Annotated in this window: 420 protein-coding genes, 1 tRNA gene, 3 rRNA genes, 9 pseudogenes and 1 riboswitch (2 of these 434 cut by a window edge); of the genes and pseudogenes, 257 read left to right on the top strand and 176 right to left on the bottom strand. The window is 70.0% G+C overall.

Annotated elements, in window-relative coordinates; translation table 11 throughout:
• Together OG883_RS20560 and OG883_RS20555 are read right to left on the bottom strand one after the other, a co-directional pair.
• On the bottom strand, window positions 1–314 hold the beginning of the coding sequence (locus tag OG883_RS20560; protein ID WP_266542967.1) for a hypothetical protein. It extends 691 nt beyond the left edge of the window; only the first 314 of its 1,005 coding nucleotides appear in the window; its start codon is at window positions 312–314; its stop codon lies beyond the left edge, outside the window.
• A gap of 124 nt (window positions 315–438) precedes the next feature.
• Window positions 439–1,209 carry an IclR family transcriptional regulator gene (locus OG883_RS20555; protein WP_266542966.1) on the bottom strand — a complete coding sequence of 257 codons (771 nt, stop codon included), beginning with the start codon at window positions 1,207–1,209 and terminating at the stop codon, window positions 439–441.
• Between the two features lie 129 nt (window positions 1,210–1,338).
• On the opposite strand from OG883_RS20555, the gene OG883_RS20550 reads away from it, so the two are divergent.
• Together OG883_RS20550 and OG883_RS20545 are read left to right on the top strand one after the other, a co-directional pair.
• Entirely contained in the window at window positions 1,339–2,877 is a 1,539-nt protein-coding gene (locus OG883_RS20550) for an aldehyde dehydrogenase (NADP(+)) (RefSeq protein WP_266542964.1), read from the top strand.
• 4 nt (window positions 2,878–2,881) lie between these two features.
• Window positions 2,882–3,496, top strand: a complete 615-nt coding sequence (locus OG883_RS20545; protein WP_266542962.1) for a DUF1349 domain-containing protein — start codon at window positions 2,882–2,884, stop codon at window positions 3,494–3,496.
• Between the two features lie 32 nt (window positions 3,497–3,528).
• On the opposite strand, the gene OG883_RS20540 is transcribed toward OG883_RS20545, so the two are convergent.
• Window positions 3,529–3,930 (bottom strand): MFS transporter, encoded by a 402-nt coding sequence (locus tag OG883_RS20540; RefSeq protein WP_323180941.1) that lies wholly within the window; start codon window positions 3,928–3,930, stop codon window positions 3,529–3,531.
• A gap of 13 nt (window positions 3,931–3,943) precedes the next feature.
• Between OG883_RS20540 and OG883_RS20535 the strand changes: the two are divergent.
• Window positions 3,944–4,153, top strand: a pseudogene (locus OG883_RS20535) (helix-turn-helix domain-containing protein); the annotation flags it as partial.
• Between the two features lie 20 nt (window positions 4,154–4,173).
• Here the strand turns inward: OG883_RS20535 and OG883_RS20530 are convergent.
• Window positions 4,174–5,025, bottom strand: a complete 852-nt coding sequence (locus OG883_RS20530) for an SAM-dependent methyltransferase (protein ID WP_266542960.1) — start codon at window positions 5,023–5,025, stop codon at window positions 4,174–4,176.
• Window positions 5,026–5,326: 301 nt separating this feature from the next.
• On the opposite strand from OG883_RS20530, the gene OG883_RS20525 reads away from it, so the two are divergent.
• Both OG883_RS20525 and OG883_RS20520 read left to right on the top strand, forming a co-directional pair.
• Window positions 5,327–6,034, top strand: a complete 708-nt coding sequence (locus OG883_RS20525) for a DsbA family oxidoreductase (protein WP_266549257.1) — start codon at window positions 5,327–5,329, stop codon at window positions 6,032–6,034.
• A gap of 93 nt (window positions 6,035–6,127) precedes the next feature.
• On the top strand, window positions 6,128–7,174 hold the full coding sequence (locus tag OG883_RS20520) for an aminotransferase class V-fold PLP-dependent enzyme (RefSeq protein WP_266542958.1): 1,047 nt from the start codon (window positions 6,128–6,130) through the stop codon (window positions 7,172–7,174).
• Between the two features lie 68 nt (window positions 7,175–7,242).
• Here OG883_RS20520 and thpD read toward each other — a convergent pair whose 3' ends face one another.
• From thpD to OG883_RS20495, 5 genes are all read right to left on the bottom strand, one after another.
• Window positions 7,243–8,139 (bottom strand): ectoine hydroxylase, encoded by an 897-nt coding sequence (gene thpD / locus OG883_RS20515; protein ID WP_266542956.1) that lies wholly within the window; start codon window positions 8,137–8,139, stop codon window positions 7,243–7,245.
• 2 nt (window positions 8,140–8,141) lie between these two features.
• Window positions 8,142–8,540 (bottom strand): ectoine synthase, encoded by a 399-nt coding sequence (locus tag OG883_RS20510; RefSeq protein WP_266542954.1) that lies wholly within the window; start codon window positions 8,538–8,540, stop codon window positions 8,142–8,144.
• Between the two features lie 50 nt (window positions 8,541–8,590).
• Window positions 8,591–9,859 carry a diaminobutyrate--2-oxoglutarate transaminase gene (gene ectB / locus OG883_RS20505; RefSeq protein WP_266542952.1) on the bottom strand — a complete coding sequence of 423 codons (1,269 nt, stop codon included), beginning with the start codon at window positions 9,857–9,859 and terminating at the stop codon, window positions 8,591–8,593.
• Window positions 9,860–9,884: 25 nt separating this feature from the next.
• Window positions 9,885–10,418: a diaminobutyrate acetyltransferase gene (gene ectA / locus OG883_RS20500; protein WP_266542951.1), complete on the bottom strand. Its 534-nt coding sequence runs from the start codon at window positions 10,416–10,418 to the stop codon at window positions 9,885–9,887.
• Window positions 10,419–10,771: 353 nt separating this feature from the next.
• Window positions 10,772–11,902: an alanine--glyoxylate aminotransferase family protein gene (locus OG883_RS20495; RefSeq protein WP_266542949.1), complete on the bottom strand. Its 1,131-nt coding sequence runs from the start codon at window positions 11,900–11,902 to the stop codon at window positions 10,772–10,774.
• 80 nt (window positions 11,903–11,982) lie between these two features.
• Here OG883_RS20495 and OG883_RS20490 point away from each other — a divergent pair, with 80 nt between their 5' ends.
• Together OG883_RS20490 and OG883_RS20485 are read left to right on the top strand one after the other, a co-directional pair.
• Complete coding sequence (locus OG883_RS20490) at window positions 11,983–13,068, top strand: amidohydrolase family protein (protein ID WP_266542947.1); 1,086 nt, start codon at window positions 11,983–11,985, stop codon at window positions 13,066–13,068.
• 436 nt (window positions 13,069–13,504) lie between these two features.
• Window positions 13,505–14,458 carry an SCO1860 family LAETG-anchored protein gene (locus OG883_RS20485; protein ID WP_323180940.1) on the top strand — a complete coding sequence of 318 codons (954 nt, stop codon included), beginning with the start codon at window positions 13,505–13,507 and terminating at the stop codon, window positions 14,456–14,458.
• A gap of 44 nt (window positions 14,459–14,502) precedes the next feature.
• Here the strand turns inward: OG883_RS20485 and cobC are convergent, their stop codons facing one another.
• The 7 genes from cobC to cobM are packed head-to-tail and all read right to left on the bottom strand — an operon-like array spanning window position 14,503 to window position 21,329.
• A complete protein-coding gene (gene cobC, locus OG883_RS20480; RefSeq protein ID WP_266542943.1) occupies window positions 14,503–15,564 on the bottom strand; it encodes an Rv2231c family pyridoxal phosphate-dependent protein CobC in 1,062 nt (353 codons plus the stop codon).
• Window positions 15,548–16,480, bottom strand: a complete 933-nt coding sequence (locus OG883_RS20475; RefSeq protein ID WP_266542941.1) for a sirohydrochlorin chelatase — start codon at window positions 16,478–16,480, stop codon at window positions 15,548–15,550. The genes cobC and OG883_RS20475 overlap by 17 nt, the downstream gene beginning before the upstream one ends.
• Window positions 16,477–17,061: a precorrin-8X methylmutase gene (locus OG883_RS20470; RefSeq protein ID WP_266542940.1), complete on the bottom strand. Its 585-nt coding sequence runs from the start codon at window positions 17,059–17,061 to the stop codon at window positions 16,477–16,479. The genes OG883_RS20475 and OG883_RS20470 overlap by 4 nt, the downstream gene beginning before the upstream one ends.
• Window positions 17,058–17,492, bottom strand: a complete 435-nt coding sequence (locus OG883_RS20465; RefSeq protein ID WP_266542938.1) for a hypothetical protein — start codon at window positions 17,490–17,492, stop codon at window positions 17,058–17,060. The genes OG883_RS20470 and OG883_RS20465 overlap by 4 nt, the downstream gene beginning before the upstream one ends.
• A gap of 26 nt (window positions 17,493–17,518) precedes the next feature.
• The gene (gene cobJ / locus OG883_RS20460) at window positions 17,519–19,213 is read right to left on the bottom strand and encodes a precorrin-3B C(17)-methyltransferase (RefSeq protein WP_266542936.1); all 1,695 of its coding nucleotides are present in this window, start codon (window positions 19,211–19,213) and stop codon (window positions 17,519–17,521) included.
• Window positions 19,210–20,466 carry a precorrin-6y C5,15-methyltransferase (decarboxylating) subunit CbiE gene (cbiE, locus tag OG883_RS20455; protein ID WP_266542932.1) on the bottom strand — a complete coding sequence of 419 codons (1,257 nt, stop codon included), beginning with the start codon at window positions 20,464–20,466 and terminating at the stop codon, window positions 19,210–19,212. Before cbiE ends, cobJ begins: the two co-directional genes overlap by 4 nt.
• Window positions 20,463–21,329, bottom strand: a complete 867-nt coding sequence (cobM, locus tag OG883_RS20450) for a precorrin-4 C(11)-methyltransferase (protein ID WP_266542930.1) — start codon at window positions 21,327–21,329, stop codon at window positions 20,463–20,465. Before cobM ends, cbiE begins: the two co-directional genes overlap by 4 nt.
• A gap of 110 nt (window positions 21,330–21,439) precedes the next feature.
• Between cobM and OG883_RS20445 the strand changes: the two genes are divergently transcribed.
• The gene (locus tag OG883_RS20445) at window positions 21,440–22,159 is read left to right on the top strand and encodes a ZIP family metal transporter (protein WP_266542928.1); all 720 of its coding nucleotides are present in this window, start codon (window positions 21,440–21,442) and stop codon (window positions 22,157–22,159) included.
• A 17-nt stretch (window positions 22,160–22,176) separates the two neighbouring features.
• Here OG883_RS20445 and cobI read toward each other — a convergent pair whose 3' ends face one another.
• The 9 genes from cobI to OG883_RS20400 form a co-directional block, all read right to left on the bottom strand.
• Window positions 22,177–22,911 carry a precorrin-2 C(20)-methyltransferase gene (cobI, locus tag OG883_RS20440; RefSeq protein ID WP_266542926.1) on the bottom strand — a complete coding sequence of 245 codons (735 nt, stop codon included), beginning with the start codon at window positions 22,909–22,911 and terminating at the stop codon, window positions 22,177–22,179.
• Window positions 22,908–24,305 (bottom strand): cobyrinate a,c-diamide synthase, encoded by a 1,398-nt coding sequence (locus OG883_RS20435; protein ID WP_266542924.1) that lies wholly within the window; start codon window positions 24,303–24,305, stop codon window positions 22,908–22,910. The genes cobI and OG883_RS20435 overlap by 4 nt, the downstream gene beginning before the upstream one ends.
• The gene (gene cobO, locus OG883_RS20430) at window positions 24,299–24,898 is read right to left on the bottom strand and encodes a cob(I)yrinic acid a,c-diamide adenosyltransferase (RefSeq protein ID WP_266542922.1); all 600 of its coding nucleotides are present in this window, start codon (window positions 24,896–24,898) and stop codon (window positions 24,299–24,301) included. The genes OG883_RS20435 and cobO overlap by 7 nt, the downstream gene beginning before the upstream one ends.
• On the bottom strand, window positions 24,898–26,904 hold the full coding sequence (locus OG883_RS20425; RefSeq protein ID WP_266542920.1) for a putative cobaltochelatase: 2,007 nt from the start codon (window positions 26,902–26,904) through the stop codon (window positions 24,898–24,900). Before OG883_RS20425 ends, cobO begins: the two co-directional genes overlap by 1 nt.
• Before the next feature lie 73 nt (window positions 26,905–26,977).
• A complete protein-coding gene (gene cobN / locus OG883_RS20420) occupies window positions 26,978–30,697 on the bottom strand; it encodes a cobaltochelatase subunit CobN (protein WP_266542918.1) in 3,720 nt (1,239 codons plus the stop codon).
• Window positions 30,694–32,304, bottom strand: coding sequence for a cobyric acid synthase (locus OG883_RS20415; RefSeq protein ID WP_266542916.1), 1,611 nt, complete (start codon window positions 32,302–32,304; stop codon window positions 30,694–30,696). The genes cobN and OG883_RS20415 overlap by 4 nt, the downstream gene beginning before the upstream one ends.
• The gene (locus tag OG883_RS20410) at window positions 32,301–33,266 is read right to left on the bottom strand and encodes a cobalamin biosynthesis protein (protein ID WP_266542914.1); all 966 of its coding nucleotides are present in this window, start codon (window positions 33,264–33,266) and stop codon (window positions 32,301–32,303) included. Before OG883_RS20410 ends, OG883_RS20415 begins: the two co-directional genes overlap by 4 nt.
• A gap of 120 nt (window positions 33,267–33,386) precedes the next feature.
• A riboswitch (cobalamin riboswitch) is annotated at window positions 33,387–33,529 on the bottom strand.
• Between the two features lie 233 nt (window positions 33,530–33,762).
• Window positions 33,763–33,984 carry a hypothetical protein gene (locus tag OG883_RS20405; RefSeq protein ID WP_266542913.1) on the bottom strand — a complete coding sequence of 74 codons (222 nt, stop codon included), beginning with the start codon at window positions 33,982–33,984 and terminating at the stop codon, window positions 33,763–33,765.
• 12 nt (window positions 33,985–33,996) lie between these two features.
• Window positions 33,997–35,244 (bottom strand): inorganic phosphate transporter, encoded by a 1,248-nt coding sequence (locus OG883_RS20400; RefSeq protein WP_266542911.1) that lies wholly within the window; start codon window positions 35,242–35,244, stop codon window positions 33,997–33,999.
• Window positions 35,245–35,594: 350 nt separating this feature from the next.
• Between OG883_RS20400 and OG883_RS20395 the strand changes: the two genes are divergently transcribed.
• The 3 genes from OG883_RS20395 to OG883_RS20385 all read left to right on the top strand — a co-directional run bounded on the left by OG883_RS20395 (window position 35,595) and on the right by OG883_RS20385 (window position 39,038).
• Window positions 35,595–36,257, top strand: a complete 663-nt coding sequence (locus OG883_RS20395; RefSeq protein WP_266542909.1) for a class II aldolase/adducin family protein — start codon at window positions 35,595–35,597, stop codon at window positions 36,255–36,257.
• Window positions 36,258–36,379: 122 nt separating this feature from the next.
• Window positions 36,380–37,507, top strand: a complete 1,128-nt coding sequence (locus OG883_RS20390) for an alpha/beta hydrolase (RefSeq protein WP_266542908.1) — start codon at window positions 36,380–36,382, stop codon at window positions 37,505–37,507.
• A 178-nt stretch (window positions 37,508–37,685) separates the two neighbouring features.
• Window positions 37,686–39,038 carry a hypothetical protein gene (locus OG883_RS20385; protein ID WP_266542906.1) on the top strand — a complete coding sequence of 451 codons (1,353 nt, stop codon included), beginning with the start codon at window positions 37,686–37,688 and terminating at the stop codon, window positions 39,036–39,038.
• Window positions 39,039–39,156: 118 nt separating this feature from the next.
• Here the strand turns inward: OG883_RS20385 and OG883_RS20380 are convergent, their stop codons facing one another.
• The 3 genes from OG883_RS20380 to OG883_RS20370 all read right to left on the bottom strand — a co-directional run bounded on the left by OG883_RS20380 (window position 39,157) and on the right by OG883_RS20370 (window position 40,941).
• Entirely contained in the window at window positions 39,157–39,558 is a 402-nt protein-coding gene (locus tag OG883_RS20380; protein ID WP_266542905.1) for a VOC family protein, read from the bottom strand.
• Window positions 39,559–39,628: 70 nt separating this feature from the next.
• The gene (locus tag OG883_RS20375) at window positions 39,629–40,519 is read right to left on the bottom strand and encodes a neutral zinc metallopeptidase (protein WP_266542903.1); all 891 of its coding nucleotides are present in this window, start codon (window positions 40,517–40,519) and stop codon (window positions 39,629–39,631) included.
• 227 nt (window positions 40,520–40,746) lie between these two features.
• Window positions 40,747–40,941: a hypothetical protein gene (locus tag OG883_RS20370; RefSeq protein ID WP_266542901.1), complete on the bottom strand. Its 195-nt coding sequence runs from the start codon at window positions 40,939–40,941 to the stop codon at window positions 40,747–40,749.
• On the opposite strand from OG883_RS20370, the gene OG883_RS20365 reads away from it, so the two are divergent.
• From OG883_RS20365 to OG883_RS20350, 4 genes are all read left to right on the top strand, one after another.
• Window positions 40,940–41,320, top strand: coding sequence for a hypothetical protein (locus OG883_RS20365; RefSeq protein ID WP_266542899.1), 381 nt, complete (start codon window positions 40,940–40,942; stop codon window positions 41,318–41,320). The genes OG883_RS20370 and OG883_RS20365 overlap by 2 nt on opposite strands.
• Before the next feature lie 184 nt (window positions 41,321–41,504).
• The gene (locus tag OG883_RS20360; protein ID WP_266542897.1) at window positions 41,505–43,103 is read left to right on the top strand and encodes an ABC-F family ATP-binding cassette domain-containing protein; all 1,599 of its coding nucleotides are present in this window, start codon (window positions 41,505–41,507) and stop codon (window positions 43,101–43,103) included.
• Window positions 43,104–43,540: 437 nt separating this feature from the next.
• Window positions 43,541–43,762 (top strand): helix-turn-helix domain-containing protein, encoded by a 222-nt coding sequence (locus OG883_RS20355; protein WP_006123601.1) that lies wholly within the window; start codon window positions 43,541–43,543, stop codon window positions 43,760–43,762.
• Between the two features lie 126 nt (window positions 43,763–43,888).
• Window positions 43,889–44,680, top strand: coding sequence for an enoyl-CoA hydratase/isomerase family protein (locus OG883_RS20350; protein WP_266542895.1), 792 nt, complete (start codon window positions 43,889–43,891; stop codon window positions 44,678–44,680).
• A 177-nt stretch (window positions 44,681–44,857) separates the two neighbouring features.
• Here OG883_RS20350 and OG883_RS20345 read toward each other — a convergent pair whose 3' ends face one another.
• The gene (locus tag OG883_RS20345) at window positions 44,858–45,520 is read right to left on the bottom strand and encodes a hypothetical protein (RefSeq protein WP_266542893.1); all 663 of its coding nucleotides are present in this window, start codon (window positions 45,518–45,520) and stop codon (window positions 44,858–44,860) included.
• A 93-nt stretch (window positions 45,521–45,613) separates the two neighbouring features.
• On the opposite strand from OG883_RS20345, the gene OG883_RS20340 reads away from it, so the two are divergent.
• From OG883_RS20340 to amaP, 5 genes are read left to right on the top strand one after another with little or no spacing between them, the layout of a single operon-like run.
• On the top strand, window positions 45,614–46,117 hold the full coding sequence (locus OG883_RS20340; protein WP_266542891.1) for an Asp23/Gls24 family envelope stress response protein: 504 nt from the start codon (window positions 45,614–45,616) through the stop codon (window positions 46,115–46,117).
• Between the two features lie 11 nt (window positions 46,118–46,128).
• Window positions 46,129–46,320, top strand: a complete 192-nt coding sequence (locus OG883_RS20335) for a hypothetical protein (RefSeq protein WP_266542889.1) — start codon at window positions 46,129–46,131, stop codon at window positions 46,318–46,320.
• A 6-nt stretch (window positions 46,321–46,326) separates the two neighbouring features.
• The gene (locus OG883_RS20330) at window positions 46,327–46,674 is read left to right on the top strand and encodes a hypothetical protein (protein WP_266542887.1); all 348 of its coding nucleotides are present in this window, start codon (window positions 46,327–46,329) and stop codon (window positions 46,672–46,674) included.
• A complete protein-coding gene (locus OG883_RS20325) occupies window positions 46,671–47,363 on the top strand; it encodes a DUF6286 domain-containing protein (protein WP_266542885.1) in 693 nt (230 codons plus the stop codon). Before OG883_RS20330 ends, OG883_RS20325 begins: the two co-directional genes overlap by 4 nt.
• A gap of 7 nt (window positions 47,364–47,370) precedes the next feature.
• A complete protein-coding gene (amaP, locus tag OG883_RS20320) occupies window positions 47,371–47,949 on the top strand; it encodes an alkaline shock response membrane anchor protein AmaP (RefSeq protein ID WP_266542884.1) in 579 nt (192 codons plus the stop codon).
• Between the two features lie 111 nt (window positions 47,950–48,060).
• Here the strand turns inward: amaP and OG883_RS20315 are convergent, their stop codons facing one another.
• The 6 genes from OG883_RS20315 to OG883_RS20290 all read right to left on the bottom strand — a co-directional run bounded on the left by OG883_RS20315 (window position 48,061) and on the right by OG883_RS20290 (window position 53,349).
• On the bottom strand, window positions 48,061–48,816 hold the full coding sequence (locus OG883_RS20315) for an SDR family oxidoreductase (protein ID WP_266542883.1): 756 nt from the start codon (window positions 48,814–48,816) through the stop codon (window positions 48,061–48,063).
• A 4-nt stretch (window positions 48,817–48,820) separates the two neighbouring features.
• Window positions 48,821–50,608, bottom strand: a complete 1,788-nt coding sequence (locus OG883_RS20310; RefSeq protein ID WP_266542881.1) for a glycoside hydrolase family 15 protein — start codon at window positions 50,606–50,608, stop codon at window positions 48,821–48,823.
• A 73-nt stretch (window positions 50,609–50,681) separates the two neighbouring features.
• On the bottom strand, window positions 50,682–51,470 hold the full coding sequence (locus OG883_RS20305; protein WP_266542880.1) for an SURF1 family protein: 789 nt from the start codon (window positions 51,468–51,470) through the stop codon (window positions 50,682–50,684).
• A gap of 57 nt (window positions 51,471–51,527) precedes the next feature.
• The gene (locus OG883_RS20300) at window positions 51,528–51,761 is read right to left on the bottom strand and encodes a hypothetical protein (RefSeq protein ID WP_266542878.1); all 234 of its coding nucleotides are present in this window, start codon (window positions 51,759–51,761) and stop codon (window positions 51,528–51,530) included.
• A 64-nt stretch (window positions 51,762–51,825) separates the two neighbouring features.
• The gene (locus OG883_RS20295) at window positions 51,826–52,884 is read right to left on the bottom strand and encodes a DEDDh family exonuclease (protein ID WP_266542876.1); all 1,059 of its coding nucleotides are present in this window, start codon (window positions 52,882–52,884) and stop codon (window positions 51,826–51,828) included.
• A gap of 33 nt (window positions 52,885–52,917) precedes the next feature.
• Window positions 52,918–53,349: a Pycsar system effector family protein gene (locus OG883_RS20290; RefSeq protein WP_266542875.1), complete on the bottom strand. Its 432-nt coding sequence runs from the start codon at window positions 53,347–53,349 to the stop codon at window positions 52,918–52,920.
• Window positions 53,350–53,621: 272 nt separating this feature from the next.
• Between OG883_RS20290 and OG883_RS20285 the strand changes: the two genes are divergently transcribed.
• From OG883_RS20285 to OG883_RS20255, 7 genes are all read left to right on the top strand, one after another.
• A complete protein-coding gene (locus OG883_RS20285; protein WP_266542873.1) occupies window positions 53,622–54,314 on the top strand; it encodes a Crp/Fnr family transcriptional regulator in 693 nt (230 codons plus the stop codon).
• A 143-nt stretch (window positions 54,315–54,457) separates the two neighbouring features.
• Window positions 54,458–55,264 (top strand): hypothetical protein, encoded by an 807-nt coding sequence (locus tag OG883_RS20280; protein WP_266542871.1) that lies wholly within the window; start codon window positions 54,458–54,460, stop codon window positions 55,262–55,264.
• Window positions 55,261–57,468 carry a hypothetical protein gene (locus OG883_RS20275; protein WP_266542869.1) on the top strand — a complete coding sequence of 736 codons (2,208 nt, stop codon included), beginning with the start codon at window positions 55,261–55,263 and terminating at the stop codon, window positions 57,466–57,468. The genes OG883_RS20280 and OG883_RS20275 overlap by 4 nt, the downstream gene beginning before the upstream one ends.
• The gene (locus OG883_RS20270) at window positions 57,465–58,796 is read left to right on the top strand and encodes a hypothetical protein (protein ID WP_266542868.1); all 1,332 of its coding nucleotides are present in this window, start codon (window positions 57,465–57,467) and stop codon (window positions 58,794–58,796) included. Before OG883_RS20275 ends, OG883_RS20270 begins: the two co-directional genes overlap by 4 nt.
• Window positions 58,797–58,936: 140 nt before the next feature.
• Window positions 58,937–60,247, top strand: coding sequence for a protein phosphatase 2C domain-containing protein (locus tag OG883_RS20265; RefSeq protein ID WP_266542866.1), 1,311 nt, complete (start codon window positions 58,937–58,939; stop codon window positions 60,245–60,247).
• A complete protein-coding gene (locus tag OG883_RS20260; RefSeq protein ID WP_266542865.1) occupies window positions 60,244–61,629 on the top strand; it encodes a hypothetical protein in 1,386 nt (461 codons plus the stop codon). Before OG883_RS20265 ends, OG883_RS20260 begins: the two co-directional genes overlap by 4 nt.
• 32 nt (window positions 61,630–61,661) lie before the next feature.
• Window positions 61,662–62,354, top strand: a complete 693-nt coding sequence (locus tag OG883_RS20255) for a VWA domain-containing protein (protein ID WP_266542863.1) — start codon at window positions 61,662–61,664, stop codon at window positions 62,352–62,354.
• A 129-nt stretch (window positions 62,355–62,483) separates the two neighbouring features.
• On the opposite strand, the gene OG883_RS20250 is transcribed toward OG883_RS20255, so the two are convergent.
• Complete coding sequence (locus OG883_RS20250; RefSeq protein ID WP_266542861.1) at window positions 62,484–63,113, bottom strand: TetR/AcrR family transcriptional regulator; 630 nt, start codon at window positions 63,111–63,113, stop codon at window positions 62,484–62,486.
• A gap of 92 nt (window positions 63,114–63,205) precedes the next feature.
• Here OG883_RS20250 and OG883_RS20245 point away from each other — a divergent pair, with 92 nt between their 5' ends.
• The 6 genes and pseudogenes from OG883_RS20245 to OG883_RS20220 all read left to right on the top strand — a co-directional run.
• Entirely contained in the window at window positions 63,206–64,006 is an 801-nt protein-coding gene (locus OG883_RS20245; protein WP_266542859.1) for an acetoacetate decarboxylase family protein, read from the top strand.
• On the top strand, window positions 64,003–64,887 hold the full coding sequence (locus tag OG883_RS20240; RefSeq protein ID WP_266542857.1) for an SDR family oxidoreductase: 885 nt from the start codon (window positions 64,003–64,005) through the stop codon (window positions 64,885–64,887). Before OG883_RS20245 ends, OG883_RS20240 begins: the two co-directional genes overlap by 4 nt.
• Before the next feature lie 10 nt (window positions 64,888–64,897).
• Entirely contained in the window at window positions 64,898–66,187 is a 1,290-nt protein-coding gene (locus tag OG883_RS20235; protein WP_266542855.1) for an amidohydrolase family protein, read from the top strand.
• Entirely contained in the window at window positions 66,184–67,431 is a 1,248-nt protein-coding gene (locus tag OG883_RS20230; RefSeq protein ID WP_266542853.1) for an amidohydrolase family protein, read from the top strand. The genes OG883_RS20235 and OG883_RS20230 overlap by 4 nt, the downstream gene beginning before the upstream one ends.
• Before the next feature lie 24 nt (window positions 67,432–67,455).
• Window positions 67,456–68,166, top strand: a complete 711-nt coding sequence (locus tag OG883_RS20225; protein ID WP_266542851.1) for a VIT family protein — start codon at window positions 67,456–67,458, stop codon at window positions 68,164–68,166.
• 180 nt (window positions 68,167–68,346) lie between these two features.
• Window positions 68,347–68,505 (top strand): annotated as a pseudogene (locus tag OG883_RS20220) (IMP dehydrogenase); the annotation flags it as partial.
• A gap of 78 nt (window positions 68,506–68,583) precedes the next feature.
• Here the strand turns inward: OG883_RS20220 and OG883_RS20215 are convergent.
• Together OG883_RS20215 and OG883_RS20210 are read right to left on the bottom strand one after the other, a co-directional pair.
• Complete coding sequence (locus OG883_RS20215; RefSeq protein ID WP_266542849.1) at window positions 68,584–70,017, bottom strand: CoA transferase; 1,434 nt, start codon at window positions 70,015–70,017, stop codon at window positions 68,584–68,586.
• A 115-nt stretch (window positions 70,018–70,132) separates the two neighbouring features.
• Entirely contained in the window at window positions 70,133–71,665 is a 1,533-nt protein-coding gene (locus OG883_RS20210; RefSeq protein WP_266542847.1) for a S8 family serine peptidase, read from the bottom strand.
• 262 nt (window positions 71,666–71,927) lie between these two features.
• Here OG883_RS20210 and OG883_RS20205 point away from each other — a divergent pair, with 262 nt between their 5' ends.
• From OG883_RS20205 to moaA, 3 genes are all read left to right on the top strand, one after another.
• Window positions 71,928–72,293, top strand: coding sequence for a DUF485 domain-containing protein (locus OG883_RS20205; protein WP_266542846.1), 366 nt, complete (start codon window positions 71,928–71,930; stop codon window positions 72,291–72,293).
• Complete coding sequence (locus OG883_RS20200; RefSeq protein WP_266542844.1) at window positions 72,290–73,915, top strand: cation acetate symporter; 1,626 nt, start codon at window positions 72,290–72,292, stop codon at window positions 73,913–73,915. Before OG883_RS20205 ends, OG883_RS20200 begins: the two co-directional genes overlap by 4 nt.
• Before the next feature lie 162 nt (window positions 73,916–74,077).
• The gene (gene moaA / locus OG883_RS20195) at window positions 74,078–75,067 is read left to right on the top strand and encodes a GTP 3',8-cyclase MoaA (protein ID WP_266542842.1); all 990 of its coding nucleotides are present in this window, start codon (window positions 74,078–74,080) and stop codon (window positions 75,065–75,067) included.
• Here the strand turns inward: moaA and OG883_RS20190 are convergent.
• Entirely contained in the window at window positions 75,050–75,286 is a 237-nt protein-coding gene (locus OG883_RS20190) for a hypothetical protein (RefSeq protein WP_266542840.1), read from the bottom strand. The genes moaA and OG883_RS20190 overlap by 18 nt on opposite strands.
• Window positions 75,287–75,480: 194 nt before the next feature.
• On the bottom strand, window positions 75,481–75,858 hold the full coding sequence (locus tag OG883_RS20185; RefSeq protein WP_266542838.1) for a DUF3099 domain-containing protein: 378 nt from the start codon (window positions 75,856–75,858) through the stop codon (window positions 75,481–75,483).
• Window positions 75,859–76,070: 212 nt separating this feature from the next.
• On the opposite strand from OG883_RS20185, the gene OG883_RS20180 reads away from it, so the two are divergent.
• On the top strand, window positions 76,071–76,349 hold the full coding sequence (locus OG883_RS20180) for a GlsB/YeaQ/YmgE family stress response membrane protein (protein WP_266542836.1): 279 nt from the start codon (window positions 76,071–76,073) through the stop codon (window positions 76,347–76,349).
• 68 nt (window positions 76,350–76,417) lie between these two features.
• Here OG883_RS20180 and tyrS read toward each other — a convergent pair whose 3' ends face one another.
• The 3 genes from tyrS to OG883_RS20165 form a co-directional block, all read right to left on the bottom strand.
• Complete coding sequence (tyrS, locus tag OG883_RS20175) at window positions 76,418–77,686, bottom strand: tyrosine--tRNA ligase (RefSeq protein ID WP_266542834.1); 1,269 nt, start codon at window positions 77,684–77,686, stop codon at window positions 76,418–76,420.
• Window positions 77,687–77,730: 44 nt separating this feature from the next.
• Entirely contained in the window at window positions 77,731–79,122 is a 1,392-nt protein-coding gene (locus OG883_RS20170) for a metallopeptidase TldD-related protein (RefSeq protein WP_266542832.1), read from the bottom strand.
• Window positions 79,123–79,308: 186 nt separating this feature from the next.
• Window positions 79,309–80,832, bottom strand: a complete 1,524-nt coding sequence (locus OG883_RS20165) for a TldD/PmbA family protein (RefSeq protein WP_266542830.1) — start codon at window positions 80,830–80,832, stop codon at window positions 79,309–79,311.
• Window positions 80,833–81,041: 209 nt separating this feature from the next.
• On the opposite strand from OG883_RS20165, the gene fabG reads away from it, so the two are divergent.
• The 3 genes from fabG (at window position 81,042) to OG883_RS20150 (ending at window position 83,080) form a co-directional block, all read left to right on the top strand.
• Complete coding sequence (fabG, locus tag OG883_RS20160; protein WP_266542828.1) at window positions 81,042–81,746, top strand: 3-oxoacyl-[acyl-carrier-protein] reductase; 705 nt, start codon at window positions 81,042–81,044, stop codon at window positions 81,744–81,746.
• 4 nt (window positions 81,747–81,750) lie between these two features.
• On the top strand, window positions 81,751–82,521 hold the full coding sequence (fabI, locus tag OG883_RS20155; RefSeq protein ID WP_266542827.1) for an enoyl-ACP reductase FabI: 771 nt from the start codon (window positions 81,751–81,753) through the stop codon (window positions 82,519–82,521).
• Window positions 82,522–82,711: 190 nt separating this feature from the next.
• Window positions 82,712–83,080 carry a hypothetical protein gene (locus OG883_RS20150; protein WP_266549254.1) on the top strand — a complete coding sequence of 123 codons (369 nt, stop codon included), beginning with the start codon at window positions 82,712–82,714 and terminating at the stop codon, window positions 83,078–83,080.
• Here OG883_RS20150 and OG883_RS20145 read toward each other — a convergent pair.
• Window positions 83,043–83,729 carry a FadR/GntR family transcriptional regulator gene (locus OG883_RS20145; protein WP_266542825.1) on the bottom strand — a complete coding sequence of 229 codons (687 nt, stop codon included), beginning with the start codon at window positions 83,727–83,729 and terminating at the stop codon, window positions 83,043–83,045. The genes OG883_RS20150 and OG883_RS20145 overlap by 38 nt on opposite strands.
• Before the next feature lie 70 nt (window positions 83,730–83,799).
• On the opposite strand from OG883_RS20145, the gene OG883_RS20140 reads away from it, so the two are divergent.
• The 4 genes from OG883_RS20140 to OG883_RS20125 all read left to right on the top strand — a co-directional run bounded on the left by OG883_RS20140 (window position 83,800) and on the right by OG883_RS20125 (window position 86,187).
• On the top strand, window positions 83,800–85,071 hold the full coding sequence (locus OG883_RS20140; RefSeq protein ID WP_266542823.1) for a CynX/NimT family MFS transporter: 1,272 nt from the start codon (window positions 83,800–83,802) through the stop codon (window positions 85,069–85,071).
• 17 nt (window positions 85,072–85,088) lie between these two features.
• Window positions 85,089–85,205, top strand: a complete 117-nt coding sequence (locus tag OG883_RS20135) for an SGM_5486 family transporter-associated protein (protein WP_266542821.1) — start codon at window positions 85,089–85,091, stop codon at window positions 85,203–85,205.
• 150 nt (window positions 85,206–85,355) lie between these two features.
• Window positions 85,356–85,562: a hypothetical protein gene (locus tag OG883_RS20130; RefSeq protein ID WP_266542820.1), complete on the top strand. Its 207-nt coding sequence runs from the start codon at window positions 85,356–85,358 to the stop codon at window positions 85,560–85,562.
• 73 nt (window positions 85,563–85,635) lie between these two features.
• Window positions 85,636–86,187, top strand: coding sequence for a histidine phosphatase family protein (locus OG883_RS20125; RefSeq protein WP_266542818.1), 552 nt, complete (start codon window positions 85,636–85,638; stop codon window positions 86,185–86,187).
• 91 nt (window positions 86,188–86,278) lie between these two features.
• Here OG883_RS20125 and serB read toward each other — a convergent pair whose 3' ends face one another.
• Both serB and OG883_RS20115 read right to left on the bottom strand, forming a co-directional pair.
• Window positions 86,279–87,496, bottom strand: a complete 1,218-nt coding sequence (gene serB, locus OG883_RS20120) for a phosphoserine phosphatase SerB (RefSeq protein ID WP_266542816.1) — start codon at window positions 87,494–87,496, stop codon at window positions 86,279–86,281.
• A 457-nt stretch (window positions 87,497–87,953) separates the two neighbouring features.
• A pseudogene (locus tag OG883_RS20115) lies at window positions 87,954–89,450 on the bottom strand (streptophobe family protein); the annotation flags it as partial.
• Window positions 89,451–89,706: 256 nt separating this feature from the next.
• Between OG883_RS20115 and OG883_RS20110 the strand changes: the two are divergent.
• Window positions 89,707–92,277 carry an FHA domain-containing protein gene (locus OG883_RS20110; RefSeq protein WP_266542814.1) on the top strand — a complete coding sequence of 857 codons (2,571 nt, stop codon included), beginning with the start codon at window positions 89,707–89,709 and terminating at the stop codon, window positions 92,275–92,277.
• A gap of 132 nt (window positions 92,278–92,409) precedes the next feature.
• On the opposite strand, the gene OG883_RS20105 is transcribed toward OG883_RS20110, so the two are convergent.
• The 3 genes from OG883_RS20105 to OG883_RS20095 all read right to left on the bottom strand — a co-directional run bounded on the left by OG883_RS20105 (window position 92,410) and on the right by OG883_RS20095 (window position 95,353).
• Window positions 92,410–93,105, bottom strand: coding sequence for a transglycosylase SLT domain-containing protein (locus OG883_RS20105; protein WP_266542812.1), 696 nt, complete (start codon window positions 93,103–93,105; stop codon window positions 92,410–92,412).
• Window positions 93,106–93,407: 302 nt separating this feature from the next.
• The gene (locus OG883_RS20100) at window positions 93,408–94,493 is read right to left on the bottom strand and encodes an S-adenosylmethionine:tRNA ribosyltransferase-isomerase (protein WP_266542811.1); all 1,086 of its coding nucleotides are present in this window, start codon (window positions 94,491–94,493) and stop codon (window positions 93,408–93,410) included.
• Between the two features lie 161 nt (window positions 94,494–94,654).
• Complete coding sequence (locus OG883_RS20095; protein ID WP_266549252.1) at window positions 94,655–95,353, bottom strand: SDR family oxidoreductase; 699 nt, start codon at window positions 95,351–95,353, stop codon at window positions 94,655–94,657.
• A 194-nt stretch (window positions 95,354–95,547) separates the two neighbouring features.
• Between OG883_RS20095 and OG883_RS20090 the strand changes: the two genes are divergently transcribed.
• The 3 genes from OG883_RS20090 to OG883_RS20080 all read left to right on the top strand — a co-directional run bounded on the left by OG883_RS20090 (window position 95,548) and on the right by OG883_RS20080 (window position 97,717).
• Window positions 95,548–96,696, top strand: a complete 1,149-nt coding sequence (locus OG883_RS20090; protein WP_266542810.1) for a GAF domain-containing sensor histidine kinase — start codon at window positions 95,548–95,550, stop codon at window positions 96,694–96,696.
• On the top strand, window positions 96,689–97,333 hold the full coding sequence (locus tag OG883_RS20085) for a response regulator transcription factor (RefSeq protein WP_266542808.1): 645 nt from the start codon (window positions 96,689–96,691) through the stop codon (window positions 97,331–97,333). The genes OG883_RS20090 and OG883_RS20085 overlap by 8 nt, the downstream gene beginning before the upstream one ends.
• A 138-nt stretch (window positions 97,334–97,471) precedes the next feature.
• The gene (locus tag OG883_RS20080) at window positions 97,472–97,717 is read left to right on the top strand and encodes a chaplin (RefSeq protein WP_266542807.1); all 246 of its coding nucleotides are present in this window, start codon (window positions 97,472–97,474) and stop codon (window positions 97,715–97,717) included.
• A gap of 247 nt (window positions 97,718–97,964) precedes the next feature.
• Here OG883_RS20080 and OG883_RS20075 read toward each other — a convergent pair whose 3' ends face one another.
• Window positions 97,965–98,756 carry a hypothetical protein gene (locus OG883_RS20075; RefSeq protein ID WP_266542805.1) on the bottom strand — a complete coding sequence of 264 codons (792 nt, stop codon included), beginning with the start codon at window positions 98,754–98,756 and terminating at the stop codon, window positions 97,965–97,967.
• A gap of 134 nt (window positions 98,757–98,890) precedes the next feature.
• Here OG883_RS20075 and OG883_RS20070 point away from each other — a divergent pair, with 134 nt between their 5' ends.
• The 4 genes from OG883_RS20070 to OG883_RS20055 all read left to right on the top strand — a co-directional run bounded on the left by OG883_RS20070 (window position 98,891) and on the right by OG883_RS20055 (window position 102,135).
• Window positions 98,891–99,682, top strand: a complete 792-nt coding sequence (locus OG883_RS20070; RefSeq protein ID WP_266542804.1) for an ABC transporter ATP-binding protein — start codon at window positions 98,891–98,893, stop codon at window positions 99,680–99,682.
• A gap of 112 nt (window positions 99,683–99,794) precedes the next feature.
• On the top strand, window positions 99,795–100,223 hold the full coding sequence (locus OG883_RS20065; RefSeq protein ID WP_266542802.1) for an NfeD family protein: 429 nt from the start codon (window positions 99,795–99,797) through the stop codon (window positions 100,221–100,223).
• 110 nt (window positions 100,224–100,333) lie between these two features.
• Window positions 100,334–101,281, top strand: a complete 948-nt coding sequence (locus tag OG883_RS20060) for an SPFH domain-containing protein (protein ID WP_266542801.1) — start codon at window positions 100,334–100,336, stop codon at window positions 101,279–101,281.
• 86 nt (window positions 101,282–101,367) lie between these two features.
• Window positions 101,368–102,135 carry a sulfite exporter TauE/SafE family protein gene (locus OG883_RS20055; RefSeq protein WP_266542799.1) on the top strand — a complete coding sequence of 256 codons (768 nt, stop codon included), beginning with the start codon at window positions 101,368–101,370 and terminating at the stop codon, window positions 102,133–102,135.
• 54 nt (window positions 102,136–102,189) lie between these two features.
• On the opposite strand, the gene OG883_RS20050 is transcribed toward OG883_RS20055, so the two are convergent.
• Together OG883_RS20050 and OG883_RS20045 are read right to left on the bottom strand one after the other, a co-directional pair.
• Window positions 102,190–102,699, bottom strand: a complete 510-nt coding sequence (locus tag OG883_RS20050) for an HNH endonuclease (protein ID WP_266542797.1) — start codon at window positions 102,697–102,699, stop codon at window positions 102,190–102,192.
• A 156-nt stretch (window positions 102,700–102,855) separates the two neighbouring features.
• Entirely contained in the window at window positions 102,856–103,386 is a 531-nt protein-coding gene (locus tag OG883_RS20045; RefSeq protein ID WP_266542795.1) for a YbhB/YbcL family Raf kinase inhibitor-like protein, read from the bottom strand.
• Window positions 103,387–103,477: 91 nt separating this feature from the next.
• On the opposite strand from OG883_RS20045, the gene OG883_RS20040 reads away from it, so the two are divergent.
• A complete protein-coding gene (locus tag OG883_RS20040) occupies window positions 103,478–104,245 on the top strand; it encodes a transposase (protein WP_266534967.1) in 768 nt (255 codons plus the stop codon).
• A gap of 65 nt (window positions 104,246–104,310) precedes the next feature.
• Here OG883_RS20040 and OG883_RS20035 read toward each other — a convergent pair whose 3' ends face one another.
• Complete coding sequence (locus OG883_RS20035; protein WP_266542793.1) at window positions 104,311–105,093, bottom strand: sporulation protein; 783 nt, start codon at window positions 105,091–105,093, stop codon at window positions 104,311–104,313.
• 74 nt (window positions 105,094–105,167) lie between these two features.
• Between OG883_RS20035 and OG883_RS20030 the strand changes: the two genes are divergently transcribed.
• From OG883_RS20030 to OG883_RS20005, 6 genes are all read left to right on the top strand, one after another.
• Window positions 105,168–105,809, top strand: a complete 642-nt coding sequence (locus OG883_RS20030; protein ID WP_266542791.1) for a DNA-3-methyladenine glycosylase — start codon at window positions 105,168–105,170, stop codon at window positions 105,807–105,809.
• Between the two features lie 558 nt (window positions 105,810–106,367).
• Window positions 106,368–107,893: ribosomal RNA gene (locus tag OG883_RS20025) — 16S ribosomal RNA — on the top strand.
• 302 nt (window positions 107,894–108,195) lie between these two features.
• Window positions 108,196–111,318, top strand: a 23S ribosomal RNA gene (locus tag OG883_RS20020).
• Window positions 111,319–111,426: 108 nt separating this feature from the next.
• Window positions 111,427–111,543 (top strand): 5S ribosomal RNA (gene rrf, locus OG883_RS20015).
• The 16S, 23S and 5S rRNA genes sit together here, the layout of an rRNA operon.
• A 228-nt stretch (window positions 111,544–111,771) precedes the next feature.
• Window positions 111,772–112,845, top strand: coding sequence for a hypothetical protein (locus tag OG883_RS20010; protein ID WP_266542789.1), 1,074 nt, complete (start codon window positions 111,772–111,774; stop codon window positions 112,843–112,845).
• Window positions 112,830–113,486, top strand: a complete 657-nt coding sequence (locus tag OG883_RS20005; protein ID WP_266542788.1) for a tetratricopeptide repeat protein — start codon at window positions 112,830–112,832, stop codon at window positions 113,484–113,486. Before OG883_RS20010 ends, OG883_RS20005 begins: the two co-directional genes overlap by 16 nt.
• Window positions 113,487–113,587: 101 nt before the next feature.
• Here the strand turns inward: OG883_RS20005 and OG883_RS20000 are convergent, their stop codons facing one another.
• Window positions 113,588–114,934 (bottom strand): DUF1015 domain-containing protein, encoded by a 1,347-nt coding sequence (locus tag OG883_RS20000; RefSeq protein ID WP_266542787.1) that lies wholly within the window; start codon window positions 114,932–114,934, stop codon window positions 113,588–113,590.
• Between the two features lie 71 nt (window positions 114,935–115,005).
• On the opposite strand from OG883_RS20000, the gene OG883_RS19995 reads away from it, so the two are divergent.
• From OG883_RS19995 to OG883_RS19980, 4 genes are all read left to right on the top strand, one after another.
• On the top strand, window positions 115,006–116,049 hold the full coding sequence (locus OG883_RS19995; RefSeq protein ID WP_266542785.1) for an HAD hydrolase-like protein: 1,044 nt from the start codon (window positions 115,006–115,008) through the stop codon (window positions 116,047–116,049).
• Window positions 116,050–116,434: 385 nt separating this feature from the next.
• Window positions 116,435–117,448: an iron ABC transporter permease gene (locus tag OG883_RS19990; protein ID WP_266549249.1), complete on the top strand. Its 1,014-nt coding sequence runs from the start codon at window positions 116,435–116,437 to the stop codon at window positions 117,446–117,448.
• A complete protein-coding gene (locus OG883_RS19985) occupies window positions 117,445–118,482 on the top strand; it encodes an iron chelate uptake ABC transporter family permease subunit (protein ID WP_266542783.1) in 1,038 nt (345 codons plus the stop codon). The genes OG883_RS19990 and OG883_RS19985 overlap by 4 nt, the downstream gene beginning before the upstream one ends.
• A gap of 53 nt (window positions 118,483–118,535) precedes the next feature.
• Window positions 118,536–119,357, top strand: coding sequence for an ABC transporter ATP-binding protein (locus tag OG883_RS19980; protein WP_266542781.1), 822 nt, complete (start codon window positions 118,536–118,538; stop codon window positions 119,355–119,357).
• A gap of 64 nt (window positions 119,358–119,421) precedes the next feature.
• Here OG883_RS19980 and OG883_RS19975 read toward each other — a convergent pair whose 3' ends face one another.
• Entirely contained in the window at window positions 119,422–119,769 is a 348-nt protein-coding gene (locus OG883_RS19975; protein ID WP_266542779.1) for an SCP2 sterol-binding domain-containing protein, read from the bottom strand.
• A gap of 42 nt (window positions 119,770–119,811) precedes the next feature.
• Here OG883_RS19975 and OG883_RS19970 point away from each other — a divergent pair, with 42 nt between their 5' ends.
• From OG883_RS19970 to OG883_RS19945, 6 genes are all read left to right on the top strand, one after another.
• Window positions 119,812–120,204, top strand: coding sequence for a hypothetical protein (locus tag OG883_RS19970; RefSeq protein ID WP_266542777.1), 393 nt, complete (start codon window positions 119,812–119,814; stop codon window positions 120,202–120,204).
• Window positions 120,205–120,211: 7 nt separating this feature from the next.
• Window positions 120,212–121,027 (top strand): TlyA family RNA methyltransferase, encoded by an 816-nt coding sequence (locus OG883_RS19965; RefSeq protein WP_266542775.1) that lies wholly within the window; start codon window positions 120,212–120,214, stop codon window positions 121,025–121,027.
• On the top strand, window positions 121,024–121,941 hold the full coding sequence (locus tag OG883_RS19960; protein WP_266542773.1) for an NAD kinase: 918 nt from the start codon (window positions 121,024–121,026) through the stop codon (window positions 121,939–121,941). Before OG883_RS19965 ends, OG883_RS19960 begins: the two co-directional genes overlap by 4 nt.
• 134 nt (window positions 121,942–122,075) lie before the next feature.
• Entirely contained in the window at window positions 122,076–123,821 is a 1,746-nt protein-coding gene (recN, locus tag OG883_RS19955; protein WP_266542771.1) for a DNA repair protein RecN, read from the top strand.
• Between the two features lie 402 nt (window positions 123,822–124,223).
• Window positions 124,224–124,991 (top strand): hypothetical protein, encoded by a 768-nt coding sequence (locus OG883_RS19950; RefSeq protein ID WP_266542769.1) that lies wholly within the window; start codon window positions 124,224–124,226, stop codon window positions 124,989–124,991.
• An 88-nt stretch (window positions 124,992–125,079) separates the two neighbouring features.
• Complete coding sequence (locus OG883_RS19945) at window positions 125,080–126,165, top strand: glycosyltransferase family 4 protein (RefSeq protein ID WP_266542767.1); 1,086 nt, start codon at window positions 125,080–125,082, stop codon at window positions 126,163–126,165.
• 722 nt (window positions 126,166–126,887) lie between these two features.
• Here OG883_RS19945 and OG883_RS19940 read toward each other — a convergent pair.
• The 3 genes from OG883_RS19940 to OG883_RS19930 form a co-directional block, all read right to left on the bottom strand.
• Complete coding sequence (locus tag OG883_RS19940; RefSeq protein WP_266542765.1) at window positions 126,888–128,516, bottom strand: PucR family transcriptional regulator; 1,629 nt, start codon at window positions 128,514–128,516, stop codon at window positions 126,888–126,890.
• A gap of 133 nt (window positions 128,517–128,649) precedes the next feature.
• Window positions 128,650–130,032, bottom strand: coding sequence for an FAD-binding oxidoreductase (locus OG883_RS19935; RefSeq protein WP_266542763.1), 1,383 nt, complete (start codon window positions 130,030–130,032; stop codon window positions 128,650–128,652).
• Between the two features lie 98 nt (window positions 130,033–130,130).
• Window positions 130,131–131,933, bottom strand: coding sequence for a glycoside hydrolase family 15 protein (locus OG883_RS19930; RefSeq protein ID WP_266549246.1), 1,803 nt, complete (start codon window positions 131,931–131,933; stop codon window positions 130,131–130,133).
• Window positions 131,934–132,401: 468 nt separating this feature from the next.
• On the opposite strand from OG883_RS19930, the gene OG883_RS19925 reads away from it, so the two are divergent.
• The 13 genes and pseudogenes from OG883_RS19925 to OG883_RS19865 all read left to right on the top strand — a co-directional run bounded on the left by OG883_RS19925 (window position 132,402) and on the right by OG883_RS19865 (window position 146,591).
• Window positions 132,402–134,060, top strand: coding sequence for a CTP synthase (locus tag OG883_RS19925; protein WP_266542757.1), 1,659 nt, complete (start codon window positions 132,402–132,404; stop codon window positions 134,058–134,060).
• 83 nt (window positions 134,061–134,143) lie between these two features.
• On the top strand, window positions 134,144–134,770 hold the full coding sequence (locus tag OG883_RS19920; protein WP_266542755.1) for an NUDIX hydrolase: 627 nt from the start codon (window positions 134,144–134,146) through the stop codon (window positions 134,768–134,770).
• Between the two features lie 246 nt (window positions 134,771–135,016).
• Entirely contained in the window at window positions 135,017–137,038 is a 2,022-nt protein-coding gene (locus OG883_RS19915; protein WP_266542753.1) for a tetratricopeptide repeat protein, read from the top strand.
• Between the two features lie 143 nt (window positions 137,039–137,181).
• On the top strand, window positions 137,182–138,297 hold the full coding sequence (gene ald, locus OG883_RS19910; RefSeq protein ID WP_266549243.1) for an alanine dehydrogenase: 1,116 nt from the start codon (window positions 137,182–137,184) through the stop codon (window positions 138,295–138,297).
• 381 nt (window positions 138,298–138,678) lie between these two features.
• Window positions 138,679–139,824: a ParA family protein gene (locus OG883_RS19905; protein WP_266542751.1), complete on the top strand. Its 1,146-nt coding sequence runs from the start codon at window positions 138,679–138,681 to the stop codon at window positions 139,822–139,824.
• On the top strand, window positions 139,821–140,399 hold the full coding sequence (locus OG883_RS19900) for a hypothetical protein (RefSeq protein WP_266549240.1): 579 nt from the start codon (window positions 139,821–139,823) through the stop codon (window positions 140,397–140,399). The genes OG883_RS19905 and OG883_RS19900 overlap by 4 nt, the downstream gene beginning before the upstream one ends.
• A gap of 48 nt (window positions 140,400–140,447) precedes the next feature.
• Window positions 140,448–141,782 carry a ScpA family protein gene (locus OG883_RS19895; protein ID WP_266542750.1) on the top strand — a complete coding sequence of 445 codons (1,335 nt, stop codon included), beginning with the start codon at window positions 140,448–140,450 and terminating at the stop codon, window positions 141,780–141,782.
• Entirely contained in the window at window positions 141,779–142,381 is a 603-nt protein-coding gene (gene scpB / locus OG883_RS19890) for an SMC-Scp complex subunit ScpB (protein ID WP_266542749.1), read from the top strand. Before OG883_RS19895 ends, scpB begins: the two co-directional genes overlap by 4 nt.
• Window positions 142,381–143,472 (top strand): pseudouridine synthase, encoded by a 1,092-nt coding sequence (locus OG883_RS19885; RefSeq protein WP_266542748.1) that lies wholly within the window; start codon window positions 142,381–142,383, stop codon window positions 143,470–143,472. The genes scpB and OG883_RS19885 overlap by 1 nt, the downstream gene beginning before the upstream one ends.
• 115 nt (window positions 143,473–143,587) lie before the next feature.
• Window positions 143,588–144,065 (top strand): annotated as a pseudogene (locus OG883_RS19880) (nicotinamide mononucleotide transporter); the annotation flags it as partial.
• Entirely contained in the window at window positions 144,064–144,807 is a 744-nt protein-coding gene (locus OG883_RS19875; RefSeq protein ID WP_266542746.1) for an NUDIX domain-containing protein, read from the top strand. The pseudogene OG883_RS19880 and the gene OG883_RS19875, both read left to right, overlap by 2 nt.
• Window positions 144,804–145,835, top strand: a complete 1,032-nt coding sequence (locus OG883_RS19870; protein WP_266549237.1) for an ADP-ribosylglycohydrolase family protein — start codon at window positions 144,804–144,806, stop codon at window positions 145,833–145,835. Before OG883_RS19875 ends, OG883_RS19870 begins: the two co-directional genes overlap by 4 nt.
• Window positions 145,836–145,838: 3 nt before the next feature.
• A complete protein-coding gene (locus tag OG883_RS19865) occupies window positions 145,839–146,591 on the top strand; it encodes a nucleotidyltransferase domain-containing protein (RefSeq protein ID WP_266542745.1) in 753 nt (250 codons plus the stop codon).
• On the opposite strand, the gene OG883_RS19860 is transcribed toward OG883_RS19865, so the two are convergent.
• The 3 genes from OG883_RS19860 to OG883_RS19850 form a co-directional block, all read right to left on the bottom strand.
• Window positions 146,517–147,272 (bottom strand): nucleotidyltransferase domain-containing protein, encoded by a 756-nt coding sequence (locus OG883_RS19860; protein WP_266542744.1) that lies wholly within the window; start codon window positions 147,270–147,272, stop codon window positions 146,517–146,519. The two genes, OG883_RS19865 and OG883_RS19860, sit on opposite strands and share 75 nt — an antisense overlap.
• A gap of 47 nt (window positions 147,273–147,319) precedes the next feature.
• A complete protein-coding gene (locus OG883_RS19855) occupies window positions 147,320–147,787 on the bottom strand; it encodes a Rieske (2Fe-2S) protein (RefSeq protein WP_266549234.1) in 468 nt (155 codons plus the stop codon).
• Between the two features lie 290 nt (window positions 147,788–148,077).
• Entirely contained in the window at window positions 148,078–148,410 is a 333-nt protein-coding gene (locus OG883_RS19850) for a DUF952 domain-containing protein (protein WP_266542741.1), read from the bottom strand.
• 147 nt (window positions 148,411–148,557) lie between these two features.
• On the opposite strand from OG883_RS19850, the gene aroH reads away from it, so the two are divergent.
• From aroH to der, 5 genes are all read left to right on the top strand, one after another.
• Window positions 148,558–148,920, top strand: coding sequence for a chorismate mutase (gene aroH / locus OG883_RS19845; RefSeq protein WP_266542739.1), 363 nt, complete (start codon window positions 148,558–148,560; stop codon window positions 148,918–148,920).
• Window positions 148,917–150,002 (top strand): prephenate dehydrogenase, encoded by a 1,086-nt coding sequence (locus OG883_RS19840; protein ID WP_266542737.1) that lies wholly within the window; start codon window positions 148,917–148,919, stop codon window positions 150,000–150,002. The genes aroH and OG883_RS19840 overlap by 4 nt, the downstream gene beginning before the upstream one ends.
• A 187-nt stretch (window positions 150,003–150,189) precedes the next feature.
• Window positions 150,190–150,900 carry a (d)CMP kinase gene (gene cmk / locus OG883_RS19835; protein ID WP_266542735.1) on the top strand — a complete coding sequence of 237 codons (711 nt, stop codon included), beginning with the start codon at window positions 150,190–150,192 and terminating at the stop codon, window positions 150,898–150,900.
• Window positions 150,901–150,953: 53 nt separating this feature from the next.
• Window positions 150,954–151,565, top strand: coding sequence for a 1-acyl-sn-glycerol-3-phosphate acyltransferase (locus OG883_RS19830; RefSeq protein WP_266549231.1), 612 nt, complete (start codon window positions 150,954–150,956; stop codon window positions 151,563–151,565).
• Between the two features lie 67 nt (window positions 151,566–151,632).
• Entirely contained in the window at window positions 151,633–153,093 is a 1,461-nt protein-coding gene (gene der, locus OG883_RS19825; RefSeq protein WP_266542734.1) for a ribosome biogenesis GTPase Der, read from the top strand.
• Window positions 153,094–153,169: 76 nt separating this feature from the next.
• Here the strand turns inward: der and OG883_RS19820 are convergent, their stop codons facing one another.
• Both OG883_RS19820 and OG883_RS19815 read right to left on the bottom strand, forming a co-directional pair.
• Window positions 153,170–153,454, bottom strand: a complete 285-nt coding sequence (locus tag OG883_RS19820) for a hypothetical protein (RefSeq protein WP_323180938.1) — start codon at window positions 153,452–153,454, stop codon at window positions 153,170–153,172.
• A gap of 220 nt (window positions 153,455–153,674) precedes the next feature.
• Window positions 153,675–154,454, bottom strand: coding sequence for a hypothetical protein (locus OG883_RS19815; RefSeq protein WP_266542730.1), 780 nt, complete (start codon window positions 154,452–154,454; stop codon window positions 153,675–153,677).
• Between the two features lie 566 nt (window positions 154,455–155,020).
• Here OG883_RS19815 and OG883_RS19810 point away from each other — a divergent pair.
• The 4 genes from OG883_RS19810 (at window position 155,021) to OG883_RS19795 (ending at window position 159,337) form a co-directional block, all read left to right on the top strand.
• On the top strand, window positions 155,021–155,701 hold the full coding sequence (locus OG883_RS19810; RefSeq protein WP_266542729.1) for a transglycosylase family protein: 681 nt from the start codon (window positions 155,021–155,023) through the stop codon (window positions 155,699–155,701).
• 521 nt (window positions 155,702–156,222) lie between these two features.
• Window positions 156,223–157,509: a glycosyltransferase family 4 protein gene (locus OG883_RS19805; protein WP_266542727.1), complete on the top strand. Its 1,287-nt coding sequence runs from the start codon at window positions 156,223–156,225 to the stop codon at window positions 157,507–157,509.
• Window positions 157,506–158,312, top strand: a complete 807-nt coding sequence (locus OG883_RS19800; RefSeq protein WP_266542726.1) for a hypothetical protein — start codon at window positions 157,506–157,508, stop codon at window positions 158,310–158,312. The genes OG883_RS19805 and OG883_RS19800 overlap by 4 nt, the downstream gene beginning before the upstream one ends.
• A 65-nt stretch (window positions 158,313–158,377) precedes the next feature.
• Window positions 158,378–159,337 (top strand): YafY family protein, encoded by a 960-nt coding sequence (locus OG883_RS19795; RefSeq protein WP_266542725.1) that lies wholly within the window; start codon window positions 158,378–158,380, stop codon window positions 159,335–159,337.
• Here the strand turns inward: OG883_RS19795 and ctaD are convergent.
• Window positions 159,297–161,006, bottom strand: coding sequence for a cytochrome c oxidase subunit I (ctaD, locus tag OG883_RS19790; RefSeq protein ID WP_266549228.1), 1,710 nt, complete (start codon window positions 161,004–161,006; stop codon window positions 159,297–159,299). The two genes, OG883_RS19795 and ctaD, sit on opposite strands and share 41 nt — an antisense overlap.
• A gap of 406 nt (window positions 161,007–161,412) precedes the next feature.
• Between ctaD and OG883_RS19785 the strand changes: the two genes are divergently transcribed.
• Window positions 161,413–161,628 carry an I78 family peptidase inhibitor gene (locus OG883_RS19785; RefSeq protein ID WP_266542723.1) on the top strand — a complete coding sequence of 72 codons (216 nt, stop codon included), beginning with the start codon at window positions 161,413–161,415 and terminating at the stop codon, window positions 161,626–161,628.
• Window positions 161,629–161,726: 98 nt separating this feature from the next.
• Here the strand turns inward: OG883_RS19785 and OG883_RS19780 are convergent, their stop codons facing one another.
• Entirely contained in the window at window positions 161,727–162,713 is a 987-nt protein-coding gene (locus OG883_RS19780; RefSeq protein ID WP_266542721.1) for a phosphatase PAP2 family protein, read from the bottom strand.
• Window positions 162,714–163,161: 448 nt separating this feature from the next.
• Between OG883_RS19780 and OG883_RS19775 the strand changes: the two genes are divergently transcribed.
• Both OG883_RS19775 and OG883_RS19770 read left to right on the top strand, forming a co-directional pair.
• Window positions 163,162–164,838 (top strand): MFS transporter, encoded by a 1,677-nt coding sequence (locus OG883_RS19775; RefSeq protein ID WP_266542720.1) that lies wholly within the window; start codon window positions 163,162–163,164, stop codon window positions 164,836–164,838.
• A gap of 80 nt (window positions 164,839–164,918) precedes the next feature.
• Complete coding sequence (locus tag OG883_RS19770; RefSeq protein ID WP_266542718.1) at window positions 164,919–166,109, top strand: acyl-CoA dehydrogenase family protein; 1,191 nt, start codon at window positions 164,919–164,921, stop codon at window positions 166,107–166,109.
• Window positions 166,110–166,136: 27 nt separating this feature from the next.
• Here the strand turns inward: OG883_RS19770 and OG883_RS19765 are convergent, their stop codons facing one another.
• Window positions 166,137–166,571, bottom strand: a complete 435-nt coding sequence (locus tag OG883_RS19765; protein ID WP_266542716.1) for a cell division protein SepF — start codon at window positions 166,569–166,571, stop codon at window positions 166,137–166,139.
• Between the two features lie 289 nt (window positions 166,572–166,860).
• Between OG883_RS19765 and OG883_RS19760 the strand changes: the two genes are divergently transcribed.
• Entirely contained in the window at window positions 166,861–168,066 is a 1,206-nt protein-coding gene (locus OG883_RS19760; protein WP_266542714.1) for a DUF5685 family protein, read from the top strand.
• Between the two features lie 30 nt (window positions 168,067–168,096).
• Here OG883_RS19760 and OG883_RS19755 read toward each other — a convergent pair whose 3' ends face one another.
• Both OG883_RS19755 and OG883_RS19750 read right to left on the bottom strand, forming a co-directional pair.
• On the bottom strand, window positions 168,097–169,038 hold the full coding sequence (locus OG883_RS19755; RefSeq protein ID WP_266542712.1) for an ABC transporter substrate-binding protein: 942 nt from the start codon (window positions 169,036–169,038) through the stop codon (window positions 168,097–168,099).
• A complete protein-coding gene (locus OG883_RS19750; RefSeq protein WP_266542710.1) occupies window positions 169,035–169,532 on the bottom strand; it encodes a GNAT family N-acetyltransferase in 498 nt (165 codons plus the stop codon). Before OG883_RS19750 ends, OG883_RS19755 begins: the two co-directional genes overlap by 4 nt.
• A 408-nt stretch (window positions 169,533–169,940) precedes the next feature.
• Here OG883_RS19750 and OG883_RS19745 point away from each other — a divergent pair, with 408 nt between their 5' ends.
• From OG883_RS19745 to OG883_RS19700, 10 genes are all read left to right on the top strand, one after another.
• The gene (locus OG883_RS19745; RefSeq protein WP_266542708.1) at window positions 169,941–170,804 is read left to right on the top strand and encodes an amino acid ABC transporter permease; all 864 of its coding nucleotides are present in this window, start codon (window positions 169,941–169,943) and stop codon (window positions 170,802–170,804) included.
• Window positions 170,801–172,582, top strand: a complete 1,782-nt coding sequence (locus tag OG883_RS19740) for an FAD/NAD(P)-binding domain-containing protein (RefSeq protein ID WP_266542707.1) — start codon at window positions 170,801–170,803, stop codon at window positions 172,580–172,582. Before OG883_RS19745 ends, OG883_RS19740 begins: the two co-directional genes overlap by 4 nt.
• 44 nt (window positions 172,583–172,626) lie before the next feature.
• Window positions 172,627–173,550: an amino acid ABC transporter permease gene (locus OG883_RS19735; protein ID WP_266542705.1), complete on the top strand. Its 924-nt coding sequence runs from the start codon at window positions 172,627–172,629 to the stop codon at window positions 173,548–173,550.
• Window positions 173,551–173,555: 5 nt separating this feature from the next.
• Complete coding sequence (locus OG883_RS19730) at window positions 173,556–174,308, top strand: amino acid ABC transporter ATP-binding protein (RefSeq protein ID WP_266549225.1); 753 nt, start codon at window positions 173,556–173,558, stop codon at window positions 174,306–174,308.
• A gap of 34 nt (window positions 174,309–174,342) precedes the next feature.
• A complete protein-coding gene (locus tag OG883_RS19725; RefSeq protein WP_266542703.1) occupies window positions 174,343–175,323 on the top strand; it encodes an ABC transporter substrate-binding protein in 981 nt (326 codons plus the stop codon).
• Between the two features lie 22 nt (window positions 175,324–175,345).
• Window positions 175,346–176,413 (top strand): LLM class flavin-dependent oxidoreductase, encoded by a 1,068-nt coding sequence (locus tag OG883_RS19720; protein WP_266542701.1) that lies wholly within the window; start codon window positions 175,346–175,348, stop codon window positions 176,411–176,413.
• Window positions 176,410–177,711: an NtaA/DmoA family FMN-dependent monooxygenase gene (locus OG883_RS19715; RefSeq protein ID WP_266542699.1), complete on the top strand. Its 1,302-nt coding sequence runs from the start codon at window positions 176,410–176,412 to the stop codon at window positions 177,709–177,711. Before OG883_RS19720 ends, OG883_RS19715 begins: the two co-directional genes overlap by 4 nt.
• Before the next feature lie 4 nt (window positions 177,712–177,715).
• On the top strand, window positions 177,716–178,516 hold the full coding sequence (locus tag OG883_RS19710) for a DUF1684 domain-containing protein (RefSeq protein ID WP_266542698.1): 801 nt from the start codon (window positions 177,716–177,718) through the stop codon (window positions 178,514–178,516).
• A 244-nt stretch (window positions 178,517–178,760) separates the two neighbouring features.
• Window positions 178,761–179,660, top strand: coding sequence for a S1 family peptidase (locus tag OG883_RS19705; RefSeq protein ID WP_266542696.1), 900 nt, complete (start codon window positions 178,761–178,763; stop codon window positions 179,658–179,660).
• Between the two features lie 128 nt (window positions 179,661–179,788).
• Window positions 179,789–180,268, top strand: coding sequence for a hypothetical protein (locus OG883_RS19700; RefSeq protein WP_266542694.1), 480 nt, complete (start codon window positions 179,789–179,791; stop codon window positions 180,266–180,268).
• Window positions 180,269–180,322: 54 nt separating this feature from the next.
• Here OG883_RS19700 and OG883_RS19695 read toward each other — a convergent pair whose 3' ends face one another.
• Complete coding sequence (locus OG883_RS19695; protein ID WP_266549222.1) at window positions 180,323–181,225, bottom strand: DUF4231 domain-containing protein; 903 nt, start codon at window positions 181,223–181,225, stop codon at window positions 180,323–180,325.
• A gap of 233 nt (window positions 181,226–181,458) precedes the next feature.
• Between OG883_RS19695 and fxsA the strand changes: the two genes are divergently transcribed.
• From fxsA to fxsT, 5 genes are all read left to right on the top strand, one after another.
• Complete coding sequence (gene fxsA / locus OG883_RS19690; RefSeq protein WP_266542692.1) at window positions 181,459–181,623, top strand: FxSxx-COOH cyclophane-containing RiPP peptide; 165 nt, start codon at window positions 181,459–181,461, stop codon at window positions 181,621–181,623.
• A gap of 9 nt (window positions 181,624–181,632) precedes the next feature.
• Window positions 181,633–183,921: a radical SAM/SPASM protein FxsB, inactivated metallohydrolase extension form gene (gene fxsB / locus OG883_RS19685; protein WP_266542690.1), complete on the top strand. Its 2,289-nt coding sequence runs from the start codon at window positions 181,633–181,635 to the stop codon at window positions 183,919–183,921.
• Window positions 183,922–183,979: 58 nt separating this feature from the next.
• Window positions 183,980–184,690 carry an AAC(3) family N-acetyltransferase gene (locus OG883_RS19680; RefSeq protein ID WP_266549219.1) on the top strand — a complete coding sequence of 237 codons (711 nt, stop codon included), beginning with the start codon at window positions 183,980–183,982 and terminating at the stop codon, window positions 184,688–184,690.
• Window positions 184,691–184,802: 112 nt separating this feature from the next.
• Window positions 184,803–186,140: a TIR-like protein FxsC gene (locus OG883_RS19675; protein WP_266542689.1), complete on the top strand. Its 1,338-nt coding sequence runs from the start codon at window positions 184,803–184,805 to the stop codon at window positions 186,138–186,140.
• Entirely contained in the window at window positions 186,124–190,065 is a 3,942-nt protein-coding gene (fxsT, locus tag OG883_RS19670; protein ID WP_266542688.1) for an FxSxx-COOH system tetratricopeptide repeat protein, read from the top strand. Before OG883_RS19675 ends, fxsT begins: the two co-directional genes overlap by 17 nt.
• Before the next feature lie 80 nt (window positions 190,066–190,145).
• Here fxsT and OG883_RS19665 read toward each other — a convergent pair whose 3' ends face one another.
• Entirely contained in the window at window positions 190,146–191,000 is an 855-nt protein-coding gene (locus OG883_RS19665; RefSeq protein ID WP_266542686.1) for an alpha/beta fold hydrolase, read from the bottom strand.
• A gap of 310 nt (window positions 191,001–191,310) precedes the next feature.
• Here OG883_RS19665 and OG883_RS19660 point away from each other — a divergent pair, with 310 nt between their 5' ends.
• On the top strand, window positions 191,311–192,492 hold the full coding sequence (locus OG883_RS19660; RefSeq protein WP_266542684.1) for a S1 family peptidase: 1,182 nt from the start codon (window positions 191,311–191,313) through the stop codon (window positions 192,490–192,492).
• A 176-nt stretch (window positions 192,493–192,668) separates the two neighbouring features.
• Here OG883_RS19660 and OG883_RS19655 read toward each other — a convergent pair whose 3' ends face one another.
• Window positions 192,669–193,103, bottom strand: coding sequence for a subtilase-type protease inhibitor (locus tag OG883_RS19655; protein ID WP_266542682.1), 435 nt, complete (start codon window positions 193,101–193,103; stop codon window positions 192,669–192,671).
• A 693-nt stretch (window positions 193,104–193,796) separates the two neighbouring features.
• On the opposite strand from OG883_RS19655, the gene OG883_RS19650 reads away from it, so the two are divergent.
• From OG883_RS19650 to OG883_RS19640, 3 genes are all read left to right on the top strand, one after another.
• The gene (locus OG883_RS19650) at window positions 193,797–197,279 is read left to right on the top strand and encodes a DNA polymerase III subunit alpha (protein ID WP_266542680.1); all 3,483 of its coding nucleotides are present in this window, start codon (window positions 193,797–193,799) and stop codon (window positions 197,277–197,279) included.
• Window positions 197,276–198,256 (top strand): hypothetical protein, encoded by a 981-nt coding sequence (locus OG883_RS19645; RefSeq protein ID WP_266542678.1) that lies wholly within the window; start codon window positions 197,276–197,278, stop codon window positions 198,254–198,256. Before OG883_RS19650 ends, OG883_RS19645 begins: the two co-directional genes overlap by 4 nt.
• A gap of 150 nt (window positions 198,257–198,406) precedes the next feature.
• A complete protein-coding gene (locus OG883_RS19640) occupies window positions 198,407–199,282 on the top strand; it encodes an alpha/beta fold hydrolase (protein ID WP_266542676.1) in 876 nt (291 codons plus the stop codon).
• Window positions 199,283–199,350: 68 nt separating this feature from the next.
• Here OG883_RS19640 and OG883_RS19635 read toward each other — a convergent pair whose 3' ends face one another.
• From OG883_RS19635 to OG883_RS19625, 3 genes are all read right to left on the bottom strand, one after another.
• Window positions 199,351–200,388 carry a lytic polysaccharide monooxygenase gene (locus tag OG883_RS19635; RefSeq protein WP_266542674.1) on the bottom strand — a complete coding sequence of 346 codons (1,038 nt, stop codon included), beginning with the start codon at window positions 200,386–200,388 and terminating at the stop codon, window positions 199,351–199,353.
• 897 nt (window positions 200,389–201,285) lie between these two features.
• Window positions 201,286–201,888, bottom strand: a complete 603-nt coding sequence (locus OG883_RS19630; RefSeq protein WP_266542672.1) for a hypothetical protein — start codon at window positions 201,886–201,888, stop codon at window positions 201,286–201,288.
• 312 nt (window positions 201,889–202,200) lie between these two features.
• Window positions 202,201–202,398 carry a hypothetical protein gene (locus OG883_RS19625; RefSeq protein ID WP_266542671.1) on the bottom strand — a complete coding sequence of 66 codons (198 nt, stop codon included), beginning with the start codon at window positions 202,396–202,398 and terminating at the stop codon, window positions 202,201–202,203.
• 401 nt (window positions 202,399–202,799) lie between these two features.
• On the opposite strand from OG883_RS19625, the gene OG883_RS19620 reads away from it, so the two are divergent.
• Window positions 202,800–204,281, top strand: coding sequence for a hypothetical protein (locus OG883_RS19620; protein WP_266542670.1), 1,482 nt, complete (start codon window positions 202,800–202,802; stop codon window positions 204,279–204,281).
• A gap of 547 nt (window positions 204,282–204,828) precedes the next feature.
• On the opposite strand, the gene OG883_RS19615 is transcribed toward OG883_RS19620, so the two are convergent.
• Entirely contained in the window at window positions 204,829–205,506 is a 678-nt protein-coding gene (locus tag OG883_RS19615; RefSeq protein WP_266549216.1) for a response regulator, read from the bottom strand.
• A 232-nt stretch (window positions 205,507–205,738) separates the two neighbouring features.
• On the opposite strand from OG883_RS19615, the gene OG883_RS19610 reads away from it, so the two are divergent.
• The 4 genes from OG883_RS19610 to OG883_RS19595 all read left to right on the top strand — a co-directional run bounded on the left by OG883_RS19610 (window position 205,739) and on the right by OG883_RS19595 (window position 209,273).
• Window positions 205,739–206,722 (top strand): tripartite tricarboxylate transporter substrate binding protein, encoded by a 984-nt coding sequence (locus tag OG883_RS19610; protein WP_266542668.1) that lies wholly within the window; start codon window positions 205,739–205,741, stop codon window positions 206,720–206,722.
• Window positions 206,723–206,832: 110 nt separating this feature from the next.
• Window positions 206,833–207,315, top strand: coding sequence for a tripartite tricarboxylate transporter TctB family protein (locus OG883_RS19605; RefSeq protein ID WP_266549213.1), 483 nt, complete (start codon window positions 206,833–206,835; stop codon window positions 207,313–207,315).
• 3 nt (window positions 207,316–207,318) lie between these two features.
• Window positions 207,319–208,815 (top strand): tripartite tricarboxylate transporter permease, encoded by a 1,497-nt coding sequence (locus OG883_RS19600; protein WP_266542666.1) that lies wholly within the window; start codon window positions 207,319–207,321, stop codon window positions 208,813–208,815.
• Window positions 208,812–209,273: a GNAT family N-acetyltransferase gene (locus OG883_RS19595; protein WP_266542664.1), complete on the top strand. Its 462-nt coding sequence runs from the start codon at window positions 208,812–208,814 to the stop codon at window positions 209,271–209,273. Before OG883_RS19600 ends, OG883_RS19595 begins: the two co-directional genes overlap by 4 nt.
• Window positions 209,274–209,412: 139 nt before the next feature.
• Here the strand turns inward: OG883_RS19595 and OG883_RS19590 are convergent, their stop codons facing one another.
• Complete coding sequence (locus tag OG883_RS19590) at window positions 209,413–209,910, bottom strand: DUF402 domain-containing protein (protein WP_266542662.1); 498 nt, start codon at window positions 209,908–209,910, stop codon at window positions 209,413–209,415.
• A 118-nt stretch (window positions 209,911–210,028) separates the two neighbouring features.
• Here OG883_RS19590 and OG883_RS19585 point away from each other — a divergent pair, with 118 nt between their 5' ends.
• A complete protein-coding gene (locus OG883_RS19585) occupies window positions 210,029–210,403 on the top strand; it encodes a GntR family transcriptional regulator (RefSeq protein WP_266542661.1) in 375 nt (124 codons plus the stop codon).
• A gap of 102 nt (window positions 210,404–210,505) precedes the next feature.
• On the opposite strand, the gene OG883_RS19580 is transcribed toward OG883_RS19585, so the two are convergent.
• The 5 genes from OG883_RS19580 to OG883_RS19560 all read right to left on the bottom strand — a co-directional run bounded on the left by OG883_RS19580 (window position 210,506) and on the right by OG883_RS19560 (window position 215,372).
• Window positions 210,506–211,600 (bottom strand): DUF5925 domain-containing protein, encoded by a 1,095-nt coding sequence (locus OG883_RS19580; protein ID WP_266542660.1) that lies wholly within the window; start codon window positions 211,598–211,600, stop codon window positions 210,506–210,508.
• 143 nt (window positions 211,601–211,743) lie between these two features.
• On the bottom strand, window positions 211,744–212,523 hold the full coding sequence (locus OG883_RS19575; protein WP_266549211.1) for a polysaccharide deacetylase family protein: 780 nt from the start codon (window positions 212,521–212,523) through the stop codon (window positions 211,744–211,746).
• A gap of 56 nt (window positions 212,524–212,579) precedes the next feature.
• On the bottom strand, window positions 212,580–213,677 hold the full coding sequence (locus OG883_RS19570) for a glycosyltransferase family 2 protein (RefSeq protein WP_266542659.1): 1,098 nt from the start codon (window positions 213,675–213,677) through the stop codon (window positions 212,580–212,582).
• Window positions 213,674–214,570, bottom strand: coding sequence for a glycosyltransferase family 2 protein (locus OG883_RS19565; protein ID WP_266542657.1), 897 nt, complete (start codon window positions 214,568–214,570; stop codon window positions 213,674–213,676). The genes OG883_RS19570 and OG883_RS19565 overlap by 4 nt, the downstream gene beginning before the upstream one ends.
• 379 nt (window positions 214,571–214,949) lie before the next feature.
• The gene (locus OG883_RS19560; protein WP_266542656.1) at window positions 214,950–215,372 is read right to left on the bottom strand and encodes a hypothetical protein; all 423 of its coding nucleotides are present in this window, start codon (window positions 215,370–215,372) and stop codon (window positions 214,950–214,952) included.
• Between the two features lie 164 nt (window positions 215,373–215,536).
• Here OG883_RS19560 and OG883_RS19555 point away from each other — a divergent pair, with 164 nt between their 5' ends.
• A complete protein-coding gene (locus OG883_RS19555) occupies window positions 215,537–216,346 on the top strand; it encodes an SGNH/GDSL hydrolase family protein (protein WP_266542654.1) in 810 nt (269 codons plus the stop codon).
• 55 nt (window positions 216,347–216,401) lie between these two features.
• On the opposite strand, the gene OG883_RS19550 is transcribed toward OG883_RS19555, so the two are convergent.
• The 4 genes from OG883_RS19550 to OG883_RS19535 are packed head-to-tail and all read right to left on the bottom strand — an operon-like array spanning window position 216,402 to window position 222,732.
• Window positions 216,402–218,138 (bottom strand): serine/threonine-protein kinase, encoded by a 1,737-nt coding sequence (locus tag OG883_RS19550; RefSeq protein ID WP_266542652.1) that lies wholly within the window; start codon window positions 218,136–218,138, stop codon window positions 216,402–216,404.
• 42 nt (window positions 218,139–218,180) lie between these two features.
• Complete coding sequence (locus OG883_RS19545; RefSeq protein WP_266542650.1) at window positions 218,181–219,728, bottom strand: nickel transporter; 1,548 nt, start codon at window positions 219,726–219,728, stop codon at window positions 218,181–218,183.
• On the bottom strand, window positions 219,725–221,164 hold the full coding sequence (locus tag OG883_RS19540) for a tetratricopeptide repeat protein (RefSeq protein ID WP_266542648.1): 1,440 nt from the start codon (window positions 221,162–221,164) through the stop codon (window positions 219,725–219,727). Before OG883_RS19540 ends, OG883_RS19545 begins: the two co-directional genes overlap by 4 nt.
• 44 nt (window positions 221,165–221,208) lie before the next feature.
• Window positions 221,209–222,732, bottom strand: coding sequence for a DUF4331 domain-containing protein (locus OG883_RS19535; RefSeq protein ID WP_266542646.1), 1,524 nt, complete (start codon window positions 222,730–222,732; stop codon window positions 221,209–221,211).
• A gap of 275 nt (window positions 222,733–223,007) precedes the next feature.
• On the opposite strand from OG883_RS19535, the gene OG883_RS19530 reads away from it, so the two are divergent.
• Window positions 223,008–223,271 (top strand): hypothetical protein, encoded by a 264-nt coding sequence (locus OG883_RS19530; protein ID WP_266542645.1) that lies wholly within the window; start codon window positions 223,008–223,010, stop codon window positions 223,269–223,271.
• Between the two features lie 30 nt (window positions 223,272–223,301).
• On the opposite strand, the gene OG883_RS19525 is transcribed toward OG883_RS19530, so the two are convergent.
• The 3 genes from OG883_RS19525 to OG883_RS19515 form a co-directional block, all read right to left on the bottom strand.
• Window positions 223,302–224,495: a CaiB/BaiF CoA-transferase family protein gene (locus OG883_RS19525; protein ID WP_266542643.1), complete on the bottom strand. Its 1,194-nt coding sequence runs from the start codon at window positions 224,493–224,495 to the stop codon at window positions 223,302–223,304.
• A gap of 64 nt (window positions 224,496–224,559) precedes the next feature.
• Window positions 224,560–225,342 carry an ABC transporter permease gene (locus OG883_RS19520; RefSeq protein ID WP_266542642.1) on the bottom strand — a complete coding sequence of 261 codons (783 nt, stop codon included), beginning with the start codon at window positions 225,340–225,342 and terminating at the stop codon, window positions 224,560–224,562.
• Window positions 225,339–226,277: an ATP-binding cassette domain-containing protein gene (locus tag OG883_RS19515; RefSeq protein WP_266542641.1), complete on the bottom strand. Its 939-nt coding sequence runs from the start codon at window positions 226,275–226,277 to the stop codon at window positions 225,339–225,341. The genes OG883_RS19520 and OG883_RS19515 overlap by 4 nt, the downstream gene beginning before the upstream one ends.
• Window positions 226,278–226,340: 63 nt before the next feature.
• Between OG883_RS19515 and OG883_RS19510 the strand changes: the two genes are divergently transcribed.
• A complete protein-coding gene (locus tag OG883_RS19510) occupies window positions 226,341–227,063 on the top strand; it encodes a TetR/AcrR family transcriptional regulator (RefSeq protein ID WP_266542639.1) in 723 nt (240 codons plus the stop codon).
• On the opposite strand, the gene OG883_RS19505 is transcribed toward OG883_RS19510, so the two are convergent.
• From OG883_RS19505 to hmgA, 3 genes are read right to left on the bottom strand one after another with little or no spacing between them, the layout of a single operon-like run.
• Window positions 227,045–228,214 carry a type ISP restriction/modification enzyme gene (locus OG883_RS19505; RefSeq protein WP_266542637.1) on the bottom strand — a complete coding sequence of 390 codons (1,170 nt, stop codon included), beginning with the start codon at window positions 228,212–228,214 and terminating at the stop codon, window positions 227,045–227,047. The two genes, OG883_RS19510 and OG883_RS19505, sit on opposite strands and share 19 nt — an antisense overlap.
• A 49-nt stretch (window positions 228,215–228,263) precedes the next feature.
• The gene (locus OG883_RS19500) at window positions 228,264–229,013 is read right to left on the bottom strand and encodes a GntR family transcriptional regulator (RefSeq protein WP_266542635.1); all 750 of its coding nucleotides are present in this window, start codon (window positions 229,011–229,013) and stop codon (window positions 228,264–228,266) included.
• A gap of 20 nt (window positions 229,014–229,033) precedes the next feature.
• A complete protein-coding gene (hmgA, locus tag OG883_RS19495) occupies window positions 229,034–230,353 on the bottom strand; it encodes a homogentisate 1,2-dioxygenase (protein ID WP_266542633.1) in 1,320 nt (439 codons plus the stop codon).
• A gap of 82 nt (window positions 230,354–230,435) precedes the next feature.
• Between hmgA and OG883_RS19490 the strand changes: the two genes are divergently transcribed.
• The 8 genes from OG883_RS19490 to OG883_RS19455 all read left to right on the top strand — a co-directional run bounded on the left by OG883_RS19490 (window position 230,436) and on the right by OG883_RS19455 (window position 242,258).
• Entirely contained in the window at window positions 230,436–231,050 is a 615-nt protein-coding gene (locus tag OG883_RS19490) for a TetR/AcrR family transcriptional regulator (protein ID WP_266549208.1), read from the top strand.
• Between the two features lie 301 nt (window positions 231,051–231,351).
• Window positions 231,352–233,628 (top strand): molybdopterin oxidoreductase family protein, encoded by a 2,277-nt coding sequence (locus OG883_RS19485; RefSeq protein ID WP_266542631.1) that lies wholly within the window; start codon window positions 231,352–231,354, stop codon window positions 233,626–233,628.
• Window positions 233,629–233,748: 120 nt separating this feature from the next.
• Entirely contained in the window at window positions 233,749–235,182 is a 1,434-nt protein-coding gene (locus OG883_RS19480) for a CitMHS family transporter (protein ID WP_266542629.1), read from the top strand.
• On the top strand, window positions 235,182–236,483 hold the full coding sequence (locus tag OG883_RS19475) for an MFS transporter (protein WP_266542627.1): 1,302 nt from the start codon (window positions 235,182–235,184) through the stop codon (window positions 236,481–236,483). Before OG883_RS19480 ends, OG883_RS19475 begins: the two co-directional genes overlap by 1 nt.
• Before the next feature lie 52 nt (window positions 236,484–236,535).
• Window positions 236,536–237,873: an ABC transporter ATP-binding protein gene (locus OG883_RS19470; RefSeq protein WP_266542626.1), complete on the top strand. Its 1,338-nt coding sequence runs from the start codon at window positions 236,536–236,538 to the stop codon at window positions 237,871–237,873.
• Window positions 237,874–238,113: 240 nt separating this feature from the next.
• Window positions 238,114–239,508, top strand: coding sequence for an aldehyde dehydrogenase family protein (locus tag OG883_RS19465; RefSeq protein WP_266542624.1), 1,395 nt, complete (start codon window positions 238,114–238,116; stop codon window positions 239,506–239,508).
• Window positions 239,509–239,527: 19 nt separating this feature from the next.
• On the top strand, window positions 239,528–240,607 hold the full coding sequence (locus tag OG883_RS19460; RefSeq protein ID WP_266542622.1) for a Zn-dependent alcohol dehydrogenase: 1,080 nt from the start codon (window positions 239,528–239,530) through the stop codon (window positions 240,605–240,607).
• 262 nt (window positions 240,608–240,869) lie between these two features.
• Window positions 240,870–242,258 carry an MFS transporter gene (locus OG883_RS19455; protein ID WP_266542621.1) on the top strand — a complete coding sequence of 463 codons (1,389 nt, stop codon included), beginning with the start codon at window positions 240,870–240,872 and terminating at the stop codon, window positions 242,256–242,258.
• Here the strand turns inward: OG883_RS19455 and OG883_RS19450 are convergent.
• From OG883_RS19450 to OG883_RS19440, 3 genes are all read right to left on the bottom strand, one after another.
• Entirely contained in the window at window positions 242,170–243,177 is a 1,008-nt protein-coding gene (locus OG883_RS19450) for a DMT family transporter (RefSeq protein ID WP_266542619.1), read from the bottom strand. The genes OG883_RS19455 and OG883_RS19450 overlap by 89 nt on opposite strands.
• Window positions 243,178–243,209: 32 nt before the next feature.
• The gene (locus tag OG883_RS19445) at window positions 243,210–243,905 is read right to left on the bottom strand and encodes a helix-turn-helix transcriptional regulator (RefSeq protein ID WP_266542617.1); all 696 of its coding nucleotides are present in this window, start codon (window positions 243,903–243,905) and stop codon (window positions 243,210–243,212) included.
• Between the two features lie 148 nt (window positions 243,906–244,053).
• A complete protein-coding gene (locus OG883_RS19440) occupies window positions 244,054–244,698 on the bottom strand; it encodes a TetR/AcrR family transcriptional regulator (protein ID WP_266542615.1) in 645 nt (214 codons plus the stop codon).
• Between the two features lie 63 nt (window positions 244,699–244,761).
• On the opposite strand from OG883_RS19440, the gene OG883_RS19435 reads away from it, so the two are divergent.
• Window positions 244,762–245,913, top strand: coding sequence for an acyl-CoA dehydrogenase family protein (locus OG883_RS19435; RefSeq protein WP_266542613.1), 1,152 nt, complete (start codon window positions 244,762–244,764; stop codon window positions 245,911–245,913).
• A gap of 134 nt (window positions 245,914–246,047) precedes the next feature.
• The gene (locus tag OG883_RS19430) at window positions 246,048–246,683 is read left to right on the top strand and encodes a TetR/AcrR family transcriptional regulator (RefSeq protein WP_266542611.1); all 636 of its coding nucleotides are present in this window, start codon (window positions 246,048–246,050) and stop codon (window positions 246,681–246,683) included.
• Between the two features lie 15 nt (window positions 246,684–246,698).
• On the opposite strand, the gene OG883_RS19425 is transcribed toward OG883_RS19430, so the two are convergent.
• A complete protein-coding gene (locus OG883_RS19425; protein WP_266542609.1) occupies window positions 246,699–247,160 on the bottom strand; it encodes a MaoC family dehydratase in 462 nt (153 codons plus the stop codon).
• Between the two features lie 109 nt (window positions 247,161–247,269).
• Here OG883_RS19425 and soxR point away from each other — a divergent pair, with 109 nt between their 5' ends.
• On the top strand, window positions 247,270–247,761 hold the full coding sequence (soxR, locus tag OG883_RS19420) for a redox-sensitive transcriptional activator SoxR (RefSeq protein ID WP_266542607.1): 492 nt from the start codon (window positions 247,270–247,272) through the stop codon (window positions 247,759–247,761).
• Between the two features lie 172 nt (window positions 247,762–247,933).
• Here the strand turns inward: soxR and OG883_RS19415 are convergent, their stop codons facing one another.
• On the bottom strand, window positions 247,934–249,019 hold the full coding sequence (locus OG883_RS19415) for an RNA ligase (ATP) (protein ID WP_266542605.1): 1,086 nt from the start codon (window positions 249,017–249,019) through the stop codon (window positions 247,934–247,936).
• Between the two features lie 137 nt (window positions 249,020–249,156).
• Here OG883_RS19415 and OG883_RS19410 point away from each other — a divergent pair, with 137 nt between their 5' ends.
• A complete protein-coding gene (locus OG883_RS19410; RefSeq protein ID WP_266542603.1) occupies window positions 249,157–249,873 on the top strand; it encodes a hypothetical protein in 717 nt (238 codons plus the stop codon).
• 288 nt (window positions 249,874–250,161) lie between these two features.
• Here OG883_RS19410 and OG883_RS19405 read toward each other — a convergent pair whose 3' ends face one another.
• Window positions 250,162–250,773, bottom strand: a complete 612-nt coding sequence (locus tag OG883_RS19405) for a hypothetical protein (protein ID WP_266542601.1) — start codon at window positions 250,771–250,773, stop codon at window positions 250,162–250,164.
• 351 nt (window positions 250,774–251,124) lie between these two features.
• Here OG883_RS19405 and OG883_RS19400 point away from each other — a divergent pair, with 351 nt between their 5' ends.
• Window positions 251,125–253,962 (top strand): penicillin acylase family protein, encoded by a 2,838-nt coding sequence (locus OG883_RS19400; protein WP_266542599.1) that lies wholly within the window; start codon window positions 251,125–251,127, stop codon window positions 253,960–253,962.
• A gap of 38 nt (window positions 253,963–254,000) precedes the next feature.
• Here the strand turns inward: OG883_RS19400 and OG883_RS19395 are convergent, their stop codons facing one another.
• From OG883_RS19395 to OG883_RS19385, 3 genes are all read right to left on the bottom strand, one after another.
• Complete coding sequence (locus OG883_RS19395; protein ID WP_266549205.1) at window positions 254,001–255,296, bottom strand: serine-threonine protein kinase; 1,296 nt, start codon at window positions 255,294–255,296, stop codon at window positions 254,001–254,003.
• A 102-nt stretch (window positions 255,297–255,398) separates the two neighbouring features.
• Window positions 255,399–256,727, bottom strand: coding sequence for an erythromycin esterase family protein (locus tag OG883_RS19390; protein ID WP_266542597.1), 1,329 nt, complete (start codon window positions 256,725–256,727; stop codon window positions 255,399–255,401).
• A 74-nt stretch (window positions 256,728–256,801) separates the two neighbouring features.
• Entirely contained in the window at window positions 256,802–258,040 is a 1,239-nt protein-coding gene (locus OG883_RS19385) for a DUF1343 domain-containing protein (protein WP_266542596.1), read from the bottom strand.
• A 241-nt stretch (window positions 258,041–258,281) separates the two neighbouring features.
• Here OG883_RS19385 and OG883_RS19380 point away from each other — a divergent pair, with 241 nt between their 5' ends.
• From OG883_RS19380 to OG883_RS19370, 3 genes are read left to right on the top strand one after another with little or no spacing between them, the layout of a single operon-like run.
• Window positions 258,282–259,046: an SDR family oxidoreductase gene (locus OG883_RS19380; RefSeq protein WP_266542594.1), complete on the top strand. Its 765-nt coding sequence runs from the start codon at window positions 258,282–258,284 to the stop codon at window positions 259,044–259,046.
• The gene (locus OG883_RS19375; protein ID WP_266542592.1) at window positions 259,043–260,695 is read left to right on the top strand and encodes an AMP-binding protein; all 1,653 of its coding nucleotides are present in this window, start codon (window positions 259,043–259,045) and stop codon (window positions 260,693–260,695) included. The genes OG883_RS19380 and OG883_RS19375 overlap by 4 nt, the downstream gene beginning before the upstream one ends.
• Before the next feature lie 34 nt (window positions 260,696–260,729).
• Entirely contained in the window at window positions 260,730–261,323 is a 594-nt protein-coding gene (locus OG883_RS19370) for a TetR/AcrR family transcriptional regulator (protein WP_266542589.1), read from the top strand.
• 141 nt (window positions 261,324–261,464) lie between these two features.
• On the opposite strand, the gene OG883_RS19365 is transcribed toward OG883_RS19370, so the two are convergent.
• The 4 genes from OG883_RS19365 to OG883_RS19350 form a co-directional block, all read right to left on the bottom strand.
• Complete coding sequence (locus OG883_RS19365; protein ID WP_266542587.1) at window positions 261,465–262,679, bottom strand: acyl-CoA dehydrogenase family protein; 1,215 nt, start codon at window positions 262,677–262,679, stop codon at window positions 261,465–261,467.
• Between the two features lie 8 nt (window positions 262,680–262,687).
• Window positions 262,688–263,710, bottom strand: a complete 1,023-nt coding sequence (locus OG883_RS19360; RefSeq protein ID WP_266542585.1) for a phosphotransferase family protein — start codon at window positions 263,708–263,710, stop codon at window positions 262,688–262,690.
• A gap of 189 nt (window positions 263,711–263,899) precedes the next feature.
• A complete protein-coding gene (locus tag OG883_RS19355; RefSeq protein WP_266542583.1) occupies window positions 263,900–264,811 on the bottom strand; it encodes an MBL fold metallo-hydrolase in 912 nt (303 codons plus the stop codon).
• An 81-nt stretch (window positions 264,812–264,892) separates the two neighbouring features.
• Window positions 264,893–265,189 (bottom strand): hypothetical protein, encoded by a 297-nt coding sequence (locus OG883_RS19350; RefSeq protein ID WP_266542581.1) that lies wholly within the window; start codon window positions 265,187–265,189, stop codon window positions 264,893–264,895.
• A 254-nt stretch (window positions 265,190–265,443) separates the two neighbouring features.
• Here OG883_RS19350 and OG883_RS19345 point away from each other — a divergent pair.
• A pseudogene (locus tag OG883_RS19345) lies at window positions 265,444–265,554 on the top strand (zinc-binding dehydrogenase); the annotation flags it as partial.
• 13 nt (window positions 265,555–265,567) lie between these two features.
• Here OG883_RS19345 and OG883_RS19340 read toward each other — a convergent pair.
• On the bottom strand, window positions 265,568–265,894 hold the full coding sequence (locus OG883_RS19340; protein WP_266542578.1) for a DUF202 domain-containing protein: 327 nt from the start codon (window positions 265,892–265,894) through the stop codon (window positions 265,568–265,570).
• Window positions 265,891–266,286 carry a YidH family protein gene (locus tag OG883_RS19335; RefSeq protein WP_266542576.1) on the bottom strand — a complete coding sequence of 132 codons (396 nt, stop codon included), beginning with the start codon at window positions 266,284–266,286 and terminating at the stop codon, window positions 265,891–265,893. Before OG883_RS19335 ends, OG883_RS19340 begins: the two co-directional genes overlap by 4 nt.
• 51 nt (window positions 266,287–266,337) lie before the next feature.
• Between OG883_RS19335 and OG883_RS19330 the strand changes: the two genes are divergently transcribed.
• Complete coding sequence (locus OG883_RS19330; protein WP_266542574.1) at window positions 266,338–267,069, top strand: hypothetical protein; 732 nt, start codon at window positions 266,338–266,340, stop codon at window positions 267,067–267,069.
• Between the two features lie 15 nt (window positions 267,070–267,084).
• Here OG883_RS19330 and OG883_RS19325 read toward each other — a convergent pair whose 3' ends face one another.
• Entirely contained in the window at window positions 267,085–267,597 is a 513-nt protein-coding gene (locus OG883_RS19325; RefSeq protein WP_266542573.1) for an NUDIX hydrolase, read from the bottom strand.
• A gap of 217 nt (window positions 267,598–267,814) precedes the next feature.
• Here OG883_RS19325 and OG883_RS19320 point away from each other — a divergent pair, with 217 nt between their 5' ends.
• On the top strand, window positions 267,815–269,470 hold the full coding sequence (locus tag OG883_RS19320) for an FAD-binding dehydrogenase (protein ID WP_266542571.1): 1,656 nt from the start codon (window positions 267,815–267,817) through the stop codon (window positions 269,468–269,470).
• A gap of 143 nt (window positions 269,471–269,613) precedes the next feature.
• Here OG883_RS19320 and OG883_RS19315 read toward each other — a convergent pair whose 3' ends face one another.
• The 3 genes from OG883_RS19315 to OG883_RS19305 all read right to left on the bottom strand — a co-directional run bounded on the left by OG883_RS19315 (window position 269,614) and on the right by OG883_RS19305 (window position 271,450).
• Entirely contained in the window at window positions 269,614–270,450 is an 837-nt protein-coding gene (locus OG883_RS19315; RefSeq protein ID WP_266542569.1) for a protein kinase, read from the bottom strand.
• 70 nt (window positions 270,451–270,520) lie between these two features.
• Window positions 270,521–270,964: a hypothetical protein gene (locus OG883_RS19310; protein ID WP_266542567.1), complete on the bottom strand. Its 444-nt coding sequence runs from the start codon at window positions 270,962–270,964 to the stop codon at window positions 270,521–270,523.
• A 255-nt stretch (window positions 270,965–271,219) separates the two neighbouring features.
• Entirely contained in the window at window positions 271,220–271,450 is a 231-nt protein-coding gene (locus tag OG883_RS19305; RefSeq protein ID WP_266542565.1) for a hypothetical protein, read from the bottom strand.
• 124 nt (window positions 271,451–271,574) lie between these two features.
• Here OG883_RS19305 and OG883_RS19300 point away from each other — a divergent pair, with 124 nt between their 5' ends.
• Window positions 271,575–272,906, top strand: coding sequence for a helix-turn-helix domain-containing protein (locus OG883_RS19300; RefSeq protein WP_266542563.1), 1,332 nt, complete (start codon window positions 271,575–271,577; stop codon window positions 272,904–272,906).
• Here OG883_RS19300 and OG883_RS19295 read toward each other — a convergent pair.
• Window positions 272,896–273,429, bottom strand: a complete 534-nt coding sequence (locus OG883_RS19295) for an NUDIX hydrolase (RefSeq protein ID WP_266542561.1) — start codon at window positions 273,427–273,429, stop codon at window positions 272,896–272,898. The two genes, OG883_RS19300 and OG883_RS19295, sit on opposite strands and share 11 nt — an antisense overlap.
• A 367-nt stretch (window positions 273,430–273,796) precedes the next feature.
• Here OG883_RS19295 and OG883_RS19290 point away from each other — a divergent pair, with 367 nt between their 5' ends.
• Window positions 273,797–274,066, top strand: coding sequence for a barstar family protein (locus OG883_RS19290; RefSeq protein WP_266542559.1), 270 nt, complete (start codon window positions 273,797–273,799; stop codon window positions 274,064–274,066).
• A 144-nt stretch (window positions 274,067–274,210) separates the two neighbouring features.
• Here the strand turns inward: OG883_RS19290 and OG883_RS19285 are convergent.
• The 3 genes and pseudogenes from OG883_RS19285 to OG883_RS19275 all read right to left on the bottom strand — a co-directional run.
• Window positions 274,211–274,374 (bottom strand): annotated as a pseudogene (locus tag OG883_RS19285) (IS110 family transposase); the annotation flags it as partial.
• Between the two features lie 473 nt (window positions 274,375–274,847).
• The gene (locus OG883_RS19280) at window positions 274,848–275,105 is read right to left on the bottom strand and encodes a hypothetical protein (protein ID WP_266542557.1); all 258 of its coding nucleotides are present in this window, start codon (window positions 275,103–275,105) and stop codon (window positions 274,848–274,850) included.
• A gap of 174 nt (window positions 275,106–275,279) precedes the next feature.
• Window positions 275,280–275,660 (bottom strand): helix-turn-helix domain-containing protein, encoded by a 381-nt coding sequence (locus OG883_RS19275; RefSeq protein WP_266542555.1) that lies wholly within the window; start codon window positions 275,658–275,660, stop codon window positions 275,280–275,282.
• Between the two features lie 142 nt (window positions 275,661–275,802).
• Here OG883_RS19275 and OG883_RS19270 point away from each other — a divergent pair, with 142 nt between their 5' ends.
• Together OG883_RS19270 and OG883_RS19265 are read left to right on the top strand one after the other, a co-directional pair.
• Window positions 275,803–276,210, top strand: coding sequence for a RidA family protein (locus tag OG883_RS19270; protein ID WP_266542553.1), 408 nt, complete (start codon window positions 275,803–275,805; stop codon window positions 276,208–276,210).
• Between the two features lie 173 nt (window positions 276,211–276,383).
• A complete protein-coding gene (locus OG883_RS19265; RefSeq protein WP_266542551.1) occupies window positions 276,384–277,124 on the top strand; it encodes an SDR family NAD(P)-dependent oxidoreductase in 741 nt (246 codons plus the stop codon).
• Window positions 277,125–277,231: 107 nt separating this feature from the next.
• Here OG883_RS19265 and OG883_RS19260 read toward each other — a convergent pair whose 3' ends face one another.
• On the bottom strand, window positions 277,232–277,663 hold the full coding sequence (locus OG883_RS19260; protein WP_266542549.1) for an ASCH domain-containing protein: 432 nt from the start codon (window positions 277,661–277,663) through the stop codon (window positions 277,232–277,234).
• A gap of 136 nt (window positions 277,664–277,799) precedes the next feature.
• Between OG883_RS19260 and OG883_RS19255 the strand changes: the two genes are divergently transcribed.
• Together OG883_RS19255 and OG883_RS19250 are read left to right on the top strand one after the other, a co-directional pair.
• A complete protein-coding gene (locus OG883_RS19255) occupies window positions 277,800–278,465 on the top strand; it encodes a molybdopterin-dependent oxidoreductase (protein WP_266549202.1) in 666 nt (221 codons plus the stop codon).
• Window positions 278,407–279,069, top strand: a complete 663-nt coding sequence (locus tag OG883_RS19250) for a cytochrome b/b6 domain-containing protein (protein ID WP_266542547.1) — start codon at window positions 278,407–278,409, stop codon at window positions 279,067–279,069. The genes OG883_RS19255 and OG883_RS19250 overlap by 59 nt, the downstream gene beginning before the upstream one ends.
• On the opposite strand, the gene OG883_RS19245 is transcribed toward OG883_RS19250, so the two are convergent.
• Both OG883_RS19245 and OG883_RS19240 read right to left on the bottom strand, forming a co-directional pair.
• A complete protein-coding gene (locus tag OG883_RS19245) occupies window positions 279,055–280,452 on the bottom strand; it encodes a gluconate:H+ symporter (protein WP_266542545.1) in 1,398 nt (465 codons plus the stop codon). The two genes, OG883_RS19250 and OG883_RS19245, sit on opposite strands and share 15 nt — an antisense overlap.
• Before the next feature lie 12 nt (window positions 280,453–280,464).
• The gene (locus OG883_RS19240) at window positions 280,465–280,974 is read right to left on the bottom strand and encodes a gluconokinase (RefSeq protein WP_266542543.1); all 510 of its coding nucleotides are present in this window, start codon (window positions 280,972–280,974) and stop codon (window positions 280,465–280,467) included.
• A gap of 140 nt (window positions 280,975–281,114) precedes the next feature.
• Here OG883_RS19240 and OG883_RS19235 point away from each other — a divergent pair, with 140 nt between their 5' ends.
• On the top strand, window positions 281,115–281,816 hold the full coding sequence (locus OG883_RS19235) for a FadR/GntR family transcriptional regulator (protein WP_266542541.1): 702 nt from the start codon (window positions 281,115–281,117) through the stop codon (window positions 281,814–281,816).
• 108 nt (window positions 281,817–281,924) lie between these two features.
• Here the strand turns inward: OG883_RS19235 and OG883_RS19230 are convergent, their stop codons facing one another.
• A complete protein-coding gene (locus tag OG883_RS19230) occupies window positions 281,925–282,779 on the bottom strand; it encodes an IS5 family transposase (protein ID WP_266537907.1) in 855 nt (284 codons plus the stop codon).
• Window positions 282,780–283,197: 418 nt separating this feature from the next.
• Between OG883_RS19230 and OG883_RS19225 the strand changes: the two genes are divergently transcribed.
• The 3 genes from OG883_RS19225 to OG883_RS19215 all read left to right on the top strand — a co-directional run bounded on the left by OG883_RS19225 (window position 283,198) and on the right by OG883_RS19215 (window position 286,629).
• Window positions 283,198–284,658, top strand: a complete 1,461-nt coding sequence (locus OG883_RS19225; RefSeq protein ID WP_266542538.1) for an amino acid permease — start codon at window positions 283,198–283,200, stop codon at window positions 284,656–284,658.
• Between the two features lie 250 nt (window positions 284,659–284,908).
• Window positions 284,909–285,994, top strand: a complete 1,086-nt coding sequence (locus OG883_RS19220) for an S-(hydroxymethyl)mycothiol dehydrogenase (RefSeq protein ID WP_266542536.1) — start codon at window positions 284,909–284,911, stop codon at window positions 285,992–285,994.
• Window positions 285,994–286,629, top strand: a complete 636-nt coding sequence (locus OG883_RS19215) for an MBL fold metallo-hydrolase (RefSeq protein WP_266542534.1) — start codon at window positions 285,994–285,996, stop codon at window positions 286,627–286,629. Before OG883_RS19220 ends, OG883_RS19215 begins: the two co-directional genes overlap by 1 nt.
• Here OG883_RS19215 and OG883_RS19210 read toward each other — a convergent pair.
• Genes OG883_RS19210 through OG883_RS19195 form a run of 4 tightly spaced genes read right to left on the bottom strand, consistent with a single transcriptional unit; the run spans window position 286,626 to window position 288,941 of the window.
• Window positions 286,626–287,570: a pseudouridine synthase gene (locus OG883_RS19210; protein ID WP_266542532.1), complete on the bottom strand. Its 945-nt coding sequence runs from the start codon at window positions 287,568–287,570 to the stop codon at window positions 286,626–286,628. The two genes, OG883_RS19215 and OG883_RS19210, sit on opposite strands and share 4 nt — an antisense overlap.
• Window positions 287,567–288,076 (bottom strand): DUF5360 family protein, encoded by a 510-nt coding sequence (locus OG883_RS19205; protein WP_266542530.1) that lies wholly within the window; start codon window positions 288,074–288,076, stop codon window positions 287,567–287,569. The genes OG883_RS19210 and OG883_RS19205 overlap by 4 nt, the downstream gene beginning before the upstream one ends.
• Window positions 288,076–288,402: a multidrug efflux SMR transporter gene (locus OG883_RS19200; protein WP_266542528.1), complete on the bottom strand. Its 327-nt coding sequence runs from the start codon at window positions 288,400–288,402 to the stop codon at window positions 288,076–288,078. Before OG883_RS19200 ends, OG883_RS19205 begins: the two co-directional genes overlap by 1 nt.
• Window positions 288,402–288,941 carry a TetR/AcrR family transcriptional regulator gene (locus OG883_RS19195; protein ID WP_266542527.1) on the bottom strand — a complete coding sequence of 180 codons (540 nt, stop codon included), beginning with the start codon at window positions 288,939–288,941 and terminating at the stop codon, window positions 288,402–288,404. The genes OG883_RS19200 and OG883_RS19195 overlap by 1 nt, the downstream gene beginning before the upstream one ends.
• 640 nt (window positions 288,942–289,581) lie before the next feature.
• Here OG883_RS19195 and OG883_RS19190 point away from each other — a divergent pair.
• From OG883_RS19190 to OG883_RS19135, 12 genes are all read left to right on the top strand, one after another.
• Complete coding sequence (locus OG883_RS19190; RefSeq protein ID WP_266542525.1) at window positions 289,582–290,802, top strand: pyridoxal phosphate-dependent aminotransferase family protein; 1,221 nt, start codon at window positions 289,582–289,584, stop codon at window positions 290,800–290,802.
• Window positions 290,799–291,326, top strand: coding sequence for a hypothetical protein (locus OG883_RS19185; RefSeq protein ID WP_266542523.1), 528 nt, complete (start codon window positions 290,799–290,801; stop codon window positions 291,324–291,326). Before OG883_RS19190 ends, OG883_RS19185 begins: the two co-directional genes overlap by 4 nt.
• 12 nt (window positions 291,327–291,338) lie before the next feature.
• On the top strand, window positions 291,339–292,271 hold the full coding sequence (locus OG883_RS19180; protein ID WP_266542521.1) for a methyltransferase domain-containing protein: 933 nt from the start codon (window positions 291,339–291,341) through the stop codon (window positions 292,269–292,271).
• Complete coding sequence (locus OG883_RS19175; RefSeq protein ID WP_266542519.1) at window positions 292,268–294,841, top strand: MMPL family transporter; 2,574 nt, start codon at window positions 292,268–292,270, stop codon at window positions 294,839–294,841. Before OG883_RS19180 ends, OG883_RS19175 begins: the two co-directional genes overlap by 4 nt.
• 6 nt (window positions 294,842–294,847) lie before the next feature.
• A complete protein-coding gene (locus tag OG883_RS19170; RefSeq protein ID WP_266542517.1) occupies window positions 294,848–295,570 on the top strand; it encodes a CPBP family intramembrane glutamic endopeptidase in 723 nt (240 codons plus the stop codon).
• A gap of 73 nt (window positions 295,571–295,643) precedes the next feature.
• Complete coding sequence (gene metK / locus OG883_RS19165; protein ID WP_266542515.1) at window positions 295,644–296,807, top strand: methionine adenosyltransferase; 1,164 nt, start codon at window positions 295,644–295,646, stop codon at window positions 296,805–296,807.
• Window positions 296,808–296,868: 61 nt separating this feature from the next.
• Window positions 296,869–297,813, top strand: coding sequence for a carbohydrate kinase family protein (locus OG883_RS19160; protein ID WP_266549200.1), 945 nt, complete (start codon window positions 296,869–296,871; stop codon window positions 297,811–297,813).
• A gap of 243 nt (window positions 297,814–298,056) precedes the next feature.
• Window positions 298,057–298,323 carry a hypothetical protein gene (locus tag OG883_RS19155; RefSeq protein ID WP_266542513.1) on the top strand — a complete coding sequence of 89 codons (267 nt, stop codon included), beginning with the start codon at window positions 298,057–298,059 and terminating at the stop codon, window positions 298,321–298,323.
• Window positions 298,304–298,822, top strand: a complete 519-nt coding sequence (locus tag OG883_RS19150) for a DUF6879 family protein (RefSeq protein WP_353963139.1) — start codon at window positions 298,304–298,306, stop codon at window positions 298,820–298,822. The genes OG883_RS19155 and OG883_RS19150 overlap by 20 nt, the downstream gene beginning before the upstream one ends.
• 17 nt (window positions 298,823–298,839) lie before the next feature.
• Window positions 298,840–299,688, top strand: coding sequence for a helix-turn-helix transcriptional regulator (locus OG883_RS19145; protein WP_266542510.1), 849 nt, complete (start codon window positions 298,840–298,842; stop codon window positions 299,686–299,688).
• A gap of 723 nt (window positions 299,689–300,411) precedes the next feature.
• Window positions 300,412–300,621 (top strand): DUF397 domain-containing protein, encoded by a 210-nt coding sequence (locus tag OG883_RS19140; protein ID WP_266542508.1) that lies wholly within the window; start codon window positions 300,412–300,414, stop codon window positions 300,619–300,621.
• Window positions 300,622–300,953: 332 nt separating this feature from the next.
• Window positions 300,954–301,406 carry a hypothetical protein gene (locus tag OG883_RS19135; RefSeq protein ID WP_266542506.1) on the top strand — a complete coding sequence of 151 codons (453 nt, stop codon included), beginning with the start codon at window positions 300,954–300,956 and terminating at the stop codon, window positions 301,404–301,406.
• Window positions 301,407–301,482: 76 nt separating this feature from the next.
• Here OG883_RS19135 and OG883_RS19130 read toward each other — a convergent pair.
• Window positions 301,483–301,570, bottom strand: a tRNA-Leu gene (locus tag OG883_RS19130).
• 186 nt (window positions 301,571–301,756) lie between these two features.
• On the opposite strand from OG883_RS19130, the gene OG883_RS19125 reads away from it, so the two are divergent.
• From OG883_RS19125 to OG883_RS46820, 3 genes are all read left to right on the top strand, one after another.
• Window positions 301,757–303,091: a M20/M25/M40 family metallo-hydrolase gene (locus OG883_RS19125; protein ID WP_266542504.1), complete on the top strand. Its 1,335-nt coding sequence runs from the start codon at window positions 301,757–301,759 to the stop codon at window positions 303,089–303,091.
• 166 nt (window positions 303,092–303,257) lie between these two features.
• Complete coding sequence (locus OG883_RS19120) at window positions 303,258–303,491, top strand: chaplin (protein ID WP_266542503.1); 234 nt, start codon at window positions 303,258–303,260, stop codon at window positions 303,489–303,491.
• A 145-nt stretch (window positions 303,492–303,636) separates the two neighbouring features.
• Window positions 303,637–304,452, top strand: coding sequence for a chaplin (locus OG883_RS46820; RefSeq protein WP_323180936.1), 816 nt, complete (start codon window positions 303,637–303,639; stop codon window positions 304,450–304,452).
• 84 nt (window positions 304,453–304,536) lie between these two features.
• On the opposite strand, the gene OG883_RS19105 is transcribed toward OG883_RS46820, so the two are convergent.
• Window positions 304,537–304,725 carry a DUF5703 family protein gene (locus tag OG883_RS19105; RefSeq protein ID WP_005319466.1) on the bottom strand — a complete coding sequence of 63 codons (189 nt, stop codon included), beginning with the start codon at window positions 304,723–304,725 and terminating at the stop codon, window positions 304,537–304,539.
• Between the two features lie 47 nt (window positions 304,726–304,772).
• On the opposite strand from OG883_RS19105, the gene OG883_RS19100 reads away from it, so the two are divergent.
• On the top strand, window positions 304,773–305,432 hold the full coding sequence (locus OG883_RS19100) for a hypothetical protein (RefSeq protein ID WP_266542501.1): 660 nt from the start codon (window positions 304,773–304,775) through the stop codon (window positions 305,430–305,432).
• Between the two features lie 81 nt (window positions 305,433–305,513).
• On the opposite strand, the gene OG883_RS19095 is transcribed toward OG883_RS19100, so the two are convergent.
• Entirely contained in the window at window positions 305,514–307,712 is a 2,199-nt protein-coding gene (locus OG883_RS19095; RefSeq protein ID WP_266549196.1) for a helix-hairpin-helix domain-containing protein, read from the bottom strand.
• 2 nt (window positions 307,713–307,714) lie between these two features.
• Complete coding sequence (locus OG883_RS19090) at window positions 307,715–308,698, bottom strand: aldo/keto reductase (protein ID WP_266542500.1); 984 nt, start codon at window positions 308,696–308,698, stop codon at window positions 307,715–307,717.
• Window positions 308,699–308,828: 130 nt separating this feature from the next.
• Between OG883_RS19090 and OG883_RS19085 the strand changes: the two genes are divergently transcribed.
• Entirely contained in the window at window positions 308,829–309,878 is a 1,050-nt protein-coding gene (locus OG883_RS19085; RefSeq protein ID WP_266542498.1) for an LLM class F420-dependent oxidoreductase, read from the top strand.
• Window positions 309,879–310,102: 224 nt separating this feature from the next.
• Window positions 310,103–310,924, top strand: coding sequence for a ferritin-like domain-containing protein (locus OG883_RS19080; RefSeq protein ID WP_266549194.1), 822 nt, complete (start codon window positions 310,103–310,105; stop codon window positions 310,922–310,924).
• Here the strand turns inward: OG883_RS19080 and OG883_RS19075 are convergent.
• Entirely contained in the window at window positions 310,902–311,897 is a 996-nt protein-coding gene (locus OG883_RS19075) for a magnesium and cobalt transport protein CorA (RefSeq protein ID WP_266549192.1), read from the bottom strand. The genes OG883_RS19080 and OG883_RS19075 overlap by 23 nt on opposite strands.
• Before the next feature lie 58 nt (window positions 311,898–311,955).
• Between OG883_RS19075 and OG883_RS19070 the strand changes: the two genes are divergently transcribed.
• The 5 genes from OG883_RS19070 (at window position 311,956) to OG883_RS19050 (ending at window position 317,464) form a co-directional block, all read left to right on the top strand.
• A complete protein-coding gene (locus tag OG883_RS19070; protein WP_266542496.1) occupies window positions 311,956–312,642 on the top strand; it encodes a histidine phosphatase family protein in 687 nt (228 codons plus the stop codon).
• Window positions 312,643–312,742: 100 nt separating this feature from the next.
• The gene (locus OG883_RS19065) at window positions 312,743–313,333 is read left to right on the top strand and encodes a DUF3090 domain-containing protein (RefSeq protein ID WP_266542494.1); all 591 of its coding nucleotides are present in this window, start codon (window positions 312,743–312,745) and stop codon (window positions 313,331–313,333) included.
• Window positions 313,297–314,115: an SCO1664 family protein gene (locus OG883_RS19060; protein ID WP_266542493.1), complete on the top strand. Its 819-nt coding sequence runs from the start codon at window positions 313,297–313,299 to the stop codon at window positions 314,113–314,115. Before OG883_RS19065 ends, OG883_RS19060 begins: the two co-directional genes overlap by 37 nt.
• A gap of 767 nt (window positions 314,116–314,882) precedes the next feature.
• The gene (gene mshC / locus OG883_RS19055) at window positions 314,883–316,112 is read left to right on the top strand and encodes a cysteine--1-D-myo-inosityl 2-amino-2-deoxy-alpha-D-glucopyranoside ligase (RefSeq protein WP_266542492.1); all 1,230 of its coding nucleotides are present in this window, start codon (window positions 314,883–314,885) and stop codon (window positions 316,110–316,112) included.
• Between the two features lie 383 nt (window positions 316,113–316,495).
• Complete coding sequence (locus OG883_RS19050) at window positions 316,496–317,464, top strand: SMP-30/gluconolactonase/LRE family protein (RefSeq protein WP_266542490.1); 969 nt, start codon at window positions 316,496–316,498, stop codon at window positions 317,462–317,464.
• Window positions 317,465–317,618: 154 nt separating this feature from the next.
• Here OG883_RS19050 and OG883_RS19045 read toward each other — a convergent pair whose 3' ends face one another.
• Window positions 317,619–318,623 (bottom strand): PAC2 family protein, encoded by a 1,005-nt coding sequence (locus tag OG883_RS19045; protein ID WP_266542488.1) that lies wholly within the window; start codon window positions 318,621–318,623, stop codon window positions 317,619–317,621.
• A 266-nt stretch (window positions 318,624–318,889) separates the two neighbouring features.
• Between OG883_RS19045 and OG883_RS19040 the strand changes: the two genes are divergently transcribed.
• The 5 genes from OG883_RS19040 to OG883_RS19020 are packed head-to-tail and all read left to right on the top strand — an operon-like array spanning window position 318,890 to window position 324,604.
• Window positions 318,890–320,209, top strand: coding sequence for an enolase C-terminal domain-like protein (locus OG883_RS19040; protein ID WP_266542486.1), 1,320 nt, complete (start codon window positions 318,890–318,892; stop codon window positions 320,207–320,209).
• Window positions 320,206–320,982: an SDR family NAD(P)-dependent oxidoreductase gene (locus OG883_RS19035; protein WP_266542484.1), complete on the top strand. Its 777-nt coding sequence runs from the start codon at window positions 320,206–320,208 to the stop codon at window positions 320,980–320,982. The genes OG883_RS19040 and OG883_RS19035 overlap by 4 nt, the downstream gene beginning before the upstream one ends.
• 30 nt (window positions 320,983–321,012) lie before the next feature.
• Entirely contained in the window at window positions 321,013–322,050 is a 1,038-nt protein-coding gene (locus OG883_RS19030; protein ID WP_266542482.1) for a sugar ABC transporter substrate-binding protein, read from the top strand.
• Between the two features lie 2 nt (window positions 322,051–322,052).
• Window positions 322,053–323,579 carry a sugar ABC transporter ATP-binding protein gene (locus OG883_RS19025; protein WP_266542480.1) on the top strand — a complete coding sequence of 509 codons (1,527 nt, stop codon included), beginning with the start codon at window positions 322,053–322,055 and terminating at the stop codon, window positions 323,577–323,579.
• Window positions 323,576–324,604 carry an ABC transporter permease gene (locus OG883_RS19020; RefSeq protein WP_266542478.1) on the top strand — a complete coding sequence of 343 codons (1,029 nt, stop codon included), beginning with the start codon at window positions 323,576–323,578 and terminating at the stop codon, window positions 324,602–324,604. Before OG883_RS19025 ends, OG883_RS19020 begins: the two co-directional genes overlap by 4 nt.
• 78 nt (window positions 324,605–324,682) lie before the next feature.
• Here the strand turns inward: OG883_RS19020 and OG883_RS19015 are convergent, their stop codons facing one another.
• The 6 genes from OG883_RS19015 to OG883_RS18990 form a co-directional block, all read right to left on the bottom strand.
• Window positions 324,683–325,354, bottom strand: a complete 672-nt coding sequence (locus OG883_RS19015; protein WP_266542476.1) for a FadR/GntR family transcriptional regulator — start codon at window positions 325,352–325,354, stop codon at window positions 324,683–324,685.
• Window positions 325,355–325,522: 168 nt separating this feature from the next.
• The gene (locus OG883_RS19010) at window positions 325,523–326,581 is read right to left on the bottom strand and encodes an LLM class flavin-dependent oxidoreductase (RefSeq protein ID WP_266542474.1); all 1,059 of its coding nucleotides are present in this window, start codon (window positions 326,579–326,581) and stop codon (window positions 325,523–325,525) included.
• A gap of 144 nt (window positions 326,582–326,725) precedes the next feature.
• A complete protein-coding gene (locus OG883_RS19005) occupies window positions 326,726–328,336 on the bottom strand; it encodes a glycerol-3-phosphate dehydrogenase/oxidase (protein WP_266542472.1) in 1,611 nt (536 codons plus the stop codon).
• Window positions 328,337–328,342: 6 nt separating this feature from the next.
• Window positions 328,343–329,869 carry a glycerol kinase GlpK gene (gene glpK, locus OG883_RS19000; RefSeq protein ID WP_266542467.1) on the bottom strand — a complete coding sequence of 509 codons (1,527 nt, stop codon included), beginning with the start codon at window positions 329,867–329,869 and terminating at the stop codon, window positions 328,343–328,345.
• Window positions 329,870–329,902: 33 nt separating this feature from the next.
• Window positions 329,903–330,691: an MIP/aquaporin family protein gene (locus OG883_RS18995; protein ID WP_266542465.1), complete on the bottom strand. Its 789-nt coding sequence runs from the start codon at window positions 330,689–330,691 to the stop codon at window positions 329,903–329,905.
• Between the two features lie 234 nt (window positions 330,692–330,925).
• Window positions 330,926–331,690, bottom strand: a complete 765-nt coding sequence (locus OG883_RS18990; protein WP_266542463.1) for an IclR family transcriptional regulator — start codon at window positions 331,688–331,690, stop codon at window positions 330,926–330,928.
• Window positions 331,691–331,933: 243 nt separating this feature from the next.
• Between OG883_RS18990 and metH the strand changes: the two genes are divergently transcribed.
• The 4 genes from metH to OG883_RS18970 all read left to right on the top strand — a co-directional run bounded on the left by metH (window position 331,934) and on the right by OG883_RS18970 (window position 340,008).
• Window positions 331,934–335,443 carry a methionine synthase gene (gene metH / locus OG883_RS18985; protein ID WP_266542461.1) on the top strand — a complete coding sequence of 1,170 codons (3,510 nt, stop codon included), beginning with the start codon at window positions 331,934–331,936 and terminating at the stop codon, window positions 335,441–335,443.
• 110 nt (window positions 335,444–335,553) lie between these two features.
• Entirely contained in the window at window positions 335,554–336,255 is a 702-nt protein-coding gene (locus OG883_RS18980; protein ID WP_266542459.1) for an HAD family phosphatase, read from the top strand.
• Window positions 336,256–336,759: 504 nt separating this feature from the next.
• Window positions 336,760–338,355, top strand: a complete 1,596-nt coding sequence (locus OG883_RS18975; protein WP_266542457.1) for an ABC transporter substrate-binding protein — start codon at window positions 336,760–336,762, stop codon at window positions 338,353–338,355.
• Between the two features lie 63 nt (window positions 338,356–338,418).
• Window positions 338,419–340,008 (top strand): ABC transporter substrate-binding protein, encoded by a 1,590-nt coding sequence (locus OG883_RS18970; protein WP_266542455.1) that lies wholly within the window; start codon window positions 338,419–338,421, stop codon window positions 340,006–340,008.
• Window positions 340,009–340,039: 31 nt separating this feature from the next.
• Here the strand turns inward: OG883_RS18970 and OG883_RS18965 are convergent, their stop codons facing one another.
• Together OG883_RS18965 and OG883_RS18960 are read right to left on the bottom strand one after the other, a co-directional pair.
• Window positions 340,040–340,711: a response regulator transcription factor gene (locus OG883_RS18965; protein WP_266542453.1), complete on the bottom strand. Its 672-nt coding sequence runs from the start codon at window positions 340,709–340,711 to the stop codon at window positions 340,040–340,042.
• Between the two features lie 14 nt (window positions 340,712–340,725).
• Entirely contained in the window at window positions 340,726–341,586 is an 861-nt protein-coding gene (locus OG883_RS18960; protein ID WP_266542448.1) for a RecB family exonuclease, read from the bottom strand.
• Between the two features lie 108 nt (window positions 341,587–341,694).
• Between OG883_RS18960 and OG883_RS18955 the strand changes: the two genes are divergently transcribed.
• From OG883_RS18955 to OG883_RS18945, 3 genes are all read left to right on the top strand, one after another.
• On the top strand, window positions 341,695–342,942 hold the full coding sequence (locus tag OG883_RS18955; protein ID WP_266542447.1) for a site-2 protease family protein: 1,248 nt from the start codon (window positions 341,695–341,697) through the stop codon (window positions 342,940–342,942).
• Window positions 342,943–343,201: 259 nt separating this feature from the next.
• Window positions 343,202–344,089, top strand: a complete 888-nt coding sequence (locus tag OG883_RS18950; RefSeq protein ID WP_266542446.1) for a tRNA (adenine-N1)-methyltransferase — start codon at window positions 343,202–343,204, stop codon at window positions 344,087–344,089.
• A 200-nt stretch (window positions 344,090–344,289) separates the two neighbouring features.
• Window positions 344,290–344,862, top strand: a complete 573-nt coding sequence (locus OG883_RS18945; protein WP_266542444.1) for a hypothetical protein — start codon at window positions 344,290–344,292, stop codon at window positions 344,860–344,862.
• Window positions 344,863–344,866: 4 nt separating this feature from the next.
• On the opposite strand, the gene OG883_RS18940 is transcribed toward OG883_RS18945, so the two are convergent.
• A complete protein-coding gene (locus OG883_RS18940; protein ID WP_266542442.1) occupies window positions 344,867–345,178 on the bottom strand; it encodes a ferredoxin in 312 nt (103 codons plus the stop codon).
• A gap of 253 nt (window positions 345,179–345,431) precedes the next feature.
• On the opposite strand from OG883_RS18940, the gene arc reads away from it, so the two are divergent.
• The 7 genes from arc (at window position 345,432) to prcA (ending at window position 351,512) form a co-directional block, all read left to right on the top strand.
• Window positions 345,432–347,198, top strand: coding sequence for a proteasome ATPase (arc, locus tag OG883_RS18935; protein WP_266542440.1), 1,767 nt, complete (start codon window positions 345,432–345,434; stop codon window positions 347,196–347,198).
• Window positions 347,199–347,437: 239 nt separating this feature from the next.
• Window positions 347,438–348,949, top strand: a complete 1,512-nt coding sequence (dop, locus tag OG883_RS18930; protein WP_353963138.1) for a depupylase/deamidase Dop — start codon at window positions 347,438–347,440, stop codon at window positions 348,947–348,949.
• A 138-nt stretch (window positions 348,950–349,087) separates the two neighbouring features.
• Window positions 349,088–349,306, top strand: a complete 219-nt coding sequence (locus OG883_RS18925; RefSeq protein ID WP_266542438.1) for a ubiquitin-like protein Pup — start codon at window positions 349,088–349,090, stop codon at window positions 349,304–349,306.
• Window positions 349,307–349,311: 5 nt separating this feature from the next.
• Window positions 349,312–349,758: a hypothetical protein gene (locus OG883_RS18920; protein ID WP_323181029.1), complete on the top strand. Its 447-nt coding sequence runs from the start codon at window positions 349,312–349,314 to the stop codon at window positions 349,756–349,758.
• Complete coding sequence (locus tag OG883_RS46815) at window positions 349,640–349,918, top strand: endonuclease VII domain-containing protein (RefSeq protein ID WP_323180934.1); 279 nt, start codon at window positions 349,640–349,642, stop codon at window positions 349,916–349,918. The genes OG883_RS18920 and OG883_RS46815 overlap by 119 nt, the downstream gene beginning before the upstream one ends.
• Window positions 349,870–350,715, top strand: coding sequence for a proteasome subunit beta (gene prcB, locus OG883_RS18915; RefSeq protein WP_266542436.1), 846 nt, complete (start codon window positions 349,870–349,872; stop codon window positions 350,713–350,715). Before OG883_RS46815 ends, prcB begins: the two co-directional genes overlap by 49 nt.
• Window positions 350,716–350,750: 35 nt before the next feature.
• Window positions 350,751–351,512, top strand: coding sequence for a proteasome subunit alpha (gene prcA / locus OG883_RS18910; RefSeq protein WP_266542434.1), 762 nt, complete (start codon window positions 350,751–350,753; stop codon window positions 351,510–351,512).
• Window positions 351,513–351,590: 78 nt separating this feature from the next.
• On the opposite strand, the gene OG883_RS18905 is transcribed toward prcA, so the two are convergent.
• Complete coding sequence (locus OG883_RS18905) at window positions 351,591–352,646, bottom strand: hypothetical protein (protein WP_266542432.1); 1,056 nt, start codon at window positions 352,644–352,646, stop codon at window positions 351,591–351,593.
• 33 nt (window positions 352,647–352,679) lie between these two features.
• A complete protein-coding gene (locus OG883_RS18900; protein ID WP_266542431.1) occupies window positions 352,680–353,660 on the bottom strand; it encodes a LacI family DNA-binding transcriptional regulator in 981 nt (326 codons plus the stop codon).
• Window positions 353,661–354,037: 377 nt separating this feature from the next.
• On the opposite strand from OG883_RS18900, the gene OG883_RS18895 reads away from it, so the two are divergent.
• The 11 genes from OG883_RS18895 to OG883_RS18845 all read left to right on the top strand — a co-directional run bounded on the left by OG883_RS18895 (window position 354,038) and on the right by OG883_RS18845 (window position 365,300).
• Complete coding sequence (locus tag OG883_RS18895) at window positions 354,038–355,306, top strand: MFS transporter (protein ID WP_266542429.1); 1,269 nt, start codon at window positions 354,038–354,040, stop codon at window positions 355,304–355,306.
• A 9-nt stretch (window positions 355,307–355,315) separates the two neighbouring features.
• Window positions 355,316–356,677, top strand: a complete 1,362-nt coding sequence (gene pafA, locus OG883_RS18890; RefSeq protein ID WP_175257782.1) for a Pup--protein ligase — start codon at window positions 355,316–355,318, stop codon at window positions 356,675–356,677.
• Between the two features lie 157 nt (window positions 356,678–356,834).
• Window positions 356,835–357,773, top strand: a complete 939-nt coding sequence (locus OG883_RS18885; RefSeq protein WP_266542425.1) for an FKBP-type peptidyl-prolyl cis-trans isomerase — start codon at window positions 356,835–356,837, stop codon at window positions 357,771–357,773.
• 43 nt (window positions 357,774–357,816) lie between these two features.
• A complete protein-coding gene (locus tag OG883_RS18880) occupies window positions 357,817–358,188 on the top strand; it encodes an FKBP-type peptidyl-prolyl cis-trans isomerase (protein ID WP_266542424.1) in 372 nt (123 codons plus the stop codon).
• Window positions 358,189–358,324: 136 nt separating this feature from the next.
• Window positions 358,325–359,281 carry a YafY family protein gene (locus OG883_RS18875; protein WP_266542423.1) on the top strand — a complete coding sequence of 319 codons (957 nt, stop codon included), beginning with the start codon at window positions 358,325–358,327 and terminating at the stop codon, window positions 359,279–359,281.
• Between the two features lie 17 nt (window positions 359,282–359,298).
• Window positions 359,299–360,255 (top strand): YafY family protein, encoded by a 957-nt coding sequence (locus OG883_RS18870; protein WP_266542421.1) that lies wholly within the window; start codon window positions 359,299–359,301, stop codon window positions 360,253–360,255.
• A 15-nt stretch (window positions 360,256–360,270) separates the two neighbouring features.
• Complete coding sequence (locus OG883_RS18865; RefSeq protein ID WP_266542420.1) at window positions 360,271–360,525, top strand: hypothetical protein; 255 nt, start codon at window positions 360,271–360,273, stop codon at window positions 360,523–360,525.
• 19 nt (window positions 360,526–360,544) lie between these two features.
• Window positions 360,545–360,742 carry a hypothetical protein gene (locus OG883_RS18860; RefSeq protein WP_266542418.1) on the top strand — a complete coding sequence of 66 codons (198 nt, stop codon included), beginning with the start codon at window positions 360,545–360,547 and terminating at the stop codon, window positions 360,740–360,742.
• Window positions 360,743–360,955: 213 nt separating this feature from the next.
• Window positions 360,956–361,249 carry a Sec-independent protein translocase subunit TatA gene (gene tatA, locus OG883_RS18855; RefSeq protein WP_266542416.1) on the top strand — a complete coding sequence of 98 codons (294 nt, stop codon included), beginning with the start codon at window positions 360,956–360,958 and terminating at the stop codon, window positions 361,247–361,249.
• A 98-nt stretch (window positions 361,250–361,347) separates the two neighbouring features.
• Window positions 361,348–362,250, top strand: a complete 903-nt coding sequence (gene tatC / locus OG883_RS18850; protein WP_266549188.1) for a twin-arginine translocase subunit TatC — start codon at window positions 361,348–361,350, stop codon at window positions 362,248–362,250.
• Between the two features lie 221 nt (window positions 362,251–362,471).
• Complete coding sequence (locus OG883_RS18845; protein ID WP_266542414.1) at window positions 362,472–365,300, top strand: RNA helicase; 2,829 nt, start codon at window positions 362,472–362,474, stop codon at window positions 365,298–365,300.
• A 103-nt stretch (window positions 365,301–365,403) separates the two neighbouring features.
• Here OG883_RS18845 and OG883_RS18840 read toward each other — a convergent pair whose 3' ends face one another.
• Window positions 365,404–365,799 (bottom strand): nuclear transport factor 2 family protein, encoded by a 396-nt coding sequence (locus OG883_RS18840; protein WP_266542412.1) that lies wholly within the window; start codon window positions 365,797–365,799, stop codon window positions 365,404–365,406.
• Between the two features lie 153 nt (window positions 365,800–365,952).
• Here OG883_RS18840 and OG883_RS18835 point away from each other — a divergent pair, with 153 nt between their 5' ends.
• The gene (locus tag OG883_RS18835; RefSeq protein WP_266542411.1) at window positions 365,953–366,606 is read left to right on the top strand and encodes a TetR/AcrR family transcriptional regulator; all 654 of its coding nucleotides are present in this window, start codon (window positions 365,953–365,955) and stop codon (window positions 366,604–366,606) included.
• Between the two features lie 35 nt (window positions 366,607–366,641).
• Here the strand turns inward: OG883_RS18835 and OG883_RS18830 are convergent, their stop codons facing one another.
• Window positions 366,642–367,565, bottom strand: a complete 924-nt coding sequence (locus OG883_RS18830; protein WP_266542409.1) for an ADP-ribosylglycohydrolase family protein — start codon at window positions 367,563–367,565, stop codon at window positions 366,642–366,644.
• A 439-nt stretch (window positions 367,566–368,004) separates the two neighbouring features.
• Between OG883_RS18830 and OG883_RS18825 the strand changes: the two genes are divergently transcribed.
• Window positions 368,005–369,207, top strand: coding sequence for a cyclopropane-fatty-acyl-phospholipid synthase family protein (locus OG883_RS18825; protein WP_266549185.1), 1,203 nt, complete (start codon window positions 368,005–368,007; stop codon window positions 369,205–369,207).
• Window positions 369,208–369,210: 3 nt separating this feature from the next.
• Here OG883_RS18825 and OG883_RS18820 read toward each other — a convergent pair whose 3' ends face one another.
• The 5 genes from OG883_RS18820 to OG883_RS18800 form a co-directional block, all read right to left on the bottom strand.
• A complete protein-coding gene (locus OG883_RS18820) occupies window positions 369,211–370,599 on the bottom strand; it encodes a deoxyribodipyrimidine photo-lyase (RefSeq protein ID WP_266542408.1) in 1,389 nt (462 codons plus the stop codon).
• Between the two features lie 13 nt (window positions 370,600–370,612).
• On the bottom strand, window positions 370,613–371,365 hold the full coding sequence (locus OG883_RS18815) for an anti-sigma factor (protein ID WP_266542406.1): 753 nt from the start codon (window positions 371,363–371,365) through the stop codon (window positions 370,613–370,615).
• Window positions 371,362–371,946, bottom strand: coding sequence for a sigma-70 family RNA polymerase sigma factor (locus OG883_RS18810; protein ID WP_266542405.1), 585 nt, complete (start codon window positions 371,944–371,946; stop codon window positions 371,362–371,364). Before OG883_RS18810 ends, OG883_RS18815 begins: the two co-directional genes overlap by 4 nt.
• Window positions 371,947–372,579: 633 nt before the next feature.
• On the bottom strand, window positions 372,580–373,422 hold the full coding sequence (locus tag OG883_RS18805; RefSeq protein ID WP_266542404.1) for a siderophore-interacting protein: 843 nt from the start codon (window positions 373,420–373,422) through the stop codon (window positions 372,580–372,582).
• A 43-nt stretch (window positions 373,423–373,465) separates the two neighbouring features.
• The gene (locus OG883_RS18800) at window positions 373,466–374,371 is read right to left on the bottom strand and encodes a 5'-3' exonuclease (RefSeq protein ID WP_266549170.1); all 906 of its coding nucleotides are present in this window, start codon (window positions 374,369–374,371) and stop codon (window positions 373,466–373,468) included.
• Between the two features lie 282 nt (window positions 374,372–374,653).
• Between OG883_RS18800 and OG883_RS18795 the strand changes: the two genes are divergently transcribed.
• The 4 genes from OG883_RS18795 (at window position 374,654) to OG883_RS18780 (ending at window position 379,308) form a co-directional block, all read left to right on the top strand.
• Window positions 374,654–375,883 carry a glycine betaine/L-proline ABC transporter ATP-binding protein gene (locus tag OG883_RS18795; RefSeq protein WP_266542402.1) on the top strand — a complete coding sequence of 410 codons (1,230 nt, stop codon included), beginning with the start codon at window positions 374,654–374,656 and terminating at the stop codon, window positions 375,881–375,883.
• Window positions 375,876–377,708, top strand: coding sequence for an ABC transporter permease/substrate binding protein (locus tag OG883_RS18790; protein ID WP_266542401.1), 1,833 nt, complete (start codon window positions 375,876–375,878; stop codon window positions 377,706–377,708). The genes OG883_RS18795 and OG883_RS18790 overlap by 8 nt, the downstream gene beginning before the upstream one ends.
• Before the next feature lie 165 nt (window positions 377,709–377,873).
• On the top strand, window positions 377,874–378,458 hold the full coding sequence (locus tag OG883_RS18785; protein WP_266542399.1) for a helix-turn-helix domain-containing protein: 585 nt from the start codon (window positions 377,874–377,876) through the stop codon (window positions 378,456–378,458).
• A 7-nt stretch (window positions 378,459–378,465) separates the two neighbouring features.
• Window positions 378,466–379,308, top strand: coding sequence for a helical backbone metal receptor (locus tag OG883_RS18780; protein WP_266542397.1), 843 nt, complete (start codon window positions 378,466–378,468; stop codon window positions 379,306–379,308).
• Here OG883_RS18780 and OG883_RS18775 read toward each other — a convergent pair.
• Window positions 379,274–380,401, bottom strand: a complete 1,128-nt coding sequence (locus tag OG883_RS18775) for a TDT family transporter (protein ID WP_266542395.1) — start codon at window positions 380,399–380,401, stop codon at window positions 379,274–379,276. The two genes, OG883_RS18780 and OG883_RS18775, sit on opposite strands and share 35 nt — an antisense overlap.
• Before the next feature lie 70 nt (window positions 380,402–380,471).
• Here OG883_RS18775 and OG883_RS18770 point away from each other — a divergent pair, with 70 nt between their 5' ends.
• The 5 genes from OG883_RS18770 to OG883_RS18750 all read left to right on the top strand — a co-directional run bounded on the left by OG883_RS18770 (window position 380,472) and on the right by OG883_RS18750 (window position 386,892).
• Window positions 380,472–381,410, top strand: a complete 939-nt coding sequence (locus OG883_RS18770; RefSeq protein ID WP_266542393.1) for a LysR family transcriptional regulator — start codon at window positions 380,472–380,474, stop codon at window positions 381,408–381,410.
• A gap of 688 nt (window positions 381,411–382,098) precedes the next feature.
• On the top strand, window positions 382,099–382,437 hold the full coding sequence (locus OG883_RS18765; RefSeq protein WP_266542392.1) for a hypothetical protein: 339 nt from the start codon (window positions 382,099–382,101) through the stop codon (window positions 382,435–382,437).
• Window positions 382,438–382,451: 14 nt separating this feature from the next.
• Entirely contained in the window at window positions 382,452–384,338 is a 1,887-nt protein-coding gene (locus tag OG883_RS18760; RefSeq protein WP_266542390.1) for a glycoside hydrolase family 15 protein, read from the top strand.
• Between the two features lie 46 nt (window positions 384,339–384,384).
• Window positions 384,385–385,116 (top strand): hypothetical protein, encoded by a 732-nt coding sequence (locus OG883_RS18755; protein WP_266542388.1) that lies wholly within the window; start codon window positions 384,385–384,387, stop codon window positions 385,114–385,116.
• A gap of 129 nt (window positions 385,117–385,245) precedes the next feature.
• Window positions 385,246–386,892, top strand: a complete 1,647-nt coding sequence (locus OG883_RS18750; protein ID WP_266542386.1) for an IS1182 family transposase — start codon at window positions 385,246–385,248, stop codon at window positions 386,890–386,892.
• Between the two features lie 88 nt (window positions 386,893–386,980).
• On the opposite strand, the gene OG883_RS18745 is transcribed toward OG883_RS18750, so the two are convergent.
• From OG883_RS18745 to OG883_RS18725, 5 genes are all read right to left on the bottom strand, one after another.
• Window positions 386,981–387,220 (bottom strand): hypothetical protein, encoded by a 240-nt coding sequence (locus OG883_RS18745; protein WP_266542384.1) that lies wholly within the window; start codon window positions 387,218–387,220, stop codon window positions 386,981–386,983.
• A 317-nt stretch (window positions 387,221–387,537) separates the two neighbouring features.
• The gene (locus OG883_RS18740; RefSeq protein ID WP_266542383.1) at window positions 387,538–387,930 is read right to left on the bottom strand and encodes a DUF6281 family protein; all 393 of its coding nucleotides are present in this window, start codon (window positions 387,928–387,930) and stop codon (window positions 387,538–387,540) included.
• Between the two features lie 12 nt (window positions 387,931–387,942).
• Window positions 387,943–388,989, bottom strand: a complete 1,047-nt coding sequence (locus OG883_RS18735; protein WP_266542381.1) for a matrixin family metalloprotease — start codon at window positions 388,987–388,989, stop codon at window positions 387,943–387,945.
• A gap of 589 nt (window positions 388,990–389,578) precedes the next feature.
• Entirely contained in the window at window positions 389,579–390,142 is a 564-nt protein-coding gene (locus tag OG883_RS18730; RefSeq protein WP_266542379.1) for a DciA family protein, read from the bottom strand.
• A gap of 9 nt (window positions 390,143–390,151) precedes the next feature.
• Window positions 390,152–390,322 carry a hypothetical protein gene (locus OG883_RS18725; RefSeq protein ID WP_266542377.1) on the bottom strand — a complete coding sequence of 57 codons (171 nt, stop codon included), beginning with the start codon at window positions 390,320–390,322 and terminating at the stop codon, window positions 390,152–390,154.
• Between the two features lie 262 nt (window positions 390,323–390,584).
• On the opposite strand from OG883_RS18725, the gene OG883_RS18720 reads away from it, so the two are divergent.
• Window positions 390,585–393,836 (top strand): bifunctional cytochrome P450/NADPH--P450 reductase, encoded by a 3,252-nt coding sequence (locus tag OG883_RS18720; RefSeq protein WP_266542375.1) that lies wholly within the window; start codon window positions 390,585–390,587, stop codon window positions 393,834–393,836.
• Window positions 393,837–393,997: 161 nt separating this feature from the next.
• Here OG883_RS18720 and OG883_RS18715 read toward each other — a convergent pair whose 3' ends face one another.
• From OG883_RS18715 to OG883_RS18700, 4 genes are all read right to left on the bottom strand, one after another.
• On the bottom strand, window positions 393,998–394,276 hold the full coding sequence (locus OG883_RS18715) for a hypothetical protein (RefSeq protein WP_266542373.1): 279 nt from the start codon (window positions 394,274–394,276) through the stop codon (window positions 393,998–394,000).
• Between the two features lie 753 nt (window positions 394,277–395,029).
• Window positions 395,030–395,710, bottom strand: coding sequence for a gamma-glutamyl-gamma-aminobutyrate hydrolase family protein (locus OG883_RS18710; RefSeq protein WP_266542371.1), 681 nt, complete (start codon window positions 395,708–395,710; stop codon window positions 395,030–395,032).
• Between the two features lie 11 nt (window positions 395,711–395,721).
• Entirely contained in the window at window positions 395,722–397,167 is a 1,446-nt protein-coding gene (gene eat / locus OG883_RS18705; protein WP_266542369.1) for an ethanolamine permease, read from the bottom strand.
• A 135-nt stretch (window positions 397,168–397,302) separates the two neighbouring features.
• Window positions 397,303–398,031 carry a FadR/GntR family transcriptional regulator gene (locus OG883_RS18700; RefSeq protein WP_266542367.1) on the bottom strand — a complete coding sequence of 243 codons (729 nt, stop codon included), beginning with the start codon at window positions 398,029–398,031 and terminating at the stop codon, window positions 397,303–397,305.
• 78 nt (window positions 398,032–398,109) lie between these two features.
• Between OG883_RS18700 and OG883_RS18695 the strand changes: the two genes are divergently transcribed.
• From OG883_RS18695 to OG883_RS18675, 5 genes are all read left to right on the top strand, one after another.
• Window positions 398,110–399,474, top strand: coding sequence for a glutamine synthetase family protein (locus OG883_RS18695; protein WP_266542365.1), 1,365 nt, complete (start codon window positions 398,110–398,112; stop codon window positions 399,472–399,474).
• Between the two features lie 8 nt (window positions 399,475–399,482).
• Window positions 399,483–400,850 carry an aldehyde dehydrogenase gene (locus OG883_RS18690; protein WP_266542363.1) on the top strand — a complete coding sequence of 456 codons (1,368 nt, stop codon included), beginning with the start codon at window positions 399,483–399,485 and terminating at the stop codon, window positions 400,848–400,850.
• Window positions 400,851–400,855: 5 nt separating this feature from the next.
• Entirely contained in the window at window positions 400,856–401,641 is a 786-nt protein-coding gene (locus OG883_RS18685) for a 3-oxoacyl-ACP reductase (RefSeq protein ID WP_266542361.1), read from the top strand.
• Between the two features lie 84 nt (window positions 401,642–401,725).
• Entirely contained in the window at window positions 401,726–403,048 is a 1,323-nt protein-coding gene (locus OG883_RS18680) for a haloacid dehalogenase-like hydrolase (RefSeq protein WP_266542359.1), read from the top strand.
• 22 nt (window positions 403,049–403,070) lie between these two features.
• On the top strand, window positions 403,071–404,114 hold the full coding sequence (locus tag OG883_RS18675; RefSeq protein WP_266542357.1) for a DUF2510 domain-containing protein: 1,044 nt from the start codon (window positions 403,071–403,073) through the stop codon (window positions 404,112–404,114).
• Window positions 404,115–404,161: 47 nt separating this feature from the next.
• Here OG883_RS18675 and OG883_RS18670 read toward each other — a convergent pair whose 3' ends face one another.
• A complete protein-coding gene (locus OG883_RS18670; RefSeq protein ID WP_266542355.1) occupies window positions 404,162–405,364 on the bottom strand; it encodes an amino acid deaminase/aldolase in 1,203 nt (400 codons plus the stop codon).
• Between the two features lie 1,005 nt (window positions 405,365–406,369).
• Here OG883_RS18670 and OG883_RS18665 point away from each other — a divergent pair.
• The gene (locus tag OG883_RS18665; protein ID WP_266549167.1) at window positions 406,370–407,155 is read left to right on the top strand and encodes a hypothetical protein; all 786 of its coding nucleotides are present in this window, start codon (window positions 406,370–406,372) and stop codon (window positions 407,153–407,155) included.
• Window positions 407,152–408,342 carry a type VII secretion-associated serine protease mycosin gene (mycP, locus tag OG883_RS18660; RefSeq protein ID WP_266542353.1) on the top strand — a complete coding sequence of 397 codons (1,191 nt, stop codon included), beginning with the start codon at window positions 407,152–407,154 and terminating at the stop codon, window positions 408,340–408,342. Before OG883_RS18665 ends, mycP begins: the two co-directional genes overlap by 4 nt.
• A 217-nt stretch (window positions 408,343–408,559) precedes the next feature.
• Here mycP and OG883_RS18655 read toward each other — a convergent pair whose 3' ends face one another.
• The gene (locus OG883_RS18655) at window positions 408,560–409,150 is read right to left on the bottom strand and encodes a serine hydrolase (RefSeq protein ID WP_266542351.1); all 591 of its coding nucleotides are present in this window, start codon (window positions 409,148–409,150) and stop codon (window positions 408,560–408,562) included.
• Between the two features lie 23 nt (window positions 409,151–409,173).
• On the opposite strand from OG883_RS18655, the gene OG883_RS18650 reads away from it, so the two are divergent.
• Window positions 409,174–409,905, top strand: a complete 732-nt coding sequence (locus OG883_RS18650) for an SseB family protein (protein ID WP_266542349.1) — start codon at window positions 409,174–409,176, stop codon at window positions 409,903–409,905.
• 45 nt (window positions 409,906–409,950) lie between these two features.
• Here the strand turns inward: OG883_RS18650 and OG883_RS18645 are convergent, their stop codons facing one another.
• Complete coding sequence (locus tag OG883_RS18645) at window positions 409,951–410,313, bottom strand: DUF1844 domain-containing protein (protein WP_266542347.1); 363 nt, start codon at window positions 410,311–410,313, stop codon at window positions 409,951–409,953.
• Between the two features lie 354 nt (window positions 410,314–410,667).
• On the opposite strand from OG883_RS18645, the gene infC reads away from it, so the two are divergent.
• From infC to OG883_RS18595, 10 genes are all read left to right on the top strand, one after another.
• Complete coding sequence (gene infC / locus OG883_RS18640; protein ID WP_266542346.1) at window positions 410,668–411,366, top strand: translation initiation factor IF-3; 699 nt, start codon at window positions 410,668–410,670, stop codon at window positions 411,364–411,366.
• Between the two features lie 122 nt (window positions 411,367–411,488).
• Entirely contained in the window at window positions 411,489–411,683 is a 195-nt protein-coding gene (gene rpmI / locus OG883_RS18635) for a 50S ribosomal protein L35 (RefSeq protein ID WP_142216133.1), read from the top strand.
• 101 nt (window positions 411,684–411,784) lie between these two features.
• Window positions 411,785–412,171, top strand: a complete 387-nt coding sequence (gene rplT / locus OG883_RS18630) for a 50S ribosomal protein L20 (RefSeq protein ID WP_114037952.1) — start codon at window positions 411,785–411,787, stop codon at window positions 412,169–412,171.
• 101 nt (window positions 412,172–412,272) lie between these two features.
• A complete protein-coding gene (locus OG883_RS18625) occupies window positions 412,273–413,112 on the top strand; it encodes an RNA methyltransferase (RefSeq protein WP_266542342.1) in 840 nt (279 codons plus the stop codon).
• A 115-nt stretch (window positions 413,113–413,227) separates the two neighbouring features.
• Window positions 413,228–414,349, top strand: a complete 1,122-nt coding sequence (locus OG883_RS18620) for an ATP-binding protein (RefSeq protein WP_266542340.1) — start codon at window positions 413,228–413,230, stop codon at window positions 414,347–414,349.
• A gap of 166 nt (window positions 414,350–414,515) precedes the next feature.
• Window positions 414,516–415,640 carry a phenylalanine--tRNA ligase subunit alpha gene (gene pheS, locus OG883_RS18615; RefSeq protein ID WP_266542338.1) on the top strand — a complete coding sequence of 375 codons (1,125 nt, stop codon included), beginning with the start codon at window positions 414,516–414,518 and terminating at the stop codon, window positions 415,638–415,640.
• The gene (pheT, locus tag OG883_RS18610) at window positions 415,640–418,159 is read left to right on the top strand and encodes a phenylalanine--tRNA ligase subunit beta (protein ID WP_266542336.1); all 2,520 of its coding nucleotides are present in this window, start codon (window positions 415,640–415,642) and stop codon (window positions 418,157–418,159) included. The genes pheS and pheT overlap by 1 nt, the downstream gene beginning before the upstream one ends.
• 184 nt (window positions 418,160–418,343) lie before the next feature.
• On the top strand, window positions 418,344–419,453 hold the full coding sequence (locus tag OG883_RS18605; RefSeq protein WP_266542334.1) for a PP2C family protein-serine/threonine phosphatase: 1,110 nt from the start codon (window positions 418,344–418,346) through the stop codon (window positions 419,451–419,453).
• A gap of 299 nt (window positions 419,454–419,752) precedes the next feature.
• Window positions 419,753–421,093 (top strand): transcriptional regulator, encoded by a 1,341-nt coding sequence (locus OG883_RS18600; RefSeq protein WP_266542332.1) that lies wholly within the window; start codon window positions 419,753–419,755, stop codon window positions 421,091–421,093.
• A gap of 51 nt (window positions 421,094–421,144) precedes the next feature.
• Complete coding sequence (locus OG883_RS18595; RefSeq protein ID WP_266542330.1) at window positions 421,145–421,675, top strand: NUDIX hydrolase; 531 nt, start codon at window positions 421,145–421,147, stop codon at window positions 421,673–421,675.
• A 10-nt stretch (window positions 421,676–421,685) separates the two neighbouring features.
• Here the strand turns inward: OG883_RS18595 and OG883_RS18590 are convergent, their stop codons facing one another.
• Window positions 421,686–421,943 carry a hypothetical protein gene (locus tag OG883_RS18590; protein WP_266542328.1) on the bottom strand — a complete coding sequence of 86 codons (258 nt, stop codon included), beginning with the start codon at window positions 421,941–421,943 and terminating at the stop codon, window positions 421,686–421,688.
• 129 nt (window positions 421,944–422,072) lie between these two features.
• Entirely contained in the window at window positions 422,073–422,933 is an 861-nt protein-coding gene (locus tag OG883_RS18585; protein WP_266542327.1) for a 3-hydroxybutyryl-CoA dehydrogenase, read from the bottom strand.
• A 160-nt stretch (window positions 422,934–423,093) separates the two neighbouring features.
• On the opposite strand from OG883_RS18585, the gene OG883_RS18580 reads away from it, so the two are divergent.
• Window positions 423,094–423,306 carry a hypothetical protein gene (locus tag OG883_RS18580; protein ID WP_266542325.1) on the top strand — a complete coding sequence of 71 codons (213 nt, stop codon included), beginning with the start codon at window positions 423,094–423,096 and terminating at the stop codon, window positions 423,304–423,306.
• Window positions 423,303–424,523, top strand: a complete 1,221-nt coding sequence (locus tag OG883_RS18575) for a glycoside hydrolase family 10 protein (protein WP_266542323.1) — start codon at window positions 423,303–423,305, stop codon at window positions 424,521–424,523. Before OG883_RS18580 ends, OG883_RS18575 begins: the two co-directional genes overlap by 4 nt.
• Before the next feature lie 12 nt (window positions 424,524–424,535).
• On the opposite strand, the gene OG883_RS18570 is transcribed toward OG883_RS18575, so the two are convergent.
• Entirely contained in the window at window positions 424,536–424,727 is a 192-nt protein-coding gene (locus OG883_RS18570; RefSeq protein WP_266542321.1) for a DUF1918 domain-containing protein, read from the bottom strand.
• Window positions 424,728–424,795: 68 nt separating this feature from the next.
• Window positions 424,796–425,692 carry a DMT family transporter gene (locus tag OG883_RS18565; RefSeq protein WP_266542319.1) on the bottom strand — a complete coding sequence of 299 codons (897 nt, stop codon included), beginning with the start codon at window positions 425,690–425,692 and terminating at the stop codon, window positions 424,796–424,798.
• On the opposite strand from OG883_RS18565, the gene OG883_RS18560 reads away from it, so the two are divergent.
• Complete coding sequence (locus OG883_RS18560) at window positions 425,691–427,136, top strand: PLP-dependent aminotransferase family protein (RefSeq protein WP_266542317.1); 1,446 nt, start codon at window positions 425,691–425,693, stop codon at window positions 427,134–427,136. The two genes, OG883_RS18565 and OG883_RS18560, sit on opposite strands and share 2 nt — an antisense overlap.
• 31 nt (window positions 427,137–427,167) lie before the next feature.
• On the top strand, window positions 427,168–427,743 hold the full coding sequence (locus OG883_RS18555; protein ID WP_266542315.1) for a histidine phosphatase family protein: 576 nt from the start codon (window positions 427,168–427,170) through the stop codon (window positions 427,741–427,743).
• Window positions 427,744–427,819: 76 nt separating this feature from the next.
• Here the strand turns inward: OG883_RS18555 and OG883_RS18550 are convergent, their stop codons facing one another.
• The 4 genes from OG883_RS18550 to OG883_RS18535 form a co-directional block, all read right to left on the bottom strand.
• Window positions 427,820–428,233 carry a PPOX class F420-dependent oxidoreductase gene (locus OG883_RS18550; protein ID WP_266542314.1) on the bottom strand — a complete coding sequence of 138 codons (414 nt, stop codon included), beginning with the start codon at window positions 428,231–428,233 and terminating at the stop codon, window positions 427,820–427,822.
• Between the two features lie 31 nt (window positions 428,234–428,264).
• Window positions 428,265–429,488: an RNA polymerase sigma factor gene (locus OG883_RS18545; protein ID WP_266542312.1), complete on the bottom strand. Its 1,224-nt coding sequence runs from the start codon at window positions 429,486–429,488 to the stop codon at window positions 428,265–428,267.
• Window positions 429,489–429,496: 8 nt separating this feature from the next.
• The gene (locus tag OG883_RS18540) at window positions 429,497–429,850 is read right to left on the bottom strand and encodes a YciI family protein (protein WP_266542310.1); all 354 of its coding nucleotides are present in this window, start codon (window positions 429,848–429,850) and stop codon (window positions 429,497–429,499) included.
• 767 nt (window positions 429,851–430,617) lie between these two features.
• Entirely contained in the window at window positions 430,618–431,379 is a 762-nt protein-coding gene (locus OG883_RS18535) for a LysR substrate-binding domain-containing protein (RefSeq protein ID WP_266542308.1), read from the bottom strand.
• 58 nt (window positions 431,380–431,437) lie between these two features.
• Here OG883_RS18535 and OG883_RS18530 point away from each other — a divergent pair, with 58 nt between their 5' ends.
• Complete coding sequence (locus OG883_RS18530) at window positions 431,438–431,842, top strand: DUF5997 family protein (RefSeq protein WP_266542306.1); 405 nt, start codon at window positions 431,438–431,440, stop codon at window positions 431,840–431,842.
• A 320-nt stretch (window positions 431,843–432,162) separates the two neighbouring features.
• Here the strand turns inward: OG883_RS18530 and OG883_RS18525 are convergent, their stop codons facing one another.
• A complete protein-coding gene (locus tag OG883_RS18525) occupies window positions 432,163–433,002 on the bottom strand; it encodes an alpha/beta fold hydrolase (RefSeq protein ID WP_266542304.1) in 840 nt (279 codons plus the stop codon).
• Window positions 433,003–433,199: 197 nt separating this feature from the next.
• Between OG883_RS18525 and OG883_RS18520 the strand changes: the two genes are divergently transcribed.
• Window positions 433,200–433,766: a hypothetical protein gene (locus OG883_RS18520; RefSeq protein WP_266542302.1), complete on the top strand. Its 567-nt coding sequence runs from the start codon at window positions 433,200–433,202 to the stop codon at window positions 433,764–433,766.
• A gap of 80 nt (window positions 433,767–433,846) precedes the next feature.
• Window positions 433,847–434,226: pseudogene (locus OG883_RS18515) on the top strand (barstar family protein); the annotation flags it as partial.
• On the opposite strand, the gene OG883_RS18510 reads toward OG883_RS18515, so the two are convergent.
• Complete coding sequence (locus OG883_RS18510) at window positions 434,172–434,888, bottom strand: SMI1/KNR4 family protein (RefSeq protein WP_266542300.1); 717 nt, start codon at window positions 434,886–434,888, stop codon at window positions 434,172–434,174. The pseudogene OG883_RS18515 and the gene OG883_RS18510 sit on opposite strands and share 55 nt — an antisense overlap.
• A gap of 281 nt (window positions 434,889–435,169) precedes the next feature.
• Between OG883_RS18510 and OG883_RS18505 the strand changes: the two genes are divergently transcribed.
• A complete protein-coding gene (locus OG883_RS18505) occupies window positions 435,170–436,738 on the top strand; it encodes a hypothetical protein (protein ID WP_266542298.1) in 1,569 nt (522 codons plus the stop codon).
• Window positions 436,739–436,936: 198 nt separating this feature from the next.
• Here the strand turns inward: OG883_RS18505 and OG883_RS18500 are convergent, their stop codons facing one another.
• The gene (locus tag OG883_RS18500; protein WP_266542296.1) at window positions 436,937–438,028 is read right to left on the bottom strand and encodes a PP2C family protein-serine/threonine phosphatase; all 1,092 of its coding nucleotides are present in this window, start codon (window positions 438,026–438,028) and stop codon (window positions 436,937–436,939) included.
• Window positions 438,029–438,342: 314 nt separating this feature from the next.
• A pseudogene (locus tag OG883_RS46810) lies at window positions 438,343–438,985 on the bottom strand (dihydrofolate reductase family protein).
• A gap of 208 nt (window positions 438,986–439,193) precedes the next feature.
• On the opposite strand from OG883_RS46810, the pseudogene OG883_RS18490 reads away from it, so the two are divergent.
• The 7 genes and pseudogenes from OG883_RS18490 to OG883_RS18460 form a co-directional block, all read left to right on the top strand.
• Window positions 439,194–439,981, top strand: a pseudogene (locus OG883_RS18490) (enolase C-terminal domain-like protein); the annotation flags it as partial.
• Between the two features lie 186 nt (window positions 439,982–440,167).
• Window positions 440,168–440,572, top strand: a complete 405-nt coding sequence (locus OG883_RS18485; RefSeq protein WP_266542292.1) for a hypothetical protein — start codon at window positions 440,168–440,170, stop codon at window positions 440,570–440,572.
• Between the two features lie 342 nt (window positions 440,573–440,914).
• Window positions 440,915–441,943, top strand: coding sequence for an N-acetyl-gamma-glutamyl-phosphate reductase (argC, locus tag OG883_RS18480; RefSeq protein ID WP_266542290.1), 1,029 nt, complete (start codon window positions 440,915–440,917; stop codon window positions 441,941–441,943).
• Window positions 441,940–443,094, top strand: a complete 1,155-nt coding sequence (gene argJ, locus OG883_RS18475; RefSeq protein WP_266542288.1) for a bifunctional glutamate N-acetyltransferase/amino-acid acetyltransferase ArgJ — start codon at window positions 441,940–441,942, stop codon at window positions 443,092–443,094. The genes argC and argJ overlap by 4 nt, the downstream gene beginning before the upstream one ends.
• Window positions 443,091–443,996 (top strand): acetylglutamate kinase, encoded by a 906-nt coding sequence (argB, locus tag OG883_RS18470; RefSeq protein ID WP_266542286.1) that lies wholly within the window; start codon window positions 443,091–443,093, stop codon window positions 443,994–443,996. The genes argJ and argB overlap by 4 nt, the downstream gene beginning before the upstream one ends.
• A complete protein-coding gene (locus OG883_RS18465) occupies window positions 443,993–445,207 on the top strand; it encodes an acetylornithine transaminase (RefSeq protein WP_266542284.1) in 1,215 nt (404 codons plus the stop codon). Before argB ends, OG883_RS18465 begins: the two co-directional genes overlap by 4 nt.
• Before the next feature lie 7 nt (window positions 445,208–445,214).
• Complete coding sequence (locus tag OG883_RS18460; protein WP_266542282.1) at window positions 445,215–445,763, top strand: arginine repressor; 549 nt, start codon at window positions 445,215–445,217, stop codon at window positions 445,761–445,763.
• Window positions 445,764–445,828: 65 nt separating this feature from the next.
• Here the strand turns inward: OG883_RS18460 and OG883_RS18455 are convergent, their stop codons facing one another.
• Both OG883_RS18455 and OG883_RS18450 read right to left on the bottom strand, forming a co-directional pair.
• A complete protein-coding gene (locus OG883_RS18455) occupies window positions 445,829–446,536 on the bottom strand; it encodes a L,D-transpeptidase (RefSeq protein ID WP_266542281.1) in 708 nt (235 codons plus the stop codon).
• A 100-nt stretch (window positions 446,537–446,636) separates the two neighbouring features.
• The gene (locus OG883_RS18450) at window positions 446,637–447,224 is read right to left on the bottom strand and encodes a pyridoxamine 5'-phosphate oxidase family protein (protein WP_266542280.1); all 588 of its coding nucleotides are present in this window, start codon (window positions 447,222–447,224) and stop codon (window positions 446,637–446,639) included.
• A gap of 172 nt (window positions 447,225–447,396) precedes the next feature.
• Here OG883_RS18450 and OG883_RS18445 point away from each other — a divergent pair, with 172 nt between their 5' ends.
• Window positions 447,397–448,590 (top strand): argininosuccinate synthase, encoded by a 1,194-nt coding sequence (locus tag OG883_RS18445; RefSeq protein WP_266542278.1) that lies wholly within the window; start codon window positions 447,397–447,399, stop codon window positions 448,588–448,590.
• 80 nt (window positions 448,591–448,670) lie between these two features.
• On the top strand, window positions 448,671–450,098 hold the full coding sequence (gene argH / locus OG883_RS18440) for an argininosuccinate lyase (protein WP_266542276.1): 1,428 nt from the start codon (window positions 448,671–448,673) through the stop codon (window positions 450,096–450,098).
• A 3-nt stretch (window positions 450,099–450,101) separates the two neighbouring features.
• Here the strand turns inward: argH and OG883_RS18435 are convergent, their stop codons facing one another.
• Window positions 450,102–450,608: an HAD domain-containing protein gene (locus OG883_RS18435; protein ID WP_266542274.1), complete on the bottom strand. Its 507-nt coding sequence runs from the start codon at window positions 450,606–450,608 to the stop codon at window positions 450,102–450,104.
• A gap of 127 nt (window positions 450,609–450,735) precedes the next feature.
• On the bottom strand, window positions 450,736–451,290 hold the full coding sequence (locus OG883_RS18430) for a CGNR zinc finger domain-containing protein (protein WP_266542273.1): 555 nt from the start codon (window positions 451,288–451,290) through the stop codon (window positions 450,736–450,738).
• Between the two features lie 56 nt (window positions 451,291–451,346).
• Here OG883_RS18430 and OG883_RS18425 point away from each other — a divergent pair, with 56 nt between their 5' ends.
• Genes OG883_RS18425 through OG883_RS18415 form a run of 3 tightly spaced genes read left to right on the top strand, consistent with a single transcriptional unit; the run spans window position 451,347 to window position 454,712 of the window.
• Window positions 451,347–452,585 (top strand): MFS transporter, encoded by a 1,239-nt coding sequence (locus OG883_RS18425; protein WP_266542271.1) that lies wholly within the window; start codon window positions 451,347–451,349, stop codon window positions 452,583–452,585.
• A gap of 34 nt (window positions 452,586–452,619) precedes the next feature.
• The gene (locus OG883_RS18420) at window positions 452,620–453,171 is read left to right on the top strand and encodes a TetR/AcrR family transcriptional regulator (protein WP_266542269.1); all 552 of its coding nucleotides are present in this window, start codon (window positions 452,620–452,622) and stop codon (window positions 453,169–453,171) included.
• A complete protein-coding gene (locus tag OG883_RS18415) occupies window positions 453,168–454,712 on the top strand; it encodes an MFS transporter (protein WP_266542267.1) in 1,545 nt (514 codons plus the stop codon). The genes OG883_RS18420 and OG883_RS18415 overlap by 4 nt, the downstream gene beginning before the upstream one ends.
• Before the next feature lie 63 nt (window positions 454,713–454,775).
• Here the strand turns inward: OG883_RS18415 and OG883_RS18410 are convergent, their stop codons facing one another.
• Entirely contained in the window at window positions 454,776–455,498 is a 723-nt protein-coding gene (locus OG883_RS18410; RefSeq protein ID WP_266542265.1) for a 1-acyl-sn-glycerol-3-phosphate acyltransferase, read from the bottom strand.
• A gap of 190 nt (window positions 455,499–455,688) precedes the next feature.
• On the opposite strand from OG883_RS18410, the gene OG883_RS18405 reads away from it, so the two are divergent.
• Complete coding sequence (locus tag OG883_RS18405) at window positions 455,689–456,837, top strand: glycerophosphodiester phosphodiesterase (RefSeq protein ID WP_266542263.1); 1,149 nt, start codon at window positions 455,689–455,691, stop codon at window positions 456,835–456,837.
• Window positions 456,838–456,954: 117 nt separating this feature from the next.
• Window positions 456,955–456,973 carry the start of a sigma-70 family RNA polymerase sigma factor gene (locus tag OG883_RS18400; protein WP_266542262.1) on the top strand. It continues 521 nt past the right edge of the window, so the window shows 19 of its 540 coding nt (coding positions 1–19); its start codon is at window positions 456,955–456,957; the stop codon falls past the right edge of the window.

Below are 456,973 nucleotides of genomic sequence, written 5' to 3'. Positions count from 1 at the left end.
AGACCGAGCAGCCGGCCCTTGACGCGCCGTCCCCAGGGCTGGGTGAGCAGCAGGGCCAGTACGACGACGGCCATGTCCATCAGCACCGTGATGCTGTTGGCGACGATCATCAGACTGCGGTGCTCGAGGAGGACGCTGCCGTCGGGGATGCCGATCCGGCTGCCGGCGATCCAGGCGGTCTTGAGCGCGAGATAGGGGACGCAGGAGGCGATGGCGAGGGCGCGCAGCACCCTGCGGGCCCGTCCGGGGCTCACTCGGTCGACGGCCGGGGGAGCGGAGTTCGGGGAAGCGGAGACGAACGGTGTCCGTGTCATGACACCTACGATTCCGGCGCGGAGTCTCCGGCGCCTCCTGCGCCGCGACGATCCGCCTCCGCCGTGCGGCGGAGGCGCGAGTCGTTCTTCGTCGTTCCTCGTCGTCCGACAGGCGACGGGCCCCTCAGAGCCGCCGGGTCGCGAGCGTCAGCCGGTCGCGGGCATCGAAGAGCGCGTCCTTGATCATCTGTTCATGGGCGGGGGTGAGTCTGGCCACCGGCACCGAGCAGCTGATCGCGTCGCGGGCCGGGGTGCGGTACGGGATCGCGATGCCGAAGCAGCGCAGTCCCAGGGTGTTCTCCTCGCGGTCCACGGCGTAGCCCTGCTCGCGGACGAGACGCAACTCCTCGATGAGCTTCTCGCGGTCGGTGATGGTGTGCTCGGTGAGCGGCGCCAGCGTCTCCGGCAGCATCTTGCGCACCTGCTCGTCGCTGTGGGTGGCGAGCAGCGCCTTGCCCAACGAGGTGGAGTGGGCGGGCAGCCGCCGGCCGACGCGGGTGAAGGGGCGCAGATAGTGCTGCGACTGGCGGGTGGCGAGATAGACGACGTTGGTGCCGTCGAGCCGGGCGAGGTGGATGGTCTCGGTGGTGTCGTCGGAGAGCCGGTCCAGGGTGGGGCGGGCGGCCGCGACGACCTCGTCGCCGTCGATGTAGGAGGTGCCCACCAGCAGGGCGCGTACGCCGATGCCGTACCGCGTGCCCGTCGCGTCCGTCTCCACCCAGCCGAGCTCGACCAGGGTGCGCAGCAGCATGTACAGGCTGGACTTGGGATAGCCGACGGCCTCCTGGACCGCGGCGAGTGAGTGCATACCGGGTCGCCCGGCGAAATACTCGAGCAATTCCACCGTCCGTACTGCGGACTTGACCTGTGCCCCACCGGAATCGGCAGCCGACATTGCTCTTCGCCCCTTCTTGACCGCGCAGAACGCCCGGAAATAGAGTCCCCACATATTCACCATCGGGAACTCTGTTCAGAATACCGAACAACTCCTGAGGGGTGGCAGAAGACCGGGAAGGAAGCCACGGTGGCAGCAGCACCAGTCTGGAGCGTCGACCCCCGTACGGGGAACCCGCGTGAGCAGGTTGCGGTCGAGTCCACAGCCGAGGAGACCGACCGGGCCGTCCGTGCCGCGCACGCCGCCCGCCCCGCACTCGCCGACCGGAGTGTACGCGCGAGCCTGCTGCGTACCGCCGCCGATCTGCTCGACGAGGCGGGCGAGCACGTCATCGAAGCCGCCGACGCCGAGACCGCGCTCGGCCCCACCCGTCTCACCGGTGAACTCGCGCGCACCACCGCCCAGTTGCGTGCCTTCGCCGATGTCGTCGACGAGGGTGCCTACCTCGACATCCACATCGACCACGAGGACGGCACCCGCACCCCGCCGTGGCCCGATCTGCGCCGCTACAAGATCCCCCTGGGTGTCGTCGCCGTCTACGCCGCCGGCAACTTCCCGCTCGCCTTCTCCGTACCCGGCGGCGACACCGCCAGCGCCCTCGCGGCCGGCTGCCCGGTCGTCGTCAAGGCGCACCCCGACCACCCGGCCACCTCCGAGCTGTGCGTGTCCGTACTGCGCCGCGCAGCCCACCGCGTCGGCCTGCCCGAGGACGTCATCACCCTGGTCCACGGCTTCGATGCGGGCGTCGAGCTGGTCGGGCACCCGCTGGTCGCCGCGGCCGGCTTCACCGGTTCGGTACGCGGCGGGCGCGCGCTCTTCGACGCCGCGGCCGCCCGGCCCGCCCCCATCCCCTTCCATGGCGAACTCGGCTCCCTCAACCCCGTCGTCGTCACCGAGGCCGCCGCAGGGGAGCGCGCCGAGCAGCTCGGCGCCGGGCTTGCGGGCTCGATGACCCTGGGAGAAGGACAGTTCTGCACCAAGCCCGGTTTTGTCCTCGCTCCCGTGGGTGACGCCGGGGACCGGCTGCTGAAGTCCCTGACGGCCGCCGTCAGCGAGACCGAGCCGGGAGTGATGCTCGACCACCGGATGCGCGGCGCGTTCGTCGAGGGCGTACGGAAGCGGGCCGAACTGCCGGGAGTGGACGCCCCGATCACCCCTGGCGCGGGCGGCGAGCACACCGTGAGCGCCGGCTTCCTGTCCGTACCGGCACGGCTGCTGGCCGCCGAAGGACCGCACGACCTGCTGCTCGAGGAGTGCTTCGGCCCCGTCACGGTCATCGCGCGCTACGCATCCGACGCCGAGATCACCGCGGTCCTCGGCCGGCTCCCCGGCAATCTCACCGCCACCCTCCATCTCTCCTCGGGTGAGGCCTCGGGCGAGGGGCGGGGCGCCGAACTGCTCGCCGAACTCACCCCGCTCGCGGGCCGCGTCCTGGTCGGCGGCTGGCCGACCGGCGTCGCGGTCGCCCCCGCCCAGCACCACGGCGGCCCCTACCCGGCGACCACCTCCACCTCCACCTCGGTCGGCGCCACGGCGATCGAGCGCTGGCTGCGCCCGGTCACGTACCAGACCACTCCCGCGGAGCTCCTCCCGCCGGAACTGCGCGACGACAACCCGCTCGGACTGCCGCGCCGGGTGGACGGCCGCCGGGAAACTCCGGGAAGCTGAGTACGTGACCGACCCGATCAACCTGCCCGAACTGCCCTTCCCGCTGCGTCCGTACGGCCCCGAGGCCCACTGGACGTACGAGAAGGGGACACTGACCGGCTGGGCGGGAGCCCGGCAGGACCGATTCGTCCCACCCGCGGGCGAGGCACTGGAACCCGCCTCCGACGCGCCGCGCCTGCTCGGCGCGCCGGAGGGCGATTTCCAGCTCATCTCGCGGGTCACCGTCGGCTTCGGCGCGGCCTTCGACGCCGGGCTGCTCTATCTGCACGTCGGTGAGCGGGAGTGGGCCAAGCTCTGCCTGGAGCTCTCCCCGGACAAGCCCACCATCTGCACGGTCGTCACCCGAGGTCACTCCGACGATGCCAATTCCTTCGTGGTCGACGGCGACACCGCATGGCTGCGGATCAGCCGCACCGGCAAGACCTTCGCCTTCCACGCCTCGACGGACGGCGAGCGGTGGACCTTCGTACGGATCTTCGCGCTGGGGACCGAGGAGGAGGCCGGGGCCGCACTCGTCGGCTTCATGGGGCAGTCGCCGGTGGGCGAGGGGTGCGTGGTGACGTTCGACGGGATCGAGTACCGCCCGAGCTGGCCCGAAGGGCTGCGCGACGGCAGCTGACCAACCCCCCGGGTGGAAGGTGCCGTGGGCAGTCACTGCCGGCGCGGCAGCCGGAGCAGCGTCGCCAGTGCCGTGGCCGTCAGCAGCCCTGCGCTGATCAGCAGACTTGTGCGCATACCGGCTGCGAAGCCGTCGGCCACCAGCGCGCCGAACACCGCCACACCCAGCCCGCTCGCCGTCTGACGGGCGGCGTTGAGCACGCCCGCCGCGAGTCCCGCCCGCTCCGCCGGAACCGCCTCCAGCATGGCCGCGGTGAGGGGCGGCAGGGCGGTGCCAACCCCTACGGCCAGTGGAATCAGCAGCAGTGCGAGCCACAGCGGAGGAGTGTCCGCGTTGACCGGAAGCAGAAGCAGCAGACCCGCGGCCGCGACCAACTGGCCCAGGAGCATGGGCAGCCGGGGCCCGTAGCGGTTCGCCAGCTTGCCGGAGAGCACATTCACCACCACGACCGGCCGCAGCCCCCTGCAATGGCTGCTGCACCAGCGCATCGAGCGCGCCCGCGAGCTGCTCGAGACCACCACTTTGCCGATGGACCAGGTGGCGCGGGCCGGAGGCCTCGGTACGGCGGACTCGCTGCGCCGGCACATCCAGCGCCGCGTCGGGCTGCCCCCCAGCGCGTACCGTGCGTCCTTCAGCCGGATCGCCACCATGAGCTGACCTGCGCACGCCGGCCAGGTCTACGACTTGCGGAGCACCCCGCCGTACTCGTAGATGCGCTTGTTGAGCACGGTTGCGCCGAGGTAGGGCGCCAGGGCCTCGTGCACCGGAGCCAGCGCAGGCTGCTCGGGGTCGGGGCGCCAGTCGACCAGGTTCACCAGTCCCGGCTCGACCGGCTCCAGCCCGTCCAGGAAGGCGTCGAGCTCGGCCGGCGTGCGGGTCTGCCACGGAACGCCGCTCCCGGAGATGTGCGCGGTCATCTCCGCACCCCAGGCCGGGTCGTCGCAGACGACCTGCGACAGGCCCAGATAGCTGCCCGGTGCCGCCTGGTCGAAGATCGTCCGAAGAACCCGGCGGGGGTCGTCGGCGTCGCTGAGGTGGTGCACCACCGACAGGAACAGCACCGCCACCGGCTGGCTGAAGTCGATCAGACGGTCCACGTCGGGATGGTCGAGAATCGCCTTCTGGTCCCGCATGTCGCCGGTGATCACCGCGGTGGTGGCGTCGTCGGCGAGCAGCGCCCGGCCGTGCGCCAGAACGATCGGGTCGATGTCGACGTAGACCACACTGGCATCGGGCACGAACCTCTGGGCCACCTGGTGCACATTGTCGTCGGTCGGCAGCCCGCAGCCCATGTCGATGAACTGCCGGATGCCGGCCTCCTGCGCCAGATAGCGCACGGCCCGGAAGAGGAACTGACGGTTCTGCCGGGCGATGTCCACACACTCGGGGAAGTCCGGCAGCGTGGAGAGCAGGAAGTTCCGGTCGACGTCGTAGTTGTCCTTACCCCCCAGCATCCAGCCGTAGGCGCGTGCCGAGGTGGGCACGTCGTAGGGGATCGAGGTCGTTTCGGACCGATTGTCACTGACCACAGCGCGCACTCCGCTTCTCCGGCAAGGGCACAGGGGATTGGGCCCGTTGTGGCGAGGCTACCCTCTGATCCATGTCCCGACGGAGTGGTTGCCGATCCCTCAACGCGCAGTCCTGTCAGGGAATTTGGCGGCCGGACGGCAGCGGCAGCAGGGCATGCCGTCCGAAGCCGCACCGGGAACGATCCGGTGGTGCGCCTCACAGTGCGGCCGGCGGCGGAATGAGCCGGGGCGGGAGCGCGTTGACATCGCAGCGGCGGACACCTCCGTACCCCGGCACCGTACGACCCTGGAGAGAATGAGCATGCGCGTCGAGATCTGGAGCGACATCGCCTGTCCCTGGTGCTACATCGGGAAGGCACGCTTCGAGAAGGGACTCGCGGCGTTCGCCCACCGCGCCGAGGTCGAGGTGGTGCACCGCTCCTTCGAACTCGACCCGAACAGGGCCAGGGGCGACATCGCCCCGGTGATCGACATGCTGGCGCTGAAGTACGGACGTACCCGCGAGGAAGCCCGGTCCATGGAGGAGCACGTCGCCTCCAACGCGCGCTCCGAGGGGCTCGGCTACCGCACCGAGGGGCGTGATCACGGCAGCACCTTCGACATTCACCGGCTGCTGCACCTGGCCAGGGCCCGCGGCCGTCAGGACGCGCTGCTGGACCTCGCCTACCGGGCGAACTTCGCCGAGGAGCGGTCCGTCTTCGACGCCGAGATCCTCGTCGACCTCGCGGTCGAGGCCGGTCTGGAGGCCGACGAGGCCCGGGCGGTCCTCGCCGACGAGGACGCGTACGCCGACGACGTACGGGCCGACGAGCGCGAGGCCGCCGAGCTGGGGGCGACCGGGGTGCCGTTCTTCGTCCTCGACCGCCGCTACGGGGTCTCGGGCGGACAGCCGGCCGAGCTGTTCACCAAGGCGCTGGAGCAGGCATGGCAGGGCCGGGCGATCACCCCGATCGGCACGGACGCCGCGGCCTGCGACACCGACGGCTCGTGCGAGGTTCCGCAGAGCTGACCGGCCGGCCGGGCCGGCCCTTGGGTGTTGCCGAACGGTTCCCCTGAACGATTCGCGATTGACCAGCGATTGAGGGGGCCGCAGGGTGATCCCATGGAGACCATGGGCGGCGCCGAGTTCGCGCCGGACAAGACGTATCTGAACACCGCCGCCTGCGGGCTGCTGCCGCGCCGGACGGTCGGGGCCGTGACGGCGCTTGCCGAGGAGCTCGCCGCGGGCCGGCCCGGCGGCGCGGGTGACTTCTCGGCCGTGACCGCCACCCGGCAGTCCTTCGCGCGCCTCGTCGGCGTGGACGAGGAGCGGGTGGCCGTCGGCGGTTCGGTCTCGGTGCATGTCGGGCTGATCGCGGCCTCGCTGCCGCCCGGCGCGGAGGTCCTCTTCCCGGAGGGCGAGTACGCATCGGTCATCACCCCCTTCACCGTGCGCGGCGACCTCGAACTGCGCTATGTGCCGCTGGAGGGGCTCGCCGGAGCGGTGCGCCCGGGTACCGCGCTGGTGGCCTTCTCCTCCGTGCAGTCCGCCGACGGGCGGATCGCCGATCTGCCGGCGGTACGCGCCGCGGCGGCCGCGCACGGCGCCCGTACGCTCGTCGACGCCAGTCAGTCGGCCGGCTGGCTGCCGCTGGACGCGGGCGCCTGGGACTTCACGGTCACCGGTGGCTTCAAGTTTCTGCTCTGCCCGCGCGGCGTCTCCTTCCTCACGCTGACGGAGGACGCCCAGGTGTCCGTGCCGCCGGCCCACGCCGGGACCTTCGCCTCCGAGGTGCTGTGGGGGACCACCTACGGGCCGGTGGAGGAACTCGCCCGTTCCGCCCGCCGTTTCGACGAACCTCCGGCGTTCCTCTCGTACCACGGGGCGCAGCAGTCACTGGCGCTGCTGGAGGAGACCGGCATCGACGCGGTGCATGCCCACGACACCGCGCTCGCCCGGCGCTTCAGGGACGGTGTGGCCGGGCTGGGCCACGACCCGGTGCCGGGTGAGTCCGCGATCGTCGCCGTGCCGGGGCTCGGTCACCGTGTCCCGGAGCTGGCCCGCGCGGGCGTCGTCGTGTCGGAACGGGCAGGCCATCTGCGGGCCGCGTTCCACCTCTACAACTCCGCCGCCGATGTGGACCGGTGCCTCGACGTCCTGTCCGGCTGACCAGGACGGAAAGGGGGGCGGGGGCAGCCCGTGTACCACGGGCTGCCCCCGCCCCCCTTTCCGTGCCGTCACCGCACGGGAGTGAAGTCCCGCGCCCCGATGAACTCCGGGCGCGGCACCGGCGCCGCGAAAGGCTGCACCGCCGCGTTCTCCACGCTGTTGAAGACGATGAAGACATTGCTGCGCGCGTACGGGGTGATGTTGTCCCCGGAGCCGTGCATACAGTTGCAGTCGAACCACGTCGCCGAACCGGCCTGCCCGGTGAAGAGCCGGATGCCGTGCCGGTCGGCGTACCGCGTCAGCGCCTCGTCCGACGGGATGCCGGCGTCCTGCATCTGCAGCGACTTCTTGTAGTTGTCGCTCGGTGTCTCGCCCGCGCAGCCCAGGAACGTCTTGTGCGACCCGGGCATGATCATCAGGCCGCCGTTGGTGTCCAGGTTCTCGGTCAGCGCGATCGAGACCGAGACGGTGCGCATGTTCGGCAGGCCGTCCTCCGCGTGCCAGGTCTCGAAGTCCGAGTGCCAGTAGAAGCCGGAGGCGCCGAAGCCCGGCTTCACATTGACGCGGGACTGGTGGACGTACACGTCCGAACCGAGGATCTGCCGGGCTCTGCCCACCACCCGTTCGTCGCGCACCAGACCGGCGAAGATCTCGCTGAGCCTGTGCACCTCGAAGACCGACCGTACGTCCTGGGACTTCGGCTCAATGATCGAGCGTTCGTCGGCCCGTACCTCGGGATCGGTGATCAGTCGCTCCAACTCCCCGCGGTAGAGGGCGACTTCCTCCGGTGCGATGAGCTGGTCGACGGTGAGGAAGCCGTCCCGCTCGAAGCCCGTCAGGTCGGACGGGACGATCGGCCCGGGCGCACCCGGTGCCGACCAGACGACCGGGTCCTGGCGCGGGGTGGTCACTTCGCCCACACCACGGGTCGGGTAGAGGTCGGTGCGTACAGCGGCGGTGGTCATGGTCAGCCCTCCTCGGTCAACAGCGGGTAGACGCCGTTCTCATCGTGGTCCTCCCGTCCGGTCACGGGCGGGTTGAAGACGCAGACACAGCGGAAGTCGGTCTTGGGGCGCATGGTGTGGCGCTCATGGCCGTCCAGCAGATACATCGTGCCGGGCTCGATCCAGTGCGTCTCGCCGGTCTCGTCGTTGGTGAGCTCGGCCTCACCCTCCACACAGAGCACGGCCTCGATGTGGTTCGCGTACCACATCGACGTCTCCGTACCCGCGTAGAGCACGGTCTCGTGGAGCGAGAAGCCGACCTTCTCCTTGGCGAGCACGATGCGCTTGCTCTCCCAGGTGCCGGACGAGGCCTTCACATGGCGCTCGGTGTTCTCGATGTCACTGAACGATCGGACGATCACGGTGGATGGGCCCTTCTGTGTTGCGTGTTCTGTGTGTTGCGTGCGGGTCGTCAGGCGGTCTCGCGGACGGACCGGGCCAGAATGCGCAGGCCCTCGTCCAGCTCCTCGGGGGTGACGGTGAGCGCCGGAAGCAGCTTCACCACCTCGCTCTCCGGGCCGGAGGTCTCCAGCAGCAGCCCCAGTTCGAAGGCGCGGTGGCAGATCGCCGTGGCGCGCGCCTTGTCCTCGAACTCCATGCCCCACACCAGGCCGCGGCCCCGGAAGCTCACGCCGGCCCCGTCCAGCTCGTCGACGATGGCCAGCATCGCCCGCTCGATCTGCTCGCCGCGCGCAAGCGTCTGCTTCTCCATCTGGCCGTCGGCCCAGTAGGTGTTGAGCGCGGCGGTGGCGGTGACGAAGGCCGGGTTGTTGCCCCGGAAGGTGCCGTTGTGCTCGCCCGGCTGCCAGATGTCCAGCTCCGGCTTGAACAGGCAGAGCGCCATGGGCAGTCCGTAGCCGCTGATGGACTTCGACAGCAGGACGATGTCCGGGGTGATCCCGGCCTCCTCGAAGGAGAAGAAGCCGCCGGTGCGCCCGCAGCCCATCTGGATGTCGTCGACGATCAGCAGCATGTCGTGGCGGTGGCACAGGTCCTGGAGCGCACGCAGCCACTCGGCGCGGGCAACATTGATGCCGCCCTCGCCCTGCACCGTCTCGACGATGACGGCGGCGGGCTTGTCCAGCCCGGAGCCCTGGTCCTCGAGCATCCGCTCGAACATCAGGAAGTCGGGTACCTGGCCGTCGAAGTAGTTGTCGAACGGCATCGAGGTGGCGTGCGCCAGCGGGACGCCGGAGCCGGCCCGCTTGAAGGCGTTGCCGGTGACGGCGAGCGCGCCGAGCGACATGCCGTGGAAGCCGTTGGTGAACGAGACGATGGACTCGCGCCCCTTCACCTTGCGGGCGAGCTTGAGCGCCGACTCGATCGCGTTGGCGCCGGTCGGGCCGGGGAACATGACCTTGTACGGCAGGTCGCGCGGCCGCAGGATCACATTCTCGAACGACTCCAGGAAGGCACGCTTGGCCGTGGTGGCCATGTCCATGCCCTGGGTGATGCCGTCACGTTCGATGTAGTCGATCAGTGCGCGTTTCAGCACCGGGTTGTTGTGCCCGTAGTTGAGCGACGCGGCGCCGACGAAGAAGTCGAGGTAGGTGTGTCCGTCCTCGTCGTGGAGGTAGCTGCCCTGGGCGCGGTCGAAGACGGCCGGCCAGTTGCGGCAGTAGCTGCGGACCTCCGACTCCAGGGTCTCGAAGACACTCAGGGCGGGCGGGGTGATGGTCATAGCAGTCTCCAGGGGGTGTGGGGGGTCAGACGGAGAGGGGGCTGATGCGGTACAGCACTTCCGGCTGGTGCGCTTCCTCGGGGAACAGCCCTGCGTCGAAGAGGACTTCGCGCTCCAGCTGTGCTCCGTGGCGCTGCGCGTACGAGGTGAAGAGGCGATCGGATGCGGTGTTGTCCGGGGTGATGGTCGTCTCGATCTCGCGGACCCCACGGCTGCCGGCGACCTTGGCGGTCAGGGCGTCCAGCAGGACGCCGGCCAGGCCCCGGCCGCGGTGCTCCTGGTCGACGGCGACCTGCCAGACGACCAGTGCCTCCGGACGCTCAGGACGGATGTAGCCGGTGACGAAGGCGATCGGCTCTCCCTCGGCACCGCGCGCCACCACGGAGGTGGCGGCGAAGTCGCGACACCACAGCAGATAGCTGTACGAGGAGTTCAGGTCCAGGACCTTGGAGTCGCGGGCGATGCGCCAGATCGCGGCTCCGTCCTCCACTCGTGGGGTGTCTATCTCCAGGAATTCGCTGGGGGCGGCTCGTACAAGGTCTTTCTGTGCGGCGGTCATGCCGAGGAAATTTACCGAGCAAATTCAAAAAATGCATCGAGGGAAGGGGTTGGGTGACGCGACTCGTTGTGTTATCGCGCGGGCGCGGGCGCCAGGCCGATTCGCGCGCTGTTTGGGTGGGTTTGTGCCGGATTTAAAGGGCATATCGGAAGCTCTGTGGAGTAGGTCACAGGTCCGTAACCACCTCGAGATCTGCCCGAATTACGTCGATCCATCTTGTTGGAATCTTGGTGTTTAGGATCGGGGAACGGGGGCAGAAGAATATGGGAAGCTGCCCATAAAAAGCAGCTTCCCGCATTCTTTGATTTAACGTCGATTTATGTTCCGGGGGAATTCTGCTTGATGCGGTGCTGTCAGCGCCAGGCCTCGGTGACCGCCCGCCGGGCCGCCTCCAGATCCACCACCGAGGCGCCCGCCGCGCTCGCTGCCCCTGCCGCGCCCGTCTCGGCGAGTGCCGCGCCCAGCGCGGCGAGCGAGGACTGGACCGTGCCCCGCGTGGCGTCCACGCCGTAGTGATTGACCCGGATCATCTCCTTGGCCAGTGCCCCGCCGCCCGCGATCAGCGGCAGCGACGGATCGGCCTCGAGCGCCTTCGCGACCAGCTCGGAGGCGTCGACTCCGGCCGGGGTACGCAGCGTTGTGGCCACCGGGGCCGCGTCCCGCGCCTCGTCGACGTACGGCTCAAGGCCGCCGCCGAGCGCCGACGCGCCCGCCCGCGTGGCCGCCGCGGCCGAGGCGTGGCGGGACATCAACGTGTCGAGACCCTCCGCCTCGATGCGCTCCATGCACGCCTCCAGGGCCAGCATCTCCAACTGGGCGGGGGCGTGCAGCAGCGCCTTGCGGTCGCCGTCGATCCAGCGCTCCTTCCAGTCGAGGAGGGAGAGGTACGAACGCCGGGGCGCGGCCGGGTTGGCGGCGAACCGCTCCCAGGCGCGCTCGCTGACCGACACCGCGGACACCCCGGCCGGGCCGCCCATCGCCTTCTGCGCGCCGATGACGCACAGGTCCACGCCCCAGACGTCCGGCAGCAACGGCTCGGCGCCCACCGACGCCACCGCGTCCAGCATGAACAGCGCGCCGTGCGCCCGGACCACCTTGCCGATCTCCGCGACCGGATTGGTGTTCCCGGTCGCCGCCTCGGCGTGCACCAGGGAGACGAAGTCGATCTCCGGGTGCGCGGCCAGCGCCTGTTCCACCTGGGCCGCCCTCACCGCGGTGTGGAAGGGGACCTCGAGGTCGACGACGTTCGCCCCGCAGTCGCGCAGCCAGTTGCCGAAGGTCTGCCCGTACGGGCCGGTGATCACGTTCAGTGCGGTCGAGCCGGGCCGGGCGCCGCCGCGGATGCAGCCCTCAAGGGGAAGCAGCGCCTCGCCCTGCATGATCACCACGTCCTGCTCGGTGTCGAGAAGCGCGGCCACGCGGCGCTCGACGGCCGCGAAGTGCGCGGCGGTCAGCGGGGCCAGGTCGAGGAGGGGGTGCGTCACAGTGATGCTCTCTCTTCGTGTCTCTGCCGGTGTCCGGCCTGCCCGGCCGAGGGTACCCAGGGCCTCGTACAGTGCTGGACATGAGCGATCACACGGTGCTGCACATCAGGGGGCGGGTGCTCCTCGGTCCCGAGGAAGCGAGGGACGAGCTGTGGGTGGTGGACGGCAGGATCACCTACGACCGGCCGCGCGCCGAAGCGGTCGGCGTCACCGGCTGGGCGCTGCCCGGCCTGGTCGACGCGCACTGCCATGTCGGGCTCGACCACCATGGCGCGGTCGACGAGGCGACCAGCGAGAAGCAGGCGCTCACCGACCGGGACGCGGGCACACTGCTCATCCGGGACGCCGGATCGCCGGCCGATACCCGCTGGACAGACGACCGCGCGGATCTGCCGAAGATCATCAGGGCGGGCCGTCATATCGCGCGTACCCGGCGTTACATCCGTAACTTCGCGCACGAGATCGAGCCGGAGGACCTGGTCGCCTACGTCGCGCAGGAGGCGCGGCGCGGCGACGGCTGGGTCAAGCTCGTCGGAGACTGGATCGACCGTGACGCGGGGGATCTGACCGCCTGCTGGCCGCGCGGCGCAGTGGAGGCGGCGATCGCCGAGGCGCACCGGCTGGGCGCGCGGGTGACCGCGCACTGCTTCGCCGAGGCCGCGCTGCGTGACCTGGTCGAGGCGGGCATCGACTGCATCGAGCACGCCACCGGGCTCACCGAGGACACGATCCCGCTCTTCGCGGAGCGAGGTGTCGCTATCGTCCCGACGCTGGTCAACATCGCCACGTTCCCCGACCTCGCGGCGGGCGGCGAGGCCAGGTTCCCCGACTGGTCGGCCCATATGCGCCGGCTGTACGAGCGCCGTTACGACACCGTGCGTGCGGCGTACGACGCCGGCATCAAGGTCTTCGTCGGCACGGACGCGGGCGGCTCGCTGGCCCACGGACTGGTGGCGGCCGAGGTGGCGGAGCTGGTCAAGGCCGGTATCCCGCCGGTCCAGGCCCTGTCGGCGACGACCTGGGGGGCGAGGGAGTGGCTGGGGCGTCCGGCGCTCGAGGAGGGTGCACCGGCGGATCTGGTGGTCTACGACGACGATCCACGGGCGGATGTCAGGGCGCTGGCGGCGCCTCGGCGGGTAATCCTGAACGGCCGCGTGCTCGGCTGACCGGCGCGGCGCGGCCGGCCGGCCCGGCCCGGCGCCGCGCTGCTGTGTCGGCCTGCTGACCTCCGGACCCGCTGACCGGACCCGCTGACCTGACGTGTTGACCTGACGTGTTGACTGGATGTGTTGACCTACAGGCGTGTTGAGCTGTTGACCCGGCGTGACGCGAGGGTTCTGCCGCTCGTTGAAGCACTTCACGCGCGAGCCCGCGAGGTGGGCCGGCGCGCTGCCCGTACGCCGCGACAGGGGCGGTTCAGGGGAACGTCCGTACCTCAAGAATCGAAAATGAGCGCGGAAACCCCACGTTGGAGTGAACTCACGTCAGGTGTCTGTGGGTTCACTCTCAGTGCGTAAAGATTCCGGTGTTCCCGTCGCCGCCGCCCACGAGTCCCCGTGGGGCGGCCGGCGACGCCGTGTCTCCCGTGGGGGTTCCACCACCTTGAACAGCAACACCTTCCGCATGCCCGCACGCACCCGCGCACATCGCTGCGCCGCCGCGACGACCGCCGCCGCGCTGTTCGCATGCCCCCTGGCCGTCGTTGCCCTCGCCGCCCCGGCGCACGCCACCGGGGGCGGTGGCGACGGGCGGGCGAGTGCGGCGGTCCTGCGTACCGGTCTCGATGTGTCCCTGGTCGACAAGACCGTCGACGTCCCCCTCAAAGCCACGCTCAACGAGGTGCAGGCCCCCGCGAGCGCCGAGAAGACCGTGCTGGCAGTGCAGTTGGACGGGGTCGACCGGGGCAGGCCCTTCCAGGTGCTGCGGGCGGACGTGGCCACCGCCAAGGCCACCGCCGACCGGCACAGGGCCGAGGGCTTCGCCCGGCTCGCCCGCGCCAGGGTGCATGTGCCGGGACTGCCACTGCTCTCGCTGATCGAGGTCGAGAAGGTCACCTCGAAGGCCGTCTGCGAGGCGGGCAAGCAGCCGGTGGCCGAGTCGAATCTGCTCGGGCGGGTGCGGGTCCTCGGCAAGAAGGTCACGCTCACCACAGGTGGCACCACCAGGGTCGAGGCGCCGGGAGTCGGTGAGGTGACGCTCGACCTGTCGAAGACGCGCACCACGTCCCGTACGGCCGCCGCCACCGCACTCGAGCTCAAGGTCTCGGTGAACCCGCTCGAGCTCAATGTGGCCGAGGTGGCCGGTACCGTGACCCTGGCCGAGGCGACGTGCGAATCTCCCGAGACGCCCAAGGCCCCCGTCGAGCAGGAGACGCCCGCCGCGGAGAGCCCCGCCGGCCCCGGTGTCGAGGCGCAGTCCGGCTCCGAGCCCGCCAAGGAGAACCTCGCCAAGACCGGCGGCAGCTCCACGACGCGCTACATCGCCGGCGGCGCGGTCGTCCTGCTGGCCTTCGGCGGCGCCGCGATGGTGCTGGCCCGCGCCCGTGCCCGGAGCTGACGTGCAGCGCCCGGGCCCCACTTCTGCCCGGAGGGGCCCGGGTGTCAGTCGCCGACCATGGTCAGCGCCTGGTCGAGCGCCTGCAGAAAACGATTGGTCGTCGCCCGGTCGCGTACGGCAAGACGCAGCCAGCCCGGCCCGAGCCCCGGGAACGTATCGCCGCGCCGGGCCGCGAAGCCCAGACCCCGCAGGCGTTCGCGCACCTCGGCGCCGCGCCGGACGTGGACGAGTACGAAGGGGGCCTCGGCCGCCTCCACCACCCGTACCTCCTCGAACTCCGCCAGCCCCGCCAGCAGATGGGCCCGGTCCGCCGCGATCCGGTGCGCGGCCTGCGCGGCCTCCTTGAGCGCGGCAGGCTCCATGCACGCCTCGGCGGCGGCCAGCGCGGGCGTCGAGACCGGCCACAGTGCCTGGGCCCGCTCCAGCGCCGCGATCGTCTCCGGCTCCGCGAGCACATAGCCGATCCGCAGCCCCGCAAGACCCCAGGTCTTGGTGAGGCTCCGCAGTACCACCAGGCCCGGAACGTCGGTCCGCCCCGCCAGCGCCTCCGGCTCGCCGGGCACCGCGTCCATGAAGGCCTCGTCCACCACCAGCAGCCGCCCGGGACGGGCCAGTGCGGCGATGTCGGCGGCCGGATGCAGTACGGACGTGGGGTTGGTCGGATTGCCGACCACCACCAGATCCGCGGCGCCGGGGACCGCCGCGGGATCGAGCCGGAAACCGTCCGGCTCCCGCAGCAGCAATCGCGCCACCTTGTGTCCCGCGTCCCGCAGGGCCGCCTCCGGCTCCGTGAACTGCGGGTGCACCACCAGAGGGTGACGCACCGTCAGGGCGCGGGCGAGCAGGACGAACGCCTCCGCCGCCCCCGCCGTCAGCAGCACCCTCTCCACCGGCACCCCGTGCCGCTCAGCGACTGCCGCCCGCGCCGCCCGCCCGTCCGGGTAGGCGGCGAGGGCGGCCAGCGAGCGGGCGATGCGCTCGCGCAGCCAGGGCGGGGGAGTGCCCGTACGGACGTTGACCGCGAGATCGGTCAGGCCCGCGGCCCCGTCCCGTACCTCCGCATCACCGTGGTGCCGCAGATCGTGTGGGTCAGTGTGCGTGTGCATGGCTGCCGTGGTGGTGAGGGCCGTGCCCGTGGCCGTGGTGGTGCCCGTCGTCGTCCGGGTGGAAGTGCGGCTGCTGAGGCAGCCCCACCTTGTCCTCGAAGCCGGGCAGCGCGATCCGGTACACGCAGGTGTCGCAGTTCATCCGGATGTCGCCGGCGACGGCCTCCCGGTACCGTTCCATGACCAGGTCCAGCAACTCCTCGGTGGGGCCGATCACATCGGCCGAGAGGACGTCCACCTCGGGGTGCGCCTCCGCCCATCCCTGCGTCTGCCGGCGCACGCGGTCCGGCAGGATGCCGGTGAACAGGAAGTACGGCAGGACGACGATCCGGCGGGCGCCCAGCTTCACGCACCGGTCGAGCCCGCTGGGCACGTCGGGAGCCGCGAGCGACACGAACGCCGTCTCCACACCCGCGTAACCCCGCCCCTCCCACAGCAGCCGGGCCGCCTTGAGCACCTCGGCGTTGGCGTCCGGGTCGGTCGAGCCGCGGCCCACCAGGAGCACGGTCACATCGGCGCGGTCCTCGGGCGTACGGGACGTGGTGCCGAGCGCCTCGTCGAGCCGCCGCTCCAGCACCTTGAGCAGCGACGGGTGCGGGCCGAGGGGGCGGCCGTAGGTGTACGAGATCCCGGGGTGCCGCTCCTTCTCGCGGGTCAGCGCCGCCGGGATGTCGCCCTTGGCGTGCCCTGCGGAGACCAGCATCAGCGGCACGGCGGCGAAGCGTTTCACACCCTGCTCCACCAGCTCGGTGACGGCTTCGCCGAGAGGGGGCGGGGACAGCTCGATGAAGCCACCCGCGACGGGGAGTTCGGGGTGGCGGCGCCCCAGCTCCCGTACGAAGTCGCGGAAGGCCTCGGCCCCCGCTTCGTCACGGGTGCCGTGGCCGGCGATCAGCAGTGCGGGCGGGGTGGTCACGCGGTCTCCTTGATGTGGGGGTGGTACAGCAGGGCGTTGAGTGCGGCAGCGGCGACCGCCGAACCGCCCTTCTCCGAAACATTGCTGACGGCCGGCAGCCCGCTCGCACGCAGCGCGGCCTTGGACTCGGCCGCGCCGACGAACCCGACGGGCAGGCCGATCACGAGTGCGGGCGCGGCGTCCAGGACGAGGAGCTCCTCGAGCGCGGTGGGAGCGCAGCCGATCACCCAGATCGCACCGGGCCCCACCTGCTCGTACGCGAGCCGGATCGCATGGGCGGAACGGGTCAGCCCCGGGCCGGACCCGGCGTCCTTGAGCCGGCAGACCGTCTCGCGCCGGGTGATCCCCGCGGCGACCATCTCGACATCGGCGACGACCGGAGCACCGGCGTGCAGCGCGGCGTGCGCGGCAACGAGGGAGTCCTCGTCGCAGACCAGATCGGTGGCGTACTCGAGGTCGGCGGCGGAATGGATGACCCGCTCCACGACGGCCCGTGTCAGCGGCGGAAACCCGCTGGTGTCGAGCCGGGAGCGGAGCCGCCGGAAGGACTCCTGCTCGATGGGGTGAACGACGCGGCTCACGAGGCGACTCCGGAGTGACGACGGGCGGTTCGGGGGACGGGGCCGGCTGCCCCGGTGCTGCCCGGGATCGGCGCGGGGGCGCGGCCCGCGTGCGCTCGGGCGGTTGGCGTCCTGGTCTTCGCCGAGGGCCACGCAGGGCTGTCGGATCCGCGCCGCAGGGATGCGGCGGACTCGTCGGCAGTGGACCGCCCGGCCTTGTCGCAGCCGCAGGGCGGCGCGGGCGCGCGGTACAGGTCCGCCCGGGCGGATGCTGCCTCCCTCTGCGGCGACGGCCTACCGGCCTCGGCGCGGCGGGTGGACGCGGTGGGCATGCAGCGCTGGTCCGCGTCGGCGCGGGGCCGCGACTCGGAGACGCGGCGTGGCTTCCCGCGGGCGCCGCCCCACACATCCCCCAGCGCGGGCGTGGCGCAGGCGGCCGTCACGACTGCCACCGGTAGCCGCGTGGCGCACGCGGCCCTCACGACTGCCACCGGTAGCCGCGTGGCGTCACCATGCGGCCCGCGATCTCGCGCGTGGCCGTGTTGCCGACCGTCACGACCGTCATCATGTCCACCGTCGCCGGATCCAGTCCGGCGAGTGTGGTCAGGCGGCTGGATTCGTCCCCGCGCGACGCGTTGCGTACGACACCCACCGGCGTCGCCGGCTCCCGGTGCCCGGCCAGGATCGACAGTGCCTTCGGGAGCTGCCAGTCGCGGCCGCGACTGCGCGGGTTGTAGAACGTCACCACGATGTCGGCCTCCGCCGCGGCGCGCACCCGGCGCTCGATGACCTCCCACGGCGTGTGCAGATCGGACAGGCTGATCGAGACATGGTCGTGCCCGAGCGGCGCGCCCAGGATCGCGGCGGCGGCGAGCGCTGCGGTCACGCCGGGCACCCCCACCACGTCGATGTCGTCGGCCGCCTCGGCGAGGGCGGGGGACGCCATCGCGTACACGCCCGCGTCACCGCTGCCGATCAGCGCGACGGCATGCCCCGCGCGGGCCTCGGCGACGGCGGTACGGGCCCGCTCCTCCTCGGCCCCGAGACCGGACTCGATCACCCGCGTGCCGGGCCTGAGCAGATCACGGATCTGGTCGACGTACTGATCAAGGCCGACCAGCACGGAGGCGCGGCGCAGTTCCTCCACCGCGCGCGGGGTGACCAGATCGCGTGCCCCGGGGCCGAGCCCGACCACGGCCAGCCGTCCACGTGCCGACCTGCGCACCACCGCGCACGTCGCCATGGCGGCCCGCCCCTCGGGGCTCGACTTCCGCTTCGGCACCAGGAGTTCGCCCCCGTCCGCGAGCGCGGCGGCCTCCGCGACGGACGGCGTGCCCACGGCGGCCAGCGGCGCGCCGGACGGGTTCGGCACCTCGATCGCGGCCAGCTGCTCGGCGGCGTACGTCACCAGGGGCACCCCGAGCCGCTCGGCGGCCGCGACGATTCCGGGCTCCTCCGCCTTCGCGTCCACGGTGGCCAGCTCCACGACGCTGCGCGCCGAGAGGCCGGCCTCCCGCAGGGCCTCGTCCACGAGCCCGAGGACTTCCTCGACCGGAGCGCCCTTGGACGCCCCGACCCCGACGACGAGCGACGGCGGCCGCAGCACGGCGTCGTACGGCCCGAGTTCGACGATCCGGTCGGTGACCTGCAGAACGGCGCCGCCATCCGCATCCCCCCGGACCACGTTCCCCGGCAGCGGCGGCAGCGGCCACACCCCGTCCGAACGCAGCGTCACCCGCTCGCCGTCCAGCAGCGACCGCGTCACCGCCGCGACCGCGCCCTCCACCGGCCATCCCAGCGTGTCCAGGCCCGGGACGTCCGTCGCGTCGGTCGCCGTCGTCACCACCGGGGCGCAGCCCAGTACGTCCGCGACCTCGGCCGCCAGTTCGTTCGCGCCGCCGCCGTGACCGCCCAGCAAGGAGACCGCGTACCGCTGCCCCTCGTCCACGCACACCACACCCGGGTCCGTCGTCTTGCCCGCCAGCAGCGGGGCGACCAGCCGCACCACCGCACCCGTCGCCAGGAAGCACACCAGCTGCTCGCACTCCGCGAACGCGCGCTCCACCGACTGGCGCACCGGGCCGTCGTACACCCGGGTGCGGCCGGGCCAGGCCGAGGCCAGCCGGTCGCGAGCCGCGGCGCCCGCCGCCGTGGCGGAGATCAGGCCGATCACTGAGTCGCTCCTTCATTCACCGAATCCGCGGGGCGGTCGCCCCACAGCAGGAAGACAGGGTTGGCGGCCGCCAGCCGCGTCACGTCCCCGGGCAGCGGGGCCAGCCGCGACGAGTGCAGCAGCACGCCCTCGGACACCAGACCCGCCTGGGAAAGTGCCTCCCGCACCGCGGGCACCCGGTCCAGCGCCGCCAGCGCGACCACCACCGTGCGCCGCGCACGCCGCGCGCACACCGAGACGATCGCGGGCAGATCCGCACCCCCACCGCCGATGAACACCGCGTCCGGGTCCGCCAGATGCGACAGCACCGTCGGCGCCGCGCCGTGCACGGCCCGTACGTCCACCCCGTGCGCAGCCGCGTTCGCGCGGATCCGCTCGACGCCGTCGGCCGTCTTCTCCACGGCTGCCACGGCCGCCCCGAACCGCGCGCACTCCACGGCCACCGAACCGGACCCGGCGCCGATGTCCCACACGAAGTCACCCATGCGCGGACCGAGCCGTGCCAGCGCCAGCGCCCGCACCTCGAACTTGGTGATCATCGAATCGCGGTGCTCGAACTCGGCCTCGTCCAGGGCCCATCGGTCCGGACCCGGCCGTGCGCCGGCCACTGTCTTCTGCGCCGGGGACAGCGCCCGCCGCTCGTCGAGGCAGATCACCACGCTCACGGCGTCCCACTCGCGCGCCGCCGCCTGGGCGGGCGTCATCCGCTCGATGCGCTCGTGCTCGGGGTCGCCGAGCGCCGTCGCCACCACCAGCGTCCGCTCCGCGGCCCGGTACGCCAGCTCGGCGCCGAGCTCCGCGGGGCCCGCGCCGGGACCGGTCAGCACAGCCGTCTTGGGATGCGCCCGGCACACATTGACCGCGGTCCGCAGATCACGGCCGTGCGCGCTGACGACGACCGCGTCGTCCCACGGCAGTCCGATCCGGGCGAAGGCGACCGCCACCGACGGCACCCCCGGCCGTACATCCAGCGCGTCCGCGCCGAAACGCTCGGCCAGCGACCGTACGATCCCGAAGAATCCGGGGTCGCCCGAGGCGAGCACGACCACCTGCGCCGCGCCGTCCGCCCGCTCCTTGTCGATCACGTCGAGCGCGGGCGCGAGCGGCCCGAGCACCACCTGCTGCGCGTCGACCGGGAGCTCGGCAGCCGCCAGATGCCGCCGGGCACCCACCACGAGCGTGGCCGCGGCCAGCGCCTCACCGTCGCGTACGGACAGGGGAGCCCCCGTCCCCGTACCGATGACCGTGATCACGGGGTCGCGCCCTGACTGTCCGGAGCAGCCTGAGCGTCCGGAGCAGCTTGAGCGCCCTGCGCGCGCAGCGCCTTGCGGGCGGCCGGATCGGCCTTGCGGAAGCCGTGGAAGTGCCCCGGGTGGTACAGGTGCGACCGCGTCCCCGACGCCGCCAGCGCCGGGCCCACCAGGAAGAGCGTGTGCTTCCAGAGCTTGTGCTCCTTGACGGTCTCCTCCAGGGTGCCGATCGTGCAGCGCAGGATCAGCTCCTCCGGCCAGGTCGCCTGGTACGCGATGACCACCGGCGTAGCCGTCGGATAGCCGCCCTCCAGCAGCTCCTGCGTCAACTGGCCCGAGCGTGCCGCGGACAGGAACAGCGCCATCGTCGTGCCGTGCCGCGCGAACTCCCGTACCTCCTCGCCCGGCGGCATCGGCGTCTTGCCGCCGCCCAGCCGGGTCAGGATCACGGACTGCGCGACCTCCGGGATCGTCAGCTCGCGGTGCACGAGCGCGGCGACCGCGGAGAACGAGGAGACCCCCGGCACGATCTCGACCGCCACGCCCAGCTCCACGCACCGGTCGAGCTGTTCCTGCGTGCCGCCCCACAGGGCGGGGTCGCCGGAGTGGATCCTGGCGACTTTCAGATCCTCCGCGCGCGCCCGCTCGTACACGGCGACGACGTCCTCCAGCGACATCGCCGCCGAGTCGAGGATCTCGGCGCCCTCGCGGGCGTGGTCGAGGACAGCGGCCTGCACCAGGCTCGCCGCCCAGATGACGATGTCGGCGTCGGCGATGGCTCGCGCGGCCCGGAACGTCAGCAGATCGGCGGCGCCGGGACCGGCGCCGACGAAGGTCACCTTGCCGTGGGTGGCGGCATCGGCCATGAGCGGGAGTCCTCTCGGGTGAAGCGGGTGACGCGAGTCGTTCGTGTCATTCGGGTGGGATCTGGATCTCGAACGTGCCAAGCAGCGGTTCAATCCGCTAGCAAGGGCGCATGGCGGTGCTTGTCGCGCTCGGCGCGTTCTCGATGACGCTGTTCGGCGGCTGGACGGCGCAACGCGTCACCGACCGCCGGCACCTCGTGCTGGGCCTCGCGGGCGGGCTGATGCTCGGGGTGGTCGGACTGGACCTGCTGCCCGAAGCCCTGGAGGCGGCGGGCAACAAGGTGTTCGGGGTGCCGCAGGGGCTGCTGTTGTTCGTCGGCGGCTTCCTCGCGGCGCACCTGGTGGAGCGGCTGTCGGCCGGCCGTCGGGCGGCGCACGGCGCCGATGGGAGGCTGCCCCAGGTGGGACTGACGGCGGCCGCGGCGATGGTCGGCCACAGCCTGATGGACGGCATCGCGATCGGCGCGGCCTTCCAGGTGGGCGGCGGCATGGGCGCGACCGTGGCGCTCGCCGTCATCACCCACGACTTCGCCGACGGCTTCAACACGTACACGCTCACCAGCCTGTACGGGAACACCCGCAGGAAGGCGACCGTGATGCTCGTCGCTGCCGCGCTCGCGCCCGTCGCCGGCGCCGCGTCCACTCGGCTGTTCACCATGCCGGAGGAGTTCCTCGGCAGCTATCTCGGGTTCTTCGGCGGTGCCCTGCTCTATCTCGCCGCCGCCGAGATCCTCCCCGAGGCGCACCACGACCACCCGGCCCGCTCCACCCTGCTGTGCACCGCGGGGGGAGTGGGCTTCATCTGGCTGGTGGTGGGCCTCGCCGAGTGAGGAGGCACGCAGGGAGGTCACAGCTTGCCCCCGCGGCCGCCGTCGCGGGGCGCCGGGGCGATCAGCGTCGACAGATACGGCAGGGTGCCCTCTGCCAGGTCCGCGGCCGGACGGATCGACTCCTCGGGCAGCCCGAGCGCCGACCCCCACACCGCGCCCTCGGTACGCCCCGTCTCGCGCAGCGCGGTGGCCACCTCCGCGGCCAGCCGCCCGAACTTGTACGCGACCACCGTCCCCGGCCCGTCCAGGGCCTCCTTGAGCACGGCCGACCCGGCGGTCACCGGCACCAGGGTCAGCGGCTCGGTGCCCTCGGTGAGTACGGCGCCGCTGCGGGCCGCCAGATCCTGCATGGCGGTGATGCCGGGCACCGTCTCCACGGCCGTTCCCGGGACCAGTTCCTCGACGGTCTGCGCGAGGTAGGTGAACGTCGAGTACACGTTGGGGTCGCCGATCGTCGCGAAGGCGACGGCGGAGTGCTCCCGCAGCAGCGCGGCCACCCGCTCCCCCGCGGCGTCCCAGGCGGCCTCGCGGCGGGCCCGGTCGGTGCGCTCGTTCAGCGCGAAGACGACGCGTACGACCTTCTCCGCGCCCACGTAGTGCAGCACGGTCGCCTCGGCTCGCCCGCGCTCACCACTGTCCATCACGGGCACGACGACGACGTCGGCCTCCTGAAGCGCGCGTACGCCCTTCACGGTCACCAACTCCGGGTCGCCGGGCCCCACTCCGACGCCGATCAGCCTGCTGCCGCTCATGCTCCACACCTCTCGACGAACCTGCGGGCCGTGCCGGGCTGCGAAGCCCAGTGCGTATGCAGATAGCTCGCATGCACGCCCTGTTGTACGTATCCCTCCACGCGGCGCTCCGGCCGGTGCATGCCCCACGCGGGCGCGGGTCCTGCGACAGGCTCGACGACCGTCCGGTGGAACTCGTGCCCGTTCAGCCGTGTCCCGGCCGCGGCCAGCACACTGTCGCTCACCGCGACGGCCTCCCGGTACCCCAGCGTCAGCCGCTCCGACATCCGTGCCTCGGCATCCAGGACACCGCACATCGGCAGTCCGTCCAGGGCACGCGAGAGATAGAGCAGCCCGGCGCACTCGGCGGCGACGGGCGCGCCGGAGTGCGCCAGGTCGGCGACGCCCTTGCGCAACGCCTCGTTGGCGGACAGCTCCGGGGCGTAGACCTCCGGGAACCCGCCGCCTATGACGAGCCCGCTCGTCCCGTCCGGGAGCTGCTCGTCCCGGAGCGGGTCGAAGGTGACGACATCCGCGCCGGCGGCCGTGAGCAGCTCGCCGTGCTCGGCGTACGAGAACGTGAACGCGGCCCCGCCGGCGACGGCGACGACGGGCCGCCTGCGGGGGTTTCCCGCCCCACTGGCGGAAAACTCCTGCACCGCCGGCGACGGGGACGCGGGGTCCGGGGCCGAGCCGAGCGGGTTCCAGGCAGCATCGGGCAACCCGGGCGCGCTCCGCGCCAGCGCCAGCAGCGCCTCCAGGTCGCAGCCCCCGCGCACCTGCGCGGCCATCGCCGCCACGGACGCCACCGCGTCCGCCCGCCGCTCGGCGACCGGCACAAGACCCAGATGCCGCGACGGCGTCTCGACAGGAGCCGCCCGCCGCAGCACGCCCAGCACCGGCACCCCCGACTCCTCCAGCGCCTCCCGCAGCAGCTCCTCGTGCCGGTCGGAACCCACCTTGTTCAAAATCACGCCCCCGATCCGCACCTGCGGATCCCATGACGCGAAACCGTGCACCAGCGCCGCCACCGACCGCGACTGCGACGACGCGTCCACCACCAGCACCACCGGCGCCCGCAGCAGCTTCGCGACCTGCGCCGTGGAGGCCAGCTCACCCGCCCCCGCAGCGCCGTCGTACAGCCCCATGACGCCCTCGACCACGGCCACGTCGCACCCCGCCGCGCCGTGGGCGAACAGCGGCGCGATCAGTTCCGTACCGCACAGAAAGGCGTCCAGGTTCCGCCCCGGACGCCCGGTGGCGAGCGTGTGATACCCCGGGTCGATGTAGTCGGGTCCGACCTTGTGCGGGGACACGGCGAGGCCCGCCGCGACGAAGGCCGCCATCAGGCCCGTCGCGACGGTGGTCTTGCCGCTGCCGGACGACGGCGCGGCGATGACGAGACGTGCTACCACTCGATGCCCCGCTGCCCCTTCTGGCCGGCGTCCATCGGGTGCTTGACCTTGGACATGTCGGTCACCAGATCGGCGAAGTCCACCAGTTCCGCCGGAGCGTTACGGCCGGTGATCACCACATGCTGGTTGCCCGGCCGGTCACGCAGCACCTGGATCACCTCGGCCGTGTCCACCCACCCCCAGTGCATCGGGTACGCGAACTCGTCCAGCACATACATCTGGTACGTCTCGGCAGTCAGGTCTCGCTTGACCTGCTCCCAGCCCTCGCGCGCCGCCTCCTCGTTGTTGAGCTGCTTGTCGCGCTGCACCCACGACCAGCCCTCGCCCATCTTGTGCCAGTCGACCGGACCGCCCTCGCCGGAAGCCCCCAGGACCTTCAGCGCGTTCTCCTCGCCGACCTTCCACTTCGCGGACTTCACGAACTGGAACACCCCGATGGGCCACCCCTGGTTCCAGGCGCGCAGCGCCAGCCCGAACGCGGCCGTCGACTTGCCCTTGCCGATGCCCGTGTGGACGACGACGAGCGGCCGGTTGCGGCGCTGGCGGGTGGTGAGTCCGTCGTCCGGTACGACGGACGGCTGTCCCTGCGGCATTACGCGGCCCTCCTGGCTGCTTGAACGTCCTTGACGAGCCCGGCGATCGAGTCGGCACGCAGCTCGTCGAGGGTGACGGCGGTGCCGCTGAGGTCGCCCGCGAGCGTAGTGGCCAGCCCCAGCCGCACCGGCCCGGACTCGCAGTCCACCACGATCGAGGCCGTCCCTTCGACGGAATGCAGCCGCGCGGACCGCGTCGCCAGCGCCACCGGATCGACGCCGCCCGTCGCCCGGCCGTCCGTCACCACGACCAGCAGCGGGCGGCGCGAAGGATCGCGCAGCCGCTCCACACGCAGTACGTCATGTGCCTTGAGCAGCCCGGCCGCCAGCGGCGTACGACCGCCCGTCGGCAGCGACTCCAGCCGGGCGGCGGCCGCGTCCACCGACGAGGTCGGTGGCAGCACCACCTCCGCGTCCTTCCCGCGGAAGGTGATCAGCCCGACCTTGTCGCGCCGCTGGTAGGCGTCGAGCAGCAGCGAGAGAACCGCGCCCTTGACCGCGCTCATCCGCTGCCGGGCCGCCATCGACCCCGACGCGTCCACGACGAAGAGCACGAGGTTCCCCTCGCGCCCCTCACGGGTCGCCTGCCGCAGATCGTCCCTGCGCACCACCAGACCCCGGCCGCTGCGCCCGCGCGCCCGCTGGTGCGGGGCCGCGGCCTGCACGGTCGCCGCCAAGTGCAGCTTGGTGAGCGCCCCCCGGGGCCGGCGCGCACCGGTCGTCCGGCCGTGGTCCGTCCGCGCCCGGGACCTCCGCCCGGACGCGCCCTCACCGAGGCCGGGCACGCTCAGCATCTTCGTACGGAACGGCTCCGCGGCCCGTACGGGAGCCTGCTCGGCGCCGCCGGCCGGCTGCGGCTCCCCGCCCTGAGACTCCTGCGGCTGAGCGGGCGCGTCGCCCTGCCCGGCATCGCCCTGCGGCGGCGTGTCGGGACCGTCGGGCGGCGGCTGCCCACCGCCCCCGCCCGGACCGTCCGGATCAGGCTCAGGATCGTCGTCCCCGAACTCCTGCAGCGTGTCGTCGAGCTTGTCCTCGTCGAGACCGGGCGCGTCGAAGGGATTGCGCCGCCGCCGGTGCGGAAGCGCCAGCAGAGCGGCCTGCCGTACGTCCTCGGCGATCACGTCCGTACGCCCCGCCCACGCGGCCAGCGCCGTCGCCGTACGCGCCATCACGATGTCGGCCCGCATACCGTCCACCTCGAAGGCCGCGCAGGTCGCGGCGATCTGCCGCAACGCCCCGTCCCCGAGCCGGACTTGGGGCAGCAGAGCCCGCGCGGCCACTATCCGGGCCCGCAGCGCGGACTCCTCGCCCTCCCACCGGGCGGCGAAAGCGGCGGGATCGTCGTCGTACGCGAGCCGCCGCCGCACCACCTCGACCCGCTGGTCGGGCTCGCGCGACGCGGCGACCTCGACGGTCAGCCCGAAGCGGTCCAGCAGCTGCGGCCGCAGCTCGCCCTCTTCGGGGTTCATCGTCCCGACGAGCAGAAAACGTGCGGCGTGCCGTACGGAGACGCCTTCACGCTCGACGTACGACGCGCCCATCGCGGCCGCGTCCAGCAGCAGGTCGACGAGATGGTCGTGAAGGAGGTTGACCTCGTCCACATACAGAATCCCGCGGTGCGCGTCGGCGAGCAGACCGGGCTCGAAGGCCTTCACGCCCTCCGCCAGTGCCCGCTCGATGTCCAGCGCCCCCACGAGCCGGTCCTCGGACGCGCCGACGGGCAGCTCGACCATCCGCGCCGGCCGCGCCGTGCCGCCCCCGGCCTCGTGCGGCCCGTCGGGACACGCCGGGTCGGGCGACACGGGGTCGCACGAGAACCGGCAGCCGGCGACGACGCCGACGTCGGGCAGCAGCGACGAAAGGGCCCGTACGGCGGTCGACTTGGCGGTCCCCTTCTCACCGCGCACGAGCACACCGCCCACGGCGGGCGAGACGGCGTTCAGCAGCAGCCCGAGCCGCAGGTCGTCCATGCCGACGATCGCGGTGAACGGGTAGGGCGTACTCACGAAGAAGCCTCCACATCAAGCCTGTCCGGCATTCGGGGACCGGGGTCCGGGGCGGAGCCGCGGCGTTGAGCCTTCACGCGTCCCCCTCCAGGTCGCCCTCGAGCTCGAGATAGGTCGTCCTGAGCCGTTCCAGCGTCTCGGCGTCGGGCTCCGCCCACAGGCCTCGCTCCGCCGCCTCCAGCAGCCGCTCCGTAATACCCCGCAGCGCCCACGGGTTGGACTTCTGCATGAACTCGCGGTTCTCCGGGTCGAAGACGTACTCCGACGAGAGCTTCTCGTACATCCAGTCGTCGACCACGCCCGCCGTCGCGTCGTACCCGAAGAGGTAGTCGACGGTGGCCGCCATCTCGAAGGCGCCCTTGTAGCCGTGCCGTCGCATCGCCGCCATCCAGCGCGGGTTGACCACCCGCGCCCGGAACACCCGGTGTGTCTCCTCGCCCAGGGTGCGGGTCTTCACCTGGTCCGGCGTGGCGCTGTCGCCCACATACGCCTCGGGCGACTCGCCCGTCAGATGCCGCACCATGGCGACCATGCCACCGTGGTACTGGAAGTAGTCGTCCGCGTCGACGAGGTCGTGCTCCCGGGTGTCGACGTTCTTCGCGGCGACCGCGATCCGGCGGAACGCCGTCTCCATGTCCCCGCGCGCGGCCCGGCCCTCCAGCCCGCGCCCGTAGGCGTAACCGCCCCACACCGCGTACACCTCGGCCAGATCGGCGTCGCTGCGCCAGTTCCGCGCGTCGATCAGCGGCAGCAGACCGGCCCCGTACGCCCCCGGCTTCGAGCCGAAGATCCGGGCCGTGGCCCGCCGCCGGTCGCCGTGCTCCGCAGTGTCCTCGTCCGCGTGCGCCCGTACGTAGTTGGACTCGGCCGGCTCGTCCAGCTCCGCCACCGCCCGTACGGCGTCGTCGATCAGGCCCACCACATGCGGGAAGGCATCCCGGAAGAAGCCGGAGATGCGTACCGTCACATCGATGCGCGGCCGCCCCAGCTCCTTTGCCGGCACGATCTCGAAGCCGGTCACCCGGCGCGAGGCATCGTCCCAGACGGGCCGGCAGCCCAGCAGCGCAAGGATCTCGGCGATGTCGTCGCCCTGGGTGCGCATCGCGGACGTGCCCCACACCGTCAGTCCCACGGACTTCGGGTACGCCCCGGTGTCCGCGAGGTACCGGGCCACCAGCGAGTCGGCGAGCGCCTGGCCGACCTCCCACGACAGCCGGGACGGAATCGCCTTCGGGTCCACGGAGTAGAAGTTGCGGCCGGTCGGCAGGACATTGACCAGTCCGCGTGTCGGCGACCCGGACGGCCCCGCCGGGACGTAACCGCCGTCCAGCGCCAGCAGGATGTGGTCGATCTCGTCGGTCGTACGGGCCAGGCGCGGCACGACCTCCTCGCACGCGAAGCCCAGCACCGCCACGGCCTCGGGGCAGGGGGATTCGGCGGGTGTCCCCCCGGGAGGCACCGCGACGCCCAGCACGTCCCGGACCAGACCGGCCGCGGCGGACACCTCCCAGCCACGCTCCTCCATGCCCTCGGCGAGCCGACGGCACAGCTGCTCCAGCAGATCGATCGCGTCCGCGGCCGACCGCGACGGCCCCTGGACCAGGTCGGTCAGCTCCACCGGCACCTTCACCGGGGCGCCCGGCTCGCCCAGCAGCTCCTTCTCCACCAGCCCGAAGTGCTCGGCGAGAGCGGCCCTGAGCCCCGGCAGCGCATTGGCCTGCCCGCCCCACACCTGGGAGGCACGCAGCACGGCCAGCACCAGGTTCACCCGGGCCTCGGCCTCCGGGCCGCCGCCCAGGATGTGCAGACCGTCCCTGATCTGGACGTCCTTGATCTCACAGAGATAGCCGTCGATGTGCATGACGAACTCGTCGAAGTCGCCGTCGTCCGGCTGCTCGTCGATATGCAGATCGTGGTGCAGCTCGGCGGTCTTCACCAGCGTCCAGATCTGCGCCCGTACGGCCGGGGCCTTGGCCGGGTCGAGGTCGGACACCAGCGCGTACTCGTCAAGGAGCTGCTCGAGCTTGGCCAGGTCGCCGTAGGTGTCGGCGCGGGCCATGGGCGGCACCAGATGGTCCACGACGGTGGCGTGACCGCGGCGCTTGGCCTGGGTGCCCTCGCCCGGGTCGTTGACGATGAACGGGTAGATCAGCGGCAGCTCACCGAGCACCGCGTCCGGGCCGCAGCCGGCCGACAGACCAAGCCCCTTGCCGGGCAGCCACTCCATGGTGCCGTGCTTGCCCATGTGCACGATCGCGTCCGCGCCGAAGCTGTTGTCCAGCCAGCGGTACGCCGCCATGTAGTGGTGCGACGGCGGCATGTCGGGATCGTGGTAGATCGCGATCGGGTTCTCGCCGAAGCCGCGCGGCGGCTGGATCATCACGACGACGTTCCCGAACTGCAGGGAGGCGAGGACGATGTCGTCCCCGTCGACGTACAGCTGCCCCGGGGCCTCGCCCCAGTGGTGCAGCATCCCGTCCCGGATCCCCGGCTCCAGGCGGTCGAACCAGGCCTGGTAGTCGGCGAGCGGCACCCGCGCCGGAGCCGCCGCCAACTGCTCCTCGGTCAGCCACTCCACATCGTGCCCACCGGCGTTGATCAGCCGGTGGATCAGCTCGTCACCGTTGTCCGGGTGGCCTTCCACGACGTACCCGGCGTCGCGCAGGGCGTCCAGGACCCGTACCGCCGAAGCGGGGGTGTCCAGCCCCACCGCATTGCCGACCCGCGAGTGCTTCGTGGGATAGGCGGTGAAGACGAGCGCGAGCTTCTTCTCGGCGTTCGGCTTGTGCTTCAACAGGGCGTGGCGTACGGCGATTCCGGCGACGCGCCCGGCCCGCTCCGGGTCCGCGACATACACCGGTACGTCGTCGGGGCCCTGCTCCTTGAAGGAGAACGGGACGGTGATGAGCCGCCCGTCGAACTCGGGGATCGCCACCTGCATCGCCGCGTCCATCGGGGACAGGGCGGCGTCCGACTCCTCCCAGACGGCGCGCGAGGAGGTCAGGCACAGGCCCTGCAGCACCGGTACGTTCAGTTCGGCGAGGGCCCCGATGTCCCAGGCCTCGTCGTCGCCGCCGGCACTGGCGTCACTGGCCCGGCTGCCGCCCGCGGCCAGCACCGTCGCGACCAGCGCGTCGGTCCTGGCGAGCAGCTCGTACAGCTCGGCGTCCGCGCCGCGCAGCGAACCGCAGTACACGGGAAGAGCGTTGGCGCCCTTCGCCTCGATCCGGTCGCAGAGGGTGTCCACGAACGCGGTGTTCCCGGAGAGCTGGTGCGCCCGGTAGAAGAGCACACCGACGGTCGGCCGCCCCTCCACATACGCACGCTCGCCGTGCACGCCCCACTCGGGCATCTTCCGCGGCTCGGCACTGCGCCTGTTCTGCGCGTCCGCGGCACGGCCGGGCCCCGCCAGCAGCACATCCTCCGTGAGGAACCGGGCCAGCTCGACGAGATTGTCCGGCCCGCCCTCGACGAGATACTGCAGCGCCTCCGCGACAGCACCCGCGTGAACGGTCGACTCGGCCATCAGCTCGGCGTCGGGGACGGTCTCCCCGCCCAGCAGCACGGTCGGAATGCCGGACGCCTTCAGCGCGGCGAGCCCGTCCTCCCAGGCACGCTTGCCGCCGAGCAGCCGTACGACCGCGACGGACGTGCCCTCCAGCAGCGCGGGCAGCTCCTCCGCGACGTCGATACGGGTCGGGTTGCCGATCCGGTACGGCGCGCCGGATGCCCGGGCCGCCAGCAGATCCGTATCGGCGGTGGACAGCAACAGCACGGTGTTCTCGGTGCTCATGGCGCTCCAGGTGCGATGAAGGGAAGTCCTGACGGTGCGCCCGACTCGATGAGCCGCAGCAGCGCATCCGTATCCGCGTGTTCTTCGATCAGGTCGCCGAGGCGGTCCAGCTGCTCCTCGCGCAGGACGCCGAAACTGGTGTCCGGCGCGGGCACGAACCGCCGTCCGGCCGCCGCCGCCACCTCCCGCAGGAAGGCGCGGCGGAAGCCGTCGCTCTCCAGCGAGCCGTGCCAGTGGGTGCCCCAGACGGCGCCCACCCGGCAGCCGTCCAGACTGTGTCCGTCGCCGTCGGAGATGAACGTGTCACCGCCGGACACTTCGGCGACGCCGTGGTGGATCTCGTAGCCCTCGACCGGCTCGCCGAGTGCTTCGCCGACCGGCCGGGCCAGTGTCTTGTCGACCGCGAACCGCACCCGTACGGGCAGCAGGCCGAGGCCCGGGACACGGCCCGCGCGCGACTCGACCTCGTCCTCGATGTGCTCGCCGAGCAACTGGAACCCGCCGCAGATGCCGAGCACGGGTCTGCCCGCGGCGGCGCGGCGCAGCAGTGCGCCGGCGAGCCCGCGCTCCTTCAGCCACTCCAGGGCCCTGACCGTGCCGCGGGTTCCCGGCACGATCACCAGGTCGGCATCGACGAGCTCCTCGGCGCGGTCCACGAACCGCACGACGACGCCCGGTTCGGCGGCCAGCGCGTCCACGTCGGTGAAGTTGGACATCAGCGGCACGGCGCACACGGCGACCCGCAGCACGTCCTCGCCCACGGGCGGCGCGACCACCGACTCCCGTACGGCGCCCCGCAACGACACCCGGAGCCCGTCCTCCTCGTCGATGCCGAGGCCGTGCGCGAACGGCAGCACTCCGTACGTTCTGCGTCCGGTGAGGCCTTCCAGCATGTCCAGCCCGGGCTCGAGCAGCGACACGTCGCCCCGGAACTTGTTGACGATGTACCCGGCAACGAGCGCCTGGTCCTCGGCACTGAGCAGCGCGGTGGTCCCGAAGAACGAGGCGAAGACGCCTCCGCGGTCGATGTCTCCGACGACAACGACGGGCAGGGAAGCCGCCCGTGCGATGCCCATGTTCACGATGTCCGTACGCCGCAGATTGATTTCGGCCGGACTGCCCGCCCCCTCGCAGATCACGGCGTCATACGTGCCCCGCAGCTCCTCCAGGCACTCCACGACGGTGGAGAGCAATGCTTCCTGCCGCCCGCCGTGCAGCGCCCTCCCCCCGGACGCCGCGCCCGATTGCGGCCCCGCCGCGGGCCCGGATCCCCCGAAGAACCCACGCGCACTGAGCTCGCCCACCGGTCTGCCCATCAGCACGACCTGGCTGGACCGGTCGCTGCCGGGCTTGAGCAGCACGGGATTCATCAGCGCGGTCGGCTCCACCCGCGCGGCCTGCGCCTGCATGGCCTGCGCCCGCCCGATCTCCGCACCCTCGCGTGTCACGAACGAATTGAGCGACATGTTCTGCCCCTTGAAGGGCGCGACCTTCACTCCCTGCCGTACGAGCCACCGGCAGATCCCGGCCGTGACGACGCTCTTGCCTGCGTCGGACGTGGTCCCCGCGACCAGCAGCCCTCCGCCGGTACGCCTGCTCCCGCTCATCCCCGCCCCTTTCGTGCCGTGCCGGTGCGCAGCGTGTGCGCCGCCAGGCGTCCCGCCGCGCAGGTCGCCAGGGTCAGCCAGCCGATACGGCGCGAGAGCCGTACGGCACGTTCGATGTCGCCGAACTCCACGGGACGGCCCGGGGCATTGAGCACCGGCCGGTGTTCCACCCGTCCGGCGTACGAGAGTGTTCCGCCCAGCCGTACGCCGAGCGCGCCCGCGAACGCCGCCTCCACCGGTCCCGCGTTCGGGCTCGGGTGCTTCTGCGCGTCGGCCCGCCACGCCCGTACGGCCCCGCGCGCATCCCCGCCCGCGAGTACCGCGAGGCCCGCGGTGAGCCGGGCGCCCGGCCAGCCGGCCACATCGTCGAGGCGGGCCGAAGCCCAGCCGAACCGCCGGTACCGGGGCGATCTGTGCCCGACCATCGCGTCCAGGGTGTTGACCGCCCGGAAGCCCACCAGACCGGGCACGCCTGCGAGGGCACCCCAGACCAGCGCGCCCACCACGGCGTCGGAGGTGTTCTCGGCGACGGATTCGACGACGGCGCGGGCGATCTGCTGCTCGTCCAGGGCCTGCGGATCGCGCCCGCACAGATGCGGCAGGCGCTCCCGCGCCACATCCGCGTCCCCGGCGGCGAGCGCGCCGCCGATGGCGCGCGCCTCGCGGCCCAGGGATGTTCCCCCGACGACGGCCCAGGTAGCGGCGGCGGTCAGCGCGACGGAGGCGGCGCCGCGCCTTCGTACACCGCGGGCGAGCAGGGCGGCACCGCCCGCGGCGCCCCCGGCGCACAGGACGGCGTGCAGTGCGCCCCAGCCGCGGTGGTCACGCCACAGGACACGCTCGACAGCGCCCGCGGCCTGCCCGAACGCGGCGACCGGGTGCCCCCGGCGGGGATCGCCGAGCAGCAGGTCGCCGATGAGGCCGGCGGCGGCGCCGTACACGAATTCACGGTCGGCACGCATGGGTTCAGGCCGCCGTTACGCCTCGTCGAACCCTCGTACTCACAGAAGAAACAGAAACAGCAGCTGAACCGCAGCCGGGCATGGCGGTATGTCCTCACTCAGGGTCCGCGCCCTGGTTCGACGTGACGTGACCGACGGTGAGAGTTCCTGGCTTCCGGGGAACTGCTCCCCGGTGACAGTGGCGGGACCGCGTCGGATTCGCACCGACTTCCTCTTCTGCCGCCGTAGATGGCCTCGGCAGTCCACCACGCAGGCGAACACCAGTCAACTTGCCTTTGACCTGCGACGGGACAGTGTGCCGAGCCCCACACCCGGGCCGGAATTCTCCTGGACGCCGAAATCCGGCTTTCTCGGACGAGACCCGACATTCAAAGAGCGGTCCACGCATGAGGCGGGCCGGGTCCCGGCGCACGGAAAAGCCGGGCCGGTCACCCGAAGGGGTGCCCGGCCCGGCTCTGTTCTGTGTGTCCTGGGCTGTGCGCTGTGTGCGCCGCCGTCAGACGACGATCAGAAAGATTCCGTACGCCACGGCCGCCGCGCAGAGCGCGAAGCACGCGTACGCACCGGTGCGCGCCACGACAGCGGAACCGCCCTGTGCGGCCGCCGATTCCTGCTTGGTCAGGCCCACGATGCCCAGGGTGAACAGACCCACCAGAGCGACGGTGGCGACGAGGCTCACGCCGAAGACGGAGCCGAGTGCTGCCCAGTCGATGTTCATGCTGATCTGTCCTTACACCGTGGCCGTGGCCGGCTCGGAGCCTGCGGGAGGGGCCGGGGCCGGGATGGTGGTCTTGAGGTCCTGCGCGGGTGTGCCGGCCGGCGGCGGGGTGACGGCCGCGATGGCAGTGGTCACGACACCAGCGGGCTCGGCGTCGATGTCCACGTCGTTGACGTTGGTGTGGTCGACCACCTGGCGGCGGGAGACGAACCAGATCGCGGCGCAGGCGGAGACCAGGAAGACCGCGACGGCCGCGACACCCCAGTCGCCCTGCTTGGTGACGAACTCCGAGCCCGCGGCGACCAGACCGGCGGCCGGCAGGGTCAGACCCCAGGCGACGAACATCCGGGTGGCGGTGGACCAGCGGACCACGCCGCCCTTGCGGCCCAGGCCCGCACCCATCACGGCGCCGGAGCAGGAGTGCGTGGTCGACAGCGAGAAGCCGAGGTTGGAGGAGGCGAGGATGACGCTGGCCGCGCTGGTCTGGGCGGCGAAGCCCTGCTGCGGCTGGAGGTCGGTGAGGCCCTTGCCCATGGTGCGGATGATGCGCCAGCCGCCGAGGTAGGTGCCGAGCGCGATCGCGAGACCAGCGGCGAGGATGACCCACATCGGGGGGTTGGAGCCGGGGGCGAGCACACCGCCGGCGACGAGCGCCAGCGTGATGATGCCCATGGTCTTCTGCGCGTCGTTGGTGCCGTGGGCCAGGGAGACCAGGCCCGCCGAGGTGATCTGGCCGGCGCGGTAGCCCTTCGCGGTGGCCTTCGGGTCGGCGTTCCTGCCGATGCGGTACGTCAGCCGGGAGGCGAGGTACGCCGCGACGCCGGCGACCAGCGGGGCGGCGATCGCGGGGATGAGCACCTTGGTGACGACAGTGCCGCCGTTGACGCCGCTGACGCCGACCGAGGCGATGGTGGCGCCGATCAGACCGCCCATGAGGGCGTGCGAGGAACTGGAGGGCAGGCCGATCAGCCAGGTCATCAGGTTCCAGAGGATGGCGCCGACGAGCGCCGCGAAGATGACTTCGGGTGTGATGCCTGCTTCGGTGACGATGCCGCTGGAGATCGTTTTGGCGACCTCCACGGACAGGAACGCGCCGACGAGGTTGAGCACGGCGGACATGGCCACCGCCGTCTTGGGCTTCAGAGCGCCGGTCGAGATGGTCGTCGCCATCGCGTTGGCGGTGTCGTGGAAACCGTTCGTGAAATCGAACACTAGAGCTGTCACGATCACAATCGCGAGCAGCAAGGTGATGTGTTCCATTTACCCAGGCAATCGTTTGACGTCAGTGGCTCGGCGACCGTAGGCAACCTGGATGAACGGAAGATGAACTGGGGCGGGCGGTGTGGTGTCCGCAGATGGGTACCGGCCATTCCGCTTGCCGTCCGGAGTCTCGGGTGGAGGCGCCTTGGGAGAGTGCCCGCGCGGCGTCGGGTCGTTCGGGGCCGCCTGGCCGGCGGCGGAAAGCGGCTTTTATGGCCTTCGAGGAGACCTTGCTCACTCATCGATCGCTCATCCCTCACCCATGGGTCCTCATTGATCACGCGGGGCCGCTCGGCGGCCGCTCACCGCCGCCTCCGCGGTATCCCGGGCCGCCTGGCAGGATCACCGTTATGACCGATGAGGTGCGGCAGGACGCGATCGGGCGGGCGTGGGAAGACCTCGTGGCCACGGCTCGCAGGACGGCAACGGAAGGCCTGGTGGTGGGCACCTCGGGCAATGTCTCGGTGCGGGCCGGTGACCTCGTCCTGGTCACGCCGAGCGGAGTCGCCTACGACCGGCTCACCCCCGAGGACACCGTCGCCGTCGACCTCGACGGCAACCAGGTGCTCGGCGACCTCGCCCCCACCAGCGAACTGCCGCTCCACCTCGAGGTCTACCGCAACACCGGCGCCCGCGCCGTGGTCCACACCCACGCCGTGCACGCCACCGCCGTCTCCACCCTCGTCGCCGAGCTCCCGTCGATCCACTACATGATCGCGGCCCTCGGCGGCCCCGTCCGCGTCGCCCCGTACGCCCTGTACGGAACGGAAGAACTGGCCGAGAACATGCTGCGCGCCCTGCGCGACCGCACCGGCTGTCTCCTGCAGAACCATGGGACGCTCACCTACGGCGACTCCCTCCAACAGGCCTATGACCGCACCGCCCAGTTGGAGTCGATGTGCCGGCTCTGGCTGACCGCAGCCTCGGTCCCCGGACACTCGCCCACCCTGCTCTCCGCCTCCCAGCTGCGCGAGGCGGGGGAGAAGCTCCAGGGCTACGGCCCCTCCCGCTGACACCGGCCGGCCGTAGGCACCAGCCGTCCTCCCGGTGCCGGCCGCCGCCGGCCCGGCCGTCCGCCGACACCGGCGGCCCACGCCCACTGGCCGCGCGGCGTTCGCGTGCCGACACTGGAGCAGTGCGCCCGGCTACAGCGACGGCAGCTGCCGTCACCACTCTGATCGGTGTCGGCGCGGCCGCGATCGCGGCCGGCCGCTACGCAAGCGACGCCGCGCTCAAGCCGTCGCCCGGCCGGCCCCTGCCCGGTGAACCCCGGCTCACCGTGCACGCCACGGCCCCGGACACGGTGACCCTGACCCGCAGCCTCGTCTCGCAGCGCCCCGGTACGTACGGCATCGAGAGCTCCGGCGTCCACGCGGTCATCGGGGCCGTACTCGACGATGTGCCGCACTCCGCCGACACCGTCGTACGCCGCCTGGAGGGCATCGGCCACGGCAGACTGAAGCCGGGCACCCGGGTGCGGCTCACCCCTCAGGTGCACAGCGGCGATCCGAGCAGCGCGCTCGGCCTCAAGCACAGCGACGTCGACATCCCCGGCGAACTGGGCGGGCTGCCGGCGTGGTTCGTGCCCGGCGTCCGCGACACCTGGGTCATCACCGTGCACGGCCTGGGTGCCACACGGGAACACCCCATGAACCTCATGGCCTTCCTGCACTCCCATCGGCTCCCGGTGCTCGACATCGGCTATCGCGGGGACCTCGGCGCACCCAGGTCCCCGGACGGGCTCGGTCACCTCGGCGACTCCGAGTGGCGCGACCTGGACGCGGCCATCCGCTACGCCGTGCGCTACGGCGCCCGGGACATCGTCCTGCACGGCTGGTCCACCGGCGCCACGATGGCCCTGTACGCCGCCGCCAACTCCGGGCTTCGCGACCGGATCAGCGGACTCGTCCTGGACTCCCCGGTCCTCGACTGGGAAACCACTCTGCGCAATCTGGCCGCGGCCCGCCGCACCCCCTCGTTCCTGCTTCCGCTCGCCGTCAGAGCGGCTCAGGGCAGGACGGGACTCGGCGCCGGTCGGCTGCTCGCCGCCGCGGACCCACGGACCCTGAGCGTCCCGACCCTGATCTTCCACGGCCCGGACGACACCCTCGCGCCCTGGCAGCCCTCTCGCGACCTCGCGGCCCGCCGCCCCGGACTGGTCGCCCTCCACACGGTTCCGCAGGCCCCGCACGCCGCCATGTGGAACGCCGACCCGGCAGGCTACGAAGAGGTACTCCGCCGCTTCCTGACCCCCCTGATGTAGCCCTTGCGGCGCCTGGCGAGGCGGCCGCCCGTCGCGGCCGACCAGGTTCCGTTTGGGCTTTCGGGGCGTGAGCGGGAACACTGTTCCCGTGACGTCCCGAAAGCCTGATGAGCAATTGGCGCGCAACTCCAGACTCCGTCTTGTCCGCCCGCGGTCGTTGGCCACCGCACGGCGGGCTGTGACGACCCGGCGCACCCGGCCGGCCCCCCGCCCGCCCGAGGGCACACCGCCCCCCGCGGAGCTGGCCCGCCAGGCGCGGGCGGTCCTCGCCGACGCCGTACGCATTGCCCGCTGGGCCGCCGTGGGGGTCGCTCCCATGCCCGAAGGGCTGGGGGGGAGTGACCCCGGCACCGCTCCGCTCGCCGCGAGGGCGCAGGAACGAGCCGCGGCCGCCCTGGAGTTGACTTCGATTCAGGTACGCGCGGGATGGGACCGCGCCCGCCTCGCCGGACTGGTCGAACTGCACGGCGACACCGCACGCCCCGGCTGGCGGCTGCGCGCCTGGGACCGGGACGACATGGCCGTACTGCGCGGCTGGGTTGCCCTCTTCGACGCCTGGTCGCTGGTCCACCCGGCCCCCCAGGACGTCGCCCCCACCGCAGTCGCCGAGGCCGTCGAGGCCGTGCCCCAGGTGCTCTCCCTCCTCCAGCTCTCGGCCGGCCCCGTGCTCGTACCGGTCCTGCTCGACCTTCTGCAGCAGCGTGTCGCCGAACTGCGCGAGGAGCGTTGCGAGGTCCCCTACGGACCGCAGGCCGCCCCGCAGCCCGGCCGGCCCGAGCCGGAGCCCGAGCCCGAGCCGGACGCCCCTGTCTCCGTCTCCCTCCTTCTCGACTGGGCCCTGGAAGGCCTGGCCGCCGTCGGCGCACTGACCCTGGGCAAGGGGCAGGCCACCCTCACCCCGCTCGGCAACTGGGCGGTCTGGGTCAAGCTCGAGCAGATCTGCGTCGCCGCCCAGAGCCCCGCCGGCAATATCGAGCAGCCCGCCGAGGACATGCTGCGCGGCTGCGCCCGCCTCACCCCCGGCCCGGCCCGCGCCGAGTACCGGGCATGGCTGGCCGCCCGCACCGTCTCCAGCGCCGTCGCCGAACTCCTCGCCGTCGCCCGCGGCGAGGACGCCCTGCTGCGCGGACTCGCCTTCGAGGCACTGCGCGTCGTCGGCGCCCCTGCGGAGGCCGAGGTCCGTGCCGCCGTCGACGAGCCTTCACTTCGCCCCTATGTCCTGCTCTGGCTCGCCGAGTACGAGGGAGCCGACCCCGACGACGCCGCCGAGGTCCTCACCCGCGAGGAAGCGACCTGGCTCTGGGTGGACACCGCTGCTGCCGTCGCCGACCACGGCGAGCCCCAGCTGCTGCTGCGCCACCTCGACTCCGCGGTGCAGGGCACGGTCCCGGCGCTCCTCGACGAGGTCCGGGCCGGCGGCCACCCCCGCACGGTCCAGGTCCTGGTCGCCCTTGCCGCCGCCCACCCGGATCCCGCCCTGGCCAAGGCCGTGCGCCGGGCGGCGTTCCAGGTGCACACCGGGGGCGCGTAGACCGGCGACAGCCGGCGGACCGGGGGCGGCTGGGGCGTGTTGTGGAAGTCCCGGCTGCCCGCGGTCTCTGGCACGCACTCCCCGGCTACCGCTGGGAGGTGCCCCACGCGCGACCTGGCTAGGCCTCCGCCCCCGGCGTGTACGTCCCGAAGCTCCAGACGTTCCCCTCGATGTCGCGCGCCATGTAGTCACGTGCGCCGTAGTCCTGATCGGTCGGTGGCATCACGATGTCCGCCCCGCGCTCCACTGCCTTGGCGTGGTGCGCGTCGACCTCGTCGACATGGACGAACACCCCCGTCGGCCCGGCGTCCTTCATCAACTTGTCGTACTCACTGCCGGTCCCCTTGCTGCCCAGCATCACCATGCCGTTGCCGAAGGTCAGCTCGGCGTGCACCACCGCGCCCGCCTCGTCCTCGTACACCGCGTGTTCGGTGAAGCCGAACGCCTCGGTGAGCTGTTTGATCGCGGCTTTCGCATCCTTGTACAGCAGCGTCGGACAGATGCCCGGTGACTCCGACATCTCGATCACTCCTTCAAGCTCGATGGTGAGAATGTGACCTGCGTCTCAGTCTTGCAGCCGCCACTGACACTCAGCGGAAGGTGTTGCACTGAGCCATGTCGCCCGTGCGGTAGCCGTTGGAGAACCACTGGCGGCGCTGCGCGGCCGAACCGTGCGTCCATGTCTCCGGGGTGACCCGCCCCTGGAACTTCTCCTGGATCCGGTCGTCGCCGACCGCTGCCGCCGCGTCCAGGCCGTCCTTGATGTCCTCGTGCGTCAGGCCGGCCAGCACCGGCCGTCCGGTTCTCTCGTCCGGCGTGGTCGTCGCATGGTGTGCCCACACGCCGGCGTAGCAGTCGGCCTGGAGCTCCACCCGCACCGCGTTGCTGCCCGCACCCTGCCGCCCGTCCTGTGCCCGCTGCAGCGTGCCCATCAGGTTCTGCACATGGTGTCCGTACTCATGGGCCACCACATACGCCTCGGCGAACGGCCCGCCGCTCGAGCCGAACGTGGTCCGCAGTTCGTTGAAGAAGCCGAGATCCAGATAGACCTTGCGGTCGCCGGGGCAGTAGAACGGCCCGACCGCCGAGGTCGCGGTCCCGCAGGCCGTACCCACGCGGTTGGTGAACATGACCGTCCGGGCGTCGGTGTAGTGGCCCTGGCGCCGCCGGAACTCGGCCCGCCAGAAGTCCTGCACGCTGTTGACCACCGCGACGGTCCGGCAGTCCTCCCGGGTGTTGGCGTCCGTGCCCTTCCGGCAGGCCAGGTCTACCTCGGCCCGGGACGACACGCTCGTCGCCGGGTCGGAGTCTCCGGACGACAGCCCGAGCTGCTCGGGCCCCACCCCGAAGAGCAGCCCGAGGATCAGAGCGATGAAGCCGACGATGCCGCCGCCGACGGTGGCCTTGCCGCCGGGGATGCGGCTGCCGCGCACATCCTGGACCTCGGAAGTGTCCAGATCGGCGTCGTCGTCGAACTGCATGGGCCATCACCTCTGCTCCACAGCGGCGGCAGCCGGCCGCCCTGCGCCGAGTATTGATCAGTTCATGCGGGTACGCCCCTTTTCGTTGCCGGTCGGGTGCGAGGCCGAACGGGGGGCGCGACCGGACCCTTCCGCCGTGTCGTTCCGGCGCCCCACGCCGCCGTCCGGCGCAGCTGCGCTCTGTGCCTGCCGAGAGGGCAGTGGCGCCGAAAGCAGTGGCACCGAGGTCAGCGCGCACCGGAGAGGGGGGTGACGCCGGAGGGGGAATGCTGACCGCCGTGCCGATCGGGATGACGGGTGCGGCTGCCCGTCGCAGCCCCCGTCTCGTACTCGCCGTCATCGCGGCCCTGCTCGCCCTGCCCCTGGGGACTGTGGCCCGCCACTCCGGGTCCGCGCCCTACGGCGACCATGTCAGCGTCCATGCGCCCGGACCTCTCGCCGGGCCACGCTTTCGCTCTCTGGAACGACGGCCTGGTCACCGACACCGTCACCGGCAGGAGCGCGGGCGGTGCGGGCGGCGCCGCCCCTCGGCCTCGCCGCACGGTCGCCGCCGTCGTCATCCCGCGGCGCATCGCCGCCTACCGCACCGCGGACGGCGATCTGCGCCGGGTGCCGTCGGCCCGCCGCGGCTGCGCCTTCGAGCCTCACCGCTCCGTCCGTACGACGGGTACGCTGCTGGTTGCCCAGCCCTGTGGTGAAAGCGCCCCCGGGACCAGCGAACCGGTGGCCGTCGACGACCTCGGCCGGATCTTCCCCGGCCGCACCCCGCTGGGCAGCGCGGCCACAGGACCGTCACCGTGAGGGGGCAGCGCCCGCAGCCCCGGCGGGGGCAGCGATGAGGAGAGCGGCCGCAGCCGCGGCGGAAAAGCACTTGCCCTGCCCCGTTAGACTGGGCCGTATGGCAATTCTCCTTGTGCATTAGACGGCGTCGAAGCGTCTACGCCGAGTCGTCCTTCCGCCGTCCATACCGCCCTGGAGTTTTTCCGTGATCACCGCTTCCGGCATCGAGCTGCGCGCCGGCGCCCGTGTCCTCATCGAGTCCGCATCCTTCCGTATCGCCAAAGGCGACCGCATCGGCCTCGTCGGCCGCAACGGAGCGGGCAAGACCACCCTCACCAAGTGCCTCGCGGGTGAAGGCATTCCCGCCGGGGGCGCCATCACCCGGTCCGGCGAGGTCGGCTACCTCCCGCAGGACCCCCGCACCGGCGACCTCGACACTCTCGCCCGCGACCGCATCCTCTCGGCCCGTGACCTCGACTCCGTACTGAAGAAGATGCGCGAGAACGAGGAGCGGATGGCGAACGGCAAGGGCGCCACCCGCGAGAAGGCGATGAAGAAGTACGAGCGCCTGGAGACGGAGTTCCTCACCAAGGGCGGCTACGCCGCCGAGGCCGAGGCCGCCACCATCGCCGCCGCGCTCGGTCTGCCCGACCGGGTGCTCGGCCAGCCCCTCCATACGCTCTCCGGCGGTCAGCGCCGGCGCGTCGAGCTCGCGCGCATTCTCTTCTCGGACGCCGACACCCTTCTCCTCGACGAGCCGACCAACCACCTCGACGCCGACTCGATCGTCTGGCTGCGCGACTATCTGCGGACCTATCGCGGCGGCTTCATCGTCATCTCCCACGATGTCGACCTGGTCGAGACCGTCGTCAACAAGGTGTTCTACCTGGACGCGAACCGTTCGCAGATCGACGTCTACAACATGGGCTGGAAGCTCTACCAGCAGCAGCGCGAGGCGGACGAGAAGCGCCGCAAGCGCGAGCGCCAGAACGCCGAGAAGAAGGCCGCGGCCCTCAACTCTCAGGCCGACAAGATGCGCGCCAAGGCGACCAAGACCGTTGCCGCGCAGAACATGGCCAAGCGCGCCGAGCGGCTGCTGTCCGGCCTCGATGCGGTACGCGTCTCCGACAAGGTCGCCAAGCTCCGCTTCCCGGAGCCCGCGCCCTGCGGCAAGACCCCGCTGACCGCCGAGGGCCTGTCCAAGTCGTACGGTTCACTCGAGATCTTCACCGATGTGGACCTTGCCATCGACAAGGGCTCCCGCGTCGTCATCCTCGGCCTCAACGGCGCGGGCAAGACGACACTGCTGCGGCTGCTCGCGGGCGTCGAGACGGCGGACACCGGAGAGGTCACCCCGGGCCACGGCCTCAAGCTCGGCTACTACGCCCAGGAACACGAGACCCTCGACCCGGACCGCACGGTCCTGGAGAACATGCGCTCCTCCGCGCCCGACCTGGATCTCGTCGAGGTGCGCAAGACGCTCGGGTCCTTCCTCTTCTCCGGCGACGACGTCGACAAGCCGGCCGGTGTTCTGTCCGGCGGTGAGAAGACCCGTCTCGCACTGGCCACCCTGGTCGTCTCGTCGGCGAACGTCCTGCTTCTGGACGAGCCGACCAACAACCTCGACCCGGCCAGCCGCGAGGAGATCCTCGGCGCGCTGCGCACGTACAAGGGCGCCGTCATCCTCGTCACCCACGACGAGGGCGCGGTCGAGGCGCTCGAGCCGGAGCGGATCATTCTGCTGCCGGACGGCGTCGAGGACCTGTGGGGCGCGGACTACGCGGACCTGGTGTCGCTCGCCTGAGCCGTCCCGGGCCGCGTCGCGGCCGGGTCCTGGGCGGGTGGTGAGCGGGTCTCTGCCGTGTCCTGGCCCCGTGCCGGCCCCGTGTCGGCCGGGTGCTGGTCCGGCCCGGTGCTGATCCACTCCGTATGGATCATTCGGCCTACGGGTGATCCATCATCTGTGTGAGTGCGTCTCGTACCGCGGCGTGGCACCGGGCGAATCCTGTCGGTCCGGGCATATGCCGCACCTGTGCCCGCAGTGCGGTGCTGACCTGGCACTTCTTGCGGGAACCCGCTCGGACGTGCGAATACGCATGGGCGGAATGTCAGATTCCGCTCATGGTGACCGCCCGGCGTCCGGCAAACCCTTTCGCACCGACCTTGCCGAATGGGTGGCCAGGAAGCCCTCGAGGGGTGATCATGAGAAGTCCAGAGCGCACTTCCCATGAGGAGGCACGGGTGGCCGAGACTCTGAAGAAGGGCAGCCGGGTAACCGGCGCCGCGCGCGACAAGCTCGCGGCAGACCTGAAGAAGAAGTACGACTCCGGTGCGAGCATCCGGGCGCTGGCCGAAGAAACCGGCCGCTCCTACGGATTCGTCCACCGGATGCTCAGCGAGTCCGGAGTCACGCTGCGGGGACGCGGCGGAGCGACACGAGGCAAGAAGGCCGCTTCGGCCTGACGACCGAGGCTCTTCGGCCAACCGGTTTCTACGGTGGCCACCCGGTCGGTCGCTTGGTCGGCCGGGTGGTTACTGTGCAGTCACTTATCTTCGTTTGTACTGACTGCACCGAACCGGAGGCGCCTCATGACTTCGCTCGACTCTGTGCTCGACAAGGACGGCGTACGGCTCACCGTCGAGGACGCGGTTGCCACGGTGACCTTGACCAACCCGGACAAGCGCAACGCCCAATCTCCCGCTCTGTGGCGGGCGTTGGTGCAGGCGGGGCGGTCACTGCCGGGCAGCGTGCGGGTCGTGGTGCTGCGCGGTGAGGGCAAGTCCTTCTCCGCGGGGCTGGACCGGCAGGCGTTCACGCCCGAGGGCTTCGACGGCGAGCCGTCCTTCCTCGACCTCGCCCGCGGCTCCGACGCGGAGCTCGACGCGGTCATCGCCGAGTACCAGGAAGCGTTTACGTGGTGGCGCCGCAGTGACATCGTCACGATCGCGGCCGTCCAGGGCCATGCGATCGGAGCCGGCTTCCAGCTCGCCCTCGCTTGCGACCTCCGGGTCGTGGCGCAGGACGTGCAGTTCGCCATGCGCGAGACCAGCCTCGGGCTCGTCCCCGACCTCACGGGCACGCACCCGCTGGTCTCTCTCGTCGGTTACGCCCGCGCGCTGGAGATCTGCGCGACAGGCCGCTTCGTGTACGCGGAGGAGGCGGAGCGTATCGGCCTCGCCAATCTTGCGGTGCCCGGCGATGAACTCGACGGCTCGGTACGGGACCTGGCATCGGCGCTGCTGGCGGCGCCGCGGGACGCGGTGATCGAGACGAAGGCATTGCTGCAAGGTGCGACGGGCCGCTCGTACGAGGACCAGCGCACGGCGGAACGCGCGGCCCAGGCCCGCCGCCTGCGCGACCTGGCGGGTCTGGCGGACTGATGCTCCCACCCACCCGCCCTCTGACGGGGGGCGCGGGGTTGCCCCCACGCCCCCCGTCAGGGTGCGGCAGGTCACGACCCCGGCGGAGTGCCCCGGTCCAGGTCGCAGCACGGGCCGGCGTGTTCCCGCTCGCCCGGGCTGAATCGCAGAGCGCGCTGATCGGTCTGAATCCCTGCATCAGAGAGCCGCGCTGATCAGTACCGTTACCGGGCGGTCGTCCGTGAGCGTCGCTCTCACCGCCTCGCGGACCGCGCGAACCACGTCCAGGGGGCGGTGACCGCTCGCCGTTGCCACCTCGACACGGACATGGTCCGGGGCCAGATGCACCGCCGTGCCCAGGGTCGCCGTCAGGTGGGCGACACCGGGGGCCCGGGACGCCGCCGTGGCCGTCGGGGTCGTCGGAGTGGCGGGTCGTACCTCGGTCGGCGGAGTGGGGGCCGCTGTTTTCGGGACGGTGTCCAGCAGCTCCGTCACCCGCAGATCCACCTCCGCGAGCTCCAGCCCCAACAAGTCCACCGCGGCCGTGAACAGGGCGGCGCGCAGCGCCCACGCCGAGGCCGGCAGCGGCTCCCGCGCCGACGCCGCGAACTCCGCCTCGATGCGCAGCGGCCCCGGCGGCAGCCCGCTCGGCGGGGGCGGAACCGTGGGCGCTGCCGCCGATTCGGGATCCGCGAGGGCCAGCCTGAGCCGGCCCAGCACGGCCCCCGGCACCTGCGCCGCCGCCCGCCGCAGCACCGCATCCGCCGCCTGTTCGGTCACCCATGCCCCGTCCGCCGCCCCGCCCAGCGGAAGCAGCCTGCCAAGGCCCAGTCGTCGCCGTACCGCATCAGCAGTCGTCATTACTCAAGCCTGCCGCATTCCCGGCGCGAAATCGGGCAAGCGCACTTAATGTGGACAGCGGAGTCCACCACCGCCCGGAAAGGACGAACGGCGATGTCCGACACCGCTCAGCAGAACCGGCCCGAGCCCTCTGGCGATGCGTCGTCGGGCTCGGGCGAGCGTCTCAGGAAGCCCTCGGCCGCCAGGCGTGGCGGAGGCGACCCCGGCTCCCGTGGCCGGACCACCATCGCCGACGGCGTGGTGGAGAAGATCGCCGGCCTCGCGGCCCGTGAAGTCATCGGTGTCCATGCCATGGGCAGCGGCTTCTCCCGCACTCTCGGTGCCGTACGCGACCGCGTGCCCGGCAGCGGCGGCGGCAGGTCCAATGTCACCCGAGGGGTGAAGGCCGAGGTCGGCGAGGTGCAGACGGCCCTCGACATCGAGATCGTCGTCGACTACGGCGTCTCCATCTCCGACGTCGCCCGCGATGTCCGCGAGAACGTCGTGTCCGCCGTGGAACGGATGACAGGGCTCGAGGTCGTCGAGGTCAATATCGCGGTCAGCGATGTGAAGCTGCCCGATGAAGAGGAAGAAGAGCCGGAGCCGCGTCTCCAGTAGAGGAGTGCACGATGAGCATGGCTGTGGTCGGCATGGTGGCCGGCATGGCGCTCGGCTTCGCCGGATACTTCGGCGGCTTCGGTGCCTTTCTCCTGGTGGCCGCCTTGGGAGCGGTCGGCTTTGTGGCGGGCCGGTTCCTCGACGGCGATCTTGAACCCGGCGACTTCTTCCGGGCCCGTGACCGTGGCGACCGGCGGCGGTGACGCGCCGTGGCCGTTGAGCGTGTCGCGGCCGCCGGTCGAGGGGCGACCACCATCGCCGACCGGGTCGTGGCGAAGATCGCCGCGCAGGCGGCGCGGGAGGCTCTCGACGCCGTACCGGAGGGTGGCACCGCGCCCCGGGCCGCGGTCACGGTGCACCACGCCATCGCCCGGGTGCGCATCAGCCTGGAACTCGACTACCCCTGCGACATCGGCGGCCAGTGCGGTGCCGTGCGTCATCGAGTCGTCCAGCGGGTAAAGGCGTTGGCGGGGATGGACGTCCCCGAAGTGGCCGTGCAGGTCGAGCGGCTGCACTCCGCCCACGCGCGTCACGCGGCAAAGGGGAGGATCCGATGAGCGAGCCGGGGCCCGAGTCCGTAACACCGGGAACACCGGGAACACCGGGAAGGCCCGCACCCGCACCCGTGCTCGACCTGGACCAGTCCGAGTCGGCCGCGGCATACGAACCGGGCTCTGTCCCGAAGGACGGCGACGGCGGCAGGAACGGGCGCTTCTGGTCCGCGCGCCGGGTCCCGGCCGCGCTGCTGGCCTTGCTGGTGCTCGGCGGTGCGGGCCTGCTCCTGTACGACGTGGCGGCGGTACGGGCCGACCGCCCGGCCATGTACTGGCGTCGCGCCGCCGCGGAACACCTCGCGCAGTGGCGGCTCGACAACGTGTGGGTGCTGGTGGCCGCGGGGGCCGTGATGGCCCTCGGCGTATGCCTGATCGTCCTTGCCGTCACCCCCGGGCTGCGGGCGCTGCTGCCGATGCGCCGCCACCGTGAGGATGTGCGCGCCGGTCTCGACCGGGACGCGGCGGCGTACGTGCTGCGTGACCGGGCGATGGAGGTGTCCGGTGTGCAGTCCGTACGCGTACGGATGGGACGCACGAAGGTCTCGGTGCGCGCCCAGTCCCACTTCCGTGAGCTCGACGACGTACGCGCCGATCTGGACACCGCACTGGGCACCGGGATCAGCGAACTCGGTCTCGAGAGGCCGCCGGCCCTCGCTGTGCGTGTCGCCCGGCCGCCGGCGAAGAAGAGGTGAGACCGGGATGCTTCGGGTGGTCAATCGTGTACTGCTCGGCCTCGCCGGGCTGGCGCTGCTGTGTGCCGGCGCGGCGGTGCTCGTCCCGGGGACCGGACTGTCCGTGCCGTCCTGGTGGCCGTACTACGGGCCCCGCGATGTGCTGCTGAGTGCGGCGGACCGGGACCGCTGGCGGGACGAGAGCTGGTGGTGGCCGACGGTCATCGCCGTGCTGGCGGTGGCGGTACTGCTGGCCCTGTGGTGGCTGTTCGCCCAACTGCGCCGGTCCCGGCTGACCGAGGTCCTGGTCGACAGCGGCGACGGGGCGGGCGCGCTGTTGCGGGGGCGCGCACTGGAGGACGTCATGGAGGGCGAGGCGCAGGCCCTGGAGGGTGTGGCCCGCGCCTCCGTCACCCTCAAGGGCCGCCGCAGCACCCCGGAGGCAAGGGTGAACCTGCTGCTCGAACCGCATGTGGCGCCGGGTGAGGCGCTGACCCGCCTGACGGACGAGGCGGTGGGGCAGGCGCGGGAGTCGGCGGGGCTGGCGGCGCTTCCCGCGGAGGTGCGCCTGCGGGCGGCGAAGCACGGAGCGCAGCGGGTCAGCTGAGGGTGGGGCGGGGCCGGATGACTCACCGCTGCCCCGCCCCCGGGGCTCCTCTCGTCGCCACCTGCCCCAGCCCTGACTGTTACGTACCGTTTCGCCCCGTTTGCTGTTCCGTCAGAAGCCGTGCCGCGCGCCGCCGTCCACCGGAAACATCACGCCCGTCAGGTACGACGCCGCCGGGGACAGCAGGAACGCCGCCGTTCTGCCGAACTCCTCCGCCGCGCCGTAGCGCCGCAGCGGGATGCGGGACTCGTTCGCCGTGCGTGCCGCCTCCGCGTCGCCCGACAGGGCGTCGAGTTCGCGGACCCGGTCCGTGTCGATCCGGGCCGGGAGCAGGCCGACGACCCGGATCCCGCGCGGGCCGAGTTCGTCCGCGAGGGACTTGGCGAAGCCGGCCAGTCCCGGGCGCAGGGCGTTGGAGATCGTCAGGCCCGGGATCGGCTCATGGACGGAGCCGGACAGCACGAAGCCGATGACCCCGCCCTCGCCCAGTGCGGCCGCAGCCGTACGGGCGAGCCGTACCGCACCCAGGAAGACCGACTCGAACGCCGCCACCCACTGTTCGTCCGTATTGTCCGCGATGAATCCCGGCGGCGGACCGCCCACGCTGATCAGTACGCCGTCGAAGCGGCCGAAGTGCGCCCGCGCGGCCGCGACCAGGCGCTCCGCCACCGCCGGGTCGGCGTTGTCGGCGGCGATACCCACGGCGTTCGGGCCCAGTTCGGCGGCGGCGTCCGTGACCGTCTTCTCGTCGCGGCCGCTGATGACAACCTTCGCGCCGTCGGCGAGGAGTGCGCGGGCGGACGCGTTGCCCAGTCCCCGCGAGGCACCCGTGACGACATAGACGCGGTCCTTCAGTCCAAGATCCATGGCCCTATCCTGCCGTCTCGTCCGGGCTCAGTGCGAGGGCTGTGTTCACCAGCGCGATATGGCTGAAGGCCTGCGGGAAGTTGCCGAGCTGGCGCCCGGCCGCCGGGCCGTACTCCTCGGCGAGCAGCCCGACGTCGTTGCGCAGGGCGAGGAGCCGCTCGAAGAGATGACGGGCCTCCTTCACCCGGCCCGTCATCCGCAGCGCGTCCACCAGCCAGAACGAACAGGCCAGAAAGGCTCCTTCATCTCCCGGCAGCCCGTCGACCGCCCGGCCGGCCGTGCTGTAGCGGCGCACCAGGCCGCCGTCGGCGCCCAGCTCCTCCTGTACCGCCTCCACCGTCCCGATCACCCGCGGGTCGTCGGGCGGCAGGAATCCGACCCGCGGAATCAGCAGCGCCGAGGCGTCGAGTTCGACGGAGCCGTACGACTGCGTGAAGGTGTTCCGCTCCGGGTCGTAGCCCTTCTCGCACACCTCCCGGTGTACTTCGTCCCGCATCGTCCGCCACCGCCGCGCGTCCCCGCGCAGCTCAGGATTGTCCTCCAGGGTGCGTACGGCACGGTCGGCCGCGACCCACGCCATCACCTTGGAGTGCACGAAGTGGCGGCGCGGGCCCCGCACTTCCCACAGCCCCTCGTCCGGCTCGCGCCACTTGGACTCCAGGAAGCCGAGCAGGGTGAGCTGCAGATTCCAGGCGTGTTTCTCCGTGGACAGGCCCGCCTCCCGGGCCAGGAACATCGAGTCGATGACCTCTCCGTACACATCGAGCTGCAACTGGCTCACGGCTTCGTTGCCGATGCGCACCGGCGCGGAGCCCGCGTGACCGGCCAGCCACGGGAGCTCCATCTCGGGCAGCCGGCGCTCGCCCGCCAGGCCGTACATGATCTGCAGATCGGCCGGGTCGCCGGCCACCGCGCGCAGCAGCCAGTCGCGCCAGGCCGCCGCCTCGTCGAGATAGCCGGCTGTCAGCAGCGCGCCCAGCGTGAGAGTGGAGTCGCGCAGCCAGCAGTAGCGGTAGTCCCAATTGCGTACGCCGCGTATCTCTTCCGGCAGGGAGGTGGTGGGCGCGGCGACGATCCCGCCGGTCGGGCCGTAGGTGAGCGCCTTGAGGGTGATGAGCGAGCGGACGACGGCGTCGCGGTACGGGCCCTTGCTCCGGCAGCGCGATGACCACTCGGCCCAGTCCTCCAGGCTGTGCTCCAGCGCCTCGTGCGGGTCGATCAGCTCCGGCCGTGGTTCGTGCGAGGGATGCCAGGTGAGGACGAACGCCACCTTCTCGCCCTCGGCGACGGTGAACGACGAGCGGGTGCTCAGCTGTTGACCCCAGGTCTTGACCTCCGGCTCGCTGCGCAGCCATACGGAGTCGGGGCCCGCCACCGCCACCCGGTGGCCGTCCGAGCGCCGCACCCACGGCACGACGGAGCCGTAGTCGAAGCGGAGCCGCAGGGTGGCGCTCATCTCGACCGTGCCGCTGACGCCCTCCACGATCCGTACGACATCGGGAGCCGTGTCGCGCTGCGGCATGAAGTCGATGATCTTGACGGTGCCGGTCCGGGTCTCCCACACCGACTCGAGCACCAGCGATTCACCGACATAGCTGCGGCGGGTGCATGGGCCCGCGCCCTTCGGAGCGATCCGCCAGTGGCCGTTGTTCTCGTCGCCGAGCAGCGCGGCGAAGCAGGCCGCGGAGTCGAAGCGGGGGAGGCACAGCCAGTCCACGGAGCCGTCCATGCCGACGAGTCCGGCGGTCTGCAGATCGCCACTGAGTGCGTAGTCGTCGATACGTTGCGTCACGCATTGGCGTGTTCCCGCCAGGGGCTGCTGCTAAGCAGCAGCGGGCCAGGGGGGCCTGCGCTACGCGGGCCGACTACGCGTTTGCGGTCGCCGGCTCCGGTGCGCTCCGCGTCGCCGCTGTCTCGCGGTCGCTCTTCTCGCGGCGTACGAGGATCACCCAGCCGACGGGTACCGCCGCGGCGAACAGCCACCACTGGACGGCGTAGGCCATGTGCGCGCCGATGGACTCGTGGTCGGGGTCGGGGATCAGTTCCGGATTGCCGCCCGCAGGCTCGGGAGCGGACTGCTCCAGATAGCCGCCGAGGACGGACCGGCCCAGCGACTTCGCCTGCTGCTCGCTGCTGATCAGCATGATCTGGCGGGGTGGCAGACCGGCCAGATCCTTGATGCCGCTGGCGCCCGTCGTCTCGTCGGCCTTGAGCCGGCCGGTGACGGTCACGGTGCCCTTGGGCGCGGCCGGCACGGCGGGGAAGGCCTTCTGGTCGGCGGCGGCAGTGATCCAGCCGCGGTTGACCAGGACCGCTCGCCCGTCCGCCAGGACCAGCGGGGTCAGCACATGGAAACCGACCCGGTCGTCGGCCGAGGTACGGCGGCGTACGACGACTTCGTGCGCGGTGTCGAAGGTGCCGGTGGCGGTGACCTGGCGCCAGTAGTCGGCGCGGGGGACGGTGTGCCCGGGGGAGGTGAGCTCACTCACCGGGACCGGTGTCGCCGTGAGGTTCTTGGAGATCAGCGTGTTCTGTGTGACCCGGTGCTGGTGCCGGTGGAGCTGCCAGAAGCCCAGTTCGATCATCGCGGGGATGAGGACGAGGGCGATGAGGGTGAGGATCACCCACTGCCGGGACAACAGGAAGCGGTACACCCCATGACCGTACAACCGGGGCCACGGGGTGTGGTGACGGGGGTCGGGGGGCTCGGATCAGACTTTGTCGACGATGCCGGCCCTCCCGTCGGCGCGGGCACAGTGCCCGCCGCAGAACCAGTGGCCCTCGACCTCGACACCCTGGCCGATGATCTGGACCCGGCAGTGCTCACAGATGGGCGCCATGCGGTGAATGGCGCAGGAGAAGCAGTCGAAGACGTGCACCGCGCCCTGCGCGTGCACCTCGAAGGACATGCCGTAGTCGTTTCCGCAAACCTCGCAACGTGCCATGCGCCACAGGGTGGGACGCGAGGCGGCCGCGCGGCGAGCGGGTGGCGGGCGAGTCGCGCCGGGTTCACTCCGATGCGGGTGTCGGTGCGGGGATCGGCGACGGCGGCGTCGGTGCCGGTGTCGGTGTCGGTGCGGGACCGGCCGCGGAACCGGATGCCGGGGCCACGTCGCGCAGCAGCTGGGTGAAGGCCGCCTCGTCGATGACCGGTGTGCCGTACGACGTCGCCTTGACGGTCTTCGAGGTCGAGGCGTCCGGATCGTTGGTCACCAGCAGGCTGGTCAGCCGGGAGACGCTGGTCGCGACATGCAGCCCCGCCTCGATCGCCCGGTCCTCCAGCAGCTCGCGGTCGACGGAGGTGTCGCCCGAGAACGCCACCCGCATCCCCTGCCTGAGCCGCTCGCCCACCTCGTACCGGCCGGGATTGGGGTAGGGACAGGCCGGGCGCTTGCGCGAGGGCCGCCAGCTGTTCTGTCCGTACGAGGCCTGGTAGCCGATCCGCGGGGTCGAGGGCGAGTCCGACCACTCGGTCAGGGGGCGGCACTCGAGCAGCGGCAGCCGCACCCCGTCGCGCGCCGCGGTGTGCAGACTCGGCCGGAACGCCTCCGCCAGCACCCGCGCGTCGTCCAGGGCGTGGTGCGCCCGCTGCTGTACGACGCCGAAGTGCGCGGCGAGCGACGCCAGCTTGTGGTTGGGCAGCGGCAGCCGGAGCTCCTTGGACAGAGCGATGGTGCACAGCCGCTGACGGGTCGGCGCGGTCCGCTCCGCGCGTGCGTACTCCCGGGCGATCATCGACCAGTCGAAGATGGCGTTGTGCGCGACGAGCACCCGGCCGTCGAGCCGCTCGGAGAACTCACCGGCGATCTCGCCGAAGAGCGGTGCGCTCTCCAGCACATCGCTCGTCAGACCGTGGATCCACACCGGTCCGGGATCCCGTTGCGGGTTGACCAGGGTGTACCAGTGGTCCTCGACATTGCCCAGGGCGTCGAGGCGGTACACCGCAGCGGACACTATCCGGTCGTCGCGGGCGAGTCCGGTGGTCTCCACGTCGACGACCGCGTACCCCTGTGGGTACGCGGCCGGCCACGCTGTTGCTGCGGTCGTACGGTCGTCGAGCATGGTCACAGAGAATACGGGCCCGGACTGACAACGCCGTTCCTAAGGGGCCAGCAGGGCGGCCAGGGCGATGAACACCGTGCCCGCCGCGGCCGCGAGGAGCGAGAGCTGCATGCAGCGGTGCTTGCGCCAGGCGACCTTGGAGATGACGACGAGCTGTCGGCTGAGGGCGGGCAGGGGATCGGCTTCGCGCAGAGTTTCGACGAGTCGCTCGGGGTCCCAGTGGCGGACGTGGCCGAAGTAGATGAAGTCGGACGGGGAAAGTCGCCTTGCCTGACTTCCCTTCATTCTCGGGGCGACCACGAGCATGGCGAGAAGTATGGCCAGCCCGATCAGTGAGGTACCCGTTGCCAGAAGGGTCAGTGCCCCGGTTCTGAGGTGACCGAGGACTGCACTGGGTCCGAAGGAAAGAGTCGTGGTCAGGGCCAGTGCCGCCGATTCGATGGTCAGTGCGAAGGCAGCTTTCGTGTCCACTTTTCCGGTCCAGTCCAAAAGGGCCGCATGAATGCGCCAGGCGGTTTCCGCGCCGTGATGGCCGTGATGGCCGTGATGGCCGTGCGTCGACGCTGAATTGTTCGCGGAATCGGGCATGCGTGCCTCCTGATCGAGGGTGACATTGGGGGCGACGGGTGTTCGACTCACTTCCTATCCTGAAATCCGATGAACCGTCTGCGTCATTCGGCACACTCCAACACCACTTATTCATAGACTGTTTGACGCGTGCGATCACTCGTGGGGAGGCCGTCGTGCCAGCTGATCGTTCCGGGCAGCAGTGTCATCCGTCGTACGAACCATTTACTCCGGACGAGTTACTTCTCTTCCGGTCCGCCGGGCGGGTGCGCGCCTGGGAACGCGGTGAATCCCTCATGCGGGAGGGCGGACGCCCCGACCATGTCGTTCTGGTGCTCAGCGGCCTGGCGAAGGTGACGGCCGAGTCGGACAACGGATACACGAGCGTGCTGGCCCTTCGGGGCCCCGGCGAGCTGGTGGGCGAACTCTCCTGTCTGGACGGGACGGTGCGCTCGGCGACGGTGACCGCGATGGAGCACGTCGAAGGCGTGGTGGTGGGCGCCGACGCGTTTCTGCGTCTGCTGGGCAACCACGCGTCGCTCACCCTGGCCGTCCTGCGCAGTGTGGTGACACGCCTGCGCCAGTCGGACACCCTGCGGGCGGATCAGGGCGCCCGCTCCTCCCGGTCGGTGCTGGCCCGGGTCCTGCTGGACACGGCGGTACGCCACGGCATCGCGCCGGTGCGGCCCCCGGGCGCCCTGGAGGTGCGGATGAATCAGCAGGAACTCGCGGGGGCGGCGGGCATCTCCCGCGAATCAGTGGTGCGTTGCCTGCGCGCCATGCATACGGCAGGGCTGGTCAGCACCAGCCGGGGCCGCATTCTCGTACTCGATCTGGCCGGGGTACGGCGCTGGGCCGAGGAGGAATGAAGCACCGGCCCGGAACCGGCGAGTGCGTCATCTGACGCTGTGAGCCGAGTGCGCCGGAGCTATCCATGACGCCAGACGTCGCGGACCACCAGGCACGGGGGTGGTGGTCCGCGATGTCGTACCACGCGGAAGGACGGAAGCGAATGAGACCGAAGGCACAGCACTACTCGATACTCGTCGTCGACATAGAGAAGTTCGGCAGGCGCGCCAATCCGGTGCAGCTGTGGCTGCGCGAACGCCTCTACGCCCTGGTGGAGTCGGCGTTCGAGGAATCCGGAATCGACCACCACAGCGGACCCCAGCCCTCGGACCGGGGAGACGGCTTCTTCTGGCTCCTCCCCGGCACCGTCGACAAGACGGACCTCACCGGACGGTATGTGGAGCTCCTGCACCAGCGGCTCCGTGAACACGCCAGGACCAGCAGCGAAGAGGGCGCGATGCGGCTGCGCGTGGCCCTGCACCACGGTGACGTGGCCCGGGACGAGCGCGGCTGGGTCGGGGAGGAACTCAACACCGCGTGCCGGCTGGCGGACATCGCGCCCCTGCGCGCGGCGCTCACCGCGGCACAGCGCGCCGGACTTGCCCTCGCGGTGTCGGCGGACTGGTACCGGCAGGTGGTGCGCCACGACGACCCCTCGGTGGCCTGCGAAACCTTCCGTCGGGCCCCCTTCGACGCCAAGGAGATCCAGGGCGCCCACGCCTGGATCCGGGTCCCGGGATACGACGCCCCGCCCGGTGTCCCCGATCCCGGTGTCCCTGATCCCGGCGACGCGGCGTCCGCTGCCTCCGCGGGCGCACCGGAGCGCCCGGCCGGCACCGACAGGGCGGGCGAAGACGCGTCCGGCCCGTTCGCCGGCGCGCACTTCGACCGCGTCGGGCAGGTCTTCGGTGGCGACCAAGTGGTCTACGGGCCGCAGACGTTCCGGTTCGGCGAGGGCGGTGACTCATGAACGAGGACGTGCCTGCCGGGCCGCGACCGGAACCCTCCCCTCCGGGAGAGGGGCAACCCGGCCAGGACCGGGCCGGCGACCCGCGCCACGGACTGCGCGAAGGGCTGTCGGCGCTCAGAGGAACGCGCGGTGCGTCCGGCGAACGCCTCGACGTCGAGCGGGACGCCGTCAGCGGACTGCGCGTGCAGGCCGGGCAGGTCTTCGGCGGCGACAGCTATGTCTTCAACATGGCAGGTGGCGCCGCGTCGGTCCGCAGCTACCGCCTCTCCGCCGAGGAACTGGACGAGGTACGCGAGACGTTCGTGGAGCCGACCGGATTCGGCGCGCTGGTCGGGGAAGTGACCGCCCGCGCGGTCACCGTGCTCCGTGGACCGGCCGGGGCGGGCAAGGACGCCGCGGCCCGCGCCACACTGCACCACGCCGGTCACCGCAGCCTCTTCCTGCTCGACCCCGCGAGCGATCTGAGCCGCTTCGACGCTGCCGACATGCAGCGTGGAGCCGGCTATGTGCTCGCGGATCTCACCCAGCGGGCGGCGGACGCGCTGACCTCCTTCGAACTGCGCCGCCTCGACGCCGCGTTGCGCGGCAAGGACTGCAGGCTGGTGCTCACCGCCGCGGCGGCTCTCCAGTTCACCGACCGCGGCGTACAGCGGGGCGTCGTCGAAACGGCGGAACGCCCCACCGGCACCGAGATCGTCACCGCCCACCTGGGGTGGCGGCTGGGCATTGCCGCGGCGGCGCGCGGCCGGCGGATTCTCGCCAGGCCCGATGTCCAGGAGCTGATCGGCAAGGAGCTGGACGGCGCCACCACCACCGCCGCGGCGGACCTCGGCCGGGCCCTCGCGGACGCGGCGGCCGCCGTCGCCGACGGCCAGGTGGTGGCCAGGGTCCGTGAGCGGCAGGAGCTGCGCGACGGGCAGGCGATCTCCCACTGGCTGCAGAACCTCGACGATCTGGCCCAGCAGTGCCTGGCCATCGGGGTATCCGCCTTCGGGGGCGAGGCGTACGAGATCGTGGCCACGCTCGCCCGGAACCTGGAGGAGCGGCTGCAGGTCGAGGAGAGCCCGGACAACCCCGTACGGCCGCGTGGGACCCGGCTCACCGGGACCAGGTCCTCCCGGCTCGACGCCATCCACGGCGCCCTCGTCGACTCCGAGGTGTCCACCCGGCACGGCGGTGCCCGCGGCAAGGTGGTCCGCTTCCAGGACCCGGGCGTCGCGGTGAAGGTGCTCGAACATGTGTGGAGCGAGTACGACGAGATCCGTGAGGTTCTTCCCGTGTGGCTCCGTGACTCGGCGGCCGGTGTGCTGCCAACGGTCGGGGTACGGGCGGCCGTTGCGGCCGGGGTGCTCGCGAAGCACGCCTTCGAAACCGTACGCGCCAGGATCCTGCTGCCCTGGGCGGCCGACAAGAACGCCGAACTGCGTGACGCCGCGGCGATCGCGCTGGGCGTCGTGGCGACCGAGTCGGGGCATGCGCCGGCGGCGTACAACCTCGTCATCGCCTGGAGCGCGGAGAGCGCGGGTCCCGAGCTCCAGGCGACGGCCGCGCGGGCGTGGCGCGTCGTCTTCGAACGCGATGGCGACGAGCGTGCCTGGGCGTGGCTGCACCAGCTGGCCGCGGTGGAGGAGATCGCCGTCGTCGAAGCCCTGTGCCGAAGCCTCACGGAGTACATGGCGCTGGACGACGGACGGTACCGACGCGACGCGCTGGACCTGATCGACCAGTGGACCGTCTCGGGCTTCCACGGGACACAGCGCCGCCTCGTCGGCGAGCTGGCCTTCCTGTACGCGGCGGGTGACCTGGTGGAATCCCGGCCGCCGGAGGCCGGCCCGGCAGGGGGGCAGGCCACCGACGGGACAGGGCTGTGGCCGACGCTGCTCGCCGTGACCGAGCGCGATCAGGGGCTGCGTAACGACGTCGCGGCGCTGTGGCGGCAGACGGCCAACTCGCCCGATGTGTACGAGGTCGCGCACGAGGTGCTGACCGAGTGGGCGTGTCTCGTCGAGGCGTATCCGCACGGCCGCTCGGTCCTCGCCGCGCTGCTGAAGAACGCGGCCGCCGACCGCCGCACACAACTGATCATCCGTCATCTCGCCGCGGCCTGGATCCGCGGTTCCGAGGGCCGTGGGGCGCCGCTCACCGGGCGCACGGTCCTCGCCCATCTCGATGGTCATCTCGTTGGAAGGAGCGAATCGCCGTGAGCGACGCCGAAGCGAATCAACTCTTCACCGGTCCGGTCTCCGTGACCATGGGGGACCGTGGCGGGCCCGTCCGTCCCGGCCAGGCTCTGCTCTTCAGCACCGACAGCGGCGACCTCGTCGAAGTGCCGCGCAGGCCATCGGCGTTCGGGGCGCTCAAGTTCCGCCTGCGGTACGAGGTGAACCTCAGCGACCACACGGTCAGCTGGTCGGAGCCGCTGCCCAGCGGTACCGGTGGGTTCGCGTTCCAAGCCTCCTTCGAGGCGCGGTGGAGGGTCACCGACCCGGTCCAGGTCGTCAGACGTGGCATCGAATCGGTGGCCAAGGGGCACGCGGAAGTGTGCGTCGCGATGCGCGATCTGCTGTGGCCGCACGCCGTCCAGCACGGCATCGAGCGCCTTGCGGATTTCGCCCACTTCGTCCGCACGTCGATCTGTGGCCGTCCGCACCAGCTGAGCCTGGGGGTCACCGTCGACTCCCTGGTCGTACGCGTCTATCTCGACGCCCAGGCGGACGACCATCTGCGTGCCCTGAAGCAGGCGGAGTTCGACACGGCGCAGGTCCGGGCACAGCACATCGTCACGGCGACCACACAGGACCTCAACGCCCAGCTGCAGGTGAAGCGCGAGGAGGCGCTGCTGGCCGCGGCTCGCGGCGAGGGCGGTCTGTTCCTGCATCTGATCGGCCAGGACCCGTCCAAACTCCACGAGATCATGCTGGAGCTGGGCAACCGGCACGACATCGCGGTGGACCAGAAGGCCACCATGCTCAAGGACCTGATCAGCGCGGGGCTGATCCAGCCCGCCGAGGCCCAGATCATGTGGCAGGACATGCACCGGCCGGCGCCGCTGTTCGGGGGCGGTGGGGGAGAGCTGGCAGGTCCGGCCGTGCAGGCCCCGGCGCAGCTGCAGTCCGGAGCCGCAGACGGGCGCGTACCGCAGTCGCCGCAGCAGGTGTCGCCCCAGCACGCGCCGGGACAGCCGTCGCAGCAGCCGCCCTCGGTAGTGGCCGGAATCGTGGTGAACCCGGCCGAGGGCGCGGCACCGCCCCGTCCCCGGCGCCGGGAGGCCGGCCGGCACGACCACCAGCACGACCATCGGCAGGGCCGTCAGGAGGATCACGAGCAGGCACCGGCCCCCGCCCCGGCCCCGGCTCCGGTCCCGCAGCAGACACCGCCGCAGCCACAGAGTCCACCGCAGGCGCAGGCGCAGGCGCAGGCGCAGGCGCAGCCGCAGCCGGACCCCGGGACACAGCAGGGCTCGGCCAATGTGACAGGGGCGACGAGAGTGGGCCGGCGCCGGGACAGCGGTCCGGACGGATCCTCCGGATGAGCGCGCGCCAGGGGCAGCACAGGGCAAGGCCCGCGCACGAGCCGGAAGACCCCGGGCGGGCCGGCGGCGGGCTCTCACGGCGCACACGCCTGGTGCTGACACTCGCAGTCATCGCTGCCGGATCGCTATGGGGAGGCACCGTGTTGTTCGGAGCGAAGGGCTTCGGCGCCGCCGTCGCCGCTGCCGGGGCCCTGACCGCCGTGTTCTGGCGGCAATTGGCCCCCGCACGGTACAGCGGCCGACCGGAGCCGGCGGCACCGGCGTCGGACGTGCCGGACGCCCAGGAGCCCACGGCAGAGGTCGCCGAGTTGTCGGCAACGGACCGGCAGCCCCTGATCCGGTACACGACAGAACCCGCGCCTCAGCACGCGACCCCACACCCGACCCGGTACCCGATCCAGCCGGTGGCACAGCCCGTGCCCCCGCACCCGACCCGGCCCCTGGCACGGCCCGTGCCCCAGCACGCGATGCAGTCCCTGACACCGTCCGTGCCCGAGCACCCGGCCCGTCCCCCGGCACCGTCCGTGCCCCAAGCCGCGCCGCCGCACGCGACGGAACCCTTGATGCGGGACCACATGCCGCCGACGGGGAAGGCGGCGGCGGACGGATTCCCCGTACTGGGGAAGCGGTCGAGGGCATTTCGCGCCCCCTGGCTGCTTCCTGAGACCCCCGCGCCGCACGGCCTCGTGGCCGACCAGGCCGTGCTCGGCGGTCTCGTGGTCCGCGCCGCCTCGGTCGTCGGCCCCGGCCATCGGGGGCGGGGCGTGGCGCGACAGGACGCCTACCGGGTGGGGCGGGACCGGGCGGGCCGCCATCTGGTGATCGCGGTCGCGGACGGCATGTCCGACAGCAGGCACTCCGACGTCGGGGCGCAGGTAGCCGTCTCGGCGCTGGTGAACACGCTGCGCGCCGCGCTGGATTCCGGTACGGCGATCCACGCACTCAACCACCGGGAGGTGTTTCTCGCCGCCGCCCGCCAGATGTACGCCGTTGCCGAGCAGCGGGGATGGACGGCGGATGACGTACGGGCGGTGGCCGTGGCCGCGGTGGTGCCCGCCGTGCCTCATGTGACCGGTGTCCGCGAGGTCTGGCTCGGCTCCATCGCCGACGTCAGCGCATGGCGGCTCTGCGCGGGGGAGTGGGACCGGCTGATCGGTGACGAGAAGCCCGGCTACGACTCCTCCGTCGCCCACTTCCTGCCCCACGACCCGGACAACGTGGCTTTCGGGAGGATCGAGTTGCCCCGGGGCAGTGTGCTGGCGGTGACCACCGACGGTCTGGCCGACGCCTTCGCCACCGGCCCCGACGCCCGGCGATGGTTCGCCGAACGATGGGCGCACCCGCCGGGGATCGGCGCCTTTCTGATGGACGTGGGCTACGAGCAGACCCAGATGCACGACGACCGTACGGCCGTGGTCGTCTGGTGCGCGGACGAGGAGCAGGGCGGATGAAGACCTGGTCGGACAGTCCGTTCCACCCTGTGGTGGATCTCCACAGCCTCGGACAGGGCCGCGTGATTGCCGAGGAGAACGGTGAGTCACGGCTCGTCCATGAAGTAGCCGGCCGCCCCGGCTGGCTGGCCAAGCTCTACAAACACCCGCTGACCGGAGCGCAGGCGGAGAATCTCCGGAACCTGGTCTATCTGCCGACCAGGATGTCCCTGCCCGACCAGGCGCTCGTCGACCGCTGCATCTCCTGGCCGACGGCCCGGATCGTCGACGGCTCCGATGTGGTCGGTGTGGTGATGGCCCAGGCGCCGGACCGGTTCTACGCGCGGATCAGGACGCTCTCCGGGAAGCTGGAGGACGCCAAGCCCCTCGTGCTCGACTGGCTCGTCAGTTCGGACGACCGGTGCACCAAGTGCAACATCACGCCCGCGAGCCCCGAGGTGCGTATCCGCGCCATGATCGAACTGCTTTCCGTGGGTGCGCTGTTCGCCCGCCACGACCTGGTCTACGCGGACTGGTCGTACCGCAACGCCTTCTGGGACCAGGCCTCCGGCGGTGCGTTCGTCATCGACATGGACACCTGCGGGATGGGCACGCGGGACTGGGTGGAGTCACCGGAGTGGGAGGACCCGCTCTTCCGGGACCGGGCCAAGCGGCTGAGCGTGTACAGCGACCGGTACAAGATCGCGATGCTGACGGTCCGTTGTCTGACGGGCGCCCGTAAGGATCCTCTCAAGGCCCATGGCGACCTGGTGAGTCTGATGGGGGCCAACCCCTTCACCGATGCGCTCGAGCGCGCGCTGACCGCTACGAAGGAGACCGACCGGCCGAGCCCGGAGCAGCTGATGGCCGCGCTGCAGCAGACAGTGGACGGGGCGGCCGCTCCTGCCGCCGCCGCCCCGGCCGCGACCGGGGCGGCCAATGTCACCGGCACGGTCCCGGTGCGCCCTCCGTCGTCGTCCAGACCCGCCCCGCCCGCCCGCGCGGAGAAGGGCGGAGCGTCGTCCACGGCCGGAAACGTCACGGGGAGCATCGATCTGCGCGGCAGGGGGCCGAAGCGGGGCGGCGGGGGCACGACGGCGCAGCCGGTCACCCGGCCGGCTCCCGCGCCCGCGGTGGTCCCGGCGCCCGCGGCACAGCCGGTGCCCGCGGCGCAGCAGACAACGCCACCGCCATCGACGCCCCGGGCGAAACCCGCCCCGAAGCCCACCCCGAAGCCCGCCCCAATGCCGTCAGCGGTGCCGTCAGCGGTGCCGTCAGCGGTACGGCGTACCCGCCCGGCGCCGCCCCCGTCCCGCCCCCATCACGGCGGCTGGGCCGCTGCCCTCGTCGTGCTGTTCGTCATCGTCTACTGCATTGCCCATTTCGCCCTCGGCTGGGTGTGACCGGGCATGAACCACCGATCATGGGAGGAAGCATGAGCGAGACCCAGGAAACAGCTGCGGGATTCAGGTCGAAGGGGCTGCCGGCCTATGTGGTCCTGGACACCTCCGGCTCCATGAAGCCGTACGAGCAGCTGCTCAACGCGACGCTGCTGAAGATCTACGACACCCTCTACACAAGCCCGCAGCTCTCGGAGTTCATCCATCTGTCGGTGCTCTCGTTCAACACCCGGCCGCACGTCGTGACGGCGATGACCGACATCGAGGCACTGGAGAGCCTGCCGACCGTCACCTGCGAGGGGCTGACCAATCTCGGCCCGATGCTGCAGGTCCTGCGGGACCGTATCGCCGACGATGTACGGGAGTTGTCCCAGGCCGGTACGCAGGTGCTGCGCCCGGTGGTCTTCCTGCTCACCGACGGTGCCCCCACCGACAAGCCGTCGGGCGCCTGGCAGCAGGACCTCGACAGACTCGTGGACCCGGCCTTCAAGCCCCGGCCGAACATCATCACGTACGGCTTCGGGGCCGCCAGCGAAGCGGTCCTGCGCACGGTTGCCACCGTGGCGGCCTATCTCGCCGAGGACGACGCCCAGAGCACCGGCGACGCGCTCTCCGAGGCGATGAGCAGTCTGCTGAACTCCCTGGTGGCATCGGCGAGGGTGCAGAAGCTCCAGGTGCCGGAAGAGGTCAAGGGCTACCGGAGCGTGCCGCTCGACTTCGTGGACTGAGCGGCATCCTCCCGCCCGGTTGGGGGCAGACGGGCTCGCTGCTGCGGCAGCCGTCTGCCCCCACCGTCCCTGTGCAGTTCCCGGTGCCCGTGCACATAGTCCCGGCGCCGGTTCCGGTCCCGGTCCCTCTCAGGGCGCGAGCAGCGATGCCACCAACGCCCGTACGGAGGCGGCGAACAGCTTCTCCGGATCGGCGGGCCGCGCCAGCGCGCGGGCCAGCGCGCGGGCCAGGGCCGGGTCGTGTTCCGCCGTCGTGGCGTCCCACAGCTCGCTCTCGCCCGGCGACTGGACGGGCGAGCGCTCGCGGTTGCGCTCGACGAGTACGAAGCCCACCACCTGGACCTGCACGGCGCGTACGGCTTCGGCGGCGCGCGCCCCGCGCAGCCCCGCCGCGTGCACCTCATGGACGAGCGCCTGCTGCGCGGGCAGGAACATCCTTTCCGTGAGCCCCCGTTCATGAACCATCGCGATCAGATGGGGGCGGTCGCGCAGCTCGCGGCGGAGCCGGCGGGCGACACTCACGACGCGCTCGGCAGGCGTACGGCCCACGGGCCGGATCGCGCCCATCTCCTGGACCGTGCGCTCCACCAGCGCGTCCAGCAGCGACTCGCGGTTGCCCACATGCCAGTAGATCGAGGTGACCGCGGTGCCGAGCTCGGCGGCGAGCTTGCGCATCGTCAGCGCCTGCGGGCCGTGCTGCTTGACGAGAGCGGTGGCCGCGTCCAGGACCTCCTCGCGGGTCAGGGCGGTACGTGGCATGGGGCCCTCAATTCTCTTGCCTGCACGACTCTTTACGCTTCATCGCCTCCGGTGTAACTGTGTTACAGGTCACCGACGAAGGGCGGTACGGCATGACACGCGTACGGTACGGCGCGCGCACCGAGGCGGAGATCACCGAGGCCCGCGCATCCAGTTCCCGGCTCCCCGACATCTGGTCCACGGGCGTGGCGGCCGTGTGGGAGAGCGACCCGGACGCGGTGGCGGCCGTCCTTCCGCCACCGCTCAAGCCCACCGAGCGGCCGCTTGTACGGGCCAATATCAGCAAGGTCGACCTCCCCGGCTATCCGCTCGGAGCCGGCTCGGTCGCGGTCGCCGCGCTGCACGACGGGCGTGAGGGCTGGTACCCCCTGGTCATGCCGATGACCCATGAGCGCGCGCTGATCGGCGGACGTGAGGTGTTCGGGGAGCCCAAGAAGCTCGGCGAGGTCATTGTCGAGCGCGACGGCCTGGTCGTACGGGCGGTGCTCGCCCGGCACGGCATCGCCTTCGTCGAGGTGCGCGGCGCGGTGGACGGGCCCCTGCCACTGCCCGAACCGGCCGAGAAACTCGACTTCTACTTCAAGTTCCTGCCCGCCGTCGACGGCCACGGCTTCGACGCCGACCCCGTCCTGATCCACTGCACCCGCAACGAGAGGATCCGCAAGCTGGAGAAGATCACCGGCGATGTGGTGCTGCGCGAGTCGATGTTCGACCCCGTCGCCGATCTCCCCGTACGCCGCGTCGTCGAGATCACCATCGGCGAGAAGACCACCGACCAGAAGGGCAGGGTCGCGGAGCGGGTGAGCGCGCAGGCGCTGCTGCCGTACATCCACCAGCGCTACGACGACCCGCAGCAGATCCTCGACGGGCCGCCCGCGGGGAGCGCCCGGTGAGACCGGCGGCAGGGCAGACCGCCGTCGTCACGGGCGCGGCGAGCGGCATCGGCCTGGCGATGGCCCGGCGGTTCGCCGCCGAAGGACTGAACGTCGTCCTCGCGGACGTGGAGGAGGGCGCGCTGGACAAGGCGGCCACCGAACTGCGCGAGGAGGGCGCCCAGGTGCTCGCCCGTACCGTCGACGTCGGCGACCGCGCCTGTGTGCTCGCGCTGGCCGACGCCGCGTACGAGACCTTCGGCGCTGTCCATGTGCTGTGCAACAACGCCGGGGTCGGCTCCGGTGCCGAGGGCCGGATGTGGGAGCACGAGCCCAACGACTGGAAGTGGGCCTTTGAGGTCAACGTCTGGGGCGTCTTCCACGGCATCCAGGCCTTCGTACCGCGCATGATCGCCGGTGGCGAGCCGGGCCATGTCGTCAACACCTCTTCCGGCGACGGCGGGATCGCGCCGCTGCCCACCGCCTCCGTGTACGCCGTCACCAAGGCGGCCGTCGTGACGATGACCGAGTCGCTGTACGCGCATCTCAAGGCGTCCCACGCGCGCGTGGGCGCGTCCGTGCTCTTTCCGGGCCCGCACATGCTCCGTACCGGTCTGTGGGAGTCGCACCGCAACAGGCCCGAGCGGTACGCCAAGGAGAGGCCGCGCAGGACCCCGTACCGCAGCCTCGAGAAATGGGAGGCGGCGATGAGGGACGCCGGGCACGAGGTGGAGTTCACCCCGGTCGAGGAGGTCGCCGCCCACGTCCTCGACGGGATCCGCGCGGACCGTTTCTGGATGCTGCCGCAGAGCGAGCACAGCGACCGGCAGATCCGTGCCAGGTCGCAGTCGATGCTCGACCGCGCCAACCCGTCGTACCTGGAAAGCTTCATTCTCGACTGAGGGATGCGTGATGTCAGACGTGAGGTCAGACCCGTACCTGATCATCTCCTCCGACTGCCATGCCGGACTGCCGACCGAGCGCTACCGGCCCTATCTGGACTCCCGCTTCCACCGGGCCTTCGACGAATTCCTCGCCGGGCGCGATCACCGCCGCGAGGAGATGACCCGGCTCGGCGTACGCAACGAGGCCTTCGCGACGAAGTGGTTCAGCGACAACGAGGAAGGTCTGAAGGGCGGTTGGGACACCGCTCAGCGGCTGAAGGAGCTCGACGGCGACGGGGTGGCGGCCGAAGTCGTCTTCCCCGACGCGGACGCCGTCGACAGCCGGACCGCCGCGCCCTTCGGTGTGGGCCTCGGGCTCTCCGGCGACCAGGACCCCGAGCTCGGCATGGCGGGCGCGCAGGCGCACAACCGATGGCTCGCCCAGTTCGTCGGCGAGCATCCCGAACGCCACTGCGGGGTCGCCCTGCTCCCGGTCACCGGCGAGGTCGGCCGGGTCGTCGCCGAGATCCACCGGGCCAAGGAGTCCGGCCTCGGCGCGCTGATGATCCCCTCGATGTGGGTGGACAAGGAGCCCTACCACGACCGGCGTTACGACCCGGTCTGGGCGGCCGCGGCCGAGACCGGTATGCCCGTGGTCACCCACTCCGGCGCGGCTCCGCGCCATGAGTACGGCGACCACCTGGGCATCTATGTCTCCGAGGTCACCTGGTGGCCGGCCCGCCCGCTGTGGTTCCTGCTCTGGTCCGGTGTCTTCGAGCGCCACCCCGGCCTGAAGTTCGGCGTCGCCGAGTCCGGCTGCTGGTGGCTGCCGAACCTCCTGTGGTTCATGGACCGGCTCTACCTCGGCGCGCACGGCGGAAAGAAGCTGTCGCCCTTCGCCGAGCTGAAGCGGCCGCCGAGCGAGTACCTCGACCGCCAGATCTTCATCTGCGCCACCAACACCAAACGGCGCGAGCTCGCCCAGCGGTACGAGATCGGCGTCGACAACATCCTCTGGGGCTCCGACTTCCCTCATCCGGAAGGGACATGGCCCCATACGCGGGAGTGGCTGAGGAACACCTTCCACGACATCCCGGTCGCCGAGACGCGCCGCATGCTGGGCCTGGCCGCCGCGGAGGTCTTCGGCTTCGACACCGCAAAACTCGCCCCGATCGCCCGGCGCATCGGCCCCACCCCGGCCGAACTGGACCAGTCCGACGACCAGCCGGCCGTCGAGGCGTCCTGGGCGAGATCGCGTGAAGTGGGCAGGCACTGGCTGACCGACCACGACTTCCCGGTTCTGGGAGCGTCGTCATGACGAACGGAGCCGGCCGCTGCACCGACCGCTACACCGTCATCTCCGCCGACTGCCACGCCGGGGCCGATCTTCTCGACTACAAGCCGTACCTGGAGAAGAAGTACCACGACGAGTTCGATGCCTGGGCGGCCATGTACACCAACCCGTACGAGGATCTGCTCGCCGACACCGCCGACCGCAACTGGAACTCCGAACGCCGTATCGCCGAGCTGGAGGCGGACGGCATCGTCGCCGAGGTGGTTTTCCCCAACACCATCCCGCCGTTCTTCCCCAGCGCCTCGCTGATGGCCCCGGCGCCGTCGCGGGAGGAGTACGACCAGCGCTGGGCCGGTCTGCGCGCCCACAACCGCTGGCTCGCGGACTTCTGCGCCGCGGCACCAGGGCGCCGGGCGGGGGTCGCGCAGATCCTGCTCAATGACGTCGAGGAGGCGGTGCGGGAGATCCGCCGGGTCAGGTCGGCGGGCCTGACGGGCGGCATCCTGCTGCCCGGTACGCCACCCGGCTCCGGCCTCCCCGAGCTGTACTCGCAGGCGTACGACCCCATCTGGGCGGTCTGCGACGAACTCGGCGTACCGGTCAGCCACCACGGAGGCTCGGCGTCCCCGCCACTGGGTGAAGAGCCGGCGGCCCGCGCCGTCTTCATGGTGGAGACCACCTGGTTCTCGCACCGGGCCCTGTGGCACCTGATCTTCGGCGGGGCCTTCCGCCGCCACCCCGGCCTGACCCTGGTCCTCACCGAGCAGGGCTCCGGCTGGATCCCCGGCGTGCTCGACATGCTGGACTACTACCACGGCCGCCTCGTCGCCGCGGCGGGCCGGGCCGCCACCGCCGAGTCCAAGTTCGGCGCGGGCCTTGCCGCTTCGATGGGCAAGGGACCGAGCGAGGTCTGGCGCGACAACTGTTTCGTCGGGGCGAGCTTCATGCGCCCGCACGAGGTGCCGCTGCGCGACCGGATCGGTCTCGACAAGATCATGTGGGGCAGCGACTATCCGCACGACGAGGGCACGGCACCGTACTCCCGCGAAGGCCTCCGCATCGCCTACGCGGGTCTGCCACGGGCAGAGATCGCGGCGATGGCCGGCGGCAACGCCGCGCGCGTCTACGGCTTCGACCTCGGTCTCCTCGCCCCGATCGCGGCCAGGGTCGGCCCGACGGCCGAGGAGATCGCCGAGCCCTTGAAGGAGATCCCCGCGGACGCGAAGAGCCCCGCGTTCGCCCCGGGTGGGTCGGTCCGCGTGTGGTGAAGCCGGCGGTGAGACCCTCCCCGGGTGACTGAAGCGACCCATGACGAGCCCCATGGCGGGGACCTCGGCACGCGCCTCAACTGGCTCCGCGCCGCGGTCCTGGGTGCCAACGACGGCATCGTCTCCACCGCGGGCCTCGTCGTCGGCGTCGCCGGCGCGACCGGCGCACGCGCGGCCCTGCTCACCGCCGGCCTCGCGGGTCTGCTGGCCGGATCGATATCGATGGCGGCGGGCGAGTACATCTCCGTCTTCACACAGCGCGATTCGGAGAAGGCCGCGCTGGCCATGGAACGACGTGAACTGCGCGAACAGCCGGAGGAGGAACTGGAGGAGCTGACCGGGCTGCTGGCGGCCCGCGGCCTGTCCGACGACGTGGCCCGCGAGGCCGCCGTCCAGCTCACCGAACGCGACGCTCTGCGTGCCCACGCGCGCGTGGAGCTCGGCATCGACCCGGACGCACTGGCCAACCCGTGGCACGCGGCGGGCGCGAGCTTCCTGGCCTTTACGGTGGGAGCGCTGCTCCCGCTGCTGGCGATCGTGCTGCCGCCGCCGTCGGTGCGCCTGTACGTCACCATCCTGTCGGTGCTCACGGCCCTGGCCCTGACGGGCTGGTGGAGCGCACGGCTGGGCTCGGCCCCGGTCGGCCGCGCGATGGTGCGCAATGTGGGCGGGGGCGCGCTGGCGATGGCGGTGACCTACGGGGCGGGGTCGCTGCTGGGTGCGGCGGGCGTGTGACGCCGCTCCCGGCGGACGTCACCGCGCGGGCGGCTCGCCCGGGTGCTCCTCGTTGCCTTCGTTCTCGAGGCCTGCTGCGACCTCGCCTCCCTCGCACTCGGCCATCGGCACCGGGCACACTCTCGCCCCGCCGCTGCCCCTGGGCCGTGATCGAGGCCGTCGGCACCGAGCCGTGGATGCGCACCGCCGTCGTACATCCCCGAGCTGCTGCCCGACATCCTGGACGGCACGATCGACCCGTCGCCGGCCTTCGACCTGTCGGTCGGCCTCGACGGCGTCCCCGGCGGCTACAGGGCGATGGACGAGCGCACCGCGCTCAAGGTCCTCATCACGCCGTGAACGCAGGTCACGCCCGCATGATCCCGGTATCCCGGACCGTGCCCGCGCCGGAGTGCGCCGCAGCGTACGCGACCGTACTCAGGCCCACACGGGCGTGTCCGTCCCCCATATGCCGGACGGGCGGGCCCAGTTGGCCGGGCCGCCGTCGAAGGAGACGGCCGGCAGGGCGTGCCGCAGCCGCCCCATCGGGCTGTCCGTCTCGATGAGCCACGGCTCGGGGTCGTACGCCCCCGCCTCCTGCGCCGCCTCCCGAGCCACCGCCTCCCGAGCCCCCGCCTCCCGCGCCGGGTCGGCCGTACCGAGGCCGTTCACCAGCCAGGCCGCGGTCTGACTGAGCGCGAGCTGCACCAGCCTGGCCCCGCCCTCGTCGTGCTGGCCGGTGAGGGCGCGCAGGACGCCGGCGGCCAGCAGATACCCGGTGCCGTGATCGAGAGCCTGGGCCGGCAACGCGCCGGGCTGCTCAGCGCCGCCCTCGACCGCGGCAATGCCGGTGGCCACCTGCACCAGGCTGTCGAAGCCGCGCCGCTGGTGCCAGGGACCGTACCGGCCCCATGCGGAGAGCCGCGCCACGACCAGGCCGGGGCGTCGCGCGGCGAGCGCCTCCGGGGTGAGTCCGAACCGGTCCAGGGCGCCCGGCCGGTAGGCGGTCACCACCACATCGGCCTCGGCCAGCAGCTCCTCGAAAGCTGCCCGGCCGGCTCCGCTGCCCAGATCGAGCCGCGTCGAACGCTTCCCCATCCCCGTGTCGTTGTGCGCCTCCTGGCTCTCCGGCAGCTGTGGCGCGTCGATCCGCAGCACATCCGCGCCGAGCAGCGCGAGGGTGCGGGTGGCGACGGGCCCGGCGAGCACCCGGGTGAGGTCGAGGACCCGCAGGCCCGCACAGGGCAGCAGCGGTTCGCCGGCCGGCCGGGGGAGCACGCGCGGCGGGTGCTCCTGCCCGAGCCGTTCCATGGTCAGCAGCGGGTGCGCAGCGGCCAGGGCGCCCTGCTCGTGGGCCGCCCACTCCTTGGGCCCGCGGGCGGCGACGGCGAGACCGCCCGCCGCGTACACCCTCTCCTCGACCTCCGCGGCCCGGCACGCGCCGATCACGGCCGCGACGTCCTCCACGCCGGCATCGTCCGGGAGCCCGAGTGAGGACCGCAACCGGGCCCGGTGGTGCGGATAGTTGGCGTGCGTACGGACCCATCCGTCGGCCGCCCGCCAGAAGCGGGACAGCGGAGCGAAGGTCGTCGGTGCCTCGCCGTCGACCCGTACCAGCCGGTCGCTGAGGAACGCCGCGGTCACCGCCCCGTCGTCGACGCGGACGGACGGGACCGGGCCGCCGGTGCGGCGGGCGGCCAGCTCGGCCGCGGCCAGCGCGCAGACCGCCACGGTGGAGCGCGCCAGCTCCATGACGGGCAGTGCGGCGGGCAGTCCGCCCGTGCCCTCGTACCGGACACGGCCGAGGAGGGCGGGATCGCCGCCGAGCGCCGCCCAGGCCTGGGCCGTACCGCTCAAGGATGAGTGAGCCATGCATGCACTATGGCACTCAGTGCCACCCTCGTGCCAGAGAGAGCCGTCCTCGCCGCAGAAGCCATGGAGAAGGGGCCGGACGCGGAAATCCGCGCCCGGCCCCCGAGAAGCGTTGTTACCGGCGAACCGCGTCCAGGGCGTCGGCGACACCCGTTCCGTAGAAGCCGTTGTTGCCCTTGCCGCCCTCGCACACCGCGTCGACGACACCGTCGCCGTTGATGTCGTACGGGTTGGTGCAGGCGGTGTCGTCGGCCTGCTTGGACAGCAGTGCCTTCACCGCCGACGCCGAGGCGTACGGGTGGGTCGACTTGATCAGCGCGGCCACACCCGCGACATGCGGGGAGGCCATGGACGTACCGGCCTTGTAGCCGTATCCGCCGCCCGGCAGCGTGGAAAGGATCCGGCCGTCCGTGGCCGGAGCGTCCGGCTTCTGGAAGGCGGTCGAGTCACCGCCCGGGGCGGAGATGTCGACCACGCCGTGGCCGTAGTTGGAGTACGAGGACTTCAGACCCTTGGCTCCCAGCGCGGAGACGGTGACCACACCAGGGATCTGGGTCGGGATGTCCAGGCACTCACGGGGGTTGATGACCCGCTCGGCCGGGGTGGTGTCGTTCGGGCTCGTGGTGTCGGTGAGCTCGTCGGCCGCCAGGTCCATCCGGGAGTTGCCGGCCGCGGCGACGTTCACCGCGCCCTTGCGCTCCGCGTACCGGATGGCCCGGGCGTGTGCGTCGATCAGGGCCTTCTGGTCGGCGTCGTTCTTGCAGTTGAACAGCCACGGGTCGGTGTAGTAGCTGTTGTTGGTCACATCGACGCCGTGCTCGGCGGCCCAGATGAAGCCGCAGACGACCGCCTCGGTGTAGAAGAAGCCGTCGGGCTGCGACACCTTGATGCCGGAGACCTTCACGCCCGGTGCGACGCCGGTGACGCCGACACCGTTCTTCGCCGCGGCAATCGTGCCCGCGACATGCGTGCCGTGGTCGCTCTCGCCCGGCCCCGGACGCCAGGCGCCGTCCGTGGTGTTGGGCGCGCCGCCCACACAGCTGACCGAGGCCTTGCGGTCGAAGTTCGGCGCGAGGTCCGGGTGGGTGTCGTCGACACCCGTGTCGATCACGGCGACCGTGACCTTCTTGCTGCCCAGCGACCTCTCGTGGGCCTTGTCCGCCTTGATGGCGGGCAGGTCCCACTGAAGGGGCTCGAGCGGGTCCTGGTCGGAGTCCGCCTGCGCCGAGGCGGTCTTGGCCTCCGCGGCGGTGAGCGGACGCTCCGACTCGATGGCCGTGTCGCCCGCGGCGGCCAACGGGGCCGTACGCGTGGCACCGGCCGACTCGACGCCCCTGACCGTACGGATCGTCTTGGCGAAGTCCGGGTTCTGCGAGTGGACGACGATGACGCCTATCTGGTCGTAGGCAATCACCACCGAGCCGCCGGCCTTGGCAATCGCCTTCTTGACCGACTTGGCGGTTCCGTGACCGCCCTTGATGTTCACGACGTACGACAGCTTCGGACCGTCGGCCACCACCGTGGCGGGGACGCTGTCCGGGGAAGCTGCCGAGGCGGCTCCCGCGGGAAGGAAGCCGAGCGAGGCCGTGAGCGCCAGACCGACAGGCAGAGCAAGTGCGCGCCGCCGTCTGGATCCCAGATGAGCCATGGGTTCTCCACATCATCCGTGACATCCGCCCAGACCCCTGTGCATGGGCGGGTACATGACCAGCGAAGCTATCGCTGATCAACCGGCGTATTCAATGAGTTCGGGAATAAACGGCAAGAAAGGCCGGAAGAAAAAGGCCGATGCTGAACCGGTTCGGCGTGCTCTCCGTGCCGTTGTCAGGGAGTGGAGCAACATCAAACCGCTCCCTACCCGTGAGGCCCCCTTGCCCATCCCCACAGCACCAGCGTCGCGAGGAGATTCCGTGGCTACCCATGCACCGCCGTCCAACGGCGGTACGGACAACGGTCCAGCTCAGCCCACGACGGAGGAGTTCGTCGAGGTGCAGGAGAGTGCGGAATTCGGCGAACTGCGCCGCACATACCGCTCCTTCGCCTTCCCCCTGACCGTCGCCTTCATCGCCTGGTACCTGCTGTACGTCCTGCTGTCCAACTACGCCGGCGGCTTCATGGGCACCAAGCTCTTCGGCAACATCAACGTGGCCTTCGTCTTCGGACTCGCCCAGTTCGCCACCACCTTCCTCATCGCCTGGTTCTACTCGCGTTTCGCCGCCGCGAAGCTCGACCCGAAGGGCGAAGCGATCAAGTCCCGCATGGAGGCCGACGTATGAGCGCCACCGTCCAGCTCGCCGTCGAGGGCGCCGGCGAACACCGGCCGCTGATCATCACACTGTTCGGGGTCTTCGTCGCCGCGACCCTGGCCATCACGGTCTGGGCCGGCCGCCAGACCAAGAGCGCATCCGACTTCTACGCGGGCGGCCGCCAGTTCACCGCTTTCCAGAACGGACTCGCGGTCTCCGGCGACTACATGTCGGCCGCGTCCTTCCTCGGCATCGCCGGCGCCATCGCTCTCTTCGGGTACGACGGCTTCCTGTACTCCATCGGCTTCCTGGTCGCCTGGCTGGTCGCCCTGCTGCTGGTCGCCGAACCGCTGCGCAACTCCGGCCGCTACACGATGGGTGACGTCCTCGCGTACCGCATGCGCCAGCGCCCGGTCCGTACCGCCGCCGGTACCTCGACCATCGTCGTCTCGATCTTCTATCTGCTCGCGCAGATGGCAGGCGCGGGCGTGCTCGTCTCGCTGCTGCTCGGGATCACCAGCGATGCCGGAAAGATCGTGATCGTCGGCCTGGTCGGCGTCCTGATGATCGTCTACGTCACCATCGGCGGTATGAAGGGCACCACCTGGGTGCAGATGGTGAAGGCCGTACTGCTCATCGCGGGCACGCTCCTCATCACCTTCCTGGTGCTGCTGAAGTTCAACTTCAACCTCTCCGACCTGCTCGGCACGGCGGCATCGAACAGCGGCAAGGGGGCGGCCTTCCTGGAGCCGGGCCTCAAGTACGGCGCCACCGCCACCTCGAAGCTGGACTTCCTCTCGCTCGGTATCGCGCTGGTCCTGGGCACCGCGGGTCTGCCGCACATCCTGATCCGCTTCTACACCGTGCCCACGGCCAAGGCCGCCCGTAAGTCGGTGATCTGGGCGATCGGCATCATCGGAGCCTTCTACCTGATGACCATCGCGCTCGGCTTCGGCGCCGCCGCGCTGATCAAGCCCGAGGCGATCATCGCCCAGAACCCCGCGGGCAATACCGCGGCCCCGCAGCTCGCCGAGGTCATCGGCGGCGGCATCGGTTCCACCGGCGGCGCGATCCTGCTCGCGGTGATCTCCGCGGTCGCCTTCGCCACCATCCTCGCTGTGGTCGCCGGACTCACCCTGGCGTCGTCGTCCTCGTTCGCGCACGACATCTACGCCAACGTCATCCGCAAGGGCAACGCCACCGAGAAGGAGGAGATGAGGGCCGCCCGCTGGGCGACCGTCGCCATCGGTGTCGTCTCCATCGCGCTCGGCGCGCTCGCCCGTGACCTGAACGTCGCCGGTCTGGTCGCTCTCGCCTTCGCGGTCGCCGCATCGGCCAACCTGCCGACGATCCTCTACAGCCTCTTCTGGAAGAGGTTCACCACACAGGGCGCCCTGTGGTCCATCTACGGCGGCCTGATCTCCTCCGTGGTGCTGGTGCTGTTCTCGCCGGTCGTCTCCGGCAACCCGAAGACGTCGATGTTCAAGGGCGTCGACTTCCACTGGTTCCCGCTGGAGAACCCGGGCCTCGTCTCGATCCCGCTGGGCTTCCTGCTCGGCTGGCTCGGCTCTGTCCTGGGCAAGGAGGAGCCCGACAAGGGCAAGTACGCGGAGCTCGAGGTCAAGTCCCTCACCGGCACCGGCGCCCACTGAACCCGCTGAGCAGGACCGTTGTACGAGCCGAAGGCCGCGGCCGCGTCGTAGAGTCCTACGACGCGGCCGCGCCGTACCTCGTGACAATCGGGCCCCTTTGTTGTCAGAGCTCTGGCGTAGGCTCGACAGCATCAGAACCGCGAATGGGGGAGGGGGCCCACAGTGCTCATCGACACCTTTGGCCGTGTGGCCACTGACCTGCGTGTTTCGCTCACGGATCGGTGCAATCTGCGGTGTTCGTACTGTATGCCGGAAGAGGGTCTGCAGTGGCTCGCCAAGCCGGATCTGCTCAGTGACGACGAGATCGTCCGGCTGATAAGCATCGCCGTCACCGACCTCGGCATCACCGAGGTCCGCTTCACCGGCGGGGAGCCGCTGCTGCGGCCCGGCCTGGTCGGGATAGTCGAGCGGTGTGCCGCGCTGAAGCCCCGCCCCCAGATGTCGCTGACCACCAATGGCATCGGGCTCAAGCGGACGGCGACCGCGCTCAAGGCCGCCGGCCTGGACCGTGTCAATGTCTCGCTCGACACCCTGCGGCCCGATGTCTTCAAGACCCTCACCCGCCGCGACCGTCACCACGATGTGCTGGACGGCCTGGAGGCCGCCCGTGCCGCGGGCCTCACCCCGGTCAAGGTCAATACGGTCCTGATGCCGGGGCTCAACGACGACGAGGCCCCCGACCTGCTCGCCTGGGCCGTGGCGAACGACTACGAGCTGCGCTTCATCGAGCAGATGCCGCTCGACGCCCAGCACGGCTGGAAGCGCGACGGAATGATCACCGCGGGGGACATCCTCGAGTCTCTGCGTACGCGCTTCACACTCACCGAGGAGGGCGACGACGAGCGCGGCTCCGCGCCGGCCGAGCGCTGGATCGTGGACGGCGGTCCGCACCGGGTCGGGGTCATCGCTTCCGTCACCCGCCCGTTCTGCAGCGCCTGCGACCGCACCCGGCTCACTGCCGACGGCCAGGTGCGCACCTGCCTCTTCGCCCGCGAGGAGACGGACCTGCGCGCCGCGCTGCGCTCGGACGCGCCCGACGCGGAGATCTCCCGCATATGGAAGCTGGCGATGTGGGGCAAAAAGGCCGGCTCGGGCCTCGACGACCCGACGTTCCTGCAGCCCGACCGCCCGATGTCAGCGATCGGCGGCTGAGCCGGAGGCGGAACCCCGCTCCCACTCCTCGAGCGTCACCACATCCTTGAGAAAGCCGCGCAGGCCGAGGAAGTGGGAGAGATGCTCGCGGTGCTCCTCGCAGGCGAGCCAGGTTTTGCGGCGTTCGGGAGTGTGCAGCTTCGGGTTGTTCCACGCGAGCACCCAGACGGCGTCGGCGCGGCAGCCCTTGGCGGAGCAGATCGGCGTTTCGTCACTCACTCTTACGTCCAGCGCAGAAAAAGGCGACCACATGGCGACGCCGAGCAGCCACGGGGGGAGCTGCCCGGCGTCGGTCCGTCGCTCCGACGGGGGATGCGGAGCGCGTACGAAGTATGTCACGGGGAACCGGGTGTCGGGCACCGGAACTTCACGATTGATCTGAGCTTTTCTTGAGCTTTGCGGGCGGTGTGATATCAGCTCTGTTCGCGTCCGCGACTGTCTCTTTCGAAGCCTTCGGCTTCCGGCTCGGGTTCCGCGGAGGCATGTGTGGAGACGGGCTCGATCATCGGTCTGGAGGGGGGCGCCACGAACGTCGAGGGCAGCGAAGGGGCGTTCTCACGGCCCGCGTTGGCGATCACCACGGAAATGTACGGGAGCAGAATGCCGAGCACCAGCGCCACGACCGCCACATGACGTTCGACGTTCCACAGGACTGCGGCGAGGATCACCGACACGGTGCGTACCGACATCGAGATCACATAGCGGCGCTGCCTGCCGCGCACATCGTCGGCGAGCCCCCGGCGGGCCCCGGTGATCCGGAAAACCTCCGTGTCGCCGTGCTTCCGTATCACGTTCCTCACCCGATTCCGCGTCGGAACGCTCCCCGGTTCTGACGCCTTCCACCGTACGCCGGAGGTCCGACGTCTTCGAGAGCGGGTCCGGCCGGACTTGCGTGCCCCGACTGCGCCGTACCGCGTATGGCACTGCCCGACATGCGCTGTATGGGAGATCAGCCGAGACTGACGGCGTAACTGCTCACGCAGAGCCGTACGAGGAGGCAGCCATGGGCTGGTTGTGGGCGATCATCGTGGGATTCGTGCTGGGCCTGATCGCAAAGGCGATCATCCCCGGCAAGCAGCACAGTCCCCTGTGGCTGATCACGATCTTCGGTATCGCCGGTGCTCTGCTCGGCAACTGGCTCGCGACGGTGTTCGGTATCGGCGAGACCAAGGGCATCGACTGGGGCCGTCATGCGCTGCAGATCGTGGCCGCCGTGGTCATCGTCTTCCTGGGCGACATGGCCTACAGCTCGATGCGGGGCAGCAGAAAGCAGAAGGCCTGATCGTTGTCCGGGGCTCCGGCCCCATGCCCGGGTGACCGGGCATGGGGCCGGAGCCCCGACGGAGACAGTCAGCCGGCGGCGACCTCGACGGCAGCCAGGTTCTTCTTGCCCCGGCGCAGGACCAGCCAGCGCCCGTGCAGCAACTCGTCGTGCGCGGGTACGGCGTCCTCGGCGGTCACCTTGACGTTGTTCACGTAGGCCCCGCCCTCCTTCACCGTGCGGCGGCCGGCCGACTTGCTGGCCACGAGCCCCACCTCCGCGAGCAGGTCCACGACCGGGGCCAGGTCGGCAACCCGGGCGTGCGGCAGCTCGGAGAGCGCCGCACGCAGCGTCGGCTCGTCGAGCTCGGCCAGCTCTCCCTGGCCGAAGAGCGCCTTCGAGGCGTTGACGACGGCCGCGCACTGGTCGGCGCCGTGCACCAGCGTCGTCAGCTCCTCGGCCAGCGCCCGCTGCGCGGCACGCGCCTGCGGCCGCTCCTCGGTCAGCTTCTCCAGCTCCTCGATCTCCTCGCGGGACGTGAAGCTGAAGATCCGCAGGAACTTGGAGACGTCCCGGTCGTCCGCGTTCAGCCAGAACTGGTAGAAGGCGTACGGCGTGGTCCGCTCCGGGTCGAGCCAGACCGTGCCGGACTCCGTCTTGCCGAACTTCGTTCCGTCGGCCTTGGTGATCAGCGGGGTGGCCAGCGCGTGCACCTCCGCCTCGGGCTCGACCCGGTGGATCAGATCGGTGCCCGCGGTGAGGTTGCCCCACTGGTCACTGCCGCCGGTCTGCAGGGTGCAGCCGTACCGGCGGTTCAGCTCCAGGAAGTCCATGCCCTGCAGGATCTGGTAGCTGAACTCGGTGTAGCTGATGCCCGTGTCGGAGTTCAGCCGCCGGGCGACCGCCTCCTTCGCGATCATCTTGTTGACCCGGAAGTACTTGCCGACGTCACGCAGGAAGTCGATCGCCGAGAGTCCCGACGTCCAGTCCAGGTTGTTGACCATGGTCGCGGCGTACGGTCCCTCGAAGTCGAGGAACCGCTCGATCTGCCCGCGCAGCCGCTCCACCCAGCTCGCGACGACCTCGGGTGCGTTGAGCGTGCGCTCCGAATTCGGCTTCGGGTCACCGATCAGACCGGTGGCACCGCCGACCAGTCCCAGCGGTCGGTTCCCCGCCTGCTGGATCCGGCGCATGGTGAGGATCTGGACCAGATTGCCGAGGTGCAGGCTGGGCGCGGTCGGGTCGAAGCCGCAATAGAACGTGACGGGACCGTCCGCGAACGCCTTGCGCAATGCGTCCTCGTCAGTGGAGAGGGCGATCAGCCCACGCCACTGCAGTTCGTCGACGATGTCCGTCACGGTTCTCGTGTCTCCTCGGATGTTGCGTACTGACTCCCCTGAGGTTATACGCCCTGGCTGACCGAACTCATATTGAAATCCGGGACCCGGATCGCGGGCATCGCGGCCCGCGTGAACCAGTCGCCCCACTCACGCGGCAGCGTCTTCTCGGTGCGGCCCGCCTCGGCGGCCCGGGACAGCAGATTGACCGGCGACTCGTTGAAGCGGAAGTTGTTCACCTCACCCACGACCTCGCCGTTCTCCACGAGATAGACGCCGTCCCGGGTCAGCCCGGTCAGCAGCAGCGTCGCCGGGTCGACCTCGCGGATGTACCAGAGGCAGGTCAGCAGGAGCCCGCGGGCGGTCGCCGAGACCATCTCGTCCAGCGAACGCTCGCCGCCGCCGTCCAGAATCAGATTCCCGGCCCCGGGCGCGACCGGCAGCCCGGTCAGACCCGCGCTGTGCCGGGTGGTGACCAGGTGCTCCAGCTTTCCGTCGCGCACCCAGTCCTGCGGCGCCAGCGGCAGACCGTTGTCGAAGACCGAGGCGTCGTCCCCGGAGGAGTGCGCGATCACGAACGGCGCGGACTCCAGGCCCGGCTCGTGCGGGTTGCTGCGCAGCGTGAGCGGCAGCGCGGAGAGGGTCTCGCCCACGCGGGTGCCGCCGCCGGGTTTGGAGAAGACCGTACGGCCCTCCGCCGCGTCCCGGGCCGTCGAGGACCAGAGCTGGTAGATCAGCAGATCGGCCACGGCGGTGGGCGGCAGCAGCGTCTCGTACCGCCCGGCGGGCAGATCGATCCGGCGCTCCGCCCAGCCGAGACGCTGCGCCAGCTCGGCGTCCAGCTGGGCAGGGTCCACGTCCTTGAAGTCCCGCGTCGAGCGGCCCGCCCAGGCGGAACGGGAACGGTCCGGGGACTTCGCGTTGAGCTCCAGCGTGCCGGTGGGCTGGTCGTGGCGCAGCCGCAGCCCCGTCGACGTACCCAGATAGGTGGAGGTCAGCTCGTGGTTGGCGAAGCCGTACAGCTCACGCTCCCCGGCCCGGGCGCGGGCGAAGGCATCGCCCAGCGCGGGCGCGAAGTCCGCGAAGACGGCCGAGGTGGTCTCGGCGGGCGCGTCCGTGAAGTCCGGGGAGGCGGGGACCCCTTCGACGAGCGGCTGGGCGTCCTCGGCGGGACCGGCTGCCCGCGCGGCGGCCTCCGCGGCGCGCACCAGCGGCTCGAGGTCGGCGGCGGTCACGGCGGACCGCGACACGACACCGGAGGCGGTGCCCTGGCCGCCGTCGACGGTCGCGATGACGGTGAGGGTACGGCCGCGGGTGACACCGTTGGTGGTCAGGGCGTTGCCCGCCCAGCGGAGATTGGCGGAGGAGTGCTCGTCGGCGATGACGACACAGCCGTCGGCGGTGGACAGCTCCAGTGCCCGCTCGACGATCTCGTGCGGCTTGCTGATGCGGCTCATCGACCGGCCTCCTGCGTCGTGTTCAGACTGTGCTTGCCCGGGGGGTGACCCCCGGACCCCCGGCAGGGGGCGGTGCGGGCGCACACGGCGATCATCGACCGGCCTCCTGCGTCGTGTTCAGACTGTGCTTGCCCGGGGAGTGACCCCCGGACCCCCAGCAGGGGGCGGTGCGGGCGCACACGGCGATCATCGACCGGCCTCCTGCGTCGTGTTCAGAATGTTGACACCCCGGAACAGGGCCGAGGGGCAGCCGTGGGAGACCGCCGCGACCTGGCCCGGCTGGGCCTTGCCGCAGTTGAACGCGCCGCCCAGGACGTAGGTCTGCGGGCCGCCCACCTTCTCCATCGAGCCCCAGAAGTCCGTCGTCGTCGCCTGGTACGCGACATCGCGCAGCTGACCGGCGAGCCTGCCGTTCTCGATGCGGAAGAAACGCTGCCCCGTGAACTGGAAGTTGTAGCGCTGCATGTCGATCGACCACGACCGGTCGCCGACCACATAGATCCCGCGCTCCACCCCGCCGATCAGGTCCTCCGTCGACAGACCGCCCGGGTCCGGCTGCAGCGAGACGTTCGCCATCCGCTGCACGGGTACATGGGCGGGGGAGTCGGCGTACGCGCAGCCGTTGGACCGCCCCAGACCCGTCAGCTTCGCGATCCGCCGGTCCAGCTGGTAGCCCACCAGCGTGCCGTCCTTGACCAGGTCCCACGACTGGGCCTCGACGCCCTCGTCGTCGTACCCGATCGTGGCGAGCCCGTGCTCGGCGGTCCGGTCGCCCGTCACGTTCATCGCCGAGGAGCCGTACGCCAGCTTCCCGAGCTGGTCGAAAGTGGCGAAGGAGGTCCCGGCGTACGCGGCCTCGTACCCCAGCGCCCGGTCCAGCTCGGTGGCGTGGCCGATCGACTCATGGATGGTCAGCCAGAGATTGGACGGGTCGACCACCAGGTCGTACCGCCCGGCCTCGACGCTCGGCGCCCGCATCTTCTCCGCGAGCAGCGCGGGGATCTGCTCCAGCTCGGAGTCCCAGTCCCAGCCCGTGCCGGTCAGATACTCCCAGCCGCGGCCCGCCGGCGGCGCGATGGTGCGCATCGAATCGAACTCACCGGTCGTCTCGTCGACGGCGACCGCGGTCATCTGCGGGTGCAGCCGCACCCGCTGCTGGGTGGTGACGGTGCCCGCCGTGTCCGCGTAGAACTTGTTCTCGTGGACGGTGAGCAGCGAGGCGTCGACATGCGCGACACCCTCCGCCCGCAGCAGCCGCCCGCTCCACTCGGCGAGCAGCGCGGCCTTCTCCTCGGCGGGTACCTCGAACGGGTTGATCTCGTACGCGGAGATCCAGGTCCGCTCGGGGTGCACCGGCTCGTCCGCCAGCTCCACCCGCTCGTCGGATCCCGCCGCCGCGATCACCTTCGCCGACAGCTTCGCCATCGCGACCGCCTGGCCCGCGACCCTGGCCGCGGCGTCCATGGTCAGATCGACGCCGGAGGCGAATCCCCAGGCACCGCCGTGCACCACGCGCACCGCGTACCCGAGGTCCGTGGTGTCCGAGGAACCGGCGGGCTTGGCGTCGCGCAGCCGCCACGACGCGCTGCGTACCCGCTCGAAGCGGAAGTCGGCATGCTCGGCGCCGAGCGCACGGGCCCGGGCGAGTGCCGCGTCGGCGAGCGCCCGCAGCGGCAGCGCCGTGAAGGCTTCGTCGATGGAATGAGGCACGGATGTCTCCTGTCGTTGAGACGGGTCGCCCTGATCATGTCGCGCCGGAGGGCTCGCTGCACAGCCCGCCCGGCGGCGCCGCGCATCAACACTTCTGTAGGGACCCGACAGTGACTGCGGGGAGGCGCTGTCAGGGACCGATTCTCCGGGAGAGGTGCGGGACCGATAGGTTTTCGAGGTACCAGACCGCACATCGAAAGGGTGATCCGTTGAGCCGCTCGGTTCTCGTCACCGGAGGAAACCGGGGCATCGGCCTCGCCATCGCCCGCGCGTTCGCCGACAACGGCGACAAGGTCGCGATCACATACCGCTCCGGCGAGCCGCCGGCCGGCTTCCTGGCCGTCAAGTGCGACATCACCGAAGCGGAGCAGGTGGAGCAGGCGTACAAGGAGATCGAGGAGAAGCACGGTCCGGTGGAGGTGCTGGTCGCCAACGCCGGCGTCACCAAGGACCAGCTGCTGATGCGGATGTCCGAGGGAGACTTCACCTCCGTCATCGACACCAACCTCACCGGCACCTTCAGGGTCGTCAAGCGCGCCAACCGCGGCATGCTGCGCGCCAAGAAGGGCCGCGTCGTGCTGGTCTCCTCCGTCGTCGGACTGCTCGGCTCCGCGGGGCAGGCCAACTACGCCGCCTCCAAGGCCGGTCTCGTCGGCTTCGCCCGCTCGCTCGCCCGTGAGCTGGGTTCCCGCAACATCACGTTCAACGTCGTCGCGCCGGGCTTCGTCGACACCGACATGACCAAGGCGCTCACCGATGAGCAGCGTGCGGGCATCGTCGGCCAGGTGCCCCTCGGCCGCTATGCGCAGCCGGAGGAGATCGCCGCCACGGTGCGCTTCCTCGCCTCCGACGACGCCTCGTACATCACTGGAGCCGTCATCCCCGTTGACGGCGGATTGGGCATGGGTCACTGATCACATGAGTGGAATCCTCGCCGGCAAGCGCATTCTCGTCACGGGCGTCCTCACTGAGGGGTCCATCGCCTTCCACGCCGCCAAGGTGGCGCAGGAGGAGGGCGCGGAGGTCATCCTCACCGGCTTCGGCCGGCTCACCCTGGTGGAGCGCATCTCCAAGCGGCTGCCCAAGCCCGCGCCGGTCATCGAGCTCGACGTCACCAACCAGGAGCACCTGGACGGCCTCGCGGACAAGGTCCGCGAGCACTCCAGCGACGACTCCGGCCTCGACGGCATCGTGCACTCGATCGCCTTCGGCCCGCAGGGCGCCTTCAACTTCCTCGAAGCGGGCTGGGAGGACGTCTCGACGGCGGTGCAGGTCTCGGCGTACTCCTACAAGTCGCTGGCCATGGCCTGCCTCCCGCTGATGGAGCGCGGCGGCTCGATCGTCGGACTCACCTTCGACGCGACGATCGCCTGGCCGAAGTACGACTGGATGGGCGTGGCCAAGGCGGCCCTGGAGTCCACCAACCGCTACCTCGCCCGCGACCTGGGTGCCAGGAACATCCGCTGCAACCTGGTCTCGGCGGGCCCGATCAAGTCGATTGCCGCGAAGTCCATCCCGGGCTTCGAGGAGCTCGCGGACGTGTGGAACCACCGCGCGCCCATCGGCTGGGACGTGTCCGACCCGGACCCGGCCGGCCGCGGTGTCGTCGGTCTGCTCTCGGACTTCTTCCCGCGGACGACCGGCTCGATCGTCCACGTGGACGGCGGCGTGCACATGATGGGCGCCTAGCGGCCGGCCCACAGCCCCTCTCGTAGGCAAGCGACGCCCCGTTCCCCGCACTGTGCGGGGAACGGGGCGTCGCACGTTCGGGCCCCCGCAACGTGCGGTACGGCGCCGGGTCGGCGACTCTGGAGAGGCATTCCCTCCCTTGTGGTGCAGCCGCGGCTAGCAGCCGCAGTACGGCCGAGGAGGTCCTGTGGTGCGAACGACCTGGCGCATTGCCTCCGTGCTGGCCACGGTGACGGTCCTGTGGTGGGCGGCCCCGACCGAATCTCAGCCGCACGACCGGGAAGAGTCGAAGCCGCCGGCCCAGACGCCCGCGTACGAAGCCGACTGCCGCACCGTCGTCGACGGCTCCCGGGCCACCGCCTACTGCCACAACGCCTACCCCGGGACCGACCGCGTCCGGCTGCACATCGAATGCGAGCGCTGGTGGGACGTCGATGTGGACGGTGGGCCCGTCGCGCTCGCCCCGGCCGGCTACGTACAGCTCACCGACCGCTGCTGGAAGGAGATCCGCACGGCCTGGGTCAGCCACCAGCCCCTGCCGGACGACGCCGGCACATGAACGGATAGCCGGCCGCTTCGGAGGCCGCCGCGTCGCCGTCGCCCGAGCGGATCGCCTCGACCAGCCGCGCGTGGTCCATGTAGTTCTCCGGGCGCAGGTCCTGGCCCACGTCGTCGCGCAGCCAGTCGCGCAGCAGATCTTCCAGGTCCGCGTAGAGCTCCGTCAGCACGTCATTGTGCGAGGCGGCAACCACCGCCAGGTGGAATGTGGCGTCGGCCGCGACGAACTGCTCCGCCCGGCCGGACGCCCAGGCCTCCTCACGGCGGGCGAGAAGGGTGTCGAGCTGTCCGAGGTCGCGTTCCGTGCGCCGCTGGGCGGCGAGCCGGGCGGCCGAGGACTCGAGAGTGGAGCGCACCTCGGCGATGTGCCGGGGGTCGGCCTCGGCGAAACGGCGGTGCATGACGCCCGCCAGTTCGCTCGTCGCCACGACATACGTCCCCGAGCCCTGCCGGATGTCCAGGAGCCCGTTGTGGGCGAGCGCGCGGACCGCCTCGCGGACGGTGTTGCGGGCCACGCCCAGCTGCTCGACCAGCTCCGGTTCGGTGGGAATCCGGGAACCCACCGGCCACTCGCCCGAGGTGATCTGGTTCCGCAGCTCGGCGATCACCTGGTCGGAGAGCGCGGACCGCCGGGGTGAGGTGAGCGCCATGGTGCTCCTTGGGTACGGGAATCGTGGAGGATTGGACAACCAATCATCCCATGATTCTATGATGGCTTCCATGTCCGACGAGACCCAGACCCTGAGCCCCGCCACCACGGAACGGACTTCCGTGGATTCTCCCGCCTCCCGGCGCACGGTCTGGCTCACCCGGCTCATGATCGTCGGTATCGTCCTCGCGGCTCTCAATCTCCGCCCTGCCATCACCAGCCTCGGCGCGCTCCTGGAGGAGGCGCGGGTCGGGCTGCACATGAGCGGCAGCGTGGCCGGCGTGCTCACCTCCGTACCGCCGCTCTGCTTTGCGATCTTCGGGATCGCGGCACCCCGGCTCGCCCGCCGCTTCGGTCCCGGTGCCGTCGTCTGCGCAGGCATGGCGGCCATCGCCACCGGCCTGCTGATCCGGCCCTTCGCCGGCGGCACGGCGGGCTTCCTCGCCGCCAGCGCACTCGCCCTCATGGGCATCGCCGTCAGCAACGTCCTGATGCCGGTGATCGTCAAGCGGTACTTCCCCGACCGCGTCGGCTCGATCACCGGGCTCTACTCCATGGCGCTGGCCCTCGGGACCTCGGTCGCCGCCGCCGCGACGGTACCCATGACCCAGGCGCTGGGCGGAAGTTGGCGCCTCGGCCTCGGGATCTGGGCGTTCCTCGCCCTCCTCGCCGTACTGCCCTGGATCGGTCTCGTCCGCAACCGCAGCGCCGCCGCGCAGAGCGGGACCCAGGCCGCGGCAGCCGCCGAGAAGGCCACGACGGCCCCCCGGATCACCCGCAGCCGTACCGCATGGGCGCTCGGCTGCTTCTTCGGCCTCCAGGCCACCGGCGCGTACATCACCATGGGCTGGATGCCGCAGATCTTCCGCGACGCGGGGGTCCCGGCCGGCACCGCCGGTGTGCTGCTCGCCGTGACCATGGTGATGGGCGTGCCGCTCGCCTTCGTCATCCCCCGGCTGGCCGCCCGTATGAAGAACCAGGGCCCGATCGCCGTCGCCCTCGGCCTGTGCGGACTGACCGGCTATCTGGGCCTGCTCCTCGCACCGGCCGCCGGAGCCTGGGCGTGGGCGGTACTGCTCGGCGTCTCCAACTGTGCCTTCCCGCTCGCCCTCACCATGATCGGCATGCGGTCGAGGACCGGCACCGGCGTCGTACGGCTCTCGGCCTTCGTACAGTCCATCGGCTATCTGATCTCCATCCCCGGCCCGCTGCTGGTGGGCGTGCTCTACCAGCACAGCGGCGGCTGGAGCCTGCCGATCGGGCTGATGGCGGGGCTGATCCTGCCGCAGATGGCGGTAGGCATCCTGGCCGGCCGGGACCGGACGATCGAGGACGAATGCTGAGATGCGAGACTGGCCCCATGCCTGTGCTCGACCCGAACCCCCCGAACGGCCAGAAAAAGCTCCTCATCGTGTTCGGCGCGATGATCGCCATCACGGTGATCATCGGGCTGATCGCCTCCATCGCCGCGCCCTGATACGGCCGTTGGCGCGCCCCCGTGGTGGTGCTGGCCCCACCAACCCCTAGGGGGTCAGGGTCAGGGTGAAGTAGGTGGCTCACCGGATGGGCCCACGCGGCCATGATCCGTAGGTTTGAGGTACTCAACCGCAGACCAATGGAGGCGGCCATGCAGGCCCACCCGCACACCCGGCCCCCCGCCCAGGCCTCCGGCGGCGTCGGCACCCGGCTGCCGTGGTGGGCCCTGGCACTGCCCATGGTCGCCTTTGCCGCCCTCCTCCTGCTGATCGCCGACCCGGCCCAGGCGCACGCCGCGGGCGGCGACCCGGCGGTCGGCCAACTGCTCGAGCGAATCCAGCAGACCCTGTCCCGGTGAGGGATTCACCCGTCATGGGGCAGCCCGTCAACACCCTGCGCCCGTTGGCGCATTTCATGCGAAGCTGGGGTGCATGAGCGCCGCTGTGTCTTCCGGTGGGACACCCCCCGGACCTCCCGAGCCCCGCAGGATCGTCCTTCTCCGGCATGCGAAGGCCGACTGGCCCCAGGTGTCCGACCACGAGCGACCGCTGGCCGAGCGCGGCCGCATGGACGCCTCCATCGCCGGCCGCAGGCTCGCGGAGAGCGGAATCGAGGTCGACCTGGCTCTGTGCTCGACCGCGAGCAGGACCCGCGAGACCTGGAAGTTCGCCGTGCACGAGCTGCCGCACCGCCCCAGGACCGTGTACGAGGAGCGGCTGTACGACGCCTCCCTCGGCGAGCTGATCGCGCTGCTGAACGAGACCCCGGACGACGTGAACGACCTCCTCGTCATCGGCCACAACCCCGGAATGCACGCGCTGGCCGACGCCCTCGCGGGCAAGGCCGAGCCCGACGCGCTGGCCCGGATGACCAAGAGCGGCTTCCCCACCGCGGCACTCGCGGTGATCGGCTTCAGCGGCTCCTGGAAGTCGCTGGAGCACGGTGTCGGCACCCTGCTCGAGTACTGGGCCCCGCACGAGTAACCCCTTGTCCGGTACGTGGTAACCCCTTGTCCGGTACGTGAAACGGCCCCGGCGCGCAGTACGCGCCGGGGCCTTGTCATGCGGGGGCAGGTCAGTGTGCCGCGCCCTCACCGTCGGCGGCCTCGACCTCTTCGCGGGTGATGCCCAGCAAATACAGGACGGTGTCGAGGAACGGCACATTGACCGCGGTGTGCGCGGCCTTGCGGACGACGGGCTTGGCATTGAAGGCGACACCGAGCCCGGCCGCGTTGAGCATGTCCAGATCATTCGCGCCGTCGCCGATCGCGACGGTCTGCGCCAGCGGAACGCCCGCCTCGGCGGCGAACCGGCGCAGCAGCCGGGCCTTGCCGGCCCGGTCCACGATCTCGCCCACGACACGGCCCGTGAGCTTGCCGTCCACGATCTCGAGCGTGTTCGCCGAGGCGAAGTCGAGTCCCAGACGCTCCTTGAGGTCGTCGGTGACCTGGGTGAACCCGCCCGACACGACTCCCACTTGATAGCCGAGGCGCTTGAGCGTACGGATCAGGGTGCGGGCGCCGCGGGTCATCCGGACCTCCGTGCGCACCTTGTCCACGACCGAGGCGTCCAGCCCCGCCAGCAGCGCGACGCGCGCGTGCAGGGACTGCTCGAAGTCCAGTTCCCCGCGCATGGCGGCCGCCGTGACCTCGGCGACCTTGTCCTCGCATCCCGCGTGTGCGGCAAAGAGCTCGATGACCTCGTCCTGGATGAGTGTCGAGTCCACATCCATGACGACCAGGCGCTGCGCCCGGCGGTGCAGTCCGGCCGACACGACGGCCACATCGACGCCGATCTCGGCGGCCTCGGTCACCAGCGCGGTACGCAGCGGTTCGGTCTCCACGCCGGACACCGCGAACTCCACGGCGGTGACCGGATATTTGGCGAGCCGGAAGATCCGGTCGATGTTCCCGCCGGTGCCAGTGATCGTGGCCGCTATGCCGGCGGTGGACTCGGCGGTCAGCGGGTGCCCGAGCACGGTGACATGCGAACGGCCACTGCCGCGAGGCCGGTTGTCGCCCGTACCGGAGATGATCTCGGCCTGCAGCTTCATCGACTCGGCCCAGCTGTGCACGGTCGCCCGCAACTCGCCCGCGGTGGTCCCGCCGGCGGTCGGCTCGGTGACGAGGACGCACAGGACGAGACGGCCTCGGGAGACGACCTGCTCGATGTCGACGACGTCGACGGAGTAGGCGGCGAGGGTGTCGAAGAGCCCGGCGGTGATCCCGGGACGGTCCTTCCCGAAGATCTTGACGAGAAGGGTGGGGACGTCGGAGGTCTGCGATGCGCTCATGGTGCTTCCACCGTATCCGGCGCGCGTGACGGCGAGACCCCCTGTCCCGAGTGCCGGACAGAGGGAGGGGTGGTTTCCCCCCATCCCGCCCCTTCTCCGGACCGCGGCCGGCGCCCCCGGGCCCGGTGGGGGAGGGGTTGCGTGGGGGACCGGCGCTCCCACCCCCAGGGAGCGCCGGCTTCGCGGCGGGATTCCAGGTGTCGAGCGCCCCCGCACCGAACCGGTCACCGTCTGCCCGCCGGGCCCGGACCCCCGCCGGGCCCGGACACCGCCCCAGGCGGACCCCGCCTCCCGGGTCGGACCCCGCTCCGGGCCTGGACCCCGCCTCCCGGGTCGGACCCCGCTCCGGACCCGGTCTGCCGGGCGTGCCCGGTGGTGGGGGGCCTTCCTCCGGAGAGTGGGGGTATCTGAGCGGGGGGACGGGGCCCGCCACCGTCGGGGCACCGTGGATGCCCGGGGGTGGGCGCAGATACGGGTTCGTGTCGGCGTTCGGCGGGCGGTACGGCGCCACCGGACGGTAGGGACCGGGCCCCGGCTCCCACTCCGGAGCCTCCGTCCGGTCCCCGCCCCCCGTCCCGTACACCAGCAGCGCCCCCACCCCGCCCGCCCCGGCTCCCCACACCGCTCCCAGCAGCAGCGCCATGCCCAGATGGCCGTGCAGCTCGATGCCGGCGCCGACGGCGTCGATCCCGAGCACGGACAGGGAAGCGTCCACCGATACGCCCGTCAGCCACACCAGCAGCGGAAGCGCCAGGGCCGTCGCCACGCCCAGCCGTACCGCGCACCGCCCCACGAACGCGGCGCACTCCGCCGCAGCCGAACCCCGCCCCCGCCCGCCCACCGGCGTACGCGCCGCCGCCAGCACCCCGGCGTACAGCATCATCACCGCGGTGGCGACGGCCAACAGCCATACGCGCTCGTCCAGTTCCGCCAGCCTCCCCACCGTCGCCGGCTCGTCGGCCGAGATCCGCAGCAGCTCGTCCAGCGGATCCGGCAGCAGCGTCGCCAACGGGCCCGTCGCCTTGCCGTCCCACGGCACGAACAGCCCCAGTGGGATCCCCAGCCACACCCCGTTCGGCGCCCCGAGCAGGGCGGCCCCCGCGATGCGCTTCGGGTGGTCGTCGTCGATCGCCGCGTAGGCCGCCGCCGCGTACCCGGCGAGGACCGCGACCAGCACCACTGTCACCACCGCGGACGCGGCCGGCCGCATCACCCGCCGTACCGCCTCCCACCCGGCGCCGGGCGGCAGCGGCGAACGACGCGACGCGAGCAGCGCGACGACCAGCACCGCCAGCACCCAGAACAACGAGCCGGCCAGCGAATCCGCGGTGTTCACGCTGAACCCCACCGCCGCCTCGGCCTCCACGAGGTCTCCGAGCCGATCGGGCAGCATCCCCTCCACATCACCTATGTTGCCGAGCCCGGGCACCTCGATCCCGCCCCCACCGCCCCCTCCCGGCAGCAGCCCGTCGGGATCAAGCCCCAGCTCCGCCCCGTCGATCGTGATGACGTCGTGACCTGCCCACGCCAAACCGCCGACCGTTGCGACGAAGAGAGCCACCACCCCGGCTGTCCGCGCGGCGAGTTCGGTCCCTGAGACGTACCGCCCCGCACCACGCAGGGAACGTAGAAAGAAGTACGCGAGGAGCAACGCACCGACCAGCGCCACCCCGAGTGGCGTGATGTCGACGGCCGTCCGCGCCTGTGCACCTTCCAGCCCGAACGCGGACACATCGCCGGTCGGAGTGACCGATCCGCCCACCGCGAGCACCACCACGGCCGCCGTCATCGGCCCGAGCGACCCCGCCGCATCCGCTCCGAGCAGATGCAGTCCGAGCGCCGCCGCACCCGCCATCCCGACCAGTGCCCAGCTCACCGCGGCGATCGACGCCAGCAGCACATCGCCCCAGTGCACCCGGTCGCCACTGCCGCTCACGTCGTTGCGCCGACCCATCCGGACCCCCCGATCCCTGCTGGGTTTGACCCAGTTACCCCCATTCGCGCATGATCCGTACGCACTCATGCGCACTCATGGGTGCTTACCACTCTCCGGGTGAGTTTCTCCTCCGTCAACGGGCAGTCCGGGCGGGGTCTTCACAAGGCCCGACTTTCGGATACGGGACCGGGCCTGAAATAGTTCCTCACGATGTTCGCCATCCCTAGACTCCCTGCGATGGGGGTAACTCGGGGGACAACTAGTGGGGCATGGAGTGCCGGAACTCGTACTGGAATTGAACGGAAGGACCTGGACTCTCGATCCGTCCAGGTCGTACACCCTCGGACGTGATCCGCAGGGCGACCTCGTGATCGACGACGCCAGAGTCTCGTGGCGGCATGCCACCATCAGCTGGGGCGGCCGCAGTTGGGTCATCGAGGACCACGGCAGCACCAACGGCACTTATGTGCAGGGCCAGCGGATTCATCAGATGGAGATCGGCCCTGGATCGGCCGTGCATCTGGGCAATGCCACCGACGGACCCCGGCTCAACCTCTCCGGCGCGGCGGCCGGCGCGGATGCGTACAGCGCTCAGGGCGCCGCGCCCCAGCAGCAGGCCGTCAAGCAGCAGGCTCCGCAGGCTCAGGCCCAGGCCCAGCAGGCCCCGGTCCAACAGCCGCAGCAGGGTTGGCAGCAGCAGCAGCAGCAGCCGCAGCAAGCCTGGCAGCAGCAGCAGCAACAACAGCAGCCTCAGTCACCGCAGGCACAGGTCCCGCACCAGCAGGGCCCCGGCGGCGGCGCGGGCGGTGCCGCGGGGGCGCCGCCGGTGTACGGGGACCGCAGCCCGACCACCTTCCATCAGCTGGCCCTCGGCCGGGTGATGCGCATCGGTCGTGCGCTCGAGAACGAACTGGTCGTCTCCGACCTCCAGGTCTCGCGCAACCACGCCGAGTTCGTGGCGACTCCCGACGGCCGCTTCGAGATCCGCGACCTCGGATCCCACAACGGCACGTACGTCAACGGTCAGCCGATCGCCAAGAACGGCACCGTACTCATCGGCCCGAACGACATCGTCGGCGTCGGTCACTCGACCTTCCGGCTCGTCGGTGACCGGCTCGAGGAGTTCGTCGACACCGGTGAGGTCTCCTTCTCTGCCCGCCACCTCACGGTGACGGTCGACGGCGGCAAGCAGATCCTCAAGGACGTCTCCTTCGGTGTCCCGGAGAAGTCGCTGGTCGCGGTCATCGGCCCCTCGGGCTCCGGAAAGTCCACCCTGCTCAAGGCGCTCACCGGTTACCGGCCCGCCAACCAGGGCGACGTCCTCTACGACAACCGGAATCTGTACAAGCAGTTCGCCGAGCTGCGCCAGCGCATCGGTCTGGTCCCGCAGGACGACATCCTGCACAAGGAGCTGACCGTCCGGAAGGCCCTCAAGTACGCGGCCAAGCTCCGCTTCCCCGGCGACACCGCCGAGTCCGAGCGCGAGGCCCGCATCGACGAGGTGCTGCGCGAGCTCAAGCTCGACATCCACAAGGACAAGAAGGTCACCTCGCTCTCCGGCGGCCAGCGCAAGCGCGTCTCCGTCGCCCTGGAGCTGCTGACCAAGCCGTCGCTGATCTTCCTGGACGAGCCGACCTCCGGTCTCGACCCGGGCATGGACCGCGACGTCATGCAGCTGCTGCGCGGCCTCGCCGACGACGGCCGTACGGTCCTCGTCGTCACCCACTCCGTGGCCGAGCTGGCGATCTGCGACAAGCTGCTCGTCATGGCCCCCGGCGGTTCGGTGGCGTACTTCGGCCCGCCGGAGGAAGCGCTCAACTTCTTCGGCTACACCACCTGGGCCGACGTCTTCTCGGCGTTCGAGAACTACCGCGACTACGACTGGGCCGGCCGCTGGCGCGGTTCGCAGCACTACCAGATGTACGCCGCGGACATCGACGCCGTCGCCGCGCAGTCGGTGCACATGCCGCCGCCCCAGCAGATGCGCCCGCCGAAGCCGCAGAGCTGGGGCTCCCAGCTGTGGACGCTGATCCGCCGCTACTCCTCGGTGATCGCGTCCGACCGCGGCTTCATCGGCCTGATGTTCATCCTGCCCGCGGTGCTCGGCATCGTCAGCACGGTGATCCCCGCCGACTCCGGCCTGGGCCTCGGCCCGGCGAAGGTCAGGTTCATCAACAAGGACGTCGGCACGATCCTGCTGATTCTCGCGGTCGGCGCGTGCTTCTCGGGCGCCGCCAACTCGGTACGAGAGTTGATCAAGGAACGTGTCATCTACGAGCGGGAACGGGCCACCGGTCTGTCGCGCTCCGCGTATCTGATGTCCAAGGTCATCGTCCTCGGCATCATCACCGCCCTGCAGGGCGTGATCATCTGCGCGATCGGCTTCGGCGCCCGCTCGAAGCTGCCCGCCGAGGGTGTCCTCTTCGAGGATCTGCCCGTGGTCGAGATGACCATGGTCGTCAGTGCCCTCGGCTTCACCTGCATGATGGTCGGCCTGATCATCTCCGCCCTGGTGAAGACCGCAGAGAAGACCATGCCCCTGCTGGTGATGTTCGCCATCGTCCAGGTCGTCTTCACCGGCGTCCTGTTCCAGCTGCACGACAGCCCCGGCATCGAGCAGGTCGCCTGGCTGATGCCGTCGCGCTGGGCGGTCGCGGCGCTGGGCACCACGGCCGAGCTCAATGTGGCCATGCCGTGGGACCGGGCCAACCTCGATCCGCTGTGGGACCACAGCGCCGGCCAGTGGATGCTCGACATGGGTGTACTGCTCGGCATGGGCGTGATCTGCGGCTTCGTGGTGGTGCGGCTGCTGCGCCGCCACGAGCCCGAGGTCATGCGCAAGTAACGGGCCCCGTACACGCCGAAGGGCGGCACCCCGCACGGGGTGCCGCCCTTCGGCGTCTGTCTTCTCTGCGTGCTGCGCGTGCTACGAGCTGCGCAGTGCGTGCGTACTGCCTGCGTGTTGCCTGCGTACGGCTCAGTAGGCGCTGTTCACGTTGTCGATCGAGCCGTACCGGTCCGCGGCGTAGTTGGCCGCGGCCACGATGTTGGCGACCGGGTGGTACTGGTCGTGGGGCGTACCGGCGACGTGGTACGCGTCGAACGTCGGCTTGATGACCTGCAGCAGGCCCTTCGACGGGATGCCGTTGATCGCGTTGATGTCCCAGTTGTTGATGGCGCGCGGGTTGCCGCTGGACTCACGAATGATGTTGCGGTGCAGGCCGTCGTACGAGCCGGGGATGTTCTTGTTCTTCATGATGGCCAGGGCCTCGCGGATCCAGCCGTCCAGGTTGTTGGCGTAGACGGGCTTGCGGGCGGCGGCACGGCTGGCCGCCTGGGCCGTGGCGCGCTTCTTCGCGTCGGCCTTGGCCTTCGCAGCCTTCTTCGCGTCGGCCGCCTTCTTCTTGGCGTCGGCAGCGGCCTTGGCCGCAGCCTTGGCCTGCTGGTCGGCAGCCGTCTGCTGCTTGGCAACACCGGCCTGAAGGGTCGTCGCCTGCGGAGCGCTGCTGAAGGCCACCGGGGCGGCGGCGAGTGCCTGCGTCTCAGTATTGGCTGAGGCGTTGCCCGGGACGAGGGAGAAGGCGAGGGCCGCGGCGGCGACGGCCGAGACGCCGGCGATCGACATCTTCTGGGTCTTCTTCAGACGACTGACCAGGTTGCTGGACGCAGACATAGAGACGTACCTCTTCGAATAGCGGAAGTCGCTTCAGGCCGGGTGCGGCGCTGCGCTCCTCGGCGGCGACGGCTGCAATTCTTAGCGGCAGCAAAATGCTGTGGCAAAGGTGTGACGTACGATCCCCGATAGTGGACAAGGGTCCGGAATGGGCACCTTGTCCCCCATTGAGTCCCCGCTCACATGCCCTTTATGTATCCACTAGCCACGTTCGTAAGTGACCTACGTCCTATGTGCGGGCTCACATCGGCCATATAACGACTTCGCCATGTGTTGCGTCAGCAATTCGAAGAGTGAGGGATCTACTCCGGAAGTACGAGGTGGACGTCGCCGAACTCGTGCCAGAGGTAGAGAAGCCGTAGCGCCTCGGTATAGCTGCGACTCAGTGCCGCCCACCCGGCGATCGCCTCCAGCATCAGCAGGTGCGACGCCTCGGGCTCGTGCAGCCCGGTCAGCAGCCCGTCCACGACGCGTACCCCGCGCCCCGGCGTGATGACGAGATCCGTCCACCCGGACGTCGCCCGCACCACGCCGTCGGGCCCCGCCGCGGACTCCAGGGCACGTACCGCCGTCGTACCGACCGCCACGATGCGACCACCCGCCACCTGGCCGTTGCCCCTGGAGGAGGCGCTTCGCGCCGCGATACGCCCCGCCCGGGCGGCATTCACCAGCCACGCCGTCGTCGTCGGCACCTCGAAACGCTCCGGGTACGGCGGCTCGTGCGCCTCCGCCGACGCCACCCCCGTATGCAGGGTGAGGGGCGCGAACTGCACCCCCCGGCTCACCAGTTCCGCCACCAGCCGCGTCGTGAAGGGGCGCGCGGCGCTCGGCATCTCCGCGGAGCCCGCGCCGTCGGGCGAGGGCAGCGCGAACACGGTCTGATACGCGGACAGGGGCTGGTCCTGCGCCGTGTACCCGTACCGGATGGGCCTGCCGTAGCGGTGCAGCAGCCGTGGCACGTCCACGGAGACCGTCGCCCACCACAGCCGGTCCGCGCCGGGCGCCAGTGGCTCCTCCAGCACCAGCCGCGCGCCGCCGGGGAGCCGTACGAGCGCCCCCGGCGGCCCCCCGGCGCGCGGCACGGTGCTGCCCGCGCCGTCCGGCCGGCGCAGCTCCACCGCCCAGCGCCCCTTGTCGCCCCGCGTCGAGAAGTGCACGACGACGAGCTCGCCGCCCACCCTCCCGTTGACCGCGGCCGGCAGCGTGGCCGACGTATTGACCACCAGGACATCCCCGGCCCGCAGTTGCCCGGGCAGGTCCCGGAAGGCGTGATGGGAGACCTCGGTCCCGCGCGAGACCATCAGCCGTACGTCGTCCCGTCCCGTCCCGCGTTCCTCGGCGGGCACCCGGGCCGAGAGCTCCTCGGGCACCCGCAACGTATCCGGCACGGCGGGTCCGTACCTCCTGACGCCGCCCTCGCACTGCTCGGCTTCCCCTGGGTCTCCCGGGCTTCGGGCGGGTTCGCCGCTGTGACACCAGTCGCCACCGCGACGGGCCGTCCGCCGGGGGCTCGCCGGGCCCGCCGCCGTCGGGCCGCCCGTCGTTCCCCTCACCGGGCTGCCTCGAGCAGTGCGGGCGCCGCGTACCGCCCGCTGACCGGCCGTTCTTCCAGCAGCCGCAGGAAACCCGGTACGACCGACTCCGGCGCCGGGCGTGGATCGTCGTCGTCCGGAACGGCCGCCGCGTACAGATCCGTCTGCATGTCGCCCGGGTCGACCGCCCACACCCGCAGCTCCGGCTCCTCCACCGCGAGGACCGCGGCGAGATGGTCGAGTGCCGCCTTCGACGCGCCGTAGCCGCCCCAGGTCTCGTACGCCTCGGCCGCCGCGTCCGAACTGACGGCGATCACCGTGCCCGCCCCGGACGCCTTCAGCAGCGGCAGCGCCTCCTGTACGAGTCCGAGCGCGGCGACCACATTGGTCTCCAGCGCCGCCCGCAACCCCTCGAGCGGCAGCACGTCCAGCCGGACGAGCGGCTCGGCGCCCAGCGCGCTCGCGTTGCTCACCAGCAGATCGAGCCCGCCGAGCCCGCGGGCCACCGTCAGCAGCTCCGCGCGGTGCCCGGCATCGATGACATCCCCCGTCACCGCCACCACCCGTGTCCCGTACGCGCCGGCCCGATGCGCGCTCTCCTCGAGAACGCTCGCGGTCCTGGCGCCCAGCACCAGATCCCAGCCCTGCTGCGCGAGGGCCTCCGAGAGAGCCCGCCCCAGCCCCTTCGAAGCCCCAGTGATCACCGCTACCGGCATGATGTCCATCCCCTTGCTCCGGGTCTGATCCCGTCCGTTCCGCGTGGCTGCCCCCAACGTAGGAACGCGGCCGTGCCCGGCGCCTCGTGCGCCAGAACCCACCGCCAGGGGATTTCGACCTACGTCCTCAGCCGTACCGGGGAGCAGTCCCCGGCCCGATACGGACTGTCACACCCCGCCGGTACGGTGAGTTCATGAGTCACCGACCGAGCTCCGGCCTCGCCGCCGTGAGCACCGCCCTCCTCGCCATGAGCAGGCATCTCGAGGTGCGCGACGTGCTGAAGACGATCGTCGCCTCGGCGCGCGACCTTCTCGACGCCGAATACGCGGCGCTGGGCGTGCCCGACGACCACGGCGGCTTCGCCCAGTTCGTGGTCGACGGCGTGAGTGACGCCCAGTGGAAGGCGATCGGCCCGCTCCCGCGCCAGCACGGCATCCTCGCCGCGATGCTCCACGACGCGAAGCCCGAGCGGCTCCCGGACGTGCGCAAGGACCCCCGCTTCGAGGGCTGGCCCTCGGCCCACCCCGACATGTCCGACTTCCTCGGCCTGCCCATCAAGGACGGCGACGAGATCATCGGCGCGCTCTTCCTCGCCAACAAGAGATGCCCGAAGCCGGAAGGCGGTTGCGGCTTCACCGCCGAGGACGAGGAACTGCTCGCCATTCTCGCCCAGCACGCCGCGATAGCCCTCACCAACGCCCGGCTGTACGAGCGCAGCCGCGAGCTCACCATCACCGAGGAGCGTTCCCGCCTCGCGCACGAACTGCACGACGCGGTGAGCCAGAAGCTCTTCTCGCTCCGCCTCACCGCCCAGGCCGCGGCCGCCCTGGTGGACCGCGACCCGGCCCGTGCCAAGGGCGAACTGCAACAGGTCGCCGCGCTCGCCGCCGAAGCCGCGGACGAACTGCGCGCCGCCGTGGTCGAGTTGCGCCCCGCCGCCCTCGACGAGGACGGCCTCGTCAACACGCTCCGTACGCACATCCAGGTCCTGGACCGTGCGTCGCGCACGGCCAGGGTCACCTTCGACAGCTCCGGCGTCCGCGCCCTGCCCGCCTCCCAGGAGGAGGCCGTGCTCCGGGTGGCCCAGGAGGCCCTGCACAACGCACTGCGGCACTCCGGGGCGGACGAGGTCGATGTGGTCCTGGTCCGTCGCGGCCAGGGCGCCGCCCTCAGCATCACCGACAACGGCAAGGGATTCGAGCCGCGTACGGTCCGCCGGGCCGGCCGCCATCTGGGGCTGGTCTCGATGCGCGACCGCACGAACGGGGTCGGTGGCAGACTCACGGTGGAATCGGCACCGGGCAAAGGCACCACGATCGAGATGGAGGTCCCCGGTGGCTGACAGGACGATCCGCGTACTGCTGGTCGACGACCACCAGGTGGTCCGCCGCGGACTGCGTACGTTCCTGGAGATCCAGGACGACATAGAGGTCGTCGGCGAGGCGGGAGACGGCGCCGAAGGCGTGGCACGCGCCGAGGAGCTGAAGCCCGATGTCGTCCTGATGGACGTCAAGATGCCCGGCATGGACGGCATCGACGCACTGCGCAAACTCCGCGAACTGGGCAACCCCGCCAAGGTGTTGATCGTCACCAGCTTCACCGAACAGCGCACCGTCGTCCCCGCGCTGCGGGCCGGCGCCTCGGGGTACGTCTACAAGGACGTCGACCCGGACGCGCTGGCCGGCGCCATCCGTTCGGTGTACGCAGGCCATGTCCTGCTCCAGCCGGAGGTCGCGGGTGCTCTGCTCTCCCAGGACGACCCGGGCAGCGGTACGGGCCGCGGCAGCACGCTCACCGAGCGCGAACGGGAGGTGCTGGGCCTGATCGCCGACGGCCGGTCCAACCGGGAGATCGCGCGGGCACTGGTTCTGTCCGAGAAGACCGTCAAGACGCATGTCTCGAACATTCTGATGAAGCTGGACCTGTCGGACCGCACCCAGGCTGCGCTGTGGGCCGTCAGGCACGGTCTGGCAGGGTAACCGGACCGTCTCGTTCCGATCTGAGATTCATACTGTCGGGTGCATCTCACTCGTCTGGCGCATCCTGATCGACTCAGGGCCGTTCTCCATGGCGTGCTGCGGCGGCTGGCCGCAGCGAATGCTCAGGAGGATCTCGAAGTGAAGAACCTGAAGAAGGCCGCTGCCCTCACCATGGTCGCCGGCAGCCTTGTTGCCGCCGGTGCCGGTGTCGCGTCCGCCACCACTGGTGCGCACGCCGATGGCAATGCTGTCCACTCCCCGGGAATTGTTTCCGGCAACCTGGTTCAGGCCCCGGTCCACGTCCCGGTGAACGCCGTCGGCAACACCGCCAACGTGATCGGCGCCCTCAACCCGACCTTCGGGAACGACGGCATCAACGGCTGACCGGTTCCCACGGGCAGTGACCCCGGCCCCCAGGCTCGAGCCTGGGGGCCGGGCCCGGTTCCTCCCGCACCCTGCCAGGGGCCCTGCTGCCCGCGGGTCCGCTCTGGGCGGGGGCATGCTGCCGCGGGACCAGCTCGGTGCCGCACCCGCACCCGCACCCGCCGGCCCGGTGCCCGTACCGGCGCCCGCGCCCGCCGCACCCGCCCGTGCACGGGCCCCCACGACCGCGCCCGGCCAGCCGCACCCCTCAGCCCGCCCCGCGCTCGCGTTCCTCCACGTACGCGTTGTACGCGGCCACCTGCGCGCGCCTGGCCACCCGCTCCACCGGCCGCAGCGCTTCGCCCCTCGCCGCCATCTCCGAGGCGCTCACCGCTCCGCCGTGCCCGTTCTCGTACGCCACCGAGATCAGCAGCCCGATCCGCTGCGCCAGCTCCAACACCCGTACCGCACGCGGCGGATACCCGGGGGCGAGCGTCTCGCCGGCGCCCCGGTCCGCACGGGCCCGGTACGCGTCCACCGCCGCCTCGGCCACCGGCCCCGACGCCGCCACATCCAGTCGCGTCAGCGCCGCCGTGGCGTCCCGCAGCGCCTCCGCGAGCTCCCGCTCCGCCTCACCGAGCGACGGCACATCCGCGGGCGGCCCCTCCCGCACCGGCAGGCAGTGCCAGACGACCTCCACATGTACGTCCCCGGCCGGTCCGGCCTCGTAGACCTCCGGCACCAGCCCGTACGCGGCCCCGGAGGCGACGACGGCCTCCTCCGCATCGAGGGCGCGCGCGTTGAACTCCGGTGGCCCGCTGAGCCCCAGCGGGTGGCCCGGCGCCGGCAGCGCGACCCGGTACCCGGTCACCCCGAGCGTCCGCAGCCGCCCCAGCGCCAGCGTGAGCCCGACCGGGCCCGCCTCGCCCGGCAACCCCTCCACCCGGTGCACCGCGTCGCCGCCGACAATGGCGAGCGCCGCGTCATCCGGCGATACAAATCCGGCCAACAGGGCATTTCCCCATGCGGCCAACCGTCCTGAGCGTGGTTCGGAAAGCATGGACCCAGCCTAAGGATCGGACCGGGGGGCCGGGTCACCCGGCCGGTGGCGTAGGTTTTCCCTGGGAGCTGTGCCCACAGGTGCACAAACACACCCAATACCTCAAGACGATTGCATGGGGAGACAACGCGCTCATGAGCGATGTACTGGAGCTGGTGGACGTATCCGTGGTCCGCGACGGACGCGCTCTGGTGGACGACGTCTCCTGGTCGGTCAAGGAGGGCGAGCGCTGGGTCATCCTCGGCCCCAACGGCGCAGGCAAGACCACCCTCCTCAACATCGCGTCCAGCTACCTCTTCCCGACCACCGGCACGGCGAACATCCTGGGCGAGCGCCTCGGCGGCGTCGACGTGTTCGAGCTGCGCCCCCGCATCGGCATGGCCGGCGTCGCCATGGCCGACAAGCTCCCCAAGCGCCAGACCGTGCTCGAGACGGTGCTCACCGCCGCGTACGGCATGACCGCCACCTGGCACGAGGACTACGACGCCGTCGACGAGGAGCGCGCCCGCGCCTTTCTCGACCGCCTTGGCATGACCGACTACCTGGACCGCAGGTTCGGCACGCTCTCCGAGGGCGAGCGCAAGCGCACCCTGATCGCCCGCGCGATGATGACCGACCCCGAGCTGCTGCTCCTCGACGAGCCGGCCGCCGGTCTCGACCTCGGCGGCCGCGAGGACCTGGTCCGCCGCCTCGGCCGTCTCGCCCGCGACCCGTACGCCCCCTCCATGATCATGGTCACGCACCATGTCGAGGAGATCGCCCCGGGCTTCACCCACGTGCTCATGATCCGTCAGGGCAAGGTGCTGGCCGCCGGCCCCATGGAGACCGAGCTGACCTCCCGCAACCTCTCGCTCTGCTTCGGCCTCCCGCTGGTCGTCGAGCGCAGCGGCGAGCGCTGGACCGCGCAGGGCCTCCCGCTCGGCTGACCGACTGTCGACAGGCAGTTCACCGACAGCCGACGGACTGTCGACAGACAGTGCCGGTTTGACCTGATCTCGACCCTGTCCGGACCACGACCGGCGGACCTACCATGACCACGTGGACATCGACGCATGGGTGTGGTGGCTGATCGGCGCGGTCGGGCTGGGCATTCCGCTCGTCCTGACCGCGATGCCCGAGTTCGGAATGCTGTCCGCCGGAGCGGTGGCCGCGGCCGTCGTTGCCGCACTGGACGGCGGCACGGTGGCCCAAGTGCTCGTCTTCGCCACGATTTCCGTCGCACTCATCGCGGTCGTACGTCCCATCGCGACCCGACACCGCTCCCAACGTCCCCAATTCGCCAGTGGGGTCGATGCGCTGAAAGGCCGTCAGGCCGTCGTCCTGGAACGGGTCGACGGCAGTGGTGGCCGGATCAAGCTGGCCGGCGAGGTCTGGTCCGCGCGCTCTCTCGACGCCACCATGTCCTACGAGGCCGGCCAGCAGGTCGACGTCGTCGAGATCGACGGAGCCACCGCCGTCGTCATGTGAGACGACAGGACGACAGTGAGACAACCAGGCCGAACGCCCCACACTCCAGCCCGTGTTCTGGGAAACTCGATCATCAGAATCATCCGGCAGCGAAGGGCACAGGGAACGCGATGCAACCGATCATCATCGTCCTGATCATTCTGGTGGTGCTGGTCTTCATCGCCCTGATCAAGACGATCCAGGTCATCCCACAGGCCAGCGCCGCCATCGTCGAACGCTTCGGGCGCTACACCCGCACCCTCAACGCGGGCCTGAACATCGTCGTCCCGTTCATCGACTCGATCCGAAACCGCATCGACCTGCGCGAACAGGTCGTCCCCTTCCCGCCCCAGCCGGTGATCACCCAGGACAACCTGGTGGTCAATATCGACACCGTCATCTACTACCAGGTGACCGACGCCCGCGCCGCGACGTACGAAGTCGCCAGCTACATCCAGGCGATCGAGCAGCTGACCGTCACCACCCTTCGCAACATCATCGGTGGCATGGACCTGGAGCGGACCCTGACCTCCCGCGAGGAGATCAACGCGGCCCTGCGCGGCGTCCTCGACGAGGCCACCGGCAAGTGGGGCATCCGCGTCAACCGCGTCGAGCTCAAGGCGATCGAGCCGCCCACCTCCATCCAGGACTCGATGGAGAAGCAGATGCGCGCCGACCGTGACAAGCGCGCCGCGATCCTCACCGCCGAAGGTATCCGCCAGTCGCAGATCCTCACCGCCGAAGGTGAGAAGCAGTCCGCGATCCTGCGCGCCGAAGGTGAGGCCAAGGCGGCCGCCCTGCGCGCCGAGGGCGAGGCCCAGGCCATCCGTACGGTCTTCGAGTCCATCCACGCCGGAGACGCCGACGAGAAGCTTCTCGCCTACCAGTACCTCCAGATGCTCCCGAAGATCGCCGAGGGCGACGCCAACAAGCTCTGGATCGTGCCCAGCGAGATCGGTGACGCGCTCAAGGGGCTCAGTGGAGCCATGGGCAACTTGGGCCCGATGGGCGGCATGGGCGGCGGCTCCAACAAGGGCGGCGGCGGCACGGAACGCCGCGAACAACCCCCCATTGACTGACGGGACGGCCTCTCGTGCATGATCAGCTGTGGCCCCTCGACCTTTACGGCGGGGAGGCGACACGCTGATCATGTGAGGAGATGGCTTTGTCCATCTGGGAAGCGCTTGCCATTTTTGCCGCGGGCATCAGCGCCGGAACCATCAACACCATCGTCGGCTCGGGAACGCTGATCACCTTCCCCGTGCTGCTCGCCACCGGTCTCCCGCCGGTCACTGCCACCGTCTCCAACGCCCTCGGCCTGATCCCCGGCTCGATCAGCGGCGCCATCGGATACCGCGCCGAGCTCACGGGCCAGCGCAGCCGCGTGCTGCGCCTGAGTATCGCCGCCGCGATCGGCGGCATCAGCGGAGCGGTACTGCTCCTGATGCTGCCGTCGACCGCCTTCGAGACGATCGTTCCCGTACTGGTCGCACTCGCGCTCGTCCTGGTGATCCTCCAGCCGCGCATCACCAAGGCTGTCCAGCGCCACCGCGACCGCAAGGGGACCCGTGCCCACCCCGACGGCGGCCCGCTCCTGTTCACCGGGCTGCTGCTCGCCAGCGTCTACGGCGGATACTTCACCGCCGCCCAGGGGATCATCTACCTCTCCCTGATGGGCATGCTGCTCGATGAGAGCCTGCAGCGCCTCAACGGCGTCAAGAACATACTCGCCGCCGTGGTCAACAGCATCGCCGCGCTCTTCTTCCTCTTCGTCGCGGACTTCGACTGGACGGCCGTCCTGCTGATCGCGGTCGGCTCCGCCATCGGCGGCCAGCTCGGCGCCAAGGTCGGCCGCCGGCTCCCGCCGACGGCGCTGCGCGCGCTGATCGTGGTGGTCGGCACCGCGGCCATCGTCCAGCTGCTGCTGCGCTGACGCACGAAAGCCCGCCTTCCGGCGAAGGCGGGCTCTCACCCACAGACCAGTGGGCTACGCGGCAGGCTGCGCGGCCAGCCACTGAGGCAGCGCCGTCCGCTCACCGGCCCGCATCCCGAGCAGCATCGCGTCGGCCGGCGACGGTATGAACGGCTCGCGCAGCAGCGGCATCCCCGCCTGGTCCGGCGTACGGTCAGCTTTGCGGTGATTGTCCTCGGCGCACGACGCGACCGTGTTCAGCCAGCTGTCCGCACCCCCGTGCGACCGCGGCACCACGTGGTCCACGGTCGTGGCGCGCTTTCCGCAGTACGCGCACCGGTGCTGGTCCCGTATCAGCACACCCCGCCTCGACCACGGTGCCTGTCTTCGGAACGGCACCCGGACGTAGCGGCAGAGCCTGATCACCCGCGGCACCGGGAGATCGACCGCGACGCCACGCATACGGAGTCCGGGATGGGCCTGCTCCACGACGGCCTTGTCCTGCAGGACAAGCACCACCGCACGGTTGAGTGTCACTGTCGACAGCGGCTCGAAGCTCGCATTCAGAACCAGCGTGTCACGCATCTCGCCCACCTCCCGTTCGCCGGCCCAGCCCCGTGGCGGGCCTTGGGCTTGGATCAACTGTGGCCGGGCGCGCCGAGATGGACAACGCAATAAAAGATGCCCTGCCCTGGTCTCTCCAAGACCAGGGCAGGGCAAACAACAAACGAACGGTGAGCTCTAGGCGGGAGTCTCGTACTCACCGATCAGATGCGCACGGGCGAGCGCGTGGAACCGGAGATGGAAGCCCACCGCCGCGGGCGAGGCGTCCGCGTCGGGGCCGAGCTTCTCGCTGTCCACCGCGTACACGGTGAACACGTAGCGGTGGTTCTCACCGGCCGGGGGAGCAGCGCCGCCGAAGTCCTTCGACCCGTAGTCGTTGCGGGCCTGAACGGCACCCTCGGGCAGCCCCTCGAACTTCCCGCTGCCCGCACCGGCCGGCAGCTCGGTGACCGACGCCGGGATGTCGAAGAGCACCCAGTGCCAGAAACCGCTGCCTGTCGGCGCGTCCGGATCGAAGCAGGTCACGGCGAAGCTCTTGGTCTCCGCCGGGAACCCTTCCCACCGCAGCTGCGGCGAGGTGTTGCCTGCCGCGTGGACCTGGGCGTCCTTCAGCACCGACCCCGGCGCGATGTCATCACTGGCCACCGTGAACGACGGCACCGCAGGATGAAAGTCGTGCGGAAGGGGCGCCCTCTTGGGCTCGGTCACGTCTGAACCTCCGAATTCGGCTGTCCTGCCTACCGCATCCGAGCCTAAGACTTGTCCCGTAACTGCTGGTCACGGGTGAGATGATCTTCGGGTGTCTGGTGTGATCACGGCGTCGGAGCCGTCCTGGATAGCCCCGTTCACCGGGCTGAGCCCGCGTTCCTTCGGCAGGTTGGTGACCGCACTGCGCCGCGAAGGTGCAGATCCGGTCCGTAAGGGCCGCCCGTGGGGACTTCCGCTGGAGGACCGGGTTCTGCTCGTCGCGGCCTACTGGCGCACGAACCTGACAATGCGCCAACTCGCTCCGCTCTTCGGTGTATCGAAGTCCGCGGCGGACCGCATCATCGACCACCTCGGCCCGTCGCTGGCGCTCCAGCCCCGCAAACGGTTCCGCAAGGACACCGTGCTCATCGTGGACGGCACCCTGGTGCCCACCCGCGACCACAGCATCGCCGAGCAGTCCAAGAACTACCGGTACTCCACGAACCACCAGGTCGTCATCGACGCCGATACCCGCCTGGTCGTCGTGGTCGGCCGGCCCTTGCCCGGCAACCGCAACGACTGCAGGGCGTGGGAGGAGTCCGGCGCGAAGGCCGCCGTCGGCAAGGCCATGACGATCGCCGACGGCGGCTATCCGGGCACCGGACTCGTCATGCCACACCGTCGGCGCAAAGGTGAAGAACTGCCTGACTGGAAGCAGGCCCACAACAAGTCCCACAAACAGGTTCGCGCCCGCGTGGAGCACGTTTTTGCCCGCATGAAGACCTGGAAGATCCTCCGCGACTGCCGCCTCAAGGGCGATGGCGTCCACCACGCCATGCTCGGAATCGCCCGCCTCCACAACCTCAACCTCGCCGGATAGGCGGGCGGCCGGACCGGCCACCAGCCACGCCCGCACCCCACCCAAGATCATTTACGGGACAAGCCTTAGAGCCAGTTACGACGCCCGCCGACATCGGCGAGCCACTGGTTGAGGTACGCCGCCCAGTCGGTCGACTGGAAATCGTGGTGCCCCACCTTGAAGGCCTTGTACGAGTCGCTGCTCTCGCTGAACAGACCCGGCTTCTTGTCCATCTCGAGGATGACGTCCATCTCGCGGTCGTCCGCGACGAAGGTCAGCTCGACCTGGTTCAGCCCGCGGTACTGCTGCGGCGGCAGGAACTCGATCTCCTGGTAGAACGGCAGCTTCTGCCGCGTCCCACGGATGTGGCCGCGCTCCATGTCCGCGCTCTTGAAGCGGAAGCCCAGCTGGATGAAGGCGTCCAGGATCGCCTGCTGCGACGGCAGCGGGTGCACATTGATCGGGTCCAGGTCGCCCGAGTCCACGGCCCGCGCGATCTCCAGCTCTGTCGTCACACCGATGTTCATCCCGCGCAGCTGCTGCCCGGCGATGCTCGTGACCGGGGTCTCCCACGGAATGTCGAGCCCGAACGGCACCACGTGCACCGCCCCGGCCTTCACCTCGAACGCGCCGCCGAGCCGCTGCTTGGTGAACTCGATGTCCTGCTTGACCTCCTGGTCACCGCCCTCGACCTCGACGCGTGCCTGCAGACCGACGGAGAGCCCCTCGATCTGCTGATCCACCGAGCCACCCTGGATACGCACCTCGCCCTGGACGACACCGCCCGGTACGACGTTTTCCTCGGTAAGCACTGTCTCGACGGACGCGCCACCGGCGCCCAGGCTCGCGAGCAGCTTCTTGAAGCCCATGTCCACTCCTTATTGGTCCTGACCTCTACATACGCGCGACGACCGTAGTCGGTTCCCCGCTACTCTCGTACGCCATGATCGAGAGCCCCGACCGTACGCCGCTGCCCCGGGACTTCTTCGACCGCCCTGTACTGGAGGTCGCCCCCGAGCTTCTCGGCTGCACCCTGGCACGTCTCACCGACGACGGCCCCATCGAGCTTCGCCTCACGGAGGTGGAGGCGTACGCGGGCGACCTCGACCCCGGCTCCCACGCCTACCGCGGCCGCACCGCGCGCAATGCCGTGATGTTCGGCCCGCCAGGTCATGCGTACGTCTACTTCACCTACGGCATGTGGCACTGCCTGAATGTGGTGTGCGGCCCGGAGGGCAGGGCGAGCGGGATCCTGCTGCGCGCCGGCGAGATCCGAGTAGGCGCTGATCTCGCGCGTAATCGTCGGATCTCGGCCCGCTATGAGAGGGAACTGGCCAAAGGCCCCGCCCGCCTGGCAACGGCCCTCGACGTCGACCGCGCGCTGAACGGCACCGATCTCTGCGCGGGTCCTGAGACCCCGCTGTCGCTACTGCGCGGCACCGCACCCGGCCCTGACCAGGTGCGCAGTGGCCCCCGCACGGGGGTGGGCGGCGACGGTACCCACCAGCCCTGGCGATTCTGGATCGACGGCGACCCCACGGTCAGTCCCTACCGGGCTCACGCACCCCGTCGCAGGACAACTTGACTCGCCTTCGCGGGCCGCCTAACGTAGCCCGAGCCGCTTGAGACGGGCCCTGCTGTTCAGCATCCCGAAGTGGCCATCCACTACTTGCAACGAACCCAACCGGGTGCGATTTCGGCATGCCGAAATTCAAGCCCACTGACTCGATTATGAGTCGCCCGGGGAATCGGCTAAAGTAGTGAACGCCGAAAGGGAAACGCGAAAGCGAAGAACCGGAAAGCGAAACCCCCTTCCGACGGGGAATCGGACACGAAAGAGTCTGATAGAGTCGGAAACGCAAGACCGAAGGGAAGCGCCCGGAGGAAAGCCCGAGAGGGTGAGTACAAAGGAAGCGTCCGTTCCTTGAGAACTCAACAGCGTGCCAAAAGTCAACGCCAGATATGTTGATACCCCGACCTGCTTCGGCAGGTTCGAGGTTCCTTTGAAAGTCCTGCACGCCCATGCGGCGGGCAGGCAATAACACAGCGAGGACGCTGTGAACGATCGGTCATATTCCGACCTGATCGTTCCGCTCTTGTGGTGTTGCCCCGCAGTCTTTAATCGGACGCAGTCGGGAAAGCATTCATGGAGAGTTTGATCCTGGCTCAGGACGAACGCTGGCGGCGTGCTTAACACATGCAAGTCGAACGATGAAGCCCTTCGGGGTGGATTAGTGGCGAACGGGTGAGTAACACGTGGGCAATCTGCCCTTCACTCTGGGACAAGCCCTGGAAACGGGGTCTAATACCGGATAACACCCACTCCTGCATAGGAGAGGGTTAAAAGCTCCGGCGGTGAAGGATGAGCCCGCGGCCTATCAGCTTGTTGGTGGGGTAATGGCCTACCAAGGCGACGACGGGTAGCCGGCCTGAGAGGGCGACCGGCCACACTGGGACTGAGACACGGCCCAGACTCCTACGGGAGGCAGCAGTGGGGAATATTGCACAATGGGCGAAAGCCTGATGCAGCGACGCCGCGTGAGGGATGACGGCCTTCGGGTTGTAAACCTCTTTCAGCAGGGAAGAAGCGAAAGTGACGGTACCTGCAGAAGAAGCGCCGGCTAACTACGTGCCAGCAGCCGCGGTAATACGTAGGGCGCAAGCGTTGTCCGGAATTATTGGGCGTAAAGAGCTCGTAGGCGGCTTGTCACGTCGGATGTGAAAGCCCGGGGCTTAACCCCGGGTCTGCATTCGATACGGGCTAGCTAGAGTGTGGTAGGGGAGATCGGAATTCCTGGTGTAGCGGTGAAATGCGCAGATATCAGGAGGAACACCGGTGGCGAAGGCGGATCTCTGGGCCATTACTGACGCTGAGGAGCGAAAGCGTGGGGAGCGAACAGGATTAGATACCCTGGTAGTCCACGCCGTAAACGTTGGGAACTAGGTGTTGGCGACATTCCACGTCGTCGGTGCCGCAGCTAACGCATTAAGTTCCCCGCCTGGGGAGTACGGCCGCAAGGCTAAAACTCAAAGGAATTGACGGGGGCCCGCACAAGCAGCGGAGCATGTGGCTTAATTCGACGCAACGCGAAGAACCTTACCAAGGCTTGACATATACCGGAAAGCATCAGAGATGGTGCCCCCCTTGTGGTCGGTATACAGGTGGTGCATGGCTGTCGTCAGCTCGTGTCGTGAGATGTTGGGTTAAGTCCCGCAACGAGCGCAACCCTTGTTCTGTGTTGCCAGCATGCCCTTCGGGGTGATGGGGACTCACAGGAGACTGCCGGGGTCAACTCGGAGGAAGGTGGGGACGACGTCAAGTCATCATGCCCCTTATGTCTTGGGCTGCACACGTGCTACAATGGCCGGTACAATGAGCTGCGATGCCGCGAGGCGGAGCGAATCTCAAAAAGCCGGTCTCAGTTCGGATTGGGGTCTGCAACTCGACCCCATGAAGTCGGAGTTGCTAGTAATCGCAGATCAGCATTGCTGCGGTGAATACGTTCCCGGGCCTTGTACACACCGCCCGTCACGTCACGAAAGTCGGTAACACCCGAAGCCGGTGGCCCAACCCCTTGTGGGAGGGAGCTGTCGAAGGTGGGACTGGCGATTGGGACGAAGTCGTAACAAGGTAGCCGTACCGGAAGGTGCGGCTGGATCACCTCCTTTCTAAGGAGCACTTCTAGGCCGGTTTTCCGGTCCAGGGGCCAGTACATCGGCGAATGTCCGGTGCTGGTTGCTCATGGGTGGAACGTTGACTATTCGGCACGATTGGTTCGGGACTGTTAGTACTGCTTCGGCGTGGAACACAGAATCTGGATCGAACGTGCCGGGCGCGCTGTTGGGTATCTGAGGGTACGGACTACGGTCTGAACCTTCGCGATGCCGGCCCCAGTGAACTCGCCCGTGAGGGTGGGGTGGTGGGTGGCTGGTCGTTGCTTGAGAACTGCACAGTGGACGCGAGCATCTGTGGCCAAGTTTTTAAGGGCGCACGGTGGATGCCTTGGCACCAGGAACCGATGAAGGACGTGGGAGGCCACGATAGTCCCCGGGGAGCCGTCAACCAGGCTTTGATCCGGGGGTTTCCGAATGGGGAAACCCGGCAGTCGTCATGGGCTGTCACCCACTGCTGAACACATAGGCAGTGTGGAGGGAACGAGGGGAAGTGAAACATCTCAGTACCCTCAGGAAGAGAAAACAACCGTGATTCCGGGAGTAGTGGCGAGCGAAACCGGATGAGGCCAAACCGTATGCGTGTGATACCCGGCAGGGGTTGCGCATACGGGGTTGTGGGATCGCACTTCAACAGTCTGCCGGCTGTTGGGCGAGTCAGAAACCGTTGATGTAGGCGAAGGACATGCGAAAGGTCCGGCGTAGAGGGTAAGACCCCCGTAGCTGAAACATCAACGGCTTGCTTGTGCGACACCCAAGTAGCACGGGGCCCGAGAAATCCCGTGTGAATCTGGCGGGACCACCCGTTAAGCCTAAATATTCCCTGGTGACCGATAGCGGATAGTACCGTGAGGGAATGGTGAAAAGTACCGCGGGAGCGGAGTGAAATAGTACCTGAAACCGTGTGCCTACAAGCCGTGGGAGCGTCGCTGTATGTGCTTGCACATACAGTCGTGACTGCGTGCCTTTTGAAGAATGAGCCTGCGAGTTTGCGGTGTGTTGCGAGGTTAACCCGTGTGGGGAAGCCGTAGCGAAAGCGAGTCCGAACAGGGCGATTCAGTAGCGCGCTCAAGACCCGAAGCGGAGTGATCTAGCCATGGGCAGGTTGAAGCGGAGGTAAGACTTCGTGGAGGACCGAACCCACCAGGGTTGAAAACCTGGGGGATGACCTGTGGTTAGGGGTGAAAGGCCAATCAAACTCCGTGATAGCTGGTTCTCCCCGAAATGCATTTAGGTGCAGCGTCGTGTGTTTCTTGCCGGAGGTAGAGCACTGGATAGGCGATGGGCCCTACCGGGTTACTGACCTTAGCCAAACTCCGAATGCCGGTAAGTGAGAGCGCGGCAGTGAGACTGTGGGGGATAAGCTCCATGGTCGAGAGGGAAACAGCCCAGAGCATCGACTAAGGCCCCTAAGCGTACGCTAAGTGGGAAAGGATGTGGAGTCGCAGAGACAACCAGGAGGTTGGCTTAGAAGCAGCCACCCTTGAAAGAGTGCGTAATAGCTCACTGGTCAAGTGATTCCGCGCCGACAATGTAGCGGGGCTCAAGCGTACCGCCGAAGTCGTGTCATTCGTACATATATCCCCAACGGGAGTACGGATGGGTAGGGGAGCGTCGTGTGCCGGGTGAAGCAGCCGCGGAAGCGAGTTGTGGACGGTTCACGAGTGAGAATGCAGGCATGAGTAGCGATACACACGTGAGAAACGTGTGCGCCGATTGACTAAGGGTTCCTGGGTCAAGCTGATCTGCCCAGGGTAAGTCGGGACCTAAGGCGAGGCCGACAGGCGTAGTCGATGGACAACCGGTTGATATTCCGGTACCCGCTTTGAAACGCCCAATATCGAGCCCATTAATGCTAAGGCCGTGAAGCCGCCCTGGAGCCTTCGGGCAAAGGGGAGTGGTGGAGCCGCCGGTCCAAGGTGGTAGTAGGTAAGCGATGGGGTGACGCAGGAAGGTAGTCCAGCCCGGGCGGTGGTTGTCCCGGGGTAAGGGTGTAGGCCGTGTGATAGGCAAATCCGTCACACATTAAGGCTGAGACCTGATGCCGAGCCGATTGTGGTGAAGTGGATGATCCTATGCTGTCGAGAAAAGCCTCTAGCGAGTTTCATGGCGGCCCGTACCCTAAACCGACTCAGGTGGTCAGGTAGAGAATACCGAGGCGTTCGGGTGAACTATGGTTAAGGAACTCGGCAAAATGCCCCCGTAACTTCGGGAGAAGGGGGGCCATCACTGGTGAGAGGACTTGCTCCTTGAGCTGGGGGTGGCCGCAGAGACCAGCGAGAAGCGACTGTTTACTAAAAACACAGGTCCGTGCGAAGCCGTAAGGCGATGTATACGGACTGACGCCTGCCCGGTGCTGGAACGTTAAGGGGACCGGTTAGTCACATTTCGGTGTGGCGAAGCTGAGAACTTAAGCGCCAGTAAACGGCGGTGGTAACTATAACCATCCTAAGGTAGCGAAATTCCTTGTCGGGTAAGTTCCGACCTGCACGAATGGCGTAACGACTTCTCGACTGTCTCAACCATAGGCCCGGTGAAATTGCACTACGAGTAAAGATGCTCGTTTCGCGCAGCAGGACGGAAAGACCCCGGGACCTTTACTACAGTTTGATATTGGTGTTCGGTTCGGCTTGTGTAGGATAGGTGGGAGACTGTGAACTCTGGACGCCAGTTCAGGGGAGTCATCGTTGAAATACCACTCTGGTCGTGCTGGATGTCTAACCTGGGTCCGTGATCCGGATCAGGGACAGTGTCTGATGGGTAGTTTAACTGGGGCGGTTGCCTCCTAAAGAGTAACGGAGGCGCCCAAAGGTTCCCTCAGCCTGGTTGGCAATCAGGTGTTGAGTGTAAGTGCACAAGGGAGCTTGACTGTGAGACCGACGGGTCGAGCAGGGACGAAAGTCGGGACTAGTGATCCGGCGGTGGCTTGTGGAAGCGCCGTCGCTCAACGGATAAAAGGTACCCCGGGGATAACAGGCTGATCTTCCCCAAGAGTCCATATCGACGGGATGGTTTGGCACCTCGATGTCGGCTCGTCGCATCCTGGGGCTGGAGTCGGTCCCAAGGGTTGGGCTGTTCGCCCATTAAAGCGGTACGCGAGCTGGGTTTAGAACGTCGTGAGACAGTTCGGTCCCTATCCGCTGCGCGCGCAGGAGTCTTGAGAAGGGCTGTCCCTAGTACGAGAGGACCGGGACGGACGAACCTCTGGTGTGCCAGTTGTCCTGCCAAGGGCATGGCTGGTTGGCTACGTTCGGAAAGGATAACCGCTGAAAGCATCTAAGCGGGAAGCCTGCTTCGAGATGAGGACTCCCACCTCCTAGAGAGGGTAAGGCTCCCAGTAGACGACTGGGTTGATAGGCCAGATGTGGAAGCCGGGCAACCGGTGAAGCTGACTGGTACTAATAGGCCGAGGGCTTGTCCTCAGTTGCTCGCGTCCACTGTGTTGTTCCCGGGTTGCGAACAGTCGCACCGGTTGAACAGTTTCATCTCTTAATTGAAGAGTGTGCTTGTTCGCTAGAGCCCGATAGGGTTTCGGTGGTCATAGCGTTAGGGAAACGCCCGGTTACATTCCGAACCCGGAAGCTAAGCCTTTCAGCGCCGATGGTACTGCAGGGGGGACCCTGTGGGAGAGTAGGACACCGCCGAACAATCTTTCAAGGACCCGTGGTCCAGCGTTCATGCTGGACCACGGGTCCTTTTTGTTTTGCCTATTTTTTCGAAGCGCGTCCGATGGCCGGCTGCGCGAGAATGACTGCAGTACCCGAAGACAGGAGTCACGCCGATGTCCCCCAACTCTCCCGACGATCGTCCGGAGCGCGAGCCGCGTCGTAGGGACGGTGGCGACAAGGGCGGCTTCCGCGGCGGCCGTGACGACCGTGACCGCGATCGTGGGCCGCGTCGTGATGATGACCGTGGTGGTCGCCCCAGCGGTGGTGGTGGCTACGGGTCCCGTCCCAGTGGTGGCGGTGGCGGCGGTTTCCGGCGTGACGACCGTTCAGGCGGCGGCACTGGCGGCGGTTATGGGCGTCGTGATGACCGTCCGAGCGGGCCGCGTCGTGATGATGACCGTGGTGGTCGCCCCAGTGGTGGTGGTGGCTACGGGTCCCGTCCCAGTGGTGGCGGTGGCGGCGGTTTCCGGCGTGACGACCGCTCCGGCGGTGGCAGTGGCGGCGGGTTCCGGCGCGACGACCGTCGTGATGACCGTCCGAGCGGGCCGCGTCGTGATGATGACCGTGGTGGTCGCCCCAGTGGTGGTGGTGGCTACGGTTCCCGTCCCAGTGGTGGCGGTGGCGGCGGTTTCCGGCGTGACGACCGCTCCGGCGGTGGCAGTGGCGGCGGGTTCCGGCGCGACGACCGTCGCGATGATCGTCCGGGGTTCCCCCGCGATGACCGTGCCCCCCGTCGTGATGACGACCGTGGTGGGTACCGCGGGGCGCGACGTGACGATGACCGTGGCGGTCGCCCCAGCGGCGGCGGTGACTTCGGGCGTCGTGATGACCGTCCGAGCGGGCCGCGTCGTGACGACGACCGTGGCGGTTTCCGGCGCGATGACCGTTCCGGCGGTGGCAGTGGCGGCGGTTTCCGACGCGACGACCGTCGCGACGACCGTCGTGATGACCGTCCGAGCGGGCCGCGACGTGACGATGACCGTGGTGGTCGCCCCAGTGGTGGCGGTGGCGGCTACGGACGCCGTGACGACCGGCGCGATGACCGCCGTGACGACCGCCGTGACGACCGCGGTGGCTACCGCGGATCTCGTGACGACCGCGGTGGCTTCGGGCGACGTGACGACCGTGACCGCGGGGACCGGGAGCCGATCAAGCGGCTGCCGATTCCCGACGACGTCACGGGCGACGAGATCGACAAGGATGTACGGCAGGAGCTTCAGAGCCTGCCGAAGGGGCTCGCCGAGGACGTCGCCAAGAACCTCGTCATGGTTGCCAACCTGATCGACGAGGACCCCGAGCAGGCATACGCGTACTCCAAGGTGGCGCTGCGGCTTGCCTCGCGTGTGGCCGCTGTGCGTGAGGCCGCCGGCTTCGCCGCGTACGCGACGCAGAAGTACGCCGAGGCGCTGGCCGAGTTCCGGGCGGCCCGGCGCATGACCGGGAGCGTCGAGCTGTGGCCCGTCATGGCGGACTGCGAGCGCGGGCTCGGACGGCCCGAGCGGGCGATGGCGATGGCCGGTGAGGCCGAGGTGCAGAAGCTCGACAAGGCCGGCCAGGTCGAGATGCGGCTGGTCGCGGCCGGAGCGCGCAGGGACATGGGGCAGATCGATGCCGCCATCGTGACCCTGCAGAGCCCCGAGCTGGCGTCCAATTCCGTACAGCCCTGGACCGCGCGGCTGCGTTACGCGTACGCCGATGCGCTGCTGGCCGCCGGGCGCGAGGACGAGGCGCGTGAGTGGTTCGCCAAGGCGCTCGAGGCCGACAAGGACGGGGCGACCGACGCCTCGGACCGCCTTGCCGAGATGGACGGCGTGGAGTTCGTCGACGCCATGGACGAGGACGACTCCGGCGATGCCGACGAGTCGGCGGCCCCCGCTGCCGAGGCCGATGACGACGACGTCGAGGGTGACAAGGCCGAGTAGGTAAGTGCACGTATACGAAAGGGCGGCACCCGCATCGGGTGCCGCCCTTTCGTATGTCCGCTGCCCCATCCGCTGCCCGGGGTCCGCCGCCGCAGTCGGGGTCAGTCCAGATCCAGGCTTCTCAGGACCAGGCCGGTCGCCGGTTTCGGGCCGAACGACGTGGACTTGCGCGGCATGGTGACACCTTCGCGGGCGAGGTCGCGCACGACCTCTTCCCGTACCGGATGCATCAGCACCGCCGTACTGTCGTGGCGTTCCGCCTGGGTGACCGCCGCCTCGGTGTCGTGGATGTACGCGATGTACTCCGGGGTGTCCGGGATTCGCCAGATGTGGTCCAGGAGCGTGGAGTGGAGGACCGTGGCATCGAGCGTGCGCCAGGCCTCCGGGCGGTCGTCGCGGACCGTACGGGACAGCAGATCCGGGTCCGGGCGGTCGACGAGATGGAACCCGCCGTCGCCCGCGAGCAGGAAGGCGTTTCCCTCGCCGGCCGCGTCCGCGAGTGCGTCGAGCGCCTGCTGCATCGGGACGTCGAGGCGCTGGATGCGGAAGGAGCCCCTCAGCGCGGCGAGCGCTTCGGAGACGGGGAGGCGATGCAGCAGACGGTGGATCGCGCGGACGCGGAGCGGATAGCGTGCCGTGTCGATCAGGAGGACGAGGCCGTAGCTCCACGGGCCGTCCGAGGGGTGTTCGGCGCGCAGCCGCAGATAGGTCGCCCAGCGGTGGTGGCCGTCGGCGATCAGAGCCTGGCGGTCGGCCAGATCGGACCGGATCTCGGCCAGGTCGCCCGGGTCGGTGACGGACCAGAGCCGGTGGCTGATGCCGTCCTCTGTCGTGGTGGCCAGGAGCGCGGAGCGCAGGATGGTGCGTTCGATGACCGCGGTCGCGCCGGTGTGGGCGCCGACACCAGGAGTCGCACCAGTACCCGCACCAGTACCCGCACCTGCACCGTTGCCGTCGCTGTTGTCCGCGCTGCGGTAAGTGAGGAGCAGCGGTTCCAGATTGGCGGCGGTCGTACGCATCAGAGCCGCGCGGTCCGCGACGATGTCCGGCATCACGTCCTCGTGCGGCAGGACAACGCCCTCGGACGGTTCGGACAGGGCGAGCGCTCCGATGATGCCGCGCTGCAGCATGTCGCCCTTGTGCTGCTCGTACACATAGAGCGCGGGATCCGGGTCCGGGGCCAGGATGCCCTCGGCGATCCAGCGGTCGAGCGTCTCGGCGGCCTGCTGGTGGCGGGCGCCGGCAGTGGTTGCCTGCGGCAGGATCAGCCGGACGATGTTGTGGGGGTCCGCCGACTCGAGGTGGAGCAGTCCGTCGGGCCTGACGACAACGTCGTACGGCGGCGAGGTCACGGCGGCGAGACTGCCCACCCGCTCGGGGACGTAGCGCAGTCCACGGAACGGGATCAGATGCAGACCGTCATTGGCCGCAGGACCATCGGTGTTCATTTGTGCATCGTATGTGGGGTAGGCGGATGAGCGATGATCGGGGGAGTGGCACCGATCGAGGAGCGGAACGTATGAGCCAGCAGAGCGGAAACCGGCCGAGCAGGAACCGGCCGAGCGGGAGTGCGACGGCGCTGAGCGAGGCGTACGACACGGCTCTGCTCGATCTCGACGGGGTCGTGTACGCGGGCGGTGAGGCGATCGTCCACGCTGTCGAGTCGCTGGGGACGGCGCGGGACGGCGGTATGCATCTCGCGTACGTGACGAACAACGCGCTGCGGACGCCGGATGCCGTCGCGGATCACCTGACGGAGCTCGGGATCCCGACGGACGCCGGGGATGTGATCACGTCGGCGCAGGCGGTGGCGCGACTGATCTCCGATCAGGTCCCGGCGGGCGCACGGGTGTTGGTGATCGGCGGCGAGGGGCTGCGGGTCGCGCTGCGCGAGCGGGGGCTCGAGCCGGTGGATTCTGCCGATGACGAGCCGGTGGCGGTGGTGCAGGGGTACGGCGGCCCGGATCTGCCGTGGGGAAGGTTCGCCGAGGCCTGTTACGCGATCGCGCGGGGCGTGCCGTGGTTCGCGTCCAACACCGACCTGACGATTCCGAGTGCGCGAGGGATCGCGCCCGGCAACGGCGCGGCGGTCGAGGTCGTCCGGATTGCGACGGGTGGGGAACCTCAGGTCGCCGGTAAGCCGCTGCCGCCGATGCACCGCGAAACGGTCCTGCGGACGGGCGCCGAGCGGCCGCTGGTGGTCGGGGACCGGCTGGACACGGACATCGAGGGCGCGTTCAACGGGGGCGTCGACTCGCTTCTCGTACTGACCGGGGTGACCGACGGGGCGCAGCTGCTGGCCGCGCCGCCCGAGCACCGGCCGACATACGTCGACGCCGACCTGCGCGGGATGCTGACCGGGCAGCCCGAAGTGGCCGAGGCGGAGGGCGGGTTCGTGTGCGGGGGGTGGACCGCGTCCGTACGGGAGGATGCCCTCGCGCTCGACGGGGACGGGGATGCCATGGACGGGCTGCGGGCGCTGTGCGCGGCGGCCTGGACGCAGGCGGGGAACGGTTCCTGCGGTCTGGATGGCGGCAAGGCGCTGGCGCGGCTGGGGCTGTAGACCTCGTACGGCCCCGGGCGGTCCGGTGTCCGGGGCCGCGTGCAGCCCCGAGTGGACGCGGGGCTGTACCAGGCCCCGAGTTCAGGCATCGCCACCGGATCAGGCGTCCTCGCCGCCCGCGCTGAGCAGGCCGAGGGTGGGAGCGGGGGTGGGGGCCCGGGCGCCCTTCTCCGCGTCGACCGAAGTGTGCCTCGAGGCAACCGCCCTTGCTCCTCCCGGAGTCGGTGGACGATTTTGGCGTCCCGGTCGGGGGCGGGGAGCAGCAGTCGACAGGGAGGAGGGAGGCTGTCCGCGGAGGAGGCCTCCCTCATCAAGACATGATGAGAGGGTAGGCTAACCTAACCACGTGTTGGTCGACAGTCCCCCCGAACAAAGCGCGGAGCCGATACCCGCGCCCGCGTCCCGGAAGCGTCATGCGCTGCGCGCCACCGGGCTGCTGGTGTCCCTCGGCATCCTGCTGCTGGTCTGCGTCGCCAGTATCGCCGTCGGTGCCAAACCGGTTCCGCTCTCCGATGTGTGGCACGGCCTGTTCCACAACTCGGGCGTCGGCAATGACGTGATCATCCACGACGTGCGTGTGCCGCGGACGCTGCTCGGCCTGCTCGCCGGCGCGGCCCTCGGCCTCGCCGGCGCGGTGATGCAGGCCCTGACGCGCAACCCGCTCGCGGAACCGGGGCTGTTGGGCGTGAACGCCGGGGCCTCCGCCGCCGTCGTCTCCGCCATCAGCTTCCTCGGCGTGACCTCGCTCACCGGCTACGTGTGGTTCGCGTTCCTCGGCGCGGCCGTCGTCTCCGCGCTCGTCTACGTCCTCGGCGGCAGCCGCTCCGCGACTCCGGTACGGCTCGCGCTCGCCGGTACGGCAGCAACCGCCGCGCTCTACGGCTACATCAACGCCGTACAGCTGCTGGACTCCGCCGCGCTGGACCGGCTCAGGTTCTGGACGGTCGGCTCGCTGGCCTCGGCCGACATGGAGACCATCGGCAAGGTGTGGCCCTTCATCGCCATCGGCGTGGTGCTCGCGCTCCTGCTCGCCCGTCCGCTGAACGCGATGGAGATGGGCGACGACACCGCCCGCTCGCTCGGCGCGCATCTGAGCCGCACCCGCGTCCTGTCGATGCTCGCCGTCACCCTGCTGTGCGGGGCGGCGACCGCCGCCTGCGGGCCGATCATCTTCGTCGGGCTGATGATCCCGCACCTCGTCCGCTTCATCACCGGCCCCGACATGCGGTGGATCCTGCCGTACGCGACGGTCCTCTCGCCCGTTCTGCTGCTGGGCTCCGACGTCGTCGGCAGGGTCGTCACCCGCCCCTCGGAGCTGCAGGTCGGCATCGTCACCGCGCTGATCGGCGGGCCTGTCTTCATCTGTCTCGTACGCCGCAAGAGGATGGCCCAGCTGTGAAGGCCGCGAAAGCGATACGCACTCCCGGCGGGCTCTCCGTCCGCCTCGATCCGAGGGCGACCGCCGTCGTCCTGCTGCTCACCGCGGCCGCCGTGGCGAGCGGAGTCGTACTGATCGGCAGCGGCGACTTCCCGATCTCACCCGGCGACGTGGTCGCCACACTGCTCGGGAACGGCACGCAGGCGCAGGAGTTCATCGTCCACGAGCTGCGGCTGCCGCGGGTGCTGGTCGCCGTGCTGGTCGGCGTCACGCTCGCGCTGAGCGGCGCGATCTTCCAGTCCATCTCCCGCAATCCGCTCGGCAGCCCGGATGTGATCGGCTTCGGTCAGGGCGCCACCGTCGGTGCCCTCACCGTGATCGTGCTCTTCCCCGGCGGAGCCGTCGCGGTGGCGGGCGGTGCGATCGTCGGCGGCCTGGTGACCGGTGTCGCGATCTATGTGCTTGCCTGGAAGCGCGGTGTGCACGGCTTCCGGCTGGTCCTCATCGGCATCGGCATGGCGGCCATGCTCACCGCCGCCAACCACTATCTGCTCACCAAGGCCAACCTGATCGAGGCCACCCGGGCAACGCTGTGGATGACCGGCTCGCTCGATGGCCGCGACTGGGCCCAGGTCTGGCCGATGCTCGGGGTGTGTGCCGTCCTGGTCCCGGTGGTGTTCGCGTACGGACGGCCGCTGCGGATGCTCGAGATGGGGGACGACGCGGCGTACGCGCTGGGTGTGCCCGTCGAGCGCACCCGGGTGGTGCTGATGAGCTGCGGCGTCCTGTTCATCGCCGTCGCGACCGCGGCCGCCGGGCCGATCGCCTTCGTCGCGCTGAGCGCGCCGCAGCTCGCCCGCCGGCTGACCCGCTCGCCGGGACCCAACCTCGCGGCCTCCGCGATCATGGGCGCCGCGCTGATGCTGATCGCGGACTGGATCGCCACCAACATCTTCGGCGATCGCCAGCTGCCGGTCGGTGTGGTGACCGGGGTGCTCGGCGGCTGCTATCTGCTGTGGCTGCTGGTCACCGAACGCAAGGCAGGACGCATATGAACCCCGTGAAGCCGGCGAAGACTGTGGAACCGGAAGCCAGGAGTACGACGACAATGCAGCGCCTCACCGCGGAATCGGTCACCCTCGGCTACGACCAGCGGGTCATCGCCGAGAACCTCTCGGTCGAGATCCCCGACAACTCCTTCACGGTGATCGTCGGCCCGAACGCCTGCGGCAAGTCGACATTGCTGCGTGCCCTGTCCCGGATGCTCAAGCCCTCCCAGGGCCGGGTTCTGCTGGACGGGCAGGTCATCGGCTCGATGCCGGCGAAGAAGGTCGCCAGGACGCTGGGTCTGCTGCCGCAGTCGTCGATCGCGCCGGACGGGATCACGGTTGCCGATCTCGTGGCGCGCGGCCGTTACCCGCACCAGGGGCTGCTGCGCCAGTGGTCGCCGGAGGACGAGCGGATTGTCGAGGAATCGATGGCCGCGACCGGAGTCGGCGAACTGGCAGAGCGCTATGTCGACGAATTGTCCGGCGGTCAGCGGCAGCGCGTCTGGATCGCCATGGCGCTCGCCCAGCAGACCCCGCTGCTGCTTCTCGACGAGCCCACGACGTATCTCGACATCCAGCACCAGATCGACGTACTCGACCTGTGCGCCGAGCTCCACGAGACTCAGGGGCGCACGCTCGTCGCCGTACTGCACGATCTGAACCACGCCGCCCGCTACGCCACGCACCTGATCGCCCTGCGCGACGGCGAGATCGTCGCGCAGGGGCCGCCGGACGTGGTCGTCACGGCGGAGCTGGTGGAGCAGGTCTTCGGGCTGCGCTGCCAGGTCATCGACGATCCGGAGACCGGGACGCCGCTGGTGGTGCCGGCGGGGCGCAAGGCACGGACCGCTGTCGCTGTCGCAGCGGCGGCCAAAGGCTGACGACCAGGGAGGCCTGACAGCCGCGGGCCGGCGGGCGACGGCCTGACGGCCTGACGGCTGACGGCTACAGGAGTGTTCTCAGGCGCAGCAGATCACGGAACGCGGCCTCGAGCCTGACCCGGCCCGAGGCCCAGGCCTTCGCGAAGTTCAGCTCGCCGTTCACCATCGCCACCAGGTCGTCGCTCTTCATGGCGAGACGGATCTGCGCCTTGCCGAGAGGTGGGCCCGGGAGAGTGTCGAGCACCACGATCCGGCCGTCGTCGAGACGACCGGTGAAGGTGAGGTCCAGGTCCGTGATGTGGCAGCTGAGGGAACGGTCGAGCGCGGCCGCGCCGCGTACGTCGCCGTTCGCCTGTGCCAGGTTGTCCGAGAGTCTGTCGAGTGCACTGCGGCACTCTTCCGTCGTGGCCATCGTGATCGACCGTACCTCAGGGCTTCGCGGTAGCGTCTGGGCATGAGCGACTCGATGCCTGGCCCGGAGATCCAGGAGCAGCGGATCCAGCGGCGGGAGTTCCCCCCGCCGCGGCCGGAGGCGGCCGACCGGCCGGAGGGAGAGCCGGACGGGCGGCCGGGGCCGGAGGCCCTTGCCGCCGCGGCCGCCCCTGCTTCGTACGACCCCGCCGCGCCCGCGCCCCTGGGGGTGCAGCGGGTGCCGACCGGCAACGCCGGCGTCGACGCTCAGCTGGAGCGGCTGGCCGACGCCGACCACCTTCCGGCGGACGGACACCGCGAGGTGTACGAGGATGTACACCGGGGGCTGCGGGACGCGCTGACCGCGCTGGACGCACGCCCGGCACCTGCACCTCAGGGGCCTTCGCCTTCGCCTTCGTACGACAACAGGAGCTGAACCGAACGTGGCAGGAGTGGCACGCCGCCGTCTCGACGCCGAGCTGGTACGCCGCAACCTCGCACGCTCACGCGAGCACGCGAGCCAGCTGATCTCCGCGGGGCGGGTGACGGTCGGAGGCAGCACCGCGACCAAGTCGGCCACCCAGGTCGAGACCAGCGCCGCCATCGTCGTCGTGTCCGACGACGCCGACCCCGACTACGTCTCGCGCGGCGGCCACAAGCTCGCCGGAGCACTGGCGGCCTTCGTCCCGCTCGGCCTGAAGGTCGCGGGACGGCGGGCTCTGGACGCGGGCGCGTCGACCGGCGGCTTCACCGACGTACTGCTGCGGGCCGGCGCCGGACATGTCGTTGCTGTCGACGTCGGATACGGGCAGCTCGCATGGTCTCTGCAAAGCGATGAACGCGTCACCGTCAAGGACCGTACGAATGTACGCGAGTTGACGTTGGAGGCGATCAATGGAGAGCCGGTGGACGTGGTGGTCGGGGATTTGTCCTTCATTCCGTTGGGCCTGGTGATGCCCGCTCTGGCGCGGTGCGCCGCCCCCGACGCCGATCTGGTGCTGATGGTCAAGCCACAGTTCGAGGTCGGCAAGGAGCGCCTGGGCAGCGGCGGAGTCGTACGCAGTCCCGAGCTGCGCGCGGAAGCGGTACGCGAAGTGGCGCGGCGGGCGGGGGAGCTCGGTCTGGGCGTGCGGGGCGTCACCGCCAGTCCGCTGCCGGGACCCTCCGGGAATGTCGAGTATTTTCTGTGGCTCCGGGCGGGAGCGCCCGAGCTCGATCCGGCGGATGTCGACCGGGCAGTGGCGGAGGGACCTCGTTGACAACGACACCAGCAGCGACACCGGCACGCACGGTTTTCCTGCTCGCGCACACCGGCAGACCTGCGGCGATCCGCAGTGCCGAACTCGTCGTGCAAGGGCTGCTGCGCAGCGGCATCGGCGTACGTGTACTGGAGGCGGAGGCGGTAGACCTGCCGCTGCCGCCCTCCGTCGGAACGGTCCCCGAGGCCACCCCGGACGTGCTCGACGGCTGTGAGCTGCTCATCGTGCTCGGCGGCGACGGGACGCTGCTGCGCGGCGCCGAGATCTCCCGGGCCTCCGGGGTGCCGATGCTCGGCGTCAACCTCGGGCGCGTCGGCTTCCTCGCGGAGGCCGAGCGCGACGACCTCGACAAGGTCGTCGACCGGGTCGTCACGCGCTCCTACGAGGTCGAGGAGCGTATGACCATCGATGTCATCGTGCATACCAACGGCGACATCGTGCACACGGACTGGGCGCTCAACGAGGCCGCCGTGCAGAAGGTCTCGCCCGACCGGATGCTGGAGGTCATCCTCGAGATCGACGGGCGGCCCGTGACCGGCTTCGGCTGCGACGGCATCGTCTGCGCGACGCCGACCGGCTCGACGGCGTACGCCTTCTCGGCCGGCGGGCCGGTGGTGTGGCCGGAGGTGGAGGCCCTCCTGATGGTGCCGATCAGCGCGCACGCACTGTTCGCCAAGCCGCTGGTGACCTCGCCGACCTCGGTGCTGGCGGTCGAGGTGCAGCCGCACACCCCGCACGGGGTGCTGTGGTGCGACGGGCGCAGGACCGTGGAACTGCCGCCGAGCGCTCGGGTGGAGGTGCGGCGCGGGGCCGTTCCCGTACGGCTGGCGCGGCTGCACCACGCGTCCTTCACCGACCGCCTCGTGGCCAAGTTCGCGCTGCCGGTGTCGGGTTGGCGCGGCGCGCCGCACTAGATTCCGGCCGGGCGAACCGGCTGCGCCCGGAGCCGGCCGGGAGTCCGCCGTGGATCCGCCGGGGGCCCGGTGCCCGGGAGAGTGAATCCCGGGCCGGGGTCCGTCGCACAGCGGGCCCCGGACCTCGTAAGGTCATGTCCGTGTTGGAGGAGATGCGGATACGGTCGCTCGGGGTCATCGACGATGCGGTCGTCGAGCTGTCACCCGGTTTCACCGCGGTGACCGGCGAGACGGGCGCGGGCAAGACCATGGTCGTCACCAGCCTGGGGCTGCTGCTCGGCGGTCGCGCCGATCCCGCCCTGGTGCGGATCGGTGCCAAGTCGGCGGTGGTGGAGGGGCGGATCAGTGTGTCCGCCGGAGCCCCTGCCGCCGTACGGGCCGAGGAGGCCGGGGCCGAGTTCGACGACGGCACCCTGCTGATCAGCAGGACCGTCTCCGCCGAGGGACGCTCGCGCGCCCACCTCGGCGGGCGGTCCGTGCCGGTGGGGGTGCTGGCCGAGCTGGCCGACGAGCTTGTCGCCGTGCACGGCCAGACCGACCAGCAGGGTCTGCTGCGGCCCGCGCGGCAGCGGGAGGCGCTCGACCGGTACGCGGGCGGGGCGGTCACCGGGCCGCACGCCAAGTACGCGGCCGCGTACCGGCGGCTGCGGGCCGTGTCCGTGGAGCTGGACACCCTGACCACGCGCGCCCGTGAGCGCGCCCAGGAAGCCGACCTGCTGCGCTTCGGACTCAACGAGGTCGCGGGCGTCGAGCCGCGGGCGGGCGAGGACGTCGAACTCGCCGCGGAGGCGGAGCGGCTGGGCCACGCGGAGGCACTCGCGTCCGCCGCGTCCGTCGCGCACGCCGCGCTCGCGGGCAACCCCGAGGACCCTGAGGGCGTCGACGCGACGACGCTCGTCGCGGGCGCGGGGCGGGCGCTGGACGCCGTACGCTCCCACGACCCGGCGCTCGCCGCGCTCGCCGAGCGGATGGGGGAGATCTCCATCCTGCTCGGGGATGTAGCGGGCGAGCTCGCCGGATACGCGGACAATCTGGATGCCGATCCGCTGCGGCTGGCCGCGGTGGAGGAGCGCCGCGCGGCCCTGACGCAGCTGACGCGCAAGTACGGCGCGGACATCGACGCCGTGCTGGCCTGGGCCGAGGAGGGCGCCGAGCGCCTCACCGAGCTGGAGGGCGACGACGACCGGATCGGGGAGCTGGCGGGGGAGCAGGAGGCGCTGCGGGGCGAACTGTCCGGTCTGGCGCAGGCGCTGACCGACGCGCGCACGGAGGCGGCGGCGCGGTTCGCCGAGGCCGTCACCGCGGAGCTGGCCTCGCTCGCGATGCCGCACGCGCGCGTGTCGTTCGCCATCCGCCAGACCGAGTCCCCCGACGAGGCGTCGGGCGTCATGGTCGGCGGGCGGCCTGTGGCGTACGGTCCCTCAGGCGTCGACGAGGTCGAGCTGCTGCTGGCCCCGCACCCGGGCGCGCCGCCCCGGCCCATCGCCAAGGGCGCGTCGGGCGGTGAGCTCTCGCGGGTGATGCTCGCGGTCGAGGTCGTCTTCGCGGGCACGGATCCCGTGCCGACGTATCTGTTCGACGAGGTCGACGCGGGCGTGGGCGGCAAGGCGGCGGTGGAGATCGGGCGGCGGCTGGCGAAGCTCGCGAAGTCGGCGCAGGTGGTCGTGGTGACGCACCTGCCGCAGGTGGCGGCGTTCGCCGACCGCCAGCTGCTGGTCGAGAAGACGAACGACGGCACGGTGACGAGGAGCGGTGTCACCGTCCTGGAGGGCGAGGACCGGGTGCGCGAGCTGTCGCGGATGCTGGCGGGTCAGGAGGACTCGGAGACGGCGCGGGCCCACGCGGAGGAACTGCTGGCCACGGCCCGCGCGGACGGGTAGCCGACGCGGGGTCGCCCGCGGCGGGCTTGAGGTTGCCCGGGGCGCCGCGCTCCGGGAGCTCGGGGCTGGGGTCTCCGGGGTGTCCGGTCCCTGGGGTGCGGGTTTGGGGTCCGCTCCGGGGTTGCGCCGGGACTGCACGATTTACGGCGCGTTGGAGGTGGCCTCGTGAGGGTGCCGTTTCCCGTGCGCCACACATCACGCTTTACGTCCCGGCTCCACCCCTGCGCGTCCCCCCGTCCGTGACCGGAGCCAAGCCCACACGCGCCGCACCCCGAGAAGCCGACGCCCGTGGGGGTGGTGCCCCGCGTCCCCCGTCCGTGACCGGGGCCAAGCCCACACGCGCCGCACCCCGGGAAGGGGTGCGATGGGGGAGGCCCTGCACCCCGCCCATAGGGTTGCCCTATGCGAGCTGGCCAGAGCACCCGTACCGTCGCGTTCGTCACCGCTCTCGGTGCGACCCGCGCCGTCTGTGCCGCGCTGCGAAAGCGCGCCCCCGGCGACCCCGAGCGCTGGCAGCGCAAGAACTACGCCGGCCGCACCGTCGACCTCTGCGCCGGGCCCGCCGTCACCGTCGGTGCCGCCCTCGGGGCCCTGCCGGCGCGCAACCGGGGCGCCGCCGCGCTTGCCGTCGTCGTGGCCGGGGCGTGCGGGGCGTACGACGACATCGCCGGGGCCGGTGACCCGCGCCGGGGGTTCCGGGCCCATCTGTCCGCGCTGCGGCAGGGCGAGGTCACCAGCGGCGCCGTCAAGCTGTTCGGCATCGGTGCCGCAGGGCTCGCCGCCGGGGCGCTCCTCAAGGAGCGCCCCGTGGACAAGCTCCTCGCCGGCGTCGTGATCGCCGGCACCGCGCACTTCGTCAACCTCGTGGACGTCGCCCCGGGAAGGGCTGCCCTCGCCGTACTCGGCATCGGCGCTCCCGGGCTCCTGCGCCGCGGGAGCGTCGGCGCGCTCGCTGCGGCTCCCATGGGAGCGGCCGCCGCCGTCGTCACCGAGGATCTGGGCGAGCGCACCATGCTCGGCGACACCGGAGCGCACGCCCTGGGCGCGGCCCTCGGGGCCGCCGTCGTCGCGGGCAACGGCCGCGCCGGACTGGCCCTTCACGCGGCAGGCCTCCTCGTAGCTGCGGTGTACGGAGACAAGATCAGCCGCCTCGCCGGATCACCCGTGTGAGTGAACCCGTGCCCGGAGTCCCGGTCCCGGACACGGGCGCGAGGGCCGGCAGTGCCGGAACGTGCGTACGGACTGGCATCCTTGGCGCGTGACACAGCTGCGTACAGTCCAAGTGCTGGGCGGCGGCAGTGCGGGCAGCAGCGCGCACGTCAGGTCGCTGGCCGGGGGGCTGGTGGCGCGGGGCGTGCGGGTGACGGTGTGCGCGCCCGCCGAGCTGGAGCACGTCTACGACTTCCCGGGTGCCGGGGCGCACTTCGCTCCTGTGCCGCGGCGCAGCGACCCGGCGGCGGTCGGTGCGTTGCGCGCGGCGTGTGCGGGAGCGGATGTGGTGCACGCACACGGACTGCACGCCGCCGTACGGACCGCGCTGGCGCTGAGCGGGCAGCGCGTACCCCTCGTCGTCACCTGGCACTCACGGGCGTACGACGACGGCGCACGCGGGCATGTGCTGCGCCTGCTGGAGCGAAGGGCCGTGCGGGCGGCGTCGGTTGTTCTCGGTACGTGCTCCGAACTGGTCGACCGGGCCCGCGAGCGGGGCGCGCGCGATGCCCGCCTCGCACCGGTGGCGGTGCCCGCGCCGCGCGGCCGGTCCGGCGGTGAGGAGGGCAAGGAACGGGCCGAACTGGGCGCGGTCGAAAGGCCGTTGCTGATGGCCGTCGGCAGCCTCGTCCCGCACCGGGGTTACGGAACGCTGCTCGATGCCGCCCAGCTGTGGGGCGGCCTGGATCCGCTGCCGCTGCTGGTGATCGCCGGCGAGGGACGGGAGAGAGCTGCGCTCCAGCGCCGTATCGAGACGGAGGGGCTGCCGGTGAGGTTGCTGGGGCGCCGGGACGATATCGGCGAGCTGCTCACCGCGGCGGATGTGGCGCTGCTGCCGAGCCGCTGGGAGGCCCGCTCCCTGCTCGCCCAGGAGGCACTGCGGCAGGGCATTCCCCTGATCGCGACAGCGGTCGGCGGCGTGCCGGAACTGGTGGGCGAGGCGGCGGAACTCGTTCCGTACGGCGACGCGGGGGCGCTGGGCGAGGCGGTGGTACGGCTGCTGGGTGACCCGGGGCGGCGGGCGGAACTGGCGGCGGCGGGGCGGGCACAGGCGGCGACGTGGCCGACGGAGGACGAGTCGATTGCGCAGGTGCTGAGCGTGTATGACGAGTTGGTGGCGGAGCGGGCGCGGTGAGGCTGGGGTGTTCCCCCACCCCGCCCCTTCCCGAAACTGGGGGAGCCCCCAGGCCCCCACTACGTGGGGGTGGAAGGTGGACGTGGGGGCTGACGCCCCCACCCCGGGGACGCCGGCTTCGCGGCGCGAGGCGTACGGGGACCCCGACGAGCACCGGCCGCGGCGCGGGGCGTACGGGCACCCCCAAGAGCACCGTCCACGCGACGCCAGGGCTACACCCCCATGAGCACCGTCCACGCGACGCGAGGGGTACACCCCCCAAGAGCACCGTCCATGTGGCGCGACGCGAGAGGCACAAACCCCCACGAGCATCGACCGCAGCGAGAGGCTTACGGCGACACCCCCATGGGCATCGGCTTCTCGGGTGCGGCGCGTGCGGGTTTGGTCCCCGGTCACGGACGGGGGGACGCGCAGGGGTGGAGCCGGGACGTAAAGCGTGATTTGTGGCGCACGGGAAACGGCACCCTCACGAGGCCACCTCCAACGCGCCGTAAATCGTGCAGTCCCGGCGCAACCCCGGAGCGGACCCCAAACCCGCACCCCCCAGGACCGGCCACCCCAAAGACCCCACCCGAGCACTCCAAGACCCCGCACCCCAGGACCGGACACCCCGGAACCCCGCACCCCCAGGACCGGCCACCCCAAGGCACCCGCCCGAGCACCCCAAGACCCCGCACCCCAAGACCCCGCACCCCAGGACCGGACACCCCGGAACCCCGCCCTCACGAAGCGTGGCGGCGGGCTCTGAGGGCCAGGCTCAGGGCCAGGACCGTCTGGGGGTCGTCCAGGTCCGTGCCCAGGAGTTCCGAGATGCGGGCCAGGCGGTTGTACAGCGTCTGCCGGTTCAGGTGGAGCTCGCGTGCCGTCTCCGCCTTGCGGCCCGCGTGGGCCAGATACGTCTCCAGCGTGGGGAGCAACGGCGGGCGGGACGTACGGTCATGGTCCCGCAAGGGCCCGATCGCCCGGTCCACGAACGCCGCCAGGTCCGGGTGCTCCCGCAGCCGCCACAGCAGCAGGTCGATGTCGAGCCGCCGCGCGTCGTACCAGGGGCGGTCGGGCAGCCCCTGCCCCGCCGTCGCCGTTTCGCCCGCGTGCCGCAGCCCCGCGCTCGCCGCCGCCCAGCCGCCCGCGACCCCGACCACCACGACCGGTGGATGCGCGCCCGCGCGCTCGAGGCCGGCCCGCTCCACGCCTGCCCGCAGCGCCGCCGCGACCCGGTCCGCCACCGCCGTGCGTTCGGACTCGGAGCGCAGGCCGAGCAGCAGCGGCACACGGCCTTCCACCGGGCGTACGCCCAGCAGCACCGGCACCCCCACCGAGGACAGCTCCTCGAGCACGGCGCGGGCGAGCACCGCCCAGTTGCCCGAGGGGGACAGCTCGGAGGCGAGGCGCATGACGACCGGCAGCAGCGGGCCGTCACCGGGCTTGAAGCCGAGCACCTTTGCCTGCGCGGGCGCGTCCTCCGCCGCGATCCGGCCCTCCGCCAGATCGGTCAGAAAGTCGCCGCGGCCGCGCGCGGCGAGCTCCTCCTCCTGACGTGCCTGCATCAGGACGACGGCCAGGATGCCCGCGGTACGCTCCGCCGCCATCCGGTGCACCGGCATCGTGGGCGCGGACACGGCCGGCAGTACGAGACGGGCGCGTACGGCACCCGTACCGTGCCCGCCGCCCGGTACGTCCACCATGACGGTGTCCGCCGGCGGTCCGTCCTCGCGTGCCTCGCGCTGCCCGCGCAGTCCTTCCCATACCTGCAGCGGATCGGCGCAGGCGGGTTCCGAGCCGGTGGCGGCGGCGTACAGCAGCTGCCCGTCCGGGGTCTCCAGGAAGACCGGATTGCCGGCGAAGTCGGCGAGGATGTGCAGGACTTGGGGGATGCCGCCACCGCCCAGCAGGGCCTCCGTGCACCGCCGGTGGACCTCCTCGGCCCGCTGCAGCAGGGCGTAGTGCCCATTGACGATCTCGGTGTGGACCTCTTCGGTCACCGTCACGAAGGGCACCTCGCGGTGCAGCTGTACGAGCGGCAGCCCGGCGGCCCGCGCTGTCTCCACCAGCGTCGCGGGCAGTCGGCTGAAGCGCGGCCCCAGCTCCACCACCAGCGCGGCGATCCCGCGGTCCGCGAGCCTGCGGACGAACTCACGCTGGTCGGCGGGCCGGGTGCCCAGTCCCAGCCCGGTGGTGAGCAGCAGCTCGCCGCCTTTGAGCAGTGACGCGATGTTCGGGACCTCGCCGGCATGCACCCAGCGGACCGTGCGGTTCAGCCGGTCGCCCGCCGCCACGACCTCCGGCAGCCCGCTGCGCAGCCCGGGCAGCTCAAGTGCCCGCTGCACGGTGATCCCGCCCTGTGTGTCCAAGGGATTCGCCTCGTGATGTGTCGCGCCGGTCGGTACGCCGGCCTGCCTCCCGGCCCGGGGTCCGGGGGGCGTCCCCCGAACAGGCACAGCCATGGCTCGGGACGCTACCTGGGCGAATGTCCCATGAACAACCTCAGGCGGGCCTGACATTGTGGTTGACGTGGAACACATTGTCGGGGTCGTACCGGCGCTTGATGACGGAGAGGCGTTCGTAGTTGCCTTCGCCGAACCCCGCGACGACCCGTTCCTTGCCTTCTTGCCCGATGAAGTTCAGATAGACGGCACCGCCGGCCCAGGGCTGTACCTTGGCGCGGACATCGCGTACCCACTGCTTGCCCCGCTCGTCGTCGGCCGGGTTCTCCCAGATGCCGAAGGGGTGGGCGACCCACGGGTACCCGCGCCAGGGCACCGGGTACTCGGACGGGCCGTTCGTCACCGCGCCGCCCAGCGGGAACAGCACATGCTGGGAGCCGGAGGGCACGATCATGGTGGAAGCGGCGGAGCAGTAGGCGTCGACGGCCTCGTCGGGGAACGTGCCGAGATACTCCGCGGACCAGTAGTTCCGCAGGCCGGGCGGGTCGTCGAGCATGCACTGCAGATCGGCGTAGGGCAGCTCGGTGATCATCTCTGCGTCGTGGCCGAGCCCCATCAGCGGCTCGGCGACCTTCCGGGCCTGCGATTCCGTGCCCGTGTACGTGACCAGAACTGCGCAGACGAGCTTGTCGACCAGATACTCGGGGACGAAGTCCTCGGGCGGCCCGGTGAGGTGGATGCAACCTCCGCCCACCTCGGCCGGTGCGGAATCCATGAAATCGCGGTACGCACGGAGGACTTCGGGCCCGGACTCGGGCCGGAACAGCAGCATGATCACGCTCATCGCGGGCAGTTCATGCAGCTGCAGAGTGACCGAGGTGGCCACGCCGAAGTTGCCGCCCCCGCCGTGCAGTGCCCAGAACAGATCCTGGTTCTCGTCCTCGCTGGCGTGGACCGTGCTGCCGTCGGCGGTGACCAGTTCTACGGCGATCATGTTGTCGCAGGCCAGCCCGAACTTGCGCTCCAGCCAGCCCGATCCGCCGCCCAGCGTGAACCCGCCCACCCCGGTGGTGGACGCACGTCCGCCGGTGGTCGCCAGGTCGTAGGGCTGGGTGGCCCGGTCCAGATGACTCATGGTGGCGCCGCCGCCGATACGTGCCGCGCGGGCACCGGGATCGACGGTCACGGTGTGCATACGGCGCAGGTCCACGACGATGCCGCCGTCGCTGAGGGCCATGCCCGCGACGCTGTGTCCGCCGCCACGGACGGCGATCTCCAGATCGTGCTCCCGCCCGAAACGGATCGCCCTGGCCACATCGGCCTCGGACTCGCACTGGGCGATGACCGCGGGACGCCGATCGATCATGCTGTTGAAGATGGTGCGCGCCTCGTCGTAGCCCGCGTCACCGGAGACGATGACTTCGCCGGTCAGATGGTGGCGGAGGTCGGCCAGAGCCGTGTTCGCCATGTCTTGGGGCGCCATGATGCCCCCTTCCGAGGGCGCGACAGGACCTTCTCATCGTAATTCGAACAGTCCTGGCGCGCCGTGCGGCGTCAGCCCCCGTGAGCCCCCGCCGGCCGTCAGCCCCCGTATGCCCCGCTGGCCGTCAGCCGCAGCGCCGTGTCGATCAGCGGAACATGGCTGAAGGCCTGCGGGAAGTTCCCCACCTGCCGCTGCAGCCGCGGATCCCACTCCTCTGCCAGCAGCCCCAGGTCGTTCCGCAGCGCCAGCAGCTTCTCGAAGAGCTTGCGCGCCTCGTCCACCCGCCCGATCATCGCCAGATCGTCCGCGAGCCAGAACGAGCACGCCAGGAACGCACCCTCGTCGCCCTCGAGACCGTCGACGCCCGCGTCCTCGCCCGCGGTGGGATAGCGCAGGACGAACCCGTCCTCCGTGGACAGCTCCCGCTGGATCGCCTCGATCGTGCCGATGACCCGCTTGTCGTCCGGCGGCAGGAAGCCCATCTGCGGAATCAGCAGCAGAGAGGCGTCCAGTTCCTTGGAGCCGTACGACTGCGTGAAGGTGTTGCGTTCCTTGTCGTACCCCTTCTCGCACACATCGCGGTGGATGTCGTCGCGCAGCTCGCGCCAGCGCTGCAGTGGCCCGTCCGCGTCGCCGGACTCGATCAGCTTGATCGTGCGGTCGACCGCGACCCACGCCATCACCTTGGAGTGCACAAAGTGCCGGCGCGGCCCACGGACCTCCCAGATGCCCTCGTCCGGCTGGTCCCAGTGCGTCTCGAGATAGCGGATCAGCTTGAGCTGCAGCAGCGAGGCGTAGTCGCTGCGCGCGAGCCCGGTCATATGGGCCAGATGCAGGGCCTCGGTGACCTCGCCGTACACATCCAGCTGGAGCTGGTGCGCGGCGCCGTTCCCGACCCGTACCGGAGTCGAGTTCTCATAGCCGGGCAGCCAGTCCAACTCGGCCTCGCCCAGCTCTCGTTCGCCCGCGATCCCATACATGATCTGCAGGTTCTCCGGGTCGCCGGCGACCGCGCGCAGCAGCCATTCGCGCCAGGCGCGGGCCTCCTCGCGGTAGCCGGTGCGCAGCAGTGAGGAGAGGGTGATCGCCGCGTCGCGCAGCCAGGTGTAGCGGTAGTCCCAGTTCCGTACGCCCCCGATCTCCTCCGGCAGCGATGTCGTCGGCGCGGCGACGATCCCGCCCGTCGGGGCGTACGTCAGCGCCTTCAGCGTGATCAGTGAGCGGACCACGGCCTCGCGGTAGGGCCCGTGGTACGTGCAGTGCTCGACCCACTCCCGCCAGAAGTCCGCGGTCGCCTCCAGCGAGCCCTCGGGGTCGGGCAGCGCGGGCGGCTGATGGTGCGAGGGCTGCCAGCTGATCGTGAAGGCGATCCGCTCGCCCGGAGAGACGGTGAAGTCGGAGTACGTGGTGAGGTCCTTGCCGTACGTCTCCGTGGAGGTGTCGAGCCACACCGAGTCGGGGCCGGCGACGGCGACCGTGCGCCCGTCGACCTTGTGGACCCAGGGGACCACACGCCCGTAGCTGAAACGCATCCGCAGCGCCGAGCGCATCGGCACGCGCCCGCTCACGCCCTCCACGATCCGGATCAGCTGCGGCGCGCCGTCGCGCGGCGGCATGAAGTCCGTGACCCGGACCGTGCCGCGCGGCGTGTCCCACTCCGATTCCAGGATCAGGGAGTCCCCGCGATAGCGGCGCCGGTCGGCGGCCGGCGGCTTCGACTCCGCGGCGTGCGCCGGGCCCAGTCTCCAGAAACCGTGTTCCTCGGTGCCGAGCAGGCCGGCGAAGATGGCGTGCGAGTCGAAGCGCGGTAGGCACAGCCAGTCCGCCGTGCCGTCCCGGCAGACCAGGGCAGCGGTCTGCATGTCTCCGATGAGTGCGTAATCCTCGATGCGCCCGGCCACGTGCATCTCCAGTCGAACGGCCATGTCCGCCCCTCGGGGCGCTTACTGCGGTCAAGGGTCGTTGACGAGCGCGTGTTCTGGCCAACGGACCGGGGTGATGCCCATCGCCGTCCCGCCCGTCCGCCCACCACCACCCTGCTTGTGCGCTCGGCGCGCCTTCTACATCGCTCGGCAGCGAGTGCCCGAGCAGGATACGACGCACCTTGATGATCTGCGCGGCGGTCCCGGCAACGCGGATGCTCCGAACGGGTGGGCCACGGGTGAGTCCCTGGTGAACAGCGTGCGCAAGGGGCAGTGCGTGGCCGGAAGCGGTCACCCGCTGTCGCTGATACCCTGGTACCCCGTGGACCGGTGGCCAGTCTGCGTCAGAACAGGGGCCCCGAAACCGCAGCGACGGCACCTCCCGAGATCTCGGGAAGGCAGCCGGTACGCACCTCACCTCGCGACCACGGGAGCCCCCTCTTGGCGATGCCGACTCGATCCTCGACATCCGTGACGACCAAGCACATCTTCGTCACCGGGGGTGTCGCCTCCTCTCTCGGCAAGGGCCTCACGGCTTCCAGCCTGGGCGCGCTGCTCAAGGCGCGGGGTCTGCGGGTCACCATGCAGAAGCTCGACCCGTACCTCAACGTCGACCCCGGCACGATGAACCCCTTCCAGCACGGTGAGGTGTTCGTCACCAACGACGGCGCCGAGACCGACCTGGACATCGGTCACTACGAGCGCTTCCTCGACGTCGACCTCGACGGCTCGGCCAACGTCACCACCGGTCAGGTGTACTCGCAGGTCATCGCCAAGGAGCGGCGCGGCGAGTACCTGGGCGACACGGTCCAGGTCATCCCGCACATCACCAACGAGATCAAGCACCGCATCCGGCGCATGGCGACCGACGACGTCGATGTCGTCATCACCGAGGTCGGCGGCACGGTCGGCGACATCGAGTCGCTGCCGTTCCTGGAGACCGTCCGCCAGGTCCGCCACGAGGTCGGCCGCGACAATGTCTTTGTCGTGCACATCTCGCTGCTGCCCTACATCGGCCCGTCCGGGGAGCTGAAGACCAAGCCGACCCAGCACTCGGTCGCGGCCCTGCGGAACATCGGTATCCAGCCGGACGCGATCGTGCTCCGCGCCGACCGTGAGGTGCCGACCGCGATCAAGCGCAAGATCTCGCTGATGTGCGACGTCGACGAGGCCGCGGTCGTGGCCGCCATCGACGCCAAGTCGATCTACGACATCCCCAAGGTCCTGCACACCGAGGGCCTGGACGCCTATGTCGTACGCAAGCTTGACCTGCCGTTCCGCGATGTCGACTGGACCACGTGGGACGACCTGCTGGACCGCGTCCACAACCCCGACCACGAGGTCAATGTCGCGCTGGTCGGCAAGTACATCGACCTGCCCGACGCGTATCTCTCGGTGATCGAGGCGCTGCGCGCCGGAGGCTTCGCCAACAGGGCCCGCGTCAAGGTCAAGTGGGTCACCTCGGACGACTGCAAGTCCCCGGCCGACGCCGCGAAGCAGCTCGGCGACGTCGACGCGATCTGCATCCCCGGCGGCTTCGGCGACCGCGGTGTCAGCGGCAAGGTAGGCGCGATCCAGTACGCCCGCGAGAACAAGATCCCGCTGCTCGGCCTCTGTCTGGGCCTGCAGTGCATCGTGATCGAGGCCGCGCGGAACCTGGCCGAGATCCCGGACGCCAACTCCACCGAGTTCGACGCCGCCACCGCCCACCCGGTGATTTCCACCATGGAGGAGCAGCTGGCGTATGTGGAAGGCGCGGGGGACCTGGGCGGCACCATGCGGCTGGGTCTCTACCCGGCGAAGCTCGCCGAGGGCTCCATCGTGCGCGAGGTCTACGGCGACCAGCCGTACATCGAGGAGCGCCACCGCCACCGCTACGAGGTGAACAACTCCTACCGCGCGGAGCTGGAGAAGAAGGCGGGCATCGTCTTCTCGGGCACGTCCCCCGACAACAAGCTCGTCGAGTACGTCGAGTACCCGCGCGAGGTGCACCCCTACCTGGTCGCCACCCAGTCGCACCCGGAGCTGCGCTCCCGCCCGACCCGTCCGCACCCGCTCTTCGCCGGCCTGGTCAAGGCCGCGGTGGAGCGCAAGACGGGCAAGTAACGACAGGCGATACGGTTGCCGGGGTACGGGTTCTTCGGGACGCGTACCCCGGTTTCTGTTGTGTGTGGTGGGAGGACGTTTTCATGGCCATCAAGGACACGCCCGAGGAGTGGCGGGTCACCGCGACCGCGACACCTTTCCAGGGCAACAAGACCAGTGTCCGCACGGACGAGGTGGTCATGCCCGACGGCACGGTGGTGAGCCGCGACTATCAGGTGCACCCCGGTTCCGTGGCGATCCTCGCGCTCGACGAGGCGGGCCGTGTTCTGGTGCTGCGCCAGTACCGCCACCCCGTGCGCCACAAGCTCTGGGAGATCCCGGCCGGCCTGCTCGATGTGCCGGGGGAGAACCCGCTGCACGCCGCGCAGCGCGAGCTGTACGAGGAGGCGCACGTCAAGGCCGAGGACTGGCGGGTCCTCGCTGACGTCTACACCACCCCCGGCGGGTGCGACGAGGCCGTACGCATCTTCCTCGCGCGCGATCTGTCGGAGGCCGAGGGCGAGCGCTTCGAAGTCTCCGAGGAGGAGGCGGACATGGAGCTGGCGAGGGTTCCGCTCGAGGAGCTCGTACGTGGTGTGATCGCGGGTGATCTGCACAACAACTGCCTGGTCGTGGGTGTGCTCTCGGCCACCGCGGCGCTCGCGGGCGACGGCTTCGACGCGCTGCGTCCGGCCGAGGCACCGTGGCCCGCCCGCCCGTTCGACGCCTGAGCGGGATCCCGGCCGGGCGCGGCCGTGGCACGGCCGGGATCCGAGCGGGCCGGACGGGTTCGAGCGGCGGCCCGTGCGGGGCCGGTGCGGGGCCGATCGGGGGTTAGTCCGACGATCTGCTGATCCGATCGGGGGATGCCCCGCCACGCGTCAACGGGATCGTTGCAGAGCGTGAACTACGCTCGGAACGCCCGTGCGGAGACCCGACGGGCTCGGCTCGTGCGCGGACGGACGGGAGCGTGGCCCGTGACGGATCAGGCGGTGGATTCGGGCGGCCCTGCCCGGGCGTCGAATGACCGGTTCTTCGGGCGGCAGCGGGAGTTGAAGGCGCTTCAGGCCGACATCGAGCGGGCCGGTCTGGACACCCTCGCCGGCCGCAAGGCCCCCCGCGCCCGGGTCCTCCTGATCGCCGGGCGGCCCGGCTCCGGCCGCACCGCACTCGCCGGGGAACTGGTCCGCCGGCTCGCCGGTGACTACCCCGACGGAGTGCTGCGGGTCCGGCTGAGCGAGCCCGGCGGCCGGCCGGTCCCGATGGACCGGGCGGCCCGTGAACTGCTCGACTCCCTCGAGATCCCGTCGCCGCCCGGAGCCGGCGAGGACGAGCTGACCGCGATGGTGCGCGAGGCGCTCGCCGAACGCCGGATGCTGCTGTTCCTCGACGACGCCGGTGACGCCGGGCAGGTCGACCCGCTGCTGCCCGACAACCCCGACTGTCTGGCCGTGGCCGTGGCCGAGGGCCCGCTCACCGGGATTCCCGACGTACGGCCGTGCACGCTCGGCGGCATGGACGCGAAGTCCGCGATCGAGCTGCTCGGCACCTTCACCGGATCCGTCCGCATCACCGTGGATCCGCAGGCCGCCGAGTCCATCGCGGAGGAGTGCGGCGGCCTGCCCGCCGCACTGATCCTGGTCGGTGGCTGGCTTGCCGACCGGCCGAGGTCGTCCGTCGCCGATGTGGCCAAGCGGCTGCGGGCACTGCCCGACGACGGGGAGCAGCCCAAGAGCGCCAGACCGCTGGCCCGCGCCTTCCGGCTGGTATACGAATCCCTCCCGCAGCCGGCCGCCCGGACGCTGCGACTGCTGGCCCTCGCGCCCGCCGGTATCGCGGACGCGCACACCGCGTCCGCGCTGGCCGGCTGTTCGGTCTCGGCCGCCGAATCGACGCTCCGCGACCTCGCCGCCTTCGGTCTCCTGCACCCCGACGGTGCCCAGTTCGCGGTGCCCGGCGCCCTCCTTCCGCTGATCCGTGCCCTGATGGAGGCGCATGACCGGCCGGCCGAGGTGCAGCTGGCCCGGGCGCGGATGCTGGAGCGGACCGTACGACAGCTTCAGTCGTGCTGGGCGATCACCGAACCGGACGGCTCCCCGCCCCGCAAGAAGCTGGCCGGTCTGCCGCGCGCCCTGCGCTTTTCCACCGTGCCGGCCGCGGCCGAGTGGCTGCGGATCAGGCAGCCCGCGCTGCTGGCGTCCGCGCGGCTCGCGGTCGACGACGGTGAGCTGGACACCCTGGCGCGCCGGCTGGTCGCCGCCCTGGTCAGGGCGCTGGCCGCGCACCGGGGCACCGAGGACGCGGCCCCCGAGCTCTATGGGCTGCACCAGCTGGTGCTCGATGTCGCCGAGCGGCGCGGGCTGTACCGGGAGCAGGCCGCCGCCCTGCTGAATCTCGCGGATCTGGATGCGCAGACCGGCCGCAGTGAGGATGCGCTGGCCCGGTACCGGGCCGCTCTGGACGCGGGACGGGCCGCGAGCGATCCCTATGCGACCGGCCGTGCGATGGAATCCGTAGGCGGCGCCTACCAGGATCTGGGGGACTGGCAGCGGGCCGCCGACTGGTACGGGCGGGCGCTCGCCCAGCGGCAGATGCGCGGCGAACGGGCGGACGAGGCTCGGCTGCACGGCCGCCTCGGCACCGCGCACACCTACGCGGGGAGGTACGGCGAGGCACTGCGCAGCTGGCGTGCCGCGGTCGCCGGGTATCGCAGGATCCGCGATCTCCCGTCCCAGGCGCGGGCGTTGAGCGAGACCGCCCGCGTACAGGAATACGCGGGCCGGCCGGAGGAATCACTGCGCACATGCCAGGAGGCGGTGGAGTTGGCGCGGCGTGCGGGAGACGCCCGGTTGCAGGCAGCGCTGCAGCTCAGGCTGGCCGACACCCTTGACCGGCTCGGCGACCCGGCGGCCGCCCGACTGCACCGCGGCGCCGCGGAGAGACTACTGGGAGAGGAGGGTTTTGCCTGCGAAATCCGCAGTGCTTCGTCAAAAGATTAATGCTTTGTAAGGCTAGACAGCGAGAAGTCCTTCATTAGACTGGCTCCGCCATGTGTTCCCGAGGTGTGTTCCGGTACGCCGCGCGTATCCGGGTATGTATGGCAATGCCCCCTATATCCCCTGAGCCAAGGACCGTGATCGACGTGAAGGTCGGCATCCCCCGCGAGGTCAAGAACAACGAGTTCCGGGTGGCCATCACCCCCGCTGGCGTCCACGAGCTCGTGCGCCACGGCCACCAGGTCTTCATCGAGCAGAACGCCGGTGTCGGCTCCTCGATCACGGATGACGAGTTCGTCGCCGCCGGTGCGCAGATCCTGCCCACCGCCGACGAGGTCTGGGCCACCGCCGACCTGGTGCTGAAGGTCAAGGAGCCCATCGCCGAGGAGTACCACCGCCTCCGTAAGGGCCAGACGCTCTTCACCTACCTGCACCTCGCCGCGTCCCGCGAGTGCACGGACGCCCTGCTGGAGTCCGGCACCACCGCCATCGCGTACGAGACGGTGGAGACCGCGAACCGCGCGCTGCCGCTGCTCGCCCCGATGTCCGAGGTCGCGGGCCGGCTGGCCCCGCAGGTCGGCGCGTACCACCTGATGGCTTCGGTCGGCGGCCGTGGTGTGCTGCCGGGCGGCGTCCCGGGCACGTCGGCCGGCGAGGCCGTTGTCATCGGCGGCGGCGTCTCCGGCTGGAACGCCACCCAGATCGCCGTCGGCATGGGCTTCCACGTGACCCTGCTCGACCGTGACATCAACAAGCTGCGCGAGGCCGACAAGATCTTCGGCACCAAGGTGAAGACGATCGTCTCCAACACCTTCGAGCTGGAGAAGGCCGTCACCGAGGCGGACCTCGTCATCGGTGCCGTGCTCATCCCGGGCGCCAAGGCCCCGAAGCTGGTCACCAACGAGCTCGTCGCCAAGATGAAGCCCGGAAGTGTACTTGTCGACATTGCGATCGATCAGGGTGGCTGCTTCGAGGACTCGCGTCCGACCACCCACGCCGAGCCGACCTTCCCGGTCCACAACTCGGTCTTCTACTGCGTCGCCAACATGCCGGGCGCGGTGCCGAACACCTCCACCTACGCGCTCACCAACGCGACGCTGCCGTACATCGTGTCGCTGGCCAACAACGGCTGGGTCGAGGCGCTGCGCCGGGACCCGGCGCTCGCGCTGGGTCTCAACACCCATGACGGCCAAGTCGTTTACCGTGAGGTCGCCGAGGCCCACGGTCTGGAGAGCGTTGAACTGAGCACGCTTCTCGGCTGACACGTCAACACGCGTCGTCAACCTCACGCATGCGGCCGGACCTTGCCGAGCAAGGTCCGGCCGCATGCGTATCCGACCGGTTTGCGAGACTCGCTCAACTCGCCGTGAACGTAACCCTTCAACCGTTTCGCACACCTGTGAAACATGCGGGCCGCGTCACGCCACGACCCCTGTGCACCCTTGACAGAGGGGTGTTCGGTTGCCGACACATCCGGCCGGGTCCGGCGGATTGTGTTGCTGCGGACCGGTGACACGCCATAGAGTCGCCAACCGTCGGCATGATGCCACGCTGACCTATCGATAAGTTTCCTGGTCACATCCAAGGAGGTAAGACGACTTGTGAATGAGTCGACATTTACTCCCGGGGGTGGTCAACCAGGTATGCCTGCGAGGGGCCGGGTCCCGTCAACTGAACAGCCCCGACTCGAGGCTGTCGGCTCCGTCGCTGTCCGAACCCTTGCGACACACCAGCACACGACGCATATGACGACAGCCCACACGATGAAGATGATGGACGGCCTACACGTGAACGCCACGGCCGGCAACGAGAGTGGCCGAGAGTCCACCCACTTCGCCGCCTACGAGGAAGTCCCCGAAGGGCACTTCTACGACCCCGACGCCGAGTACGAGCCCGATCCCGAGTACGCGGCCACCCTCGCGCCCGACGCTGCCCGTCAGCGCCGCGAGCGGGTCGGCCCGACGGGGCGGCCGCTGCCGTACTTCCCGATCCCGGGCCCGCTGACCGACCACGGCCCCGCGAAGATCATCGCGATGTGCAACCAGAAGGGTGGCGTCGGCAAGACGACGTCGACCATCAACCTGGGTGCCGCGCTCGCGGAGTACGGACGGCGTGTGCTGCTCGTCGACTTCGACCCGCAGGGAGCCCTGTCGGTCGGCCTCGGCGTCAACCCGATGGAGCTGGACCTCACCGTCTACAACCTGCTCATGGAGCGGGGCATGGCGGCGGACGAGGTACTGCTGAAGACCGCCGTGCCCAACATGGACCTGCTGCCGAGCAATATCGACCTCTCGGCCGCTGAAGTGCAGCTGGTCAGCGAGGTCGCGCGCGAGTCCACGCTGCAGCGCGCGCTGAAGCCGCTGATGTCGGACTACGACTACATCGTGATCGACTGTCAGCCGTCGCTGGGCCTGCTCACGGTGAACGCGCTGACCGCCGCGCACAAGGTGATAGTGCCGCTCGAGTGCGAGTTCTTCGCACTCCGTGGCGTGGCGCTGCTCACGGAGACGATCGAGAAGGTCCAGGAGAGACTCAACCCCGACCTGGAGCTCGACGGCATCCTCGCCACGATGTACGACTCGCGGACCGTGCACAGCCGTGAGGTGCTGGCGCGCGTGGTCGAGGCGTTCGACGATCACGTCTACCACACGGTGATCGGGCGTACGGTGCGCTTCCCGGAGACCACGGTCGCCGGCGAGCCCATCACCACGTACGCCTCGAACTCGGTGGGCGCCGCCGCGTACCGTCAGCTCGCCAGGGAGGTGCTCGCCCGTTGTCACGCCGAGTGAGTCTGCCCGGGGCCGACGAGCTGTTCCGTACGACCGGGGGCATGGCGCTGCAGTCGTCCTCCCCGCGGCGGCAGGCGAACGGCGAGCCGCGGGTGCCCGCGCCGGCCGGGGAGAGCGACCCGCTGGCGGAGGGCGCGGCCGACCCGTCGACGACTTCGTCCGCCCCGGCGTCCTCGTCGTCCTCGGAGGAGCACTCCGCCGCGGACGCGGACGCTGCCGAATCGCGCAGCCGGGGGGCGGAGGCCGGTCAGGGCGCGGCCAAGGCCCGCCGCCCGCAGGAGGCGGGCGGGGCTGCCGGAGCCGCCGCTGTGGCGCCCGCGGGGCAGACGCGCCGCAGGGGGCGCGGTGCGAACCGCCGGCCCAGCGGCCGGGAACGGCACGACGAGAAGATCACGGTCTATGTCTCGGCCGAGGAACTGATGGACCTCGAGCATGCGCGGCTGGTGCTGCGCGGCGAGCACGGGCTGGCGGTCGACCGCGGGCGGATAGTCCGCGAGGCGGTCGCGGTCGTGCTGGCGGACCTTGAGCAGCGGGGCGACGCGAGCATTCTCGTACGACGTCTGCGCGGGCGCTGACGGTAGCCTGCGCGCTGCCCCGCCTGCTCCTTTTGCCCCTGGACCGCGATGCCGCCGACCGACGACTCTGCTCTCCCGCCCCGCTCGCCCCGCCGCAGCCTGGGCCGCGGCCCGGGCGCGCCGCGGCCCGATTCCGGGGACGAGCCCCGGGAGCCGGGTGGTGGGGGGCGCGAGGCGGTCCCGGGGGCGGCGGCGGCCGAGGCGGCGCGGGAGTCGGACGGGACGCGGGAGCCGGGTGGGACGGGGGCTGTTTCCCCCGCCCCGGCACCCGGGCCCGGCGCCGAGGCAGCGCCCGGACCTGCCGAGCCGGAATGCGGGAACGCCGCCGGGCCGGAGTCTGCCGCGCCCGAGGCCGCCGAGTCGGCGCCCGGGCCCGCGGAGGCGACGGTTGCTGAGCCCGGCTCCGAGGACCGCGCAGCTGAGTCCGCCACGCCGGAGACGGCGGCACCCGAGTCGGCGCCGGGGACTGACGAGCCCGCAGTTGCGGACCCGGAGCCCGCGCCGTCGGCTGCCGCCCCCGCCCTGGCCCCAACCCCCGCCCCCGCCGTCGAGGACGGCCGCTTCAAGGTGCGGCTTGCCAACTTCGAAGGGCCCTTCGATCTGCTGCTGCAGCTCATCTCCAAGCACAAGCTCGATGTGACCGAGGTCGCCCTCTCCAAGGTCACCGACGAGTTCATGACGCACATCCGGGCCATGGGACCCGACTGGGACCTCGATCAGACCACCGAGTTTCTCGTCGTCGCCGCAACCCTGCTCGATCTCAAGGCCGCGCGGCTGCTGCCCTCCGCCGAGGTGGAGGACGAGGCCGACCTCGCACTGCTCGAGGCGCGGGACCTGCTCTTCGCACGGTTGCTGCAGTACCGCGCGTACAAGCAGATCGCCGAGATCTTCAGCACACGGCTGGACGAAGAGGGCAGGCGGTACCCCAGAACCGTCGGGCTCGAGCCCCATCACGCCGAGCTGCTCCCCGAGGTCGTCATCAGCATCGGCGCCGAGGGCTTCGCCAAGCTCGCTGTGAAGGCCATGCAGCCGCGGCCCAAGCCGCAGGTGTACGTCGATCACATCCACGCCCCCCTCGTGTCCGTACGGGAGCAGGCCGAGGTCGTCGTCGCGATGCTGCGGGAGGCCGGGGAGGTGACGTTCCGGCAGCTTGCCGCCGGCGCACCCGACACACTCACGGTCGTCGCGCGCTTCCTGGCACTGCTGGAGCTGTACCGGGAGAAGGCCGTCGTCCTGGACCAGGAGGACGCCCTCGGCGAGCTGACAGTGCGCTGGGCGGGCGGCGAGGGCACGGAGCAGCCCCTGGTCACCGACGAATTCGATCAAGAGGTCCGGCAGAACGATCAAGAGGTTCGCCAGAACCAGGAGGAGGAGAAGGCGTGAGTGATCTCAAGCCCGCGCTCGAAGCCGTACTCATGGTCGTCGACGAGCCGGCCACCGAGGAGCACCTCGCCAAGGTCCTGGAGCAGCCGCGCAGGGCCGTGGCGGACGCGCTGCGGGAGCTGGCGGACGAGTACACCGTCCAGGGCCGCGGATTCGAGCTGCGGCTCGTGGCGGGCGGCTGGCGGTTCTATTCGCGGGCCGAGCATGCCGAGGCCGTGGAACGCTTCGTCCTCGACGGGCAGCAGGCCCGGCTCACCCAGGCCGCCCTGGAGACCCTCGCAGTCGTCGCGTACCGCCAGCCGGTCAGCCGCTCGCGAGTGTCCGCCGTCCGCGGAGTGAACTGTGACGGGGTCATGCGGACCCTCCTTCAGCGCGGTCTGGTCGAGGAGGCGGGCGCGGAACCCGAAACAGGTGCGATCCTGTACAGGACGACGAACTACTTTCTGGAGCGGATGGGCCTGCGTGGCCTGGACGAGCTCCCGGAGCTCGCGCCCTTCCTCCCCGAGGCGGAGGCGATCGAGGCCGAGACGCAAGAGGGTGTGCCGTCGTTCGATCCGGACGCACCGGACACCGACGCAGACGACAAGACGGAATTTTGATGCGAAGCAGCGGCAGGAACAGCGGAAGCGGCAACCGGGACTCGCGGGGCGCCGGCGGCAAGGGGCGCGACGACAAGCAGAAGCGTGAGAGCCGACCCCGTCCCGAGGAGCGCCGTTACGACGTCGGCGGCAGCCAGGGTTCCGAGGGCGGCAAGTCGGGAGGCCGCGGCGCGTCCGCCCGCGGCGGTGCCAAGGGCGGCCCGAAGGCCCCGCAGGGCGGCGGCAGGGCCGGTGCCCCGCGCCGTGGCCCGCACGGCCAGCGCGAATCGCGTCCGCGCGAGCTCGACGCCAAGATCGAGCAGCGCAACCGGGACCGGTACGCCGACAAGCCGCAGGTCACGACCCCCAAGACCTTCCCCGGCGCCGAGCAGGAGGGCGAGCGGCTGCAGAAGATCCTCGCCCGTGCCGGCATGGGCTCCCGCCGTGCGTGCGAGGAGCTGATCGACCAGGCCCGGGTCGAGGTCAACGGCCAGATCGTCACCGAGCAGGGCATGCGGGTCGACCCTCAGAACGACGAGATCAAGGTCGACGGCCTGACCGTCGCCACCCAGTCGCACCTGTTCTTCGCGCTGAACAAGCCGGCCGGCGTCGTCGCCACCATGGAGGACCCGGACGGTCGCCAGTGCCTGGGCGACTACGTCAACAACCGGGAGACCCGTCTCTTCCACGTCGGCCGGCTCGACACCGAGACCGAGGGCATCATCCTGCTCACCAACCACGGCGAGCTGGCCCACCGGCTGACCCACCCCAAGTACGGCGTGAAGAAGACCTATCTCGCCGCGATCCAGGGCCCGCTCCCGCGTGACCTCGGCAAGCGGCTCAAGGACGGCATCGCGCTGGAGGACGGCTACGCCCGCGCCGACCACTTCCGCGTCGTCGAGAACACCGGCAAGAACTATCTGGTCGAGGTCACCCTCCACGAGGGCCGCAAGCACATCGTCCGCCGCATGCTCGCCGAGGCGGGCTTCCCGGTCGACAGGCTCGTACGGACGTCCTTCGGGCCGATCGGTCTGGGTGACCAGAAGTCCGGCTGGCTGCGGCGTATGACCAACACCGAGGTCGGCATGCTGATGAAGGAAGTCGGCCTGTAGGCCTGCCTCTTACTCACGCAACGAAGCCCGCGGCCATACCGGCCGCGGGCTTCTCGCATCTTGTGGAACCAGCTCCCTCACCTTTATAGTCACAATGACTATTAAGGAGGCGGGCGTGAGCTTCGCGGACGTCGTCGAACCCCTGCAGCGGCCGCTGTTCACCGTTTTGGACACCCCGGTGAGCCGGACCGAGTTCCCCGGGTTCGGCAGCGGTGCGCTCTGCGTCCGGCTCGTCGCCCGTCGGTGCAGCGCCGGTCGGTACATCGCCCGTCGGCACATCGCCAACCACCTCTTCTTCGTCCTGTTCTTCACTGCGGGCCGGCCTGTACGCCGGTGCAGGCCGGCAGATCGTCTTCATCACCCTCGCCGTGTACGGCTGGTGGACCTGGACCCACGGGGGTGGACCAGGTCTCGACGGACTCCCGGTGCGGCGCACCACGCGCACCGAGTGGACGTGGCTGCTCGCGGCGGGGGTGGTGGACATCCCGCTCCACGCGTACCAGGAGCCCTGTCCCACCTCCCTGCAGTACGCCCTGCTGTACGCCGGCTTCCTGCCGCCGTGCGTCATCGGACTGCGCAACCGGCCGCGCGATGAACGCCCCCGCGCCCCACTCGCCCGAGGGCTACGACCCGAGTGCCTTCCCGCCCTTCGCCGTCACCGTCGACCTCGCCGTGTTCACGGTCCGCGAGGGCCGGCTGCATGTGCTGCTCGTCGAGCGCGGAGAGGAGCCGTACAAAGGTGCCTGGGCGCTGCCCGGCGGATTCGTACGGCCCCGGGAGTCCGCCGGACAGGCCGCGCGACGCGAACTGGCCGAGGAGACCGGTCTGTCGCAGGAGACCGTCGCCGGGCTCCACCTGGAGCAGCTGCGGACCTACAGCGACCCGGACCGGGATCCGCGGATGCGGGTCGTCTCCGTCGCGTACACCGCGCTCGTCCCCGATCTGCCCGAGCCGCGCGGCGGCGGGGACGCCGCGCACGCCCAGTGGATGCCGCTCGGATCCGCCGGCCACCTCGCCTTCGACCACGAAACGATCCTCGCCGACGCACACGAGCGGGTCGGCGCCAAGCTCGAGTACACCTGCCTCGCCACCAGCTTCTGCCCGCGCGAGTTCACGCTCGGCGAGCTCCAGCAGGTCTACGAGACGGTCTGGGGGGTCGAGCTCGACCGGCCCAACTTCCGGCGCAAGGTCCTCACCACGCCCGGCTTCGTCGAAGCCGTCGAGGGCCCGCCGCGCCGCACCGGCGGCCGCGGGAAACCGGCCGCGCTCTACCGGGCGGGCGCTGCCCCCGCCCTGCATCCTCCACTCCTGCGACCGGAAGGACGGCACGCATGACCACCATGAAGACCTCGAGGACCCTCACCAAACAAGCGGCCACCGGCTCGCTGATCGGGCTTGCGCTCGGGGACGCGCTGGGCTTCCCGACCGAGTTCAACGATGTGCCGTCGATCCTCGCCACATGCGGGCCGTGGCAGGAGATGGACCTTCCGAGGCCCGCGCTCGTCACGGACGACACCCAGATGACACTCGCGCTGGGGCGCGGGATACGCACCGCGATGGACCGCGGGCTGCTCGTGGCCTCCCGGCTGACGCGGCCGGTGCGCGAGGAGTTCGTCGGCTGGTACCACTCCCCGGAGAACAACCGGGCCCCCGGCCGCACCTGCCTGGTCGCCTGCCAGAAGCTCGACAGCGACCGGCCCTGGCAGGAGGCCAGCCAGCTCGGCTCCAAGGGCTGCGGCGCCAATATGCGGGTCGCGCCGGTCGGACTCGTACCGGGACTGAGCGACGAACAGCGGGCGGGTGCCGCGCAGTTGCAGGCCGCCCTCACCCACGGTCACCCCACCGCGCTGGCGGCGAGCGACCTCACGGCGCGCGCCGTGCATCTGCTGGCGCAGGGCGCGGAGCCGATGGGACTGGTCGGCCGGCTGCGCTCGTACGCGTACGAGAACCGCAGCCGCTACTACCACCGCTGGCTCGGCAATCTGTGGAGCTACTCCCACGATCCGACCCCCGAGGCGTTCATCGGGCGCGGCTGGGACGAGTGCCTGCAGGTCCTCGACCGGCTCGAGGCGGCGCTGCGCGACCCGCAGCCGGAGCTCGACCCGTGCCTGGCCACCGGCGACGGCTGGATCGCCGAGGAGGCGCTCGCCACGGCCCTGCTCTGCTTCCTGCTGTTCCCCGAGGAGCCGGTGACAGCCCTGCGCCGGGCCGCGTGCACCAAGGGCGACTCCGACTCGATCGCCTGCCTCGCGGGCGCGTTCGCGGGTGCCCACCTGGGAGCCGGCGCCTGGCCCAAGGAGTGGGCCGAGCGGATCGAGTACCGCAGCGATCTGATGTCGCTCGCCGCCCTCTGGGACTCTTGATCCATGATTGATCCGCTGGACATGGAACTCGCCCCCGTCCTTGCCGAACAGCGCGACCCGCTGCTCTTCGCCACCGTCTCCGGGGCACATCTGTACGGCTTCCCGTCCCGTGACTCGGACGTAGACCTGCGCGGCGTCCATCTGCTGCCCGTCGAGGAGCTGCTGGGGCTGCACGAGCCGGACGAGACCCGGTCCCGGATGTGGGACCGGGACGGCGTCGAGATGGACCTGGTCACGCACGACGTACGGAAGTTCGTACGGCTGATGCTGCGGCGCAACGGATACGTACTGGAACAGCTGCTCTCGCCGCTGGTGGTGCACACCTCACCGGTGCACGAGGAGCTGACGGCGCTCGCCCCGGGCGTGCTGACCAGCCACCACGCCCACCACTACCGGGGGTTCGCGAACACCCAGTGGCGGCTCTTCGAGAAGACCGGCGAGCTGAAACCGCTGCTCTACACCTTCCGCGCGCTGCTGACCGGCATCCATCTGATGCGCAGCGGCGAGGTGCAGGCGCATCTGCCCACGCTGCTCGGGGAGGTCGATGCTCCCGCGTACCTGCCCGGCCTCATAGCGGCCAAGGCGGAGGCCGAACACAGCCCCGCCTCGGGCGTGGAACCGGAGCGCATACGCGGCGAGGTCGACGCGCTGCACACCGTCCTCGACGAGGCGCGGACAGCCTCACTGCTGCCCGACGAGCCCACCGCCTACGACGCCCTGCGCGACCTCGTGGTGCGTGTACGTCTGGAGCGCTGAGGCCCGGCGGGTACGGACGAGGAAGTCCTCGACCCGGGCCCGGTCCGGCTCGCGCGGGAGCGGAGAGCCCGGCGCGGCCGCATCGGCCTCCTCGGCGAGGCGTGTCATCCACGCCTCGACCCGTGGCCACGCCACTTCGCCCCGCTTGACCTCGAGCAGCCGCTCCCGGTCCGCGCCGACGTCGATCACCAGCTCGCCGCTGCGGAGCAGATCGCGGCAGCAGGCGAGGAGCCGCAGCAGATGCATGGCGTGCTTCCAGCGCGGGGCGCCGTGCCGGCGCACATCCGCTTCCAGCTTCTTGCGCTGACCGACGGCATAGCGCACGAACGTCCGGTGGGCCTCGCGGGACAGAAATGCCCCACGCAGCGAGAGCAGCTCCCGGCCCGTGTGGTCCAGGCGCTCGACGAGCGGCGAGTGCAGACACTCCAGGACGTTGGGGTTGGCGCGCAGGGCGAGTTCGAGGAAGCGCTCCAGCTCCCAGGAGAACTGCTCGTCGGCCGGCCCCTGGACATGGGTAGGAGGTTTGTCCATACGCCAGTAGAGCGGGGCCGGCGCGAGGAAGACCCCTCGGCGGTCCGTGTCGCTGCCGTCCGTGGCCAGCCCGAAGGCGCGCGAACCCATCACACAGGAGTAGATGGTGTGGTCGCGGACGAGCGCCTCGGGGGTCACTGCGGGGGCCATGCGCGTGAGGGTACGCGAGGGGGCCGGGCCGGCCGGAGGCAAGCCGGCTAGGCGAGCCGGACCGTGCCCCCGGAAACGGTGATCTGCGCCGGCGGCAGCGGGCGGGTCGAGGGTCCCTCCACGACCGAGCCGTCGGTGATCCGGAACCTGCTCTCGTGACAGGGGCAGTCGATGGTGCCGTCCGCGATCGTTCTGACCGTGCAGCCCTGGTGGGGGCAGATGGCGGAGAAGGCCTTGAAGTCGCCGGCCTGCGGCTGGGTCACCACGACCTTCTGGTCGGCGAACAGCCTTCCGCCGCCCACCGGGATGTCGGAGGTCTCGGCGAGCTCCTTGCCGGCCTGCGGCGGCGGGATCGCGCCTTCGTTCAGTGTCTCGCCCGCAGGCCTGCTCGCGGCGTCCGCCGGCGGTTCGGAGGCGGTGCCGCCGTCCCCGCCGCCACTGTCGCCGCAACCGCTCACCAGAGTCGCGGCGCCTGCCGCACCCGCCGCCAGAACTGTCCGTCGCCGCGTGTCCATGACCGTCTCCCTACGTCGTGCCCCCCACGTGCGCAGCATCTTGGCGCCGAACGCACCGGAGAAGAAGCAATTGGGCAGCGAGTACCGCATCGGGCGCGAGTTGTCCGTCAGATAGCCCAGTCCGTACGGGCAGTCGAGTGCTGCGGACACGTCGGGAGGGAGGCGAGGGAGGCGAGGGGCTCGCGAGGGGATCAGGCGGACGGCCGGCGCCGTGCGGGCCGCGCCGTGCGTGCCGCGCGTGCTGTGCATGCCGTGTTGCCGTGCACGCCGTGTTTCGGAGGACGGGTTGTTCAGACCCAGGGGGTGAGCTCCCGGGCGTGCCCGTCCGCGTCCCGCCGTACCGCCATCACCGCGGTGACAGCGGCCCGCTCGACCGTCCCGTACACATGCGGGAAGAGCATGTCCTCCGACCCCTCCCAACGGATCTCCGCGCCCAGCCGCGCCTCGTCGATCACCAGCACCAGCAGGTCGGGCACATCCCGGTAGGGGCCGTCGGCGATGGCCAGGGCGGCCGGCGCGTGGGGCGAGCAGTGCACAAAGCCGTCGGTGGTGAGGGATGCGGGGGCGTACGGACGCTCCACGTCCGCCGTCCATTCGTCCAGGGGCACCACATGAAAGAGCATGCCGCCAGTTGTAGCGCAGGTGTGCGGCAAGGCGATCGCGGAATGGCACACACCGCAGGCCGCGGGGCCCGCCCTGCGGGCGGACGGCGCTCCTTCTCCCACACGCCCTAGGCTGAATGGAGCACTCGCACAGACAAGGAGCACGACGTGGCGGTACGAGCGGTCCGGGGAGCCGTCCAGCTGGAGCGGGACGAGGCCGGGCACATGGACGAGCAGGTCGGCGAGCTGCTCACCGCCATACTGGAGCGCAACGGACTCGGCGCGGACGATCTGATCAGCGTCTGGTTCACGGCCACTCCGGATCTGCACAGCGACTTCCCGGCGGCCGCGGCGCGCAACCTCGGCATCGCCGATGTACCGCTGATCTGCGCCCAGGAACTGGACATCACCGGGGCCATGCCCCGCGTCGTACGGATCCTCGCGCACGTAGAGTCCGACCTGCCCAAATCAGAGATCGCGCATGTGTACCTCGGTGCCGCGGCCGCCCTCCGCAAGGACATCGCCCAGTGAGAACCGCCGTCGTCATCGGAACCGGCCTGATCGGCACGTCCGCCGCCCTCACCCTGGCGAGCCGCGGTGTCGCCGTCCACCTCGTCGACCACGACCCGGAGCGGGCCCGCACCGCCGCGGCGCTCGGTGCCGGGACGGACGAGCCGCCCGAGGGGCGCGTCGACCTCGCGATCGTCGCGGTTCCGCCCGCGCATGTCGCCACCGCGCTCGCCGACGCGATGCACGCCGGGATCGCCCGCGGCTACCTCGATGTCGCCAGCGTCAAGGGCGGCCCGCGCCGGGAGCTGGAGGCGCTCGGACTCGACCTCACCCCCTACATCGGTACGCATCCGATGGCGGGCAAGGAGCGCTCCGGCCCGCTGGCGGCCACCGCCGACCTCTTCGAGGGCCGCCCGTGGGTGCTCACACCCACCCGCGACACCGACACCGAGGTCCTCAACCTGGCCCTCGAACTCGTCGCGCTCTGCCGTGCCGTCCCGGTGGTCATGGACGCCGACGCCCACGACCGGGCGGTCGCCCTGGTCTCCCACACCCCCCAGCTGATCTCCTCGATGGTCGCGGCGCGGCTGGAGGAGGCGGACGACACGGCGGTACGGCTCTGTGGCCAGGGCATCCGCGATGTGACCCGGATCGCGGCCTCGGACCCGCGGATGTGGGTCGAGATCCTCTCCGCCAACCCGGGCCCGGTCGCGGACGTACTGGCCGGGGTCGCGGCCGACCTGGACGAGACGGTCCAGGCGCTGCGGGCCCTGCAGTCCTCCGACGAGTCCAAGCGCCAGGGCGGCGCGGAGGGCATCGAGGACGTCCTGCGCCGGGGCAACGCCGGGCGGGTCCGGGTCCCGGGCAAGCACGGAGCGGCACCGACGTCGTACGAGGTCGTGGCGGTACTGATCAGCGACCAGCCGGGCGAACTGGCACGCATCTTCGCGGACGCGGGCCGCGCGGGCGTGAACATCGAGGACGTGCGCATCGAGCACGCGACGGCACAGCAGGCTGGTCTGGTCCAGCTGATGGTGGAGCCGGCTGCGGCGACGGTACTGAGCGCGTCGCTGCGGGAGCGTGGCTGGTCGATCCGCCAGTAGCCGGGCACAGGCTGCGCAAAACCGCCGCGGCGCAGCGGATGTGGGGGTCCCCTACCCCCACATCCAGGGGCTGCCGGGCGGGCCGGGACCCCGCCCCCGGCAGCGCGTGCCGGGCGTGGCGGAATCCTCGGTAACCTTGTGCGAGGCGCATCGGCACTCCCGCCGGCCCTCACCGCGTACCAGGAAGGTGTCCGACACCGTGGAATCCGTGATCGTAGCCATCGATGGCCCCTCCGGCACGGGCAAGTCGAGCACCTCCAAGGCAGTCGCCGCGGCGCTGGGGCTGAACTACCTCGACACCGGCGCCCAGTACCGCGCGATCACCTGGTGGATGATCAGCAACGGCGTCGACGTGCACGACTCGGCTGCCGTCGCCACCGCCGCGGCCAAGCCCGTCATCGTCTCCGGCACCGACCCGGCCGCCCCGGCCATAACCGTCGACGGCCAGGACGCCTCCGGACCGATCCGCACCCAGGAGGTCACCTCCAAGGTGAGCGCCGTCAGCGCCGTGCCCGAGGTGCGGACGCTGATCACGGAGCTGCAGCGCTCCATCGCCGCGGCCGCCGAGAAGGGCATCGTCGTCGAGGGACGCGACATCGGCACCACCGTCCTGCCGGACGCGGACCTGAAGATCTTCCTGACCGCGTCGCCCGAGGCCCGCGCCGCCCGCCGCAGCGGGGAGTTGAAGGGCGTCGACGTCGCGGCCACCAGGGAAGCCCTGGTCAAGCGGGACGCGGCCGACTCCAGCCGTAAGACCTCCCCGCTGGCCAAGGCGGACGACGCGGTCGAGGTGGACACCACGGACCTCACGCTTCAGCAGGTCATCGAGTGCGTCGTCACCCTCGTCGAGGAGAGGCGGAGCACGACCGACGACACCGAGAAGCGGGCCGCCCGGTGACAGCACCGTCCCCCAAGGGCGCGGCGGTCGGGCGGGGTATCGGCATCGGCCTGATGTACGGGCTGTGGAAGCCGCGGGTACTCGGTGCCTGGCGGGTGCCGGCGTCCGGACCCGTCATCATGGCGGTGAACCACTCGAACGCCATCGACGGACCGATGCTCATGGGTACCGCTCCCCGTCCGGTGCACTTCCTGATCAAGAAGGAGGCGTTCGTCGGCCCCCTCGACCCGTTCCTGCTCGGAATCGGTCAGCTGAAGGTGGACCGTACGACCGTCGACCGCACCGCCATCACGGGAGCGCTCGGTGTCCTGAAGAACGGCGGGGTCCTCGGAATCTTCCCCGAGGGCACCAGGGGCGAAGGCGACTTCGCCTCGCTCCGCGCCGGGCTTGCGTACTTCGCCGTACGCAGCGGAGCCCCGATCGTCCCCGTGGCGGTGCTGGGAAGCACACAGCGCCGCGGACGGTTGATACGGGGGCTGCCGCCGCTGCGCAGCAAGATCGACGTCGTCTTCGGCGAGGCCTTCGAAGCGGGCGACGACAGTGCCGGGGGTTCCCCCGGCACAGCCGGGAGAGGTACGCGCAAGGCGCTGGACGACGCCACCGTACGGATCCAGGAGCGGCTGACCGCCCACCTGGAAAACGCCAAGCGCCTCACCGGGCGCTAGGCGAGACTTGAGTAGTGGGCCGCAGGCGTGGTCCATCGATGATGCAAACGAACGAGGTAAGTACTTCATGAACGACCAGATCCACTCCGGCGACGAGCACGGGGAGCTTGGCGACGCCGAGTACGCGGAGTTCATGGAGCTCGCCGCGCTGGAGGGCTTCGACGCCGAGGAGGTCGAGGGCGCGATCGGTGAGGCCGGTCACGGCCCGCTGCCCGTCCTCGCCGTCGTCGGCCGCCCCAATGTCGGCAAGTCGACCCTGGTGAACCGCATCATCGGCCGCCGTGAAGCCGTCGTCCAGGACAAGCCGGGCGTCACCCGCGACCGCGTCACGTACGAGGCCGAGTGGGCGGGCCGCCGCTTCAAGGTCGTCGACACCGGCGGCTGGGAGCAGGACGTGCTGGGCCTCGACGCCTCCGTCGCCGCTCAGGCCGAGTACGCGATCGAGGCTGCCGACGCGGTCGTCTTCGTCGTGGACTCCACGGTCGGCGCCACCGACACCGACGAGGCCGTCGTCAAGCTGCTGCGCAGGGCCGGCAAGCCCGTCGTGCTCTGTGCCAACAAGGTCGACGGACAGAGCGGCGAGGCGGACGCCACCGCCCTGTGGTCGCTCGGCCTCGGCCAGCCGCACCCGGTCTCCTCGCTGCACGGCCGCGGTACGGGCGACATGCTCGACGCCGTCCTGGAGGCGCTCCCCGAGGCCCCGGCCCAGACCTTCGGTGCCGCGGCCGGCGGCCCGCGCCGCATCGCCCTGATCGGCCGGCCGAACGTCGGCAAGTCCTCGCTGCTCAACAAGGTGGCGAACGAGGACCGGGTCGTCGTCAACGAGATGGCGGGCACCACCCGGGACCCGGTCGACGAGCTGATCCAGCTCGGCGGCATCACCTGGAAGTTCATCGACACGGCCGGTATCCGCCGCCGGGTCCACCTCCAGGAGGGCGCGGACTACTACGCCTCGCTGCGGACCGCCGCCGCCGTCGAGAAGGCGGAGGTCGCGGTCGTCCTCATCGACGCCAGCGAGTCCATCAGCGTCCAGGACCAGCGGATCATCACGATGGCCGTCGAGGCGGGCCGCGCCATGGTCGTCGCGTTCAACAAGTGGGACACCCTCGACGAGGAGCGGCGCTACTACCTGGAGCGCGAGATCGAGACCGAGCTCGCCCAGATCGCGTGGGCACCGCGGGTGAACGTCTCGGCCGTCACCGGTCGCCACATGGAGAAGCTGGTCCCGGCGATCGAGACCGCGCTGGAGGGCTGGGAGACCCGGGTCCCGACCGGCCGGCTCAACGCCTTCCTCGGCGAGATCGTCGCCTCCCACCCGCACCCCATCCGTGGCGGCAAGCAGCCCCGCATCCTCTTCGGCACGCAGGCCGGCACCAAGCCGCCGCGGTTCGTGCTCTTCGCCTCCGGCTTCCTGGAGCACGGCTACCGCCGCTTCGTCGAGCGCCGGCTGCGCGAGGAGTTCGGTTTCGAGGGCACCCCGATCCACATCTCGGTGCGGGTGCGCGAGAAGCGCGGCCGCAAGAAGTGATGTGACGCACGACGACGGCGCTGCCCCGGACCGGTGAACGGTCCGGGGCAGCGCCGTCGTCATGTCGTTCCGCGGGTCACAGACCCCGGCGAGGACCCGGCGGCAGCGCCACCGGATGGAGGTTTCCGTTGTGCGGCCGGCTCACCGGGTACGGCTGCCACCCCGCCCCGGAGTGACTCGTATGCCCGGAGGGTCCGCCGCGGCTGCTGTGCAGCCCCGTCCCGAAGCTCCTGAAGTCGAGATCCTCCTCGCCGCTCCGATCGCCCGGCAGCGCCCGGAATGCCCGGCGGTACTCGGAGTACAGAGCGTCGTAGATCGGCGTGGGGGAGTGGGACGCCACCGCGTCGCGCGCGGGGCGCATGGAAGGGATCTGGCTCTGGTACGGCTGGCGGGAGGGGTCGTATGAGTGCACGTACGTGAAACGACCCCGCCGTCGGACGGATGCGGGCTCGGCGGAGCTGCATTCTTCCGGGGGACGGGCATGCCCTGTGGGCAGGCCGTACGCACACAGCCGGCCGTACGCACACAAGCGCCGGGGGTGTACGGCCGCGCACCCCCGGCATGTGTCCCTCCAAGAGTGCTCAGGTGCCCGCGAGCGGCATCGCCGCGGCCACCAGCCTGCCTCCTGCCGCGGCCTTCTCCAGTGCGTCGCGCAGCAGGTCCTCGCGCGGCTGCTGGCCGATGGAGCCGACCGGAGCGGCGAAGACCAGGACCGTGTGCGACTTGTTGGCGGCCGAGCGCCAGCCGTCGGTGACCTGGAGCGGCTGGTGTGCCTGCCACCAGGCGACGGGGCTGCCACCGCCCGTACCGGGCTGGAGCACGGCGTGCAGCTGGCCCATCGCGACCAGGACGGACCAGCCGGACAGCTGATGGGGCCGCTGGTTCACATCGGAGATCGGCAGGAAGCCCTGCTCGATGAGGAGCGGGAGGAAGTCGTCGCCGCCGTTGCCGGTCGTGCCGGGGCGGGCGATGGGCGCGGTCGGTTCGACGACCAGGGCCGGGTGCAGTTCGCCTTCGATCAGTACGAGACCGCTGGTGATGCCGAGGACGGCCTGTTCGGGGGCGGCGCCGGGTGTGCGCGCCTCCTCACCGGTGATGGACCTTACGGCGCCCTGCAGTTGGTCCTCGGCGACCTGGACGACCTGGGAGGGGATGCAGGTGGCGTGGGCGAAGGCGAGAACGGCTGTCTCCTCGCCGACGAACAGCACGGTGCTGGTGCGTTCCTGCTCCGAGTCGCCCGGGGTGCGGCAGGAGGTGCAGTCGTAGCTGCCCGGGGCGTTCTCGCCCGCGAGCAGCCGGTCGGCTTCTTCGTCGCCGATCTCGGCGCGTACGTCCTCGCTGACGTCGAGCATGCGCGGCACGGGTGGCTCCTCGGACTTGATTGGGACGTGAATACGTGTGCCGGGCGGGTCCCGGCTCATAAAGAGCTCAACGGGTGATCTGTGGCGGGAGTCACGCGTGTTGGCGAACGGAATCGCACCATCCGACGCGGGCGGTGAGGCACTGGGCGGAACCGGTCACTCCATGTCAGCAGCTGCTGATTGCACGGAAGTTGGGGCGGTGAGCCGAGTCACAGATCACTCCGCTGATTGGTCGACAAATCACGAAATCGTCGAATCAAGTGGGTGGCCGGTTTTCGCCGCTACCGCGAGTAACGGGCAACTGGCCTGGAATGACAAGGGATTGGTTGGTACCGGAGGGTTCCGCTCTCTAGATTGCTCCCTCGTGTGCACAGAGCACCGCCCGGGACGGCCCGCCGGCCGCACAGCCAGTACGGCACCAACCAGTACGGCAGTACGGCACAGCAGCACGACACGGCAACACAGCACGACGACCCCGCGGCGGGCGGGGCGGAGCGGACGGAGGGCGCCGGATGCGCCGAGGCCGCACCGCCTGAGGGGATCCCGGGTTGTTCGAAAGGGATTTGATGTTCACAAGTTCCCCTTCCATACGCAGGCGTGACACAGCAGCGCTCGTCGGTGCCGCACTGGTGGCCCCGCTGGCACTGCTCACCGCGACCACGGGCGAGGCCCGGGCGGCGGACAGCGGGGTATGGGACCGCATCGCCTCGTGCGAGAGCGGTGGAAACTGGCACATCAACACCGGCAACGGCTACTACGGCGGGCTGCAGTTCTCCGCCGGGACCTGGCGGGCCTACGGAGGCGGGGCGTACGCGTCCACCGCCGACCGGGCGAGCAAGGGGCAGCAGATCGCTGTCGCCACGAAGGTGCAGCAGGGGCAGGGATGGGGCGCATGGCCCACCTGCGCGGCGAGGGCCGGGGCGTACGGCGGCGCACCTGCGGCACCCGAGGCGGGCGCGCGCCGGGCCGCGGCGCCTCAGGCCGAGCCGAAGGCCGTGACGCCCAGGGAAAGGCCCAAGGCGGCGGCGCCGAAGGCCAAGGCTCCGGCAAGTGCGCCTGAGAGGGCATCGGGCCACGCCGACCGGGCCGGCTCCCGCGGCGGCGACCACACCGTCCGGCGCGGCGAGACGCTGAGCGGGATCGCCGCGGCGCACGGCACGGACTGGCGGACCGTGTACACCGCCAACAAGGCCGTCATCGGCGGCGATCCGAACCTCATCGTGCCCGGGCAGCGGCTCACGCTCTGAGCTGTTGGCGGGCAGCCCCACCCCGGGCCCGATCGGGTGGGGCTGCCCGCCGCCCGCCCCCGCAAGCCCCGGAGTCCGCCTTCCTCGATCGCCGCGCGCTACCGGATCGAGGGCGGGCGGGGCCCGCTACGGGCCGACAAGGAGGTGGTCGAGAGCGCTCCGGACCGGCTCAACGCCGGTGCGTTGCGGGCCGTTCCGGCGTCAGCCGGGCGGGCTGTCCGCCGAACACCACGGTGCCGCGCCGTAGTTCATGAAGGACCACGGGACTTCCCCCGGGAGACGGCGAGCACGCGCTGCTCACCGCCGGAGCGTCTCGTACGGGAAACGGGCCCCGGGCCACCCACAACGCGCCGCACCTGTCCGCCCGTCGCGCGCCGGCAGGACGGCAGGGGGTGGGCAAGACAGGTACGGCGCGGCGGGACGGGCCGGAACTGCTTCACCGTGCCCCAGCTCCCCTCTCGGCTTCAGCAGCCAAGTACAGTCCACTCCTGCACACACCAGACAGGGGGACGCGGCGGCGCATGCACATCTCTTTCCTGCTCCACAACGCGTACGGCATCGGCGGGACGATCCGGACGACGTTCAACCTCGCGCAGACCCTGGCCGAACGGCACGACGTCGAGATCGTCTCCGTCTTCCGCCACCGTGACGAACCGACCATGGGCGCGCCCGCCGGCGTCACCATGAAGCATCTGGTCGATCTGCGGAAGAAGAGCCCCGGCTACGACGGCGACAACCCGGAGTACAAGCGCCCCGCCAGGGTCTTCCCACGCGGCGACGGCCGCCACAAGCAGTACAGCCGCCTCACCGATGCCCGGATCGCCGCCCATCTGGGGGCCATCGAGGCCGATGTCGTCGTCGGCACCCGGCCCGGGCTCAACGTCCATATCGCCCGCCAGACCAGGCGCGGCCCGGTCCGCATCGGCCAGGAACATCTCACGCTCGACAGCCACGGCTACCGGCTGCGCCGCGAGATCGCACACCGCTATCCCCTCCTCGACGCGGTCACCACCGTCACCGAGGCGGACGCCCGGTCCTACCGCTCGCGGCTGAAGCTGCCCGGCGTACGGATCGAGTCGGTGCCCAACAGCGTGCCCGCGCCCTCCGTCGCCCCGGCCGACGGCTTTGCCAAGTGGATCGTCGCAGCCGGCCGGCTCACCCGGGTCAAGCGGTACGACCTGCTCATCAAGGCCTTCTCCAAGGTGGTCGCCGCACGCCCCGACTGGCGGCTGCGGATCTACGGCAGCGGGGATGCCACCGGCAACGAGAAGAACGCCCTGCGCGCCCTGATCCAGGAACGCGGGCTCCACAACCATGTCTTCCTGATGGGATCCGCCAACCCGCTCGAGCCGGAGTGGGTCAAGGGCTCGATCGCCGCGGTCACCTCCAGCCTGGAGTCGTTCGGCATGACCATCGTCGAGGCGATGCGCTGCGGCCTTCCCGTCGTCTCGACGGACTGCCCGCACGGGCCCGGCGAGATCATCGAAAACGGTGTCGACGGCCGGCTGGTACCGGTCGGCGATGTGGACGCGATCGCCGATGCGCTGCTCGGGCTGATCGGCGACGACGAGCTGCGGCGGCGCATGGGACAGACAGCGCTTTCCGCCGCCGCCCGCTTCGATCCGGCTCGGATCGCGGAGCGCCACGAGGCCCTGTTCGCCGAGCTGGTCGCGCGCGGCGAGGGCGGCCGCTCGCGCAGCGCGCTGCGCGATGCCGTGCACCGTGGCCGAGGTGCGCTCTATGACGGGGCCTACTCCCTGCGCTATCTTGCCGCGGACGTGCTCCGCAAAGGGAAGAAGAGCTCATGACCACGTCCATCGAGCGGCTGACGCCGCAGGCCGACTGCATTGCTGATGCGGCCGGCGGCATCACCTTCGACGTGGCGGGAGCGGGCGCGCCGGACGCGGTGCTCGTGCTGAAGAGGCGCGGCGGCAAGGGAGCGGCGGACGAGCTGCGGCTGCCGCTGACCCCCTCGGGGAACGGCAGCTCGCGCGCCGTACTGCCCAGCACCGTCGAGCTCGCCGAGGGCCGCTGGGACACGTATCTCAGCCAGGGCGGCACGGAGACCGGTGACGCCATAGAGCCCGGCATCCGGGATCTGCGGGCTCTGGTCGACCAGGCTCCCGAGACGGGCCGGATCGCCGTGCGCGTTCCGTATCCGACGGCGGACGGCCGACTCGCGGTGCGCTGCTGGGTGCGTGCGCCGCACGCCGAGGCCGGCCCGATCGGCCTCGCGCCCGAGCAGGGCGCGATGACGGTGGACGGAGTGCTGTACGGCGCCGAGCTGGGCGTGGGTGCCGTGGCCGAGGCCAGGCTGCGCTCCGGCGACCGCGTGCACGAGGTGCCGGTGACCGGCGAGGGCAGGGCCTTCGGCTTCACCCTGCCCTACGGACTGCTGGCCGGGCAGCCCGTCGCCAAGGAGCAGTTGTGGGAGCTGTGGCTGCGCCCGTCGGCGGACGCCGCCGGGATACGGATCTCCCGCATCCTCGACGACGTCTGGGACCGGAAGAGCATCTTCGTGTACCCGGAGCAGACGACGGACACCTGCGTGGCCGCCCCTTGCTACACCGGCGACAACGACCTCTGCGTCCGCCTCACCGCAGCGGGCTGAGGAACGCTCCGCGGCGGCAGCCTTGAGGACAGTGGCTGTCCTCAAGGGCTGACAGACTCGACACCATGTTGGAGACCTCGGCAAGACTGCTGCGCCTGCTCTCACTGCTGCAGGCCCACCGTGAGTGGTCCGGCGCCGATCTGGCCGACCGGCTCGGTGTCACGCCGCGTACCGTACGGCGCGATGTCGACCGGCTGCGCGATCTCGGCTACCCGGTCAACGCCAGCCCCGGCACGGGCGGCGGCTATCAGCTCGGCGCGGGGGCCGAGCTGCCGCCGCTGCTGCTGGACGACGAGGAGGCGGTGGCCGTCGCGGTCGGTCTGCGCACCGCGGCCGGCAACGGCATCGAGGGCATCGGCGAAACCTCCGTGCGCGCCCTCGCCAAGCTGGAGCAGGTGCTGCCGCACCGGCTGCGCCGCCGGGTCGGCGCGCTCCATGCCTTCACCGTGCCCATGCTGCGCGGTCCGCAGAACTCCACCGTCGACGCGAGTGTGCTGACCGAACTGGCCAATGCCTGCCGGGACAGCGAGCGGCTGCGCTTCGAGTACCTGGACCACGGCGGCTCCGCCACCCGCCGGTCCGTCGAACCGCATCGCCTGGTGTGCACCGAGCGCCGCTGGTATCTGGTGGCCTGGGATCTGGAGCGCGCCGACTGGCGTACGTTCCGGGCCGACCGGATCACGCCGAGGCCGCCGCACGGCCCGCGCTTCGTTCCGCGCACCCCGCCGGCCGAGGATCTCGCCGCGTATGTGTCCCAGGGCGTTTCCACCCGCGTCTACGCGGCGCAGGCGGTCATCAGACTCAATACGTCGGCGGAGCAGGCCGCCCAGGTCGTCGGCCCGTCGGACGGAGTTCTCGAGGCCGTCGACGAGACCTCGTGCCTGCTGCGCACCGGGGCCGCGAGCCTGGACGTGCTGGTGATCCATGTGATGCTCATGGGCGTGGACTTCGAGGTGATCGAGCCGCAGGAACTGACCGAGCACATCAGGACGGCCCGGGACCGGCTGTCCCGGGCCCTGGAGTGACCGCCCCGGCCGCCCCGGCCGACTGGTCGACGGCCGCGTACTCGGGATGGTGCAGATCGAAGGCGGGTGACTCGGAGCGGACGCGGGGGATGGTCGTGAAGTTGTGCCGGGGCGGCGGGCAGGATGTCGCCCACTCCAGCGAACGCCCGTAGCCCCACGGGTCGTCCATGGCGACCTTCTTCCCGTACTTGGCCGTCTTCCAGACGTTGTAGAGGAACGGCAGCGTCGAGATGCCGAGCAGGAACGAGCCGATGGTCGACACGGTGTTGAGGGCTGTGAAGCCGTCGGCCGCCAGATAGTCCGCGTACCGCCGTGGCATGCCCTCCGCGCCCAGCCAGTGCTGGACCAGGAACGTGGTGTGGAAGCCGACGAACAGCGTCCAGAACTGGATCTTGCCGAGCCGTTCGTCGAGCAGCTTTCCGGTGAACTTGGGCCACCAGAAGTAGAAGCCGGCGAAGGTCGCGAAGACGACGGTGCCGAAGACGACGTAGTGGAAGTGCGCCACCACGAAGTACGAGTCGGTGACGTGGAAGTCCATCGGCGGCGAGGCCAGGATGACGCCGGTCAGCCCGCCGAACAGGAACGACACCAGGAAGCCGATCGACCACAGCATCGGTGTCTCGAACGAGAGCGAGCCCTTGAGCATCGTCCCCGTCCAGTTGAAGAACTTCACCCCGGTCGGGACCGCGATCAGGAAGGACATGAAGGAGAAGAAGGGCAGCAGCACCGCGCCGGTGGCGAACATGTGGTGCGCCCACACCACCACCGAGAGCCCGGTGATCGCCATGGTCGCGGCGACGAGCGTCAGGTAGCCGAAGATCGGCTTGCGGGAGAAGACCGGGAGGATCTCGGTGACGATGCCGAAGAACGGCAGCGCGATGATGTAGACCTCGGGATGGCCGAAGAACCAGAACAGGTGCTGCCACAGCAGCGCCCCGCCGAACTCCGGCTGGAACACCACCGATCCGAACTGCCGGTCCGCCTCCAGCACCAGCAGCGCCGCCGCGAGCACCGGGAAGGCGAACAGCACCAGGATCGAGGTGAAGAGCACGTTCCAGGTGAAAATGGGCATCCGGAACATGGTCATGCCGGGCGCGCGCATCCCGATGATCGTCGTGATGAAGTTGACCGCGCCGAGAATCGTGCCGAAGCCGGAGAGTGCGAGCCCCATGATCCACAGGTCCGCGCCGATGCCCGGCGAGCGTTCCAGGGAGTTGAGCGGGGCGTACGCGAACCAGCCGAAGCTCGCCGGTCCGCTGGGCACCAGCAGCGAGCTCAGCACGATCAGGCCGCCGAAGAGATACAGCCAGTACGAGAGCATGTTCAGCCGGGGGAAGGCCACGTCCGGCGAGCCGATCTGCAACGGCATGATCTCGTTGGCGAAGCCGGCGAACGCCGGGGTCGCGAAGAGCAGCAGCATGATCGTGCCGTGCAGGGTGAACGCCTGGTTGAACTCCTGGTTGCTCATCAGCTGCAGCCCGGGGCGGGCCAGCTCGGCGCGCATCATCAGCGCCATCAGCCCGGCGATCAGGAAGAAGAGGAACGAGGTGATCAGGTAGAGGTGCCCGATCTTCTTGTGATCCGTCGTGGTCAGCCAGTCCACGAACACCCTGCCCGGATGCCGTACCGGTGCCGGGACGGCCGGCGCCTCGGCGGTTTCCGTACCCATCGCTGCCCCCTGGCTCTGCGCGGCTCGGGCTTCGGTCATTCGGTATCGGGCTCCAGACATGATGCTCGCGTCGGGTCGTCTGCGACAGGGCGCGATGGCCGCTCGGCCGAGAGCATGTACGAAGACTCGGGGGGATTGTGTAAGGAAGCAGTAAATTATCTACGCTCCGTCAATTCACCCGCAGCGCCTTGGCAGGGCATTTTCCGTCAGGAATTGAGCATGATAGCCAGGGAGCGCTGAATTACCGCGCAGGCGTCGCTGAACTGCTCGTTCGAGTGACGGAGTTCGAAGAGAACGCGTGTCGTGATCCTGTGACAGAAGCGTGACCGCTGGGGTACGTGGGGCTGTGAGGGCATCCCATGGACCCGGCTTCCGTCACCGTCCGCCGCCGCCTACGGTGGGTGGCATGGCACCCATACCGACCCCTCCCGTACAGCCCGACGACGCCCCCGAGTCATATCTGGGCCTCGCCGCCGAGGGCGCCGAGCGGCTGGCCCGAGAGCGTGGCTGGAGCACCGTCAGAGCGCTGCCGCCGGGCGCGATCATCACCATGGAGTATGTGTCGGGCCGGCTCAACTTCGAGGTCGAGGGCGGCACCGTCGTCCGCTGCTGGCCCGGCTGACCCGTCTCGAACACATACGGCGCACACGTACGACGAAGGCCCCGACAGTCACTGTCGGGGCCTTCGCCGCTATGCGTCGTACGGACAGGGGAAGTGGATCAGCCGCCCGTGGCCGCCCGCGAGTGCGGCGGACGGCGGCTGCCGGACGGGGTGACCGGCGTCCGCTCGGAGCGCACCGCGTGCGGCCGGGGCTGGGCGAGGTGCGTCGAGGTCCTGGTCGCGGACGTGGACCGGTTGCCGCTGCCTGCGGCCACCGGCTCTCGGGGCGTGCCCTTCTTCTCCGACGGCCCTCTCTGCGGGAATATCGCAGGCCGCGGGCCGCCGGAGGCGACCGGCAGCGACGGGGCGAGCCGGCGGCGCGCACGCCACTGCTCGCGCACCGAGAAGACCCAGGCCTCCGCACGGCCGATCAGCGGCTCGCACCAGGGCAGCGTGAGCAGGATCAGCAGCCCGGCCGCCCAGCCGAGCAGCACATCGCTCAGCCAGTGTGTACCGAGGTACACGGTGGTCAGGCCGACGCCGAGGGAGACCACGGCCGACAGTGCAGACAGATAGCGCCGAGCCCGCGGTGTGGTGGCCAGATACGCCAGGATTCCCCAGGTCACGACCGCATTCGCGGTGTGCCCGGAGGGAAATATATCGCCGCCGGCGAAGAGCTCGGCCGATCCGATCTGAGTCGCGTAGTGGGGGCCGCCCCGCCCGAGTCCGATCTTGACCGCACCAACGGTCACATTGAGCAGCAGCAGCGAGGCGCCCAGTACCAGCAGGGGCCGCAGGGTGTGCTGGCGCCAGGAGCGCCAGCCCAGCCAGGCCGCGACCATCACGGCCGTGGGGCCGCGCTGACCGAGGACCACGAAGTAGTCGAGGAAGGCGTGCAGGTCCGGCCACTGCTGATAGGGGCGGAACAGCATGATCTTCCAGTCGATGATCACCAGCCAGGTTGACGCCAGCACGGCGACGACGATGGCGAGATAGAACGCCGACGTCCCGCCGAAGAGGGCGAGACGAGTGCGGGTCATCCGCGGGATCTCTATCTTCGGCGGTTCCGGCTCCCGGTCGAGGCGGGCAAAGATGTCGGTACGCACCCAATCGACGTTACAGCGAGTGAGTGCGTGGCTAGGCCGATCCGGTGTCTTTGTGATGCCGATGTGATGTGGAGTATGTCTCAGATCCGGATATATTCCCGGGCGGTCGGGAAAGCCGGATGACCTTGTCGGCGGGCCTGTCCGCCAATTCCCGGCGGGCCTTCACGTGAGGGTTCTTTCTGTGGTCCAGAAATGGTTCACCACCACCCCGTACGGAATTTCCCGTTCGTTCAGGGCCACTCGGGATCGGCTTCGGGCGCGTCGCGGCGTGGCGCACGCCACACGTGCGTGCTCGCCGGGGTGAGAGATCCACCACGCGCCACCCGGCCGGCTTCGCGTACGCTGACGGCTCACTCGCCCGTCGATGCCGGGCCGCCCCGGGGGACACCCAGCAGCACGGTCCCTGACTGGCCCGCCGAGCGCGAGGGACTCATTGGGAGGTACGTACATGTCCGGGACGACCACGGCCGGAGCACGACTGCGTGCCGCCGGCGGCGGTGCCAACCGCTGGGTCGTCCTTGTCGTTCTCTGTATCAGTCTTCTGCTGGTCGCCCTCGACGCGACCGTGCTGCATGTCGCTGTCCCGGCCGTCACGGAGGATCTCCGCCCCAGCGGCGTCGAGCTGCTCTGGATCGTGGACGCGTATCCCCTCATCTGCGCCGCGTTGCTGATCCTCTTCGGCACCCTCGGCGACCGGGTCGGCCGCCGCCGCATCCTGCTGATGGGTTACGGCATCTTCGGCGCCGCCTCGGCGGTCGCCGCGCTCGCCACCACCCCGGAAGTGCTGATAGGGGCGCGCGCGCTGCTCGGCATAGGTGGCGCGATGATCATGCCCGCGACGCTCTCCATCCTCCGCGCGGTCTTCCCGGACCGGCGGGAGCGGGCGATGGCGATCGGCATCTGGACCGCGGTCGCCGCGGTCGGTGCCGCCACCGGGCCCGTACTCGGCGGCTTTCTCGTCGAGCACTACTGGTGGGGCTCGGTCTTCCTGATCAACATCCCGCTGATGGCCCTGATCCTGCCGGTCGGCCGCTGGCTGCTGCCCGAGTCCCGCGGCGGCGCCGACGGACCCTGGGACGTGGTCGGCGCGTTGATGGCGGCGGCCGCCGTGCTCGGCGCGGTTCTCGGGGTGAAGCGGCTCGGCGCAGGCGGCTCGGTGCTCGACATCAAGACCGTCGGTCCGCTGCTGCTCGGCTGTGTGCTGCTGGCCCTGTTCGTACGGCGGCAGAGGCGCCGCGAGCATCCGCTGATCGACATGCGGATGTTCGCCCGCGCCACCTTCTCCACCTCTGTCGGCTGCATCGTGCTGGCCATGCTCGCGCTGGTCGGCCTGGAGCTGATCGCCGTCCAGTACCTCCAGCTGGTCCTCGGGCTGAGCCCGCTGGAGACCGGCCTGCGGCTGCTGCCGCTGACCTTCGCCGCAATGGCCGCGGGTGCCACCGGCTCGCACACCCTGCAGCGCATCGGCCCGCGCCGGATGGTCGGCTGGGGCTTCGTGCTGACCGCGGCGGCCGTGCTGCTGCTGACCCTGATGGGACAGCACGACCGCCCCTGGCTGCTCACCACGGGCTTCGTCCTCCTCGGCTTCGGGCTGCAGACCACGCTCTTCGCGGCGTACGAGTCGATGCTCAGCGAAGCCCCCGCGGACCAGGCGGGCGGGGCGGCCGCGATCGGCGAGACCTCCTACCAGCTGGGCGCGGGCATGGGGATCGCCCTCCTCGGCAGCGTCATGAACGCGGCCTACGCGCCCGCGCTCGCCTCCGTCTCCGGTGTTCCGGGCTCCGCCAGCTCCGCCGCCGCCAACTCCCTGGGCGAGGCGTACCAGGTGGCGGACGGGCTCGGCGGCACGGCCGGGGACGTACTGCGCACCGCGGCACGCCACTCCTTCGTCCATGGCCTCCATGTCACGCTCCTGGTCAGCGCGGGGCTGCTGCTGCTCGGCGCGCTCGCCGCGCTGCGGCTGCCGCGGACCATGGAGTGCGCGCCGGTGACCGAGAAGTGCCCGCAGCCCAGACGTCCCGCGGACGCAGCGGATCTCTCGCTTCCGCCCGGCGGGGCCCCTCCCGCACAGCTGACGCCCGGGGGTACCCCTACGGCAGCCGGGTCTGGACGCGCGGGACACTGAGTCGTAACGTCAGCCGGAGCCGTGACTAACACTGCTAGTTTTCCGTGATCCGCTGTGTGAGCGCCGCCGGAGGCCAGTTCATGTCCGCACCCTCGAAGCTTCCGCCCTTCGACCCGAGCGACCCCCTCGGCATCGACGATCTGCTCGACCCCGAGGACCTCGCGATCCGCGACACCGTCCGGGCCTGGGCCGCCGACCGCGTCCTGCCGCACATCGCCGACTGGTACGAGCGCGGGGAGCTCCCCGCCATCCACGAGCTGGCCCGCGAACTCGGCTCGATCGGTGCGCTCGGCATGTCGCTCAAGGGGTACGGCTGCGCGGGCGCCACCGCCGTCCAGTACGGACTGGCCTGTCTGGAACTCGAGGCCGCCGACTCCGGCATCCGCTCGCTCGTCTCCGTCCAGGGCTCGCTCGCCATGTACGCCATCCACCGCTTCGGCTCCGAGGAGCAGAAGCAGCGGTGGCTGCCCGGCATGGCGGCGGGCGAGATCATCGGCTGCTTCGGGCTGACCGAGCCCGACCACGGCTCCGACCCGGCCGGAATGCGTACCTACGCCAAGCGCGACGGCGGCGACTGGGTGCTCACCGGCCGCAAGATGTGGATCACCAATGGCTCGGTGGCCGGGGTCGCCGTCGTCTGGGCACAGACCGACGACGGCATCCGCGGATTCGTCGTCCCGACCGATGCCCCCGGCTTCTCCGCGCCCGAGATCAAGCACAAGTGGTCACTGCGGGCCAGCGTCACCAGCGAACTGGTCCTGGACGAGGTACGGCTGCCGGCCGACGCCGTACTGCCGGACGTCACCGGCCTGAAGGGGCCGCTGAGCTGTCTCTCGCACGCCCGCTACGGAATCGTGTGGGGCTCGATGGGGGCGGCCCGGTCCAGCTTCGAGGCAGCGGTGGCGTACGCGAAGACACGCGAGCAGTTCGGCAAGCCGATCGGCGGCTTCCAGCTCACCCAGGCCAAGCTCGCCGACATGGCCGTCGAACTGCACAAGGGCATCCTGCTCGCGCACCACCTCGGCAGGCGCATGGACGCGGGCAAGCTCCGTCCCGAGCAGGTCAGCTTCGGGAAGCTCAACAACGTGCGGGAGGCGATCGAGATCTGCCGCACCTCGCGCACCATCCTCGGTGCGAACGGAATTTCGCTGGAGTACCCCGTGATGCGTCATGCGACGAACCTCGAATCGGTGCTCACCTACGAGGGCACCGTCGAGATGCACCAGCTGGTGCTGGGCAAGGCGCTCACCGGCCTCGACGCTTTCCGGTAGACCGGAAGGGGCCGGCGAGCGCCCTGCTCAGCTCTGGTTGAAGAATCCGTCCGGCGTACGACCTGCGGCCTCCCCGCTGACGACGAGCGTGTCGGCGGGGCTCAGCAGGAAGACCCGGGTGGCGATGCGCTCGATCGAGCCGCGCAGCCCGAAGGTCAGTCCGGCGGCGAAGTCCACCACGCGCTTGGCGTCGGTGGGCTCCATAGACGTGAGATTCACGATGACGGGGACGCCGTCCCGGAAGAGCTCACCGATCGCGCGGGCATCCCGGAAGCTGTCCGGGGAGACCGTGGCGATCCGGCGGCCCACTTCCTGGGCGGACTCGGAGGCCACGCGTACCCGGGGGTCGGTGACCCACGAGTCACCCGTCTCGCCGCCCTCGGCGTACTCCTCGTCGTAGTAACGCTCGTCGCTGTCCTCGACGAGACCCAGCCAGGCGCTCGCCTTGCGCACAGAACCCATGGACGCCTCCTTCCGCTGCAGTCCGCTCACTGCGGCCTTCTGTCGTTCCGCATCCCTATGGTCGTCCATAATGCGGATCGCGCGCCAAGTGGATAGTCACCGCGCAGGGGATTCGTGACGGTACTGGTGCAGAAGATGTGGCGATTCGTCAAGGTTCCGCCTGCGTACGGGGCGTGCCGGAATAAAAATATGAAAGTCGGGCCGGACGGGTGACCGTGGGGACGTATGGGTGAACGGATAGCTCGATACGATGCCTGCCGCACTGTTGAACGACTCTCGGGGGACCGTCGTGTTCGGAATAGTCAGGCCCTGTACGCACCGTCTCGCCGACGGGCTGAAAACCGAGTGGATGGCCCATCTCTGTGGGCTCTGCCTGGCACTTCGCTCCGACCACGGCCAGTTCGCGCGGGTCGTCACCAACTACGACGGCCTGATCGTCTCGGTTCTGACGGAGGCTCAGACCGAGCGCACCCCCGCGTCACGGCGCACCGCGGGCCCGTGCCCGCTGCGCGCGATGCGCACCGCGCCCGTCGCCCGGGGCGAGGGAGCCCGCCTCGCCGCGGCCGTCTCGCTGGTGCTGGCGTCGGCGAAGGTACGCGACCACGTCGTGGACCGGGACGGGGTACTGGCCCGCAAGCCGGTGGCGGCCGCCGCGCGCAGGGTCGCCGCGGGCTGGGACCGGGCCGGAGTGCGCACCGGCGCTGAGCTCGGCTTCGACACGGCGGTGCTGCTCGACGCGGTCGACCGGCAGACCGGGATCGAGGCGCTGGCCGGCCTCGGCACCCCGCTGCTGACCGTCACCGAGCCGACGGAGACGGCGACCGCGGCCGCCTTCGCGCACACGGCAGTCCTCGCCGGCCGGCCGGAGAACCTGGCACCGCTGGCCGAGGCGGGCAGGCTCTTCGGGCGTCTCGCGCATCTGCTGGATGCCGTGGAGGACAGGCAGGCTGACGCGGCGTCGGGTGCCTGGAATCCGCTCACCGCGACCGGCACCTCGCTCGTCGAGGCGCGCCGACTCGCGGACGACGCGGTGCACGGGGTACGGCTCGCGCTGCGCGAGGCACGGTTCGTGGACGACAAGCTGGTGCATGTGCTGCTCGCCCACGAGCTGCGGAACTCGGTGAACCGGGCCTTCGGGACGACGACCTGCGCGCACCAGGGGTACGGGGGCACACCACAGGGGCCGCAGAACCCGTACCAGGGCAGTGGCTACGGGCCCTACGGCTCGAACAACCCCTACGGCGGCGGCATCCCGGGAGCCCCGGGCGGACCGAGTGGACCGGGTGGGCTGCCTCCGCAGTTCGGCGGTGAGCCGCCGACACCCAAGCGGCGCGGCTTCCTGGCCGGCTGCGCGGTCTTCACCGGGCTCTTCTGCACCTGTCAGATCTGCTGCGCCAAGGAGTACGAAGGCCCCTGGTCCCGCAAGAAGCGCGAAGGCTGCTGCCGGGACTGCGACTGCCCGGACTGCTGCGACTGCTGCGGATGCGACTGCTGATCCGGCGTCAGACCGTTTCGCCGCCGGAGATCACGTGATCTCCGGCGGAGAGATCTGCGACGTCTCGATCGCGGACTCGGCGGTGCCCCACTTCTTCAGGATGCGGTCGTACGTTCCGTCCGTCTTGAGCTTGTTCACCGCGGCCTGGAAGGCGGGCGCCAGCGGGGTGCCCTTCTTGAAGGCGAACCCCACGTCGAGCCGCTTGAACTCATTGAGGAACTTCGTCCCCTCCTGCTGGATGACGGCATACCGGAGCCCGTTGATGGTGCTCATCACCACATCGCTGCGGCCCTGCTGGAGGGAGATCCAGATCGCACCCGGCTCGGCGTACGTCTGGACCTTGTACGGCTTCTTCCCCGCATCCGAGCAGCGGCCCCTGTTCTTCTCCAAGGACGCCTCGAAGGTGGTGCCCGCGCCCGTCGCCACATGGAGGCCGCACAGGTCGGTGAAGTCCGAGATCTTCGTCAGCTTGCTGCTCTTCAGCGCGGCGAAGCCCTGCCCGTCATTGATGTACGTGACGAAGTCGATGGTCCTGCGGCGCTCCTCGGTCACACCGAAGTTGCCGGTGCCCAGGTCGTACTTGCCGCTGCCCAGCGCGGGCAGGATCGCCTCGAAGCTCGCCACCTCGCGCTTCAGCTTCAGCCCGAGCACCTTGGCGGCGGCCTCCGCGAAGTCGATGTCCTGACCCGCGACGGTCCTGCCGTCCTCCAGGTAGGTGGCGCCGGGCGGATTGCCGACGGACGTGGCGACGGTGAGGCTGCCCCGGTTGCGTACGTCGGCGGGCAGCAGCTTCGCGATCGCCTCGTCCTTCGGCACCGACGACACCACATCGGTGGTGGGAATGCTGCCCGCCTTGCCGGCCGGAGCAGCACCCCCACCGGCGGCCGCCGGGTCCCCGGAACCGCAGGCGGTGAGCGTGAGCGCGGCGGCGGTGATCAGCGCGAAGGCGGCGACGTGACGTTTGTGGCTCATGGCGTGCGGGTCTCCAGGTGTTTCTCGAACGGCAGCGGGCCGATCGACTCCGGATCTGCGGACAGATCGAAGAGCGGGCGGTATCCGGCCGCCAGATAGAGGCCCCTGGCCTCGGGCTGGCGTGGACCGGTGGTCAGGCAGATCCGGGAGTAGCCGCGCTCGGCGGCCTCCCGTTCGAGTACGCGCAGAACTCGCCGGGCAAGTCCCCGGCGGCGGTGCGCGGAGTGTGTCCAGATCCTCTTGAGTTCGGCGGTGGTGGCGTCATGGCGCCGGTACGCGCCCCCTGCCACCGGCCGGCCCTCCTCCAGGAGCAGCACAAACGCGCCGCCGGGCGGAGCGAACTCCTCGGACGGATAGCGCTCCAGATCGACGGCGGAGCCGTACCGGCTGATGTATTCGTGCGCCAGCTCATCGAGCAGCGGGCGGGCGAGAGGATCGTCGAGTGTGGTCCGGCGTACGGACAGTGCGGAGCCACGGCTCGGGGTGAAGGTCATGCGTGCCCTTCTTCGAGCAGGCAGAAGGAACAAAAGCGTGTGGCGAGGGGAAGGGTGCGCGGTGTTGTGCGTGAAGGCGCGGAGAGCGTGAGAAGCGAGAACGCCGCGCGAAGACGCGCGAGCGGGAAGGCAGAGGGGTCAGCTCAACAGGAAGAGGACCACACTCGACCGAAGTCGATGTGGGAGCGCGTGACCAGCCACTGCTGCGAATGCATGGTCCAAGTGGAACAGGCATCCGTTTCTTCGTCAACTGTGCTGAGACGCAAGGCTCACAGTGTGGACAGGCTTGACAGTGAGCCGTGCACACCGCTTAGCCTCAGGAGCGGATCGTGCTGAGGGGCTCGGTCCACGTTGTGTTTCTGGTGAAGGCATTCCCGTGTTCGATCTCTGCATCCACGGAGCCTTCGCATGGCTGTGCCCACAGACACCCTCCCCGAATCTCCCGCGGCTCCGCCGTCCAAGACCGACGCCGTGCAGCCGCGCATCGTGCCCGTACGCCGAACGGGCCAGTGGCTGGCCGCAGTTGTGGTCCTGCTCCTGCTCGCGGGCGCCGTCACCTCCGTCGTACGCAATGACGCCTTCCAGTGGGACGTCGTCGGCGACTACTTCACCTCCACGTCCGTACTGCGGGGCCTGGGTCTCACCCTCTGGCTGACGGGCGTCGTGATGGTGCTGGGCTTCGCCCTCGGCACGCTCCTCGCCGTGATGCGACTGTCCGCCAATCCGGTGCTGCGTAACGTCAGTTGGGGATACACCTGGCTGCTGCGCTCGACGCCGATCCTGGTGCAGCTGCTGTTCTGGTTCAACATCGGAGCGCTCTACCCGCAGATCCTCGGCGTCAGGACCGTCGATCTGCTCGGCCCCGTCACCATCGCGATCATCGGGCTCACGCTCCACGAGGCCGCGTACGCCGCCGAGGTGGTGCGCGGCGGCATCCTCTCCGTCGAGCGCGGACAGATCGAGGCCGCCGAATCGCTCGGCCTGGGGCGCATGCGCAGGCTGCGCCGTATCGTCCTGCCGCAGGCGATGCGCTCCATCGTGCCGCCGGCCGGAAACATGCTCATCGGCACCCTCAAGGGCACCTCGATCGTCAGCGTCATCGCCGTACAGGACCTCCTCTACTCGGTGCAGCTCGTCTACCACCGCACCTACCAGGTCGTCCCGCTGCTGCTCGTCGCCACCCTCTGGTACGTCGTGGTGACCTCGCTGCTCAGCGTCGGACAGCACTACGTCGAGAAGTACTACGCCCGCGGCACGGCCGGTGCGCGATGACGCCGCCCGCACCGTCCATCGTCGTGATCGGAGCCGGTCCGCGCGGGACCGGATTCCTGGAGCGACTGGCCGCCAACACCCCCGAGCTGTACGGGGATCTGCCGCTGGACATCCATCTGGTGGACCCGCACCCGCCGGGCGGAGGCCGCATCTGGCGCGCGGACCAGTCCCCGCTGCTGTGGATGAACTCCATGGCCCAGGACGTCACCATGTTCACCGACGACACGGTCGTGCAGGAGGGTCCGGTGCGGCCCGGCCCCACGCTCGCCGAGTGGGCCGGTCTCGACGGCCAGGCCTTTCCCGGCAGACAGCAGCAGGGAGAGTATCTGCGCTGGGTCTACGAGGATGCCGTCGCCGCCCTGCCGCCGACCGTCACCGTGCACGAGCACAGGGCGCGGGCGCTGCGCGTCAGCGGCCCGCGCGAGGGCCGCCAGCGGGTCTGGCTCGAAGGGCGTCCGCAGCCGCTGACCGCCGACCTGGTGGTGCTCACGCTCGGTCACCTCGACGCCGAACTCGACAAAAAGCAAAGGGAGTTGTCCGACTTCGCGCAACGTCACGGGCTGCTCCATCTGCCGCCGGACTTCACAGCGGACAGCGACCTCGACAACATCCTGGCCGGCGAGCAGGTCATCGTCCGTGGCTTCGGACTGGCCTTCATCGATCTGATGGTGCTGCTCACGGAAGGGCGCGGCGGACGGTACGAGAACGGTGAGTATGTGCCGTCGGGCCGGGAGCCCGTCCTGTACGTCGGATCCCGGCGCGGTGTCCCGTACCACTCCAAGATCGGCTACGGCCCGCAGGGCGAACGGCCCCCGCTGCCACGCTTCTTCGGACCCGGACAGATCGACGCACTGCGGGCCCGGCCCGGCCCCGTCGACTTCCGGCGCGACGTGTGGCCACTCATCGACAAAGAGCTCGGCTTCGCCCACTACCACCGTCTCTTCACCGCCCACTCCGAGCGCACCTCGGTCGACTGGCCCGACTTCGAGGAGAAGTACGCCGCCGCCGAGCCGGGCAGCCCCGAACTGCACACCCTGGTCGCCGCCTCCGTGCCCGACCCGGCCGACCGCCTCGACCTCGAAGCGCTCGACCACCCGCTGGACGGGGTGCGCTTCCCCACGTGCGCAGCACTCCAGGACGGGATGCGCACCTACATCAGAGACAACCTCGCCCGCCGCCACGACCCCGCCCACAGCGAGGACCTCGCCGTCTTCCTCGGACTGCTCTCCGTCTACGGGCAGTTGACCCGGCTCGGCGACATCGGCGGCCGGTGGCACGGCTTCTTCAGCTATCTCGCATCCGGCCCGCCCGGGCCCAGGCTGCGCCAGCTCCTCGCCCTCTCCCGCGCGGGTGTCGTCCGTTTCCTCGGGGCGGGCATCACCGTCGAGGCCGACGAGGAGCGCGGGATATTCCGGGCGGGCAGCGCCAGCGTGCCGGGGCAGTGGACCGAGGCCCGGGCGCTGGTCGAGGCCCGGCTGCCCGAGCCCTCGCTGGAGCTCACCCGAAGCCCGCTGCTGCGCGCGCTGTACGCAGACGGCGCCGCCGCGACCCCCACGGGACTGCTCTCGGTCGACCCCGCGGACGGCCGTGTTCTCGACCGCTCGGGCCGGCCGCATCCGCGCCATTTCGCGCTGGGCCCGCACACCACCGCCCGGGCGGGCGGTGCCTTCACCCGGCCGCGCACGGGCGGACCGGCCTTCCGGCAGAACGACGCCACCGCGCGCGCCGCGCTCGGCTTCCTGCGCGACCTCCTCTGTCGGGCCCCGCTCACCGCCTGACCGCGGCGTCGCCTGTTCCCGTACATCCGGACCCGAGGAAACCCATGTCGCTCACCAGCGATCCCCCTCTTGACCCACCCAGCGTTCCCCCTCTTGACCCTCCCGTCGATCCAGCGCCACCCACGGTCGCCAGGGACGACCACGGCACCCTGAAAGTGGTGCCGGTGCGGCACCCCTGGCGCTGGGCCGCGGTCGCCGTGACCGCCGTGCTCCTTGCGCAGTTCGTGCACGGGCTCGCCACCAATCCCGGCTGGGAGTGGGAGGTGTTCGCCGAATTCTTCACGGCCGAAGTGATCGTCAAGGCGGTCTGGATCACCCTGCAGCTGACCTTCTACGGCACGGCGCTCGGATTCGCTCTCGGCATCGTGCTCGCCTTCATGCGGCTGTCCGCGAGTCCGTTCCTGAAGTCGGTGGCATTCGCCTACATCTGGGCCTTCCGGTCGATCCCGCTCATCGTGCAGCTGCTCTTCTGGTTCAACCTCGCCTACCTCTACAAGGAGCTGCAGTTCGGCATCCCCTTCGGGCCGGGCTTCTTCTCCTTCGACACCATGGGACTCGTCGGGGCGATGAGCGCGGCAGTCCTCGGGCTCGCACTGCACCAGGCCGCCTATGCCGCGGAGATCGTGCGCGGTGGCGTACTGGCCGTGGACAGCGGGCAGCTGGAGGCCGCGGCCGCGCTCGGCATCCCCAAGCTGCGGCAGGCGCGACGGATCGTGCTGCCGCAGGCGATGCGTTCGATCCTGCCGAACGCCGCCAACGAGGTCATCTCCCTCTTCAAGGGCACCTCGATCGTCTCCGTCATGGCGATCGGTGAGCTCTTCTACCAGGTCCAGGTCATCTACGGCCGTAACGGCAGGGTCGTGCCCCTGCTGATGGTCGCCACCGCCTGGTACGTCCTTCTGACCACCGCACTCTCCGTCCTCCAGCACTACGTCGAACGTCACTACGCCAAGGGGGCCGCGCGATGAGCGCCATGGTCGAAGTCAGGTCCGTGCACAAGAGCTTCGGGACGCTTGAGGTGCTGCGCGGCATCGACCTCGAGGTCGATGCCGGAGAGGTGACCGTCGTCCTCGGCCCCTCCGGCTCGGGGAAGTCCACCCTGCTGCGCACCATCAACCATCTGGAGAAGGTGGACAGCGGCTGGATCAGCGTCGACGGCACGCTCGTCGGCTACCGCCGCTCCGGCGACAAGCTCTACGAGCTGCGCGAGCGTGAAGTCCTCAAGCAGCGGACCCGGATCGGCTTCGTCTTCCAGAACTTCAATCTCTTCCCGCATCTCACCGTCCTCGACAACATCATCGAGGCGCCCGTCTCGGCGCTCGGCCGCCCCAGGAAGCAGGCTGTCGCCGCGGCCGAGAAGCTGCTCGCCCGGGTGGGCCTCGCCGACAAGGCGTCCGCCTACCCCAAGCAACTCTCCGGCGGGCAGCAGCAGCGCGTCGCCATCGCCCGTGCGCTCGCTCTCGAACCGAAGCTTCTCCTCTTCGACGAGCCCACCTCTGCCCTCGACCCCGAGCTGGTCGGCGAAGTCCTCGATGTCATCAAGGACCTGGCGCAGCAGGGCACGACCATGATCGTCGTCACGCACGAGATCGGTTTCGCCCGTGAGGTCGCCGACACCGTGGTCTTCATGGACGACGGCCGCATCGTCGAACAGGGCGCGCCCGGTGACGTACTCGACAACCCGCAGCACGTACGCACCCGTGCCTTTCTCTCCAAGGTCCTTTGACCCCATGTCGATTTCTCTGTTCAGGAGCCCTCACATGAACCGCACTCGCCGTTCCCTCGCCGCAGCCGTCGCCGCGATCGCCGCATCGGCCCTGCTCGGCGCCTGCGGAGGCAGCAGCAGCGCCGCCTCCGACAACGTCAGGCCCGAGGGGCAGAAGGGCCCAGGGGTCAACATCGGCCCCGACCAGAACCGGATCCGCGGGAAGAAGGTCGAGGCGATCGCCGCCACAGTGCCCGAGGCCGTCCGCAAGCGGGGCACGCTCAAGCTCGGTGCCAGCGCTGATGCCTCGCCACCACTCGGCTTCTACGCCACCGACGACGAGACCCGGATCGGCTCCGAGATCGACATCGCCACGCTGGTCGCCGACGTCCTCGGGCTCAAGGCCGACTTCGAGGCGGTCTCCTGGGAGAACCTCTTCGTCGGCCTGGACAGCTCCAAGTTCGATGCCGTGTTCTCCAACGTCACGGTGACGGAGGAGCGCAAGGAGAAGTACGACTTCGCGACCTATCGCCTCGACGACGTGGCCTTTGAGGCGAGGAAGGGCAGTCACTGGCAGGTCAACGGACCCAAGGACGTGGCGGGCAAGACCATTTCCGTCTCCTCCGGGACCAACCAGGAGAAGATCCTGATCGACTGGAGCGAGCAGAACGAGAAGGCCGGCCGTAAGCCGGTGGACATCAAGTACTTCCAGAAGGACACCGACTACTACCTGGCGCTCCAGTCGGGCCGTATCGACGCCCATCTCGGGCCGAATCCGTCGGCCGCCTACCACGTCGCATCGGCGGGCCAGACTGAGATCGTCGGCAAGATCTCCGGTGGCGGCGACCTCGTCCAGGGCAAGATCGCCGCGACCACGAAGAAGGACAGCGGTCTGGTCGCGGCGTACGCGGCTGCCATCGACCACGTCATCGAGGACGGGTCGTACGCCAAGGTCCTGAAGCGCTGGGGGCTCAGCGGCGAGGCCGTACCGAAGTCGGAGATCAACCCGCCCGGCCTGCCCCGGCCGAAGAACTGACCGAGCAGGAGAGGCCTCCACCATGTCTGCCATCCGTCCACTGCACCTGGCTGTCGCGCTCGACGGCCCGGCGCGTTACGACGCCGACCACTACGTCGGACTCGCCCGTCTCGCCGAGCGGGGCGCCCTCGACTTCGTCACGCTGGGCGACTCCTTCGCGCGGCCCGGACTCGACGCCCTCGCGGTGCTGTCGAGAATCGCCCCCGCCACCGAACGGATCGGTCTGGTGCCGACCGTGACCACCACCCACACCGAGCCCTTCCATGTCTCCACGGCCGTCGCCACCCTCGACTGGGTGAGCCGCGGCCGGGCCGGCTGGACCGTCGACGTGTCGACAACCGAGACCGAGGCCCGGCTCTTCGGCCGTCGCCCGGCCGCCCCCGCCACCGATCTGTGGCGCGAGGCGGGCGACGTCGCCGATGTGGCACGGCGGTTGTGGGACAGCTGGGAGGACGGCGCCGAGATTCGCGACACAGCGACAGGGCGCTTCATCGACCGCGACAAGCTGCACCATGTCGACTTCGAGGGCTCCGCCTTCTCGGTCCGCGGACCGTCCATCGTCCCCAGGCCCCCACAGGGCCACCCCGTGACCGTCGTCGACGGGACCGGGACGGCGAGCAGGGAGGAGGCGGCCCGCCACGCAGATGTCGTACTCGTGCGGGCGGGCGCACCCGACAAGGCAGCCGTGATCCGCGAGGACGTGCGCCGCCGGGCGTCCGCCCACGGCCGCGACCCGGAAGCGATCCGGGTGCTGGTATCCCTCGCTGTCGACCTCGGCGAGGTGGAGGCGTCGCCTGAGCCGGGCCTGGAGAGCAGGCCGGAACTCGCCGCCGGAGGCTCGTACTTCAGTGGCGGCCCGGTCGAGCTCGCCGATCTGATCACCCAGTGGCACCAGGACGGGGCCGTGGACGGCTTCCATCTGGTGCCTCTCGCACCCGGACGCGACCTGGAGCGGATCGTCAACGGCACCGTGGCGCTGCTCCAGCACCGCAGCCTCTTCCGCACCTTCTATCCGGGCGGCACGCTCCGTGAACACCTGGGTCTCGCCCGCCCCGCCAACCAGTACGCCCTCGCCGGGGGAACCTCATGACCGCCGTACGCAAACAGATGCATCTCGCCGCCCACTTCCCGGGCGTCAACAACACCACCGTCTGGGCCGACCCCCGCTCGAAGAGCCAGATCGACTTCTCCTCCTTCGAACATCTCGCCCGCACCGCCGAGCGCGGACTGTTCGACTTCTTCTTCCTCGCCGAGGGGCTGCGGCTGCGGGAGCACAACGGACGCATCCACGACCTGGACGTGGTCGGCCGCCCCGAGTCCCTCACCGTGCTGAGCGCGCTCGCAGCCGTCACCGAGCGGCTCGGCCTGGCCGCCACGGTCAACGCCACCTTCAATGAGCCGTACGAACTGGCCCGCAGGCTCGCCTCCCTGGATCATCTCAGCGGCGGCCGGGCGGCCTGGAACGTCGTCACCTCCTCCGACGGCTTCACCGGGGAGAACTTCCGGCGCGGAGGTTTTCTCGACCGGGCCGACCGCTACACCCGGGCCGCCGAGTTCGTCTCCGTCGCCCGTGCGCTCTGGGACTCCTGGTCACCCGCCGGGGCTGCTCGTCCCTTCGCCCACGACGGCCGGCACTTCGCGATCGAGGGAGAGTTCACCGTCCCACGCTCGCCGCAGGGCCACCCCGTCGTCATCCAGGCGGGCGACTCCGACGAGGGCCGGGAGTTCGCCGCCTCCGCCGCCGACGTGATCTTCACGCGGCACGGCACGCTGGAGGCGGGCCGTGCCTTCTACGCCGACGTCAAGGGGCGCCTGGCGCGTTACGGCCGCAGCCCGGACGGCCTCAAGGTCATGCCCGGCGTCACCTTCGTCATCGGCGACAGCGACGCCGAGGCGCAGGAGCGGGCCGCCGAGATCCGGCGCCTGCAGGTCTCCCCGCAGAACGCGATCCTCGCCCTGGAGCTGATCTGGGGCCGCGATCTCTCCTCGTACGATCCGGAAGGCCCCCTCCCCGACATCGATCCCGACCCGGACTCCGCCCTCGTCCAGGGCCGGGTCAAGATCGCTGATCCTTTCGCGACCGCGGCCAAGTGGCGGGCGCTGTCGCAGGCGAAGGGTCTGTCCATCCGGCAGACCGTCATCGAGACCACCGGCCGGCAGTCCTTCATCGGCAGCGCGCAGAGCGTCGCCGCGCAGATGGAGGAGTTCGTCGCCGAGGGCGCGGCCGACGGCTTCATTCTCGTCCCCCATCTCACCCCCGGCGGCCTCGACGACTTCGTCGAGGAGGTCGTACCGCTCCTCCAGGAGCGCGGGGCCTTCCGTACGGAGTACTCCGGCGCGACGCTGCGGTCGCACCTCGGGCTCGCCGAGCCGGTGTGGAAAGGCTGACCGCATGAGCTCGGACGCACAGACGGCCCCGGGCCGGCGGAACTGGCAGACGTGGCACGAACAGCGCACCGCCACCGTCTCGGCGCCGTACGGCCCGCTGTCGCTCACCGGCACCCACTGGCTCGCCGACTACCCGGAAGGTCGAGTTCCGGCCGTCCCCGGGACATGGACCGAGGACGGCGGCGAGGTGGTGCTGACCGCCTCGGCCGACGACCGTCTGTCCGTCGACGGCAAGCCCCTCACCGGCCGGATCCGTCTCACCGCCGACCATGGCCCGATCTCCGAATCCCGGGTCGCGCACGGCGAGCGGCGTCTGGTGCTCCTGCGCCGCGAGGGGCTGTGGGCGGTACGCGACTTCGACCCGGCCTCACCCGCGCGGCAGGCGTTCAGAGGCATCGACGTGACGGCGTACGACGCCCGATGGGTGCTGCCCGGCCGCTTCCGTCCGTACGAGCACCGCAGCGTACGGGTGGAGAACGCCGACGGACGGGAGCGCGGGCTCGGCCTCGGCGGTGAGATCGTCTTCGCGCTCGACGGTGAGGAGTGCACGCTGCATGTCGCGGTCGAGCCCGACGGCTCGCTCTGGGCGGTCTTCGCGGACGCCACCAGCGGAGACACCAGCTACCGCTTCCGTTTTCTGCGGCCCTGCGCACCGGCCGCCGACAACTCGGTGACCGTCGATTTCAACCGGTCCCTGCTGCCGCCGTGCGCCTTCGCGGACCACTTCATCTGCCCGTTCCCGCCGCCCGGGAACACCCTCGTGGCCGGCGTCCCCGCGGGGGAGCGGAACCTCCTGGGCCGCTGACCCGTCCCACTGGCCGGACACACGCAGCGCAGCCCCGGCGGCCACCGAGCAGCCGGGGCCGCACGTGTGGCCTGCGCTGCGCGGCCGAAAGGCGCCCTTGCGCCGGAAGTTGACGCCCCGAATACTCCCGAACAGCGCTTGTCAGGAGTACCGCCTGTCCGAAAAGCGAAGGTGCTCACTGGCTGCGCCTCACGGGCCCGGAACCCCACAGCGGGCCCCCGATTCCCCTCGGGAGGAACGACAAGTGAGGATCAAGCGCACCATCCCCCGCAGTGGCGCGGCGAGACGCACGCGTCTGCTCGCCGTCACCACCGGTCTGCTCGCCGCCGCAGCGCTGGCCGTCCCCGCCGCCAGCGCCGATTCATCACAGACCTTCAGCGCCAACCAGCTCACCGCCGCGAGTGACGCCGTACTCGACGCGAATGTGGCAGGCACCGCCTGGCACATCGACAGAGCGACCAGCACCCTGGTCGTCACGGCCGACAGCACCGTCTCCCAGGCCGAGATAGCCAAGATCAGGCAAGAGGCCGGATCCAACGCCGGCGCGCTGCGCATCGAGCGCACCCCCGGCACCTTCTCCAAGCTCATCTCCGGCGGCGACGCCGTCTACGCCACCAGCTGGCGCTGCTCCGCGGGCTTCAACGTCCGCAGCGGCAGCACCTACTACTTCCTGACCGCCGGCCACTGCACCGACGGCAACCCGCCCTGGTACACCAACTCCTCGCGTACCACGAGCATCGGCCCCACGGTCGGATCCAGCTTCCCGGGCAACGACTACGGCATCGTGAGGTACGACAACACCTCGCTCGCCCACCCGGGCACCGTCGGCAGCGTCGACATCACCAGCGCGGCCAACGCCACGGTGAACATGTCCGTCACCCGCCGCGGCTCCACCACGGGCACCCACAGCGGCCGGGTCACCGGACTGAACGCCACGGTCAACTACGGCGGCGGTGATGTCGTCTACGGCATGATCCGCACCAACGTCTGCGCCGAACCGGGCGACAGCGGAGGCCCGCTCTACTCCGGCAGCCGGGCCATCGGCCTGACCTCCGGCGGCAGCGGCAACTGCTCCTCCGGCGGCACGACGTTCTTCCAGCCGGTGACCGAGGCCCTCAGCGCCTATGGAGTCAGCGTCTACTGACGTACCACCAGCGCAACCGGCAGCAGTCGAGCCCTCGTCCCCGCAACGGACGGGGGCTCGACGTCGCGCCCGCTTTTGAGAGGATTGGGGGAGCGGTCGGGCACTGGACGGACGGGGGTTGCGGGTCAGTGAATCGCATTGGAGTGACCGGCCACCGAGGCATCCCTCCCGAGGGCTATGCCCATATCCGTGCCGGAATGCGCGCAGCGCTCAGCGGCTACCAGGGCGCGATGGAGGCCCTGAGCAGCCTGGCGGTCGGCGCCGACCAGCTCTTCGCGGACATCGCGCTGGCCTGCGGGGCGGAGCTGACCGTGGTCATCCCCAGCGGCGACTACGAACGGGGCTTCACCGCCCCCGGCGAACTTGCCCGCTACCAGGACCTCAGGGGCCGGGCCAGCCGGGAGGTCAAACTGGGCTTCCCGTACTCCACCGATGAGGCCTACTACGCGGCGGGCGCCTACATCGCCGACCATTGCGACCGCCTCCTGGCCGTCTGGGACGGCCGCCCCGCCCGCGGCCTCGGCGGCACGGGCGACATCGTCCGCTACGCACGCGAGCGCGGCAAGCCCGTGACGGTCATCTGGCGCGAGGGCCTCGAGCGGGGCTGACCTGACATTCAGCGAGGCTGACCTGACGTTCAGCGAGGCTGACCTGACATTCTCTCAACTCCGGTGTCTGACAAGCCAGTCGGTGTGCTGAGGTGACACGATGCGCTCCGTCTCGTAGACCGCCGACGGCCACTCCACATCGGTGATCGTGGTCTCCATCGCCGTATGCATGGCCGCCAGATCCTCCTCCACCAAGGAGTGTGCTGCGATGAGCGGTTGATGGCGCCGGATCTCGCTCCACGCCAGACAGGCCGCCGCGGCAGCCGACAGCAGGCCCGCCATATCGACGGATTCGGCGACCGAGAAGGTCCGCAGCATCGCGAGGAGCAGCGCCAGCAGGGTGAGCAGCCCGATCGAGAAGGACCAGAGTGTGGTGGCGCGACGGGAGATCTCCGTGCGCCGGTGGTACCAGTTGCGCTGCTCGATCAGCCGGTCCCTGACGTAGGTCTCCTTGCGGATACTGAACGGCTTGGCGCGCAGCCGCCGCATGGGAGTGGTGAGCAGGTCACCGGCGGCCGCCTCCTGGTCGTTTGTCCGCGGGTCCTGCCAGCCGACCTTCGCCAGCTCCCGCAGCCCTTCCTCCAGGCGCGTGGTGAACAGCCCGTCCGGATCGGTGCAACGGGAGTCGAAGGGCGCTCCGTGGACGGCGTACCGCCAGCACATCGATTTGATGAACTCCGCTGCGGAACGGTTGAGTTGCCAGTGCGACTTTGCTCTGTGCCGGGACGAGCGGTAGCTCAGCACCAGCACCCCGGCGTACGCCAACGCGCTCAGTGCGCCGGCGAGTTGGAACGTGCTGCCGAGCCTGAGCGAGGACGGCAGCGCCGCGAGCGCCGCGCCCAGGACCAGGAGCAGCAGCTGGGAGCGGGTGGCGCCGATGGCTTCGCGCTGGCGCGCGATGGCGATGGTGTCCGTGCGGTGAAAGAGGACGGGCAGATCAGTGTTGCGGAAGACCATGCTCTGCAGTGGACCGGGATTCCTGGACATGCGCGCCCCCGTCTGCGCTTTTGTCTTCACTCTTTAGGCGGAATGGCTTGTTCCGTACTGTCCTGCGAGAATGCCGCGAAACTCTTTTGTTCCATGTCCATGTGCTGAGTTGCTGCGGGTGGCCATGAGAGTAAAGTCGTGCCGCCGGGCACCGCAACGGTGCATGGCAGCTGCGCTGGACACAACATCAAGGACGGCCCCTCATGACGATTCAGACCTCCGCCTCCTTCGCCGCTGCGAAGAAGAATCGCGTCCCGCTGGCACAGATCGATGTGCGTGGTGCAGAAGCCGCCAAAAAGCTGGCCCGAGTGCTCCCCGCTTCTGCGGACCGGACTGTGCGTGCTTCCACCTTCAACTCGGCGCTCTAGACTGGTGGAATGACTGGACCCCTGGTCCCTTTCCGCGAGATCGTATTGAAGGTCCACAGCAGGTGTGATCTTGCTTGTGACCACTGCTATATCTACGAACACGCTGATCAGAGCTGGCGTACCCGCCCGAAGGCAATCTCTGACGAAGCGATTTCCTGGACAGCTCTGCGACTGGCCGAGCATGCCAAGAGCCATGCCCTGCCCTCCGTGTCAGTGATCCTGCACGGAGGGGAGCCTCTGCTCGCCGGACCCGCACGACTGCGACGCATCTGCGAGGAGCTGACCGGAGCCCTCGACTCGGTCGCCGATCTCGATCTGCGGATCCATACCAACGGCCTGCAGCTCAGCCCCCGCTATCTCGACCTCTTCGGCGAGTACGACGTCAAGGTCGGCATCTCCCTCGACGGGGACCGCGGCGCGAACGACCGGCACCGCCGCTTCGCGGACGGCCGCACCAGTCACCCCCTGGTCCTCAAGGCCGTCGACCTGCTCCGGCAGGAGCAGTACCGCCATCTCTACCTCGGGCTCCTCTGCACGATCGACGTGGCCAACGACCCGATCGCCGTGTACGACGCGCTGACCGAGCTGGACCCCCCGCGCATCGACTTTCTGCTGCCGCACGCCACCTGGGACGACCCGCCGGCCCGGCCGGACGGATCGCCGACCGCCTACGCCGACTGGATCCTCGCGATCTTCGACCGCTGGGAGGCGCAGGGCCGCAACGTACCGGTGCGGCTCTTCGAATCCGTGCTCTCCACCCTCGGCGGCGGCCCCAGCCTCACCGAATCCCTCGGCCTTGCGCCCACCGACCTCGTCGTCGTCGAAACCGACGGCACCCTCGAACAGGTCGACTCGCTCAAGAGCGCCTACGAAGGCGCGGCCGCCACCGGATTCGATGTTTTTGCCCACTCCTTCGACGAGGTGGCCGCCCACCCCGGCGTCAGGGCGCGCCAACTGGGGCTCGCCGGAGTGAGCGAGACCTGCCGGCAGTGCCCGGTCGTACGGTCCTGCGGCGGCGGGCTCTACACCCACCGCTACCGCTCCGCGAACGACTTCGACAACACCTCCGTGTACTGCACGGACCTCGAGGCGCTGATCCTGGGCATCGAGCAGCGCACGGCCGCCGCGATGGTCTCCCCGGCCGTGACCGACCCCGGAGCGCTGCTCTTCCTGCAACAGGATCTGACCCGCACCATGCTCGCCGACCTCCACCAGGAACTGGACGGCCGCGGCGGCGCGGCATGGCAGACGGCCTGGGAGCTGGCGTCAGCTGTCGAACGGACGTCGGACGGGCTCGACGAGATCTGCGCCCACCCCTACACCCGCACCTGGCTGCACACCTGTCTGGACGCCCTGCGCGAGGGGCGGCCGGAGGCACCGCAGCTCGCCCGCCGGCTGTCGTCGTACGTCGCCGCAGCGGCCGTACGGGGCGGGCTCGACCTCCCCGTGCTGGTGGACTGCCACGACGGCAGGCTCCGGCTGCCGACCCTCGGAGAGCTGCGTCTGGACGGCGTGGGGGCGTACTGCGAGGCCGAGGTGCGCGGCAGCGAGAAGGCCTTCCAGGTACGTGTGCGCGGCCACGAGCCGTGGACCGTACGCCTCAACGAAGCCGCCCACACCGAAGCCACTTGTGCCGAAGCCACAGGCGCCGATGCCACCCGTGTCGAAGCCACTCGCGCCTGGCGGCCCGTGCAGCGGCTCGCTCTGGACGGCTGGCCGGGCCTGGTGATCGACGACATCGATCCGTACCGGGACTGCTTCGAGGGGGCCGTACAAGAGCGCGGCCAGAGCGATGAAGCCGCCCGGGCCACGCTGCTGACCGAGGCGTGGGCCCTGCTGCGCGCGGGCGTACCGGAGCAGGCCGCCGAGCTCGCCGGGTCGCTCACCACCCTGACGCCGCTGGCCTCCGCAGAGCCCCCTGGCGAGCCGTCCGTGGGCCGGCACGCCTATGGAGCGCTCGGCCTCGCGCTGCGCGGCACGCCCGCGGATGTGGCGACCGCACTGCTGCGGGGCTTTCGGCAGGCCACACTCCAGGCCCTGTCCCAGGTCGCGGATCTCTATGCACAGGACGGCTGGTGGCGCCACCCGGCGCCCTGGCAGCACGAGCCGGTTCCGGTGTCCGAGCTGCTGGCCGGGGCGTACGAGCGCGTGGGCCTGGCCGCCTTGGGGCCCGCAGCCGGAGGTGTGGAGCAGGAGCAGGCAGGACAGGCGCTGCGGACGCTGGAACGCACCGCTGAACTGACTGTCAGCGGCAGGCGTCTGGTCGCCGACCTCCGCGAACAGGCCGGCCGTGGCTGAGTCCGGGCGCACGAACCGGCCGGTGCGTGCACTGAGGAGCCTGGGCCTGCAGGAGGGCATGACGCTCCTCGTCCATGCCTCACTGCGTTTCACCGGACTGGACGCGGACACCCTGCGCGACGCGCTGACCGAGGTCCTGGGCAAGGACGGCACCCTGGTGGTGCCCGCCTTCACCATGGAGAACTCCGACACCTCCCACTCGTATCTGGCACGGGTGCGGGGGATGACACCCGAGCAGGCGGCGGCCTTCCGGGCGGAGATGCCGGCCTTTGACGCCGCGACCTCACGCAGCCAGGGGATGGGCCGGTTGGCCGAGTCCGTACGGACCGCCGAAGGAGCCGTACGCAGCGCCCATCCGCAGTCCTCGTTCGCCGGGCTGGGACGGCGTGCCGCGGAACTGCTCGCAGATCATCCACTGGAATCCCATCTCGGTGAGCATTCGCCGCTCGGGGCTCTGTACCGGGCCGGGGCGCAGGTTTTGATGATCGATGTCGATTTCGCCGTGTGTACGGCATTCCATCTCGCCGAATACCGGACCGGATCGCCCCGGCGCACCTATCGTTGTGTGGTGCAGCGACCTGGCGGCGGCAAGGAATGGGCCGAGTACACCGATGTCGAACTGGACGACAGCGATTTCGACGCGATCGGCGCCACCTTCCCCTGGGGGACGGAGCAGAAGGGACAACTGGGAGGAAGGCCCGCAAGATTGTTCTCGATCAAGGACGCGGTCGACCATGCACAGAGCTGGATGACCGAAAAGCGGTGTTGATTGACTGAACGTCGGGGGGATGGAGAGTGTCCTGCTCCGGAATGATTAATTAGCTCGCAGCCTTCCTCGCTCGTGAGTGCGGGGGCGGGCGTTCACACAGGACGGGGGTCGTGTGTCAGATTCATCGCAGCGAGCGGCGGACCATCGGCCGTACTTCTTCTTGAGTTATGCGCACACACCGCGGTACGGGGCAGGGGGACCGGACCCCGATATGTGGGTCGAGCGGCTCTTCCGTGATCTGTGCGGTCATGTGATGGCCATGACCGATCTGCCGGCCGGCGCTCCTGCCGGGTTCATGGACCGGGAGATCCGTTCGGGGGAGGGCTGGTCGGAGCGGCTGGGCGAAGTGCTCTCCACCTGCCGGGTGTTCGTTCCGCTCTTCTCGCCGAGGTACTTCGCCAGCGAGATGTGCGGCAAGGAGTGGTACGCCTTCGCCCAGCGGGCCATTTACCACCAGGCGAAGAGCAACAAGCCGGCGGAGGCGATCGTGCCCGCACTGTGGGTGCCGATGCCGCCGGAGCAACTCCCCGGACCCGCAGAGCGGTTGCAGTTCAACCACCGTGCCTTCGGGGACCGGTATGTGACCGACGGTCTCTACGGACTGATCAAACTCCGAATATTCGCCGAGGAGTACGAGGCAGCCGTCTATGAACTGGCCAAACGCATTGTCAGCGTGGCGGACACGACGCGCGTGGGCTCCGGCAGCCCCGTCGACTACCGACAGGCGCCCAGTGCCTTCGGCAAGCCCACCGGCGGCCCCCGCCCGATGCATGTCACCGTCGCCGCGCCCACCAGCCACGACCTTCCCGACGGCCGGGCCGCCGACTACTACGGCAAGCAGTCGCAGGACTGGAATCCGTACCATCCGGACTCCGCACGGCCGTTGGCGTACGTCGCCCAGGATCTGGTGCGCTCCCTCAACTACCAGGCGACAGTCTCCTCCTTCGACCACGAGACACCGCCCGACATCAGTCAGCCGCCCACCCGGCCCGAGATACTTCTCGTCGACCGCTGGGCCCTTGAGGACGAGGAGCGGCGCGAGAGACTCGCGGCCTTCGACGCGGAGCCGCGCCCCTGGGTGAGCGTCGTCGTCCCCTGGAACCGTGACGACCCCCAGAGCCGGATATCGGAGGCCGAGCTGGTGGAGAAGCTGGAACGAACAATGCCGCACCAGATGCGCCAGGGACGCGCCGCCTGCCGGGCAGCCGCCAAGGGCGTGCTCAGCATGGAGGCTTTCGGCCAGATCCTGCCCCAGGTGGTGGAGTCGGCAGCCCAGGAGTATCTGCGCCACGCCGAGGTCTTCCCGCCGGCGGCGCGGCCCGGAGCGGCCCCGATCGAACGGCCCCGGCTCCGCGGCCCGATGGCGGCGGAGTACGGCACCACGCACTACGTCCCGAACATGCGTGACATCGCCCCCGATGCGGAGGACACGGATGACAGCCAGTCGTGACGGGCGCATCGTCACCTTCTACTCGTACAAGGGAGGTACGGGCCGCACGATGGCCCTGGCCAACACGGCCTGGATTCTCGCCGCGAACGGAAGGCGGGTCCTGGCGGTCGACTGGGACCTGGAAGCGCCCGGCCTGCACCGCTTCTTCCACCCGTTCCTGGATCCCTCCACGCTCGGCGCCACCACCGGAGTGATCGATCTGATCACCGAGTACGCCTGGGCCGCGACCAGCCCCGAACCCCGCCGCGACGACTGGCACATCGACTACGCACGTATCCAGCCGCACGCTGTCTCCCTCACCCCGGAGGCACTGGGCTGGGAGTTCCCCGAGGGCGGCACGCTCGACTTCGTCTCCGCGGGCAAACAGAACCGCGAGTACTCGGCGACGGTCTCCACCTTCGACTGGGACAACTTCTACGACCGGCTCGGCGGCGGACACTTCTTCGACGCCCTGCGCGACGACATGAAGGCCAACTACGACTACGTCCTCATCGACAGCCGCACCGGCCTGAGCGACATCGCCGACATCTGCACCGTCCATCTGCCCGACATCCTCGTCGACTGCTTCACCCTCAGCGACCAGTCCATCGACGGCGCCGCCGCGGTCGCCCGGCAGATCGACGAGCGGTACGGCGGCCGCGGTATCAAGATCTTCCCGGTGCCGATGCGGATCGACGAGGGGGAGAAGGAGAAGGCGGACGCCGGACGCGCCCTGGCCCGGCTGAAGTTCGACCGTTTCCCCACCGGCCTGTCCGGCGAGGAGCTCACCGCCTACTGGGGCGCGGTGGAGATTCCGTACCGGCCCTACTACGCCTACGAGGAGACGCTCGCCACCTTCGGCGACGACGCCGGGCTGACCAACTCCCTGCTCTCCGCCTTCGAACGGCTCACCTCCGTCGTCACCGACCAGCAGATCACCGCGATGCCGCAGGTCGGCGAGGAGGCCAGGCTCCGGATCAGGGACGCCTTCACCCGCCGCCGCCCCGCCCTGCCCGCCGACCTTTTCCTCAGCTATGTGGCCGAGAACCGCATGTGGGCCGACTGGGTCGAGAGTGTGCTCACCCGGGCCGGCTTCCGGGTCGTGCCGCGCGATGTCTCCGCCGAACCGGACGCGGTCGACGCGGACGCGGCCGCGGCAGAGAACGCCGCCCGTACGGTCGTGCTGCTCTCCAGCGCCTATCTCAAGTCCGCCAGGGCGGTGGAGGTCTGGGCGCGGGCCGCGGCCGAGGACCCCGGCGGCGGTCGGCGGCATCTGCTGCCGATCAGAGTGGGCGACGTCCGGCTCACCACCCCGTACATCGACCGCAACCCGGTGGATCTCTTCCGGCTCGACGAGGTCCACGCCACCACCTCGCTGCTGCGCGCGCTGGACCGGCCGGTCCAGCTCCCCGACGGGTCGTCGCCGGGACCGCGCTTCCCCGGCACCGTGCCGAAGATCTGGAACGCACCGCCCCGCAACCCCGGCTTCACCGGGCGCTCGGTGGTGCTGGAGCGGATGCGCGACCAGCTCGGCGGTGGGATGGCCGTGGCCGCGGTGCTGCCCCAGCCACAGACCCTGTACGGACTCGGCGGCGTCGGAAAGACGCAGGTGGCGCTGGAGTACGTCCACCGCTTCATGGCCGACTACGACCTGGTCTGGTGGATCTCGGCCGAGCAGCCCGACGATGTGGTGGCCGGGCTCGCCGAACTCGCCGTCCGGTTGGGCGCCCAGGGCGGCGAGGACATGGCGGCCGCCTCGCAGGAGGCCATCGACCTGCTGCGGCGCGGGGTGCCGTCCACGCGCTGGCTGCTCGTCTTCGACAACGCCGACGACCCCGAGCAGCTCAAGCGCTTCTTCCCGCCGCAGGGACCCGGACACATCCTGGTCACCTCCAGAAACCAGTCGTGGTCGCAGTACGGAGATGCGCTGCCCGTCGATGTGTTTCTGCGCGAGGAGTCCATCGAGCACCTTCAGCGGCGTGCCCGAGGGCTGAGCATCCAGGACGCCGACCAGGTCGCCACGGCCGTCGGCGACCTGCCGCTCGCCGTCGAACAGGCCGCGGCCTGGATCGCGGAGACGGCGACCCCGGTCGCCGAGTATCTGGAGCAGCTCAGGGAGCAGGCGGCGAGCGTCCTGGCGCTCAACCAGCCCGCCGGGTATCCCGAGCCGGTCGCCGCGACCTGGAACGTCTCCATCGAGCGGCTCAAGGAGCGATCGCCCGCCGCGGTGCGCCTCCTCCAGCTCTGCGCCTTCTTCGCGCCCGAGCCGATCTCCGCGAACCTCCTCTACAGCAAGGAGATGATCGACGCGCTCAAGCCGTACGACTCCTCGCTCCAGGAGAAGCTGGTGCTCGGCCGGGTCATCCGGGAGATCGGCCGGTTCGCGCTGGCCAAGGTCGATCAGGTCTCCAACAGCATCCAGGTGCACCGGCTGGTGCAGGCCGTGATCCGCGCCCAGCTGTCCGAGCAGGAGCAGCGGGACGCGCGGCACGCCGTCCACCGGGTCCTCGCCGGTGCGCGGCCCGACGACGACGAGCCGATCGACAACCCGGAGACATGGCCGCGGTTCGCCACCATCTGGCCGCACCTCGGCCCCTCGGAGGCCCGGTTCTGCAAGGAGCCGGAGACACGCCGGCTGATGATCGACCGGGTGCGCTATCTGTGGAAGCGCGGTGACTGGAACGCGGCCTCGGCGCTCGGCGGCGAACTGCGCGAGATCTGGAAGGAGAAGCTCGGCAACGACGATCTGCAGTACCTCTACCTCCGCTTCCACCTCTCCAACATCCTTCGCTCGCAGGGCCGTTATGTGGAGGCCAAGGAGCTGGACGAGGTGACCCTGGAGCGTCAGCAGGAGGTGCTGGGGACGTCCCATCCGCATACGTACATGACCACCAGCGGTCTGGCGATGGACCTCGGCACCCTCGGCGATTACGGCAGGGCCATGGAACTGGCGACACAGGCGCACGAGGGATTCAGCCAGATCTTCCACGAGTCCCATCCGCGTACGCTCGCGGCAGCCAACAACCTGGCGCTGAACCTGCGCATGGTCGGCCAGTACGCCAAGGCGCGCGAGATCGACCAGGAGGTCTTCGACCGGCGGACCGAGGTGCTCGGCCCGGACCATCCGTACACCCTCTCCTCGGCCATGAATCTGGCGCGGGACCTGCGGGAGGTCGGCCGGTACGAGGACTCGGTCTCCATGCTCAGCCGTACCTACGACCTGTACAAGGAGCAGCTCGGCCGGGCCTTCCCGGGCACGCTCGCCGCGGCCAAGAGCCTTGCCGTCTCGCTGCGCAGAGCAGGCCGCCTGGAGGACGCGCGGCGGCTCACCACAGCCACCCGCAACCGCTACCGCGCCAAGTACACCTCGGCCAACCCGGACTCGCTGGCCTGCGACCTGAACCTGGCGGCCGACCTGTTCGCGGCCGGTGAGCCGGTGGCGGCGCGCGATCTGGCGCAGGAGGTCGTCGACCAGTACACGAAGGTGCCGGGGGACCGGCACCCGTACACCCTGGCCGCCATCAACAACCTCGGCATCTTCCAGTGGGGCTGCGGCGCTCCGGAGGCGGCGGAGCAGCTGTTGCTGAGGGTGACCAGGACCATGCGGGAGGTCCTGGGGGAGAGTCACCCGCACGCGCTCTTCAGCACCATCAATCTGGCCAATGCGCTCGCGGATCTGGGCGGTCTCGAGGAGGCGCTGGCGATCGAGCAGCGGACCGTGGCCCGGCTGCGCGAGGTGCTGGGCGCGCACCATCCCGAGGTGCTCGGTGTCGCCTCCAACGTGGCCGTCACGCTCGGCATGCTGGGCCGCAAGGACGAGGCGGCGCAGCTGCGGGCGGAGACCGTGGATGAGCTGCAGCGGCTGCTGGGCGACGAGCATGCGCTGACCCGGCTCGCGCGCGACGAGCGCAGGGTGCACCGCGATCTGGAGCCGCTGGCGGTCTGAACTGTCCGCAACGGCCGGACGGGCCGACATCAGCCCGTCCGGCCGTTGAGGGCTGTGCCGGCGGCAAGATCAAACACTCTCTAGTGGTCCAGGAGCCATGTGAGGATCCGGGGAAGCGCGTGCAGGGCGTCGAAGTGCGCGGCAGCCGGTTCGAGGACGGCCGTCGCGCCCGGGATGCGCTCCGCGAGCCAGCGGGAGTGGCCCACGGGTGAGAAGACGTCCTTCTCCCCGTGCCACAGCATGACCGGGTTCTTGATGTCGGCGGGGTCGAAGCCCCAGGGGCTGCAGAAGGCGAGCGCATCGTCGATCCAGCCGTACGCCGAAGTGCGCAGCGCCTCCTGATAGTTGCGCAGGAGCATGGACCTGACGCCCGCGTCCGCGACGACCATCCGGTCGGAGTCGGTCAGCTCCCTGCGCAGATCGTCGAGAAGGCGGATCGGATCCTTCCTGATCTCGGCGGAGCGGACGATGAACCGCTCCGCCAGGCCGACCGGGTCGAGCGAGGCCCTGGTGAACTCCGTCACGTTGGAGGCGGCCATGCCCTCGAACCAGTCGAGCCCGTCCGCGTCCCTGGGGGCGAGTGTCACCAGCGCCGCGGCCCGGGTGACCCGCTCGGGCATCAGGGCTGCGCAGGCCAGGGCGTGCGGCGCGCCGCCCGAGCGGCCCACCACGGCGAACTGCTCCAGGTCCAGCTCGTCGGCGATCGCCCGTACGTCCTGGGCCACATCGGCGACGCTGCGTCCCGCCAGCCGGTCCGAACCGCCGTAGCCGGGGCGGTCGTACGCGATCAGTTGCGTACCGCGCTGGTACAGCACCATGCCGCGCGGTGCCGGGCCCAGCCGGCTGCCCGGTGTGCCGTGCAGCAGAAAGACCGGTCTGCCGTGCGGATCCCCCAGACGCTCCACCATCAGATGCCGCCCGTCCGTCGCGCGCATCCGACGTCGCACCCGGCGCCCCCTTCGTTGTGCGTGCCCTATGAAGCCGTGGTGAGCCAGGCATTTCCCCACCCCTTCGATGATGACCCATCAGGGGCCCTTTGCGGGACTCCCTTTGACGTCATTTGGGAACTACCGTCGAAGAGGCGCGGATATACGCAGAGTCGAAAACAGGACAGGTCTAGTCCTCACGCAGCGCCCATGCGGCGATGCACGCGGTGTTCGCAATCGAAACCGACCAGTGGCGACAGTTCCTGTGAAGGCGCTGTGAACGCCCTCGCGTTGTCGTGTGCGCGTCCTGAAGTCGGCCTTGTGTGCTACCGATCGGTATCGGAATAGTGGGCGCCCCATCCTCCGTGTCCGGGCACCCCACTTGTCCGGCCGCGGCCCCCACAGGAGGTCGATGTTGAAGCACCGACGCATGCCCAAGAGGAAAGCGGCGATGGCAGGCGGCGCGATCGTCGCGCTGATCGCCGCGGGCGTCACCTTCCAGAGTGCGAACGCCAGTGACAACACTGAGCAGTTCACCGTCAAGCCGCTGTCGGTGGTGGCGGCCGGAAATCTTGCCTCCACGCTGAGCGCGGACCTGGGTGCCGACGAGGCCGGTGCGTACTACGACACCGAGACCAAGGCTCTCGTGGTGAACGTGGTCGACGACACCGCTGCCCAGATTGTCCGCAAAGCGGGCGGTAAGGCCAGAGTCGTGGAGAACACGCTCGCCGAGCTGAAGACCGCCCGCACGACCCTCACCGACAAGGCGACCATCCCCGGCACCTCCTGGGCCGTGGACCCGGTCACCAACAAGGTGGTCGTCACCGCCGACCGTACGGTCAAGGGCGCGAACTGGACCCAGCTCACCCAGGTGGTGAAGGGTCTCGGCGGCAAGGCCGAGCTGAAGAAGTCGGCCGGGGAGTTCAAGCCGTTCGTCTCGGGCGGCGACGCCATCCACTCGGGCGGCGGACGCTGCTCGCTCGGCTTCAACGTGGTCAAGGGCGGCGAACCCCACTTCATCACCGCCGGCCACTGCGGGGAGACCGGCAGCGAGTGGTCCGACTCCGCGGGCGGCGCGGCGATCGGCTCGATGGTCGACTCGCAGTTCCCCGACAACGACTTCGCACTCGTCAAGTACAGCGGCGACGCCGAGCACCCGAGCGAGGTGAACCTCTACAACGGCAGCGCGCAGGCGATCACCAAGGCGGGCGAGGCCACCGTCGGCATGAAGGTGCAGCGCAGCGGTTCCACCACCCAGGTGCACGACGGTGAGGTCACCGGCCTCGACGCCACTGTCAACTACGGCAACGGCGACATCGTCAACGGTCTCATCCAGACCACGGTCTGTGCCGAGCCGGGCGACAGCGGCGGCTCCCTCTTCGCGGGTGACACCGCGATCGGCCTGACCTCGGGCGGCAGCGGCGACTGCACCTCGGGCGGCGAGACGTTCTTCCAGCCGGTGACGGAGGCGCTCTCGACCTTCGGCGCCGAGATCGGCTGACCCGGCGGTAGCGCCACTGGCACGTGCCAGACCCGAGGCCCCCGGACAGCTGGTGCTGTCCGGGGGCCTCCTGGTGTCCCTGTTGACCGTGTCCCTGTTGACCGTGTCCCTGTTGATCGTGTCCCTGTTCACCACGTGGCCGTTCGCGCGTGACCGTTCAGCACGGACGTGACCGCTCAGAACGCGAAGATCCGGCCCTTGCCGTCCGTCATCCCGCAGAGGTTGGGGAACGTGTGCTCGTACGAGACGCGGCGCCCTTCCCAGACACCCTCCGCCGTGACCACGACCGGGCGCCACTCCTTGGTGCAGATGCGGTCCGAGGGGGCCATGGTCACCGTGTCGAAGTTTCCGTCGGCGGTGCGCAGTTCGGCGCAGGCTCCGGCGGGGTCCGGGTGGGTTCCGGTCGTGGTCGGGGTACAGCTCAGCGTCACGGCGCGCTGGATCCCGGCCGTCGCGGCATCGGCGCCCTGGCCGACGGTGAGTACCAGCGCCGAGGGTGCGTACAGGCTTTGCGGCTCCGGCGGCTGAGCCGGCTGGGCGCCGGCGCTGGGCGCCAGTCCACCCAGGCTGACGGCGAGGCCCAGCGCGATTCCTCCAGTGATGTACCGCATTGCGAACACTCCCTTTGGCTCGTCGTTGCAGCTAGCGGACGAGAGTCTTACTCGAATGCATCCCAAACGCACATTGCGCGATCACTTCTGGTCACTGGTTGAAAGCTGAGAGTAGTGGCGTGAACTCGTGTGGTGGCGGGTGTCACGCAAGGGGTGGGGTGCGGTGTGCGGTCAGCGGGGAGCCGGGGTGCGGGCCATTCGGCCGTCCGGCCGGAAAGTCCTGCTGTCTGGCGGGGGGATGGTGGCTGCGTCTGCCCGGGGGCGCGGCAGCAATGGCCGAATTGCGGTTGCGAAGAGTGTCGCCCGGCATGCCCCCCGGACGGCCCTTCGCTGTTGCGCTGTGGAAACCACAACAGGCGTATCGCGTGGGGGAGTTGCGATTCATCCCTTGGGTGGCAGTGCTACGGGAGCCCGCGCGACGGCCGGAGGGGAGGTGTGTGACGGCGTATGTGCCGTCGCACACCTCGCGCCTGTGGTTCATGGCTCCTGCGTGCCCCTTCTGCGGAAAGGGGGCCGGGGTGCCGGCGCCCCGATGACCAGGACCGCGGCCCGCACGCTCCGTGGCCGGTGTTCACGCAGGTGGGACGAGGTCGAATGGCTGAGGGAGCGCGCGCCCCCCTGTATCGCACGAATGTTCGAAACTTGGTCTATGGTGGAGGCGGGGGGTGAGACGGACTGATCCAGGAGGTGCAGATGCCCGGGTTCACGCATCTGCACACCGTTTCCGGGTTCTCCCTGAGGTACGGGGCCTCGCACCCGGAGCGGCTTGCCGAGTGCGCCGCCGCGCGGGGCATGGATGCCCTCGCGCTGACCGACCGCGACACCGTCGCGGGCGCGGTCCGCTTCACCAAGGCCTGCGCGAAGGAAGGCGTACGGCCGCTGTTCGGGGTGGACCTTGCCCTGGGCGAGCGTGCGCACAAAGAGGGGCCCGCCGAGCGGCGGCGCACCCCGGTGCGCGGCGGGGCGTTCGTGGACGAGTCCGCACCCCGCACCGTCTTTCTCGCCCGTTCCCGCCCGGGCTGGGCCGAGCTGTGCCGGCTGGTGACCGCCGCCCACGCGGCGGACGGCGACAGCCCGCTGCTGCCCTGGGCCGACAACCACGGCGAGGGGCTGACCGTACTGCTCGGCCCGGCCTCCGAAATCGGCCGGGCGCTGGCCGCGGGGCGTCCCGACCGCGCGGCGAAGCTGCTCATGCCCTGGCGGGGGACGTACGGCGACCGGCTGCGTCTGGAGGTCGTGCACCACGGCTGCGAGGGCACCGGCCCCGGCTCGCTGCGGCACGCCGCCCGCACCCTCGGCTTCGCCGCCGAACAGGGCGTACGGGCGGTGCTGACCAATGCCGTCCGGTACGCCGACCAGGGGCAGGGCCCGGTTGCCGATGTCCTGGACGCGGCCCGCCGCCTCGTTCCGATCGACCCGGGCAAGGGCCTCGACAGCGGTGAGCGCTGGCTCAAGGACCCGGACGCGATGGTCCTCCTCGCCGAGCGGGTCGCCGAGGCCGCCGGGTTCCGGCGCGACACCGCGTACCGGCTGCTCACCATGACGGAGGAGACGGCGGCCGAGTGTCTGGTCGACCCCGAGGGCGATCTGGGGATCGGCATCGTCCACTTCCCGGAGCCGGGCCTCGTCGGCGCCGGGCTGCGTACTCCGCAGCGCGTACTGGCCTCCCGGGCCGCCGCGGGAATGGTGCTGCGCGGCTATGACGGCCGCCGTGCGTACTGGGAGCGGATGCACCACGAGCTGGACATCATCGAGCACCACGGCTACGCCTCGTACTTCCTGACGGTAGCTCAAGTAGTCGACGACGTACGGAAGATGGGCGTCAGGGTCGCTGCACGCGGCTCCGGGGCGGGCTCGCTCGTCAACCACCTTCTCGGCATCGCGCACGCCGACCCCGTCGAGCACGGGCTGCTGATGGAGCGCTTCCTGTCCAAGCGGCGGCGTGTGCTGCCCGACATCGACATCGATGTGGAGTCCGCCCGCCGTCTCGAGGTCTACCGCGCGATCATCGGCCGCTTCGGCGAGGAGCGGGTCGCGACCGTCGCCATGCCCGAGACCTACCGGGTGCGCCATGCGGTACGGGACGTGGGTGCCGCGCTCTCCATGGACCCGGCCGAGATCGACAGGATCGCCAAGTCCTTCCCGCACATTCGCGCCCGCGATGCCCGCGCCGCCATGGAGGAGCTGCCCGAACTGCGCGCGGTGGCGGCGGAGAAGGAGAAGTACGGACGGCTGTGGGAGCTGGTCGAGGCGCTGGACGCACTGCCGCGCGGGGTCGCCATGCACCCGTGCGGGGTGCTGCTCTCGGACGCCTCGCTCCTCACCCGTACGCCGGTGATGCCCACCAGCGGTGAGGGCTTCCCCATGTCGCAGTTCGACAAGGACGACGTGGAGGAGCTCGGGCTGCTCAAGCTCGACGTCCTGGGGGTGCGGATGCAGTCGGCGATGGCGCACGCGGTCGCCGAGCTGCGGCGGGCGAAGGGGGAGGAACTCGACCTCGACGACCCGGAGCAGGTGCCGCCGGACGACCCGGCGACGTATCGGCTCATCCAGTCCACCGAGACGCTGGGCTGCTTCCAGATCGAGTCGCCCGGCCAGCGCGATCTGGTCGGCCGGCTGCAGCCCTCCACCTTTGACGACCTGGTCGTCGACATCTCGCTCTTCAGGCCGGGGCCGGTCGCGGCCGACATGGTGCGGCCGTTCATCGAGGCCCGGCACGGCCGGGCGCCTGTCCGCTATCCGCATCAGGATCTGGAGGGGCCGCTGAAGGAGACGTACGGAGTGGTCGTCTTCCACGAGCAGATCATCGAGATGGTGAACATCATGACCGGCTGCGGCCGGGACGAGGCCGACCGGGTGCGGCGCGGGCTCTCCGACCTCGAGTCGCAGGGGAAGATCAGGGTCTGGTTCGCGCAGCACGCGGAGGCGAAGGGGTACGCCCCCGAGGTGATCGCCCGTGCCTGGGAGATCATCGAGGCCTTCGGCTCGTACGGCTTCTGCAAGGCGCACGCGGTCGCCTTCGCCGTGCCGACGTACCAGTCGGCGTGGCTCAAGGCGCACCATCCGGCGGCCTTCTACGCCGGGCTGCTCACGCACGACCCCGGGATGTATCCGAAGCGGCTGCTGCTGGCGGACGCACGGCGGCGCGGGGTGCCGGTGCTGCCACTGGATGTGAACCGGTCCGCGGTCGCCCATCGAATCGAACTGGTGTCTGACAGTGGGGTGTGGGGGCTCCGCCTCGCCCTCTCCGACGTCCATGGCATCAGCGAGGCCGAGAGCGCGCGGATCGAGGCCGGCCGGCCCTACTCCTCGCTGCTGGACTTCTGGCAGCGTGCACGCCCCGGGCGTCCGGTCGCCGAACGCCTCGCCCAGGTCGGCGCGCTGGACGCCTTCGGCGCGAACCGCCGCGATCTGCTGCTGCATGTGTCCGAACTCCACCGCGGGCACCGGGGGCCGGGCGCCGGCCCGGGGTCGTACGGAAGCCAGCTCCCCCTGGGGGACGGCCGGAAGACGGCCTCCGTCGGGCTCCCCGACCTGGGTGACGCGGAACGCCTCAGCGCAGAGCTGGGCGTCCTCGGCATGGACGCCTCCCGCCATCTGATGGGGGATCACCATGCCTTCCTGAAGGAGCTGGGAGCAATCTCCGCCCAGCGGCTGCGCGCGGTACGGCACGGGCAGACGGTGCTGGTCGCGGGCGCGAAGGCGGCCACCCAGACACCGCCGATCCGGTCCGGCAAGCGGGTCATCTTCACCACGCTCGACGACGGTACGGGCCTGGTCGACCTCGCCTTCTTCGACGACAGCCACGCCGCGTGCGCGCACACGGTCTTCCACTCCTGGCTGTTGCTGGTGCGCGGAGTGGTGCAGCGGCGCGGGCCGCGCAGCCTCAGCGTGGTCGGCGCGGCGGCGTGGAACCTGGCGGAGCTGGTGGAACTGCGGCGTACGGGCGGCCTCGACGCGGTCGCGGCGCGGCTGGCGGCTCCCACGGAGGAAGCTCCGGAGAGGGAGACGCCGGGTGGGGAGGCACCGGGTGGGGAGGTTCCGGCCGACAGCGGCCGCCGTATCCACCTGCCGACGGGCTATGAGCTGAACCCCTGGGCGGACCTCCAGCCTCCGGGCGAAAAGGCCGCCACCGGAAGGAAGCTGTGGCACCAGAGCCCAGGGAGCGCCGGATGATTCTCTACGTACGCTTCCGGCTGCCCTCCCTGCAGGAGGCGGGCGGGGTCGAGGCGGTGCTGCCCGCGCTGCTCGGCCTGATCGAGGAGATCAGCCCCGTGGTGCAGGCGCTCCCGCCCGACGCGGCGCTCGTCGATGTCCGGGGCGCCGAACGGTACTTCGGGCGGGATGCGGCGCAGCTCGCCTCACTGCTGCGGGTGCGGGCGCTCGCGCACTGCGGGGTGGACTGCGCGATCGGGGCCGGCCCCAACCCGATGCTGGCCAGGATGACTGCGCGGGAGGCCGGGCCCGGGACGACGCGAGTGGTGGCGGAGGGCGAGGTCGCCGGTTTCCTGGCCGACAAGCCGGTTGCCGCGCTGTACGGGACCGGGCCGGCGACGGCCCGCACTCTGTGCTCGTACGGCCTCGACTCCCTCGGCAGGGTCGCCGCCGCGCCGCTCGCCGTGCTCCAGCGGATCGTCGGCGCGCGGGCGGGGCGGGAGCTGTGGGAGCGGGCGCGCGGCATCGACCGTACGGCGGTCGTCCCGAACGCCGCGGTCCGCTCGGTCGCTGCCGAACGCTCCTTCACCCGCGATGAGTTGGACCCGGTACGGCACCGCAGGGCGCTGCTCTCGCTCGCCGAGGAGCTGGGAATGAGGATGCGTGGCGAGAGCCGGGTGTGCCGGTCCCTGGCCCTCACCGTGCGGTACGCCGACCGGTCGACGACCACACGGGCACGCGTGCTGCGCGAGCCGACCGCCCACTCCGCAACGCTCACCGATGCCGCGTACCGGATCCATGAGTCGCTCGGCCTGCAGCGGGCCCGGGTGCGGAGCCTCGCACTGCGCGCGGAGGATCTGACGCCCGCCGAACGGGCGGCGCGGCAGCTGACGTTCGACCCCGCCGACGAGCGGTCGCGGCGGATCGAGGCGGTGGCGGACCGGGCGCGGGCGAGGTTCGGACCGCAGGCGGTCGTGCCGGGCTCGCTCGCCGCGTAGGACCCGCCTGCCGTGCAGCTCCCCGCTATTGACGAGGATTCAGTTTTTACCGACGCGTAACTTCCATTCCCTGGTTACTCGTGCGTATTTTGGCGTGAGCACCACAAATCCAGTCATCGCTACTCCCTTGAGCCGCAAGGAGACTGCCCGATGCTGCCCTGGAAACGTGCCCTCAGACCCCTGGTAGCCGTGCTGCTGGCCGCTGCCGTCACCCTCATCCCCACCGCCGCCGCGCACGCCGATTCGGCCAATGCGGCCTCCGCACCGCACAGCGGATGGAACAACTACTCCTGCAAGCCCTCCACCGCCCACCCCCGTCCCGTCGTCCTCGTCCACGGGACCTTCGGGAACTCCATCGACAACTGGCTCGCCTTCGCTCCGTACTTGGTGAAGCGCGGCTACTGCGTCTTCTCCCTCGACTACGGGCAGCTCCCCGGTGTGCCCTTCTTCCACGGCCTCGGCCCCATCGAGAAGTCGGCCGAGCAACTCGACGCGTACGTCGACAAGGTGCTCGCCGCGACCGGCGCGTCCGAAGCGGACCTTGTCGGCCACTCCCAGGGCGGCATGATGCCGCGCTACTACCTCAAGTTCCTGGGCGGGGCGGACAAGGTGAACGCACTGGTCGGCCTCGCGCCCGACAATCACGGCACCACGCTGCTCGGCCTTGCCAAGCTGCTTCCGTACTTCCCCGGCGCCGAGGATCTGCTCAGCAACGCCACCCCCGGACTGGCCGATCAGATGGCCGGCTCCGCCTTCCTGACCAAACTCAACGCGGGCGGCGACACCGTGCCCGGCGTGCGCTACACCGTCATCTCGACCCGCTACGACCAGGTGGCCACCCCGTACCGCTCGCAGTACCTGGTCGGACCCGACGTCCGGAACGTACTGCTCCAGGACCTGTGCCCGGTGGACCTGTCGGAGCATCTGGCGATAGCGCTGCTCGACCGGATTGCCTTCCACGAGGTGGCGAACGCGCTGGATCCGGCGCATGCGAAGCCGACGAACTGCGCGTCCGTCTTCTCCTGAGACTTCTCCTGAGAACGCACGACTGCGGTCCGTTCCCTTCGGGAGCGGACCGCAGTCGTGCGGGCGCGTCAGCGGCTGTGACGCCCGCCGGCCGTCGCGGCCTTGCGGCGGGCGGTGCCGAACATCGCGGCGGCACCGACGGCGAGGGCGGCGGCGCCGCCGATGGCGATGTACGGGGTGTTGCTGTCGCCACCGGTCTCGGCGAGGTTCTCGTCGGCGGCCTTGGGGACGGTGGCGCCGTTGGCCTCGGGGGCGTTGCCGGCCGGCTCCTCGACAGGCTGCTCGGCGGACTCGGCGGGCTGCTCGGCGGGCTTCTCGGTGGGAGCCGCACTGCCAGGTGTCTCGGCGTGCGTCTCGTCGCCGCCGTGACCGTTGTGGTCGACGGTGGACTTGCCCGCCCCGTCGGCGATCTCCTTCTCGGAGGGGGCGGAGGCGGTCGGCGCGGGCGCACCGCCGCCCGCGTTGCCGTTGTCCTTGCCGAAGACCACGTCCGAGCAGGTGTAGAAGGCCTCGGGGGAGTCCGAGCGCTGCCAGATGGAGTAGATCAGGTGACGGCCGGACTTGTTCGGGACGACGCCGTCGAAGACGTACTCACCGTTCACCAGCTTCGGGTTGGTGACCTTCGCGAACGGCTTCGCCTCCAGGTCCGCCCACGCGAGCGGCTTGGAGGGGTCGTAGCCGTCCTTGGTGAGGTACAGCTCGAAGGAACCCTTGTGCGGGGCGGTCGCCTTGTAGTGGAAGGTGTGATTGCCGGAGCCGAGCGCGGAGGACGGCCAGTCGCCGCGGGGCAGGTCCAGTCCCTTGTACTTGTCGCGGCCGGCGCTGCACAGCTTGCCGTCCGGTATCAACTGCTTGTGGTTGCCGGCGGCGTTGGCGATGTTGACTTCGTTCCAGTCGTAGAAGGCCTGCGCCCCACTGGCCGCGACCGCCGCCTTGCACGCCGCGGACTTCGGGCTCTCGGGCCCCTCGGCGTAACAGGCGGACACGCGGCTGACCGGATCCGTCATCGAGCCGTGCGCGGCAGCCGGAGCAGCAGCCAGCCCGGCCAGCGCGAGCGGTGCGAACCCGAGGGCGGCGACCGAGGTGACCTTGCGGCGAGCGGTCATGGCGACGTTCTCCTTCAGAGCGGTATATGGGGGGAGACGGGGTGCGGTCCGAACGGGCGGTGCGGCCCCCCGTAGGACCTCGGCACCGAGCGTTCGAACCTGCCCCGGCGATCAGCAAGCTAGCCGCTCACCACGGCGAAATCGGCTGCTGGGAGGGGGTGATGGCGATCCTTATGGTCCCTTTAAGGCGGGGGTAAGGGGACGCTGAGGAAGGCCGCGGAGCGCGCACGTCTGACCACGAGGTTTGGCGCCCGGCCGTCCGTGGTCGTCCAGGGCAATCCACCCTGTGCCGCCGCGTTTGGCTCCCTGTTTGGCTCCCCGCGGACCAGCCAGAGATCGGGACGAGTCGAAGAACCTCTGCCCTGCGGCGGCGCCCTGGGCGGCGTCGACGGCTGGCCCGATGGCGCACGGCTCCGGAGGGCATGTCGAGAGGGCTCCGTGCGCTGGCGCTGACCAGCACAAACAGTGCTGGCGAGCGGGATAGACGTCAATCTCTATCGCGTACCGTGCACAGGCGCGGGCCCCCGCCGCTGCGCCAGACACGGGATTCTCGCCTTGGACGGGCTGAAGCCGGCTTCGATCGCGGTGGTTGCTGTACTCCACTGCTGTACAGCACGACCTGACCGCTGCTTTGTAAGCTTGGCGCCGATCTCTGCACGGCCTTAGCTGGTCAGCAGCCGTACAACAACGCCATACCTGTCAGCGCTTGGCTGCACCTCTTGCAACCCCGATTGACCGTGGCTGACCGCTCGATCTGGCACGGTTCTGGCACGCCGGATACACACGAGTCGAGTGAACAGAAGATTGTGGGCAAGGATCTGTGACTGAGTGGAACCCAGCGGGTGAGGAGCACGGCGCGCAGGGTTTCGTTTCACCCTGCGGCAGCGCCTCGGTTCGCTACTTGGTGCCGTCCCCGCAAGTCGTCACCTGTTTCACATGAGGTCTCCCAACCAGGCGGCCAGCATAGAACTCGGGTGCCTTACCCAGCTCTTCTTCGAACTCGTCACCGGAATATAAGCGCTCGGCCGTCCTTACCCAGCCCACGGCGTCTCGGTCTACGAAAGCGATGAGGGCCCCAGCTGCCGAATCGACCGGCTCCAACTTGCCCTCCACGTAGTACTTTAGGTGCTCTTCGGTGAGCACCACTTCGCTGCATGGCGCCAAATTTAGGTCATCGACATTGACGAAATGCACCGCTGGGTCCTCGCCTCGAGGCCTTGTCCGCACGGACAAGACAAGTTCCAGGTTGGAAACTGGATCAGGTGACCTGTTCATGAGATGCAGTTCCCACGCATCTGGATTCGTGCCGTCCAGGTCTTCCCAGAAGGAGACACGCGACGCCTGATCCTGCTTGTCCCGCTTCGCATCATCGCGGGACTGCTCCAGCTGGTCTCCGACCACCAGGGCTTGATAATAGGTAGCCACGCCCGTGAAGAGCAGCGTTCCGATACCCGCGACGACCGCAACGACCGTTCCAAGCCTGGCCCAATCGACTCGCACCCTCCCTCGCTCGGCAGGCTGATGGCGTATCGTCAGCCGATCTCGCCTGGTACGCAGCCGCCCCAGTCGTGCGCTCGCCCGTCCACTGCTCGTGTCCGACATTGGCACCCCCTTCGCCCTTGCCTCACAGGACGCAGCGGAGACGACTGTGGATGCAGGCATGACCGAGCTAAGTTATCGATTAACCCGCTGACCAGGCCCTGTGTTGCTGGCGCTCCCCTGGCCGCCCGTGCTGAAAGGAGCCGCGCATGACTGCTGTGATCCACCGCCGTTGATGTCAGCTGTGAATGTCAGTTCCTCCGCTCGGCTCCTCTACGGCCGCCGGTAGGCAGACGGATCGACCCCTGGCTCCGGCTCCCTCCTGAAAGCCAGGTAGGCGGGAGCCTCAGGATCACCAACCTCCAAGAGGGCGAACAGATCGAGGTCATGCCTCGCGAACCGGTGGAGGTACTGGAGGAAGAGCTCCAACTCCTCCCCCGACAGCGGCTCATCATGTCTCTGGTTGCGCACTCACTCACGATACGAGCCGCAGCCACCCAAGGCATGTGGAGGGCTGCTTTGTAAGCCTGGCGCCGATCACTGAACCGTCATCGCACGTCATCGACTGTGCCGTGGTGCTTAGCGGCTGAGGGGGTGCCGGAACCGCTACAAGCTCCGGCTGACCGTGGTTGACCGCTCGATCTGGCACGGATCTGGCACGCGGGGACACAATGGGCGAGATGAGGCGAAGCGTGTGCCCTCGTCTCCGCTCAGAGACGGCCCACGGAGTATCGCTGGCAGCCGTTGACAGACAGCCCTCTAGTGGTTCAGGCAGACCGGGACTCAGCTGGCTAGCCCAGCCGGGGTCGCCGTGAGGAGTGGGCGCGCGTCATTGCAAGAGTGGCCGCGACGGCCCGGTCACCCTTTGCTTCATGAGCAACCACCCTCTCGTCGTAGTGGAAGCCCCGGACGAACGAGGCCTGCGGGCCGTGCGTGTGCGGGACGACACCGTCGGCCAGGCATGGTCGCCGCGCGGCCTGCAAAGGCTCTTGCGGCGCGCGGGTCTGCCGGACATCGATCTGGACAACCCCGACCGCGTCCACTGGGTGGCGGACAAGTCTCATTGGCCTGACCGCCCATGTCGGAGACGCGCTGCCGGCATGCTGGTGGCGATGGGGCTTCTGGTATCCGCCGCAGTGCTGTTCCACGTGGGCACGACGGACGCATTCAACGCGCTGGCGTACGGCGGACGCGTCGTAGGAGTCATCTTCGTGGCAGCAGCACTGGTGGAGGTGGCCGCGGTTCTAGCGGTGTACGACTACTGGGGAAAGAGGGCCGTGCGCTACTCGGGCGCGGCAGTCCTGCTCGGCGTTGGCACCGTAATGGTCACGAACCTGATGTTTCTGATCACGCAGATCCAGGGCGGCTCGTACACACCGTTTCTCTGGCTTTGGATCGGCCTGATGCTCTGGGCGGCCGGGGCGATGTGGACGCTGACTCGGCAGAAGGTATGGCAAAGAATCCCGTACCCAAAGGGCGTCGCGATGAGCGTTGTCGTTTCCGGAGTCGTTGGAATCACCGGCCTCACCTATTCACAGATGTACGTGCCTTACTCCACTCCTGTAAAGGTTCCGTTCAGAATCTCCTTCGGCGACCCCATCACGAGCGCAGACGGGAAGTCACTTCAAGTCCCAGCACATTTCGAATTCCGCAACTCCGGATCAGTGAGAGTCTATGCAGTAGGCACCCTTTGGACCATCCGAGGATATCCGACCAAATTCAACCCGAAGGGCAGTGGGATGAATGATTGGAAGCGTGAGATGTGGGATTGGGGCACCACGCTCAGACACGTCAGTTACTCTCCGTCTCACATGCTGGCCACTGGGAACATTGTGAGTCCGGGTGCTCGACTCGATCCCGGCGTTGACTTCTCTGGAGATGCCGTCGTCGATGTTCCTTTGCGATCCGGCTTTGGTCGCATCGAGATGACAGCGACCGTTTCCTATGTCAGGGCCGACCGAGGCAAGCTAGGAAATAACTACGTAGACTCTTACGAGGCTTCCTGGGATACGAATACAAAAGACGAGAGACACCTTCGGGACGCACCCAACTGGGTAGCAAACCCAGGGGACGAGTTCTACCGCTATCATTCCAAAATTTACCATAGTAGCGAAATGCTGAATCTGACACACGCTACGGACTATGCGGCGGCGTGGTGGGTGCTTCCGAAATGGCAAGAGGGGAAATACTTCGCTAACGGCGACACCGACCCATACCTAAATGTATCCATCTCCCGAGACCCGGATGGCGAGGAGACCCTTAATGATTCAGAGCAGGAACCATACGGCATGACTACGATTACGCTATCGATTCAACGCACATTCGACCAGCTCCAGAAGGCAGCAAGGAAATAGCGGCGCCAACACCGCTCATCCCCTCCACGAGTGCATGCAGGCCGCCGCTGCCACGGCGTGAACACCGCCTTAGGAGTTCGATCGGGTGGGCCTGACACGGCGTTGCTGTACCTCCACACACCACCTTCTCCCGCCTTCCCAGGCCATCAGTGCCTCCCGACCCGATACAGGGTCGTCGGCGCGCACGCGGTGGGCGAGGGGGCGTGCGTCTCACACGTTTCAGGAGGCCAGCAGCTTGCAGGAGCACTGTCGTCCCTCATCAGTCCACGAATAGGCGCGGCGCGCCATCGGTGCGAGTCGGCGAACTCTGGCCGTGCCACGGCAGCTCGTCGCTGTGCTCGCAGCCCACCGAGCTACGCAGCAACGGCGACGAGAGACGCTCGGACTCACCTGGACTGAGGACGGCTACGTGTTCGGAACGGACAGTGGCGAGCAACGCAGCGCGTTCACTGTGCGACGTACCTTCAGAGCGCTGCTGGAAGCCGCGGGGTTCATTCATCACGGTCACCGGGCGATCGGCGAGGCGCGGCCGTAGCGTGCCGTGGACTCAGCCGATCCGGCGGTAGCGCCGCTCCGGCCGCCCCGTCCCCCCGTACCGCAGCGTCACCTCCACCCGGCCCGTCTCCGCGAAGTACTCCAGATACCGTCGCGCGCTGACCCGGGACAGTGAGCCCGCCGCCGCGCACTCCGAGGCCGACAGGTCGCCGCCCGGGTGTTCCCGCAGGATGCGTTCCACCAGCTCCGCGGTGTGCGGCGCCAGGCCCTTGGGGAGTTCGCGTGAGCCCGGCGGGCGGGCGCCGAAGATCTGGTCGACGTCCTCCTGGCGCGCCTCGCCCAGACGGTCGAAACGGGAGCGCAGCGCGGCCACATGCCGCAGCTGTTCCTGCAGCGCCGCCTGGTTGAAGGGCTTGATCAGATAGTGCAGCGCGCCCGCCCGGAGGGCGGAGCGGACGATCCCCGCGTCCCTCGCGGCCGTGATGAACAGGGCGTCCACGCTCGGGCGCCCGTCGCGCTCTTCCGCCGCGCGCAGCTCCCTCAGCACGCTGATCCCGTCCTTGTCGGGCAGATAGATGTCGAGCAGTACGAGGTCGGGCCGGAGCCGCTCGGCCGCGCGCAGCGCTTCGGCGCCGCTGTGGGCCACCCCGACGACCGTGAAGCCCTCCGTCGCGGACACATAGCGGCTGTGCAGCTTGGCGACCATGAAGTCGTCGTCCACCACCAGCACGTTCACCGGGATTCACCTCGCGGGACGGTCCCCCCGGGCTTGCGTCCCTGCTTTTCCGACCGGGGGTCCGGGGGTTGTCCCCCGGGAGAGCACAGCGTCACGCCGTCACGCTAGGCCGCGACCACAACGACCACAACGTCCGTTGATTCCGGAAGAGAGACAGCTTCTTAACGCGCAGGCAACATGTGGGCCACTTCACACGTTCCCCATTCTCCTTGGAAAGGCGGCACACGTGCGATTGCGCACCCCCCTCGCCCTGCTCGGGGCGGCATTGCTGGTGCTCGTGGGGCCGCCGCTGCTCACCGCAGGCAGTGGCGCCGACACCGGTACACAGATCCCCGGCCTGCGGTTCATGGTCCCCAACACGCCCGGCGGCGGATACGACATCACCGCCCGTACGGCGTCCAAGAACGCCGAGGACGCCGAACTCACCCACAACATAGAGGTGTTCAACCTGCCGGGCGCCGGCGGCACCGTCGGCCTGACCCGTCTCGTCGGCGAGCACGGCAACGGCAAGATCGCCATGTCCATGGGCCTCGGCGTCGTCGGCGCCGTCCACGCCAACAAGTCGCCCAAGACCCTCGCCGACACCACCCCGATCGCCCGGCTCACCGAGGAGCAGGACATCGTGGTGGTCAGCAAGGACTCGCCGTACAAGACCATCGACCAGCTGCTCACGGCCTGGAAGAAGAACCCGGGCAAGCTCCCGGTGGGCGGCGGCTCCTCGCCCGGCGGGCCCGACCATCTCGCGCCCATGCTGATGGCGCAGGCGGCCGGGATCGCCCCCAAGACCGTCAACTACATCCCCTTCGACGGCGGCGGCGAGCTGCTCGCCTCCATCCTCGGCAACAAGGTCGCCTTCGGTGTCTCGGGCGTCGGCGAGTACCTCGACCAGATCACGTCGGGCGAGCTGCGACTGCTGGCCGTCACCGGTCCGACGCGGGTCCCCGGCCTGGACGCTCCCACCCTGCGCGAGGCCGGACTCGACACCGACTTCACCAACTGGCGCGGCGTCGTCGCCCCACCCGGCCTCTCCGACGCCGAGCGCGACAAGCTCGTCGTCCTCTTCGAGAAGCTGCACGACTCCCCGCAGTGGAAGGAGTCGCTGAAGAAGAACGGCTGGGACGACGCCTTCCTCACCGGCGAGACGTTCGGTGACTTCCTGGCAGAGCAGGACAAGAGCGTGGACTCGGTACTGAAGGAGCTCGGGCTGTGACCACAGGCGCCGCCGGAACAGAGCCCGGAACAGAGCCCGGAAACGAGACCGGAAACGAGACCGGAACAGAGACCGAGAACCCCGCCGCGCACCGCCCCTGGCGGTCCTGGCTGCGCGAACACTCCGAACTCGGCGTCAGCGTGCTGCTGTTCGTCATCGGGCTGCTCGTCCTGACCGACGCGCTCACGATGGATGTCGACATCGCCCAGCGTGGGCCCGTCGGGCCCAAGACCGTTCCCGTCGTCGTCGGCATCGGCCTGCTGGTCGTCGCCGCACTGCTCGCCGTCGACGTCCTGCGCGGCGGCCGTGGCGAGGCCGAGGGCGGCGAGGACATCGACCTCAGCGAGCCCGGCGACTGGCGCACGGTCCTGCTCCTGGCGGGCGTCTTCCTCGCCTTCGCCGTACTCATCGGCCCGATCGGCTTCCCCGTCGCCGGAGCGCTGCTCTTCTGGGGCTCCGCCTTCGCCCTCGGCAGCCGCCACTACGACCGCGACCCGCTCATCGCCGCGGCCCTCTCCCTGGTCACCTACTTCGTCTTCAACAACCTGCTCGGTGTTCCGCTGCCGGGTGGCCCGCTGATGGGAGTGCTGTAGCCGATGGACTCTCTCCACTCCCTCCTCGACGGCTTCGGCACCGCGCTGACCCCCGTCAATCTGCTCTGGGCGGCGATAGGCGTGCTGCTGGGCACGGCGATCGGCGTACTGCCCGGCATCGGCCCGGCCATGGCGGTGGCGCTGCTGCTGCCCGTGACCTACGGACTCGAGCCGACCGGCGCGTTCATCATGTTCGCCGGTATCTACTACGGCGCGATGTTCGGCGGCTCCACGACGTCGATCCTGCTGAACACTCCCGGTGAGAGCGCGGCCGTGGTCGCCGCCCTCGAAGGCAACCCCATGGCGAAATCCGGACGCGGCGCACAGGCGCTCGCGGCCGCCGCCGTCGGCCACTTCGCCGGTGGCATGATCGGCACCATCCTGCTTGTCGTCCTCGCCCCGACCGTCGCCGAACTGGCAGTGGACATCGGCGCTCCCGACTACTTCGCGATCATGGTGCTGGCCTTCATCGCGGTGACGTCCGTGCTGGGTTCGTCGCGTATCCGCGGACTCGCGTCCCTGCTGATCGGCCTCACTCTCGGCCTCGTCGGCCTGGACCAGATGACCGGCCAGCAGCGGCTCACCTTCGGCTCGCTCCAGCTCGCCGACGGCATCGACGTGGTGATCGTCGCCGTCGGCCTCTTCGCGATCGGCGAGGCACTGTGGGTCGCGGCGCATCTGCGGCGCAGCAGCGGCGAGCCCATCCCGGTCGGCCGGCCCTGGCTCGCCAAGTCCGACGTCAGGCGGACCTGGAAGTCCTGGCTGCGCGGACCCGTCATCGGTTTCCCGTTCGGTGCGATCCCGGCCGGCGGCGCCGAGATCCCGACCTTCCTGTCGTACGTCACCGAGAAGCGGCTCTCCCCGCACAAGGAGCAGTTCGGCAAGGGAGCCATCGAGGGTGTGGCGGGGCCGGAGTCGGCGGCCTCTGCCTCCGCGGCGGGCACGCTCGTCTCGATGCTGACGCTCGGTCTGCCCACGACCGCCGTCGCGGCCGTGATGCTGGCCGCCTTCCAGCAGTACGGAATCCAGCCGGGACCGCTGCTCTTCGAGCGCGAGCCGGACCTGGTGTGGGGCCTGATCGCCTCGCTCTTCGTCGGCATGGTGCTGCTGCTCGCCCTGAATCTGCCGCTGGCCCCCCTCTGGGCGAAGCTGCTGCGGATTCCGCGCCCGTACCTCTACGCCGGAATCCTGTTCTTCGCGGCAGTCGGCGCGTACGCGGTCGGCGGCGAGGCGCTCGATCTGGTGATCCTGCTGATCATCGGCCTGATCGGCTTCGGTATGCGGCGGTACGGACTGCCGGTGCTGCCTGCGGTGATCGGCGTCATCCTCGGCCCGGCCGCCGAGCAGCAGTTGCGCCGTGCGCTGCAGATCAGCGACGGGAGTGTGACCGGCCTGGTCAACACGCCCTTCTCGGTGACGGTGTACGCCGTGATCGTGGTGCTGCTGGCCTGGCCCTGGCTGAAAAAACTGATCATGCGCCGTCGTAACGTGTCGGTATGACCGAGGACATCCGCCCCGCCACCGCCGACGACGTACCTGTGGTGAAAGCCGTGACCGATGCGGCCTATCACCACTACATCGAACGGATCGGCCGCGTGCCCGTCCCGATGCTGGCGGACCACGCGGCCGAGGTGGCGGCGGGGAGGGTGTTCGTGGTCGGCGATCCGGTCCGGGGCGTCATCGTCCTGGTGCCGGAGGCCGACCACCTCTTCCTGGACTCGATCGCGGTCCACCCGGACGCCCGTGGCACCGGGCTCGGCCGGCTGATGCTGGCCTTCGCGGATACGTACGCGCGTGAGCTGGGCCTGAGTGAGATCCGGCTCTACACGAACGCGCTGATGTGGGAGAACCAGAAGATGTACCCGCGCTACGGGTACGAGTTCGTCGAGCGGCGCACGGACGGCCCGTACGACCGCTTCCACTACCGCAAGTCGCCGGCCCGGGGCTCGGACCACTGAGCGCACCGGGGCGGGATCCACACCGGCTTCCCGCCCCGGTGCGCTCAGTCGGCAGTCCGTCCCCGGGCGACGCTCCACCGGCAGCCGGGCGGGCCGGCCCGCGGCCCGCGCCGGAGTCGGGAGCACCGGCGTTCGCCGGCTACGCGTCGTCGGTGTGAGCGAGCAGACCGGTCAACTCGCCCTTGTGGGCGAGCAGTTCGAGCTCGTCGAGAGCCCGCTCGGCATGGTCGGCGGCCTTCGGGTCGCGCGCGGCGAGGCCACTGGCAGCGAACTCGTCCTCGTCCAGGCGCAGCACCGACGCTCCGTCGGCGGACACCCACAGATCGAGATCCAGGTCCTCGACGGTCAGTACTCCGGTGGTCACCACGGTGGGCCGGGTGATGTCGCAGTACCAGCCCTTCAGCGTGCCCTCACCGGTGCGGACCTCCTTCACCGCGTACCAGCGGTCACGCCAGTAGTGCTCGGTGAAGACGTCGCCCGGCTCGAACCGGACGAAGCCGAAGTCGCGGGTGCCTGGCGCCGCCCAGGGCGCGCGGACCACCACATGCGTACCGTCGTCGGCGAGCAGTGCCGCCGGGTACCGGATCTTTGTCTCACCCGCCTTGACCAGCCGTACCTCAACCGAGGGTGCGGACATGACATACCTCCGTCGTACAGAACTCGGAAACGTGGTGCACGCGCACGATACGAGCCCGCCACGTGGTCTCGCCTCCCCATTTCCGGCGTGGGAGTGCGGCGTGGGGGAGAATCCGCGTGTGACCTTGAAGATCGCCATTGATGCCGACGCGTCCGCAGCGCCGTACGAACAGCTCCGCACCCAGATCTCCGAGCTGGCGCGGTCGGGTGCGCTACCGGTGGGGTACCGGCTGCCGACCGTACGGGGACTCGCGGAGGATCTCGGGCTCGCCGCCAACACCGTCGCGAAGGCCTACCGCGCCCTGGAGACCGACGGAGTGATCGAGACCCGGGGGCGGAACGGCACGTTCATCGCGGCGGCGGGAGATGCGGCCGAGCGCCAGGCTGCCGCGGCGGCGGCAGCCTATGCGGAGCAGGCGCTTCGCCTGGGCCTGAGCCGCGCCGCCGCACAGGCGGCGGTGGAGGATGCGCTGCGCGCGGCGTACGGCAGCTGATGTCCTCGGCCGGGGCTTGGTCCCGGTCCCTGTACGCCTTCCGGGCGTGTCCTCCCTCGCCGGACGGGCTGGATTCTCCCGCCCGGCGAGGGAGACCCGGGTTCACAGATACAGGCCCGCGTCCACGCCCTCGTGCTGGGAGGGCACCGAGGCCGGGCTGTTGCCGCGGCGCAGTGCGTACAGCTCGGCCAGCGTCGCGCCCTCGCGGCCGACGCCCTCCTCCGTGCCCAGCCAGTGCACCGACTCCTTGCGGGTCAGCGCGCCCACCTCGATCCTGGCCAGGCAGCGGCCCGGGCGGACCACCGCCGGGTGGAGCCGTTCCAGGTCCTCGTTGGTCGTCACGCCCACCAGGACGTTACGGCCCTGGCCCAGCAGACCGTCCGTCAGATTGAGCAGCCGGGACAGGGCCTGGCCCGCGGTGTGCTTGGCCTCGCCGCGGATCAGCTCGTCGCAGTCCTCGAGCAGCAGCAGCCGCCAGCGGCTGCTGGACGTGCCCTCGTCCTCGCCGATCGCGATGTCCATCAGATAGCCGACGTCGTTGAAGAGCCGCTCCGGGTCGAGTACGCAGTCGACCTGGCACCAGTCCCGCCAGGAGCGGGCCAGTGTCCGCAGTGCGGAGGTTTTGCCCGTCCCCGGCGGGCCGTGCAGCAGCAGCAGCCGGCCCGCGATGTCGTCGGGCGTCACCTTCATCAGCCGGTCCATCGCATCGGCCACCGGCGCCGTGTAGTTGGGGCGGACCTCTTCCCAGGTCCCGGCGGCGATCTGGCGGGTGGTGCGGTGCGGGCCACGCCGCGGCGACACGTACCAGAACCCCATGGTGACGTTCTCGGGCTGCGGTTCGGGATCGTCCAGGGCGCCTTCCGTCGCCTGCCCGAGGACCTTTTCGGCGAGCTCGGAGCTGACCGCCGTGACGGTGACGTCGGCGCCGCGGTTCCAGCGGGAGATCAGCAGCGTCCAGCCGTCGCCCTCGGCGAGTGTGGCGCTGCGGTCGTCGTCACGGGCGGCGCGCAGCACGGAGGCCGCCGGTGGCAGCAGCGTGGCGCCGGGCTTGACGCGGTCAATGGTGGAGCTGTGGGAGTACGGCTGCTCGCCCGTCGCGAAGCGGCCGAGGAACAGCGCGTCGACGACGTCCGAAGGTGAATCGCTGTCGTCGACGTTGAGCCGGATCGGCAGAGCGTCCTGAGGCTTGGCAGACATGGGCCCATGATCTGCCACAGGACCGCTGAACGCACGGACTTTTGACCGGTCGTATGAGGTGTACGCCCCCAAGGGCGGGTGTACGCCCCCGGGAGCCGGCGGCGGCCGACCACCACCGGCCCCGGGGGCGCGCTCTTCCCGCCTCAGCCGCGGACCCCGCCGAGCAGCCCGCCGGCCCACCGGGCCCGGCGCACCAGGGCGTAACCCTTGGTCAGCGCACGGTCCTTGGCGAAAATGCGGGCGATGGACCGCCCCACGATCAGCTGCTCGAACTCCTCGATGCCGGTGCCGCGCCGCACGGTCACCCGCCGCAGCGCATACGGCCCCTGCCGGGGCAGGGCCAGCGCATTGCCGACGGCGAGCGACTGTGCGAAACCGGCCGCGCGGACGGCCCGCCGCACCCGGCGGCTGGAGTATCCGTAGGGATAGGCGAAGGAGACCGGCGCGGCCCCCAGCTCGTCCGCGACGATGTCCCGGCAGCGCACCGTCTCGTACCGGAGCCGGCTGTCGTCGAGCTGGTCCAGCTGCGGATGGGTGTGGGTGTGACCGCCGATCTCCATGCCCGCGGCGGCCAGTTCGCGCACCTGGTCCCAGTCGAGCATGGTGCCGAGCGCGCCGCCCTCGTCGTACGGCCCTTGCAGCCAGCCGGTCGCGGCGAACAGGGTGGAGGCGAAGCCGTGCTTGGCGAGGACGGGGAGGGCGTGCCGGTGCACGCCCTCGTAACCGTCGTCGAAGGTGATCAGCACGGGCCGTCGCGGCAACGGCAGTCCGCCGCCCGACCGCCAGGCGGCGCCCAGCTGTGCGGTGGTGAGGGGAGTGAACCCGCGCTCGCCGAGCAGCTCCATCTGCTCGGCGAAGGCGTCGGGGGAGACGGACAGTCCGTACGCGGCCTTCGCCGGCCGGTGACCGACGGCGTGGTACATCAGGATCGGTACGGGCTGCGCGGGTGGCCCGGACCGGGCGGACCTTGCGGGCTGTTTCACCCGGACGTGCCTCCTCCCGTGACGGGTGCGGGTGTGACAGGCAGGGACGTGATCGGGCCTGACGAGAACGTGGCGCCGCCCCCGCGGGCACGTACGCTCCCGACCGCATAGCCGCCCGCGGCCGCCGCGACTCCTGCGACGATCGCGCCTGCCCGGCCCGCGCCGCCCCGCCGGCCCAGCAACGCGTCGCGCAGCCCCCGTACGACTCCGGCCGGCAGGACCCGTGTGGTGTAGCGGCGCTCGGACTCGAGTCCCTTGTCCGCGCCCACGCTTCGGGCCACCAGCGCCTTGGACAGGCCCTCGGCGTAGGTGCGGGTGCGGAAGTACCCGAACCCTTCCCGGCCGGCCGGGACCTTGTGGTGGATCACCGCGCGGTCGTCGATCAGCAGCACTGCCTCCGGCAGCGCACGGGAGAGCCGGATGCACAGCTCGGTCTCCTCGCACCCCAGCGGCCGTTTGTCGCCGTCGCGCCCGATCCCCGTGGCAAAGCCGCCCGAGGCGTCGAACGCGCGGCGCCGGAAGGAGGCGTTCCCGCCCAGGACGTTGCGCACCTGCACCTTTCCCCGGGGCAGTCCCCGGTAGGTACAGCCGACGACCCAGTCGAACTCCTCGGGGAACCAGGCCGGCCTGCGGCCCGACGCCCAGGCGGGCATGGTCCGTCCTCCGACGGCCATCACCCGCCGGTCGTCGTATCCCGCGGCGAAGAAGCGCAGCCAGTCGCGCTCAGCCACGGCATCGTCGTCGAGGAAGGCGACGAATTCGCCGCGGGCTGCGGCGATTCCGGTGTTGCGGCCGGCGGAGAGGCCGCGGGGGCCCGCGTTGGCGAGCACCCGCACCTCCTGACCGTCGACCGCGGCTTTCCGGTGCTGCCCGTACTCGGCGGACGCGCCGGGCACCCTCGACTCCGCGTACTCCTCGTATTCCTTGTACTCCTTACGGAGCCGCTCCAGCAGCGCCGTGTTGTGGTCGACCACCAGCAGCGTCTCGAGAGCCGGCAGTGACTGGCGTCGTACGGAGTCGACGGCCGCGAGGATGTCCTCCCAGCGGTCCTCGGTGTACACGCAGATCACCACGGAGAAGTGGTGCTCGCTCAAGAGACCCCTCCCCGAGGCATCCTGATGCTGAGCGCGGGCGGGCGACGGCGCGCGGCCCCGCGTACCCCCTTCTCCTTCATGATCACCTTCAGGACGCGCAATCCGTCCCGCACGGCTCTGAGGTTGCTGACGCCGTGTATGCGGAGGTACTCGTGGCTGGGTACCTCCTGCACCCGCAGACCGGCCTTGACCACCCGGATGTTCATCAGGGTCTCGATCTCGAAACCGGTGCAGTCCAGGGTGATGCTGTCCAGGCAGTGCTTCCAGAAGGCGTTGTAGCCGTAGCAGAGATCGGTGTAGCGGGCCCCGAACTTGGCGTTGACGACGGCGCACAGGACCCGGTTGCCCAGCTTGCGGACCGGGGTCATGTCGTCGGTGCCGCCGCCGTTGGCGAAGCGCGAGCCCTTGGCGAAGTCGGCACCCGAGACCAGGGCCGAGACATAAGAGACGATCTCCTGGCCGTCGGCCGAGCCGTCGGCGTCGACCATCACGATGATGTCGCCGGTGCAGGCGGCGAATCCGCTGATGAGGGCATCTCCCTTGCCCTTTCCCACCTGCTTGACGACCTTGACGTCCGGCCACAGTTCGCGGGCGACCTGGACGGTGCTGTCGGTGGAATTCCCGTCCACCAGCACGACTTCATGAATCCAGTCGGGCAGGGTCTTGAAGACGTACGGGAGATTCTCCGCCTCATTCATTGCGGGGATCACGACACTCACGGGCGGAGTGATCGCGAGATGTGAGGAGATCGGCCGGTAGCCGGCGGATATTCGGCCGACTCCCTCCAGTGATCCTTCCGGTTCGGCGGCGGTCCTTTCAGTGGTGTCTCCATTGCGCGACGGCTCGGTCAATGGATCTTGCCCCGGCACCGCCGGGTGCAGCACTGAGCTCATGAGTCTTTTTCCCTCTCCACCGGTGGACCGCCCGCCCCCGGGCAGTCCGGATGAGTGTCCGGTTCGAAAGGGGGGTTCTTCTCACCCCGCCCATGACGGAACAAAGCTCCCAACCTGGTGGGTGAGCTGGCACAACTGGCCGCGCGGCGTACGGCTCGGATGGAGCACGAAAACCGAGCACGGCACCCCCCAACCGCGCCCCGCTCCAGTCCCATCGCGACGCTTGAGCCCTCCCCTGGAGCCGCTTTGCATGATGGACCGTTGCGGGTGAATGTATGACGGTATTGATAATTAGGACTGTATGGCAAGACCTGGAACATGGCCTCGCTTTTTTACTTCTTTCGTACTGAATCGGCGGTCAGATGTGGAACCGTCCCGATCAGATTCTCTTGATCCCTTTCAGGAATCGATCACCGGGATTGATCAGTTCCGGGTTCCGTATTCGCCGCCCGAGCGCCCCGAGAAAGAGAAGAGCGGTGATCGTGGAGACCGCCGTGATTCCCCCGCCGACCGTCAGGACGTGCAGGGACGACAGGATCTGAGCGATCAATAGATCGATGACGACGGCCCCGCCCGCCGCCGCGGAGGCACGGGCGGCCGGGTCCGCTCGGGGCAGCGCCGCGGCAACTCCGGCGGCCGGTCCCGCGAAGAGGAAGAAGAGGACGAACGGCGCGCGCAGCGGCGACTCCACGTCGGCGAGCGCCAGTGCGACGCCGACCCCCGAGACGGCGAACGCCCCGCCCGCGAGCACCGGCGGCAGGTCGGTCCGCACCGCCGCAGGCGTGTCACTGATCCTCTGCATGACCGACTTTGCCCCTCAATGCACCGGATGCCGTGCCCCATGCTCCGGAGCTGCCGACGCATCGTCAAGAAGTCCTCACCGAAACTCTTTGGCATGGGCACTTCCGGTGAAGTATGTGGCCTGCTACGAAAGTTGTGGCAGAGATCCTGCTAAAGGGAGGTTCCATGAAACTGTCCCGAATCGCGGCATTCTCATCCTCACTCCTCCTCGGCGCTGTCCTCACTCTCACCGGAGCCGGCCAAGCACAGGCCACGGACACCGCACTGGCACTGGACTACGTGGCCCTCGGCGACTCCTACTCCTCGGGCGTCGGGGCCGGCAGCTACGACAGCGGCAGCGGCAACTGCAAGCGCAGCAGCCGTGCCTTCCCCAAGCTCTGGGCGGCCGCACATTCACCCTCGTCGTTCGCGTTCACCGCTTGCTCGGGCGCTCGTACGGGTGATGTCACGGCCGGTCAGCTCGGCCCGCTCAGCTCCTCGACCGACCTCGTCTCCCTCACCGTCGGCGGCAATGACGCGGGCTTCTCCGACGTCATGACCACATGCGTCCTGCAGTCCGAGTCCAGCTGTCTCAGCCGGATCGCAACGGCCCGCGCGTACGTGGACTCCACCCTGCCCGGCAAGCTCAACCAGGTGTACTCGGCGATCAGAGCCAAGGCCCCGGCGGCCCAGGTCGTCGTCCTCGGCTATCCCCGCTTCTACAAGCTCAGCGGCAACTGCGTCGGCGGTCTCAGTGAGAAGGAACGGTCCGCGATCAACGCGGCCGCCGACTACCTCAACGCCGCGATCGCCAAGCGCGCGGCCGACCACGGGTACGACTTCGCGGATGTCGTACCGCCCTTCACCGGGCACGAGATCTGCTCCGGCTCGGCCTGGCTGCACAGCGTGAACTGGCTCAACATCGGCGAGTCCTACCACCCCACGGCGGCCGGGCAGTCCGGCGGCTATCTGCCCGTCTTCACCTCCCGGGCCTGACCCGACCGCTCCCGACCGCTCCCGACCCGACCGAGCCGGCTCCGTCCTCACCAGCTCACTGCGAGCCGGCTCCGTCCGATCCTGTTCCGTCCGATCCAGCTGTGTCCGCCGTGTAGGAGCCCTCGTCCGACGGGGTCTCCTGCTCGCATGTCACCGAGAAGTCGATCCAGCCGGAGCGCACCTCGACCGGACTCCGTACTTCCACGCGGATCCGGTCGTGGTGCCTCTCACCCTGCTTGTAGGTCAGCTCGATGTGGCTGACCTGCTTCTGCCGTCCGTCCCCCGCCGCGAAGCGCAGCGACTTCCAGCCGGGGTCGGAGCTCTCACCGCTCAACGTCGCCCAGCGGTACTCGACAGCCGCCGGGGTCCGGCCCACCGTGATCGTGGCACGGAAGGCCGGAGCCTCCGCCTCGGGTGGCGGGCAGGTGCCCGAATAACTGCCCTGCACCGTCTGGGCGTAGACCTGCACGGTCTGGGTCGGCGGCGTGTCCGTACCGCCGTGGGCGCCGCTGTCTCCGCTGCCCCCGTCGGTTCCGTTGTTTCCACTGCTCCCGTTGGTTGTGCCGCCGTCCGTACCGGCGCCGCCCGTACTGCTGCCGCCGTCCGTACCCGTGCCCGGGGTGGTGGCGCCGGGGGGAGCGGAGCTGCGCGAGCTTCCGCCCGCGGGCACCGCGCTGCCACCGGTGTCCGATCCGCCGCGGTCCTTGCCGTTGTTGACCAGGGCCCAGGAGAGACCGCCCACGCCGAGCAGCAGCGTCGCCACCCCCGCGGCCACGACGACCGTTGCCCGCCGCGAGCGGTTCTGCTGCACGACACCGGTCGTGGCCGTCCCGGAGGAACCGGTCGTGGCCGCCCCGGAGGACGACGGCGGACCGAACGACCCCGCGGCCGGGGTGGCGGACGAGGCCGCCACCGTCGGGCTGTAGGCGCCGGGTGCGGGTTGTGGGGATGCCGTACGCGCCGTGCCGCCCGCGCCCACCACCCGCAGCCGGCGTTCGGCCTCCTGCGCCGACAGCCGGTCCGCCGGATCCTTGCGCAGCAGCCCCTCGATCACCGGCTCGAGTGCGCCGGCTCTGCGCGGCGGCGGTAGTTCCTCGTCGACGACGGCCCGCAACGTGCTCAGCGGGGTGTTCTGCCGGAACGGGGTGTTGCCCTCGACCGCGGCGTACAGCAGCACCCCGAGCGCCCACAGATCCGACTCCGGCCCGGGGCTGCGCCCCAACGCCCGCTCGGGGGAGAGGAACTCGGGAGAGCCGATCAGCTCGCCCGTCATGGTCAGGTGGGAGGTCCCCTCGACCGTCGCGATCCCGAAGTCCGTGAGCACCACGCGGCCGTCATTGCCGATCAGTACGTTCCCGGGCTTCACATCACGGTGCAGCACACCGGCCTCGTGTGCGGCGCGCAGGGCCGCGAGAACCTCCGCACCGATGTGCGCGGCGCGCTGCGGGGTGAGGGGCCCCTCGGCGTCGAGCACATCGGAGAACGTGAGCCCGCGCACCAGCTCCATCACGATCCACGGCCGGCCGTCCTCGGTGGCGACGTCGTAGACGGTCACCACATTGCGGTGCGAGATCCTGGCCGCTGCCCAGGCCTCCCGCTCCAGGCGCGCGTACAGCCGCTGTTCGTCGGAGTTCCCGAGAGCGGCGGGCGCGCGAACCTCCTTGACGGCGACCTCGCGTCCCAGCACCTCGTCATGGGCGCGCCACACCACGCCCATGCCGCCTTCGCCCAAGGGGCTCAGCAGGCGGTAGCGCCCCGCGATCAGCCGCTCAATGCCCGGCACTTCGCTCACATCGGGCCCCCATCCGTAGCAGAGCAACTACACCAAGTTAGCTCACGCAAGAGCTGTTGCCGCCCCCTTGAGCGCCAATCCACACCCGAGGGCGAGCACCACGCAGGCCGTGCCCAGCGGCAGCGCGCGGTGTGCGGCGGAGAACAGCCGGCCCTTGCGGCGGCCCCGTACGGCGAGCAGTCGGGCCGCGCGCTCGCCGAAGTGGACCGCTGCGAAGCCGGCGGCGGCGAGGGTGAGGGCGAGCCCTGCGCCGTACGCGAGGACGAGCAGCAGACCGAACCAGGCCCTGCCCAGCGCGGCGGCGCCGACGAGGACGACAACGGCGGAGGGGCTGGGGACGAGTCCGCCGGCGAACCCGAGCAGAAGGGTGGAACGGAGGCTCAGGGCGCGGTGGTCGTGGCTGTGGGTGTGCCCGTGCCCATGGTCGTGGCTGTGCCCGTGGTCGTGCCCATGGTCGTGGTCGTGCCCATGGTCGTGGCCGTGTCCGTGCCCATGGTCGTGGCCGTGTCCGTGCCCGTGGGAGTGCGTGTGCCCGTGCGCTTGGCCGCGGTTCTTCCAGGCTCTGCGCACCAGCACCGCCCCCGCCCCGGCCACCAGTGCTCCGCTCGCGACGCCCAGCCACGCCACAACGGACGGCGCCGCCGCCGAGCCCGCGGCGATCAGCGCGCCGAGCGCGAACACCCCGAGCGTGTGCGTGATCGTCACCGAGGCGCCCAACGAGAGGACGTCGCGCAGGGAGTTCCGCCCGCCCGCCGCCGCGGCGGCCGCCATCACGGTCTTGCCGTGACCGGGCGCGAGCGCGTGCAGCGCGCCGAGAAGAACCGCGATCGCCAGGGCCAGGGCGGCGAATCCCGCGGTCAGTTCACGCCGGGACACCAGCCCGGTCAGCGCCTGCGTCCAGCGGTCCGCGCCGCGCGGCAGTACGGAGGCCGGGGGTGCCGCGCCCTCCTCCGCGACCGCCGGGGCGCCGCCCGGGGTGACGGACAGCGCGGCCGTCCTGCTGTCCGGCGGTGACGACAGCTGCCCTTCCGGATACTGGGTCAGCCGGCGCGAGACCGACGCCTTCGGTACGTCCGAGTCCGTGAGCGTCATCCGGTCGCCGCGCGCGGTGATCTCCCGCCAGCCCGGAACGTCGCCGCCCGTCGCCTCGAACCCGACGGTGTGCCGCCCCTTCGGCAGCGTGGCGGTCAGCCGGCACTCCACACGCAACGTCGGCAGCCCCGCCTGCCCGGGGCGCACCTCGGCTGCGCCCGCGCCGAGGGTGAGCGCCGTGGAGCGACCGTCCACCGTGACCCGGCTGTCGCGCGCCGCGTCCCGGCACCGGTCGCCGGCCCAGGAGGACAGCTCGGCCGGGGACATCTTCTTGTCGCCGTTCCGGTCGATCCCGGAGCGCGCCTGCGCGGCCGGTATCTCGGCCAGATCCTCTACATGGTCGACGTTCAGCAGGCCGGGCGCGACGAGCAGCCCGTCGTAACGGTTGACCGTGAAGTTCCCCAGGGGATGTGCGGCGGCCGTCCCGGCGGGCAGCACCGCGAGTGCCGCCCCGGCGACGAGAACCGCCGCGCCCACCGCGCTCGTACGCCTCCTCATGAAGCCTCCAGTGCCTTCAGAGCGGCACGGGCCGCACGTGAACCGATCGGTGAGAAATGGGGGTTGATGTCGAGTGCGGCGGTGAGTGAACGCCGGGCGGGATCCGTACGGTCCGCAGCGCGTTCGATCATGCCGCGGTGGTACAGGAACAACGCGTTGCGGCAGCCGGGCGGCGCGGACTTTCCGAGGTACGCAAGAGCCTCCGTGGAGCGGCCGTTGACATGCAGCGCCCAGGCCAGGGCGTCCGCCGTGTGCACGGTCTGCCGCTGCTTCCACTCGGCACGGGCAGCACGCAGCGCCTCGGCCCGGTCACCGTGGTCCGCCAGGGCCAGCGCGGTGTCCAGATCGGTGTCCACACCGTTGGCGCGGGCCAGTTCGGTCCACGTGCCGATCAGTTCGTACTGGGCACGCGCCTCGGCCGTACGCCCCCGAGCCTGGTGGAGCTCACCGAGGGCGACCAGCTGCCCCGGCAGCGGCAGCCGCTGCACCACCGCTTCGAGCCCGCGCTCGGCCCCCTTCAGGTCGCCCTGCGCGGCCCGAGCGCGGGCCCGGCCCTCCAGGGCGGGCAGATAACGGGGGTCTGCGCGCAGCGCGGTGGTGAAGTGCCGCAGCGCGGGAGGGTACGCGCCCTGGCTCCACTCCAGCTGGCCGAGGGCGGTGGCCACGTACGCCGTGTCGCCGGGCGAGGAGGCCGAGTCCAGCGCACGGCCGAGTACCCGGCGGGCTCCCTTGATGTCGCCGCGCAGCTCCAGTACGTACGCGTAGCGCGTGAACACGGGAATGCCGGGGCGGCGGCCGTCCGCTTCCTCCGCCGCCGCCAACGCCTTGGAATAGCTGCCCAGTTCGACGAGAGCATCGATCCGTGAGGCGAGAGCCCGCTCGCTGAACGGATTGACCTTCAGTGCCGCTTCCGCGTCCCGCAGCGCGCCACGGAAATCGTGCCGCGCCGCGGCGAGCGCGGCCCGCCCTGCCAGCGCGGCGTCATTGCCCCGCGGCTGGAGAGCGAGAGAACGGGCGAGTGCCTTGCCGGCCTGCGGATACCGGGTCGGGTCGCCGCCGGTCCTGGCCTGCTCGACATAGGCGGTGCCCAGGGTCGCCCATCCCCGGGCGTCCTTGGGCTGGTCCCGCAGGTGCGCCTGGAGGCCGGTGACCCCGCGAGCGAGATCACCGGCACCGATCCGGTCGAGCGGCGCGTCCGCGGCGGGTGCGGCGGTGCGGGTGGTACGGGGCGCCTCGTCCGCCCGGCCGAAGGCGAGGGCGCCCAGGGTGAGCACGACGGCGAGCGCCGCGGCGGGAAGGAGGATGCCCCGGCCCCGCGCCCCGGGGAGGGCGCGGGCGCGGTGTGTGAGCGCCGTCCAGGCGCCGGCGGCTGTCGGCCGCGGGCTCACGGCCGGGCCGGAAGCCGCGCTGGTTCCTGGCGCCCTTCGCGGGGACATGTGTCGGTCCTTTCGTTTCGCGGGTGCGGGAGGCCGGTGCCGGATCAGGCGTAGGTGTTCCGGCGCCGCAGCCGCAGCCAGTTGAGGCCCAGGCCGATGAGCAGCACGCCCGCACCGGCCGCCGCGGAGGCGATCATCGTCGTGTTGTCGTCGCCGGCGGAGCCGGCCACTGGCGCACCCCCGTTGAGCAGGCTGCTGCCCTTGGTCGCGGTGCCCTCGGCGAGCGGGCCGCGGGAGCCGGACGTGGGGAGTGCCACATAGGGGAAGCTTCCGCCGAACTTCTGGTCGTTCTCGTCGACCGCGTCGCCCAGGTCGTTCTTCTGGTCCAGCAGCTCGCCCTCGACGACCTGGAGCGCGATGTCCAGGACGTCGTCCGTCAGCCGCCGTCCGTTGGGGAATCCGGCGTTGTCGCCGTCGAGTACGCCCAGCCTCTTGGGCTCGGCGGTGGGCGGGACGGCCGTGTTGAGCCGCAGCATCTCCGCCGGGCGGACGTGCGGCGGCTTGTTGAGCTTGTCGACTCCGGTCAGGAACACCGAGACCAGGTCGTCACGCGGAGCGGCCGGGGCCTTGATCTTGTAGATGCCCTCGATCAGCTTCGGCAGTTCCGGCTCGGTGACGAACGGGAGGAACTGGGCGTCGTTCCACGGCGCGGACGCGTTGAACTTGTCCTTGTCCTTCACCGGTATGACGACCTCGTTGACGAGCGGCATACCGAGCCGGGACACCTGGGCCCAGTGGCCGCTCGCGCTCTTGCGCTGTGTCGTCGACCAGATGCCGACGACCGGCTGCTCCGCCGATTCGCGGATGTGCTCGGTCGGCACCTGCAGGGCGAGGGAGTTGACGTTGTAGCCCTTGAGCGTGTCGTTGCCGACTTCGGAGAGGTTCCCGCCGTACAGCAGATCGAAGACGCGCAGATCGAGGAAGAAGGGATCGTCGGCCTGCCCGGCGAACGCCGTGGCGCCGTTGGGGAGTTTATGCACCGCCTGGTCGCGCAGCGCCTGGTAGTCGGGCATGGACGCTTTGCCCACGTTCGAGGGGGCCACCGGCAGATCGTCCGCGATCTTCGTGGTGGACATCACATGCTGGTTCTTCAGCCTCAGCATGTCGATGTCGTAGGTCTGCGTGATGTTGAGGTCCGGGTCGTCGATGGTGGTGACGGGACCGGTGTTGAAGAGGAACGTATCGCCGTTCTTGACGTGGTCCTTGAAGGTCCACCGGTAGAGCAGATCGCCCTGGGCGTCGCCGTCGCTGTCGATGTGCACGTCGTACTGGGCGTCGTCGCCGAACTTGAAGAAGTTCGGGCCGCCCGCCGGCTCCTGGAAGGGCAGCCAGTTGGCCACGATCGTGGTGGTGTCGGGCTGGTCGGGGCTGACGAACGCGTACACGTCCGTGTTGTCGTACTGGGGCTGCCCGGAGATCAACGGGGCCTCACGGTGGCTGGAGGCGCTGGCCGACCCCGGCTCCAGCCCGGTCACTCCGGAGGCCACCAGACCTCCGGCGGCCAGCGCCACAAAGGTGAGTGCCGCGAGCCTGCTGAGCCCCCGCCCGCTGCTGCTGATTGCGGTCATCGAGTCCGTCCTTCGTACGAGTGCTGGTCGTGCTTCGATGCCAGCCATTCGGTGCGGAGGGCCGTTCGGATTGGTCGGAGGTGAGAAATTTTTGCTGACGCACTGTTTGCGCGGACGCGCTGTCCAACTCACCCTGAAATCAGATGGATTCGGAGAGTAGTCGTCAACTCGCGTACAGGGGAGGTGAATCCTGCGACCGGGATACGCGAGTGCCCCTACGGGGAGATAGGGTTAACCTGCCCGGGCCGGGTGCCCTCGTACGGGTGGGGAGTGACATGGAACAGATAACGGTGCGCAGCAGGCCGCGAGTGCCTGCGATCACGTGTGGGAGCAGCGCGACCAGCTCGCGCCTCGACCGCCATCTCTCGGTGCTCGGCGGCCCAGCCGTCCCGCTGCGCGAGACGGCCGAGGCGACGTCGCTGATGCTTGAGCTCACCTCGCGGGACGTGGCGCACACCCGAAAGAGCAAGAGCGCGCGGGTGTCGCTCTTCGCCCCGCTGCGGCGGCTGCGTCGTTCGCTGTTCGGCAGCCGCGGCTGACCGATTCCCCAGAGCGTTACGCGAACGCGCTCAGGCGACCACACCGTCCCGGCGCAGCGCCGCTGTCCCCTCATCCGTCATTCCCAGGGTCTTCAGCAGCGCGTCGGTGTGTTCGCCGAGTGCAGGAACCGCGCCCATCGGAGCCTCGGCTCCGCCGGGCAGATTGATCGGCGGCAGCAGGGCCCGCAGCGGCCCGACCGGTGAGTCCACCTCCCGCCACCGGTCCCGCGCCGCGAGCTGCGGATGCCCGGCCACATCCGTGACGCTGTTGAGCCGGGCGCATGCGATGCCTGCCGCATCCAGTCGGCGGACCGCCTCCCGGGTGTCCAGCAGCACCAGCGCCCCGGCCACCACCGCATCCGTCTTCGTCCGGTTCGCCGTACGGGCGGTGTTGGTCGCGAAGACCGGATCCTCGCCCAGCTCGGGCCGGCCGAGCACCTGGTCGGCCAGCCGCCGCCACTCCCGGTCGTTCTGTACCGACAGCAGCACCTGCCCGCCGTCCGCCGTGGGATAGGCGTCGTACGGAGCGATGACGGCGTGCGCGACACCCGTGCGCGCCGGGGCCTCACCCCCATGCATCCCGTAGTGCAGTGGATGCCCCATCCACTCGGCCAGCGATTCCAGCATCGAGATCTCCACCGGCCCGCCGCGCCCCGTGGTGCCCCGCCGCAGCAGCGCCGCCAGCACCCCCGAGAAGGCGTACATCGCCGCCGCGATGTCGGCCGCGGGAATCCCCGCCTTGACCGGATGTTCCGCCGTTCCGGTCACCGAGACCAGGCCTGCCTCGCACTGCACGAGCATGTCGTACGCCCGCTTGTGCGCGTACGGCCCCTCGGCGCCGTACCCGGAGATGTCCACGGCGATCAGCCGTGGGTGCGCGGCGCACAGGGTGGCCGCGTCCAGGCCGAGCCGGGCGGCTGCGCCCTGCGCGAGGTTCTGCACGAACACATCGGCATCCGCGATGAGTTGACGCACGATCTCGATACCGCGCGGGTCCTTCAGATCGACGGCGAGGGACTCCTTGCCGCGGTTGCACCAGACGAAGTGCGAGGCGAGCCCGCGGGCTGCGGTGTCGTAGTCACGCGCGAAGTCACCGCCGTCCGGCCGCTCGATCTTGATGACGCGGGCGCCGAGATCGGCGAGCTGACGCGTGGCGAAGGGCGCGGCGACGGCCTGTTCGACGGCGACGACCGTGATCCCGTCGAGGGGGAGTGGTTGGCTCATGAGCCGTGCCTATCGTGTATGTGCCACCTTTGTCACCCCCCTGCCTGCGTCCCCCCCACCTGCGTCACCGGTCGTTGTGCGCGAAGCGGCGCACGGCCAACGGCATGAACAGGGCAAGCAGTGCCAGCGACCAGCAGAGCGCTCCGGCAACCGGATGGGCCACCGGCCAGGCGGCGTCCGCCGGCGGCTGCGCGTTGCCGAACAGATCCCGTACGGCCGCGGTCACCGCCGAGATCGGGTTCCACTCGGCGACCGTGCGCAGCAGGCCCGGCAGATCATCCGTGGGCAGGTACGCGTTCGACAGCAGCGGAAGCATGAAGGTGGCGCTGCCCAGCTGGCCAGCGGCCTCCTCGCTCCGCGAAGCCAGGCCGAGCAGGATGCCGATCCAGGTGGTCGCGAAGCGGAAGAGCAGCAACAGTCCGAAGGCGCCTGCCGCTTCGAGTGGGGTCCCCTCGACCCGCCAGCCCATCGCGAGGCCGACGAGCAGCAGCGGAACCAGGCCGACAGCCGTGGTGAGCAGGTCGGCGACGGCCTGCCCGAGGGGGATGGCGGTCCGGCTCATCGGCAGGGTGCGGAAGCGGTCCATGACCCCGCGGTGGGAGTCCTGGGCGGCGGTGAACATCCCGGTCATGATGCCGTTCGCGGCGGTCGCCACCAGCAGGCCCGGCACCAGGAAGGCGCGGTACTCCTCGCCCGGCATCGCCATCGCGCTGCCGAAGACGTAGCCGAAGAACAGCAGGAACACGATCGGCATGGTCTGGGTCATGACCATGATGCTCGGAGCGTGCCTGATCCGTTGGAGATGGCGGCCGAGGACGGCGGTGCCGTCGTAGAGGATCGCGCTCATGCGACGAGCTCCTTGCGGTCGGTGAGACGGAGGAAGACCTCGTCGAGCGTCGGCGGGCGCAGAACGGCGTCGACGACGAGCACGCCGGCCGCGTCCAGCTCGCGGACGATACGGGGCAGGGTCAGCGAGGGGTCGGTGGCGACGGCTCCCACGGCTCGTCTCTCTGCGTTCAGGACGGGCTCGGAGCCGGTCAGCTGATCCAGTACGGCCGCGGCGGCGTGCAGCGCCGAGGCATCGCCGACCACCACCTCCGCATAGCTGCCGATCCGTGCCTTGAGTTGGGCCGGTGTGCCGTGGTGGGCGGCCCGGCCCTCGTCGACGAGGACGATGTTGTCGGCCAGCTGGTCGGCCTCCTCCAGATACTGCGTGGTGAGCAGCACGGTCGTGCCCTGGTGCGCCAACTGCCGTACGGCGTCCCAGATTTCGCCCCTGCTGTGCGGGTCGAGTCCGGTGGTCGGCTCGTCCAGGAACAGCACCCGGGGCCGGACGATCAGGCTCGCCGCGAGATCCAGGCGACGCCGCATGCCGCCGGAGTAGGTGCGGGCGGGTCGGTCGGCGGCGTCGGTCAGCTCGAACTGCGCCAGCAGTTCGGCCGCGCGCGACCTGGGTGCCCTCAGCAGCCGGGCGAACAGCCGCAGATTCTCGGCGCCGGTCAGATCGCCGTCGACCGAGGCGTTCTGCCCGGTGACGCCGATGTGCCGGCGCACGGCCGCCGGGTGGCGCCGCAGATCGTGCCCCGCGACCCGAGCGCTGCCCGCATCCGGGGCCAGCAGGGTCGTCAGCACCCGTACGGCCGTGGTCTTGCCCGCGCCATTGGGGCCGAGGACCCCGCAGACCGTGCCCTCGGGTACGGCGAGGTCCAGCCCGCGCAGGGCATGGACTTCACCGAACCGCTTCTCCAGTCCCTCACCAAGTACAGCGTACGTAGTCGTCATGGATCGACCATACCCGACTACGTACGCTGTACGTAACTAGGATGGTGAGCGAGGTGATGATCGATGGCGGGCCGAGCGGCCGAACCGGAAGTGATCTGGGCGCGTCCCGAACGCACGGGCCGTGGCCCGAAACCGGCGTACACCCGGAGCGACATCGCGGCGGCGGCCGTGCGGATCGCCGATGCGGACGGCATCGAGGCGGTCTCCATGCGCAAGGTGGCCGGCGAGCTGGGCTGCGGCACCATGTCGCTCTACAACTACGTGCCGCGCAAGGAGGACCTGTACGAGCTGATGGTGGACGCGGTCAGCGGCGAGTACGAGTTCTCCGAGCCGTCAGGCGACTGGCGCGCGGACATGCTGGCGCTGGCCGGCCAGACCCGGGCGATCATGCACCGCCACCCCTGGCTGACCAGGCTCATGTCCGCGATATACGGCTTCAGCCCCAATGTCCTGCGCTACCTGGAGCACTGCCTCGGCTGCCTGCACGGTCTCGACGCACCGCCCGGCATCAAGATGGAGCTGATCGCGACGGTCAACGGCACGGTCATGACGTCCGTCGCCAACGAGCTGGCCATCGCCGAGCGCAGCCGCGGACTGCCCTGGTCCGCGGAGCGGGAGCAGGCCGTACGCGCCGCCTATCTCCATCGCGAGGTCGCGAGTGGCGCGTATCCCCGGCTGGCGGCCGTCCTCGGCGGGGGTGGCGACCCCCTCGACCCGGACGATGTATTTCTCCGCACACTGACCCGCGTTCTGGACTCCTTCGGCCCTCACAGCAGTGCGAACTGACCTTCCGGCCCCTCTTCGTGATGATCGAGTACGGAGGCGGGCCGACGGGCCGCGGCGGGCGGCGGCAGCACACCCGCCAGCTCGTCCCGGGTGATCTCCGCACCCGCTTTGAACTCCCGCTGCCGTTCCTGAAGTTCACTCGACAGAGCCAGTACGGTGATCAGCTCGAGCAGCTCGGAGGTCCACTCCTGCGGCCATGACGGGGGCCGGATCGCCTCGAGTGTGCCCGGCTCCGCCCCGGCGGTACGCCGCTCGAACCAGAGCTCCAGCACCCGCACCCCGCCGACCTGAAAGTCCCAGGCCCCGGCAGGTACGGGAGAGATGCGGCCGGCACCCAGGCGCAGCACCTCCCCTTCGGCGTCGTACCCGATCGCCTCCGGCCGGGCAGGAACGGCGGCCCGCACATAGGGCCTGCGTCCCCCCGGCAGTCTGGGCCGCTCGCCGCCATGGGCCCCGCGCAACTGGACCGCCATCATCCGCCGCCCCAGCTCCACGCCGGACTCCCACAGCTGCGGGTCGGCGGTGAGTGGTACCGCGCAGCCCGCGGGAGTGGCCTCGGCGACCGCGAGGATCCAGGCAACCACCTCACCGGCGCCGACCTCACGTCCGTACCGTGTGCTCAGCAGGGGGAGCAGCCCCGGGGCGAGATTGGGTTCGAGGCCGCCGGGGCGGCGGTGCAGCGGCCGGATCCGCCCGGGCCGTCCTGCGGGCGAGCGGCCGTCCGGCAGCAGCGCGGAGGCCACAACCGCAGGCCCCGCCGCCCCTGGCGCGTACGCCTGCTCGACAACAAACACCTGCCGGTCGTCCGCGACGCGCCACAACTCGGGCCGGGCGGCATCGATGAGCCGGTGGTCAGGTATGAGCCACTGCTCGTCGAACGCTCCGTGCAGCACCCGCACCGGAGTGGGGCAGCGCCCCTCCTCCCGTACGAATCTGCCGGTCCCGGTGGCCTGCCCGGGCAGTGCGGCGACAGCGCTGCGGGGCGTACGCGCCCGGGTGCACCCGAACAGCGCGTCCTGCTCCGGGCCCTCGGCCCGTACAACGGCGTCCCACCGCGCCTTGAGGGACGCGGCGTCCGGGGCCATCGCCCACCCTCGCCCCAGCCGCAACGGGGCCGTCCCCCACGGCATGAGCTCGTCCAGCATCGGCATGCCGAAATGCTATCGGCGGCCTCGCCCGCGGAGGCGGGCACCGGGAGGCTCACTCCGCGTCGACCGTGACCGAGAACGAGAACCTGTCCCCCCGGTACCGGATACGCGCCACGTCCACCACGCGTCCGCTCTCGTCGTACGTCACCCCCGTGTAATGCAGGATCGGGCTCAGCAGCGGCACCCGCAGCAGTTCCGCCGTCTGCGGGTCCGCCAGCCGCGCCTCCACCGTGTCCGTGATCCGGCTGATCCGTACCCCCAGCACGTCCCGCAGCACCTTGGTCATCGGCCAGCGCTCCAGGTCCGCCACGTCGAGCCCCGTCGCCAGCTCCGGGCGCACCGCGTTCTCCGCCCAGTTGGTGGGCTCGCTGCTGTCCACGTCCCAGCGCAGCCGCTTGTAGACCACGACCTCGGACTCGTCGGGGAAGAACTCCGCGAGCTCACCGGGCACCGGCTCGGGACCGTGGCCCAGGACGGTCGCCCGTTCCCCCGACTGCTGGGCCACGATCGCGTCGATCGAGCCCAGCAGCCGCCTCGGCGCGCTGCGTCGCGCCCCCGGTTCGATAAAGGTGCCGCGCCGCCGGTGCCTGCTGATCAGGCCCTCCTCCTCCAGCTCCTTGAGGGCCTGGCGCATGGTCAGCACGCTCACGCCGTAGTGCGCGGCGAGCTGCTCCTCGGTGGGCAGCCGCAGCGACGCCTCGGGCGCGCGGCCCAGTATCGAGGCGCGGAGCGACTGCGAGACCTGATACCACAGCGGCAGCTTGCGGTTCAGGACCAGCGAGTCGGGGGCAAAGGCGGTCACGGCGGATTCTCCGTACGTACTTACGACCGGAAGTGGCGCTGGAGACCTTGCCACACGTCGTCGTAGCCCCGCTGCAACTGGGTGGCTGTCGCCGCCTGCTCCGTCGCGGTCAGCGGCCACCGCGTCTCGAACATGAAGGCAAGCCCGTCGTCGATCTTCTGCGGCTTCAGCTCGGCCGCGCTCGCCCGGTCGAACGTCTCCCGGTCGGGCCCGTGTGCGGACATCATGTTGTGCAGCGACCCGCCCCCCGGAACGAAACCCTCCGCCTTGGCGTCGTACGCGCCCTCGATCAGCCCCATGTACTCGCTCATCACATTGCGGTGGAAGTACGGGGGCCGGAAGGTGTCCTCGCCGACCAGCCAGCGCGGTGCGAAGACCACGAAGTCGACGCCCGCCAGCCCCGGTGTGTCCGAGGGTGACGTCAGCACCGTGAAGATCGAGGGATCCGGGTGGTCGTAGCTGATGCTGCCGATGACATTGAAGCGGTGCAGGTCGTAGACGTACGGAACGTGGTTGCCGTGCCAGGCGACCACATCGAGCGGCGAGTGGTCGTAGGTCGCTGCCCAGAGGTTCCCGCAGAACTTGTTGACGACCTCCACCGGTCGCTCCACGTCCTCGTACGCGGCCACAGGGGCGAGGAAGTCGCGGGCGTTGGCGAGTCCGTTGGCGCCGATCGGGCCGAGATCGGGCAGCTGAAAGGGCTGTCCGTAGTTCTCGCAGACATAGCCGCGCGCACACTCGTCCAGCAGTTCGACCCGGAAGCGGACGCCGCGGGGGATCAGCGCGACCTCGCCGGGGCGGGCGGCGAGCAGCCCGAACTCGGTACGGAGCAACAGCCCGCCCCGCTCGGGGACGATCAGCAGCTCGCCGTCCGAGTCGCTGAAGACCCGCTCCGTCATGGAGGCGTTGGCGTGGTAGAGGTGCACGGCCATGCCGGTGCGCTGGGTCGCGTCGCCGTTTCCGCCGAGCGTCCACAGACCGGCCAGCCAGTCCGTACCGGGCTCGGGCTCGGGAAGCGGGTTCCAGCGGAGCCGGTTGGGGTCGGGCACGGACTCGGTGAAGGGCGCGCTGCGCAGCCGGCCGTTGTCCACGCGCCGGAACGGCGGATGCGCGGCCGAGGGGCGGATGCGGTACAGCCAGGAGCGGCGGTTGTGGGCGCGCGGTTCGGTGAAAGCGCTGCCGCTCAGCTGCTCCGCGTACAGCCCGAGCGGCGACCGCTGGGGTGAGTTCCGTCCGTGGGGCAGCGCTCCCGGCACGGCCTCCGAGCTGTGTTCATTGCCGAATCCGGGGGAGTGCCCCAGCCCTTCGGCCGTCTTCCGTGCCTGCTCGATGCCGCTCATCGTCCGCTCCCGGCTCTGAAGGATTCCTATGCATCACCGTAGGATTGCAGGACCGCCCCGTCAACGGGGGCAGGGCGGCATGATGGATCTCGTGTCCCACGCCCCTCTCCGCCGTACGCCCATGCAGCAGCGCAGCGCCGAAAGGCTCACCCGGATACTGGACGCCTGCGCCGAGCTCCTCGACGAGACCGGCTACGAGGAGCTCTCCACTCGTGCGGTGGCCGCCCGGGCCGGTGTTCCCATCGGCTCCGTCTACCGCTTCTTCGGCAACAAGCGTGCTCTCGTCGACGCCCTCGCTCACCGCAATCTGGACAGCTACACCACGCGCATCACCGGCCGCCTCGCCGCGCTCCCCGCGGGCGACTGGCGCGGCGTGCTCGATGTGGTGCTCGACGAGTACATGGCGATGAAGCGCACCGTGCCCGGTTTCGCGCTGATCGACTTCGGTACGCAGATTCCGGTCGGCACGCCCGCGGCCGCCCCGAACCACCAGGTCGCCGACCGTCTCGCGGAGCTGATCGCTGCCCATCTCGGGCGCAGCGCCGACGCGGAGCTGCGGCGCGCGGTGCTCGTCTCGGTCGAGGCCGCCGACGCGCTGCTGCAACTCGCCTTCCGGGAGCAGCCGTCCGGGGACGAGGAGATCCTCGCCGAGACCCGGGAGCTGCTGCGCGCGTATCTGGCCAGACTGCTGGACTGACGGGCTGATTTTCCTGAGGCGCCGGTTTCCCGGGGCGGCCGGCCCGTACCCGGCCCCTCCATCGCCGCAGGGGCGGGAAAGCCCGGCCCGTTGAGGGACCCTCCGGGTGGCCCCTCCCGACGGTCTCTCCGGGCGGCCCCTCCCGACGGTCCCTTCGGACGGCCCCCTCTGGCACGGTCCCTCCCGGCGAAGTCCGAGGCGTAGCCCCAGGAAAACGCCGCACCCCTCGCGCCCGTGCATACCGGTCGGTATGCTCGGCCGTGCTCGCGCGCCACCGCTGCCGCCGCCCCGGGGAGGGCCCATGTCCCGCTCAGCCGCCGCCCGTACCGCACCGACGGGCGGCACCCGACCCGCCGGCGAACCCGCCGCCTCGCCGTCGGCGACCCGCACCGCGCTGCGCATCTGCCCGCTCTGCGAAGCCACCTGCGGACTGACCCTCACCATCGAGGCCAGCCGCGTCACCCGCGTCCGCGGTGACCGTGACGATGTCTTCAGCCGGGGCTTCATCTGCCCCAAGGGCGCGTCCTTCGGTGAGCTCGACGCCGACCCCGACCGGCTGCGCACGCCCCTCATCCGGAAGGACGGCGAGCTGAAGGAGGCCGGCTGGGACGAGGCCTTCGACATGATCGCGGCCCGGATCCGGCCGCTGATCGAGGAGTACGGGCCGAACGCCGTGGGCGTCGTCCTCGGCAATCCGAACGTCCACACCATGGCCGGCGCGCTCTATCCGCCCGTACTGCTCACCCTGCTGCGCACCCGCAGTCTCTTCACCGCCAGCACCCTGGACCAGATGCCCAAGCATGTCTCCAGCGGGCTGTTGTTCGGCTCCGCCGCCGCCATCCCCGTCCCGGACCTGGACCGCACCGACCATCTTCTGCTCCTCGGCGCCAACCCCCTCGACTCCAACGGCAGCCTGTGCACCGCGGCCGACTTTCCCGGAAAGCTCAAGGCGCTGCGTCGGCGCGGCGGCACCCTGACCGTCGTCGACCCGCGCCGCACCCGCACCGCCCAGCTCGCCGACCGGCACATCCCCATCCGTCCCGGCACGGACGCCCTGCTGCTCGCGGCCCTCGCCCAGGTCCTCTTCGAGGAGAAGCTCACCCGCCTCGGCGCGCTCGAAGAGCATGTCGAGGGTGTGGCTGAACTCCGGGAGGCGGTACGGGAGTTCAGCCCCGAGGCTGTCGCCGCCGCCTGCGACATGGATGCGCAGGAGATCCGTACGATCGCCCGCGAACTCGCCGCCGCGCCCACCGCCGCCGTGTACGGACGCGTCGGCAGCAGCACCGTCGAGTACGGCACCCTCGCCAACTGGCTGGTGGACGTCCTCAATGTGCTCACCGGCAATCTCGACCGCCCCGGTGGCGCGCTCTTCCCGCTCGCCGCCACCGACCACGCGCCCCGCCCCGCCGCCCCCGGCAAGGGCTTCGCGCTCGGCCGCTGGGCCAGCAGGGTCAGCGGCCACCCCGAGGCCAAGAGTGAACTGCCCATGGCCGCGCTCGCCGAGGAGATCGACACACCTGGGGAGGGGAGGATCCGTGCGGTGATCTCGCTGGCCGCCAACCCCGTGCTCTCCGCACCCGACGGCGACCGGCTCGACCGCGCGCTGGACGGACTCGACTTCATGGTCAGCGTCGACCCGTATCTCAATGAGACCTCGCGCCACGCAGATGTGGTCCTGCCCCCGCCGCCGCCCTCCCAGAGCTCCCACTTCGACTTCGCCTTCAACAACTTCGCCGTACACAATCAGGCCCGCTACACGCCCGCGGCCGTCCCTCTGGAGGAGGGCAGGCTCGACGAGTGCGAGATCCAGGCCCGCCTGGTGCTCGCGGTGGGCGGGATGCACGGTGCGGAGCCCGGCGCCGTCGACGACATGGTCATCGAGAACTCACTCACCAGGGCGGTCGCCGACCCGCACTCCCCGGTCCACGGCCGGGACGTCAAGGCGCTCACCGCGCAGCTCACCGGCCGCACCGGACCGGAGCGGCGGCTCGACATGATGCTGCGCCTCGGCCCGTACGACCTGACCCTCCAGAAGCTGCTGGCGCACCCGCACGGCATCGACCTCGGCCCGCTCCAGCCGCGTATCCCGCAGATCCTCAGGACCCGAAGCGGACGGATCGAGCTGCTGCCCGGGCCGATCGCCGCCGATCTGCCCAGGCTCCGGCGCGCGCTGAAGGAGCGGCCCGGCTCCCTCGTCCTCGTCGGCCGCCGTCATCTGCGTTCCAACAACAGCTGGATGCACAACGTCCCGACACTCAACGGCGGCTCCAACCGCTGCACCCTTCAGGTCCACCCGGCCGACGCGGCGCGGCTGGGCCTCGAGGACGGCGCCCCCGCGCGCATCTCGGCGGAGGGCGGAGAGCTGGAGGTACCGGTGGAGATTACCGACGCGGTACGGACCGGAGTGGTGAGCCTGCCGCACGGCTGGGGGCACAGCCGGCCCGGCACCCGGATGTCGGTGGCGGCCGCCCGTCCCGGCGTCAACGTCAATCAGCTGCTCGACGGCTCACGGCTCGACCCGCTGTCCGGCACCGCTGTGCTCAACGGCTTCCCCGTCGAACTGACACCTCTGCGATGACCTGGGGTTTTGCTCGTATTGCTCACGCGTCAACATCTTGTTAACAGAGATTGGCGCGACCTAACGTCATCCGAACCGCCGCTCCGGTGGGAGTTCAAGGGTGAACGTTAGGTGTCCCACATGCTGACAATCCTCGGCTTCGCCATGATTGCGACCTTTCTGGTCCTGATCATGATGAAGAAGATGTCGCCGATCGCGGCGCTCGTCCTCATCCCCGCACTCTTCTGCGTGTTCGTCGGAAAGGGCGCGCACCTCGGGGAGTACGTCCTGGAAGGTGTGGGCACCCTCGCCCCCACCGCGGCGATGCTGATGTTCGCCATCGTCTACTTCGGCGTGATGATCGACGTCGGCCTCTTCGACCCGATCGTCCGGGGCATCCTGCGCTTCTGCAAGGCGGACCCGCTGCGCATCGTGATCGGTACGGCGGTGCTCGCCGCGATCGTCTCGCTGGACGGCGACGGCTCCACCACCTTCATGATCACCGTCTCGGCGATGTATCCGCTCTACAAGCGCCTCAAGATGAGCCTGGTCGTGATGACCGGTGTCGCCGCCACGGCGAACGGCGTGATGAACACGCTGCCCTGGGGCGGCCCCACCGCCCGCGCCGCGACCGCGCTGAAGGTCGACGCGGCCGACATCTTCGTCCCGATGATTCCGGCGCTCGGCGTCGGACTGCTCTTCGTCTTCGCGCTCGCCTATGTGCTGGGCCGCCGCGAGCGCAAGCGCCTCGGCGTGCTCACTCTCGACAAGGTGCTGGAGACCGAGCCCGAGACCGAGAGCGTGCTGGTCACGGCGGGCGGCGGCGAGGAGGGCCGTACGAGCACATCGGGAGGAGCCGGTGGCGCCGCCGGCCTTCCGGACAAGCCGGAGAAGGAGAAGAAGGAGGAGAAGGAGGAAGCGGAGGACGAGGGCTTCCAGGGCCTCGACCCCCACCGCGCCACCCTGCGCCCCAAGCTCTACTGGTTCAACGCCGGGCTCACCGTCGCCCTGCTCGCCGCGATGATCATGGAGATCCTCCCGATCCCGGTGCTCTTCCTGCTCGGTGCGGCCTTCGCCCTCACCGTCAACTTCCCGAAGATGGCCGATCAGAAGGCCCGGATCGGCGCCCACGCCGAGAACGTGCTCAACGTCTCCGGCATGGTCTTCGCCGCCGCAGTCTTCACCGGTGTTCTCACCGGCACCGGCATGGTCAAGCACATGGCCGACTGGCTCGTCGGCGCCATCCCCGAGGGCATGGGCCCGCACATGGCCATCGTCACCGGAGTGCTCAGCCTCCCGCTGACGTACTTCATGTCGAACGACGGCTTCTACTTCGGCGTTCTGCCGGTCCTCGCCGAGGCCGGCGCCGCCCACGGCGTCTCCCCGTTGGAGATCGCCCGCGCATCCCTGGTCGGCCAGGCCCTGCACATGTCGAGTCCGCTCGTCCCCGCCGTGTACGTCCTGGTCGGCATGGCCAAGGTGGAGTTCGGCGACCACACCAGGTTCACGGTCAAGTGGGCCGCGCTCACCTCGCTGGTGGTGCTCGGCGCCGGGATCCTCTTCGGCATCATCTGATGGTGCCCGCGGTGAAAGGGCCCGGGAGGGGCTGGCTGCTCCGCCTCGTCATCGCCTTCGCGTTCGCGCAGGGTGCGGTGTCGATGGCGCGGCCTGCCGTCTCCTACCGGGCCCTTTCCCTGGGCGCGGACGAGCGCGCGGTCGGTGTGATCGCGGGCGTGTACGCGCTTCTTCCCCTGTTCGCCGCCGTACCGCTGGGGCGCAGGACGGACCACGGGCGGTGTGCCCCCCTGCTGCCTGTGGGTGTCGTCCTGATCTCCGGCGGGTGTGCCCTCAGCGGTACGGCGGTCTCCCTCACGGCGATGGCGGCCTGGAGCGGAGTAATGGGCCTCGGTCATCTCTGCTTCGTCATCGGCGCCCAGTCGATCGTGGCCCGCCAGTCCGGGCCGGCCGAACAGGACCGCAACTTCGGCTACTTCACCATCGGCGCCTCACTCGGCCAGCTCGGGGGACCGGTCGCCGCCGGGTTCCTCGTCTCCGCACAGGACGGCGCGATGGCCCGGACGAGCGCACTCGCCCTGGTCGTCTCCGCGGCCGTCGCCGCCGTCTCCGTCACCTCGATCTGGCGCATCGAGCACCGTACGAGCGGCCCTGCTGCCCGCAACCAGCAGGCGAAGGTTCCCGTACACCGCATCCTGCGCACCCGCGGCGTACCCGCCGGGATCTTCATCAGCCTCGCCGTGCTCTCCGCAACCGACGTCCTCACGGCCTATCTCCCGGTGATCGGCGAACAGCGGGGCATCGCACCCGCCACCATCGGTCTGCTCCTGAGCCTGCGCGCGGCCGCCACCATCGCGTGCCGGCTGGTGATGACGCCGATGATCCGCCTGCTGGGCCGTACGGCGCTGATGACGGTGACTTGTCTGCTCGGCGGACTTCTGTGCGCGGGCCTCGCGCTGCCCGTGCCGGTCCGGGCGCTCGCCGTGATGCTCGCCGTCCTCGGCTTCTGTCTGGGCGTCGGGCAGCCGCTGTCGATGACGACGGTCGTCCAGGCCGCCCCGGCCGGGGCCCGCTCCACCGCCCTTGCCCTGCGGCTGACCGGCAACCGCCTAGGCCAGGTCGCCGCGCCCGCCTCCGCCGGACTGGTCGCGGGGGTTGCGGGCACGGCCGCACCGTTCGTGATGCTGGGCGCACTTCTGCTGGCCGCGGCCGGATCGGGCGCGCGGCAGGCACGTGACCCGGCGGGCGGGGGCGTTCGCCGCATTCCGGCCACCGGCCCACGACGCACCCCTGTGAAGGACAGCCCCGTAGCACAAGCCTGCCCCCAACCTTCGCGCGAGTCATTCCCTGACCGGGAGTAGTCGGCTAGTTTCAGGCGTCTCAGTCGCTCCCCCTCTTCCCCCGGCGGAACATATGAGTCGCGCCATTTCTCTGCGCAGTGTCAGCAAGAGGTACGAACGCACCAGTCGCGCCGTCGACCGCTTCTCGCTCGACATCGTGCCGGGGGAGTTCGTCGTGCTGCTCGGCCCCTCGGGCTGTGGCAAGTCGACCGTGCTGCGCATGATCGCCGGTCTGGAGGACATCACCGAGGGCGAGTTGCTGCTCGACGGCGAGTACGCCAACCACATCCCGCCCCGCGAGCGCTCCATGGCCATGGTGTTCCAGAACTTCGCGCTCTACCCGAACATGACCAACCGCGAGAACATCGGCTTTCCGCTCCGCGTGGAGAATCCGCGCCTGGACAGGGGCCCGCGGATCGAGGCGACCGCACGGATGCTCGGCATCGAGGACGTCCTGGACCGCTATCCCAGCCAGCTGTCCGGCGGTGAACGCCAGAGGGTCGCCATGGGCCGTGCGATCACCCGGCGGCCCTCCGTCTTCCTGATGGACGAGCCGCTGTCCAACCTCGACGCGAAGCTGCGCAGTCATCTGCGGGCCGAAATATCGCAACTCACAGCCGAGTTGGGGGTGACCACCGTGTACGTCACCCACGACCAGGCCGAGGCGATGTCGCTCGGCGACCGGGTCGCGGTGATGCGCGGGGGCGTACTTCAGCAGGTGAGCACGCCGCGCGACACCTACGCCCTGCCGGAGAATGTCTTCGTCGCCGCGTTCATCGGCACGCCCCGCATCAATCTGCTGCAGGCGGTGGTGTACGCGCCGCTGGACGGCAGGATGTCGATCGACCTCGGCAAGCAGCGGCTGCCGCTGCCCGAACCCCTCAGCCCCGACCATCAGTTGCTCCGTATCCAGCAGGGCCGGCAGATCATCGTCGGGCTGCGCTCCGAGGCCACGCGGATCGCCCCGCCCAGCCAGGCCCGCCCCGGCGAGGTCGCCCTGACCGGGCTCGTCGAGCACACGGAGTACCAGGGCCACGAGGCACTGGTGCACTTCAACACCGGCTCGCGGGCCGCCGTCGTCGCCGATCTGGAGTCGCCCCGGCCGCAGGCATCCGGTCGCGTACGCCGCCGCAGGAGCGCGGGCCCGAGCGTGCTGACCCGGCTGAAGGAGCGTGCGGCCGCGCATGTGCCGGCCCCGGTGGTGGTGCTCGACCAACCGGAGCCGCCGGTCGCGCCCGGGCGCCCGGCCGTCGCCGTGAGCGATCTGGTCGTGCGCACCGGCCCCGATGTGCGGCTGCGGACCGGAGCGCAGGTGCCGCTCCTCGTCGACCTTGCGCATCTGTACGTCTTCGACCAGCACGGGCGTCGTATCTGCCCGGCTCCGGCGGACCTGCCGGGGCTGGACGCCTGACGCCCGGCCCCTCCCGCCCTGTCGCGTACGCCTCGGTCTCTCCCACGTACGCCTGTCTCTCCCGCGCACGCCCCCGTTCCTCCCGCGGAGGCACCGCCCCCTCCGACGGGCTACGCCAACGCCGCCCCTCCCGCGTACCGCCGGCGCATCGTCCCACCGCCCAGGGAGCCTCTGGCGTCCAAAAACTAACACCGCTAGTTTGGGGTGCGGACGACTACGCGCAGGTTCTGGAGGAGTGCGATGAAGGCTCACGACGGGATGTACATCGGCGGTCAGTGGCGGCCCGCCGCAGGCCACGACACGATCGCGGTGGTGAATCCGACGGACGAGCAGGTCCTCGCCCATGTCCCGGCCGGCACGGCCGAGGACGTGGACGCCGCGGTGCGTGCCGCCCGCGCGGCGTTCCCGGCCTGGGCCGCCACCCCGCCCGCCGCACGCGCCGCGAAGATCGCCGCGCTGCGCGACGTCCTCGTGGCCCGTGCGGAGGAGATCGCGGAGACGGTGACCGCCGAGCTCGGCTCGCCGCTCGCGCTCTCCCGGACGGTGCACGCGGGCGTGCCCGTCCTGGTTGCCGGTTCGTACGCGGAGCTGGCTGCCTCGTACTCCTTCGAGGAGAAGATCGGCAACTCCACCGTGCTGCTGGAACCGGTCGGCGTGGTCGGCGCGATCACTCCCTGGAACTACCCGCTCCATCAGGTCGTCGCCAAGGTCGCGCCCGCCCTGGCGGCGGGCTGCACGGTCGTCCTCAAGCCCGCCGAGGACACCCCTCTCACCGCTCAGCTCTTCGCCGAGGCCACGCACGAGGCCGGTCTGCCGACCGGGGTGTTCAACCTGGTGACCGGACTCGGCCCGGTAGCGGGCCAGGCCCTTGCCGAGCACGAAGACGTCGATCTCGTCTCCTTCACCGGCTCCACCGCCGTCGGCAGGCAGATCGGTGCGACGGCGGGCGCCGCCGTCAAGCGGGTCGCCCTGGAACTCGGCGGCAAGTCCGCCAATGTCATCCTGCCGAGCGCCGACCTGGCCAAGGCCGTCAACGTCGGCATCGCCAACGTCATGTCCAACTCGGGCCAGACGTGCAGCGCGTGGACCCGGATGCTGGTCCACCGGGACCAGTACGACGAGGCGGTCGCACTCGCCGCCGCCGCGGTCGCCAAATACGTTCCGGGCGAGCGGGTCGGCCCGCTGGTCAATGCCAGGCAGCGGGACCGCGTCCGCGGTTATATCGACAAGGGCGTCGCCGAGGGCGCCCGTCTCGTCGCGGGCGGCTCCGACGCCCCGCACGAGAAGGGCTACTACGTCAGCCCCACCGTCTTCGCCGATGTCACTCCGGACATGGCCATCGCGCAGGAGGAGATCTTCGGCCCGGTCGTCTCCGTCCTCAGGTACGAGGACGAGGAGGACGCGCTCCGTATCGCCAACGGCACCGTGTACGGCCTCGCGGGCGCGGTGTGGGCCGGGGAGGAGGCGGAAGCCGTCGCCTTCGCCCGCCGGATGGACACCGGACAGGTCGACATCAACGGCGGCCGCTTCAACCCCCTTGCCCCGTTCGGCGGCTACAAGCAGTCGGGCGTCGGCCGCGAGCTCGGGCCGCACGGCCTCTCCGAGTACCTCCAGACCAAGTCCCTCCAGTTCTGAGCCGGGAGCCCCACGCATCATGGTCCGCGCCGCTGTCCTGCCTGCCGTCGGATCTCCGCTGGAGATCACCGACATCGAACTGCCCGAGCCGGGCCCCGGCCGGGTGAGGGTCCGCCTGGCCGCCGCCGGTGTCTGCCACTCCGATCTGTCCCTGTCCAACGGCACCATGCGGGTACCGGTGCCCGCCGTCCTCGGCCATGAGGGCGCCGGCACGGTCGTCTCGGTCGGCGAGGGCGTCACGCATGTCGCCCCCGGTGACGGGGTTGTCCTCAACTGGGCGCCATCCTGCGGAAGTTGCCACCACTGCGGGATCGGCGAGGTATGGCTGTGCGCCCACGCACTCGCGGGCGCGGCGAGCGTCCATGCCCGCAGTGCCGACGGCACCGAGCTGCACCCCGGCCTGAATGTCGCGGCTTTCGCCGAGGAGACCGTCGTCGCCGCGAACTGTGTCCTCCCGGTGCCGGACGGGGTGCCGCTCACCGACGCCGCCCTGCTCGGCTGCGCCGTCCTGACCGGGTACGGCGCCGTCCACCACTCCGCCCGCGTCCGCGAGGGCGAGTCCGTCGTGGTCTTCGGTGTCGGCGGGGTCGGCCTGGCCACCCTCCAGTCCGCGCGGATCGCGGGCGCGTCGACGATCATCGCTGTCGATGTCTCCCCGGAGAAGGAGGCTCTCGCACGCGGGGCCGGTGCCACCGAGTACGTCGTCGCCTCCGACACCACCGCCAAGGAGATCCGCAAGCTCACCGGCGGCCAGGGTGCGGACGTCGCCGTCGAATGTGTGGGCCGGGCTGCCACCATCCGTACCGCCTGGGACTCCACCCGCCGCGGCGGACGCACCACGGTCGTCGGCATCGGCGGCAAGGACCAGCAGGTCACCTTCAACGCCCTGGAGATCTTCCACTGGGGCCGTACGCTCTCCGGCTGCGTCTACGGCAACAGTGACCCGGCCCGCGACCTGCCCGTCCTCGCCGCCCACATCCGCGCCGGACGGCTCGATCTGAGCTCCATGGTCACCGAGCGGATCAGCCTCGACGCCATTCCCGCCGCCTTCGACAACATGATCGCGGGCAAGGGGGGCCGGGCCCTGGTGGTCTTCTAAGGGTGTCGTTCGGATCCTGTCGGGCTCGCGCCTGATCCAAACGGCACCGCCTGGCTCCCGTCTCCCCGCTGCTTCACCCCGGCCGCCATCCGCGGCCGGGGTGTCCGTGCTGTCCGTGCGGAGGTTACCGACCGGTAATTATCGGGCAAAAGTCCTGCTGTGCGACCCGTTGACCTACATACCCACCGGTCGGTACGGTCCGGCACACATCCCCAGTGCCACCCCCTCTCCGTCCCCGCACCCATATCGGAGTGTGCACAGCATGGACACCGCCGCCCAGCCCACCGGCACCCCCGCCCCCGCCTCCGCCCCTGTCCCCTCCGACCGGCACCGGCGCCGGGTGGCCACCTCGGCCGCCCTCGCCTCCGCCGTCGAGTGGTACGACTACTTCGTCTTCGGTATCGCAGCCGCACTCGTCCTCGGCGACCTGTACTTCCCCTCCGGCAGCTCCTCGGCCGGCGTGCTCGCCGCCTTCGCCACCTTCGCCGTCGGCTTCCTCGCCCGCCCCGTGGGCGGGATCATCGCGGGCCACTTCGGCGACAGGCACGGCCGCAAGCCGATGCTGGTGCTCGCGCTCACCCTGATGGGCCTCGCCACCACCGGAATCGGCCTCCTCCCGACGTACGAGACGATCGGCATCGCCGCTCCGGTGCTGCTCGTCCTGCTCCGCGTCCTGCAGGGCATCGCCGTCGGAGCCCAGTGGGGCGGCGCGATGCTGATGGCCACCGAGTACGCCCCCGAGGGCAAGCGCGGGCTCTACGGCAGCCTCGTCCAGCTCGGCGTCCCCATCGGCGTGGTGAGCGCCAACACGGTCTTCCTGATCGCCGGGGCCGTCACCAGCGACTCCACCTTCGCCGCCTGGGGCTGGCGGGTCCCGTTCTTCGTCGGCTTCCTCGTCCTCGGGCTGGCCTGGTACATCCACACCCGGGTCGAGGAGACCCCGGAGTTCCGCGAGGCCGAACGAACCCTGGCCGAGCAGGAGAAGAGCGAAACCCGCTCACCGCTGCGTACGATCCTGCGCAAGCACCTCGGCACGGTCTTCCTGGCCGGCGGCTCCTTCGCGGTCAACACCGCGACCTTCTACATCATCATCACCGGCGTGCTCGACTACGCGACCCGCGAACTCGACATGAAGCGCAGCGCCGTACTCACCGTCTCCCTCTGCGTCAGCCTCACCCAGCTGGTGCTGATACCCGCCGCTGCCGCACTCTCCGACCGCATCGGACGGCTGCGGATCTACGCGGCAGGCGCGGTCGGCCTGCTGGTCTGGGCTATCCCGATGTTCCTGCTGATCGACACCGGATCGCTGCTCTGGCTGGGCGTCGGCACCTTCGTCACCAGCTGTTTCCTCAGCATCATGTACGGGCCCCAGGCCGCGCTCTTCGCCGAGCTGTTCACCGCCGAGATGCGGTACACCGGCGCCTCGCTCGGCTACCAGATCGCGGCGGTCTTCGGCGGCGGCCTGGCGCCGTTCATGATGGTCCTGCTGCTGGAGGCGACCGGCACCTCGATGGCCGTGTCCGGCTACATCATCGGCCTCGCGGTGATCGCCCTCGTCTCGATCAAGATCCTGGCTTCACGGGCCGCTGCCGCGGCGACGGTCCCCGCTGCTGTCCCCGCCCCTGATCCGGCCCCTGCTGCTGATCACTGACCTCCGCCGCGCTCCCGGCCCCGGGCCCCTTCCGGGACCGGGAGCGCGACACCGCCACCCCTGCCAGGCAGAGCGCGCCACCGGCCAGCGTGAGCAGGCCCGGCACCTCGTCCAGCGCGAGCCAGGACATCAGTACCACCAGGGCCGGTACGGCGTACGTTGTCGCCCCCATCCGGCCGGCCGTCGTACGCGCCAGGGCGTACGCCCAGGTCGTGAACGCCAGCGCGGTCGGGAACACGCCCAGATAGACCATGTTGAGCGTGGCCGACATGGGGGCGCGCCCCGCCTGGTCGATGAGCTGCCCGGCGAACGGCAGACAGGCCACCGTCCCGACCAGACAGCCGAACGTCGTCACCTGCAGTGCGCTCGCATGCGCCAGGGCCGGCTTCTGGCCCACCACCCCTGCCGCGTATCCCACTGCCGCCAGCAGACACAGCAGTACCCCCAGCGTGGAGGCGCCGCCCCGGCCCGACATCGAGAGCCCCACGGTCACCGCGCCCGCGAACGACACCGCCATCCCGGCCAGCAGTCGCGGCGGCAGCGCCTCACCCAGCAGCCGCGCGCCGAGCAGGGCGATGAGAATCGGTCCGATGTTCACGACCATCGCGGCCGTACCCGCGTCGACCTGTTGCTCACCCCAGTTGAGGACCACCATGTAGACGCCGAACCAGAGCAGCCCGGAGACGGCGATGCCCGGCCAGGCGGCACGTGGCGGCAGCCCCTCGCGGCGTATCAGCAGGACACAGCCGAGAGCGAGGGACCCGGCGAGCAGCCGCCCGAGGGCGAGTGCTCCGGGGGAGTAGGCGTCACCGGCGCTGCGGATCGACACAAAGGCCGAGGCCCACAGCACGACGGTGACACCGGCGGCGGCCAGCGCGGGCCACTGCGAGCGACCGGCAGGGGGCGAGGAGTTCGTCATGTCGCGACCGTACGGCTCCGACACTTCGGCGCTCACCGCAATATCTCCGGATCGATCCCGAGCAGCTCGGCCAGCGCCCGCTCGCCGTCCGCGGTCACCTTCACCGCGCGCTCCGATCCGATCCGTACGCACCAGCCCGCGTCCAGCGCGTGGCGGCACAGCTCGGCTCCGGCGGTTCCGGCGAGATGGAGTTTGCGCTCGGTCCAGTCCAGGCATCCCCGTACCAGCGGCCGCTGTCCCTTCCGCTCCAGTGGGAGCCCCAACTCCCCGAACCAGTCCACCCCTTGAACGGTCAGAGCGAATCCGGTGTCCTGGCGCAGCAGCCCCCGTGCGGTCATGGCCCCGGTGATCGCGATGCCCAGCCGCCCGGCGAGATGGTCGTAGCAGGTGCGCCCGCGCGCCATGGCGCTGCGTGCACTGGCCGCCCGCAGGTTCTGCGGCGGCCGGCCGGCTTCCTGCGCGGCGTGCGAGGCGAGCTCTTCGACGAGATGCGCGACGCGCTCGTCGGCGAGGCGTACGTAGCGGTGCCTGCCCTGTCGCTCCTCGGCGAGCAGCCCGCCCGCGACGAGCTTTCCCAGATGCTCGCTCGCGGTCGACGGCGCGACGTGCGCATGCCGGGCGAGCTCGCCCGCGGTCCAGGCGCGTCCGTCGAGCAGGGCGAGACAGAACGAGGCGCGGGTGTCGTCGGCGAGGAGCGCGGCGAGCGCGGCAACATCTCTGGCTGACATGCATCCAGGATGCCGCACTCACTGTTCGGTGACGGCCGAAGCGTCCCGTCGCATTTCGTCTCGCCACACGTCGTCGAGCCGGCAGACGTACCCGGATTCCGGGGCGACGGGCCCCACCGGCTTCAGGCCCTCCACACAGCGGGGGTCGTCACGCGCGCGCCATCGCCTCGTACTGGACGGCCAGACCGTCGATGAGCGCCCGCAGGCCGGTCTCGAAAGCGCCCTCGTCCACCTGCTGCTGCCGGTCGGCGAGCAGATGGGCCTGGCCGAGGTGCGGATAGTCGGCCGGGTCGTACGCCGTCTCGTCGTCGACGAAACCGCGGGCGAAGGACCCGAGAGCCGAGCCGGTGACGAAGTACCGCATCAGGGCGCCGATATAGGTGGCCTGGGCCGGTGGCCAGCCCGCGCGGACCATCGCGCCGAAGACGGCGTCGGCCACCTTGAGGCCCGCCGGGCGACGGCCGGGGCCTGTGGCGAGTACGGGGACGGTGTTGGGGTGGGCAGTCAGGGCGGCGCGGTAGGAAACGGCCCAGTCGTGCAGCGCGGTGCGCCAGTCGCGACCGTCGTTCTCCTCGAACATCGACAGATCGACCTGGGCGCTGACCGCGTCGGCGACGGCTTCGAGGATCTCGTCCTTGTTGCGGAAGTGGTTGTAGAGGGAAGGTCCGCTGACGCCGAGCTCGGCGGCGAGGCGCCGGGTGGAGACGGCGTCCAGCCCCTCCGCGTCCACGAGTGCGCTCGCCGTTTCGACGATGCGTTCTCTGCTGAGGAGGGGCTTGCGCGGTCGGGCCATGCGGCACATAGTAGGGCCTGCCAGCAGGAAACTAGCAGTGTTAGTTAAAGGTGGGGTGCCGCGGTGAACCTGGAGCTCAGCGAGGAGCAGTCAGCCGTCCGGCAGCTGGCCAAGGACTTCGTCGACCGCGAGATCGCCCCGCATGCCGTCGAGTGGGACCGTACCGAGAACGTCGACAAGTCGATCGTCAAGAAGCTGGGCGCGCTCGGCTTTCTCGGGCTCACCGTCGACGAGGAGTACGGCGGCTCGGGCGGTGACCACCTCGCGTACTGCCTGGTCACCGAAGAGCTCGGGCGCGGTGACTCCTCGGTTCGCGGCATCGTCTCCGTCTCCCTCGGCCTGGTCACCAAGACCATCGCCGCCTGGGGCGACGAGGAGCAGAAGCGCCGGTGGCTGCCTCGGCTCACCGCGGGCGAGGCGATCGGCTGCTTCGGGCTCACCGAGCCGGGCACCGGCTCCGACGCCGGAAATCTGACGACCAGGGCCGCGCGTGACGGCGATTCGTATGTCATCAACGGCTCCAAGATGTTCATCACCAACGGCACCTGGGCCGATGTCGTTCTCCTCTTCGCCCGTACCAACGACACCCCCGGGTACAAGGGCGTCTCCGCCTTCCTGGTCCCCGCCAGTACCCCCGGGCTGACCCGCCGCACCATTCACGGCAAGCTCGGCCTGCGCGGTCAGGCCACCGCCGAGCTGGTCCTCGAGGATGTCCGCGTCCCCGCCTCCGCGCTGCTGGGCCCCGAGGGCAAGGGCTTCTCGATCGCGATGTCCGCGCTCGCCAAGGGGCGGATGTCGGTCGCGGCGGGTTGCGTGGGTATTGCGCAGGCCGCCCTCGACGCGGCAGTCGGCTACGCGGGCGAGCGTGAACAGTTCGGCAGGTCCATCGCCTCCTACCAGCTGGTCCAGGAACTGATCAGCGACATCTCCGTGGACGTGGAGGCGGCCCGGATGCTCACCTGGCGGGTCGCCGATCTCGTCGACCGCGGCAAGGAGTTCGCCACCGCCGCCTCTCAGGCCAAACTCTTCGCCTCCGAGGCCGCCGTACGCGCAGCCGGCAACGCCCTTCAGGTCTTCGGCGGTTACGGCTACATCGACGAGTATCCGGTCGGCAAACTGCTGCGCGACGCCCGGGTGATGACCCTCTACGAAGGCACCAGCCAGATCCAGAAGCTGATCATCGGCCGCGCCCTGACCGGAGTGTCCGCCTTCTGAGTGCGCGGGGCCGGGCCCGGCCGGAGAGGATGCGCGCCGCCGCGACCCCTCCACATGGCTCAAAGGCTCTAAGCGCTTGCTCACCGTCGGGGTATGGTGTGCGTCCTGATGAATGGAAGGGGCGAGCCCGAGTGATGAGTACGGCGGAGGAGACGGCCGGCGAGGACATGGCATGGGGCGAGGTCACGCCCGAAGCCGCCAGGAAGCTGCTCGTCGCCGCAGTCGAGGCCTTTGCCGAGCGCGGCTATCACGCGACCACGACCCGCGACATCGCAGGCCGTGCCGGGATGAGCCCGGCCGCGCTCTACATCCACTACAAGACCAAGGAAGAGCTGCTCCACCGGATCAGCCGGATCGGGCACGACAAGGCCCTGGAGATCCTGACGGCGGCGGCCGCGACCGAGGGCACGCCCGCCGAGCGGCTCGCCGAAGCCGTCAGCTCCTTCGTCCGCTGGCACGCAGGGCGGCACACCACCGCTCGTGTGGTCCAGTACGAACTGGACGCGCTCTCGCCCGACCACCGCACCGAGATCATGGAACTGCGCCGCAGCAGCGATGCCGTGGTGCGCCGCATCCTGACCGAGGGAGTGGAGGCGGGGGAGTTCGACGTACCGGACGTGCCCGGCACCACCGTCGCCGTGCTCTCGCTCTGCATCGATGTGGCGCGCTGGTTCAGCACGCAGGGGCGCAGGACGCCCGACGAGGTCGGCGCGCTCTACGCCGACCTCGTCCTGCGGATGGTCTCCGACCCGAAGCAGTCCGTCCGCTGACGTAGTCCGTCCGCTTCAGAAGTAGTAGCGGGACAGCGACTCGGCCACGCACACCGGCTTGTCGCCGCCCTCGCGCTCCACCGTGACGAGGGCGGTCACCTGTACGCCTCCGCCCGCCTCCTCGACGCTCTGCAGCACCGCTGATGCGCGCAGTCGCGAGCCCACCGGCACGGGGGAGGGGAAGCGGACCTTGTTGGCGCCGTAGTTGATGCCCATCTTCATGCCCTCGACGCGCATGATCTGCGGGACGAAGGTCGGCAGCAGCGACAGCGTGAGATAGCCGTGCGCGATCGTCGTGCCGAAGGGGCCGCTCGCGGCCCGCTCCGGGTCGACATGGATCCACTGGTGGTCACCGGTGGCCTCGGCGAAGAGATCGATCCGCTTCTGCTCGATCTCCAGCCATTCGCTGTGCCCCAGCTGCTCGCCGACCCCGGCGCGCAGCTCCTCGGCGGAGGTGAAGATCCTCGGCTCTGCCATGTCCCTGGTCCCTGCCTCTCAGGCGTTCAAAGAGCTTATGTCTAAGCGCTTGCTCAGCATGGTTGGGTGGGCGCGCTCCTGTCAACGGTCGGCCAGTAGGGTTCGAGGAGTGCCACAGATTCCCGAGAAGATCCACGAGCTCACCGTCGGCCAGCTGTCCGCGCGCAGCGGCGCGGCCGTGTCCGCCCTGCACTTCTACGAGTCCAAGGGCCTGATCAGCAGCCGCAGGACCACCGGCAATCAGCGTCGCTACGGCAGGGACGCGCTGCGCCGGGTCGCTTTCGTGCGCGCGGCACAGCGCGTCGGTATTCCGCTCGCCACGATCAGGGAAGCGCTCGCCGAACTGCCCGAGGAACGCACGCCCGACCGGGAGGACTGGGCGAGGCTGTCCCAGGCCTGGCGTGCCGAGCTCGACGAGCGCATCAAGCAGCTCGGCCGGCTCCGCGACCACCTCACCGACTGCATCGGCTGCGGCTGTCTCTCCCTGGAGACCTGCGTCCTGTCCAACCCGGACGACGTCTTCGGTGAGCGGATGACCGGTTCGCGGCTGCTGCCGGAGCACCGGCGGTCCGCGAAGGACGGTGCGAAGGACGGCGCCTGACGTGCAGAGGGCCGGGCGCCTGAGGTGAAGAGGGGCGCCCGGGGTGAAGAGGGGTGGCGCCCGACGCGAAAGGTGGGCCCGCACCCCCGTGCCGGGCCCACCTCGCGCGCGTTCCCCCGCGTACTTCTTGCGCGTACCTCGTGTACGTCCCTCTCCGGCAGCTTTCGTCCTGCTACTCGTACTCTGTGCCGCCCTTGCGGGTCAGATACGCGGGGCTGACCGCCTTGGCTATCGCCCGGCCGCCCACCACCGGGCTGTAGCGCTCGGTGGCCGGACGGATCACCACGCCCTCCCGCAGATGCAGCTCACGCCCGGACACGGTCTCCCGCCCGCTCGCCAGCTCCAGCACCTTCTCGATGTCGTACGGACCCTCGTACAGCCGTGGTACGAGGGGGAGTTCACCGCTGAGCAGCTCGGCCGCGTCCAGCCAGCGGACCTGCCCGTCGATCTCCGCCGACACGTCGAAGACGGCGTATCCCAGATCCTCCTCGGCGCGTGCGTTCGCACCGTAGGCGAGGTCCTGCACCCCGGCGCCGTACACCTCGCCGAAGAGGCCGATCCGGCGCGCGCCCAGCTTTTCGGCGAGGCGCGCAGCGACCGCCGGAACGTCATGGCCGAGGATCGCCCGCCAGTACAGGTTCCGGGGGTCCTCCTTGAGCGCAAGACCCTTGGAGCCGAAGCCCTTGGACGACACCTGGACCTTCCCGGTGTCCGATGCGTCGCCCGCCACGGTGTACGTCATCAGGCAGGCCGAGCCGTGCAGCTTCTCCGTCAGCACCACGGGCTCACCCGGCTCGAAGATCTCCGGGTAGCGCTGGATGTTCTCGATGTCCACCCAGGACAGCAGATCGGGCGCTCGTTCCACCTCGCCGTCCATGGTGGGCGGGATGGGCGGCGACCACTTGGTGATCGAGAGCAGCTCCGCGAAGTCCGTGCCGTCGGCGGCGGCACGCACCAGATCGACGTCCGCCAGCGCGCCGGGCCGGCAGACGATGCCCTGCGACAGCTCGCCGCGCAGCCGCACCGCCTTGACCCGGTTGGAGGCACCGCCCGCGAGTCGCCCGGTCAGCCCCAGCTCCTCGACCAACTCGGCCGGGAGCACGGCCTGCTCCGGGATATAGACGGCGGCGTCACCGCTGCGGTACGCGCCCTTGGCGACCACGGCGCGGTAGAGGCCCACCTGGGCCAGCTCGAGTGCGTCGGCGTTCGGGTGCGTGTGGATGGTCAGCAGTTCGGCGGTGACGCGCAGGGTCGACATGTCAGGGCTCCTCGGGTGTGGTCCGCATCGCCCCACTGTGCGGGTTGCACATCCCGGTGGGCGAGCGGATATCGCTCTGGTAGCGTCCCTCTCTTCGGCCGGCGCAGGTCGCCCGGAGTCCTGTCAGGACAGCTCCCATGCCCTCCTCATCTCTTGATGCCGCGGTAGCGCGCGTCCGCTCCGTCTTCGCCGGAACGGTCAGCCCCGACGAGGAGGGCTGCGACCGGTGCCACATCTCCGGGGAGACCGCGCTGTTGCGCACGCCGGACGTGCCCCTGCCGGCCGACATGGTCTCGTACTACATGTTCGAGGCGCCGAACCACTTCGCCGATCACGCGGCAGCGATACGGCGGCTGCTCCCGGACTTTGCCGGTCACCTCGTGGCCGGCCGGATCGAGCCGGCCTTCGATCAGATGTCCGGGCTGGCCCGGGCCTGCTGGCAGCACTGGCCGGACGACCAACGGGCGGCCGTCTCCGGCTTCCTGGACGCCTGGTGGGCAGACGCCCTCGCATCCGCAGCGCCGAGCGCCTCGGTCGAGCGGGTCTTCCAGGCGTGCGTCGCCGCGAGCAGCACCGTCACCCCCTTCCTGGCGCACTGGGCGGCGCAGCCCGAAGGAGGGATCGCCGACGACCACCTGGCCGCGGTCGCCCAGCTCTGGATCAACGACCTCCTCAACGAGCAGTCGGTCATTCGCGAGTGGCACGACCATGACCGGGACGAACCGCTCGCGGAGATGCAGGCCTGGCTGTACGAGCATGCCCCCGACCGGCTCGCCGCCCAGGGGGCCGACGTCGAACTCGTCCTCAACGTATGCCTGCTGGGCCTGCCCTACGATCTGCGCTGGGCGGCTTGACCGGCGCCGCCGACAGCAGCTCGGCGTTGGATCCGGCGGGCCGGCCGCCCGGCAGGAAGGGTGTGTCCTCCGGGCCGATCCGCGTGCCGCTGCCGCCGCCTCGGCACCCGGCCCGGGTGACAACGGCACGGCGATGCCGTAGGCGGCAGGGCGCAGCGAGGCGGGGGTACTCCCGGCCGAAGGCTGGGGGAGGCGGCCGTTCAGGCAGACCTGAATCATGCCTTCGATGGTGCCGGTCGCCACTGACAACGCGGGGGCGCAACGACGCCGTGGCCGCCCCCGCGCGCCCTACGCCACCGACGCCAGTTCCTTGCGCCCTGCCTTCTTGGCCGCCGCCACGGCCTCGGATGTCAGTACCGGCTGCGGCACGACGATGCCGCACCCCGCGCAGACCGGACCGAACCACGGTTCACTGGCCAGGTCCTGCCGCCACACGATGTACGTTCCCCGGCACACCGGGCAGGCCTCCCCGGGCTCGGTCTCCAGCGCGGAGATCAGCCGCCGCAGCACCTCACCGAGCGGTGCCGACGGATGGGCGGCCGGGGTGTCGCAGCGCGCGACCCCGTTCCCGCCCCAGGTCCGTCGGTGCCAGTCGTCGATGGATCCCGGCCGCCGCAGTCCATCGTGCTTCTCACGCTTGCGGCGGTCGGCGAAATTCTCCTCGTACGCGAGCCAGACGGCCCGCGCCTCCTCCAGCTCTTCGAGCGCGGCCACCAGCCGCGCCGGATCGGGGGCCCTGTCCTCGGGCTCGATGCTGTGCCTCCCGCACAGGTGATCCCAGGTTGCCCGGTGCCCATAAGGGGCAAATCGCTCCAGGCACTTCCGCAGTGAATAGCGCCGCAGCGCCAGGTCACTCCGCGGGTCGCGCACCTGTCTCGCAAGACTCCGGAAACCGGCCATCGCACTGCCACCTCCGTCGCTCGTACTTCGGCGTCATGGAATGGACGTACGCCTGCCCGATCCGGCTCCATCGAAAATCCGATGGCGACCATCAGCCGGACAACGGCCGGACATCGCCCATGAGGCACGGCACGCCGGGGAGGGTTCGATCTTGCGCAAAAGCGAGCCGAACGAGAGTGCCCCGGAGGGCCTCGCCGCCGCCTCCGCCCTCCCTGTCGCGGTCATGGAGGGCCTGATCCCCGGGCACTGACCGACTGTTGTGGCGATTCGGGAAAGGTGACGCATGTTCACCTTACTGACGAGTCATACCGCCAGTAACCTCCGGCGCATCGGCCTCCTCTAGGAGCATCCATGCGACGACGCACCGGAAGTCTCAGAACCGCCACCGCCGCCGCGGTGTTCGTCCTTGGCGCAGGTCTGCTGGCTCCGCAGCCACAGGCCGCGGCCGCCGCCGCAGCCGCGCCCCCCACGGCATCACCCACCGCATCCGCCGCCGACACCGACCTCTGCGGAGGCCAGTGCGCCGACATCCTCCCGCCCGGCCAGAACGGCAACGCCACCCTCGTCGACATCCTCGCCCACAAGGTCTTCGGCACCCGCCCCGCCCACAGCTCCGACCAACTCGGCCGCTACGACTCCCTGGTGGGCGGCTACGGCGGACTCACCGACGCCAAGCTCAACGATTTCTTCAACGACGCCTCCTTCGGGGTTCCCCAGGGCCAGGTCGAGTCCGTCACCACACCCCGCCCCGACGTCACCATCACCCGCGACAAGAGGACCGGCGTCCCCCACATCAAGGGCACCACCCGCTACGGCACCGAGTTCGGCGCCGGATTCGCCGCCGGCCAGGACCGGCTCTGGATGATGGATCTCTTCCGGCACATAGGCCGCGGCGAACTGACCCCGTTCGCGGGTGGCGCACTCGCCAACCAGGGCCTGGAGCAGCAGTTCTGGCCGCAGGCCCCGTACACCGAGGCCGACTACGAGGCGCAGATCGAGCAGATCAGAAAGACCGAGGGCGCCCGCGGCGAACAGGCCATGGCCGACGCCCAGGCGTACGTCGACGGCATCAACGCGTACCGCGAGAAGTCCAAGAACGGACGGTACTTCCCCGGTGAGTACGTCCTCACCGGTCATATCGACTCGATCACCAACGTCGGGGAGATCCAGCCCTTCAAGCTCACCGACCTGATCTCCATCGCCTCGGTCGTCGGCGGCCAGTTCGGCGGGGGCGGAGGCGGCGAGGTGCAGGCCGCGCTCTCCCTCCTCGCCGCCCAGCAGAAGTACGGCCTGGCCGAAGGCACCAAGGTCTGGGAGTCCTTCCGCCAGCGCGAGGACCCCGAGGCCGTGCTCACCGTCCACGACGGCACGAGCTTCCCGTACGCCAGCAAGCCCGAGAACCCGCGTGGCACCGCGCTGCCCGACTCCGGTTCCGTCGTCCCCGAGCAACTGGTGCACGACAGGACCGGCTCGGCGGGCACCGGCGCCAAGTCCCCGCTGCGCGCACCGAAGAGCCTGAAGCCGGCGCAGGGGATGTACGACGACGGGGTGATCGCGCCCGGCTCGCTCGGCGGCAGACGCGGGATGTCCAACGCGCTCCTCGTCTCCGGCAAGCACACCGCGAGTGGCAATCCTGTCGCCGTCTTTGGCCCGCAAACCGGCTATTTCGCGCCACAGCTGATGATGCTCCAGGAGCTCCAGGGCCCCGGCATCTCCGCCCGCGGAGTCTCCTTCGCCGGAGTCGGCATGTACGTCCAGATGGGCCGCGGCCAGGACTACGCCTGGTCCGCCACCTCCGCGGCCCAGGACATCACCGACACCTATGCGATCGAGCTGTGCGCGCCCGGCGGCGGCACGCCCGCCAAGGACGCGGTCCACTACCTCTACCGGGGTGTCTGCACGCCGATGGAGAAGCTGGAACGACGCAACGCCTGGAAGCCGACCGTCGCCGACTCCACCGCCAAGGGCTCGTACCGGATGCAGGTCTGGCGCACCGACTACGGCATCGTCACCCACCGCGCCACCATCGCCGGCAAGCCCGTCGCGTACACCTCGCTGCGCACCACCTACCGGCATGAGGCCGACTCGATCATCGGCTTCCAGATGCTGAACGACCCGTCCTATGTGAAGGATGCCGCGTCCTTCCAGCAGGCCGCCCACAACATCGACTACGCCTTCAACTGGTTCTACGCCGACTCCCGCACCGCCGCCTTCTACAACAGCGGTATGAATCCGGCGCGGGCGAAGGACGTCGACCCGGCGCTGCCGGTCACCGCGGAGCGGCAGTACGAGTGGCAGGGCTACGACCCGGCGGACAACACCGCCTTGTACACCCCCTTCGCCCAGCACCCCCGGTCCATCGGCCAGGACTACTACGTCTCCTGGAACAACCGGCAGGCCAAGGGGTACGCCACCGCGGCCTTCGGCTTCGGCGCCGTGCACCGCGGCGATCTGCTGGACGACCGGGTGGCGAAGCTCGTCGCGGACGGCGGGGTGACCCGTGCCTCGCTCACCCGGGCGATGGCGGAAGCCGCCGTCACCGATCTGCGCGGTGAGCAGCTGTTGCCCGAGCTGCTGAAGGTGCTGCGCTCCCGGCCCGTCACCGATCCGCAGACCAATGCGGCAGTACAGCAGTTGGAGTCCTGGCAGTCGGCGGGATCGCAGCGCAAGGAGACCGCGCCCGGTTCGCACCGCTACACCCATGCCGACGCGGTACGGATCATGGATGCCTGGTGGCCGCTGCTGATCGAGGCCGAGTTCATGCCGGGACTCGGCGACGGCCTCTACAAGGCACTCACCGCGAGTCTGCCGACCGACGAATCCCCGGCCGCCGCGCATGGCGCGACCGGGGCCCATGGCGGCTCCGCCTTCCAGTACGGCTGGTGGGGCTTCGCCGACAAGGATCTCCGCCAGGTCCTGGGGGAGCAGGTCGAGGGCCCGTTGGCGAAGGCGTACTGCGGCAACGGCGACCTCGCCGCCTGCCGTGACGCGCTCCTCGCCACGCTGAAGCAGGCCATGGCCAAGCCGGCGGGCGAGGTCTACCCCGGCGATGCCGGCTGCGGGGCCGGCGACCAGTGGTGCACGGACGCGATCATCCACCGTGCGCTGGGCGGCATCACCCACCCGGCGGCCCACTGGCAGAACCGGCCGACCTATCAGCAGGTCGTCGAGTTCCCGTCGCACCGGTGACGGGCCGCCGGTGACCACAGCCGCGGGCCGCGCGGGCGTCAGCGCCCGATGCGGCCCGCGGCGAGCACCACCCGGGCCAGCTCCGCATGACAGATGTCGCTGTGCGCGCCCGACGGCGGCCCGCCGCGTCGTACCACCGACGCCGTGTCCACGCTGACGCAGCCGGAGGAAGGAATCCCCGCCCTGAGCGCCTCCTCCAGCGTCAGCCGGGCCGTGCGCTCGACGGCCTGTATGCCGTCGTGCCCCATCGCCCACCACCGACGGTCGTCCCCGGCCGCCGTCGACGAGTCCCCGGCCAGACTCGACGCCAACGGATAGATCACCCCGAGCGCGCTGTCGTGCCGCGAATAGCAGGCCACGACGGGCCCGTCGACCCGGTGCTGCATGCTGCGCAGCGCGCCGCCGCGGTGCGGGGCGTGGGGCAGGTTCGAGGAGAACGCATAGTGTGAGAAGGCTCCCTGAAGGAGCGTCACCGACTTCACGTTCCCCGCGCCGTCGGGCAGCCCGCGCAGTGCGAAGGCGACCAGCCGCGCCCCCTGGCTGTGGCCGACCAGATGCACACGCACCTGGGGCGAGGACCGGGCGAGCTGGCCGAGGAGCGGACCGAGTCCCAGTTCACCTACCGTGCCGGCCCGGCGCTTCATCGCGTAGTACGTCGTCTGCCGCAGCAGCTCCTTGGCGCCCTTCCACAGCCTTTTCAGTCCGCCGCCGAACGAGAAGGACCAGGCGGCCGGTTCCTCCTTGGTCACCGCCCCGGTCTCCTCCAGCGCGAGGGTGAACTTCCGGCACATCGTGAGGGTGTCCTCGTACAGCACGGCCGGAGGGCCCTGCTCGTCCAGCGGAAGGTCGTCGGAGAAGCTTGCCTCCAGCCCGCCGGCGGGCACTTCGGCCAACTGCCGGGCCAGTACGCCGAACTCCGCGAAGGCCGCCTCCGACTCGGGCTGTTCGTCGAGCAGTCGGGTCAGCCGCGCCACCGTGCCCCGGTGCCCCGGGAAGAGCTCGGCGAGAGCGTGCTGCGTCTCCCGGTCCAGCCCCGGTGTCTCGTGCGCCGCGGCCGACGGCCGGAAGTCGGGGATCGGCTCGTCCGTGAACTTCATCGACGGCCACACCACACCCGCGTACCCGAGCCGCACACCCGGCGAGGAAGCCAGCAGGCCGGGGAAGGGGGCGAAGAAGGCCGAATACAGCCGGGAGGCAACAGAGACAGAGTTGTTCCAGCCGTGTGCGAACATCACCAGATCGGTGACGTCCAGCCCCGCAAGCCGGGCGCGCTGGGCGGTGTCGACATCGCCGTCCGCGTCGAAGGTGATCTCCTGGTACGGCCCCACACTCATTTCCGGCATGACCGGCCCTCCCCGTTTTTGTCCGCTGATGGCACAGCATCCTGCGTAAAGGGAGGGACGGCCATACCTTCGACCGATGTCGGTCGCAGACGGTCAGAGCCGGTCGGCGGCGGTGACCCGGTGGAGATGGATCAGCACGTCGTACGAGGCGGCGAGCCGCACCGGTTCCTCCTCGGCCGGCCATGCGTTGCCGATGTTCCGGGTCTGGCGGACCACACCCAGCCAGTTCCGCGCGGCGGCCGGCGCCGTGCGCATGTCGAGGTAGTAGTCACGGCGCGACACCCGCTCCAGGGTGTGCTCATTGCTGCCCCTCTCCGGCGGACCGACCTCGAACCGGCGGATGGGCTCGGCCGGATCCGTCACATCGAGTGCGTTGAACGACCCCTGCCCGAAGGTGAATCCGGCGCTGATGTACTCGTCGCCGATCATGTCCCGCAGGAAAGCGCCCTGCAGCTTCGGGTACTGCGCGGTGTTGCTCGACTCGTACCCGACGTGCCCGTTGTGGGCGGACAGGAGCATCCGGTGCCCGGTCTGCCGCTGCCACCACACCGTGTTCTCGGCCATGATCCGGTCCCGGTAGCGCATCGCCTCCCCGATCTCGGCCGGGTCGGTGAGGTCGTACGAGAACTCCGTGCCGGTCTGGGCGATGGCGCGCGCATCCTGGAGCATCCAGGCGTGCTTCTCGCGGTCGGGCCCGGGCCGCTGCCGCTCCAGCAGAGCCAGCGCCCGCTGTACGTCCTTCGCCAGTGCACGGCGTTCGGGCAGCGGCCTGGCCATGTACGCCTTCATGGTCGCGTCCACGCCCCCGGTCGGCCGGGACTCCCGGTAGAGCCGGCCGATCTGCGGCAGCAGCGCCGGATAGTGCTGTCCGACGTACGCCGTCACCGTGTCGAAGAGCCGTGGTCCCGCGTAGCCGAGGTCGTTACCCATGAACTGGACGGGGTGGTGCGGATGACGGAGATTGTGCTGCCGCATCCAGCGGATCAGATCCAGATACTCGCGGGTGTGCCAGATGAGATACGAGTTCTGGAACTCCTCCCGCATGATCCGCCGCGGATCGCCCTTGCCGTGCAGCACATAGTCGTTGAGGCGCAGGCCCGTGCTCCAGTTGGCCTCCAGGGCATAGGTGGTGAACCCCTTGCGCTCCACCAGGTCCCCAAAGACGCGGTGCTTGGTGGTGAAGAACTCACGGGAGTTGTGGGTGGCCTCGCCGATGCCCACGATCTTCGCCGTGCCGATCATCCGCTCCAGCGGCCGCAGATCGGACAGTGGCCGTGCGGCCCGCGCCAGGGCTCGTCCGGGATCGTCGGAAGGGGGCCCGGAAGACGGCTGTGCCCGTGCGGTCCCCGCCACGACGAGCGAGCCGAGAGCGAGCGCGAGCAGCAGCAGTTGCCGTAACCGATGTCGTGTGTGCGAGTACATGGATCAAGGGTGTCGCCGGGCAGGGGGCCCGGCCAACCAGCCGGCACCCCTCTCCGTGGTGGTGCTGGCCCCCGTCAGTAGCGGAGATACCTCTTCCGTACGGCTCTGAACCTGGCCAGGTCGCCCTGCCACGCCGCCACGACGTCGTCCGTCCCGGCCCCCGCGTCGATCAGCGTGCGTACCTTCGTGGAGCCGGTCAGCTTGTCGATCCAGTTGTCCGGGCGCCAGGCGAATCCGCTCCAGGTGCGCTTCGCCGTCACCAGCAGAGCGGTGCCCGTGCGCACGGGATCGTACGACTCCCGGTCGTGGACGTGCAGTTGGACCCCGCCGACGGTCTTGCCCTGGAACTTGGAGAACGTCGGGGCGAAGTACGCCTCACGGAAGCGGACGCCCGGCAGCTCCAGGGCGTTGGCGGCCTCGGCCCAGCGGCGGTCGATGCCCTCCGCGCCCAACAGCTCGAACGGACGCGTCGTCCCGCGTCCCTCCGAGAGGTTGGTCCCCTCGAAGAGGCAGGTGCCGGAGTAGACCAGCGCGGTGTCCGGCGTCGGCATGTTGGGGCTCGGCGGCACCCACGGCAGGCCCGTCCCGTCGAAGAAGTCCGAGCGCTTCCACCCCGACATCCGTACCGTCTCCAGCTCCACGGGCTGCGTCAGGAACTCGCCGTTGAACAGGCGCGCCAGCTCCGTGACGGTCATACCGTGCGCCTGCGCGATCGGCTCGCGGCCCACGAAGGTCGCGAAGGCCTTGTCCAGCACGGGTCCGAGGGCGGCCCGTCCCGTCACCGGGTTCGGCCGGTCGAGCACGACGAACCGCTTCCTCGCGAGCGCGGCCGCCTGCATGCAGTCGAAGAGCGTCCAGATGTACGTGTAGAAGCGGGCGCCGGCGTCCTGGATGTCGAAGACGATCGTCTCCACGCCCGAAGCGGTGAAGATGTCGGCGAGCGGCTGCCCGCTCTTGAGGTAGGTGTCGTAGACCGGCAGCCCGGTCGCGGGGTCGTCGTAGCGCCCCTCGGAACCGCCCGCCTGCGCCGTGCCGCGGAAGCCGTGCTCGGGGCCGAAGACGGCGGTCAGGTTCACCCGGTCGTCGGCGTGCATCACATCGACGATGTGCCTCACGTCCCGGGTGATCCCGGTCGGGTTGGTGACCACTCCGACCCGCTGCCCGGACAGCGGCGCGTATCCGTCGGCGGCCAGCCGGTCGAATCCGGTGCGGACCCGGCCCCGGTCCGAGTGGGCGGCCGCGGGAGCGGGAGTCGCGGCCAGCGCCCCCGCCGCACCGCCGGCGGCCAGCAAACCCCGTCTGGACAGGCTCATCGAGCTACCTCCGTGATCGACGACTGTCATGGCCATGCACGCTAGCGCGCACACCGGGCGCGGGGAACGACCCCGGCACCGCGGTTCGCACCCCGCTCCTCTGTGCCCCTTCCGTGCCGTCCTGCCGTTTCCGTGCCGCCCCTTCGGACCCGCCCCCTTCCCTCACTACATACCGACTGGTTAGTCTGCTCGGGATGCCGGCACACGGACGGGATGCCGGCACACGGAGAGGCGGAACTTGATGAGTACGGTGCAGGGCGCTGGAGTTGTGGTGACGGGCGCGGGCGGCGGCATCGGTGCCGCACTTGCCCGCAGGTTCGCGGCGGAGGGTGCCCGCGTCGTGGTCAACGACATCGACCCCGTCAGGACCAAGGCGGTGGCCGACGAGATCGGCGCGACCGCGGTCCCCGGTGACGCCTCCGAGATCGTGGACGCTGCCCGCGACGCACTCGACGGCACCGTCGATGTCTACTGCGCCAACGCCGGCCTCGCCTCGCCCGGAGACGCCTTCGCCGACGAGGAGGTCTGGGCCGCCGCCTGGGACGTCAATGTCATGGCGCACGTCCGCGCGGCCCGCACCCTGCTGCCCGACTGGCTGGAGCGCGGCAGCGGCCGCTTCGTCTCCACCGTCTCCGCCGCGGGACTGCTCACCATGGTGGGCGCAGCCCCGTACAGCACGTCCAAGCACGGTGCGTACGCCTTCGCCGAATGGCTCTCGCTCACCTACCGTCACCGCGGCCTCAAGGTCCACGCCATCTGCCCCCAGGGTGTGCGTACGGACATGCTCACGGCCGCCGGATCGGCGGGCGAACTCGTCCTCGCCCCGACCGCCATCGAGCCCGAGGACGTCGCCGACGCGCTGTTCGAGGGGATCGAGACCGACCGCTTCCTGATCCTGCCGCACCCGGAGGTCGCCGGGTACTACCAGGCGCGCGCCGCCACCCCGGAACGCTGGCTGGCCGGCATGAACCACATCCAGCAGAGGTGGGAGGGGGTGGGCCGGTGACCTCGATCTACGCCGCCAAGCCCTGGCTCGGCCGGCTCACCGACGCCCAGCGCGCCGCCGTCTCCCCGCCGCCGACCGTCGTGCACTCCTTCCGGGCCGCCGTCGACCGCGCCCCCGAGCACACCGCCCTCGCCTACTTCGACGGACGGCTGACCTACCGCGAGACCGATGAGCTCTCCGACTCCGTCGCGGGCCACCTCGCCGCGCGCGGCATCGAACGCGGCGACCGGGTCGCGATCATGCTCCAGAACACCCCGCACTTCGTCCTCGCGCTGCTCGGCGCCTGGAAGGCGGGCGCCACCGTCGTCCCGCTCAACCCGATGTACAAGTCGGCCGAGGTCGCACACGTACTGAGTGACGCCGACGCCGGCGCGCTGATCTGTTCCGACCGCGCCTGGGAGTCGTATCTGCGGGAGGTCGCCGCCGCCTCACCCGTTCGTATCGCCCTCACCGCCTGCGAACTCGACTTCCAGACGCGCAGTGACGCCCGCGTCCTGGGCTTCGAGCGGCTGCCGCAGCCGCACGACGCCGAGGACCTGGTGACCGTTGCCCGCCGCGGGCTTCCCGGCCCCGCCGAACGCGGTCTCACCGCCGCCGATGTGGCGCTGATCAGCTACACCTCCGGCACCAGCGGCACCCCCAAGGGCGCGCTGAACCTCCACGGCGGGATCACCTACAACGCCGAGCGCCAGCGCACCGGCCACCCCGTCGAGGAGGGTGCCTGCTACTTCGCGCTCGCGCCCCTCTTCCACATCACCGGCATGGTCTGCGAGCTCGCCGCCTGCATCGCCAACGCCGGCACGCTCGCGCTGGCCTACCGCTTCGAGGCGGGTGTCGTCCTCGACGCCTTCGCCGAGCACCGGCCCGCGTTCACCGTCGGCCCCTCCACCGCCTTCATGGCACTGGCCGCGCACCCCGCCGCAACCCGCGACCACTTCGACTCCTTCCGGGTGATCTCTTCGGGCGGTGCGCCGGTGCCGCCCGCGCTGGTCGAGAAGTTCCGCGCGGGTTTCGGCCCGTACATCCGCAACGGCTACGGCCTCACCGAGTGCACTGCCCCCTGCGCCTCCGTACCGCCGGAGGCGGAGGCCCCCGTCGACCCGGCCTCCGGCACCCTCTCCGTCGGTCTTCCGGGACCGGACACGGTCGTGCGGATCGTCGACGACAAGGGTGAGGACGTGCCCTTCGGCGAGCAGGGCGAGATCGCGGTCCGCGGCCCCCAGGTCGTGCCCGGCTACTGGCGGCTGCCCGAGGCCAGCGCGGAGGCGTTCCCGGACGGCGAGCTGCGCACCGGCGACATCGGCTTCATGGACGCGGACGGCTGGCTCTATGTCGTCGACCGCAAGAAGGACATGATCAACGCCTCCGGCTTCAAGGTCTGGCCGCGCGAGGTCGAGGACGTCCTGTACACCCACCCGGCGGTGCGCGAGGCGGCCGTCATCGGCATACCCGACGCGTACCGGGGTGAGTCGGTCAAGGCATACGTCAGTCTCCGCCCGGGGGTGGATGCGGAGCCCGCCGAAATCTCGGCATACTGCGCGGAACGGCTGGCCGCGTACAAATACCCCCGGGAAGTGGAGATCCTGCCCGAGCTGCCGAAGACCACAAGTGGGAAGATCCTCAGGCGGGAACTGCGTTACCCGGCGTAGAACCAGAGAACTGAACGAAAGGCAGGAGTCGGCAATGGCCAGGACGACGGACGGGGACAGCACCCCCGTCCCCCAGAGGCTGCTGGCCGCCGCCACCCGGCTCTTCGCCGAGCGCGGCTACGACCGCACATCGGTCCAGGAGATCGTCGAGGCGGCGGGCGTCACCAAGGGGGCGCTCTACCACTACTTCGGCTCCAAGGAGGACCTGCTCCAGGAGGTGTACGCGCGCGTGCTGCGCCTCCAGCAGGAGCGCCTCGACGCCTACGCGCAGGCCGACGAAGCGGTGGAGGTACGGCTGCGGGGCGCCGCGGCCGATGTGGTCGTGACGACGATCGACAACCTGGACGACGCGGCGATCTTCTTCCGGTCCATGCACCATCTGAGCCCGGAGAAGCACAAGCAGGTACGGGCCGAGCGCCGCCGCTACCACGAGCGGTTCAGGGCGCTGATCGAGGAGGGCCAGCAGAGCGGGGTGTTCTCCTCGGCCACCCCCGCCGACCTGGTGGTGGACTACCACTTCGGGTCCGTCCACCATCTGTCGACCTGGTACCGGCCGGACGGCCCGCTCACCCCGCAGCAGGTCGCGGACCACCTCGCGGACCTGCTGCTGCGCGCGCTGCGGCCGTAGCGGCCGGCCGCCCGGGCCGGGGCGCTGTCCCGGACCGGGCGCCTCAATCTCCGGCGGGGCTGGATTCCCCCCTACGGGCGCGAAATCCGGCCCGTCGGGGGATTGAGGTCCCAGGACCCGGGGGCCCGAGCCCCCGGACCGCTAGAGGTACTTCTTCAGCTCACGCCGCGCGAGCGAGCGCTGGTGCACTTCGTCCGGGCCGTCCGCGAGCTTCAACGTCCGCGCCGCGGCCCACAGTTCGGCCAGCGGGAAGTCCTGGCTGACACCGCCCGCGCCGTGTACCTGGACCGCCTTGTCGAGGATGTCCACGACCGCGCGCGGGGTGGCGATCTTGATGGCCTGGATCTCGGTGTGTGCGCCGCGGTTGCCGACCGTGTCCATCAGCCAGGCGGTCTTGAGCACCAGCAACCGCAGCTGCTCGACCGTGACGCGGGCGTCCGCGATCCAGTTCTGTACGACACCCTGCTGAGCGATCGCCTTGCCGAAGGCCTCACGGGACACGGCCCGCCGGCACATCAGCTCGATGGCCCGCTCGGCCATGCCGATCAGCCGCATGCAGTGGTGGATACGGCCCGGGCCCAGGCGCGCCTGGGCGATGGCGAAGCCGCCGCCCTCCTCGCCGATCAGGCAGGAGGCGGGAACGCGGGCATTGTCGAAGACGATCTCCGCATGGCCGCCGTGGGAGTGGTCCTCGTAGCCGTACACCTGCATGGCGCGCCGGACCTCGAGTCCCGGGGTGTCGCGCGGCACCAGAATCATCGACTGCTGGCGGCGGGTGTCCGCGCCGTCCGGATCCGTCTTGCCCATCACGATGAAGATCTTGCAGTCGGGGTTCATCGCCCCGGAGATGTACCACTTGCGGCCGTTGATGACGTAGTCGTCGCCGTCGCGGTCGATCCGCGTCCGGATGTTCGTCGCGTCGGACGAGGCGACCTCGGGTTCGGTCATGGCGAAGGCGGAGCGGATCTCGCCGGCGAGCAGCGGCTCCAGCCACTGCTTCTTCTGCTGGTCGGTGGCGAACTGCGCGAGCACCTCCATGTTTCCGGTGTCGGGCGCGGCGCAGTTCAGCGCGGTCGGGGCCAAGTGAGGGCTCCGGCCGGTGATTTCGGCGAGCGGGGCGTACTGGAGGTTGGTCAGCCCCGCGCCGTGCTCGGTGTCGGGAAGGAAGAGGTTCCACAGGCCCTGCCTGCGCGCCTCGGCCTTGAGCTCCTCCACGATCACCGGGGTGTCCCACGGCGAGGCCAGCTGCAGTCGCTGCTCGTGCGCGATCTCCTCGGCCGGGTAGACGTACTCGTCCATGAAGGCAAGCAGCTTGCCCCGGAGCTCTTCGGTACGCGCGTCGAATGCGAAGTCCATGGGTGTACTCAGCCTTCCTGGAGGGTGGTGAGACCGTGCTCGATGAAGACGGGAACGAGATCGCCGATCCGGTCGAAGCCGGCGCCTACGGTCTGGCCGAGGGTGTAGCGGTAGTGGATGCCCTCGAGGATCACGGCGAGCTTGAACCAGGCGAAGGCCGTGTACCAGGCAATGGCGGAGGTGTCGCGGCCGGAGCGGGCGGCGTACCGCTCGATCAGCTCGGCCGCGTCCGGGTGGCCCGCCGCGCCCGCCGTCGTACTGATCGGGGAGCCGGGCAGCTCCAGCTTCTGGCTGTACATCACCAGCAGTCCGAGGTCCGTGAGCGGGTCGCCCAGCGTCGACATCTCCCAGTCCAGCACCGCCTTGATCCGGTCGTCCTCGCCGATCAGGACGTTGTCGAGCCGGTAGTCGCCGTGGATGACGGCCGGCGCGGGGGAGGCGGGGAGCGAGCGGCCGAGCGCGGCGTGCAGCTCGTCGATGCCGGCCAGTTCGCGGTTGCGGGAGGCGTCCAGCTGCTTGCCCCAGCGCCGCAGCTGCCGGTCGAGGAAGCCCTCGGGCCGGCCGAAGTCGCCCAGGCCGACCGACTCGGGGTCCACGGCGTGCAGTTCGACGAGAGTGTCGACCAGGGCGAGCACCGCGTCCCGGGTGCGCTCGGGGCCGAGCGGGGCGAGTTCCTCGGCCGTACGGAACGGAGTGCCGTCCACGAACTCCATGACGTAGAACGGCGAGCCGATCACCGACTCGTCCTCGCACAGCAGCACCGGCCGGGGGACCGGCACGGCGGTCGGGTGCAGTGCGCTGATCACCCGGTGCTCGCGCTTCATGTCGTGCGCGGTCGCCAGCACATGGCCGAGCGGGGGCCGGCGGACGACCCAGCGGTCGGTGCCGTCGGTGACGGAGTACGTGAGGTTGGAGCGGCCGCCTTGGATCAGCCGGGCACTGAGCGGTCCGCTCACCAGGCCCGGCCGCTCGCGGTCGAGATATCCGCGCAGCTGCTCGGGATCGAGGCCTGGGGGGTGGACTGAGCTCATTGTTCGCTCCTCCGGTGGGCGGTAGAACGGGTCCCGTTCATGATGACCGACCAGTCGGTATGTAGTCCAGTGCGCCCGCGGAACCCGTGCGCAGATCACATGCGCCAGCTACATGTCCATGCCCGTTGTTCACATACGCGAACAGAGGTGCGCCGGGTCGGAACCGGGAGGCGGGCGTTCGCGAACGCCTCAGGCGTGGCAGGCCACGGGTACACCGCCGTTCATCGCCGCCATGTCGGCGAACAGGGCGGCCGCGTCGAGCGGCGAGCCGTCCGGCTCCCCGTTCAGCTCCGCGTACGCCCGGTGCAGATTCGCCACCATCCGTTCGCTCTCCCGCAGTTCGGCGAAGACGCCCAGATCCGCCTCGCGCGCGGTCTCCAGCGGTGTGCGCCCCTTGGCGTGACCATCCAGGGCCAGCTCGGCGACGTACCGCAGATAGCGCTCGGTCGCGTCGTACGCCGACGGGTCGGTGAGCGGGCCGTGGCCGGGGACCACCGTCGTCGCATCGAGGGAGCGCAGCATCTCCAGCGCCCGCAGGGACCCGCTCAGCGAGCCCATCGGTACGAACGGCGTGCCGCCCTGGAAGATCAGGTCCCCGGTGAAGACCACTCCCTGTCCCGGCAGATGCACGATCGTGTCGCCGGGGGTGTGCGCGACGCCCGGGTGGATGAGCCGTACCTCGATCTCTCCCACATGCACGGTGAGACGGTCGTTGTACGTCACCGTCGGCGCGGTGATCCTGATGTCGCCGAAGTCGGTCCGCGGCCACAGCAGATGGAGCTGATGGCCCGCCGACAGCGCCTCGCTGCGACAGGAGTCGTGCCCGATCACCACGGCTTCGGGAACGAAGACGCCATTGCCGTAGGTGTGGTCGCCGTGGTGGTGCGTATTGACGAGGGTGCGGGGGAGCGGGACGCCGGTCGCCAGGACCGCCTCACGCAGTGCCCGCGCCCGCCGCTCGGTGGCGGTGGTGTCGACGAGGAGGGTCGATTCCCCGTCGCTGACGAAGCCTGCGTTGTTCAGGCACCAGCCGCCGTCCGGCTGGACGTAGGCATGTACCTGAGGCGCGATCTGGACGGTGTACGGATCTGTGGCAGGCATCGGAGCTCCCCCGGGTCAAGGCCGGACAGGTCGGTAGGAGCCTGCCAGCCGGCCGGGGCGCGGGGGAAGGCGGGGTGCTGCTCAGTGGTCGTCCCAGTGCCCGTCGTGCTCGGCGTGCCGGTGTCCGTCGTGGGCGTAGTCGACGTGGTCGCCGTGCACGATGGCGGGGTGTCCGCAGCCGTTGCCGTGCTCGTGCGCGTGCCCGCTGTGTGCGACATGCTCGCCGGGCTCGCACTCGTCCCAGTGGCCGGAGTGCTCCCGGTGGACGTGGCCGTCGTGCGCGTAGTCGATGTGGTCACCGTGCGGGATCCCGGTGTGGCCGCAGGCCGGGCCGTGGCGGTGCTCGTGCGTGGGGTGCTCGTGATGGAGAACGGACATGAGGCTCACCTTTGGTACGTTTCGTGGCGTTCTGTCACCATTCAGGCTAGCCGTCGAGGAGCTGTCCGTCCGGTGTGCCGGCCCCGTGCCGCTCCCAGTGAAAGCCGGATGATCGCTCCGGTCCGCGCAGGCGGCTCCGGCTTGCGCAAGCGCTGAGCAGACCGGAGGAGGTCTGGAGTGCTGAGCAGACCGGAGGGGGTCCTGGAGCACGGGGAGCGTCCCGACCCCGAGCCGGGCCCAGGCGGCCGGGCCCGGTCCAGGTGGACCGGACCTTCCTCCTGGAGCAGGCGGCTCAGGCACATGTACTGAGCGCGCAGGGCCGCACCCGCGGCAAGATCGTCGCCACCGTGGACGGGGGCACCTGACGGGCGCCCGGCCTCAGACCACCACGGCGACGGCGAATGCGGCCAGAGCGATCGTGCAGGCCACGGCGGTCAGCGCGGCACGCGCCGACATCGCCTGCGGCGTGGGGCCGCTGCCCAGCGTCTGGACGCGGCGGTGGGCGGCGCGCAGAAAACCCAGCCAGACCAGCGTGCTGCAGGCCACCGCGACGAATCCCGCCGCGCTCAGATCTCCGCCCGCCGCCTGACGTGCCGCCAGCACGGCCACCACGGTGAACGACAGCGTGGTCCGGCGCCAGGCCAGCCGGGTCCGCTCGGGCTGAAGCCCCGGATCCCGCTCCCGGGCGCCGGCGGCCGCGGTCAACTGCCGTCCCAGCCGAACAGCACGACCACCACCATCGCGACCGCGACGAGGGCGATGACCAGGCTCAGCAGGACGGGAAAGCGGGAGACCGGCAGATCCTCACCGCGGCGCATCGCCCGCTCGCAGCGCACCCAGTGGTTGACCGCCCGCAGCGCGCACAGCACACCCGCCGCGAGCAGCCCGAGTGCCATCCCCGCGCGCACTCCCCAGGCCAGGTCCGGCAGGAACTGATCGACCGCGAAGCCACCGCCGATGAGCGCGAGAGCCGTACGGAGCCAGGCGAGGAACGTCCGCTCGTTGGCGAGCGAGAAGCGGTAGTCGGGTGTCTCGCCGTCCTCCCGGATCCGCTGGGGCGCGAACCACAGCCGCAGGCTCTGTACGAAGTCGCTCACGCGACGCACCTTACCTGCGGCGTTGTCAGTGGCACGGTCTACCGTCCGGGCATGAGCAAGCGCGTGCACATTCCCGAGTACGAGCAGGAATCCGAGCTGATGGCGGGGGAGGAACTGGTGGGCGGACCGGCCTTCTGGTTCCTCCATCTGTGCTGGTGGCAGGAGGATCTGCGGGCGCTGGTGGAGCGGTTCGGCGCGGATCCCGCCGATGTCGACGCGCTGTCCGACCGGCTCACCGACGACGACGCACCCTGGCCCGTCTTCCGGGTGCCCTTCGGGGGCGGGCACACCGCGGTCGTGGCACTCCGTAACTTCCCGGACGACAGCGGCATCGACTACTTCGTTCACCACCCCGAGTGGGGCAGGCTCGGCCACCTGGGACAGATGGACGGTCACGACACGGGGCCCGGGCTGTCCTGGAAGGAGCTGACCGCCATCGCGGCGGACGTACCGGACGGCGCGGAAGGTCTGACCGATCCTGCCGAGCGCTTTCTGACGCTGCTGCCGATGCTCGGCGACATCGACACGCCGCACGACGCCGCGGCGGTCGTCGCGCGGGCGCTGACACAGTGCGGCATACCGCCGGAGCACGCACCGCACATCGCGGGGAAGATCCTCGACAACTCCTTCTGGGAGCTGCCGAGTTGGGTTGTGCGGGACGGCAGTCCCGTCCCGGTCTGCGGCGCGTCCGCCAGTCCGCGGGCGATCCCTCTCGCCCAGGGCATCACGGCCGGGCAGGCCCGGGATCTCGCCGAAGCCCTGTCAGGAGAGCGCAAGGCCTGACTCCCGCTCGTCCTGTCAGGAGAGCGGCAGCCCCGACTCCCGCAGCCGCTGCCACGCCGCCAGACCGTCCGGCACCCACTCCCACTCCGTGAGCCGCCGCTCCAGCTCTGCCGGGCGGAGGAAGTCGTGCCAGGCGACCTCCTCCACCTGAGGCTTCACCGGCAGCTCGCACCGCACCTCGTACACGGCCGACCACCAGGTCTGACTGCCGTTGTCGTACAGGAACTTGAACAGCGGCACGGGCCGGGGGAGGCCGCGGACCCCGAGCTCCTCCTCGGCCTCGCGCAGCGCCGCCCCGTCGTAGCTCTCGCCCATGCCGACGACGCCGCCCACGAACATGTCGTACAGGGACGGGAAGACCAGCTTCGCCGGGGTACGGCGGTGCACGAAGATCCGGCCCTCCGCGTCCCTGGCCAGCACGAACACGCAGCGGTGGCGCAGACCCCGCGCGTAGGCCTCACCGCGCGGGGACTGGCCGATCACCTCGTCGTTCTCGTCGACGACGTCCAGGATTTCGTCAGCACTCATAGCGCCATCCAATCACCGGCTCGTGACTCACCGGCCGTCACGTGGGGGATCGGGCGCCGCCCGTGAGGACGCCGGTCCTGCCGGGCAGGCCGGCCCCGCCGGTGAACGGCTCGGTTCCGGCCTGCCGGAGGATGCCGCGCAACTGTTGACTAGTTACTGCCCCGTACAGAAGATCGGAGCCATCGCACCCCGCCCTCCCCGGACAAGGATGGACCCCATGGCGTACGACGCTGATGTGATCGTGATCGGGGCAGGGCTCGCGGGCCTCGTGGCCACCGCGGAGCTCGTCGACGCCGGCCGCAAGGTCATCCTGCTCGACCAGGAGCCGGAGCAGTCGATCGGCGGGCAGGCGCACTGGTCCTTCGGCGGGCTGTTCTTCGTCGACTCGCCCGAGCAGCGCCGGATGCGGATCAAGGACAGCCGCGCGCTGGCGCTCCAGGACTGGTACGGCACGGCGGGATTCGACCGCGAAGAGGACCGGTGGCCGCGCGAGTGGGCCGAGGCGTACGTCGACTTCGCCTCCGGTGAGAAGCGGGCCTGGCTGCATGCGCAGGGAATGCGGTTCTTCCCGGTCGTCGGATGGGCGGAGCGCGGCGGCTACGACGCCACCGGGCACGGCAACTCCGTGCCGCGCTTCCACATCACCTGGGGGACGGGACCAGGCGTCGTCGAGCCCTTCGAACGGCGGGTCAGGGAAGGCGTCGCACGTGGCCTCGTCGAGCTGAGGTTCCGGCACCGGGTCACGGGGCTGAGCAGCAGCGCGGGATCGCTGGACACGGTGAGCGGCGAGGTTCTCCAGCCGTCCGGGGCCGAGCGCGGCACCGCGAGCAGCCGTGAGGTGTCCGGGGCCTTCGAGTTCCGGGCGCAGGCGGTGATCGTCACTTCCGGCGGCATCGGCGCCAACCACGATCTCGTACGTGCCCAGTGGCCCGAGCGGCTCGGCGCCCCGCCCGAGAAGATGCTCTCCGGCGTCCCCGCCCATGTCGACGGGCTGATGCTCGGCATCGCGGAGCGCGCGGGCGCCAGCCACATCAACCGCGACCGGATGTGGCACTACACCGAGGGCATCGAGAACTGGAACCCGATCTGGGCCAGGCACGGCATCCGCATCCTGCCGGGGCCTTCCTCGCTCTGGCTGGACGCACGCGGCAAGCGGCTGCCCGTACCGCTCTTCCCCGGCTTCGACACCCTCGGCACGCTCGAGCACATCATGAGGTCCGGTCACGACTACACGTGGTTCGTGCTCGACCGGAAGATCATCGGCAAGGAGTTCGCACTGTCGGGCTCCGAGCAGAACCCGGACCTGACGGGGAGGTCGATCCGCGATGTGATCGGGCGGGCCCGGGCCGATGTGCCGGGCCCGGTGAAGGCATTCATGGACAACGGCGCCGACTTCGTCGTCGAGAAGGATCTCGCCGCCCTCGTACGCGGAATGAACGCGCTCACCAAGGAGCCGCTGATCGACGAGGTGGAACTGCGGCGGGAGATCACCGCGCGGGACCGGGAGATCACGAACCCCTTCACCAAGGACCTCCAGGTCACCGCCATCCGCGGGGCCCGCAAGTATCTGGGCGACAAGCTGATCCGTACGGCCGCGCCACACCGCATCCTCGACCCCAAGGCCGGCCCGCTCATCGCCGTACGGCTGAACATCGTCACCCGCAAGTCCCTCGGCGGACTGGAGACCGACCTCTCCTCGCGCGTGCTGACCGATGACGGCGAGCCGCTGGCCGGTCTGTACGCGGCGGGGGAGGCGGCCGGCTTCGGTGGCGGCGGGGTGCACGGCTACCGCTCACTGGAGGGGACGTTCCTCGGGGGGTGCATCTTCTCGGGGCGGGCGGCGGGGCGGGCGGCGGCGAAGGCGGTCGGGTAGACCGCAAACCTCGGCACCGGGGTCCTGATCAGGGCCCCGACCGGACCACCCCCGATGCTGTCCGGGCCAGGGGGTGTTCCGGTCTTTCGTTGTTGAACTCAGCCGCCCACGAGCGGCACCGGATGAACCGGGGGTCGTGGCGCTCAGCTCAGGGCTTTGCCCACCTCGTAGATGGTTGGCCGTTGCTCGGGTGCAGGGTTGAGCATCGCCTCGATCAGCTTTCCGAGCTCACCGGGCACGGTGACGGGCCGACGTTGACCGTCAGCGACTGCCTGTCGCTGCACAGGGCGCGGTGCGTCGTCCGGATACTCGACCGGCCGCCACCCTGTGGCGGAGATCAGCAGGGACGCGCCGAGGGCGTAGATGTCAGCGGCCTGCGTCGGCTCCGCCTCTCCAGTGGAGAGCACGCTGCGGGAGATCTCCGGTGCCTCGTAGTGGACGAGGCATCCGCGGAACGGGAAGTCGTACCTCTCAGGCACGTGCCCACCACGGGCCAGGGCGAGGTCGATGAGGTGCGTCCGCTCGTGGCAGACGATGAAGTGAGCCGGTTGCACGTCCCCGTGGGCCCAGCCTTGGGCGTGGAGTTCGGCCAGGGCCTCGACGCAGCCCAGGGCCACGCTGGTGTGCGGTTGGACCGACGAGCCCTCCGCGCGGCATGGCTTCCACAACCGGTACAGGTCGGGACCCTCGTGCCATGGCTGGATGTTCCATGTCCCGCGCTCCCACTCGCCGTAGGCGATCTCGTCGGAGCCGAGGCGGTGCAGAACGACACCCTCGCGCGCGGGTGCGAGGGCAGTCCAGGGCTGTGCAGGCCATTCGGGAGTTGCTTCGATCGGATGGCCGAGCTTCACGGCGTACCGTCCGCGGTGGCTCTCCACGTCCCAGACCGTGGAGCCCCGGCGGTTGAGTACGAGGCGCTGAGCCGTGGGCACCAGCGCGTCGAACAAAACGAACGGCAGTTCAGGGGTTGGGCCGGACAAGGTCACTTCTCCTTCCAATGGGGCGCGGCCGACCCCGAGCAGAGGCCGGCCACGTCGCTGCTGCCGAGGACTACGCCTGACCGTACGGTCGGCCGCAGTCCGAGTCGCACTGCGCGAGGTTTTCGCCGTCCACAGTCCACAGGTCATCGAAGACCATGAACCCGGCAGCCTTCATGGCGTGCGCCGAGGCAGCGAGCACTTCCGGATCGCGCCCGCCACCACCCGGCTTTGGGTTGTGGTGCAGGAAGCGGCCCGCATGGGTCTCGCAGAGCTCGGCGTACTCCTCGGTGTGCAGGATGAGCGCGTGCAGGCCCAGGTCGACGTCGTCGGACGGGACCATCGGGACGGTGGCGGTGGCCGCGGTGACCAGGAAGGCAATGGCCTGGTCCGCGATCCGCTCGGCACGCTCGGGCGGCTGTCCGTTGTGGGTAACCACGAAGTGGGCGAGGCTATAGAACAGTTCCTCGCCGGCCACCGCGCGGCCGGTCTTCTGGTCGTTCGCCGTTGTCGTCATGCGTACGTCTCCTTGGTGTGAGGCGGTGCTTGGCAGTTACCTCCAGCTCCCGGTCGTCGCCGAGCTCGGCTCGTAGACGACCGGGAGCGGGCGTGGATGGCCCGCCCTGAACGGGGACGGGGGAGCCGTAGTTGGCACCCGTCCAGGGCGGACCGGTCTACTGGCTGGTGCCGAGGGCCATTCCGAGCACCAGGCCGCACGAGCCGCTGATGCAGATGATGAACAGGACCCCGGCGCACCGGCCGATGACGCGCATCACAGACCGACCCTGCTGTTGTTGTTCTTCACGGCCAGGCGGGCGCTCAGCTCTTCCCGCGCGCTGAGTGCCGCGACCTTGTCGGGCATGGCGTCCCACTCAATGCCGCCGCGTATCGGCCGCATCTGCACACGGCCACCCGTCTCGCCCATGAGGACGCCAATGCGTCCACTGGCCGTGTCCTTGGCCAGTTCACCGATGCCCGGTCTGGTCTGCTGGTTGCTCGCCATGCACAGCAGGATCGCGACCCGTGAAGCGCCGCCAAAAGGCCCGGCTGATTACCCAACTTGGGTAAGGTCACGACAGGTAGAGAATCAGCGACGTTGCGTGGCCCTCGTCTGTGGGAGCTTGCCGATGCCCGAAGCGTCCCGGCCGCAGGAACTCCCTGCCAGGCTGCTCACTGACCCCGAGATGCTCAACGCGTGTCGGGTTCGGGACTTCACCAGGGTCTTCCGGCTGGTCAAGACCAGAGCGGGCATTTACCCGTCGATGATCGCAAGACGGTGCGAGCTAACACCAAGTCGCGTCGGCGAAGTAATCGCCGGCCGACGTCAGTTGCTGCACATGGATGTCATCGAGCGCATTGCGGATGGCTTGCGTATCCCAGGGCACATGCTCGGGCTTGCCCGGCGTTTGTGGGAGACGCCCCAAGCCTTCGTTGTCAACGAGCGCGAGGCTCCTCAAGTGCTTGAGCCGGAGCAGTCGGCGCTCGCCGCTCTGCCAGGCCCAGATGTGGACAGCATCCTTGCGATGGCCTCGCGAACCAGCCTGAGTCCGGCCACGCTTGACGCGCTTCGGTCTTCGATCGAGGACTACTGGCGACGCGACGACCAGCACGGCGGCGAGGCTCTGAGGCCGGCGGTCGTTGGCCAGCTCCGCTACGTCGTCGGGCTCCTGAAGGAGAGTAGGCCGACGCTCATCCAGCACGGCCTGTACGGAATCGCAGCCGAGCTGGCACGCCTCACAGGCTGGACCTACTTCGACGCCCGCCAGTACAACCAGGCCCGCGCATACTTCACCGAAGCGCTGCAACTGGCCAAGGTGATCGACGAACGCCAATTCATGGCCAATGTTCTTGCCTGTATGAGCTTGCAGGCGACGTACCAGGACAAGCCCGCGGACTCCCTGGCACTTGTGACCGCCGCCCAGGACCAAGCCCGCTCCGCCCTCGGCGCCACCCCGCGCGTCCTGTCGATGCTGTCCATGCGCGAAGCCTTTGCCCATGCCACCCTCGGCAACCGGACTGCCACGCATGGGGCAATCACCGAAGCCCACCGCCAGTTCGAGCAGATCCGAGCAGGTGACCCAGAACCTTCATGGGTGTCCTATTTCGACGAGCCGAAGCTCATCGTGGATACCGGCATTGCTCATGGCCGACTGGGCGAGACAGCGACGGCTGAACCCTTGATCGCGGATGCCTTGCGCAGGGAGAACCACATCAACCAGCGCGGTCGCGCGTTCCACGCGTTCTGGCTCGCCCGGACGCAGCTGGACCAAGGCAAGTTGGACCAGGCGTGCCACACAGCCACGCAAGCTCTGGAGCCCGCGTCGGCGGTGGCCTCCGAGCGCGTGACCGGTCATCTGAGGGAGTTCTACGACCAGCTGGCCCCACACCGGCAGGAGCCCGTTGTCCTGGCCTTCGAGGCACGCCTACGGGAAGTCCTGCCGAAGCGAGTCAGCGGATGACCTCATCCATGAGCAGGTACAGGAGGCCAACGAGGGAACCGCTGCTCACGATCTCGCGACGGTCGATCATTCCGCGCACGTCGGCGAGGGGGATCCATTCGATGCGGTCGGACTCGTTCTTCTCTGTCGGCGGCCCAACATAGCTTGCGTCATCCACGCGGAAGACGTGGTGCTGCGAGTCGGTGATTCCGTTGGCGGGCTCCGCATAGATCAGTTGCTTGATGGGACCAGGTCGCCAACCTGTCTCTTCCAGGACTTCGCGGGCCGCCGCCTGCTCCGGTGACTCGCCGTCCTCGACCAGCCCCATGGGCAGTTCCCAGGCCCATGTGTCTGTGATGAAGCGATGCCGCCACATCATCAGGACCTCACGGCGGTCATTGACCACGGCGGCCACGGCCAGGTGCCGGAGCCGAACGACGTGATACTCCCACCTGCGTCCGTCCGGCTGCTGGACGTCGACCAGACACAGATTCACCCAAGGGTTGGTGTAGATCTGTCGCTCACCGTGGGTCTTCCACTGCATGTCTGCGGCCCCTCTCGATCGGCCTTCAGGATCTCAGACCGATCCGTAGGCGGATGCAGGTTCGGTAATTCACGTCACTCTGACGAGATGTGCGGAGGGGGGGTAACCATGGTGTCAGGCGAACGGCGTGCGTAGAACCCTTGGCAAGTCAGCTGGAACCCAGGTCGGCGCCTCCATCTCGCGACCGCCGACAACTGGGCCAAAAGTACGCCAACGGCAGCTGCACCCACTACGAATAGGCCCTGGTCCGGGCCTTCACCCGAGGAGGTCTCGCCGTCGGCCTTCGCGAAGGAGGCTCGGTGAAACTGGATCACCACAGGAGATCGCCCGCCCTGCTCGCGGCCGGCCGTTCTTGAGATCATGCGACGTGGTCATCATTGACGTCAGCGCCGCCCGCGATGGGCGACAACTCCATGCCGCTCTGAGCCAGGCTCTCGGCTTCCCCGCCTTCTACGGGATGAACTGGGACGCCTTCTGGGATGCGATCACCGGCTTGGTCGTGATGCCGGATCACGTCCGCTTCCTCGGCTGGGACGGTCTGGCTGAGCACCTTCCGCGTGAGGCCGAAGCTCTGCGGGCCTCGCTCGACCGCTACCAACATCAGTACCGCGCACAGTTCGTGGCTGAGTATCGCTGAACACCAGCTGCACGGCGTCGGCCGGCAGGCCGCGCAAATTCCACCCGTGCACCTGGACAGCCAGCGCGACCAGAGCGATCGTGAGACCGGCGGCAGGCTTCGGGGGAGCCGCATCGGCTGCTGCCAAGCCGCGATGATGGCGGGTGCTGGTGGGTAGAACGCTCCGTTACGGATCATGACCCAGGGCGGGTTGATTCGTCGGCGGGCGAGGAAGAGCACGGCTTGCTTGTGGTTCTTGCCTTCTCGGCGCTTGCGCTCGTAGAGGCCCGTGAGGCAGGACATGTTCTGAGGCTGGCCGTCGCGGACATATTGCGCCGCCTGTTGGTGTCTGCCCGGATAAGTGGCCGCCGCGAGCACACGCCCCGTGATTCGTGGGAGGGAACCAGGCCGCTGCTCGGGGAGATTGTTGCGGAGGCCGTGTGGCCCGCGATCGTGAGCCATGAGGACTGACGGGTGCGAAGGATCCTGTCCGACCCGATCCGTCGGGAGAGGGTGGAGGGGACTACGCGGCGCGGCTGTTTGCCCTCCGGTGTGCTGCGATGCGGGAAGCCGAAGGCGGACGGCACGCTATGTGGGTGGCGGATGAACGGCTGTGCAAGGAGCGGAGTTCCTCGCTGCGTGTGCCCCAACACCCCTGGCACGGACGCGTGCGCCGGTACCGCGACCAATGCTCTGGAACTGCCCGACGCCACCCCGGTCCTCCCCACCTTGCGCATCACCACGGCACCGGCCACGAGGTGGAAGGCCAGGGGTCGGCAGTGGCCGTCGGCTGTGAGGTGGATCAGGCGTCTTCGGGATCCAGCTCGAACGTGAAATAGATGCTCAGTACGTAGGGCTCGTCCTCGTCGTGGAAGAAATCCCACGACACGTCTGAGAGGCGGACCCTTTGTTCCCGCACCCACTCATGGGCTTTCCTGAAGGCTTCTGCGGCAGTGGTGGCGGGGAACAGCTTCCTGGCAATGGGATGCACCCCGGTCTCAGCGTCCGAGTCGTCGAAACCCTCCGGAACGTCCAGGCAGAAGTTGGGATCCAGCACCATGGAGTGTGCCCTTTCCGGTCGGTATACCAGTACGAGCCGACAGAGGCTGATCCTCTGAGCACGACGCCCGGTAAGACCGCCGCACACCCGGACGGGTTGCTTCTGTCGACCACGCGGCGGTGCCGCAGCCGGTGGAACGGCCCCGCGCGGGGCGGCCGGCGAGTGCTCAACCTGTCAGGTGTCGAAGCGGTGGCGGGAGGTCTCGATGTGACCGAGGTACTGGTGGGTCCAGTCGCACAGTCCGTCGATCGTCACCCGCAGGGCTTGGCCCGGCTCCGTGAGGGTGTACTCGACCCGCGGCGGTACGACGGGGTGCACCGTCCGCTCGACCAGGCCGTTGCGCTCCAGCATGCGCAGGTTCTGGGTGAGCATCTTGTGGCTGATGCCCTCGATCTCGTTCCGCAGTTCGCCGAAGCGCAGGGTGCGCTCCCCCAGAGCCTCAATGATCAGGAGTGCCCACTTGTTGGCGACGTCCGAGAAGATCTCCCGCGCGAGAGAGTCCGCGCGCCTCAGGTCCGCTTCGTCGGGTGAGCCCGTGAACTGCTTGGTCACCATAAGGTTCCTCAGTCACTGAAAAGTGCGTTCTTCCATGTCAGCGACCACTCTCCTACGGTTCCTGAGTAACCACAAGAGAGCGAATGCGTCGTGGCTGGGTGGAAGCGCGCCCACGCGCTCTCATGACAAGGAGGCAGGCAGCATGGCCATCACTCTGGTAAACCCCAACGGATTGCCGGAAATCGACGCCTACCGGCAGGTGTCGATCGCGACCGGGTCGAAGCTGGTCTTCATCGCCGGGCAGGTCGCCTGGGACGTCGACGGTGTCACGGTCGGCGAAGGCGACCTCGCCGCTCAGGTCGAGCAGTGCTATCTCAACATCGGCATCGCCCTGGCCGAGGCCGGTGGTTCCTTCGACGACGTGGCGAAACTGACCGTCTACGTCGTCGACTGGACCCCCGACAAGATGCCCCGGCTCATGGAAGGGATCGCCCGGGCAACCGCGAAGCTCGGCGTGACCCCGGTCCCGCCGGCCACGCTGCTGGGCGTTGCGGCACTGGACGTACCCGACCATCTGGTGGAGATCGAAGCCACCGCGGTCATCGACTGAGCAGGTCTTCTTCGTCCTGAGCTGTTCTCGACCTCGGGCCTCGGAATGGGTGGGTACGAACTCCGGTCGGCGGCGGGAGAGATGGAGCGGTTCATCCGCTCGCGTCGCTGGTGGAGGTGGCCGGCGCCTTCGGTGGTGCTCGGTCTGCTGAAGCCGTGGCAGGATCCGCGGGCATGAGGATGGAACAAGCGGATCGGCCCGTCGCCCTGGTCAGCGGGTCCACGTCGGGGATCGGGGAGGCCGTCGCGCGGAGGCTGGCGGCGGACGGGATGCGGGTCGTCGTGCACTCGCGGCGCAGTGCGGAGGCCGGGGAGGCGCTGGCGGCGGAGCTCGGCGGGGCGTACGTGCGGGCGGATCTGGCGGTGGAGGAGGAGGCCCGGGGGCTGGTCGAGGCGGCGCTCGGCCGGTACGGGCGGCTGGACGTGCTGGTGAACAACGCGGGCATCAGCCGGCCGATCCCGCATGACGACCTGGCCGCGGCGACACCGGCGGACTGGCGGCAACTGCTGGAGGTCAACCTGATCGCGCCATGGGTGCTGTGCACGGCTGCACTTCCGGCGCTGCGCCAATCCCCCGGGGGCGGCAGCATCGTGAACGTCACCAGTCATGCCGGGGTGCGTCCCAAGGGCTCGTCGGTGCCGTACGCGGCGAGCAAGGCCGCGCTGAATCACGTGACCCGGCTGCTCGCGGCTGCGCTCGGGCCCGAGGTGCGTGTCAACGCGGTCGCGCCGGGGCTGGTGGACACGCCGATGACGAAGGACTGGGCGCAGGCGCACGAGCTGTGGCGGGACCGCGCGCCGATGCGCCGCCCGGCCCAGCCCGCCGACGTGGCCGACCTGGTGGCGGCGCTGATCGCCGGCACCTATCTCACCGGCGAGGTCATCGTGCTCGACGGAGGGCTGAATCTGACCTGAGAAGCCATCCGCTCACAACGAGCCTGTCTGGTCGAGCAAGGTTCCTGAGGCGGGTGGGGGAAAGAACCCCTGGGCACCTGGAACCGCACCATCTGGAACCGCTCCCTCTAGAACCGCTCCACCACCTGGAAGCGCTCCGCCACGACCAGCGTCTCGTCGTCGACCTCGAACTCCGGGTCGCCGAGCGCCTCGCGCATCTCCTCGCTGTGCCAGAACCTCTCGTGCGCCGCGCGCCACCCCGCGACCGACACATGCCCCTCGCCCTCGTCCAGTGCATGCTGCAGATCGACCTCCCCGAGCGGCAGCACCCGTACCTCCGTCAGCTCCACCACCGCCACCTCGTGCCCGTCCGAGTCGATCAGCGCCGATCGCTCGCCGACCGGCGGCAGTTCCTCCTTCTCTGCCTCGTACTCCGCGAGGAGCCCCGTCGTCGAGACCTTCCGCCCGGACAGTACGGCTGCCACCAACCGGTCCCGAAGCGGTCCGGGAAGTGCGAGCAGATACGGCTTGAGCGGTTCACGGTTCTCACGCTTGTCCATGCGCCGAGTGTGACGGAAGTCTGACGTGCGGCCGGTTTTCCTGGCTTCTGAGGCTCCCGAGTGTTCGAATCGAAGGGTGACCACTCACCACCCCGACGCCGAGGGCTCGCCCGTCGGCCGGCGCCTGGTACTCGGCATGCTGGGGCTCGGCGCGGCCGGCGTCGCCACGGCGCCCTATCTGCAGCGCGGGCTCGAATCCTTCCTCGGCGCGGCCGCCGACAAGGACCCGACCGGTCTGTCCGGCCTGCTCCCCAACGGCGGCGGCTTCCGCTACTACTCGGTGGCCTCCTCCGTACCCCGCAAGAGCGGTCAGAACTACCGGCTGACCGTCGACGGGCTGGTCGACCGGCCGACGACGTACACCCTCGACGCGCTGCGCAAGCTGCCGCAGACCCGCGTCGTCCGTGACGTCCAGTGCGTCACCGGCTGGCGGGTCCCCGACACGCCGTTCGCGGGGGTCAAGCTGTCGCTGCTGCTGGACGCCGCGGGTGTACGCGCGCAAGGCAGGGCCATCCGCTTCACCTGCTTCGACGGCACCTACAGCGAGAGCCTCACCCTCCCGCAGGCCCGCCGCGACGATGTGCTGGTCTGTCTGCAGATGCAGGACAAACCACTCAGCCACTCCCACGGCGGTCCGGTCCGGCTGTATGTGGCGCCGATGTACTTCTACAAGTCGGCGAAATGGCTCTCCGGGATCACCGTCACCTCCGACGTCCGGCCCGGCTACTGGGAGGAGCGGGGATATGACGTCGACGCCTGGGTCGGCCGGTCCAACGGCCGCAGCGACACCCCCACCGTCTGAACGGCCCGTGCGGGTACGCCGGTTCAGCCGCGCCGAGCGCTGGGTGCACCGCACCACCGCCGCGCTGATGCTGCTGTGCGTGGTGACCGCCGCCGCTCTGTACGTACCGCAGATCGCCGAACTCGTCGGCCGACGCTATCTGGTGGTCACTGTCCACCAGTGGTCGGGGCTGTTGCTGCCCGTGCCCTTCCTGCTCGGCCTCGCCTCGCGCGCCTTCCGCGCCGATCTGCGCAGGCTCAACCGCTTCGGGCCGCACGACCGGACGTGGCTGCGTGCGGTCCGGCGGCGCGACCACCGGCCCAAGGCGCGTCCGGCGGGCAAGTTCAACGCCGGGCAGAAGGTCTACTCGGCCTGGATCGCGGGCGCGGTGCTGGTGATGCTCGCGACCGGGCTGCTGATGTGGTTCACCTCGCTCACTCCGCTGGTGTGGCGCACCAGCGCCACCTTCGTCCACGACTGGCTGTCGCTGGCCGTCGGCATTGTGCTCTTCGGACACATCGGAATGGCGCTCGCCGACCCGGAGTCACGCAGGGGTATGCGTACCGGGTCGGTCGAGCGCCCGTGGGCGAAGCGGGAGCACCCGCTGTGGCTAGAGGACGAGTGACAGCAGCAGGACGAAGCCGAGTCCGACGACGGAGATGATGGTCTCCATCACCGACCAGGTCTTGATCGTCTGGCCGACGGTCATCCCGAAGTACTCCTTCACCAGCCAGAATCCGGCGTCGTTGACATGGCTGAAGAAGAGGGAGCCCGCGCCGATCGCCAGCACCAGCAGTGCCGACTCCGAGGTCGACATGCCGGCCGCCAGCGGGGCCACCAGACCGGCCGCCGAGATGGTGGCCACGGTCGCCGATCCGGTTGCGAGGCGGATGGCGACGGCGATCAGCCAGGCCAGCAGCAGTGCCGGGATCGACCAGTCCTTGGAGAAGTCCAGGATCATCTGGCCCACGCCGACATCGATCAGCGTCTGCTTGAAGCCGCCGCCCGCGCCGACGATCAGCAGAATGCCCGCGATCGGGACGAGGGACTTCTCGACGGTGGTGGAGAGCCGCTCCTTGGTGAACCCGGCCGCGCGGCCCAGCGTGAACATACCGACGATCACGGCGGCGAGCAGCGCGATGAGCGGTGAGCCGATGACGTCCGTAACGCGCTGGAGGCCGTGCTCGGGGTTGTCCACGACGACGTCGACGAGTGCCTTCACCAGCATCAGTACGACGGGCAGCAGCACGGTGGCCACGGTGGCGCCGAAGCCGGGGCGCCGCTCGAGGTCCTCCGACGGACGCGTGGGGATCATCCGCTCGGGGGCGGGGATGTCCACCCAGCGCGCGGCGTAACGGGAGAAGACCGGCCCCGCGATGATCACGGTCGGAATGGCGACGACGACACCCAGCGCCAGCGTGACACCGAGGTCCGCGCCGATGGCGTCGATCGCCACCAGCGGGCCGGGGTGCGGCGGAATCAGACCGTGCATCACGGAGAGACCGGCCAGGGCCGGGATACCGATCCGCATCAGGGAGTAGTTGCCGCGCTTGGCGACGAGCAGCACCACCGGGATCAGCAGCACGATGCCGACCTCGAAGAAGAGGGGCAGTCCGATCACCGAGGCGATCAGGACCATCGCCCACGGCATCGCGCGGCCGCTCGCCCTGGCGAGGATGGTGTCGACGATCTGGTCCGCACCGCCGGAGTCGGCGAGCAGCTTGCCGAGGATCGCGCCCAGCGCGATCAGTACGCCCACCCCCGCGACCGTCACGCCGAGACCGGTGGTGAAGCTGGTGATGGTCTTGTCCAGCGGTGCGCCCGCGAACGCGCCGAGCGCCAGGGAGCCGATGGTCAGTGCCAGAAACGCGTGGACCTTGAACTTGGTGATGAGCAGGACGATGACGGCTATGCCCGCGAGAACGGCCATGCCCAACTGCGCGTTGCCGGCCGAAGTGATCGTTTCGGTGGCGGCCGCTGCCAGCGTCTCGACGCTGAGACTGGTCACGGTGGCGATTCCTCAGTTCTCGAGCCGGCGCAGCGCGGCGACGGCTCGTTCGGTGATTTCTTCGGGGGTGCCGGACACATCGACGGCGACGCCCGCCTCGTCGTCTCCCAGCGGCTGGAGCGTCGCGAACTGCGAGTCCAGCAGCGCGGTGGGCATGAAGTGCCCGGTGCGCTCCGACATCCGCTGCTCGATGAGCGGGCGGTCGCCGGTGAGGTGGAGGAAGACGGCATCCGGTGCGGCTGCCCGCAGCCGGTCGCGATAGCTCCGCTTGAGCGCGGAGCTGGAGACCACCCCGCCGAGGCCCGCCCGGCCGTGGGCCCACAGCCCGATCGCATCGAGCCACGGCCGGCGGTCCGCGTCGTCCAGCGGGGTGCCGGCCGACATCTTGGCGATGTTCGCCGGGGGGTGGAAGTCGTCGCCCTCGGCGTACGGGACGCCCAGTGCGGCGGCGAGCAGGGGACCGATCGTGGTCTTGCCGGTGCCTGCCACGCCCATCACCACGACGACGTGGGGGGAGCTCATTACGTGCCTCGCTGTCTTCGCTGTCTTCGTCGACATCCGTCCGTCGCGCTACTGAAACCTATTAGGTACGACGTATACAAGACGTCGAGACTCAAACGTCATACTTTTTGTTCTCGAGTGGCGCCCCGTACGCTTGCCCCATGACCACAGAGGGCCAGGGGCTCCATATCCATGTGCTGGACACCCTCGGCCTCGCGATCACCGCGGGCGAGTACCCAACGGGCAGTGTGGTGCGCACCGATGAGGTGGCACAGCGCTTCGACGTCTCGCGCACCGTCGTACGCGAAGTGGTCCGGGTCCTCGAATCGATGCACCTGGTGGAGTCCCGGCGCCGGGTCGGCGTGACCGTACGTCCCACCGAGGAGTGGAACGTCTACGACCCGCGCGTCATCCGCTGGCGCCTGGCCGGCTCCGACCGCCCGCGCCAGCTGCGCTCACTGACCGTGCTGCGCTCCGCGATCGAGCCGGTCGCGGCCGGGCTGGCGGCCCGCAACGCCACCCCCGAGCAGTGCGCCGCACTCACCGAGCAGGCCCTGGGTATGGTCGCCACCTCCCGCGGGCACCAGCTCGAGAAGTATCTGGAGCACGACGTCGCCTTCCACCGGATCGTGCTCAACGCCTCAGGCAACGAAATGTTCGCCCGGCTCGGCGATGTGGTGGCCGAAGTCCTCACCGGCCGTACGCATCACCAGGTGATGTTCGACGACCCCGATCCGGCGGCCGTGACCCTGCATGTCCAGGTGGCCGAGGCGGTCCGCGGGGGCGATGCCGCCCGGGCCGAGGAGATCACGCGTCAGATCGCCGTCGGTGCCCTCGCGGAGCTGGAAGTGCTGGCGCCCTGAGCGTCGGGCCCGCACGGCACTGCGCCGCGCCCTGAGTGTCCGGCCCTCCGGCGTCGCGCGCCGCTGAGCCTCCCGCGCCGCGCCCCTGAGAGCGTGTCTGAGATCGGGTTACGGGGTGATTTTCCGTAGTGGTCGGGGTCCTTGGCGGGTGGCGGGTCGGCCTCGGGTGAGTCGGCGGAGTATCAGGTCGGTCATGGCCCAGCGGATCATGGTTTCGGAGTGGGCCGGGTTGCGTTCGTAGTCGCAGGCCAGGCGGCGGCGTGTGGTGATCCAGGCGAACGTGCGCTCCACCGCCCAGCGCTTCGGCTGGACCTTGAAGCCGCGCTGTCCGGGGTCCTTGCGGACGATCTCCAGCGTGCGGTGCAAGACGGCAGAGGACCACTCGACGAGTCGGCCGGCGAAGCCCTGGTCGGCCCAGATCTTCTCGATGGTTGGGTGGTCCAGGCGGGTCCACAGCAGGGAGCGCTTGGCTCCGTCGCGGTCCTGGACGCTTGCGGCCAGCACGTGCACGGCCAGGAGGAGGCCGAGGGTGTCGGTGACGATGAACCGTTTGCGGCCCTTGGTCTTCTTGCCCGCGTCGAAGCCGCTGGTGGACTTCGGCACCGTGTCGGCCGCCCGCACGGACTGCGAGTCGACCAGGCCCGCGGACGGCTCAGCGGAACGGCCGTCGGCCTCGCGGACCTTGACCCGCAGCGCGTCGTGGACGCGCTCCACGGTGCCGTCGTCGTGCCACCAGGTGAAGTACCAGTACACCGTCTGGAAGGGCGGGAAATCCTTGGGCAGATACCGCCACTGGCACCCGGTCCGCGCCAAGTACAAGATCGCGTCCACGATCCGCCGACGCGGGTGCTTCTCCCGCCGCCCGCCCTTGCGACCCGTCCTTGGAGCAGGCAGCAACGGCTCAATCAACGCCCACTGTTCATCCGTCAGATCAGACGGGTAACCATCCCCAGCAGCACTCACACACCACTCAACGAGTCACCCATACAGCCGATACGGCGGATCTCAGACACGCTCTGAGTGTCCGGCCCTCCGGCGTTCGCGCGCCCCTGAGCCTCCCCCACCGCGTCCCCTGAGCCTTCAGCCCTCCGGCGTCCGCACCTCCGGCACCCCTCGCGGTGAGATATCCGACACCTCCCGAACTGTCCGCTCCGGCAGGTCGGTCCCCCTCCGGTACCCCCGGGCGCCTGAGGACTCGGCACCCTTGCTTTACTGCACCGTAACCTCTGAAACACCTCAGATCTATCGCTGCGTGACGTGGGCCACTGCCAAAATCCCAGGGTTGCCTGAATATGTGCCGTCGGGCCATGCCACGGTGACCACCCCCTCACCGGCTAAGGCCGGGACCGCCCATCCTCCCCTCACGAAGGCGAACCCCTCCATGAGTGACCGCACCACTGCGGCCGAAACGCTCGCCGCCGGGGCACCGGCGAAGAGCTCCCCCCACGTGGACGCCGGCGACGCCGGTTACAGCAAGGACCTCAAGTCCCGCCACATCAACATGATCGCGATCGGCGGCGCGATAGGCACCGGCCTGTTCCTCGGCGCGGGCGGCCGGATGGCCGGCGCGGGCCCCTCCCTCGCCGTCGCCTACGCGGTCTGCGGTGTCTTCGCCTTCTTCGTCGTCCGCGCGCTCGGCGAGCTGGTCCTGTACCGCCCGTCCTCCGGTGCCTTCGTCTCGTACGCCCGTGAGTTCATGGGCGAGAAGGGCGCCTTCGCGGCCGGCTGGCTCTACTTCCTCAACTGGTCGACCACCGCGATCGCCGACATCACCGCGGCAGCCGTCTACGCCCACTTCTGGGCCATGTTCAGCGACATCCCGCAGTGGATCCTCGCGCTGATCGCCCTCGCGGTCGTCCTGACCGCCAACCTCATCTCGGTGAAGTACTTCGGCGAGATGGAGTTCTGGTTCGCGATCGTCAAGGTCGCCGCGCTGGTCGCCTTCATGCTGGTCGGCATCTACCTGGTGGTCACGCAGACCCCGGTCGACGGTCACACCCCCGGCTTCTCCACCATCACCGACAACGGCGGCATCTTCCCGGTGGGCATGCTGCCGATGCTGCTGGTGATCCAGGGCGTCGTCTTCGCGTACGCCTCCGTCGAGCTGTGCGGCGTCGCCGCCGGTGAGACCGAGAACCCCGAGAAGATCATGCCCAAGGCGATCAACTCGATCATGTGGCGCGTGGGTCTGTTCTACGTCGGCTCGGTCGTGCTGCTCGCGCTGATCCTTCCGTACACGGCGTACTCCGGCGATCAGAGCCCCTTCGTCACCGTGATGGAGAAGCTCGGTATCCCGGGCACGGCCGGCGTGATGAACCTCGTGGTGCTGACCGCTGCGCTCTCCAGCCTCAACTCCGGCCTGTACTCCACCGGACGCATCCTGCGCTCCATGGCGCTCTCGGGCTCCGCACCCAAGTTCACCGGCAAGATGAACAAGGGCCAGGTGCCCTACGGCGGCATCCTGCTGACCGCCGGCTTCGGTGTGATCGGCGTCGGGCTCAACTTCCTGATGCCCGGCGAGGCCTTCGAGATCGTCCTCAACTTCGCCTCGATCGGCATCCTCGGCACCTGGGGCATGATCATGCTCTGCTCGCTGCTGTTCTGGCACCGCTCGCAGGACGGGCGGGTCACCCGCCCCTCCTACCGGCTGCCCTGGGCGCCGTACACCCAGATCGTCACGCTGGTCTTCCTCGCCAGCGTGGTGGTCCTGATGTGGTGGGGCGGCGGCGTGGGCCGTACGACCGTGATGTGTCTGCCGCTGATCGCGGCGGCGCTGGTCATCGGCTGGTTCACCGTCCGCCGCCGGGTGAGCGAGATCGCCGCGGAGCGCCAGGACGCCTGATACGTTGCCGGGTTTCCTTGCCTGATTCCTTGCCGGAATCCTGATGACGACAGCGGCCCCCGCGGGAGAAATCCCGCGGGGGCCGCTGCCGTCACCCCGCCCAGCCTCGGTCACGGCGGTCACGGCGGTCACGGCTCTGGCCGGCGCGGCTGCGCCCAGCGAGTGGCGTACAAACCCGCCATCGCGGGGCGCCGCCGTGACAGGCCATAGTGGTGGTCGACTTCATGTACGAGGAAGGGCAGGTTCTGCGATGTCGCAGCAGGTGCAAGGCGTGGTCGCGCCGGGGAAGAACGAGCCGGTACGAGTCGAGACGATCATCATCCCCGATCCCGGCCCGGGTGAGGCCGTGGTGAAGGTGCAGGCCTGCGGGGTCTGTCACACCGATCTGCACTACAAGCAGGGCGCGATCAACGACGACTTCCCCTTCCTCCTCGGCCATGAGGCCGCAGGCGTGGTGGAGTCGGTCGGCGACGGCGTCACGAATGTCGCGCCCGGAGATTTTGTCGTACTCAACTGGCGTGCGGTGTGCGGAAGTTGCCGGGCGTGTCTGCGCGGCCGTCCGCAGTACTGCTTCGACACCCACAACGCGAAGCAGAAGATGACGCTGACCGGGGGGACGGAGCTTTCCCCGGCGCTCGGCATCGGGGCCTTCGCCGAGAAGACCCTGGTCGCGGCCGGCCAGTGCACCAAGGTCGATCCCGCCGTCTCCCCGGCAGTCGCGGGCCTGCTCGGCTGCGGCGTGATGGCCGGCATCGGCGCCGCCATCAACACCGGCCAGGTCGGCCGCGGCGACAGTGTCGCCGTCATCGGCTGCGGAGGCGTGGGCGACGCGGCAGTCGTCGGCGCGCGCCTGGCCGGCGCGGCCCGGATCATCGCCGTCGACATCGACGACCGCAAGCTCGAGACGGCGAAGAAGATGGGCGCCACCCATACCGTGAACTCCCGCTCCACCGACCCCGTCGAGGCGATCCGCGAGCTCACCGGTGGCTTCGGCGCGGATGTCGTCATCGAGGCCGTAGGCCACCCGGAGACGTACCGGCAGGCCTTCTACGCCCGCGACCTGGCCGGCACGGTCGTCCTCGTCGGCGTGCCCACGCCCGAGATGAAGCTGGAGCTGCCGCTCCTGGATGTCTTCGGCCGCGGCGGTGCCCTCAAGTCGTCCTGGTACGGCGACTGTCTGCCCTCCCGCGACTTCCCGATGCTCATCGATCTGCACCAGCAGGGCCGTATCGACCTCAGTGCGTTCGTCACCGAGACCATCGGACTCGGCGACGTGGAGAAGGCCTTCGCCCGGATGCACGAGGGCGACGTACTGCGTTCGGTGGTGGAGTTCTGATGAACCCCCCGAACAGCGGGATCGACCATCTGGTCACCTCCGGCACCTTCTCCCTCGACGGCGGCACCTGGGACGTCGACAACAACGTCTGGATCGTCGGAGACGAGCGGGAGGCGATCGTCATCGACGCCGCTCACGACGCCCCCGCCATCCTCGATGCGCTCGACGGCCGTACGCTGCGCGCCATCGTCTGCACCCACGCGCACAACGACCACATCGATGCCGCCCCCGCGCTCGCCGACGCCACCGGCGCGCCCATCCTGCTTCATCCCGACGATCTGCCGCTGTGGAAGCAGACGCACCCCGACCGCGCCCCCGACGGCGCACTGGCCGACGGTCAGACCCTCACCGCCGGCGGCGTGACGCTCACCGTGCTGCACACCCCGGGCCATGCCCCGGGCGCCGTCTGTCTGTACGCCCCCGAGCTGTCGACGGTCTTCACCGGCGACACCCTCTTCCAGGGCGGCCCGGGCGCCACCGGCCGGTCCTTCTCGCACTTCCCGACGATCATCGACTCGATCCGGGACCGGCTGTTCACGCTGCCGCCGCAGACAGTCGTGCGTACGGGTCACGGCGACTCGACCGTCATCGGCGACGAGGCGCCCCACCTGGAGGAGTGGATTGCCTCCCCTTAGTGGCCTGCCGTGGGACGGGACCACCGGGCCAGCCGCAGCCGGCTCTCGAAGCGGAACGGCTCTCCTGTCACCGGATCGGTGAACTCCAGTACCTTCGCCAGGAGTTGAAGCGGACGGGAGAAGTCGTCGGGCTCCGGCTCCCGGACGAGAGGATAGAGCGGGTCGTCCAGGATCGGCAGCCCCAGGCTGTTCATATGGACCCGCAGCTGATGGGTGCGGCCGGTGGCCGGCAGCAGCCGGTACCGGCCGAGCCCGGCGCGGTGCTCCAGCAGCTCGATCCGGCTCTCGCTGTTCGGTTCGCCCGGCTCCTCGCGGGCGGCCAGCACCCCGCGCTCCTTCACGATCCGGCTGCGTACGGTGCGGGGCAGCGCCACCGCCGGGTCGTACGGGGCCACCGCCTCGTACTCCTTGCGCACCTGCCGCTCCTGGAACAGCGACTGATAGGCGCCCCGGTCCCCGGGCCGTACGACGAAGAGCGTGAGCCCGGCCGTCAGCCGGTCGAGCCGGTGTGCGGGCTGCAGCTGAGGCAGCGCAAGATCGCGACGCAGCCGGGCCAGCGCCGTCTCGGTGATGTGCCCGCCGCGCGGAGTGGTGGCCAGGAAGTGCGGCTTGTCGGCGATCACCACGCGCTCGTCCCGGTACACGATCCGCACCTCGAAGGGGACCGGTGCCTCGGGGGCGAAGTCCCGGTGGAACCAGAGGTAGCGCCCTTCGGCGTACGGCTCGTCGGCGCCGACCGGCCCGTTCGCGCCGACAATGCGCCCCTCCCGGAACATGGCGTCGACCTGCTCGGTCCCGATCGCATCGGCGTACCGCGCGGCGACATGGTCGCCCACCGTCGCCCAGGCGCCGTCCGGGTCGGCGGGCAGCCGCAGCCGCACCGGGTCGATCCCGTCGCGCTGGGGGAGCGGCGCGGGCGGGGCTTTGTGTCTGCGTCTCACCGACCTGACTGTATGCGCACCGCGTCGGAGGTCTGCGGAACCCCGGCCCCGCCCCCGGTCCCGGGGCCGACATCGTGCCGGAGCAGCAGCGCGATCGAGGGGAGGGGGAACAGCAGCAGGAAAAGGTTGGGAATCCACCAGGTCGGGGACCAGTCACCGCGCAGCGCCCAGAAGACGACCGCCTGCAGTCCTGCGGTGCTGGTCAGCGTCAGGGAGATGAGCATCAGCGGCCGCCAGAGGGGACGGTGACGGGCAAGCCGGCGCGTGCAGCGCCCGCGCACGAGGACAAGCGCGGCGAGCCCGGTCGCGCTGGCGGCCACGTCCAGCGGCAGGAACGAGTAGTTCCAGTCACTCATCACCGGGTCGTCGTAGTCCTTGTACGCGTACGCGGGCGGAATGAGGACGAGGAGCGAGGCCGTCCAGTAGAGGAGGAAGGTGACGTCGGTCGCCAGCATCGCCGCCTTGACCAGCCGGAAGCCACGCTGCGTCGGGACACGGCTCTTCATCAGTGCTCCATTCCGCCGCCCAGATACATCACGGCGACACCGAGGACGACGAGGGCGATACCCACGACCGTCGCCGCCCGTACCGGTTCGTCGAACAGGAGGACTCCGCCGAGGAAGGCGCCGACCGTCCCCACTCCCGACCACACGGCATACACCGGGCCGACGTTCAGGGTCTTGAGCGCCTGCGCGAGCAGGACGAACGCCGTCCCGTAGCCGATGACCACCAGGGCGGTCGGGCCGAGGCGGCTCAGTCCGTGCGAGGCCCGCAGCGCCAGGGTGGCGATCACCTCCGAGAGGATCGCGCCCGCGACCAGGACGATGCCCATCAGCTCGACTCCCGTTCCTGGTCGATGAGTTCACTCACCAGCCGGCGCAGCTGCACATGGGCGTCGCCCCGGGGTGCGGCGAGCCCGAGCAGGCGCGCCGTCCACCAGCCGTCGACCGCCATCCGGACCAGAGAGCTGACGCCGGGCGGCAGCCCGTCCGCGTCGAGGCGCTCCTGCCATGTGCGGTAGTGGCGCTGGAGCACATCGAGCACCTCGGGACCGCCGGCTGCCGCGAGCAGGGCGACCGGCACCTCGTTGCGAGGGTCGTCACCGTCCTCGGGGGACTCCGGCGGGACAGAGGCGTCGAGCCAGGCCATGGTGTACGAGCCGGCCGGCGCGTCCGGTCCGGGCAGGACCGCCTCGAACCGCTCGACCAGGCGCTGGACCACGCCCTCCACCAGGGCGCGTTTGCTGGGGAAGTGATGGAGCAGGCCGCCCTTGCTCACCCCGGCCTCCGATGCCACGGCGTCCAGCCGGACGGCGTCCACGCCGCCCTTCACCAGGAGCCGTTCCACCGCGTCGAGGAGCCGATCGCGCACCTGTCCCACCCGTCTTCCGGTACCGCTTCACAGGACCGACCGTCTGGACGGTCGAATGCAGCGTAGCATCTTGTACGGACGGCGTGTTCGACCGGCGCGGGGGCGCACTCACGGAAAGCGGAATTGTTAAATCCAGGTGGATTGGCGGGGCGCTGTCAAGAGTTGGTTGACATGAATGGCCGGATATGGTTACGGTCCATTCGCTGAATTAGTTACTGCCCTTGAGGCGGTTCCACGGCTTGTCGATCGGGGGACTTGAATGGCGAAGAAACCGAGAACTTAGATTCCGCACCCGACTTTCGGCGGGCCGCAGGGAGTGCCGTAACGCGCCCCTCGGCCCGCCCCCGGGTGCTTCTTGCAGCCCTGTACCGGAGCGGTCGCCAACGACCTGCGGACAGGCCTGCCCAGGTCAACGGCGACCTTGAATCCATCATCATCCTGTGATGTGGGTTCCCTTTCGGTTCACGTGATCACCTTCACCCGCCTCATGTGTGCGGCCATTCCTGCCCGCATGGTCAGCGGTAATGCCAGGTGCTGTATTCATGCTGCGTGAATCGCTCCTTCCCGCGCGGGAAAAGTCCGGCCGTGGGTCATGGCCGGACCAGTCGCGCGCGCATTCCAGCTGCAAGGGGAATTCTTCGTGAATGCGATAGCAGAGCAGACGGATGTCTTTTCACGGTTCGCGGCCTTCACCGTCGCGGCAGAACTGATCGAGAGCGGTCTCTATCCCTACTTCCTGCCGCTCGAGGGCCACGAGGGCGCGACCGTACGGCGCGGTGGCCGCGAACTGATCATGTGCGGCTCCAACAACTACCTCGGCCTGACCGCCGATCCCCGGGTGCGGGCCGCGGCCCGCGACGCACTCGATGTGTACGGGAGTTCCTGCACCGGCTCCCGCTTCCTCAACGGCAACATCGATCTCCACCTCCAGCTGGAGGACGAACTCGCCCGCTTCCTGGGCAAGCCCGCAGCGCTGGTGATGACGACCGGATACCAGACCAACCTCGGGGTGATCGCCGCCCTGCTGACGCCCCGTGACTACGTCCTGGTCGACAAGGACGCGCACGCCTCCCTCGTCGACGGATGCCGGCTCAGCGGCGCCAAGGTGCGCTGGTTCCCGCACAACGACGCGACCGCGCTCGCCCAGGCCCTGGAGGGGCTGCCCGACGACGCCCCCCGCCTGGTCGTCGTCGACGGCGTCTACTCCATGGAGGGCGATCTCTGCGACCTTCCCGCGATCGTGGCCGTGTGCCGGAGGTACGGCGCACGGCTGGTACTGGACGACGCACACGGTCTCGGCGTCCTCGCCTCCGGCCGCGGCACCGCCGCCCACTTCGGGCTCACCGACCAGGTGGACCTGATCACGGTCACCTTCAGCAAGTCCCTCGCCTCCCTCGGCGGTGCCGTCGCGGGCAGCGAGGAGGCGATCCACTACCTCAAACACCATGCCCGCAGCCTGATGTTCAGCGCGTCCATGACCCCCGCCAACACGGCCTCCGCGCTGGCCGCGCTGCGTATCCTGCGCGAGGAGCCCCAACTGGTCGACGCCGTACAGGCCAACGCCGCATACATACGGCGCGGACTCGCCGAAGCCGGAGTGGAGACCGGGGCGAGCACCACACCGATCATCCCCATACCGACCGCCGGCGCCCTCGAGACGCTCTCCGCCTGGCACCGCCTCATCGACCGGGGCGTCTATGTGAACCCGGTCCTCCCGCCCGCCGCCTCGCCCCGGCTGCGTACGAGCTTCATGGCCACCCACAGCGTCGGACAACTGGACCGGGTGATCGAGGCGTTCGCGGCCGAGGCGGACCTCATCCGCCCCCGCGTATGCGTGCCGTCCGGGGTGACGTCGGCATGACCCGCACAGCCCTGCCGGTCACGGGGATCGCGGCGGGGGTGTCCCCGGTCGCGTTCCCGGCGCCGGTCGCCACCCCGAGCCTCGTGGGGCTGACGTTCCTGGTACTGGTCCTGGCGCTCGCCGCGGGCGCCCTGACCGCCCGCGCGGCCGCGGACCGGCTCGAGGACCGCACCCGGCGGATGCCGGTCGCGGCGGGTCTGCTGCTGCTCGGCGCGGCCGTACCGTGTCCGCGCCCGCAGCAGACGGCCGCCACCCTGACCGTCCTCGCGGTCTGCGCATTCGCCACCGCGCTCGTCGCGGTCTCCCTCCTGTTCCCCGGGCCGGCCGCCGAACCGGCCCGGGGAACGGCCGGCCCCGGCCCGGCCGCCGTACACATCACCGTGCTGCTCGCCGGCGCGGCAGCCGGATGCGCGGCCGGCGCCCTCTGCCTGGCCGAGGCCCGCGCCGCCGCAAGCGTCCTCGCCTGTACGGGCGCACTGCTCCACCTCGCCCGCTCGGCCGCCCCTGCCCGTTCGTCCTCATGAAGGAGCCCGCACATGTCACGCGTACGACTGGCCGCACGAGCACTGCGCCTCGCGATCAACAAGGCACATGCCGATCCCACGGCGGACTACGACGCCGCCAGTGGGGACTACGACACCTTCTTCAGCCCGGTGATGGGCAAGCACTCGATAGAGGCCCTCGACACCGTGCCCGTCACCCCCGGGGACACTGTCGTGGAACTGGCCTGCGGCACCGGCCACTTGACGGAGGAGGTCGTACGGCGGCTGAACGGCAGCGGCGCGGTGTACGCCGTCGACAAGTCGCCCGGGATGCTGCAGGTCGCCAAGGACAAGGTCCTTCCCCTGGCCGACGCCGCCCCCGGTCTGCACGTGGAGCTCTCCGAGGGCGACATGGACACCTTCATCGAGTCCCGGCCCTCGGACAGCGCCGACCTGGTCGTCGTCGGCTGGGCCATCTGCTACACCAAGCCGACCCGGCTGCTCACCCAGATCGAGCGGGTACTGCGCCCCGGCGGCCGCGTCGTCGTCATCGAGACCCGTGCCGACGCCCACCGGGCGCTCACCGAACGCCTCGAGCGGATCTTCGCCGACGACCCCTCCCTGCTGACCGGCCTGATCCGGGTCACGCTCCCCAAGGACGCGGCGACCGTCGCGCGCTGGTTCATCAAGGCGGGGCTGACGGTCGACAGCCGACGCGACGGTGCACAGACCATCCCCGCCCACACCCCCGAGCAAGCCGTCGAATGGGTCCAGCGCTCCGGGGCCGCGGCCGGTTTCAAGACCGCCGTCGACAGCGACCGCGAACAGCTGGTCCTGGACCGTATCGCCGCCGGACTGCGTGAACACCTCGCCCGGCACGGCGTCCTCGACATCCAGCACACCTTCGTCGTGGTCACCGGCACCAAACAGGCCGACAGCGCGGCCGCCCGCCGCCGGGCCGTGGGCGAGGAGGCATCGGTCGTATGACGAACCCGACCAAGCAAGGCCTGCCGGCCGCGCCCGCCCCGGACACCGGGCCGGGCGGTACGCGGCCAACGGGGCCGCCCCCGGCCGCAGTCCAGCGCGTACTGCTCCGATTCGCGCAGCGGATCACCTCCCGCCCCAAGACGGTGATCCTGGTGTGGGCGGTGCTGATCGCGCTCTGTACGCCCTTCGCCCTCCAGCTGACCTCCGTCCTCACCGACCAGGGCGCGTCCAAGGTCGTGCCCGGCACCAGCAGCGCACGCGCCGAGGAACTGACGGCCACGTCCTTCCCGCACCGCTCGCAGCGCGAGGTCGTCCTCGTCCTCGAAGCCGACCGGGTCAACACACCCGAAGTGCGCCGGTTCCTGGCCGAGTTGGACACCACCATCGCCGCCCTGCAGAAGGACGGGGAGGTTGAGCGCTCCTCGTCCGCCTTCACCCTCCACCGGGACGCGACCGCGCAGTTCCTCACCGGTATCCGCGCGAGAGCAGACGCACAGGCACCGGCGGGGGATGCCGGATCCAGACGCGAATTCATCGACCGGGAGATCGCCCAGGGCCGGGTACCGGCCCCGCTGGAAGGCCCGGCGCGCGCGGCCGTCACCGCCCGGGACGCCGCGGCCGTCTCCCGTATCGCAGGGGCGTTCGCGGCCGGAACCGACTGGCAGAACTTCCCGCTCGACGTACCGGAGGAAGCCGCCGCGCGACTGATCGCCGAGGACGGCACAGCGGCACTGGCATCCGTCAGCTACACCGCCGAGGCGGGCAACGACCCCGATGTCGAGGGCCTGCGCGACTCCGCCGGCGAACTCCTCGACAAGGCGGGCCTGGGCGGACAGGCCGAGGTCCATGTCACCGGTGAGCTCGCACTCATCCACGACACCTACGAGAAGGCCGAGTCCGACAACGCTCTGATGGAGTCGGTGGCGTACGTCATCATCTTCGTCGTCCTGCTGCTCTTCTTCCGCGCCATCGTGCCCGCCGTCCTCACCCTGGTCGTCATCGGGCTCGCGATGAACGTCAGCCAGGCGGCGCTCTATCTGCTCGGCAAGGAAGTGACGCTCACTCAGTTCACCGTCACCATCATGACGTTCGTGATGCTGGGCGCGGGCGTCGACTACAGCATGCTGCTCTCCTCCCGATACCGGCAGGAGCGGCTGGCGGGCCGCGCCCCCCGCGAAGCCGCCGTCCAGGCCACGGTGCACGCGGGCGAGAGCATGCTGCTGGCCGCCATCGCCGTGGCACTGGCCTTCGGTGCGACGCTGCTGTCGCCGGTCGACTGGATTCCGCCGCTCGGCTACGGCGGGCTCCTCGGCATCCCCATCGTGCTGGCCGCCGCCCTCACTCTCACCCCCTGCCTGCTGGTCCTGCTCGGCGACCGCTTCTTCGCCCTGGGACGCGCACCGCTGTCCGACCTGGAACACACCGGCGCCGTGGGGCGCCATCTGCGCCGCACCGCCGAGTTCGCCCGCCGCCGCAAGGTGGCGATCGTCGTCGTATTCCTCGCCGTGACCGTGCCGTTCGCACTGGTCGTGGCCGACAGCCGCTCCACGGCGGACCCCGTCGCACTCAGCCCCGCCACCGACTCCCGGGACGGCTTCGAGACGGTCGCCGAACGGTGGGGGGACGCCGCGGTGCTTCCCACCGTCGTGGTCGGCGCCTCCGCGGCCGGGACCGTGGACAAGGGAGCACTCTCGGCCGACGGACAGCAGGCGGTGGCCCGGCTGACCGACCAGCTCGCCGCGACGAAGGGCGTCGCCTCCGTCGACTCCGCCACCCATCCCTTCGGCACCCGGTGGACGGCGGACGAGGTCGCAGCCATGCCCCAGAGCCTGCGCGACGACTACGTCGCCCGCGACGGCTCCCTGCGGTTCGTCGTCGCCCTCGAGGACGATCCGTACTCACCCGGCGCGGCCGCGGCCGTACAGCGCGTGGAGAAAGTGACCGCCGCGGCGCGCAGCACCGTCGGAGAACTGGATGTCGGCGGCGCGACCCAGGTGGACCGCCAGTACGGCTCCGCCCTGAGCCGCAGCTTCTGGCAGATGGTCGTGCTCGTCAGTATCGGCGTGTTCGTGATGCTGGTCATCGCGCTGCGCTCGCTGCTCGTCCCGATCCGGTTGATCGGCACGATCATGCTGAGCAATGTCTGGGCGGTGGGCCTGACCGTACTGATCTTCCACCACTGGCGCGGCGAGGCGATCATCGACGATCTGCCGATCTTCCTCACGGTCCTGATGATGGGCCTCGGGATGGACTACGAGATCTTCCTCGTCACCCGCGTACGCGACCTGGCCCGCAGCGGCCTGTCCCAGGAGGAAGCCACCCTTCAGGCGGTGGTGGACACCGGGCGCGTGATCAACGCCGCCGGCCTGGTCATGGCCGGAAGCCTCGGCACGATGGCCCTGTCCTCCACCCTGATGCTCCAGGAGTACGGAGCCGGGCTCGGCCTCGCCGTCCTGCTCGACGCCACCCTGATCCGCATGCTCTTCGTGCCGGCGACCCTGCTGCTCTTCCGCAAGTACAACTGGTGGATGCCCAGCTTCGGCCGGTCGCGGCAGAAGGCGCCGGGGTGATCCGCCATGGCCACCACGAAGCACCGGGCGCAGGCCCGTCCCGGCGCGCTCGCCCGGCTGCGCCGCCACCATGCGGCCTTCCCGCTCGCCTCGGCCGCCGCGCTCTTCGCGGTGCTCGCGGTGGTCCGGGTCGCCGGCGCGTTCGCCTTCCCGCTGATGGTGCTCTCCGTCGCGCTGAGCGCCGCCGTCCTGCTCGCACTGCCCCGCCAGGAGTGGGCGGCGGCGGGCGTGTGCCGGTTCGCCCCGCTCCCCGCGGTGGTGGGCACGACGCTGGTCGCGCTGGTGTACGCACAGACGTACTTCGCCACCCGGGCGGCCTTCGGCGACGGCGACGACAACTGGACCGTGTGGGTCCCCCGGCTCTTCGAGGACCTGGTGCCGGGCGTCCCCATGCTGGGCACGGCGGCGATGCTGCTGTGCCTCGGCGTCCTGGTCCCCGTCGTCGAGGAGGTCTGCTACCGCGGCGTCCTGTACCGGGCCGTCGAGCAACAGCGCGGCACCTACACGGCGATCGTCGTGACCGCGCTCGGCTGGTCGCTCGTGCACCTGGGCGACTACGGCCTCAACCCGCTGAACCTCAGAGTGATCTGCGGCGTACTGCCCTCCGTCTTTCTGATGGGTCTGGCGCTCGGCGTCTGCCGTGCCGTCACCGGATCCGCCCTCGCCTGCGCATGCGCGCAGGGGGCCTGCAATCTCCTGCTGCTCGGGGCCGTCGCCGTCCCGCTCTGAGCACGCACCGCAGTCCGAGCACTCACCACAGCCCGACCACTCACCACAGCCCGACCACCGATGGGATGAGTTGATGTCACGTCGTCTGTTCACCTCGGAGTCCGTCACCGAGGGCCACCCCGACAAGATCGCCGACCAGATCAGCGACACCCTGCTCGACGCCCTCCTCGCGGACGACCCGCACGCCAGGGTCGCCATCGAGACCCTGATCACCACCGGCCAGGTGCATATCGCGGGCGAGGTCAGCACCACCGCCCACGCCGACGTGCCCACCCTGGTACGGAACAAGATCCTCGAGATCGGCTACGACTCCTCCTCGAAGGGCTTCGACGGAGCCTCGTGCGGGGTCTCGGTGTCTATCGGCGCGCAGTCGCCGGACATCGCGCAGGGCGTCGACACCGGGGGAGCGGGCGACCAGGGCCTGATGTTCGGGTACGCCTGCGACGAGACCCCGGAGCTGATGCCCCTGCCGATCCACCTCGCGCACCGCTTCGCGCGCCGTCTCGCGGAGGTCCGCGGGGACGGGACCGTCCCCTATCTGCGCCCCGACGGCAAGACCCAGGTGACTGTCGAATACCTGGGCCGCCGCCCGTCCCGGCTCAACACCGTCGTCGTCTCCTCGCAGCACGCCCCGGGCATCGACCTGGACACCCTGCTCACCCCCGACATCCGCCGCTCGGTCGTGGAACACGTCCTGGGCGAACTGGCCGACGAGGGAACCAAGCTGGAGACCGACGGCTACCGCCTGCTGGTCAACCCGACGGGGCGGTTCGAGATCGGCGGTCCCATGGGCGATGCGGGAGTGACCGGCCGGAAGATCATCGTCGATACGTACGGTGGGATGGCCCGCCACGGGGGCGGCGCGTTCTCCGGCAAGGACCCGTCCAAGGTGGACCGCAGCGCGGCGTACGCGATGCGCTGGGTCGCCAAGAACGTGGTCGCGGCCGGACTCGCCCGCCGCTGCGAGGTCCAGGTCGCGTACGCCATCGGCGTCGCCGAACCCGTGGGCCTGTTCGTCGAGACCTTCGAGACCGCGGTGGTCGCCCAGCCCGTCATCGAAAAGGCCGTCACCGAGGTCTTCGACCTCCGCCCGGCCGCGCTCATCCGCGACCTCGACCTGCTGCGCCCCATCTACGCGCGGACGGCTGCGTACGGACACTTCGGCCGCGAACTCCCCGACTTCACCTGGGAACGCACCGACCGTGCGGACGCCCTGCGCCGGGCGGCGGGAATCTGACATGCGATCCGAGACCCCGTCCGACGTCCGGCTCAACGTGCCGGCCGACGTCCGGCCCGGCATGCGGATCGCCGTCACCGGCTCCATCGCCACCGACCATCTGATGACCTTCCCCGGCCGCTTCACCGACCAGCTCCTCGCCGACCAGCTCCGGCATGTCTCGCTCTCCTTCCTCGCCGACCGGCTCGAGATCCACCAGGGCGGAGTGGCCGCCAACATCGCGTACGGTCTGGCCGTCCTCGGGCATCGCCCCACCCTCGTCGGAGCCGTCGGCGCGGACTTCGCCGACCACGGCGCCCGCCTGCGGGCCGTCGGCGTCGACACCGCCTCGGTCCGTATCAGCGAAACCCTGCACACCGCACGCTTCGTCTGCACCACGGACACCGACCAGAACCAGATCGCCACCTTCTACGCCGGCGCCATGGCCGAGGCCCGCGAGATCGACCTCGCCGCGGTCGCCCGGCGCACCGGAGGTCTCGACCTCGTCCTCATCGGCGCCGACGACCCCGAGGCGATGCTCAGGCACACCGAGGCCTGCCGGTCCCTCGGGCTTCCCTTCGCGGCAGACCCCTCCCAGCAACTCGCCGGACTGGACCGCCCGCAGACCCGTCGGCTGGTGCACGGCGCCCGCTTCCTCTTCACCAACGCCTACGAGGCCGCGCTGCTGCGCGAGCGGACGGGATGGAGCGAGCGGGAGGTGCTGGGCCGGGTCGGCACCTGGATCACCACGCTGGGCGCGGACGGTGTCCGACTGGCGGGCTCCGGCGCCCCGCCAGTGCGCGTACCCGCCGTCCCGCCGGACACCGTCGCCGACCCGACCGGCGCGGGCGACGCTTTCCGGGCCGGCTTCCTCGCGGGCGTCGCACGGGGGTGGCCGCACAAGCGGGCGGCCCGCTTCGGCTGCGCCCTCGCCGCGGTCGTACTGGAGACACACGGCACCCAGGAATACACAAAGATCCCCACGGGATTCCGTGGGGATCTTGCTGGTGTCCGAGGGGGGACTTGAACTCTCCACTCGGGCGCCAGCTCATTAGTTAGCTGACCTGCGGAAACACACCCTCTGAGGCCCCTTGGACCTTGAGGCGATTGGTCATGCTCACCTGCTGTTTCTGCCCGTTCCTGGCCGGTGTTGGTCATGCGTTGGTCACGTGGCCAACTGCCCGAGCCGTCCGCTCCCCTCTTGCCCTGATCAGCCGGAAGCGTGAGGCTCGTGCACGCTGGTGCAACCCACTCGCTAGAGGAGTGCCCAATGGCCCTAAAGTTCCTCGGGATTTGGCCGAACACCCCGGACGACGGCTCGCCCACGATCTGGCTCGACGACACGACCGGAGACCTGATCATCCAGTCATGGAAGGCGGACGAGGCGACCGTCCGTCAGGCGCAGGAAGTCGGCTCGGTGCCGGGCCACTCGACCGACGTTCCGGAGCACGAGACCGTGATCCGGCTGCCCGCAAACATGCTCCAGTTCATCCCCCGCCCCGACAGTGAGGTCAACGGTGGCAACAGCGGTACGTGAAGCTCTCGCAATGGCGCAGCGCTCAGCGATGCACCTTGAGATGCGGGACAGCTACATGAGGGACGACCCCGAGTTCCTCCGCTGGCAGCACGGGCACCGGTACGACCCGAACGACCGCGAGTCGTGGTGGCGGTCATGGCTGGACGTCGTGGCCGAGACGACCGGCCGAGGCGTGGTCATGCGGCGGCTGCGCGTTGTCTCCGAGCCGCTGAGCGACTACGTGCGGTATGAGTACGACGGCACGTTCACGAACGTCGCAGCGGGGGAGGACGTGCGTTGGCTGCCTCGCTCTCGCGCCCGTGATCTGCTGCTCCCTGTGCTGGACGGCTGGGTCATGGACGAACAGACCTTGATCCTTCACCACTTCAGCGGTGACGGTCAGTGGACCGGCCCGCGCATGGAGGTCTGTCACGATCCGGCGCTCGCCAAGCAGTACGCCATGGCGTATGAGGCGGCGTGGGAACGTGCGATCCCGCACGCGGAGTACCGGCCGAGCTGAACTGACGAACACGCACCATGGCTATCTCTGCATCTTCCAGTGCCCAGCAGGCCCGGCAAGCTCTCGCGGACCGACTCGCGGAGCTGTGCCGGGATGCCGGGCTGACCGGGCGCGACATTGCCGCACGCTGCGAGTGGAGCCCGTCCAAGTCCTCTCGGATCATGAACGGCCGGACACCCCCGTCCGCTGAGGACCTTCGGGCGTGGTGCCGGGCGTGCGGGGCCGATGGCCAGGCCGAGGACCTGATTGCCATGCTTCGGACCGCCGAGGGGATGTGGGTCGGCTGGCGGCGCATGGAGCGGGCCGGGCTTAAGCAGGCGCAGGAGGCCCGCCTACCGCTGTATCAGCGGACCCGACGCTTTCGTTCTTACTCCTCGTGGCTCGTGCCCGGCATGATCCAGACGCAGCCGTACACGACGGCAGCCTTGCAAGCCATTCAGCGACGGCGCGGTCTGGTGGACGATGTGGCCGAAGCGGTGGCCGTTCGTATGGAGCGCCAGCGGGTGCTGTACGAAGGTGACCGGCGGTTCGCATTCCTCGTTGAGGAGTCCGTGATCCGGTCCGGTATCGGCGGCGCTGAGGTCATGTCCGGGCAGCTTGGCCACCTGATCTCAATTGCCTCGCTTCCCAATGTCAGCTTGGGAGTTGTGCCCATGAGGCCGGATCGGGAGCGCTGGCCGGTCGAAGGGTTTTGGATCTATGACACGGCACAGGTCAACGTCGAGTTGGTTTCCGGCTACCTCACGATCACTCAGCCCAGCGAGGTAGCCATGTACGCCGACACGTTCGGGGAGTTGGCCGACTTGGCTGTCTACGGAGCAAAAGCCCGCGCACTGATCACAGCCGCCATGAACTCCATCGAGTGATCGCGTGCAATCCCGTGCAACATCATGGACTGGCAACTGCCCGTCTCCCTACCGTCCTTGACATAGCGGAGTCACCGGGGAGGGCAGGCCATGGCGAGCGAAGGCAGGATGCACGACGCCGAATCAACTGATCATCTGGGCAGCGGTGAGGCCCGGCAGTTCCTCTCCCGCCTCTCCGGAGCATTCGGCGTAGGCGGAGTGCTCATGGTGCAGAAGAGCGACCCTGGCCCCGAAGGCGCCGACCTGGCGCCCAGTTCGACCTTGCGCTGGCCTCGGTGCGAGTGCGGGAGCCCGAAGTGTCCTGACTACAAGGCCCCGCCGAATAGGCCGACAGAGGGACTGAGCAGCAGAGTTGCCGAGGCCAACGCGCGGAGCCGTAGGGGTGGGCTGTGAGCATCAGAACGGCTATGCGGTACGTGATGCACAGGATCACCGAGCACCCGGATACGGACGTGACCTTTGAGGCCGAGTGCCTGCACTGCACATGGAAGGCGACGCCTTCTGACGACCCGGCGCCTGTCGATGTCGAGTGCATGAGCCACACGGGGCGGTCCGGGCACGCTGGTTTTCGGCACATTCGTACGTCGTTCGCCATGGTGGTCCGCGCTGAGTAGAGGCCCCCGCCCCGGCGGTGGAAACCCTGGACAGGTCGAGCGGTCGGGGCGGGTTGCACGGCGGCGCGGGGACCGATTCCCCGTACGTACGGCGAAAGGGATAGGCACGATGACCGCAGTTCCCGAGTTCGAGTTCCGCACGTCCAGTGTGTGCCAGTACAACAACAACGACCCCCGCTGTGTCGAGGTCGCCACCAACGTTCCCGGCAAGGTGATGGTCCGCAACTCCGTGAGCGGCCAGACGGTCGAGTTCACCGCCGTGGAGTGGGCGGAGTTCCTTCCTGGTGCCAAGCTGGGGGAGTTCGACGTCACGGCGTAGGGAGTCGTCATGCAGCAGTGCCCCCGGTGTGGTGGTAGCGCGGAGTCCGACCCGGAGCACTCCGGGGTGATGCGCTGCATGTCGTGCTGGGAAGTGTGGGCACTGCCAACTGAGCGGAACTGTCCCGGCAACCGGCCGATGCTCATGTCTGCACTGCGGACGCTGAACGCGTTCCGGGATCTCCGCCGCTGATCCAACAAACGAACGCCCCTGCCGATCACAGCAGGGGCGTTTCTTTGGTTTGTTCGAGCGATCAGAGCAGAGCGCGGAACGGGTTGGAATGGGCGGGCGGTTCCGGTCGGTAAGCGTCCATCTGGACGACCTTGGTTCCGTTGCTTGCCATTACTGTCCGCTTCGCCGGCTCTGGCTCCACGGTCAGCGCTGCGTTACGGGAATTATCATCGCGGACGAAGCAGCGCCAGGACGCGGAGCGTAAGCGGCTCGGCTCTGCCTGGACGGATCATGACCTGGTGTTCGCCCGCGACGGCTTCAAGCTCTACCGGGTCGAAGCAGGCGGCCCACAGGACCCGGAGAAAGTCTCGGCTCGGTGGCGCACTATGCGCACCAGGTTGAAGCTGCCCGAGGAGTTCCGTATCCACGACTGGAGGCACAGCAAGGTCACAAACGATCTGGAGGCCGGGGAGAACCCCGTAGAGGTCTCGGCGAACGTCCGGCACCACTCGCCTGGCTACACCATGGCCCGATACGGCCACTCTCGTAAGGACGGAGCGCGGAAGCTAGCCGCCTCCGGTGCGGGCCGACTCGGCCTGTCATCCCTAGTCTGACCTGGGGATTCTCCAGGCTGTTGGTCACGCCACAGCCCTGGAATGCAGAAAACCCCACGTGAAGTGGGGTCTCAGCTGGTGTCCGAGGGGGGACTTGAACCCCCACGCCCGATAAAGGGCACTAGCACCTCAAGCTAGCGCGTCTGCCATTCCGCCACCCGGACAAGGTGTCTGTCGCGCGGCCCTGGGCCGTTCCGACGTGGAAAACCATAGCAAACATTCGGCTGTGCTCGATCACGGCCCGGTTCCGTGTGACGGTCGTACGACGGCGGACAGTCGCCCTTGGGCACAGGGGGAGGTCGCGGGAGGATGAGGAGGAACCACCAGCAACGACAGTGGGAGGAATCAGCGTGAGCGAGTCGAACAGGGCCGACAGGACCAAGCCCGTCACGGGCGAGGACGAGGTCGTCGACCTCTGCCGTGAGCTGATCCGGATCGACACCAGCAACTACGGTGACCACTCGGGCCCGGGGGAGCGTGCCGCGGCGGAGTACGTAGCCGAGAAGCTCGCCGAGGTGGGGCTCGAGCCGAAGATCTTCGAATCCCACAAGGGCCGCGCCTCCACCGTGGCCCGTATCGCGGGCGAGGACCCGTCCCGGCCCGCGCTGCTCATCCACGGCCACACCGATGTCGTACCGGCCAACGCCGACGACTGGAAGCACCACCCCTTCTCCGGAGAGATCGCGGACGACTGTGTCTGGGGCCGCGGCGCGGTCGACATGAAGGACATGGACGCGATGACCCTGGCGGTCGTACGGGACCGGCTGCGCAGCGGCCGCAAGCCGCCGCGCGACATCGTGCTGGCCTTCCTCGCCGACGAGGAGGCCGGCGGCACCTACGGGGCGCGGTATCTGGTCGACAAGCACCCGGATCTCTTCGAGGGCGTCACCGAGGCGATCGGCGAGGTCGGCGGTTTCTCCTTCACCGTCAATGAGAATCTGCGGCTCTATCTCGTCGAGACGGCGCAGAAGGGTATGCACTGGATGCGCCTCACCGTCGAAGGCACCGCCGGGCACGGCTCCATGACCAACAACGACAACGCGATCACCGAGCTCTGCGAGGCCGTCGGCCGGCTCGGCCGCCACACCTGGCCGGTCAGGGTCACCAAGACCGTGAGGTCCTTCCTCGACGAGCTCTCCGACGCACTCGGAACGCCGCTCGACCCGGAGGACATGGACGCGACGCTCGCCAAGCTCGGCGGCATCGCGAAGATGGTCGGCGCCACCCTGCGCAACTCCGCGGCGCCCACCATGCTCGGCGCCGGCTACAAGGTGAACGTCATCCCCGGACAGGCCACCGCCCATGTCGACGGCCGCTTCCTGCCCGGGTACGAAGAGGAGTTCCTGGCCGACCTCGACCGGCTGCTCGGGCCGCGGGTCAAGCGGGAGGACGTGCACGGCGACAAGGCGCTGGAGACCAGCTTCGACGGTGCGCTCGTGGACGCGATGCAGGTCGCGCTCAAGGCCGAGGACCCGATTGCCCGGGCCGTCCCGTACATGCTCTCCGGCGGGACCGACGCCAAGTCCTTCGACGACCTGGGCATCCGCTGCTTCGGCTTCGCGCCGCTCAAGCTGCCGCCGGAGCTGGACTTCGCGGGCATGTTCCACGGCGTGGACGAGCGAGTGCCGGTCGACGGCCTGAAGTTCGGTGTACGCGTGCTCGACCGATTCCTGGATCAGTGCTGACCCGTATCGGCCAAGAACCGATGAACGGAAACTCCAACAATCGGCAGCGCGTGCGTACTTGACTGAAAAGAGTGAAAGTGGTCATCACCTCGTAGCCCCCCTGCTTTCTCCTCGTTACAGGTGGTGTGGTCCGCGGCTGGGACCGCATTGCCAACAAGGAGGAACAATGATCAAGAAGGTCGTCGCCGTCGCGGCTGCCACTGGTGGTCTGCTGCTCGCCGGTGCGGGCATGGCCATGGCTCACACGGGTGCCCAGGGTGCTGCGGTCAACTCGCCCGGCATCGTCTCGGGGAACGTCATTCAGGCGCCCATCCACGTGCCGGTGAACGCGTGTGGCAACACGATCTCTGTGGTCGGGCTGCTGAACCCCACCTTCGGCAACACCTGCGTCAACTACTGACGTGATGACTCGGGCCCGTGAGGGTCTGGGTTTGAACCCGGGCGGCCCCGGAGTGCGCGCCATGCACTCCGGGGCCGTCGGGCATTCCGCCTCCGGGCGCAGAAGCCCCGAGGGTACTCCTGAATCAGAAGGCAGGGTTCAATTTATGCGACAGGTCACCCGCAAGGGCCTGATCACCATGGCAGCCGCGGGCGGCGTCATCGCCTTCGGCGGTGGCTATGCGCACGCGGACGCCGGTGCTCACGGAGGCGCGTCGAATTCCCCGGGCGTACTGTCCGGGAATTCGATCCAGGCTCCGGTGCATGTCCCGGTCAATGTGTGCGGGAACACCGTAAACGTCGTCGCGCTGCTCAACCCGGCCATGGGTAACGGCTGCGCCAACGTGTCCACGTCCGGGCAGACGGGCAACAGCGGCGGGTCCCATGCCGAGGGCGGGTCGAGCAACTCTCCCGGTGTCGGCTCCGGCAACCACGTCCAGGCACCGGTCCACGTCCCCGTGAACGCCTGCGGGAACAGCGTCACCATCGGCGGCCTGCTCAACCCGGCCGTGGGCAACGAGTGCGGCAACGGCTCGGACGTCGACACTCCGCCTGGCAACCCCGGTGAACCTGGTGAGCCCGGTGAGCCCGGTGAGCCCGGTGAGCCCGGTGAACCTGGTGAGCCCGGCAACCCCGGTGAGCCCGGCAACCCTGGTGAGCCCGGCAACCCCGGCAACCCCGGCAACCCCGGTGAGCCCGGTGAGCCCGGTACGCCGGGAAACCCGGGCAACCCCGGTACGCCGGAAGTGCCGACTACTCCGTACGAGCCGAACAACCCCGGCGCGCAGAACGTCACCCAGCCCCAGGGCACCGATGAGCTGGCGCAGACCGGGGCCGGTCCGCTCGGAATGCTGATTCCGGCCGGTGCGGGTCTGCTGCTCGGGGGCGTGGTTCTGTACCGCAGGGCCCGCGCATCCGCCTGACCGCACCGCAACATCCGCCGTCATACCGGCACAGAACGGGGTGGGCACTGCAGTCGCGGTGCCCACCCCGTCGTATTCACTCGCTCACCAGGTGGCGCGCACCTGACGGATAATGCGCCGGCGCAGCCGCACTCTGCGGCTGCCGTCCCGGTGCAGACTCAGTCGGTCCAACTCCCAGTGTCCGTACTCGGCATGGTCGGTCAGTAGACGGGTCGCTTCCTTGCGGGAGACCCCGCGTGGCACGTACACGTCGACAAATTCGTATTCCGGCATCGCATCTATTGTGCGGGCAGAGCCCAGGTACGGATAGCGTCTGCACTATGTCTGATGCTGCGCAGCCCACCGCTGCCGAGGTACGTGCCGCCGCCGAGGCGGTCAAAGCCGCACTGGACCGTCACCTCGAGGCGGTCGAACACCGCACGGGCGAGGACGACCCGGCCGTCTACGACGCGTTCAACGCCCTTGCCGCCGCGGCGGAGGCGTACGACGAGCGGCTCTACGACCGCTACGACGAGGTGACACCGTTCGAGATCCCGGGGGCGGACGACTCGCTGCCGCCGTACGCGGGGCCGGAGGAGCCGAACGCGCTCACGGTGCTGATCCGCCGGGACTACGCGGTGGTGGAGCCGCAGCGTCTGCTCGCTCAGGCGCAGCGCATCGCCGACCTGGATCCCGACGAGGACCGCTCTGACAGCGCCGCGGTGGTCGGCACGAGCGTCCACGCAGCGCTGGGCGTGCTCTTCGGTGAGTACGAACCGGATGAAATCGGCTCCCGGCACAAGGAGTTCGGCCTCGAGGAGGGCGACTCCACGCTGTGGGTGTCGGCGGCGGACAACCTGCCCGAACCGGGCGAATGGCTGAGCACTCCGTTCGACCAGGCGGACCCCCAGCGGGTCGTGTGCCGGTTCGACGTCAGCTCTGTCTTCGACGAGGACGAGCTGGGCGAGGACCTGGACGACCTCGACGAAGTGCAGTCCTGACCCCGCGTGGTGTGACCCGCGATGCGGGCCCGGCCTCCTGGACGACTTCGGCGAGTCGCCCAGGAGGCCGGGCCCGCTCGGTTATGGCGTCGGCGCCAGCAGGCCTTCCAGCAGCGGCCGCAGCCGCGTCGTACGGTCCTGGGACGGGGCCTCCGCCACCGCCCGCGGCAGCGCCTGGTCCACTCCGTGCACCACCGACAGATGGCGTTCGCCGCGGCTGAACGCGGTGTAGACCCACGGCCGGCTCAGCCCCTGTGCCGCATCCCCCGGCAGTACCACGACCGCCGCGGGCCACCGCATGCCGGCCGCTTGGTGCGCGGTCAGCGCCCAACCGTGCCGGACCGCCGATTCGACCCGCTCCTTCGGTACGACGACAGGCGTGCCCTCGCAGTCCAGGTGCAGGCCCTCCGCGTCCGCCGAAACGACCGTGCCGGTCAGTGTCCGGCCGACGGCCGGGGCGTACGCGACCCGGTCGCCCGGGTCGAAGCCGCCGAACCGTCCGGAACCCGGGTTCAGTCGTTGCTTGAGCGCCGCGTTCAGCGCGCGGGTACCCGCGGAGCCGCCGTGCCCCACGGTGATCACCTGGGTCTGCTCGGTCGGCACCCCGATGGCCCGCGGCACCGAGTCCGCGACCAGCTGGACCGTGCGGTGGACCGCCTCGCCCGCGTCGCGCACCGGCACGATGACGACCTCCTTGCCGGGCGCCTCCACCTGGTTCAGCTCGCCGATGCCGATGCCCGAAACAAGCTCTCCGATCGGGCCGGGGTCCGGTGTCCGGGAGGCGATCTGCGGGCAGGCCCGGGCGGCCAGTACATCCGCGAACACGCGGCCCGCGCCCGCCGAGCACAGCACACCGGGGTCGCCGCTCAGCACCAGACGGCTGCCGTCCGGCATGGATTCCACCAGCATCGCGGCGGTCTCCACGTCCAACTGCGGTGCGTCCAGCACGATCAGGAGGTCGAGCGCGAAGGCCCCGTCCTCGTCCCGGCCGGGCCCCTGTGCGCCGGAGAGCAGCCCGGCGACGGTGACCGCAGCGGCACCGAGCCGCCGCATGCCGTTCTCACTGTGGACCGCGACGACCGCGCGCAGGCCGAGCGCAACGGCGGCCTCGGCCAGCCCGACCGGCTCGCCCCGCGACGCCTCACCGCCCGTGTGCACGACCAGGCCACTCGCCGCGACCGCGCGCACCAGCTCGGTGGGTGCCGCCGCTTCCCAGACGGTGTCGGCGCCGGTCTTGGCCAGCCGTGCCAGTCCGTCCGCGAGGCTCTCCTCGGCGAGGGCGTACCGGTCCAGTCCCAGGAGCACCGGCACGGCCGGCCGCTCGGGCTCCTCGCCGTCCTCCCCGGCTTCCTCCACCTCGTCGAGGCCGTCCTGGAACACCAGCACGGCACCTTCGGCGATGGCCTGCTGCAGCGCTTCGTCGGGGTCGGGCACCGAGCGCTCGGCCAGCGCCCCGCGCACGGCCGAGGATTCCAGCGCCGTATGGCCCTGAAGCGCCGCGCGCTCCAGTTGCCAGGCGACGAGTGCCGCCGCCCGGCGATCGTCACCCGGGCCGCACTCGGTGCCGAGCAGTGCCCGGGCGAAGCCGTCGGCCTGCTCGGGGCGGACGCCCGGAACCGAAAGTAGCCGCCAGGGGTCCTCGCGCAGGGCATCCGCGGCGCGGTCGCCGAGCACATCCGCGACCTGAGCGGCCAGCGCCTCGGGTGCGCCGCCCTCGGTGAGCACGGCCCGTACATCCGCCACGGTCTCCGGCGCTGTCGTCCGCGGGGCCCGCGCGGGCTCCGGAACCCGGTGCCGCACGGCCTCGGCCGCCGCGGGTGCGCGCCTGGGGGCCGGTGCGGGGGAGTCGAAGAACGCGGTGCCGGCCTTCTCGCCGCTCTCCACGGCCCGTACCGCCGCGAGGAGATCGGCGGCCGGCCCGCTCAGCTTGGTGCCGCTCTCGATGGGCTCGGCCTTCTCGGCCTTGCGCTGCGCGATCCTGGCCTGCAACTCCCGCTGCGCGGCCAGCTCGGCCTCGGCCTCGGAGAGCTCGGTGGTCTTGTCGCCGCCGGCGGTCTCCCCCTCGGCGGAACCGTCGCCGGCATCCTCGGCGGCATCCTCGTCGGAACCGTTGCCGGCACCCTCGGCGGGCCCCGCGGCCGTGGGCGCCTCCCGCTCGGTGGTGTCCGAGGCCGGAGCCTTCGGAGCCCCGGGGGCCTCCGGCGCGTCCGTCTCGTCCGCGGGGGCGCGGTCCTCGGCCGGGGTGCCGGGGGACGTCCCCGGGGAAGGCCGGGAAGGCACAGTCACAGCGTGCTCCAGTCCTGGTCGGGATAGCGGTGCACGGGCGCCGACACATCGTCGAGCGCCTGGCAGATCTCGTCAGGAAGACTAAGGGCCTCCACTGACAATGCGGCCGTGAGCTGCTGCGCGTTGCGCGCGCCCACGATGGGGGCCACCACTCCGGGCCGGTCCCGCACCCACGCCAGCGCCACCTCGAGCGGCGTCGCGGCCAGCCCGTCCGCCGCCGTCGCCACCGCGTCCACGATGAGGCGCGCCGCTTCGTCGAGATACGGCTCCACGAACGGCGCCATCTGCTCCGACGCGCCCCGCGAGTCCACCGGAGTCGCGGTCCGGTACTTCCCGGTGAGCACCCCGCGGCCGAGTGGCGAGGACGGCAGCAGCCCGACACCCAGGTCGAGGGCGGCCGGCAGCACCTCCCGCTCCACCCCCCGCTTCAGCAAGGAGTACTCCATCTGTGTGCTGGCCAGCCGTGTCCGCACCCCCGGCGCGGCCAGCTGCCAGGTCGCTGCCTTCGCCAGCTGCCAGCCGCAGAAGTTCGACACGCCCGCGTACCGCGCCCGCCCGCTGCTGACCGCGATGTCCAGCGCCTGGAGCGTCTCCTCCAGCGGGGTCCCGGGGTCGAAGGCATGGACCTGCCACAGGTCGACATAGTCCGTCCCGAGCCGCTCCAGCGACGCATCGAGCGCGGTGAGCAGATGGCCCCGTGAGCTGTCGAAGCGGCGGTCCGGGTCGGGCACGCTCCCGGCCTTGGTGGCTATGACGAGATCGCGCCGAGGTACGAGCCGCTCGACGAGCTGCCCCAGCAGGTATTCGGCATCCCCGCCGCCGTACACATCAGCTGTGTCGACCAGCGTCCCGCCCGCCTCCCAGAACGCCTTCAGCTGGTCGGCGGCGTCGTGCTCATCGGTGTCCCGGCCCCAGGTGAGGGTGCCGAGCCCGATCCGGGACACACGCAGGCCGGTACGGCCGAGATGCCTCTGCTCCATGGGTGCCGAGATTACTGGCCAAGGGCCCACCCCGAGAGAGCCTGTGGACAACCTCCCCCTGCCGGATCGTGCGAACGCGCGCTAGAGTCCCCGGCACACGGACGTTACTGATCAGTAAGAGGGAGCGGTTATGCGGCTCGGCATCAACCTCGGCTACTGGGGCGCGGGGATGGACGGCGACAACCTCGCCGTCGCCAAGGAGGCCGACACGCTCGGCTACGACGTCTGCTGGGCCGCCGAGGCGTACGGCTCCGACGCCCCCACCGTGCTCACCTGGGTCGCCGCCCAGACCGAGCGCATCGACGTCGGCTCCGCCATCATGCAGATCCCGGCCCGTCAGCCCGCCATGACCGCGATGACCGCCGCCACCCTCGACTCCCTCTCCGGCGGCCGCTTCCGTCTCGGCCTGGGCGTCTCGGGCCCGCAGGTCTCCGAGGGCTGGTACGGCGTCAAGTTCGACAAGCCGCTCTCCCGCACCCGCGAGTACGTCGAGATCGTCCGCAGGGCGATGTCCCGCGAGCGCCTCTCCTACGAGGGCGAGCACTGGACGCTCCCGCTGCCCGACGGCCCGGGCAAGCCGATCAAGCTCACCGTCCACCCGGAGCGCGAGCACATCCCGCTCTACATCGCCGCCATCGGGCCGAAGAACCTGGAGCAGACCGGCGAGATCGCCGACGGCGCCCTGCTGATCTTCCCGTCCGCCGACCACCTCGAGGACACCGCGATCAAGCACCTGCGCGCGGGCCGGGAGAAGGCCGGAAAGACCATGGACGGCTTCGACGTCTGTCCGACGCTGCCGCTCGCGATCGGCGACGACGTGATCGGCCTGGCCGACATGTTCCGTCCGTACACCGCCCTGTACGTCGGCGGCATGGGCAGCCGCAAGCAGAACTTCTACAACCAGCTTGCGCAGCGCATGGGCTACGAGAAGGAAGCCGTCGAGATCCAGGACAAGTATCTTTCCGGCGACAAGCAGGGCGCGGCCGCGGCCGTCCCGCACCAGCTGATCGACCAGACCGCGCTGCTGGGCTCCGTGGAGCGGATCGCCGAGCGGATGCAGGCGTACGCCGCGGCGGGCGTCACCACCCTCACGCTGGCCCCGGCCGGCTTCACGCTCGACGAGCGGCTCACCGCACTGCGGGCGGGCACCGAGGCCATGGAGCGTGCCGGGCTCGCCTAGAACCGGGGGTGTACCCCGGGAAGTCCGCGGCCGTGGTGGGGGCTCGGGGGGTCTTCCCCGCCACGGCCGTCACGGAGCACAACGCATGAAAGGCTGTCCGGGTTACTGCCTCGGTGCCCTGCGCCTTCCTCCGTTCGGCGGAGTTGTCCGGCCCAGCTGTTGCCCCACCACTTGTATGGCATTTGACTATTTCTTTGCGGATGCCCTTCACGGAGGTGGCAGTGATGCTCTCGGCCCGAGGTCTTTTCCAGGAAATCATCGACAGTGACGATGCCTTCCAGCTCTTCTGCTCCATCGCCGCCAGCGGGGAGGCCCAGGGAGGCTGGGAGAACGCCCGTATCGCCGCCCTCGTGCCCGAGAGCATGCGTGCGCTCGCGCCGAAGATCACCCGGCACGGCGCGGACGAGGACAAGCACGGCCGGCTCTTCAGCGCACTGCTGAAGAAGCGCGGCCTGGAGCCGGTCGAGGTGCCGCCCGAGACCGACTACACACGGCTGCTCGAACAGCAGGGCATCGGCCTCACCCACGACAAGCTGCGCCGCGACGAGCCGCTGACCGAAAGGGACATCGTCGTCTATCTCTCGCACAGCCGGGTCACCGAGCAGCGGGCCGCCGACCAGATGGACATGCTGGTGAAGTACTTCGGCGACCACCCGGAAGTGGGCAGGGCGATCAGAATGATCGGCAGCGACGAGGACAACCATCTGGCGTACTGCCACGAGGAGTTGCTCCGGCTGGCCGCCGAGGGACACGGCCGTACCATCCAGCAGGTGCTGCGCGAGAGCGCCCTCGCCGAGATCAGGGTCTACCGCGAGGTGAGCCTGGCAGTGATGGGACACATGGGGCGCCTGCTGCACTGGCCCAATGCCAAGTCGGCCGCGCTGACCGCCGGTATCCACGGGATGTACGCGTACGAGCGGTTCGGCGGCTGGCACCGGATGGTGGATCTGAAGATGCCGGAGCGGCGGGGCGCCCTGGACGGACCCGCCACCGCGGCATCCGCTTTCCAGGGGCCGGCCGCGCCTACAGCCAGCCGCGGCGCTTGAACAGCCGGAACAGCCCGTAGACCGCCCCGGCCATCAGCAGCACCACCGCCGGATAGGCCCACACCCACCGCAGTTCCGGCATGTGATCGAAGTTCATGCCGTAGATCCCCGCGAGCATCGTGGGGACAGCGACCATGGCCGCCCATGCCGAGATCTTGCGCAGGTCGTCGTTCTGTTGCACGCCCATCTGCGCCAGATGGGCCGACAGGACGTCCGACAACAGCCGGTCCAACCCTTCCACCTGCTCGTTCACGCGCGTCAGATGGTCGCTGACATCCCGGAAGAAGGGCTGCGAATGCTCATGGACGAACGGCACGCCCGCGCTCGCAAGACGGCTCACAGGGGCCGACAGCGGCCCGGCGGCCCGGCGGAACTCCAGCACCTGCCGCTTGAAGGTGTAGATCCGCGATGCGCTGTGGCGCGTGCCGCCGCCGCCGCTGGGCGAGAAGACCTCCGTCTCCAACTCCGCCAGGTCCACCTGGAGCTCCGCGGCGACATCGATGTAGTGGTCGACGACCGCGTCGCTGATCGCGTACAGCACCGCCGTCGGGCCGTGCTTGAGCACCTCGGGCTCGGCCTCCAGACGTACGCGCACGGCATGCAGCGGCGCGCCCTCACCGTGCCGGACCGTCACCACGAACGAGTCGCCGATGAAGACCATCAGCTCGTCGGCGGTGACGGTGTCGCTCTCCGGCTCGTACACCACCGGCTTCAGGACCATGAACAGCGAGTCGTCGTACACCTCGAGCTTGGGGCGCTGGTGAGCCTTGAGTGCGTCCTCCACCGCCAGCGGGTGCAGCCCGAACTCCGCCGAAACGTGGTCGAACTCCTTCTCGGTCGGCTCGTGCAGCCCGATCCAGAGAAAGGCGTCTCCGGTGGCCCGTGCCTCGTCCAGGGCATCGGAAAAGTCGGACGGGCCCTCGGTTCGGCGGCCGTCGCGGTAGATGGCACAGTCCACGATCACGGCGCGTATTCTTCCCTGCCTCCGGCCCGAACGCACCCCCGGGTGCCGGTCCGCCTAGGCTGACCGCATGGCCACGCTGATCCTCGTACGCCACGGACGTTCCACCGCCAACACCGCGGGGGTGCTCGCAGGCTGGACGCCGGGCGTCTCCCTCGACGGACGCGGCGCCGCGCAGGCCGCCGCGCTGCCGGGGCGGCTTGCCGCCGTGCCGCTCGCCGCCGCCGTCACCAGCCCCCTGGAGCGCTGTCTGCAGACCCTCCAGCCGCTGCTGGACGCCCGGCCGGAGCTGCAACTGCACACCGACGAGCGGATCGGCGAATGCCACTACGGCGACTGGTCGGGGCGCAAGCTCGCGGAGCTCGCCGACGAGCCGCTGATGGAGGTCGTGCAGCAGCATCCGTCCGCGGCGGCCTTCCCCGGCGGCGAGTCGATGCGGGCCATGCAGGCGCGGGCGGTCGACGCCGTACGCGACTGGAACGAACGTATCGACGCGGCGCACGGCGAGGACGCCACGTATGTGATGTGCTCGCACGGCGACATCATCAAGTCCCTGGTGGCGGACGCGCTCGGCATGCATCTCGATCTCTTCCAGCGGATCCATGTGGAGCCGTGCTCGGTCACCGCGATCCGCTACACGCGCACCCGTCCCTTCCTCCTACGCCTCGGTGACACCGGGGACTTCGGCTCCCTGGCGCCGCGCGGGAACGGCGAGGGCGGGGCCGCGGTCGTGGGGGGCGGCGCGGGCGCACCGTGATCGCTTTCGCGCAGTAGGGTGGACGGGCCGAAAACCCGCACGTCCGCTCGCCGCTCCTCCGACAGCCGTCGATACCGACCGATCCCAAGGGAGACAGAACGTGTCCCGTCAGGTGTTCCTCTACGACCCGCCGGACCGCTTCGTGGCCGGTACGGTCGGGCTGCCTGGACGCCGTACGTTCTTCCTGCAGGCTTCCGCCGCAGGGCGCGTCACCAGTGTCGCCCTGGAGAAGACCCAGGTCGCCGCGCTCGCCGAGCGGATCGACGAGCTGCTCGACGAAGTGGTGCGCCGTACCGGGGGCAACGCGCCGGTGCCGGCCATGGCGCCCGCCGACGTCACCGACACCGCGCCGCTCGACGCTCCGGTCGAGGAGGAGTTCCGGGTCGGCACGATGGCGCTGGCCTGGGACGGCGAGGAACAGCGCATGATCGTCGAGGCGCAGGCACTCGTGGAGCTCGACGCGGACTCCGCGGAGGACCTCGCGGAGGCCGAGGAGCGGCTGCTGCAGGACGAGGAGAACGGTCCGCCGATGCTGCGGGTGCGGCTGAGCGGAGCGCAGGCCAGGGCCTTTGCCAAACGCGCGCTGGACGTCGTCAACGCTGGCCGGCCGCCGTGCCCGCTGTGCAGTCTGCCGCTCGATCCGGAAGGACACGTATGCCCGCGCCAGAACGGATACCGCCGGGGCGCGTGAGCTCGGTGGACCTGCTTGCCAAGGGCGAGCTCACTGTCCGTGGACGGGTTCGTGAGGCGTCCAACGCGGTGCTGTACTGCTCGGTCTCGTACGAGGGCGAACAGGCCCACTGCGTCTACAAGCCGGTCGCCGGCGAGCGGCCGCTGTGGGACTTCCCGGACGGGACGCTCGCGCAGCGCGAGGTGGCGGCGTACGAGCTCTCCGAGGCGACCGGGTGGGGCCTGGTGCCGCCCACGGTCCTGCGGGACGGACCGTACGGCCAGGGCATGGTCCAGCTCTGGATCGAGGCCGACCCGTCGGAGTCCCTGCTCGCCCTCGTCGAGGACGAGGAGCCGGGCGAGGGCTGGAAGGCGGTCGGTTTCGCGGAGGTGGGCGAGGGGCGTACGGCGCTGCTCGTGCACGCGGACGACGTGCGGCTGCGGCGGCTTGCCGTGCTCGACGCGGTGATCAACAACGGTGACCGCAAGGGCGGGCATCTGCTGCCGACGGCGGACGGGAATCTGTACGCGATCGACCACGGGGTCACGTTCAACGTGGACGACAAGCTGCGGACGCTGCTGTGGGGGTGGGCGGGGGAGCCGCTGCCGGCGGATGCGAGCCGGACGCTGACGGAGCTGGCCGCGACCCTGACCGAGGGCGCGCCGCTCGCCACCCGTCTGGCGGAACTGCTCACCTCGGCGGAGGTGGAGGCGCTCCGGGGGAGGGTGGGGGTGCTGCTGGGGGCGGGGGTGCATCCGCTGCCGTCGGGGGAGTGGCCGGCGATACCGTGGCCCCCGGTGTGAGTTCCCGAACCCGAAACTGGGGGGAGCCCCCAGGCCCCCACTACGTGGGGGAAGGTGGGTGTGGGGACTGACGCCCCCACACCCCCAGGGACGCCACCTTCGCGGCGCGAGACGTACGGGCACCGCCAACGAGCACCGGACTGCGTCGGCTTCCCGGCACGATGCCCCACACCCCCGCGGGGTGAGGCAGACATGCGAAGCCGATGCCCCACACCCCCTGGGGCACCGCCCACGCGACGCGAGAGACACACCCCCACGAGCACCGTCCACGCGACGCGAGGGGTACACCCCCAAGAGCGCCGTCCATGCGGCGCGACGCGAGAGGCACACACCTCACGAGCATCGACCGCAGCGAGCGGCTTACGGGCCACACCCCCACGAGCATCGGCCACGCGACGCGAGCGGCACGCCCCCCATGGGCGTCGGCTTTGCTGGGTGCGGCGCGTGCGGGCTTGGCTCCGGTCACGGGCGGGGGGACGCGCAGGGGTGGAGCCGGGACGTAAAGCGTGATGTGTGGCGCACGGGAAACGGCACCCTCACGGGGTCACCTTCAGCGCGCCGTAAATCGTGCAGTCCCGGCGCAACCCCGGAGCGGACCCCAAACCCGCACCCCCCAGGACCGGACACCCCAAGGCACCCACCCGCACCCCCCAGGACCGGACACACCGGAACCCCGCACAGACCCCCGCCATCCACAAGACTGCCTATCCGGCCAAGATCGGTGATCCGGTTCGTATACGGAACACCCGTCCGGTTAGGCTCATGACATGCATGCCTGGCCCGCTTCTGAGGTCCCCGCCCTGCCTGGCAAGGGCCGCGACCTCCAGATCCACGACACCGCGACCGGTGGTCCTGTGACCCTCGACCCCGGCCCCGTCGCCCGTATCTACGTCTGCGGCATCACTCCGTACGACGCGACCCACATGGGTCACGCGGCGACCTACAACGCGTTCGACCTCGTTCAGCGCGTGTGGCTCGACACCAAGCGGCAGGTTCACTACGTCCAGAACGTGACCGACGTCGATGACCCCCTTCTGGCACGGGCCATCCGCGACGGGCACGACTGGACCGAGCTCGCCGAGCGGGAGACCGCGCTGTTCCGCGAGGACATGACCGCGCTCCGGATGCTGCCGCCGCAGCACTACATCGGCGCCGTGGAGGCGATACCCGGCATCGTGCCGCTCGTCGAGCGGCTGCGGGACGCCGGTGCCGCGTATGAGCTCGAGGGGGACATCTACTTCTCCGTCGAGTCCGACCCGCACTTCGGCGAGGTGTCGAACCTCGACGCCGAGGCGATGCGGCTGCTGTCCGCCGAGCGCGGCGGCGACCCTGACCGCCCCGGCAAGAAGAACCCGCTCGACCCGATGCTGTGGATGGCCGCCCGCGAGGGCGAGCCGAGCTGGGACGGCGCCAGCCTCGGCCTCGGCCGGCCCGGCTGGCACATCGAGTGTGTGGCTATCGCTCTGGACCACCTGGGGATGGGCTTCGACGTGCAGGGCGGCGGGTCGGATCTCGCCTTCCCCCACCACGAGATGGGTGCCTCGCACGCCCAGGCGCTCACCGGTGAGTACCCCTTCGCCAAGGCGTACGTGCACGCGGGCATGGTCGCGCTCGACGGCGAGAAGATGTCCAAGTCCAAGGGCAACCTCGTCTTCGTCTCCAAGCTGCGCCGTGACGGTGTCGACCCCGCAGCGATCCGGCTCGCGCTGCTCTCGCACCACTACCGGGCCGACTGGGAGTGGACCGACCACGTTCTCCGGGACGCCGTCGAGCGGCTCGATCGCTGGCGCGCCGCCGTCTCCCGGCCCGACGGACCCTCCGCCGACGCTCTCGTCGAGGAGATCCGCGACGCACTCGCGAACGACCTCGACGCCCCCACCGCGCTGGCGGCCGTCGACCGCTGGGCCGCTCTGCAGCAGTCCGACGGGGGTACGGACGAGGGGGCACCCGGCCTCGCCTCCCGCGCCGTCGACGCACTGCTGGGCGTAGCGCTGTAGAGCCGCCCCGGCTGCGCCCGCCGCTCCTGGACGTGCCACCCGCGTGCGCTGGGTCCAGGAGCGGCGGACGCACGCCCGTGACGGTGTACGTGCCAACGCGCCGCACACGCGCCATCAGATCACCCACCAGATCACCAACACGGCTCAGGCCATGCGGCACTTGCCGCATGGCTGGCCTGTTCGCCGCCTTCGTCGCCCGCTCCCGAAGCGCACGCCGGCAGAGGATCGGCGTCCGGCCCGGGAAGGGTGTCATTACGTCCCGGAAGCCCTGAGCATTGCTGCTCGAAGGTGATGTAACGGGACGATCCGGCCATGTGCTGCGGAGGGGCCTGTCGTGTGCTGAGGTGGGAGTATCTGCAGAACGTTTGCCGGAAGGACGAGCCATGCACCCTTCCTTCGCACGTCGGAGAGTTCTCGGAGCGGCGGCCGCGTTCGGTGGCGCCGTGCTTCTCTCCCCGCTGGGCGGGGTGGCCCGCGCGGCCGGATTCACCGGACAGCGATGGCCCACCCGTTTCCCCCTGCCGGACGGCTTCCGGCCGGAGGGCATCACCATCGGATCGAGTCCGTACGCCTACTTCGGGTCGATCGCGAGCGGCGACGTCTACCGGGTGAGCCTGGCCAGCGGCCGTGGACGCGTCATCAGCCGGGGTCTCGGTGCCGAACACCCCGTGATCGGGCTGAAGATCGACCGGCGCGAGCGGCTGTTGTTCCTCTGCGGCGGTCAGAGCCGGGAGATCCGTATCGCCGACGCCCGCTCGGGCACACTGCTGAAGACCTATACCGTCGGCTCGGACAAGACGATGGTCAACGATGTGATCCTCACGCCGGGCGCCGCCTGGTTCACGGATTCATTCACACCGCAGATCTACCGCCTCCCGCTCGGCCGGCAGGGCGAGCCGGGAGGCAAGGTGACGACCGTCCCGCTGGGCGGCGACTGGGAGCAGGGGCCCGACTTCACGGCCAACGGCATCGCGCGCACGCCGGACGGACGCGCTCTGCTGATGGTCAACTCCATGGTCGGCGGCGGTGCACTGATGCGGGTCGATCCGCGCACGGGAATCGCGCGCCGCGTCGACATCGGTGACACCCGACTCCCCAACGGCGACGGGCTGTTGCTCCTCGGCCGGCTCCTCTATGTCGTACAGCAGCGACAGAACGCCATCGACGTGCTGCGGCTCAGCGACTCGGGGCTGCAGGGCAGGGCCGTCACCCGGATCACCGATCCGGAGCGATTCAAGGTGCCCACGACGGCGGCGGCCTGGGGCGACCGGATCTATCTGCCCAACGCCCGCTTCGACGTGCAGCCGACGCCTGACACGACGTACGACGCGGTGGCGGTCGACCAGGTCTGACAGGTCTGAGCGAGCGGCCGGCCGCGACGCACAACGGCGGGGCGGCACCTCATCGGTGCCGCCCCGCCGCTCCCTGCTGAACCTCGAGCCCCTGAACCTGCCGCTGAACCGCTGAACCGCTCAGTCCCCTGTGAGTACTTCGGACCGATGGACCTCAGTCCTCCGAGGAATCTTCCTCGTCCCCGGCCTCCGCCTCGGCTTCTGCCTCGGCTCCGGATTCCGGCTCCACCCGTGGAGGCTTCGGCGGCCGCGTGCGCCCGCTGGAGGTGTCGCGCAGATACGAACTGCCCTCGCCCCCGTCGGTCGCATGCCCCGGCCCGCCGTCGCGTCGCCGCAGATACCGCTCGAACTCGCGCGCGATGGCCTCGCCGGACGCCTCGGGCAGCTCCGCGGTGTCCCGCGCCTCCTCCAGCGTCTGGACGTACTCCGCCACTTCGCTGTCCTCGGCGGCCAGTTGGTCCACCCCGAGCTGCCATGCCCGTGCGTCCTCGGGCAGTTCACCCAGCGGGATACGGAGGCCGATGAGGTCCTCCAGCCGGTTGAGGAGCGCCAGCGTCGCCTTGGGGTTGGGCGGCTGCGACACATAGTGCGGCACCGCCGCCCACAGACTCACCGCGGGCACTCCCGCGTGCGTGCACGCCTCCTGGAGGATCCCGACGATGCCGGTCGGCCCCTCGTACCTGGTCTCCTCCAGATCCATCGTCCTGGCCAGATCCGCGTCCGAGGTGATCCCGCTGACCGGCACCGGCCGGGTGTGCGGGGTGTCGCCCAGGAGCGCGCCCAGAATGACCACCATCTCGACGCCGAGCTCGTGGGCGAAGCCCAGGATCTCGTTGCAGAACGAGCGCCAGCGCATGGACGGCTCGATACCGCGGACCAGCACCAGGTCGCGCGGCTTGTCGCCGCCGATGCGGACCACGGACAGCCGGGTGGTGGGCCAGGTGATCTTCCGTACCCCGCCGTCCAGCCACACCGTGGGCCGGTTGACCTGGAAGTCGTAGTAGTCCTCGGCGTCGAGCGCCGCGAACACCTCGCCCTTCCATTCCCGGTCCAGGTGTGCGACCGCGGTGGAGGCAGCGTCGCCGGCGTCGTTCCAGCCCTCGAACGCGGCCACCATGACCGGGTCGATCAGCTCGGGTACCCCCTCGAGCTCGATCACCCAGTGCCTCCTTCCGAAGTTCCCTTTCGTACGCCCCAACCTTACGGCTTACGGGGTCCCCCGCCGCAGCCCCCTTGCACGGCAGGGTGAACTTCGGCGAGCCAGGGCACACGGCGGGGATCCGGGGCATCCGAGAGCTGATTCATCACATGATTCATCCGAGCTGTGTACGAAATTGTTCGCCCCGACCCTGGACGTTGTCGCCTGAGCGGCGCTATACATCGGATGACCAAGAGAGGTCCGATGTTCTTCTCGGGGGTGCGTGCATGAGCCAGACCGTCACGGAGTTCGAGGTTCATGACATCCGCTTCCCCACCTCGGAACAGCTCGACGGCTCGGACGCCATGAACCCGGACCCCGACTACTCCGCCGCCTATGTGGTGATGCGCGCCACCGACGGGGCCGAGGGACACGGCTTCTGCTTCACCATCGGGCGCGGCAACGATGTCACCGCCGCAGCCATCGAGGCTCTGCGGCCCTATGTGCTGGGGCGACCGGCCCCCCGTACCGCAGCCGATCTCGCCGCGCTCCACCTCGAACTCACCCACGATTCGCAACTGCGCTGGCTCGGCCCGGAGAAGGGCGTGATGCACATGGCGGCCGGTGCGGTGGTCAACGCCGCGTGGGACCTGGCGGCCAAGCGCGCCGGGCAGCCGGTGTGGGAGTTCCTCGCCTCGATGACACCCGAGGAACTCGTCTCGCTCGTCGACTTCCGATATCTCACCGACGTCCTCACTCCCGAAGAGGCGCTGCGCCTGCTGTGCGCCGCCGAACCCGGCCGGGCCGAGCGGGCCGCGGAGCTGCGCGACAAGGGCTATCCCGCCTACACCACCTCGCCCGGCTGGCTCGGGTACTCCGACGAGAAGCTGGTCGAGCTGGCCAAGGAGGCCGTCGCCGACGGCTTCGGCCAGATCAAGCTGAAGGTCGGCGGGGACATCGAGGACGACGTCCGGCGGATGAAGCTGGCCCGCGCCGCCGTCGGTCCTTCCATACGCATCGCCGTGGACGCCAATCAGCGCTGGGACGTTGCCGACGCGGTGCGCTGGATGAAGGCCCTCGCCCCGTACGAACCGCACTGGATCGAGGAGCCGACCAGCCCCGACGACATCCTCGGCCACGCCGCCGTACGCGCCGGCCAGCCGGTCAAGGTCGCCACCGGCGAACACGTCGCCAACCGCGTCGTCTTCAAACAGCTGCTCCAGGCCGGGGCCGTCGACTTCGTCCAGATCGACGCCACCCGCGTCGCCGGAGTCAACGAGAACCTCGCGATCCTGCTGCTCGCCGCCAAGTACGGCGTCCCCGTCTGCCCGCACGCCGGCGGGGTAGGACTGTGCGAACTCGTCCAGCATCTCGCCATGTTCGACTACGTCGCCGTCTCCGGCAGCTGGGAGGACCGCGTCATCGAGTACGTCGACCACCTGCACGAGCACTTCACCGACCCCGCAGTGCTCGTCTCCGGTCGCTACGCCGCCCCCCGCGTACCGGGCTTCTCGGCCCGCATGCTGCCCGCGTCGATCGCCGCGCACCGCTATCCGGAAGGGCCCGTCTGGCAGGCCCGCCGCGCCATCGAGGAGGTCAACCCATGACGGCGACAAGGGACTTCGAGGGAATGTCGGCCATGGTGACCGGCGGAGCGTCGGGCATCGGGGCCGCCGTGGCGGCACTGCTGCTCGAGCGCGGCGCCCGCGTCGCCGTACTGGACCGCGAGACGGCGGGAGCGCCCGACGGCGTCCTCGCCCTCAAGGCCGACGTCACCGACGACGCGGCCGTACGCGCGGCCGTGGACGCGGCGGCCGCGGAGTTCGGGGCGCTGCACACTGTCGTCTCCAACGCCGGCATCGGCGCCATCGGCACCGTCGTGGACAACGCCGACGACGAATGGCAGCGCGTCCTCGACATCAACGTGCTGGGCATGGTGCGGACCGCCCGGCACGCCCTGCCGCATCTGCGCCGCGCCGCCGCCGACCGCCCCGGCCATGTCTCCATCACCCAGACCTGCTCCATCGCCGCCACCGCCGGCCTGCCCCAGCGCGCCCTGTACAGCGCCAGCAAGGGCGCCGTCCTCTCCCTCACCCTCGCCATGGCCGCCGACCACGTCCGCGAGGGCATCCGCGTCAACTGTGTCAACCCCGGCACCGCCGACACCCCCTGGATCGGCCGCCTGCTCGACCGGGCCGACGACCCCGCGGCCGAACGTGCCGCCCTCGAGGCCCGCCAGCCGACCGGACGGCTGGTCGCTGCGGAAGAGGTCGCCGCCGCCGTCGTGTATCTCGCCGGCCCCGCCGCGGCCGCCGTCACGGGCACGGCACTCGCGGTCGACGGCGGAATGCAGGGCCTGCGGCTGCGCCCCGCCACCTGACTGAGCCGACACCCACCGAAGGACGGGACAATGAGAGTGCGTACGACAAGTGCCGCGGCCTGCGCAGTACTTCTGGCCGTGACCGCCCTCGCGGGCTGCAACCGTGACACGGACAGCGGGTCCGGCGGAGGCAAGGTGGGCATCGATCTGCCGCGCAGCGACAGCGACTTCTGGAACTCCTACCAGCAGTACGTCGAGAAGGGCGTCAAGGGCGGCGAGGTGGATGCGCTGTCCCTGACGAACTCCCAGAACGACATCGGAAAGCTCGTCTCCCATGTCCAGGTCTTCACCGACCAGGGTGCCAAGGCCGTCGTCATGGCTCCGCAGGACACCGGCGCGATAGCCGAGACACTCCGGACGCTGGAGGAGAAGGAGATTCCGGTCGTCAGCGTCGACACCCGGCCCGACAAGGGCAGCGTCTACATGGTGGTCCGGGCGGACAACCGCGCCTACGGCGAGCAGGCCTGCACCTACCTCGGCGAGCAGCTCAAGGGCAAGGGCAAGGTCGTCGAGTTCCAGGGCGACCTGTCGTCCATCAACGGCCGGGACCGCTCCGAGGCCTTCAAGTCGTGCATGGACAAGAACTTCCCCGGCATCAAGGTCTTCGAGCTGGCCACCGAATGGAAGGGCGACATCGCCTCCGCGAAACTCCAGTCCACGCTGGCCGCCCACCCTGACATCAACGGCATCTACATGCAGGCCGGCGGGGTCTTCCTGCAGCCCACCCTCGCGCTGCTGGAGCAGAAGAAGCTGCTCAAGGCCCCGGGCACGCCGGGCCACATCACGATCATCTCCAATGACGGCATCCCGGAGGAGCTGGACGCCATCAAGGCCGGGAAGATCGACGCCACCGTCTCCCAGCCCGCCGACCTGTACGCCAAGTACGCGCTGTACTACGCCAGGCAGGCGCTGGAAGGAAAGACCCCCAAGGAGGGGCCGACCGACCACGACTCCACGATCATCAAGATCCCGAACGGTTTCGAGGACCAGCTTCCCGCGCCGCTGGTGACCAAGGAGAACGTGGACGACCCGAAGCTGTGGGCCAACCAGCTGGAGAAGAAGAGCTAGCCATGGAACACCAGGCACCAGCTGCGGTCCACGCTGAAGGCATCGTCAAGCGTTTCGGCCCGACCGCGGCGCTGGACGGTGTGCGCCTGACCGTCGCGCCCGGTGAGGCGCACGCACTCGTCGGGCGCAACGGCGCCGGCAAGTCCACCCTCGTCAGCGTCCTCACCGGTCTGCACAGACCCGATGCGGGCACGGTGACCTTCAGCGGCCGGCCCGCGCCCGCCTTCGGGGACGCTGCGGCCTGGCAGTCCAAGGTCGCCTGCGTCTACCAGAAGTCGATGGTCGTGCCCGATCTGACCGTCGCCGAGAACCTCTTCCTGAACCATTACAGCCTGAACCGCTTCGAGAAGGGCAGCCGGTTCATCAGCTGGCGGCGGCTGCGCAAGCGGGCCGAGGAACTGCTCGCCGGATACGGCGTCAGTGTCGACCCGACCACCCGGGCGAAGGATCTCGCCGTCGAGCAGCGCCAGTTCGTCGAGATCGCGCGTGCCCTCTCCTTCGGCGCCCGGCTGATCATCCTCGACGAGCCGACCGCCCAGCTCGACGCCCGCGGCATCCAGCGGCTCTTCGACAAGCTGCGCGTACTGCAGAGCCAGGGAGTGGCGTTCCTCTTCATCTCCCACCATCTGCAGGAGGTGTACGAACTGTGCACCACCGTCACCGTCTACCGCGATGCCCGGCACGTCCTGACGGAACCGGTCTCCGGCCTCACCAAGGACGATCTGGTGCTGGCGATGACCGGTGACTCGGTGACCCGCGCCTCCACCTGGCACGCCGGCGCCGCTGTCGTACGGGACGCGGATCCGGTCCTGCGGACCGAAGGGCTCGCCCTGGAAGGCCGGTTCGAGCCGCTCGACCTCGAGGTGCGCCCCGGCGAGGTACTGGGTCTGGCCGGGGCAGCCGCCAGCGGCAACACCGCCCTCGGCGAGACCCTGGTCGGCATGCGCCGGGCGAGCGCGGGGCGGATCACCGTACGGGGCAGGGCCGTGAAGCCCGGCAGCGTCCCGCACGCTCTCGACGCCGGCATCGGCTACATCCCCGAGGACCGCCACCTCCAGGGGCTGGTCATCGGCCGCAGCGTCGCCGAGAACGCCACGCTCACCGTCACCGGCCGGCTCGGCCCCTGGGGAACCGTACTGCCGTCTCGTACAAGGGAATTCGCCCAGTCCATGATCTCTTCGCTCGACATCAAGACCCAGGGCCCTGAGCAGCCCGTCTCCGGCCTGTCCGGAGGCAACCAGCAGAAAGTCGTGGTCGCCCGCGCCCTGGCCCGCGAACCGGCCGTCCTGGTGGCGGTCCGGCCCACGGCGGGTGTGGACGTGAAGTCCAAGGACTCGCTGCTCGGTGTCGTACGACGGGTGGCGGACGAGGGCAGCGCGGCCGTGATCATCTCCGACGAGCTGGACGATCTGCGGGTGTGCGACCGAGTGCTCGCGCTCTTCCACGGGCGGGTGGTCGCCACGTTCGGGAGCGGATGGGCCGACCGGGAACTGGTCGCTGCCATGGAAGGTGTGGGGGAGCAGGAATGACCGGGACGATACGGCCCCTGACGGCCGACGATCTGAAGACCGCGGGCCCGCGCAGCCGGCTGAAGCTGATCCGGTGGAGCGACTTCTCGCTCGTGCCGGTGATCCTGGTGCTGATGGTGATCGGCTTCATCGTCTCGCCGGTCTTCCTCACCTCCAGCAACCTCATCAGCGTCGTCCAGCAGTCCTCCGAACTCAGCCTGCTGGTGCTGGGGCAGGCGCTGATCCTGATCTGCGGCCGGATGGATCTGTCCCTGGAGTCGACGATCGGCATCGCGCCCGTCATTGCCATGTGGCTGGTCCTGCCGACGGAGGGCGGGCGCTTCGCCGGCCTGGAGCTGCTGCCCGTCTGGACGGCGATCCCTCTCTGTCTGCTGGCCGGCATGGCGATCGGCGCGGTCAACGGCTTCCTGATGCTGAAGCTGCGCGTCAACGGCTTCATCGCCACCCTCGGCATGCTCACCATGCTGCGTGGCCTCCACATCGGCATCACCGAGGGCAAGTCGATCACCGATGTTCCCGAGTCCTTCCGGTACCTGGGCAAGACCGACTGGCTCGGCGCGCCGGCGGCCGTATGGATCTGCCTGGCGCTGTTCGCGATCGGCGGTGCGGCGCTGGCCTGGCTGCGGCACGGGCGTGCGTTGTACGCGATCGGCGGCAACCCGGAGGCGGCACGGGCTGCGGGTGTCCGGGTGGACCGGATCACCTGGATCGTGCTCGTGATCGGCGGTCTCCTCGCGGGTTTCGCCGGCATCCTCTACACCGGTCACTACGGCTCGGTCGCGGCCACCCAGGGCAACGGCTGGATCTTCCAGGTCTTCGCCGCGGCCGTGATCGGCGGGATCAGCCTCAAGGGCGGCCGCGGCACGCTCTTCGGTGCGCTGACCGGTGTGCTGACACTCCAGTTGGTCGTCAATGTGATGACGCTCGGCGGAGTGCCCGCGCTGTGGAACCAGTTCCTCAACGGCGCGATCATCATCGTGGCGCTGGTCATCTCCCGCTTCGCGAGCGGCGAAAAGCAGGACTAGGGCGGCCGCTGCGTGGAGCTCGTCCCCCACCCGGCCCTTCCCGTACCTGGGGCGGAGCCCCGCTTACGGGAAGGAGCGCTACAGCGAAGACCTCAGCCACTGCTCCACGCTCGCGATATGCACCGTCGCCCACGACCGCGCCGCCTCCGCGTCCCGGTCGCGGAGTGCCGACAGGATCGCCCGGTGCTCGTGGAGCGTGCGGCTGACCGCGTCCTCCTGGGTCAGTCCGCGCCAGACCCGGGCCCGCGTGGTCGGCCCGGAGAGCCCGTCCAGCAGCGAGCAGAGCACCGAATTGCCCGAGGACTGCACGATGCCACGGTGGAATTCGAGGTCGGCGGCGACCAGCTCCTCCACCGAGGGTGCGGCCCCCAGCGCGTCCAACTGGGCGCTCAGCACATCCAGTTCACTCTCGCTTATCCGGGTGGCGGCCATCGCGGTCGCGGCCGGCTCCAGGATGCGGCGCACGGCAAGGAACTCCAGGACCGTGTCGTCCCGGTGGAAGTCCACGACGAAGCTCAGCGCCTCCAGCAGCAACTGCGGATCCAGGCTGGTGACATAGGTGCCGTCGCCCTGCCGTACGTCGAGGATGCGGATGAGCGACAGGGCGCGCACCGCCTCGCGCAGCGAGTTGCGGGACAGGCCCAGCTCGGCGGCGAGTTCGCTCTCCTTCGGCAGCCGGTCGCCCGGTCGCAGCGCACCGGAGACGATCATCCCCTTGATCTTCTCGATCGCCTCGTCGGTGACTGCCATGGAAGGCCTCCTCGCTCCTCAGACATCCGATGTCTGAGCACCATTATGCGGTTCCGGAGCGCCGTATCAGCCACACCGTTCCATGCGGATACGGTCCACCGGCTTACCGCACATGACAAGCAGCGATCCCGCTGCCCGTGAAGGTGCCGATCCAGGTGGGACAGGCTCTCAGCCCCAGAGTGTGGTCGGTGCCTCCTTCCGCACCACTGGCGCGATCTCCTCCGCGAACCGCCGGAGTGTCTCGACCTGCTCACCACGGCTCAGCCCGAAACCGTCCACCGTGATCGACTGGAGGTCGTGCCGGTACACCTCGCGGTAGCCGAGGATCTTGTCGATGATCTGCTGCGGACTGCCGATCAGCTGCGGCCCGTTCGCGATGGCGTCCTCGATCGTGCGGAACGGGGTGTTGTACCCGGCTCTGCCCTCCAGATGGGGCCGGAAACTCTGCGACACCTTCGCCTCGTACAGCTCCTTGAAGCGCTCCACCGCCTGCTGCGAGGAGTCGGCGATCAGCAGCCCGCCCGAACCCGCCGCCACATGGGCGTTCGCGGGATCGTGTCCGTACTCCTCGAAGCGCCTGCGGTATTCGGCGATCAGCTTCGCGTACGCCTCCCGCGGCTGGACGGCGTTGGCGGTGAACAGCGGATCACCGTGCTGCGCCGCCAGTTCGGGCGAGTTGAGGCTGGTGGCCGAGCCGTGCCAGATCCGCGGCAGCCCGGCGTACGGGCGCGGCACCGTCGTCACACTCTTCAGCGGCGGCCGGAACTCACCCGCCCAGTCGACGTTCTCCTCGCTCCACAGCCTGCGCAGCAGTTCGTACTTCTCCTTCTGGAGATCCCACTGCCGCTTCTCGTCCAGCCCGAAGAGATCGAAGTGCCCGGCCTCCGCGCCCTTGCCGACGACCAGCTCGATCCGGCCGCGCGATATCTGGTCGAGCGTCGCGTAGTCCTCGGCGACCCGCACGGGATCGAGGATCGCGACGACCGTGACACCGGTGAGGAGTTTGATCCTGGTCGTTCGGGCGGCCAGGGCGCCCAGCAGCACGGTCGGACTGGACGACAGAAAGGCGCCCGCGTGCCGCTCGCCGATCGCGTACGCGTCGAAGCCGAGCCGTTCCGCCTCCACGCCGGTCTCGATCACCTCCTCGAACCGGTCGGCGGGGGAGAGGAGTTGACCTGTCAGCGGGTGCGGGGCGTGACCGATGATGGAGAGTACGGAAAATCTCATGGTGTCCCCTGTACGGCCGGAAACGGAGCGGGCATCCCTCCACTCTCGCTGCCGGGTATTGCGGCAGCATGAAGGCCGCGTGGCAGCGGAAAGGGGCGGCTCTCCCGCCTGGGAGAACCGCCCCTTCGCCGAACCGCCGGTCCGTCAGTTCTTCTTGCCGAGCAGGTCCTCGACCCTGCTCCTGATGCCGTCCGTCGCCAGACCCCGGATGGTCAGCGTCGTACGGCGGCGCAGCACATCGTCCGCCGTCTCGGCCCACTCGTGGTCACGCGCGTACACGACCTGCGCCCAGATCTCCGGGGCGTCGGGGTGAATCCGCTCGGCGAGCGCCGGGTCGTCGTTGGCCAGGCGCGCTATGTCGAAGGACAGCGAGCCGTAGTGCGTGGCCAGATGACGGGCGGTGTCCGCCGCCATCCGCGGTCCCGGTGTGCCACCGTCGATCAGCAGCCGGTGGGCCACCGCGTTCGGGTTGGCGATACCGGGCAGCGGAAGCTTCTTCGGCAGCGAAGCGATCGGCTCCATGTCGTCCGCCAGCGGGTGACCCGGCAGGGCAGCCAGCTTGTTCATCACCGTACGGCCGATGTGGCGGAAGGTCGTCCACTTGCCGCCGGCCACCGACAGCATGCCGCCGCTGCCCTCGGAGACGACCGTCTCCCGCTTGGCCTTCGAGGTGTCGCCGGGACCGCCGGGCAGCACCCGCAGTCCGGCGAAGGAGTACGTGATCAGATCGCGCGACAGCTGCTGGTCCCGGATGGAGAACGCGGCCTCGTCCAGGATCTGGGCCGTGTCCTTCTCGTTGACCGCGACATCCGCCGGGTCGCCCTCGTACTCCTCGTCCGTCGTGCCCAGAAGGAGCATGTCCTCCCAGGGCAGCGCGAAGGTGATCCGGTACTTGTCGATCGGGGTCGCCAGCGCGGCCTTCCAGGGGCGGGTGCGCTTGAGCACCAGGTGCGCGCCCTTGGAGAGACGGATGGACGGAGCCGCGTTCGGGTCCTCCATCCTGCGCAGGTGGTCGACCCACGGGCCGGTGGCGTTGAGCACCAGACGGGCGCTCACACCGAACTCCGTACCGTCCATGCGGTCCTTGAGCTCCGCGCCCGTGACCCTGCCCTTGGTGAAGCGCAGGCCGGTGACCTCGGCGTGGTTGAGGACGGCGGCGCCGGCCTGGACCGCCGCACGCACGGTCATCAGGGCCATGCGCGAGTCGTTCATCTGGTCGTCGCCGTACACGGCCACGGCCTTCAGATTGTCCGTACGCAGCTCGGGCACATCGCGCTGCGCCTTGGCCGCGGAGATGACATGTCCGACGCCGTCACCGAAGGCCGAGAGCGCAGAGTAGGCGAAGACGCCCGCGCCGAGCTTGGCGGCGCCGTGCGGTCCGCCCTTGTAGACCGGAAGGTAGAAGGTGAGCGGATTGGCCAGGTGCGGGGCCACGTCCCGCGACACCGCACGCCGCTCGAAGTGATTCTCCGCGACCAGCTTGACCGCGCCGGTCTGCAGATAGCGCAGACCGCCGTGGAGCAGCTTGGAGGAGGCGGAGGAGGTGGCGCCGGCGAAGTCGCCGGCGTCCACCAGAGCCACCCGCAGCCCGGACTGCGCCGCATGCCAGGCGGTGGAGATGCCCAGGATGCCGCCGCCGATCACCAGGAGGTCGTACGTCGCCTTGGAAAGCTGCTCCCGAGTTTCGGCGCGGCTCGGCAGGGAGCCGGAGGCCGGGTGCGTCCCCAGGGCAGGGACGCTCTGCAGGGTGGTCATCTCGTCTTACTCCTCGTCCTCGATCCAGCCCATGGTCCGCTCGACGGCCTTGAGCCAGCTCTTGTACTCGCGGTCGCGGGTGTCCGCGTCCATGCGGGGGGTCCATTCGGCGGCCCGACGCCAGTTGGCGCGCAGCTCGTCGGTGCTGGACCAGAAGCCGACGGCGAGGCCGGCGGCGTAGGCGGCGCCGAGGCAGGTCGTCTCGGCGACCATCGGGCGCACCACCGGTGCGTCCAGGAAGTCCGAGAGGGTCTGCATCAGCAGGTTGTTGGAGGTCATGCCGCCGTCGACCTTGAGCGCGGTCAGCTCGACGCCGGAGTCCTTGGTCATGGCGTCGGTGATCTCGCGGGTCTGCCAGGCAGTGGCCTCGAGAACGGCGCGCGCGATGTGCGCCTTGGTGACATAGCGGGTCAGGCCGGCGATCACACCGCGGGCGTCGGAGCGCCAGTACGGGGCGAAGAGCCCGGAGAAGGCGGGCACGAAGTACGCGCCGCCGTTGTCCTCGACGGAGGAGGCCAGGGTCTCGATCTCGGCGGCGCTGTTGATCAGGCCCATCTGGTCGCGCATCCACTGCACCAGCGAACCGGTGACGGCGATCGAGCCCTCGAGGGCGTACACCGGAGCCTGGTCGCCGATGCGGTATCCGACGGTCGTCAGCAGGCCGTTGTACGAGTTGACGGGCTCGCCACCGGTGTTCATCAGCATGAAGGTGCCGGTGCCGTACGTCGACTTGGCCTCGCCCTCGGCGAAGCAGGTCTGGCCGAACAGGGCCGCCTGCTGGTCACCGAGCGCGGAGGCGACCGGAACGCCCGCGAGCGCGCCGCCCTTGGCCGTGCCGTACACCTCGGCAGAGGAACGGATCTCCGGGAGCACCGCTGCCGGCACGTCCATCGACTGGAGGATCTTCTCGTCCCACTCGAGGTCGTGCAGGTTCATCAGCATGGTGCGCGAGGCGTTGGTGACGTCGGTGACGTGCACGCCGCCGTCGGTGCCGCCGGTGAGGTTCCAGATGACCCAGGAGTCCATGGTGCCGAAGAGGATCTCGCCGCGCTCGGCACGCTCCCGCAGACCCTCGACGTTGTCGAGCATCCAGCGGATCTTCGGGCCCGCGAAGTAGGAGGCCAGCGGCAGTCCGGTCTCGCGGCGGAAGCGGTCCTGGCCGACGTTGCGACCGAGTTCCTTACAGAGGGCGTCGGTGCGGGTGTCCTGCCAGACGATGGCGTTGTGGACGGGCTCGCCGGTGTTCTTGTCCCAGAGCAGCGTGGTCTCGCGCTGGTTGGTGATGCCGATCGCCTTGACGTCGGCGGAGGTGATGCCGGCCTTGGCGATGGCGCTGTCGACGACCTCCTGGACGTTCGTCCAGATCTCGGCGGCGTCGTGCTCCACCCAGCCCGGCTTCGGGAAGATCTGCTCGTGCTCCTTCTGGTCGACGGAGACGATCCGGCCGTCCTTGTCGAAGACGATGCACCGGCTGGAGGTGGTGCCCTGGTCGATGGCCGCGATGAAGGGGCCGGTGGTGTGTGCGTCGGTCACGGAGTGCTCCTGCGAGGTCTCGGGAAGATCGGCTCAGGCGAACGCGAGGTTGTAGATACCCGCTGCGAGGGCGCCGCCTATCAGCGGACCGACGACGGGTATCCAGGCGTAGCCCCAGTCCGAGCCGCCCTTGTTGGGCAGCGGCAGCAGGGCGTGCACGATGCGCGGGCCGAGGTCACGGGCCGGGTTGATCGCGTAACCGGTCGGGCCGCCGAGCGAGAGGCCGATACCGACGACGACGAACGCGGTGATCAGCGCGCCGATGGGGCCGAGACCCTTGCCGCTGTTGTTGAGGCCCTGTGTCAGGACCGCGAGCACGAGCACAACGGTGCCGATGATCTCGGTGGCGAGGTTCTGTGCCACATTGCGGACCTCCGGACCGGTGGAGAAGACACCGAGCACCGGACCGGCCTTCGGAGCGGACGGCTCGCTGACCATGCCTTCCTCGTGCGGCGCCGCGGAGATGATCTCCGGGTCCGTGAGGTGGGCCTGGAACTGTCCGTAGTACGCGATCCAGACCAGGGCGGCGCCGATCGCGGCGCCCAGCAGCTGTCCGGCGAAGTAGACCGGAACGTTGCTCCAGTCCCCGTCCTTGATCGCGATACCGACGGTGACCGCCGGGTTGAGGTGGGCTCCGGACAGCGTGCCCGTCATGTAGACCGCGGTCATGACCGCGAAGCCCCACCCGAAGGTGATTGCCAGCCAGCCGGCGTTCTGCGCCTTCGAGCGCTTGAGTACGACGGCGGCGACGACGCCACCGCCGAGCAGGATGAGTACGGCGGTACCAATGATCTCGCCGATGAAGATGTCGGAGCTGGACACCCGCGACTCCTTTGTCCTTCGTCCAGGGGAAGGCGAACCCCGGGTCCCTCCGGTGGTCCGCGCCCTCAGGTGAGGGCGTTACCGGCCCTTGGCACCGCCGAACACTCTAACGCGTATTGCCGGTAGGTGTTCGACAATGCCGACCGATGAACGGAAGTTTTGCCCCCGGGTTAACACGACGTCAAGGGTTGAGTGGCCGAAAGCTGATTCGTTACCGATGGTTGGACAAATGCCTCAGAAGCGTCCGGCGCCGAGATCCCTGGAGACGGCGCGGGCGCAGTCCCGTACCGCCGCGATCAGCTCGGAACGCAGCTCTTCCCGGTCGCAGACCCGCTCCACCGCACCGGTGATGGCGACGGCGCCGACCGGCATCCGCCGCCGGTCGTGGATGGGCGCGGCCACCGAGGCGACACCCTCCCAGGTCTCCTCCACGTCGGCTGCCCACCCGCGCGCGCGGGTGTGGTCGAGCACCGCCTCGAATGCCTCCAGGCCGGTGACGGTCCGGGGCGTGAACTCCGTGCGCTCGATCTCGGTCACTTGGGTGTGTGCCACCGGGTCGTACGCGGACAGCACCTTGCCCAGGGCGGTGGAGTGCAGTGGGTGCATGGCTCCCACCTCCAGGACCTGACGGCTGTCGTCGGGGCGGAAGACGTGGTGGATGACGAGTACGCCCTGCTGGTGCAGCACCCCGAGGTGCACGCTCTCACCGCTGGAGCGGGCCAGATCGTCCGTCCAGACAAGGGCGCGGGCGCGCAGCTCGTGCACGTCCAGATAGCTGTTTCCGAGCCGCAACAGCTCGGCGCCCAGCTGGTAGCGGCCTGATGCCGGATCCTGCTCGACGAAGCCCTCTGCCTGGAGCGTGCGCAGGATGCCGTGGGCCGTGCCCTTGGCCAGCTCCAGTGAGGACGCGATGTCGGACAGGCCCAGACGGCGCTCTCCGCCCGCGAGCAGTCGCAGCATCGCTGCTGCCCGCTCGAGCGACTGGATGTTTTTCGCCATCGAAGCGGCCCCTTCTCCTCTGCTGCAGTTCGACAATGCTGAACACTATCGGTCGATGTCGACCTTGGTCACCGTTGAGTCAGACTGCATCGCCGAAGATCATCAGACACCATGGACGACAGAATGCCGTCCGCCCCGTGGGACGCCCCCACCCACGGACGGCCCGCCCGGCTACTGTGGCTCCGTGCGCCCTCTACCGGAAGGCGCAAAGCCGACAGCCGTCGCATCCCTGGGAGTACATCCATGGCCCCGTCGCCGAACCCTTCCGCTGACAGCCGGACCCGTATCGACGCTCTTCGTGAGGCGCTTGCCACTCGTGTGGTGGTGGCTGATGGTGCGATGGGCACGATGCTTCAGGCGCAGGATCCGTCGTTGGAGGATTTCGAGAATCTTGAGGGTTGTAACGAGATTCTGAATGTGACGCGTCCGGACATTGTGCGGTCGGTGCATGCGGCGTATTTCGCTGTGGGTGTGGACTGTGTGGAGACGAACACGTTCGGTACGAACTTTGCGGCGTTGGCGGAGTACGACATTCCTGAGCGGGTGTTCGAGCTGTCGGAGTCGGGGGCGCGGATTGCGCGTGAGGTGGCGGATGAGTTCACCCTTTCGTCGGGGCGGCAGCGGTGGGTGCTGGGTTCGATGGGGCCGGGGACGAAGCTGCCGACGTTGGGGCATGCGCCGTATGTGACGTTGCGGGATGCGTATCAGCAGAATGCTGAGGGCATGATCGTTGGTGGTGCGGATGCGTTGCTGGTGGAGACGACGCAGGATCTGTTGCAGACGAAGGCGGCGGTGCTGGGTGCCCGCCGGGCGTTGGATGTGATGGGTGTGAGTCTGCCGTTGATCTGTTCGGTGACGGTGGAGACGACGGGGACGATGCTGCTTGGTTCGGAGATCGGTGCGGCGTTGACGGCGTTGGAGCCGTTGGGGATCGACATGATCGGTCTGAACTGTGCGACGGGTCCGGCGGAGATGAGTGAGCATCTGCGGTATCTGGCGCGGCATTCGCGTGTGCCGTTGTCGTGTATGCCCAATGCGGGGCTGCCGGTGCTGGGTCGTGATGGTGCGCATTATCCGTTGTCGGCGGGTGAGCTGGCGGATGCGCAGGAGACGTTTGTGCGGGAGTACGGGCTGTCGTTGGTGGGGGGGTGCTGCGGTACGACGCCGGAGCATTTGCGGCAGGTGGTGGAGCGGGTGCGTGGTGTGGTGCCCACGGTGCGGGATCCGCGTCCGGAGCCGGGTGCTGCGTCGTTGTATCAGAGTGTGCCGTTCCGTCAGGACACGGCGTATATGGCGATCGGTGAGCGGACCAACGCCAATGGCAGCAGGAAGTTCCGGGAGGCGATGCTTGAGGGCCGCTGGGACGATTGTGTGGAGATGGCGCGGGATCAGATCCGTGAGGGTGCGCACATGCTGGATCTGTGTGTGGACTATGTCGGCCGTGATGGTGTGGCGGACATGGAGGAGCTGGCGGGCCGGTTCGCGACTGCTTCGACGTTGCCGGTTGTGCTGGATTCGACGGAACTGCCGGTGTTGCGGGCGGGGTTGGAGAAGCTGGGCGGGCGTGCGGTCATCAACTCGGTCAATTATGAGGACGGGGACGGGCCGGAGTCGCGGTTTGCGAGGGTGACGGCTCTGGCGCGGGAGCATGGTGCGGCGCTGATCGCGCTGACCATTGATGAGGAGGGCCAGGCCCGCACGGTCGAGCACAAGGTTGCTGTCGCGGAGCGGCTGATTGAGGATCTGACGGGTAACTGGGGTGTGCATGAGTCGGACATTCTGATCGACTGTCTGACGTTCACGATCTGCACGGGTCAGGAGGAGTCCCGTAAGGACGGTATCGCCACGATCGAGGCGATCGGTGAGCTGAAGCGGCGTCATCCTGATGTGCAGACCACGCTGGGTCTGTCGAATATTTCCTTCGGTCTGAATCCGGCTGCGCGTGTGGTGCTGAACTCGGTGTTCCTGGATGAGTGTGTGAAGGCCGGTCTGGATTCCGCGATCGTGCATGCGTCCAAGATTTTGCCGATTGCGCGGCTGGAGGAGGAGCAGGTCAAGGTCGCCTCCGATCTGATCTACGACCGCCGTGCGGAGGGTTATGACCCCTTGCAGAAGCTCATGGAGCTTTTCGAGGGCGTCAACATGAAGTCGATGAAGGCGGGCAAGGCCGAGGAGCTGATGGCGCTGCCGCTGGAGGAGCGTCTCAAGCGGCGGATCATCGATGGTGAGAAGAACGGTCTGGAGGCGGATCTGGAGGAGGCCCTGCAGTCGAGGCCGGCGCTGGCCATCGTGAACGACACCCTGCTGGAGGGGATGAAGGTTGTCGGTGAGCTGTTCGGCTCCGGTCAGATGCAGCTGCCGTTCGTTCTTCAGTCGGCGGAGGTGATGAAGAACGCGGTGGCTTTCCTGGAGCCGCACATGGAGAAGTCCGACGCGGAGGGCAAGGGCACGATCGTGCTGGCCACGGTCCGCGGGGATGTCCATGACATCGGGAAGAACCTCGTCGACATCATTCTGTCCAACAACGGCTACAACGTCGTCAACCTCGGTATCAAGCAGCCGGTCTCCGCGATCTTGGAGGCGGCCGAGGAACACCGTGCGGATGTGATCGGCATGTCCGGTCTGCTGGTGAAGTCCACCGTCATCATGAAGGAGAACCTTCAGGAGCTGAACCAGCGCAAGATGGCCGCCGACTACCCCGTCATCCTGGGCGGCGCGGCACTGACCCGCGCCTATGTCGAACAGGACCTCCACGAAATCTACGAGGGCGAAGTCCGCTACGCCCGTGACGCGTTCGAGGGTCTGCGGCTGATGGATGCCCTGATCGCGGTCAAACGCGGTGTCCCGGGGGCTGTGCTGCCCGAACTGAAGCAGCGCCGGGTGGCCAGGCGTGATGCGCCGCTGCTTCAGGTCAGTGAGCCCGACGGTGGTGGCCGCTCGGATGTGGCGGTCGACAATCCGGTGCCCCTCCCGCCGTTCTGGGGAACGCGGGTGATCAAGGGTATCCAGCTGAAGGAGTATGCGTCCTGGCTGGATGAGGGCGCACTGTTCAAGGGCCAGTGGGGTCTCAAGCAGGCCCGTGCGGGCGGGCCGAGCTATGAAGACCTCGTCGAGAGCGAGGGCCGGCCGCGGCTGCGTGGCTTGCTGGACCAGCTCCACACCGGCAACATGCTGGAAGCAGCGGTCGTCTACGGCTACTTCCCCTGTGTGTCCAAGGGTGAGGATCTGATCCTGCTCAACGACGACGGCTCCGAGCGGACCCGTTTCTCCTTCCCGCGTCAGCGGCGCGGGCGCCGGCTCTGCCTGGCGGACTACTTCCGTCCCGAGGAATCAGGCGAGAGGGACGTGGTGGGCCTGCAGGTCGTCACCGTCGGCTCGAAGATCGGAGAGGCCACCGCCGAGCTCTTCGAGGCCGACGCCTACCGCGACTACCTCGAACTGCACGGCCTGTCCGTGCAGCTGGCCGAAGCCCTGGCCGAGTACTGGCACGCCCGGGTCCGCTCCGAGCTCGGCTTCGCCGGCGAGGACCCCGCCGACGTGGAGGACATGTTCGCCCTGAAGTACCGGGGCGCCCGTTTCTCCCTCGGATACGGAGCGTGTCCGGACCTGGAGGACCGCGCGAAGATCGCCGACCTGCTCCAGCCCGAACGGATCGGGGTCCAGCTCTCCGAGGAATTCCAGCTCCACCCCGAACAGTCCACCGACGCCATCGTCATCCACCACCCCGAAGCCAAGTACTTCAACGCACGTTAGTCGTACGAGTCGTACACTGGTCGGTCCAGTGCAGGCCGGTCGCCTGTCCCAGCGGTAGCACCGTGGGGAGAAGGTGGCCGGCCTTCTCGTCCCTCATGGAGGTGTGCCGGATGACCAGTACGGTCCCCGCGTCCTTGACCCGTTCGGCCGAAGGCTCTGCCCTGCAGGCGGTCTTTCTCGACATGGACGGCACCCTCGTGGACACCGAAGGATTCTGGTGGGACGCGGAGGTGGAGGTCTTCGCCGACCTCGGCCATGACCTCGACGAATCATGGCGGGACGTGGTGGTGGGCGGTCCCATGACGCGCAGTGCCGGCTATCTCATCGAGGCCACCGGCGCGGACATCTCGCTCTTGGAGCTGACCGTGCTGCTCAACGACCGGTTCGAGGACCGCATCAGCAGGGGTGTGCCGCTCATGCCGGGCGCCGCCCGGCTGCTCGCCGAGCTGGCCGCGCACAATGTGCCCACCGCACTGGTCTCCGCCTCCCACCGGCGCATCATCGACCGTGTCCTGGCCTCGCTGGGCCCCCAGCACTTCGCGCTGTCGGTGGCGGGCGACGAGGTGCCGCGTACGAAGCCGCACCCCGACCCGTATCTGATTGCGGCCCAGGGGCTCGGCGCCGAACCGGCGAGATGTGCGGTCGTCGAGGACACGGCGACCGGTGTCGCGGCCGCTGAGGCGGCGGGCTGCCGGGTGGTGGCGGTGCCCTCCGTGGCGCCGATCGCGCCCGCCGACGGCCGGGTGGTCGTCAGGTCGCTCGAAGAAGTCGACCTTGTTTTTCTACGCAGCCTGATCACCGCAATGAACTGATGCGTGCACTGTCCGTGTTTCTTGAATGCAAGGGAAACTCGGGGCAACGATTGTTCGATTTCGGTGATGTCCGCCCGCTGATTGCCAAGGCTCCGCGACGCGAATGCGCGGCGTGACGTTCGTCACCGTGCGTGGTGTTGTCGAGGTTTGTCTGGACCGCCCGGTACCTCGCCCAAGGGGTGCCGGGCGGACCCATGTGTCCGTATTGGTGGCGTGGTGTACGAATCATTCCGCGGCATGACCATCCACTCACAGGTATTACTGATCACTCAGCGATTACCCCTCAACTAGGGCTCGGTCACGCTTTCCTGGCGTTGCCGACTAATCTCGTCGCGAGAACTTCGTCGCCATCACCGACGCGTCTCGACGGCCACCCAGCCATTGGGAACACAGTGCCGATCGCTCTGTATCCCCGGCCCGATCGCACCGCTCCGAACGGGCGGCCGTGACGGAGTGCCCCGTGACAACGCTGTATCCCAGTGCCGGATGAGGAGAACGTCCAGGATGAACCGCAAGACTCTGGTGCTGCCGGCCGTGGTCGGTCTGCTCGCGCCCGTGCTCGTCGCCTGCGGCGCGACGGACGGCGGGTCCGGCAGCGGTGATGCCATTGTCGTGGGCACCACGGACCAGTTCACCGCCACCAAGGACGCCCCCGCGCCCCTCGACCCGGCCTATGCGTACGACACCGGTGCCTGGAACGTCCTCCGCCAGACCGTGCAGACGCTGATGCACTCGCCGCGCGGTGGCGGCGAGCCGGTGCCCGACGCGGCCCAGTCCTGCACGTTCACGGACAACGCGAGCGAGAGCTACCGCTGCAAGCTGCGCAGCGGGCTGAAGTTCGCCGACGGCACCCCCGTGACCGCCGAGGACGTCAAGTTCTCCATCGAGCGCGTGCTGGACATCGACGCCGACAACGGCACGGCGGCCCTGCTCTCGAACATCGACACCATCGAGGCCAACGGCGACGAGGTGGTCTTCCACCTCTCCACGCCCGACGCGACCTTCCCGTACAAGCTCTCGACGCCCGCCGCCGGCATCGTGAGCAAGAAGAAGTACGCCGCGAAGCAGCTCCGCGAGGGCTTTGAGATCGACGGCTCCGGCCCGTACACCATGAGGGCCGAGACCCGGGACAACCAGATCTCCAAGGTTGTCTTCAGCAAGAACCCCGAATACAAGGGCGATCTCAAGGTCCACAACGACAGGATCGAGCTGCGGTCGTTCCCGGACTCCGAGTCCATGGGCAAGGCTCTCGAGTCCGGTGACATCGACATGATGACCCGCGCGATGTCGCCCGAGCAGATCAAGGATCTCTCCGAGAACCCGAAGGAGGGCATCGAGCTCACCGAGATGCCCGGCCTGGAGATCCGCTACCTCGCCTTCAACACCAACGACCCGTCGGTGAAGAGCAAGGCGGTCCGACAGGCCATGGCGGCCGTCGTCGACCGCGGCCAGATCGCCGGTCAGGTGTACGGCGCCACTGCCGAGCCGCTCTACTCGCTCATCCCGACGAGCATCGCCGCGCACACCAACTCCTTCTACAACAAGTACGGCGACCCGAGCCCCAAGAAGGCCGCGGCCATCCTCGGTGACGCCAACATCACCACGCCGGTCAAGCTGAAGCTCCACTACACGACCGACCACTACGGCGAGGGCACGGCCAAGGAGTTCGAGGCGCTCCGGGACCAGCTGAACGCGACCAAGCTGTTCGACGTCTCCATCGAGGGCGCCGAGTGGGAGAAGTTCCGCCCCGCCCAGAAGGCCGGCGACTACGCGGTCTACGGACTGGGCTGGTTCCCCGACTTCCCGGACCCGGACAACTACATCGCCCCGTTCCTGGACAAGGGCAACTTCCTCAACAGCCCGTATGCGAGTGATGTGGCGCGTTCGCTCATCCCGCAGTCGCGGCGCGAGTCGGACCGCACCGCGGCGTCCCAGGCCTTCACGAAGATGCAGGAGATCGTCGCCCGCGACGTCCCCGTGCTGCCGCTGTGGCAGGGCAAGCAGTACGTCGCCGCCCGCAGCGATGTGACCGGCGTCGAGTGGGCGCTCAACTCCAGCTCGGACCTTCAGCTGTGGGAGCTGGGCCGCGGCACCGCCTGACCCGTACGGCATTCGGCGGGGCAGATCGCCGACCGCCGGTAAAGAGAACAGAGGCACGGTTCTGTGAAGGCACGTAACAAGTGGCTGACGGCCCCGCTCGCGGCGGGGCTGGCGGCCGGTCTGTTGAGCGGCTGTGGCACCCAGAAGGATGGCGCTGACGCCGGCGACACCAACTCGCTGGTCATAGGAATGTCGGACGAGATCCTGGCCACCGACCCGGCGGCAGGCTACGACCCGGGTTCCTGGCTGTTGTTCAACAACGTCTTCCAGTCGCTGATGAGCTTCCCCAAGGGCAGTTCCACCCCGGAGCCGGAGGCGGCCGAGAGCTGCACCTTCGACAAGGGCGGCAGCACGGTCTACCGCTGCACACTGCGCGACGGGCTGAAGTTCAGCAACGGCAACAGCCTGACGTCGGAGGACGTGAAGTTCTCCTTCGAGCGTGTGCAGAAGATCGCCAGCGACGCGGGCCCCATGCCTCTGCTCTCCACCATCGACAAGATCAAGACGCCGGACGAGAAGACCGTCGTCTTTGAGCTGAAGGTCCCCGACGCCACCTTCCCGAGCAAGATCGCCTCGGGTGCCGGCTCCATCGTTGACCACCGCGAGTACCAGGCCGACGCCCTGCGCACCGACGGCAAGGCCGTCGGCTCGGGCCCGTACAAGCTTGATTCGTACGGCAAGGACGAGGCGGGCTTCTCGATCAACTCCGACTACAAGGGCACCGCCAAGGCGCAGAACTCGGGCGTCACCCTGAAGTTCTTCCACAGCGACCAGAAGGCGCTGGCATCCGCGCTCGGTGAAGGCCAGGTCGACGTCGCCTACCGAGGACTGCCGGCGGACGACATCGCCGAACTCCACGGCTCGGCCTCGGCCGACGACCAGGGCATCGAGGTCGTCGAGGGAACCAGCGCAGAGGTGCAGCACCTGGTCTTCAACGTCAAGCACCCGGTCGTCGGCAAGCTCGGGGTGCGCAAGGCCATCGCCCATCTCATCGACCGCGACGCCCTGGTCCGGGACGTCTACCAGTCCACCGCGACCCCGCTGTACTCGATCGTCCCGGCCGGCGTCACCGGTCACAACACCGCCTTCTTCGACCTCTACGGCGGCTCCCCGCAGCCGGAACGTGCGAAGCAGGCACTGCGCGACGCCGGCATCACCGACAAGGTGAAGCTCACCCTCTGGTCCACGCCCAGCCGCTACGGCCCGGCCACCGACCAGGAGTTCAAGACGATCGCCAAGCAGCTCAACGACAGCGGGCTGTTCGACGCGACGGTGAAGTCGGTCAGCTTCGAGCAGTACGAGAAGGACATCGCGGCCGGGAAGTACGGCGTCTACGTGAAGGGCTGGATCCCCGACTACCCCGACGCCGACAACTTCACACAGCCCTTCTTCGGCCAGGGCAACGTCCTCGGAAACTACTACGAGAACACGCAGATCACCGACTCGATCCTCCCCGAGACCGCCGGCCTCGCCGACCGGTCCGCCACCGAGCGGCTGTACGGCAAGCTCCAGGACCTGGTCGCGGCCGAACTGCCGATCCTGCCGCTCTGGCAGGGCAAGCAGTACGCCGTGGCCCACGGCACCGTCACCGGTCTCGAGTGGACCCTGGACGCCTCGACCGTCTTCCGGTTCTGGGAGATCAAGAAGGTCTGACCGTCGGCCAGGACCCCGGCGCCCCGGCTGCTCACTGGGCGCCGGGGCGCACCAGACCGCTCTCGTACGCGTACACCGCGGCCTGCACACGGTCGCGCAGACTCAGCTTCGTCAGCACATGGCCCACATGCGTCTTCACGGTGGTCTCACTGACGAAGAGATCCGCGGCGATCTCGGCGTTGGACAGTCCCCGCGCGACCAGCTTGAGCACCTCCACCTCACGCTCGGTCAGCGTGTGCAGCGTGTTCGGAACCTGCTCGTCGCCGGACGGCAGATGGTCCGCGTACTTGTCGAGCAGCCGACGCGTAATGCTCGGCGCCAGCATCGCCTCGCCCGCCGCGACCACCCGGATCGCCTGCACCAGTTCATTGGCGGGCGCGTCCTTGAGCAGGAAGCCGCTCGCCCCGGCGCGCAACGCCTCCACCACGTACTCATCGAGGTCGAAGGTGGTCAGCACCAGCACCTTCGCCGGACCGTCCCGGCCGGGCCCGGTGATCTGCCGGGTCGCCTCGACCCCGTCCATACGCGGCATCCGGATGTCCATCAGCACCACATCGGGCTGCAGCGCGCGCACCTGGTCGAGAGCCTGGAGGCCGTCCCCGGCCTCGCCGACGACCGCGAGGTCCTGCTCCGCCTCCAGGATCATCCGGAAACCGGTACGCAGCAGCGGTTGGTCATCGACCAGTAGGACGCGGATAGCCACGGGTACTCCTTCGTTTAGACCGGGCCCATTCTGCCCTGGCCATCCTCTGCCGACTCGGCCGGGGAAATGCTCAGCGGATAGACCGGGGGAGTGCCGCCGAATTCCGGACAGACTGCCTGGTGGTCGCACCAGCCGCACAGCTTGGTCGGCCGCGGCCGCCAGTCGCCCGTCTCGGTGGCCTGCCTGATCGCCTCCCACAGCGCCAGCAGCTTGCGCTCCATGCGCTCCAGGTCCGCCAGGACCGGGTCGTACGTCACCACATCGCCGCTGCCCAGATACACCAGCTGAAGCCGCCGCGGAACGACGGCCTTCAGCCGCCACACCACCAGCGCGTAGAACTTCATCTGGAACAGCGCGCCCTCGCTGTACTCCGGGCGCGGAGCCTTCCCCGTCTTGTAGTCGACGATCCGCACCTCGCCGGTGGGCGCCACGTCGACCCGGTCGATGACTCCGCGCAGCCGCAGCCCGGATTCCAGCTCCGTCTCGACGAACATCTCGCGCTCGGCCGGCTCCAGGCGAGTCGGGTCCTCCAGCGAGAACCACCGCTCGACCAGCTGCTCCGCCTCGCCCAGCCAGCCCTTCAGCCGCTCGCCCTCGGCATCCCCGGCGAACAGCTCGGCCAGCTCCGGCTTCGTCTCCAGCAGCCGGGTCCACTGGCCGGGAACCATGGCCCTGGCCCGCGGAACCGTACGCTCCGCCGCCGGGTCGTCGAAGAGCCGCTCCAGGACGGCGTGCACCAGCGTGCCGCGGGTAGCTGCCTCACTGGGCTTCTCCGGCAGCTTGTCGATCACCCGGAACCGGTACAGCAGGGGACACTGCATGAAGTCGCTCGCCCGCGACGGTGACAGCGATGTGGGCTGCTGACTTGTACTCATGACCCAGACCCTACGGCCCGCCACTGACAGCGAGCGGAATACCATCGACGTCAGACCCTCGCGCACTGCAGGATCGTGCGAGTGAAGCATTCGCAACGAAGGGGACCCGTGAACGAGGACGACACGAGCGGCGAGCGCGAGCGGCCGCAGTCCGGTACGGGGGGAGTGAACCCCGACGGCGGCAAGCCGCGGCGCTCCGACGGCCCCGGTGGCGGCATCCTGATGGGCCGACCCTTCGGTGTGCCGGTGTACGTCGCCCCCAGCTGGTTCATCGTCGCCGCCCTCATCACCTGGGTCTTCGGCGACCAGATCGACCGCGTGCTCCCCGAGCTGGGCGCAGCCCGCTACCTCGTCTCACTCTTCTTCGCGGTCGCCTTCTACGCCTCCGTGCTCGTGCACGAACTGGCCCACACCGTCGCCGCGCTGCGCTTCAAACTTCCGGTGCGCCGCATCCAGCTCCAGTTCTTCGGCGGCGTCTCGGAGATCGAGAAGGAGTCCGAGAGCCCCGGCCGCGAATTCATCCTCGCCTTCGTCGGACCACTGCTCTCCCTCGTTCTGTCCGGCGTCTTCTACCTCGGGATGAAGGCCGTCGATCCCGGCACCGTCCCCGGGGTGCTGCTCGCCGGGCTGATGATCTCCAATCTCATCGTCGCCGCGTTCAATCTGCTTCCCGGTCTGCCGCTGGACGGCGGCCGGATGCTGCGCGCCGTCGTCTGGAAGATCACCGGCAAGCCGATGGCAGGTACCGTCGCGGCTGCCTGGGTCGGCCGCGCGCTCGCCGTCGCCGTCCTGATCGGACTCCCGCTGCTCACCCACACCGGCGCACTCGGCAACGCGACCGAGGACATCGGCGGCATGGAGACCGTCATGGACGCGCTGCTCGCCGCGATCCTCGCCGCGATCATCTGGACCGGGGCCGGCAACAGCCTGCGCATGGCGCGGCTGCGTGAACACCTCCCGGAGCTCGAGGCCCGCACGCTCACCAGACGTGCCGTCCCCGTCGAGTCCGACACCCCGCTCTCCGAGGCCCTGCGCCGCGCCAACGAGGCCGGCGCCCGTGCCCTGGTAGTCGTCGACGGTCACGGCGACCCGAAGGCCCTGGTCCGCGAGGCGGCCATCGTCGGCGTCCCCGAGCACCGCCGCCCCTGGGTGGCCGTCAGCGGCCTCGCCCAGGAGCTCACCGAAGGCATGAAGGTGTCGGCCGAACTCGCGGGCGAGGCACTCCTCGAGAGGCTCAGGTCCTCCCCGGCGACCGAGTACCTCGTGGTCGAGGAGACGGGCGAGATCTACGGCGTCCTGTCCACGGCCGACGTGGAGCGCGCCTTCGTGGCCGCCATGGCAAGGCCGTCTTCCTAGGGGGTCGGTTCGCCTCCGGGCGCTTTGAGCGACTGTCGACGGTCGATCGTGCTCGACCACTCGTTCCTCGCGGCCCTGGCGCGTTCTCTCTTTCGACAGCCGCGCGCCCTTCGGTTCACTCGCCGACAGTTTCACGGGGGGTCGGTGAGGTGGCGGCCCACTCGCCGGGGGGAGTACGCAGGCCGGTGAGGCGGAGGGCTCACCGGCCCACACCGCAGGCGTGGTCCTGGCGGTCGGCGGGGCCCGGTAGGCTGGTCACATGTCCGAACCGACCGGTGCCGCCCGCCGACGTGGGCCCTTCAAGGTCGGGGACCAGGTCCAGCTCACCGACCCCAAGGGACGCCACTACACGTTCACGCTCGAGGCCGGGAAGAATTTCCACACCCACAAGGGTTCCTTCCCCCACGACGAGCTGATCGGTGCTCCCGAGGGCAGTGTTGTCCGTACCACGGGAAACGTCGCCTACCTCGCGCTGCGCCCCCTGCTCCCCGACTATGTCCTGTCCATGCCCCGCGGTGCCGCCGTGGTCTACCCCAAGGACGCGGGGCAGATCCTGGCCTTCGCCGACATCTTCCCCGGCGCGCGCGTCGTCGAGGCGGGGGTGGGTTCCGGCTCGCTCAGCAGCTTCCTGCTGCGCGCCATCGGGGACCACGGCATGCTCCACTCCTACGAGCGCCGCGAGGACTTCGCCGAGATCGCCCAGCAGAACGTGGAGCGCTACTTCGGCGGTCCGCACCCGGCCTGGCAGCTGACCGTCGGCGACCTTCAGGACAACCTGACCGACGCCGACGTCGACCGCGTGATCCTGGACATGCTCGCCCCCTGGGAGTGCCTGGAGGCCGTCTCCAAGGCGCTGGTGCCCGGCGGCATCCTCTGCTGCTACGTCGCGACCACCACCCAGCTGGCACGGACCGTGGAGTCCATCCGTGAGGTCGGATGCTTCGCCGAGCCGCAGCCCTGGGAGTCGATGATCCGCAACTGGCACGTCGAAGGCCTGGCCGTCCGCCCGGACCACCGGATGATCGGCCACACCGGCTTCCTCGTCACCGCCCGTCGTCTCGCGGACGGTGTGGAGCCCCCGATGCGCCGCCGTCGTCCCGCCAAGGGTGCGTACGGCGAGGACTACGACGGTCCCAATAAGGGCTGACTCCCGCACAACGCACCGACGCCGCCGCCGAGTTCCCGTTTCACCAGGGAGAACTCGACGGCGGCGTCCTTGCGTTGACCGCACGATGAGCGCACTTTCTTTACATCAGACTTACGGACCCCGCTGTTCCGCAGCGTTGTGACATATGGCACGATGCGAGCCACCCCCGTCGGCACCGCCCTTCACAGGAGACATCCCGCGTGCAGACCTCTGCCGTACCGGACCTCGCGCACACCCACGCCCGCCCGGTGCACTGGCTCGCCACGGCGGCGGCGATGGCCGCGGTCGTCGCAGGTGCGGGGCTGTTGCAGCCCGAGGCCGCCACCGCCTCCCAGCCCGGCTCCCCGCCGCAGACGGCTACCGCCGCGGCTCCCGCGCCCGATCCCGCCGGTGTCCTGTTCCCGCTCGAATGCGGCGGTGCGAAGAGCGTGGTGACCAAGAAGGCCTCCGGCGACCTCGACGGCGACGGCAGCCCCGAGACCGTCGCGGTGGCCCGCTGTGACGCCGGCTCCGGCACCCCGCCGAGCGGCGTCTACGTACTGACCCGTGCCGGGGGAGCGGTGCCCCGCGTCGTCGCGACGCTGGTGGAGCCCGCGCAGAAGATGAGCGTCGCCGACGTCGCCGTACGTGACGGAGTCGTCACGGCGACCCTGCTCGGCTACTCCTCGCCCGAGGTGCCGCGCTGCTGTCCCGACCGGCAGGAGAAGGTCAAGTGGCAGTGGCAGGGCGGGAAGTTCGTCCGCACCACCCCGGCGCAAGCGCGGAGTGTGTGATCCGTCACTCCGCGTCGGGGCCGTAGACCTCGACCCTGTCCGAAACGCGTCGCACATGAATGCAGTCGCCCGGGCACTCCTTCGCGGAGTCCACGACATCCGTCAGGAGCGGCAGCGGAACAGGCGTTGTGGCGCCCGGGTTCTGCAGCAGTTCGTCCTCGGTGCCCTTGACGTACGCGAGCCCGTCGATGTCGAGCTCGAAGACCTCGGGGGCGTACTGGGCACAGATCCCGTCCCCGGTGCAGAGGTCCTGGTCGATCCAGACCTCCAGAGCCTCCCCGATGCCGTCGGTGGGGGCCTCGTGCTGCACGGTCATATCTCCTGCCATTTCCTTCGTCGGGTGTAGCAATGTGAAGCAAGTCGCGCCAGCTCTGACGGGTGTTGAACACTTCGACGATACCTCCGGCCGCTTTCCGATGTTGATGGGTGGGTATTCCACTGGCGTGAGGGAGAGCGCAAGGGTGAAGATCGGACACACCTCTACCGTCTTTGTGATCTAGGGGTTTCAATCACCACCCACCCAGGTAGGGTCAGGAAGCGTCCAGCTCCCCTTGGAGGAGGTGAGGACCGTGGCAGCCCACGACGACGACATCAACCGCGGCATCCGGCCGGGGCGGGGGTCTGAAGACCCAGCCGGCCAGGTTGCCTATCTCGAGCAGGAAATCGCCGTCCTGCGCCGCAAGCTCGCCGACTCTCCGCGCCATACGAGGATTCTCGAAGAGCGGATCGTCGAGCTGCAGACAAATCTGGCCGGCGTGTCCGCACAGAACGAGCGGCTCGCCAGTACGCTCCGCGAGGCCCGCGACCAGATCGTGGCCCTCAAGGAGGAGGTCGACCGGCTTGCACAGCCGCCGGCCGGCTTCGGTGTCTTCCTGCAGGCCAACGAGGACGGCACATGTGACATCTTCACCGGGGGCCGCAAGCTCCGGGTGAATGTCAGCCCCAGCGTCGAGCTCGACGAGCTCCGGCGCGGCCAGGAAGTCATGCTCAACGAGGCGCTCAACGTGGTCGAGGCCATGGAGTACGAGCGCGCCGGGGACATCGTCACCCTCAAGGAGATCCTCGAGGATGGCGAGCGCGCCCTGGTGGTCGGGCACACCGACGAGGAACGGGTGGTGCGGCTCGCGGAGCCGCTGCTGGACATCACCATCCGCCCCGGCGACGCCCTGCTGCTCGAGCCCCGCTCCGGCTACGTCTACGAAGTGGTTCCCAAGAGCGAGGTCGAAGAGCTCGTCCTCGAAGAGGTCCCGGACGTCGACTACGACAAGATCGGCGGTCTGGGCGGCCAGATCGAGATGATCCGCGACGCAGTCGAGCTCCCCTACCTCCATCCGGACCTCTTCAAGGAGCACGAACTGCGGCCGCCGAAGGGCATCCTGCTCTACGGTCCGCCCGGATGCGGCAAGACGCTGATCGCGAAGGCGGTTGCCAACTCCCTTGCCAAGAAGGTCGCCGAGGTGACCGGACAGCCCGCGGGGAAGAGCTACTTCCTCAACATCAAGGGCCCCGAGCTCCTCAACAAGTACGTCGGAGAGACCGAGCGGCACATCCGTCTCGTCTTCCAGCGTGCCCGGGAGAAGGCGAGCGAGGGTACCCCCGTGATCGTCTTCTTCGACGAGATGGAATCCCTCTTCCGCACCCGTGGTTCCGGTGTCAGCTCGGACGTGGAGAACACCATCGTCCCGCAGCTGCTCGCCGAGATCGACGGTGTGGAGGGCCTGGAGAACGTCATCGTCATCGGCGCCTCCAACCGCGAGGACATGATCGACCCCGCGATCCTGCGGCCCGGCCGGCTCGACGTCAAGATCAAGATCGAGCGTCCGGACGCGGAGGCCGCGAAGGACATCTTCGCCAAGTACCTGACGGCTTCGCTGCCCCTGCACGCCGACGACCTGTCCGAGCACAGCGGCTCGAAGGATGCCGCCGCGCACGCGATGATCCAGTCCGTCGTCGAGCAGATGTACGCGGAATCGGAGGAGAACCGCTTCCTCGAGGTCACGTACGCGAACGGCGACAAGGAAGTCCTGTACTTCAAGGACTTCAACTCCGGCGCGATGATCCAGAACATCGTCGACCGGGCCAAGAAGATGGCCATCAAAGCCTTCCTCGACCAGAATCAGAAGGGCCTTCGGGTCGCCCATCTCCTCCAGGCATGCGTGGACGAGTTCAAGGAGAACGAGGACCTGCCGAACACCACCAACCCGGACGACTGGGCCAGGATCTCCGGTAAGAAGGGCGAGCGGATTGTGTTCATCCGTACCCTTGTGACCGGAAAGCAGGGCGCGGACACCGGACGTTCCATCGACACGGTGGCCAACACAGGTCAATACCTGTAGAACGCAGACCGGCTGCGGATGCCCGGCCGGGCATCCGCAGCCGGTTGCTTTCCTGACAAGGTCCGGCCACACACCGGAGCAATGACGAAATTGATCTCCCCACCAGCGCAGAGGCGTTCTAGGCTCTTCGGTACCGCCGAGTCGCGCAGTGCGGGGACGGGCACCGCACACGCACCGGAGAGACAGCGGTACTTGAGCGCCGTTCCCGGAGGGGAGCGCCGCCGGGCAAGGAGGGCCGCATGACCGTACGGCGAGTAATGGGCATCGAGACGGAGTACGGCATCTCCGTCCCTGGCCACCCGAACGCCAATGCCATGCTCACCTCGTCCCAGATCGTCAACGCCTACGCGGCGGCGATGCACAGGGCGCGGCGCGCCCGCTGGGACTTCGAGGAGGAGAATCCGCTGCGGGACGCCCGCGGCTTCGACCTCGCCCGCGAGGCCGCCGACTCCAGCCAGCTCACCGACGAGGACATCGGCCTGGCCAATGTCATCCTCACCAACGGCGCGCGGCTCTACGTCGACCACGCCCACCCCGAGTACAGCTCACCCGAGGTCACCAACCCCCGCGACGCCGTCCTGTGGGACAAGGCCGGCGAACGCATCATGGCGGAGGCCGCCGAGCGCGCGGCCCAGCTCCCCGGGGCCCAGCCGATCCACCTCTACAAGAACAACACCGACAACAAGGGCGCCTCCTACGGGACGCACGAGAACTATCTGATGAAGCGGGAGACCGCCTTCTCGGACATCGTGCGCCATCTGACGCCCTTCTTCGTCTCCCGGCAGGTCTTCACCGGCGCGGGACGGGTCGGAATCGGCCAGGACGGCCATGAGCACGGTTTCCAGATCAGCCAGCGCGCCGACTATTTCGAGGTCGAGGTCGGGCTCGAGACCACGCTGAAGCGGCCCATCATCAACACCCGCGACGAGCCGCACTCCGACGCCGAGAAGTACCGCAGGCTCCACGTGATCATCGGCGACGCGAATCTGTCGGAGATCTCGACGTATCTGAAGCTGGGCACGACGGCCCTGGTCCTGTCGATGATCGAGGACGGGTTCATCGCGGTGGACCTGGCGGTCGACCAGCCGGTACGCACCCTGCACCAGGTCTCGCACGACCCCAGCCTCAAGCACCTGGTCACACTCCGTAGCGGCCGGACACTCACCGCGGTCCAACTGCAGATGGAGTACTTCGAGCTGGCCCGGAAGTACGTCGAGGAGCGCTTCGGCGTGGACGCCGACGACCAGACCAAGGATGTCCTGATCCGCTGGGAGGACACCCTCAACCGGCTCGAGAACGATCCGATGAGCCTGTCCGGGGAGCTGGACTGGATCGCCAAGAAGGAGCTGATGGAGGGCTACCGCCGGCGGGACAACCTGGACTGGGACGCACCGCGGCTGCACCTGGTGGACCTCCAGTACGCCGACGTGCGCCCCGAGAAGGGCCTGTACAACCGGCTGGCGGCCCGCGGGAAGATGAAACGGCTGCTGGACGAGCCGGCCGTGGAGCGGGCCGAGACGAAGCCGCCGGAGGACACCCGTGCGTACTTCCGTGGTCGTTGTCTGGAGCAGTACGCGGACGACGTGGCCGCGGCCTCCTGGGACTCGGTCATCTTCGATCTGCCGGGTCGTGACTCCCTGCAACGGGTACCGACCCTGGAGCCGCTGCGCGGCACCCGGAACCACGTCAAGGAGCTGCTGGACCGGTGCCGCACCGCGGAAGACCTGGTCCGGGTGCTCTCCGGGGGCTGAAAGGGGTCCCGTCCGGGAATCATGGAGGTGGGCCCCGGACGTTGTGCGAAGTGCGGGGCCGATGTCGGACCCCGCTTGTAGGGTCTGATCTTGACCGAACGAACTCACGTCAGGGCAAACCGAGCGGGGTGAGGGATTATGGCGACCAAGGACACCGGCGGCGGACAGCAGAAGGCCACGCGTTCCACTGAGGAGACCGAGGAGCAGACGCAGGAAGCGCAGGCTTCGGAGGACCTCAAGGAGCGCCAGGAGAAGCTGTCGGACGACGTCGACTCCGTACTGGACGAGATCGACGACGTGCTCGAGGAGAATGCCGAGGACTTCGTTCGCTCATTTGTCCAAAAAGGCGGACAATAGCGGACATGTCCGAACCTGCCGACGTGAAGCGACGGTGTACCGGCTGCCATCGGGCGCTATCGCTCACTTCTTTCGCTGCGGACCAGAATCGGCGAGATGGGCTCCAGGTGCGGTGTCGGGATTGCGCGGCGGAATATGGCGCCGCGTACTACCGACGCCGCCGGGAGGCGGTCGGGAACGCCGTGCATCAGAAGGCGGATGTTCCACCAGGGCGCACGTTGTTCCGCGCTTGCGGTGAGATCAAGCCGCACGGTCAGTGGCATCCCAACGCGACCGCCTCCGACGGCCTGTCGACGCGCTGCAAGGCGTGCAGGGCCGCCGGGGGGCGTGCGGGTGGCTTCAAGCGTCAGTACGGCATCACCGAGGCCGAGCGGGACCAGATTCCTGTCGCAGAGGGGCATCTGCTCGATCTGTCAGGCTGCTCCAGCAGTACACGTGGATCACTGCCATGAGACGGGTAGGGTCCGTGGCGTACTGTGCTTCAACTGCAATTCGGCCATTGGCAAGTTGGGGAACGATCCCGACACCTTGCGCCGGGCAATCGCATACCTGGAAGGAAACGCGTGGAAGCCAACACTCGTAGCACCGGGCGTCTACCAGCTGCCTTCCTGACGCCGGGCTCCTCGTCATTCATGGACTTCCTGGGCCAGCACTCCCCGGAGATGCTGCCCGGCAAGCGCGTCCTGCCGCCCGTCCAGGGAGTCATCGAGGCGCCGCACGGCACCACCATCGTCGCGACGACCTTCCCCGGCGGCGTGGTGCTTGCCGGTGACCGGCGGGCGACCATGGGCAACATGATCGCGCAGCGCGACATCGAGAAGGTCTTCCCGGCCGACGAGTACTCGGCCGTGGGTATCGCCGGCACCGCCGGCCTCGCCGTGGAGATGGTCAAGCTCTTCCAGCTCGAGCTGGAGCACTTCGAGAAGGTCGAAGGCGCCCAACTCTCCTTGGAGGGCAAGGCGAACCGGCTTTCCACCATGATCCGCAGCAACCTCGGCATGGCCATGCAGGGCCTGGCCGTGGTTCCGCTCTTCGCCGGCTACGACGTCGATCGCGAGAAGGGCCGCATTTTCTCGTACGACGTGACGGGCGGCCGCTCCGAGGAGCACGGATACGCGGCCACCGGCTCCGGCTCGATCTTCGCCCGTGGCGCGATGAAGAAGCTCTACCGCGAGGACCTGACGGAGCAGCAGGCCACCACCCTGGTCATCCAGGCGCTGTACGACGCGGCCGACGACGACTCGGCGACCGGCGGGCCCGATGTGGCCCGGCGGATCTATCCGATCGTCACCGTCATCTCCGAGGACGGCTTCCGCAGGCTCACCGAGGCCGAGTCCTCCGAGATCGCCCGCGCGATCCTGGAGCGGCGCCTCGAACAGCCCGACGGCCCGCGCGCCGCGCTGCTCTGATGTACTCGCCACTGACAGAAAGGGACGGATAGCCGGTGTCGACGCCGTTCTATGTCTCACCCCAGCAGGCCATGGCGGACCGGGCGGAATACGCCCGCAAAGGAATCGCCCGTGGTCGCAGCCTCGTTGTGATGCAGTACACCGACGGCATCGTCTTCGTCGGTGAGAACCCGTCCCGTGCGCTGCACAAGTTCAGCGAGATCTACGACCGCATCGGCTTCGCCGCAGCCGGTAAGTACAACGAGTACGAGAACCTGCGCATCGGCGGCGTGCGCTACGCCGATCTGCGCGGATACACCTACGACCGCGATGATGTGACGGCCCGTGGCCTCGCCAACGTCTATGCCCAGACGCTGGGCACGATCTTCTCCAGTGCGGCCGAGAAGCCGTACGAGGTGGAGCTGGTCGTCGCCGAGGTCGGTGCCACCCCGGACGGCGACCAGATCTACCGGCTGCCGCACGACGGATCGATCGTGGACGAGCACGGCTCGGTCGCGGTCGGCGGCAGCGCGGAGCAGATCAGTACCTTCCTCGACCAGCGGCACCGCGACGGGATGTCCCTGGCCGAGGCGCTGAAGCTGGCCGTACAGGCCCTGTCCAACCAGACCAACGGCAGCGATCGGGAGATCCCCGCAGAGCGGCTGGAGGTCGCGGTCCTGGACCGTACGCGCCCCCAGCAGCGGAAGTTCAAGCGCATCGTCGGACGGCAGCTGTCCCGGCTGCTCGAGGCCGACGGCGCTGCATCGACCCCGACGGACGCGCCGTCGGACGAGGAGACCGAGGACGGCGGGGAGTAGTCCCCACGACTCGTACGGCTGCGCCCCGGATCCGCCCCCGCGTGGTCCGGGGCGCAGCCGTGTACGGGGCCGGAGCGGTCAGGGGAGCGCCCAGTGGTGCAGGCGCCCGCCGTCCCGGGTGAGCCAGGTGCCGTCGCCGAGCGGGGTCACGTCGCCACCGACGGGCACCGGGTAGCGCAGCCGGCCCAGCGGGTGCAGGGTCACCGCGTCCCACAGCCAGTGACGGACCGCCGCCGGCCGCCCGGGGAAGTAGACCTGGCCGGTGACCACGAGATGCGCGGCGTCGAGGAGGAAGGCGCCGGTGAACTCGTCGTTGTCGGGGTCGAGGGCCACCTCGGCGAGATCGAAGAGCCCGACCTGCTCGTCGGTGGTCACGTCGTGTGACGCGAGTTCGTCGCGGTCGTCGTTGAACGCAATTCCCTCGGCACGTCGCAGGGTCAGCGCTCGCGAGGTACCCGGCAGGAAGTCGATCACCTCGCGCATCATTGTGCCGCCGCGGATGTGTAATCCGTCATGGCGCGGCTCGATCCACCACGTCGACCAGCTGTACCAGGCCGTCCAGCAGGAGAGAGCGAGCATCGAACTGTCCGGATGCCACCGCTGTGTGATGTCGGAGGCGACGGCGCCGATCGGCCGCCGTGCCAGGACCGTGCCGGACGCGGCGTCCAGGAGGAGCAGGGTGTCCCGGGCATATCCGTGCTTCGGCGGATCGTCGTGGACCAGCACCGCCGGGGTGTCTTCGGTGGCGAGCGTCGGCACGACGACGCTGACCAGCCCTCCGTCCGGGCTCACCGCCGGGGCACCGGGCGGCCTGGGGTCCCACCGTCCGCCGTGCCAGGGGGCGTGGGACACCTTCCAGCGGGTGGTGCCGTCGGGGTCCAGGGCGCGGATCCCCGTCCCCTCGGCGACGACGAGGCCGCCGTCGGGCAGCGGCGTCGCCTTGGCGTGCGGCGGGAGGGGCAGCGACTGCGTGGGAGACCGCGTGCCGGAGAGGAACGCATCCCGGTCGTGGATCTCCAGCCCCTCGTCCGTTCTGGCGGAGAGCCGTGCGCCGGGGAGTGGGGCGAGGGATCCCGCTGCGGGGACCGTCCCGATCAGATGGGCGTCGATCGGGGCGTCCGCCGTACTCATCATGATCGCGATCGTTCCACGGAGGGTCCCGCGGGCTCAAGCGGAGGGGGCGCGGGCCGACGAGTCCCGGACGACCAGAGTCACCGGGAGGTCGCCCTCCTGGGGCGGGCGCCCCTCGAGGACCGCGAGCAGCGCGGACATACCGCGCTCGCCGACCCGTTCCGCGGGCAGGCTCACCGTGGTGAGCTCGGGCTCCACGGCCGTGGCGAGTGCGAGGTCGTCGAAGCCGGTGACCGACACGTCCTCGGGCACCCGCAGGCCCAGCCGCCGCACCGCCTTGCAGGCGCCGGCGGCCTGGATGTCGTCGTCGCAGACGATGGCCGTGGGCCGGGGCCCGGGGCCGCTGAGGGCCCGCTCCGCCGCCTCGCGCGCGCTGCCCACGTCCAGGGGCGCGCGGACGGTCCGTACGACGGCGTCGGGGACGGTGCGCAGCGCGTCGGCCAGGGCCCGGGCCCGTACATCGAAGGTCCAGGACGCCACGGCCGAGGCGAGATGTACGAAGCGGCGGTGGCCGAGCGTCAGCAGATGGTCCGTCATCTGCCGTACCCCGTCGGCGATATCGAGATTCACATGGGCGGCGGCCCCCGGGTCGGCCGGATCGCTGTCCAGCATCACCAGCGGGAGGTCCGTCCCGCGGATCGCGGCCAGCGCCTCGGCGGCCATGGAGGAGGCGATCACTCCGTCGAGCGCGGCCCGCGCCGAGGCAAAGGGGTCCTTGGCAGGCCCGATGCCCTGGGGGGAGGGGTAGAGGACCACACCGAAGCCGTGCTCGGCGGCGCCGGCGGCGGCGCCGGCGTAGACCCGGGCGAAGAACTCGTTCGTGAGGGCGGGTACGACGAGCAGCGCGGTCCTGGTCCGCCCGAGCCGCAGATTGCGGGCGGCGAGATTGGGCCGGTACCCGAGCTCGCGTGCCGCGTCCCGGACGAGCTGGGCGGTGCGCTCGGAGACGCGGCCGCGCCACTTGTCCCCGACCACGAGCGAGACGGTGGCCTGCGAGACCCCGGCGACGCGGGCCACATCCCGGCTGGTGGGCCGGGCCCCTGCGGCCCCTTGCCCCTGTCCTTGCCCCTGCCCCTGCCCCTGCTCTTGTCCGGGCTCGCGGCCGTCTCCGGGCCCTGCTGCCGACGGTGTCGGACCTCGCCCCTCGGCGGCCGCGCCGAGGGGCGAGGCGTCACCCCCGCCCCTGAGGTGCACGGCCCCGGCGGCATCAGGCCTGCGGGGCGGGTACGGCCCCGGCTCGGCGGGTCTGTCCTGGGGGGACCCGTGTGCCATGAATGCCGTCCTCGTCCGTTCGTCCGCTCGTCCCGGTAGACCCGCGGACTGCGGACATGGTACGTATGACCAACGACGTTATACGTAAAACCTCGGCCGCGCCCGGGGGAAAGGGGCGGAATATGGCCGCAGGAGCAACCGGATACGCCGACATACTCAAGGCGCCGCACGCCGCCCGGCTGCTCACCGGCACGCTCGTGGGCCGCCTGCCCAACGGCACGGCCCATATCGCCATCGTCCTGTTCACCCGCGCCGAAGGCGGCAGTTACACCCTCGCCGGCGCGCTCGCCGCGGTGTACGGGCTGGCGACCGCGATAGGCCAGCCCCTCCTCGGCCGCGCCGTCGACCTGTACGGACAGCCCAGGGTGCAGTTCCCCGCGGCCGTCGTCTCCGCCCTCGGCATGGCCCTCTTCGCGCTCGCCGGCACCGGCTCCCTGATCGCCTCGTACGCCGCCGTGGCCGTCGCCGGCCTCTTCACCCCGCCCCTCGAAGGCGGACTGCGGGCCCTGTGGCCGAGCATCCTGGGCCGCGAGGACCGGGTGCACCGGGCCTACGCCATGGACGCCGTGGCCCAGGAGATCATGTTCACCGTCGGCCCCCTGCTGGTCACCGTGCTCGTCTCGCTCTGGTCGCCCACCGCCGCGCTCCTGGTCATCAACGCCCTCGGCGTGCTCGGCGCGCTCTCCGTCGTACTGTCCGAGCCGTCCCGCGCCTGGCGCAGTGCGCCCCGCGAGGCGCACTGGCTGGGCGCGCTGCGCTCGCCCGGGCTGCTCGCGCTGCTCGGCGCGTTCTTCTTCGTCGGGCTCGCGCTCGGCTCGATCACGGTCGCCGGAGTCGCGTACGCCGACGACCACGGCCGTGAGGCCGTCTACGGCTGGCTGATGGCCGCCATCGGTCTGGGGGCCCTCCTCGGCGGCACGGTGTACGGTGCGAGGCAGTGGGCGGGGGCGCCCGAGCGTCGTTTGCGCATCATCGTCGCGCTGCTCGCCCTCGGCTATCTGCCCCTCGCGCTCACTCCCGGCGTGGCCGCCATGACCGCACTGTCCGCCGTCGCCGGAATCTTCCTCGCGCCCGCGATCGCCTGCGCCTTCATCGTCGTCGACCGGCACGCCCCCATCGGCACGGTCACCGAGGCGTTCTCCTGGCTCGTCACCACCTTCGGCGTGGGTGCGGCGGCCGGTGCCGCCGTGGCTGGACCGGCCGTCGAGCTCGGCGGGACTGCCTGGAGTTTCGCCGTCGCGGGAGCCGGAGGTATCGCCGCACTTCTGGTGCTGACGGCCACTCAGCGGGTACTCGCTGTTCCCGGCCGTACCAAGGACATCGCAGGCTCATCGGAAAATGATCGAAACGGTGCTGCCGAACTCGGTTTCAGCTCAGGCCGTGAGGCGTAATGTTCAGACATGGACCGCCGCATTTTCGGGCTGGAGAACGAGTACGGCGTCACGTGCACGTTCAGGGGACAGCGCCGACTGTCACCTGACGAAGTGGCGCGCTACCTCTTCCGCCGTGTTGTCTCATGGGGCCGCAGCAGCAATGTCTTCCTGCGGAACGGCGCCCGCCTCTACCTCGACGTGGGTTCGCATCCGGAATACGCAACTCCCGAATGCGACAACGTGACCGAACTGGTCACCCACGACAAGGCCGGCGAGCGCATTCTCGAAGGCCTGCTCGTCGACGCCGAACGCCGCCTGCACGAGGAGGGAATCGCGGGCGACGTCTATCTCTTCAAGAACAACACCGACTCGGCGGGAAACTCCTACGGCTGCCACGAGAACTATCTCGTCGCCCGCCACGGAGAGTTCTCCCGGCTCGCGGACATCCTCATTCCGTTCCTGGTCACCCGTCAGCTGCTGTGCGGCGCGGGCAAGGTGCTGCAGACCCCGCGCGGCGCGGTCTACTGCGTCAGCCAGCGCGCCGAACACATCTGGGAGGGCGTCAGCTCCGCCACCACCCGCTCGCGCCCGATCATCAACACCCGGGACGAACCGCACGCGGACGCGGAGCGGTACCGCCGCCTCCATGTCATCGTGGGCGACTCGAACATGTCCGAGACGACCATGCTGCTCAAGGTCGGCGCGACCGACCTCGTACTGCGCATGATCGAGGCGGGCACAGTGATGCGCGACCTGACCCTGGAGAACCCCATTCGGGCGATCCGCGAGGTCAGCCACGACATCACCGGGCAGCGCAAGGTGCGCCTGGCCAGCGGACGCGAGGCATCCGCTCTCGAGGTGCAGCGCGAGTACTACGAGAAGGCCGTGGACTTCGTCGAGCGGCGCGGGATCCGCACCGGCACGGTCGAGCAGGTCCTCGAGCTCTGGGGCCGCACCCTGGACGCGATCGACGCGGAGGACCTCGACCGGATCGGTACCGAGATCGACTGGGTGATGAAGTACAAGCTCATCGAGCGGTACCGGGCCAAGCACAACATGACCATGTCGCATCCGCGGGTCGCTCAGATAGACCTCGCGTATCACGACATCCACCGCCGTCGCGGGCTGTACTACCTCCTGGAGAAGCGCGGACAGGCCGCACGTATCTGCAACGACCTGAAGATCTTCGAGGGCAAGTCGGTGCCCCCGCAGACCACCAGGGCGCGGCTGCGCGGCGACTTCATCCGCCGGGCGCAGGAGCAGCGGCGGGACTTCACGGTCGACTGGGTGCACCTCAAGCTCAATGACCAGGCGCAGCGCACGGTGCTGTGCAAGGACCCGTTCCGGTCGGTCGACGACCGGGTGGAGAAGCTGATCGCCGGGATGTAGCGACCGGCCGCCGGTGGGCGCATCGGTGGCGACGTTGTGGCAAGTCGGTGGCAGGACGGTGGAACGCCACTCGGGCCCCGTACGTTCCTCGTGCGGGGCCCTTGGCACGCCCTAGAGTGTCGAGAACCTACTGTGCCGTCTGAGATCTGAGGAACACGTGCGCCGACTTGCCGGCCTTCTCGTCGTCCCGCTGCTGCTGTTGACAGCAGCGTGCGGCAGCGATGACAAGGACTCCGACTCCACCTCGTCCAAGAGCGAACTGCCCGCGATCACCGCCGGCGCCAAGTTCGGCGAGAAGCCGACTCTGGCGAAGGGAGAAGGTGATCCGCCCAAGGAGCTGAAGGTCGAGGTGCTCAGCGAGGGCGACGGCGCGAAGACCAAGAAGGGCGACGCCCTCCAGGTCAACTACCTGGGGCAGACCTGGGTTTCGGACAAGCCGTTCGACAACAGCTTCGACCGCAAGCAGCCGCTCGATCTGACCCTCGGCGCCGGCGATGTCATCCCGGGCTGGGAGAAGGGCCTCGAGGGCCAGAAGGTCGGCAGCCGCATCGAGATGTCGATCCCGCCGGACCTCGGTTACGGGTCGCAGGCCAAGGGTGACCAGATTCCGGCCAACTCCACCCTGGTCTTCGTCGTCGACATCCTCAAGGCGACCACCCTCCCCGTCTCCGCCAAGGGCACCGAGGTCGCCCAGGACAACATCGACCTGCCCAAGGTCGGCACCAACACCGACGGCAAGGCGCCGTCCGTCACGTTCCCCAAGAGCGACCCGCCCACCAAGCTCGTCTCCAACTACATCCTGGAGAGCAAGGGCGACGCGCTCAATGCCACGGACAGCGCGGTCGTGAGGTACGAGGCGTATCTGTGGAAGGGCGGCAAGAAGTTCGACTCCACGTACCAGGCGGGCAAGACCCAGACCTTCCCCCTGGCGCAGGTGACGCTCAAGGGTCTCAAGGACGGCCTCGTGGGCAAGAAGGTCGGCAGCCGTGTGCTGCTCGTCATTCCGCCGGACCAGGGCTTCGGCGACAAGGAAACGCAGGGCATCCCCAAGAACTCCACGCTGGTCTTCGTCGTGGACGTCCTGGCCAAGGTGTAAGACTGTCCAGGTTGTCCCGTTCATCATGTGGAGGAGCAGTTCAGTGAGCATCGAGAAGCCCGAGATCGACTTCCCGGGCGGCGAGCCGCCGGCCGAGCTGGAGATCAAGGACATCTGGGAGGGCGACGGGCCGGTCGCCAAGGCGGGCGACACCGTCGCCGTCCACTACGTGGGCGTGGCCTTCTCCACCGGCGAGGAGTTCGACGCTTCCTGGAACAGTGGTGCGCCGCTGAGGTTCCGGCTCGGTGTCGGCCAGGTCATCTCCGGCTGGGACCAGGGCGTGCAGGGTATGAAGGTCGGCGGCCGTCGCCAGCTGATCATCCCCGCGCACCTCGCGTACGGCGACCGCGGTGCCGGTAGCCGCATCGCGCCGGGCGAGACGCTGATCTTCGTCTGCGACCTGGTCTCCGTCTGATCGCATACGGTCGGCGAGAGGGCCCATGCCTCCCCGGAGTCCCTCCGGGGGATCCCAGGGCGTGGGCCCTCGGCTTTGCCCCGACACCCCGGAGCGGTACGGTCACAGGTCGGAAGTACTGCGAGGAAGGGCGTCGATGGCCATTGCCAAGGCCGAGCGGCTGATGAATCTGGCGCTGTGCCTGCTGGGGACGCGGCGCCCGCTCAGCAAGCGCGAGCTGCGCGGGTCCATCGAGGCCTATCTGGAAGCCGGCTCCGACGACTCCTTCAACCGGATGTTCGAGCGCGACAAGGACGATCTGCGCGAACTCGGCCTGGTCATCGAGACGGTGGAAAACCTCGACGGGGACATCGGATATCTCGCCCGCCGCGACTCCAACCGGCTGCCCGCGATCACGCTCGACGCCGAGGAGGCCGCGGCGCTGGGCCTGGCGGCCAAGGTCTGGCAGCAGGCCCGGCTGGCCGGAGCCGCCAACGGCGCCCTGCAGAAGCTGCGCGCGGCCGGTATGCCCGAGGCCGAGGATTCCTACGAAGCGCACCACAGCGCCCTCGAACCCCGTATTCCCGTGCACGAGGCCGCCTTCGAGCCGCTGATGCTCGCCTGCCGCGACCGCCGTCCCGTCGTCTTCGACTACCGCAAGGCGAACGCCGCGCGCCCGGAGCAGCGCCATGTCGAGCCATGGACGCTCGAGTGCTGGCGCGGCCACTGGTATCTGGCGGGCTGGGACCGGGACCGGGGCGCCGAGCGTGTCTTCCGGCTCTCCCGTATCACCGGCAAGGTCCGCTCGCGCGCCGGTTCCTTCACCGCACCCGTGCCCGATGTCGTCACCGTCCGGGAGACCGTCGAGAGCTGGGCGGGTGAGACCGCGACCCGGTCCGCGCTGATCCGGCTGCGCTCGGGCTGCGGCTATCCGCTGCGCTCCAGAGCGCAGTCGATACGGGAACTGGGGGAGGGCTGGGACGAGTTGGAGATTCCGTACGGACACGGTCTGGACGCCTGGCTCGTGGAGTTCGGCCCGGACGTGGTCGTAGTGGAGCCCGCAGATCTGCGGGCCGATGTGGTGGACCGGCTGCGCGCCGTGGCCAAGGGCTGAGGGGGACTCGTACATCCATGGCCGCCAACGCCATTGACCAGACCAGGCGGATGCTCTCGCTGGTGACCTATCTGCGCGAGCGCCCCGGCGCGCGCGTCGGGGATGTCGCCCGGGCCTTCGGGATCACCGAGGACGAGCTGATCTCCGATCTCGACGTACTGCCGATGTGCGGAACCAGTTTCCGCGGCGGCGATCTGCTCGACATCGACACCGACGGTGACCGGATCTGGTGGCACAACCCCGACGATGTCGCGGAGCCGCTGCGGCTCGCGGCCGACGAGGCAACCGCCCTGCTGGTCGCCGCGCGTGCCGTCGCCACACTCCCCGGGCTGCGCGAGAGCGACCGGGAGGCGCTGCTGCGGGCCACCGCCAAGCTGGAGGCCGCGGCGGGCGAGGCGGCCGGCGCGAGCTCGCGACTCTCGGTCACCTTCGAGTCCGAGGGCGGCGTCTTCGCCGATGTGGACCGGGCGATCTCGGAGCGCCGGCGGCTGTGGCTGCGGTACTACTCGCCCGCGCGTGACGAGCTCACCGAGCGCGAGGTCGACCCGATCCGGCTCTTCGCCGTCGGCCATACGTACATGGAGGCCTGGTGCCGCCTCTCCGAGGCGCGCAGAACCTTCCGCCTCGACCGGGTGGCCGAGATCAGACTGCTGGACGCCCCGGCCGCACCGCCCGAGATCGAGCTGCGCGATCTGTCGGAGGGGCTGGTGCAGCCGTCGGCGGACGATCCGGAGGTCGTGGTCGAGGTCGGTCCCGGCGGCCGCTGGGTCGCCGAGTACTACCCGCACGACAGCGCGGAGGAGCTGGCGGAGGGTGGCCTGCGCATCACCTTGCGTACGCCTGCGCCGGCCTCGCTGCGCCGGCTCGCACTGCGGCTCGGCGGGGACGGGCGGATCGTGTCGCCCAAGGACCTGGCGGACAGCGCCCGGCTGGCGGCGCGAGAGGCGCTGGCGGCCTATGACGGACAGGAATAAGGAGATTCGCGCTACATGTCTCTGATGTCTGGAATCACGACTCCCGTGGGACCGCTCCTCTTCAAGGCTGCCTGCCCCGAGTGCCGGGCGCGCCTCGAGCTCTCGGCGGGTGCGCTGCGGCTGGCGATCGGTGCCAGCCACCGCACCACCTTCTACACCTTCACCTGCCCCGACTGCGGCTCGGCCGTCCGCAGGCCGGCGGGGGAGCGCATCATCGAACTCCTCACCGGCGGCGGCGTGCGGACGCTGCGCCTCCACTCCACCGTCTAGAACGGTCTAGGCTCAGCGCATGTTCTGGCCCATGCTCGCCATCGCCCTGGGATTTCTCGGGATCGCCGTACTCGGCATTCTCGGCATACGGGTCTTCATCGAGGCCCAGCGCCTGGGCCGTCAGGTGGTCCGCACAACGGAGCGGATCAACCGTGCCGCGGAGGATCTGGAGAAGGCGGCGACCGCTCTGGCCCGCACCGGCGAAGCCTTGCGGTAGCCGGGTGCACCCTGATGTGCCGCTGATCCGGGCGGTACGCTGAGAATGGCGGCAACAGGCAATGAGGCGCCGGCCGCAACGGGAGTACGCACGGGGATTGCCCTGCGTTTACCCGTGAGAGTTACGATCGCAGCCGGTCGTGGTTCGGACACCAGTCCACCGCGATCAGCAGCTCAGCCCCATGCCGCCTCGGTGAGAAGGTAGACACCAGTTATGTTCCGACAGATCGGCCCCACCGAGATCATTCTCATCCTGCTCGTCGTCGTCTTGCTGTTCGGAGCCAAGAAGCTTCCCGAGATGGCCCGTTCGCTGGGCAAGTCGGCCCGGATCCTGAAGAGCGAAGCCAAGGCGATGAAGACGGAGGGCCAGCCGGCTGCCACCCCGGCCGACCCGCCGAAGGACCCGGCCCAGGGTCAGGCCGCCCCTCGTACGATCCAGGCGTCGCCCGGCGATGTGACGAGCGCTCGCCCCGTGAACGAGCCCACCGACACCACCCCCCAGCGCTGACCCCAAGGCCGCCGGTAGCGGCCTGCCGCACGAGATGAGGACGTGGGTTGCTCAAGCCTGCCCGCTCGAATCAGAAGGAGAAGGACCCCGAGGGGCGGATGCCGCTCGCGGACCATCTGCGTGAGCTGCGCAACCGGCTTGCGAAGGCGATGCTGGCGATCACGATCACATCGGTCGTGGCCGCGTTCTACAGCCAGGAGCTGATGCACCTCCTGGCCTCGCCGGTCACCGCCTGCGAAAAGGGAGTGCTCGAGACCGGCGGCAAGTGCGCCACCATCGTCTACACCGACCTGCTGTCGCCCTTCACCACCACGGTGAAGGTGGTGCTGATGGCGGGCATCATCGCGTCCTGCCCGGTCTGGCTGTACCAGCTGTGGGCGTTCGTCGCCCCGGGTCTGCACCGGAACGAGAAGAAGTACACGTACTACTTCGCCGCCGCCGCCGTTCCCCTCTTCGCGGCCGGCGCCTACCTCGCCTTCCTGGTCATGCCGGTCAGCATGAAGGTGCTGCTGAGCATCACCCCGGACACAGCCGCGAACTTCCTCGAGGTCGACAAGATTCTGGACTTCGCCGTCCGGATGGTGCTGATCTTCGGCTTCTCCTTCGAACTGCCGCTCCTGCTGATCATGCTGAATGCCGCCGGTGTGGTCACCGGGCGCCGGATGGCCGGCTGGTGGCGGGGCGTCGTCATGGGGATCTTCGTCTTCGGTGCGATCGCCACGCCCTCCACCGACCCCGTGGGCATGATCGCGCTCGCCGGACCGATCATCCTGCTCTACTTCATGGCGGTCGGCTTCTCGATCCTCAACGACAGGCGCCGCGCTCGGAACAATCCGGACGCCGAGCTCGACGACGACGAGGCCTCCGAGATCGACCTCTCTCCTGAGGCCCTCGGCGAGATCGAGTCCGTGCCCGCCAGCCGGGCACTGCCCGAGCAGGCCAGTGGTGACGCGGACGGTGCGCCGGCGAACCGGCTCAACGGTTACGACGACATCACCTGACCTTGCAGGGTCCGGCGGCGGCTGACCGGCGCGATCGTCCTTCTGATCGGTCCCGCCGCCGGACGCGGCCGAGGCACGGACGCTGCCGCTGACCGCCCGAGTGTGTTCCGGGCGCCGTACGGGTGCTCGGACGGCTCGCCCCTGGTGCTTGCCCCGGTGCTTGCCCCGGTCAATTAAAGATCGGCTCGCTGTCAGTGGTGGCGGGTAGGCTCATCAACAAGATGACCGAGGACCTCTCACCCGCTGAGCGCTACGCCGCTGCCCGTATCCGCAGCGCCGAGGAGGCCACTGCGCTGGCCCCCTTCCGCGCGCTGTACGAATTCGATCTGGACCCGTTCCAGATCGAAGCCTGTCAGGCCCTGGAAGCCGGCAAGGGCGTGCTCGTGGCTGCGCCCACCGGCTCCGGTAAGACCATCGTCGGCGAATTCGCAGTCCACCTGGCCCTTCAGCAGGGCCGCAAATGCTTCTACACCACGCCCATCAAGGCGCTGTCCAACCAGAAGTACGCCGACCTGGCCCGGCGTTACGGCGCGGACAAGGTCGGCCTGCTCACCGGGGACAACAGCGTCAACTCCGATGCGCCGGTGGTCGTCATGACCACCGAGGTCCTGCGGAACATGCTGTACGCGGGATCGCAGTCGCTGCTCGGCCTCGGCTATGTGGTGATGGACGAGGTGCACTACCTCTCCGACCGCTTCCGCGGCGCCGTGTGGGAGGAAGTGATCATTCACCTCCCGGAGTCGGTGACTCTGGTGTCGCTGTCGGCGACCGTGTCGAACGCCGAGGAGTTCGGCGACTGGCTGGACACCGTCCGCGGCGACACCGAAGTGATCGTCTCCGAGCACCGGCCGGTGCCGCTGTGGCAGCACGTCATGGCCGGCCGCCGGATGTACGACCTCTTCGAGGAGGAGACCGACCACGGCGGCCGCGGCGCGGGCAGGCGCGAGGTCAACCCCGATCTCGTCCGCCTGGCGCGGATGGAGAACCAGCGGGGGTACAACCCCCGCGACCGGCGGCGCGGCAAGATGGTGCGCGAGGCGGACCGCGAGCGGGAGCGGCGCCAACGCAGCCGGATCTGGACGCCCGGGCGCCCCGAGGTCATCGAGCGGCTCGACGCGGAAGGTCTGCTGCCCGCGATCACCTTCATCTTCAGCCGGGCGGGCTGCGAAGCCGCCGTACAGCAGTGCATGCATGCCGGGCTGCGGCTCAACGCCGACGAGGCGCGCCTGAAAGTGCGCCGGATCGTCGAGGAGCGGACCGCCGCCATCCCCGGTGAGGACCTTCATGTCCTGGGCTACTACGAGTGGTTGGAAGGCCTTGAGCGGGGCATCGCCGCGCACCACGCCGGCATGCTGCCGACCTTCAAGGAGGTCGTCGAGGAGCTCTTCGTACGCGGCCTGGTGAAGGCGGTGTTCGCGACCGAGACGCTGGCGCTCGGCATCAACATGCCTGCGCGCTCGGTGGTGTTGGAGAAGCTCGTCAAGTGGAACGGCGAGCAGCACGCCGACATCACCCCCGGTGAGTACACCCAGCTCACCGGCCGGGCCGGGCGGCGTGGCATCGACGTCGAGGGCCATGCGGTGGTGCTGTGGCAGCGAGCCATGGACCCGAGCGCGCTCGCGGGCCTGGCCGGCACGCGGACGTACCCCCTGCGCTCCAGCTTCAGACCCTCGTACAACATGGCGGTCAATCTGGTGCAGCAGTTCGGGCGGCACCGCTCGCGCGAGCTGCTCGAGACGTCCTTCGCGCAGTTCCAGGCGGACAAGTCGGTCGTCGGCATCTCCCGTCAGGTACAGAAGAACGAAGAGGGGCTCGAGGGCTACCGCGAGGGCATGACCTGCCACTTGGGGGACTTCGAGGAGTACGCGCGGCTGCGCCGCGAGCTCAAGGACCGCGAGACGGAACTGGCCAAGCAGGGCGTCGCACAGCGGCGGGCAGCCGCGGCCTCCTCGCTGGAGAAGCTGAAGCCGGGCGATGTCATCCATGTCCCGACGGGCAAGTTCGCGGGTCTTGCGCTGGTGCTCGACCCGGGGATCCCGGCGGGACGCACCAACGGACACCGCGGCTTCGAGCACCACGACGGTCCGCGGCCGCTCGTCCTGACCGCCGAGCGGCAGGTCAAGAGGCTGGCATCAATGGACTTCCCGGTGCCGGTCGAGGCACTGGAGCGGATGCGGATCCCGAAGTCCTTCAATCCGCGCTCGCCGCAGTCACGGCGGGATCTGGCGTCCGCGCTGCGGACCAAGGCGGGGCACATCGAGCCCGAGCGGCACCGCAAGCAGCGGGCCGCGGCCGCCGACGACCGGGAGATCGCCCGGCTGCGGACGGAGCTGCGCGCGCATCCCTGCCACGGCTGCGACGAGCGTGAGGACCACGCGCGGTGGGCGGAGCGTTACCACCGGCTGGAGCGCGACACCCAGCAGCTGGAGCGGCGTATCGAGGGCCGGACGAACACCATCGCCCGTACCTTCGACCGGATCGTGGCGCTGCTGACCGAGATGGACTATCTGCGCGGCGACGAGGTCACCGAACACGGCAAGCGGCTCGCGCGGCTCTACGGCGAGCTGGATCTGCTGGCCAGCGAATGCCTGCGGGACGGGGTGTGGGAGGGGCTCAGCCCGGCCGAACTGGCCTCGTGTGTCTCGGCGTTGGTGTACGAGGCGCGGCAGTCGGACGACGCGGTGGCGCCCAAGGTCCCGGCGGGGAAGGCGAAGGCCGCGCTGGGCGAGATGGTGCACATCTGGGGCCGGCTCGATGCCCTGGAGGAAGAGTTCAAGATCAACCAGGCGGAGGGCGTCGGACAGCGCGAACCCGACCTCGGCTTCGCCTGGGCTGCCTATCAGTGGGCCTCCGACAAGGGTCTGGACGAGGTGCTGCGCGAGGCGGAGATGCCTGCCGGTGACTTCGTCCGCTGGAGCAAGCAGGTGATCGACGTTCTCGGGCAGATCGCGGCGGCGGCGCCGCGGGAGGGCAGTACGGTCGCGAAGAACGCCCGCAAGGCGGTCGACGCGTTGCTGCGGGGTGTGGTGGCGTACAGCTCGGTGGGCTGAGCGGCTCGGCGGGCTGAGCCGGGCCGCGCTGAGCCGAGCTGCGGTGCGTGGCAAGGCCCCGTTCCTCATCCGTCGGGTGGTGAACGGGGCCTCGGCGTCTGGGTCAGGCCCAGAACCTGTCCTCCTCGTCGATGTCCTCGGTGCACCCGTCGATGTCGGTGATCTTTCCGCCGACGATCGTGAAGAACAGTCCCTGACGGATCTCGATGCCATGGTCGCCCCGGTCGGCACGGGTCGTCTGGAAGGACATGACGTGCCCACGCCCGTCGGCGAGCACGGCTTCGAGCTGGACCTGCATGGTGCCGTTGGTCTCCTCGCCGAACCGCTGGAGCACTTGGACAACGGCGTCGCGGCCCTTGTGATGGCCGGAGATCGGGCTGCTTCCGGGTACGTGATAGACGACGTCCGCCGTCATCATGGAGCCGAGAGTCTCCATGTCGCCCTCTCCGAACGCTGCGTAACCCTGCCGTACCAGGGTGCAGTCCGGGTGTTCAGCCATGCGAATCACACCTTTCGTCCCTATAATCCCTCTCTTTTCATCATCCGCCGGGTGCGAAGAGCTGTCCACGCAGGTGCCGAGACCCGTCGGTGTTCCGCAGCGGCCCTGGCCGAAAAGAGAGGGTGGCGGGCGGTGTGTGCGACGATCGGCCGCATGGGCACCACCACGGGAAAACGGGTCGGGCGGCCGCGCGCCGAGCAGCGGCCGGACAGCGGGCTGTCCGCGCGGGACGAACTCCTGGCCGCGGCGGCCGAGTTGTTCACCGAGTACGGGTATGCGGCGACCACGACCCGCGTGGTCGCCGAGAGCGCGGGAATGCGCCAGGCGACGATGTACCACTACTTCGGGGGCAAGGAGGACCTGCTCGCCGAGCTCCTCGAGTCGACGGTCACCCCGTCCCTGGCCCTCGCGCGGAAGCTGCTCGCGGACGGTGCGCGCCCGGCGGATGAGCGCCTGTGGGAACTGTGCCGCTCGGACGTGGAGCTGCTGTGCGGGGGGCCGCACAATCTGGGCGCGCTGTATCTGCTCCCCGAGGTACGGGGGGAACGGTTCGAGGGTTTCCGCCGGGTGCGGGCCGAGCTGAAGGACGCGTACGGGCAGCTGCTGGCGGCCACGGGCCCCGGCGGGGTGCTGGACGAGAGCGAGCTGGTGCTCCGGACGGACCTGGTGTTCGGCCTGATCGAGGGCGTGATCCTGGTGCACAGGTCGGACCCGGAGCGGGCGGTGGAGGCGTTCGCGGCGGCGACGGCGGATGCGGCACTGCGGATCGTGGGGGGTGAGCGCCGGAGTGTGAGCGCCGGAGGGTGAGAGCCGGGGCGGGAGCAAGACCGCCGGGGCAGCCGTCAGGGCGCCAACGCCTCGGCCAGGCGTGTCAGTTCAGGAAGGCGCAGCACCCTGTCCCCGTAACCCGGCAGCGGTACGTGCAGTGACTGCAGCCACCTCGGAGGGATTGCCCCGATCCCGTACACCGCACCCGCCAGCGCCCCGGTGACCGCCGCCACCGTGTCCGTGTCGCCGCCCAGGTCGACCGCTGCCGCGAGGGATTCCTCGAACGAAGCTGTCGTACGCAGCGCCCACAGCGCCGATCCCAGGCACGGCCACACCGCGCCGTTGAACTCCGTCGCGTCGTCCGGATGCCAGTCCGGCGCGAGGACCGTCGCCCACCGGGCGCGGTGGTCCACGTCGACATGCGCCAGCGTGGAGGGCACCGCGGCCCACGGGTCCCCGCCCTCCAGGGCCACGCGTACCAGTTCGTGGAAGACCGCCGTGCCCTCCCAGGCCGCCCGGTCGCCATGGGTGAGTGCTGCGATCCGGCGGGCGGCCGCCATCGTGGCCTCGCGGCCCGCCCCAGCGAAGTGGACCGCCGACGTGGCTGCCCGCATCAGGGAGCCATTGCCCGCGGCACGGCCGGTCACCTGGAAGTGGAGCGCGGCGGCGAGGTCCCACGGCTGACCGTTGGTGAGGACGTCCTCCGTCTGGAGGCCGATGTCCTTCGGCTCGCCGGCCGCCCAGCGCCGGAAGCGCCCGAAGATGTCCGGCAGGTCCAGGCCGCCCCGCTCCAGCAGCGACTCCCCGACGAGCACCGCCATCTGTGTGTCGTCGGTGGCCTCGCCGGGGTCCCAGCCGCCGCCCCCGCACATCTCGCCGACGCCGTCCGGGAATTGAGCGGTGAACACGCCGTGCTCGCGGAACTCGAAGGGCGCTCCCAGGGCGTCGCCCACCGCCGAGCCGACGACGGTACCGGTCACGCGGTCCATGGGGTGCATCCGGCCAGCCTAGATTGCAGCCGTGACGGGGCCTGGATCGGGGCCGTGACGTGCCGTCACCCGGCGTGTGGCCGCACTCCGTTGCCCTCCTCGGGGCAGCGTCCGTCGAAAGTCTCGCCTTCGACCAATCCAGGCACCCTGTCGCACCGAATTGCCCAGTGAGGCGCGGTGACCCAGCCGGCCCGGAGGGAGCGGGAATGACAGTGGAACGGCGGCTTACGGCCGCGCAGCCACCCGCATCTGCCGACGCCGGCGGTGTCCGCCGGTATCCGGTTCCACGGCATCCGCCGCTGTCTGCGCGGACTGTTCCTGCGGCCCCGTCCGCCCCTACGCCCCGTCTGCGTCCCCGTCAGCTGCCCCAGGAGGATGTGAAGTGATCGTGTCCGTGTCCCCCGCGTCCTCGCGAGCCGCGTCCGTTGCCGCACGGAACCGGCCCGAGGTGACCCACCTGCCCCGGACCTCCCCGCTGCGGGCGGCCGTCATCGAACGGTGCGTCCGGCGCGCGCTTCGCCGGCTTCCACTGCGGGTGCGACTCGCCGGCAGGGAGCCGATCGGCCTGGGCGGGCCCCTCATGGAGGTGCGCGATCCGCACGCCTTCTTCCGGCGCATCGGCGCCGAGGGCCTCATCGGCTTCGGCGAGTCCTACCTGGCGGGCGAATGGGAGGCCCGCGACCTCGTCGGCGTGCTGACCGTGCTCGCCGAGCACGACCCCGCCCTCGTACCCGAGCCGCTCCAGCGGCTGGGCGGGGGCAGGGCGACCAGTTCGCCGCGCCGTCCGGCCGCGTACCGCAACACCGCCGAAGGCTCGCGCGACCTGTCGAACGAGCTGTTCGCGCTCTTCCTCGACGAGACCCTTTCGTACTCCTCCGCCCTCTTTCGCGGCTTCCCCGCGGAGCAGCACCTCCTGCCCGCCGCGCAGCAGCGCAAGATAGACCGGCTGCTCGATCTCGCGCAGGTCGGACCGGGCACCCAGCTGCTGGAACTCGGCACCGGCTGGGGAGAGTCGGCGATCCGTGCGGCGCAGCGCGGCGCGCGCGTACTGACCGTCACCCCCTCGCGCGAGCAGCAGGCGCTGGCCCGGCAGCGCGTCCGCGCCGCGGGCCTGGAGGGCCGGGTGACCGTTCTGCTGCGCGACTACCGCAAGGTGCTGGGCAGTTTCGACGCGATCGTCAGCGTGGAGGCGGCCGAGGCCGTCGGTGAGGAGCACTGGCCGGAGTACTTCATGTCGCTCGACCGGCTGCTCGCGCCCGGCGGACGGATCGCTCTCCAGGCGGTGACCGTGCCGCACACGAGGCTGCCGGCCTCCCACGCCACCTCCGCCTGGAGCCGGAAGTACCTCTTCCCCGGCGGGATGCTGCCGTCGACCGAGAGGATCGATCAGATCGTCGCCGGATGCACCGCACTGCGGGTTGCCGAGCGGGACGGCTTCGGCCTGCACTACGCCGAGACGCTTCGCCTGTGGCGCGAACGCTTCACCGGACGCGCCAACGAGGTCGCCGCCCTCGGCTACGACGAGGCCTTCCGCCGTATGTGGACCTTCTGTCTCGCCCACTTCGAGGCGGGCTTCCGCGCCGGCTGTCTGGAGGTGCAGCAACTGCTGCTGACGAAGGGGGAGACGGGCCGCCCGCCGAACGAGGCCTGAGGCTCAGGAACCGGGCCGGGGCCCGTCCAGTCCACGGGCCCGCTCGAACCTCGCCCGCCCCTCCGCCGGATCCACCAGCGGGTCGGGGTAGTCGAGGCGCGCCCGCTCGAGCCCATCGAGCTTCCACGGCCGGTGCACGGCGGGCCCGGCCAGTCCGGCGAGCTCCGGGACCCACCGGCGTACGTACTCTCCCCGCGGATCGAACCGCCTGGCCTGGGCGAGCGGATTCAGGACGCGGTTGGGGCGGGTGTCGGTCCCGGTGCCCGCCACCCACTGCCAGTTGAGCTGGTTGTTGGCGATGTCCCCGTCCACCAGCAGATCCAGGAAGTGGCGGGCACCGATACGCCAGTCCACGTACAGGGTCTTGGTGAGATAGCTCGCCGTCAGCAGCCGTCCGCGGTTGTGCATCCAGCCCTCGTGCAGCAGCTGGCGCATGGCCGCGTCCACGATCGGACAGCCGGTCATGCCTTCCTTCCAGGCGGTGATCTCCTTCTCGTCGGCGCGCCAGCGGTCGCCGCGCGGACGGTAGTCGGCGTGTGCCGCGTCCGGCCGGGCCGCGAGGACCTGGTGGTGGAAGTCCCGCCAGGCCAGCTGCCGTACAAAAGCGTCCGCGCCCGGGCCGCCCTTGCGGCGTGCCCGGTGGACGAGTTCGGCGGCGGAGAGGGTGCCGAAGTGCAGATGCGGGGAGAGCCGGGAGGTGGCGTCGCCCTGGAGATCGTCGTGCCGGTCGTCGTACGCCCCGATGCCTTTGCTCCTGTCGGCGAGCCAGGCACTCAGCCGCCGACGGCCCTCCGTCTCCCCGCCGTTGGCCAGTTGGGGCGACACGCCCGTGACCGCGGTGCGGCGCGGCAGCGGATGGCCGGCGAGCTCGGGGACCGCCACGGAGCGTGGCGCGGGCACGGGCTCGCGTACCCCGGCCGCCTCCCACTTGCGGAAGTACGGTGTGAACACCGCGAAGTGGTCGCGGCCGACGGGCGTGATCTGCCCCGGGGGCAGCGCGGTGACGACCGCGTCATGGACGTGCAGGGTGCACCGCAGCGCTGTCAGAGCCTCGCGCAGCCGCTCCTCCCTGCGTACGGCGTAGGCGCTGACCCCGGCCGAGACATGCACCGCGCGGGCACCGCTCTCGGCGATCACCCGGCAGACCTGCTCGGTGACATCGCCGGTACGGATCACGAGCCGCCCGCCCCGCTCGTGCAGACCGGCGTCGAGCGATGCCAGGCAGTCGGCCAGGAACGCCCGGCGGTTGGGGGCGTCGAAGCCCGCTTTCCGTACGCCCGGATCGAGTACGAACAGGGGCACGATCTCGTCGGCCTCGCGCAGCGCGGCTCGTAGCGCCGGCTGGTCGTGCAGCCGCAGATCGGAGGTGAAGAGCATGACCGCAACACTCATGCGCCGTCCTTTTTCAGGCGGGGAAGTTCACCAGGGCCAGGGGGTCGGAGGTCGGTTTGGCGGAACCGCCGGCCGGTTCGACGGTGATGCCCATGCCCGATGCCGCGTTCAGCGGGCCGTCCATCAGTACGGCGCTGTCGGTGGCGGCGGGGTCCATCAGTCCGGCCGGGCGCATCGTTCCGGCATCGCTGTACCAGAGTTGGTAGACCTTGCCCTGAGGCGGTTTGGGCAGGCCCGAGGTGAGGAAGACCGCCTTGTTCCGGCGCTGTGAGACGACGACCGTGCCGCGTCCCCCGTCCGAGAGTTTCGCGGTGCTCGCCTTGGCGTCCGGCGCGGCCAGCACCGAGGCCAGCTCCTCGGACTGGCGCTGCGCGCGCTGCGCCGTATCGCGCGCGTCCTGCGCCTCGCCGTGCTGCCAGACGGCCACCCCGCCGAAGCCCGCGGCCGCGGCGATACAGGCCGCCAGCGCGAAGCGCGACAGTGCCCGGCCGCGGCGGCCGCGCACGCCACGGCGGGCCTGCCGCGGGACCCAGGGCGCCTCCTGGCGCTCGGCGGAGATCCGGCCCATCACCTGCGCCTTGAGCGCGGGGGGCGGTACCACCGCCACCGCGAGCGCCAACCGCCCGGCGGTGGCGCTCAGTTCGCGTACCTCCTGCGCGCAGGACGGGCACACTTGAAGGTGCCGCTCGAACTCGGCACGCTCGTCGGGCGCGAGTGCGTGCAGCACATAGGCGCCGGTCAGCGTGTGCAGATCAGCGGTGCTCACGTGCTCACCCCCAGGCAGTCGCGCAGGCGGATGAGCCCGTCGCGCAGTCGTGTCTTGACCGTGCCCAGTGGCACGGAGAGAAGTTCGGCCACTTCGCGGTAGGCCAGCCCCCGGTAGTACGCGAGGGTCACCGACTGGCGCTGCAGCTCGGTCAGCGTGCGCAGGCAGCGCCGTACTTGTTCGCGCTCGAGGCTGGCCTCGACCTGTTCGACGACCTCGTCGTAGGCGGGGATCTGCTCCAGCAGGGCAGCCCGCCGCTCGCGGTCGGTGGCGGCCTGGGCGGACCGGACCCGGTCCACCGCCCGCCGGTGGGCGAGGGTGAGGATCCAGGCCATCGCCGATCCGCGGGTCGGCTGAAAGCGTGCGGCGCTGCGCCAGATCTCGATCAGCACCTCCTGTGTCACCTCTTCCGACTGGGCGGGATCGCGCAGCACGGTGCGTACCAGTCCGAGGACCTGCCCGCAGACCGTGTCGTACACGCGGGAGAAGGCTTCCTGGTCTCCTCTGGCCACGAGACCGAGCAGTTCCTGCAGATCGGGGCCCGCCGAGGCGGGGCCGCCGATGTGTACGGCTTGTTTCACGCGGCTTTCCTCCACGGTGCGGATGTCTTCCGGACAGTTTCCACCAGGCATCCGTCAGGCATTCGTAGCCGAGGGCTGTACGGATTGGTCCGGGTGCGCCGATGTTCGCACGCGCCCGTGGATGCGCGCTGTTGGGGGCCATGGTCCGGGCGGTCCGGCGTTCGGCCCGCGCCCTCTGCGCGTCTTCCGCGCATACCGCAAGTCCGTCCCGACGCCCGTCCCGAAGTCCGTCCCGTACGACACCGGTTGTACGGGACGGCCGCCGACTCCCGTCGCGGACCGTCCCCGCTGCTCGATGCGGGTGCGCTGAAGGTGTCACCCGTCGCGGAGTGCTCGCGGCTGCCTACGGTCCGGCCCGTCGGTGCCCGTCGGTGCCCGTCGGTGCCCGTCGGTGCACGTCGGTGCACGTCGGTGCACAAGGTGCCGGGATCGGCAGCGGACCGCATCGTGCCCGTTACGCCGTCGGTGAGCCGCGGAGCGTGGTGACCGGCGCGATCCTGGGCGACGCGGCGCCGGCGTCACCGCGAGACCCGCGCACGTGGACGTCTCGGTACGTATGTCCGGCGACGACAGAGCCCCCGGCTGAATCGCCGGGGGCAGGGCCGGGGCGCGGGGCCCGTGGTGCAGGTCGCGTCAGGCGCCGGGTTCCTGTTCGCGTTCCACCTGCTCGTTCCACTCGCGCTTGACCGCGCGCCAGTCCTCGTCGGTCTGGCCGAGTCGCCAGTACCCGGAGATCGACAGCTGCTCGCGCGGTACCTGCCGCTCCAGGCGGAGATGGCGACGCAGCTCCTTCACGAACGCCGCCTCGCCGTGGACGAAGGCGCACACGTCACCCTCGGGGAAGTCCAGCGAGGTGACGGCGGCGACCAGCGCCTCGCCGACCGGGCGGTCGCCCCGGTGCAGCCAGGTGATCTCGGTCCCGTCGGGCGTGGCGGTCTTCTGCTCCTCCTCCGGGCCGGAGATCTCGACGAAGGCATGGACGAGTGCGCCGGCAGGCATCTGTTCCATCGACGCGGCGATCGCGGGCAGCGCACTCTCGTCGCCCACCAGCAAATGCCAGTCCGCCGCCGGGTCCGGGGCGAAACCACCGCCGGGGCCCAGGATGTGCATCGTCTCGCCCACGCGGGCCCGTGCCGCCCACGGGCCGGCCAGTCCCTCGTCGCCGTGGACCACGAAGTCGACCGCCATCTCGCGGTTGACCGGGTCCCAACTCCGTACCGTGTACGTGCGGTTGGCGGGCCACTGCTCGCGCGGGAACTCCTTGCGGATCCGATCGATGTCGAACGGCTCCGGATAGGTCACCCCCTCGGCCGGGAACAGCAGCTTGACGTAGTGGTCGGTGGCCTCGCCGACGCCCAGGCCGGCCAGCCCCTCACCGCCCAGGACGACGCGCACCATGTGCGGAGTGATCCGCTCGGTGCGCACCACCTGCGCCTCGTGGGCCTTCGGTGCATTGCGGGCCGGTCGTTCTGCCACGGCGGTCTCCCCTGAAGTTGGTTAGGCTTGCCTAAGCTAACACTCAGTGCTGGAGTGTGGTCAACAACCGTTTCAAGGCACCGCCGAGCCCCCACCGGGCCGCGAGCTCGTCCAGCGAGGCCGGATCGCGCGGCTCGGTGGGCAGCGCGGGGTCGAAGTCGGGCAGCGGTACGTCCGAGGCGACCCGGACCACCTTGGGCGCGACCGCCACATAGCCCCGGGCCTCGTCCAGCCGCTTGCGCTGCGAGGGTGTCAGCTTGGAGGTCCGGTCGTCGACGGCGGCCATGATCCCGGCCAGATCGCCGAAGGCGTCCAGCAGCTTGGCTGCGGTCTTCTCGCCGATTCCGGGCACGCCCGGCAGTCCGTCGCTCGGGTCACCGCGCAGCAGTGCCAGATCGACGTACCCCGGGCCGTCCACGCCGTACTTCTCGCGCAGCCATGCCTCGTCCGTGACCTGGAGCGTCCCGACGCCCTTCAGGGGATAGAGCACCCGCCGGCCGCGGGCGTCGTCGACCAGCTGGAAGAGGTCGCGGTCGCCGGTCACGATGTCCACCGGGCCCGTGGCACGGCCGGTGAGTGTGCCGATGACATCGTCCGCCTCGTACCCGTCGGCGCCGACCCGGGCGATGCCGAGCGCGTCGAGCACGTCCATGATCACCGGGACCTGCGGGGCAAGGGTGTCCGGAGTCTCCTCCTCGTCCGGCCCCAGCTCCGTCTCGACCGCGACGCGGTGCGCCTTGTACGTCGGGATCAGCTCGACCCGCCAGTGCGGCCGCCAGTCGTTGTCCCAGCAGGCCACCAGGTCGTCGGGGCGGTGGTCCTGGACCAGCCGCGCGATGAAGTCGAGCAGTCCGCGCACGGCGTTGACCGGCGTGCCGTCGGGGGCCCGGACCGAATCGGGGACCCCGAAATAGGCCCGGAAGTACAGGGAAGCGGTGTCGAGGAGCATCAGGCGTCGTGTCACAGACCCGATGATGCCGCACCCCGCCGACAGCCACCCCGCGAGCGGCCCCGGTGACGTGGCTCACCATTGCGTTTGCCCCTGAGAGGACAGGGGCAGGCGCGGACCTGGAGCGGACCCCCTGGTTCCGCATCCGGCCGGGTACGGCCGGGCGCACCCCGGGGCAGCGGGCGGAACCCGCCCTGCTCCACGGCTCTGCCTCTGCCGTCGACGGCTCATGCCGTCGCCCGGGGTGGCGGAGCCGTTTTCGGTTCAACGCGTGAGGTGTATGTGTCCAGGCTGCAAGCCGAGCACTTGTACAAAGTGTTCGGCAGACGACCCGACGAAGCGGTACGGAAGCTCGAAAGCGGCGGCGACCGCGACGAGCTGCGCGCCGACGGTACGACCGCAGCGGTGATCGATGCCTCGTTCGCCGTCGAACCGGGTCAGATATTCGTCGTCATGGGTCTGTCCGGGTCCGGCAAGTCCACGTTGCTGCGCATGCTGAACGGACTGCTGGAGCCGACCGCCGGACGCGTTCTCTTCGACGGCCAGGACCTCACCGCGCTCCGCCCCCGCGAGCTGCGCGCCGTCCGCTCCACCAAGATCAGCATGGTGTTCCAGCACTTCGCGCTCTTCCCGCACCGCAGCGTGCTGGAGAACGCCGGCTACGGCCTCGAGGTGCAGGGCGTCCCCCGCGCCGAGCGCGACCGCCGTGCCACCGAGGCCCTGGAGATGACCGGCCTCGCCGGCTGGGAGAACTCCTGGCCCGACGAGCTCTCCGGCGGTATGCAGCAGCGCGTCGGCCTGGCCCGTGCGCTCGCCACCGACGCCGATCTGCTGCTGATGGACGAGTCCTTCAGCGCGCTCGACCCGTTGATCCGCCGCGATATGCAGGACCAGCTCCTCGAGCTGCAGAAGCGGCTGAAGAAGACCATCGTCTTCATCACGCACGACCTCAACGAGGCCATGCGCCTCGGTGACCGGATCGCCGTGATGCGGGACGGCCGGATCGTCCAGCTCGGCAGCGCCGAGGACATTCTCGTGACCCCGGCCAACGACTACGTCGCCTCCTTCACCCAGGACGTCGACCGCTCCCGGGTGCTGACCGCGGGCGCGATCATGGCCGAGCCGCACACCGTGATGGGTACGAGGACGGACGACGGCAAGGAACTCCGTACACCCGAGGACGTCCTCGCGGCCGCGCCCGCCACCGTCCCGGAGAGCACCCCGATCATCGAGCTGTTCACGCCCTGCTCCACCAGCGATGCGGCGGTCGCCGTGACGGACGGGAAGGGCCGCCTCGTGGGTGTCGTACCGCGCGCCCGGCTGCTCGCCGTCCTCGGCGAGCCGATGAGCCCGCTCGAGCCCCCGAGGGACGCCGCGCCGGTCACCGCCCCGGTCCCGAAGCAGTCCGAACAGCCCGAGCAGTCCGAGCAGTCCGAGCAGACCGAACAGTCCGAGCAGGACGAACAGTCCGGGCAGACCAGGAAGACCAAGGAGGTGGCCCGCAATGCCTAGGCTCCACCTCGGAGACTGGGTCGACAGCGGTGTCGACTTCCTCCAGAAGCATCTCGCCTGGCTCTTCGACGCGATCAGCTCCGTCGTCACCGGCCTGTACGACGGCATCGACGCGGTACTCACCGCGCCCGAGCCGCTGCTCTTCGCGGGCATCCTCGCCGTCGTCGCCTGGTGGCTGCGCGGTCTGGCCGCGGGCGCCCTCGCCTTCGCCGGGTTTGCGCTGATCGACTCCATCGAGCTGTGGGACGACGCGATGTCGACCCTCTCGCTGGTCCTCGTCGCCACCATCGTCACACTGGCGATCGCGGTCCCGCTCGGTATCTGGGCCTCGCGCTCCAAGACCGTCAGCGCCGTGATCCGGCCCGTGCTCGACTTCATGCAGACCATGCCGGCGATGGTCTATCTGATCCCCGGCATCATCTTCTTCGGCGTCGGTGTGGTCCCCGGCATCATCGCCACGATCATCTTTGCGCTGCCTCCGGGCGTACGGATGACGGAGCTCGGCATCCGTCAGGTCGACGGTGAGCTCGTCGAGGCGGCCGAGGCTTTCGGCACCACCCCGCGCAACACGCTGCTGCGCATCCAGCTCCCCCTGGCGCTGCCGACGATCATGGCCGGTATCAACCAGGTGATCATGCTCGGGCTGTCCATGGTGGTCATCGCCGGCATGGTCGGTGGCGGCGGACTCGGCGGCGCGGTCTACCGTGCCATCGGCAATGTGGACATCGGCCTCGGCTTCGAGGCCGGTATCTCCATCGTCATCCTGGCGATGTACCTCGACCGGATCACCGGCGCCCTGGGCCGCCAGGTCTCGCCGCTCGGCCGCCGCGCGCTGGCCAAGGCCACGTCGGTGACCGGTGGACGGCAGATCTGGAGCTACCGCCCGCAGCCCGTCGTCGCGGTCGCCGGTGTCGTCGTCCTCGCGCTGGTCGCGGGCAGCATGAGCATGTTCGGTGGCGCCACGTCCGGCTCCGCCAAGGGCGCGGACAACGTCGGCCAGGGCAAGAAGATCTCCCTGGGCTACATCCCCTGGGACGAAGGCATCGCCTCCACCTTCCTCTGGAAGGAGCTGCTGGAGCAGCGCGGTTTCGAGGTCGACACCAAGCAGCTGGAGGCCGGAGCGCTCTACACCGGCCTGTCCACCGGCCAGATCGACTTCCAGACCGACTCCTGGCTCCCGGTCACGCACGCCCAGTACTGGGACAAGTACCGGAACAAGCTCGAGGATGTGGGCGCCTGGTACGGGCCCACCTCGCTGGAGCTCTCCGTCCCCTCGTACATGAAGGGCATCGACTCCCTCGAGGACCTCAAGGGCAAGTCGAGCCGTTTCAAGGGCCGGATCATCGGCATCGAGCCGAGTGCCGGAATGATGGGCATCCTCAAGGACAAGGTGCTCAAGGACTACGGCCTGGAGGGCGAGTACAAGGTCGTCGACGGCTCCACGCCCGGCATGCTCGCCGAGCTGAAGCGCGCGTACGACAAGAAGGAGCCCATCGTCACCACGCTGTGGTCACCGCACTGGGCGTACAGCAGCTACGACCTGAAGAAGCTCAAGGATCCCCAGGGCAGCTGGGGCAAGGGCGACGGCGTGCACACCCTGGCCCGCAAGGGCTTCTCCGCCGAGAACCCGCAGGTCGGCAAGTGGCTCAAGAACTTCAAGATGACCGAAAAGCAGCTCACGGACCTTGAAGCCAAGATCCAGACGACCGGGAAGGGCAAGGAGCAGGACGCCGTCCGCGCCTGGCTCGAGGAGAACCCGGGCCTGGCCGACAAGTGGACACCGGTCGCCAAGGCAGCCAAGGCGGGCGGGAAGGCACAGCAGTAGTCCGCCGGAAACACCCGCGCGCAAGGGGTGGGCCCCGCCACTGGCGGGGCCCACCCCTTCGGCTTGCCGAAGGCGCCCGGTCTCCGGTGCCTGTCGCTCTTCGTGAGCAAGGGCCCCCCGATGCTGCGTAAGGTGAGAGAGGACCGGGGGAGGGGAGACCTGCCAATGGACGAGAAAGACGGCACAGACCCGAAGGACCCGAAGGAGACCGAACCGCTTCGGGTGGGCGCGGCTGTGCGCAGACGCCGGCGGGCTCTCGGCCTCACCCTCGCCGCGGTCGCGGCCCGCAGCGGCCTGTCGGTGCCCTTCCTCAGCCAGGTAGAGAACGAACGGGCCCGCCCCAGCATGCGCTCGCTCCAGCGGGTGGCGGACGCTCTGGAGACCACGGCCGTCCAGCTGCTCGCCGCCTCCGACCCGGCGCGCACCGTCGACCTCGTACGCGCCGACGACTCCGGGTTCGCGCCCGACCCGGGAGTACGCGCGCTGGTGCGCGGACACCATCAGCTGCACGCCATGGAGTTCACCGGGGAGCAGGACGCCGGCCGTGAGTTCCAGCACCGCAACGACGAGCTGATGTACGTCGCCGACGGCGCCGCCGAGGTGGAGGCGGAAGGCCGCGCCTTCCGGCTGGCGCCCGGGGACAGCCTCTTCCTCTCCGGCGGCGTACGGCACCGGTGGCGTGCCACCGCCCCCGAAACCCGCATCCTGATCGTCGCGGTCGCCGACCACATCGAGGCGACGGAGGCGTAGGGCAGTCATGCGGGTCGTCTCTCTGGTGCCCTCGCTGACCGAGGCGGTGGCGGTCAGCGCCCCCGGGCTGCTGGTCGGGGCCACGGACTGGTGCAGCCATCCCGCCGACCTCGATGTCGTACGGATCGGTGGTACCAAGAACCCGGATGTGGCGGCCGTGATCCGGCTGCGCCCCGACCTCGTGATCGCGAACGAGGAGGAGAACCGCGAGCCCGACCTCACCGCCCTGCGGGAGGCGGGCGTCGAGGTGCTCGTCACCGAAGTGCGCGATCTGCGGCAGGCCTTCGCCGAGCTGGAGCGGGTGCTGGTGGCGGGGTGCGGGCTGGCGCGGCCGCGCTGGCTGGACGAGGCTGAGGCGGCGTGGGCCGCGGTGGAGTCCGGTGCGGTGTGCGGTGTCGTGTCCGGGGCGGGGGAAGCGTCCGCTGCGGTGTCCGGTGTCGTGCCCGGGGCGGGGGAAGCGTCCGGTGCGGTGTCCGGGACCGCGGGCGCGCCCCGAGTCGCGCCGACGGACGGGTGGCGCGCGATCGTGCCCATCTGGCGGCGGCCGTGGATGGTGCTGGGCCGGAACACCTTCGCGGGTGATCTGCTGGCCCGCCTCGGCGTCGAGAACGTGTACGCCGGCCACGCCGAGCGCTATCCCCGCATTCCCGTGGACGAACTGAGGGGGTGCGGTGCCCAGCTGGCCGTGCTGCCCGACGAGCCCTACCGGTTCGCGGCGGACGACGGACCCGAGGCCTTTCCGGAACTGCCCGCCGCCCTTGTCAGCGGACGCCATCTGACCTGGTACGGGCCGTCGCTGGCCGAGGCGCCCGCGGTCATCGGCGCGGCGCTGCGAGCAGCGCTCCGCTGAACAGGCCACGCAGCGTACGAAAACCGGTCACGGCCCACACCGTGACGAGGAGCGCGAACAGGCCGACCGCGAGCCAGTCGAAAGCGGCCAGACCCGTGTGCTGCGCCAAGCCCTCCGCCCCGGTCACACAGGTGCCGACCGGGAAGGTGAAGGCCCACCAGGTCATCGCGAACGGCATGCCGTCGCGCACCGCCCGCACCACCATCGCGCCGGCCAGCGCCAGCCACAGCATGGCGAAGCCCATCACCGGGACGCCGTAGATCACGGCGAAGGCGGCGAACCCGTCGGCGTACGGAGCCCGGATCGCGCCCGGGGCCACGTCCGCCAGCTTGTTGACGGCGGTCGTGGACTGCCCGAGCGGGCCGAGGACCAGAAAGAGGGTGGGGGTGAGCACGAGCGGCAGCGGGCCGTGGCGGACGAGCCGGGAGAAGACCATCGGCAGAATGACGAACGTGGCCAGCAGGCTGATCCCGAACATCGCATAGCTCGCGAGGAGCATCGCCTCCCGCCACTGCCCGGCCGGCAGATGCGGCACCAGCAGAGGGCCGAACGACGCGGCGACCATCGGGGAGACGACAGGGAGCAGCCAGACGGGCGAGGCGTTGTCGGGCGTCACCAGCCGCCGCTCGACCATCAGATACGGGACGACCACCGCGGCAGCCAGCCCTATGAGGGTGCCGGTCACGAACAGCACGGCCGCCACCGTCAGCGCCGACTGCTCGCCGATCACCTCCTGGCCCACGGTCAGGGTGCCGATGCCGACCGCCAGCAGTGCCATGGACAGGCAGCCGTAGAAGGGCGCGACCGACGGGTCGAGCAGGTGGGCGCGGGCCTGTTCACGGTGGTGGAACCAGTGCGCGCCACGTGCGGCCAGGACCAGGGCCAGCAGTGCGGCGGACAGCGCCCACACCGCGATGCACGCGGTCTCGAGACCCGGGAGGTCGACGGGGAGGGCGATGCCGGCGTTCGCGACGATGGCGGTGCCCATGACGGTCGCGTACCAGTTGGGGCCGAAGTGGCGCAGCGACGGCAGTCGTGGGGCCGCGAGAGCGGTTGCGGCGGCGTGAGTGCGAGGCTGCACAGCGATGACCATGGCTCCACTCTCACGCGGGGTGCGGCTCCCCACCAGGGATCTCTTCCCTATGGCCCCATAAGCTGACCTTATGAGTGACGACAACGCGGAACGTGTGCCGCTCGCCCACCGGGTGCCGGACCTGGGCGCGCTGGAGCTGCTGCTCGCTGTCGCCCGGCACGGCAGCCTGGGGCGGGCGGCCCGCGAACTCGGGATCACCCAGCCCGCCGCCAGCAGCCGGGTCCGCTCCATGGAGCGCCGACTCGGCGTGGCCCTGGTGGACCGCTCGCCGCGCGGATCGCAGCTGACCGAAGCGGGCGCGCTGGTCACGGACTGGGCGCGGCGGGTCGTGGAAGCGGCAGAGGCGTTCGACGCGGGTGCGCAGGCACTACGGGGGCGGCGCGACTCGCGGCTGCGGGTGGCGGCTTCGATGACCATCGCGGAGTACCTGCTCCCGGGGTGGCTGATCGCGCTCCGTGCCGAGCGTCCCGGTACGGCGGTTTCGCTGCTGGCCGGGAACTCCTCCAGCGTGGCCCGGCGGCTGCTGGAGGGTGAGGCGGATCTCGGCTTCGTGGAGGGGCTGTCCGTGCCGGAGGGCCTGGACGGGACGGTCATCGGCCGCGACCGGCTGCTCGTGGTCGCGGCACCGAGCCACCCGTGGGCCCGCCGCCGGTCGCCGCTCACCCCGGCGGAACTGGCGGCCGCGCCCCTCATCCTGCGCGAACGGGGCTCGGGTACGCGCCAGGTCCTGGACTCGGCGCTGAGCGAGTGCGGCGGCCTTGCGGAGCCGCTCATGGAGCTTGCCTCGACCACTGCGGTCAAGGGGGCGGCGGTGAGTGGTGCGGGCCCGGCGGTCCTGAGCGAGCTCGCGGTCACGGAGGAGCTGGCGTCTCGCCGCCTCACGGCGATCCCGGTGGAGGGCGTCCACCTGCGCCGCGACCTGCGCGCGGTCTGGCCCCACTCCCACCGCCCGACGGGCCCGGCGCGCGACCTGCTCTCGCTGACGAGGAGAGCGCCGGGGGTTTTCTGAGGGCCGGGTCCTGGGGTGCGAGAAACCGACGAAACGGGTTCTCACCAGAGACGAAAGTCCCGGTGAGGTCCCGTTTCTCGTTGTCCCGGAGCGGGTGCTCGAGCTCAGGGCGGATTCGGCGCTCCGCTCATCTGCCCTGACAGGCGGCGTTTTTGTCTCCACAAGTGCAGTGAGCAGGTAGCCAAGAGAGCTGCACAGGGTTGTCGTCCGCGACGAAACGAACAGAGTGGGTGGTGAGGTAGGGCTGCCACCCGAAGAGTCTCTGTCGCCCCTGCTTGGTAGGGGGCCCTGAGGTCATGGCCAGGAGAGCCGCCACTACAGATTTCGCGGCAAGCGCGAGAAAGGGACCGTCCGGCGACCGGATCGCCATCGTCGCCGGCCGGCTGTCGGCGTCACGTGTGGAGCCCTCCTCGTGACGGCGCCGAGCCGTCGGAAGGACCTCTCCGGCACCGGTCGGGAACCTCGCAAGACTCGCCGATCTCAGGAGGCAGAGGGACATTGGTGAGGAGGAGTACCAACAGGCGAAGTCGAGGTGCTTGTGACCTGGACAGCCGGCCCAAGGGGCGCCGGGCCGCCATGTGGGTCGGCGGCTGACACGCAGAATTGAGGCGTCATGCGTGCGGTGACAGTGGTACCCGGGAAGAGACCTGGGGCTGAGCCCCGAGTTCTCGTCGTCGAGTGCACCGGCGTGCCCGCCCTGATCCGGCAGTCGGCCGAGGTGGTCGCCGCGGGCGGGCTTGTCTGCCTCACCGGCGTCGGCTCGCTGACGGGCCGGTCCGCGGGCGGCATCGAGGACGGCTCGCCACGTCGGCCGTTCTGCGGAACCTCGCGGCCTTCAGATCCGTCAACGCCAACCGCCGCCCACTACTACCTGGCCGCCAGGGAGTTCGCCCGAGCCGAGCCGAGCCGAGCCGAGCGGGGCTGGCTGGAGGGACTTGTGACACGGCGAATCGCCCCGCGCGACATCGATCAGGCACTCGACCGGGACCGGACCGGCATCAAGGTGATGGTGGACTTCGCGTCCTGAGGGAGTTGAACGACATGACCAGGACCGATTACCCGCCGGTCTCCGACTACGCCTTCCTCAGCGACTGCCACTCCGTGGCGCTGGTGAGCCGCGACGCGTCGGTGGAATGGGCATGCTTCCACCGCTTCGACGGGCGATCGGTCTTCGCCCGCATACTGGACCGGAACCGAGGCGGCTACTTCCGCATAGCCCCGGTAGGACAGTTCACCACCACCCGTCGCTACCTGCCGGACACGAACGTGCTGGAGACCCGCTTCGACACGGCCACCGGAGTCGTCACCGTGACGGACTGCCTGCCGGTGCGTGAGGACCTCACCCGCCCCGGCCGGGTCGAGCGGCGGCCCCCGGAGGGACTGCTGCTGCGCACCGTGCGCAGCGAGTCGGGCACAGTCGACGTGGAGCTGGAGTTCGCCCCCAGATTCGAGTACGGGATGACCGTCCCGCACATGGAACTCACCGACGAGGATCTGGCCGTGGTCACCGGAGGCCCGGATTGCCTGCTTCTGCAGAGCGGGCTGGCACCGCTCAAGGTCGACGACCTCGGCAACTGCACCGCGCGGACGACCCTGACGGAGGGGCAGGTCGCCCACGTGGCTCTCACCTACGCGCGGGCCGGGGCACTGACCATCGAGCGTCACTCCCTCGTCGACCTGAACGGCAGGCTGGCGGAGACCGTGGCGTTCTGGACCAACTGGGCCGCGCGGTGCACCTACCAGGGCCCCCACCGCGACGCCGTGGTGCGTAGCGCGCTCGTGCTGAAGGGACTCATCTACGACGAGACCGGCGCTCTGGCCGCGGCCCCCACCACCTCGCTCCCCGAGGAGATCGGTGGAGAACGCAACTGGGACTACCGCTACACCTGGCTGCGCGACTCCGCGGCCATGCTCGGCTCGCTGGGCGCCCTCGGGTATCTGGAGGAAGCGGAGCGGTTCGGTGACTGGCTGCTGCGCACGACCGCGGGCCGGGCCGAGGACCTGCAGATCATGTACGGCATCGGCGGTGAGCGGCTGCTGCACGAAGTCGAACTGGACCATCTGGAGGGCTACCGTGCCTCTCGCCCGGTCCGGGTGGGAAACGGCGCGTGGGACCAGTTCCAGCTGGACACGTACGGCGAACTGCTGGAAGCGACGCTGCTCATCCTGAAGCTGCGCGGCCGGCAGATCATCGCCCCGCGCGGCGTGCGGTTCCTGCGCGACGTGGTGGACCTCAACATCAAGCGCTGGAAGGAGCCCGACGAGGGTATCTGGGAGATCCGCGGCGAGCGCCGGAATTTCGTCTTCTCCAAACTGATGGCATGGGCCGCCGTCGACTGCGGCATCCGCCTCCTCGACATGGTCCCCGCGCCGGCTCAGGAGCCGGGGTTGCGGGAGCGTTGGGCACAAGCCCGCCAGGAGATTCGGACGACCTTGGAAACCAAGGGAGTTGACCCCAAGACCGGTGCGTTCCTCCAGGCCTTCGACCACGACGAACTCGACGCATCCTCGCTGCAGGTGAGCCTGCGGGGCTTCCTGCCCGGGAACGATCCCAGGATCCTCGCCACGATCGACCGGACGGAAGCCGAGCTGACCCGCAACGGCCACGTCTACCGCTACCTCGGGGCGGACGGCCTGTCGGGCGAGGAGGGCTCGTTCGTCTTCTGCACCCTGTGGCTGGCGTCCGCCCTGGCACGTGCCGGCCGCACCGAGAAAGCAGAGAAGTACCTCGCCGGCGTCCTGGACTGCGCCAACGACCTCGGCCTCCTGGCGGAGGAGGTCGACCCCGACACCGGGGAGCAACTCGGCAACTTCCCCCAGGGGTTCAGCCATCTCGGCGTCATCGCGGCCGCACTGAACCTGGCCTACGCCCAATCCGGAGCCGACGCGCCCTGGCCTCCCCGGCGGTCGGGCACAGACGAGGACTGAGCCGCCCGGCGGCTCCAGCCCCCTGCGGGACGCCGCCCGCACCGGGATGCAGCAGGTCGCCGACGCCGATGGCCGCCTCGCCGTCAAGGCCCGCCGGGCACTGGCCAACCTGGCCCGTCTCGCCGGCGACTTCCCCACCGCCCTGGCGGCAGTCCCCGCCCTGGGCTGGAAGGGCCGCCACCACCGTGTCCTGGGCGACATCCACTGGTCCCACGCCGATACCGCGGCCGCCGTCGCCGCCTTCGAAGCCGGCCGTGCCGAAGCCGAGCAGCACGGTGCCGCCGGCGAGCGCGCCATGATGCAGGTCCGTCTCGCCCTCGCAGTCTCCTTCGCCGACCCCGACCGAGCAGATGACGAGCTCGCCCTCGCCCACCAGCTCCTCGACGGCCTCGACCAGCGGTCCAACACCCTCCTCGCCCAGGTCGTCGCCCTGATCAAGGACGCCGGAACCGGTGACGTCACCGCCCGCGCCCAGAGCCTGCACACCGACATCGAGGCCGCGGGGCTTCCCTTCCTCCACCGGTTCGTGGAGCTCGCCCTCGCCTTCCACCACGCCGTCCACGGCGAGGACCAGGACCTGGCCGCTACCATCGGCCGGCTGCGCGTGCTCACCGCCACCGGCGACTTCGCCTACTTCACCGACATCGCCCACTTCATGGCCCGCCTTCCCCTCCCGGAGCCCTCGACCATCCGCTGGACCAGGAGCGAAGACGAGGTCCGCTCCGCATGGCGCGGCCTGGTCCAGGCCCGGCAGGAACACCTGCTCGCCGGAAATTGACCCCGGACGCACCACGGCCCCGACCAGAGGTGTCTGGACGCTGTTGGTAAATCCGGGGCCTGCGTGACGACGGCCTGTACGACCCCGTTGGGGTGGTACAGGCCGTCGTCGTGTTTCTGGGGTGGGTTCGTGTCGTTGCATGGGGTGGAGTTGGCGGAGATTCCGGAGGAGACCGCGCGGGTGGCGCGTGCGGTGTTCCCGAAGGGCTGTCTGGCGATGCGGATGCGGGATGTGCTCGGGCCAGTCTTCGCTGATGCCCAGTTCGAGGGGTTGTTCCCGGTGCGGGGGCGTCCGGCGGTGTCGCCGGCCCGGCTGGCGCTGGTGTCGGTGTTGCAGTTCGCGGAGGGGCTGACCGACCGGCAGGCCGCGCACGCGGTCCGCTCGCGTCTGGACTGGAAGTACGCCCTGTCTCTGGAGCTCGCCGATACCGGGTTCGACTTCTCCGTGCTCAGCGAGTTCCGGGCCCGGCTGGCCGAGTCGGATGCGGACCGGGTGGTGTTCGACGCGGTGCTTCGGGCCGGTGGGGAGGCCGGGCTGGTCAAGGCGGGCAAGCGGCAGCGTACGGACGCCACCCATGTGCTGGCCGTGACCAGGGACCTGAGCCGGCTGGAGTTCGTGGTCGAGACGCTGCGAGCGGTGCTGAACCAGGTTGCTGAGGTGGCCGGGGAATGGCTGGTGACGGTGGCGGCGCCGGAGTGGTTCGACCGCTACTCGGCCCGGCCGGAGGACAGCCGTTTCCCGTCCCGATGGGCGGCACGTGTCGAGCACGGAGACCAGTGCGGGGCCGATGGCATGGTGCTGCTTAAGGCTGTCTGGTCGGTGTCGGCGCCGCCCAGCCTGCGGGCCCTCCCGGCCGTGGAGTTGCTGCGCCAGACCTGGGTGCAGCAGTTTTACCAGGCCGACGACGCCGTGCGCTGGCGGGAGCCGAAGAACACCCCGCCGGGCCTGATCCGCTTACGCACCCCGCACGAACCCGGGGCAAGGACCGGATCCAAGCGGGATCTGGGCTGGTCCGGCTACAAGGTCCACCTCAGCGAGACCTGCGAGCCCGACGCACCGCACCTGATCACCCACATCCACACCACCCCGGCACCGGTCAGTGACATCGCTGTCCTGGAGGACATCCACACCGCGCTGGCCGAGCGTGAGCTCTTGCCGGACGAGCACCTGGTGGACGCCGGATACGTGGACGCCGAGCAGATCCACCACGCTCGCCGCGACCACGGCATTGACCTCGTCGGCCCTGTCGGGAAGGTGACCAACCGGAAACAGGCGGCCGGGGACTTCTTCGACAACACTCGCTTCACCATCGACTGGGACCAGCACACGGTCACCTGTCCCGGAGGTAAACAGAGCACTGTCTGGCGAGCGACCACCAGCCACCGGGGCACCCCCGTGACCCGGGTCAAGTTCCCGGCCAGAGAGTGCGGCCCCTGCGAGCTGAGGACGTCGTGCACCGACTCGCCCAAGGGACGCGCACTCACCTTCCGCCCCCAGGCCGAGCACGAGATCCTCCAACAGGCCCGGATCGAACAGGACACCGCGCTATGGCGACGACGCTACGGGCACCGTGCTGGGGTCGAGGGCACCATCTCCCAAGGCGTCCAGGCGTTCGGCCTGCGCAGATCCCGCTACCGCGGCCTCGCCAAAACCCGGCTGCAACACCACTTCACCGGAGCCGCCATCAACCTCGCCCGCCTCGACGCCTGGCTCACCGGCAGACCCCTCGCCCGCACCCGTATCTCACCCTTCGCAGCACTCCGCCCCGCTGGATGAGATCCAGCGGGGCGGAATTAACCAACAGCGTCCAGAGGTGTCTGGTCGGGGCCGTCGCCATGTACGGGCCGGGCGCCGGGCGGAGAAGTCAGCCGGCGTCGGGGCGCTGTCCCACGAGCTGGGTGAGCAGCTCGATGATCTGAGCCTGGTTCCGGTCGATCTTCTTGTCGAGAGCCTCGACCTTCTGGTCCAGGTTCCCGATCTGGAGACGCACCGCGGTGAGGTCGGACTTGATGATCCCGAACTCGCGGTCGTGCTTCTCCGCGACCTCTTCGAAACGCCGGGTCAGGGCAGCGAGCTCGCTGTGAGCGATGGGGTCCTCGGGCACGCGGGTACTCCTGCCAGATCACAAAACCGCAGATAAGAAGACTCCACAATATCGCGCCCGCACCCCCCCCGTACGACCTCCGTTCCATGGTCCCCCCGCTACGGCTGAGGCGTGGCCTGCGGACCGTCGACAGCAGGCCTGGCCACCGTTGACCTGCTCGAACCGCCACGGTGATCCGCGTGCTTCGAACTGCAGACCAACCACCGTCGCACCAGACGACGTCGGCTCCCGAGACCACAGACAGGTCTTGGGAGCCGACGGTCACGCCAGGGCCGGAATTGGCCAGCATCAGTTGTGCTGCCGGGCACCACTCCGCGTCATGAGCCGTCGATCAGTCTCTTCACCTCGGGCGGGAGTTCCGAGCCGGAGTAGGAGACGACGAATACGGCGTCCTCGGGGGTGTCCCCGACGGCGATCGCCACCTTCGGAGAGAGGCCGTCCACTTCGTAGGCGGTCTCTGTGGTTCCAGCCTCCTCGGCTTCGTCCTGGCCGCCTGTGTCGTCGCACGGCGGCTTGGTAGCACTGCCCAGCTTGTCGGCGACCGTGAAATCCACGTTCGCGACATCCCGGTACGTCCGGCCGTCATAGGTGAACTGGATCGCGCAGGACGGTGCCCCCCCGTCGCTGCTGTCGTCGGCGGCGCACCCTGCGGTCGGCACCGTCAGAGTCGCCGCCAGCAGCAGGCCCGCAGATCGTACGGCTCGGTTCATTGCCGTTCTCCCTCAGTAGATGCTGCGCAGACCCATGACGTCTCCCTTGCCAAGGGTCCTTGCCTTCGTGGTGCAGGTGAACGAGTTCGTGTACATGGTGAGGTTCTGGTGCCCCGAACCGACATGTCCGAGTCCGAAGACGTGTCCGGCCTCGTGCGTACCTACGGAGCGGATGTCGTACTTATTCGAGCATCTGCTCGTCGGCTTGTTCGTGAAGTCGTAGTCGGCGGTGTTGAAGCGGACGTCGGCCTCACGCAAGTCGTTCTTGACGCCGGGCATGGGCCAGGTCCAGGAGCATGTCGCCGCGACGACGCCGGACCCGAGGTCGCCGGCGTCCCAGGTGCTCAGCGTGTCCCGGTCTGTGCACTGAGTTCTGCTGTTGATGTCCGCTTCGAAGCTCGTGGGCGCCCGGTAGTGGTGCTTCGCGGGGACTTGGTCGCTGTAGCCGCAATTGTTGGAGCTGCCGGTGATGTTGTCGATGGCATCCCAGAACGCTTCCCTGGCGTCTTCGCGTGACAGACTGCCGGGCATTCCCCCGTCGCCGATCCACCACTCGTAGGTGCCGTACTCCTTGCGATCATCAGTGGAGTAGGCGCCGTCGCTGCAGGCATCCGCGGCTGCCGAGGAATCCGCGTCTGCTACCTCGGTCTCTCCCGTAGCAGTGGTGTCTGGTGCGTCTGCGTCGGTGCTGTCCGACTCATGCGAGAGGTCAGCCGCTGTAGCCGCAGCATTCGACAGGACGTCAGGGACGTCCGAACCAGCGGTGGACGAATCCGCGTCAGCGCCGCCCAGGTCGTAGGAGACCTTGCCGTCGGCGGCGACCTCCAGGGTGAACCCGTGCGTGCTCCCGTCCGGCGCCAGCGCCGAAATGCTCACGGCCGTCCCCGGCTCGGGAACCGTCACACCGGTACCGTCATAGGTGACGACGCGCCCGACTGCACCGCAGCCGATCACGGAGGAGCCAGCGGGCAGGTCACCGGTGCTCAGCTCTCCTTCGTCGGGCAGGTCGCAGACAGCGGCGTCGGGCGTCCCCGCCGTGGCCGTCTGGGCATCGCTCACTGCGGCTCCTACTGCTACCACGAGCGAGAAAGCTATAGCGGATCTTGCTATGCGCTCTCGGCTACGTGCAGTCATTCTCCACCCCCGAAATACCTCCCGCTAAGCGGGACTTGATCAGAATTCGGCAACAGTAGCCGCAACCTGTTGGCAAAAGATTCTCAATTTTCGCTTTGAGACAGCTTTCTGTTTCGCATGGCTGAAATAGTCCGCCCGTGCAGGGAACCGGATTTCCGCAGGGCCGAATTCATGGAACTCCGAATTCCGTCCGCTGCGAAGCGGTGGATCAGGTGCTTTGCGCTCTCCCAGATGCGAGGGATTCGATCGGGCGGCGACGGTCGCCTCCACTCCCCTCCGCCGGGCACCGGCCGGGTGATGGAGAGCAGCGCGTACGTGCCAAAGCCTTCGCCGACGCCGGTAGGGAGCAGGGGCCCGCCCTGTACTGGTGAGCGGCTGGCCGCCGCACGCGCGAGCGGGTTACGGCAGACGGAGGGGGCTTCCGTGGAAGCGCGGATGTGGGACGCATTGGTCGGCGTGGTGAAGAGCGCGTACACCGCAGGGCTGGGTGAGGGGACCGTGCCGCGCCCGCTCATCATGCCGCTGGTGCGCGGCGAGCTGGTCGGGATGATCTGGGTCCGCCCCTCTCAAGGTCGGCGCGGTGCGCCGGGCCGGTCGCGCCAACGGCCAGGACCTGGACGGTGCGGACCGCCTGTGTGCCGACCCCGTCGTTCACCGCGGCGACGATCCGGGAGCTGATCAGCCGCAGCTGGGTGGCGTACGCGGACGAGTCCGGGCGCAGGTCCAGTTGGCCGGAGTCGGCGTGGAAGGCAACGGCGGTGACGTGCGCGGGCAGGTTCGGGGAGACGGTGGCCGCGATTGCCGGCCACTGGTCCAGGATGCTGCCGCCTGCGGCAGGGACGTCCCAGGCCCGGTCGGCCATCAGGCCCTGGAGCACCGCTGCGAACCCGGTCGGCTCCCGGCCGTCGCGCCGGGCCGCCGTGGTGCGGGTGCGGCGCTTCGTCTTCCGAGTCCCGCCCTCGCCGCGGGCCTTGGCGGCTTCGCGGGCCTGGTGCAGTGCGACCCGTGACAGGTCGACGCCGGACAGCTCCGGGGCCGGCTGCTCGCTGCTGGTGGTGGTGTTCACGGTCTCGGTCATCACGGCCTCCTACCGGCGTCCGATGGTCATCAGCGAGCTGCTGCTCGCCAGCTTGCGAGCACGCCGAACCAGGTCAGCGCCGTAAATGTGCTCAGCGGCGGCCGGGCCGAGGGTGTCGAACGTGGTCATGATGAGCGTGGTGTCGCCCGCCATGAACTCGCCCAGCCCCGTCGCCCGCATGTCCGCCAGGTCCTCCGGGCTCAGGCCCTCGACACCACCCAGCTCGGGCAGCGCCTCATCCGGGACGGCCGCGCCGGAGGCGACGCTCGACCGGGCTTCTCTCAGGACGGGCCGCTCAACCGATCAGGCGCCCTCGGCCTGAGTGAGAACGCGCAGGTCCGACCCGGTGCCTCACGACCACATCTGCTGTTGCGGCCCCCGCACCGCAGGGAGACGCTCGATACACGGACCGCGGCTCCACCGATTCCTGGGAGTGATGGAGATGACGACGCTGAGTGGTGGCGGTGCGGAGGAGATACCCGCGCCTGCCGGGCTTCCGCTGATCGGGAATCTCCGGGACATCGCACACCGGAACTTCATCGAACACGCGATCCGGCTGGCTCGTCAGTATGGGCCGATCTTCCGGCTGGACACGCCGCTCGGTGGGCGGATCTTCGTCTCCGGGGCCGATCTGGTCGACGAGATCTGCGACGACGCGCGCTTCGACAAGTTGGTGACCGGAGGGCTGACGCGGCTGCAGAGCTCCGCCATCGGCAACGGGCTCTTCACCGCGGACACCGCCGACCCGATGTGGCGGCGGGCGCACAGCATCCTGATGCCGCCGTTCGGCCTGAAGGCGATGCGCGACTACATGCCGATGATGCTGGACCTGGCCGGGCAGCTGTTGGACAAGTGGGCCCGGCTCAACCCCGACGACGAGGTCGACGTGTCGGCCGACATGACGCGCCTCACCCTGGACACCGTCGCGCTGTGTGGATTCGGCTATCGTCTCAACTCCTTCTACCGGGAAACTCCGCACCCGTTCGTCCAGGCCATGACGCGGGTCCTGCTGGAGGCCCAGAGCCAGGCCCGGCTGCCCGCCGCCGTCAACCGCGCCCGCAAGCGCGCCCAGCGCCGGTACGAGCGGGACAACGCGTTCATGAACGAGATCGTCGATCAGCTCATCCGGCGGCGGCGGGCGGCCGGGGACACCGAGACCAAGGACCTGCTCGGCTGCATGCTGGCCGGTGTGGACCGGCAGACGGGCGAGCGGCTTCCGGACGAGAACATCCGGGCGCAGTGCATCACGTTCCTCATCGCCGGTCACGAGACGACCAGCGGTCTGCTCTCCTTCGCCACGCACTTCCTGCTCAAGCACCCCGAGGTGGTCGAGCGCGCGCGTGCCGAGGCCGACGAGGTCCTGGGCACGGATTTGGGGGTCGCGCCGACATACGAGCAGGTGCACCGGCTCACCTACATCGCGCAGGTGCTGGACGAGTCGTTGCGGCTGTGGCCGACCGCGCCTGCCTTCACCCGCACCCCGTACGAGGAGACGACCATCGGCGGCCGCTACCGGATCTCCCCCGGCACCCCGCTGACCATCCTCACCCCCGCACTCCACCGGGACAGCAACATCTGGGGCCCGAACGCAGAGGACTTCGACCCCGAGCACTTCAGCCCGGAGCGTCGGTCACAGCTTCGGCCGAACGCCTTCAAACCCTTCGGCACCGGACAGCGGGCCTGCATCGGCAGGCAGTTCGCCATGCAGGAGGCGCAGCTGGTGCTCGGCATGCTGCTGCAGCGCTTCGAACTGATCGACCACCTCGGCTACCAGCTGAAGATCAAACAGACCCTCACCATCAAGCCGGACGGGCTCAAGGTGCAGGTCAGACCACTCGCTGGACGGACGGCCGCCGCGCCTTTGCCGCGCGCCGCGGAGGCGGAACCGGCGAAGGCGCCGAAGCCCGAGGCCACCGCCGTGCCCGCCGTGGACGTGCACGGTACACCGCTGGCGGTGCTCTTCGGCTCCAACCTGGGCACCGCCGAAGGGATCGCGGGAGAACTCGCACGGGAGGGAACGGAACGCGGCTTCGACGTCACGGTCGGCCCGCTCGACGACCACCTCGGCGATCTGCCCCGCGAGGGCGCGACCATCGTCGTCACCGCCTCGTACAACGGCACAGCGCCGGACAACGCCGCCCGGTTCTGCGGCTGGCTACAGGACCCGGCGACCCCGGCGGACGCCTGCTCCACCATGCGGTACACCGTCTTCGGCTGCGGACACACCGACTGGGCGGCTACCTACCAGACCGTCCCCAAGCTGGTCGACACCGAGCTGGAGGCACACGGCGCCACCCGCGTCCACCCGCGCGGCGAGGGAGACGCCAAGAGCGACTTCGACGCGCAGTACCGGGCATGGCACGCCGGGCTGTGGCCGGACCTCGCCGAGGCGCTGTCGCTGCCGGCCGCGGTCGGTCAGGCCGCCGCTCCCAGGCCCGGGCTGGCGATCTCGATGGTCAACAGGCGTGAGACCAACCCGGTCATCACCTCCTACCGTGCCCGTCCCGCTTTCGTACGGGTCAACCGCGAGCTGCAGCACCACGACGGCGGGCGGCCGGAACGTTCCACCCGCCACCTGGAGATCGCCCTGCCCGAAGGGACGACCTACGAGGCGGGCGACCACCTCGGCGTGCTGCCGCGCAACCAGGTCGACGCCGTATGGCGCGTGTGCCGGCACTTCAAGCTGGACCTGGGCAACTACATCACGATCGCCCCGGGCCCAGGGGTGCCCAGCCACCTGCCGACGGGCGAGGCCGTGCCGTTGATCGGCGTGCTCGCCAGCTGCGTCGAGTTGCAGGACGTGGCCACCCGCTCCGACCTGGAGGCCATGGCCGCCCGTACCGACGACCCCAAGCAACGTGACGAACTGCTCACCCTCGCGGCCGACGACCCCGAGAGCCGCGAGCACTACCAGGAGCGGGTCTTCGCCCCGCGCAAGTCGGTGCTCGACCTGCTCGGCGAGTTCCCGGACTGCCATCTGCCGTTCGACACCTTCCTGGAGCTGCTGCCGCCACTGCGCCCGCGCTACTACTCGATCTCCTCCTCGCCCCTGGTCTCCCCGGACGTCTGCAGCATCACCACCGGCGTACTGGAGGACCCGGCCCGATCCGGCCACGGACTCTTCCACGGCGTGTGCTCCAACCACCTGGCGCACAGCGACCCCGACAGCACAGTCTTCGCCTTCGTCCGCAAGCCCACGATCCCGTTCAGGCCCCCGGACAACCCCCACCTTCCGATGATCATGATCGGCTGCGGCACCGGCCTCGCACCCTTCCGCGGCTTCCTGCAGGAGCGGGCCACGCAGAAGGAGCAGGGCGCGCCGGTCGCCCAGTCGCTGCTCTTCTTCGGCTGCCGCAACCCCGAACGGGACTTCCTCTACGAGGAGGAGCTGCGGCACTTCGAGCAGCTGGGGGTCGTACGGCTGCAACCGGCGTTCTCGCGGGTGCCGGGCAGGCCCAAGACGTACGTCCAGCACCTGATCGCCGAACACGCCGACGAGGTGTGGCAGTTGCTGCAGGATCAGGCCGTGGTCTTCGTCTGCGGCGACGCCACCAGGATGGCGCCCGACGTACGGCGCGCCTTCACCGACATCTTCACCAGCCGCACCGGCACATCGGCGGGCGACGCAGACGCCTGGTTCACCGGACTGCGCCAGGCGAACCGCTACCTGGAGGACATCTGGGGCGCGGACTGACCCGCCCACGACAACAGGGTGTGCCGCCGTCCACTTGCTTGAGCGGTGCGCAATGACATTGGCCGGCGACAGCAGGAGTCGCCGCCGCGTGCCCTCATGACTGCACGGCTATTGCACGTCTCCGGCCACCACCGCAATACCGGCCGGCGGCGTCAGAGGTGTCACGGCTCGTTCTTCTCGTCGGTGGCCGCGGCCCGGGCGCGACGGCGGCCCACCAGGGCACTTCCCGCGATCACCAGGCCGATGGCGATGACCTTGGCGGCCTGGTAGTAGCCAGTCGCCAGGTTCGCCGGGGCGCCGGGCAACCGGAGGAAGACCCACGCTGCCGCGAGACCACCGAAGATGATCAGTGCGACAGCACCCAGCGTCCCGAGATCCGCCCACCAGGGGGGTGTGTGGTAACCCCGCTCGTCTGTCTGCGCAACGTCCTTGTCGGTCATGGTCTGTTCTCCTGTGCGTGTGGTGGCGGTCGCGAGGGAGGATGTGGGCCACGGTGCGTGGGGCTACCGGGCCGGTTCCTGCCGGGAGTTGACATCCTGCCAGTCGGCGAAATCCCGCCACTCATTCGCCCCCTTTGAGCGGGGTGATGGACGACTCCCGCCGTGGTGATGGCAAGACCAGCATCAGAAATGCCACCACCTGGACCGCTCGTCCGCGCAGCCCACCCAGAGCTCTTTGGTATCGACCGCACAGGTATGAGGGTCACGAACCCACGTGCCTCTCAGCAGAAGGACACCCCCAACACCAGTGGGTTCGCCACACCAATGCCTTGAGAATCTGCGAACCCGCCGGTTTGAGTTTCCGCTGGAGGTGATCCCCCCATGCCCCGCAGAACCCGCCCTCCTTGTTCTGTCCCCGGGTGCCCTGAGCTGACCCGAGCCGGCGGACGCTGTGCCAAGCATGAGTGCGAGGCCAACGCGGACCGTGGGCCTCACGTGGTGGCGCTGTCCACACCACACGGTGGCAGCGCATCCGTAAGGCGTACTTGGGGAGGCCCTACCGCTGAGCCGGCCAGCGCCCCACGACGAAGTGAGCGGGCAGCCGACCCCCGATGGCGTGATCAGAAACAGCCAGGAATCACGCAGGCAGCAGTGTGTCCCGCCCGGTCAGATGCCGGGCGGGACACAACACCTGCTTACGAACATCGGGAAGGGGCGGGGTGGGGGAGAGCCCCCGCCCTGCTCGCCCTCCGCTCAGCGCGTCGCCGCCCGGATCAGCGCCGACATCACCCTCGTGTCCTCTCCCGCCTCCGGATGCCACTGCACCGCCAGCACCCACCCCGCTCCCGGGAGTTCCACCGCCTCCACCGTGCCGTCCTCCGCGTGCGCGCTCGCCGTCAGCGCGTCGGCCAGGCGGTCCACCGACTGGTGGTGGTACGTGGGGACCGGCGACTCCTCCGGGACGATCTCCGCGTACCGCGTGCCCGGCACCGGCTTCACCAGGTGCGTCCCGAAGACGCCCACGCCTCCGGTGTGCCCGTCCAGGTGCTGGACCAGCGTCCCGCCCAGTTCCACGTTCAGCAGCTGCAGCCCCCGGCAGATCCCGAGGAGTGGCGTCCCGGACGCCAACGCCGCCCGGATCAGGGCGAGTTCCCATGCGTCACGGTCCCGCGCGGGCGGGCCGGTGCGAGGATGGGGCTCCGCCCCGTACCGCACGGGCTCGACGTCCGCCCCGCCGGCGATGACGAGTCCGTCCAGCCGGGCCACGACGGACTCGGCCTGGGCCGGGTCGTCCGGCGGGAGCAGTGTGGCGAGGCCCCCCGCCGTCTGTACGAGGCGTGAGTACCCGGCGGGCAGCACCGCGGCGGGCATGTCCCACACCCCCCATGTGGCGGGCTCCAGGTAGGTGGTGACGCCGATGAGCGGCTTGGACACAGTGACTCCGTTCAGTTCCGTTCGAGTTCCGCCTCGGCCGCCGCCAGCGCCGCGAACTCCTCCTCCGGCGCCTGTGCGACCAGATGGTGGCGGCTGTAGATCGCGAAGTAGGCGAGAGCCACGGCGTAGACGCCCAGCGCGATGAACGCCGCGTCCTTGTCCACCAGGAACGTCGCCACCAGCGCGGACAGCGCGAGTACAAAGGCGACGGACGAGGTGAGAACGCCGCCCGGTGTGCGGTACGGGCGCGGGAGGTCGGGCTCGCGGCGCCGCAGCACGATGTGCGACAGCGCCATCAGCGCGTAACTGATCGTCGCGCCGAACACCGCTATGTTCAGCATGCGCGCGCCGTTCCCCGTACCCGCCGCCAGCGCGAAGCCGATCGCCCCGGGGATCAGGAGCCCCAGGTACGGCGACTTGCGCCGGCTCGTGAGGGAGAGGAACCGGGGCAGATATCCGGCCCGGGAGAGCGCGAAGAGCTGGCGCGAGCCCGCGTAGATGAGGGAGAAGAAGGACGCGACCAGGCCGGCGAGGCCCGCGTAGTTGACGAAGCGGCTCAGCGGGGTCGGGTCGCCGTCGCCCTGCAGGGCCACCACCAGCGGGTTGCCGGCCTCCTGGATGGCGGCGGAGCCGCGCGCGCCGGTCGAGGCGAAGAAGGTCAGTACGGCGAGCAGGACGAGGATGCCCATGGAGATGGAGAGCGCCCGCGGCATGGAACGCACCGGGTCCTTCGCCTCCTCCGCCGCCAGCGGCACGCCCTCGACCCCGAGGAAGAACCACATGCCGAAGGGGAACGCCGCCCATATGCCCAGCAGGCCGAACGGCAGCCAGGAGCCCGAGCCGAACGCTTCCTTGTCGACCGGGATGTCGTTCAGTCCTTCCCCGCTGAACTCGGTGAACGCGCCGACCGCGAAGATCAGCAGCGCCGCGACGGCGATCGCCGTCACCACAAGGCTGAAGCGCAGTGCCTCGCCGACGCCCCACAGATGGATGCCGATGAAGATCGCGAAGCAGGCGAGATAGACCGGCCAGCCCGATTCCAGACCGAACAGGCCGAGGGATTCGACGTAGTCGCCGATGAATATGGAGATCGCGGCGGGCGCGAGGATGTACTCGATGAGGATCGCGGTGCCGGTCAGGAAGCCGCCCCAGGTGCCCAGTGCGCGGCGGGCGAAGCCGTAGCCCCCGCCCGCCGTCGGCAGGATCGCCGACAGTTCGGCGAGCGCGAAGACCAGACAGGCGTACATCACGCCCATCAGCAGGGTGGCGATCGCCAGACCGCCGAAGCCTCCCTTGGACAGGCCGATGTTCCAGCCGGAGAAGTCGCCGGAGACGACATAGGCGACGCCGAGCCCGGTGAGCAGCAGCCAGCCGGCGCTGCCCCTGCGCAGGGTGCGCCGTTTCATATATGCGTCGTCGGCTGGGGACGGGGTGCGCGTGGTGGTGCCTTCGGCCATGAGTCGCTCCTGGCAGAGGTCAAAGGTTTGTGCGCACACCTTTGCGTTAGGCATCGTGGATGCGCAAGCCCTGTGCGTAAAGCCCGGGTTACGGTTCGGTCGACGCCGCCGCCCGGGAAGGGCCGGCGCCGAGGGTCAGGAGAGGAAGCCGCGCAGCAGTGCGGCCGTCCCCTCGCAGTGCTCCCGCATCACCTCGCGCGCCGCGTCCGGATCCGCGTCGAGCACCGCCTCGACCAGTGCCGCGTGCTGGTGCTGCGAATGCTCGAGGTTTCGTACGAGCAGCGGAATGCAGTCCAGCAGCTCGTTCAGCGTGGCCCGCACGGCGGCGTACTGCGCGGTCAGTGAGGGGGAGCCGGACAGCTCGGCGAGGGTGAGATGCAGCAGCGTGTCCTGTCGCCGGTACTCGGCGAGCGGTGCGTCGTGCGTCGCGGCCAGGGCCGTACGCAGCCGGTCCGCGCCCTCGTCGGTCAGACCGTGCGCGGCGCACAGCCCGGCCGCCCCCACCTCGAGCACCTCCCGGAAGCGCAGCGTGTCCTCGACGTCCACCGAGGCCACGCGCCGCCGCAGCTCGTCCTCTCCGTGCGAGCCGGGGCGGTGCAGTACGAACGTTCCGCCGTACCGGCCGCGCCTGCTCTCCACCAGCCCCTGATCGGTGAGGACCTTCAGTACCTCGCGCAGGGTGACCCGGCTGATCCCCATCCGGTCGGCGAGCTCACGCTCCGCGGGCAGCCGTTCGCCCCCGGAGACCAGGCCGAGGCGCAGCAGCTGAAGGATTTGTTCCAGTGCTTCCTCGAAGCCGTTGCCCGCGCGCACGGTGCGCAGCACGGGCGTCAACGGGTCGGCCGATTCACTCTTCTCGGTCACCTCGCCGTTCCCCCTTCCCAATCAATGGTCTTCAGGAATACCTTAAGGCTTCCGGCTGATCCAAGGAGGCGTAACCCCGTGGCAGACCGCAAACCCCCACTCGGGACCGAGGAGCTCCGTGCCCTCGTAGCGAGCGGTGAGATCGACACAGTCGTCCTGGCCTTCCCCGATATGCAGGGGCGGCTCCAGGGCAAGCGGTTCGCCGCGCCTTTCTTCCTCGACGAGGTACTGGAACACGGCACCGAGGGCTGCAACTACCTCCTTGCCGTCGATACCGAGATGAACACGGTCGACGGCTACGAGATGTCCTCGTGGGAGAGCGGCTACGGCGACTTCGCCATGCACCCCGACCTCACCACACTGCGCCGCGTTCCCTGGAACGAGGGCACCGCGCTGCTGGTGGCCGACCTTGCCTGGAACGACGGCTCCCCCGTCGTCGCCGCGCCCCGCCAGATACTCCGCCGCCAGCTGGAGCGCCTCGCCGAGCACGGCTTCACCGCGCATGTGGGTACGGAGCTCGAGTTCATCGTCTTCAAGGACACCTATGAGGAGGCCTGGGACCGCAACTACCGCGACCTCGTCCCGGCCAATCAGTACAACATCGACTACTCGATCCTCGGCACCGGCCGCATCGAACCACTGCTGCGCCGTATCCGCAACGAGATGGCCGCCGCCGGACTGACCGTCGAGTGCGCCAAGGGCGAGTGCAACCCCGGCCAGCACGAGATCGCCTTCAAGTACGACGAGGCGCTGGTCACCTGTGACCAGCACGCCGTCTACAAGACCGGCGCAAAGGAGATCGCCTCCCAGGAGGGCGTCTCGCTCACCTTCATGGCCAAGTACAACGAGCGTGAGGGCAACTCCTGTCATATCCACCTCTCGCTCCAGGACGAGAACGGCACCAATGTCATGGCGGGCGACGGGCCCGGCGGAATGTCGCAGGTCATGCAGCACTTCCTGGCCGGCCAGCTGGCCGCGCTGCGTGACTTCTCGCTGCTGTACGCGCCCCACATCAACTCGTACAAGCGCTTCCAGCCGGGCTCCTTCGCGCCGACCGCCGTCGCCTGGGGCTACGACAACCGCACCTGCTCGCTGCGCGTCGTGGGACACGGCCGCTCGATGCGCTTCGAGAACCGGCTGCCGGGCGGCGACGTCAATCCGCACCTGGCCGTCGCAGGCCTGGTCGCGGCAGGTCTGTACGGCATCGAGCAGAAGCTGGAGCTGCCCGAGGAGTGCTCGGGCAACGCGTATACCGCCGGATACGCGCAGGTTCCCACCACGCTGCGGGAAGCCGCCGAGCTCTGGGAGAACAGCCCCATCGCCCGGGCCGCTTTCGGCGACGAAGTCGTCGCGCACTACCGCAACATGGCGCGGGTCGAGCTCGAAGCCTTCGACGCCGCGGTGACCGACTGGGAGCTCCGCCGCTCCTTCGAACGCATGTGAGGCACGTCTTGTCGTACGCGCACCACGAGGTACTCAACCCCGCGACCGGGCAGGTCATCGAGACCGTCCCGGCGACGACGGCCGCCGAGGTCGACGCCGCCGTCGGGCGGGCCGCCAAGGCCCAGCAGGGCTGGGCGGCCGCCGCCCCCGCCGACCGGGCCAGACTGCTGCGCCGCTTCGCCGCGGTCGTCGACGAACACCTCGAAGAACTGGCCCAGCTGGAAGTACGGGAGGCCGGGCACACCATCGGCAACGCCCGCTGGGAAGCGGGCAACGTCCGCGATCTGCTCGACTTCGCCGCCGGGGGAGTGGAGCGGCTCAACGGCCGTCAGATCCCCGTCCCCGGCGGGCTCGACATCACGATCCTCGAGCCCCTCGGCGTCATCGGCGTGATCGCGCCCTGGAACTTCCCGATGCCGATCGCCGCCTGGGGTACTGCCCCGGCCCTCGCCGCCGGCAACGCCGTCCTCCTCAAACCGGCCGAGACCACCCCGCTGACCGCGCTGCGACTGGCCGGACTCGCCCTGGAAGCAGGCCTTCCCGAGCACCTCTTCCAGGTGGTGCCGGGCGCGGGCGACGTAACGGGCAACGCACTGGTCGAGCACCCCGGCGTGGCGAAGATCGTGTTCACCGGCTCCACCCGGGTCGGCAAGCAGATCATGGCCAAGTGCGCCGACCGCGTAAAGCGCGTCACCCTCGAACTCGGCGGCAAGAGCCCCAATATCGTCTTCGCCGACTCCGACCTCGAAGCCGCGGTGGCCGCCACCCCCATGTCCTTCCTGGACAACTCCGGCCAGGACTGCTGCGCACGAAGCCGTGTCCTGGTTCAGCGTTCCGTGTACGACCGCTTCCTCGAACTCCTGGTCCCCGGGATCGAGTCCGTCGTCGTCGGCGACCCGGCCGACGAGAAGACCCAGATGGGCCCGCTGATCTCGCAGGCGCAGCTGGAGCGGGTGCGTGGATACGTCCCCGACGATCTCAAGGGGATCCGGGGCACCGCGCCGGAGGGCCCCGGCTTCTGGTTCCCGCCGACCGTCCTCACCGACCTCTCCCCGGACTCCCCGGCCGCCTGCGAAGAGGTCTTCGGCCCGGTCGCCGCCGTCCTCCCCTTCGAGGACGAGGCCGACGCGATCCGGCTCGCCAACGCCACCGAGTACGGCCTGTCGGGATCGATCTGGACCCGCGACGTCGGCCGCGCGATCCGCGTCTCGCGCGCCGTCGCCGCCGGCAACCTCTCCGTCAACTCCCACAGCAGCGTCCGCTACTGGACGCCGTTCGGCGGCTACAAGCAGTCCGGCCTCGGCCGCGAACTCGGCCCCGACGCCCTGACCGCATTCACCGAGACCAAGAACGTCTTCATCAGCACGGAGGCCTGAGCATCATGACCGACACGAACAACGTCTGCCGCCGCCTGGTCGGCCGCACCGCCGTCATCACCGGCGCCGGCAGCGGAATCGGCCTGGCCACCGCGCGCCGACTGGCCTCCGAGGGCGCCAACGTCGTCTGCGGCGACATCGACGAAACCGCGGGCAAGGCCGCGGCCGACGAGGTCGGCGGCACCTTCGTACGCGTCGACGTCACCGACCAGGAGGAGGTTGAGGCACTCTTCAGGACGGCGTTCGACACCTACGGCAGCGTCGACATCGCCTTCAACAACGCGGGCATCTCACCGCCCGACGACGACTCGATCCTCACCACCGGACTCGAGGCATGGAAGCGCGTCCAGGACGTCAACCTCACCTCCGTCTACCTGTGCTGCAAGGCCGCCATCCCCTACATGCAGCGCCAGGGCCGCGGTTCCATCATCAACACCGCCTCCTTCGTGGCGATCATGGGCGCGGCGACCTCTCAGATCTCGTACACCGCCTCGAAGGGCGGCGTACTGGCCATGTCCCGGGAGCTCGGCGTGCAGTTCGCCCGCGAGGGCATCCGCGTGAACGCCCTCTGCCCCGGGCCGGTCAACACCCCGCTCCTGCAGGAGCTGTTCGCCAAAGACCCCGAGCGCGCCGCGCGCCGCCTTGTGCATATTCCGGTCGGACGGTTCGCGGAGCCGGACGAGCTCGCCGCCGCCGTGGCCTTCCTCGCCAGCGACGACTCCTCGTTCATCAACGCCACCGACTTCCTGGTCGACGGCGGAATCTCGGGGGCGTACGTCACCCCTGTGTAGCTCACCGAGCGCCACTCCACCCTCCCGGCAGCCGGGCGTCGCACGACGCCCGGCTGTCCCGTATACCGACGCAGGAGTGTGTACGTGAACAACAGACGCCGCTGGTCCGTGGCAGCAGCCGCGCTCATGATCGCCGGAACCGGCCTCGGGGCCGCCCAGCCCGCCCCGGCCGCAGGGGCGGCTGGAGTTGAGGGGGCCGCAGGGGCGGCTGGGGCCGCGCGGGCCGAGCCGGGGCAATGCCCGGCTCTCCACGTCGGCCAGGGCTGGCACGGCGACAACCAGGCCCGGCTCCAGCGACTCATAGACACCTACGGCCACTGCGGCGACCACCGCAAGCGCCGGGACAGGCCCGTCGCCGTCTTCGACTGGGACAACACCGTCATCAAGAACGACGTCGGCGACGCGACCATGTACTGGATGCTGCGCAACAGCAGGATCCGCCCGCCCCGGGGCGGCGACTGGCACACCACCAGCCGCTATCTGACCGACGGGGCCGCGACCGCGCTCAAGGCCGCCTGTCCCACCGGTGTGCGGACGCTGCCCACCGCCACGGACACCCGCTGTGCCGACGAGATCAACTCCGTCTACTCCAAGGGCGCCACCACCGGCGGCGAGGGTGCCTTCGCCGGCTTCGACCACCGCCGTATGGAGCCCCAGTACGCCTGGCTCGCCCAGCTGATGAACGGCTGGACGACGCGGGAGATCCGGTCCTTCGCCGCCTCCGCCCGTGCCGAGAACCTGGCCGCGCCCATCGGCACGCGGCAACAGGTCGGCAGCGGCACAGCGACCGGCTGGGTGCGCTACTACGAACAGCAGCGCGACCTCGTCCGTACGCTGCAGAAGGCCGGCTTCGACGTGTGGATCACCTCCGCCTCGCCCGAGCCCGTCGTCGATGTCTGGGCGCGGGGCGTCGGCATCGACGCGAACCGCGCCATCGGCATCCGCAACGTCACCCGGCACGGCCGCCTCACCGCGCATCTGCAGGGCTGCGGCACCGTCCGGGACGGCGACGACGCGATGATCACCTACATCGACGGAAAGCGCTGCTGGATCAACAAGGAGATCTTCGGAGTGCGGGGCGCGGCCGCCGAGCAGGTCCAGCCCGCCCACCGGCGCCAGGTGTTCGCGGCGGGCGACTCCGACACGGACGTCTCCTTCCTGCGGGACGCGACGGGCCTGCGGCTGGTCCTCAACCGCAACAAGAACGAAGTGATGTGCCGCGCCTACGACAACAGCGACGGACGCTGGCTCGTCAACCCGATGTTCATCGAGCCCAAGAAGCAGCAGGCCGCCCCCTATCCGTGCGCAACCTCGGGACACACCGGGAGCGACGGTGCCTCCGGGCCCGTACGCCGCGGTGACGGCACGGTGGTTCCCGACCAGCGGGACGCGGTGTACGGCTTCTGAACGGGCCCCCTAAGGTGGCCGGATGAGCATGACGACGCCGCCCGGCTGGTACCCGGACTCCAGCGTGCCCGGCACCGAACGCTGGTGGGACGGGACTGCCTGGACCGCGCACACCCGCGCGGTCGAGGGCCAGGCCCCTGCACCGGTTCCGGCTCAGGCCCCTGCACCGGCTCAGGCCCCGGTCCCCGCCCCGGTCGCCGCTGCCGGTTTCGGCCCGCCGACCACACCGTTGCACCAGTCGGCGATGCCGGGTGGCAGTGGTGGCAGTGGTGGGAATGACAGCGGCGGTGGCACGCGCCGTCTTGTGGCGCTCGCCACCGCCGGCGTCGTACTCGTCGCCGCGGTCGCCGTCGGCGCCGTACTCCTGACCAAGAACGACGAGCCCGCGGAGCCCGAGTCCGCGCCGGGCGTGAGCGAACCGGTCGCGACCACCGGCGACTCCGAGAACAGCCCTACCGCCACGCCGTCGCCGACCGAGGACTCCGCGCTGCTGACCGACCAGCTCAACGGCATCTCCATGCCGATACCCGAAGGCTGGGAGAAGTCCACCAGTTCTCTCGACGCTCAAGCCGCGACCATGGTGACGGACGAGACCTACGACTGTCCCGCAGGCGGCTCCTCGCTGTGCCGGCACGGGCGGGTGTCGTCCGCCGTGGCGACGCAGACGGGTGCCACCTCGGCCGAGGCGGTGGCCAAGCAGGACATCCAGGCCGCGGCGGACTCCGCGTACGAAGCGGACGCGGTGGGCAGCCGCATCCACGGCGGCATCAAGTCCCACAAGGTGCTCAAGTCGCAGACGGTCGCCGTTGCCGGACGCGCCGGCTATCTGGTGCGCTGGCAGGTCACCACCGGAGCGGGCCCGGGCGGGTACGTCCAGTCGCTCGCCTTCCCCTCGCCCGTGGGCACCGAAGCGGTGATCGTCGTCCGCTTCGCCTTCGACGCGGGACCCGAAGGCCCCGAACTCGCGAGCATGGACAAGATCGCCGCGAGCATCCGCCCGATCGGCGACGGGACGAACGGCGGCGTCGGCAGCAGCATCGGACCCGACCAGGGGACGGGCGGCTAGCGGAACGCGCGGCCGGCGGAACGTACGCCTGTCGGTGGAACGTACGCCTAGAGGAACGTGCGGCCCTCGCCGCGGTAGGTCGGCGCGGTGCCCGTGACCCGGTCGCCCTCGATCAGCTGCAGGGTGTCGAAGCGCTCGCACATCTCGCCGGCCTTGGCATGCCGGAACCACACCTTGTCGCCCATCAGCAGATCGTCGGCGGGGGAGCCGAGCAGCGGGGTCTGCACCTCACCCGGGCCCTCCTGCGGGTCGTAGTGCAGCCCTTCGGGGAGATACGGGACGGGCAGCCGGTCCACGCCCGCCGCGCCGGACGCGGGGTAGCCGCCACCGAGCACCGTCACCACGCCCACGCCCGGCCTGCGCACCACGGGCTGGGCGAAGAGCGCGGCCGGACACCCCGTGAACGACGTGTAGTTGTCGAACAGCCGCGGGAGGTACAGGCCCGAACCGGCGGCGATCTCCGTGACCGCGTCCTCGGCGGCCGTGTGCTGGACACTGCCGGTGCCACCGCCGTTGACGAACTCCAGATCCGGCGCCACCCTCCGTACCGCACGGACCACCGCCGCCCGGCGGGCGGCCAGTTCCCTGCGGGCCGCGCTCTGCATCAGCCTGACCACGCGGGAGCGCAGCGGCCGGCCTGCGAGGGAGTCGCCCACGCCCGCGACATGCCCCTCGTACGCCATCAGCCCCACGAGCCGGAAGCCGGGGCGGCGGGCGATCGACCGGGCCAGTTCGGCCAGCTGGGCCGGCTCACGCAGCGGCGAACGCCTCGCCCCGACCCGAACCCGGCCGCCCAGCAGCTGCAGTGCGGTGTCGAGTTCCAGACAGATCCGGATCTCCTCCTTGCCGCCGCCGCGGGAGCGGTCGATCAGCTCCAGCTGCGCCGGGTCGTCGACCATCACCGTCACGGCGCCGGCCAACTTGGGATCCCCCGCGAGCTGCGCGAATCCGGTTCGGTCCGCCGACGGATAGGCCAGCAGTACGTCCTCGAAACCGGCCCGCGCCAGCCACAGCGACTCGTCCAGCGTGAACGACATGATCCCGGCGAAACCGTCCCGTGCGAGGACCCGCTCCAGCAGCGCCCGGCAGCGGACCGACTTGCTCGCGACCCGGATCGGCTTGCCGCCCGCCCGGCGCACCAGATCGTCGGCGTTGGCGTCGAACGCGTCGAGATCGACGACGGCGAGCGGGGCGTCGAGATGGGCGGTGGCCCGGTCGTAGCGGGCCCGGTCAGCGGCACGGGAAGTCATGGCCGGAGTCATGGCCCGAGCTTGCCAGACGGGATTACCACGGGGTAGAGGGACGTTTTGGGCAGATCCCCCCGGACCCCCGGTCTCAGTGCCGCGGGGTGCACTCCAGCCCGTAGAGTGACGCACACGCGGTGACGAACGGGCCTGCCCCGAGAGGCGATCCGTCGGTATACGTGGACCAGGAACGGGGGACGGATGAGCACGGAGGCACAGCGTCCTCCCGGCCCGGCCTCTCCTCCGCCCGAAGCGGGGGAGGAGGCGCGCACCACTTCCCGTATCAGCGAGGCACTGCTGCCGCCGGAGACCGCCCCGCAGCCGCTTCGCCCGTCCCGCATCACCGAGTTCCTGCCGACGGAGCCGTCCCCCGCGCCGACGACAGCGCCCCCGGCGCCGACGACAGCGCCCCCGGCCCCCAGGGCTCCCGCGCCGTCGCGCCCCGAGATCCCCCCGGCTTCGGCGCCTTCCGGCGAGTCGAGTCGTCCGTTCACCGCGCCGACGCGTCCGTCGGTGCCTGCGCCCGCGGCTGAGCCCACGCCCGCGAGGAGCGAGGCCACCCGTGGCGCGTCCCCCGGCGCCTCCCCCGGCGCGGCCCGCCGCCCGTCGCCCTCCGTCCCGGCGCCCTCCGCGCCGAGGCCGCCCGGTCTCCCGCCACGCCCCGGCGTCCCCCCGGCCGCCTCTGCCGACATCCCGGCCGTGGAGACCACCACCCGGCTGCGGCCCGTCGTCGCCCCCCGGTCCGGACCGCCGCGTCGCCCCACGCCCGCCGCCTCCGCGCCTCTGCCGCCCGAGGCACCTCCCCGGCCGCCGGCCGCCCCCACCCGGCGCAGACCGGTCGGCTCCGTCGACCTCACGCCACGGCCCGGCGCAGCCCGGCACGCTCCCAGCGGTCACTCCTGGGCGCCGCCCGAGACCCCGGCCGAGACGCCCCTGTCCGGCACGGGCCACCCGGCTGCTCACCCCGCCCCCGACCGTTACTCCTGGGCACCGCCGGAGACCCCGGCCGAGATGACCACCCGGCTGCGGCCCGTGCGTGCCCGGCATCCCGGGCGAACCGTCGGTTCCGTCGCCTGTGTCGTCCTCGGACTCGGGCTGATCGGCGGCGCGGCCACCGGCAGCTGGCTGACCGGCGACTCGAGCGCCGACCCCGCCGCCCGTACCGGGTACACCGAGGCACGCGACCTGTGGCACAGCGTCCCTGTGGACACTCTCTTTCCCCGTACCGTCAAGGGCGAGGGCGCCGGACCCGGCAGCGCGGACCGTGTCTGGACCCGTATCGCCGTCGCGCCCGACGGCGGCTGCGCGGCCGCTCTGGACCCGCTGCTGGTCAAGGCAGTGCAGCCGGTCGGCTGCGGCCGCGTGCTGCGCGCCACCTACACCGACGCCACCGCGAGCAGCGTCACCACGGTCGGGCTGATCTTCACCGAGGCCGATGCGGACGGCATGCGCGCCCTGGACAGGCGCTTCACGGCAGAAGGTCTCGCCGAGCGCACCGATCTGATGCCCCGCGCGCTCCCGGCCAAGGGCACCGTCGCCGCACGCTTCGGCGACGGGCAGCGAGCGAGCTGGACCGTGAACGTACTGACCGATGCGCCGGTCGTCGTCTACGCCGTGTCCGGCTTCGCGGACGGGCGTACCGTCACCGACCCCCAGCCCGCCGACGAGGCCAAGGCCGAGGGCACCACGTCCGCGCCCGCCCAGGCAGGCCTCGGCCACGAGGCCACGGGCGTCGCGGAGCGCATCGAGCGCGCTCTGCGCCAGATCGTCAGCACGGCAACGGAGCAGTCCGAATGACAACAACGCGCCGTCGCCGCGGCCGTCGCCTCGCCGCCGCCCTCGCTGCCGCCGCCCTCGTACTCCTTCCGGCGACGCCCGCCCACGCGGACGCGATCAGGGCCCAGCAGTGGGGCCTCGACGCAATGCACACCGACGAGGCCTGGCGCACCACCAAGGGCAGCGGCATCACGGTCGCGGTCCTGGACACGGGCGTCGACGACCGCCACCCCGACCTCGCGGGATCCGTTCTGCCCGGCAAGGACTTCATCGGCTTCGGCGCGACGCGCGGCGACCGTGCCTGGGCCCGCCACGGCACCGCGATGGCCGGCATCATCGCCGCCCACGGCCACGGCCCGGACAGCGAGGACGGCGTACTCGGCATTGCGCCCGAGGTGAAGATCCTCCCGATCCGCGTGATCCTCGAAGGCGGCGACAAGGCCCGCGAGAAGGCCCGCAACTCCCGCGGCACCGCCCTCGCCCAGGGCATCCGCTGGGCCGCCGACCAGGGCGCCGACGTCATCAATCTCTCGCTCGGCGACGACAGCGAGTCCGCGCACCCCGAGGCCGGCGAGGACTCCGCCGTCCAGTACGCACTAGCCAAGGGCGCCGTCGTCGTCGCCTCGGCCGGCAACGGCGGCGAGAAGGGCGACCACATCTCGTACCCGGCCGCCTACCCCGGCGTGATCGCGGTGACGGCCGTCGACCGCTTCGGTACCCACGCCTCCTTCTCCACCCGCCGCTGGTACGCCACCGTCAGCGCTCCCGGCGTCGACATCGTCATCGCCGACCCCGACCGCCGTTACTACCAGGGCTGGGGCACCAGCGCAGCCGCCGCCTTCGTCTCCGGCGCGGTCGCCCTGGTCCGCTCCGCCCACCCGGGCCTTGCCCCCGCCCAGATCAAGAAACTCCTCGCCGACACCGCCCGCAGCGCCCCCAAGTCCGGCCGCGACGACGCGCGGGGCTACGGCATCGTCGACCCCGCCGCAGCGATCACGGCCGGTGCGAAGCTGCGCCCCGCGGATCTGAAGGCGGCCACCGCGGGCTACAGCAAGAAGTACTTCGGCTCTGGCCCGGCTCCCGAGACCAAGGACACGGAGCCGGCGATCTGGCTCGCCCCGCTCGCGGGCGGCCTGGGCGCCCTGGTGCTGGCGGGAGCCGTCGTGCTCTGGCGCGGCGGCCGCACCGCCCGCGCCGTCCGCACCTGACACCCGCGCCGGCGGCCCGCCCGCTCCCGCACCGCCCGCACCTGACACCCGCACCGCCCGCACCTGGCACACGCGCCGGCCGCACCGCCCGCACCGCCCGCACCTGGCACACGCGCCGGCCGCACCACCCGCACCGCCCGCGCCGGCCGCACCTGGCACCCGCACCGCCCGCATCTGACACCCGCACCGGCCTGCGCCGACACGCCTGCTGGCCCGCTCACCGGCCCCCGACCGCCTCCCGCGCCGCCGCCTCGACGCAGGCGATCCCCGCCTCCTTCGTCGGATGCCCGTCGGAAAGCACCGCGATCAGACGGCCCCCGGCCCGCCCCACCGAGTGGACGACCCACAGCCCGGTGTCGCGCATCGGCATCCAGCCGTTCTTCAGCGCCCACGGTCCGCCCGCGGCCGACACCCCCCAGTCCTGCCCCGGGAGCACCTGCCGCATGAGGGACCGGAGGTACCCATAGGGCCGCCCGCCGAACACCGCCTGCATCAGTGTCAGCTGGTCACGCGCGGTGGTCCTGGTCAGCCCCCACGCCGCCGCGGCCCGCGTCTGCGTGAGCCCGAGCCGCGCATGCGCCGCATCCACCCCCGCAGCGCCGCCGACCGCCTCCCAGAGCGCTGTCGCCGCGTCGTTGTCGCTCCGCACGATCATGACGCGGGCGAGCTCCCGCTCCCGCGCGGTCGGCGGGTGCCCCCGATCCAGCAGCGCGGCGAGGATGGACACCTTCACGATGCTCGCCGAGGGGTAGGTCCGCTCCTCGCCGCTGGACCGATCGAGCAGGGCGACCGAGACGTTGGCACTCATACCAGGGAGGTTAGGCTCGTCGCGTGGCGCTCAAGAACATCCCTGACTCCGGTTTCTCCGACGACGACGGCACTGCCGACCCACGGCTGACGGCGGCCCTCGCCGCCTGGGCGCAGGACAGAACGGCTGTACGGCCGGTCCTCGAAGCACTCAAGGACGCCCGGCTGCTGGTCCCGGTCGTCGCCGTGCTCGGTGAGGTCGAGGAGGACGAGAACGGTCTGCGCCGCGAGAAGACCAGCGACATGGCGGTGCCCACGCTGACGGCCGGCGACCGCCGGGCGCTGCCCGCGTTCACGTCGATCGCGTCCCTCGCCCGCTGGAACCCCGAGGCCCGCCCCGTCGCCGTACCGCTCCACCAGGCGCTGCAGGCCGCCGCACACGAGAAGGCCGACACCCTGGTGCTCGACCTCGCGGGCCCCGTTCCGTACCAGCTGACCGGCCCCGCGCTGCTCGCTCTCGCCGAAGGCCGCACCAGCGCCGACCCGTTCCAGGACCCGAGGGTCATCGCAGCGGTCACGGCCGCGGTCGCCGCCGAACCCGCCGTGCTCCGCGCCCACCTGGGCCCGGGCCGCGCGGACGGCACCCTCGCCCTCGTCCTGGCGCCGGAAGCGGTCCCGGCCGAGGTGGCGCGGCGGGTCGCCGAGGCGCTGGCGGCCGATGACGTACTGAGGGCCCGCCTGGTGAAGGGTCTCGACCTGGCACTGCTGCCGGCCGAGACCACCCCTCCGGGCGAGCCCCTGTTCGTACGCGATTGATCTCGTACGCGTTGAGTGGACGAGGGCGCGGCCGCGCCCGCGGCGTCAGCCGTAGACCGGACCGGTGTACTTCTCGCCGGGACCCTGGCCCGGCTCGTCCGGCACCACCGACGCCTCGCGGAACGCCAACTGCAGCGACTTCAGCCCGTCCCGCAGCGGCGCCGCGTGGAAGGAGCTGATCTCGGTCGCGCTCGCGTCCATCAGACCGGCCAGCGCATGGACCAGCTTGCGGGCCTCGTCGAGGTCCTTGTGCTCGGCGCCGTCCTCGGTCAGGCCGAGCTTCACAGCTGCCGCGCTCATCAGGTTCACCGCGACCGTGACGATCACCTCGACGGCGGGGACCTCGGCGATGTCGCGGGTCATCGCGTCGAAGTCGGGGGATTCATTGGGGGTCGTCGCGTCGCTCATGACGCACACGATATGCCCCGGGGGGCCGCGTCCCGCTGCTGGCCTCGGTTAGCCCTCGTCAGCCGAAGCTGCTAACCTTGTGTAACGACCGGCCGGACACGTGTGTGCCCGGCCCACAAGTGGAGGCTCCGATCTCCCACCTGACTGTCCTCCGGGACAGCGGGTCACCGGTCAGGTGGCTGCCCATCGTTCCGTACGGACGATGGAAGTCGCCCGATGTGCGCCCCGCGGTTGACCGCGGCGGTGCTCCGGTATTCGAGGAGCTGCCGCCTGTGTCCCGTCCGGGGCATTTTTCACGTTCCGGCGCGGTTGGTCTTACGAAACAGACGTTACGCGGCTGTCTGCCAGGCATCCGTGTGGTGCTACCTAGGAGGATCCATCAGCGCCGAGCCCCGCATCAACGACCGAATTCGCGTTCCCGAAGTGCGACTTGTCGGTCCCAGCGGCGAGCAGGTCGGGATTGTTCCGCTTGCCAAGGCCCTTGAGCTTGCGCAGGAATACGACCTCGACCTGGTCGAGGTCGCGGCGACCGCCCGTCCGCCCGTGTGCAAGCTCATGGACTACGGGAAGTTCAAGTACGAGTCGGCCATGAAGGCCCGTGAGGCGCGCAAGAACCAGGCGCACACGGTCATCAAGGAGATGAAGCTCCGGCCGAAGATCGACCCGCACGACTATGACACCAAGAAGGGTCATGTCGTCCGGTTCCTCAAGCAGGGCGACAAGGTCAAGATCACGATCATGTTCCGTGGTCGTGAGCAGTCCCGCCCCGAGCTTGGCTTCCGACTGCTGCAGCGTCTCGCCTCGGACGTGGAGGATCTCGGCTTCATCGAGTCCACCCCGAAGCAGGACGGCCGAAACATGATCATGGTTCTCGGCCCGCACAAGAAGAAGACCGAGGCCATGGCCGAGGCGCGTGAGGCACAGGCCGCCCGCAAGGCGGAGCGTCAGGGCTATGCGCACGAGGAGTCGGCGGACGAGGGCGCAGAGGCTCCGGCCGAAGCGTCTGCCGAGGCTCCGGCCGAAGCCCCTTCCGAAACGCCCTCCGAGGCGTGACCCGACGGGGCTGCCACCCAGGCAGCCCCAGGTCCCGCCCGGAACCACAAACCAAGATCTGACGCTCCCGCTGTCCGGTGTCCGCACCGGGGGAGCGCCACTGACGAGGAGAGAACGGCGCGATGCCGAAGAACAAGACGCACAGCGGTGCCAAGAAGCGCTTCAAGATCACCGGCTCCGGCAAGGTGCTCCGTGAGCGTGCCGGCAAGCGCCACCTGCTCGAGCACAAGTCGTCCAAGCTGACGCGTCGCCTCACCGGCAACGCCGAGATGGCCCCGGGTGACTCGAAGACCATCAAGAAGCTTCTCGGCAAGTGACGTCCGTGTTCCCGGTGACCGGGAACACGCGCCGAGACCGGGACCAATTCGTTTCCGGGTCGTGTGAGTCCAACCACGGCCCCGCTACAAGGAGTTAACAAGTGGCACGCGTCAAGCGGGCAGTCAACGCCCACAAGAAGCGCCGGGCGATCCTCGAGGCCGCCAGCGGTTACCGCGGTCAGCGTTCGCGCCTGTACCGCAAGGCCAAGGAGCAGGTCACCCACTCCCTGGTCTACAACTACAACGACCGCAAGAAGCGCAAGGGCGACTTCCGTCAGCTGTGGATCCAGCGCATCAACGCCGCTGCACGCCAGAACGGCATGACGTACAACCGCCTCATCCAGGGTCTGAAGGCCGCCAACATCGAGGTGGACCGCAAGATCCTGGCCGAGCTCGCGGTCAACGACGCCAACGCGTTCGCCGCGCTCGTCGAGGTTGCCCAGAAGGCGCTTCCGAGCGACGTCAACGCCCCGAAGGCCGCTGCCTGATCTTCCAGGCCGCAGTTCTTCTGCCGGACCCGCAGGCCCTGTGCCTGCGGGTCCGGTCTGTTCCCGGACCCCTTCCCGTACGGAAAAGCGAGCCGCAGACCATGGGCACCCCTGAGCTGATCTCCCCGCGTTCCCCGCGCGTCATCGCCGCCCGGCGGCTCGCCAAGCGCGCCTTCCGCGGCAAGGAGCGCCTGTTCATCGCCGAGGGCCCGCAGGCCGTGCGCGAGGCCGTGGCCCACCGCGGCCACAGCGGCGAAGCCACCCTGGTCGAGCTCTTCACCACCGTCGAGGCCGCCCAGCGGTACGCGGACATCGTCGACGCCGCCCGCGGTATCGGCGCCCGGGTGCACCACGCCTCCGACGCGGTGCTTGCCGAGGTCTCCCAGACCGTCACGCCGCAGGGCCTGGTCGGCGTCTGCCGCTTCCTCGACTCGCCCTTCGAGGACATCCTGGCGGCCCGGCCCAAGCTCGTCGCCGTCCTCGCGCACGTACGCGACCCCGGGAACGCGGGCACCGTGCTGCGCTGCGCCGACGCCGCGGGCGCCGACGCCGTCGTCCTCACCGACGCCTCCGTCGACCTCTACAACCCCAAGTCCGTACGGGCGTCGGTCGGTTCGCACTTCCACCTCCCGGTCGCCGTCGGCGTCCCCGTCGAGCAGGCCGTGCGGGGGCTGCGCGACGCCGGAGTCCGCGTGCTGGCAGCCGACGGCGCGGGCGAGGACGACCTGGACGACGAACTCGACGCGGGCACCATGGGCGGCCCCACCGCCTGGATCTTCGGCAACGAGGCCTGGGGCCTGCCCGAGGAGACCCGTGCGCTCGCGGACGCCGTCGTACGCGTCCCGATCCACGGAAAGGCCGAAAGTCTGAACCTCGCGACGGCCGCCGCCGTATGTCTCTATGCCTCCGCGCGCGCCCAGCGCGCGGGCCGTGCCCGCTGAGAGCCGCCCCCGCTGACGGGGGAGTACTCGCTCAGGGGGTCGGCTCCGTCACTTCCAGCTAGTAAGGTGACGGGCTCGGGGGCCCACTGCGCCGGCGGAGAGGTGGGATACGGGGATGGCTGTCGGGACGAGCAGGCCCACGGAGACACAGGGGGCCCTCCTCTTTCATTCCTGCGGTCCGGACGTATTCGGGATCGACCCAGACGACCTCCCCGACGGCCTGGTCGTCGCCGACGAGACCGGCCGGGTGATCTGCTTCAACGACGCGGCCGTACGGATCACCGCCGTGTCCAAGGCCGACGCCCTCGGCCTGCCGCTGGAGCGCGCGCTGCCGCTGGAGGACCTCAAGGGCCGCCGCTGGTGGACCCTGACCGATCCGTACGGCGGACTCAACACCCGCGTCGGCCAGCCCGAGCGCAATCTGCTGCTGCCCGGCGGCCGCGAAGTCCTCGTCTCCGCCCGCTATGTACGCGAGTGCCCCACCGGGCCGATACGCCGCCTCGTGATCAGTCTGCGCGGCACCGAGGCCCGGCGCCGTACCGAACGCAGCCATGCCGAGCTGATAGCGACCGTCGCCCACGAACTGCGTTCCCCCCTCACCTCCGTCAAGGGCTTCACGGCGACGCTGCTCGCCAAGTGGGAGCGGTTCACCGACGACCAGAAGCGGCTGATGCTGGAGACCGTCGACGCCGACGCCAACCGCGTCACACGGCTGATCGCCGAGCTGCTCGACATCTCCCGCATCGACTCCGGCAGGCTCGAGGTGCGTCGCCAGCCTGTCGACATCTCGGCGGCCGTCGGACGCCACATCCAGGCGCACATAGCCAGCGGACAGTCCCCGGACCGGTTCTTCGTACGCATCCGGCGGCAGCTCCCCGATCTGTGGGCCGACCCGGACAAGATCGACCAGGTGCTCGGCAATCTGCTGGAAAATGCGGTGCGCCACGGCGAGGGAACCGTCACCATCGAGGTGGCGCCGGCATCGGCGAAGAACGACGAGAAGGGGACGGCGGTCACCGTGAGCGACGAAGGCCCCGGCATCCCCGAGGAGTCGATGGGCCGTGTCTTCACCCGCTTCTGGCGGGGGAGCAAGCGCGGCGGGACGGGCCTCGGCCTCTACATCGTCAAGGGCATCGTCGAGGCACACGGCGGGACGATCACCGTCGGCCGTGGACCCGGCGGCGGCGCCGAGTTCCGATTTATTCTGCCCGTCGGCACCCCGGCCCACCTGAAATAAGAGTTTCGCCAAGCGCCGGACAGGGTGGCGGCGGGCTACGGGTGGGCCCGAGCGGCCCGCGGGCTCATTCGCCTCTCCACACCCCGTTAGACTCGACCTTTGGCACCTTTGCGTCCTCGGTCGACAAGCGGGGGCCCCAGCCAGCCCATCGGAAGTACGGGAAGAGATGTCCGCACCCAATAAGTCGTACGACCCTGTTGAGGTCGAGGCACTGAAACCGGAAGAGATCGAGCGCATGCGGGACGAGGCGCTCGCCGCCTTCGCCGCCGCCGGCGACCTCGACGAGCTCGCCCACGCGAAGGTCGCGCACACCGGCGGCACGTCGCCGCTGGCGCTTGCCAACCGGGAGATCGGCGCGCTGCCACCGCAGGCCAAGGCCGAGGCCGGCAAGCGCGTGGGCCAGGCCCGCGGTGCCGTGAGCAAGGCCCTCGCCGCCCGCCAGGCCGAGCTGGAGGCCGAGCGTGACGCCCGGGTGCTCGTCGAGGAGGCAGTGGACGTCACGCTGCCCCACGACCGAGTCCCGGCCGGCGCCCGCCACCCGCTGACCACGCTCTCGGAGCGCATCGAGGACATCTTCGTGGCCATGGGCTACGAGGTGGCCGAGGGCCCCCAGGCCGAGGCCGAGTGGTTCAACTTCGACGCGCTCAACATCGGCCCGGACCACCCGGCCCGTGGCGAGCACGACACCTTCTTCGTCGAGGGCCCGGACGGCGGCAGCAACTCCGGTGTCGTACTGCGCACGCACACCTCGCCCGTACAGATCCGCTCGCTCCTCGACCGTGAGCCGCCGGTCTATGTGATCTGTCCCGGCCGCGTGTACCGCACCGACGAGCTGGATGCGACCCACACCCCGGTCTTCCACCAGGTCGAGCTGCTCGCCGTCGACGAGGGCCTGACCATGGCCGACCTCAAGGGCACCCTGGACCACATGGTCCGGGCGCTCTTCGGCGGCGAGGGCATGAAGACCCGGCTCCGCCCGAACTTCTTCCCCTTCACCGAGCCGTCCGCCGAGATGGACATGGTCTGCTACGTGTGCCGCGGCGAGTCCGCCGGCAACCCGGACAAGCCCTGCCGCACCTGCTCCAGCGAAGGCTGGATCGAGCTCGGCGGCTGCGGCATGGTCAACCCGAAGGTGCTCATCGCCTGCGGCGTCGACCCCCAGAAGTACAGCGGATTCGCCTTCGGGTTCGGCATCGAGCGGATGCTGATGTTCCGCCACAACGTCGAAGACATGCGAGACATGGTCGAGGGTGACGTCCGGTTCACCCGGCCGTTCGGGATGGAGATCTGATGCGGGTCCCGCTTTCCTGGCTGCGGGAGTACGTCGACCTGCCGGCGACGGAGACCGGCCGTGACGTACAGGCCAAGCTCATTGCCGCCGGCCTCGAGGTCGAGACCGTCGAGCCGCTCGGCGCCGGCCTCAAGGGCCCCCTCGTCGTCGGCAAGGTGCTGACCATCGAGGAGCTGACGGAGTTCAAGAAGCCCATCCGCTTCTGCACCGTCGACGTCGGCGGGGCCAACGGCACCGGCGAGCCGCAGGAGATCGTCTGCGGCGCCCGCAACTTCTCCGTCGGCGACAAGGTCGTCGTGGTCCTGCCGGGTGCGGTCCTGCCCGGTGACTTCGCGATCGCCGCGCGCAAGACGTACGGCAGGACCTCGCACGGCATGATCTGCTCGGGCGACGAGCTGGGCATGGGCGAAAGCGATGCTCTTGGAGGCAGCGGCATCCTCGTGCTGCCCCCGGAGTACGAGGTCGGCACCGACGCCATCGAACTGCTCGAGCTCGTCGACGAGGTCCTCGACATCGCCGTCACGCCCGACCGCGGCTACTGCCTCTCGATGCGCGGCGTCGCCCGCGAGACCGCCATCGCGTACGGCCTGCCGCTGCGCGACCCGGCGCTGCTCGACGTCCCCGCCCCGAATTCCTACGGCTACCCGGTGAAGGTTTCCGACCCGATGGGCTGCGACCGCTTCACCGCGCGCACGGTCGTCGGTCTGGAGCCCGAGACACGCTCCCCGATCTGGCTGCAGCGCCGGCTGCAGAAGGCCGGGATGCGTCCCATCTCGCTCGCCGTCGACGTCACCAACTACGTGATGCTCGAGCTCGGGCAGCCGCTGCACGCCTACGACCGCTCCCGTCTCGACGGGCCGATCGGGGTGCGCCGCGCCGAGCCCGGCGAGAAGCTCACCACCCTCGACGGCGCCCAGCGTGTGCTGGACGCCGAGGACCTGGTGATCACCGACAACCGCGGGCCGATCGGCCTCGCGGGCGTCATGGGCGGCGCCAACACCGAGATCGCCGACCACGACGACGCCGGTGCCACCACCGAGGTCGTCATCGAGGCCGCGCACTTCGACGCGATCACGATCGCCCGCACCGCGCGCCGCCACAAGCTGTCCTCCGAGGCGTCCAAGCGCTTCGAGCGCGGCGTCGACCCGCAGGCCGCGGCGGCCGCCGCGCAGCGGACCGTCGACCTGCTGGTGCTGCTCGCCGGCGGCACCGCCGAGGCCGGCGTCACCGAGGCCATCGCGCCCTCCGCGCCCCGTACGGTCTCCATGCCCGCGGACCACCCGGACCGCGTCGCCGGCGTCGCCTACGGCCGCGAGACCGTCGTACGCCGTCTCCAGGAGATCGGCTGCGACGTCTACGGACAGGACGAACTGGTCGTCACCGTCCCGACCTGGCGTCCCGACCTGGCCGAGCCGAACGACCTCGCCGAAGAGGTCATCCGGCTCGAGGGGTACGAGAACCTCCCCTCGACGATGCCCACACCGCCGTCCGGCCGCGGTCTTACCGGCCGTCAGCGGCTGCACCGTCGCGTCGGCCGCGCGCTGGCCGGGGCGGGCTATGTCGAGGCGCCGAACTACCCGTTCATCGGCGAGCAGATCTTCGACCAGCTCGGCCTGGCCGCCGACGACAACCTGCGCCGCGTCGTCAGACTGGTCAACCCGCTCTCCGACGAGGAGCCCGCGCTCCGTACGACGCTGCTGCCCGGCCTGCTCGCCGCGCTGCGCCGCAACGACGGCCGCGGTAGCCACGACCTCGCGCTCTTCGAGACCGGGCTGGTCTTCCACCCGGCCGAGCAGACCGGGGTCCCGGCACAGCTGCCCGTCGACCGCCGTCCCACCGACGAGGAGATCGCCGCCTTCGACGCCGTACTGCCCGTGCAGCCGCGCCATGTCGCGACCGTGCTCGCCGGTGCGCGCGAGCAGGCAGGCTGGTGGGGCAAGGGCCGTCCGGCCGACTGGGCCGACGCGGTCGAGTCCGCCCGTGCGGTCGCCCACGAGGCAGGGACCGAACTGATCGTCCGCCAGGGCCAGTACGGGCCGTGGCACCCGGGCCGCTGCGCCGAGCTCGCCGTGCTGATCGACGGCGAGGAGCAGACCGTCGGGTACGCCGGCGAGCTGCACCCGCGCGTGGTGAAGGCACTGGGCCTGTCCGCGCGCACCTGCGCGATGGAGCTGGACCTGGACGCGGTCGAGCTGGCCTCGGCCGGCGTGCTGCAGGCACCGCGGATCTCCGCCTTCCCGGTGGCCACCCAGGACGTCGCGCTCGTCGTCGACGAGCGGGTACCGGCCGCGGAGGTCGAGAAGGCGCTGACCGAGGGTGCGGATGAACTGCTGGAGTCCATCCGGCTGTTCGACGTCTTCACCGGCGCGCAGATCGGCGACGGCAAGAAGTCGCTGGCGTACGCGCTGCGGTTCCGTGCCGCCGACCGCACACTGACGGTCGAGGAGGCCTCGGCCGCCCGTGACGCCGCCGTCGCGCTCGCCGCCGAGCGCACCGGCGCGCACCTGCGCGGAGCCTGACCGCTCCCGAGCGGCCGAGGGCCTGCTCGAGCCTGCTGAGGGGCACACCCGGACCACCGGGTGTGCCCCTCACTCATTCGGGTGAGAAGCGGGGGCGTGGTTCCTTTCGGACCCGGCCGGTCGACAGAATCGTCCCGCAGGGGCGGACCTGTACGCCGGGCTGGGCAATGAGGGGACCATCCGCATGATCCGTATCAGGTCTGGAAGTCCCTTTCCGGCCTCGGTGTGGGCGAGGTCCGCGCTCGCGGACGACTCACGGGTGCGGCGGCTGCTCCCGCTGGTGCTGCCCGCGGCATGGGGTGCCGCCGCGCTCACCTGGAAGATCGCCTGCCCGCCCGTCCAGCCGGAGAGCCTCGGCCAGCGGGTCGTCACCGGCGTGGTGTTCTTCACGGTCGGCACCGGTCTTGTCCTCGGCATCCGGCGGGGGCTGCACCGCGAGCTCACAAAGGTCCGTGAAGTCGCCCACGCCGCCCAGCAGGTGCTGCTGCGGCCGCTGCCGCCGCGCCTCGACGGGCTCGTCCTCGCCGCGAACCAGCTCTCCGTCAGCCCGGGCGCCGCCGTCGGCGGTGATCTGTACGAGGCCGTGGCCACCCCGCACGGGGTCCGCATCGTCATCGGGGATGTCCGCGGCCACGGTCTGGCCGCGATCGGGTCGGTCGCCGCGGTGCTGGGCAGCTTCCGGGAGGCCGCGTACGACGAACCCGAACTCGGCGGTGTACTACGGCGATTGGACCGGGCGGTCCAGCGGCATCTGCGGGAGCGGGCGCGGGACGAGCACCCGGCGGCCGGCGGGGGAGAGCCGGACTGCCCGTCGTCGGAGGAGTTCGTCACCGTACTGCTGCTGGAGATCGGGGCGGACGGCGGCGTACTGGCGCTCAACTGCGGGCACCCCTGGCCGTACCGGATGCGCCAGGGCGCTGAGCCGCTGGCCTGTGCCGATCCGCTGCCGCCGCTCGGCCTGTTTCCGCTCCCGGCGGAGCTGCCGCTGCACCGGTGTGCGCGACTGCTGCCCGGCGAGGCGCTGTTCCTGTACACAGACGGGGCGGCGGACGCCCGTGACGCGTCGGGGAAGTTCTTCGCGCTGGAGGCCGTGCTCGCCAAGGCTGCGCTCGGCTCGCCGGTCTCGCCCGCCGCCGTGATCGGCACGGTGCATGCGGAGTTGCTGCGGCACACCGACGGCCGGCTCGCCGACGATGTGGCGCTTCTTGTGCTGCGCAACGACCGCTCGCGGATGCCGGCGCAGTCGGGTGAGACCGCCCTGCGCCGTACCCGCTCGGAACCCTCCCATCGCTAGGGGTGTCTGCCGCCATGCCATGTGCATCCCTCGGCAACCAGGGAATTGCCGTGCGGCCGGCGCCGCCCGCCCTGCCGCGGAGTGTCGGGCAGATCAGCAGGGCAGGCGACGCGATCAAGGGCCGCCGCACTGTACGAGGGGGAGCCGGCGGCCCGGCCACCTCTGTGAGAGGCAACTCAGTCAACAGGCGCGAACTGTGCGGCGGCAGAGCGCGCGAGGCACATATGAGGGCACTTGGTTCACACCCCGTGCGAATCGTCCTCCACTAGGCTGAGCGCACCGAGCCAACGGAGGGGCACATGCAGCCCAACACCCTGCTCGACGCCCTGCTCGACGAGGCGGGGATCTCCCACGCGGGCCTTGCCGCCCGCGTCAACCACGCGGGCCGGGCACGAGGCCTGTCGCTGCGGTACGAACACACGGCCGTGGCACGCTGGTTGAAGGGCCAGCGCCCGCGCGGCCAGGTGCCCGACCTGATCTGCGAAGTACTCGCCGGCCGACTGCACCGGACGATCTCGCTCGGCGACATCGGCCTCGGAGGGCCGGGGGAGTCGGTCATGCCGCTCGGCTCGCCGCTCTCCGGATTCGTGGAGCGCGCCACCGCGTTGTGGCGGTCCGACGAACAGCAGCGGCCGCACATCATCGAGGCACCCGCGGTCACCGGCACCCCCGCCGTCATGCCCGTATGGGAGTGGGAGAACCCTCCCGAGGACTCGGACGTCTCGCGCTCGGGACAGACGCGCGTCTCCATGGCCGACATCAAGATGCTGCGTGCCGCCCGGGCGCACTACGAGCTGATGTACCGAAAGGCGGGGGGCATCGCGACCCGCGCCCGCGTCGTCGGCTTTCTCAACGCCGAGACCGCGCCCCTGCTGCGCGGCGGCTACAGCGACGCGCTCGGCCGCCAACTGCACCGCGCGACGGGCGGTCTGGTGGCGGTCGCCGGGATCTGTGCGTACGACTCGAACGCGCACGGCCTCGCCCAGCGCTACTTCCATCAGGCGCTGCGACTGGCAAAGGCCAGCGGGGACCGGGGACTTGGCGCCTATGTCATCGCGCTGCTGGTCAACCAGTCGCTGTTCATGGCGGAGCACCGGCAGGCGGTGGCCTTCGCGGAGGCGGCACTGCGGGCCGCCGGCCGACAGCTCACCCCGGCGCTCGCCGCCGATCTGTATGCGATGCAGGCCAAGGCGTACGCCCATCTCGGCGACGGCAGCAGCGCCCTGCAGTGCATCCGGCGCGCGGAGTTGGAGGCGGAGCGGATCCGTCCGGGGTACGAGCCGGACGAGACCGGCTATGTCCAGCCCGGCCTGGTGAACGTCCAGGTGGCCGAGGCGCTGCTCAGCCTCGGTGATCTGACGGCGGCACGGGAGCACGCCGACGCGGCCGTCGACACACCGGCGCACGACAGAGGCCGGGTCCACCGGCTCGCCATGCTCAGCCAGATCGAGCTGCGCCAGGGTGAGGTGGACCGGGCGGCGCACACGGCTGCCGAGATGGTGGAGCGGGCGAGAGGGATGGAGTCGCAGCGGCTCAGAGACCGGCTGCGTGCGGTGCGCGAGCACCTCGTGGCGAGCGGATGCACCAATGCCAACGAGGCGGCCGAACTCATCGACGGGGCACTGCGCGTTCCCCTCTGACCGGGCTCCTGCTGCGATGTTGCCATCTACTTGTCGGAAGGTGGCAGAAAAGTGCAGTGGACGAAATTAAGCGAACAAACTGTGTATGAAAACCGCTGGTTCAGGGTCAACCTGGCTGATGTCGAACTCCCCGACGGCCGGCACCTGGACCACTTCCTCATCCGGCTCCGCCCGGTCGCCGTCGCGACAGCGGTCAACCGGGCCAACGAGGTGCTGATGCTCTGGCGGCACCGCTTCATCACCAACAGCTGGGGCTGGGAACTCGCCGCGGGCGTCGTCGAGGACGGTGAGGACATCGAGGCCGCGGCCGCCCGCGAGATGGAGGAGGAGACGGGCTGGCGCCCGGGCCGCCTCCAGCATCTGCTGACCGTCGAGCCGTCCAACGGACTCACCGACGCCCGTCACCATCTCTACTGGTCCGAGGACGCGACGTACATCGGTCATCCCGAGGACGACTTCGAGTCCTCGCGCCGCGAGTGGATACCGCTGAAGCTCGTCCCCGACATGATCGCCCGCGGTGAGGTCCCGGCCGCCAACATGGCGGCCGGGCTGCTCATGCTCCACCATCTGCGGCTGGGCTGAGCCCGGCCGGCTAGGGCGCGAGAGCCTGCCAGACCGTCACCGCCAGCGCTCCCAGAGCGGTCAGTGCGGCCACGGCGGGCAGCGGCCACCTGGCGTGCTCGAGCGCCCCGACGCGCGCGGCCAGATCGGTCAGATCGCGGTCGATCTGGTCGTTGCGCTGTGCGAGCAGTGCCAGGTGCCCGTCGATACGGGCGAGGCCGACGTCGAGGCTGCGGCGCAGTTCGGCGAACTCTTCGACGACCACTAAATGATCAGGGTCGGTTGTCACGGACGGTCTCCTCTTCGGCAAGTGGTGCAGCGGACCCTTGACTGAGCGGAACCGAGTCAACTCTCCCTGGTCGGAGGGCGGGAGTGTGTGCGCACGGCATATGCGAGCACGCCCCGCACTCCGTGTGAATCAGGAGTACGGGTAGAAGCCGGAGCCCGTCTTGCGGCCGAGCCGCCCCGCGTCCACCATCCGCTGGAGCAGCGGGGGAGCGGCGTACAGCGGCTCCTTGAACTCCGCGTACATCGAGTCCGCGACCGAGGCGACGGTGTCCAGGCCGATCAGGTCGGCGAGCTTCAGCGGGCCCATCGGGTGGGCGCAGCCCAGCTCCATGCCGTTGTCGATGTCCTCGCGACTGGCGATGCCCGACTCGAACATCCGGATCGCGGAGAGCAGATACGGGATGAGCAGGGCGTTCACCACGAAGCCCGAGCGGTCCTGGGCGCGGATCGGGTGCTTGTCCAGCACGTTCTGCACCATTGCCTCGGAGCGCTTGATCGTCTCCTCGGAGGTGGTCAGCGCCGGGATGAGCTCGACGAGCTTCTGGACCGGCGCCGGGTTGAAGAAGTGGATGCCGATGACCTGGTCGGGGCGCGAGGTCGCGACGGCCAGCTTCACCAGCGGGATGGAGGAGGTGTTGGACGCGAGGATGGCGTCCGGGCGGGTCACCACCTGGTCGAGGACCTGGAAGATCTCCGTCTTGATGTGCTCGTTCTCCACGACGGCCTCGATGACGAGATCGCGGTCGGCGAACTCCCCCAGGTCGGTGGTGAAGCTCAGCCGCTCGAGCGTCGCGTCGCGCTCCTCCTCGGTGATCTTGCCGCGCTCGGCGGCCTTCGAGAGGGAGTTGTGCAGTCGGGTGCGACCGATCTCCAGGGCCTCGCCCGTGGTCTCGGCGACCTTCACCTCGAGGCCGCTGCGGGCGCACACCTCCGCGATGCCTGCGCCCATCTGGCCACAGCCCACCACTCCGACGCGTGCAATGTCGGCCATTGAGTCCGTCACCTCGTGCCTTTCGCTGATCTTGTGCGGCAGGCCCCCCGTATGGTTCCGGCGCCCACCTCGACCCCCTGACGTTACTCCGGATGCGCGGGTGCATGACCCCCAGGGGCGGGCATGCTGAGCGGATACGGCTTCGGGTAGCGAGCGCACCATGGAGGGCAAATGGGGCATTTCGACAAGCGAGTCGGTGAACGTGACAGTGAACGAGGCGGTCAACGCGGCGGTGAACGTGACGGTGAACACGGCGGTGAACGTGACGGTGAACACGGCGGTGAACGTGACGGTGAACGCGGCGCTGAACGCGGCGCTGAACACGGCGGCGAACGCACCGGCGGACCATTCGGGCGGCGGGGCTTTGTGGTGACCGCCGCCGCGGCGCTGGCCGCGCTGACGACGGCCGGGGACGCCGCCGCCCGGCCGGCCTCCGGGGCCGCGGACCGGCGGCATACGACGCGCCGGGAGTTCCGCGGGATGTGGCTCGCGACCGTCGCCAACCGCGACTGGCCGTCCAGGCCGGGCCTCACCGCCGCCCAGCAGCGCAGCGAACTCCTCGCCCACCTCGACACCGCCGTCGCCCGGAAGCTGAACGCCGTCGTCTTCCAGGTGCGGCCGACGGCGGACGCCCTGTGGCCCTCACCGTACGAACCCTGGGCGGAGTACCTCACCGGCGTACAGGGACGGCATCCCGGCTGGGACCCGCTCGGCACCGCTGTGCGCGAGGCCCACCGGCGCGGCCTGGAGCTGCATGCCTGGTTCAACCCGTACCGTGTCGCATCCCACACCGACCCGTCCCGGCTGGTCGAGACCCATCCTGCCCGGGTGCACCCGGAGTGGGTCCTTCCGTACGGCGGGAAGCTCTACTACAACCCCGGCATCCCCGAAGTCCGCCGCTTCGTCCAGGACGCGATGATGGACGCCGTCCGCCGCTACGACATCGACGCGGTGCACTTCGACGACTACTTCTACCCGTATCCGGTCGCCGGCCAGGTCTTCGACGACGAGGAGACGTACGCGCGCTACGGTGCCGGCTTCCCGGACAAGGCCGCCTGGCGGCGCGACAACATCGACCGGCTGGTGCGCGAAACGGCTGCCAGGATCAAGAAGGCGAAGAAGAACGTCCGCTTCGGCATCAGTCCTTTCGCCGTGTGGCGCAACGCCGCCACCGATCCGCTCGGATCGGACACCCGGGCCGGCGTACAGACCTATGACGATCTGCACGCCGACACCCGCACCTGGGTGACACGGGGCTGGATCGACTACATCGTTCCGCAGATCTACTGGAACATCGGCTTCTCTCCCGCCGATTACGCCAGACTGCTGCCCTGGTGGAACGAGGTGGCACGGGGCACGGGCGTCCACCTCTACATCGGTGAGGCCCTCTACAAAGCGGGCGCTCCCGGCCAGCCGGCGCCCTGGCAGGACCCCGGCGAACTCTCCAGACACCTCACGCTGGCGCGCGACTACACCGAGGCGCGCGGCCATTGCTTCTTCTCGGCCAAAGAAGTCATGCAGGACCCGGTCGGCGCGATGGCCAGGGTCGTGGCCGACCACTATCCGACCAGGGTGCGGCCGCCGAACTGAGGCGGCTTTCGTTCAGGCCTTCTCGTCGTGGCGTACGACGGTGTCGGGACCCGGTGACATCAGTGCCTCGTGCCCGTCCTGGAAGCGGACGCGATACGGGGGGGTGCCCTCGGGACCCAGCACCTCAACAACTTCGGCGCGCTTGTCGTGCTGTCCCACGGTCCGGCCGTGCATCAGCAGGGTGTCGCCCACGTTCGCTTGCATCGGGAGTGACCTCCTCGAAGGGGATGGTCTGTGTTCCGAGTCTACGGCCGGGGGTGGGAGTTGCACCCTCAGGCGCGGGCGCGCTGCGTGAGTGCGATGCACACCAGGACGGCGACGGCCGCAACCGGAGCGGCGGGCGAGAGCCGCTCGTCCAGCAGGGACACCGACCAGATCAGGGTGAGGAGCGGCTGGGCGAGCTGGAGCTGGCTGGCCTTGGCGATACCGATCGAGGCCATGCCCCGGTACCAGACGTACAGACCGAAGAAGGTCGATCCGGCCGCGACCCAGACCAGCCCGATCACCCCGTGTGCGGTCAGCCGGACCGGCTCGAAGGCGAGGGCGACGGCCGAGCCGGCGAGTGCGAGGGGCAGGCAGAGCATCAGCGCCCAGCCGATCACCTGCCAGCCCGGCATCCGGCGGGCCAGCCGGCCGCCCTCGGTGTAACCGGCCGCGCACACCAGCAGTGCGCCGAAGAGATACAGGTCACCGGCCTGGAGCGCACCGCCGCTCTGCTGCACGGTGAAGGCGATCACCACCGCGGCCCCGGCCAGCGCCGCCACCCAGAAGCTGCGGGAGGGGCGCCGCCCGGTGCGTACGGCGGCGAACGCGGCGGTGGTCAGCGGCAGCAGACCCACCACCACGGCGGCGTGCGAGGTGCTGGAGGTCTGCAGGGCGAGGGTCGTCAGCAACGGGAAGCCCACGACCACACCGCCGGCGACCACCGCGAGAGGGGCCCAGTGCCGGCGGTCGGGCAGCGGCACCCGCATCGCCAGCAGAAAGCCGCCCGCGACGCATGCGGCGAGCACACTCCGTACGGCGACCAGGGACCAGGGGCCGAAGCTCTCCAGGCCCCAGACGGTGGACGGGAAGGTGAGCGAGAACGCGACGACGCCGAGCGCGGCGAGGAGGGTGCCGCTGCTGACCGCTATCGCGGTGGTGGGAGTAGCGCTATCCTGTGCTGTCATGCACGAGCGTAGCAGTGTGGCTGAACTGGCCAATTCTCTGAAGCAGGAGCTCGACCGCTACTCACCTGGTGGGAAGCTCCCGTCGAGCCGGGCACTCGTCGAGCGCTACCGGGTCTCGCCGGTGACCGTCTCCCGGGCGCTCGCGCAGCTGGCCGCCGAGGGCCTGGTCGTCACCCGTCCCGGGGCCGGGGCCTTCCGGGCGCAGCCCCGTACCGCCGCCCCGCCGCCCGGGGACACCTCCTGGCAGGAGGTGTCCCTCAGCGCCGACGCCGCGACCGAACTGGTGCCGCGTGCCGTGGACGCCTCCGGGGTGCTGGTCACCCTCGCCGCGCCGCCGCCGGGTGTCGTGGAGTTCAACGGCGGCTATCTGCACCCGTCCCTCCAGCCGGAGCGGGCGATGGCCGCCGCCCTGGCGCGGGCGGGGCGGCGGCCGGGGGCATGGGGGCGGCCGCCCATCGACGGGCTGCCCGAACTGCGCGAGTGGTTCGCCCGCGGCCTCGGCGACACCCTCGGCACCGCCGATGTCCTGGTCACGGCGGGCGGACAGTCCGCGCTGACCACCGCCCTGCGAGCGCTTGCCCCGCCCGGCGCCCCGGTCCTGGTCGAATCGCCCACCTATCCGGGCATGCTCGCCATCGCGCGCGCCGCCGGGCTGCGGCCGGTGCCGGTCCCGGTGGACGCCCAGGGCGTACGCCCGCAGCTGCTCGCCGCCGCCTTCAAGGCCACCGGCGCCCGGGTCTTCGTCTGCCAGCCACTCTTCCAGAATCCGACCGGTGCGGTGCTCTCGCCGGAGCGCCGCCCCGAGGTGCTGCGCATCGCACGCGAGGCGGGGGCCTTCGTCGTCGAGGACGACTTCGCGCGCCGCATGGCGCACGAGGACGCGGGCCCCCTGCCCCCGCCGCTCGCCGCCGACGACCACGACGGGGTGGTCGTCCATGTCAGCTCGCTCACCAAGGCGACCTCGCCCAGTCTGCGGGTGGGGGTCCTGGCCGCACGTGGGCCGGTCCTGGAGCGGCTGCGCGCCATCCATGTCGTCGACAACTTCTTCGTACCCCGCCCGCTCCAGGAAGCCGCTCTCGAACTGGTCGGCTCACCGGCCTGGAACCGTCATCTGCGCACGGTGGCCGCGGAGTTGAGGGCGCGCAGGGATGCGACGACCGCCGCCCTGCTGCCGGCCCTGCCCGGATTCACCCTCCCGCACATCCCGTCCGGCGGCTACCACCTCTGGCTGCGCCTGCCCGACGGCGCGGACGAGGCCGCCCTGGTCTCCGTGTCCCTGCGCGCGGGCGTCGCCGTCGCCCCTGGTCGGCCCTACTTCTGCGCCGAACCCCCGGCCGGGCATGTGCGGTTGAGTTTCGCGGGCGTGGCGGGCCCGGCCGAGATCGCCGAAGGCGTGCGGCGGCTGCGGAGTGCGTGGGACGAGGTGGCGGCGGCGGCCTCTTGACCTGCGTGGCTTTCGCCACCACGATCACGCCATGAGTGTCCGGATCACGCTGGTGGCTGCCGCCCGCAGCTCCTCCCTGCTCGCCGAGCGCTTCGACGACGACCGGCCGCTCGATCAGGCCGGCTGGCACGAGATACAGCTGGCGGCGCATGCGCTCGTACCGCTGAACGCTGCCGAGCTGCGCTACTGCTCGCCGACCGCCCGTAGCCGGGCGACCGGCGAGGCCCTCGGCTTCGCGCCGCTCGCCCAGCCCGCGCTGCGCGACTGCGACATGGGCCGCTGGCGCGGTTTCACCCTCTCGGAGGTCACGGCCCGCGAACCGGCTGCCGTCGACGCCTGGCTCACCGATTCGCGCTCCACGCCGCACGGCGGCGAGTCGCTGCTCGCCTTCATCTCGCGCATAGGGGGCTGGCTCGACACCCGTCCCGCCGAGGACGGCAGCGTCATCGTCGCGGTGACCGAGCCCGCGGTCGTACGGGCGGCTCTGCTGTACGCACTGAAGCTGCCGCCCTCGGCGTACTGGAACGTGGACGTCCGCCCGCTGTCGACGGTCACCCTGACGGGCCTGCCGGGCCGCTGGAGCCTGCGGCTGGAGGCGTCGGCGTGAGCGCGGGGATGCCCACAACCGGCCCGCGGGTGTCCCTCGTCGGCACGCGGGGATGCCCCGCGGTCCGCAGTGTCGCTCATCCGCCCGCGGCGGTCCCCACCACACGCTGGGGAGTGATCCGGATGACGATGCGGACGACCTCCGGCGGCAGCTCCAGATACTCCTGACCAGCACCTGGCCCTTCGTACTGCTCGGCCAGTGCCGCGGCGACCCGGCGCCGGGTGTCCTCGGTGACGGTGGCGATACCGCGCACCTCGACGTACTGGAGCGGATCACTCGGGTCGTACACGCTCAGGCTGACCCGCGGTTCGTTCCGTATGTTCTTGTCCTTGCGGCGGCCGGCCTGCGAGGAGACGACCAGGTCGTCCCCGTCCACTCCCACCCGGACGACCGAGGTCCGAGGGCTTCCGTCGGGGTGGACCGTCGCGAGGATCGCGGGGTTCGGAGCGTCGAGCAGTCCGCGTGCGGAATCACTGAGCGGGATTGACATGATCAGGAGCGTAGGGCGGGCAAGAACCGGCTCAACGGGCAGACTCCCGGCGGCGTTCCAGGAAGTCGCGTTCGGCCGTGTTCTCGGTATGGGCGATCGCCGCCTCGTACGCCAGTGCCGCCTCGGCGCTGCGACCGAGGCGTCTGAGCAGATCGGCCCGGATCGCGTGGAAGACGTGGTACCCGGCAAGGCCGGGGCCGAGGCCGTCGACGAGGGTGAGCGCCGCTTCCGGTCCCTCGACCTCGGCCACCGCGACCGCGCGGTTGAGGGCCGCGACCGGGCTCGGCGCGAGCGCCAGCAGCTGGTCGTACAACTGCAGGACCTGTTGCCAGTCCGTGTCGGCCGCGACCGGCGCATCGCTGTGGACGGCGTTGATCGCCGCCTGGATCTGGTACGGGCCGGGGCGGTCGCGTCGCAGGCACTGCCGCACGATCGCCTGGCCCTCGGCGATCAGCCGCTGATCCCACAGAGCGCGGTCCTGATCGGCCAGCAGCACCAGCTCGCCGTCCCGCGTGGTGCGGGCGGCCCGGCGTGACTCGGCGAGGAGCATCAGCGCGAGCAGGCCCCTCACCTCCGGCTCGTCGGGCATGAGCTCGGCCAGCAGCCGTCCCAGGCGCACAGCCTCCGCGCAGAGGTCCTCGCGGACGAGCCGGTCGCCAGAGCCGGCGGTGTACCCCTCGTTGAAGATCAGGTAGACGACGGCCAGCACGGCCCGCAGGCGGTCCGGCAGCTCGGCCTCGCTCGGGACCCGGTAGGGGATCCGGGCGTCGCGGATCTTGCCCTTCGCCCGGACCAGCCGTTGGGCCATGGCCGGCTCGGCCACCAGGAAGGCCTTGGCGATCTCCGCCGTGGTGAGCCCTCCCAGGAGCCGGAGTGTCAGCGCGACCTGGGCCGCCGTAGCGAGCGAGGGATGGCAGCAGGTGAAGATCAGGCGCAGCCGGTCGTCGCGCACGGGTCCCTCCTCGGCCGGTTCGTCGCGGGCCTGCAAGAGGGCGGCCTGTGCGTGCCGGAGCTCGCGGGAGGCCTCCCGGCGGAGGCGGTCGATCGCCCGGTTGCGGGCGGTGGTGATGATCCAGCCGGCCGGGCTCGGGGGCAGCCCGGCCGACGGCCACCGCTGCACAGCCTCGGCGAACGCGTCCTGGACCGCCTCCTCGGCGATGTCGATGTCACCGAAGACGCGGACCAGGACCGCGACCGCGCGGCCGTACTCCTCGCGGAAGACGCGCTCTGCCGCCGATGCGGAACCCTCGGGCATGCCGGATGTCACTCGCAGGTTCCGTGCTCCAGTGGCCTGACCTCGATCGGGAGAGTGATCGCCCGGGCGAGCTTGCGGCCCCATTCGAGCGCGGCGTCCAGATCGGCAGCCCGGATGACGGTGAACCCGCCGATGTGTTCCTTGCCCTCGATGTACGGGCCGTCGGTCGTGAGCACCTCGTTGTCCTTCAGCCGCACCACGGTGGCGGTGCCGGGCGGATGCAGGCCCCCGGAGAACACCCAGGCGCCGGCCGCCCTGAGCTCGGCGTTCACGGCCTCGAGGTCCCGCATGATCGGTTCCAGGAACTCGGGCGGCGGCGGGTCTCCGTCGGGCTGGTAGATGCTGAGCAGGTACTGCTTCATGGCTGTTCCTCCTTGGCGGGAGTCTTCGTCACGGCGGGCTCCGGTCCGGCCTCTCACCTTCTACCGGTCCGGCCTCTCACCTTCTATACGAACGGCAGCGAGCCGGATCGACAGGAGAGGCCGGCGCGGTGGTCATCCGTTTCCCGTTCCGTGCTCCCCGTGCCACACCCGGCTCCAGGCCGCGTGCCGGCCGCCGCCGGTCCCGCAGATGTCGAGACGGCCGCCGGCCGCCGGCCGCCGGACGCACTCAGGGCGCACGCCTCTGCTTCGTGCCCGTCGAGACGTCGTGCCCGTCGAGCACTCCGTACGGGCCCGCCACATCATGGGCCCGAATGCGTTGCTCGGCGTGGAGCAAGGCCGCACGGGACACCGGCCCCGTCCGTGCTCGCGAGTGGCCACCGCACATACCGCCGGGTACGTATGGCGGCACCTCACCGGAAGGCCGGCATGCGGCGGCTCGGCTTCGCCTACGAGGACATCATCGGGGCCGAGCCGGCGCCTGGCGGACGCGATCGTCGCCCACGGGAACGCGAAGCTCGGCCTGGTGCAGAGCCTCTGCGGCGGTGCCTGTCACTTTGCCGGCCGCCTGTACGCAGACTGGACGCGGATTCAGTCCCGGCCTGTACGCAGACTGGACGCGGATTCAGCCCCGGCCCGGAGCCGCGACGCGGTGGAGTACTCACTCTCGATCGCGGAAGCCCGGGTGAGGCGCCGGAATCCTGCCGGGCCGAGCGCGGCTGCGCCGACCGTCGTGCGCGCCGCCGGGGCTAGGACGAGCGGCGAGGTTTGCCGCGCTTGCCGCCTTTGGGGCCGCCGGAACCGCTCCGTGGGCTCTTGCCGGTCGACTTGCCGGGTGCGGGCTTCCGTCGTGCGCCGCTCGTGTCGGCGCGCTTGGGCTTCGGCTGTGCCGGGGCCGGAGAGCGCCCCCGTGAGCTGTTGACCGTCCGCCCGCGGACAATCCCGATGAAGTCCTCCACCAGTTCGGTGGTTTCGTCCTCGGGCCACGACAGCGCGATGCGCGACTCGGGTGCGTCCGAGACCGGCCGATACGTGAGGTCCTTGCGGTGGTGCAGGCGGGCGAGTGACTGCGGGACGACGAGTAGTCCCACTCCGGCTGCCACCAGTTCGACGGCGTCCGCGGTCGTGGCGGGGCGCTCGTTCGCGGGCCGTCCCGGCAGACGCTCCCAGTCGAGGGTGTCGTCGAGGGGATGCAGCACGATGTCGTCGGCAAGATCCTCGGCGGACACCTCCTCGACCGCTGCCACGACGTGGTCCTTCGGGACCACGACGACCGTGGTCTCCGTGTAGAGGGGGATCGCGCTGAGGTCCGTCCGGTCGATCGGCAGTCGCACGAAACCCGCGTCGGCTCCGCCGCTCCGCAGCACGTCACATGCTTCGGTGGCGGACACCGCGACGAGGGTCAGTGGGACGTCGGGCAGCCGCTCGTTCCAGATCCGCACCCACTTGGTGGGCGTCACCCCCGGGACGTACGCGAGCCGGAACGAAGGGGATACTTCCGAGCCTGTCACTCCGCCAGGTTACCGGTCGTGGTCGGAGGTAGCGCACACGCTCGATACTCTTGACACCATGACGTCGCACCAGACCACCCAGACGATGAAGCCCGCCACCGCGGCAAAGAAGCTGGGTGTGTACCTCGAGGCCACCCCCGCCGAGTTCCAGGAGGGTGTCATCTCGCGCGCCGAGTTGAGTGCGCTGCAGGCCGATCCGCCCGAGTGGCTGCTGGAACTGCGACGCAACGGCCCGCATCCGCGCCCGGTGGTCGCGGCGAAGCTGGGCATCTCCATCGCGGGGCTTGCGCGTGGCGGGGTCACGGACGCCCTGACCACGGAGCAGATCGACGCGTTGAAGGAAGCCCGTCCCGAGTGGCTGCAGCGGGAACGCGCCACCCAGGCCGAGGTCCGGAAGGAAACGGTGCGGATCAAGGAGAAGAAGGCGGCGCGCGGCGACCAGCCCCGCGGGCCGCGTTCCTGACCTCCGCGCACCGGCACCGACCGGCCGCTTCACACGCTTCCAGATGTCGTGCGTGTGATCAGCTCAGCGAGCTCGCGCGGCCCGCTCTCCAGTTCGCTCCGCAGGAACTGGAGAGCTTCGCTGTGCCCTGAGCGCCGTCCTGAAGCCGTCCTCTAACAGGAACTCATGGCTGCTGCGGTCTGCCGGCAGTAGAGGCGACTCGCAGGGCACCTGATGAGCGCCATATGCCCGGCGATGCCATCGAGAAGGGGCGCGTGGACAGCGTCGGCCCGGCCCGGGCGGCAGGTCGGTGTTCGATCGGCACCCTCGCAACGCAACCTTCATCCCAGGAACGTCGCGGTCCTCGCCACGAACCGGTCAGCATCATCGAGCCACGGATAGTGGCCCGCTTCCGGCTGAACGACGAGCTCGGCGTTCGGGAACAGCTCCGCGAACTCGGCCACGACGCTCGCAATCGAGTTCAGGTCGACCTCGCCGGCAAGCAGCAGCACCGGCGCGTCGAATACGCCGAGTGCCGCGCGAGTGGCGTCCGGGTCGTATGCGCCCTCAGCGCCGAAGGCGGCTGCGGCCTCGTCGTTCCGACGGCCGTCCTGGGCCGCTTGGTGGGCTTGTGCCGCCGCATCCCATCGGCCGTAGAAGAAGGGGTCGATGGCCTTCCAGCTGTCGTCGGTGGCGTTGCCGGCCACGATTGCTTCAAGAGCTGCGAAGGCCGCTCCGAACCAGGGCTCGTCCTTGCGGAGCTGCGCGGTCTCGAGCCGGGACTCCCCGGTGGCCGCGATGCCGACGGCCATGGTGCTCGGAGTGATCAGGGCCAGCTTGCCGACGCGTTCTGGGTGCCGGGCCACATACAGCGCCGCGAGGTTCGCGGCGGCGCAGTGCGCGAGCAGGTCCACCCGGTCGAGACCAAGGTGCTCGCGCAGAGCCTCGACATCATCGACAAGTCGGTCACAGCGGTACGAGGTGGCATTCTCCGGTATCGCGGACTGGCCGGTGCCCCGAGGGTCCACCATGACCAACTGTCGATGAGCCGACAGGCCGCCGAGTTCACCGAGGTACATGGAGTCCAGCATCGGGCCGCCCGGCAGGCAGATCACCGGGATGCCCTCTCCGAACACGTGGTAAGCGAGGTCGGTTCCATCATGTGCGGAGAAGGTGGGCATGGCGGAGATCCTGTCAGCGGTGTTCCGGCCACGGCAACGGACTGTCCCGACGGGTTGCAACGGAACCCACCGGCCGCGCCGGTTCCGCCGTATCGAAAGCCGGGGCATCGCCCAGGTCTGCGAACTCCTCGCCCCGGCGCGGAGTTTCCGACCCGAACTGGACGCGAGGAGACCGCGCGTCTGGCAGGATCCCCTCCGTGTCGAACATTTCATCGATTACGTACGCGCGGATAGGCGCGATCCTTCACGAGATCGGCATGGTGCCCAAGGAGAAGATGCGCAGCGTCCTTGAAGACGCCGCCGACTACGCGGGCGACGAGCTGGATCACTACGGGGCGGCCAGTGCCCTCGAGGACTTCGGCGTGGCGGTCTCGGTCCACGCCGACGACATCGACTCCATCTACGGCGACTACGGAAGCCTGCTGGCAGAGGCTGCCGAGGTCGCCGGCGGCAAAGTCACCCTCACCAACGTTCGGATCGTCGAGGGCGAAGGTGATTTCGAGGGCGGCCGCTTCGATCTTTTGGAGTTCGAACGAAACGGCAGGCTCGTGTCCATCCGCGCCGAGCACTTCGCGGACGACTACTACGACCACGAGGCGGCCTGCGAGGCCATCGCCGAGACCGCCCCTGACGACGACCCCCGCTCATGGCGCTACGTCGACTTCGAACGCAAGCCGAGCGCCGGCTACGACAGCATCATGGTCCTCGCCACGCCCGAGCAGGCTGAAGCGCTGCACAAGCACCTGGGCTTCACGTTCCTCTGATCGGTGCGTGATCGGTTTCCACGGGCTTGGCATCGGCGCACCGCGGCTGCGGTGAAACCCTGCTCCATGCTCCAGCCAGTGCCTGGCACCCGTCGGCACGCGGCGCGGATCTGATCGACCTGTGGCTGGAGCTGGAGCTGGACGGCAGGCTCTTCGCGCCCGTTCCGGAGCACGCCCGGCCGGTCTGGGATCGATGGCTCGCCGGGCCGCCGGAGACACCCGGCGCCTGGGCCGGCCTCGACACCCGGCAGCGCGGGGCCTGGCTGGACCTGGGCCGGGAGAGGGCCTGCCGACGCGTGCACCTTGACCGGCCGGCCGGTCATGCGTACGAGTTCGACGGCCGGCAGATCACCGACGTCCAGGGCCTTGTCCGGCGCTCGGCGAGGCGGTGAACGGACCGGGCGGCTACTTCGGCGGCTGCCTGGACGCCCTCACCGACTGCCTGCGCGGCACCTTCGGGAAGGGCACCCAGCCCTCCGGGGGGTCGTCGGGATGCCCCCACGTCAGGCCGCCGTGGGCGAGGCCAGGGCGGTACCCGTCCAGCAGGTGCGGGACCTCAAGCGCGTCCGCCGTCTCCTCCAGGTAGACCGTCAGCGATTCGTACTTCGGCCTGCGGTCTCCGTCCCCCCATGACCACACCTCTCCGCTGTCGGCGTCCAAGAACAGCCCGTACCGCCTGTAGTCCGCAGCCCACGAGGCGAACGGCGTCCAGTGCGGCTTCCAGTAATCGTCGCCGTCCTTCCTGCGGAACCGGTATTCCTCGATGGCGCCTTCCGTCGGCAGCAGTGCCCAGTTGTCCATCAGGAACACCTCGCGGCCGGCGTCGCGCACCACGCCGTCGCGCAGCCGCCACAGTGCTTGCAGCGCGGCTGGTACGGGGCCGGTCACCGCCGACAGGACGGCGGATATCTGCCCCTCCGAAGCGCCGGGCCGCAGCGTGGCGTGGGATGCGGGGGCGTGTTCGCGCAGCCACGTCTCGATGCGCTGCCAGGCTTCCGTCACCTGGCGGGCCTCGATGACTTCTGTGGCCGGGTCGAGGACCAGCTCGGGCTCCGGCTCCTCAGGGAGAGGAACGCCGGGAGTCTCGTAGTAGAAGTGGCGGGGTCGTTCTTGGCTGCTCACTGATTCCTCTTCTCTGCGGTCTTGCCGTCATGCTGCCTGGGCGGTCGTCGCGCGCCCGGTGGAGGGGCCGATCCCGCGCACGGTCCGCTCCGCAGGTGCAGCGCGTGACCGTGCACTTGAGGGCACTCTGAATTTCGCCGGGCCAAGTCTGACGCTCAGCCGGGCCAACTACAGCGCCAACCGGGCCAACTGAAGCACTCAGGGCGTGGCCGGATGCGCGAGGAACTCATCGACGTTGAAATCCACGAGCGATGCGATCACGGTCCGGGCAGGATGCCCCTGTGAACCATGTCCTGTGCGGGCTCGCCGCCAATCCGGCCCTGCCGTCCGAGCTGGTCGACCGGCTGATCGCGGTCGCGGACGCCGACATCGCCGCGGACCTCGCTGATCGCGCGGACCTCAGCCATGCGCAGGCGGTCGCGCTGGCCTCGCGCGTTGAGGAGAGCGCTGTGCAACTCGCGTACGAGGGGCGGCTGACCACCGCCGACATTGATCCGGTGGCACAGCCGCACGCCGCGCTCGCCTTGCTCAACGAGCAGGCCGGCAGCCCGGAGTGGGCGCGCCTCTTCGCGGTGGATCCGGTCGTCGAGCGCCGGGAGAAGCTGGCCGCCTGCTCCGGCCTCCCGCCCGATGTGGTGGAGACGCTCGCTGCCGACCCGGACGTACGGGTCGTCGCGGAGCTCGCGTTGTGGACCACGCCGGACATGGCCGCCCGGCTTGCGGGGCATCCGCATGCCGAGGTCCGCCGCGCGGTGGCGGCCAACGAGGCGACGCCCCCGGCCGTACTGGCTGCGCTGATCACCGGCGAGGGGCTGCCTCCGGCGCAGCGGTGCCTGGTCTGCGACCGCGAAGAGACACCGTTCGTACACGGTTCGCAATGCTCGCGGCTCGACTGCGATCTGCTGCCCGGCGCCTCCTGCGACGGCTCTCACGAATCCATCGTGTACGAGATGCAGCGGATGGCGCTGCGGAATCCGGCCACACCCACCCAAGCCGTCGTCGGCTTCGCCGACCACCCCTCGATGCTGCTGCGCTGGGCGCTCGCCGCCCGCCCCGACCTGCAGTCGGAGGTGTGGGGACAGCTCGCCGGTGACCCCGTTCCCGGTGTTCGAGCCGACCTCGCCGAGAATCCCGCGATCGACGACGCACTGATCCGCGCGCTGGCCACCGACCGTGGTCACGACGTGCAGCGCAGGCTCGCACACAACCCACATGTGGCGCTCGACGTACTCACCTCCTTGGCCGGGGCTGCCAGGATCGGACCGACTCTGCTGCCGCGGATCGCCTCCGCCTCTCCCGCCGAGGTCACGGAGCTGGCCAAGTCGCCGAATCCGGCCGTGCGGATGCTTCTGGCCGAGCGGCGCGATCTGCCGGCCGAGATCCGCGACGGTCTGGCCGCTGACCCCGACGCGAAGGTGGTCAAGTCCATCGCGCCGCACCCGGGCCTCTCCGAAGCTCAACTGCGCGCCATGGTGGACCGCCACGGAGCCCAAGTCGTCGCCAAGGTGGCAGCCAACCCGGACGCGACTCCGGCGCTTCTGGAGCACCTGACCCGCCACAACCCCTCGGTACACAAAGCGCTCCGCCAGGTTGCCCGGCATCGCAATGCGACGGCCCTGGCCCTGCTCGCCTGCTTGGCGGACAAAAAGGCGAGGCCCATAGCCGCCGGCCATCCGGCACTACCGGTGACGGTCATCGTAGAACTGCTCACCGACACCGACTGGAAGGTGGTGGAAGCAGCGGCCGCCAACCCGTCGCTGCCGCTTGCCGTGATGGTGGATCTGATGCGCCAGCTGTCACTGCCCTGCCACCCGCAGCCGCCAACAAGATCTGGGAACCGCCATCTATAGCTGGGGGTCGCATCGGGGCCACCCGGGTGGCGGCTGCGTCGATCGCTCGGGCGAGGGCCGTCAGAATGGGTCGAGGCGTCGCTTGAGCAGGCAGAACTCGTTGCCTTCTGGATGGCACCAGCGGTGCGCTCCGGGGCGAACCTCGAGTGTGTGACATCGAGGTCGAGTGGTGCGGGCCGCTCACTGGGACTCCGTGCCTCAGGGCTCATACAGGCGTACGGCGAGGGCGGCGATGTCGTCGTCAAGGCGTCCTCTGCTGTAGCGGAGAAGATCGCGGTGAAGAGCCGTGAGCAGTTCGCGGGGCGGTGTCGGGGGCTGTCGACGCATCCAAGCTGCCAGCGGGAAGAACTCGCCGTCGCGGGCGCGGGCCTCGGCGATCCCGTCGGTATAGAGAAGCAGCAGGTCGTTGGGGGCGAAGTCGAAGGTGTCGACGGTGTACTGATCGCCGATCAGCTCCGCGAGGCTGAGCAGTGGCGATGGGGTGGCCGGCTCGAGGACACGGAGCTTCCCGCGGTTCAGCAGCAGCGGCGGAGGGTGTCCGCAGTTGAGGATGTTGATACGTCTGCCCTCGTGCGGGATCTCGACGAGAAGGGCGGTGGCGAAGCGCTCCATCGGCCCCTCGGGGGGAAAGGCGGCGTTGTAACGGGTGCTGCTGGCGTCCAGCCTGCGTGCGACGTTGACCATGTCGGTCTCGCCGTAGGCCGCCTCCCGGAAGGCGTTGACGATCGCCGCGGCCGCCCCCACTGCCGGCAGGCCCTTGCCCCGCACGTCACCGATGAGCAGCCTGACCCCGTATGGCGTGTCGACCACCTCGTAGAAATCCCCGCCGATGCGGGCCTCCGCCGCAGCCGCGAGATACAGCGACTCGATCTCGATGCCGCCGATGCGACGTGGCGGAGGGCTCAGCACCACCTGCTGCGCCGCGTCCGCGACGAGCCGTACCTGGAAGAGCGTGCGCTCCCGCTGGAGCCGGACATGGCTTCCGTACGCGGCGGCCACGGTAACCGCGATGATCCCCGCGGCCGTCCACCACGTCCCCAGATCGGGGAAGACGAGACTGAGGCCGATCATCAGCAAGAGGCAGACCGTCCCGAGCAGGACGGTGGGGAGCACCGGCCACATGGCGGCGGCGAGGGCCGGCGCCGCGGGCAGGAGGCGGCTGAAGGCCATTTCCGGCGGAGTGGTGTATGCCAGGCTGGCGATGACGACGGTCAGGATGACCGGCGACAGCCGCACAAGTCTTCCCGGGCCGGGGCGCCTGCGGAGCCGCGGCCGTCCAGACTCGATCACACTTCCCAGAATATCTGTGCAATGGGGGCATAGCGCTCTGACGAACAGAGTCGGCTGCCCGCCCCTCCCGCTCAACAGTCGATGAGTGCCCCCATGGCCCGCGCCACTCAAACTTTGCTGTCACTGATCAACCTTTGCCGGCGCAGGACAACTGTGACTGGCGCGCCACCTGGCCCGGACAACTTCGATGCCCAGATTCCGATCACCCTCACCGCGCTGCGGTCTCTCCGGCCTGGGGCAGGGTGGGCAGCCTGGCGGCCAATATCCCGGTGCCCGTTGCGCAGCGGCGCGGGCCCACCAGGCGGGGGGTGACCTCAGTCGTCGCTTCCGGCGCCGCGATCGGGTGCGCTCATGTCGCCCGTCGCGGGAGTGCCGTCGGCGAGCCCGTAGCGCAGGTACACGGTGCCCTTCGGACTGGCTACCGGGGGTGCGAGGAGCGTGACGTTGGTGGGCACCGCGCCATCGTCGAACACCTTCTTCCCGACGCCGAGCACGATCGGGTGCAGCCAGAGATCGAGACGGTCGAAGAGCTTCTCGCGCAGGAGGGTCTGCACGAGGTTCAGGCTCCCGACGACCTACGTGCTCGTGCCGCTCACGGATCTCACGCACCGCGGCGGCGAGGTCCGGGCCGAGCTGCATGGACCCGGCCCACGAGAGGTCGGGCCTGCCGCGAGAGGCCACGTACTTCGGGACGCTGTTGAAGAGCGTGGCGATCTCGTTGTCCTCGCCACCCTCCTGGTGAGGCCAGTAGGCGGCGAAGATGTCGTACGTCCGCCGGCCGAGCAGGAGGGCGTCCGTGCCCTCGTACGCGGCACCGACCTGCGCCCCGGCGACCTCGTCCAGCAGGGGCGCCTGCCAGCCGCCGAACGGGAACCCCGCCGGGTCCTCGTCGGGGCCGCCGGGCGCCTGCCCGACGAGGTCGAGGGTCGCGAACAGCTCGATGTGGATGAGGCCCATGGCTTACTCCCGATGAGTCGGTTGTCTCCGTCAAGGGATAGACCTGCGGGTGCCCGCAGACTCATCGCCTCGACGGAACCGGCTTCACCCGGTCGGGCGGAATGACCACGAGACTCCGGCGCTACCGTGAAGGAGGGCCCGCCGCGGAGCGGCTGTGTCACTGCGGTGGTGCGTGCTCTCGGCGTGCCGGCCGGAAGTCCTCGTACGGGGCGCGGACACCTTCGCGGAAGCCGTCCGCATGGGCAGCGAGGTCTTCTGGCCGCCGGGCACTCCACGGGCGTCGGCGACGAGGGTGGCTTCGCGCCGGCGCTGCGCACCGCTGAGGAGGCGCTCGACTTCGTGATGACCGCCATCGAGCGCACCGGCTACCGCCCCGGCACGGACATCGGCCTGGTCATGGACCCGGCGTCGTCGGAGTTCTTCCGCGACGGGGTGTACGACTATGCGGGCGAGGGGGTGCGCCGCACCCTCTCCGAGCACGCCGACTACCTGGCCAAGCTCATCGACGCCTACCCGGTCGTCTCCATCGAGGACCCGATGGCGGAGAACGACCTGGACGGCTGGCGCGAGCTGACCGCCCGCGTCGGCGACCGCTGTCAGCTCACCGGCGACGACGTTTTCTGCACCAACGAGACGCTGCTGCGCGAGGGCATCCGCACCGGCGTCGGCAACTCGGTCCTGGTCAAGGTCAATCAGATCGGGACCCTGACCGAGGCGCTGGCCGCGGTGACCACGGCCCACCAGGCGGGCTGGACGGCTGTCATGTCGCACCGCTCGGGCGAGACGGAGGACACCACCATCGCGGATCTGGCGGTGGCGACCGGCTGCGGTCAGATCAAGACCGGCTCGCTCTCCCGCTCCGACCGCACGGCGAAGTACAACCAACTGATCCGGATCGAAGAGGAGTTGGGCGACTCGGCGCGCTTCGCGGGCCGCTCCGCACTGCGTCGGGCGTGGCCAGGGAACCGTTCCCCCGGATCCTGCGTGACCTCTTGACGTGTTGTCGGCTGGTGATGGGGGACCCGAATGAAAGCTCGGACGATGGTGAGCGTGGCGGTATCGGCCTGTGTGGCGCTGGTGGCGTGCGCGTGCGGTCCGGAGAAATCGAAGGAGGACACGGACGCGAAGCCTTCGCGGCCGTCCGCGTCTACGCCGGCCGAAGAGCCGTCGGCCACGCCGTCCGTGTCCGCTCGGACCGAGAAGCCGTCGGCCGAGCCAACCGGCGACCAGCCCGCACCCAGGACGAAGGAGGGCGCGATCCAGCGGTACGAGCAGTACCTCCACGCCCTGGGCCGTGAGGACATCGACACGGTCTGCGAGGTGGCCGGGCCCGCCGCGAAGAAGGCACAGGACCAGGGGTCCGGCCCGTGCACGTCGACGTACTCCGCCGTGTTCCAGATGATCTCGCCCACGCAGAAGAAGGCCCTGCTGACCGCGACGGTCGACCCGCAGCGCATCGCCGTGCGCACGCCTGACAAGATCGAGATGCCGGTCGAAGCGGTCAGGGCTTCCACAACCTTCTCCGAGAGCGACCTCGGCAGCTACACCCTGGAGTACCTCAAGAACGATTGGTACATCACCGACTGAACCCGACGCGTCGTACGCGGAGCCGCCCGACGGACGGCTCCGCGTGCACGCCACCCGGTGGCCGGTCGACCGGCGCCCGCGAGCCTGGTGGTCGCCGATTGTCGTTCCCCGGACAGCCTCCTACTGAGTGCCTTCCGCCGAGCCCGTGCACCACACGTGTTGCACCGTTATGGCCGTCCTGACCGCTTGACTTGGCGACCGCATCGCAGGGGAAGAACGGCAGCGGAGGCAACTCAGGGCATTCGCCGGCTCAGGCACATCAACGGCCGGTCGCAAGATTCTTCTCGTTGCATAAAACTGCGATGCTGCGTATAGTCATGCCATCAGCGATGGAGGGTTCCGATGACGGTACGAGCAGCAGTGGCAGGAGCGAGTGGATACGCGGGCGGGGAACTGCTCCGCCTGCTCCTCGCCCACCCCGGGATCGAGATCGGTGCCCTGACCGCCAATTCCAACGCGGGCCAGTGGCTCGGCAGCCTCCAGCCGCATCTGCTCCCGCTCGCCGGACGCGTACTCGAGCCGACCACCCCCGAAGTGCTCGCCGGGCACGATGTCGTCTTCCTCGCCCTGCCCCACGGGCAGTCCGCGGCCGTCGCGGAGCAGCTCGGCGACGAGGTCCTCGTCATCGACATGGGTGCCGACTTCCGGTTGGAGGACGCCGGTGACTGGGAGACGTTCTACGGCTCGCCGCACGCCGGGACCTGGCCCTACGGCCTCCCCGAGCTGCCGGGCGCCCGTGCCGCGCTGCGCGGGGCCAAGCGCGTCGCGGTACCCGGCTGCTACCCCACCGCCGTCTCGCTCGCCCTCTTCCCCGCGTACGCCGCCGGGCTCGCCGAGCCCGAGGCCGTGATCGTCGCCGCCACCGGCACGTCCGGCGCGGGCAAGGCGCTCAAGCCGCATCTGCTCGGCTCCGAGGTGATGGGCTCGATGAGCCCGTACGGCGTCGGCGGCAGCCACCGGCACACTCCCGAAATGATCCAGAACCTGAGCGCTGTGGCGGGGGAGCGGGTCGCTGTTTCCTTCACTCCGACCCTCGCGCCCATGGCCCGTGGCATTCTCGCCACATGCAGCGCGAAGGCCAGGCCGGGCACGACGGCGCACGACGTGCGGGGAGCCTACGAAAAGGCACTCCAGGACGAGCCGTTCGTCCACCTGCTCCCGGAGGGGCAGTGGCCCGCCACCGCGTCCGTCTACGGCTCCAACGCCGTCCAGATCCAGGTCGCGTACGACGAGGCCGCCGGCCGCATCATCGCGATCAGCGCCATCGACAACCTCACCAAGGGCACCGCAGGTGGCGCGGTGCAGAGCATGAACCTCGCCCTCGGGCTCACCGAGGACAACGGACTTTCCACGATCGGAGTAGCACCGTGAGCGTCACGGCAGCCAAGGGATTCTCGGCGGCGGGCATTGCCGCCGGGATCAAGGAGAACGGCAACCCGGACCTGGCCCTCGTGGTCAACAACGGTCCGAGCCGCGCCGCCGCGGGCGTTTTCACCTCCAACCGCGTCAAGGCCGCGCCCGTCCTCTGGTCGGAGCAGGTGCTCAAGGGCGGCGACGTCACCGCAGTCGTCCTCAACTCCGGTGGCGCCAACGCCTGTACGGGCCCCCAGGGCTTCCAGGACACCCATGCCACGGCCGAGCATGTCGCCGAGGTCCTCGGCGGGCACAGCGCCGGCGAGATCGCCGTCGCCTCCACCGGTCTGATCGGTCTGCTGCTCCCGATGGACAAGGTCCTCGCCGGAGTGGAGAAGGCGGCAGCCGAACTGTCCGCGCACGGCGGCGAGAAGGCCGCCATCGCCATCAAGACGACCGACTCCGTCCACAAGACCGCCGTCGCCGAGGCCGAGGGCTGGACCGTCGGCGGCATGGCCAAGGGTGCGGGCATGCTCGCCCCCGGCCTCGCCACCATGCTCGTGGTCCTCACCACCGACGCCGACCTCGACGCCGCGGTTCTCGACAAGGCCCTGCGCGACGCCACCCGGCAGACCTTCGACCGGGTCGACTCCGACGGCTGCATGTCCACCAACGACACCGTTCTGCTGCTCGCCTCCGGGGCCAGCGGGATCAGCCCCCGGTACGAGGAGTTCGCCGCGGCCGTACGGACCGTCTGCGACGACCTGGCCCGCCAGCTGATCGGCGACGCCGAGGGCGCCAGCAAGGACATCCGTATCGAGGTGATCAACGCGGCGACCGAGGACGACGCCGTCGAGGTGGGCCGCTCCATCGCCCGCAACAACCTCCTCAAGTGCGCCATCCACGGGGAGGACCCCAACTGGGGCCGGGTGCTCTCCGCCATCGGCACCACCAGGGCAGCCTTCGAACCGGACCAGCTGAACGTCGCCATCAACGACGTCTGGGTCTGCAAGAAGGGCAGCGTCGGCGAGGACCGGGAGCTGGTCGACATGCGCTACCGCGAAGTGAAGATCACCGCCGATCTTGCCGCCGGGTCCGAGTCCGCCGTCATCTGGGCGAACGATCTCACCGCCGACTACGTCCACGAGAACAGCGCGTACTCCTCATGAGCTCCCGCAAGCACACCGCGCTGCCGAAGGCCGAGATCCTCATCGAGGCGCTGCCCTGGCTCACCCGGCACCACGGCAAGACCGTCGTCATCAAGTTCGGCGGCAACGCCATGGTCGACGAGGACCTCAAGGCCGCCTTCGCCCAGGACGTCGTCTTCCTGCGCCACGCCGGACTCAAGCCGGTCGTGGTCCACGGTGGCGGTCCGCAGATCAGCGCCCAGCTCGACAAACACGGCCTGGTGAGCGAGTTCAAGGCGGGCCTGCGGGTCACCACCTCCGAAGCCATGGACGTCGTACGGATGGTGCTGGCCGGTCAGGTCCAGCGCGAGCTCGTCGGGCTGCTCAACCAGCACGGCCCGCTCGCCGTCGGTATGACCGGCGAGGACGCGCACACCATCACCGCCACCAAGCATCTGCCGCAGATCGACGGCGAGCTGGTCGACATCGGCCGGGTCGGCGAGATCACCAAGATCGACACGGGGGCCATCGAGGCGCTCCTGGAGGACGGCCGTATCCCGGTCATCTCCTCCATCGCGCGCTCCGCGGACGACAGCCATGTCTACAACGTCAACGCCGACACCGCGGCGGCCGCGCTGGCGGCGGCGCTCGGCGCCGAGACGCTGATGGTCCTCACCGATGTCGAGGGCCTCTACGAGGACTGGCCCAACAGCGACGACGTGATCCGACGGCTCACCGCCCTGCAACTGGAGAAGCTGCTGCCCGATCTCTCCAGCGGCATGGTCCCCAAGATGGAGGGCTGTCTGTTCGCCGTACGCAACGGGGTCAACACGGCCCGCGTGATCGACGGCCGCGTCCAGCACTCGATCCTGCTGGAAATCTTCACCGATGAGGGAATCGGCACGATGGTCGTGCCGGACGGACAAGAAGGGGGAGCACAGTGACCGGCAACGAGGAGCTCGCGCAGCGCTGGCAGAGTGTGATGACCGACAACTACGGCACGCCGAAGCTGTCCCTGGTCCGTGGCGCGGGCGCAAAGGTCTGGGACGCGGACGGCGCCGAGTACACCGACTTCGTCGGCGGGATCGCCGTGAACGCGCTCGGCCACGCCCACCCCGCCGTCGTCGAGGCCGTCTCCCGCCAGATCGCCTCCCTCGGTCATGTCTCCAACCTCTATGCCGCCGAGCCGCCCGTCGCGCTCGCCGAGCGCCTGATCCAGCTCTTCGGCCGCCCCGGACGCGTCTACTTCTCCAACTCCGGCGCGGAGGCCAACGAAGCCGCCTTCAAGATCGGCCGGCTGACGGGGCGCACGCACATGGTCGCCACCTCCGGCGGCTTCCACGGGCGGACGATGGGCGCCCTCGCGCTGACCGGCCAGCCGGCGAAGCAGCAGCCGTTCCTGCCGTTGCCGGGAGACGTCACCCATGTCCCGTACGGCGACGTCGAAGCGCTGCGGGCCCAGGTCACCGAAGAGACCGCACTGGTGATCATCGAACCCGTCCAGGGCGAGAACGGTGTGGTCGTCCCGCCCAAGGGCTATCTCGAGGCCGCTCGGGAGATCACCCGGGCCACCGGCACGCTGCTCGTCCTCGACGAGGTCCAGACGGGCATCGGACGGACCGGCCACTGGTTCGCGTACCAGGCCCATCAGGGCGTCGAGCCGGATGTCGTCACGCTCGCCAAGGGGCTCGGCGGCGGGCTCCCGATCGGCGCGACCGTCGTCTTCGGCGAGACCGCCGAGCTGCTGAAGCCCGGCCACCACGGATCGACGTTCGGTGGCAACCCGGTCGCGTGCGCCGCCGGACTGGCCGTTCTCGACACCCTCGCGGCCGACGGAGCGCTCGACGAGGTGAAGCGGCTCGGTGAGAAACTGCGCCAGGGAGTGGAGTCGCTGGGCCACCCACTCGTCTCCCACGTCCGCGGTGCCGGCCTGCTGCTGGGTATGGTGCTTACGGAGTCCCTCGCGCCCCAGGTGCAGCAGGCGGCTCAGGGTGCCGGCTTCCTGGTGAACGCTCCCGCCCCCGATGTCGTACGGTTCATGCCGCCGCTGATCATCGGTGACGCGGAAGTGAACGCGTTCCTCGAAGCGCTTCCCGGCATCCTCGACGGGGGCGGCGCAGCATCGCAGCCTGGGGAAGGACGATCCGGAGAATGAGACGACGATGATCGAGGCGCACGACACCGAGCACGGCTCCGAGCACGGCGGGCCCGCCGTACCGCAGACCCGCACGGCCCGCCACCGCCGGATTGTGGACATCCTCAACCGGCAGCCGGTGCGCTCGCAGAGCCAGCTGGCCAAGCTCCTCGGGGACAACGGACTGAGCGTCACCCAGGCGACGCTCTCCCGCGACCTCGACGAGCTGGGCGCGGTGAAGATCCGCAACACGGGCGGCGAGCTGATCTACGCGGTGCCCAGCGAGGGCGGCTACCGCACCCCGCAGGCGCCGCTCGGCGGGTCGGCGAAGGAGGAGCGCATGCGGCGTCTCTCCGGCGAACTGCTGATCTCCGCCGAGGCCTCGGCCAACCTCGTGGTGCTGCGTACGCCGCCGGGCGCGGCCCAGTTCCTCGCCTCGGCCATCGACCAGGCGGAACTGCACGACATCCTCGGCACCATCGCGGGCGACGACACGCTGTTGCTCATCAGCCGTGACCCGGTGGGCGGTCAGGCGCTCGCGGACCATCTGCTGCGACTGGCCCAGAACGACCGCTGAGTGCGCCGCACCCGGGGTGCTGTGCGCGGTGTGCCGGGCACCTCGTCGCAGGGCGCGCCGGTGCGTCAGTAGCGGGTGATGGCCGTGGGCCCCGAACCGGTTCCGATGGCGATGTGCGGATCGCGCCGCGGCTCGGCCCAGGCCAGGATCCGGCGCATGGCCCCTTCCGGCACCGACACACAACCGGCCGTCGCGCCACGCCCGTTGACGTGGAGGAAGATCCCGGCGCCCCGGCCGCGCACCGGTCGGTGGTAGTTGAAGCCGATGACCAGGGCATGGGCGTACTGCGTCGTGTAGGTGGCCAGCTGCTCGGACTCGGCCGCCCGGCAGTCGGCGGGCAGCCCCTCCACCCAGCGGTTGTACGAGCGGGACCGGTTGTCCTGACACCACCAGGACCTCTCGGTCACCCGGCGGTAGGCGTAGTCGGTCCCCGCGGGCGCGCCCCGGACACCGAAGGCGTACGGCAGCTCGTACAGCCCGGTCGGTGTGGTGGACGTGCCCTGCGTCCGGCCGCGGCCTTCGACCAGCCCCTTCGCGCCGAACCGCGCCGGGGACGAGCCGGCAGCCACCCACCGCCCGCCGGGAAGCCGGTCCCACCAGGTCACTCTCCCGGTGGTGGAGCCGGCGCCGGGAGCCTCGGCGGTGATCAGCTGTGTGCCGCCGCCGGTGTGGGCCATCCGCTCGGGGAGCGGGACCGGGGGCCGGGGCCCGGCCGCGACCGTACCGGCGGCGAGCAGGAGCAGAACGGAGCCGAGTACGAGTCCGGGGCGCATGGTTCACGACCGTACGCGCGCCCCGGTCCATGCGCCGCCCGGACTGCTCCGCACGGTGGTCAGGACCGCGGCAGTGGGCACAGTGGTGCGTACGTACGGGTCAGTCGCTGCGCGCCGGGAGCGGAAGCGGCAGCGCCGGCAGCCCGTCCAGGCTCACCCCGAGGTGGTCCTTCCGCTCGCAGTACGCGGCGAACTCCTCGTCCGACTTACGGCCGAAGTACTCCGCGTGCTGGGTGCGCTCTTCCTGGTACTCCATGAAGGGCACGGCGAAGCCGCAGGCGTCGCTGATCCGCTGGGCGCGGACGACGATGATCGCGCGGGCGCTCGGCCCGTCGACCTCGGTGAAGTGCGTGATGAACCCGGCCCAGCGCGGGTCGTCCCGGAAGATCGCCTCACCCCGGCCGTGCACCCGCAGCACCTTGGGCGGGCCGCTGAAGGCGCACCACATCAGGGTGATGCGGCCGTTGCTCTCCTCGCGGACATGGGCGATGGTCTCGGCGCCGCTGCCGCCGAAGTCGAGATAGGCGAGCGTCAGCTCGTCGATGACGACGAGCGTGCCGCTGCGGCCCTTGGGGGAGAGGTTGATGTGGCCGTCGCCGCTGAGAGGTGCCGTCGCGGTGAAGAAGACGGGCTGCTGCTCGATGAAGCTGCGGATGCGGCCTTCTATTCGTTCGTAACGTTGACCCATGCAGGGGATTATCCCCCGGATGATCAACCGTACGGCGGGCCGTCTCTCCGGTGATCGCCGAACGGAGCCACCAGAAATGCCGGTGTGCGGTGATCAGAAGGACCGCGTTGACAAAACATACGGAGGACTGCATAGTTATACCCATCAGCGTATGCATCGTGAGGAGAAACCAGTGACCGAGCGCGTCGTACTCGCCTACTCGGGAGGCCTGGACACCTCCGTCGCCATCGGCTGGATCGCCGAGGAGACGGGCGCCGAGGTCATCGCCGTTGCTGTGGACGTCGGCCAGGGCGGCGAGGACCTGGACGTCATCCGCAAGCGCGCGCTCGCCTGCGGTGCGGTCGAGGCCGAGGTCGCCGACGCCAAGGACGAGTTCGCCGACGAGTACTGCCTCCCGGCGATCAAGGCCAACGCCCTCTACATGGACCGCTACCCGCTGGTCTCCGCCCTCTCGCGGCCGACGATCGTCAAGCACCTCGTCGCCGCGGCCAAGAAGCACAACGCCGGCATCGTGGCTCACGGCTGCACCGGCAAGGGCAATGACCAGGTGCGGTTCGAGGCCGGTATCTCCGCCCTCGGCCCCGACCTGAAGTGCATCGCGCCGGTCCGTGACTACGCGATGACCCGGGACAAGGCGATCGCCTTCTGCGAGGAGAAGCAGCTCCCGATCACGACCACCAAGAAGTCCCCGTACTCCATCGACCAGAACGTCTTCGGGCGGGCCGTCGAGACGGGCTTCCTGGAGGACATCTGGAACGCGCCGATCGAGGACATCTACGAGTACACCTCGAATCCGGCGGAGCCGCGCGAGGCCGACGAGGTCGTCATCTCCTTCAAGGAGGGCGTCCCGGTCGCCATCGACGGCAAGCCCGTCACCGTCCTGCAGGCGATCCAGCAGCTCAACGAGCGGGCCGGCGCGCAGGGCATCGGCCGGATCGACATCGTCGAGGACCGGCTCGTGGGCATCAAGTCCCGTGAGGTCTACGAGGCTCCGGGCGCGATCGCGCTGATCACCGCCCACCAGGAGCTGGAGAACGTCACCGTCGAGCGCGAGCTGGCCCGCTACAAGCGGCAGGTCGAGCAGCGCTGGGGCGAGATGGTCTACGACGGCCTGTGGTTCTCCCCGCTCAAGCGCGCCCTGGACGGCTTCATCAACGAGGCCAACCAGCACGTCACCGGCGACATCCGGATGACCCTGCACGGCGGCCGCGCCGTCGTCACCGGCCGGAAGTCCGAGGAGTCGCTGTACGACTTCAACCTCGCGACGTACGACTCGGGCGACACCTTCGACCAGTCCAAGGCACAGGGCTTCATCGAGATCTTCGGCCTGTCGTCGAAGATCGCCGCGAAGCGTGACCTCGCCTGATCCCGACTCGTTCGCCAGGCGCCTCCCCGTTCCTGCGCGGCAGGGAGGCGTTTGCACAGCCAAGCTTTTGAGGAGCAGCAGTGAGCAGCAACAACGGTGATGTACGGCTCTGGGGCGGCCGTTTCGCCGACGGCCCGGCCGAGGCGCTGGCCAAGCTGTCCGCGTCCGTTCACTTCGACTGGCGGCTCGCGCCGTACGACATCGCGGGCTCGCGTGCGCACGCGCGCGTGCTCCACAAGGCCGGGCTGCTCACCGAGGACGAGCTCCGGCGCATGCTGGCGGGCCTCGACCGGCTCGAAGCGGATGTCGCCGACGGCTCCTTCGTCGGCACGATCGCCGACGAGGACGTGCACACCGCCCTGGAGCGCGGCCTCCTGGAGCGCCTCGGCGTCGATCTCGGCGGCAAGCTGCGCGCCGGCCGCTCCCGCAACGACCAGGTCGCCACGCTCTTCCGGATGTACCTGCGCGATCACGCACGCATCATCGGCGGCCTGATCGCCGAGCTCCAGGACGCCCTGGTCGGCCTCGCCGAGGCGCACCCGGGCGTCGCCATGCCGGGCCGTACGCACCTCCAGCACGCCCAGCCGGTGCTCTTCGCCCACCATGTCCTGGCCCATGTCCAGTCGCTGTCCCGGGACGCCGAGCGGCTGCGTCAGTGGGACGACCGCACGGCCGTCTCCCCGTACGGCTCCGGGGCGCTGGCCGGCTCGTCGCTCGGACTCGACCCCGAGGCCGTCGCTGCGGACCTCGGCTTCGAGCGCGGCAGCGTCGGCAACTCCATCGACGGCACGGCCTCCCGTGACTTCGTCGCGGAGTTCGCCTTCATCACCGCGATGATCGGCGTGAACCTCTCCCGGATCGCGGAGGAGGTCATCATCTGGAACACGAAGGAGTTCTCCTTCGTCACCCTGCACGATGCCTTCTCGACCGGCTCGTCGATCATGCCGCAGAAGAAGAACCCGGACATCGCCGAGCTGGCGCGCGGCAAGTCCGGCCGTCTGATCGGCAATCTGACCGGGCTGCTGGCGACGCTCAAGGCCCTCCCGCTCGCTTACAACCGCGATCTGCAGGAGGACAAGGAACCGGTCTTCGACTCCTGCGACCAACTGGAAGTCCTGCTGCCGGCGTTCACCGGGATGATGGCCACGCTCACGGTCAACCGGGAGCGGATGGAGGAGCTCGCCCCGGCCGGCTTCTCGCTCGCCACCGACATCGCCGAGTGGCTGGTCAAGCAGGGCGTGCCGTTCCGGGTCGCGCACGAGGTCGCCGGCGAGTGCGTCAAGGAGTGCGAGCAGCACGGCATCGAGCTCGACCAGCTCACCGACGAGCAGTTCGCGAAGATCTCCGAGCACCTCACGCCCGAGGTGCGTACGGTCCTCGACGTCCCGGGCGCGCTGGCCTCCCGCAGCGGCCGCGGCGGTACGGCTCCGTCGGCCGTCGCCACCCAGCTGATCGAGGTCAAGGCCAACCTGGTGATCCAGCACGCCTGGGCCACCGCGAAGAGGTAACCGCTAGAGAGCCGCCGCCCAGTCCGCGAGCGCGTCGAAGTCCGGCCGGAGCAGTCCGAGCCGCGGGTCGATGTTCAGCAACAGGGCGGCGGTCAGGTGGTGTTGATCCACCCATTCGTGGTCCATCGCCGTGATGTCGTCGTCGATCCAGGCGAACGGCCGCCCGGCTGCGTACTCCAGGATGTACTGCGTCTTCCAGAAGGTCCCGCGAGGGGCCTTCCCGTGCATCTGGGGCCAGTCGATGAACGGCAACTCCGGAAGCCCCAGTTGCGGGCCTATCCATCGATTGGCCTCGCCCTTCCAGGTCGTCGCCCAGACCGGTTCGTACCACTCGGCCAGGGCGAGCAGCTCCGCCCCGTGCCCGGGGTTGAGCCAGACGCGCAGTGGCTTGGTATCCGTCCATCCCGAAGGGTGCATCCGGTGCGTGGTGTAACCCTGCGGTCTGCGCTGCGCCTTCGCGGCGTACGGATTGAGCGGACCGTCGATGTCGATCAGCAGTAGAGGCTTCATGGGTAAGGGCTCCTGAGCTCGAATGCGCGGCACCGAGGCGCCGCGGCACCGCGGTTCGTGGGTTGCCGCGGTTCAGACGTTGCCGCGGTTCAGTGGTTGCCGCGGTTCAGTGGTTCAGCGGGACATGTCAGGCGCGCGAGCGCCGGTGGGCCGCCACGCGTTCACGGGTCGCGCACCGGCGCGAGCAGTAGCGGCGTACGGGGCCGCTGCCCTGCGCGAGAAAGACGTTCCGGCAGCTGGGCGACGCGCAGATGCCGCCGGGCGGGCGCTGGCGGTCCCAGACGAGGACGGTCAGCGCCATACAGGACGAGGCGAGGAACCATTCGCCCCAGGGCGCGTCGTCGTCGCTGTCGAGGTGCGGGTGCCAGGGGGTGCGACCGCCGTGCGAGGTGAGGCGGACGGCGCCGGTGCTCTGCGCCAGCAGGCGGTTCAGTACGGCCGCGGCGACATCGACATCATCGGTGGCGAACACCTCGCGCAGCAACAGGGCGGCGGCGCGCAGTTCCGCGATGTCATCGGCGGAAAGCTTCGCCGGGCCGGTCTCGCCGTGTTCGCGCAGCACCAGGGCGACCGTGTCCGCCGCCGGGTTCTCGTCGGACAGGGCATTGATGAGGGCGGCGGTTCGCCGGGCGTTGGTCTGCACCGAATGCCGGGTGGACCAGTCGTCGTTGGTGGACGGCACTCATCGAATGTAACGCATCTGGTCAACTTTTGAGTTACCTGCGTAACGTCATCTGCATGAAAAAGCGTTACGCGCTGAGGCGGTACGTCTCCGGCGCAGCCGCGGCCCGCACCGGCGACGAGATGTCGGGCCCGGCACTCTTGCTGGCGGGCCTCGCGGTCACAGGGTCGGCCTCCTCGGCATCGTCCCTGCTGGCGGGCCTCACGATCTCGGCGGCGGTCGGCGGCCCCGTCTTCGGCGTACTGCTCGACCGGTCCGCCAGGCCGGGTCGCCTGCTGACCGGGGCGCTCGCCGTCTATGCGTCGGCGCTCGTCGTGATCCTGCTGAGCCTCGGTCGTCTCCCGGTCGCCCTCACGGTCCTGATCGCGGTGTTCGCGGGCCTGCTGGGGCCGGCGCTGTCCGGCGGGTGGACCTCACAGCTGCCCCGCGTGGTCTCTCCCGGCGAGCTGCCGCGCGCGAACGCGCTCGACGCGATGACCTTCAACTTCGCAAGCCTGGTGGGCCCGGCGCTGGCCGGGGTCGTGGCGGGGGTGTCCGGGGCGTCGGCCGGTGTGATCGTGTCCGTCGTGCTGATCTGTCTCGCACTGCCCGCGGCCCGGGCGCTGCCTGCGGTCCGTCCGGCCCCCACCCCGGCCCCCACCCCGGTGCAGGGCCCGGCGCAGGGCCCGGCGCCCGTCCCGACGTCTGTGCCGGGGGCAGTGCCGGCGCCCCCGTCCGTCGTCGCGGACCTCGCCGCCGGATTCCGGGCCATCGTCCGCGCCCGGCCCCTGGCCCGCGCCACGGCCGCCTCGGTGATCGCCTGTGTGGCCGAGGGCATGCTGATCGCGTGCAGCCCACTGCTGGGAGAGCGGGTCCTCGGCGGGGCGGGCCGCGGGGCGATCCTCCTCTCCGGCATTGCCGTCGCGGCGCTCGCGGCCAACGCCGTACTCTCCCGCCACCCCGCACTGATGCGTCCGGACACCGTTGTCTGGTGCAGCACGCTCGTCCTCGCGGCCGCCCTTCTCCTCGCGGCCACCGCCCGACCCGCCCTGCTCGTCGCCGCGGTGGTGCTGGCCGGTATCGGCGAAGGACCGAGGCTCACCGCCCTGTTCGCGGTCCGCCACCGCGAGGCGCCCGAGCGTCTGCGGAGCCAGATCTTCACCACGGGCGCGAGCCTGAAGCTCACCGGATTCGCCGTGGGCGCGGGCATCGCCGGGCCGCTCGCCGCCCGGTCGCTACCCGCCGCGTTGGTCGCCGCTGCGGGGTTCGCGCTCCTTGCCGCCCTGAGCTACGCGCCGATGAGACATTGGCGATGAGACGTTCATGTCTCATATGGGCTATGGTTGTCTCATGACAGTCGATCGCGAACAGGTGCTGCGCGCCGCCGCCGCTCTGCTCTCCCGCAAGTCCTTCGCCACCATGGACGAAGTCGCGCGGGCCGCGGGCGTCGGACGCGCCACCCTGCACCGGCACTTCGCCGGTCGGCACTCACTCGTCAAAGCCCTCGAAAGTCTCGGTATCCAGGAGTTCGAGGCGGCGCTCGACGCCGCCCGGCTCGACGAGGACACGGCCGAGGAGGCGCTGCGCCGGCTGATCGCCGCGTTGGAGCCGGCCGCGCCGCTGCTCTCCTTCCTCGTCACCGAGAACCAGCTCTTCGAGAGCGACGGCATGAACGAGGGCTGGAACCGGCTCGATGCGCGGGTCTCGGCGCTCTTCCGGCGCGGTCAGGAACAGGGCGAGTTCCGTATCGACCTCACACCCGCCTGGCTGACCGAGGCTCTCTACGGGCTCGTCGGCTGCGGCGCATGGGCCGTGCAGGTGGGACGGGTCGCAGGCAAGGACTTCCAGTACATGATCGTCGAGTTGCTGCTCGGCGGAGCACGACGGAGCGTAGCGGAATGACCAGTACCGACCAGAGGGCGACCGAACACGAGGCCATACGGAGCCCCGGCCGCTGGCTCGCCCTCTCCGTCCTCGTCCTGGCGGTACTGCTGGTCGCCGTCGACGCGACCGTACTCGGCCTCGCCACGCCGTTCCTCAGCGAGGACCTGCAGCCCTCGGGCACCCAGCTGCTGTGGATCGGCGACGTCTACTCGTTCGTCATCGCCGGCCTGCTCGTCTCCATGGGCAGCCTCGGTGACCGTATCGGCCGCAAGAAACTGCTGCTCATCGGCGCGGTCGCCTTCGGCGCGGTCTCGGTGCTCAACGCGTACGCCACGACCCCCGAGATGATGATCCTCGCGCGGGCGCTGCTCGGTGTCGCGGGCGCCACCCTGATGCCGTCCACCCTCGCGCTGATCCGCAATATCTTCCACGACCCCAAGGAGCGCAGTGTCGCGGTCGGCATCTGGGGCGCGGCGGCCTCCGCGGGCGCCGCGGTCGGCCCCGTCGTCGGCGGCTTCCTGCTCGAGCACTTCTGGTGGGGCTCGGTCTTTTTGATCAACCTGCCCGTGATGGCGGTGCTGGTGATCGTCGGTATCAAGCTGCTGCCGGAGTCCCGCGACCCCAACCCCGGCCCCTGGGACCTGATCAGCGTCGTCCTCTCGCTGGTCGGCATGGGCAGTGTGGTCTACGCCGTCAAGGAGGCGGCGGTGCACGGCTTCCGCTGGGACATCGCGGCTGCCGCGGCCCTCGGGACCGCCGCTCTGTACTGGTTCGTACGGCGGCAGTTGACGCTGCCCTCGCCCCTGCTGGATGTACGGCTCTTCCACCACCGGGGCTTCTCGGGCGCGGTCCTCGCCGATCTGCTGACCATCCTCGGTCTGTCCGGTCTGGTCTTCTTCCTCTCGCAGTTCCTGCAACTGGTGCAGATGCGTTCTCCGTTGGAGGCCGGGCTGATCGAACTGCCCGCGGCGATCGGCGCGGTGGGTGCCGGCCTGATGGCCGGTCATCTCGCCCGCAGGGCATCCGTACGCAGCACGGTCGGCGGCGGTCTGACGGCGGTCGGCCTCGCTCTCGCCGCCTGTACGGCGATCAGCGCCTCCACGGGCGTCGTGGCGCTGGGTCTCGCCCTGTTCCTCGGTGGCATGGGAGCGGGCCTCGCGTTCACCGTGACGGCGGACGTCATCCTCTCCACAGTGCCCAAGGAGCAGGCGGGCGCGGCCTCGGCGGTGTCCGAGACCGCGTACGAACTGGGCGCGGCGCTCGGCATCGCCCTGCTCGGATCGATCGTGACCGGCGTCTACCGTGACTTCGCCGCCCCCGCGGGCGTCCCGGCCGATGCGGCCGCGGCGGCGCACGACTCTCTGGGCGGCGCGGTCGAAGCGGCCAAGGGCCTGCCCCAGGAGCAGGGGGCGCTGATGCTGTCGGCCGCTCAGGACGCCTTCACCGACGGTTTCCAGACGGCGGCCGCGATCGGTGCGGCGGTCCTGTTCGCCACCGCGATCGCCGCCTGGTTCATGCTGCGCGGCCAGAAGCTCGAGGACGGCATCGAGCACCCGTAGGCCGTAAGGATGTAAAAGGGCCGGGCTCCCCGCGGGGAGCCCGGCCCTTCGTCACGCCGTGACTCAGGCGGCCTTCGCCTTCGTGGCGTACATGTCCACGTACTCCTGGCCTGACAGCTGCATGACCTCGGCCATCACCGAGTCCGTCACCGCGCGCAGCACATAGCGGTCGCGGTCCATGCCGTCGTAGCGCGAGAACTCCATCGGCTCGCCGAAGCGGACGGTCACCCGGCCCGGCCGCGGCAGGCCCGCGCCGCCCGGCTGGAGCTTGTCCGTGCCGATCATCGCGAACGGGACGACGGGCGCGCCGGTCATCAGGGTGAGCCGGGCGATGCCCGTGCGGCCCCGGTAGAGCCGGCCGTCGGGGGAGCGGGTGCCCTCCGGGTAGATGCCGAAGATCTTGCCCTCCTCGAGCACCCTGCGGCCGGTCATCAGTGCCGCCACACCGCCGTTGGCGCCGTCGCGGTCCACCGGGATCATGCCGGAGCCGGTGAAGAACCAGGCCATCAGGCGGCCCTTGAAGCCCTTGCCCGTGACGTACTCGTCCTTGCCGATGAAGTAGACCGGGCGGGTGCAGACCAGCGGAAGGATCATCGAGTCGATGAAGGTGAGGTGGTTGCCGGCGAGGATGACCGGGCCCGTCCCGGGGATGTTCTCGGTGCCTTCCACGCGTGGGCGGAACATCAGGCGCAGGATCGGCCCGAGCACTGCCTTGATGAGCGTCAAGCGGGACAACGGGTCCTCCGGTGTCAGGGACGGTCGGGAACGGCCGGCGAGGGTCTGCACGGGCTAAGTCTGTGCAGGTGGGACGATACTCGCGGGTCATGTCTGATCGCACATCGGGTTCACGGAGTCGATACGCAGTGTTGACATGTGTTTCCACTGCGTTTGCCCAGGATCTGCCGCAGATAAGGCGTGTCTGCCTACCATCGGGCGATCGCTTGACAGGTGCGGGACATCACATGGAGGAACGTCGATGACACAGGGTGCGAGCAGAAGTCCCGGACGTCGGACCGTACTGGGCGCGGCGGTTCTCGGCACCGCCGCCATCGGTGTCGGCTCCACGACGGCGCAGGCCGACGAGCGCCACGGCGGCCATGGATCGTCGTACAAGGACCTGCCCGTCCCGACGGTCATCGCCCACCGCGGCGCCAGCGGCTACCGGCCCGAGCACACTCTCGGCTCGTACCAGCTCGCCCTCGACATGGGTGCGCACGTCATCGAGCAGGACCTCGTGCCCACCAAGGACGGCCACCTCGTGTGCCGTCACGAGAACGACATCACGGGTACGACGGATGTCGCGGCTCACCCCGAGTTCGCTTCCCGCAAGGCCACCAAGTCCGTCGACGGTGTCAGTCTCACCGGCTGGTTCACCGAGGACTTCACGCTCGCCGAGCTGAAGACGCTGCGCGCCAAGGAGCGGATCCCCGGCACCCGGCAGGAGAACACCCTCTACGACGGCCGCTGGGCCGTCCCCACCTTCGAGGAGGTGCTGCGCTGGGCGGAGAAGGAGGGCCGTCGGCGCGGCCGTCCCGTCTGGCTCCATGTCGAGACCAAGCACCCCACGTACTTCCGCAAGCTCGGCCTCGGCCTCGAGGAGCCGCTGGCCAGGCTGCTGCGCCGGTACGGACGCGACCGCCGGAACTCTCCGGTCTTCCTCCAGTCCTTCGAGCCCAGCAGCATGCAGCGGATGGCGAAGCTCGTATCCTCGCCGCGCGTCGTGCTGTTCGACGCCGCGGACACCCGCCCGTGGGACTTCGTCCAGGCGGGCGACCCGCGCACGGTCGCCGATCTGGTCAAGCCCTCAGGCCTGCAGTGGATCTCGTCCTTCGCCCAGGGCATCGGCCCGTGGGTCGATCTGATCATCCCGAAGGACGCGAACGGCAGGCTGACCGAGCCGACGACGCTGGTGCGGGACGCCCACGCCAAGGGCCTGATCCTCCACCCGTACACGATGCGCAACGAGAACAGCTTCCTGCCGGCCGACTTCCGGCGCGGCAGCGACCCGAACGCGTACGGCGATGTGTTCGGTGCGTACAAGGCGTACTTCGACACGGGCATCGACGGGATCTTCACCGACAACCCGGACACCGGACTGCTGGCAGCCGCCGACTTCCGCGGCTGACCCCGCCCCGCCCGGCCCGGCTCGGCCGGCCGGCCGGGCCCGCGGCCGACGCGCCCGTACGGGTGACTGTGCCGTCGTGCGGCAACCGCCGCCGCGCGACGGCACGTCCCGCCGGGCATGACCCTTCTCGAAGACA

The organism is Streptomyces sp. NBC_01142 (genome assembly GCF_026341125.1).
Taxonomy (GTDB): Bacteria; Actinomycetota; Actinomycetes; order Streptomycetales; family Streptomycetaceae; genus Streptomyces.
This window is presented reverse-complemented; position numbering and strand designations above follow the sequence as displayed.

Bases quoted from the DNA above. Each gene is read 5' to 3' on its own strand.
- OG883_RS19635 (WP_266542674.1), bottom strand. From the start codon at position 200,388: ATGACCGCTCGCCGCAAGGTCACCTCGGTCGCCGCCCTCGGGTTCGCA.
- fabI (WP_266542827.1), top strand. From the start codon at position 81,751: ATGAGTGGAATCCTCGCCGGCAAGCGCATTCTCGTCACGGGCGTCCTC.
- OG883_RS19430 (WP_266542611.1), top strand. From the start codon at position 246,048: ATGAGTACGGCGGAGGAGACGGCCGGCGAGGACATGGCATGGGGCGAG.
- OG883_RS20200 (WP_266542844.1), top strand. From the start codon at position 72,290: ATGAGCGCCACCGTCCAGCTCGCCGTCGAGGGCGCCGGCGAACACCGG.
- OG883_RS18455 (WP_266542281.1), bottom strand. From the start codon at position 446,536: ATGCGCCCCGGACTCGTACTCGGCTCCGTTCTGCTCCTGCTCGCCGCC.
- OG883_RS19215 (WP_266542534.1), top strand. From the start codon at position 285,994: ATGAACCCCCCGAACAGCGGGATCGACCATCTGGTCACCTCCGGCACC.
- OG883_RS19560 (WP_266542656.1), bottom strand. From the start codon at position 215,372: ATGCAGAGGATCAGTGACACGCCTGCGGCGGTGCGGACCGACCTGCCG.
- OG883_RS20525 (WP_266549257.1), top strand. From the start codon at position 5,327: ATGCGCGTCGAGATCTGGAGCGACATCGCCTGTCCCTGGTGCTACATC.
- OG883_RS18585 (WP_266542327.1), bottom strand. From the start codon at position 422,933: ATGGCCGACATTGCACGCGTCGGAGTGGTGGGCTGTGGCCAGATGGGC.
- ectA (WP_266542951.1), bottom strand. From the start codon at position 10,418: ATGACCGCCGCACAGAAAGACCTTGTACGAGCCGCCCCCAGCGAATTC.
- OG883_RS20145 (WP_266542825.1), bottom strand. From the start codon at position 83,729: ATGGCGCTCACCTCACCCCGGCGGTCCGCGCTCTCCGACCAGGTGATC.
- OG883_RS19755 (WP_266542712.1), bottom strand. From the start codon at position 169,038: ATGAGCCACAAACGTCACGTCGCCGCCTTCGCGCTGATCACCGCCGCC.
- OG883_RS19860 (WP_266542744.1), bottom strand. From the start codon at position 147,272: ATGGCCCCCGCAGTGACCCCCGAGGCGCTCGTCCGCGACCACACCATC.
- recN (WP_266542771.1), top strand. From the start codon at position 122,076: ATGTCCGTGTTGGAGGAGATGCGGATACGGTCGCTCGGGGTCATCGAC.
- OG883_RS18860 (WP_266542418.1), top strand. From the start codon at position 360,545: ATGTTCTGGCCCATGCTCGCCATCGCCCTGGGATTTCTCGGGATCGCC.
- OG883_RS20370 (WP_266542901.1), bottom strand. From the start codon at position 40,941: ATGGACGCTGACATGGTCGCCGTAGGGCGCGGACCCGGAGTGGCGGGC.
- OG883_RS20105 (WP_266542812.1), bottom strand. From the start codon at position 93,105: ATGTCTGCGTCCAGCAACCTGGTCAGTCGTCTGAAGAAGACCCAGAAG.
- OG883_RS18415 (WP_266542267.1), top strand. From the start codon at position 453,168: ATGACCAGTACCGACCAGAGGGCGACCGAACACGAGGCCATACGGAGC.
- OG883_RS19870 (WP_266549237.1), top strand. From the start codon at position 144,804: ATGACCACCATGAAGACCTCGAGGACCCTCACCAAACAAGCGGCCACC.
- OG883_RS19710 (WP_266542698.1), top strand. From the start codon at position 177,716: ATGAGCTCGGACGCACAGACGGCCCCGGGCCGGCGGAACTGGCAGACG.
- OG883_RS19445 (WP_266542617.1), bottom strand. From the start codon at position 243,905: ATGTCAGCCAGAGATGTTGCCGCGCTCGCCGCGCTCCTCGCCGACGAC.
- OG883_RS20255 (WP_266542863.1), top strand. From the start codon at position 61,662: ATGAGCGAGACCCAGGAAACAGCTGCGGGATTCAGGTCGAAGGGGCTG.
- OG883_RS19620 (WP_266542670.1), top strand. From the start codon at position 202,800: ATGAGCAACCACCCTCTCGTCGTAGTGGAAGCCCCGGACGAACGAGGC.
- OG883_RS19365 (WP_266542587.1), bottom strand. From the start codon at position 262,679: ATGGACTTCGCATTCGACGCGCGTACCGAAGAGCTCCGGGGCAAGCTG.
- OG883_RS19795 (WP_266542725.1), top strand. From the start codon at position 158,378: ATGTTGGAGACCTCGGCAAGACTGCTGCGCCTGCTCTCACTGCTGCAG.
- OG883_RS20380 (WP_266542905.1), bottom strand. From the start codon at position 39,558: ATGTCGGAGTCACCGGGCATCTGTCCGACGCTGCTGTACAAGGATGCG.
- OG883_RS18780 (WP_266542397.1), top strand. From the start codon at position 378,466: ATGCGGGTCGTCTCTCTGGTGCCCTCGCTGACCGAGGCGGTGGCGGTC.
- OG883_RS20030 (WP_266542791.1), top strand. From the start codon at position 105,168: ATGATCGAGAGCCCCGACCGTACGCCGCTGCCCCGGGACTTCTTCGAC.
- OG883_RS20315 (WP_266542883.1), bottom strand. From the start codon at position 48,816: ATGGATCTTGGACTGAAGGACCGCGTCTATGTCGTCACGGGTGCCTCG.
- OG883_RS18865 (WP_266542420.1), top strand. From the start codon at position 360,271: ATGTCTCTGATGTCTGGAATCACGACTCCCGTGGGACCGCTCCTCTTC.
- OG883_RS20180 (WP_266542836.1), top strand. From the start codon at position 76,071: ATGGGCTGGTTGTGGGCGATCATCGTGGGATTCGTGCTGGGCCTGATC.
- OG883_RS18450 (WP_266542280.1), bottom strand. From the start codon at position 447,224: ATGGGTCAACGTTACGAACGAATAGAAGGCCGCATCCGCAGCTTCATC.
- OG883_RS20050 (WP_266542797.1), bottom strand. From the start codon at position 102,699: ATGCGTGACACGCTGGTTCTGAATGCGAGCTTCGAGCCGCTGTCGACA.
- OG883_RS19160 (WP_266549200.1), top strand. From the start codon at position 296,869: ATGCGGATCGCCGTCACCGGCTCCATCGCCACCGACCATCTGATGACC.
- OG883_RS19185 (WP_266542523.1), top strand. From the start codon at position 290,799: ATGACCCGCACAGCCCTGCCGGTCACGGGGATCGCGGCGGGGGTGTCC.
- OG883_RS19595 (WP_266542664.1), top strand. From the start codon at position 208,812: ATGACCGAGGACATCCGCCCCGCCACCGCCGACGACGTACCTGTGGTG.
- OG883_RS19030 (WP_266542482.1), top strand. From the start codon at position 321,013: ATGAGAGTGCGTACGACAAGTGCCGCGGCCTGCGCAGTACTTCTGGCC.
- OG883_RS19530 (WP_266542645.1), top strand. From the start codon at position 223,008: ATGGAACAGATAACGGTGCGCAGCAGGCCGCGAGTGCCTGCGATCACG.
- OG883_RS18950 (WP_266542446.1), top strand. From the start codon at position 343,202: ATGTCCGAACCGACCGGTGCCGCCCGCCGACGTGGGCCCTTCAAGGTC.
- OG883_RS19650 (WP_266542680.1), top strand. From the start codon at position 193,797: ATGCCCGGGTTCACGCATCTGCACACCGTTTCCGGGTTCTCCCTGAGG.
- OG883_RS19775 (WP_266542720.1), top strand. From the start codon at position 163,162: ATGTCCGGGACGACCACGGCCGGAGCACGACTGCGTGCCGCCGGCGGC.
- OG883_RS19040 (WP_266542486.1), top strand. From the start codon at position 318,890: ATGAGCCAGACCGTCACGGAGTTCGAGGTTCATGACATCCGCTTCCCC.
- OG883_RS19060 (WP_266542493.1), top strand. From the start codon at position 313,297: ATGCCCGCGCCAGAACGGATACCGCCGGGGCGCGTGAGCTCGGTGGAC.
- OG883_RS20130 (WP_266542820.1), top strand. From the start codon at position 85,356: ATGCAGGCCCACCCGCACACCCGGCCCCCCGCCCAGGCCTCCGGCGGC.
- OG883_RS18845 (WP_266542414.1), top strand. From the start codon at position 362,472: ATGACCGAGGACCTCTCACCCGCTGAGCGCTACGCCGCTGCCCGTATC.
- OG883_RS19810 (WP_266542729.1), top strand. From the start codon at position 155,021: ATGTTCACAAGTTCCCCTTCCATACGCAGGCGTGACACAGCAGCGCTC.
- OG883_RS19950 (WP_266542769.1), top strand. From the start codon at position 124,224: ATGCGAGCTGGCCAGAGCACCCGTACCGTCGCGTTCGTCACCGCTCTC.
- OG883_RS19805 (WP_266542727.1), top strand. From the start codon at position 156,223: ATGCACATCTCTTTCCTGCTCCACAACGCGTACGGCATCGGCGGGACG.
- cobO (WP_266542922.1), bottom strand. From the start codon at position 24,898: ATGCCGCAGGGACAGCCGTCCGTCGTACCGGACGACGGACTCACCACC.
- fxsA (WP_266542692.1), top strand. From the start codon at position 181,459: ATGACGATTCAGACCTCCGCCTCCTTCGCCGCTGCGAAGAAGAATCGC.
- OG883_RS18600 (WP_266542332.1), top strand. From the start codon at position 419,753: ATGCAGCCCAACACCCTGCTCGACGCCCTGCTCGACGAGGCGGGGATC.
- OG883_RS19050 (WP_266542490.1), top strand. From the start codon at position 316,496: ATGCACCCTTCCTTCGCACGTCGGAGAGTTCTCGGAGCGGCGGCCGCG.
- OG883_RS20365 (WP_266542899.1), top strand. From the start codon at position 40,940: ATGCGCCCGGACCTCTCGCCGGGCCACGCTTTCGCTCTCTGGAACGAC.
- OG883_RS20280 (WP_266542871.1), top strand. From the start codon at position 54,458: ATGAGACCGAAGGCACAGCACTACTCGATACTCGTCGTCGACATAGAG.
- OG883_RS20035 (WP_266542793.1), bottom strand. From the start codon at position 105,093: ATGGGCTTCAAGAAGCTGCTCGCGAGCCTGGGCGCCGGTGGCGCGTCC.
- OG883_RS20300 (WP_266542878.1), bottom strand. From the start codon at position 51,761: ATGGCACGTTGCGAGGTTTGCGGAAACGACTACGGCATGTCCTTCGAG.
- OG883_RS19355 (WP_266542583.1), bottom strand. From the start codon at position 264,811: ATGCCTGCCACAGATCCGTACACCGTCCAGATCGCGCCTCAGGTACAT.
- OG883_RS19715 (WP_266542699.1), top strand. From the start codon at position 176,410: ATGACCGCCGTACGCAAACAGATGCATCTCGCCGCCCACTTCCCGGGC.
- OG883_RS19320 (WP_266542571.1), top strand. From the start codon at position 267,815: ATGGCGTACGACGCTGATGTGATCGTGATCGGGGCAGGGCTCGCGGGC.
- tatC (WP_266549188.1), top strand. From the start codon at position 361,348: ATGCCGCTCGCGGACCATCTGCGTGAGCTGCGCAACCGGCTTGCGAAG.
- OG883_RS19085 (WP_266542498.1), top strand. From the start codon at position 308,829: ATGCGGCTCGGCATCAACCTCGGCTACTGGGGCGCGGGGATGGACGGC.
- tatA (WP_266542416.1), top strand. From the start codon at position 360,956: ATGTTCCGACAGATCGGCCCCACCGAGATCATTCTCATCCTGCTCGTC.
- OG883_RS19280 (WP_266542557.1), bottom strand. From the start codon at position 275,105: ATGGTGCTGGATCCCAACTTCTGCCTGGACGTTCCGGAGGGTTTCGAC.
- OG883_RS19465 (WP_266542624.1), top strand. From the start codon at position 238,114: ATGAAGGCTCACGACGGGATGTACATCGGCGGTCAGTGGCGGCCCGCC.
- OG883_RS18560 (WP_266542317.1), top strand. From the start codon at position 425,691: ATGCACGAGCGTAGCAGTGTGGCTGAACTGGCCAATTCTCTGAAGCAG.
- OG883_RS19695 (WP_266549222.1), bottom strand. From the start codon at position 181,225: ATGGTCTTCCGCAACACTGATCTGCCCGTCCTCTTTCACCGCACGGAC.
- OG883_RS18685 (WP_266542361.1), top strand. From the start codon at position 400,856: ATGACCGACACGAACAACGTCTGCCGCCGCCTGGTCGGCCGCACCGCC.
- OG883_RS20490 (WP_266542947.1), top strand. From the start codon at position 11,983: ATGAGCGATCACACGGTGCTGCACATCAGGGGGCGGGTGCTCCTCGGT.
- OG883_RS19270 (WP_266542553.1), top strand. From the start codon at position 275,803: ATGGCCATCACTCTGGTAAACCCCAACGGATTGCCGGAAATCGACGCC.
- OG883_RS19260 (WP_266542549.1), bottom strand. From the start codon at position 277,663: ATGGACAAGCGTGAGAACCGTGAACCGCTCAAGCCGTATCTGCTCGCA.
- OG883_RS19010 (WP_266542474.1), bottom strand. From the start codon at position 326,581: ATGAGATTTTCCGTACTCTCCATCATCGGTCACGCCCCGCACCCGCTG.
- OG883_RS18975 (WP_266542457.1), top strand. From the start codon at position 336,760: ATGAACCGCAAGACTCTGGTGCTGCCGGCCGTGGTCGGTCTGCTCGCG.
- OG883_RS19180 (WP_266542521.1), top strand. From the start codon at position 291,339: ATGTCACGCGTACGACTGGCCGCACGAGCACTGCGCCTCGCGATCAAC.
- OG883_RS20410 (WP_266542914.1), bottom strand. From the start codon at position 33,266: ATGCGTGCCGACCGTGAATTCGTGTACGGCGCCGCCGCCGGCCTCATC.
- OG883_RS19640 (WP_266542676.1), top strand. From the start codon at position 198,407: ATGCTGCCCTGGAAACGTGCCCTCAGACCCCTGGTAGCCGTGCTGCTG.
- OG883_RS18925 (WP_266542438.1), top strand. From the start codon at position 349,088: ATGGCGACCAAGGACACCGGCGGCGGACAGCAGAAGGCCACGCGTTCC.
- OG883_RS19240 (WP_266542543.1), bottom strand. From the start codon at position 280,974: ATGAGCTCCCCCCACGTCGTCGTGGTGATGGGCGTGGCAGGCACCGGC.
- cobM (WP_266542930.1), bottom strand. From the start codon at position 21,329: ATGGCCGATGCCGCCACCCACGGCAAGGTGACCTTCGTCGGCGCCGGT.
- OG883_RS18760 (WP_266542390.1), top strand. From the start codon at position 382,452: ATGACCAGGACCGATTACCCGCCGGTCTCCGACTACGCCTTCCTCAGC.
- OG883_RS19920 (WP_266542755.1), top strand. From the start codon at position 134,144: ATGGCCATCAAGGACACGCCCGAGGAGTGGCGGGTCACCGCGACCGCG.
- OG883_RS19305 (WP_266542565.1), bottom strand. From the start codon at position 271,450: ATGGCGAGCAACCAGCAGACCAGACCGGGCATCGGTGAACTGGCCAAG.
- OG883_RS19575 (WP_266549211.1), bottom strand. From the start codon at position 212,523: ATGTACCACGCCGTCGGTCACCGGCCGGCGAAGGCCGCGTACGGACTG.
- OG883_RS19325 (WP_266542573.1), bottom strand. From the start codon at position 267,597: ATGAGTGCTGACGAAATCCTGGACGTCGTCGACGAGAACGACGAGGTG.
- OG883_RS19770 (WP_266542718.1), top strand. From the start codon at position 164,919: ATGTCCGCACCCTCGAAGCTTCCGCCCTTCGACCCGAGCGACCCCCTC.
- OG883_RS20250 (WP_266542861.1), bottom strand. From the start codon at position 63,113: ATGCCACGTACCGCCCTGACCCGCGAGGAGGTCCTGGACGCGGCCACC.
- OG883_RS19730 (WP_266549225.1), top strand. From the start codon at position 173,556: ATGGTCGAAGTCAGGTCCGTGCACAAGAGCTTCGGGACGCTTGAGGTG.
- OG883_RS20325 (WP_266542885.1), top strand. From the start codon at position 46,671: ATGAGCGAGCCGGGGCCCGAGTCCGTAACACCGGGAACACCGGGAACA.
- OG883_RS19005 (WP_266542472.1), bottom strand. From the start codon at position 328,336: ATGACCACCCTGCAGAGCGTCCCTGCCCTGGGGACGCACCCGGCCTCC.
- OG883_RS18790 (WP_266542401.1), top strand. From the start codon at position 375,876: ATGCCTAGGCTCCACCTCGGAGACTGGGTCGACAGCGGTGTCGACTTC.
- OG883_RS18820 (WP_266542408.1), bottom strand. From the start codon at position 370,599: ATGAGTGTTGCGGTCATGCTCTTCACCTCCGATCTGCGGCTGCACGAC.
- OG883_RS19395 (WP_266549205.1), bottom strand. From the start codon at position 255,296: ATGAGTGTGGGGCCGTACCAGGAGATCACCTTCGACGCGGACGGCGAT.
- OG883_RS19720 (WP_266542701.1), top strand. From the start codon at position 175,346: ATGTCTGCCATCCGTCCACTGCACCTGGCTGTCGCGCTCGACGGCCCG.
- OG883_RS19170 (WP_266542517.1), top strand. From the start codon at position 294,848: ATGGCCACCACGAAGCACCGGGCGCAGGCCCGTCCCGGCGCGCTCGCC.
- amaP (WP_266542884.1), top strand. From the start codon at position 47,371: ATGCTTCGGGTGGTCAATCGTGTACTGCTCGGCCTCGCCGGGCTGGCG.
- OG883_RS19545 (WP_266542650.1), bottom strand. From the start codon at position 219,728: ATGAGGAGGCGTACGAGCGCGGTGGGCGCGGCGGTTCTCGTCGCCGGG.
- metH (WP_266542461.1), top strand. From the start codon at position 331,934: ATGGCCCCGTCGCCGAACCCTTCCGCTGACAGCCGGACCCGTATCGAC.
- OG883_RS19785 (WP_266542723.1), top strand. From the start codon at position 161,413: ATGGCACCCATACCGACCCCTCCCGTACAGCCCGACGACGCCCCCGAG.
- OG883_RS19385 (WP_266542596.1), bottom strand. From the start codon at position 258,040: ATGAGCCTGTCCAGACGGGGTTTGCTGGCCGCCGGCGGTGCGGCGGGG.
- OG883_RS18670 (WP_266542355.1), bottom strand. From the start codon at position 405,364: ATGACTTCCCGTGCCGCTGACCGGGCCCGCTACGACCGGGCCACCGCC.
- OG883_RS19935 (WP_266542763.1), bottom strand. From the start codon at position 130,032: ATGGCGCCCCAAGACATGGCGAACACGGCTCTGGCCGACCTCCGCCAC.
- OG883_RS18940 (WP_266542442.1), bottom strand. From the start codon at position 345,178: ATGACCGTGCAGCACGAGGCCCCCACCGACGGCATCGGGGAGGCTCTG.
- OG883_RS18545 (WP_266542312.1), bottom strand. From the start codon at position 429,488: ATGCCCGAGGGTTCCGCATCGGCGGCAGAGCGCGTCTTCCGCGAGGAG.
- OG883_RS19255 (WP_266549202.1), top strand. From the start codon at position 277,800: ATGCTGGGGCTCGGCGCGGCCGGCGTCGCCACGGCGCCCTATCTGCAG.
- rpmI (WP_142216133.1), top strand. From the start codon at position 411,489: ATGCCGAAGAACAAGACGCACAGCGGTGCCAAGAAGCGCTTCAAGATC.
- OG883_RS19535 (WP_266542646.1), bottom strand. From the start codon at position 222,732: ATGACCGCAATCAGCAGCAGCGGGCGGGGGCTCAGCAGGCTCGCGGCA.
- OG883_RS19745 (WP_266542708.1), top strand. From the start codon at position 169,941: ATGGCTGTGCCCACAGACACCCTCCCCGAATCTCCCGCGGCTCCGCCG.
- OG883_RS18570 (WP_266542321.1), bottom strand. From the start codon at position 424,727: ATGCAAGCGAACGTGGGCGACACCCTGCTGATGCACGGCCGGACCGTG.
- OG883_RS19515 (WP_266542641.1), bottom strand. From the start codon at position 226,277: ATGACGACTACGTACGCTGTACTTGGTGAGGGACTGGAGAAGCGGTTC.
- OG883_RS20375 (WP_266542903.1), bottom strand. From the start codon at position 40,519: ATGCAGTTCGACGACGACGCCGATCTGGACACTTCCGAGGTCCAGGAT.
- OG883_RS18980 (WP_266542459.1), top strand. From the start codon at position 335,554: ATGACCAGTACGGTCCCCGCGTCCTTGACCCGTTCGGCCGAAGGCTCT.
- OG883_RS20555 (WP_266542966.1), bottom strand. From the start codon at position 1,209: ATGTCGGCTGCCGATTCCGGTGGGGCACAGGTCAAGTCCGCAGTACGG.
- OG883_RS19905 (WP_266542751.1), top strand. From the start codon at position 138,679: ATGCCTGCGAGGGGCCGGGTCCCGTCAACTGAACAGCCCCGACTCGAG.
- OG883_RS20445 (WP_266542928.1), top strand. From the start codon at position 21,440: ATGGCGGTGCTTGTCGCGCTCGGCGCGTTCTCGATGACGCTGTTCGGC.
- OG883_RS18725 (WP_266542377.1), bottom strand. From the start codon at position 390,322: ATGCGGGCGACGGGGCTGGGCGAGTTCATGGCGGGCGACACCACGCTC.
- OG883_RS19275 (WP_266542555.1), bottom strand. From the start codon at position 275,660: ATGGTGACCAAGCAGTTCACGGGCTCACCCGACGAAGCGGACCTGAGG.
- OG883_RS19590 (WP_266542662.1), bottom strand. From the start codon at position 209,910: ATGTCCGCACCCTCGGTTGAGGTACGGCTGGTCAAGGCGGGTGAGACA.
- OG883_RS19080 (WP_266549194.1), top strand. From the start codon at position 310,103: ATGCTCTCGGCCCGAGGTCTTTTCCAGGAAATCATCGACAGTGACGAT.
- OG883_RS18625 (WP_266542342.1), top strand. From the start codon at position 412,273: ATGGGCACCCCTGAGCTGATCTCCCCGCGTTCCCCGCGCGTCATCGCC.
- OG883_RS19200 (WP_266542528.1), bottom strand. From the start codon at position 288,402: ATGGGCATCGTCCTGGTCGCGGGCGCGATCCTCTCGGAGGTGATCGCC.
- OG883_RS18775 (WP_266542395.1), bottom strand. From the start codon at position 380,401: ATGGTCATCGCTGTGCAGCCTCGCACTCACGCCGCCGCAACCGCTCTC.
- OG883_RS19580 (WP_266542660.1), bottom strand. From the start codon at position 211,600: ATGTCTGCCAAGCCTCAGGACGCTCTGCCGATCCGGCTCAACGTCGAC.
- OG883_RS19025 (WP_266542480.1), top strand. From the start codon at position 322,053: ATGGAACACCAGGCACCAGCTGCGGTCCACGCTGAAGGCATCGTCAAG.
- OG883_RS18840 (WP_266542412.1), bottom strand. From the start codon at position 365,799: ATGGCTGAACACCCGGACTGCACCCTGGTACGGCAGGGTTACGCAGCG.
- OG883_RS19205 (WP_266542530.1), bottom strand. From the start codon at position 288,076: ATGAAGAGCCGTGTCCCGACGCAGCGTGGCTTCCGGCTGGTCAAGGCG.
- thpD (WP_266542956.1), bottom strand. From the start codon at position 8,139: ATGACCACCGCCGCTGTACGCACCGACCTCTACCCGACCCGTGGTGTG.
- OG883_RS18960 (WP_266542448.1), bottom strand. From the start codon at position 341,586: ATGAGTACAAGTCAGCAGCCCACATCGCTGTCACCGTCGCGGGCGAGC.
- OG883_RS19565 (WP_266542657.1), bottom strand. From the start codon at position 214,570: ATGAGCTCAGTGCTGCACCCGGCGGTGCCGGGGCAAGATCCATTGACC.
- OG883_RS19540 (WP_266542648.1), bottom strand. From the start codon at position 221,164: ATGTCCCCGCGAAGGGCGCCAGGAACCAGCGCGGCTTCCGGCCCGGCC.
- OG883_RS20230 (WP_266542853.1), top strand. From the start codon at position 66,184: ATGACGAACGGAGCCGGCCGCTGCACCGACCGCTACACCGTCATCTCC.
- OG883_RS19925 (WP_266542757.1), top strand. From the start codon at position 132,402: ATGCCGACTCGATCCTCGACATCCGTGACGACCAAGCACATCTTCGTC.
- OG883_RS19405 (WP_266542601.1), bottom strand. From the start codon at position 250,773: ATGGCCGGTTTCCGGAGTCTTGCGAGACAGGTGCGCGACCCGCGGAGT.
- OG883_RS19995 (WP_266542785.1), top strand. From the start codon at position 115,006: ATGAGCCAGCAGAGCGGAAACCGGCCGAGCAGGAACCGGCCGAGCGGG.
- OG883_RS20070 (WP_266542804.1), top strand. From the start codon at position 98,891: ATGAGCGATGTACTGGAGCTGGTGGACGTATCCGTGGTCCGCGACGGA.
- hmgA (WP_266542633.1), bottom strand. From the start codon at position 230,353: ATGAGCGGCATCGAGCAGGCACGGAAGACGGCCGAAGGGCTGGGGCAC.
- OG883_RS19310 (WP_266542567.1), bottom strand. From the start codon at position 270,964: ATGACGACAACGGCGAACGACCAGAAGACCGGCCGCGCGGTGGCCGGC.
- pheT (WP_266542336.1), top strand. From the start codon at position 415,640: ATGCGGGTCCCGCTTTCCTGGCTGCGGGAGTACGTCGACCTGCCGGCG.
- cobC (WP_266542943.1), bottom strand. From the start codon at position 15,564: ATGCACACGCACACTGACCCACACGATCTGCGGCACCACGGTGATGCG.
- OG883_RS20140 (WP_266542823.1), top strand. From the start codon at position 83,800: ATGTCCGACGAGACCCAGACCCTGAGCCCCGCCACCACGGAACGGACT.
- OG883_RS20415 (WP_266542916.1), bottom strand. From the start codon at position 32,304: ATGAGCGGGAGCAGGCGTACCGGCGGAGGGCTGCTGGTCGCGGGGACC.
- OG883_RS19800 (WP_266542726.1), top strand. From the start codon at position 157,506: ATGACCACGTCCATCGAGCGGCTGACGCCGCAGGCCGACTGCATTGCT.
- OG883_RS19750 (WP_266542710.1), bottom strand. From the start codon at position 169,532: ATGACCTTCACCCCGAGCCGTGGCTCCGCACTGTCCGTACGCCGGACC.
- OG883_RS18555 (WP_266542315.1), top strand. From the start codon at position 427,168: ATGAGTGTCCGGATCACGCTGGTGGCTGCCGCCCGCAGCTCCTCCCTG.
- OG883_RS19765 (WP_266542716.1), bottom strand. From the start codon at position 166,571: ATGGGTTCTGTGCGCAAGGCGAGCGCCTGGCTGGGTCTCGTCGAGGAC.
- pafA (WP_175257782.1), top strand. From the start codon at position 355,316: ATGGACCGCCGCATTTTCGGGCTGGAGAACGAGTACGGCGTCACGTGC.
- OG883_RS19120 (WP_266542503.1), top strand. From the start codon at position 303,258: ATGATCAAGAAGGTCGTCGCCGTCGCGGCTGCCACTGGTGGTCTGCTG.
- OG883_RS46820 (WP_323180936.1), top strand. From the start codon at position 303,637: ATGCGACAGGTCACCCGCAAGGGCCTGATCACCATGGCAGCCGCGGGC.
- OG883_RS18905 (WP_266542432.1), bottom strand. From the start codon at position 352,646: ATGATGAGTACGGCGGACGCCCCGATCGACGCCCATCTGATCGGGACG.
- OG883_RS19895 (WP_266542750.1), top strand. From the start codon at position 140,448: ATGCCGCCGACCGACGACTCTGCTCTCCCGCCCCGCTCGCCCCGCCGC.
- OG883_RS19300 (WP_266542563.1), top strand. From the start codon at position 271,575: ATGCCCGAAGCGTCCCGGCCGCAGGAACTCCCTGCCAGGCTGCTCACT.
- OG883_RS19475 (WP_266542627.1), top strand. From the start codon at position 235,182: ATGGTGCCCGCGGTGAAAGGGCCCGGGAGGGGCTGGCTGCTCCGCCTC.
- OG883_RS19330 (WP_266542574.1), top strand. From the start codon at position 266,338: ATGAGCAAGCGCGTGCACATTCCCGAGTACGAGCAGGAATCCGAGCTG.
- OG883_RS19380 (WP_266542594.1), top strand. From the start codon at position 258,282: ATGAGTACGGTGCAGGGCGCTGGAGTTGTGGTGACGGGCGCGGGCGGC.
- OG883_RS19035 (WP_266542484.1), top strand. From the start codon at position 320,206: ATGACGGCGACAAGGGACTTCGAGGGAATGTCGGCCATGGTGACCGGC.
- OG883_RS19145 (WP_266542510.1), top strand. From the start codon at position 298,840: ATGGCTATCTCTGCATCTTCCAGTGCCCAGCAGGCCCGGCAAGCTCTC.
- OG883_RS18740 (WP_266542383.1), bottom strand. From the start codon at position 387,930: ATGAACCGAGCCGTACGATCTGCGGGCCTGCTGCTGGCGGCGACTCTG.
- OG883_RS19885 (WP_266542748.1), top strand. From the start codon at position 142,381: ATGCGAAGCAGCGGCAGGAACAGCGGAAGCGGCAACCGGGACTCGCGG.
- OG883_RS18605 (WP_266542334.1), top strand. From the start codon at position 418,344: ATGATCCGTATCAGGTCTGGAAGTCCCTTTCCGGCCTCGGTGTGGGCG.
- OG883_RS19520 (WP_266542642.1), bottom strand. From the start codon at position 225,342: ATGAGCGCGATCCTCTACGACGGCACCGCCGTCCTCGGCCGCCATCTC.
- OG883_RS18460 (WP_266542282.1), top strand. From the start codon at position 445,215: ATGATCGAGGCGCACGACACCGAGCACGGCTCCGAGCACGGCGGGCCC.
- OG883_RS20210 (WP_266542847.1), bottom strand. From the start codon at position 71,665: ATGGCTCATCTGGGATCCAGACGGCGGCGCGCACTTGCTCTGCCTGTC.
- OG883_RS19455 (WP_266542621.1), top strand. From the start codon at position 240,870: ATGGACACCGCCGCCCAGCCCACCGGCACCCCCGCCCCCGCCTCCGCC.
- fxsT (WP_266542688.1), top strand. From the start codon at position 186,124: ATGACAGCCAGTCGTGACGGGCGCATCGTCACCTTCTACTCGTACAAG.
- argB (WP_266542286.1), top strand. From the start codon at position 443,091: ATGAGCTCCCGCAAGCACACCGCGCTGCCGAAGGCCGAGATCCTCATC.
- OG883_RS18655 (WP_266542351.1), bottom strand. From the start codon at position 409,150: ATGAGTGCCAACGTCTCGGTCGCCCTGCTCGATCGGTCCAGCGGCGAG.
- OG883_RS19450 (WP_266542619.1), bottom strand. From the start codon at position 243,177: ATGACGAACTCCTCGCCCCCTGCCGGTCGCTCGCAGTGGCCCGCGCTG.
- OG883_RS19665 (WP_266542686.1), bottom strand. From the start codon at position 191,000: ATGCGCGCGACGGACGGGCGGCATCTGATGGTGGAGCGTCTGGGGGAT.
- argC (WP_266542290.1), top strand. From the start codon at position 440,915: ATGACGGTACGAGCAGCAGTGGCAGGAGCGAGTGGATACGCGGGCGGG.
- OG883_RS18870 (WP_266542421.1), top strand. From the start codon at position 359,299: ATGGCCGCCAACGCCATTGACCAGACCAGGCGGATGCTCTCGCTGGTG.
- OG883_RS19680 (WP_266549219.1), top strand. From the start codon at position 183,980: ATGACGCTCCTCGTCCATGCCTCACTGCGTTTCACCGGACTGGACGCG.
- fxsB (WP_266542690.1), top strand. From the start codon at position 181,633: ATGACTGGACCCCTGGTCCCTTTCCGCGAGATCGTATTGAAGGTCCAC.
- OG883_RS19415 (WP_266542605.1), bottom strand. From the start codon at position 249,019: ATGTCGACCCTGCGCGTCACCGCCGAACTGCTGACCATCCACACGCAC.
- OG883_RS18730 (WP_266542379.1), bottom strand. From the start codon at position 390,142: ATGACCGAGACCGTGAACACCACCACCAGCAGCGAGCAGCCGGCCCCG.
- OG883_RS18835 (WP_266542411.1), top strand. From the start codon at position 365,953: ATGGGCACCACCACGGGAAAACGGGTCGGGCGGCCGCGCGCCGAGCAG.
- mycP (WP_266542353.1), top strand. From the start codon at position 407,152: ATGACAACAACGCGCCGTCGCCGCGGCCGTCGCCTCGCCGCCGCCCTC.
- OG883_RS20060 (WP_266542801.1), top strand. From the start codon at position 100,334: ATGCAACCGATCATCATCGTCCTGATCATTCTGGTGGTGCTGGTCTTC.
- OG883_RS18715 (WP_266542373.1), bottom strand. From the start codon at position 394,276: ATGACCGACAAGGACGTTGCGCAGACAGACGAGCGGGGTTACCACACA.
- OG883_RS20345 (WP_266542893.1), bottom strand. From the start codon at position 45,520: ATGACGACTGCTGATGCGGTACGGCGACGACTGGGCCTTGGCAGGCTG.
- OG883_RS19225 (WP_266542538.1), top strand. From the start codon at position 283,198: ATGAGTGACCGCACCACTGCGGCCGAAACGCTCGCCGCCGGGGCACCG.
- OG883_RS19390 (WP_266542597.1), bottom strand. From the start codon at position 256,727: ATGTACTCGCACACACGACATCGGTTACGGCAACTGCTGCTGCTCGCG.
- OG883_RS19875 (WP_266542746.1), top strand. From the start codon at position 144,064: ATGAACGCCCCCGCGCCCCACTCGCCCGAGGGCTACGACCCGAGTGCC.
- dop (WP_353963138.1), top strand. From the start codon at position 347,438: ATGACCGTACGGCGAGTAATGGGCATCGAGACGGAGTACGGCATCTCC.
- OG883_RS19235 (WP_266542541.1), top strand. From the start codon at position 281,115: ATGACCACAGAGGGCCAGGGGCTCCATATCCATGTGCTGGACACCCTC.
- OG883_RS19830 (WP_266549231.1), top strand. From the start codon at position 150,954: ATGTACGGGCTGTGGAAGCCGCGGGTACTCGGTGCCTGGCGGGTGCCG.
- OG883_RS18525 (WP_266542304.1), bottom strand. From the start codon at position 433,002: ATGCCCACCTTCTCCGCACATGATGGAACCGACCTCGCTTACCACGTG.
- OG883_RS18895 (WP_266542429.1), top strand. From the start codon at position 354,038: ATGGCCGCAGGAGCAACCGGATACGCCGACATACTCAAGGCGCCGCAC.
- OG883_RS19980 (WP_266542781.1), top strand. From the start codon at position 118,536: ATGCAGCGCCTCACCGCGGAATCGGTCACCCTCGGCTACGACCAGCGG.
- OG883_RS20400 (WP_266542911.1), bottom strand. From the start codon at position 35,244: ATGGAACACATCACCTTGCTGCTCGCGATTGTGATCGTGACAGCTCTA.
- OG883_RS20235 (WP_266542855.1), top strand. From the start codon at position 64,898: ATGTCAGACGTGAGGTCAGACCCGTACCTGATCATCTCCTCCGACTGC.
- OG883_RS20395 (WP_266542909.1), top strand. From the start codon at position 35,595: ATGACCGATGAGGTGCGGCAGGACGCGATCGGGCGGGCGTGGGAAGAC.
- OG883_RS19090 (WP_266542500.1), bottom strand. From the start codon at position 308,698: ATGGAGCAGAGGCATCTCGGCCGTACCGGCCTGCGTGTGTCCCGGATC.
- OG883_RS18675 (WP_266542357.1), top strand. From the start codon at position 403,071: ATGAGCATGACGACGCCGCCCGGCTGGTACCCGGACTCCAGCGTGCCC.
- OG883_RS20340 (WP_266542891.1), top strand. From the start codon at position 45,614: ATGTCCGACACCGCTCAGCAGAACCGGCCCGAGCCCTCTGGCGATGCG.
- OG883_RS19855 (WP_266549234.1), bottom strand. From the start codon at position 147,787: ATGGACACGCGGCGACGGACAGTTCTGGCGGCGGGTGCGGCAGGCGCC.
- OG883_RS20095 (WP_266549252.1), bottom strand. From the start codon at position 95,353: ATGCCGGTAGCGGTGATCACTGGGGCTTCGAAGGGGCTGGGGCGGGCT.
- OG883_RS19725 (WP_266542703.1), top strand. From the start codon at position 174,343: ATGAACCGCACTCGCCGTTCCCTCGCCGCAGCCGTCGCCGCGATCGCC.
- OG883_RS19525 (WP_266542643.1), bottom strand. From the start codon at position 224,495: ATGAGCCAACCACTCCCCCTCGACGGGATCACGGTCGTCGCCGTCGAA.
- OG883_RS19460 (WP_266542622.1), top strand. From the start codon at position 239,528: ATGGTCCGCGCCGCTGTCCTGCCTGCCGTCGGATCTCCGCTGGAGATC.
- OG883_RS19360 (WP_266542585.1), bottom strand. From the start codon at position 263,710: ATGAGCTCAGTCCACCCCCCAGGCCTCGATCCCGAGCAGCTGCGCGGA.
- OG883_RS19970 (WP_266542777.1), top strand. From the start codon at position 119,812: ATGAGCGACTCGATGCCTGGCCCGGAGATCCAGGAGCAGCGGATCCAG.
- OG883_RS19070 (WP_266542496.1), top strand. From the start codon at position 311,956: ATGGCCACGCTGATCCTCGTACGCCACGGACGTTCCACCGCCAACACC.
- OG883_RS18540 (WP_266542310.1), bottom strand. From the start codon at position 429,850: ATGAAGCAGTACCTGCTCAGCATCTACCAGCCCGACGGAGACCCGCCG.
- OG883_RS18620 (WP_266542340.1), top strand. From the start codon at position 413,228: ATGGCTGTCGGGACGAGCAGGCCCACGGAGACACAGGGGGCCCTCCTC.
- OG883_RS19645 (WP_266542678.1), top strand. From the start codon at position 197,276: ATGATTCTCTACGTACGCTTCCGGCTGCCCTCCCTGCAGGAGGCGGGC.
- OG883_RS19175 (WP_266542519.1), top strand. From the start codon at position 292,268: ATGACGAACCCGACCAAGCAAGGCCTGCCGGCCGCGCCCGCCCCGGAC.
- OG883_RS18990 (WP_266542463.1), bottom strand. From the start codon at position 331,690: ATGGCGAAAAACATCCAGTCGCTCGAGCGGGCAGCAGCGATGCTGCGA.
- OG883_RS18800 (WP_266549170.1), bottom strand. From the start codon at position 374,371: ATGCTCCTCGACACCGCTTCCCTGTACTTCCGGGCCTATTTCGGGGTC.
- OG883_RS20005 (WP_266542788.1), top strand. From the start codon at position 112,830: ATGGTTGCCAACCTGATCGACGAGGACCCCGAGCAGGCATACGCGTAC.
- pheS (WP_266542338.1), top strand. From the start codon at position 414,516: ATGTCCGCACCCAATAAGTCGTACGACCCTGTTGAGGTCGAGGCACTG.
- eat (WP_266542369.1), bottom strand. From the start codon at position 397,167: ATGGCCGAAGGCACCACCACGCGCACCCCGTCCCCAGCCGACGACGCA.
- OG883_RS19555 (WP_266542654.1), top strand. From the start codon at position 215,537: ATGAAACTGTCCCGAATCGCGGCATTCTCATCCTCACTCCTCCTCGGC.
- OG883_RS18755 (WP_266542388.1), top strand. From the start codon at position 384,385: ATGCAGCAGGTCGCCGACGCCGATGGCCGCCTCGCCGTCAAGGCCCGC.
- OG883_RS19485 (WP_266542631.1), top strand. From the start codon at position 231,352: ATGTCCCGCTCAGCCGCCGCCCGTACCGCACCGACGGGCGGCACCCGA.
- OG883_RS19100 (WP_266542501.1), top strand. From the start codon at position 304,773: ATGTCTGATGCTGCGCAGCCCACCGCTGCCGAGGTACGTGCCGCCGCC.
- OG883_RS18580 (WP_266542325.1), top strand. From the start codon at position 423,094: ATGGAGGGCAAATGGGGCATTTCGACAAGCGAGTCGGTGAACGTGACA.
- OG883_RS20215 (WP_266542849.1), bottom strand. From the start codon at position 70,017: ATGGCTCACTCATCCTTGAGCGGTACGGCCCAGGCCTGGGCGGCGCTC.
- OG883_RS18830 (WP_266542409.1), bottom strand. From the start codon at position 367,565: ATGCACCCCATGGACCGCGTGACCGGTACCGTCGTCGGCTCGGCGGTG.
- OG883_RS19020 (WP_266542478.1), top strand. From the start codon at position 323,576: ATGACCGGGACGATACGGCCCCTGACGGCCGACGATCTGAAGACCGCG.
- OG883_RS20000 (WP_266542787.1), bottom strand. From the start codon at position 114,934: ATGAACACCGATGGTCCTGCGGCCAATGACGGTCTGCATCTGATCCCG.
- OG883_RS19735 (WP_266542705.1), top strand. From the start codon at position 172,627: ATGTCGCTCACCAGCGATCCCCCTCTTGACCCACCCAGCGTTCCCCCT.
- OG883_RS19820 (WP_323180938.1), bottom strand. From the start codon at position 153,454: ATGCGCCCCGCGCGCGACGCGGTGGCGTCCCACTCCCCCACGCCGATC.
- OG883_RS20350 (WP_266542895.1), top strand. From the start codon at position 43,889: ATGACTTCGCTCGACTCTGTGCTCGACAAGGACGGCGTACGGCTCACC.
- mshC (WP_266542492.1), top strand. From the start codon at position 314,883: ATGCATGCCTGGCCCGCTTCTGAGGTCCCCGCCCTGCCTGGCAAGGGC.
- OG883_RS20075 (WP_266542805.1), bottom strand. From the start codon at position 98,756: ATGCTTTCCGAACCACGCTCAGGACGGTTGGCCGCATGGGGAAATGCC.
- OG883_RS19220 (WP_266542536.1), top strand. From the start codon at position 284,909: ATGTCGCAGCAGGTGCAAGGCGTGGTCGCGCCGGGGAAGAACGAGCCG.
- OG883_RS18720 (WP_266542375.1), top strand. From the start codon at position 390,585: ATGACGACGCTGAGTGGTGGCGGTGCGGAGGAGATACCCGCGCCTGCC.
- OG883_RS19975 (WP_266542779.1), bottom strand. From the start codon at position 119,769: ATGGCCACGACGGAAGAGTGCCGCAGTGCACTCGACAGACTCTCGGAC.
- OG883_RS18665 (WP_266549167.1), top strand. From the start codon at position 406,370: ATGACCACCCGGCTGCGGCCCGTGCGTGCCCGGCATCCCGGGCGAACC.
- OG883_RS19370 (WP_266542589.1), top strand. From the start codon at position 260,730: ATGGCCAGGACGACGGACGGGGACAGCACCCCCGTCCCCCAGAGGCTG.
- OG883_RS20125 (WP_266542818.1), top strand. From the start codon at position 85,636: ATGAGCGCCGCTGTGTCTTCCGGTGGGACACCCCCCGGACCTCCCGAG.
- OG883_RS18435 (WP_266542274.1), bottom strand. From the start codon at position 450,608: ATGAAGCCTCTACTGCTGATCGACATCGACGGTCCGCTCAATCCGTAC.
- der (WP_266542734.1), top strand. From the start codon at position 151,633: ATGAACGACCAGATCCACTCCGGCGACGAGCACGGGGAGCTTGGCGAC.
- OG883_RS19265 (WP_266542551.1), top strand. From the start codon at position 276,384: ATGAGGATGGAACAAGCGGATCGGCCCGTCGCCCTGGTCAGCGGGTCC.
- OG883_RS18770 (WP_266542393.1), top strand. From the start codon at position 380,472: ATGAGTGACGACAACGCGGAACGTGTGCCGCTCGCCCACCGGGTGCCG.
- OG883_RS18425 (WP_266542271.1), top strand. From the start codon at position 451,347: ATGAAAAAGCGTTACGCGCTGAGGCGGTACGTCTCCGGCGCAGCCGCG.
- OG883_RS19600 (WP_266542666.1), top strand. From the start codon at position 207,319: ATGGACTCTCTCCACTCCCTCCTCGACGGCTTCGGCACCGCGCTGACC.
- OG883_RS18645 (WP_266542347.1), bottom strand. From the start codon at position 410,313: ATGAGCGACGCGACGACCCCCAATGAATCCCCCGACTTCGACGCGATG.
- metK (WP_266542515.1), top strand. From the start codon at position 295,644: ATGTCACGTCGTCTGTTCACCTCGGAGTCCGTCACCGAGGGCCACCCC.
- OG883_RS19740 (WP_266542707.1), top strand. From the start codon at position 170,801: ATGACGCCGCCCGCACCGTCCATCGTCGTGATCGGAGCCGGTCCGCGC.
- OG883_RS19105 (WP_005319466.1), bottom strand. From the start codon at position 304,725: ATGCCGGAATACGAATTTGTCGACGTGTACGTGCCACGCGGGGTCTCC.
- OG883_RS19505 (WP_266542637.1), bottom strand. From the start codon at position 228,214: ATGCCGATGCTGGACGAGCTCATGCCGTGGGGGACGGCCCCGTTGCGG.
- OG883_RS19400 (WP_266542599.1), top strand. From the start codon at position 251,125: ATGCGACGACGCACCGGAAGTCTCAGAACCGCCACCGCCGCCGCGGTG.
- OG883_RS19350 (WP_266542581.1), bottom strand. From the start codon at position 265,189: ATGTCCGTTCTCCATCACGAGCACCCCACGCACGAGCACCGCCACGGC.
- OG883_RS19140 (WP_266542508.1), top strand. From the start codon at position 300,412: ATGACCGCAGTTCCCGAGTTCGAGTTCCGCACGTCCAGTGTGTGCCAG.
- OG883_RS18920 (WP_323181029.1), top strand. From the start codon at position 349,312: ATGTCCGAACCTGCCGACGTGAAGCGACGGTGTACCGGCTGCCATCGG.
- OG883_RS19490 (WP_266549208.1), top strand. From the start codon at position 230,436: ATGGATCTCGTGTCCCACGCCCCTCTCCGCCGTACGCCCATGCAGCAG.
- OG883_RS19865 (WP_266542745.1), top strand. From the start codon at position 145,839: ATGATTGATCCGCTGGACATGGAACTCGCCCCCGTCCTTGCCGAACAG.
- OG883_RS20520 (WP_266542958.1), top strand. From the start codon at position 6,128: ATGGAGACCATGGGCGGCGCCGAGTTCGCGCCGGACAAGACGTATCTG.
- OG883_RS19295 (WP_266542561.1), bottom strand. From the start codon at position 273,429: ATGCAGTGGAAGACCCACGGTGAGCGACAGATCTACACCAACCCTTGG.
- serB (WP_266542816.1), bottom strand. From the start codon at position 87,496: ATGAGCGCATCGCAGACCTCCGACGTCCCCACCCTTCTCGTCAAGATC.
- OG883_RS19015 (WP_266542476.1), bottom strand. From the start codon at position 325,354: ATGGCAGTCACCGACGAGGCGATCGAGAAGATCAAGGGGATGATCGTC.
- ectB (WP_266542952.1), bottom strand. From the start codon at position 9,859: ATGACCATCACCCCGCCCGCCCTGAGTGTCTTCGAGACCCTGGAGTCG.
- OG883_RS18405 (WP_266542263.1), top strand. From the start codon at position 455,689: ATGACACAGGGTGCGAGCAGAAGTCCCGGACGTCGGACCGTACTGGGC.
- OG883_RS19440 (WP_266542615.1), bottom strand. From the start codon at position 244,698: ATGGCCCGACCGCGCAAGCCCCTCCTCAGCAGAGAACGCATCGTCGAA.
- OG883_RS20405 (WP_266542913.1), bottom strand. From the start codon at position 33,984: ATGAACATCGACTGGGCAGCACTCGGCTCCGTCTTCGGCGTGAGCCTC.
- OG883_RS18785 (WP_266542399.1), top strand. From the start codon at position 377,874: ATGGACGAGAAAGACGGCACAGACCCGAAGGACCCGAAGGAGACCGAA.
- OG883_RS20260 (WP_266542865.1), top strand. From the start codon at position 60,244: ATGAAGACCTGGTCGGACAGTCCGTTCCACCCTGTGGTGGATCTCCAC.
- OG883_RS20135 (WP_266542821.1), top strand. From the start codon at position 85,089: ATGCCTGTGCTCGACCCGAACCCCCCGAACGGCCAGAAAAAGCTCCTC.
- cobI (WP_266542926.1), bottom strand. From the start codon at position 22,911: ATGAGCGGCAGCAGGCTGATCGGCGTCGGAGTGGGGCCCGGCGACCCG.
- OG883_RS19155 (WP_266542513.1), top strand. From the start codon at position 298,057: ATGGCCCTAAAGTTCCTCGGGATTTGGCCGAACACCCCGGACGACGGC.
- OG883_RS20170 (WP_266542832.1), bottom strand. From the start codon at position 79,122: ATGAGCCGCATCAGCAAGCCGCACGAGATCGTCGAGCGGGCACTGGAG.
- OG883_RS20275 (WP_266542869.1), top strand. From the start codon at position 55,261: ATGAACGAGGACGTGCCTGCCGGGCCGCGACCGGAACCCTCCCCTCCG.
- OG883_RS19480 (WP_266542629.1), top strand. From the start codon at position 233,749: ATGCTGACAATCCTCGGCTTCGCCATGATTGCGACCTTTCTGGTCCTG.
- OG883_RS19410 (WP_266542603.1), top strand. From the start codon at position 249,157: ATGCCCTCCTCATCTCTTGATGCCGCGGTAGCGCGCGTCCGCTCCGTC.
- OG883_RS18875 (WP_266542423.1), top strand. From the start codon at position 358,325: ATGGCCATTGCCAAGGCCGAGCGGCTGATGAATCTGGCGCTGTGCCTG.
- OG883_RS19655 (WP_266542682.1), bottom strand. From the start codon at position 193,103: ATGCGGTACATCACTGGAGGAATCGCGCTGGGCCTCGCCGTCAGCCTG.
- OG883_RS18530 (WP_266542306.1), top strand. From the start codon at position 431,438: ATGACGTCGCACCAGACCACCCAGACGATGAAGCCCGCCACCGCGGCA.
- OG883_RS18420 (WP_266542269.1), top strand. From the start codon at position 452,620: ATGACAGTCGATCGCGAACAGGTGCTGCGCGCCGCCGCCGCTCTGCTC.
- OG883_RS20090 (WP_266542810.1), top strand. From the start codon at position 95,548: ATGAGTCACCGACCGAGCTCCGGCCTCGCCGCCGTGAGCACCGCCCTC.
- OG883_RS19470 (WP_266542626.1), top strand. From the start codon at position 236,536: ATGAGTCGCGCCATTTCTCTGCGCAGTGTCAGCAAGAGGTACGAACGC.
- OG883_RS19510 (WP_266542639.1), top strand. From the start codon at position 226,341: ATGGCGGGCCGAGCGGCCGAACCGGAAGTGATCTGGGCGCGTCCCGAA.
- OG883_RS20335 (WP_266542889.1), top strand. From the start codon at position 46,129: ATGAGCATGGCTGTGGTCGGCATGGTGGCCGGCATGGCGCTCGGCTTC.
- OG883_RS19250 (WP_266542547.1), top strand. From the start codon at position 278,407: ATGACGTCGACGCCTGGGTCGGCCGGTCCAACGGCCGCAGCGACACCC.
- cobN (WP_266542918.1), bottom strand. From the start codon at position 30,697: ATGAGCACCGAGAACACCGTGCTGTTGCTGTCCACCGCCGATACGGAT.
- OG883_RS20245 (WP_266542859.1), top strand. From the start codon at position 63,206: ATGACACGCGTACGGTACGGCGCGCGCACCGAGGCGGAGATCACCGAG.
- ctaD (WP_266549228.1), bottom strand. From the start codon at position 161,006: ATGGGTACGGAAACCGCCGAGGCGCCGGCCGTCCCGGCACCGGTACGG.
- OG883_RS18550 (WP_266542314.1), bottom strand. From the start codon at position 428,233: ATGTCAATCCCGCTCAGTGATTCCGCACGCGGACTGCTCGACGCTCCG.
- OG883_RS19850 (WP_266542741.1), bottom strand. From the start codon at position 148,410: ATGCTCTTTCATGTGGTGCCCCTGGACGAATGGACGGCGGACGTGGAG.
- OG883_RS18565 (WP_266542319.1), bottom strand. From the start codon at position 425,692: ATGACAGCACAGGATAGCGCTACTCCCACCACCGCGATAGCGGTCAGC.
- OG883_RS19425 (WP_266542609.1), bottom strand. From the start codon at position 247,160: ATGGCAGAGCCGAGGATCTTCACCTCCGCCGAGGAGCTGCGCGCCGGG.